Raw genomic sequence first — 461,373 nt, forward strand, 5'->3', positions numbered from 1 at the left:
CGCCATTGTGTCGGTTGTCGCGATCGCGGTGTCCGGCTACCTGAACTACATCACCCACTACATCGGATTCGACTTGCCCACTTGGGCGCTCGGCGCGCCGGGCACCGGTACCGGGCACAAGGTCGACCTCTTCGCGGTTCTGCTCTGCCTGCTGCTGGCTTACCTACTCTCCCGGGGCACCCGCGAATCCGCCCGGGTGCAAACGGGACTCGTCGTCTTGAAGATGGTCATCGTCGCCATCGTGGTCGTCGCGGGCGCATTCCATATCAAGGCGGGCAACTATCAGCCATTCTTTCCGTTCGGCGTCGGCGGTGCGGTATCCGGTGCGGCCCTTGCCTTCTTCGCGGTTTACGGCTACGACGCGATGAGCGCCGCGGCGGAAGAATCCACGGACGGCAAGAAGCTGATGCCGAAGGCGATCATGATCAGTCTCGGCATCGCGTCGGTGGTCTACCTGCTGGTCTGCCTGGTGATCGTCGGGATGGTCAACTACACCGATATCAATGTCGCGTCGCCGTTCTCCAGTGCGTTCGACACGGTGGGGATGGGCATCCTCGGCCTGGTCATCGCGGTCGGGGCCGTTGTCGGCGTCACCACATCGGCGTTCGCGAACATGCTCGCGGTAACCCGGGTCGGCTTCGCGATGAGCCGAGACGGCCTGCTGCCGTCGTACTTCGGCAAATCCAGCCCGGTCCGCAAGGTGCCGACCCGGGTGATCTGGCCGGTCGGCATCGTGTCCGCCCTGATCGCCGGGTTCCTGCCGATCCGGGAAGCCGCCGAGCTCACCAATGTCGGCATCCTGATGGCGTTCATCGTGGTGGCGCTGGGCGTGATGCGGCTGCGCCGGACACGCCCGGACGTCGAGCGGGCTTTCCGCACCCCCTGGGTGCCGGTGGTGCCGTTGATCGGGATCGTTTTCTCGGTGTGGCTGATCAGCCACCTCACCTGGGTCACCTGGTTGCGGTTCCTGGTCTGGCTGCTGCTCGGTCTGGCGGTGTACCTCGCCTTCAGCTACCGGCACTCGAAACTGAACAATGTTGAAAGCGAATTATTCTGATAGAGGTCGTGCTCGCACACAGGAGAAACCCGGAGCGCATTGATGATCGAACGGTTGGATATACCCAAGCGGTCCACGTTGCGCGAGCACGTGTCCGACGCGCTGCGTGCCGCGATCATCTCCGGCGAGCTCGAGCCCGGGGTGCTCTATTCGGCGCCGTGGCTGTCGGAGCGCTTCGGGGTCTCCCCCACCCCCGTCCGCGAGGCGATGCTGGACCTGGTCAAGCAGGGCCTGGTGATCTCGGTACCGAACAAGGGTTTCCGGGTCACCGAGATCTCCGACGCGGACCTCGATTCGATCGCCAAGATCCGGATGCTGCTGGAACCACCGAGTGTCCGCTCGATCGCAGGCACCATTCCGGAATCCGACATCCCAGGATTGCGGGATCAAGCCGACAAGATCGTCGAGGCGGCCAAGCGCGGCGACCTCGTCGAATACGTCGACGCCGACCGCCGATTCCACCTGATGCTGCTGGACTATTGCCACAACCCGCGACTGTCCCAGATCGTCGGTGACCTCCGCGCCCAAACCCGCCTGTTCGGCCTCGCCGCGCTCGTCGAGCGCGGGGAGCTGGACAAGTCCGCGCAGGAACACCACACCATCCTCGACCTGATCGAACAGCACCGAGACGAGGAGCTCGAGCGCTTCCTCCGCAAACACATCGGCCACGTCCGCGGCATCTGGGCCGCCGGTAACGCCCCCGACGAGGACGATCTGTAGGACGGTCCGGCGTGGGGCCGACCGGTTATGTCACAGCCGTTCGGCTAGTTCGGCCAGTCTGTCGATGGAGGCCTGGAGCTTGTCTGCCGTGGTGGCTCGGGCACGGATGAGGCGCTTCTGGTCGGTCAACTCGGACCAGTCGTAGGTGTGGGTGACGCGGGTGCGGGTCTCGTCCAAAGGCTCGAGTTCCCAGCGCCACAGGTGTCCCGGCGGCTGCTGGCCGGGTTCGGCGGGGAACCAGGCGATCCGGCGGGCCTCTTCGAACTCCACGATGTGGTTCTCCCGGACGGCACCGTTGGTGAGGGTCATGGTGAACATGTCACCGACCGCGCGCACCCGTTGTCCCGCCGCGGCGTTCGCCAGATTCTCGTTGCCGTCCCACAGCGGCTGCGGTACCGGGTCGGCGATCAACTCGAAGATCTGTTCCGGCTTCGCCGCGATTTCACGGCTGGCACTCACCACACGAGCAGGTTCGGTCTTGTCCGTCATGACTTGATCGAAGCATCCGGTAGCCGAGTTGCGCTAGCCGCCCCACGGCAATCCCACCGCCCGCTACCTCCTGTTTGCCGGAAAGAGGGTGATTCGTCCCATGTTCAGCGTGCGCAGTTCGTTCGGCCCCGTTAAACGTTGTCTTCTCATTCACCAGACGAGGGGAAAACGGTAAATGGACGACCGGAACGACCATCAGGTGATCTCCAGACGCACCCTGCTCATCGGTGCGGGCGTGCTGGCCGGGAGCCTGACGCTGCCCGGTATCGCCAACGCGGACAGCAAGTTTCCGATGCCCACCAGCACCGACATCAACGTGCTGATCACCGGCGACGCGGGCACCGGCGAGGCGGGACAGCGTGCGGTGGCCGCCGCGGCGAAGCGGATCTGCCAGGCCGAAGGGGTATCGCTGGCGGTCGGGCTCGGCGACAACATCTATGAGGACGGCGCGGAAAGCCCGGACGACGACGAGTTCTCGACCAAGTTCGAACAACCCAACGCGGGCATCGATGTGCCGTGGCTGATGGTCCTCGGCAATCACGACTGCAGCGGAATCTTCCCCGGCAGCGGCGGCGATCCGAGCAAGGGGGATCACGAGGTCGCCTACCATCAGCGCTCGCCCCGCTGGTACATGCCGTCGCGGTACTACCAGGTCGCCCTCCCGGCGACCGGCGATCCGCTGGTCGAGTTCTTCGCGCTGGACACCGTTCCCGTCTCCTCGACGGTGCTGCAGACCGACCCGCACTACCAGTGGAACGGCCCGTACATGCGACAGCAGCGCCAGTGGCTGGACGGCGCGCTGACCGCATCCCGCGCGACGTGGAAGATCGTGCTGACCCATCACCCCTACCGCAACAACGGCAAGCACGGCAACGCGGGCGCCTACGACGGCGTCACCACCGGTGACTACATGAGTGGCAAGCACCTGAAGGAGCTGTTCGAAGCGGTCGTCTGCGGCCGGGCCGACTACATTCTCTCCGGCCACGACCACACCATGCAGATCCTGGATACCGCGGGCGCGTCCCGGGGCACCCAGCAGATCGTCTGTGGCGCCTCCGCCAAGAAGGGCGACGGCAGTTCACTCGTCACCAACCCGTCGTTCTGGCAGGACTTTTCGAGCCTGGGCTTCATGATGGCCAAGATCCGCCGAAACACCCTCACCCTCGACGCCTACACCGTCGACCCCGCGAGTGGCACGGCACGCCGAGCCTACTCCCACGCCCGTCAGCGCTGAATCGCCTTACCGTCCAACGGATTCCCGGAGCCTTGTCGAAGGAGGCTCCGGGATCACCGCCGCACGCGCCCGCACATCGGCGTGAGAAGCAGGCCAGGTCAGGCGAATTCAGGCTGGCCGGACATCGATCCGACGTCGGCTGATCATGACGGCGTCATGAACGCGTCATTCGCGCTTGATCGGATCACGTCCGTTATATCCGGATCTACCAGACTCGAGGAAGTGCCTTGCCGCTAATCAAGCCCACCCGGCTCAGCATCATCGCAGCACTCGCCACCACCCTCATGGTGGGTGCTCCGCAGGCCTCCGCCGCACCCGCGTCCACCCCTGAGCTCAGGGTGCTGACGTACAACACGTTCCTGATGAGCAAGAATTTGTACCCCAACTGGGGCCAGGACCACCGGGCAGCCGAGATCCCGAAGGCCGACTTCTTCCACGGCAACGACGTCGTCGTGCTGCAGGAGATGTTCGACAACGAGGCCTCCGACGCGCTGAAGGCCAAGGCCGCCGCCGAGTACCCGCACCAGACACCGATCGTCGGCCGCTCGAAGGACGGCTGGGATGCCACCGGTGGCAAGTACACCGCGACCACACCCGAGGACGGCGGAGTCAGCATCCTCAGCAAGTGGCCGATCCTGCGCAAGGAGCAGTTCATCTTCGCCGATGCCTGCGGCGCCGACTGGTGGGCGAACAAGGGCATCGCCTACGTGGTGCTCGCGGTGAACGGCAGCAAGGTGCACGTGGTCGGCACGCACGCGCAGTCGACCGATCCCGGCTGCGGTGCCGGTGAGGCGGCGCGTGATCGCTCGCTGCAGTTCAAGGAGATCAACGCCTTTCTCGACGCGAAGCACATTCCGGCCGACGAGCAGGTGCTGCTGGCGGGCGACCTGAACGTCGACTCCCGCAGCACCGAGTACGACTCGATGCTGGCCGACGCTCGGCTCGAACCCGCCACGGCACGGACCGGACACCAGTTCTCCTTCGATACCAAGGAGAACTCGATCGCGTCCTACCGCTACCCGAGCGACCCGCGCGAAGATCTCGACTACGTGCTGCACCGCAAGGGGCATGCCAAGCCCGCGAGCTGGCAGAACCACGTCGTCAAGGAAACCGCCCCCGCCTGGACGGTGTCGAGCCAGGGCAAGGACTACACCTACACCAACCTGTCCGACCACTACCCGGTAACCGCGGGCGCTTGATCCGGAACGTCGCCCGTCCCGCGGCCGCGTGCGGGGCGGGCGCGCGTTTCCGCTGGCAGAGTGATCAAATCGACAACTTTCCGACTAGCCGGTCTGTTTAGTCGGCCTCATCCTGGACTGACCGTTGAAAGGGGTTAGTCGTGCGCATATCGCAGGTTGTCCGGGTGACCGTTGCCGTTGTGTGCGCCGGGTTCGCGCTGGCACCCGCGGTCGCGAGTGCACAACCACCTGCGCGACCGCACTATCCTGTCTCCTACGAATACCGCGATGCGGCCGTCGCCGAGGCCCGGAATCCGGAGGCCGCGCCGCTCGGTGCCAACGACTGGACATGCAAGCCCAGCACGCTGCACCCTGAGCCGGTAGTACTGGTGCACGGTGGCGGCAATACTCGGCTGCTGGACTGGTCGGCTCTCGCCCCCTTACTGGCCAACAACGGCTACTGCGTTTTCGCGCTGACCTACGGTCTGCTCCCGAACACCCCCGCACCACTCGGCTTGGTAGGCGGGATGACACCGATCGAGCACGGCGCGCAAGAACTAAGTGACTTCACCGACCGCGTGCTGGCCGCCACCGGCGCGGATCACGTCGACATCGTCGATCACTCGCAGGGCAGCCTGGTTTCGGACTACTACGCGAAATTCCTCGGCGGGGCAGACAAGATCGACCGTCTCATCTCGCTCGGCACCCTGTGGCACGGCACCAACACGCTCGAGTCCGCGGCCCAGCTCACTCAGCGTGCGGCCGAACAGGGACTACCCATTTCCGTGGATGCCCTCATGGGTTCGATCTGCCCGCCCTGCTTGCAGATTCAGCACGACTCCGCCTTCATCGCGAAACTCACCAGCGGCGGTGCGGCCGTTCCGGGGGTCACGTACACCGACATCATCACCAGCAACGACGAATTCGTGATTCCGTACACGAGCGGATACCTGCCCGCCCCGAATGCCACCGATCACGTCATCCAGGACTACTGCCCCGGCGACCGTACCGAGCACACCTTGCTCCCCTACGACACCGTGGCAGCCCAACTCGTTCTCAACGCCCTGGATCCGAGCCACGCCGAGCGCGCTACCTGCACGAGCAGTCCCCCGAACAGCTGATCGGCACTGCCTGAAAATTGTTGTCACGGAACCCTCATCACGATCCTTCGCGAGCCATATGATCGCCACACAGTAGGAGTGGAGATCACCGCATGACCGCAGTCGCCGACGCAGGCACCACCGGGTATTCCCGCGTCATCGCACCACCGGGCTGGAGCCGCTGGCTGGTGCCGCCCGCGGCGTTGTCCATTCATCTAGCCATCGGGCAGGCCTACGCCTGGAGCGTATTCAAGCCGCCCCTGGAAAAGTCGATGCACATCTCGGGGACCGGCAGCGCCCTCCCGTTCCAGATCGCCATCGTCATGCTCGGACTGTCGGCGGCCTTCGGCGGAACGCTGGTCGAGCGCCGTGGCCCACGCTGGGCGATGACCGTCTCGCTGGTGTGCTTCTCGTCCGGTCTGCTGATCTCGGCTTTGGGCGCGGCAACGAATGCCTACTGGCTCATCGTCTTCGGCTACGGGTTCGTCGGCGGGATCGGGCTCGGCATCGGCTACATCTCCCCGGTTTCCACGTTGATCCGCTGGTTCCCCGACCGGCCCGGCATGGCAACGGGTTTCGCGATCATGGGCTTCGGTGGCGGCGCGCTGATCGCCTCACCGTGGACCACCCAGTTGCTCTCGACCTTCGGCCGAGACAACGTCGGCATCGCCGAAACCTTCCTGGTCATGGGCCTGACCTACGCGGTGTTCATGTCGGTGGGCGTGCTGCTGGTCCGGGTGCCACCGCCGGGCTGGCGTCCGGAAGGCTGGGTGCCGCAAGCGAAAACGGCGAAACTGATCAGCGAGCACGACGTGGCCGCCAACGACGCGATCCGGACGCCGCAGTTCTGGCTGCTGTGGATCGTGCTGTGCTTCAACGTCACCGCGGGCATCGGCATCCTGGAGAAGGCGGCGCCGATGGTGATCGACTTCTTCAAGGAGACCTCGACGCCGGTGACGGCCGTCGCGGCGGCGGGCTTCGTCGCGGTGCTGTCCGCGGCCAATATGGCCGGGCGGATCGGCTGGTCGTCGCTGTCGGACGTGATCGGCCGCAAGAACGTCTACCGGATCTATCTGGGTGTCGGCGCGCTGGCCTACGCGTTGGTGTGGTCGGTCGGCCAGACCAACAAGCCGCTGTTCATCGTCGGCGCGATGGTGATCCTGTCGTTCTACGGCGGTGGCTTCGCGACGATTCCGGCGTATCTCAAGGACCTGTTCGGGACCTATCAGGTGGGCGCGATCCACGGTCGACTGCTCACCGCCTGGTCGGTGGCGGGCATCGCGGGGCCGTTCATCGTCAATGCCATCGCGGATACCGGTGCGCGGCAAGGGAAGACGGGTCCCGAACTGTACGGCGCTTCGTTCGCCATCATGATCACGCTGCTCTGCGTCGGCTTCGCCGCCAATGAACTGATTCGCCCCGTCGCGACGAAATACCATCGAAAAGTCCCGGCGCAGGCCGTCCACCCGGAGGGAAGCCCGGCATGACCGAACTCGACCGCCCGGAACAGCTCCGCCGCGGCGCATTCCGTTGCTGATCTTCGCGTGGCTGTGGGTCGCCGCGCCGTTCGCCTACGGTCTGGACCGTCTTATCGTGAACCTGCTCAAGCTGTTCCAGGGCTGAGGCGTTTACCGCGTCAGGTCACCGACGTAGGTGTGCCGGGGATGCAGTCCCCACGAGGCGGCGATGTCTGTCGCCAGGTCGGCCAATTCCGCGGCGGTGTTCGCCATTTCGGGTTTGAGACTTTCCAGGGCCCAGTGCATTTTCCCGTCGGATTCCGACAGCCACGTCGCCAGCGCAACCGGTTGTGCGGCGGCACGTGGCGCATCGATGCCCTGGACGACCGCCCTCTTCATGTGCAGCGACAGTGCGTGCGCACGGAGTTGCGGCGCGATGAAGGCATCCAGATTCCCCATGTTGGAACACATTCCGACGGTGACCGGCACCTTTTCGAGGAGCCGATGGACAACCCCCTCCGGCAGCACGTCGACCAGATCGGGCGGCAACTGGCGGGGCCGGGAGAGCACGCCGGAGCCGACCGTCGAGACGGCGGCGAACGCCGCCTTGCTGGCCGCGCGGAGCGATCTCAGATCGTGGCTGTCCAGCCACTCTCGCTGCACCACGATCGGCACCCGGGTGAAGGAATTCGCATCGTGTTGATCGTGCTCCCGGAGGATGCGCACGGCAGGCGTCAGCACGGGCGGAATGTGGTCGACCAGGGGGCAGCGGCGCAGCAGGTCGGCGGTCAATGCGAGATACAGCGTGTTGGCTGTGCCGCCATCGCGTTCCGCCGCCGATAGCCATTGCGCCGCATCGAAGGTGACGACGACCGACTGCTCGCGCCAACCGCGCGGGTCGGGTTCGGGCTCCGGCTCCCTGGAGAACAGTGCCGCGCGCACGGCCTCGCGATGCTTGGGGTCGCGCGCGGCTCGGCGCACCTCCGTCATCGCCTGCCGGGCAACGGTGAGGCCGCGACGAGCGCCGTCGGCGAGTTCGTCCCGCACGCCGATCTCGGCGGCCAGGCCGTGCTGGGTGGCGAGTGCGGGGTCGACCAGACCGGCCTCGGCCAGCAATCCCGCATGGCCATCGGCGACGGCGTGCGACTTGGTGAGGCAGACGACCATGCCACCGGAGCGCGTCGGTACCGCCGACAGTCGCCACCCGTATCCCGCATCGGGGTCGAGGCGACACTGTGCCTGCTCGTTCGCCCACGTCAACGCGTCGGCGTCGGCTATCGGGTCGGGTGCCAGGTACAGCGGCAGAGCGGTGTCGGCAGGCAGCCATCGCGCTCGCGCGAAGGGCACCAACGAGCGGTGCACCCGCCGGGTCAACGGTCCGGACTTCAGCAATGCGTGCATCGAGTTCAGCTGGTCCGCGGTCAGGCGACTGCCGAGGATCGTCAGCGTCTGCGTGACGACAGGCATGCCGTAGCCGTGATGCAGGCGCAGGAACGCCTTGTCGGTGAGATTGACATACACCGGGGCCGCCGGCGCGCCGTTGCGATCGGCGTTGGCTCGGTCGGCCCGAATGCCGCGGGTGATGGTTGCCATGAACGCTCCTGGGAGTCGGGCCGCGATCGATCGGGTCTTTCGCCCGAAACCCGACATTTACTGCGGTTTGCCCAATTTCGGGCGATACGCCCGAATAGCGAATTCCGTTTATACATTGAATGGTCGCGCATCCGACACAGGTTGTCGCCCCGCCGGATTGGAGAGCTCAGGCTCCCATTGAATACAAAGTATTCGTTCGCAGAATACACAGTAAACACCGTACGAGAACAAAGGCGATTACCGGCACATCAATAAGCTGTAAATAAATTTGTCGCCCGCACGGTCAACGGCGGGATTCGCCCGGCAACGGTTCGACACGGTCGGCGTAGCGGCGCGCCGCGCCGGGTGACGCTGCGACCGCTCGGTCAAGCGGGGGTCGCCCACGGCACGCCTGTTGTTTCGAGACACCGATGCCGGGTATCTGCCCGACGATCAGTTCGACTGGAAGAAGACACCGTGGCAAATATCAACCGTTCCAAGGTATCCGGCACCATGTCCGCCCGTGCGGGGCGGATGGCCCAGCACAGCGTCTTCGAGCGATTCGCTCGCGCGGGCTTCATCATGACGGGCATCGTCCACCTGATCATCGGCTACATCGCCATCCGAATCGCCATCGGCGGCGCCGGGGGCAACGCCGACCATTCCGGCGCCATGGCGGAATTGGCGGCCAAACCGGGCGGCACCTTCGCATTGTGGGTGGGCGCCATCGCGTTCCTGCTGATGGCACTGTGGCGGCTGGCCGAAACGGCGCTGGGCAGCGCGTCCAAACCCGACGCCGACAGCAAGAAATCCGAGGCGTTCCGACGCGGCAAAGCCTTCGCCCTCGCCGTGATCTATTTCGCGTTCGCCTTCTCCGCGTTCGGATTCGCCCGCGGCAGCGGTAAGTCCAGCGGTGCGGAGAGTGCCGGCTTCAGTGCCCGGTTGATGCAGAGCACGGCAGGCACGATCGCGCTCGTCGTGGGCGGGCTGATCATCATCGGGGTCGGCGGTTACCACATCTATAAGGGGGCCAGCCAAAAATTCCTCAAAGACCTCGAAGGCAACACCGGCGAGCCGGTGCGACGGTTGGGCATGTGCGGATATATCGCGAAGGGGTTGGCCGTTGCCGCGGTCGGCGTGCTGGTGATCCTCGCGGCGAGCCGCGCCGAGCCGGACAAGGCCGCCGGACTCGACGGCGTGTTGAAAACCCTTGGGGCACAGCCCTATGGCATGACGCTGCTCATCGTGGCCGGGCTGGGCATCATCACCTACGGCCTCTACAGCTTCGTCATGGCTCGGTACGCCAAGATGTAGTGCCCGGGGGTCGGGGCAGGATCGAGGGCAGGCGACGGCATGACCATTCACGCCCCGACCGGCGCGATGCTCTGGCAGTTCCGCGAGGTCGTCCTGCTCGGCCGAGACCACGCCGCCGCCCGGGTAGCGCACTTCACCCAACCCGACTGGACTCAGCACTAGATCGACCGCGCACGGCGGACAACCCTGCGCTGTACCCCAGTCTTGCTCCGTCGGCTCGGTTCGCCTACGCTCCGGCGATCGTGGGAGTAAGTGCGGTCATCGAATCGCGAAAAGATAGCCGGAAGTGGGGGGCGATCACCGCACTCGGGGCGATCGCCGGATACGTGGCTGTCCTGCTCGCGGACGCTCGGCACTATTACACCGACGACACCGAAGCCCAATACGCCCCGATGTGGGTCATGATCGGCACCCGGCTGCGGGAGGGGCGTTTCCCCGCGCTGGTGCCGTGGGAATGGATGGCAGGCAACTACAGCCTGGAAGAAGCGGGGCTGTACAACCCGCCGCAGTTGCTGGTCCATCTGCTCGCGCCGTCGATGGACAACCTGGCCGTGTACGCCACGGTGGTGAAGCTCGTCGTTTCGATCATCGCCGCGCTCGGGGTGTACCGGGTCTGCCTGGCTTACGGGGCGCGAGCACCGTGGGCGGCGGTCGCGGGCATCGCCTTCCCGTTGAGCGGTTGGTTCCTGTTCTTCGACGAGGCCAGCTGGTGGACCTCGCACACCGCAACGGCGTGGCTGGTGCATGCCTGGGCGTCGGCGGTGCGCTACAGCCGCGGGCGCAGCGGCCCGATTCCCGTCTTCGTCTTCCTCTATCTGACGCTCACCGTCCAATACGCCTTTCCCGCGGTCGAAGCCGCATTGATGATCGTCACGGTCGCCGTCGGTGAGGTCATCTATCAGCGGCGGTGGGGACCGTCGGCGCGGCTGCTAGCGGCGGCGAGTTGTGCCGCGCTCGCGGCGATGATCGCCAACCTACCCGGCATCCTGTCCTCGCAGGTGACCTGGCGGGGCAACGCGAAGATCCACAACGATCCGTTCCTTACGGTGCCCTGGTCGGAATCCCTCAACGCGAGCCTGCCGAGCACGACACCCGCGTTCACCGCCTGGTGGGGACATGTCCAGCCGTTGCCGATGGTCTACATCGCGTGGTTCCTGATTCCGGCGCTGGCGTTCATCGGCTGGCAGGCGGCGCGGGAATCGGTGCGCGAGTTCAGCGGGATCGCGCTGTTCGCGACGGCGGTGCTGATGTGGACCGCGGGGCCGGGCGCCATCGGCCCGCTGCGCTGGCCGGCCCGCGTGCTGCCGATCCTGGCCGTCGCACTGCTCGTCCTGGTGTGCGTATTGCTCAGCCGCTACGGCACTTTCACCTCGCTGCGCCGGCGCGCCATCGCCGCGGGCATCTTGATCGGCGTGCTGTTCATCCGGTCCTTCTCGGCGGCCCCGCAGATCGTGCTGCGCCATCTCGTCGCGGTGCTGGCGGTCGCCGCGATCGGTGCCGCGGTGGTATGGCTTGCCCGCACCCGGGGAACGGCGGCGGCGTGTGCGCTGATCATCGTCGCCATGTTCCCGATCGCCTACGCCCAGGTGCGGGCGGCGCCGCCGACGCCGATGTCCTACGACTTCCCGGAACGACGTTCGGCAATGACCGCGGCCTTCCCGGACTTCCCCGGCGTCACACTGCAACTCGCCGACCGCGCGGTGCTGCGACCGGAGGACAAAACCCTCGCGGGCGCCTACGGTTCACTCGCCATCGGCAACTACGCCAAGAACCTCGGGCTGCAGTACGTCAACGGCTACACCCCCATCGGCCACCACCCGTTCGCGGGCATGCTGTGCATGGCCTGGGACGGCAGCACCTGCACCGACGCGTTCCGTCGCGCCTTCACCCCCGAACCGTCCACGGGGCGAACGATTGTCGACCTGATGAAGGTCGACCGGGTCGTGCTGCACCGCGCGCAGTACCCCGATGCGGGCAACCATCCCGCGCCGACGGGTTGGAAGTGGGTCGACTATCCGGGCCACGAACGCTACATCTGGGTGCTGGAACGAGTAGACGGTCTCCTCTCCACGAAGAACGGCGTGATCGCCCACACCGCGGGAGTCACCGCCACCTCCTCATCGAGCGACAGCCTCACCGTCGACTCCCGCGTCAGCTCCCCCACCGGCGGCCGCGTCGTGTTCGCCCGCCTCGCTTGGCCTGGTCACCGAATCACCCTGAACGGCAACGATTTACCCGCCACCACCGTGGCGAACACCTTCCTCGCCGTCGACCTCCCCGCGGGCACCGACAACGCCGTCCTCACCCTCACCTGGCGCCCACCGGGCTGGCAGGTCGGCATCGGGACCGCCGTAATCGGTCTCGCCGGAATCGGCCTGCTGCAATGGGTCTATCTGCGGTCCCGCCGCGACCCGCAACTCCCCGACGACGACCATCCGGCACCGGAGCCGGAGCGGAATCTGGTCACCGCCGACGCGTAACAGTCCGTCGGCGCACCGGGATCAGTCGTCCAGAAAGGTTGCCGCGGTGCGGCGGTGGCGGTCCACGGTGACCGTGAAGACGTCGGGGCGGGCGTAGTGGCCGGTCGGGTCGAAGTTCTGGCGCTCGCGAGCTACCTCGGCGGGGTCGATGTCGGCGATGACGAGGCGCTCCTCGTGGGTCACCGGTTCGACCAGCCAGGTGCCGTCGGGGGCTGCGATCGCGGAGCCGCCGTCGTAGCCCGCGGGCTGGTCGAGGGCGAGGAGTTCGGCGCGGAGGGGGAAGTCGGACGGTACGTCGGCGTAGTCGAGGACGGCGCCGACGGCCAACGAGTACACCCGGCCTTCCATGGCGACGAATCGGGTGATGTCCCTGGTGTTGCGGACCGATCCCGGCCAGGTGGAGATGTGCAGGGTGGCGCCGTCGGCGTACAACGCGTGCCGGGCCAGTGGCATCCAGTTCTCCCAGCAGGACAGGCCGCCGACGCGGAACGCGCCGACATCGTGCGCGCGCAAGCCGTGCCCGTCGCCGAGGCCCCAAACCATCCGCTCCTCGTGCGTCGGCATCAGCTTGCGGTGCGCACCGACCAGCCCGCGGGCCGGATCGATGGCGACGAGCGTGCAGAACACCGTGCCGCGTAATCGCTCGGTGATGCCGAGGTAGCAGAACACGCCGAGGTCGGCGACCGCCGCACGGACGGTGGCCAGGTGTGGGCCGTTCAGGGTGATCGCAGCGTCCAAATAGTAAGCGTAGGCGGCTTTTTGGGTGGGGTGGTCGAACTGGGCGCCGCCGGTGGGTGCCAGCCAGATCGGATAGCCGGACAGGAAGGTCTCCGGAAACGCGACCAGCTCCACTCCCGCCGTGGCGGCCTGGGCCAGGTAGTCGACGACGATCTTCGTTCCGGCCGTGGGGTCGAGCCAGGCAGGCCGGGCCTGCGCCGCAGCAATCCGCATATATCGATGCTAGTTGGCGCGGCCGATCTCCTGGTTCAGCCAGTCCCCGAGCCACTGGATGGCATTGCGGCCCTTGTTGTCGACGACGAGGGATCCGTAGTTGATGTGCGCGCTGGAGGTGAAAAAGCTTGCGGCGCTGAGGCCGTCGCCGATGAGGGCGAACAGATTGATTCCCCGGGGCGGCTGGGCCGGTGCGGCGGCCAGGTCGCCGAGGTCGAGGGCCTGGATTTTGCTCGTCAGCGGACCGATCGCGACCGACGCCAGCTCTTGCCCCACCGGCAGCAGGCCGGACAACGCGGCCGCCGCGCCCGCGAGGTCGGGTTGCTGTCCCGGTGGCGGCACCAGCTTCTCGATTACCGACCAGGCGACTTCCTGGATCCGGCCGACGATATTCGCCAGCCGGAGGACATCGACACCGGACAGGATCGAGGTTGCCAGCGCGGCAAACTGAATGTAGCCCTGCGAGTTGGGGATTGCCGACAGCACCTGCGAGATCTGCTTCACGTCAGCGCCCGCGATCAGTTTGACCAACGGCTGGAACTGGTTGTTCAGCTCCCCGGCGACCTGGTGGGCGCCGTGGGCGTCCATCGCGGCCACCTTCTGGCCCAGCAGAGTCAGATTGCGCAGGATCGCCGGGAAGTCGAGCGCGGTGACGTTGGCGACGACATCGAGTGACTGATTAACCAGCGCACTGGGTTTGAGCAGGGACAGGATGTCCGAGGCCGATCCGAGCACGTCGACCTGAACAGAGACCAGCGGCGCGACCTGACCGTTGAGCGCCTCGGCGGCGGTGGTCAGCGCCGCCGCGTCCGGTGAGTTCTCCTGAAGCGTGCTGACTCCCCGGTCCAACAGCTGGGCGGCGGTGTCTTCGATCGTTTTCACCGCGGCCGTGGCGGCCGCGAGGTCGGATTCCCCGGCCTTCAGCAGGACCTCGCCCGCATTGTGCTCGGCCGTTCCGGCGGGGGCAGCGGCCAGTCGGGCCGCAGTGCGGTTGGCCGCGCCGGAGTCGATCAGATCGGCGAGTGGATCGATGGTGTTCGCCAGCTTGTCCGCTTTGGCGCGGACCTGTGCCAGATCGATGCCGCCGGGGGTGGTGAGTCCGGCGGCCAGCTCACCGACCGCATTACCGATGCCCGGCAAGTCGGCTTTGGAGAAATCCGAGGTCAGCGCGGTGGCCACCTTGGATTCGCTGGGGATCGTGCTCAGCAGCGAGCCCAGCTTCCCGAGCAACGGGTTGAGGTTCTTCTGGATCGAGCAGTACAGGTCGCCTGGATCGCAGATCGAGGTGACCCGCCCGGAGAGTTTGCCCATGCCCTGCGGCCGGGGATCGGCGATGCCCGTGCCCGCGGTCCGTGGACCCACGGCGATCTCACCCTTGGTGCCCGCTCCTGGGTCGGCGAGCAGCCCGACGGCGAGCACCCGGTCGGCGGGCACGGGGCCGCGGTCGTTGCCGATCTCGGAGGCCAGATCACCGGCGGCGTCGGCACCCTGGCTGTAGCCGGTCAGCGTGAATTTCGCTGCGGGACAGCGGGTGCCGTAGGCGCGCAGCGTGGTCCGTGCTTTGGTCAGCGCGGTGTTCTTGCTGTCGGCGTAGGTGTAGCCGTTGTCGAATGCGCGCGCCATGTAGGGCGTGAAGTAGATGTCGGAGTGCGGACCCTGCTTGCGCTGGATCGCCTCGGCGATCGGCTTGAGCATGCCGATGGGCTGCGCCGGGTCGGCGGCCTCATTGGTTTCCCAGGTGCCGGGGATGAACAGGTTGAACGTCGCCGCGCAATCGGCCGGTGCGGCGTGCACGATGGCCGGAGCGGCGACGGCAGCGGACCCGACGGCGACACCGACGGTCACGATTGCGGTTGCCACGTAGCGCATGGACGAATGCATCATTGACATCTGAACCTCACTACCGAGCTCGATCGGACGCTCATTGCCGAGCAGGGGCACCGCCACAGGCCGCGAAAGGCCTTGCCACCGAGGCGATCACCGCCGGACGGCGGTACGTCGACAGGATGCTCGCGAGATCAGCGCGACGACCGTTGCCGTCGCGCTGAATATCGCGAATTCCGGGTCAGGACAAGTGACCGAGAAGTTTGACAACCAATTTGAGCAGATCCAGTCCGGTGCCGAGGGAGCCGGTGGACGATCCGCCGCCGCTGAGCGATTCGATATCCTCACTGGAACCGGAGGCAGCGGCAATGAAATTAACGGTATCCATAACGCTGACGAGAGTCGACATGTCTCAAACCGCCTGTCTTGAATCAGTAATGCGTTGACGGCATCGCACCGAGGATGCCGAGATAGATTGGATGATGACCGCAATCAGATTCCCCGCTGACCACGTCCGCGTCCAGGCCGGTTCAACTGGGGAAGCTATGCGCGCCATGCATTTTCGCAGCGCGCAGCACCGCTGACCGGCGGCGTTGCGGATCTCCCCACTCGACAGTCGGGCCACTCGGCCGAATACGCAACAACAGGCGTCCGAGATTGCATGCTGCGCAATATCAATTGCGCCACTTGCGGTCGGGGATAACTTGGGACATTCTGGCCCGGACGCGGGACACGGCCGCGGGGCGGAAGGAGAAACCGGTGCGCGATAACGAATTCGGACGGCGGCGCTTGCTCGGCCTGCTGGGCGCGGCGGGTGTCGGGGTCGCGGTGACGACGGGAGTAACCCGGCCCGCGACAGCCGGAGCGGCAACCGGGGCGCGCGCGTTCCTCGGTTGCTATACCTCCAGTGGCGCAGGCGGTTCCGGCATCGGCGTCGCGGCGGTCGACCCCAGCACCGGTCGGCTGACCGTGGAAACGGTGGTGGACGTGGCGGATCCGTCTTTCCTGGCGATGTCTCCCGACCGGCGCTACCTGTACGCGGTCAACGAGGGCTCCGGCGCCGGGTCGGCTACGGCCATCGATGTGCGGTCTTCCCGGCCCACCGTATTGAATACCGTTGCCGTGCAAGGCGAGGGGCCGACCCACCTGTGCGTCACCCCCGACGGTCGCTACGTGCTGACCGCGAACTACACCTCGGGCAGCGTCAGTGTGCTCGCGGTGGCCGACGGCGGGCGGCTCGGCGCGGTGACCGATGTCGTCCAGCACACCGGCACCGGACCGGACCCCGATCGGCAGACCGCGCCGCACGCGCATCAGGTGTCGATCGACCCCTCCCGCCGCTGGGTGCTGGTGGTCGATCTCGGCGTCGACTCCATCTACGTCTACCGGCTGGCCGACGGCAAGCTCAACCGGCACGCACAGGTCGCGATGGCACCGGGCAGCGGACCGCGACACCTGACCTTCCACCCGAACGGCCGCACCGTCTTTGTGGCCAACGAGCTGAATTCCACGGTGACCGTCTGCGAGTGGCAGGCCGAGCGCGGCGCATTGCGCGCCGGGCTTTCGCTGCCCGCGGATCTGAACGGCGGTGGCGACCGGAACTACCCGTCCGCCCCCGTGGTCGCCGAGGACGGCCGATTCCTCTACCTCGCCAACCGTGGCCACGACAATGTCGCGACCTTCGCCGTGCTCGGCGGCGGGTTTCTCGCGCCGCTGGGCACCACCCCGTGCGGCGGAAAGTTCCCCCGCGATCTGACATTGAGCCCGGACGGGCGGCGACTGTACGCGGCCAACCAGAAGTCGAACTCGGTGACCTGCTTGAATCTCGACCCCTTCACCGGCCTGCCCGCCGCACCCTCGGCCTCGTTCGAGGTACCGGCCGCCACCTGTGTGCTGTTCGAGTAGCTAGGCGGCGGCCGCATCGGCCTCGGCGGCCAGCCCGTCCCCAGTTGCTCCTCAGTCGAGATGGCCGTCCGGGTGTGGTTCTACTTGGTCATGAATCCCACCCACCGACGTGCGGCACGCTATGTCGCCGCGCTGTTCGCGGTAGTGGCAACGGTTTTCGTCGCCTTGCCCAGTTCGCTGGCGCAGCCGCCGACCACCGCCGCACCCTCGCCGACCGCGTCAGCGCCGGCCGGGCCGGGATCGGACCGGGGCCCGGACAAGTTCCAGCCGGACGGGACCTCCGCCGTGGATTTCCAGGTTCCGGTCGACAACGAGATCGTCCGGCTGCGCACACATTTCACGGTGCCGCCGAAGCCGCCGCGGGTCGGCACGCTGTTCCTGTGGCCCGGCGTCGAGCCCCGCCCCGACGGCAGGAACTACGAGCCGATCGGTCTCGGTGTCCTGCAACCCGTGCTCACCTGGGGACCGAGCTGCGCGCCGACCCGGCAGCCGCCCGCCTACTCCACATGGTGGATTTCCGGACAGTACGTCAACGTCGGAAACGATCCCCGGTACGAGGGATGCCATTCGGGAAAGGCGATGTCGGTCGAGGTGGGTGAGGTCCTCGATATCGACATCGCGCTGGATCAGGCGAGCGGCGGGTGGCAGCAGACCATCACCGGGCAATCGGGTTCGGTGCGGTACTCGATCAATATGCGCGGGCAGGCCCAGAACCGGGCGCTCTTCGCCGTCGAGCCGTGGGACAACGCGCAGTACGGCGGCCCACTGCTGTTCTCCGACACCACGATCGACTTCCGCAATGCTGGAACGCGGAGTTGCCTCGATCCCCATGTCGTCTATATCGGCGCGGGCGGACGCATTTCTCAGCCGACAGCCCTCGACGAACGGCGATGCCATATCGACACGGTCAGCGTGAATAGTCGGCGCGCGGTGGAATAACAGCCGATATCCGCCCGGAATTCGGTCCCGGTGCACGTAGGTGCACCGGGGTTCCTTTGCGTCCCAATATGTTTCGATCCGATAGCCCGCGGTAGGTGAACGTTTCATGAATAACGTTGCTACCCAATCGATTTGGCAACTACTTCGACCCGACCGCGCTATACATATGACACATCCAATGCTCGTTCGCGCGTGAAAGGTTCCTGAAATGCGCAGAATCACGCATATCACCCTAGTTTTGCTGGTAGTCGCCAGCAGCCTGGTCAGCACACCAACGGCCGGCGCCGACCCGGAGGCAGGCAAGCTCGCCGATCTCAGTGGCGTCGTCGAGGACGGTGCGACAACCACATTGAAGTCCGGTCCGGCCGCGGTCCGGGTCAGCTTCCCCAAGCCCGGCGCGGTACGCGTGCAACTGGCTCCCGACGGTCAGTTCACCGACCCGGCCGGGAACAAGATCGTGCTGCCGACGAAGGACGCCCCGGTCGTCCCGGCCCGCACCGACAAGGGCGATTACTGGGCCTTGTCCACCGCCGATCTCACCTTGCGCGCGTACAAGTCTCCGTTGCGCTTCGCCCTGTACGACCGCGCCGATGCCAAAGAGATCTGGGCCGAGACTGCACCCCTGTCCTGGACCAAGGACACGACCACCCAGAGTCTCGGCCGGGGACCGAGCGAACAGTTCTTCGGCGGCGGCGAACAGAACGGGCGGTTCAGCCACCGCGACCAAACCATCAAGATCTTCGCCGACAACAACTGGAACGACGGCGGCGCACCGAACTCGCAGCCGTTCTATCTGTCCAGTAATGGCTACGGCGTGCTCCGCAACACCTTCGCACCCGGCAGTTACTCGTTCACCGATCCGGCGCGCACCACCCATCAGGAGCGCCGCTTCGACGCGATCTACGTCGTCGGCGACGGCCCGAAGGGGGTGATCTCCGCCTACACCGGGCTGGTCGGCAGGCCCTTCCTGCCGCCGATCTACGGGCTGGAGATGGGCGACTCCGATTGCTATCTGCACAACGCCAATCGCGGCGAACGGCACACCCTCGACGCTCTCGCCATTGCCGACGGGTACGTGCAGAACCAGATGCCCAACGGCTGGATGCTGGTCAACGACGGGTACGGCTGCGGTTACGAGAATCTGCGGCAGGTCGGCGAGGGTCTGCGCAAACGCGAGATGCAACTCGGGCTGTGGACCGAGGACGGGCTGCCGCATCAGGCGGAGGAGGTCAAGGCCGGGGTGCGGGTGCGCAAACTGGACGTGGCCTGGGTGGGTCCCGGCTACCAGTTCGCGCTGGACGGCTGCGACAGCGCGCACCGGGGCATCGAGGAGAACAGCGACGCACGGGGTTTCGTCTGGACGCCGGTGAGTTGGGCGGGCGCGCAACGATGTGCGGTGCTGTGGAGTGGGGACCAGTCCGGGACCTACGACTACATCCGCTGGCAGATTCCGACCTACGCGGGATCGACGATGTCGGGCATCGCATACAACACCGGTGACGTCGACGGCATCTTCGACGGCAGTCCGCAGACCTACACCCGGGATCTTCAGTGGAAGGCGTTCCTGCCCACCATCATGTCGATGGACGGATGGGCGCCCAAGGACAAGCAGCCGTGGCGGTACGGCGAGCCGTACACCTCGATCAATCGAAAGTACTTGCAGCTGAAGGAACGACTGCTGCCGTACACCTATTCCTACTCGGTGGAGGCGAATCGCACCGGCGTCGGCCAGGTTCGGCCGCTCGCGCTGGAGTACCCGAACGATCCCGCGACCTGGGGCGATCGGGCACGCTACGAATTCCTTTCCGGCAAGGACTTTCTCGTCGCGCCGGTGTACAACGATGCCGAAGTGCGAAACGGGATCTATCTACCGGAGGGCACCTGGATCGACTACTGGACCGGGCGCTCTTGGACGGGGCCGACCACCGTGGACGGCTATCGCGCTCCGCTGGACACCCTGCCGCTGTTCGTGCGGGCGGGCGCGGTGGTGCCGATGTGGCCGGAGGGCACCCAGTCGTGGCGGACCAGGGACAAGAGCGTGCTGGATCTCGACATCTACCCGAAGGGCGAGGGCAGCTTCACGCTGACCGAGGACGACGGCGTGACCCGGGGCTATCAACGGGGTGAGCAAGCCACGCAGAGCTTCACCGTGCGCGCGCCCGAGTCCGGTCCGGTCGAGGTGACCATCGGCGCCAGCTCGGGTTCATATCACGGCAAACCCGATGCCCGTCGCTACCAACTCTCGGTGCACAAGGGGTCGTCCCCGACCGCCGTCGATACGTCGAATGGTCCACTGCCCCAACGGACCAGCCGCGACGATCTCGATCGCGCAGCCAACGGCTGGTGGTTCGACCCGAACGATCGCGGTGGGGTCGTGCACGTCAAGACCGACCCGATCGCCGCGGCCGCCAGTCAGTCGGTGATCCTGCGGTAACACCGAGGACTCACAGTCGGCGCAGCGCCTGGTCCACGAGAGCAGGCGCTGCGCCGAGGTAGTTCTCCGGGCGCAGCAGTTCGATGATCTCGTCCCGGGTGACGTGGGCGCGGACCTCGACGTCCTCGGTGAGCACATCGGCGAGGGCGCGGCCGCTGGCGTGCGCCTCGAAGGCCGCGGCCTGCAATGTCTTCTTGGCCGCGGTCTTACCGAGCAACGGGGTCAACCGGATCGACAGCCGCTCCGACACCAGTTGTCCCTTGGTGATCGTCAGGTTCTCCCGCATCCGGTCGGCGTCGGCGGTCAGTCCGGCCGCCAGCTCCGCCGCGGTGTGTGCGGCGCCGCCGACCAAGAGCAAACAGTCACGCAGCGGCTGCCATTCGGCATGCCAGGCGCCTGCCGGTCGCTCGTCCTCCGCGAGCAGCGTGCCGAACAAGGTCGATGTCAGGCCGGGCACCTGCAATGCCGCGGCCCGGATCATGGTGCTGAGGGCGGGATTTCGCTTCTGCGGCATCGCGGAGGACTCGCCGCGGCCCGGCGCGGTCGGTTCGCACAGCTCGACGACTTCGGTGCGAGACTGCGAGATCACGTCGACGGCGAATTTGCCGAGCGCACCCGAAACGGTGGCCAGCGCGCCACCCAGATCGGCGATCGGGGTGCGGATGGTGTGCCAGGGCGTTGGTCCGGCCGTGAGCGACAGCTCGGCCGCGAACTCGGCGGTCAGCCGCTCGAAGATCTGCTCGGCCGGAGCCGCGGCCAGTTCCGAGCTCCCGGCCCGCGCGCATTCCACGTAGGACGCGAATGTCCCTGCCGCCCCGCCCAACTGGACCGGCAGTCCGGCGGCCAGCACCCGATTCACCCGATCGCGGGCGTGCGTCAGGCCCTGCATCCAGCCCGCCACCTTGGCGCCGAATGTCGTCGGTACGGCGTGCATGCCCAGCGTCCGCGCGGCGATCGGGGTGTCCCGGTGCCTGCGGGCGAGGCGGCCGAGGGAGTCCAGCGTATCGGCCAGGTCGCCCGTGATGGCGGTCAAAGCGCGGGCGGCGATCAGCATCGTCGCGGTGTCCAGGATGTCCTGGCTGGTCGAGCCGTAGTGGACGTAATCGGCACTGGCCGGGTCGATGTCGGCCACGGCGCGGTACAGCAGCTCGACCAGCGCCACCACCGGATTCGCGGCGCCGCGGGCGGCCTCCGCGATGGCCCTGGTGTCGAACCGATGCGTGCGTATCGCCGCCGCCACGCTGTCCGCGGCACTGTCGGGGATGATGCCGAGCCGGGCCTGGGCGCGGGACAGGCCGAGCTCGACGTCGAGCATGGCCTCGACCCAGGCGTCGTCGGTCACCAGGCTCTCCACTGGAACGCCGACCCGAACCGGTGCGAGCAGTCCCTTGTCTATCGTCATGGAATCGGTCCTTTCGAGAGAGTTGTCCACCCGCGTCTTCCGGTGTGCGGCAAGGATCGCCCTCGCGATCTGGTCGCCATCGGACAGGGTCACCGAGTTGACGCCGGGCCGTGGGCCCGCCGCGGTGACCCAGCGCACGGCTTCGGTGGGCACCCCGAATGCGTAGCGCCGCGGATGAATTCGGCCGACCCCGTCCAGCACGGCATGCGAATCCTGATCCACCGCCAGCCCGCCGGTCCGATACGTGCTGCCGTCCGGGTTACCCATCGTGTAACCGCGCACGTCATTGCGGCGTAACAGGTTGCGCAGCAGTGGATCCTCGGTGCCGTGCAGGTCCGGGTACGGCAGCCAGGCATCGATGAGGACCCGTGCGGTGGTGGCGGAGTGGTCCACCAGCGCGGCTTGCGCGACGAAGCAGCCGCGGTCCTCGTCGACCCGAACATGCATGCCGGGACCGAGGATTCGGACGGTGCCCGCTCTGATCAACGCCGCGAGTTCCGCTATCCGACGCGCGGGCGGGCCGATGGACAGGAACGCATTCATCGGCGTGTACCACCGGTCGAGGTCGTCGCGATAGGACCGGCCGGTGATACCGCCGTGGTCCACCACCTGCCTGACCTCGTTACGCAGATCTCGCAGCACGTCCAGGGCGGCCTTGACCGGGTCGCGCACATTGCCGAGCTCGGCATGGCGCAGGTCGGCGTCGAGATAGTCGAGCAACCAGTTCTGGAAGTCGGCGGGGTCGGCGAACCGGCGACCGGCGGTCGGATCGGTGACGGCGGTCCAATTCCATCTGTCCTGCTCGGCCACCAGGAAGTCGTCGAGTACTTCGTCCGCCTCGCGATCGGTGGCGGCGGCGAAGTACCGGTCCCGGAAGCAGCGCAGCTCGCGCGGGCTGATCCGATCGGCGATCAGCGCGGTGTAGTAGACCGACTCCACCTCGCGGGAAATCAGCGGCCAAACGTCCCGCCGGAAGTCGACGTCGCCGAATCGGTCCGCGCGCAGCCGCAATTGGGCGATCCGCTCGGCATCGAGCAGGACGGGGACATGCCGCCCGGCGATCCCCTTCTCGTTGGCGCCCCGGGCATGGTGCGGCACACCGCGGCGGCAACCGGCCACGATCAGCGGTTCCCGGCCGGAGGGGATGTATTCCAGCGCCCCTTTGGATTCCTTGAAGCAGCCGTCGCGGCCGACCGTCAGCAAGGCCATGTAGTCGAAGAAGGTGAGACCCAGTCCTCGGATGAGGACCGGCTCCCGTTCGAGAACGCTGTCCAGGTCGACATCGGCGGCATTGGCGGGTGCGATGTAGTTCAGTCCGAGACGTCGAGCCGTCACGGGCAGCGATCCGGCGTCGGTCGGTCGGGTGAGGGGCAGATGTCCCTGGGTCAGCACGACGGCATGCACGCCGCACAGCCGATCGCCGGTGTCCAACGCCAACTCTTGGAGTCCCGTCGAATCGTCCCGCAGGTCGGTGACGGTGGCGGTGAGTTCGTGTGCGCGTACCCACGGCGCATACCGGTCGCGGGTTCGTTCGTAGGCCCAGCGCAGGTAGTGGCCGTACAACGCCCGGGTGGGATAGGTGTTCGGCCCGATCCGGCGGACCTCCTCGTACATCGGCTCGGGCAGGCCCGCGAAGTTTCCGATCTTGACCAGGAAATCCGCCCACTCGAACAGGCTCGGCCCGAGCACCACCGGGCCCTCCATCTGCACGGTGTCGTCGGTGAAGATGGTGATCTGTGCCGCAACGGTATTCATCAGCAGCAGCGGGGACTGGTCGGTGCGCCAGACCGCGCCGGAGCCGACCCGGGTCGAATCGATGAGGAAGACCTCGAGGCCGGGGGCATTCCGGTCGTCGCGCACGTTGGCGCAGATCCGTTCGAAGACATTCAGGCCACGCGGCCCGACGCCGACTATCGCGATCCGCAGGGTCTCGCTGTTGTCCCCCTTCGACATTTCCCCTCCTTGGGTTCTCGCAGAAATGGCGATGGGTAGCCCGCGCGCGGCGGTGCCCGGCGCACGCGAAACGGGCGGCCCGCAGGTGCGGACCGCCCGTTGCGTGGTGCCGGATCAGCCGGCGGCGACAGGTTTCTTGTCGAGTGGTTCCTCGACCGAACGGTGCAGCGCCGCACCTTCGTAGATCCGCCGCAGCCACAAGGGCGCCCACCAGGTCGCCTTGCCGAACAGCCGCATGGTCGCGGGCAGCAGCGCGCCACGAATCAAGGTCGCGTCCATCAGCACGGCCAGCGGAAGTCCGATGCCGAACGCCTTCGACATCGAGATCCCGGAAATAATGAAGGCGAGGAACACCACGGCGATGGTCACGGCCGCGGCGGTCACGATCCGGCCGATGCGTTCCAGCCCGATCGCCACCGCGGCGGTGCCGTCACCGGTCTGGTCGTACTCCTCTCGGATGCGCGCCAGCAGGAACACCTGATAGTCCATGGCCAAGCCGAACGAGAGTCCGAACAGCAGCGTGGGGACCGTCGGGGACAACGTGCCGGTCGCGGTGAACCCGAGCAGGCCGGAGAGGTGACCGTCCTGGAAGATCCAGACGAGCGCACCGAACGTCGCGGTCAGGCTCAGCAGGCTGAGCAGCAGCGACAGGAACGGCACCAGGACACTGCCGGTCACCATGAACAGCAACACCACCATGACCACGGCGATCGAACCGAGGGCGTAGGGCAGCCGGTCGATGATGGTGTTTGTGCTGTCCTGATTGGTCGCCGCCACACCGGTGAGCATCGTCTCGAACGGTGCCTGCGTCTCCCGCACCTGCGTGACCAGCGCGTCGGACTCGTCCACGCCCGCCGGGGTCGGCAGCACGGTGAGATACACCGCGGAATCGGTGGCGAACCGCGCGTCCTGCGGACCCGCGGCGGCCTGCTGTGTGCCCGACCGATAGGAGCCGGTCACGGTCTGCACCTGAGCGACATTCGGCAAGGCGGACAGGGCGGCCGCGTAGTCGGCGACAGCCTGACGATCCGACGGCGCCTCCGGCAGCACGACAAGCAGCGCATTCTGACCGCTGGTGTCGAAATCGCTACGGATGACGTCGGCGACCTGCCGGGCGGACGAGCTCTCCGGCATGATCCGTTCATCGGGCATGCCCAGCTTCATCCCGAGCGCGGGCGCTCCGAGCAGCAACAGGAAGATGATCACCACTGTCGCGATGGGGACCGGACGACGCATGACCGTCGTCGCCAGCCGGTGCCAGAACCCGTCGGCCGTCTCCATGGACGGCGTCGCGGTGCGCCGACGTACCCGCCACTTGTCGACGCGTGGCCCCAAAACCGTGAGCAGCGCGGGCAATACCGTGACGGACGTGGCCCCGGCGATCAGTGCGGTCGCGATGCCCGCATATCCCATCGACCTGATCGCCTCCAGCGGAAACCAGATCAACCCGGCCAACGCGATGGCCACCGTGAACGCGGAGAAGATGACGGTACGCCCCGCGGATCCCATGGTGATCCGGATGGCATCGGGGATGTCGCGGCCCGCCGCCAGTTCCTCCCGATACCGGTTGACGAACAGCAGGCTGTAGTCGATCGCCAGACCCAAGCCGAGCAAGGTGACGATGCTGATCGCCAAGGACGACAACGACGAAACGCTCGCCAGCAGCCACATCACCCCGAAGCAGATCATCATCGCCACCAGCGCGACCGCCAGCGGAATCAATGCCGCGACAACGCTGCCGAAGAACAGGACGAGCAGCACGAGGGTGACCGGAAAGACCAGCGCCTCCCCCTTCGTGGCGTCCTCCTGCCCCTGCACCACCATCTCGTGTTGCAATACCGCGTTGCCACCGACCTGCACCCGCAGGCTGCCGAATTCGCCCTGATATTCGGGTTGCAGCGTTTTGATGCGCTTTTCGACGGTGGTGTCGTCGCCGGAGATGGCACCGAGGACCAGGGCCCGCTGGCCGTCCTCGCCGCGCAATTGCGGTGCCCGCCCGGCTGTCCAATACGAGCTGACGTCGGTGACGCCGGGTTCGGCGGCCAGCTTCTTGGCCAGCGCCTCGCCATCGGCGGCCGCGGCGGGCGAGTCCACCCCATCCGGCGCGGTGACCAGCAGGGTCAGGTTGGGGGCCTGCTGCTTGAATTCGGTCTGCAGAAGTTCGGCGGCTTGGGCGGATTCGGAGTCGGCGACGGTGAAGCCACCGGCCGACAGCTTCCCGAAGACCGCCGCGCTCGCCACGCCACCGAGGACAACGAGCAGGATGGCAAGAACAAGACACCGCCATGGGCGGCGTACGGTCAACGCCGCGAGCCGTTCCAACATTGTTTCCCTCTCTTCGTGGGTCCGGGACATCTGTAGGAGATTTGAGCGGCCGCGAGTGTGACATCATGGCGTTGTGGGGCCCGTCACAAGGAAGATCGCACCGTCCACCACGCCGATGGAAGCAGCGTCCGCGGAGTTCGACACGCATCGTGACTTGCTCTATGCCCTTGTCTACAACGTCCTGGGCTCCGTCGCCGACACCGAAGACGTGTTGCAGGAGACCTGGCTGGCGTGGGCGGCGGCGCCGGGGCGGGCCGAGGTCGCGAATCCGCGGGCCTACCTGGTCCGGATCGCGATCAACGACGCGCTGGCCCGGCTGGCCAGACTGCGCCGCGACCGGTCCATCTACCCCGGGCCATGGCTGCCCGATCCGATGCTCACCGAGGCCGACGCGTCGGAGCAGGCGTTGCGATCGGAGTCGGTGTCGCTGGCGATGATGGTTGTCCTGGAGACGTTGACGCCGCTGGAGCGCGCCGTTTTCGTGCTGAAGGACGCCTTCGGCTACAGCCATCCCGAAATCGCCGACCTCATCGGGCGCACCCCGGTCTCGGTCCGCCAGGTGGCGCACCGGGCCAGGCAGCACGTCCGGCAGCAGCGGGGCCGCTACCAGGTGGATCGGGAAACCTGGCGCGCGGTCACCGAACGATTTCTCACCGCGGCCATCGGCGGTGACCTCAATGCCCTCCTGGAAGTACTGGCCCCCGATGTGGCGATGTGGACCGATGGCGGCGGATTGCCCGGCACGGCCCGCCGGGTGATCACCGGCCGGGACAAGGTGATTCGGTTGCTCAACGCGGTCACCGGCCTGGCCGACGGACTCGACGCCGCCTTCGTCGAGGTCAACGGCGGGCCCGCCGCCGTGCTCTATCGGGGTGCCGCGCCCTATGCCGTGGTCGTGCTCGACATCCGGCCGGAAGACGGGTTCGTCCGGGCCATCTACAACATCGTCAGCCCGGACAAACTCCGCGGGGTGGCCGCTACCCGGCCGGGACGACCGCAGGCCGCACCGGTGTGCGTACCGGAGTATCCGGTACCGGCGGGCGATTGAACTGCCACGGATTCGCGCCCTCGCGCCGGATCTGCCGGTACAGCATGGTCATGTAGCAGAAGTCGAGAATCGACACCGTCGCGAAGAGGAAGAGCAGCAGTCGCCGTTCCGGGAAGACGATGATGGTGTTGAGCGCGCCGAGCGCGGTTCCCGCCCATTTGAACAGCGCGATGTACATCGACTGCCCGGCCGAGGAGCCGCGGCTGCGCAGCATGAGAATGAAGCTCGTGCTGAGCAAGATATTCAGTCCGGCACCGTCATACAGACCGATCGGGTCCTTGAACTCGTAGGTCATCAACAGGGTCAGCGCCGCCGCATAGGCAATGATGGCGGCGACCATGCCACGGAACGCCCGCCGAGACATCGACGGGAAGTCCCTGTTGCCCCATTTGAGCACCTGATACAGGATGAGGATATCGACCAGCGCCCAGGCCAAATAGAATGGTCGCAGTTCGGCATCCTGTTGGATGACCAGCGAATGCATGAATTCCCAGGCGATATTCGCGCAGACGAAGGCCGCCGGTATACCGACCCGCTTGTCCACGAAGCCGCGATGGATCGCCAGCCCGTAGGCGATGAGCCAGCACACCGCGAGTCCGGTGACGATGGAATAGAACCCGATGCTGTGGAAGTCCCGCGGTGGCAACACCACGGGAGCGACGGTCGGAAGATCGATGAGGTAGGGCGGAAACCACACGAGAGCCAGCCTTTCTGTGACAGATCCAGCGTTTATCAGATCCAGTTACCGCTGCCGATGCCCGCGGCGGTGCCGACGAGTCGCGCGCGCAGCTCGGCCCGCTGGACTTTCCAGGTGCCGGTGCGCGGGACCTGGTCCCATGGCACCACTCGCGGCTGTTGCATGGCGGGCAGCCCGTGCGTCGCCGCGGCCCATTCGGCGGGCTCGAGTCGGTCGTCACGCATGCAGACCACCGGCAGCGGCAGATTCCCGGGAATCGCCAGCACCACGATTTCCGTCGCATTCGCCAATCGATCCAGCAGCGTGCTTTCCAATTCGATACAGCTCATGCCGGGAATCATGTCGACTTCGCGGTCGACCATTCGATATCGTCCGAATCCGAGGGATACCGCCATGTCACCGCTGTTCCACCAGTTGCCGTCGACCTTCGATCGGTGCCGCTCGTCTTCCCCTAAATAGGTGAGGCACCGGCCCTTCGCGGAGATCATCAGCAAACCCGGCGTGCCGTGCGGCACCTTTTGTCCCGTCACCGGATCGACGACGCGGGCGCGGACCATCGGCGGGAATCCGACCGTGGTCAGATCCGAGCGTTCCCGTCGGCGGCCGTTGACCATCGGCCGGGTGACGATCCCGCCGACCATCGCGTGAATCTCCGACTGCGCCAGCGCCCAGGCCCATACCGGGAACCTGCGCTGCGACGCGTTGAGGAACTTGCGCACCGTTCGGGTGTGCACCGCGTCGAAAGTGCTGGTGAACAGCCGCGTTCGGGCGAAAAGCTCCGGCTGCCGGTCGGCCAGCTCCTCCCAGAGCTGAAAGACATTCGGCAACGTTTCCACGTGCGTGGGACGAAAAGCCGCCAATGCCTTCGCCACCTCGGTGGGTGCCGGATCCGAGAGCGCCACCATGGCGCGCGGGCCGACCGCGAGTTGCGAGGCGGTCCACAGGAACGCCCGGATGTGGAAGAAGGGAATGGCGGCGGCGACGATATCGTCGCGCCGAGATGTCATGAACGGCAACGGGAATCGTTCCAGCCGCGGCGGCAGCGAATGGATCGCGGTATCGGCGCTGTGCACGACGAATTTCGGCACGCCGGTGGTGCCGGAGGTGTGCGTCACGATCATCGGCTCGGCATTGGCGGTCGGCCGCGCGGACACCGCCGCCGCACCGCGGAATTCGTCGAGCGGCACCGCGTTGTCCGGCAGATCATCGCGGGGTTCGCCCACGGTGACGATCGGGGTCTCGGCAGGTGCGAGCTCGACCGAGGACGCAACCGCGGCGGCCAGCAGGGTCGTTCCGGCGATCACCAGCCGCGGCGCCGCCTTGGCGATCATCACCGGCAGCAGCGGCAGCGGCACGAACGGTGAGATCAGCACCGGCAGCGCACCGATCCGCGCCGCGCCCGCGGCAACCAGCACGCTGTCGAAATGGTTGTCCTTGACGATGACGACCTTGTCGCCGTGCCGCGCGCCCGCCGCGTACAACGCACTCGCAAGGTCACGCACGGTCGCCGCCAACGTATTCGCGTCGAACGCGGTGCCGAGATCCGGCGCGATATCGGCGGGCCGATCGACATGCACGATGGTTTGTCCGGCTCGGTCCGCATGCCAGTCGAACAGCAGACCGATATTGATGTGTGAGTATTTGAGCCTGGTCATACTCGTCCTCCTATGACGACCATTCGATGAGCGCCAATCCCACCGACATGCCACCGCCGAATCCGATGAGCAGGATCAGGTCGCCGGTGCGTAGCGCACCGCCGGCCGCGGCCCGATCGAGCGTGATGGGAATGGATGCGGCGCCGGTGTTGCCGTACTCGCCGACCGTGCGGTGCACGTGCGCGGTGTGCAGACCCAATTCGGGAATGGTGTCGTCCAGCATCACGCCGTTCGCCTGGTGCGGCACGACATGTCCGATCTCGTGCGGCGACACATTGCAGTCGTAGAGGAATTGCTTGACCAGCTCCGGCAGGGTCGTCTCCACGAATTCGCGGACACCGCGGCCGTCCATGGTGAAGTGCTGCAATCCGGCGGCGTGGGTGTGCGGCGAAGACGGCAGCCGAGATCCACCGGCAGGCACCGAAATCAGTTCCGACAGCTGCCCGAAGGTGTGCAGCCGGCACTCGCGGATGCCCCCGCCGGACACCGGACCGAGCACGACGGCACCGGCGCCGTCGCCGAACAGGACGACGGTCTTGCGATCGCGCGGATCGAGAATGCGCGAATACACGTCCGCCCCGATCACCAGTCCGTATCCGCCCGAGGCACGGACGAGCGGATGCGCGACCGCCGACGCGAAGACGAAGCCGCTGCACACGGCGTTGATATCGAAGGCCGCCGCGTTCGCGCCCAACAGGTGTTGCACGTAGGCCGCGGTCGGTGGCTGCGGACGATCGGGGGTCGAGGTCGCTACCACGATGGTGGACAGATCGGCCGCCGTGATCCCGGCGGCCGCGAGTGCCCTGCGCCCGGCCTCGGCGGCCAGATCGGAGGTCGCTTGCTCCGGGTCCGCCCAGCGGCGTTCCCGGATGGTCGTCTTGCGGCGGATCCAGGCATCGTCGACGCCCGCGGCGGCAGCCACCGTGGTATTCGTGACGATGCGGTCCGGGACGTAGGCCCCGGTCCCGAGCACCCCGATCCGCGGCATGGGTTCGACCGCCGTCATCTCCGCGGCATCCTCGGCTCATAGATCCGTTTGTGCCCGGATACCGCGGCGAGCCGGTACGGGCCGGAACCCTCCTCGGGGAGCTCGTAGTCACCGCCGTCGACCGGAATGGTCCGCTCGTGCAGGGCGCGGTAGTGCGCGTAGTCGATCGGCGTGCGACGCTCGATCGCCCTGCGGTGCGCGGCGGTCCGCAGATGCGCGCCGTAGCCGGGCACCACCGTCGCGCCGAAGAATTCGGCCACGCTGCCGGACCCGTAGCTGAACAGCGCGATGTGCTGGTCGGCCAGATCACGGCTGTGGTCGAGCAGCGACGCCAATCCGAGGTAGAGCGAGGCGGTGTAGCTGTTGCCGATCGACCGGTTGTAGATGGTGGTGTTGTGCACGGCCCCGAGAATTTCGTGGGCGGCGCCGTCCAGATTCGAGCATTCGGCCAGATGCCGATGCGCCTTCGACGCCATTTTCGTGAACGGCTGGTGATAGCAGAACGCGGCGAATTCGGCGGCCGGGCGGCCACCTTGCTCGACGTAGTCCTTCCAGGCACCTTCCACCGCTTGCAGATACGCGGTGATCGACGTTTTGCCGTCGACCAGCGCGGTGGACCGGTAGTTCGGCCGCCAGAAGTCCATGATGTCGGCGGCGAACAAACCCGATGGCGACTCGATCCGCAGGATCGCGGGATCGGCGGCGACCAGCATTGCCGCGGCGGCCGCCCCCTGGGTCGCCTCGCCGGGCGAACCGAGCTCGTATTTGGCGATATCGGTCGCGATCACCAGGACCCGCTGCGAGGGCTCCCGGTGCACCAGCGCCGCCGCGAATTGTAGCGCCGCGGTCGCGCCGTAGCAGGCCTGCTTCAACTCGACGACCCGGGCCGAAGACGGCAGGCCGAGCAGCGAATGCACGTAGACGCCAGCTGATTTGGCTTGGTCGACGCCCGTTTCGGTGGCGAGCAACACGGTGCGGATATCGGCCGCGCCGTGCCGGTCGACAATCGGTTTGGCCGCCTCCGCCGCCATGGTGACGATGTCCTCGTCGGCAGCGGTGACGCTCATCGAACTCTGCCCGATACCTATGCGGTATTTGTCGAGGTCTACACCGTATTTCCGGGCCAGCTCACTGTGATTCATCTGGTAATGCGATGTCGCGAAGGACAAGTCGTGGATACCGACCGCGCGAGTGTGATTCATCATTTGCTCCATCAGTGTCGAACTGCGGGCTCACGTTCGAACTGCACGTGCGCCCGCATGAGTTCACCGGGGTTCGTCTGCGCCGCCAGCAGCGACAGTTCGCCGCACAGCACGGTCGCGGCGGCGATCACCGCGAGCCGACGGGCGCCGGCGCCCGTTTCCGGTCCGGGCCGGCAACCCAGCCGCCCGAGGTTGTCGTCGACGAAGTCGAGTCCCTTTCCGTTGCCGATGCTGCCGACGATGAGATTGGGCAGGGTGCAGGAGAAATAGAGGTCGCCGTCGCGATCCTCGGCATAGGTGATCCCCTGCGACCCTTCGACGATGTTCGCCGCGTCCTGCCCGGTCGCCAGGTAGAACCCGAGCAGCATGTTCGCGTAATGCGCGTTCGCGGAACGGATCCCGCCCGCCAATATCGTGCCGACCATGTTCTTGCGGACATTGAGGTCGGCGATCTTCTTCGCGGTGGTGTGCAGCACGTCCGCGACGATGTGCCGCGGTATCAGCAGCTCGGTGACGACGTTCTTGCCGCGGCCGAGGATTCCGTTGACCGCGGTCGCCTTCTTGTCGGTGCAGTAGTTTCCGGAGATCGAACCGTAGGAAACACCGGGGACGGTTTGCAGAATGTGCGTCATCAGCCGATCGGCGGCCAGCGTCGCCATATTGTGGCCGGACGCGTCGCCGGTGGTGAACTCGAATCGGAGGAAGATCAGGTTCCCGACCTGCTCGTGCCGGACACCGACCAGGTCGGTGAACCGGCTGCCGTCCGCGACGACCCGACGTAGTTCTTCGAACATCGAATCGACTTGTCGCACAGCTGAATGCGCCACTTCGGCGTCGAGGGCTTCGATGAGTATCGAGCGGGTCATCCGCTCGTCGACCAGGACGGCGACGATCCCCGAATCGACCATCATGGAAACCTTCGCCCCGCGCTGTACGGACGGCCACAGTGGGGTCTCGAAGGTGGCGAGCGGAACACTGGTCTCGGTTCGGGCGATATTGCCCGAAATCCTGATCGGCCCAACCCATTTCATCGGAATTTCGGCAGAGGTCAGATATTCGGCCACGAAGTACCCACTTTCCAACTTCGACAATGATCAACATTCGCCCGGCGCGTGACCGAGCTACGACGCTGCCCGGGACACCGAAGCGCGGCGCGTTGCCAGACCGTGCAGGTCTATTTCTCTGGCTTCGCAGAACGAGCGGAGATTTCCGGTGACCAGGACATCGCAGTGCGCGCACTCCGCCGGGGTACGCGCCCCGAGGACGGTCATCACTGCGGCGAGTTGGTCGAGCCAGGTGTTGAGCCGGGCCACCAACGCGGCCGGTCCCTGCTCGACGAGCGTGCCGAGCAATCGCCCCGAGGCGCCGACGGCCGCGGCGCCCAGCGCGAGACTGCGCACGATATCGAGCGGGTGCCGAATTCCACCGGAGGCCAGCACCGGTATATCGGGGATGCGCCCGCAGTCCAGCAGGCACGCGGCCGTCGATTGGCCCCAGCCGTCGAGGAAGGAATAGTCCGCGGTATCGCGGCGGCCGTTCTCGATGATCGCGAAATTGGTGCCGCCGCGCCCGCCGACGTCGGCCGCCGCGACGCCCACCTGACGCAGCGACAGCACGGTCTCACGACTGAGGCCGAACCCGACCTCCTTGACGATCACCGGGATATCGACCGCCGCCGTGATCCGCTCGATCTGCCGGAACCAGGTGGAGAACGACCGATCGCCCTCCGGCATCACGGTTTCCTGGATCACGTTGAGGTGGATCTGCAACGCGTCCGCCCGCAACAGATCAATGGCGCGACGGGCATTGTCGACGGAGGTGGTGGCGTTGATGTTCGCCATGATGAATCCGTCCGGATTCTCCTCGCGCATGACCCGATAGGTATCGGCCACGGATTCGTCGGCCAGGTAGGCGCTCAACGATCCGGTGGCGACGGCGACCCCGGTCTCCCGTGCCGCGATCGCGAGGTCCCGATTGATGCGGCCGGTGCCCGCGCTGCCGCCGGTCATCGCGTTGATGTAAAGCGGTGCCCGCCAGTGGATTCCACCGAAGGTCGTATTCAGCGAGACGTCCGAGCGATCAATCCCGGCCAATGCGTGGTGCACGAACGTCACGTCGTCGAACTCGTTGCTCGCGTCCTTGCCGTGTAACTGCTCGACGGCAAGGCGCACGTGATCATCCTTGCGGTTGCCGATCATCATCGCGGACCTCCTTTTCCACAGCCGGGACACGGATCGAGAGCGGGCGGATGCCTGCCGCACGCCACCGCGCCCGCAGGGTTTCGAGCTGATGGTGTGCGGTGTGGTCGAGAAAGGCGATGCCGCAGTCCCCGCCACCGGCTCCCGACGGCTTGGCCGCCCCACCGACCTGCTCGACCGTGTCGCACAGGGTGGTCATCCGCGGGGTGAAGATGCCGATGCGGGTGATGCCGTCGGCGGTCTGCAGCAGGTCCCGGAATCGGCGAATCTGCCGGAGGAACTCCCGGTTTTCGCCGTCGCGTAGCGCCGCTATGCAGGTGCGCACGCATTCGTCGCTGCGCCACAAGAACGACCGGTAGAAGGAGGCATTGTTCCGGTTGCGCTCGGCCAACCCCGCCACCAATGTGTCGGTGGCGGCGGGTACACCGGTCCAGCCCACCTCGAAGGTGAGATCGGCAGGCGGCTGTAGTCGCTTGATCGAAAATCCAGGCCATTCCGCGTGTATGGTCCGGTCGATACCGAGCCGCTCGGCCATCCCGAGAATGTCGGTCCGATCGGGCGCGCTATAGGCGATCCAGCCGCCCCATACGCTGGCCGCGAGGTCTCCGCCCGACGCGCGCGCGCCGATCCGGGCAGTGGCCAGCATGGCGAGCCGGTAGCGCTGCTCTGGCGTCAGGTCCAGTCCGTAGCAGGCGCCGACGGCCGAAATGGTCGCCACGGTAACGGCGCCACTCGAACCGAGGCCGAATTTCGTGCCGTCCTCGTGGAGCTCACTGGTGATGTCCAGGGTCAACGGGCGAACCGGCAAACCGCGTTCCACGACGAGCCGCTCGACAGTCTCGATCGCGGACACCACATGGTTCAATCGCGGCGCAGGCCCCGAATCGTCCACGCACGGAACAAGTCGCGCATCCACTCGGACGAATTCGACTGTGCCCGAAAACAAATCGGACGTGACCGCGACCCGCCCGGCCAGCTCGCCCGGTGACACCGTGACCGACACCCGCCGGTCCACTGCGACCAGGATCGCCAAGCGTCCCGGCTCCACCACCGCGTACTCACCGACCACGAACAGCTTCCCCGGGGCGCTACAGGTGATCATCGCGCAGCTCCGTCGAGCAGCCGGGCGCCGGGACCGGGACGCGCGGTGACCACCGAGCGGGTGTCGCTGAGCGAACGCAATGCGTCGGCCACTCGATCGGCGTGCCCGCCTCCGCAGAGGACCTTCACATTCGGGCCCGCGTCCATCGTGGCGAAGGCGCCGATACCGGTCCGGCGTAATTGCCCGACGCAGTCGAGTACCCGTAGTGACGCCGGGGACAGATAGCGGACCGCGGGCCGTGCCGCCAGCATTGTCGCGTGCATGCCGAGGGCGTTGCGTTCGGCTATTTCACCGACCGCCTCTAGATCGCCGCGGGTGATCGCCGCGCGCATATCGGCCAGGTCCTGGTGACTGGACTCCGCCCATGGCGCGTAGAGCGGCGAAGTCTCGATGGTGCGGCGCATCGCCGCGCGACTCGATATCTCCTTCGGCGCGGCATCGACGACGGCGACCACCAGGGCGAGGTCGAGCGCACCGGCGTCGATCGGGTCGGCGTAGGAGCTCAGGTCACCCTCTTCGCCGATTCCGGTACCGGCGTGCCACAAAGCGAAGCCGCCGAAGATGGATCGGCAGGCCGAACCCGACCCACGCCGCGCCAGCCTGGACAGGCCGGTGGGGTTCAGGTCGAGCCCGTACGCGGCCGCGGCCGCCATGGCCAGCGCGGCGAATCCGCTCGCCGAGGACGCCAGTCCCGCTCCGGTCGGCACGGTATTCGTCGTATCGACACGCAGATACTCCGCCCGCCCCGACATCCGCCGCACCAGGTCGAGGAAGGTCCGGATCCTGGTCAGCATTTCGCCGGTCGCCGGTGCGCTGTTGACGGTCACCTGGTCGCGGTCGAGCGCGGTGTCCAAGCGGACCGTCGTTGTCGTCGGATAGATATCCAAGGTCACCGACAGGCTGTCGGTATGCGGCAGGATGTATTCCTCATCGCGTTTGCCCCAGTATTTGACCAACGCGATATTCGGGTGCGCGATCGCGGTCACCGCCGAATCGACGGTCATGTGTGCTCCTTCGTCCGTCGGACAGGTCAGTTCGCGAAACGTCCGGTAGGCACGGACCAGGACGCGGTGGCGCCGGCCGCGCGCAACGCCGCCGTCGCGCGTTCGGCGTGTTCCGGACTGCCCGCCAGCACGACAACGCAGCCGCCCAGTCCCCCACCGCTGAGCTTGCCGCCGAGGCATCCGGCGTCGAGTGCCGCGGCGACCAACCGGTCCAGATCGGCTGTGCTGAGCCCGAATTCGCCGAGCAACTCGTGATTCTCGGTCAGCCGACGACCGAGCTCGCCGGCCCGGCCGAGGGTGAGATCCTCCACGGCGCTGGCCGTGATCACCGACGAGCGCCGCAGAAATCGAGTACGGGACGCGGGGTCCGCCTCGAACCGAGCACGCAGCATGTCCACCGCTGCCTTGGTCTCGCCGGGCACGCCGCTGTCGGCGATGACGAAAACACCGTCCAGCCCGACGCTCAGTTCCTTGGTCACCCCGCTCTGGAACCAGATCGGGACCGGCGAGCCGGTGGCCACGGTGTCGACCCCGCTCGGCGAGCCGTGAGCCACCCGCTCCGCGGTCTGCACCAAGTCGAAGACGGTGTCCGCGTCGACATTTCGGTCGAACAGGGACGCGAGGGCGAGCACCACCGCGCGTCCACAGGCGGCGCTCGACCCCAGTCCACGGCCCGGCGGGATCGCGCAATCGACACTCAGGTCGATGCCGCATGCCGGGATTCCGCTGGTGCGGAAGAACGCGGCGACCAGATCGTGCAATCCGGAATCCGCTTCTCGCGAACGGTCCCACAGTCGAGCGGCCGCGGGCGTCTCGTCCACTCGCCTGCCCGCGGTATTCGACTGGCCCGGTGCGACATTCACCAGACTCACCTGACCGCCCGGCCCGCCGGACCGCCGTGCCCACACGGTCACCGGCACCTGACGCATCGGAATCGCCACTGCCGGAGCGCCGTAGACGACCGCATGCTCACCGCACAGAATCGATTTGGCGTGTGCGCGCCCCTCACCTACTACGGAAGCATTCACTTGACTTCTCCGGTTGCGGGTCAGAATTCACTGATCTGTTCGGCGACCTTGATTCCCACGTGCCTGCCCGGCTCCACGATGTGCCCGAGGAGTTTGGTGCCGGGCCGGACATCGGTCAGGTTGAGCGGCTTGCCTTCCGCGCTCATCACCCGCACGTGCCAATCGTCTTGCAGGAACACATTGACCTCGACGTCACCGTGCCGTGCCGCGATCAGCCGCAGCGGTCGCAGTTCGACCTTCACCCGGCCGACCGACACTTCGCGGAAACGACCGTTCGCCGACACCGCGTGCGAGCGCTCGCCCGCGGCGAGGTCGGTGATGTACGCGGTCCGCTCGGTGCCGAAGACGTAGGAGTGCACCGCACCGGCATTCACCCGGAACGGCCGCAGGTTCATGTAGGGCAGATAGTGCACCTCCGCGCACACCAGAATGCCGCCCGCCGAGGTCGAGCCGACGATCATGCCCTCGTCCTCACCGAAAAGGGTGGTGGTGTCGATACATCCGCGGTAGCCCATGCCGACCGGCTCGGCGCGGTACACCTCCAGCGGGACCAGTTCCTTGCGGTCCTCCCGGCCGGCTCGCAGCGCTTGCGCCACTCGGTCCAGATCGCTCAGATGATCGGCTCGCACCACGAGACCGGCCGGGCCGCTCTCCAGCACGCCTGCGACACTCACCGCTTCCGCGCTGGACAGCAACTCCTTGAACACCTTTGTCGTGGTGCCCTGCGCGCTCGCCAGCAATAGTTCGAGCGGAATGTTGGTCTCGTCGACGAAGGCCGCGATCACCACGTCCACCTTGCCGCTCATCTCGGCGGCGAGGTTCATGCCCGCGGCATCGGCGATCTCGCAGCGCACGCCGAGCGGACGGCCCAGTGCGGCGGCGCGGACGCCGTCGAGTTCGGCGGGCGACTCGGCGATCAGCACACCGACCCGCTGGTCATCGAGCAGCGCCAGCTCGGATGCGTTGCCGACCACAGCGATCCGGATTCGCTCCAGCGGCTCCCAGTCGGCCAACTGCGCCTGGCGCAGCACCAGCGTGGTGATCTCGGAATTTCGCGCGTGGGCCAGTGCGGCCGGGGTGTCGGCGGTGGAAAGGCCGCTGACGTCTGCCCAGAGTTCCGTCGTCATCTCGTTCATCACTTTCTTCCCATCGCCGCGTACTCCGGGAGGACGGTGGCGTCCGCTCCGTGCACGATTGATTTCAATTGCGCGGTAGCTCGTTCGGGATCCGCGCTGCCGAATACCTGCCTGCCGACACAGAATCCGGCCAGACCCGCACCCATCGCGTTCTTGGCCGAGCTCAGGAACTCGTCCCACGGCACGTCCAGCTGTCCGCCCGCGATCACGACCGGAACATCGACCTGGGACGCCAGCTCGGCGAGGTGCTCGTCGCCCGGATGTGCCGCCTTCACGATGTCGGCGCCCAGTTCCGCGGCGACGCGGGCGGCGTGGATGACCGAACGGCCGCGATCCCGATCGGCGGTAAGGACGTAGGTCATGGTCAGCAGCGGCAGCCCGAGCGCATCGCAAGACTTCGCGACGCGGGACAGGTCGGCGAGCGCGGCCCGGTCTTCTACCGAACCGGCGCCGAGGGTGATGTGTACCGACACCGCGTCGGCGCCGAGCGCCACCGCCGTCTCCGGATCGCACACTCTGGTCTTGAGCTCGGGGTGCGCACTGAGTGCGGTGCTGCCCGAAAGATGAACGATCAGCGCCGTTTCGCGCTGCACCGGCATCTCCCGGGTCGCCGAACCGCGGTGCGCGACGACGCCGTCGGCGCCGCCGCGCACGACGGCGCGCAGCACCGAGCCCATGTCGGACAACCCACCGGTGGTGCCCGTGGTGAGCGAGTGATCGACGGCGATCAAGAAGGTCTTACCGTCTGCCCCGAACAACCGCCGCATCCGGCGGTGCTTTCCATTGCTCACTTTTCCTCCCTAACTGGGTGAATTACGTCTACGCGCCGCGATCAGGCGGTGACGAACAGGTAGAACGTGGGAATACCGACGCCGAGAAAGCCCAGGTTGTAGGCGATCATGCCCAGCCGCCGGGCCTGCAACCATTGCCTGCGGAGCGGGCCCACATACAGCTGACTCACATGCAACGCGGTCGCGGGCAGCATCGTGAGCAAGGTCCACCACGGAAATCCGGTGCCTGCCACCAGCCAGACCGTCGCCGCCACGGATCCGATCACCAGCAAGACCATGGTGGTGGCGATCGTCGCGTCACTCGCCACGGTCGCCATGGTCTTCCGGCCGACGCGGCGGTCGCCGGTGATGTCGTTGACGTTGGAGTAGCTGCTCACCATGACCATCCACAGTCCGAGCAGCACGCCCTGCAGGACGGCAGCGCTGGTCCACTCCTGTGCCACGGCGAGGAAGGGTGCGTACAGACCGCACGCGGTCGCCGCGAAGAGCAGTAGTTCGCCACCGCCCTGGTAATAACTGACACGTAGCCCTGCCGAATATTGCAGGCTGAGTATCAGTCCAGCTGAATACAGGACATATGCTGCCAGCGGCGCATGCCAATCCAGCGCCCAGAATGCGGCTATCCCGGCTAGAACAGCAACCGCGATTGCTGCCACCACGAATACTATGGCCTGACTTTCGGAAATCACGCCACTCAGCAGCGGCTTCCGACGTATGTCTCTCTTGGTTTCGCCGTGCTGATAGTTTATCGCGTCGCTGCCGTTGCGGAATCCGACGATATCGTCGAGAGCGCACGTGGCCGCAACTATTCCGATCGAACCGATCAAAAACGCGATCATGGCCAGAGTTGCGCCAGGACGGTCGCGCGCGCTAGTGCTCGATAACAACCAGGCGAGGGCCCAGCCGAAATAATGCTGAAAGACCGCTACCTTGGACAGTCGTACGAATCCGAGAACTGTTTCACGGACGGAGTGTCCGCCACTCGCTGGACGTACGGCGGCGACCGATACATCCGACATGTCGATCACCCCGAATCATTTGTTGCGGTAGACAACCGCATGCGCCATATCGACCAGTTCGTCGGACCAGTTCGGCTCCAGTGGCAGGTCGGAAATCGCCGTACAGCCTTTGTCGACCAGTTGGGCGATATGCGTTTCCACCTCGTCCCGAATACCGGAGTCGAGCAGGAGCTCGCCCAATCGCGCCGAACTCGCGGACGGGCTCGTCACCAGCTCGCGCACCGCGGGATCACGCTGCATCGCCAGCGACACCAGCAAAGTCATCTTGTGCTGTTCGACATCGAGGCCCGCGGGCTTGCCGGTGGTCTCGGTGTCGCTGAAGATGTCGAGCAGGTCGTCGCGGAGCTGGAAGGCCTCGCCGATGGCGACGCCATAGGTACGGAAGGCGGCGGCCAACTCGGGCCGTCCCGCGATGATCGCGCCGATCACCAGCGGACGGTGAATGGTGTAGTGCCCCGACTTGACCACCGCGATCTGCCTGGACAGTTCCGGGTCGCAAGCGAACTCGGCCGCGGCAATGACATCGAGATGCTGACCGATGATCAGCTCGGCACGTAGTTCACCCCAGGCCCGGTTCACCGTCGGCGCCGCCGCGGCCATGAAATCGTCGGCATAGATGAGCGCGAGATCGCCGGCCAGGATCGCCACACTTTCCCCGTACCGGCGCGACTCCCCTTGCCAGTGGTTGTCACGATGCACAGCGGCATGTTCGGCGTGCACGGTCGGCGCACCGCGCCTGCGCACCGACGCGTCCATCACGTCATCATGAATCAGTGCGCAGGTATGCAACATCTCCAGCGCTATTGCCGCGGAAATGATCGCGGGGTCTTCGGGTTCACCACCCGCGGCCAGATAACCACTGACGCAGAATGCGGGCCTAATACGCTTACCGCCGGCCCGGATGAGGTCCGCTATTGCATCGACCGGTATCGCCGCGTTGGCGCCGAGCGCGGACCAGCGGTCGTGCTCATTGACCAGGAATTTATCAATTACTTGTTCCGCCTGCTCCAGTATCCGAGTTCGGGTCTGCCGCACCGAATCGCGCGAGCTTGTCATGTGAACGGTCACCATGTCACCCATATCCACTTAGACGGGATGGCCGCCTGATAATGAGATGCACTATTCCCCGGCTACATCATCCGCGCACGGCACGGAAGCCCCGGAAAACTGGGGCAGCCACTCTTGTAGCTCAGATGGGAAGAAGGATAGTGCGACCTGCACCAGGGCAGCACTGCTGCTCCTCAAGCATGACAGATGGCGGGATCAGAACCCAACACCTTCGGGATGTGACCCCCATCACATCGACATCCGAGCCGACATACTTGATATGGTTGTGATCGCGCAGGCTCGTCGGGGAGCGCGCAAATCATCTGCAAACGCTACGGGGGTGACTCGATGGCCGGGGTAGTATTTGATTGCAGTTCGCAACGACATGGCATTAGGAATGCCATGAGTTTGCCAGGATTGAAAATATGCCGGAAATGTTTTGAGACAGCGCGGCGGAATATAGCGTCCGCACCTTCGCTGTATGACGCTTGTCGGCATGCGTTACTGCCTGCGCCCCGGGCGGCATTGCCGGAGCGGATCCGGGGTGGTCGAGACAACGATCTCCCGCTACGGGAGTCCGCGCTGGAGGCGCGGCTGCAGCTTCAGAGTGTATTGGCATCGTGGGCCGACCTGGTAGTGGACGAGCGCTCACTGCTTGCCCGGCCGGAGCGAACCATCCAGAACCTCGCGCACTTCATCGGCAACCACCTGATCTGGCTCGCCGGGCACTTCGCGGGCGCCGATTTCGCCGATGAGCTGGACGAGGCCGTGCTGGCCGGGCAGCGGGCGGTCGACTTCGTGGCGGCCAACGTCAAGCGCAACACCCGGCAGTGCCCGGTCGCCGAGTGCACCGGCACGCTGAGCGTGCAACTCGACGGCAACGACAGTGCGGGTCGCCCGGAGATACTGTGCACAGCGGGCCACCGACTCAGCGTCGACGAATCGGTGGTGCTGGAGCAGCGCGGTCGAGCCGCGGATCGGCCGACCCGCCCGCCGCGCACCGTCACCACGCACGTTGCCGCGCTCACTGTCGGCGTCTCCGAAGACACCATCCGCCAATGGGTTCGGCGCGGCAAGATCACCCGCTACGGCACACCCCAACGCGCGGAGTTCGACGTCGCCGAACTGCTCCAGGTCGCTCAGGGACGGCGCAAGCGCGGGCAGAATCACGATCGAGAAACCGGTGCTGCTTGACGATTTCGGCAGCGGGTGCGGCGGGTTATCGATGCCGGGCGGGCGTCGAACCCGGTCGGACGGCTGCGGAAAATGGAGCTGCCGACCGCGCGGAGCGGATGCTAGTTGCACGCGGTCCAGCCCATCGATCAAAGGCAGTCATCATGGAACGAGCAAGCGCCGCAAGGGTTTCCCGCTAGCGAGTCCGAGGTCGAGCGCGGCACCCGCATCGTAGGCGCCGACACCGAGCTCACCGAAAAGCTCGGCGGCAAAGACCCCTGCCCCTGCGGCTCCGGCCGCCGGTTTCCGCCGCTGCCGCCATGCAACCGGCCGCTCCGACGACACCCTCGGCCACTACTACATCCGCGACTGACCACATACTGGTCCTGCGGACTCGCGGGACCAGTGGTGCGGCAGGCGAACGGGTTCGACCGGATCACGCCGCCGATTTCGCGGCGCTAGTCGCCGAGCGGGTTCAGCAGGTCGGCCTTGCCCTCGAAGGCGAACAGCATCAGATCGGTCATCCGGAAGGTGTTCGAGTCGGGCCCGAACATGGGCCGCCAAGCCGGTTCTCGGACGATCGAGGTGCGGCTGCCCTCGATGGCGCGGTGGAAGACCTCGGCGACGATCCGGCCGCCCACGGCACCGAGCCGTCCGTTGTTGAACTCGGCCTCGCGCAGGATGTAGAACCACAGCGGGGTGGCGGTGGCGACGGTGGCTCGCTGTTCCTCGGTGAGCGCATCGAGCCCGGCGCCGTAGTACCCCTGCAGGATCTGCTCGCTGGTCAATGGTTCCACCCCGAAGAACTCCGCCATCTGCTGACCGCTGGCCAGCCGCACCATGTGCGCCCTGGTGAGGTTGCGGTACGCGAGATTGCGCTGGATATCGGTGATCGTGGTGCCGCGCCCACTGAACGTGCCCGCGGGCAACTGGGTCAACGGATTGACCAGCAGGGTGTCGATTCGCTTCGTCACATTGCCGCCCCCGGACACGACCGGGGCTGTCAGGTCGGGGCGGTCGGCCTCGGTGAAGTCGTAGAGCCTGCGGAAGTCGGCGATCCAGTTGGTCGGCAAGGTGATTACGGTTCCGGAGTTCGGATTGTCCAGGTCGGGAATCTGGGAACCGCTCTGGAAATTACCGCTGACGCCACTGAAGGTGAACAACAGCAGCAGGCTGGCGTTCGGGCCGGGGCCGATGCTGTTGAACACCCGGTTCCACTCGTACCCGGCGCGAATCATGCTGTGTCCGACCCGATATGCCGCGACCGCGAACTCGATCGGCATGGTCGGCCGCAGGCCGTGCCCCGCGTACCCCTGGCCGGGCGCCTCGAAGTACCGGCGGCCGTGCTGGAACACGTCGGTGACGATCGCCGGGTCGACGATGCGGGGCAGGAAGTCGGTGACCAACATCCACTGGTAGTGCCGGACCACCAGATCCCGGGCGGTTCTGAACAGCCGTCGCGCGCCCTTCAAAGCGAGTTCGGCCACCACCCTGTTGTGAAATCGGATGAATGCCAGGTGGGTTTGTGCGACGGCGAGGTTCTCGTCGTTGCGGGTGTCCGGGATCAGCGGGCGCCGCCGGTCCGCGACCGTTCCGCCGGTGCCGCCCAGCCTCGGCAGGTCGAAACCCTCCATTTCGACGTTCACCCGCTCGTCGGGGAAATTCGTCGGGGAGGTGGTGCCCACCTTGAGCGTCACGCCGTCCTCGGCGTAGAAGACCCGGTCGTTCGGGTCCATCGGGCCCCTGCCGTACAGCGAGTCCAGATCGAGAGCGGGCGACCGGCCCTGCATCAGCTCGTCCAGGGTGACGTCTTCGCCGAGCTGCGCCTCGGTCCGGTCCATCGTCAGGTCGTGGTCGACGAACTGGCCGAGGTAGGTGAACCCCGCCGGGATGGTCGGCTGCGCCGAATCCTGTTGGGGCACTTCTGCGGTCATCGCGGCGGCGAGGGCCGCCCGGGTCGCCTCGTCGGTCGGTACGCCGACCGGACCGAGCCGGGAAAAGCGGAACCGGCGCAGTTCCTCGATGGTCAAGGGCTGCCGTGCCGTCGGACTACCGTCGCTATCGAACTCGAGCACTCCCTCGCCGACTACGAAGAAGCTGTCACTGCCGTGCCGTTTCATATGAACCTCCGGATGGTTCGAAAAGTGTCTCCGGACGAATGCCGGCATGGCAGTCGCCCCCCGTGTACAGAAATGTCCCCCACTGGAATGACGCGGTATCGAGAGTCCGCGACAATCGGCCGACCTGACAAGGTCAAGTAGGGCAACCGACAGCGGCTGATGAACCGCTGGTCAATGCCGCGACGAGCCCGGCAAGTAGTCCGGCTGCGCACTCCGCCGACCAGGTCGTACTATTGCCCCCGACCGGTACAACAGAAAGATCAACGTCGGCCGCGGCCGGGTTGGCGCCGGCGAACACCGACCCCGCGATGAACGCCCCGGCGATAATGGGATAAATCGTCTTGCGCACGAATTTTCACCTCCCCCGGCCACCTCGCTGGAACGCCGGCAGGCCTCTCTCGGCTGGCCTCAATGCTATCCGAGCGGCCTTGCCGACCTGAGCCGTCAATTGTCGGGGCAGGATCGGTATGGCCTGGTCTAGGCCACTTCTGACGTCGAGGCATGGCGCAGCGGGGCCCACCGCGGCGCAGGCCGCCGGGCCCGGCGGCCCCACTCGCGTCTCCTTCACTCGTTCTCGCCGCACGGCACCTTGTTTCGTGCTAATTTCTTAGCGTGTCTAATATCAGTCGCCGCAACCCGCTCATGTCGGTGGCCGCTTTGGGACTTATCGCGGCGCTCACCGCAACAGCCTGTAACTCCGATTCCTCGTCCAAGGACGATTCGAAATCCCCGTCCAGTTCCGTAAGCGTTTCGGCACAGGACAATACGAAACTCTTCCACGAAATATATAAAGAGTTGGTGGAAACGGATACCACGCACTCCACCGGCAGCACGACGGTGGCCGCGAATGCGGTCAAGAAACGCTTGCTCGATGCGGGCTTCGCCGATTCCGATATTCAAATCTTCGAGCCGGTCGAACGCAAGGGAAATCTGGTGCTCCGGTTCACCGGTTCGGGGCAGCGCAAACCCTTACTACTCTTGGGCCATCTCGATGTCGTCGAGGCCAAACGAGAGGACGGGTGGACCACCGACCCGAAGAAGCTCACCGAAGTGGACGGCTTCTACGCCGCCCGCGGTTCGATCGATGACAAAGCGATGGTGTCCGCCCTCGTCTCCGGACTGATCCAGCTGAAGCGCGAAGGCTTCAAGCCCAACCGCGACATCGTGCTCGCCCTGACCGCCGACGAAGAGGCCGGGAAGGACAACGGCGCGAAGTGGTTGATGGAGAACAAGCTCGACCTGATGAACGCCGAATACGGGCTCAATGAGGGCGGACGGGCAGTTCTGGTCGACGGAAAGCCCGCCCTGCAAGGTGTGCAGGTGGCCGAAAAGACCTACGCCATCTTTCAACTGGAGGCCAAGGCGCCCGGTGGGCACAGTTCGGTGCCGACGCCGGAGAACGCCATCTACACGCTCACGTCCGCGTTGAATCGCCTGGCCGCACATCGGTTCCCGGCGTCGCTGAGCGATCCCACCCGCGACAATTTCGGCGCGCTGGCCGCCTCGCGCAGCGGACAGGAAGCCGAAGACATGCGCGCGGTCGCCGCGGGCAATCCGAGTCCCGAAGCCTTGGATCGGCTTTCGGCAGTGCCCGAGTACAACGCCCAACTGCGGACCACCTGTGTGACCACCATGCTGAATGCGGGCGAAGCCGAAAACGCTTTGCCGCAGACGGCGAAGGCGACGGTCAACTGCCGAATTCTCCCCCAGGACAAACCGGAGGACATCGAAAAGCAGTTCCTGGCGGCGCTCGCCGCGGACGGCAAGCTGACCGTCACACCCAAAGTGGATCCGGCAGGCGGCATCTCGCCCGTCAACGGCGATGTCATGGCTGCCATCACCACGCTGACGAAGGAGATGTTCCCCACCGCCGCCGTGAGCTCGTTCATGTCCACCGGCGCGACAGACAGCAAATACGCTCGCAGCAAGGGGATTCCGATGTACGGGATCAGCGGCCTGTTCATGCAGTCCGCCGACGCCAATCGCATCCACGGCGTCAATGAACGAGCACCGATCGCCGGACTCGAAGCCAGCCGCGAGTTCCTCTACCGCCTCGTCAAACAACTCGCCCAGTAAGTTCCCCGCTCACCATCCGCCGGCTCATGCACCGAGCCGTCGGATGGTCGGCGACAGGGACACGCTTGTCGGCGCTACTTCGCTTCCTCCAGGAAAGTGGCGATGAGTTTTCGCGCTTTCGGCGATCGGACGATATCGAAATGGTCGGCCCCATCGATCAGTTCGACGGTCGACCCGCGCCAATGCGCATGCAGGTCCTCGGCGTTCGCCGGTGGCACGTAGTCGTCATTCGTCCCGTGGATGATCAGACCCGGCACCTCGATGGCCTTGACGACTTCCGACGGGGAGAACTCGGTCCATACGTTCGCACCGAGACGTCCTTCGATCTGGTCGGCCAGCTCTTGGAGCTGGTCGCTGTCGATCGGGAAGAAGTCGGCCATTTTGTCGACCAGGAATCGCATGGTCGCCGGTGCCGAGATCGAGACGAATGCCTTGGCGCGCAGGCCGTGATCCCATGCGGACAGCGACCACAGGCTGCCGAGGGAATGACCGACCACCGCGTGCAGCTCGGGGAACCGCTCGGCTATCGCGCGGATCACCGCGCGAACCTCGATCGGATCGGTGCTCTCGCCGAGCGCTTCACCGTGCGCGGGCGCGTCGAACAGCACCACCTGATAATTCTGTTCCAGCAGATCACCGGCGATGGCGGTCATACTTCCGAGATTGCTGCGGACGCCGTGCACGTGCAGAACGGTTGGGCCGCTGCCGCTTTGGTAGTACTTGTAGAACTTCCCGTCCACCTTGACGGTGTGCGATTGGCACCGATCGAGGAATTCCTTGGTGGCCGTGTCGTGCGGGAGCTTCGCGATCCGAAACCACTCCTTGACGAGGCGGCTCGTTTCGACGGTACGACTCATGCTGCGGGTCCTTCGCTGTAGAGCGCGTCGAGGTACTCCTTCGCACGGCTCGGCAGGACGTACTCGCCGTCCTTCTCGATCCGGTCGTACAGGCGCTCGACGCGCTCGTAGTGGTCATCGAGGTTCTGATCCAACAAGTGGTATTCGCTCTTGTTGTACACACCGAACTGAAGGTCTGTCATCAATCCGAACGGATTGATGTCATCGGTATGGTTCTTGCCGAACACCATCCGGAGGAACTCGTCGATGTTCTCGTAACCCAGCGTGGCGAGGAGGAATTCGAGCGAAGCCCGCTTGCGCCTGATCTGATAGGCCCGCTCTGCCGGGTCGACGATGAAGTCGAGACCGCTGGTCATCCCCGGCGGGTAGTGCACCCGGTTGAAGCAGCGGAAGTCGATGGTCAGCCGGTCCTTCGGCGAACTCGGCAGGGTTCCGTCGCCATGGGCGCGGTAGTTGTCGAACACCAGCGCGTCGCCGACTCTGGAGTCGCAGTAGTAACCGGGCGAGGGTGTGTCCGCGTACTTCTTCGCCCAGTACTTCGCCATCAGGAAGTCCCGCACGGTGGGCAGGTCGATTTCGGTGACCTTGCCTTCCAGGAAAAGGTAGAGCGCCTTGTCGACCGCGGCCTTCTCGTCCGCGGCCAAGCCGTACTCCAGCATCTTCCCGTAGACGAACTGCAGGTTCGGCGCCTCGACCTCGGCCTCTTCGAAAATCACGAAGGGCTGTCGGTCCAGCGGCGTCGGCGTCACCGCGGTGTGGAAGCTGCGGTACTCGGTGGGGAAACCGAGCTGCTTCTTCACCAGTGACGGAATCTGCAGTGCGATACCGCTGGCCGCGTGCGTGCCGTACGAGCGCTTGTTGGCGGTGACGACGAAGGCGTTGACCACCGCCGTCTCCACCTCGGGAAAGTGCTCGTAGACGATGTCCTGATTCAGGTCGTAGAAGCGCTTCGCCGAGGGGATGAACAGTACGCAGTTCTCGAACATCGTGGACAACGGGAAGTAGTTGCCGATCGACGCTTCCGCGTAGCTCTCCTGAATGATGGCCTGGCAGCGCAATTGCCGCGCCAGATTGTCGGCCAGATCGTCGTCCAGATTCATCTGGACGACCTGAGTCGGCTGTGTCTCGGGATAGAAGCAGCACGGGTTGAGTGCGCGGTTCGGTGGCAGCCGGGCCGCCACGTCCGCGGCGTCCACCGGGTATTTGTCCAGCACGGGCATCAGCTTCTCGGCGTGTGCGGCCGCCGAGGAGTGCAGGAAGGTACCGCTCTTCTGATAGGTGCCCGTCACGGCTGGTTCGGTGGCTGGGCCCTCCTCCAGCGTTTCGTTCATGTCGATCCACTCTCCTAGGAATCCATTGGGGGTCTATGCCGCATCGATGCGGTCCACGTATTTCCGGACGAACTGCTCGTCGACCGGTGGCGACGGATAGAGGTCGCCGCCGAAGACGTGCTCGCCCACGGGCAAGCCCTCGAGCATGGCGGCCGCGCTGGCCTCGGTGAGGCCGTCGAGTACGGCGGCGATGCGGGCCAGCGAACTCGTCGGATTCGCGGTGGCGTAGGCCAGGGCCCGCTGCTGCCATTCGGCGAACGGCACGACCTCGACCCCACCCACGGCGGCGCCGATCAGCTCGAAGAAGCTGTCGAAGCTCGGCGCCTGCGAGTTGATGAAGTCGTAGTCGTGGCCGGTGCGCGTCGGATCGTTCGTCACCACGTCTGCGATCGTTTCGCACAGATAGTCGACGGGCAGCACCGCTGAAAGGTCGGCGTCGAGCGACGGGAAACTGCCCATGGCGATACCACCGACGATCAGGTTGTGCAGGAAGTCGCCGCGGTCGAGGCGGAAGTGACCGGTGCCTGCCGAGGCGCCGACGAACGGCAGACGGTAGACGGAGGCCTTGGCGCCGCGCCACCGCGCCGCCGCCACCATCCGCTCCGCCATCCACTTGGAGGTGAGGTAGCCGTATTCCCGATCGTCCTCGGTGACCTCGTAACCCAGGTACTTGGGCAAAGTGGCGAAGGTGGAGATGAGATGCACCGCTTTGCCGCGACCGCGCGAGGCCAGGCGCAGAACCTCGTGCGCACCAACCACATTGGGGCCGATGTAGTCCTCCAGCGGTCGCATCCAGTCCACCAGCGCGCCGGAGTGACAGATGGCGTCGACCCGGTCCGCCAACTCGTCGAAGATCCGCTTGCCCAGCCCGAACAACGGTTGGGTCAGATCGCCGACCACCGGGTTGAGCAGTGGTGCGTAGTCCGGCTTCCAGAGCCCGTAGTTGTCGAGCGTGGTCACCAGCCGCCGCATCGCCTCGCCCGAGTCCGCGGCACGCACCAGGCAGTAGGCAACGATCTCCGACTCGAGCAGCTCGCGCAGGAGGAAGGCACCGACGAAGCCGGTGGCCCCGGTGACGAATACCGATTCCGGCCGCGCCGCCACCTCGGCCGCGTTGTCGAAGCGCAGTGCCGGGTCGAGGCAGCCCTTTCGGACCGTCGCCATATCCAATCCTGAAGTGGTCGCTGATATTTCGGCGGTATCGACGGCCGTGGCTTCCGATTCCGCGGACCCGCCCACCTCTGCTTCCGACAGCTTCGCCAGCAGGAACTGACCGAGCGCCTTCAGATTCGGATGATCGAACGCGATCTTGGCGGGCAGCGCGAGACCGGTGAGATCCGCCAATTGGTTGCGCATCAGCACCGCGGTCAGTGAGTCGATGCCGATGTCCTGCAAGGGCAGGTCGACATCCACATCGTCGGGTGTGGCGAATCCCAGTGTCTTCGCTATCTCCTCACGGACCACACCCAGTACGACGGCCGCGTGCTCCTCGGGCGCGGTTTCGCTCAACAGCTTTCGCAGATCCGCGCCACCGCCGCCCCTGGACCGGCCACTGCTGCCGGTCAACAGCGAGCGGAGCAGTGGCGGTATGCCGCCGCGCTCTTCGAAGTAGTGCTGGAGCCGGTTCAGATCGAACGCGGCGGACACGGTCAGCGCCCGGCCGCCGCGCACCGCCAGCTCCAACAGCTCCAGGCCTTCTTCCGGTGCGAGCCGGTCCAGGCCGAGTTGGGCGAAGCGGACCCGATCGGTTTCGCTGAGCCCGGCCGCCATGCCCGCGCCTTCCCATGGACCCCAGGCCACCGAGGTGGCGGGCAGGCCCTTGGCGCGGCGTAGCTGCGCCAGCGCATCGAGGAACGCGTTGGCGGCGGCGTAATTTCCCTGCCCTGGCGCGCCCATGACGCTGGCGATGGAGGAGAACATCAGGAACAGGTCGAGTTCCATGTCCTGGGTCAGCTGGTGCAGATGCCACGCGCCGTCCAGTTTGGGCAGGAAGACGGCGTCGAGCCGGTCCGGTGTCAAGGCCGACAGGGCACCGTCGTCCAGTACGCCCGCCGCGTGGACCACACCGCGTAGCGGACGATCCTCGTCGAACATGGCGATGACCGACTTGACGCTGTCCAAGTCCGCCGAATCACAGGCCACCGCAGTGGCTTTCGCGCCGAGTTCGGCGAGTTCGGCCACCAGTGCGTCCGCGCCGGGGGTGTCCGGGCCACGACGCGAGGTCAACACCAGGTCGCGGACGCCGTGCGTGCTCACCAGCCAGGTGGCCACGCGACGGCCGAGATCACCGAGACCGCCGGAGATCAGCACCGCGCCGTCCGGCCGGACGAACTGCCGCCGCTCGACCGGGGTCAGCACCACCTTGCCGACGTGTCGCGCCTGCGCCATGAAGCGCAAGGCGTCGGAGGTGTTGTTCATCGGGAAAGTGCGCAGCGGAAGGGGTTTCAGCTTGCCCGCTGTGAACAGGTCGGCAATGGAAACGAGCATCTCGTGGATGCGGTCGGGTCCGGCCTCCGGGAGGTTGTAGACCGTGTAGGTCACGCCGGGATGATTCGCATCGATCCAGGACTGTTCCCGGAGATCGATCTTGCCCATTTCCAGGAACCGGCCGCCGCTGCCCAGCATGCCGAGGCTGGCGTCGATGAACTCGGTGGCCAGCGAGTTCAACACGATGTCGAAATCGCGGCCACCCGTGCCGAATTTCTCGACGAAACCCAGGTCACGCGACGAGGCGAGGTGGTCGTCGGCCAGTCCGAATTCGCGCAGCGCGGGCCACTTCGGCTCGCTGGCGGTGCCGTAGACCTCGGCGCCGTGCAACTGCGCCAGTTGCACCGCCGCCATGCCGACGCCACCGGCCGCGGAGTGGATCAGCACCCGCTCGCCCGGCCGCATGTCGCCGAGCACGTGCAGGCCGTACCACGCCGTGAGGAAGGTCATCGGGATGGTGGCGGCCTCCTCGAAGGTGAGGTGCTCCGGCATGCGCACCACTTGGCGGGCGTCGCTGACCACCTCGGAGGCGAAGGAACCACGGGTCAGACCCAGGACCGGATCGCCGACCATCAGGTCCTGGACGCCCGCGCCGACCTCGGTCACCACCCCGGCGAACTCCAGGCCGAAAGCCGGGATCTCCACCATGCCAAGGGCATTGAGCACGTCGAGGAAGTTCACCCCGGCGGCCTTCACCTCGGCCCGGATCTCGCCGGCGGCCAGCGCCTTCTCCGGCCTGGGCCGAACGGCCAACGGCTCGTCCAAACGGCCCTTGGCGGCGATCTCCAACTGCCAGGCGCCCTCGGCCGGAATCGTCAGGTCACGGCCCGCGTCCACCCGCTGCAGCTGCGGCACGAGCACCTGCCCGTGGCGCAGCGCGCATTCCGGCTCGGCCGCCAGCATCATTGCCGGGGCGAGGTTCTTGCGGTCCGCCTCGTCCTCGCCCAGATCGATCAGCCGCAATGGCAGCTCCGGATGTTCGTTGCGGGCGGTGCGCATCAGGCCCCACAGCGGTCCGGCGCCCAGTCCGGAGACTCGGTCGTCGGCGCTGGTGCCCACCGCGTTGCGGGTGACCCAGACCAGCGGTGGCGCGAATCCGGACTCGGCCGCGGCCTGCAGCTGGGCCAGCGCCTTCGCGGCGAAGTCGTGCGCCTGGCTCAACACGTCCGCGCCGGAATCCCACAGGCAGAGCAGGCCATCCAGCTCGTCGGCGTCGTCGAGTTCGCGGACCTTGATCACCTGGATACCGGCCCGCGACAGCGTGGTCTTCACCTCCCGGGCCCACGCCACGTCACCGGCCGGGGACAGCAGACCCCAGGAGCCGCCGAGCTCGACATTGTCGGTATCGACGGGACGCCAGTCGACATCGAACTGGAAGCGGTCCACCCCGGCCTGCGCGAGGCGGCGCAGCACCGCCCGGTCGACCCGCCTGGCGTGCAGCCGATGCAGCCTGCCGATGTTGTCGCCGTTGGCGTTGTAGATATCGAGCGAGGCCCAGAATTCACCGTCGCCCAGCTCGAAATCGGCGACACGCACCCAGATTTCGGACAGACCCTGCTCCCGCAGCGACAGCCGCTCGGCCTCGAACGGCACGAACAGATCGTCGCCGGTCTTCTTCTTCAGCCGCTGGGTCAGCAGCAGCGAGTGCATGGCCGAATCCAGCAGGGCCGGGTGCAGGCCGTAGCTGCCCGCGGCCGGCTCGGCGCTGTCCGGCAAAGCCGCTCTGGCCCATACCTCCTCGCCGACGTGCCATGCCTCCTCGATGCACTGGAAGGTCGGGCCGTAACCGTAACCGAGCGCGGCCAGGTCGCTGTACACCGCGGACACGTCGATGCGCTCGGCGCCCCTGGGCGGCACGGCGACGATGGCACCGGCGTCGATCTGCGCGGGGACGAGATTGCCTTCCGCGTGCAACTGCCATGCCCCGTCCTCGCCCTCCGGCGAGCTGTACACCTGCACCTGACGCGCGCCACCGGCCGCCGGACCGACGGTGACCTGCAAGCGAATCGGCATGCCGGAGTTGAGCACCAGGGGCGCGAACACGACGACATCCGCCACGTCCCACTCCCCCGCCTCGGCGGCATCACCCGCGGCACGCATGGCTTCGAAGAACGCGGTGCCCGGCATGAGCACCGCGCCCATCACCTTGTGCTCCTGCACCCACACCGGCTCGTCCGCCGCGACCATGGTGGTGTAGACGAACATCTCGGTGCCCGCGATCCGGACGCCACCGCCGAGCAGCGGATGACCGGTGTCGTTCAGGCCGGCGCCGATTTCCCGGACGGGCGGCGGCTCGAACCAGAAGCGCTCTCGTTGGAAGGCGTAGGTGGGCAAGGCAACCCGTTCGCCGCCGAACGGCTCGAAGTAGCCGTGCCAGTCGATCGGCACGTCCAGCACATGCAACTCGGCGAGGCTGCGTTGCACGACCATTGCGCCGTCCTTGCCCGGCACGAGTGAGGGCACCCAGGCCAGCGACTTCTCGTCGGCCAGACACGCCGCGCCCATGCCGGACAGCACCGGTTGCGGACCAAGCTCCAGGAAGGTGTTCACGCCGTTCTTGTGCAGCGTGCGGATGCCGTCGGCGAAACGAACGGCCCGGCGCGCCTGGCGAATCCAGTAATCGGGTCGCTCCAGTTCGCCGGGTTCGGCCAGCTCGCCGGTCAAGCTGCTGACGATCGTCAGCTGCGGCGGGTTGAACCGCACGGTCTCGGCCACCGCCTGGAACGCCGCGAGCATGCCGTCCATGTGATGCGAGTGGAAGGCGTGGGACACCGTGAGTTCCTTGGCCTTTCGGCCCTGCGCGACGAAATGTGCGGTGGCGCGCTCGACTGCGTCGGCATCACCGGAGACGACGGTCTGCGTCGGCGCGTTGAGGCCCGCGATATCGAGCTTGCCCGCGAGCCCCAATTCCTCGATGGCCGTTGCCACTTCGGTGCCGTCGGCTTCCAGGGACGCCATGGCGCCACCGCTGGGCATGGCCTGCATCAACCGACCGCGCGCCGCCACCAGCCGACAAGCATCGGACAGGTCGAAGACACCGGCGACGTGGGCGGCCGCGAGCTCGCCGATGCTGTGACCGAGTACCAATTCCGGCCGCACGCCCCAGCTCTGCCACAACCGCCACAACGCCACTTCCACGGCGAACAAGGCAGGTTGGGTGAAGTCGGTGCGATGTAGCAATGCGGCGTCGTCACTGTCCGGATCGGCCCACATCACGTCGAGCAGCGGCCGTTCCAGCTCGGTGAACTGCTCCGCGATCTCCCGCAACGCCTCGCGGAAAACGGGATACACCTCGGCGACGTCCTGGCCCATGCCGGGCAGCTGACTGCCCTGGCCGGTGAAAAGCATGGCCACCCGGGGTTCCTCGGCGTGGTCGCCGGTGCGCACCGCGCCGACCGGCGACTCACCCGTCCGGGCGAAGGAGGCCAGCTTGTCCAGCAGTTCGGCCTTGTCCTTGGCCATCAGCACCAGCCGCCTGCGGAAATGGCTGCGGGTGGTCGCCAGCGACCGAGCCACGTCGCCGAGGCGGTCCTGGATGTTCATGCCCAGGTGCCGGTGCAGGTTCTCGGCCTGCGCGCGCAGCGCCGTTTCGGTGTAGCCGGACACCAGGAACGGCACCTGCGGCGGCAACGGCGCCGACGGCCGCTCTTCGACAACTCGTTTCGGCGGTTCCTCGACGATCACGTGCGCATTGGTGCCGCCGATGCCGAAGGAACTGACACCGGCCCGGCGCGGCCGGTCCTTCGGCAGCCAGGGCTGTTCCTGTTGTACCAAAGCCATTTGGGCGCTTTCCCAGTCCACCGCCGGGGTGGGCTCGGTGACGTGCAGGGTGCGCGGCAGCATGTCGTGCTGCATGGCCAGGACGGCCTTCATCACTCCGGCCAGTCCGGCGGCCGCCTGGGTATGACCGAGGTTGGACTTGGCCGAACCGACCCACAGCGGCTCCTCCGCCGAGTGGCTGCCGCCGAAGACCTCCGCCAGCGCGGTGCCTTCGATGGGGTCACCGAGCTTGGTGCCGGTGCCGTGGGCCTCCAAATAGTCGATATCGCTCGGCTGCAACCCCGATGCGGCCAGGGCCGCGCGAATGACCCGCTTCTGCGCGGGCCCGCTCGGGGTGGTCAGGCTGGCGCTGTGGCCGTCATGGTTGACGGCGGTGCCGCGCAGCACGGCCAGGATCGGGTCACCGTCGCGCTGGGCGTCCGACAACCGCTTGAGGACCACCCCCGCGGCGCCCTCGCTCCAGCCGGTGCCCTCGGTGTCGGCCGAGAAGGACCGGCAGCGGCCGTCCGGCGACATGCCGCGCAGCCGACTGAATTCCACGTGTAGCTCGGGCGAGAGCATCAGGCTCACCCCGATCGAGACCGCCAGGTCACATTCGCCCTGCCGCAACGCATTACACGCCAGGTGCGTGGTGACGAGCGACGAGGAGCAGGCCGTGTCCAGGGTCAGCGTCGGTCCCTCGAGGCCGAACACGTAGGACACCCGGCCGGACATGGTGCCGCCCGCCGAGCCGGGACCCACGTACCCGTCCAGATCGGCCAGGCCACCGGCGAGGGTCAGACCGTATTCGTGATAGGCCGAGCTCTTGCCGACACCGACGAACGCGCCGGTCTGGCTGCCGCGCAGTCGCTCCATGGTGTAGCCCGCGCGTTCGAACGCATCCCAGCAGGTTTCCAGCGCCATCCGCTGCATCGGATCGAGCGATCGGGCCTCGCGCGGCGAGATACCGAAGAACGGCGCGTCGAACAGGTCGATCGGCGTGACGAAACCGCCGCTGCGACAGTAAGACTTGCCGCGTGCCTCCGGGTCCGGATCGTATAGTGCGTCGGCGTCCCAGCGATCCTTCGGTACGTCGATGATGCCGTCACCACCGCGCTCGAGCAGCTCCCAATACTCTTCCGGGGTAGTCACCCCGCCGGGCAGCCTGCAGGCCATGGAGATGATGGCGATGTCGTCGTCGTAGGCGGCGCGCCGGCTCGCGGGGATGATTTCCGGACCGGTCTTCTTGGCACCGGCCAGGTCCGCGGCCAGCGACTTGACGGTGAAGTGCTCGAACAGTTTGGCCGAGGATACTGGCCGCCCGAGCAGCTTCTCCAGCTCCGTCTGCACGCGGACGGCACGCAACGAGTCGCCGCCGATCTCGAAGAAGTTTTCGTTGATGCCGATGCGGTCGTGGCCGAGCACCGCCGACCAGACGGCCAGGATGTCGCGCTCCAGCTCGGTGGCGGGCTTGGCGGTGACTTCGATTCCCGCCACCGGGTCCGGCAGCGCCGTGCGGTCGATCTTGCCGTTGGGTGTCAGCGGGAGCTCATTCAGTTCGACGAAGAACGCGGGCACCATGTAGGCCGGTAGGCGTTCCGCGAGCCATGGGCGCAGCACGCGGGCGAGGGCGGGCTTGGCGGGTTCGCCGACCACCGGCACGTTCGCGTACCCGGCCAGCGCGGTGCGGTCCATGGGCGCGGCGGCCCGGAGGCTGAGATCCGGGTTCGCACCGGGACGCCAGAACATCGCGTCCATGCGCCACTTGTCGCCGGAACGATTGGGCAGCAACGCCATTTCCAGGCCCGCGTCGGCGGCGAGACCCGCGAGATCCTGCGGATCGACCCAGGACGTCGGGGCCTCGGTTGCCGCACCGAGGGCCGCCGCCACCCGGCCGTGCACCTCGCGCAGCCTGCCGTTGGGCATATCGTTCAGGCGTAGCGCGGTGTCGTCGACGGCGTCCAGCTGCTCGCGCAACGTGGCTACCTCGAGCTTGTCTTCCAGCCAATTCCGCTCGGCCACCGGGGTTTCGGTGTTCGACCTGTCGCCGATGTGCAGGGTGACGTCGAAGCGGTAGCGGGTCATCTCATTGACGTACCGGCCGTCGCGCAACGTGACATCGACGCGCGTGATCCGCGGGAACAGGCTCGGCAGGTCGGCGAAGAATTCCGGCGAAATCACCAACTCGCGCTCCGACCGCATGGCATGCGCCGCGCGCTCGGCCAGTTCCGCGGGCGAGATCCGGCCGTCGGTGCGGAAATGGATCACGTCGGCGTGGAAGATCTCCAGCAGCGACAGATCACGCAGGTCCCCGAGGAATACCCGCCCCTTGTCCACGGCCTTCGTCGCCCATTCGAGCACCGAGGTCAGGTATTCGATGCTGGGGAAGTATTGGGCCACCGAGTTGACGATGACGGTGTCGAAGGCTCCCTCGACCACCTCGGGCAGTGCGTGCGCCGGGCGATGCTCGCAGGTGACATGCGGCAATGACGCGAGGTGCCCGCGGGTGATCTGCACGGCCCGCTTCGAAGCGTCCACCGCATGGTAGGCACTGCAGTGCGGCGCGATACCGAACAGCATCAGCCCACTGCCGGAACCGATTTCGAACACGCGCTCCGGCGAGTACGAGAGGATTCGCCGGACCGAACTCATCTGCCAGTCGCGCATCTCGCTATTGGCGAACGGCAGGCCGTCGTAGCTGTTGTGCCAGCCGGCCAGGTTGAAGGTGGCATCGTCGGCTTCGGTCTGGTACGCGCGATCCCACGCGCCTGCCCACTCGGCGAGGGCGGCGCTGTCGAGCTTGTCGGCCGGTTCGGCCGAGTCCCGCACACAGTAGGCGACCAGTTGCTCGTTACGGCCGACAACCACCGCACGGGAGACGTCCTGGTGGTCGGTGATGGCCGATTCGATATCGCCGAGCTCGATCCGGTAGCCCCGCAGTTTGACCTGGCCGTCCTCCCGCCCGAGCACGCTCAGTTGCCCCGGCGCGCGGAAGCGCGCCAGATCACCTGTGCGGTAAAGGGTTCCGGCATGGAAGGGGTTGTCGAGGAAACGAGACCGCGGGTGCTCGGGGTCCTTGTGGTAACCGCGCGCCACTCCGGCGCCACCGATGTACAGCTCGCCGGGGAAGCCGAGCGGCACCGGCGACAGATCCGTACCGAGTACGTAGAGCTGGGTGTTGGCGATGGGGTTGCCGATGACGACCTCGTCACCTTCGCGGACCCGCCAGACGCTCGACCACACGGTGGTCTCGGTGGGGCCGTACATGTTCCACACCGAGTCGCCGCAGGCGAGCAGGCGATCGGCCAGTCGACGCGGCAGCGCTTCGCCGCCGCACAGGATCTTGGCCAGTCGCGGTTCGCCGCCCCACCCGGAATCCAGCAGCAACTGCCAGGTGGCGGGCGTGCCCTGCATCATGGTGATCCGGTGGCCCTTCAGCAAGCCGAGCAGTGCGCCCGCGTCGACGGTTTCGTGGGCCTGCGCGATGACCGTCGTCGCGCCGCAGAGCAAGGGCAGGAACAGCTCCAGTACCGCGATGTCGAAGGAAACGGTGGTGACCGCGAGCAGCCGGTCCGTCTCGTCGCAACCCGGATGGTGCCGCATCGAGGACAGGAAATTGCCCAGTGCACCGTGGCTGATTTCGACGCCCTTGGGGCTGCCGGTCGAACCGGAGGTGTAGATGACGTACGCGAGATCGTCAGCGGCGACGTCGATGTCGAGATTGTCGGGGCTTGCGGTGGCGGCGTCGGCGCGTGCTTCGTCGACGCGCAGGCAACGGGATGCCCAGGCCGACAGGTTCTCCGGCATGGTGGCCGGGGTGATGATCAGCTTCGGATCGGCATCGGCGATCATCTGCCGGATCCGTCCCGCGGGGAAGTTCGGGTCTACCGGCACATAGGCGGCGCCCGTCTTCAGCACCGCCAACAGCACGACAACGAGGTCGATGGAGCGATCGAGGGCCACGCCGACCAGGTCGCCGCGGCCGACGCCGCGATCCACCAGGACGTGGGCGAGACGGTTCGCGTCCGCGTTCAGGTCTCGGTAGGTCAGTTCGGTGTCGGCGCAGATCAGCGCCACATTGCCGGGGTGCAGGTCGGTGGCGCGTTCGTAGAGCTGGTGCAGGCGATGGCCCAGCATGGCGTCGTCACCGGTGGCGTTGAATTCCTCGATCAGCGTGCGACGTTCGCGCGCCGAGATGACATCCACGGACCCCAACGGCTGACGTGCGATCGAAGGCAGCCGCTCGCACCAGTCGCTGAATTGTTCAGCCAGTCGCGCGACGTCCTGCCGAGAGACGCGCTTGGCGTCGTAGCGGAACTCGACCGTTTCGCCATCGTCTTGTACAGCCAGCTCCAAGGCCGGGCGGTGACCGTCGGCGGTGGCCACCACGTCGCCCCAGGAAATCGCCACGTCCGGCGCCAATTCGCCGCTGTGCCACAGCTTTCTGAGTACTTCATCGCGACCCGTCTCATCGCGGCGAAGCCATGCTCGTTCCTGGCCGATCGTGAACTCCCGGCCGATCGCCCGCAGATTTTCCGCAGTCGACCGCGCCGCGTCGATGTGCGCTCGTAGCGGAAGCCAAGCGGCGAACAAATCGCGATAGTCCGCCTCGATACTGTCGCGCGGCGCCGCCACCGCGATATGGATATCCGGCTCCCCCGTGGCCCGACCCAGGAATGTGCACAAGGCACCGGCGAGGTGGGCCGCCGCGGCCACCCCCTCTTCCATCCGGCAACGCACGGTGACCGGACCGGCATCCTGTTCGTCACCGGTTTCGGGCGCGGTGTAGGGAAGGCGGTACGGATGACCTCCCGTCAAACGCTCACGCCAGTAGGCAGCGGCCTTCGACGCGGCAGTGCCCGCCGCCGTGATCCGCTGCGCGACACCCTCGTCGGGAGTGGTCAGGATGGTGCCGGGGCGAACGCCGTAGTCTGTGGCGATGGCGCCGATGGTGAGCGCTTCGCCTGCCAAGGTGCTCACGCGGGTCAGCTGAACGGTGCCGGAGCCGGTGCCGACCCGCAAGCCCGACACGTCATCGCAGGCGACGACCTCGCCGGGCGCAGCGTCGGTCGGGGCACCGGCGCGCGCTTCGCGGACGGCGATGAAGTGACCGTCGACGGTTATCTTGGGCCATACCAAGGGACTACCGAACGGACCGTAATCCGCGGCGCGGACCATGGCGACGATATCGTCGCTGTCGCGCCGCCAGTCGATGAGACCTTCGGCGGGAAACTGGGTGTGTCGGGAGAAGTACCGGCGCGCCGAAAGGTCCTGCGGGGTGGCGGTTTCGCGGCCTTCCGCGAGCTCGTCGATCAGCTCGGCCAGGCTGGCGACGGCCGCTTCGTCGCATTTCAAGCCCAGCGACAGCGCCGTCTCATCGGACGCCATCGGCACCGGCACCCGCCGGAGCACGTCGCCGCCGTCGACCATACCGCCGATCCGGTGCCAGGTGATCGCGTAGTCGCGCACGCGGTGGGCGATGGCCCAGGACGGCGCGTACAGACCGGAGTACTCGGGCAGCGGGCCGTAATGGTAATTGATGCTCATGCGCTTCGCGCAGTTCAGTAATGCATCCGGAACAATCGCGTAGTTCCCGATGCTGAAGAGCAGGTCGCACTCCAATTGCCCGGCAATTTTCACCGCCTCGTCGAGTGGGTGACTCGGAATTCCCGCCTTGATGGCCCAGGCCCGCGCGGTAGCATCACCGGTTACTACCGCCCTTATTCGGTGTCCTTTCGCCAGGAGCACTTCGCCGCAACGAGCGAGCACATTACCGTCACCGATCAAAATAGAATCTGAAGCAGTCATCGGATTTCTTCCGCGAGATTTACCTTGAGTTGTGTATCGGCACGTTTACGCGCCGGTGCCGGCCTGCGGGCCGGCCCGCAGGCCGAATCGCTGTCCGAGCAATGCGCTCACCAGGAGCGCGCAGATGATATTGACCGCCATTGCGGCGACGAATACGTGATGGAAAGCGGAAAGGCTCCCCGGGTCCGCACTCGACACCATGATGGCGGCGAATCCGGCGACTCCGACGGCGCCGCCCACCTGACGAAACGCCACCGTCATACCGAGCCCACCCGCGAATTTCAGCGGCGGGATGGACCCGGCGGCCAGCGTCGACAGGCACGCGAAGCCGAGGCCGAGCCCCGCGCCGCCGAGCAGCGCGGCGGGCAGCCAACCACCCCAGAAATTCGAGCTGGAGCCGAACAGATCGGATGCCCAGATCGCATTGCTACCCGCGAAGAGCAGGCAGGCCAGTATCGCGACCTTCACCTGGGTGGCCGGGTTCGTCAGCCGTCCGGCGGACAGCGAGCCGACCACGGAGGCCACCGCCCCGATACCCAGCGCCCCAGCGGTTTCCAGGATGGTCCAGTGCCAGATGGTGGTGGCGAACAATGGCGCGGCCAGGTTCCACGCGAACATCATCGCGCTGAGCATGCCGAGCCCCAGCGTGGCAATCGTGTAGGTGGGGTTACGCCACACCGCCAGGTCGATGGCCGGAGCGGCGTGCGCGCGCGAGCGCAGGAGGGCCGCGCCGATCAGTAGGAGGCCGACGACGCCGAGTCCGATCGTCCGCGCATCCTGCCACCCCCACTTGTCACCCTCGGTGAGCGCACTGACGATGCCGGCGATACCCAGGCCCAGAGCGATGCTGCCGATGGCGTCCGGCAACCGGCTGCCTGCCCCTTTCACGTGTCCCGGCAGCACCGCCAGGCCGCCGGCCAGCAGGGCAGCGCCGATCGGCAGGTTGATGAAGAACACCCACCGCCAGTCGAGCACGCGTAGCAGGACACCGCCTACCGCGGGCCCGACGACTGCCGAGAAACCCGCGGCAGCGCCCCAGGTCGCGACCGCGCGCGGGATGCGTTCGCGGGGTGTCGTCGAGAGGATCAATCCCAGTGCGGCGGGGATCATTCCGCCGGCCGCGGCGCCTTGCAGGAACCGACCGGCGATGAGCCATCCGACGGACGGGGCCACGCCGCAGATGAGGGACGCGATCGTGAACACCGCGAGCGACCAGAGCAGCACGGCGCGCCGATCGATGCTGTCGGCGACCCGGCCCGCGGGCGCCAGCAGGGCGGCGAACATGACCGCGTAACCGCTCACGATCCAGGTCAGGGTGCTGAGCGAGGTGAGCTCGAAGTCCGCGAGAATATCCGGGAAAGCAATATTGACAACAGTGAAGTCGAGGAACGCCATGAAGGTGATGCCACTGCACATCGCCAAGACACGAGCCGGGTCGACACCGCCGGCTGTGCGCGTCTGCTCTAGGCCGGCATCTGCCATCTGATCTTCTCCGGCACTGTTCGCGGTGCGCCGGTCGACGGCGCGGTGGAACGGATGTTGAGGGCAACGTGCGGCTGTCTGGCAGCGTCGGATATTACTATTTCGGATCCGGCGTACTTTTCGGATCCAACATTCGGAACCATAGTGCCTCTTGCGCGGTTGGATAACGCCCGGTCCATTGTGCGGATAGGCGCTTCGTCACCATTGAGTTCGGGTGGTCTTGATCTTCCCCCAAGCCATCGTCAGCGTATGTGATCTGGCGCTGTTCCCGCAAGGGTCGGCTAAATCCTGCGCGACCACCCAAAATGGCCGACCGGTCGGTTTAAAATAGTACACGGTACAAATTAAGGAACTTTATGAAAGTAAATAACGGCCGGATTGTCGACGTGGTAAGCGATAGGTAATCTTTCGCACGAGTTCGGCGTGGAGTAGGAGTCATCAAATGAATGAGGCTGTCGTCGTCGGATACGCGCGGGTTCCGATCGGCAAGTTCGGCGGAGGACTGTCCGCCTTCGCCGGTACCGAGCTCGGGTCCAAGGCCATTGCCGGCGCGCTCGAGCGTTCGGGGGTACCGGGCGACCAGGTCGAGTACGTGGTCATGGGGCACACGCTCCAGGCCGGCGCGGGCCAGATCACTGCCCGCCAAGCCGCTTTCGGCGCGGGCATCCCGCTCAGCGTGCCCGCCGAAACCATGAACAAGGTGTGTCTCTCCGGCACGTCCGCCATCGCCCGCGCCGCGTCGTTGATCGCGCTCGCCGAGTTCGACATCGTGGTCGCGGGCGGCATGGAGTCGATGTCCAATGCCCCGTACGTGCTCGACAAGGCACGCTTCGGTTATCGCGCGGGCGACGGCGTTCTCCAGGACACCATGTTGTTCGACGGGTTGACCTGCCCGTTCGACCACAAGCTCATGGGCATGGCCACCGAGGACTACCAGGCGGAGTCCGGTTACAGCCGGGAACGCCAGGATGAGTGGTCGGCCCGGTCCCATGAGCGGGCCGCTGCCGCGTGGAAGAACGGCGCATTCGCGGACGAGGTCGTCCCGGTCGAGGTACCACAGCGCAAGGGCGACCCGCTCGTCTTCGACCAGGACGAGGGCATTCGCCCGGACACCACCGTCGAACGGCTCAGCGCCCTGCCGCCCGCCTTCACCGCGGGTGGCACCATCACCGCGGGCAACGCCTCGCAGACCTCCGACGGCGCCGCCGCACTCGTGCTGATGTCGCGCCACAAGGCAGCCGATCTCGGCCTGCCGGTACTGGCCACCATCAAGGCCTGGGGTGCCACCGCGGGCCCACTGTCGCTGCTGCCGCAACCGTCCAATGCCATCCGGAAAGCGGCCGCCAAGATCGACCTCGACCCGGCCCGCCTCGACCTGTACGAACTCAACGAGGCGTTCGCGTCGGTCGCCATCGCCGCGGTCGACGATCTCGGCATCGCCGAGGACATCGTCAATGTCAACGGCGGCGCCATTGCCATGGGTCATCCCTTGGGCTGCACCGGCGCCCGCATCACCGTCACCCTCATCAATGAATTGCGCCGCCGGGGCGGCGGAATCGGTGCGGCCGCCCTGTGCGGCGGTGGCGGTCAAGGTGATGCCTTGCTCGTCGAGGTGGCGTAACCGACTCCCTACTTGACGTCGGTGGGCACCGGGACCGCGGGGCGGATGATGCGGGCCCGGCTCCACTTGCGCATCACCGGTAGCTCGACGAAGCGGTACAGCAGCCAGGCGGTAGCGACGCTCAGGATCATGAACGGCACGACCATCAGCAGCGCGACATACAATGGCGCGTCCTCGGTTTGGCTGAACCGGAACAATTCCGCGCCCGCCATGATCACCAGGAGGTGCACCATGTACAGCGCGAACGAAACCTCGCCGAGCCACACCATCACTCGGCCGTTCAGGATGGTGCTCGTTTGCCGTAAATCGGCGACCGCACCCATGGGAATCACCAGCGCCAGCGGAATCACCATCGTCGCCGGAGCGGCGACATAAATACCGGGTGCGTACAGTGCACCGGCACCGAAGACCAGGAACACCACCAGGGTGGGCAGGAAGCCGATTTTGATCCACCGGCCGGAAATCACGATGCGCGCCACCATGATTCCGAGCACGAACTCCAGGCAGCGGGTCGGCGGGAAAGCGAAGGTGAACCAATACTGGATCGCCGAATAGCCCATGCCCGGCGCCGGAGGCGGCGTGTCCGACATCAGGAGATCGGCAATGACCGGAATCGACCAGATGGCGGCGGTCACCGCGATCGCCGACATCCACAGCCGCTCCACCCGAATGCGCGAGATCCAGAAGTACAACAGCGGGAAAGCCAGGTAGAACAACACCTCACACGCCAGCGACCAGCTCACCGCATTGACGCCGAAGGTGATGTGCAGGTCCGGGAACCACGATTGGATCAGCAACAGGTTCGGGATCAGCGTCCCGAGCTCCACCGCCTGTCCGCTGCCCAACATCAGCACGACCACCAGGAGCGCCGTCACCAGGTGGTTGGGATAAATTTTGCAGATTCGCTTGCGCCAGAACGCGGATCTGGCCAGGCCCGGCCGCACCGCCCAGGTCAGCACGAACCCGCTGAGAATGAAGAAGAACGAAACCCCCACATTCCCGGTCATCTGCCAGAACATCCCCAGCCCCTTGCCCTCCACATAGCGGTCCGGGGTCAATCGCAACATCACGTGCGTGAAGACGACCATCGAGGCCGCGATGAACCGCATTCCGGTCAGCGATGGCAGCGGCGGCCGCACCGTGGTGACGGCGGGATAGTACGGGGAGATCATGTCGGAATCCTTGGGAGTTCGAAGAGCAAGAGCAGTCCCGGCGATCAGATCGCCGGACGGCAACCGACGCACGGTATCGCCGGTGCGTAGCCGAAAACGATTATCGAAATTACTTGAAATCTCCGAATCGGTAACCGAAAATAGTTACGACCACGCGGCTCGAATCATCCCGTGCGACAGGCGAATTGCCCATTCAATCCCCTCCTCGAATCGAACGCTAACACGGCTTTACAACCTGAGCCAGGGCCGTGCCGAGCGAAGCGACCGGGCACATGGGCCGTGTAATGCATTCCAGCGCAAAAGTCCTGGACGCCTGCGGACCTCCGCACTTGACCGGACACACGAGCACCGTCCGCGTCGAGAGGCAAGCAAAAATACTTGTCGTTTTTGCCCACGACGAAAAGGGCGGTGTAGGTCGAGCCACGAGATATTTCCCGGCCTCGACCTACACCGCCACTGCTCCTAGGTTGTCCCGGCTGGGGTCACCGCACCGACCCCAGCGCCGGTCCCGCCGCGGAGAATCAGTTCCCTGCTTGTTCGGCCGCCAGGAACGGCGCGCGGTCGAACAGGAACCGGCTCTGGGTGATCTTGCCGTCGACGACGGTGACGCATTCGGCGCCGGGCGCGTTCGGCACCGGGATCGTCTCCGTGTCGTACATGACCAGGGCGGTGTCCGCGTCGCCGAAGGCCGCGGTCATGGTGGCACCGGTCAGGATCTGCACGAACGGTCCGAGGAACGCGCGGTACGCCGCCGCGCCCTCGATGCGTCCGGCCGGTGCGTGGCAGACGATGTCGTCGGCGATGTAGGTCATGGCCAGGTCGAGGTCCTTGCCGGTCCACGCCTGATGGTAGGCCAGCGCGATCCGCAGCGCCGGGCTGGTGTTGTCGGTCATCTCGTGCCTCTCGAGTTCGAATGATCACGTGCGAGGCCGCCCCATCGGTACGTCCTCGCTAAGTTCAGACAACGACGCGGCCCGAAACGGAACGGTGCGAGGAATGACCGACACGAATACGACGCTCGCCAGAGCGCGCGACGGCGACGCGGCGGCGTTCCGCGCGCTCACCGATCCGTACCGCCGCGAACTGCACGTGCACTGCTACCGGATGCTCGGCTCGGTCACCGACGCCGACGACATGCTGCAGGAGACATTGCTCGCCGCATGGCGTGGATTGCCGGGCTTCCAGGAGCGAGCCGCCTTGCGTACCTGGCTGTATCGCATCGCCACCAACCGCTGCCTCAACGCCCTCGAGGCCGCCCGGCGCATCCCAGCGGAACCGATCCCACCGTTCGTACCGCCGGAACCCACCCGGCGCGGCGCGGCAACCTGGCTCCAGCCTTACCCCGATGCCCTGCTGGACGAGCTGCCCGACCACCACCCTGGTCCGGAGGCCCGCTACCAGGCGCGGGAGGCGGTGGAGCTGGCGTTTGTCGCGGCGCTGCAACAACTTCCGCCGCGACAGGCAGCCGCTCTGCTCCTGCGCGATGTGCTCGGCTACGCCACAGCCGAGGCCGCGGAGCTGCTCGGCACCAGCGCGCTCGCCGTCAAAGGCGCGCTCCAGCGCGCTCGCGCCGCGCTCGGCGAAAATCGCGGGCGGGCAACCGCATTCGGACCGGGCTCGGCCGCCGAGCGGGAGCTGGCCCGGCGCTTCGCCGAAGCGTTCAGCGCCGACGACATCGACGGCGTACTCGCCCTGCTCACCGACGAAGCCTGGCTCCGAATGCCCCCGGCCCCACACGAATACCAGGGCGCCCCCGCCATCGGCACCTTCCTGCGAACCGTCGCCACTTGGCGAAACGGCCGTCGCTTCCAGCTACTACCCACCTGCGCGAACAACCGCCCCGCCTTCGGTTGCTACCTCGCCGATCCCGGTGCGCCGCTGGCCCATTCGGCCGGACTGATCGTGCTCGGCTTCGCCCACGACCGGATCGCCACCATCACCCATTTCCTGGGCACGGACCTGGCCCCTCGGTTCGGCCTGCCCGACACCATTCCGGCCGAACAGGACCTGCCCGGCCCCATCGCTGAACGCCCGCGATGACCTTCGCCATGCCGGTCAGATCGCTGGTCTAGCCCGCGGCCCGCGCGTTCCCGCGCGGAGCGAAGAATTTTCGGACTGCCACCGACCGGCCGGACGCATTCGGCGCAGCCCGTCTCCGTCGCACCGCACGAAGGCGGCAGAACCTTCGAACATCGGAAATTGCCTGGGCTGTCACCGCCGTCGTGGGTTCGGTCGCGCGCTCCGGCGCGATTGCCGATACCGGCGCGGGGGTTCGGGGCTTGGTCGGCCACGGCTGGCCGGGCACGCCCTTGACGTCGCGCTCGTACTTCGTGAACCAGGGTTCCGCCATCACTCCTCCTCAACTCGGGATCGCGACGAGATTCGGCCGCACTCGGCCATTCCTCACTGTGCTCCGACCGCCAGGTCCCCCGCACTCGACGACGAGTCTTTGCCCCCAGAGCGTGCAAACTGCTGGCGCGCGGGCAGCACACCCGGCGGCGCGAGTCGGTCGGCTGCTAATCCCAGGACTCGTCTATGTCGAGCGCCCTGGCGGGGCAAGCGTCCACGGCCTCCCGCGCTGCCGCTTGACCGCTGTGCGATTTCGGGGCGAGCAACCGCACCCTGCCGTCGTTCTCGTCTTGATCGAAGAAGTCCGGCGCGACCAGCGCGCACATGCCCGCGCCGATACAGCGCTCCCGATCCGCAGAGATTCGCATCCTCGTGTCTCCTTTCGGCACAGTCTTATCGGGCCGCTTCCGTCCAGCTGACCGGCAATTCGTGGACGCCGTAGATATTCATGTCGGTCTTGAGCTTCACCTCATCGGCGGGGATGGCGAGCTCGAGGGTCGGGAAGCGACGCAGCAGTCCCTCGAAACCGGCGCGCATTTCGATGCGGGCCAGTTGCTGGCCGAGACAGGTGTGGATGCCGTGGCCGAAGGACAGGTGACCGCGGGCCTTGCGGTGCAGGTCCAGGGTGTCGGGGTGATCGAAGCGCTTGGGGTCGTGGTTGGCGGCCAGCAGGGAGACGACGACGGTCGACCCCTTACCGATTGTTTCGCCGCCGAGTTCGATGTCCTCGGTGGCGTAGCGGTAGAAGATGTCGGCGATGGACAGGTAGCGCAGGAGTTCCTCGACGGCATCGGGCAGCAGATCCGGGTCGGCGCGCAGTTCGGCCAGCTGCTCGGGGTGTTCCAGCAGCGCGAAGGTGCCCAGGGCCAGCATGTTCGCGGTGGTCTCGTGGCCCGCGAGCAGCAGCAGGAAGGCGACGCCGGTCAGTTCCTCGATGCTGAGGTCATCGTCGCGGGCCAGGTCGGACAAGATGTCTTCGCCGGGGGCGGCGCGCTTGCTCATGACCAATTCGGCCAGGTACGTGGTCATCGCGCCGTATGCGGCCATCTTCTCGTCCAGGTCCGGGTTCTTGACCAGGAACTTGGCGGAGTTGTCCTGGAAGGTCGCCCGATCCGCGTAGGGGACGCCGAGCAGTTCGCAGATCACCAGCGACGGCACCGGCAGCGCGAACTCCTGGACCAGATCGACCGGTGGGGTCAGCCGCGCCATCTCGTCCAGTTGCCGCTCGACGATGTCGATGATGTGCTCTTCGAGCTGCCGCATGCGTCTGACGGTGAAGGCGCCGGTGAGCTTGCGCCGCAACCGGGTGTGGTCCGGTGGGTCCATGGCGATGAACAAGCCCGGAATCTGCGGGGACGGCTCGGTGGCGACGGGCATATCGGGAGTGTTGTCCAGCGCGTGAACGATGCCGATGTCCTGGCGGGAGCTGAACCGGGTGTCGGCCATGAGCTGGCGGACCGCGTCGTAGCCGGTGACCAGCCAGCCCTCGTGACCGTCGGGGAAGACCAGGGGGCTGACCGGGCGAGCCTCGCGGAGCCGGGTGATCTGCCGGGGCGGGTCGAAGGGACTCGCGTCGCGCTCGGTCGGCAGGCCGTGCGGGATGGGAACCGTTTGACTCATCGGATTTCCTTTCGTTGCGGTTGTTGCGGCAACAGTCGCCGACGGACCTGACACCGGACTGTCACGCCGCTGACATCGACCGCCGCCTGAACTGGCCAGGGGCGATGCACCGCATCGGCGGTCGCCGGGCCCGTCATCGCCCATGGCAAACTCGGCCAGGTGCAGATCGGGATTCTTGGACCATTCGAAATTCGCACCGACGACGGCGTTTTCGCCGACGTGCCGGGCGCGCGGCTGCGCGGGCTGTTGGTCGCCCTCGCACTCGAATCAGGTCACGCGGTCCCGAAGGCGACGCTCATCGACTGGATCTGGGGTGAGCAACCGCCCGCCGACGCGGCGAATGCCTTGCACCGCTTGGTTTCCCGGTTGCGCAAGGCGCTGCCGGACGGGTTGGTCGAGGGGCAGACCGACGGCTACCGGTTGACCGTGGACCCCGACGCGGTCGACGCTGTGCGGTTCGAACGCCTCGTCACCCAGGCCCGTAATGACGAGGGCCCACGGCGGGTCGGGCGGCTGCGCGAAGCTCTCGGATTGTGGCGCGGCGCGGCATTGCAGGATGTCGGCCTCCAGGACAGCGGGGCGTTCGACGCGGTGGTCACCCGGCTCGAGGGGCTGCGCCTGACCGCCATGGAGGATCGGTTCGACGCGGAGATCAGCCTCGGCCACGGGGCGGAGCTGGTCACCGAACTGACCGACTTGGTGGCCGCGCATCCGGTGCGCGAACGGCTGGTCGCCGCGTTGATGCGGGCCCTCGTCGCGACCGGACGCGACACCGACGCGCTGCGGGTGTACGAGCGCACGCGAGAAGCCCTGGCCGACGAGCTGGGCGTCGATCCCTCTTCGGAGCTGTCGGATTTGCACGTCGCGCTGCTGAGGGGCGAGTTGGGACGACGGGAGGAGAACCGGACAACCAACTTGCGGGCCGAGCTCACCAGCTTCGTCGGCAAGGGCGGCGATGTCGCCGCGGTCCGCGAACTCATCGCCGAACATCGGCTCACCACCCTGATCGGGCCGGGCGGTTCGGGAAAGACCAGGTTGGCCACGGAAACCGCGCGCACGCTGCTCGGCGACCTGCCGGAGGGGGCGTGGCTGGTCGAACTCGCGCCCCTCGGCGCCGACGGTGGCAAGGGCGGCGGGAACAACATCGCACAAGCGACGCTGGCCGCGCTCAGCCTGCGGGACGCGCTGCTCGGCGAGGCACCGGACGCGGAACCGACGGAGCGGGTCATTGCCGCGGTCCGCGATCGGGCGGTATTGCTGATTCTGGACAACTGCGAGCACGTGATCGAGTCCGCGGCGGCATTCGCGCATCGAGTGCTCGGCGAGTGCAGGCAGCTGCGGATCCTCGCGACGAGCCGGGAACCCCTCGGCATCACCGGTGAGGCACTGTGGCCGGTCGCGCCGCTGGCCTTGCCGAAGGAGGACGCCGAGCCCGACGAGATCGAAGCCGCTCCGGCCATCCAGCTGCTGCGGGATCGCGCGGGCGCGGTGCGCAAGGACCTCGCGACCGATGCCGACACCTTGGCGACGATGGTGCGCGTCTGCCGGGCGCTGGACGGCATGCCGCTGGCCATCGAACTCGCCGCGGCCAGGTTACGCACCATGTCCCTCGATCAACTCGCCCACCGGCTAGATGATCGGTTCCGCCTGCTGACCGGCGGTAGCCGTACCGCGCTGCCGCGGCACAAGACGCTGCGGGCGCTGATCGACTGGAGCTGGGAGCTGCTCACCGATGCCGAACGGGTTGTCCTGCGCAGGCTTTCGGTGTTCTCCGGGGGCGCGAGCCTGGAAGCGGCCGAACGGGTCTGCGCCAGCGATGCGGTCGAGGCGGGTCAGGTACTCGAGTTGCTGACCGCGCTGACCGAGAAGTCACTGGTGGTCACCACGGAGGACCGGGCGCCGCGCTACCGGATGCTCGGCACGATCAAGGAGTACGCCGAGCACCGTCTCGCGGAGGCGGGGGAAGCGGACCTGGCGCGTCGTGCGCATCTCGCGTATTTCACCGAACTCGCCGACACCGCGGAGCCGCATCTGCGACGCGCCGAGCAACTGGACTGGCTCGCCACGCTCGAGGCCGAGCACGACAACATCGCTGCCGCGATGCGCGGTGCGCTCGCGGCCGGTGAAGCGGACGGGGCGATGCGGCTCGCGGCGGCCGCGGGCTGGTACTGGTGGCTCGGCGGGCACAAGGCCGAGGGCAACGAGCTGGTCATGGCGGCCACTGCGCTGCCCGGCGAGGTGGCCGATGAGATCCGGGGTGTGGTGTACGCGTTCGTCGTACAGTTCCTGACCTCCGGGCAGCAGAACGACCAGTTTCAGGCGGCGGAGTGGATCCGCAAAGCTTACGAAATCAGCCTGCGTGTGCAGGACCGGCACCCGGCGCTGAAGGTCGCCGCCCCACTGGAACGCATGTTGCATGGGCCGGATGAGTTCCTGCCCGCGTGGGAAGCGCTGCTGGTCGACGAGGACCCCTGGGTACGTGCACTGGCCCGACTACATCTCGGCAAGACGCGGATTCAACTCGGCCAGGGCAGCCGGGATGCGGACACCTATCTCGAGCGGGCGCTCGCCGAGTTTCGCGCGCTCGGCGAACGGTGGGGGATTTCGTTCGCGCTGATCGAGCTGGCCAACCGAATCGCCATGCGCGGCGAATTCGCCGGTGCGTGTGCGCATTTCGAACAGGCGATCGCGGTCGTCACCGAGGTCGGTGCCATCGAGGATGTCGCGCCGATGCGGTCGCGGCAGGCCCAGTTGTACTGGCTACTGGGCGATGCGGAGTCGAGCGCGGCCGCGATGGCCGAGGCGCAGCGGGCCGCGGAACGCGTCGCCTGGCCGAATGCGCAGGCCGAGCTGGCGCTGTCGAAGGCGGAGCTGGCGCGCTGGAGCGGCGATCCAGAACAGGCACACCGGCAACTCGACGCCGCGACAGCGATGCTCGGCGACGACGCCGAGCGACCGAACGTCCGCGCGGTGATCGAAGACCTGCTCGGCTACCTGGCCGAGGATCGCGACGAGGCCAGGAAGCACCGCGTCGCGGCTTTCCAGGCGGCGTCGGAGGCCGGACATGCACCGCTGATCGCGCGGGTGCTCGTCGGGATCGCGGACCTGGCACTGCGTGACGAACAATACGAACAAGCCGTGCGGCTGGTCGCGGCGAGCTCCGGCGTACTCGGTCTGCCGGATCGTTCCCAGCCGGACGTGGCCCGGATCGAGCAGTCCGCGCAGAACCGCCTCGGCGAAACCGGGTTCGCCGAGGCGGTTCGAGAAGGGACGCAGGCCGATTGGAATCAGTTGGTCGCGGTCACGCTCGCTTCGTGAACGTGGAACGGGCCCACAGGTATCCGACGACAGCGATCCCGACGCACCAGGCGATGGCGGCGATCGCGTCGCCCGCGGCCGGTGCGCCGCTGAGCAACCCGCGCATGGTTTCGATGATCGGCGTGAAGGGCTGGTATTCCGCGAACTGCCGCAGGCCCGGACCCATCTTCTCCGCCGGTACGATCGCGCTGCTGAAGAACGGCAGCATGACCAGCGGCACGGAGGCCAGACCCGCCGTTTCCGGAGACTTCGCCGCCAAACCCAGGGCGACCGTGAGCCAACCGGCCGCGCAGCCGAGCAGCACGATGATGCCTGCCACGCCGAGCCAATCGAGGAAACCCGCCGCCGGGTCGAAACCCAGCAGGAAGGCCACTCCGATGAGGGCCGCGATGGCGACCAGGTTGGTCAGCACACTGGCGACGACGTGACCGGTCAACACCGCGCCACGGGACACGTCCATGACCTTGAACCGGTTGATGATGCCCTTCGTCATGTCCGAGTTCACCGACGTCGCCGTGGCTCCCAGCCCGTAACAGACGGCCAACAGCATCAGTCCCGGCGTCGCGTAGTCGATGTAGTCGACGCCGACGTCGAAAGCGTCGCCGAACATGTACACGAACATCAACATGATGATGATCGGCATCAGGACCGCGTTGAACACCGAAGTCGGGTTCCGGGCAATGTGTTTGAAGTTGCGGCGCAACATCACCGTCGAAGGGGACTTGCTCATTTCGCGACTACCTCCGTGGTGTGGCCCGTCAGGGCGAGGAAAACGTCATCGAGGTCAGGGGTGTGCACCGAGAACTCCTCGGCGGTGAGTGCGTACTCGTCGAGCCTGTCCAGCAGGGCCCGCAGCGATTTCGTGCCGCCATCGCTGGGCACCCGCAGGATCAGGGCCTCGTCGTCCCGCGTGGCGTCGGGGAACAGCGGCGCGGCCGCGTCGAGTTCGGCGACGTCGGCGAACCGGAGCCGGACATGCGTGCCCGGGATCTGGCGCTTGAGGTCGTCGGGAGTGCCCTGCGCGACCAGCCGACCCTGGTCGAGTACCGCGATGCGGTCGGCGAGCTGATCTGCTTCCTCGAGGTACTGGGTGGTGAGGAAGATGGTCACGCCGTCGGCCACCAGGTCGCGGACGATCGACCACATCGTGCGACGGCTGCGCGGGTCGAGTCCCGTCGTCGGCTCGTCCAGGAAGATGATCCGCGGGTTGCCGACGAGCGTCATCGCCAGGTCGAGCTTGCGGCGCATACCGCCGGAGTAGGTCGATGCGGGCTTGCGCGCCGCCGCCACCAGATCGAAGCGTTCCAGCAGCTCCGCGACAGTCCGCTTGCCGTCCTCGACCCCGGTGAGGTCCACCATCAGCTGCAGGTTCTCCTGCCCGGTCAGTAGCTCGTCCACCGCGGCGAATTGACCGGTCACCCCGATCGCCGCGCGCACCGCCTCGGCCTCGGTGGCCACGTCGTGGCCGGCGACATATACCGATCCGCCGTCGGCCTTCATCAACGTGCTCAGCACGTTCACCGTCGTCGTCTTACCCGCTCCATTCGGACCGAGCAGGGAAAAGACCGTACCCGCGGGAACATTCAGATCGATGCCGTCGAGCACGACCTTGTCCCCATACGTCTTCCTCAGCCCGGAAACCGTGATCGCTGAATTTCTCATGCGATGAGCATCGGCGTCCGGCCTGACACACCCCCGTCACGCTCCTGACACGGCTCCCGACACATCGTTCTAGCTCGTTGGACCAGGTCAGGGCGCTGCGCGGCCTACTGGCGACTGCGCGTCACCGCCATATCGACACCGACCGGCTCGGGCTCGAGCAGGCACAACCGCCGTTTCGGCGCGCGGCGACGGCACGCCGGAGGCCGCGTCAGCACGGTGACGGTCCGGTGTCAGGACAGCGGGCGATCGTAGTTTCCGTCGAACACCACACCAGAGACGAGGAACCATGAACAACCGATCCGCACAAGCGATCACGGCGACCACCGGGCCGGATCGCCCGGAGTTGCAGCAGGCCATCGAGGAGATCGTCGATTCCGGTTTCGTCGGGTTGACGCTGCGCGTGCACGATGAGCGGGGCGAGTGGGTCGGCAGCGCCGGGGTGAGCAAGCTGGGTGAGAGCGCCCCGCCGCCGATCGATGGACACGTCCGGATCGGCAGCAACACCAAGACCTTTACCGCGACGCTGGTCCTGCAACTGGTAGCCGAGGGCACGATCGGGCTGGACACGCCGGTGGCCGACTATCTGCCCGAATTCGAGCTGGACGAGCGGATCACGGTGCGGATGCTGCTGCGGCACACCAGCGGGATATTCAACTTCACCGGTGAGGTCTACGCCGACGGGACGGTCGTTCCGGGGATCCCCTGGTCCGGCCAGGAGTGGGTGGACAACCGGTTCAAGACTTATCAGCCCGAGGAACTCGTGCGGTTCGCGTTGGCCGAGCCGGTCCGGTTCGAGCCCGGCACGGGTTGGAGCTACTCCAACACCAATTACGTGTTGGCCCGGCTGTTGATCGAGAAGGTCACCGGCCGCTCGGCCGCCGAGGAGACGCAGCGGCTGATCCTGGGGCCGCTCGGAATGTCGGGCACCCTCGTGCCGGGCACCTCGACCGAGATCCCCGAGCCGCACGCGCACGCCTACTACCGGTACGTGGACGACGGACAGGAGAAGACAGTCGACGTCACCAGCCAGAACCCCTCCTGGATCTCCGCCGGCGGTGACATGATCTCGACCACCGCGGACCTGCACACCTTCATCTCCGCACTGGTGAGCGGCAAGCTTCTGCCTGCCCCGCTGCTGGCCGAGATGTGCACCCCGCACCCGACGGGCATCCCGAACATGGACTACGGGCTGGGAGTTTTCGTCGTGCAGACGGACGGCGGCACCGTCATCTCGCACAACGGCGGCCACGGTGGGCATGCGGCGCTGATGTACAGCACGCCCGACGGTAGTAAGACGCTGACCGCCTCGCTGAATTATGTGGACGATGCCGAACTGTCCGGGGCCGCGGCGTTCCAGCAGGCGACGCAGCGTCTGGTCGAAGAGGTGTTCTGTGGCGGGCAGGCCGCAGCTGAGCCGACCAGCTAGTTCATCGGCGGGGTCCGTTGAACCCGCCGCTCATGAAGGAGTACGGCCATGCCCACATTCGAGACCCCCGAACCGATCACTGTCACCGTCGACGTGCTCTCGGGCAATGTCCGGGTCATCGCGTCCGACCGCACCGACACCGTCGTCGAGGTCCGGCCGACCGACGCATCCAAGAAGGCCGACGTGCGCGCCGCTACCCAGACCCGGGTCGATTACGCCGTCGGCACCCTGACCGTGAAAGCACCGAGAGAATGGCGGACCTACACCCCCTTCGGCGGAAACCCGTCGATCGAAGTGACCATCGAGGTGCCTACCGACTCTCGCCTGAAAGCCACCGTCGGCGCGGGCCGATTGCAGGGCACCGGCGAACTCGGCGAGTGCGACCTGGAGATAGCGGCCGGCGACATCACCGTCGAACGCCCCCGCGGTTCGGTGACCGCGAAAGCCGCCAAAGGCGACATCCGCATCGGCGAAGCCGCCCGCGGCGTGCTCCGGCTGGAGACAGCCATGGGCGAGTTGGCGGTAGGTATCCGTCCGGGCAGCGCGGCGCGGCTGGAAACGAACACCTCCGTCGGCACCGTCCAGAACCTGATGGAACCGGTCGACCGGCCGCACGACACCGCCGAAACCGTCCACGTGTACGCCCGTAGCTCGTTCGGCAACATCATCATCGGGCACAGCACGGCCGCCTGACCCCCACCAACACCACGGCACCCGCCCCGGGCCTGCCCGCACCAGCGGCAGCATCCCGGGGCCTACCCGTCAGCAGTCGCGCCTGAGGCTTCGGCACCTCGACGCACCGTCCTCACGAATATGAACGGCCGACAACTCGACTCACGCTCAGTTCCGAACACCCTGCGAACGCGAACAGGCCGCTCCGCTATGCACCAATGCCACCGTCCCCCACCCGATGAACACCGAACCCCATGCCGTGACACGCACGGAATCCGCACCACCTCAGAAGCTTCCGACCGCACCTACGCACGAGCCACTCGCTCGTGCTGCCGCACACCCAAAGAGCGCAGGACCACGACACCCGCACAGGCAACAGCTGCTGCGCCAACGAGATACGGCAGCCGCAACGACACCGACAGCAACCCGGTCCCCAGCAATGGCCCGGCCACATATCCGAACGAAGCTGCCCCGAACGATAAACCAGCAACACTCCCCTGCTTATCTATTGTCACCGCATTGGACAGCGCCGCTTGGAGACCGGGAAAAAGCAAGGCGACCCCGCCACCCACCAAGATCTGTGAAATAGCGAGTCTGGTCAGCGTCACCGACCATGTCGCTATCAGCACGAAGCCCACTACTGCGAGAAAACTTCCGCAGGACACTGCCACAACGGGTCCTGGCTTGAAAAACTGGATGAGGCCGAGCTGCGTGACCATCATCGTCGCGGCAAGGACGGCCACCACAATGCCCGTCTGGTGAATCGCTTCGGTCGCCGTCAGCTCGAATTTGTCCTGCACAAAGAACGCTAAACTTTGTTGAAGAGACGAAAACGCGGCGTACACAAGAACCGTCCCGACCAGTGGCAGGAGCACACGTTGGTCGGTCATCCTGATCGATGACATCCGAGCATCCACTGCGCGGGCGGCCGGGACATCCTTCTTGATGCTCACCGCACCCAGCAACGTGGCGACCAGAGCCAGGGCGGAAGCGGCGAACAGTGGCACCAGTAGGCCGAAGGTCGCCAGGCCGGAGCCCAGCAACGGCCCGAGCGCCGAGCCAATGCCGTTGCACGCCGCCATCAACGCCATCCCCGACGCCCGCGACGCTTCCGGCGTGTTCTTTGCGATATACGCCATCGCCGCAGGATGAATGCCCGCAGTCATCAACGCATACAACGACCTCACCGACAGCAGAACGGTGAGAACCAAGAGCGGCGAGAGCGAGTACCAAAGGCCCGCACCAAGTGTTGCCGCGAACACCACTGAGCCGACCGTGTAGCTCACCATCCCCACCAAATACACCGTCCGACTGCCATAGCGATCAATGAGGCGACCCCACAATGGCGACGCGATTGTCAACACCAGCGCCGTCAACGAAACAATGGCACCCGTCTGCAACTCACTTATCCCTATTTGCCGCGCCGCAGGCCCGAGCACCGTATACAGCACAGTCTGCCCCAACCCGATCATAATCAACCCCATCGCCAACGCGATGGACGTCAATCGACCCGTACCAGCAGGCTCCAAAGAGTGGTCAGCGGACCCGCTGAGTTCGAACGCCTTCTGCATACCACTCCCTGCATGTGAATCTGACATGACGTTCTCGGGCCACGCACGAATCAGCAGCTCCCGCCGCCGGCCAACACGGACCCAAATCCTTTACATTTCAGCGGCACGCACGGACGAACAACGCTGCTAGCCCGGCGCACAGCAATCCTCAAATGGCAGCGTGAGCGCATCGTTGCGTGCTTGTCGTAGTCCAGCGGCTCGCCACGCAGAACCGAAGTTGTCTCGAGGTCGCCGAAATTCATCCTTCTTGGCCACGACTATCTCCCCAAATAGAAAGCCCGACCGACAATGAAGGGCGAGCAAGTGCTTTGTTGCTGGTGAGCCCATTCCGGGCCTAGTGGTGAAACTTCTCAGCGAGCAGCTACAAGATTGGAGCTGGACAAGACGCCGTCGACCCCCCCCCCCCCCCCACATCCAGTTCTACTGAAACACAACATTTTTCGAGGTGTAAGCAAGTTCGCTACCAAAGTGATCTAGGTCACTCTTCTGCTGTTTTTGGCATTTTGCCCCGACCCCGTGAGTCACAAACGGAGCGAAAGTCGTTGAGCCGCAATGGACAACGCTCGACTCGGCAAGAGCGATGCAGTGGCGGGTCTGGCGTTGCGGTCGCCACCACGCCCGCCATCACACTCACCCCGACGGTCCGACGGGCCCGGTCTGGTGCTAGCGGTAAACAGCGACGGGTAACCCCGAATACGCCACCCGCTATGGCCATCACCGCGTGCCATCAGCTCCAGAAAGCTCGTCCAATTGACCGATGACCGGTCAAACTCTCTTACCGAACGGGGGCGCCCCGAACCCCGATCCCCACAGTGCCTGTGTGGTGCGCTCTACCAATTGCGCCATGGCCGTGCGGGTGAGGCTGGTTGTCTCCCGACGTGGCAGCCCGCAAGTCCCTCCCCTCCCAGCCGACCTTGCCGCGAAGGGTCGAAATGCACTGTCAGCGACCGCAGGTGGACGAGGATGACGTGACAACAACCTTCACTGCGGCGCCCGGGGTGCGGATTTCGAGGACAACGACCCACGAAATAGCTACTGTCCGAGGGTATTACGAGGGCCAGGTTCGACTCGGCCACTCGAGGACGGAGAGCGTGTTGAGATCCACCAGATGGACAGCATTACTGGCGGCCGTGGTATTGGCGACCGGACTGGGCCTGACGGCCTGTACGTCCGACGGAGGTGATGCGGCGAAGGACGTGGTCACCGTCAATGGCGGTGAGCCGCAACATCCTCTCATTCCGACGAATACTAACGAGAACCAGGGCGGTCGCGTGGTCGACCGCTTGTTCGCCGGGCTGAAGTACTACGACCCCGACGGCAAAGCCCACAACGAGGTGGCGCAGTCGATCGAGTCGACCGATCGGCGGCACTATCGGATCACCCTCCAGCCGGACTGGAAGTTCACCGACGGCTCCCCGGTGACGGCGAAGTCGTTCGTCGACGCGTGGAATTACGGTGCGCTGAGCACCAATGCGCAACTGCAGAGCTGGATCTTCGCCTCGATCGTCGGCTACGACGAGGTATCGGTGGATCCGCCGAAGGCGCAGACGATGTCGGGGCTGAAGGTGATCGACGATCGCACGTTCACGGTCGATCTCACCCGCCCATCGATCGATTTCGAGCTCTCGCTGGGGTTCACGCCGTTCTTTCCGCTGCCCGAGGTGGCGTACCGGGACATGAAGGCGTTCGGCGAGAACCCGATCGGCAACGGCCCGTACAAGTTTGCCAGTCCGGACGCCTGGCAACACAACGTGCAGATCGATCTCGTGCCGAATCCTGATTACCGCGGCAAGCGTCCGGCGAAAAACAACGGGCTGCGGTTCGTGATGTACGCGACCTACGACACCGCCTACGCGGATCTGCTGGCCGGCAACCTCGACCTACTCGACACCATTCCCGACAACGCGCTGACCAGTTTCAAAAACGATCTCGGCGACCGCGCCATCCAGAAGAAGACCGCACGATACGAGCACATCGGATTCCAGCCCACCGTGCCGCATTTCGGCGGCGAGGAAGGCGTGCTGCGCCGCAAGGCGATCTCGCTGGCCATCAACCGGCCGCAGATCGCCGAAACCATCTGGCACGGCACCAAGGCCCCCGCGCGGGACTTCACCTCAGCCAGCCTGCCCGGTTTCCACGACAATCTCCCCGGAGTGGAACTGCTGACGTACAACCCGGACGAGGCCCGGAAGCTGTGGGACCAGGCCAACGCCATCGCCCCGTGGACGGGTCGCCTCGAGATCGCCTACAACTCCGACGGCGGCCACCAGGCCTGGATCGAGGCGGTCGCCAACAGCGTCAAGAACACCCTCGGCATCGAGGCGATCGGCGCACCGTATCCGACGTTCAAGCCGTTGCGCGACGCGATCACCAGCAAGTCCATCCGCACCGCGTTCCGTAACGCCTGGCAGGGTGACTACCCGACGATGCTGAACTTCCTTATGCCGCAGTATCTCTCCGATTCGGCAAGCAACGACATCGGCTACGTCAACCCCGAATTCGACAAGCTCATCGCCGCCGCGCTGGCCGCGCCCACACCGGAGGAGTCCTACGCACACATCGCAAAGGCGCAGGCCATCCTGTTCCAGGACATGCCCGACGTTCCGGTGTTCAACGACAACAACAACGCCGGGCATTCAGACAAGGTGCGACAGGCGAAGCTGACCTGGAACGGCCTTTTCGCCTACGAGGCTGTCGAAAAGTAGTCACCGGTTGAGATTCGGTGGGCCCGCTGGTTCAGACGGTCGAACTGCTCCCGCGGGCAGCTGGGCAGTTCGGCCTGGCGCACCGAGCGGGCGCGCTGTGCGATGGTGTGACCGCGATGGCGCCGCAGTCAGCACAGTCGAACATCTGGTTGGCGTGGGTGCGCCGGGGTGGGGCGATGCCGTAGAAGTTGACCGGTGTTTCGGTGCCGCCGGGATCGATCATTTGGCGCTGCCTCCGGCCCGAAAGCACCCGGGTAAGAGTTCACTTGGGGCGAACCGATGAATTCGCCTATTTCTCAGCGCTGTTTGTTCATGCTGGTGAAAGGTTCTCGGTTCGCCGCGCGGGCCGCGTCGAGTTCGTGGTCGAGTTCTTCGAGTCTGCCGGTGAGCTCGACAACTTTCTGTTCGAGCATGGTGATGCGGCACTGGAGTTGGTCGATGTCGATGCCACCTCGCCCATTCACGCGGTCCATCTCACGCCATTCCGGGCGCAGCCCGGCCAGGTTCGTGGTGAGGAAGTAGGTGATCCCGCCGGCGAGCAGCACCGGCACAAGTCCGACGTAAGCCACCGCCGCCCCAGCGATCAGTCCACCGAGAGGAATACCGGCCCAGGCCAGCGAGTCACCGAGCGCGCCGACCCGGCCCAGCATCCGGCGCGGCACCCGCTCGAAAAGGACCGCTCCCAGCACCGGGTTGAGGAAGCCCGCACCTAATCCACTGATGGCGAACACGGCCAATACCGCGCCCATCGGCGCATCGGTGGCGAGGATCAGAAATTTCGGGGCCCCGGCCAACAGAAATCCGGTGAAGAGCACCATTCGGCGCCGTAGCTTGTGCGCGGCCACCGCAGCAATCAGGCTCCCAGTAACCGCCGAAGCGCCCATGACGCTGACTAGGAGGCCGATTGCGGTCGGCCCGTTGCCGGACTCTTTGGCCCAGACAGGCATGAGCACCATGATGAATCCCGCATCCAACAGGTTGGTGATCCCGACCATGATGATGACCGTGAGCAGCAGCGGCTGGCCCCGCAGGAAACCGAATCCCTCCCCGAATTGTCGCCAGTAACCCGGTCCTGGTGCCTCGGCCTGCGAGGGGCCCAGTTCTGCTCCGTGCCCCATACCGCGAGGTAGCGCGAGTCCGACGATCACCGATCCGAGCGCAAAGCAGACCGCGTTGGCGACAAGTCCGGTCAGGGGGCCGAGCAGCGCCACAAGCGTGCCGCCGATGGCCGGGCCAATAGTGGAGGCGAGCCGCTCGGTCATGCCGGACAAACCCATGGCCCGCTCCAGCGGCACCCGGCCGCGCTCGGCCGCCTCCGGGACCATCACCTCCTTGGCCAGGTCGCCGGGACCGCGGGCCGCGCCGATCAGCGCGACCAGCACCAGCAGGAGCGGAAAGGAAAGCAAGCCCAAGGATTGGAACAGAGGTACTGCGGCGGCGGCTGCCGCGCTGGCAAGGTCGGTGATCCAGGAAACGATCCGCGGGCCGATCCGGTCTACCAATGGCCCGGTGAACGCCTTGACCACCACGTAGGGAGTCATCTCGCAGAAAACGACCAGCCCGGTCTGGGTGGCGCTGCCCGTCGTGACCAGCACGAACCAGGGCAAGGCGATGGCCGAGACCCGAGTGCCGGTAAGCGACACCGCGATGGCCGCCAATACCCCGACCAGCGGCCGCAAGGCCCGCCTGCCGGGTAGGCCATCGACCCCCGGAGCATCCTCCGTCACGGCGCCTCCGTTCCTGGCGCTTTCTCAGGACTGGAATGGATCTCGGACGTGGCGGGCGCATCCAGTTCAGGCAGCAGGTGCGTAATGATGCCGACTCGCTTGGCCCCGTCGGGCGCACTCGCCAATGCCTCCGGCGTATCTCTGCGATAGCGGGCAATGACTGTCTGTAATTCCAACCCCAGCGCAGCGGTCTCCTCCGGTGTGAGCCGCAGGGACCAGTCGCTCATATCGAAGGTGTCCCGCCACGCACGAGGCATCGTCTGAAGCTCGTTCAGCGTCCGCTGCGTGCGAAGAGTGTGGATGGCGGCGATGGACTGGAAGTAGGCAAAGGCGGCTTCGGGCTCCCGCTCGGCCAGCCCGGGGTCGTTGAACTCCGTCATCTGATGCACCGACCGCCACCAACGCTCTCGCGCATTGCCGCGCTCGGTGTCCTCCTCGACGAAACCTGCCGCGCCGAGCTGACGCAGGTGATAGCTGGCAGTGCCGGAATGCACACCCAACCGTTCGGCAAGGCGGGTAGCCGTCGACGGACCGTACTTCCGCAGGAGTCCGACCAACTGCAAACGCACCGGGTGCGCCAGGGCCCGCAGCCCCTTGGCATCCAGAACAACCACGCCTGCTTCGGATTTCGGGCCATCCAGCCTCTGGCTTGGGTCAGTCATATGACGCACTCTAAACCCCCAAGAGTTCTTCGCAAAGAGTTCTTCGCGAAGAACTCTTGGGGATCGGGGTCGTCGGCGGCCGTCATCTTTTCATCGGTCACAGGTCGAGGAGTTGGACGCCGGGGTTTTATGTCTGCGGTACGTTGGGGTCGATCTGGGCGTGGGCGGTCTGCTGCGCCGCACCCACTGTCACCAGACCCACTGCGCCGCTGAGGTTTTGGGCGACCGCCGAACAACCTCGTCCTTGTCATCGCACATCACATCCCCGTTCGTCGCGAGAATCCCCAATTGCGCTGACCTATTGAGGGCACCGACGAGCGGGGTGATGTAGTGCTCGATCACCACCCCGGGCATTGCTAACCGGGCATCGACGTCAGCATAAGGAGGACCCCGCCAACGGCGGGGCCCTCCTTTGCTCTGTCAGAAGCGGTTTCGGAGTCCGGCGCGGATAACGCTGTCGCGGGCCTTGGCCTTGGCCAGGTCATACCGATTTTTCATCGAACTGACGGTCACGCCGAGTTCGTCGGCTACTTCCTGGTTGCTGTATCCCGCCATCCTGCGGGAACCTGTTTCTCGGCGAACGACATCGTGCTGATCACCGTGGTCAGGTATTTGCTCGGAATCCGATGTTCATCGCTGACACAACGGTGGGAAGTCCGTCGGAAGCCGAGTTGCATTGTCGCAGCTAGCGGGAAAGGTGTTGCCTCCGAAATGCGGGATTCCCGTGTCCCCTTCAGATTGCTTCCTTCCAAGCGCGCACAGTACAGCCGGGTTCTGTGAAGATTCGTGTTGTCCTTGAAGTGGGTATTGGAGGCGTTGGCCGAGACAAGGACCGCGCCCGCAAGGTTGACGTTCACGAATACTGCATTGCTGATGTTGGCAGACAACAGCGACGACCCCGCGAGGTTTACTCCCTGCACCTCAGCGGCCGTCAGGTTGGCGCCCCCAGGTCGGTCGAGGGGAGTTCGCCTGTCGTCAACCGTAAGCCGATCAGGCATGTCTCACGCAGGTCGAGCACGAGTGGCGAGCTCGACCTGTCGCGCGGCATCCGAGCGAGAACCGTCACCGTAGTGGTCACATCGGGGCGTGGACCGAACCTCCCAACAGGCGGTACCACACAGTCGTCGGTGAGCGGTGCCCGGGCACGCACGAACGCGGCCAACATTTCGGTCACGGTCTGTCTGGCGTCGGGGCTTCATTCGCCAGCCGCTCCAGAATGTAGATCCCCGCCATCCGTACCTCAGGCAGCTCCGCTCCCAGTCGCTCGGCGGCTTTCGACAGGCTTTCGGTGATCGCAGCCGCCCTCGTGATCTCCAGTTGATCGTTGGTGGATTGCAGCGTCCGGGCTGTAAAGAACAACGCCGCGATGGCGGCGATGGTGGTGGCGACCGCGGTGATCTGCATCCATCCCGGCCACACCGTCACGCGATGAAATGCCGCCTTCACGCGTTGAAAGTGGGTTGGCGTGCCGTCGTGCTCGCGGTCCGGATCACCCGTCGGCGGAACCGATGGCGGCGCAGGTTCGGAATCCGGTGGCGGTGCCGTGAAGAACAACGCCGAGATAGCGGCGATGATGGCGACGACGATGGCGACGATGGCAGTGATCTGCATCCAGCTCAACCTCAGAGTCACCCGATGAAACACCGTCAATATCCGTTGAAAACGAGTCGGCGCGGCCTCGGATTCGCGGTCCGAATCGGGCGGCGGCGCAGGTCCGAATCCCGGTGCCGAGGGCCCGGGAGCAGGGTCCGGCAGACTGCCATAGGTCACGAGCGTTCCTCCTGGGCGATCTCATGAGAAGTGAAAGCTCGACCGCGTTGGCCAGAATGTTGGCGTATCCGGCCAGCGCCGAACGGGAACTGCCGGGTGAGCCCGCGGCCACAACTCCCGCCCGGATTCGCCAGACTCACATCGGATCTCGCGGCCGCACCCTCAGCAGCACCCGTCATAGCATTCAGGTTGGCACCAAACTGCTCGCATTGCCCGCGTGTCGTGAAGTCGTCATCAATAGAGCTGCCGCCTTTCCTGGTGACGGGCATCGGCCTGTGCGCACGCCCGTCGGGAACCCGATGTAGTCGGCGGATTCGCTGCATCACGGCGTTCGCCTTAACTGTGGTGTCTCATGAGGTTGGTTCCACGGGCACGAGATGAGGGAGAGAAGCGGCGCCTTCACCGATCGTCCCCAGAACTCCTCGACCTGACCGCAGTCGAATCCGGGCATGGGCCTGTCGCGGAATGCCGTCAGCCGTTTGACGGCGCGAAATCGGCTTCTACGACGAGTTGCCCACCGAGAAACTGGTGGTCGACACGGTCTCCATCTGGATGGAGCCCCGCCTAGGGCGCAACACAGATGGGACTGTGCGATCCCACCGGATCGAGGCGCGGCTGCGAACAGCTCAGCGGATATCAGCGGCGTGGCACACTACCCAGGCCAGCAGTCTCGATACCGAAACTGACCCGGGGCAATCCATGGATCCAGACGGACCTGCAGTCATCCCGACCGAGTACGTCACTCGCCAGTCGAGCCGAATAATCGCGAACGGACACAACGACTACCGAGCCGACAGCATCACAGCGTCTGACGACGCCTTCCCGTACCCGTTTCCGGATCGGGACAATCCGATGCTGGAGTACCTGGTCCGGAAAGCTCGCGAACTGGAACAGGAGGAGGGTCAGCCTCCATACCTCTGGTTGGCCATCCATACCTGGTACGAGGGCGCGCTCCACGCGCTGGCGTCTACGCCGAATCCACCTGCCGAATAGCGGTTTACCGCGTCTCGCCCGCCGACGCAGCACAATACCATCGGAAGCCGGGGCCACGCCTTCGCCGAAACTGGAAGCGAAACCGTGGGGTAAACGTGGGTTCGATCAAATAGAACAGGTCAGGCCCGGTGCAATACCGGGCCTGAGCTGGGATTCAAGTGGACCTAATGCGACGTTACTCGAACCAGGACAGCCTAATTTCTGCCCTAGACCGCATCCTCCGAGGAACCGCAGATCAAGGCACGCGAAGCCACTCCCCCACAGCCCAACTACACGCACTGCGGCACCGCCTCACAGACGACGACAAAACCACAATCCTCGCGGACTACGAAGCCGGCGCCTCGACCAAGCATCTCGCCGCCAAGTACAGCCTCGGCCAAGGCAGCATCCTCGATATCCTTCGTACCGGCGGCGCCACCATCCGTGAGCAACGCCGCCTCACCGACGACGAAATCGCCGACGCGATCATCCGCTACCAGCACGGCGAATCACTCGCCCGCATTGGCAACCACCTCGGCGTTGCCCACACCACCATCCGTACAGCACTCCAACGACACGGCATCACACGACGCGACACACACGGACGGCCACGCTGAACACTCGATGTGTCGGTTCGCGCCCCCCAGGGCGATTCGAACAGCATCCACACATCTGTACACGGGCCGTGAACTGCTAATTTCCGCTGACGTAGCGGTGGCCCGGCGGCCCAGGGGTTGCCCGCGTGCCGAAAAAGTTCGGCAATGACTCCGCTGTACGCCTCGCTTCGTAGCTATGGGTTTGTCGTCGCAGGTTCGCATTATCGGCAGGCACACAAAACATGGGCAACCGGGAAACGCCTGGTCATCGTGGTCTCCTACCAGCTAGCTGTGGTCGATGCGGCGCTCGTCGTGCAGGTGGCGGACGGCGTCGTCCACCGATTCGGGTGACGCAGCCGATCCGATCGCTCATACGTCGCGGAAGCAGGATCTGCACACGAGCAGTCGGGGCAGAATGTCGGGGTAACGAAGAACGCCGACTCCGCGCCCGAGCCGATTGTGCATCGAAGGCCGACCCTAGCGACGGTGCGGCAGTTGTACGGAACCGCGTTCCGGTGCGGCAAGCCAGACTGTGGACGTCCGCTTTTCAAGATCGATGATGAGACCGGGGACACGATCCTCAATAGCCACGTGTCGCATATCTGCGCGCGCAGCGAAGGTGGACCGCGGTGGGACCCCCAGATGAGCGAGGCCGACAATCGCGACGCGGCCAACCTCATCCCGATGTGCCTTGAGCACGCTTTCGAAATCGACCAGACACCAGCACGGTTTCCCGTGGAGTTGCTCCACGACTGGAAGGGCCGGCAGATCGCCGAGCACCAGCGGGTGCAGAAGGGCTGGCCGCCTACCGACGACGAGGCCCAACAGGTAATCGAGGAGTCGTTCAGCACTGCAGGCTACGGATTGGCGGTCGCGGCGGCGACGAACGTTGCCGCGGCGGCGCGTGCGGTCGGGCGCCTGACGCGCACCGCGCGGCAGCAACGGGGAGCAGACGGCGGCCTCGGCGGCGTCATGGCATGCGATGCGGACTCGGTTCCAGGCGAGCATGCCAGGCTCTTGGGATGGCGAGACGGGGGAACTGCTACCACCCCCCGAACCCTCCATAGCGCAGACCGAGCCGTACAGGGCCGCGCTGTTGGAGAGCCTCCAGAAGGCACACGAAGTCCTGCGCCCGTTGCTGGTCGACCTCGTTGCCGAGTTGCACGCAGTTGAGGCCATGTCTACCAAGGTGAAGCCGTGGTGTGAGTGGGTGGAACGAGCCGCAGACGACGTGGTCGCAGCATCGGCTCAGTGGCCAGGGCCTCCTCCGCTCGCAGATGACGAGAATTTGGAGAGTGCGCTGGTCGAACTATCTAGGGCTTCGGCGGCGCTGAATGCGGTGAGACCGAGCGTCAGCTTCGCGAACACCTGGAACTACTGAACAGCGCACGCCCATGGGCCAGAGTGAAGACGCGCCCCTACGATCCGCAGCTCTACACCGATCTGATTAAGGCCACAAAGTACGCGGTGACATTGCCCAAGACGATGACGACCCTGACCTACGGGCTTGATGTGACGGCCGGGTTGGCTGGTTCCGTCGCTCGCAATGCCGATGCTGCGACCCTTGCCGCGCTCATCACTGACGCCGCTGGGGCGCAGCCTCTCGCGACGGCGGTGCAGCTGTTGCGCGAGCTGATGTTCGTAGCTGAGGAGACCAGCCGCTCGGACCTAGCCAACACCGCACAGCAGCACGCGAGTCGTCTGCTGCTCGACACCGAGTGGGCAGTTTATGAAATGTGGGTCGACAATCGCCATCACATACGTTCGCTCTTGAATCTCACAGCGTCGCTCACCTCGGACACCGAAGTGCTGGACATGGTCGAAAAGACCCTCACAGCCGACCCTTCGTTGCTCGGACCGATCTTGAAGGGTGTCAGCGAATACCGCGAACAACGCCGACTCACTGACATGAGCCAACTGATCGGGACCAAACAGGACGCAGTCTGGCGACGCACCGAAGCAAGCAACGAGTTGCGATCGCTGCTGCGTGAGTACTACCCCGCCTTCCTGGACACTTTCGCCGCTAGAACCACCAAATCAGCACCAACCTCACCAAACCCGAAGCCCGCGCCGTCCTGGCCATCGCACCCACTCCTGCCCACGCCGCCAAACTCACCAAGACCCGCATCACCACAGCACTACGCCGAGCAGGCCGCCAACGCGGTATCGATCACCTGGCCACCGACATATTCCACCGCTTGCGCGCCCCGCAACTACGCCAACCATCACTGGTGTAAAACGCTCTGGGCTACCAGGCACTCGCCTTGCTGGCCACTCTCGACGCCGCCTGCCGCGGCGCCGACGACCTCGAGCACGCCACCGCAGAACAATTCCGCAAACATCCCGACCACGACATCATCACCAGCTTTCCCGGCCTGGCCGACCTCGCCGGCGCACGAGTACTCGCCGAAATCGGCGACGACCGAGACAGATTCACAGACCCCCGAGCGTTGATGGCCTACGCCGGATCCGCGCCAGTCACCCGAGCATCCGGCAAAACCATCGTGATCACACACCGCAAAGTCAAAAACAACCGACTCGCCGCCGTCGGCTGGGTCTAGGCGTTCTCCGCAGCCGCCAACAAAGGCCCCACCCGAGACCACTACCTCAACCGCCGCGCCAGAGGCGACCGCCACCCCGCGGCCCTACGCCACCTGTTCAACAAGCTCCTCGGCCAACTGCATCACTGCCTCGACACGCGCGAATCATTCAACCCAGCAAAGGCATTCGGCCCCTTGGCCAACACACCCCAACACGCCGCCACTGACACTTAGCGCCATCGGAGGTCTCCTTCAGCCATTCCCGGCACGGTGACCGGTAAGACGCAAGCCATTAGAGAGCCACACCAATGACGCAGGTGGGCAGCCGATTTGGGAGCTTCTCACCGGGCACCTGGACCCGATCCTGGCCGGGATCAAGTCCTAACACCAGTGTTAAGTAGCCGATTACCGCTCAATTTCCGACGCGGTGGGCCATCCCCTCTTGAGCCCCGGGGCGGTACTCAGCAGTTGCAGCGCACCCGGCTGGAAGCCCCTGATCGATTCTGTGTGGACGTCAACCTTCCGAGACGAGGACCAGGAACAGGAACAGGAAGGCCAGAAAGCGGGGGTCATCCTTATCTTCAAAGAACTCTGGGAACTGCTCCAGCGCAGCCGGGGCGGGGCCAGGTTCGTCGAGGTGAGTCACTCGAAATCCGGTGTCGAAGAAGGTCTTGAACATCGTCGACAGTGACCGGTCCCAAAACGTTAGGTCGGCGTCCTGTCCTGCCATGTCCGCCACATGACGAGGCCGCGTGGCGAAGTAGTTCGTCGTGTTGCCTCCTTGGAGGGCAGCGAACCACATGACAAGCGGATGCTCCACGGAGAGGATCAGGCGGCCTCCCGGCTTCAGAACTCGGCGGATCTCCGTCAGTGGGGAGTGCCAGTCCTCCAGGTAGTGAAGCGTCAGAGAGCAAACAACGTCGTCGAAGGTGGAGTCGTCGAATGGCAACGGGTCAGCTAGATCCGCGACGTACAGCTCTGGGCCGCTTCCGACACGGTCCCGGGCGATGTCGATCAATGCCTTGCTGCCGTCAACTCCGACAACAGTAGCTCCGCCCTCGAGCAAGTCGACAAGCGTTGGGCCGGAGCCACAACCTACGTCCAGCACGTGCTTACCAGACACGTCACCAAGCAGATTACGGATCGCAGGCCTGTTGTAGTACTCATTGAGGAGACTGGTCGCGTTCTCCTCAGCGTAAGCGTCCGCGATCGGGTCGTACGCCGCAGCACGGCCCGAGTCGTTCGAAGGTGAAGTGTCCATACTTCGAAGCTAACAGCGGCCCTGTGGCCCGGCGCGACGGTGACAAGAGGTTGACTAAGGAATCTCATGTCCCCTCATGCCGCGACGCGCGCGTTCAGCCGACCATGATCAGCAGTCGACCGAACCGCCCGGCGAATGTCCGGAATTGCCGATGTGCGCGCGTTCGACCGACCGTGATCAAACGATCGGCCGAACACTCGAGAACATCCGATCATGCCGGTGCTCTCAATAGGTCAGCGCAACACTTGATTCTCGCGATGAACGGGGATGTGGTGTGGGGTGACGAGAACGGCGTTGTCCGAGACGGAGATCGATGAGGTGTGGCGGCGATGGCGCTGCGGCCAGGCGGTGAAGGTGCTTGCCCGCGAGATGGGCAGGCATCCATCGACGGTGCGTGATCTGCTCAAACGCTGTGGCGGGGTGCGGGCAGCTGCCCGGCGACGCGGCGAGCTACGGCTGAGTTTGGCTGATCGGGAAGAGATCTCGCCTGGGCTGGCCGCGGGTGAGTCGCTGCGTGGGATCGCGGCCCGGTTGAGGCGGGGCGGCTATCGACAATCTCTCGGGAGGTCGCCGGCAACGGGGGCCGGTACCGGTATCGCGCCTTGCCCGCCGACCACGCGGCGTGGGCGCGGGCGGTGCGACCGAAACCGACGAAACTGTCCCGGGATCGGCGCCTGGGCGAGTTGGTCGCCCAGCTGTTGGCCCGACGCTGGTCACCGCAACAGATCGCGGGGGTGGCTGCGCCGTCAAAACCCGCGGAGCAGCATGGGTTATGTGTCGCATGAGAGCATCTACCGGTCGTTGTTCATCCAGGCCCGCGGCGACCTGCGCCACGAGCTGACTCGCTATCTGCGGACCCGGCGGGCGATGCGCCGACCGGCCGGGACCAGGCTGCCCGACGGGCGCGGGCGCCGGCCCGGTGTTCTCACCATCGCCCAGCGTCCGGCCGAAGCCGACGATCGGGCTGTTCCAGGCCATTGGGAAGGTGATCTGGTCTTCGGTCGAGGGATGTCCCCGATCGCGACGCTGGTCGAACGCTCCACTCGATTTCTCATCCTGGTCGCGCTACCGGACGGACATCGCGCCGACCTGGTCGCGGCCGCGCTGGCGGCACGGATCGTGACGCTGCCGGTCGCGTTGCGGCGCACCCTGACCTGGGACCAAGGCCACGAAATGGCCGCTCACGCCCAGTCCACCGTCGCCACCGAGGTCCCGGTCTATTTCTGCGATCCCAAGAGTCCGTGGCAGCGCGGCAGCAACGAAAACACCAACGGACTTGTCCGCCAATACCTTCCCCGCACCGTCGACATGCGCGACTACACCCAAACCGACCTCGATACCATCGCCGACGAACTCAACCAGCGCCCTCGACAAACCCTCGGCTTCAAGACACCATCAGAAGCACTCAACGAGGTGTTGCGATAACCGCCCGAACCCGCACCGATGTGCGTGCGTTCGACCGGCCGCGATCAAACGGTCGGCCGAACACTCGGCGAACATCCGAAGGTGCCGGTTACCGTGCATCTCATCAGCCCAGGGAAAGAGTGGTTAGCGGATCGACAACCTACCCACCGAGGTACTCCATTCGATAGAGGCTGCTACCACTTGAAGTTGCCCTCGTTGTCTTTGATCACGCCGCCCGAGCCATAGATCGTCGCCCGGACATCACCGGGACCTGGGTGAATAAAATCAGCGTTTCCCTGGTTGACACGAACCGTCACGCTCTGCGGTTTGCCGTTGCAGGTGATCTTCTCGGTCGAACCAGTCCCTCCAGCAGTATTCTCCCCCTTCTCATCATCGTCCGCTGGGGCAGGGTCAGTCTGGGTCACCTCCGTCGCCACACCCTCAGCCTCACCCTTGGCGCAGGTGTAGCCGATCTTCACATCAACGTTCAGCTCATCGACGTAGGTCACCTTCTCGACCTTCACTGTCGCGTCCGGCCTGGCATTCGCCGTTCCCGACACACCGACAACCGATGCACACGCCACGGCCACAAACACGCCAGAAGCCACCCTCAACAACGTCATAGACCTTCTCCGATCAGTCGGTTACTAGGTACTCGACATGTTCGAACCTGCCGCAACCTTGGATCCAAGGCGTACCGAAGTCCCATCTGTAGAGGTGAACCAGCCAGTCTGGTCCAACAGACTTCTATGTATTCGTACCTGCGAAGATTCCGGATGGGAGTGTCCCGCACCAGAACGGATCTCGAATAGTTCGGCGAACTCAACGTCCGCAAATCAGCGTAAGGCGTTTGTGTCAAGTGGTTCGGTCGGTGCCCCGTGGTCTGTCGTCGTCCCGGCATAGCGGTAATGGGGTTGTGACCCGGCAGCGTGTAATCGGGTTGTGTGACGACAGGGCGGGGCTGCCCATGATTTGCGACGAGATCACCGGTGGGTGTCTCGATGCCGCGTGGGGCTCGCCCCGACCGACCGCTCGACGATCCGCCTGCTCAGGCGGCGGTCGAGATCATGGTGGCCTCCGTTGTGGTGGTGCCGTGGGTAGCGATGTGCGGGTTCCAGGGTTGTCGGGTGGTGACCACGGCGTGGAGCTGGCGCAGGATCGCCGCGGCGATCACGGCCTGAGCCTGGGTAGGAGCAAGCGGGTTCGTCTCCCGGGTGGTCAGATGCCGGTAGCGGGCGGCATAGACGGGGTTGGCGCGTTGGGTGCCCCACACGCCTCTCCAGGCCGCCAACCGCAAGCCGGGACGCCCGGCTCCGGTGAGTCTGGCGCGGCCGGTGAAGGCACCGGATTTCTTCTCCCGGGGTGCAAGACCAGCGTGTTTGACTACTGCCCGGGCGGTGGGAAAGCGTGCGGGGTCGCCGGTTTCGGCCAGGATCGCCGCAGCCCCGACCGCGGAGAGTCCGGCGATCGAGGTGACCAGCCCGGTGAGCCGGAGCTCGTCGAGCACGCCAACCATGCGGGTTTCGGTGTCTGCCAGGCGCCGCTTGGCCTCGGCCCAGTCCTCGAGCAGCAGCTGCACCCGTTCCAGCGCACCGCGACGGTGAGCGAGCACTCCGGCCGGATCATCGAGTGCGGCAAAGAGTTTCCCGGTGATCCGAAAACACGGTCGCTTCGCACCTGCGCGGGTGACCTCGCCACGGACCAGTCGCTCGAGCCGGTCTCGGCCCAACCGGCGGGTGCGGGCGAAGTCGCCGCCGTCGCGGCCGCAGATCACTCGCAGTGCTGCCATCCAAGTCCGGGATTTGAACGGCTGCGCGGCGGCCTCGAGCGCGGCCGGCCACACGCATTCGAGCAGGGCACGGATCTGCTGGACTTGCGCGACCACCTCGACGAGCAGTCGTTCGCGGCGGGCGCCCAGATGCCGCAGCCGACCCCAGGTTTCATCGACCGGTTCGGGTGCATAGCAGCGCAATTGCGCGGTCAATCGCGCGATCAGCACCGCGTCTTTGTCGTCGGTTTTGTCGGTGGTGAGGTCCTCGGCACGGCGTGACCAGGAGGTCATCGCTGGCTGCACACACACGAACAGCATGTTCCGGTCGGCGGCCAGCTGTCGCAGCACTCGCCACCGATGCCCGGTCGGTTCACACGCCACCGTCACCCCGCTGAACCCCGCTGCCCCGGCACGTTCTGCGACCCAGTCCAAAGCAGCACCCATATCCCAGGCCCGGCACCGGAACGTCTTGCGGGCAAGCACCTTCGAGTCGTGGTCACAGATCACGACCATCTGTTTGCGGTCGGCCAGATCGATCCCGATGATCGCGTTTTCGGGCGGGACCAACGCCCGCAGCCTGCTCAGACGCATGTTGCGGTTGCGATCACCCCGGGACACACCGCTACCGTTACTCATGGAACGTCCTCCTGCTCTTTGCGATGGGACACCAAGCCCGACAAGCGCATCAGGAGGACGTTCCCCACGTCCAGGAAACCGACGCACCAAACGTGTTTCTATGCCGCGATCCGCGCGTTCGGGCAATCATGATCAGTACTCGGCCGGGCCGCCCGGCGAACATCCGCAAATGGCTCCCTGTGCGCGCGATTTGGATACGTTCGCCACCCCCGCCCTTCGGCTAGCGTGGAAGCTCGAGTGGCACCATGGACTCCGGACCATGTGTTGCGACGATCGCGAAGACTCGCTCGGGTGTTTGGCTACGAGCAGTCGTAACGGTAGGTGTACGGGTAGTAGGGGCATGTGCGGCAGTCGAAAATGTAGATACCGCCGCCGTCGCCGAGACCCAGGCCGTGGGGACTGATCTTGTCCGCGAAATCGGGGTTTCTGAAGTCCATCTCGGTATCGGTGGCGGGGCGGTCTTCCAGCGGTAGCCAGATACGCCATGCACTGCCGTTGAACTCCATGCTGTTGATGGTGAGCAGGTGGTCCATCGGTTCATCGCATCCGGGGCAGTTCGGCCAGTCTGGATCCTGGTTCCAGGTCGGGTAACCACCAACTTTCACGCCACTGGACTCGGCCAAATCCTGCTCGTAGCTCCAACCCGTCGTCTCCCAGAGCCGCTCGAAGCGATCTTCTAAGGATTGGAACAGTTCCCGAGGCATATCGTCCCTGGGATAGTCGACGACCCGCTCCGGATGCAAAACGCACGGGTTCGGCAGATATTCGGGGCGTGCATCGCGCGGGCGGGGCGGTTGCGGATGGTCATCGCCGCATCTAAAGCTGTTGCGCCAGTAAAGCTCCGGCCGTGGCGCATAGCTCCGTAGATGGACGTAGGGGCACCACAACACTTGCAGCAGATCCGCTTCGGTCGGAAACGGCAATTCCGGGATGTCGTCAGCGAACAACTGCAGGACCGGCACGAAGGGTGCCCCCTCCGGAGTGGCCTGCCCCCAGGGAAGACTCCCTCTGTCCAACCGGTCCTCGTGCATGTCGAAACAACGAGGCCACGGTTCCCACCGCGGCCACAACAGCGGCCCACCCAACGAACTGTCTCGCAGACCTGGTCGCCCCGGACGGGGATGCAACCGCACCGCCTCTCGCCGAAACGCAGCAAGTTCGGGAAACAGGGCCTCCAGATCAACCGGCCTTGGCGGAGTCGTACGCACCATCCACGAAGACTACGAACCCGCAACCGGCACCGTCCACCAAACCCACAGCGACCCAGCCATTACTCAGGCGCAAAACTTCGACATGGGCCGGCGGACAAACCCAACCGGCAACACGTGTGTCGGTTCATACCCCCAAGGCGACTCCATCCAGAAGCACATCGACCATAGCCCCACCGATCCGGGCATCACGGCGCGTTCAGCGCTGTCGCCCGCGAAGCCGCTCACCATAAAGGTACGAGCCCCGTCGTCAGCTTTGCGGCGGGCCAAGCCCCTCCCTCGCTGGTTCTGAGATCGCTGGGTTATGAGCCACTGTTCCCTGCAGTGCACCGGCAATGTCGATGGCAAAGGCCGCCACCTGTTGCTGCTGCCTGAGCCGTTGCAGCGGATCCAGTCCCGGGCCAGGGTCGAGCAGAAAACTCTTGCTTGGCAACAGGAATACGCAATGCGCGCCAGAGGCAAGGCGACGGTGTCGGAAACCGTCCACGCCCACGGCTACGTCGTTGCCGTTATCACGGCTTGGCCAAAACCCACGTCCAGCACGTCCTCGCCGCCGCCGGAACCGACCTCATCCGGCTCAGTCAACACCAGAAAAGCCCAAAACCGAAGCCCCCAGCCAATTCCCACCAACTATGCCAGTCTCTGCCGACCTCACATGCCGCCTGAAGATCACCAGCAGCATCCAAACCGTGCCAGATCCAGTATTCACGTGCTGTCGACAGTTCTTCCCTTCCGAGGAGCGTAAAGAGCCGTCGATACATCGTGAATGGCGTCACCCTCCACCCGAAGTGTGCTGGGCTTCATGAGCAATTGAGTGCGAACGCGTATGCGCTGGGCGAAGTTGGGATCTTCTGCCATAAGAAGCGCGTGTATCTTGGAGAGGGCATGATGGGGAATCCCCGGCCACATGTGATGAACTGTGTGATAACCGTCTGCATGTGGATGGAAGAGGAAGCGCTGGACCGTTCCGAGGTTACTGATGGTTGCATCGAAGACTGTCGCAGTCCCGCGGTAACTGTGCTCGTCCGCCTCGGCAATGAACCGGATTACCGGAAGCGTGAACAACATCGCGAAGAGCCAGCAGACTGCCGCAACCACGCCCGCAGCGGGGCCCAGCAAGCTAGCACATGGTATCCCTACGGCAACTACCGCCCACACTAGCGGGGTGAGCGATGTCTGGAGATCCGTGCCCAGTTCGCGCAACCAGCCGAGTTGATAGCGCACCAGGCGTACCGCCACGGCCTTGGCGAAAGCAACCATACACTCTCGGTCGATTTCCTCGATACCCAACTCGCGGTAACGCTGCATATCCGGATCCTCATCGGTGCCGAACTTTCCGTGGTGGCGCAAATGCGAGGCGCGGTAGGACGACAGCCGTTGTCCAGTCGGGAATGCGGCCAGTGCGTAGGCCAGTGCGTCATTCAATTTCCGGTGTCGACGACTCCAGTTGGAGTGAGAACCCTCATGTGCCAGGTTTTCTAGGCCGCGCAGTTGCCGTGCCACACCAACGAGGGCGGGCACGGCAGCGGCAAGGCCCGCCCCTGGGGAGACCTTCACCCAGGACCAGGCAACCATAAGTGTCAAGCCTCCGGCGACAGCGTGATCTGTCAATGCCACCGACACCGTACGCCAGAGCTTAGTCTGATGCGCTGCCGCGATATTGTCGCGCAATCGGTTTGGGGCTGAGTAGCCCTTTCTGTATTCACGCTCGGACTGCTGATAGGCGTCCCCATTGTGAGCAAAGCCCGCTTCCCCGAGCGAAGCTCTGTGCCCCTCGATCATCTCTTGGCTCCATGAAGCAGAGCCAGTAGTTCACTGCGTTCTGGGCCTTCCTGCGCGAACACACCCCGAAGCTCGGATGACGTCATGAGCGAGCTCGTTCGGATCCCGCGCATTGTCATGCACAGGTGTTCACCGTGACCAAGTACGGCGACGTCAGGTGAATCCGTAACCTTCTCGATCTCGTCGGCGATGTCTGCGATGAGGCGCTCCTGGAGCTGGAGCTTATGGGCGTGCTTGTGGGCGCTGCGTGCGAACTTGGAGAGACCGAGGATATTGTTGCGCGCGCGGTACGCCACCGTCACCGAGCAATTGAAAGGGAGCAAGTGGTGCTCGCACAGGCTCCAAACTTGCATATCCGAGACGATGACGGTCTGACTACCGGAAACGCTCTCGAAAACTGTCTCGATTGTGCCCGGATCATATTGGGTGAATTCTCGCCACCAGCGAGCGTAGCGGCGGGGGGTTTCCAGCAGCCCTTCACGGCCAGGATTTTCGCCGATCTGAAGGAGAAGCTGTCGCGCAATATTCTCCAGCGGATCAGCTGGAACCTCTTCCAGAGAGCCAGATTCGAATCCGGGTCTAGTTTCGATGGACATTATCAAACTCCTCGTTTATCTTCCCAAGCCAGCACGTGCAGTCGCGTGGACATATTCCAGCCGCGCAGAACAATCTCGTCGGCCAGGTCGACGAGATGCCGATTTATATCGAAGACGGTCTTACCTTCGGGCATGATCCATACGGAGCGCAGGCCGAACTCCTTTTCGAGCTGGGCGACTTCCGCCAGATCTTCCGCAGTGCGACAGACGAACTTGAAGGCAATACCGTCCGTATCATTCAGCCGGCGTAGGGACTCCGGGACAATGCGGCGGTTGCGTGGATCGCTCGTGTGGGCCAGCTTCGGCGACACATTGAATCGCGCGCCGGTAGCCACCAGTGCATCGTTCGGAGTAATTGTCCCGTTCGTTTCGATCTCGACCGAGATCCCGACAGCGTTCAACCCCTGCAGGACAGGAAGCAGCCTCGTCTGCTGGTTGAGGGGCTCTCCGCCGGAGATGACGATCAACCCGACACCCATCTCAATGAGTTGCGCGGTGACGTCCTCGGTTCTCATCGGTCTGAGCTCGGCCTTCGGGTCGAAGGCTTTCCCGGTGTCGCTCACACCCGTCCAGTCCCACGTGTAGGGCGTGTCACACCACCGACAGGAAAGGTTGCACCCCCCGAGTCGCAGGAAACCGCAGCGCCGCCCCGTCGACGGACCCTCGCCTTGAATGGTCGGACCGAACACCTCGTTAACGACCAGCTGTCCCATCAGGATCCCCGCCGTGCCGAACCGCGGTGTTCGCGCGGCCGGAACTCAGCCCAGGTCTTGGGGGTCTCGGAGACGCGCACGGCGGTCAATTCGGGGATTTTGCGAGACCACATCTCGAATATCCAAATTGCGATATTCTCAGCCGATGAGTTCACCTCGGTGAGCACGTCGTTTAGGTGACGGTGACCGAGGGTGCGGTCGATCCATTTCTTGAAGTCATCCAACTCGCCGTAGTCGCGAACAAAGCCGGCATCGGTCAGTTCCACAGGCTCTGCGTCGAGCTCAATTGCGAGGACATAATTGTGTCCGTGCAGCCGTGCGCATTGATGGTCGTTCGGCAGGTAAGCCAGCTGATGGCTTACCGAGAAGTGGAATTCCTTCGATATAGTCGGCATAATTCATCTCTCGTTTTGATAGACAGTCGGGTCCGTCACCTGCGCAACCGCGAAAGCGATGCGACGGTCCTGACAGGCAGCGCAGACTCCGCAATGGACTTCCTGACCTTTGAAGCAGCTCCAAGTCTCTGCAAAATTGACGCCCAGTTGCTGCCCACGCAGAATGACTTCGTTTTTGGTCATATTGATAAATGGAGCCACGACTTCCAGGTGCGGCGGTACGTATCCAGCCGTGGCGATTTTCTCCATAGCGTTGAATGCAGCAATGAACTCAGCCGAACTATCCGGCGCCGTCGCATCGTCGCCAGCGATCGCACCCACCGCGACCTGGTCGGCCTTGATAGCCGCAGCCCTGCCATATGCCACAGAGAACAAGATCACATTGCGATTGGGTACAACATTCACGCTGCCAGGTAACGTATAGTGCTGATCTGGCACGTCCACAGACGGATCGGTGAGGGAATAACCGGGCAGCGCAGTGGCTATGTCGGCAAGCTTCAGCACATCGTGCGCGGCACCCGTTTTCCGTGCAGCCAAGGCCGCGAAGTCATGTTCTTTGCGGTGACGCTGCCCGTAATCAATGGACAGCAAATAGAGGTCGTGTCCCTCGCAGTGGAGATGATAGGCCAAGACGATGGAGTCCAGGCCGCCTGATACGACAGCGATTATGCGAGCCATGGTGGCTTCTCTCTGTATGTATTCGTTTGAATTGGCTACTGGGTGGCCCAGAGGACCCGACTAGAGTGCGGAGCCCTGTCACGCCAACTGGTCGGCTAACGCAGCGGAGTGGAGTACGCCAGGCCGCGGATGTCCCCTCAGGAGCAAGGAAGCGGGTAGATACGAAGCCGAACTCAGACGGGGAACCTCGTGGTCGACCGGCTCAATCACTAGCTAAACGGGCTTCCGGATCTTGCCCAGGGCGCCCGCATAGCTAGGCCCCGCAAGCCATACACCGATCGAAACGTTCTACGTGCTCGACGTCTCACAGGAACCAATCGCCAGGCCGCCAGCGCCGGGCATGGCTGCGACCTCGTCGAGACCGCGCACATTGATGAGCTTCCCCGCCGGTCCGTCGTTCCGGATCGCGCTAGCACCGCAGAAGCCGTCAAAGGTCACCGACCTGTCAAGACAGGCCAGGGGCAGTCGCGCCCACCAAGACCACCCACCGATAAGCTGGACTGTGCGCCTGTCGAGCGCCAGTGCCGCTCACGCCTCCGCCCGGCTAGGGTCGCTAGCCTGCCCGAACGGCAAGTGCGATTGGATTTTCCGCACATCCTCACGCAGACCCGTACTCACAGGCTCGAAACCGGCGTCGTAGGGTTCGATGACTGCCGAGATTCCGTTCTTAACGGTCTGGAGTCGCTCAAGAACCTCGCGCGCGTTGGTACCGCAGACTGTCGTGACGGCTAGTGCGTCCGTAGAACGTTCGGGCTCTTTCACAATATCACCCGACTTGTATGGCGTGCGTAGCTCCACGAGCCACTCTGCGCTCGGTAACGGGCCGTACTGGATGAACCGACCCGGTGCTGGAGGGTAGACCATGGACCAACCGGTGGCTTGGCGTTCCTTTGGTTGGCATGCCTGGTAGCGAGGAACTGGCTGGCCGATCTGCGGCAGAATGCTGGCGAAGTGAAGCGATGCGCCATGGCTGTGCTGGAATGCGGCGCTGATCCCGGCGCCGCCGGGCCTTCCACCTATCTCACAGAGAACCGGTTCTCCGTCCGGATCCAGGAACAGCTCAAGGTGCGCGACCCCGCTGAACCAGTCAATGACCGAGAGCACCCTTCTGTTGAACTCAAGGAGAACCTCGCACTCGGGTCCCGCATCGACGGTGTGCGACCTCATCTGTCCGTTGAGCGGAAAGGCCAGGTGCGTGTCTACGTACTTCGACACTTTGGTGGTTACCGGACAGCCGTTGTGGACCACGCTGTCAATGTGAAATTGGCTTCCTACGATAAATTCTTCAGCCTCATAGAATTCTGGCCGCTTAAATCCTCGGCGCTGAATCACCTCCAATCCGGCGCGGTCCCTGACGATGTGCACATCGAAAGACTCCATTCCGTATACGGGTTTGATAATAATCGCTCCATGCTTCGCCAGGAAATAAGCCGCATCCATTGGTTCCCGAATCTCGATGAACTCCGGAGTCTTGATACCGCGCTCAGCGAAATGGCGCTTCATTTTCACCTTATCTCGCAACGTTAGCACCTGAGCTTCAGTGAAACCTGGAAGGCCAAGGGCGTCACGTATACGAGCAGCTGGCAGCATAAGCCACTCTGCGGTTGCCACTATCCAGTCGACTCTAGGCCCCCCTTTCAATGCATATAGTGCAGTCATCGACTTTTCTTCATTCCTGGCGTCGATTTCAATACTCCGCATCACCCGACCGGGGACGACGCGAGATAAGTGTTCAGGAGAGGCGATGAACGTGACATCAAATAATTCCGGATCAAAGAAGGGTTCACCGTCGGCATGACAGTATTTCTCATAGCCCATATGGGCGAGCAATGCGATATGACTACGGGACATGATCCAACTTTACTATTCTGCGTCGGTTGACGGAACATTGCTGGTCGTGTGATAGAAGGAAGGCGCCTGCTATCCAGCACTGTGACAAAATCATCTTTCATCATTCCTATCGCTACCGATTCAGCTTGTTCGACAACCGCGATAGCAAACGCACTGGGAATTAATAAGGCATTGCGAACCGGCACAATATTCGTGCTGCCAAAGCCGGTCCAGTTCCGTTCCGGTACTTCCACTGCCGTGTCGGTGAGTGAGGAACCGCGAAATAGTCGTCCAAAGCGCTGCCATGTCGGCTACCTGGCGCGGCGCACAGAGCCGTTCGACAGCGGCCGCCGCGTAGCACGCTCCGCGTGCGGGCATGATGCTACTTGCGGTGTCGCTGACCATAGTCGATTGAGAGAAGGTACAGGTCGTTACCCTGGCCGCACAGGTTGTGGGCCATGGTGACGGAGTCCATGAGACGACTGCGATGATTTTGACATACGCTTTCCTCACTAGTACCGGGGAGCGATTGCGCTTGTCCGCGGGGACTCGCCTCGCGACCCGCCAGTTCGCGAACGATGTCGAATGCCGACCGAGTGGAGCGACGACCATCCATCCTGGCCTCCCCACATTCGTCCGCAGCTGGCTAGTCCTTGACGGCATCTGCCTATCGCTCCCTTGGCCTGGTAGACCTCGAACTCCCGCCGGTGCCCAGCCGCGCGGCACAGTCGGACACTTCGGGGATAATCTCGACATTCGGCTAGTAAGCTCAGACTGTCTGGTGTGCCGCAGATTCCGCCGACTCATGCGAGAAGTAGCCCGTGCCAGCCTTCCCGCTCCGTCCCACATGGGAACCTTCTTGGATTTCATAGAGGGAATTGAACTCAGCCTCAGCAATCGGAAGACGCCACTCGCCCCGGTCACTACGTGCAGATTTCGCCGGCTTTCCACGCAGAAGCTTGGCGTTCGGCTCGTTGTGCGCGGAATGTGGACCGTAGTAGATGGGGAAGGAATCAGCAGCTCGGTAGGCCGGAATGAATGCACGCCTGTAGCGGTTCGAAAGGTTCTTCTCAGAAGCATGGACTAGAAGTGGGTGCACAAATATAACAGTACCCGCAGGCCCTTCGCAGTCCACAACGGTGTTTTCATCTATCCCCACACCTTGTAACGAAGCGATCTTCCCAGAGAAGAAGCCATTCTTCTCGTGATTGAGAAGTCCCCGCTGGTGGGATCCCGCTGCAACACGGAGGCTGGCATTCTCCCGCGTGGCATCATCAAGGTAGATGAGACAGGCGACCAGGTCGGTATTACTGTGAGGGTAATACGCGAAATCCTGATGCCATTCCACGGCGCTACCAACACGCGGCGGCTTCACGTTCAGTTTCGAATACTGATACACGATATCGTCACCAATCAACTGCGCCACAGAGTCGAGGAGCCGAGAGTTCTCCGCGATCTCCGAGAATACCTCGTCCCGCGCTGTGGGCGCCCAAATACGACGGACTAACGACAAGTCCTCGGGTTCAGGCTCAGCCAATTCAGCAAGATTCGGAACTCGGAGCAACTTATCCACGACGCTCCGGGCCCTTTCAATGAGGGCAGCTGATATTATATCTACTGTCACACAGAAACCGTTCCTGCGATAGAAATCAATCTGGGTCTTCGTAAGTCCCATTCTGTATTTCTCCTCCTTGGGAACAGCACACATTCAGCATGGACTTGAGTGCCGTCTCGGGAACAAGGCGCTTGCGAATGAAGCACAGGCCGATACTGTCATTTACCCGATCTGGCTGCAAGAGGCATTTAGTGAGCCATGAGGCACCTTGAGACCTGATAAGTTCACCTCTTCTGCCGCCGCTTTTGACGACTACCCGCGGGGGTTTCAACTACGCTTACCTCACGACATCCCGGTTCGGGACGCCGCCGCAGGGGCCGCTGCCCGACTTTCGCGGCCACATTATCGGTGCCGATCGCACCATCCCACAATGAGTTTGATTGCTGAGGTGTTCAATGACTGGCTTGGTAAGCGAGAGTGCCAGCGGGAATGCGAACCTGGATTCCGTCGAAATCCTCGACTGCACTCTTAGAGACGGCAGCTACGCTGTGGACTTCCAGTTCACCCGAGAAATGATCAGAGGCACCCTGACTGGTTTGGAACACGCGGGAATACAACTCATCGAGCTGGGCCATGGCCTCGGGCTCAATGCGGGAGAGGCTCTAGCGAAGGCATCACTCGTCCCCGATGAACATTGCTTTGAGATTGCCGAAGATTCGCTTGAGGCCGCGGAGTGGGGCATGTTCTGCATCCCCGGCATCGCCAAGCCCGCTCATCTGCGACAAGCAGCCGTAGCGGGCATGCGTTTTGTCCGCATAGGCGTGGACATCACAGAAGTAGCACCGGCCCAAGAGTTCATAGAGCTAGCCGGAGAGCTCGGCTTGAGGGCATTCACGAATCTCATGAAGACCAACGTACTGAGCGTCGACGGTGTCACGAATGCGGTCCAGCAATGCGAGAAGTTCGGCGCTGACGCGATCTATCTCGTCGATTCCGTCGGAGGCTTCCTCCCGCAGGAGGTCGGTATGCTTATCGAGCACATCTGCCAGGCGGTAGACGTGCCCATAGGCTTTCACGGACACGACAACCTGTGTTTGGCCAACGCCAACGCGCTGGCGGCTGCGAACGCCGGAGCCCGATACATCGACACCACACTGGACGGGATCGGCCGCTACGCCGGCAACGCGAACACCGAGGCGCTCAGCGCAGTCCTCTGGAACCACACCAACCATCCCAAATATGACTACCGGGCTCTGAGCAAACTGAGCGAAACGCTGATACGACCGCTGTCACGCCTCCACCACGACCGCACGTACCAACTCGTTGGAGGTCTGACCCAGACACACTCCAACTTCTTCCATCTAATCACCCAGTGCGCCAAAGAGGGAAACGTCGATGTCTTCGACCTGATGTCGGCGGTGGCCGCGATAGATCGTGTAAACCCGACGAAAGAACTGATCATGAACGCCGCCTCCGCCCTACCCCAGTCACCAACCACCCCCACATCCACATCCACATCAAAGCTGCAATCTGCTCAATCCGCTAAGTAGTACGCTAATAGGACGACCCCAGACACGGAGAGAATTGCGCCAGCCAGCAGCAGGACAGGACATGCCACAGTTGGCTTGCGGGCTTCGAGATCTGAACCGCCACGGGTAAGGGACCGGCTTCGGTTTTAGACCAACGCCGGTCGGCGTGGTGGTTGTTGAGCGTAGTGGGCGCTCTCGTATTCGACGGGGTGAGGTAGCCCAGCCGCGAGTGCAGGCGGGCGTTGTTGTACCAGTCGACCCATTCCATCAACGCGAACTCGGCAGCGGCGAGGGTCTTGAACGGGCCGTGTCGATTGACGACTTCGGTCTTGAACAATCCGATGATCGACTCGGCTAAGGCAATGTCGTAGGCATCGCCGATTGAGCCTATGGAAGCCGAGAGCCCCTGCAGTGCAAGTGATTCAGTGAACTTGATCGACGTGTACTGGCTCCCGGCATCGGAATGGTGAACCAGTCCGGGCTCGATCGGATGCCCGTAATGATCGCGCCGCCAAATCGCCATGTTGAGGGCCTTGGATACCAACGCGGTCGTCTTGGAGCTCGACGCGGTCCAGCCCACGATCGCACGGGAGTAAGCATCGAACAGGAACGCCACATACGCCCACCCGGTCCAGGTCGAGACGTAGGTGAAGTCGGCGACCCAGACCTGGTTCGGTGCCGCGGCGGTGAAGTCGCGGTTGAGTTTGCCGCTAGCGCGCACACCGTCCTTGGCTCGAATTGTGGTGCGCTGCTTACGTCCTCGCACGACCCCGCTCATGCCTATCTCGCGCATGATTCGATCGACGGTGCAAAACGCCACCCGATGGCCTTGCCGGCGCAGATAGCGGGTCATCTTGCGGCGCCCATACATGTGCTCGGGTTTGTCGGCCAGACCGCGCAGCGTGTTCTGCAGGTGGGCGTCGGCGATATCGCGGTCCGACGGCGGCCGGAACCGGGATTTGCGGTAGGTCCGTGGCGCGATCTGCACCCCGTGTGCTGCCAGCACACGGCAGATCGACTCGACGCCATAAACCTCGCGGTATTCGTCGATGAATCCGACGATCAACGGTGTCGCGGGTCGAGTTCCCGCGCGAAAAAAGCCGACGCCAACTTAAGAATCTCGTTGGCCTGCTTAATGTCTCGGTTCTCCTTGCGCAACCGCTCCAACTCGGTGCGCTCGGCCGCGGCTAGCTCCGACCCACCACCGGAGCTGCGTCGGGCAGGGTCGGCCTGAGCCTTCATAGTCCACACCCGCAACGTCTCCGGATGCACATCGACCATCGGCCCGATCGCTTGGGCCGCCGCATACGCGACGGGTACTCGTCGAGGTGATCCAGAGCCAGACGCAGGGCCTTCTCACGAACCTCGGGCGGGTAACGCTTCGGCATGATGACCATCTTCCTCAACAAGGAAGTCGGCCCAAACCCGTGGCGGTTCAATCTTCCACAACAGGTCAGGCATGCTTGACCGAGACCGTTGAATTCCGTGACCGGGAAATCCAGATCACGACCCTCCTGCTCGCAATACACGATACGGGTCTTCCCCGGACGCAGACTCTCTCACTGGCGCATTGGATTACGGCATCGTCGCGGTACCGCTCGAACTTGATCAAGGGGTGCTCTCGATCCAATCAGGCAACGAAAGCGTAGTGCATGAACAGATTTCGACAACAACGGCGAGATCGCGCACCATTATGAACAGCGCTGGGTTATGCGTGGTCCGATATGGCCTGACGACAGCGGATTTCGGGGTCGAACGCTGCGCATAACGCGGACCATCTGATCTGGAGGTCCCGGCACGGGGCCGGACCCGGGTGATGGAGGTCGACTGTCATGACGACTTTGTCTGTGCTGGTGTCGGGCCTGGAAGAGCTACGGTGCCTGGGCTACAAGGACTCGACTCTCGTGTGGTACCAGGGCTGTTGGCGGCGGATGCAGAAACATTTCGGCGCTCGTGGTGTCGAGGAGTTCTCCCTGGACGCGGTGATGGCGTGGGTCGACGACGCGTGCGGCTTCTTCGCCAAAGAACAGGCCTGGCACTCTGAAACAAACCGACGTCTACCTGTTCAGGGTCGCCGAGATGCTGCAGGACTACGCCGTACACGGCGCGGTGCTGCGCCGCTACAGTCGGTCGGTCGGCAAACTCAACGCCACCGGTACCGCGACGATCGCCGTGTTCCAGGCGCAACCTGCGCGCGACCGGTCGTTCGGTCTCGACGGTGCGGACATACGGAACGCTGGCCGGAGGAGTTCCTCGCGTTCACCAACACTCGCGCAGGGCTGGGCTGCTGTGACGCCGCCGTGATCGGCGGGTTCGTCACCACCCTGACCGGTTACCGGGTCAAGACCGTGGAGCAGAAATTGTGCGCGTTCCGGTCGTTCCTGCGGTTCGCCGCCGCGGCGGTGTCGCCTGGATTCTCGCCAAATATCAAGCCAATGCCGGAGATTCGGCGCTAGGAGGCCGCTGAATAACGGCCGTTTCAGGGTTGCTTTGTCGGCGGGCTGTTGCCCGTTGGCGGTGCGCGGTTTGTGTTGCGGGCTTGTTCGGAGGTGCGTCGGTGGGCTTGGAGGCCAGCTGATTTGACCTGGATGTGCTGGGATTCAATGGTTTTGGGTGTCGGCAGTTCATGCGGTGGTGAGGGTCCATGTTCCGGCGGCGAGGGACAGCCCGGCGGTGATCAGGTTGCGCAGGTTCAGTGCTGCGGTGCGGCGTTTGAGCCAGGCGTTGTTCTTGGTGGTGCCATGGTAGCGGAGTTTGACGCGGCGGCCACCGCGGGTCGCGATCTGGGAGATGACCCGTTCCACGTTGGGGCAGAACTCGCGGTAGTTCTCCCCGTAATTCGGGTTTTCCGGCCCAGTCGCGGCGCGCTCGCCGCAGCATGTCGTCACGTTCATCCAGGACGATCTGGCGGCCTCTGGTGGTGGAGGTGGTGCACCGATCACGCAGCGGACAGTCGCGGCACATTCTGCCGAAGGTCGCGGCCCGGGACTTCTTGCTGATCGGGTGGGTATTGCCGACCGGGCAGGTCACCGTCTGCGCGGCCTCGTCCACGATGAAGTCGTCGCAGCTGATTCCGCCTTCGACGGCCGGTTTCAGCGGGCCGAGCGGCACAGGCGATTTACGTGGTGCGATCGATGTTCAGCGTCTCGTCGGTGTCTCCGGCTCGGCGCACACGTGTGCCCGAACCCGTCGCGGGCAGTTGCTGGCCGACTTACGGGTGTGCCGGGCGTCGGGGTCCACGGTGGAGATCACCCCCTCCCGGCGCGATCCGGCGGGCGATGCGCCACCGCCCGTCGGTGCCGTCGCTGCCCTCGGCGGGCTCGACGTCTTGGCCAGCCAATCCATGGATAGCAGATCCGACGAGCAGTCCCCCGATGATCTCACCGATTACTTCGGGCTCACCGAGCCACCGAACCGGGGACAACGCGAAAACGCCTGCGCTCCCCGAGCTCGATCGGTGAAGCGAACCACGACCGGTCAAGTGCCCACACCTGCCACCGGCTGAGAAGATCACCAGACCACTGCCAAACGCCCGCAACATTGGCCTACGCCCCTTGTCCTCCGTCACAGCGTCGAGCCCTCCTTCTATGCGCCAGCAGCCTCTCATTTGCAACGGCACATACCCGATCCCTTGCTCGCCTGGCATCGCACGCAGCTCGGTGATCACGCACTTGCTTGGTTGGCCATTGTTCGCTACTTGGTCGAAGCCATTCGCGCCGGAACCGATGCCGTCGCTATCGAGGCGGCGGCGATCGCCAGCATCATGCCCGACCCGAACGTTTGGAAGACAAGACCGCTTATAGCGGCACCGGCGGCGCCACCCAGGGACATGAAGGAACTGATCCACGACTGTGTCTCTACCGCCATGTTCTGTGGAGAGAGGTCGCCAGCGATGGTGTAGAGCGAAACGAAGGACGGCCCCAGAGCAAGTCCCATTACGGCCGCCGCCACCACGAGCACACTCAAGTAGCTCGCGGTGGCGAATGCGGCCAGAATTGTTCCTAGGGACAACGCCATCAGCGTGACCGACAACTTCGCCCTTCCAGCCCATCGTGGCGGCAGCGCCCCCAGAACCAGGCCGCCGATGACACTTCCGATTGCCATGCTGCTCAGCAGAACTCCGCTCATCAACGACGAATCATGCTCCTGGGCCCACGCCGGCAAAGCTAATTCTATCGCCCGGACCGCGAAGAAGAACAGCACGGCCGCGACCATCGTGTGCCTCAGCGCCACGCTCCTCAAGGGGCCCATCCAGTCGCGTTCGACGGACCGTTGCGAATGTCGCTGGTGCGGCAGTCGACGGCAGAGCAGAAGTATCGTCGCGCCTGCACTCAACAGGGCAGCGGCCGCCAACCCCGCCCACGGAGCGACTAACTCGACCAGTATCACCGCGAGGGTTGGCCCGATGATGAAGCCGATATCGGCCAATACAGCGTCCAAGGACAATACCGTGGTCCGAAGATCATCTGTGGCTATCGAGCGCCACATCAGCCGAGTAACGATCTGTATTGGAGGAGCTGAAACCCCGGCGGCCAGTGCACAAATAACGGTCATGATCAATGAACCGTGGGCTCGTTCATTCAGCATTACACCGATGAGCGCGATGAGGTAGAGAACGAGTGCGGGCCACATGACTCGGGCGTAGCCGTATTGGTCCATCAGTCGCCCTCGCAACGGCACGGTAATTCCGGCCAGAGCGGACACGGAGACAACTGCGGCTGCCTGGCTTAAGGTGCGATAGTGCATTACGTCCAGGAACAGAGCCAGAGAGAAAATTCCTGGCTGGAGCTTTCCCGCGATAGCGGCGACGAGCGAGGATCCGAACCCAGGTAAGGATAACAGACGTCTATAGGACGAAAAGATGCACATACCGTACCCTGCAAATCCTTGTTGGAAAGCCGACGCGATGAGCGTACGTCCTATCGGCGCTCTGCGCAGTTGCGAAACTTTTCGGCGGCCTTTTGCGCGCAACTCATCGGAGGTCTCCGCGGAGGAGGAAGAGCAGCTCAGTGCGTTCCGGGCCCTCTTCCCCGAAGACACCGCGGAAGACGGCCGACGTCATCAAGGAGCTGGTGCGAATACCGCGCATGGTCATGCAGAGGTGCTCCCCCTTCCCGACAACCGCGATGTCAGGCGAGCCAGTGACCTTCTCGATCTCGTCGGCGATGTCGCTGGTCATCCTCTCCTGTAGCTGGAGCTTGTGGGCATGCTTATGTGCGATTCGGGCGAACTTTGACAAGCCGAGGAGATTTCCGTGGGCCCGGTAAGCGATTGTGACAGCACAGTTGAAGGGCAAAAGATGGTGTTCACACAGACTCCACACATTAATACCGGAAACCATAACCGTCTGATTACTTGAAATCGCCTCGAAAACAGTGTCGATAGTTCCAGGTTCATAATTGGTGAACTCTCGCCACCATCTTGCGTAACGACTCGGGGTGTCGGCAAGGCCTTCGCGATCAGGATCCTCACCAATTTCAGTAAGGAGCCTCCGGGCGATTAACTCAAGAGGATCCATTGCAGAGACGGCACTGGAGGCGGCATCCTTTACGATTACATTAGATTCAACAGACACTGTTCATACTCCTCGTTTATCGGTCCAAGCCAGAATATGCATGCGAGTGATATATTCCAGCCTCGTTTGATTACTTCGTCGGCTAGATCAGCGAGGCCGGGTTTATCTCCCCTGATCGCGGCCCCTCAGGCATGACCCATATAGGTCGCGGACCGTATGATGCTTCCAGCGTGGCAACTTCGCCCAGATCTTAAATTCCACGCCTTTGGATTCGTTCAATCCACGCAGAGCTTAGGGGCGAACCCGTCGGCTGTGCGAATCGGTTGAGTTAGAAAATTTAGCAGATACGTTGAACCGCATATCATGGAAGGAACTCCATCGCCCGGAACAATGGTTCCATTGGTTTCGATCTCAACCGATATATTCTCAGCCGCAAGTCTCTCAAGCACGGGCACGAGCCGCATCTGCCGACTCAACGGTTCCTACCCGTGACCACGACGAGATCCACTCCCATAGTCAGGATTTCGTCGACAACTTCACAAGAGTCCTTCAGCATCAGTTCTACGCGGGGATCTAAGGCATTGCCTGAATCACTGACACCTGTCCAGTCCCATGTATAGGGCGTATCGGACCATCGACACGACAGATTGCATCCGCCCAAGCGGTGGAAACCACATCGGCGTCCGCTTGATGGACCTTCGCCCTGGATCGTCGGGCCAAAGATTTCATTCACAACAAGTCTGGACATCTCCGAACCTCCTTGACGGCCTACTTGTGTACGGACGGCCGATACTCGGCCCATGTCTTCGGCGTCTCGGAGACACGCACTGCCGACAGCTCCGGAATCTGGCTGATCCAGCTGTCATAAACCCACCTAGCGATATTCTCCGCCGACGAGTTCATGCCAGGGAGGACATCGTTTAGATGGCGGTGGTCGAGGATGTCGTCTATCCACTTCTTGAACTCGCCAAGATCCCCGTAGTCCCGCACAAAGCCCGCCTCGGTCAACTCGTCAGCGCCGGTAGACAACTCGATTTCGATCATATAATTGTGACCATGCAGGCGAGAGCACTGGTGGCCGTCCGGCAGGTGAGCGAGTCTGTGGCTGGCTGAGAAGTGGAATTCCTTACAAATGGTCAGCATTTTCCTGTTCCCCTAAGGATGAAAGTCAGAGTCATCGTCATTCCGGCCCACTGCGGCCGATTGGACGCAGTCGCTGCTGGCATCGACGACCGGCTCGATTACCAGCTTCACGATGTTCCGCACCTGTGAGAACCGTGCAATAAGAGTCGGGTAGTCAGGAGCCGACACCCAGACTCCAACCGGTATGTTCTTGACGCTGTTCGTGATAGGAACAAGGTCACCCGCCTTGAAAAGCGATACCACCTTATCGACGCCAGGCATGCGGATGACGTCGTCCAGGCCTTGGATTTCAATCAGGACGCCAACTGGCCCGTCGTTCCTGATGGCGCTCGCTCCACAGAAACTGTCAAACCGGGGCGGCGCGTCCACGAAGGCCGGCCGATGCCCGAGACTGCAGTCCAACGTCTGTTTAAACGGGTCCAAGTCGCTGTGAGCTAGCCACTGATCGACCATCGGACCGCCAGGTAGGCGCGCACCGAGCTCTATGAGATATACCTCACCTTCAAAGATTTTTACCTCAGTATGACTGGGGCCCAAACTGACATCAAAGGCAACCAGCGTATCGTGCACGAACTCGACAGCGCGTAGCCAGTCAGGGTCATCTTTGGGAATCTGGGCGGACTCCCAGTAGGGGAATGAGTAATCTTCATCATTCGGTTGGCGGTATTCCCAGATGTCAACGACATGATGCTTCCTTCCGTAACTAAAGCAGTTGACAGCCAGTTCCCGACCACGCACGTACTGCTCAACCAACCATGACTCAACTGGCTGGCCAAAGTAATCGACCTCGTGCAGCGAGGAGAGGTTGCGAGCGTCCGCAGCGCGATTCAACAGTCGCGTGCCATGGGAGCCGGCACCGGTTGTCTGCTTTACAATTGCCGGAAAGCCCACAGTTTCCGCAGCCTTCGAGATCTCCTTAGCATCCTTGACCACGGCGAAGTTGGGGGTTCGCAGACCGGCTCGTCTCGCGGCTTCACGCATGGCGGCCTTATCGCGTCGGGCTAGGGCGAGTTCCGGGCCGTTGCCAGGTAGGGCTAGCCTGTCCGCCAACGCGTCAGCGATGTGAACGGCCACGTCGTAACCGGGTAGCACCGCGACGATCTCGGCCTGCAGCTTGCGGACCTCCATGAGAATCTCGTCGACATCAGACGCATAGATGCTGGCGGCATCGCCCTCCTGGTGGTCCGGCCACCGCGAGTCGACGAACTCTCGAGGCATCGTGTAGACGGAGATCACTGCAAATCCATGCTGTTCTATTTCCGGCTTGAAGTTGGCATCTGGTTTTACTGGATCGAGCACCAGGACTGCCCTAGCGCCACGCAGTGTACTGTTCATGAGGATTCCCCAATCGCGCTCGTAAGGCCATACGCTACTATCCCCTCACCATCGGGATATGTCGCAAGTTTCGATTGATCACCGCTCTTGCGTCAGCGCTTGCCTAACCAGGCGATTGTTCTTGTCGAACTCCACTAACCCGTTGCGGTGAAACCGGCCAGCAAGGCCCTCGACCGCTGACGGCGAGCGGGTTGCAGCAGAGAAGGAAGTAAGGCTTTCATCACAAACAGCAATATTCATCCTGGAGATTCCTTAGCTAGCGACAGCGGCGCCGAGTGTCGCATGTCGGGAAAGTCTGCCATATCTATTTCTTGACCCTCCTTCGTGGGAACAGAATGCTTTTTCATCCAGGCTTTAGAGCTGTCTCGGGAACAGCGACTGCGAATTAAGCACAGAGCGATACTGTCATCTGCCTCGTTGGGCGGCAAGAGGCATTTGGTGAGTCAGGAGGCATCTCGGGGTTGGATAAGTTCACCTCATCTGCCGCTTCCTTTGACGACCGGCGGGGAGCTTCAACTACCCTTATCTCATAATGAGAACCCAGTACTCCAGCCGTAGTTCGTGACCTGGGTGAGGGGCGCTGTGGGGCTGGTGGATGTGGGCGGCCACCGCGTGATCTTGTCGAGTTTGTGTGGGACACAACTGGATCGGCGGTGGCCGCGGGCAACAGCATAGACCCTGACCGGTGGGCGGAAGGGCTGGGAGGAGTTGATTGGGGTGATCGCACCGCGTTTCGGGCGTGCCGAGACACAGCAGACGGCACGAAAGATGGCGCGGGGCTTGATGTCGCAGCTCCCGGTCAAGAATTGCTGGACGCTGGCCGAGCAGGCAGGCGACGAAACATCGGATGCGATGCAACATCTGCTGGCGCGGGCGGTGTGGGACGAGGACGCGGTCCGCGATGACCTGCGCCGATACGTCGTCGACCATCTGGGTGCGGTCGGCGTGATCCTGGTTGTCGATGAAAGTGGCGATCTGAAAAGGGAACCAAATGCCGACATCGGCATTTGATGCCTTATGACGAGCACGAGGTAATGGCTCCCTACTTGTCTTGTTCGGTCTGTCTCGGTGACTCCTGTGGCTCCCCTCGGATCGCAGAGTCCTCACTAAAGGCGGCGGGCGCTGTGGACGGACGCGAGCCTGGCGGCCGGGTTCGGTTGGCGCGGTGTGCCTTCCGTGCCCGGCGGCCGTCCAGGGGGTGTGATTGCTCGTGGTTCGAGCCCGCCCGCACGACCCGCCGCCTTTGTTACTGGTGAGCCTTTCGAGCTCTGATGCAGACCGGCGCCGTGCGGGTGCGCTGGGATCGCGAACAGCTCATCGCAGGCCAGCCCATACAGGCTCGTAAGCAGGGTGCTGCGCGTTCTCGCCCGGGTGTCGAACAGCCCAGAACACCCGAGCTCTGAGGGAGAACCGATTGGACCGATACTGCGGCATTGATTGGGCCGAGGGCCATCATGACATCGCGATCGTCGATCAGGCCGGTGCGTTGATCGCCAGGAAGCGGATCGCTGAGAGCCCAACTGGTTTCGCCGAACTCACCGGCTTGCTCGCTGTCGCGGGTGACACTGTCGAGGACCCGATCCCGGTGGCGATCGAGACCCCGCGCGGGCTGCTGGTCGCCGCCCTGCGCGCGAGCGGGCGGCCGGTGTTCGCGATCAATCCGATGGCGGTGGCCCGCTATCGAGAACGCCACAGCCTTTCCCGCGCCAAGTCCGACCACGCCGACGCGAAGACTCTGGCCGATATCCTGCGCGTCGACGCGCACCTGCATCGGCCGCTGCCGGCCGACAGCGAACTCGCCCGAGCCATCGCGGTTCTGGCTCGCGCGCAGCAGGACGCGGACTGGCGGCGCACCAAGGCCGGCAACGAACTGCGTTCACTGTTGCGCGACTATTACCCAAGTTTCCTGGCGACCTTTGCCGCCAAATCCGCCACCAACCTCGCTAAAGCCGAAACCCGCGCCGTCCTCGCGCTGGCACCGACACCGGCCCACGCCGCCAAACTCACCCAGGCCAGGATCGCAGCAGCGTTGCGCCACTCGGGCCGCCGCCGCGGAATCGAAGACCTGGCCACGACCATCCTCGACCGACTCCGCCAACCCCAGCTGCGGCAACCGAAACACATCGAGCAGGCCATGGGCCGTCAGGCACTGGCGTTGCTGGCCATGCTCGACGCCGCCTGCGACGGTGCTGAAAAGCTGGAACAGGCTGCGGCCCAACAGTTCCGCACCCAACCCGACTACGCGATCATCACCAGCTTCCCCGGCCTGGCCGATCTGACCGGAGCCAGGATACTCGCCGAGATCGGCGACGACCGCCACCGCTTCACCACCGCTCGCGCGTTGAAGGCATTCGCCGGATCCGCACCGGTCACCCGGGCCTCCGGCAACGTCATCGCGATCACCCACCGCCGCATCAAAAACGATCCTCTGGCCGCCGTCGGCTGGATCTGGGCCACCACCATGGTGGTTCTGCCCGGACCCGCTCGCCAGCACTATCGAAGCCGCCGCAACCACGGCATCACCGGCTGCCCGGCGTCGGGGAAAGCGGTGGCGGTCGCGTTGATGTGTGCGAACTGCGCGTCACGGTCGGGATGACTGGTGCCTTCATTGGTCTTGGCGGTGCCTTGCAGACGGTATCCCAGTGCGTGCAGTAAGCGCCCGACGGTTGTGGTGCTGACCGGGTGGCCCTTGCCGGTCAATGTCGCAGCCAGGGTGCGCAACGACAGCGTGGTCCAGCGCAGCGGGGAGACCGGATCGCCGCGAATGTGTGGTTCGATCAGTGCCTCCAGCGCCGACTTCAGCCCGGTGTCGGTCACTGTCAGCGCCTTGCGACCGGCCGCCCGGAGCCCCTGGGTCGGTGCGGAATTGGCCATCAATTCGGAGATGCCGCGAGTGATAGTGGCGGTGCTGGCGCCGGAGGCAGCAGCAACTGCACCGATCCCACCCGTGGCCCAGCGCAGTGGCTTCGCTGGCCAGGTAGAGACGACGACGGCGTTCGTCCGGATGCGGCAGGAGCTGATCGAACTTGGCCTTCAACTCCGCAGCGGACAGACAATTTCGTGGAACGCACATACCCAAGCTTCCCACCGTCACCCGCCGAGCCGACTCAAAAATCAACTCCGACAGTAATTTACGGACGAGCCCCAGGCCGCATCGAAAATTGCCAGGTCGCGGTGTATCTGACCTACGCCACCACCGCCGGGCACGCGTTCATTGATCGGGCCCTGTATCTGCCGCGCTCGTGGAGCAGCGATCCGGTCCACCGCGCCCAGGCACGGGTGCCTGCCGACGCCGGGCTCGTCACCAAACCCGCATTAGCCAAACACATAATCACCGCTGCCCTCGATTCCGAAGTGCCAGCCAGATGGGTGACCGGCGTCGAAGCCTATGGCGGTGACCCCAAACTACGCGCAGAACTCGAAACCCGCAGCATCGGTTACGTATTCGCCATCGCCTGCGACCACCGCATCACCGCCGGGCGCCGGGCGGGCCCGCGCCGGTGTCCTGGCAAAGAGTCTGCCGCGGCGGGCGTGGCAACGGCTCTCGGCCGGTCACGGCGCGAAGGGCCCTCGCCTCTTCGACTGGGCCTGGATCGGCATCGATCCCGACACCAACAACGCACCGGCCGGGCAGCGCTCATTAAATGATCCGCCGCAACCAGCACATCAGGGAGCTGGCCTACTACCGCCGCTACTCATCCGGACCCGCCAACCTGGCCGGGCTTGGTGAAAGTCGCCAGCCGTCGGTGGTCGACCGAGAAGACTTCCAAACCGCCAAGGGACTGACCGGCCTCGATCAGCATCACGTCCCCTGCTGGCGTTCCTGGCACCGCTGGACCCTGCTGCCCATGCTCGCCCACGCCTTCCTCACCGTCCTGGCCATCGATCAACGCGCCACCGAAGCGACACCCGATGGCCTGATCGCCTCCACCCGCAACGAGATTCGGCATCTGTTCGCCGTCATCATCATCACACCGATCCGAACCATCACCTACCGGCTGCACTGGTCGAACTGGCGACGCCAACATCAGCACCGAGCCCGCACCAGCCCCTACCAGCAACGCCCCAGGCAGCTCACATAATCACCAAGTCCGGCTGGAGTATTGCCGGACGCGTGCTGAAACTGGACCCATGCACACCCAGATCAAGACTACGAATGCGACCCAGGGGGCTGGCAATTGTACGGCCGAAATTCAGCGACTACGTGGAGACGCACGCAAGCGGTTGCAGGTGACGAATTTACACCACAGGGGATAGTCCGCCATCGCAGCGCACCAGAGTGCCTGTTATGTACGAAGCAAGATCGCTACAAAGAAAGGCTGCGATCGCCGCGAGTTCGGCGGGCCGGCCGTATCGGTTCATAGGGATTCGGGCAACTGATTCAGCCTGCTCTGCACTAAGAGTCCTCCCCGACTGTGCCGCTCGCGCGGCGTCAATCTGCTGGACGCGCTCTGTCACGATACGGCCTGGCAGCAACATGTTTATTGTCACCCCGTCTGCAGCGACCTCGGTCGCGAGTGCTTTCAGATATGCGGCCAGAGCGGCACGGCCAATGCCCGACAAGGCCAGATCCGGTATCGGAGTAAGGACGGCGCTCGATCCGACAGCGAGCACGCGCCCCCAGCCCTGCTCCCTCATGTGTGGCAACGCAAGTGTGACGAGCCGGTGGTGAGCCGTGACCAGCGACCCCACGGCCTGATCGAGCTCCTGTTCCTGGATCTCAGTCACGCGCCCAGGTCCGGGGCCTGGGCCATTGAGCACGACAATGTCCGCCGGACCAAATGCTTTCTGTGCGGCCGCCAGCAACCTCTGGCCGCTCGCTGGCGCCAGCAGATCCACCCCGAAACCAACTGCCCGCGGCAAGCCTGACGCGATATTGTCTGCCACGGAACCACGCCGGCCGCAGACAACTACGTTTGCGCCCTCGTCCGACAGAGCCTCCGCAATCGCCCTGCCAAGCCCGGATGTTGACGCGCAAACTACCGCAGTCCGCCCATTGAGACCTAGCTCCACCACTCACCTACTCTCTTATAATTATTCGCAAAACTGTGCAATACCGACCGCACCCTGTCTGCCAACCCACCTAAACACCGCCAGCCATCGTCTTCTTAACAGGGTTGCGCAGAGTGCCGATTCCCTCGACCACCGCCTCGACAAGGTCACCCTCCCGGATCACTCCCGCGCCGGGTGTCCCGGTAGCAATAACCGATCCCGCCTCAAGCGTCATGCCACCCGAAAAGTAGCTGACCTGCCAGTATGGGTCGCACATCATCGCCGAAACGCAGTTGGCGGCAATCGTCCTCCCGTTCACTACGGTTGAAATACGAACAGCAGATAGATCCGGGATCTCGTCAGGGGTTACCACCCAAGGGCCGATACTACAGAATGTGTCAAATGCCTTCGACCACGGTATGTACCTCGGATTTGTACGGATCGCATCTTCAGCGGTCATATCGAGAATTGTCGTGAATCCAAAAACCACCGGGGCCGCATCCTCCCTCATTACATCCTTGCAAGTTCTCCCAATCACGACGCCTAGTTCAGCTTCAGCTGTCACCCGATCCGACTGAGCCGGCAGCAGAATGTCGTCGCCATATCCGATGATCGTGCTGCTGGCACGGAGATACGATCCCGGGGCCCCCTTCGGCTGTTCGACTTGCAGGTCATCGGCGTGCCGTCGATAGTTCAAACCCACACCCCACAGCTTGGGCGGATTACGGTATATCGGCTGAAAAACGATGGCGGACGCTGGGATCGATGTGTGGAGGATGGCAGGATCGCTCAATGCAGCCCGAATTGTATCGGCCTGTTCACAGGCGATGATTTCTAGTAACGTTGGCCCTAACTTTGTTCCCATAATCCTATTAATCTCGCCAAGAAGGACGATTCGGCTTCCAGTGGCAATTCCAACGTCCATGCCATGAGGCATTCTTACAGTGCAAATACGCATGTTACCTCGACTTCGTAGCAGCGAAATTATTCACAACTCAGCCGACCGGAAGGGCTAGCTGAGCTACTTTATTAGGACGGTTTTGGAGAAATTTACGAACCAGGTTGAGGACGTCAAACCATATGTGGTCGTCAGTCTTTTCAGAAAGCTCGACGATAAGCCCAGAATGGAGCAGATCCTGCACGCTACTAACGACCCGAATCCGGGAAAGACCCAAGCTGTTAGCCACTTGCCCCACTGTCCATCCATTCGCCCAGTTCGAAAGCTCGCAGAGCAATTCACGATGGGAAAGGGGCTGCGCCATAACGGCATCGTGTATCGCTGTCGCAGCATCAAAACGTCCCGATGGATCCGTTGCCAGCACGTGGATCTCATCACGTGCCATCGCTAAGACCTCATCTACCGATATAATCGTAGCCCAGGAAGCGGCTGACTCCAAGGCTCTCGGCAGACCATCTAGCCTGCGGCACACCTCGGCGAGCTTTGCCAACTCCTCGACGCTTGGCTGGTAATTGAACCGAAGGTCGGCGATAAGTTCTAACAAGAAGATCATGGCTGGCGCCGCGATAGTTGTTTCACGATCAGCGGAATCCGGAGGGGTCGGCAGGGGCGCCAAGAAGAGCCGGTAGCCTTCGTGATCTGCATGCGAGGAACGGGCGGTCTCCACAATTCGTAAATTCGGACACGCGCGGACCAGCGTCCACATCGTCTCGCACGTCACTTCTCCCCCATCATTTCCGTCGATAATCAGCAGTGCGCTTTGGCTGCCAATCTGCCGGACCATACGATTGACACCACCCGCCGAAGCCAGCAAACCACGGCCCGGCGACGTCTCCTCGTCAACGCCTGACCGTACCTGCACCCATAAGGTCATCATGGCGTTCGTCAACCTTAGTGATTTGGCTACCGCAACAGCCAGCTGTGTCTTTCCAACCCCCGCGAGCCCAGAGATACTGCTGATGCCTTGATGCTGGCTTAATATGCGGCGACGCAATATGTCGAGTTCCCTGTCACGTCCGTAAAGGCGTCGAGTAGCGCCATTAGCAGTCATAATGAGCGACTGAAATTCTGCTTCACCTGCGTCGTTTCCGGCGGCTTTCTCGAATACGACGCGCTCCTGAGCGGTAAGGTTCAACGCATTGGCCAGGAGCTGGACGGTCTCCCGCCTCGGTCTCGCGACCTGACCAAGCTCCAGATTACGAACTGCCCGTACGCTAATCGTAGATACGCTGGATAAAGCACGCTGACTAAGTTCAGCTCGCCGCCGATATCTCTGGAGTAAAGTTCCAAAGTATTCAATTTCAGACGAATCTTTCATTCCGACTCCGATTCACTTCTTAATAGCTTTTGACACGGGAATTCAGGCCACTTAAATATGCCGCAGACGAAACACTAGAGCTGATGTTCGGAGAAAGTCCGATTCGACAGCCGAAGATCGAGTTGGTTCAGTTCGCTAACCTCTCTACACGGCCCCGGTGACCGCCAATCTGTAGCTACGAGTGCCGACCCCAATGTTAACCTATCGATATAGTGATGTCCTGGAAAGATTCAGGTCTAGCTGTCCGGCGACCCGTACCGTTTCCGACCGCATACACAAACGCCGCGTGTGTGCCAACGTCGCATAGTGACCACCAGTCTCGTGGTCGAACGACACCACGGTCGATCGTCGTGATCCTTGGCAGCCGAAAGGATGGCTTTGCGCGAAAACCTGCGCGAAACTGAACGGCCACCGATAAGGGACTGGGCCCGAACGTATGGCGGTTCGGCTATCCCGTGAGGATTGCGCGTGTTTATCGAGCAGATGCACCAGCTGTTGCCAGTCCCGAGAGCGCCGTCGAGCAAGCTCAGCAATTCGCGGTACGCAATGGATCGGAATACTCCAGACGACAGCCCCCAATCGACGTGTCCATCCAGGGGAGACTCTAGCCACCGTAGAAGCTTCCGCCCGTTTTCGGTAAAACGCAGCGATGGGTCTTTGCGCAGTTGATGCAGTATTCCCGCAGCATCCGCCTGCTGCGCGGCAGGGACCGGAGCCATCTTAGAAATTACGAGCACGGCAAGGCTCCATTTGGAACCCGGAAAAAGCAACTCGCAGTTACCTAAACCGGCTCGTCGTATAAGGCCTTCATATGGGACGGGGAATACTAATAGGCAAGGCGTGGTGGCTGCCGGGCCCGGGGGCCGGCAGCCACCGTACGCACACTCGGGGCGACCATGGCTGCACTCATCTAGGCGCTGGTTCGCAAACGATCGTTGAGCTGGGCAACGAAGTGCTGCCAAGCGTTCGCGTTGGTACCTGCTAACACGGTGACGGTACCGAGCCAGTGCGCCGGGACGTGATCCGCGAGCTTCTTCAACTTTTCTGGCAAATCCGACTGCAGATCGAGCAGGCGAATGAGTAGGCGGCCCGTTTCGTTGAAGCGGAGCGAGGGATCGCGTCTCAATTTCTGGATCAGTGCATCGCGATCGGCAGGTGCGATCCTGGGCAGGGAAGCTGGCTCCGAGTCACCCGCGGAGCTCTTCGCTTTGTTGTCGGCCGTCCGGGGTGACCTGCATTTCGGTGGAACCGGATCCATTCCGAGCCGCATACGCTCTCGAACATCTTGCGCGGTGGACAGCGAGATTTGAGCACTGTTTGCGATCTCGCGCAGCGACGCGCTGGGTTCCCTGACAATATGCTCAGAAGCTCGGAGTCTACCGGCTACTGCATCCAGAGGGCGTTGTCGGCCGTCCAGGCTAAGTCGCACGTATGACTGCGGATTGTCATCAGACGAACTGCGCCGGTCAGAGGCCACGATTCTGGCTGAAATCCCAGTCGCCGAGGCAATTGCACGATCCGACCATGTCGGATGGGACTCATGAATTCGGCGCACAGCTACCGCCCGATCTGACCGCGTGAGCGGGCGACCATGTTCTGCGTTTCTTTTCACGGCAAGTACAAAGGCGGCCTCGTCGGTGCCGTCGGAGTACTCGACCATGATGGCTTCCTCGCCGCGGAGCGCCGCGGCGCGCAGTCGATGCATTCCGTCAAAAACGCGCATAGAAGCGTGATGCACAAGAATTGGAGGTACCGGAGAGTCTGATTCGGCCAATATTTTGATATGGTCGTTGTCTTCACCAGCCAATCTGGGAGAAAATCCAGGTTTCAGCAAGCGAATGGGAACTGATATTTGAGCTCTGAATACAATGGGCTCATTCTCGCTGCTTGATACCTGCATCGATTCGGAGCCTAGAGTACGTTTTTCAGCATCAGATGGTTTTGCAAGCTCGTATTCGAGTCCAGTCATCATCCCCCTAATAGCTAGCACCTCTAGGCGATCCTCGTGATCCAATGTAGGAATGATTACATCTGCTGTCAACCCAGGAAGTTGCAGGCACAGCGGCTGAAATTGCTCAAGCCAACTGAGGTAGTTGCCGCATAATAGCCGGAAATCATTGCGGCTGGATGCCAGATAACTTGGAGTCTTCGCCGAAGACGTTCCGTTTCTCCACATACCATGTTCCCGGCAGTGTTTTCCGAGCGGTGCGCCGAGCTCTCCCCTCCTCGATAACGCGGCGCACCGCTCGGGAACACTGCACATGCGAATCCCATGATCCGGCTTGCTGCTCGTAACCTGCAGTCGAGTGCGCACGTCCGGCAGTGCGATGCCGCAGGCGCGGTGCTGGGGCTCGGGCGCGGGTTCGGGTTCGGCCAGCTCACACTCAATCCAAGATTGCCCCGTGTTATACGACGCTTCGACCGGATAACAGTCGGTACAAAAGACGTGTCGTAGCCGGCGTCTTCCGACTTCGAACCGCCTTATTCAGCTGATTCAAATGCACTCCTCGGCGGAACCTGACCCCTGCCGTCGCTGTGTCGAAGGCGAAGCTCCTGAAAGGGTCACGTGTCGATACTCAGTCCACAGCAGGCGAAGCACGGGTGACCGACGCAAGTCTTTTCGTTCCTGCCGAAGGCATTTGGGCACACTGCCCTGAAGCAACCGCCAACCAATCGGTAGCCGACGACACAACCGCGGGTTTGAACGAAGTCGCCCGCCTCGACTGGACAGAAAGCAGACGATGATTTACGAGCGCTGGTCGAGTAGACACGCCAATCGCTGCCACTCAAGGGCACGTTGACGAGCAAGTTCGGCGAGGCTGTGGGTGCAGTGATTCGGGAGACTTCGGACGATAGTGTCCCAATCGGCGCCGTCCCCGAAGGGAGTCTCCAACCAGCGCAGCAGCGTCCGCCCGGTTTCGGTGAAACGTAGCGAGGGGTCTTTACGCAGCCGCTGTAGCATTTCGGCGGCGTCGATCCGCTGCGAAGCAGGCCGACGAACATTCGCGGCAGGCTCACGCACAGACCCAGGCGTGGAAGACGAGCCCGCGGCGGACCCGCGAGATGACATCGGCGGCTCGCCAGCCCGCAATCGCTTGCGTACGTCCTTGGCCGTGGTGACCGAGATACCAGCGGCAGAGGCCACTTTCCGTGCCGGTGCGTTCGGGTCGACACCGAACAATTCAGCCGCACGTTGGCGACCCTCCCGTCCGGCCGCCCGATGAAGCACACCATTGCGTGCAATCCGCCCGGTCGACTGGGAATTCTCCCCAGTCGACCGGCTACGGAGCGCCCCAACAGTCTTGTGTGAGATTCCTGCGGTGGCCGCGATAGCCCGGTCCGACCACTGCGGATACAACGACAGGATCCGGAGCGCGGCAGCCTTCCGTTCGGCAAGCGACAGCGGCAGCCCGTGTGCTGTGTTCAGTTTGACCGCCAGAACGAATGCCTCGGCGAGGCCACCGTCAAAAAGCACCGCCGCAATGGTCGTTTGACCGCGCAGCTGAGCTGCATGAAGCCGATGCCAGCCGTCGACGACCCGCATCGTTTCACGATGGATGACAATCGGGGGAAATTTGGTCTCTGATTCGGCAAGCATACGTATGTGACTCGCGTCCGCTCCTCCTGTACGCGGCGGAGAAGCCGCGGGCAGTATCTCGGCGATCGGAAGGTCGACGATATTCGAATATAACAGCGGTTCTTGGAGTGATCCCGCTACAGAAAGGGTTCTCTCTGCGGACGAATCGGCATTCATAGCATTGCTCATTTATCCCCCTGTCAGTCCTTAGGGCGAGGCAACTTAACCGGGCTGTGGTTTAAGATCAGCGCTAGCCTTCTGAGAAAGCGCCGCATTCTGACAGTCGGACATCAAGTTCGTTCAGCTCACGCTCCATTGCCCTCGCGGCATGACGACATCCGCTCAGATGAAGTGTGGCGATGCGTGCGACCACAGCGTCGACCCCAAAGGCCATGACTGTATCTAGCAGACTGATGCGACTGGAGGCGCTATTTTCGATAGCAGCCGAAACTTCACTGTCAGTCATAACCCTCCCATAGATGGAATTGCGGATGACAAAGAATGTTCATGCCGCTAGTGTTTCCGGGCGACATAGCTACGTTCCAATCGTGTCGCCATACCTGCTTTACATTGACTATAGTCAATCGACGCGTGTAACATATTGGTTGACAGTACGTCTGAGCCGTGCACCGATCTCTCCCCTCCATAGTTCAGATCGGGTGCACGGCTCAGACGTACTGCTCCGAAATAACACTGTCAAACGGCCCGGCCCAATACGTTACGCACACCACCGGGCGTTCCGTTCGACCCCAAAGTGTGCGAAAGCAGTCGTTCGCTCTTGAACAGCAACGCGCTCCCCAAGAGCGGGCGCCACGTGTCGACGCCGCGCTCGGGTGACAGGTCCGATCAAGTTGACGCCCAGAAAAATAACGGAGACTCTCCGGTGCCACGCTCACCCTCCCAAAGTCGACGGTCGACAGAAGATACAAACGCCAAGTTCACAGTGAGCATCGCCCGAGATTGGCAGCTCACGCCGAGCATTGCCAGGCCTCGTCGAATTACTCGACGCCACGGCCAGCAGCAATGAGTCGCGGCTCAACATGTAAGCCAATAATCCTGTGAGCGTGTATGTGGTATTTCCAGCGGTGGATAGCGACTTCCACCCCTGCGAAACATCTCAATTGGGAGCGGCGCGCAATCTTTTCCATATGTTCTCACTCTGGTCTGATGATGTTCAATCCGCAGGCATAGTTGAGCTGCGGACTCCGCTCCGCCGGTCCCGTACTTGAGCAACTTATCGGGTTCGAGGCGTCTCACAGCAGCCAACCATTGTTTGAGACGCATACAATCCACCGAACCACAATTGCACTGGATCGGCAGAATTCGTGCTTAATTCGCTAATAACATTTGTCATACGACCGGTCACGAGCGATGAGATTCGATCTGCAGGTCAGATTACAATGCTAGTCGATAATAAGCAGCGCCTGGCAAACCTGAAACGAAGACCGCTACCATTCGAGGCTAGCTACCTCTACATGATTCAATTCGTCGACACAGTAGTCGTAGTGTGATTACATCGCCGCCGGGGCTACATCTATCTACACGTACAGCAGGTCACTCGGCAGCATGTCGGCGAATACCGGTCCTTACCTCCACTTAGTTAGGGATCCGCGCACCTATCGGAAGGTCTATTCAGGGACAGACTGGTCTCGTAAGGCCGCGTGCCTGATGGATGGCTTCTACGGCGGTGGACAGTCGACTGCCCAGTTTGATCGGCCGCAGCGGCCCCTTGGACAGATAGTGACGTTGGTGATCGCGTCACGTCAGCCAGCCTCCTTGGATCTGTTTCGCTGGTGCGCCAGGTCGTGCGTACTCGACCACACGGAACCCGCTCTACCATCGACCTGCTCGGATCGGCCCGGCAAGTCGATGCCCTTGGAAGAGACTCTATTACTCAAATCTGAGTACCACAAGGCCTGATCCCCCCAGCTACTTGCACCCTGGACGAAAAAACTTCCGTGGGGCCGCCCCCGCTTGGGTAGGTCAGACTTCCACGGATACGCTGATCCGATGGCGACAGAAGGCCCGCTGAACGCCGCAGCGCGCGACGAGCTCAACGCCGCAGTGGCGCGAGCCATCCGGGATCGCCGCCACAAACGAAAGATGACGAGAGAGCAGGTCTACAGGAAAGCAGACCTGCCGCGTGCCACCTATGACAGGATCGAGAAGGGCGAGACTTGGCCAGACGTTGGCCGTCTCGAAGCAATCGCATACGCTCTTGACACGACGGCGGTCGGTATTATAAGCGAGGCGAAGCGCTCCCTCGACGAGACCGCAGCCATTGGCGGTCTGACCAGTGAACCCGGGATGCTCGACAGTCGGGAGGAGACATCCGCCCGAGCAGCAAGAATCTATGGCCGCATGATGGGTCTGGAGTGACGTCGTGCCACACATCACCCTTGCGGTCACCGCGGTCATCCTCGTAGCCGCCCCGCCGACTGTTGCGATGGCGACGAGTTAGAGCCAGTCGGTCAATGCGACGCAAAGGTCGACACACAACGGGACTGATGCTGATCGAATGATCGGGAACCTACTAGCCGACGTGGCACACGCCCGCACTGCGCCTCTACACAGAAGCGATGGCGGCCAACGCTTTCGGTGTGTCCTGGCCACCGCCGCCTCAGCCGCATCAGTTGACGCCCGCTACAAAACATCGGATGATAACGTGGATCGCCGACTACCTAGGGGGTCTCAGCCATGACTGCCAGCGATTCAGAACCCGGGAAACGTGCTACCTCAGAGGCGAAGTCCTCGCCCTATGTCGGACTCAGACTCGAAAACGCTCAGCACCTCACAGTTGCGATAGTCACAAAATATACAGCGCCGGCGCATGAGCAAATTGCGCCGTCCACGGTCCCCACAAATACGACCTGCGGTATGCCGTAGGGCATGACGGAGCACTTGGAGAACTGATATGGGGTGGTTGGGGAAGCTAGCGGAGGCGCTAGGTGTCAGACTCGACCTTAACGACGTTCCTGACGACCGGCTACCGGAGGTGGTTCAAGCGGCTGAACGTTTCGCGATAGAATTGGAGGAGCGCTGGGAGGCACTGCCGCTGGAATTTAAGAAGTGGGACGAGCAGATAGAAGGGAGAGTTCGGGGGCGTCGCTTTGATCCGTGATGCGCTTAGGATAGCCACGGCTGTCTAGACATGCGCGCGTAGCATCCTGAAATGACGAAAAGTAACCCGATATTCGAGGCGCGGATTTTTCATTTGCGGAGGCACAGGAGAAGTCTAAACTCGCGGTCTGCCATAGCCTCTGAAATGGATGGAGTATACAACAATCTGCGTTTGGAAATTCGCATAGATTCTTTGAATTGTTTATTCATAATGGTTTAGGCCCGGGTATCTGGAGGTGGGCTTGGATTCGCAACCACCACCGAGCCGCCGTCAGGAGTACAAGGAGGCGACCCCTTTACGTATGGCGGCATAAGTTGGACCCTCGCGACACTCGTCACGAGGATCGACGGAGAGTTAAAGGGCATACAGATCATTCTATTCCCGAGTCCTGGGCCGCCCGAACAGCCTTCGCATACTCATCACGCTTCCACCCGGGATGACTCCGCAGGACGAACTCCACATGCTCCCGGCTGCGTTGATCGCTGGAGCTTGCGGTAAACGGTTCGTCAGCGCGAAGCCATGCCCAGAACGCCCCCGCCCTCAGTCCGATGCCTTCGACGGTCTCGAGTGCGTCGGTCGCATCGGGCATCAACAGCGTTACAGGCGAAACGCCGAGGGCGTAGGCCAGTGGCAGGAGTTCGTCAGCGTAGATCCGTCTCTCGCCGTCTACTATCTGCTCGAACTCCCGCGGGGAGATGTTGCATCCGAGGGACTCGAGATGCCGCGACAGCTCGGCAATTGGGATCCCCTCCTGCGCACGTACTTGTTTCAGCCGCTTAGCAATAATCTCGGCACCGATCGCACCGAACTGTTCCGGTTCGTCCACGCGAGGAAGCATGCCACACACGGCGGCGGTGTTGAACCCAGTCGCACACCCCGCTTCGATCACAGCCCGGCGACCGCGAGAGCGGCGATCATCGGCAACCACCACATCTGCTCGATGACCTGGGTGCTTCCCGATGACAGGTCCAGCACGAACGCATTGAGCAGCAGCGTGACTGCCAGCCCCGCCAAGCAGACTGCTGACACGAACAAGGCCCGGATGGCGCGACGAAGCTTGGGGCGCAAGTCTTTTCGCTGAAGCACCCGCCATGTGGCAACCACGGTGGTCAGAGCTGTCACGATCCCAAGGCCCGCGTAGGTAATGGCGAAGATCTCTGCTGGCACATCCAGCGCAGCAAACGAATTCAGCGTCTTGGAGTGCCGTGCCTCACCGGCGATCCAGCATCCGACAAATATCGCCGACGCCGCCGCCCAGGCCGCGCCGACATAACGGCCAAGATATCGAGAGCCCGTGAGAATTTCGAGCGGGACAGCGGCAAAGGCGCAGAAGGCGATCGACCCCAACAGGACGGAGGCGAGCAGCGCAATCGCGCTTCCCGTGACGTCGATCGAGATCTGGTTGAGTCCTTCGGCAACCGGCTGTATGGCCAGGACATAGCCAGCACATAGCGCACCGAACGCCATTGTGAACAGGCGCGATTCAGGGAAGTCCTTCCACCAGCGCATCCGATACGCCATCACCGCCCCCGTCGCAGCGGCCGCCCACAGTGCGGGTTCGTATGTCATCTGTGTGATCCTACGGATAAAGACTAAACAAGAGGTCGTTGGAGTCCAGCATACGACCGTACATCCGCTCCACCTGCGCCGGACGGCTTCCCCGCGTATCCTCCACGGAGAGAGCGCGTTTGGCCTCGTCGATGGGTCCCGGCCGAGGCGTCCCCGGCAACAGTCGCAGTGGCCTGCAGAGTTGTCCGCGTGGGGCCGCAACGCGGCACACCGAGCACGTTCTCGCCGAGAACTCTCGTCTGCGAAGACCAGTGACGATCGCCAGTAGCCAGGGAGGCAATCGCGCATTGACCTCCTTGAACCGGTGTGAGCTGGCATCCTCGAATAGCGACTGCGAAGGGGGATCGACCGTGAGTACCGTGCCACCGAACTGGTATCCCGCCCCTCAGGCCGAGGGCTTTCTGCGGTACTGGAACGGCGCCTACTGGGCCGGTGACCGAGTACGCGCCTCTCCTGTGGACATCAGCCAGACGGGGCCGGGCCTCGGGCAGGCATCGAAGGTGCCGCTGTTCGGCGCCCGTGCACACCCCAAAGAAGAAGGCGCAGGAGCTGGCCCACGTCCTCGCCGAAAATCAACGGCTACGAGCACAATTGCGCCCAATGAGCGTCTCGATGACAAAAATCTGTTGTTCGAGAGTGCATACATGAAGAACCTGAAACTGCGCCAGGTGTGGTGGACGTCGTCTTCGGCATCCACGACGATAAGGCAGTCGAGCTTGGCCGTCGGATCAAGGAATTGGAAGAGCGACTTCGCTTAGCCCGTACCGACCATGCGACTACCCAAGCCTTCCTCGATGAGCAGGAACTCGGCACGCGTATAGAGGTGGAGCTGGCTCGCGATCACGCCGAGCGCACATCGGCCGAGGTGATCGCGCCCTTACCGGCCTGGACAGCCAAATTCATGCTGCGTCGTCCTTCGCTGACGAATTGCGTGCCAGGCACCGCAATGCCTCTCGTCGCGCCCAACAAGCGGCAGCGCTGCTTCGTGACCGCGAGACACAGTTGCGCAGGTTTATCCCATTGCGCGAACAGTACGCGGACGACATCACGGAACTCACCATGCTCGCCGAAGCCCGGACGTTGTTCGATCCAGGTGAAAGTCTGCCCAGCATGCCTTACCGACCTGGGGACAACGGCGCAGATAGTCGACGGACACTGCACTCTGTGTACTTCCGAGAGCCACGAACCTGCAGATCACCCTCAAGCCGACGACCACCGAAGCAGCATTACCCGGAGCACGATCACAGGTTCTGACAGCTCTTTAACAGCGGCAAAGTTCGACGTCTCCTCGGAGCTCAGGGCGACAAGAGCTCGCCTCGCCGAGATCACCCACTATGTCGAGGAGCTCGACACAGAGATCAAACACCAACGAGCCGAGTACTCAGAAGCGGAAACACGGGAAGCGGAACTCGCGCGCGAAGTCGACGCGGCTACCAATTTGGCCGTGAGCCCGTTCCTCAGCCAGCGCGACGACCTGATGCGCCGTCGTCAGAACTCCACTGCCAATCTGGAACGATACCCAAGCTCGACCAGTCGTTCGTCGACAGCAACCTTCACCCTGGATCACATCCTCCGAGAAACCGCTGATCAGGGCGCACGCAGCCAATCCCCCGCCGCCCGACCACGGGCGCTGCGCCACAGAATCACGACCGACGACAAAGCCACCATCCTCGCCGACTACGAAGCCGGTGCCTCGACCAAGCAACTCGCCGCCAAGTACCGGCTAGGCAAAGGCACCATTCTCGACATCCTCCACACCGGCGGGGCCACCATCCGCGAACAACGCCACCTCACCCAAACAGAAATCGACTACGCCATCACCCGCTACCAACAGGGCGAATCACTCGCCCGCATCGGCAACCACCTCGGCGTCGCCCACACCACCATCCGCACAGCGCTCCAACGCCGCGGAATCGCACGACGCGACACACACGGCCGACCACTCTTAGAACGCTCTGTTGGTCAATAGTTCGGGTCGCCAGGCAATCCCGAGGTCGGCCGAAGGATCATGAAACAGATCAGATCCGACAAGACGCGAGGTGGCTGGCGGCGCGCCGAAACTCGTTCGCTCACCGTCTGATTGATGAAGGTGGGCCTTGGGACGAAAACCCCAACAGTCACGGCTACGTCTTCGACAACGAAGTGGTCCAGAAGATATTCGAGCGTTGCGGAGCCATCGCAACGCTCATCGACTACCGCTACGACGAATTCGTGCGTCGCCGAGATGCGTAGCATGCAGGGCCAGTGTTCGAGATTGGCACCGTCCGAATGCGTCCGAGGACTCGACATACGCACCCGGCCCGCCGGAGTGCCGCACCTTCAGCGCAGCAATGGTAAGGATCTGAGAGTGAGGACTCTCAGCCCTCGGCAGGTACGAGATCGGCCACCCGTACGGTCCACGGATAACGACCGGGTACATCTTCGACCGACTCGACGACCGCTCGGTCGCCCTCGATCTCTACGACCGTGAACACCGAGACGCCGCTGGTTCCTATCCGGACGTGATCACCTACGTTCGCCACGCCCCGCAGACTATCCCGATCGCGCGACCAGTCCAGTCCATGCCATGCCATGCCATGTTCAAGATGGATGGTGCCGGGTTACTCCGTCGTGGGTGTCGGCCTGGCCGCCTTCTCTGCCGCGAGCTTCGCCGCCGCGACGGTGCTGCGCCGTCCCCATTTCAACGTCGTGGTGCCGCTGTCGACGACGAACTGGAACAGACTCCCGTCAGCCCATACGGTGAGCTGGCGCCGGTACATCTGCCGGGTGAGCGTGATGCCCTGACTCGGGTGCTCATGCAACGTCCACCCTCCGGTGGCGTCTGCCTCGGACAGCATCGACACCGCCCTTCGTCGCTGAAGAACAAATAGACCAACCAGTATGCGACGGATCTGCGACTCGCCGCCGACAACAGACACTGGCCGTGTCATGCTCGAACACGTGAGCGGGCAGCCTGAGTTCCGGCGCGGTGCTCGGGTGAGTTGGTGGGCCGACCGAGACGGCCGCGCCCTCGATCCGGACCACCCCGACGCTGTTCAGCACATCGGCACTGTCGACACCGTGTGCCGCCATCCGGCCGACGACAGCCAGGTCGTGGCCTACCTCGTCGCTTGCCGCGGCGGTGTCAGCGGAACGTACATCCTGACCGTCCGGCCAGACCTCGGCCATCAGCTCACCCCTCGTCGGAGAGGACGAGCACCAGCGCCACCTGTAAGGAGCAGGAGGACCGGTTCAAGGGGCCCGACGGTGCGGCTCGTTGATTGCTGTTCGATAACCAGATGACGCTGTCGTTGGTTGTGGCCGTTGTAGATCACCTACCGTCGAAGGGTCAGGTGTTATCCAGGTCAACAAGAGCTGAGGTAACTGAGATGGCTGCGAAGTTCGAGATGTACAAGGACAAGTCCGATAAGTACCGGTTTCGGCTCAAGGCCACCAACGGCGAGATCATTGCTGTCGGCGAAGCGTATGAGTCTGAGACTGCGTGCAAGAACGGCATCGAGTCGGTCAAGAAGAACGCTCCAGCCGCAGAGATCGTCAACCAGACAGGGGCACGGGCCTAGCGAGTTCGTTCCGCAAGCTCGGTCCGGCCACTTGTCGTCGGACCGAGCAAGCGCACCCAGCGGCACAGAACGTTGGGGACCATGCCGTGCGCTGAGATCGCGCGCCGTGCGGCATTTCCGGACGAGATTCACAGGGACGGGACAGCGCGGGCAGTAGCGGCGGCGGAGCGCGATACGACGTACGCTCTCGGGCCGTGAACAATCCGTGGCTGCAACACATTCTTCTGATCGGCGCCATCCACACGGTGTGGCTCGGGGTTGGGAAGGTCTGTGCCGCAACGGGGAAAAGCGGTCGGGTCCCGTACCTCGAGTCGGCGGGAACTTGGGGCGAGGCGTTCTCGTACCTGGTGAACGGCGCATTGATGGCGGCGGTCGCGTGGGCGTGGGTACGAGGGAACACGGATGTGGCGCGCGTGCCCTTCGACGATCTCGCTATTCCGTCGATCCTCGGGCCAGCGGTCGCCTTCCTCACCGGACTCATAACCGGTCCAGACAGTCCTGTCGGACGATGGCGGGAACGCTGAACTGCGCGGTTACAAGGCGCTGAAGGACAGTTGGTGGGTTGCGGTTTGCCGCCGGTCAGACCGATGATCCGGTGCGAGCGCGTCCTGGGCGCTGATGATCTCGCGTGCGGTGTCGATCAGGTGACCGCCGACGATGGTCGCGCCGGATCCGATGATGGCGACCTCCGCGCGGCGGGCTCTGACTCATGTGTAGCCGAGTTCAGCTCTGCGGTGCAGTTCGTTGGCGATGGTGTCTGCGGAGGCGGGGGTGACGGTGGTGTCGTTGGCGTTGACATCGATCAGATATCGCCCGGCGGCCGGATGTCCGTCGCGGATGTCGATCCAGCTCACGTAGACGGCCGGTTGGCGCCGTCGGTCGTGTAGGTCACGTTCGATCTTCAGATAGCCTTCGGCGGTCCGTGGCGCACGCAATAGGGTTCGGATGCGTTCTTCGACGGGCTGTTGACCATTGTCAGCGTGTCGGTATGAACTGGGTGGTTCTTGCCCACGTACTCGTCGCGTGTATCCGATCATCTGTCCTGCTTCGCCAGCGGGGGCTGTCGGCATGGTGCCGACGAGGTGTTTGCCGAGGTTACTTCGTTGAGTGACGACCAGCTTGAGGTTGCCGCCGAAATCGGCTGTCGCACCAGACTTCTGGAACAATACGACACCGAGATCAGCGACCGCGGCACCGACCGACCGAAGCCGTTTGTGCGAGGCGAGCGATCGGCCGGTGCACACGATCCGGAGGTCCGGATCGGCGAGCACCCGCAGTGGGCCGGTGAGATCGGCATCGGCGTGGTGTGGGTAGCGGGCGCTTATTTCGCCGACTAGCCGGGTGTAGTCGTCCTGGTTTATGGGCGATTCGATGATGCTGATCGGGTCCGGATACTCATCGCGTCCTGTTTCGGCCCACACCCAGGCGAACTCGTCGGGCGTGAAGTTCCAGACTGTCCTCGTGTTCACCTGTTGGTGCGATCGGCCGGTTCGTCGAGGTTGCTGTCCATGGGACCGACGCCGGTAAACGTGACCGGCGGTGCGGGTTCCGGATTCACTGCTGCGGCTGGAGCAGTGCTCACCGGATCCGCACCGGATCCCGCATCTGGGACCAAGTCGGCGCCGATGGCACCGCTCGGGCTTTCCAAGCCTTCGGTCCAGTCGGGCTGTACGCGCCGCAGATAGTCGGGGGCCGAGTGTTCGGCTTCGTCGTCCTGCCGGCGTGCTCCGGCTCCCGGAGCCATTGGCCCTCCCATCGGCCGGGCGGTCGTGTTGGCTCCTGACCGTGCACCGGCGGTCGGGGCCCCTGTACTGACCGGGCCCGCGCCTGGTGTTCCAGACCGAGAAGAACCGGGCCCGCCAGGCCCCGAACTCGGCGTGCCCAATCCACTAGGCCCCTGGCCGAGGGGAGTACCCGAACTCAAGTTGTAAGGCCCGGGTCCTGGACTTCCCGGGCTGATTCCTGGGCTTCCTGGACCAGTTGTCGCGTTGGGGCTCAGTCCCGCAGGTGTGGTGCTGGCCGGAGTGGTGGGTGTGTTGTTCGTGTCCGGAAGCAACTCTGTGGGGAGTCCGAGGCCTGCCGGGTTGGTTGTCGACGCGTCAGGTGCGGTCGAAGAGCCTGCTCCGGTGGCGTTTTGGGTCGGCGCCTGCAGGTTGTCACCCGGAGGGTTCCCGCCCACGCTGCTGGGTCCGTTGGCTCCGATGTCGGCGCTTAGGCCGAGGTGCGGGCCGTCGGTACCCGCGATCTGCGGCACGTTTATGTATGCGGGCACACCGGTCCCTGCGGGTGGGAAGCTCGGGGTGTAGGTGCTGTTGAGTGCGCGGATTGCCGCTTGGCGTGCTTGTTCGCGGGCGGTGCGGACTTGTTCGTCGAACTCGGGGTTGATCAGGCCGGGCAGGATCGACTCGACGGGGTTGTCGGGGTCGGGGGCTACGACGACCGATGCCGGTGGAGGTTGGACTGCTGTGCGCACGGCTTCGGCCGACCATGCCAGAGAGTCCAAGCGGTTGGCGACCGAATCGAAGACGCGGCCGATCTGGTTGGCTGCCTGGGAGAATCGCTGGGACGCGATCTGTGCCGCTTCGCCGCTGGTGCCCTGCCATCCCCCGTTGCCGAAGATCCGGTTCATGCCCATCAGGTTGAAGGTCGACAGGTTGGCCAGGTCGGAGTAGCTGTCGAACCAGGTTCGTTGCAGCGTTCGCAGCCCGGCCACGTCCATACCGCCAGGCCCGTGCACCGCTTGGTACATGGCCTCGTGGGTCATGCCTTCGAAATGTTCGATCGTGTTGACGAAATCGGGGTCCGTCCCGGCGCCGAGATCATTGAGTTCGGAATCGCCTCGGTTGCCTCGGCCTTGGGCTTGTCCGGCTTTCTGTTGCGCGTTCACGGTCTGCTGGACAGCCGCGGGATCCATCGCGCCGGGGATTGGCAGCGGACTAGTAACCACTATCCCCGGTAGTGGGTTCGGATTCGCTGCTAATTCGTCCTGCCCACCCATGTCGCGCCCCCTCGTATCGCAAACAGAGTTTCCTCGCACGGGGAGATTAGCACGTCATGGAATTCGATCGCCGAGCCTGCGACAACCCGAGTGTGCTTGGCCCCCAACGTAGATGGGTATCTCGGGATGCTGGATCAATGCTGTTCGACTGGTTTGTGCTCGGCACTCCAGCGCAACCGTGTGGGCGCGTCAACGTTGTCGTGAGTCAGGGCCTGGCTGCTGAAGGCTTGGTTCGACAAGGCGGGTTACGATCCTTGGCGCAGTGGAATCTTCAACTGAGAAGGGGGCGGACCATGCTGAAGGCCGATATCGACCAGCTGAACAAACTCGCGTCGGTACTCGACGGCGTCGGCAAGGATGTCGATGACATCGACGTGCGCACAGGGGCAGGGCAGCTCGCTGACGCCTTGCCAGGATGCGAGATTGCGCAGGCGTGCACGCAGGCGGGTGAGTTCGTGGAGGGTGCCTACCTTCGGGTTGCCGCTCGGATGCGCCAAGTTGCAGCGATCACCAAAGACTGCGCCCAGACCTTCGACACCACCGACGCCGAGTTCGCCCGTCGAATGAACGAGATCGACGTGACCCCGGTCGGGAGACGTTGATGCCTACCCGCTCGCAGGTCGAAAAATGGAACATCAGCGCGCTCGAGGCCTGGGCGACGACGGTCGCGGCCAAGAACAGTGATTGCCTGGCATACCTCGACAAGGCGAAGACTCACTTCTCAGACGTGCACGCAGACTGGTCGGGCGCGGCGTACAACGCCGCCTACGATCGGGTGCTTGAGGACCATGACCAGGGTCGCAAGCTGACCGTCGAGGTCGGTGATCTGGCCACAGTGTTGACCGGTGCCGTCTCAACGCTCACCTCGTACCGAAATGCGTTGCTCGCCAAGGTGACCGACGCTGAACAGGCAACGCTCACCGTGGCCGATGACTGGCGGGTTTCTGGTGAATCCGAGGAAACAGTCAACGCCCACCAGGGCCTGATCAACAGCGCTTACTTCGAACTCAACAACGCTGTCTCCGACGCCGCTCGCAAAATCAGCGCACAGGCCGACATCGTCCGCTCGGCAGGAGATCTCCTCGGCTCTGGCCTGGATGTGTCCGCCGCCGAGGACGAAACCGGCCGCCTCGGACAACAAGACGGCAAGGCACTGGCCGATTGGGCAGGCGCCCCCTCCGTCGACCGTGACCCCGCCGTTCTCGACCGGATCGCCAGCCAACTGCCAGGGCACCCGCTGACTGACGCCGAGCTCCAGATCCTCGCCAACGGCGGCGAGGTCGACACGCTGCCCGAATCCGTGCAGGAGTACTACCGCGACTTCTACAACTCCGCGGGCAAGGAAGGCGTCCTCGCACTGAGCGAACACCTCAAGACTCAGGAAGAAGCAGGCAACACCGTCGCCGCATCCCAGCGCGACTCACTGGCCAACGGGCTCGCACTCATCAGCAACGAAGACGTCGGCACCGGCCGCAACCCCGACGGCAAACTCACCGGAAACGGCAGCTACCAGAACGTGCCCACCGACATACGCGAACTCATCGAAGCCCGGCGCACCGATAACCCGATCAACGCCAACACCACACCCGGCGGGCCGACCGTCGCGCTGCAACAACAATGGAAAGACACCAACGCACTGGCCGACCTCATGGGCCAAACCAATCCGGGCTACGAGCCAGGAACCGACCTCGGCACCCAGCTGTACCTGAAATCCTCGGACATGGTCCAAGACCAGTTCAACCCGCCCGGCCGCGACGACGCCGCAGGCACCTTCGCCCAATTCGCCGGACGCAACGACGACTCCGCCCACCAAATCTGGTCTGGCCAAGGCATGCCAGAAGGCTACGACCCCAAAGAAACAGTCCGCTCACTCACCGGCCACGACTGGTCCGACTCCGACAACGGCCGCGGCGCAGCCACCCTAATCGACCGCATCACCGAAGAATCACAACTTCCGGCCGATGACCCTCGCGGCATGCGAGGACGCGAAGCACTGGCTGGGCTGGGCACGATGCTTGCTCCTGAGAATGACGACAAGGTGTGGGACCAGCAGAAGGAAAGTTTCGCGAACAATCCTGAACTCGCGACCTCGGTGAGCAAGGCGATGGCGGCGAACCTCGACTCGGTCAGCGCTCCGGGGCAGCAGACCGGGTTCCCCGAGAACAAGGTCTATCAGGACGGGCGAGTGGCCTTGAACGCGGAAGAGGCGAATCGACTGCTTCAGTTGGGCTCGTATTCCGAAGAAGGTCGGCTCAACCTCACGACCTCCGTCGAACAGCACCGCATCGCCGAACTCGCTAGGCTTATGCAGGAGGATCCTGGCAACTTGCCAGGCAAGCTTGCCCTCAGTGATGCAGGCACGCTGTCCGGGCGCGTCGACAACGCGATGTGGGATGCCTTGATCGATCACGATAAGAGGAAGGGCGAGGAAGCACTCAACCCCTCTGATGCCATGTATCAGGCGAAAATGATGGGCGCGTCGATCGCAGGTCAACTAGCGGACGACACGGTCGGTAAGCTGCCTCACGCCGATGTCGTGACCGGGCTTACCGGAATCGAGGTCGGCGACACCGTGGAAAGCAAGGTTCAAGAGTGGCTTGGCAAGCCCGAGTACGAGTTCATGGAACGCCCCAGCGAAGCAGTGTTGAAAGCTGAGGCCACGAACCACGCACATCAGTCGATCCTGAACGCCGCGTATGCGGCTGGCCAGCTTCCACCAGGGCTGCAGACAGCCGACGGCCCGGTAACCACTTCTGTTCTAGAGCAGAATTCCACCGCGCGGCAAGCGTTCAACAACTTCCTCGCGGAGCGAGGTCTCAGTCAGTACGTCGCCGATTACAACCAGTCGTACGCGATCAACCTCGGCCAGCAAGGAGGATCCTGATGCGCGTCCAGATCACAAGCCTCGCTGGCGCTTTCATAATCGCGATAACGCTCACAGCATGCAACGGCTCGAATAGTGAAGACCCGACCGCGCCACCCACCACTACCGTTTTGGCGTTCCCCTATCCGCCGAAGCAGTACTACACCGAGGTGGCCGTGCCGTTGGAGGAGCCGCTATTTTCGGCCGCCAATTTCGCACTCGAGATGTTGGTTGACGATGAGCGCGTATACGACCCGAGATACGCAGAAAGCATTCGACCCACGTTCCGTAGCAAGACAGACCCCAACGGTCACACCCGAGAAAATGCGAACCCGTATCAGCCACCTGGCTTCGTCGACGACACCGGCGGATTGACCCTGCGGGCCGTTGGCGCCAAAAAGTTGGCCGGTGACGTCGTCGAGGTTTCGATCTGCATCTATGACTCACCTGGCGTGTACACCCTGCAAAAGAGCGGTGAGATCCGTGGACCGGTATCAACCCAGCCACCCTATGGACTGCGCCGAACGCAAGTGGAGTGGACGAACCGGCCAGCTGCCGATGGGTCCGTCCCCTCAAGTCCTCGATGGTTGTGGGTGCACAGCGGATTCGACCTGCCCGTGAATGCACAGACCACGGCCTCGGTATGTGACCCATTCAAACCGGACCCATTCATCCAGAAGATGCCGGACCCGACAACACCGATACCCACTCCGACTCGCTGATCACGGCTCTAATAGAGCGTACTTGCTTTTCTAGCCAACCGAACTCAGCGGTCACCGAGGGCAGACTCGACGATTGCAGCCACCTCATTGATGCGATCGCAGGGGCGTTCCGCTGTGAACGCCGCGTTGGTGCTTGTTCGAACATTGACCACTCCGGATGACGAAGCCATCGCCACGTTGCACGAGCCTGCGCTGGAAGTGTCGTATTTTATCGCGTCACGCCCGCCCACTTTTGTCTCGGCAGCGTTCTTTCCCTCCCGGTTTCGAAATTCTGTAAGCGATACATTGGTAGCGGATACCGTCAGCGTGCGGACAGTCAACGTCTGTGCTCTGATCTGTTCCTTGTGGCCGAAGCTGCACCCGATAAACGAGTAGGTATCGAATATGAAGTCGCTGCGTTCACGGGTTTTGGGGTCAAATCCCGAGCGCTCGACCACATCGTCATCGATCTCGAGGCACGGGTCGAATGTGACCGCTTGACGGCCGTTGTTGTGTTGAGTTGGCGCTGGTGGTACTGAAACTGCCAGGCTGGGCTTGCTGGAAGTGGCGGGCATCGCCGTAGTGGTGGGCCCGGTTTCTGGCGTGGTGTTACCGCATCCGACCATTAGGAGCGCGGTCGAACTGATGAATACTGCCGTGCGGACTCGGATCATGCGCTCAAGTTCCCCGTTCCAGTATTCTCGGTAACGAAACGAATAGCGTCGGCGTTCTTCTGATCTGCTTCGGCAAACAGGTTTCCGGCGCGCAAATACGCCTCCTGAAGCTGCATGGCGCCCTCAATCAATTTATTGATGACTTCGATACCGGCGACTGCCTTGCTCGCGAACCCCGCCTGCAGTTCCTGGGCGGATTGGAACCCGCCGAAGCCGCGGGCGTCGGTTGCCTTGTCGAGGCGCTCTCGTATCTCATACAGACCGGCGATCATCCGGTCGTACAGCCCGACGGCTTCAGTGACAGCCGTTGGGTCGAGCTGGAGAGTCCCGGTCTGCGCAGCAGTTTTGAACGCCGCTATCTCAGCCTGGCCGTAGTCGACATCTACCATCGCTCAACCCCCAAGTCTGGTACTCGTCGTGCGAGAATATCAGCATCGCTTCATCCGAGGACGGACGCGCTAGCGTTCCCCGGACAGTCCAAGTCCTGCTCGGGTACAAGCTCAAACTGAAGTAACCGTCCCACCTACAACAAGCATTGCCCAGGCGTTCGGCAATTGCTGCCAGCGAGTCACGTCCTCAATGCGCTTCTCGCGCAAGGGTTCTGCCATCGCCCTCTGGTCCAAATTCGCTGTTGTCTACGGCAGGTTAGGACCCATAGCGCCGCCGCCCAGCGGCCCAAAGGACACCCCTCCTGGCGTTGACTCACAAGCACCTCGTACCCGTGGCTGCCCGACGGCCCGAGTCCGTGAACATGTTGCCTCCGGCTTCAACCAATCCCGCCGGGCCAGCAGTTCTGCCGAGTCACTTTCTTCCAGAGGAGAGCAAGAAGTCCGGTAGTCGTCGGATTCCAGACGAAACTTCGAAGGCGAGGTCTCCGTATGCGAGTGCAAGTTCGTTGAGGCAATGTCGGGCATGGTGAAACTGCAGTGTCGAGGTGTTCCGTTCGGTAGCAGCGTGGACATCGGCTGAAAGTTGGGCGAGGCGATCGATCACCATGCCGACGGTCTCGGTATGTAAATACGCAGCGTCGGAGGCCGGCGGCTGCTCGGCGTCCACCCACCCGTCGATCCGACAGATCAACCGAGCACGCTCACGGTCAACAGCACCGACGTCTGCAGCGGCATCCAACCGCGCCTCATGCAAGCTGGCCAGTTCGTAGGCGGCTTGCAGGACAGGATGCGGTATCGCCACAGTCCCTGCACACGCTTGCAAGACCATGTCCCTTGACGGAAGAAGTGCCCTCACCGCTACCTCCCTGTCTGCCCCATAGACATCGACGCTGTATGGGCACAGAACGGGTCGACGCTCACCTGTCGGAGCGCCAGCAGTCGCCAACCCATGTCAGCGAGAACGATGACGCCCATGGTCAAACCACTGCTCCCTTTGCCTGCGTGCCGTAAGCCCCTCCGCCGCCGGAGTCGGGTCCTCCCCGATGCCCACCGACCGGGCGTCTGACAGGAACCGCCTTTGCTGTGACAGCCATCACGCGACATGTAGTATCCTATACCAGCATCGACAACCGCGATTGAATACCAGAAGTATTTAGCGTAAGCGCTGACAGTTTGCGGGCGTCCGCACGCGCGAAGGAGGATCGACGTTGGTTCCGACCTCGCCGACGGTCGCGCGATGGGAGATAGCGATCCGCCTTCGTCAACGACTCGAACTGCTCGACATCAAGGTGCCGACGCTTTGCAAAGCCGTGGGATTTACGCCCGCGTACTGGTCACATGTCATGACGGGCCGGAGCGTCTTCACAGAGGAGAAGCTGAAACAGCTCCTCGATCATCTCGAATTTTCAACTGTGGACAGATCGGAACTGCTCGAACTTCGAGCTGCTGCGAAGGAGCCTGGGAAGTGGGCTCGCTATTCCGCGTTGTTCGGTGATGAGCTGCTACGGCTCTACGGTTTGGAGCATGGCGCGCGCAGCCTGCGGGTCCATGAAGCGGTCATAGTGCCAGCACTGCTTCAAGCACCTGACTACATGCGAGCACTGATGACATCCCCGTATGGAGTCCGCTCCGCGGTGGAGGCAAATCAGTACATCGAGGCGCGGCTGCTGCGCCAGGAGAGGCTGACCGGTCCCGAACCTCTGCACCTGACCGCGATGCTCACCGAGGCAGTGCTTCTCCAAAGCCCTTGGGGGCCAGCGGTGCAGCTCGCCCAGCTGCTCCATATCAAGTCGCTCATGGAGCATTCCGAGACGATCGATGTCAGGGTGATCCCACTCAGCACGCCGGAGTGCGTCGCGCTGAGCGGCAACGTCTACTTGATCGACTTCGAGAACTCTCGGCTACCGACGGTGGCGTGGTACGAGAACGCCCTCTTCGGCCAAGTGGTGGAGGACCCGGTCCAGGTCCGGAACCTGAGCTTCGTCTACAACAATGTCCTTGCGGCAGTGCCAGGTCGCGAGCAATCTCTCGCCTTCATCGAACGAACCGCACGAACGCTTGCGGTGAGATCATGAGCGCCACCGGCACCAGTTCGGTCAAGCTCCCCGAAGAAACCCCCGCAAACGCGTTGAGATTTTTTCGCTGGCGACAGCGTGCTCATACATAGCAGCCCGACCTCCGCGTACCCCCCGAGCCGTCCCGACGCCTCGCGCGTGATGCCCTGCGATTCAAGGCATTTGAAATGCCGATCCCTTTCACCGAGACGATCCGATCCAGTTCTCGGCTGAACCTCTATGCGTACCGCTAGTCACTCCAACGTTCACAGAGGTATACATCCACCAAGGCAGCCCGGCACAAGCCCTAGCGGGCCTACGGAGCCGTCGCAGCGACGTCGACCCGGGAGATTTGAAACCCCCACGTGCAGCACTGTTCTCGAATACAAGCTCCGAGTTGACTAGACGGATACCGATTGGCCAGCACCGGCTAGCTCCGCCGGGCGCGGGGGTGGTCCGCCCCGGGCCAGGCCGCGCGGCCGCCCCTAGGCAGCGAACTCCCCCACACGGGCACCTTCCCGGAAGGATTCCCACTCTCGGTGAGTGAAGCGAAGGCTCGCTTCGTCAGAACTGACAGTGACTCCAACAGCGTCAAGCTCGATCGCGGGGAGGTCAGGCGCCACCCCGCCCATCTCGAGCCCGTTCACCGCACTCAGAAATGACGCCCAGTCTGCAGCGTTGATGACGATGATGGGCTGGAAGTTCGGATCGTTGGAGGGCTCACGCAGATACTTGCTGTCTCGCATGAGCACGGTGTCACCAACGAATCGAATCTCAACGCAATTGGCGGCTTCCTTCGAGAAGCTCGACTTGAACCAGGTGCCGATGTTGCTCATGTCTTCGATGCTATCTCTCTGGCCGTTCGGTCGATGAAGGCGAGAGATTCCTCTCGACTCGGCACTGCTGCGAGGACGTTGTTGTAGACGAAGCTCAGGTTCCGGACCTGAACGGGATCCTCAACAACTTGACCGAAGAGAGCGTTCTCGTACCAGGCCACTGTCGGCAGTCGAGAGCTCTCGAAGTCGATCAAATAGACGTTTCCGCTCAGGGCAACGCATTCCGGGCTGCTCAGCGGAACCACGCGGACGTCGATTGTCGTGGAGAACTCCTCGATCAGCGTTTGGATGTGCCTGAGCTGAGCCAGTTGCACCTGCGGTCCCCAAGGGCTCTGAAGAAGAACAGGCTCAGTCAATACGGCAGTGAGATACAACGGTTCTGGACCGGTCAGCCGCTCCTGCCGCAGCAATCGCGCCTCGATGTACTGATCGGCTTCGACCGTAGAACGAACGCCATACGGTGACTCCATCAGTGCACGCATGTAGTCAGGGGCCTGCAACATAGCGGGCACCAGGACTGCTTCGTGGACTCGGAGGCTGTGCGCCCCATGCTCCAAGCCATAGAGCCGTAGCAGTTCGTCACCGAACAGAGCCGAGTACCGAGCCCACTTCCCGGGCTCCTTCGCGGCAGCACGAAGCTGCCGTAGCTCCGACCTCTCGCCGTCAGGAAATTCCAACTGGTCGAGGAGCTGCTCCAGCTTCTCTTCTGTAAATACGCTCCGACCGGTCATGACATGAGACCAGTACGCAGGCGTAAAGCCCACCGCTTTGCAAAGCACCGGAACTTTGATGCCCAACAAGTCAAGCCGTTGGCGAAGTCGGATCGCCATCTCCCATCGCGCAACCGTCGGCGAGTTAGGGATCAACGCGAGTCCTCCTTCACTCGGGTACGGGCGAGATTCAGATTATCAGCGCTACCACTCACTCAATCCAGTATTCAATGTTGGTTGTACAAACTGGTATACGATACTACTATCGATGTGTCAGCCATCACACAGATGGACACTTTCCAGCTGGTTCGTCCGGCGGGATCGAGGAAGCGATGTCGGTACATGTAGTGGACCGCGCGTTGATCGTCTGCAATCACACCCCCAGCCGGGCCGGACGTTCAGTACGGCGCAGGGGACGACAGCGATCCAGAGCCATTTTGGGTTGGCGGTGTGCGATGCGCACTGACGCCCTTTCCCTGCCACCAGCCAATGGGTTCGTCGTCGCGGTGTGGCCGGATGCGCCAACCCCGCGGTTGCTTGTTCCCCCAACTTCCGGGCCGTCGTGGGGGTGACTGGTGACGTTTGAAATGTATGGGTATATGCAGCTGCCGCTGGTCGGATCTCAGCGCGCGCAGGTTGAAGCCCAGATGGAAGCGCTGGCCGCTCATTACGGTGGCAGCGTCGAGGGCCGCGTGTTCTGCGAGGAAGGCTCTCCGACCGAAGCGTTGTGGTCGCTGTTTCTCGCGCTGGACGAGCGGTCGGGTGGGCGCCTGGTCGAGCAGTTGCGTGAGCTCGCGAGTCGCGCGGGTGTCGATCTGACACGGTTGCTCACTACCCCACCGCCGACGTCGGCGTTCTTGGCGTTGCTGAGTGCGTTGTCGCAGTGGCGTGGTGAGTGCGTGATCGCTCCGTCGCCGGATCATTTCGATGGTTTCGGTGTTCCGAGAAATGTTGTGCTGGAGCGCTTCTCACAGCTTAATCCAGAGGTGTCGGTGGAGTATGTGCATCCCGTCCCCACACCGCGTGTGATGGGTCTGGATCGTGGGGAAGACCGCCTCGCCGCGGGAGGCGAAAACTGGGATCAAGACCGGCCGGTGGAACTGGGCTGCGAGCAAGTAGATGCTTACGGGTTGGCGATGGAGATCGTCGCGTTGAGTAGTTACCGGCATCTGACCCGCGCCGGTCTTGGTGATCTGGTCGATCACGTGCAAGCTCTGCTGGCCGAAGTGGTCGGTCAGGCAATCCGTTTCACGGCGCGAGCGAATCTGGCAGCGGATGCGAACCAGTTGACCGTGCGCTGGCTGCGCTACCCCGATCGGCTGGTGGTGACGTTCGAGGAGATACGCGAACACTCCGGTGAGCCGATCAGCGTCGCCCTGCAATCGCTGTGCGATCTCCACAGTGGTGCCAGCGTGAGCCGTGACCGGCGCGAGGGTGGAGGCACCGTGACGTGGTTTGACCTCCCGTTACGGCTGTACCGTCCACCCGGCGACGAAATCACGACGCAGATTACGGACCAGGCCGCCGGGGATCTGTCGTGACCGGGCGCGCGTATGCGATTGTGCGCCTGGATCATTCGGGACCGGCGGCCGATGCCCACATCGCGGATCTCGAAGCACTCGCCTCCGATCACGGCGTCGAGCTCGTTAGTGGCGGAGTTCTTCTGACGCAGTCGGATTCGAGCTTCTGCCTACTTCTGGCCGGGCTTGATTTCGACACCGTTGATGTCGTACTGGTGCCCACGGTCGCGCAAATCAGTGGCTGGCTCGGCGTCTTGCGTCACCGAGCTGCTGTGTGGACAGCGCTGCCCGAACGCCTCGTATGGCCGAGCCAGTCCGCCGAATCCGTTCCCGGCCCGAGATAGCCGAGTGGGGGTGGTCGCGGTGTCGCAGTGTCATCTGACTGTCTGCTTCTACGACGGGCCGGTCCTGCATTTCTGCGGCGAGGAATGCGCCGCCACTGCGTTCGCTGCTGCGGCCTACATCCAGCATTTGGCCCTGGTCACGATCGACCACGACCTCGTCCCGGGGTTGAAACCCTTTCCCTGCCAACGATTGTGGATGCCCTAGGCCCACGACAGAAAGCGCGGTGCCCCATGACTTCTGCGGAGCTGACCGACCCGCCGTCTACGAATTGGGCGGCGGTGGCCACCACAGCGCAGCTGCCGATGCGCGATGACCCGGTCTTCCACGCGGTCGAGGCAGCCTCCTGGTTCTGCAAGCACTGGAACGTCCTCCAGGACGCGCCATTGGTCGAGAACACCATGCGGTTGATCGTCGCTGAGGTCGTACACCGTTGCTGGTTCGAAAACCAGCCGTGGTTGCGCGCACGAGCGATCGGTGTCCGGATTCGTTGGACCGACATCAACACGCTGGTCCTCGAGGCATGGGACGTACCCGCCGTCGAGCCCGGCCACAGCGCTGCGTGCCTGCGGTATCGGCTGTTCCAGGCGACACGACTACGGGTCGGCCATGGCTAGCCCGGCTGCTCACGCCATCCCCGATTGGAAGGAAATCGCCATGTCAGACGCAGCTTCTCCCCTCCATCAACTCGACGCCTGGGAAAGGAAGCCCTGATCATGCTCGAACACACACAGCACTCCAGTCAGCAGCCAGCCACAGCACTGCGCACGCCACCAGCTGAATGTCCCGGCAAGAGTCTGGTGATCCTGGACACCGATATCGGTTACAACCCTGCTGGTTTCGTCGCATTGGCGATCGCGGCGCACACGGTGCCCGACCTCGCTGTCATTACCGCTGATGAGACGCGTGGTCGCCGTGCGCGGTTGGCTCGCCGCGCACTCGATTCCTTGGGTCGCCACGAGGTCCCCGTCATCACTGGGATCGACCTGGGCGGGGAACACCGATTCGTGATGGACGACGACCTCGGCCAGCCACCAGCCGGACGCGACGACATGGTCGACGCCATCGAAAGCCTCATCGACGCGGTCGCCCGAGTGTGCGCGACCACGAGCGGGCCGATCTTCTGGGTAGGGATGGGACCGATGACCAATCTCTTTACCATCCTGACCAACTTCCCCGATCTCGCTGACCGTCTCGTCGTGACACAGACCGGCGGCTGGCTCGATCACTACCGCGACAAAACCCGCGCCTCACACAATCTGCACACCGACCCTCCTGCGGCGGGACTGGTACTACGTGCAGTCCAGAACCCGCGACTGGTGCTGTCGGACTTCACCAACTCCCCTCACATCGACATCACCGCGGACTCGGCGTTGCTGCGCCACTTACGATCTGCGACCGCGACCGAGTGGCAGCGGCTGCTGGCGGCGAATTTCCAAACATGGTTCGCGCACCGCAGCAGTAGCTGGATGCACGACCCACTGACCCTGAGCGCCGCACTCGATCTGGCGTTCGTCACCTTCTGCCCCGAATGGATACGGATCGAGCGCGACGCCCGCCTTTACCGAGACCCCCACGGCCGCTCGATCGATGTCGCGTGCGCAGTCGACTACGAAGGGTTTTTGGAATGGATGCACAAATCCCTCCTCCGATGAACCGGCACCACTGTTATGGTCCAGACCCGTTGCCTGGCAGGGATCTTCTGCTGGCGGCGTGTCGCGGGATGCCGATGCTTGATCCCACCCACCCGATGCTCGATGCCGCCGCCGAACTGGCGAAGGTGCACGAGACCCGGGAGATCACCGCAGCCTGCGACGGCCAGAAGTTGGCGTGGCGGCGCATCGAGTTGATCCGAGCAATCGACGAATGGATCGCCGAGGCGGCACCGCCACCGTTCCCCGCCGCCACCCTGCACACCGAAACCGTCGGCCAAGTCGTCGATCGACTTGCCCAGCTGACCAACCAGACCTTCATCGCCCTCGCCCACGCCTCCGACGACCTCTTCCAGGACTCCTGGGTACGGCTGTGGGATCTCGCCTGCGCCTACCAAGACCTGATCGACGAACTAAACAAAGGCACCCGCCGCCTACCTAGCACCTTCCTCCACCTCTGGTAATCCCACCCTCGAAACCGTTGCGCGGCTGTCGAATTGACAATCAGTAGGGAGTAGTTATGCCGACATTAATGCTCGATCACCCCGCCTGGTTCCACACTGTCGACGGGCGCGCTCATCGCCTAATCTCCGACAACGATCAGGCGATAGCGTTCGTGACCACCGAATGCCTGCCCCAAACCTTGTTCCTTCACTGTGATCCCGTCGGCCCGTGCCCGGTGCCGATCAATGTCGGCTACTTCGACCCCGACGCCCTCACCGGCCCTATCACCCTTACCGCGCCGCTGCACGCGCTCGGAGCGGTCTCGCGACTGGCCAACCCCTACCTGTGGGACGCTCTGGGCACCGCCATCCTCGGTCAATTCGTCACGCCCACCCACCTAGGGCGGCTGTATGACCGACTCTGCCGCGCCTACGGCCGCCGGGTCCACGCTCCACACGGGGACGACCGATGGCTGTTCCCCCGCCCCGACGTGATCATCAGCCTGGGGCGCGATGACATCACCGATGTGCTGACGCGGGTGAAATTACCGGCCCTGCAACACGCAGCCAGCGCCTACCTCGGCCACGGCAAGCAGTGGACCCGGTCACTGACCGAGGGCACACCGGCCGCCGAACTGGTCGAGGTGATAGCGACGGCACTGCCCCAACTCGACCACGCGACGATCAGCCGCGCGGTCGCCGACCACACCAACGACTTCACCGTCTACCCGATCGACACGACCTTGCGTTCGAGCGTGTGCCGGTTGTCCACGCGCCACAGCTGGCCCGTCGGGGACGACGACTTCCACACCGAATGGCAGGCCATGACCGGCGAACAGCAATCGACATGGACCGTGCTGACCCTGGCTGTAGGCACCGGCCGTTGTATGACGGCTCCACGCCTGCTCGAAGCCAACGACGAAGATAGCGAGGACTGACTGTGACATCTCCCGACGCGCGGTTCGGTGACTGTCTCGACGACCCGGGCCCGCTTGGCAGCGATGCAGCGGTCCTGGCCATCAGCATCCACTACGGCTGTCCGGATGGTTGCCTGCCGAAGCGGCGAGCCGACGCTGCTCTCGACGCTGAGTGCGTCGCACAAGCCTTTCCACTGGCCCACAGCTCGAATGACACGCCCCCACATGGGGGCCGCGAGTCTCGCCGCGAACCGTGACGGCAACGTCGTAACAAAGAACCGTGCCCGCTTCCATACGGAGCGGCGAGTTCATAAAAAGGACAGAGCCGGGTCCCCGCGCGTGCGATCACTACGGTGTCGCCACCAGCGATTGGCTGTCACCTCACGGGCAGTTGTTCCCCGTGTCGTCGCGTTCACTGTCGTCCGTACCGTCCGGATGGGTCGGTAGTCGTGTGGGGTCTGTCGCGGTTGCTGGCTGCCGCGACGATGCGGGCGACAGTTGAGTGATGCAGGCCGAATGCTTCCCCGACTTCACGGGTCGAGTTGATCTGGTCATACATGGCGCGGATCCGTGCGTCTCGGTCTATGTCGTTTGGGCTGTCGGCCGTTGTTGCAGGGCTGTCGGTCCGCGTGGTTACGCTGTCGCGGCCCTGCGTCGCGGTCGCGGTGGTTGTCGTGGTCGTGGCGTGTGATTCCGACAGCAGCGCGAAACCGGAGATGACCATAAGTCCGTCCAGTACGACGGGCCCGACGGCCGCGCCGAGTTGCCCGTAGTTCCAGGCGGTCAGTACGTCGTAGACGTGGCGGTAGGAGATGATCGCCGAGCCGATCGCGACGCTGCCCGCGCCGAGGTATCGGCCCAGGATCCAGGCCATCCCGCGCCGCCATCGGGTGCGGGACAAGACCTCGACGCTGAGCAGCAGCCCGATCGGCCAGACCGCCGATGCTATTTGTGGTGCGACACCGGGGTGCCATCCGTCGGGCATTGTCGCGGCCGGTAACCAGGTGTGAAGCCAGTTCGCAGCCACCGACAGCACAGCACCGAACGCGAATCCGGCCCACGCGACACCACGCCCGCCACCGGCCCGGCGCGAACGGTTATGTACAGCAACGCAATCACAACGCACGCGACTCTGGCGCGACGCACGCTCAGGAGCGGCCGGGGAGCGACGCCAACGCCGACACGGTCGGCTCGATGCCGGTGCGGTCATGCGGCAGAACGCAGTGGCGGGGGTGGCGCGCTGCTGGTTTCGGCGATTCGTCGGCGAAAGACCAGTACATCTTCGTGTGCGATGAGGTGGGCCGGTAGGCCGGTGCGGCGTTGTTTCACGACGAAGTCGCGTTGGAAGAAGCTGCTGCGGGCGATGAATTCTCCGTCGGCCAGGCGCCCTAGCAGGGCGACGCAGCGTTCGGTCGGTTCGAGTCCGGCCGCGGTGCCGCAGGCGATGATGTAGGAGGGCAGGTCGACCAGCTCGGCGTGCTCTCGCCACGGGCGGGCGGTGATCACGACGCGTCCGCCGGGTCGCACGAAGGCGGCGCTGGCGGACAGGATTCGCGTGAATCCGGACAGCAGCCTGTTGAGGCCGACGTTGGCGAGTTGCCCGCGGTCCAGGGTGGACCCGTATCGGTGGTTGGCCTTCTGCACGCCCTGGCCCGGTTTGGTTTTGACGTGGCCGTGGGTGGAGTCGCCGTACGGGGGTGAGGTGATCAGCAGATCGACGGTGCTTCGGCAGTGGTCGGGGAGGATGTGGTCGAGTCGTCGGGCGTCGCCGGTGTATACCGCTGCGTCGCAGGTGATCCCGGTGGCGCGGGCTTGGTCGAGGTTGGTGCGGGCGATAGCCGCCCAGCGGGTTTCGTATTCGATGCCGAGTGCGCGGCGGCCGAGGTGGACGGCTTCGACGAGGGTGGTGCCGGTCCCGCACATCGGGTCCAGTACGAGGTCGCCGGGGCGGGTGTAGTGGGTTATGGCGTGGGCGGCGACGGCGGGCAGCATTTTCGCGGGGTGGGCGGTGCCGTCAGGGTGGTAGCGGCCCCGTCGTTGGGTGGCAGGGGCGTGTTGTGCGGTCGCCCATACCGACACCGGTAGCGCGGGGTTCGGGCCGGACGCGGGGGCGGGGAGTTCGTTCATGGCAGACCTTCCGGGATGAAAAGGCGGCGGCGGGGTGGCCTGATTCAGGCGGCGTGGCCGACGGCGGCGGCCAGGTTCTGGTCATCGGGGCGTATGAAGACCGTGAGGTCGATGTGGGCGACGTGGTGGCGGTGGTTCTCGGGGCTGCCGCGATGTTCGGGGGCGGGGATGGTGTCGTCGCGGATGGGGGTGGCGACGATGTGGGACATATAGAGCAGGTCGGCTGTTTGCGCGGCGGCCACGACGGGGCCGGTGGCGTCATCGAGAACGTTGGTGGGAGTGAGTCCGGTGCGGGTCAGTACCGCCAGGACCGCGCCGCCGCGTAGCTGGTCAGCGGCGGTGAGGGCGAGGCGGGTGTAGGTGTCGGCGCTGTGGGGGTGCGTCAGATCGGGCAGCAGGCTGGCGATGATGAGGTCGGCCTCGCCGCGGGCGGCCGGCGAGTCGCTGAGAGTGCCGGTGCTGATCTCGCGGCCGGTGTCGGCAAGTTGTGTGTGGGCGCGGCGGGCGGCGAGCTGGTGGGCCTTGGTGGCGGCCAGCAGCCGCACCCGGGCGGCGGGACGGCTGAACTCGGTGATGGCCCGGCGCAACACCAGCTCGGGCCAGAAGTCATTCGGGTCCAGCGCGTCCGCTCCGCAGGCCCAGATCGTGGACGGGACGGCGGCAGCCGGGGTGGCGGGGTGTGGTTCGGTCACGGTGACAGCCCTTCGTGATAACGGAAGTCGCGTACACCCGGAACTGCACCCACCTTCAGCGAAAATCGCCGATCAATTCCCTCGGCAAGCAGCCCTTTCCCAGCCTTCCCCCGAAACCGTTGACAATCCCGATCCGGGAAACGTCTGCGATTCTCCCGAGAGTTTTTCGACACTTTTCGTTCCGCGAATTCACGGCCGATACACCCGTGATCGGTGGTGCCACAAGAACGCCACGAGACGTACACAACGCCAGGTAGAGGCGACTTCCGCGCGGGCGTCCGCTCCGATGTCCGGTGCGAGCAAATTTGGTCCCGTTTGTGCGTTGGTGGACTTTTGGTGGACTTCTGGAAGTCGGCTCGTGGATTTCTTGTGGACTTTTGGTGGCGTCGTCTTGCTGTCCTTGCTTGGTCGGATTCCCCCGATGTCGATCCAGGCGAGGAGTTGATTCTCATGAATTCACACGACCGCGATTACCCGAGAAGAGATCCGCGGTTGCCGCTGACGGCGGTGATCTCGCACTTCGAGCGCATCGCCGACGAGCCGGTGCCGTTGAATGCGGCGTGCGCAGCGGCGTTGCCGGAGTCGCCGGTGACGTGGCGTCGGCTGGGTGAGCTGCTGGCCGATACCTCGGTGCCGTTCGAGGTGATGGATGTCGATCTGGTGTGGCGGTGGCTGCTCGAGCGCGCCCGGCGCGACGGCGAGGACGCGGTGCTGTTGTGTGTGGGGCTGGCAGTGCCGATGCTCGCCGCGACGGCCGCGCGGCTGGCACGCCGGGTCGGCGGTGACCGCGCCGATGCCGAGGCAGCGGTGCTGGCCGCCTTCGTGCACGCGGTCGGGCACCTCAATCTGCGGAGAACCCGGCTGTGGTGCGCGCTGCGATGGGCCGCGTTCCGGGGTGGGCGCAGGTGGGAGAAGCAGGAAGCGCTCAGCGGCACTCCGGTCCCTCCGGAGGACCTGGGGCTGCGCGTGCAGCTTCCGGGCGGGCAGGTGGAGGCACTGCTGGCGCTGGCCGTGGCCGAGGGCGTGATCGATGCCGAGGGTGCCGAGCTGATCGCCGATACCCGGTTGACCCGCCGCACACTGATTGCGCTGGCTGCCGAGCGCAATGAGTCCTACAAGCGGCTGCACAAGCGCCGCAAACTCGCCGAAGTCCGGCTGCAGCGCTGGCTGCGCTCCCGGATCGCGGACACCGATCCCAACCGCACCAGCATCGTCGAAGCCGCCGCGCTCGACACCGTCACCTGCACCCAGCCCGGTCGATGGCCGATTTCACCGATGGCGGCGATTTCGGGGCCTTCCCGCGCCAGTACAGGGTGCGCGGAACCGTCTCCGGTCTCCGCGCGTCCGACTCCCGCGGAGGTGAAGCGATGCGCATAATTCATTCCCCCACCACCCCACCCGCGCGGCCACACCCTGAGCAGCGCGGCCGTGGTCGGCGCATCGTTGCCCGCAGCACCTTCGCGCTCGTCGTGAGCACCGGGGTACTCGCCGCGGCCGGTGCAGCGGGCGCCGAGCCCGCCTCGGTGCTCGCGGTGGCCGAGACCTTCGACCAGGTACTGAACAACCTGCGCAACTGGCTGGTCGGGATCCTCGCGCTCATCGCCACCGTGTGCCTGACCGTCGGGGGCACCCGTTACCTAATCTGCTCCGGCGACCCCGGCGAAGTCGAACGCGCCAAAATCGCACTCAAAGCCGCATGCATCGGGTACGCGCTGGCGATGTTGGCCCCGGTCGTAGTCGCGGTGCTCAAGTCGATCGTGGGCGGCTGATGATGACCGCGCCCCGCCGCAGCGCGCCACCACCGCTGTTTCGCCGAGGGCTACTCCTGCTCGCCGCGGTGGCCGCGATCCTCCTCGTCAGCGGCGGCTACGGCGCGGCCGACCCTCCGGTCACACCGTCACCACCCCCGCCTGTGCCCACGGTCCCGGACACGACCGCCCCACCCACCGGCCCGACCCCACCCACCGCGCCCGCGCCCGCGCCGAACGGCACTACGGCCCCGGCTACCCCGGCAGTCCCCCGTGCCCCGGTGCCACCCCGTACGCCCGACCCCCAGCCCGGAGACTCCGGCGAGTCGACCGGCACGACCACCGACTGCGGGGTGACCCGTATCTCTGATTGCGTGGCCGAGGCAATCGACGGATTCTTCCGCCGCCTGGTCGATTCGGCGCTGAACCCGCTGATGAACATGCTGTCGAAAAACCTGCTGACCACCCCGGACCCGAGCACATGGCCGCAGATCGGCCAGCTGTGGTCCTCGTCATGGCAGCTGATGCTGGCCATGTACGGGCTCGTGGTCATCGCCGTCGGCGTCTTGCTCATGTTCCAGGAGACTTTGCAGACCCAGTGGGGTTGGCGCGAGCTGCTGCCCCGGCTGGTGGTCGGGTTCCTCGCGGGCGCGCTGAGCATGGTGATCGCCACCGAGGCGATCCGCTTCGCCAACGCCCTCGCCCAAGCGCTGGCCGGAGAGGGCGTGTCCACCGACTCGGCGGTATCCGCGTTCAAGTCGATGATGCACGTCGGCGGTGGCACCGCGACCAACCTGTTCGTCACCCTCATGCTCAACGCGCTGGTTGTGGTGCTGGCGACCCTGTCGATCACTTACGTCATCCGCGTCGTCGTCACCGTCGTGCTCATCGTCTCCGCGCCGCTGGTCATGATGTGTTACGCCCTCCCCGCCACCGACGGCATCGCCCGCTGGTGGTGGCGCGCCTTCTCCGCGTGTCTGGCCATCCAGGTCGTGCAATCGCTGGTGCTGATCACCGGACTGAAAGTCTTTCTCTCGCCGGGCGGTTGGTCGTTCTTCGGCCCCGACAGGACCGGCATGGTGAATGTGATCGTCGCCCTCGCCATGGGCTTGATCTTGATAAAGATCCCGTTCTGGCTGCTGTCGGCGCTGAAGATCAGCCCCGGACGCGGCATGGTGTCCTCGCTGGTACGGGGAGTGATCGCGTACAAGACCTTCGGCCTGCTCGCCCGTCACGGCAAAACCGCGGCCTCCGGCAAGAAGCCCGCGCCACGCGGCGGTGGGGACGCCGCCGATCTGTACGCGAAGGTCCGCGCGACCCGCGACGGGCAGCTGATGCTGCCGCTGACCGGTGGGCGGCGCGGGCCCCGCCCACCCGCACCCACTGCGCGCATCCCGCACGCGGCGACGGTTCCAGCCGCCGCACCGCAGAACGAGCAGTTGATGCTGCCGCTGCCGCAATTCCACGGCGGTATCGACCTCGGCCCGAAACCCAAGCTCGGACGCGACGGCCAATACCAGCTGCCGATCACCGTCCAGCGCACCCCCAAACCCGCACCGCCACCGGCCGCGCCGAGCCCGAAACCGGTTGCTGGAGCCCGGGGTTCACGGCCCAAGCAGCTGACGTTCGACTTCACCGAACCCGATCCCTACGCCAGCATCCGGCCACTGCGCAACGGCCAATACCCGCTGCCGATCGAAGCCCGCCGCACCCCGCCGCCACGCACCACCAACGCGGCCCCGCCGCCAACTGCCCCCGCACCGGCACGACGCGCCACACCGCCGACTCCGCCACCACCGGCCGCACCTGCGCTGTCGCGCTCGGCGGGGCGGCAGCTGCATCTGCCGCTTCCTGCTCTGCCCGTCCGTCGCCGTACCCGCCGCACCCCTGGAAAGGGATCGACATGACCGTCACCGCACGCATTCCCGCCGACGTCGACCGCCGCGACCGGTTGGTCGGCCCGTTCACCGCCCGCCAGCTCGCCATCCTCGCCGCCACCGCCCTGACCCTGTACCTGGCGTGGCTGTGCACCCGCACCGTCGCCTCGCCGCCGGTATTCGTTGTCTGCGCGGTCCCGGTCGGCGCTCTGGTTACGGGTCTGGTCCTCACCACCCGCGACGGCCTGTCCGGTGACCAGCTGCTCGCCGCTGCGATCCGGCACCGCTTCCGCCCCCATCGACTCGTCGCCGCGCCGCAGGGCGTCCCGGCGGCCCCGCGCTGGCTCACCACCTACGCCACCCGGGATGCGAAATCAGCGGCGCAGCAGCCGATCACGGCCACCACTGCGCATCTGCCGCAGCGGGTGAGCGCGAACGGTCAGGTCGGCATCGTCGACCTCGGTGCGGACGGCCTGGCCGCAGTCGCGCTCGCGGGTACCGTCAACCTGGCCCTGCGCACTCCCAGCGAGCAGGCCGCGTTGGTCACGCAGCTCGGCGGCTGGCTGCACACCCTGCGCCAACCGGTGCAGATCCTCATCCGCTCCACCCGCCTGGACCTGACCGGCCGCATCACCGCACTGCGCGACGCCGCCGGGCAGATGTCACCCGAGCTAGCCGAGGCCGCCCGCGACCACGGGGCGTTCCTGACCGGGCTCGCGGTCACCGAGGACCTGCTGCACCGGCAGGTACTGCTGGTTTGGCGTGAACCCTTGCACGGCGCGAGCGCCGCCGCCCCGGGATTGACCGGGCCGTCCGCGCGCACGCTCGCCGGTGCGCTGCTGCCCAGCCGCCGCCGCACGGACCGCGAGGTGTCGGCCACCGCGCGCCGCGCGGCCGAGACCCGGCTGCTACGCCGCCTCGGCGAAGCCACCGACATGCTGGCCCCGCTCGGAGTGACTGTCACCGCCCTCGACGACGCTCAGGCCACCGCGATCCTCGCCTCGGCCACCAACCCCGGCAGCCTCGTCCCGCATTCGGCCGACATCGCCGCCCCCGACGCCGTCATCACCACCAGCGCCAGCGCACACACTATCGACATCGACACCAGCGGGGCCGGTGAAGCGGCCAGCAAGCCGCCCGCACCGCAGGGCTTTGGCTATCGGAATCTATTGCGGCGCATCCGTTTCGGTACCCCCTCACAGTTTGCGCCGCAGTCGATGACCGTCGGTGCCCGCCATGTCGAGGTCGGCTCGGACTGGGTATCAACCCTGGCAGTCACCGGCTATCCGCGCGAGGTCGCAGGCGGTTGGCTCGCACCGTTGCTCGCCCATCCGGGGCGCGTGGATCTCGCTGTGCACATCGAGCCGATCGACCCGGTGACCGCCGCGCACCGGTTGCGCCGCCAGCAAGCTCGGCTGGAGTCCTCGCGCCGCCACAACGCCGCCTACGGGCTGCTCGCCGACGATGTGCTCGATGTCGCCGCCGAAGATGCTGCCGACCTCTCGGCGCGAGTGGCCCGCGGCGAGGGCCGCCTGTTCCGGACCAGCCTGTATCTGAGCGTGCACGCGAGCTCGGAAACCGAACTGGCCGAAGAGGTCGCGGCGGTGCGGGCACTGGCGGCAAGTCTGCTCATCGACACCAGCCACCTCACCTACCGCGCCGTGGCGGCCTGGACCGCAACGCTGCCGTTGGGGCTGGACCCGGTGAAGGTGGGCCGCACCTTCGACACCGACGCGTTGAGCGCGGCTTTCCCGTTCACCTCGCCACAGTTGCCGGTTGTCGACCCGGTGTCGGCGCACCGGCCCGACGGGGTGCTCTACGGTCGTGACGCCGCTTCGGGGTTGGTGTTCTGGGATCGCTTTGCAGAGAACGTCCACAACCACAACATGGTGGTGCTCGGGCGCTCCGGCGCAGGCAAGAGCTATCTGGTCAAGTCCGAACTGCTGCGCTCGCTCTTGCGCGGCATCGAGGCCATCGTCATCGACCCCGAGGATGAGTACCGGCGCCTGGCCGAAGCGGTCTGCGGTAGCGTTCTGCAGCTCGGTGCGCCGGGCGTGCGGCTCAACCCGTTCGATCTGGAGGTGCACACCCGTCCCGACGGCCGCCGCAGCGCCCCCTCCGACGCTCTGACGCGGCGGAAGCTATTCCTGCACACCGTGATCCGTGTGCTGCTGGGTGAGCAGACACCTGCGCAGCGGGCCGTGCTCGATACCGCGCTGATCGCGACCTACGCCGCCTCAGGGATCACCGAGGACCCCTCGACGTGGACGCGTCCAGCTCCGGCGTTGAGTGTGCTGGCCGAGCAGCTGCGTGTGTGCGGCAGCAGCGTCGGTGTCGAGCTGGCCGAGGCGCTGTCGCCGTTCGTGGCCGGAGGCGCGTTCGCCGGGCTGATCGACGGTGCGACCACCACCGCACCCGAGGGCGGGTTCGTAGTGTTCTCCCTGCGGGAGTTGCCGGATGAGTTGAAAACCCTCGGCACACTGCTGGCTTTGGACGTGACCTGGCGACGGGTGTCGAACCCGAGCACCCGACGTCCCCGGATCGTGGTCGTGGACGAGGCGTGGTGGATGCTGCGCCAGGAAGCGGGCGGCGAGTTCCTGTTCCGGGCCGCGAAGTCCTTCCGCAAGTACTGGGCGGGCCTCACCGTGGCCACCCAGGACTGCGCGGACGTACTGGGCACCGAGCTCGGCAAGGCGATCGTCGCCAACGCCGCCACCCAGATCCTGCTGCGCCAGGCCCCGCAAGCCATCGACGAGGTCGCGACCGCATTCGCCCTCTCCGACGGTGAGCGGCAGTTCCTGCTCGCCGCCGATCGCGGTCAAGGACTGCTCGCTGTCGGCTCCGACCGAACCGTATTCGCCTCGCTGGCATCGGATTTCGAGGACGCGTTGATCACGACCTCACCGCAGTTCGCCACCGCCAGCGAGGGCAACGACACCGCAGACATCGACCTGACCGCCGAGCAGACCGACACCGCCGCCGACCCCAATCTCGTTCCGGACGAGCACAACACCGCCGAGGACGACGACGAGGACGGCGTGTTCCTCGACATCCCCGAGGCGGCGTGATGACAGCCCCACACAACGCCCACCGCCGCTGGCAGGTCTCGCCGGGCTATCTGGGGACCTGCCCGGCGTGCGGCAAAGCGGCGTTCCTCAGCCGCAAGACCGCCAAACAGTATGCGCGCCGCCGCTATCCCGGCGCGGGCCTGCGCGCCTACGAATGCCCACGCCGGGCCGGGGCCTGGCACGTCGGTCACCCCGCCCCCGAAGTTGTCGCCGGGGCCGTGTCCAAGGACCTGTTCTACGGCCCCGGCGGGATCGGCGCACACCGGCACCGCTGCGGCACCCGCCGCGTCCCGAAAGGCAGGCAGTGATGCCCGAACCCACCACTCCGACACCGCCGCCACCCGGCTGGTTCGAGCAGATACTGCTCACCCCGCACCACACTCTCGACCGGCTCACCGCCCACATCTCCACGATGAGCAGCACCGCCGTCGCTGTACTGGCCGTCGTGGTGGCCACCGGTGTGCTCGCCGCGGTGATCGTGCTGTCGGTGCGCCGCGTGCGTCTGGGCCGTGAGGCGCGGCAGGTCACCATCCTGTGTCCGCCGACATTGGAAGCGCATGCGGCGCAAGCGCTCTGGTCGCATCTGGTCGGGTTGCTACGTCCGGCGTGGAAGCGGCTCGTGTGTGGGCAGCCGCACCTGAGCTTCGAATACCGGATCACCGGCGACGCGGGTGTCACCCTCGCGGTGTGGGTACCGGCCAGCGTCCCGCCCGGATTGGTCGAGCGCGCTATCGCCTCGGCGTGGCCGGGAGCCCGCACCCGCACCGTTGACCGCGCCGAACCACCGCTGCCCGCAGCGACTGGTGGGTATCGGCGAGTACTGGTCGCGGGCCGGTTACGGCTGGGCCGATCCGAGGCTTTACCGATCCGCACCGATTACGACAGTGCCGACATCGCCCGCGATATCCTCACCGCCGCAGCCGATCTCGCGATCGATGAGAGCGTGTGCGTACAGATCCTGGCCCGCCCGGTCACCGGCCACCGGGTCCACCGCGTTCTGACCAGGCGGCGCGGCGGATACACCGCCGCGCTCACCCGAGGCATCTCAGGGGTGGCGGCCGAATTGCTCGACCTGATCACCCCGGGCTGTTCAGCGCGCTCGACGCAGTCGCGGTCGCTGCCGGTGGATCGGTTCGCGCGCATGGAGGACACCACTCAGACACGAGCGGCGCTCACCAAAGCCCGTGGCGGGCACTGGGAAACGCTCATCCGCTACGCCGCCGCCGTCGATCTGCCCGCCGACACTGACCACCAGGGTCTGCGGAAAGCCCGCGCGGTCGCGCGCGGACGCGCGCACGCGGCAGCGGCGGTGTTCGCCTCCTGCACCGACCTCAACTTCTACCGCCGCCGTCGTCAATGGCGGCAGGCGTGGTCGTTGCAGCGGCGCTGGTTCGGGCGCGGGGATCTGTTGTCGGTGCCGGAACTGGCCGGGATCGCGCACCTGCCCGGCGATACGGCAGTTGTGCCGGGGTTGGCCCGTGCGGGCGCGCGGGCGCTGCCTCCCACCACAGCCGTTCCGGTCGGGGGCCCATACGCCAAACCTCTCGGCCTCGCCGATTGCGGTAGCGGGCGGCCAGTGGCGCTGGCGGTGGCAGATGCCCGCCACCACACCCACGTCCTCGGCGCGACCGGTGTCGGTAAGTCCACCCTGCTCGGTCACTGGATCCTCGCCGACGCCGACGCCAGACGCGGTCAAGTTGTCATCGACCCCAAAGGTGACCTGGTCACCGACGTCCTCGCGCGGCTGCCCCGCCGCCTGGCCGACAAGGTCGTGCTGTTCGACGCCGACTCCACCGCCCGGCCGCCGTGCGTGAACCCCCTCGACACCACCCCGGAGGGGTTGGATCTGGCGGTGGAGAACCTAGCCACCATCTTCTCCCGCATCTACGCCCGCTGGTGGGGGCCACGCACCGACGACCTGCTGCGCGCCGGACTGCGCACCCTGTGCGCACGGCCCGGCACCGTCACCCTGGTCGATTTGGCGCGGCTGCTGACCGGTGAAGCCAACCTCGACCGCATCACCCGCGACGTCGACGACCCGGTCCTGCGCGGATTCTGGACCGGCTACGCCGAGCTGTCCGATGCCGCCCGCGCCCAGGTCGTGGGCCCCCTGCTCAACAAATTGCGGACCTTCCTGCTGCGACCGTTCGTGCGAGCCGCGATCGCGGCCGGCGAGTCCACCGTCGACCTCGCCGCGGTCCTCAACGAAGGCGGCATCTGCCTGGCACGGCTACCGAAAGGCTGCCTCGGTGAGGACACCACCCGCCTGATGGGCTCGCTGCTGGTCGCCCGCACCTGGCAGGCAGTCACCGCCCGCACCGCCACCCCGATCGGTGAGCGGGCCGACGCGTCCTTGGTGCTCGACGAAGCCCAGAACTTCCTCAATCTGTCCACACCTGTGGAGGACATGCTCGCCGAGGCCCGCGGCCTGCGCCTGTCGCTGGTGTTGGCGCACCAGAACCTCGGGCAGCTGTCGCGGGAGTTGCGTGAGGGCATCTCGGCCAACGCGAGAAACAAGATCGTGTTCTCCGCCTCGCCCGAAGACGGCCGCGACCTCGCGCGGCACACCAGCCCGTGGCTGTCCGAGCACGACCTGACCCACCTCGACGTCCACCATGCCGCCGCGCGCGTGCTCGTCGCCGGTCAGCAGGCACCACCGTTCACCTTCACAACCCGGCCCCTGCCCGACCCGACCCCGGGACGCGCCGCCGAGATCCGTGCAGCCGCCCGCACCCGAACCCGCCTGCCCACCGCCTCGACCGTCGACGCACCCGACAGCGATCCACGCCTGCCATGAGCTGGCGGCCACCGGACCGACTGTGCCGCAAACGCATTGACTCGGGGAAGGAGTCTGTGATGATTTCTCATCCAGCCCGCCAGCATCGGCTGCGCGGCCCGGCTCTCATCTCACCGGCACTAGCACGCCAGCATGCGCGACTGGCGGGCTGTCTGACCGAGCGCGATCGCTGGATCCTGCGGATGTGTCACGAGCATCGCGTGCTGACCACCGGCCAGCTCACCGCGCTCGGTTTCGGCACCGGATCGGCCGCGCGGCGACGGTTGGGGCGGCTGCGCGGCCAGGGTGTGCTCTCCTCGTTCCGGCCCTTGCGCGCGACCGGCTCCGCACCGGCGCACTGGGTCCTGGCACCCGCCGGAGCCGCAGTGCTCGCGGCTGAGGCTGGTCTCGAGGTGCGCGAGCTGGGTTACCGGCCCGACCGTGCGCTCGCCATCGCCCACAGCTTGCACCTGGCCCACGCCCTGGGCGTCAACGACTGGTTCACCGCCCTGGCCACCAGCTCCGAAGCTGGCAGGTTATTGGCGTGGTGGTCGCAGTACCGTTGCCACGCCCTCTGGGGTGATCTCGCCCGCCCCGACAGTTACGGCCGGTTCGCGTCTGGGGCAACGACTCTGGACTTCTTCCTTGAATTCGATCTGGGCACCATGACCTTGTCCACGGTCGCGGCCAAACTCACCGGCTACGCCGAACTGGCCCGCACCAGCGCTGTCATCACCCCGATCCTGCTGTGGACTCCCACCCTCGCCCGCGAAGCCGCCGCCCGAAAAGCATTGCGCCAGACCTGGAGCGAGCTCACCGACTCCGACACGGTCCCGGTCGCAACCGCTGCCGCCGAACTGGTCCCCGACCGCGCCGGGGCGAGCCCGGCGCAGCGAGTGTGGCTGGCACTGGAAGACACCGGCGGCGAGCGGGTCACCCTCGCTCAGTTGCCTTCTCGATGGCCGCGCGTGACACCGGTCCCCGCAACAGTGCCGATTTCGCCAACGAGCCGCCATGCTGTCCTCGCCCCGCCTCCGCCGCGACCACCTGCCACCGGGAGGCGGTGATGTTCGCGCGTGTGCTCGCCGCGGGCTGCGCTGCCGTGGTGTTCGTCTCGGTCGTCATCGCCTCCGTGGTCACCACCGTCGCGGTGTTCGACCAACCACGCCCGATCGCCTCCGCGCCCAGAGCCGGTTCGGGACCGAGCCCGGACGCGGTCTCCGACATCCCGGCACCGCTGCTCGTGCTCTACCAGCAGGGCGCCGGAGTCTGCCCCGGCCTGGATTGGTCGGTGCTCGCCGGTATCGGCAAGGTCGAGACCGACCACGGCCGCTCCACCCTGCCCGGCGTCAGCGCTGGGGAGAACGCATCGGGCGCAGCAGGTCCGATGCAATTTCTGGCACCCACCTTCGACAGCGTCACCGCCCGTCACCTGCTCCCGGCGGGCGGTGCCACACCGCCCTCGCGCTACAACCCCTCCGACGCGGTCTTCGCCGCCGCCTGGTATCTGTGCGACTCCGGCGCACCTCACAATCTGCGGGGCGCGATTTTCGCCTACAACCACGCCGACTGGTATGTCGACCAGGTCCTCGACTGGGCCGAGCGCTACCGACTCGCGATCCCGCCCGGCAGCGGTGACTGCGGCGATATCCGCGCCGCGAGCCCGTCCGCGGTGACCGCGATCTCCTTCGCCTGTGCGCAATTGGGGCAACCGTACGTGTGGGGCGGCAACGGCCCCGACATCAACGGTGGCTGGGACTGTTCGGGCCTGGTGCAGGCCGCCTACCGCCGCAGCGGAATCCCCCTGCCCCGCACCACCAACGAGCAGTACGCAAGCGGACACCGAATTCCGGTCAACGAACTTGCCCCTGGAGATCTCGTCTTCTACGGCACCGACGCCGATATCCACCATGTCGGACTCTATCTGGGAGCCGGGAAAATGGTGCACGCTCCGACCTTCGGAAAGCCGGTTCAGATAAGCAATTACCGTTATGACGGCGATGACTTCTACGGAGCCACCCGCCCCTGGACTTCGAGCTCGGTAGGTTCTCATGACTGATTGCGCATTCTCACTGATTTTGCGGTGGCCTTGCGTTTACGCAAGCTCGGTGAGATTCCTGCGGCGGGTCTACGCCCCGTACCGGTCTCGGGACCGGATGGTCTGCGCCACGAGTGAAACCCTGTACACACAAACAGCTTTGGCTGGTGCAGCATCCGAACCGACCATGTGTGCGGCATCGACACGACGGCGGCGTTGTCGTGGACCCGGCCTTGCAGTGGTCGCCGATCGAGAGGTGCTAACTGGTCTTGGCTGTGAATTCGCCCGTGACGGTCAGCTCGACAGAAAGCTAGGGACTTCGCGCAGGTACAGCGAGGAGCAGGTGGGGCAGGACGGCTCCCCGGCCGTACCCAAGGCGTCGGCAGGCTGCGTTGCCGACTCGGGGTCGAGCATGCGCCCACACATCGCGCCCAGGTCGTGCAAGGGCACCACGTGCCACATCTTGACCTGCGCGTTCGGATCTTGCGGAGAGCTACCGTCAACATATTCCGCGCGCATCTGATGCTCCATGTGCCGACACCACCTTCACTAGTGATCCGCCGCCAGGTTCGCGGACGCCGCATGTATAGGGCGTTGCTAATGAATCTACCCGTGATCGGCGACGAAATTGGCCCGTTTGTTTCTAAGTCGTTGTCGGAACGGCGATTCGGTTCAACGTCCGGCTCGCCGCTGTGTCATCGAAGACGTCGAATGGCGCGCCTGGCCGCCCCACCGGGCTGCGGACCTGGTCGACGCCGCGCCTACTACCAACTCGACCCGAGGGCCTTCGCGGGCCGCCATCCGCGAACGCGGCCCTGGGCCAGAGGAAGCGCAAAACCCCTGGGAATCCAACGACGCAAAACCGATGGGAAACACCACGGTCCACGCAGTTCACCAGACGCTAGTCCGCAAACAAGAACGGGAACCGACAAGCTCCGAGGCGAGTTCTCGAGTTCCTTAACGCTTTTCATTTACATACAGGAATCCCCTTGTTCGTGGCGCGCCACGAGCCCGGCTCATGAAGAACATTGATACGTGACTCCTCCACACGAAAGGGCGGGCCGATGCCCGAAAAGAACCCTAAAACAGTCAGCGCGCTCGCGGACTGCAGCTACCTGCCATTGGGAGCCAAGACTCCCGAACCTTGTATCGACGAAGTCGAAATCCCCCTCGTCACTAACGGTCGCTGCACGCACGAGGACACACTGTGTCCCGATTGCGCCTGGCAATGGCAGTTCGACCACCTGTTCTGCGAGCGCCTGCCCTGGGATGAAACCCACTGAAACCCATCTCGGCATCGCCTGGAGCAAAACAGGTGTGAGGTGTTGTCTACGACAACATTCCCCACGCGCGCGAATACGGTAGGCGGCAGTTTTCGTACACGAAATCCCGGTAATTCAACAAGACACCCATCTTGTTTTCCGATACCCCTTGACATCGATACGGGTACGGAGCGTCGATGTAAATGGGACCCCGTGCACCCGGTAGCGCGCAACCGGCGGGCGACCGTCCCGGCCGGGACATGACCCACATTCCATTTCATCGAAAAATCCAATCCCGAAAGGGGACCGTCATGTCCACCACCAGCACAACCACCACCGACACCCGTACCGCCCACGAAAACGCCTTATGGCTGGCGCTGACCGACCACCCCGGCATCACCACCACCGAACTCGCCAAAATCGCGTCCGTACCGAAAACCACCGCCCGCAAGATCGTCGCCACCTGGGCCGGTGAGGGACTCGTCACGCGCGCCAACGACGGCGACGATCGCTCGGGCTTCCGCTGGCGCATCGTCGCCGACGAAATGCCCGAAACCGGCTCTGCGGCAACAGGGCCCGCACCGCAGCCCGCGCCTGGCGAACCCGCACCGGCTCTACAGGACGTTCCCGCTGCCGAACCGGCAACGACGGCCGAACCCGAGCCGACCCCCGACACCGACACCGACACGCAACCGGTGGACGAGCACCTGCCCGAGGACTCCGGTACCGGGACGGACACCACACCCGATACCGCCGAGCCGATCTCGCCGACATCCGTTACGAACACCCCCGGCACCGACGTGGCCACGGACACGGCCACGGATGACGCTGCGGGCGAGGGGGATTCGGTACAGCCCGCCGCTGCTGACTCGGCGGTGAAGGGTGTGTGCCCGACCTGCGGGCAGCGGCTCAAGCAGTCCCGGGGTCCGCAGCCCGGCGCGTTGCGGGCGCTGGTCGAGGACTTCCTGCGCGATCATCCCGGCGAGGAGTTCACCCCCGGCCAGATCGCAAAAGAGTTGGGCGGCAAGTCTTCCGGCGCGGTCTACAACGCATGTTTCGTACTGGTCGGTAAGTTCGTCGCCGAACACACCTGCGAACGCCCGAACCGGTTCAAGCTCCACCCCACCCAGGAACAGCAGCAGGCTCAGGAGCAACAACAGCAGTAAGTCGACCTCGCCCTGCGGCCGGTGCGCTATGCGCGTACCGGCCGCAGCGCGGTTCCTGTCCTGCCAGGCAGAACGCAGGGGCTCAAGGGGCCACAAACTTTTTCGCGGTCCCGGTGGGAAAGAACGGCCTTGAGACTGCCAGTCCACGGATGCACGCAGAAACACCCATGTGCGCACACTCATCCGCATCCGGAGGACGCTTCATGGCCAACCCCGCCCCCTTCCGCTTCCCGCGCCCCGCCACGACCGGTTCACCCGGCCGCCTACCCGCCCGCGTCACCGCCGCCGCTACGGCCGCCGTCATCGCTGCCGCCGCCACGGCCGTCACCATCGTGGGCGCGACTACTGCCACCGCCGACCCCGGGTGCGCGCCGCTCACCGCGATCCTGGTGCCCGGCACCACCGAAACCAACCCCGCCGCGAACCCAGCCCAACCGGCCGGGCTCCTGACGACGATCGGCAACGGCCTGTCCGCCCGCTACGGCGGCGACATCGACGTCCGCTACCTGCCCTACACCGCCGCACCCGCCCCCTACCGGGCCTCGGCAAACAATGGCGTCACCGCACTATCGAGCATGCTCAGCGGATTGTGCGCGTCCACGCGGGTGGTGCTCGCCGGGTACTCCCAAGGCGCCGATGTCGTCGGTGATGCCACCGCCGCGATCGGGCAGGGGCAAGGCCCCCTCGACCCTGCCCGCGTGCTCGGCGTCGGGCTGATCTCCGACCCGCGCCGCGACCCCGCCACCCCGCAACTGGGCGCACCGGCCACCGGCCAGGGCATCGCCGGACCCCGCGCCGATTTCGGTGCACTCGCAGCCCGCGTCCGGACCGTGTGCGCCACCGGCGACCTGTACTGCTCGACCAATCCGCAGGCTGCGCCCGCCCTGTCCGCGATCGGGCGAGCGTTCACCGGCAGCAACGCCCTGCCCGACTCAGCAGGAGACTCCTCGGCCCCCACGCCGTCAGCGGGAACCGACCTGGATCCGTCGTCGGTGACTCGGCAGGTCGTCATCGTGCTCGGTGGCTTGGCCGAGGTCGCAGCCAACCTCCCCACCATCGTCGACGACCTCGGCCAACTCCCGGCCCGACTCGCCGCGGGCGACCTCCCCGGCCTGCACCAACTCACCGGTGACCTCAACACCCAGTTCCAGCCGCTGGTGGAGATGGCATCGAAAGTCGACCTGCGTCTGGTCGCGCGCGCGTTGACCCTCGCGGCTCCGCTGGACCAGAGCGGCACGGTCGGGGCCGCTGCCCAGATCGTGAACGTTCTCGCGGGCATCGACGTAGCCCGCGCCGCCCGCGACATCGGCACTGCCCAGGAGATCGCCTGGCGTGCGCTCGACAAACTGACCGGCGGTGACCCGCTCGGCTGTGGTCTGGAGCTGACCGGCCTAGTGTCGATCGGAGCCGACCTCGCCGGCCTCGCCGCGGCAGCCCTCACCGGCGACGGCGGAGCGCACCTGTCGGGCCTCGCGTCGAGTTTCACAACGATGACCAGCCCGGACACCAGCCGAGCATTCGCCGATCTGGCTCGCGAAGGTGGCGACGCCGCGCAGTTCTATCTTGGCGGCGTGCATCAGACCGGGTACGACGCGGCCGTTCGTCAGGTCCTGGAGTTCTTGACCAGTCAGATCGACGCCGCCCGATAACCATGCGCATCCCGCACACCGACACGGGCGGGGCGGGCAGCGCCACGACAACTGCGACCGGCCACCGGATCTCGATCCCGGTAGCCGGTCGCTCCCGAACACACGCTGCGGTGGGCCATAGACCCCCCTTTCCAGTCGTTGGCCCACTGGCGTAAGGCGCAACGCTCGCGCACGCCGCTACTCGGCCCAACCTTCCTCGTTGGGCGATGGTTCGGCGCAGTCGTCACAAATCCCGGTCATCCGGTTCAGCAGAGGAGGTTCTGCGTCGAGACACTCATGCGTTTGCACTGTCGGCAACGTTCGCAATATCCGATAACCCGCATGTCTGCGTTCCTTCCTCGGTCTGGGTGAACTACCTGTTCGTTCCGGGCTATCCGGTGCCAGTAAGTCCGGCCCCCGCTGTGGTTATTCGGGCTGCGCGCATTCGGCAGTTGAGTTCCGGACGAGGGCGCGTTACTCGGCGGGCGGGGTGTTGTGGTCGGGGGTCTCGGCGAGCAGCCCGACGGCGCTGATCAGGTTGTGGAATTCACTGAGGTCGGCCAGTGCGTGCTCGAGGCAGTTGGCCAGCGAGTCGTCGGGCACGACAGAAGGTGGTCTCCCGCCCTCGAGGTCATCGATCACCGTCGCGACTTGTCCGGCGAGCTCGCGAGCGTGCGACAGCGCCTCCTGCTCCTTACGGTCGAGTACACATGCGGCGGTGGCCTTCTGGGCGGCGACCAAGTGCGCCATCTGTTCGGCGAAGGCGAGCTCGTCACAACCGACCCGCCGCAGAAACCACGGCGGGACGGCCACAGCATGCGGATTGCCCGGCTCCTCGACCAGGCACATGGCGACACCATCTTCGGAGTACAGGAACACCACGCGCCCACCGACGGACTCGTCCTGGAAGTGAGTGACCTCGTCGCCGACCGCGATCGGGCACGGGGCACCGAACCGCTCCGGTGGATGAGTGTGATCGGTCATTTCGATTGTCTCCCATCTATTCCGGGGGAAGCAGTACCGCTGGATCGAGGCCGAATTGAAGGAGGCCAAGTCGGGTGCTGAGAACGATGTCGATATCCTCGACAAGACCGTCGCCTTCGTAGGCGTGGGCATGGACGAGCGCCCAGTCCGCGAGCAGACTCTCCTGTTCGGCGCGGGGGATTTGTTCGACCTCGCTGGCCTCGAGTTGTCCAGCTGCTATCGCCGAGTCGATCGCGCGTGAGTAGAGGCTCAATACCCCGGTGGCGTAGGCGGCAATCCGCATCGCTTCTGGAGCCTGCCGGACGAACCGGTCCCTGGCGCGTTTGTCGGGGAGCTTGTCCGCGTGACGGGCACGGTAGGCGATGTGGTCGAGCGCTGTTTGCAATGGTTCGTCGGCGTTGCCGCACTGGATCGTGTCATCGGTGCTCATTCCATTGTCTCCTAACTGTTTTCGGTTCCCTGTTGCCCGGCGGTGGTAGGTGTCTGGCCTGTTCGCCCACCCATGGAAGGGTGGGGGGATGGCTGGTTATGCGGTGCGCACAGCGCTGACGGTGGCGCGCGCGATGGCGGCGGCGGTGGCGGCGGGGTTGGTGAGTTCGTGCACGGTCGCGCCGGTCAGCGGCTCGTCCCACGAGACGTCGGGGGAAAGCCACAGCACCGCGCAACCGCTGGCACGCAACCGGTCCAGCCGCTTCTGGGCGGCGGCGCGGGGCGCGGGACGGAAACAGCCATCGGAGATGATGACCAGCAGGCGCGTGTTGTCCGGCTTCGACAGTCCGAGCGCGCCATCGAGGGCATCAATGGCGACCTCGACTGCCTCCCACATAGCTGTCGCCTCGAATTCGGTCAGCAGCGCCGGAGCGGTGCCGGGGTAGGTGACCGGGAACACCGTGCGGCCGAAGGCCACTGTGGCGGTGTCGGCGGGCATCGTCGCGAGCTTGGCGGCGGTGGCGAGAATCCAGGCTGCCGAAGCGACATCGGCGGTGTAGTCGCCCATCGACCCGGACACATCACAGGCGATACCGAGCCGTAGCGGCGGCACCGGAACCGTTTTGCGGACGGTACGGGTGAACGGTTCGGCGGTGGGGGCCGCACCGGTGGCGCGCTGGGCTTCGCGCGCCAGCACCCCACGCATCCGCAACCGGCCCGGCGGCAGCGCCGAGCTGGTCTTGACCACGGCGCGCTCACGTTGACTAGCGCTGTTCAACGCACGGGCCAGTACCCGCGCGGCGGCGCGTTCGCTGTCGCGCGGGGCGCGTACGCGGCGATCGGTCCCCCGCCCGGCGCGCGGCCGGAACACCGAGGCGGCTGTTGTCGCGGCCCGGTCGGTGTGGGTGGCTTCCTCGTCGGCGGCTCGATCGGCGAGATCGGCGGGGTCGGGCGGGATCGGTTCGGCGGCAACACTGGCCGCGATATCGCCGAGGGTGCCGGTGATGGCCGCGCCCAGCACCGATCCCGGACGCGGCGCGGTGTGCGGTTCCGGGCCGATCAGTGCGTGCCAGCGCGCCGCGAGGGTGAGCATGCCCGTGGTGTTGGTGTCGGACAACTGGTGCGCGACGCGCCACAGAAACCGCAACTGCCGCAACACATCACGGCCGAGGACGTCCTCGATCGCGGCGGCGGCGGGCGCGCATTCGGCAGCGTTGAGCACACCCGCATCGATGCGGGCTAGCATCAACGCGGCAGCGTGCGCAGCGGCGTAGCGAGTGGGCGCGAGTTCAGCGATCGCGGATTCTCCACCGGTGTCGGCGAGGACCAGCTCGCGGGTGCACGCACGCAACCAACGCCGGTCCCGGGGGCGGCGGCGCAGATGGGCGGCCTCGACGCGGGACTCCTCCAACAACAGCGCGGCCTCGATGATGTCCGGGGCCACGGCCGGGGATCGGTTCCAGCGGGTGTGCGCGGCGTGCGCGCATTCGTGGGTCAGCGCGCCCCACGTCGGGGCGTAGCGGTGCCGGTCGGCGTAGCGCCACAGGCGGGCGGTCGCCGGATCGATACCCAGGTTGTTGCCCTCGATGGCGATCGCGGCCACGCTCGGCACGAACATCGCCAGCTGGCCACCCGCCGCACCGGGCGCGATGACCACGGTCAGATCGTTACGGTCGGCAATCGCCGGGGTTTCGGCGGTCATCGCATCGGACAGGGTTTCCCAGCCTGTTCGGGCGGGTGGCGCGACGGCCGAGCCGGTGGGGGCGGTGGCGATGTGCGTGGCGGTCATGGCGGGAATCCCCTTCGTGCGGTGGTGGTTTGGGGTGTGCCGGTGTTGCGGGCGGGGCGCGCTGGCGATGGTCAGCGCGTGATGCGCGCACCCAGCGCGAGCGATTTGTAGGCGGTACCGAATTCGGTTTTCACGACCTCGGCCACGATGGGCTGGTCTTCCTCGGGGGCGGTGCCGAGCAGGTTCGCGGCGGCGGTCGCGATGTCGGTAGCGGCGGCGATCTTGTCGAACGCCAGCAGTTCGCGCAGTTGCGGAGCCCACCCGATCTCCCCCCGCGCCACCCGGCCCGCCAGCGTCCGTGCCACGCTTACCGCGCGCGGGTCCACCCCGAGCCCGGCAGCGAGTTCGTAGTCCGACGACACTTCAACCTGGAACGCGAACCGCGAAGCGAGCGCGTCGGTCAAGATCGCGCCGTGTACGCCGGGGTTGTGCCCAGCGACCACGAAGAACCCCGGCTCGGCGGTGACGCTTTCCCCGTTGTGGGCTTTGATGATGATCTCGCGGCGGCCATCCATCGCCGGGTACACAACAGCCAACACCGACGGCGGAATCAGCGTCGCATCGTCGATGAACAACACCGACCCGTCGCGCATCGCCCGCACCAGCGGCCCGACCACGAACTCGAAACGCCCGTCCGGGGTTTGGGTGTACTCACCTACGAAATCCGCGACGGTGGTATCCGAATCGCCTTGCACGATCACCAGATCCGGGTAGGCGGCCTCGATCAACGAGGTTTTGCCGGTGCCAGGCGGGCCACAGCAGCACCGGCACCCCGTTCGCGCGCATGCGGGCCAGCACGTCTACATCGGCCAGCCCTGCCAGCGTGCGCGGGTGGTAGACCTGCCCGTTCGGCCGGACCACCGATTCCACGGCCGCCGGGGCGGGTGTCGGCGCTGGCGCGGTAGCGGAGGGCGTGGGCGTGGTGGGCCGTGGTGGGGCCGTAGTGGTCGCGGCCGGGGGTGGTGGTGGGTTGGCGGTTGTCGGGGCGGCAGCGGCGGCGCTGGCGGTGTGAGCGTTGGCGCGGTAGCGGCGGGGTGCGTCCTGGGTGCGGTCGGCGTGCCCGTCACGGACCAGGACCTCGAGGGCGTTGCCGATCGCGCCCGACGATCGGCCGGTCATTTTGGCAATGTTGCGGGGGCTGTGTTCGGTGCCGGAATTTTCGGCCAGTTTTTGCGCCACCATGCGGCGCAATTCGCCATTGCGCAACCGCGTGCCCGGCGCGGCGGCGGGGGCCGTGGTGGGTGCCGGGGATGTCATTGCGAACTCCTTCACGGGTGAATCAATCGGGCGGCGTGGCGGGGGCCTAACAGCCCCCGGCGCGGAGCGGTTCAGATGTGGCAGTCGGTGAAGTCGAACGGGCCGTCGTTCTGCCATACGACCGAATCGGTCGCGGTGTCCCATGTGGCGCGGGCGATCATGTCATCGACCACGCCCCACGTGTCGGCGTCGAATTCCGCGCGGCCCACCCACGCCACGTCGGCACGGAAGTCCCACGCCGCCCCGTGCTCTGCGACGTCGGCCCGCAATTGTTCTTCCACCCATTCCCGTGCGCTGTCCAGCGTCTCGAACGACTCGAAATCGCCCGCATCTCGCACGCTGGCGGGCGGAACGAAACTCATCATCGCAATAATCAGTCGGTCATCGCTTGAGCGGGTTTCGGTGCTCATCTGACTCGCCTCCATTTAGAATGGTTTCCGATTTTTCGATGTCAGTTACAGGGCGCGGCAACAGCGAAATATTCACACAGGAATAGCGTGGCCGCAAACCTGGCATCCCGGGGATTTCCCGAATTTCTCTTATATATCGAGACTAGCTCGACTCGACACGGCACACAACCCATTTCACGCTATTTTTCAAACGAATTTCCGCAGGTCAGGGCGGTATTTGCCCATTCTTTTGCGCAATTCCACACTGATTTAAACGGTCCGAGCAGACGCATTGCCGAGTCGTATACACGAAATACACAGAGAGGTCAGAAGACGGCATGACCAGCCACTCGATACACGCCATAGGGACGCCGCCACCACGGACACCCAGACACCACCCGGCCCCATGTTGATATTGCCCTGCCGGGGTAGGACCCTGGGCGATCGGGCGCGGCGAATAGCGGTCGTGACCTGGCGACCACCGCGAGTCGAGTGTTGCGACTCAACTGCAACAGGGACCGACACACCGAATGCAACACAGATTGATACACGGAATGTTCACCTCAACTCGAATTCTGCATGGGCCCGCAAATCTGAAGCACGCGGAAGGACGATCGACGTGGCTCGCTGCCATCCCCGGTCTCCATGTTCTCGTATCCCGAGGCTCCGCGAATTATTTACTGGCGTGAGCTCGGCGTTGCGAGCGGATTGATTCAGCCGCAGTATTCGGGATCCAGAAATCCGTCCGCTGCTACGGCCAGTATATATCGATCTACTGCACGTCCTGCCGTGAATTATTCGTAAATCCGATGTTCATCTCATGATGTTTTTCGGTGGAGGTGGCGGACTAGTGCGAGTGTTTCCCGGCTCGGCTTCTCGCCGATTTCGGCGAGGCGGCGGACGAGCAATTCGGCGGTGTGGTCGATGGCCTGGTATTCACCGAGCCGCGCGTGCAGGCGCATCACATCGCAGTACAGGCGCTCGTTGGCCGGATCGACGTCCAGGGCTGTTTCGAGCAGGTGCAGTGTGGCACGGGGATCGTCGGCGACCAGGGACTGCGCGAGTGCGCCGAGCGCGGTGGCGGCGTCGCGGCGCACGGCTTGGCGGATCGGGTCGATCCATTCGGCATCGAGGTCGGCGGCGAAGGCTCCGGCCGTAGTGAGCTCGACGATGCGCCTGCACGCGTCGCGGCGTTCGGTGTCGGTTCCAGCGTGCCGACGCTGAGCGAGGGCCGCCACGAACTCGGCGTAGTCGGTACTGACCGATGGGTCCAGGCAGTAGCGCACCGAGTCACGCGCCAGTACGTGGTCCACGGTGCCGCCGGTGGCCTCGGCGATCGCGGCGCGCAGGCGAGCGAGGGTGGTGTGCAGGGCGTTGGCCGGGCGGTGCGGCGCTCGTCGGCCCCACAGGGCCTCGATCAGCTGAGCTCGGGTCAGCCCCTGCGGATAGACCGCCAGCAATGCCAGCACCTCCCGACTGCGGCGCTGCAAACCTGCGGTGATCTCCACCAGGGACTCCTCGGGATCACCCGATCCGGGCCGCCACAGCACCCGCAGCGGCCCGAACACCCGCACCGCGAGCACCGGTGGAGGATCGCCGGGCTCACCCGTCGGCCCGGCCCGCGGAGAGACGAGTGGCGAAGCGGGCTCGGCCGCGGTGGTCGGCACCACGGTGCGGGGCGTGAGCGGTTCGCCCTCGGTGATCGTGGCCGCATCCGCCGCCAGCTGCTGCGCGCGGGGCTGCTGCTGGACGGAGGGGCGGTCGATGGTGGTGCCGAGGCGGCGGTGCCCGATCCGGTAGACCCGGGGAACCGGGCGGTGCGACCGACCTTGGCTGCGACGCCACGGGATACGCAGGCGGGCATGGCCCGGCACCGTCACGGCACCGGCACCCACGCCTTCACGGACCGTCACGGCGAGGGTCCGCGCCGCAACACCGAGATCACTGTGGTGCGCGCGAACCTGTCCCCGGAACAAGGCGGTCGCCATCGTTTCCCTGTGCGGGAGCCATCCCAGAACCGGCACACCGAGGCCACTGGCAACCCCGCGCAGACCAGGGTCGCCGACGACGACCACCTGCAGCTGAGGGCACCAGGTCGCAAGCTCGCGCAGCTTCGCGGCGTCGGCAGGCCGCCCCCGGACCACAACGAGTAGCAGATCGGCACCGCGCAGCAGCGGCGCTGCGGCCGAATCCGGCGCGGCGAGCCCGCAGTCGGCGACCACCACCAGCTCCTCCCACCCCTCGAAGCCGGGTTCGGGGCCCAGCGGGATCGGGTGGGCCAGCGCGGACCTGGTGTCGGCAGGACGCGGGGGCGCGGCCAGGTAGGCGACGCCGACGGGATGCCATTGCAGGTGCTTGCTCAGCTCGGCCAGCCCTAGCACAGCACCGTCACCGGCTACCGCGGTGAGGCTGGTCAGTCCCCGGCGCGGGTCGCCGCCGCACGCGTCGGCGAGGGTGCCGCCGTGTGGATCGGCCTCCACGACGATCACCGGTTCGGGACCGGGCCAGGTAGCGGCCAGCGCCAGCGCTGATGTACTCACTCCTGCTCCTGGTTGCACCCCTGCTACTGCGATCAGCATCGCCACCACCTCATTTCCAGAAATTCCGTTGTCACTCAAACTGTTCCGGTCCCGACCGCATCACAGTCCCGTGATGGACGTAACCACCGTGCGCCCGTCGCTGTCGCTGGTCGACATCTGTTGCCGCCACACGTTTTCCGGCTCACCGGGGCGAAACTCGTGCACCTCGACCCCGTACAGGCCACCGGCGAGCCTGCTGATATGCGCGCAATAGGTCGTTCCCGCAGGGATCGAGTCGATACCAGCCTGTATCTGCGCCGCGTCCGGGATCGCCGCCGACGCCGCGACGGCCTCCCGAGCCCGCACGCCACTGCGGAACAGGTAGTAGGCCGCCTCGAACCGAGCGATCGCCCGCGCCCCCGGCTCGGTCACCGCCGCAGTGAGCCCGCCCTCGGTCGGGTGCGCACAACCAGCGGAGTTGCCACTCATCACAGGCGAGGAGCTCGCCGGCCTCGAGTCGACCGAGGGGGCGGTGTCGACCCGGCCACTTCGCGCCTCACCGCCGTCCCTCCATGGTGTCGAGGTCAGGACGGCGACGGCACACACGAGCACTCCGGTCCCAGCCAGCACGCCGCGCGACCGCCGCCGTCCGCGCCCGCGCGCACGAGGGCACGGCTCGTCGTTGTCGGTGGTTGTGGCTCGGGTGGCGAACCAGTGCGCCAGTCCCACGGTTGCCGGTCCAACCGTCTCGGTCGGCGGATCCTCGCCAACGATCCGCTCGGGCTCGGGATCGAGGTTCACGTAGTCCATCGCCCTCACCGCCCGTCGCCCGGCAATTGCGTCAGAATCGTCTCGATCACCCCACCCGTCTGGGGGTCCAGGGCCGCGACGGGCTCGGCCGCCTCAGCAACCAGCAACGCCAGCTCTTGCGGCTCAGTGGCCCAGACCAGCTCCTGCGGCGCTTGCACCGGCTGGCCTCCGACGGTGCCGAACACGGCCTCGGCGCCGCTGGGGTCGGCGAGCCCAGCCTGCTCCACGGCGGTGGCGGCCTGCCCCGCCAGGTAGCTGTTCCATGCCCGCTCGCGGGCGGCGATCGGTGAGGACAGCCAGTCCGGTCGCGGCAGCGCCGCCGCGCCGATCCGTACCGAGTCGTCCACTTCGACCGTTGCGTTCCCGGCAGGTGGCGCGGGCATAGGCACTGGCTGTGCTGATCCGGCCATCGGCCCCGCCGGTGTCACGGTGCTCGGTTGGGAGACCACGCGCCCGCTCGGGTCGGGGCGCTCGCTGCTCGGGGCCGGGTCAGCCGAACGTGGGGTCACCCCGGCCTGTCCGGGGGAACGCGGTTCGGTGCCAACCCCGGGCTGTCCCGGCGGGGGCGCACTCACCGCGGAGGGAGCCGCGAACACCAGCGCGGCCGTCACGGCGTAGGCCACCAGCAGTCTCCGACTGGCTCCCGCTGCCCGTATACGCGGCCATTGCGGGCGGTGCGGTGTTCGCACCGACGGGCGCGGCGCGGGCACGACTCCGGCCGATATCGGCCCATTTAGCCCGGTCCACACCGAACCTTCCCGCAACGAACGTGCATGCACCGCATACACCCGAAATCCCCTGGCCGCCAAATACTCACAGATCACCGTGACCCGCCCGGCGACCGGATGCGCAACCGGTGTCGGCGCGACCGCGATCACCACCACCGCGTCGGCGTCGGCCCGAACGCCAGCTGGCACCTCGATATCCAGACGCGAGGCATATTCACACCCCACCACACGCCCGGACCGCGTCCACACCACCCAAATCCTTACCACCGCAACCGAACCCTTGCTACGGCGAGCAGCCGCCGCCACCGCTGCCGCGACCACTGAAGACGAATGCTTACCCATCGACCAGCTCATCACAGACCTCCCACCGTCGCGTGCTGGCCACCGACCGCACCAGCGACCATGACCGGCGCCGACTCCACCAACTCCACCGAGCACTTTGTTTCTGACACGGACATCGTTGTCCTCCTTGAGCTTTGAGCGTTTCAGTACGCCCTGCCACCGACTGTGCTCCGGCGGGCGCGATAGACAGATCGCCGCAACAGCGAAGCGGATCAGCCCCGACCGCGAAGGGCGGACAGGCAAGCGATCCCGCGTGCCGCTGCTCAGTAAAATCGTGTCAAGAGTCGCCGTGCGCTCAACACCGTCTTTCGTCGGATAGATTGAGCGAATCCGGGAATGTGCCGTTATGCCGGTCGACTCTTAACGCATCCATCTGAAGCAGTGCGTACTTGGGCTCTGCTTCCGAACGCGGGAGTTGCTCTCACCGGTCGGCGCAGTCGCAGCATAGCAATCAATCGTTGTGACTGCAATCACACACTGATCACTCATTTCACCTGGGCAAACCTGCGGCCCAGTAGCGAGTCGAACTTCTACTCATGGCAAATAGCTCTTACTGGAATGGGTAAGCTCGTATCTATGCAGCTGCCGAGATGCTGGATCGGCATCGATGTAGTCGGGACGCATCTCCAAGGGGAGATCGTCGTCCACTCGGTGGCCGGAAGGCGCGCCGCCCGGCCGCTGCGTCGAATCGCGTACGAGATCGGCTTGAAAAGCCGCGGCGCCGAGCAGTTGTTCAAAGGGGTAGTCACAGACCTGCTCGGCAGGCCCGCAACCGATCACACCGCGACAGAGGCCGGTCTCGAATGCCGCAGCCATTGGATCAAGGCCCCCGACGGCACACCGCTGGGGCTCATCGTCTGGCTTGCCGAGCCACCGCCGCTACCCCCGCCGGTCTACAACGCCTGGATACTGGACCTGGACAGAGTTACCACACGAAGTAGTGGCGACGACTTGAGTCTCATCGGCGACGGTCGAAAAGCGGGCGAAGAACGCCCGATTCGCGACCTGCTCTGCCGCGTCAACCCCGACGATGCACCCGCGTTCCTGTCCCTGTACTACGACGCACTGACCGGCGAGAAGGGTCTACTCGCCGAGGCCATGTGGTCTGTGCGCGCACCGACCGAAGACCAGTGGATCCATTTCTGGTCGGCCGCGCACGTCGGCGGGATCGGCACCCCGGACGACTCCGGACGATCTCTGTACGGACTCACCATGCGGCTGGACAGCCGAGAACTCGATACACGTCTCGGCACTGTCGTTGCCTTCACCAACTCAACCCTGCTGATGGTGGATGCTGACCATCGCGTCCCCCTGGCAACCACTGGCGAACTCGCCCCGATGGATGCGGTCCTCATCGGTCAAGTGCTCGATCAGATCGACCTGGACCAGGTGATCGCCTCCCGAGACAATGCGATAGAACGAGACATTTGGTTGACCGGCCGACCATATCGGGCCAAAGCTTTTCGCCTGCCGACCGCCCAGAAGCGGCCCGTCCACCCGGTCGCCATTGTCTTGAGGGCCCACGATACCCCGCCTCGGCTCCCCGCCCAGGATGCTGATAGCCCTGCCCTAGACGCACCCGGCTTCGCTGGTAAGGGAACGTCGCGGACCTCGCGCAGTCCACACAGCCACCGAGCCGATCACAGTCAGGTCGATGTCAGCAAACGTGGCGTCTAGCGCGTCGCCGAGCCCCTGGAGATCGTCACCGGTGTTGTGGAAGGCGTGGTGACGATTGAAGAACCGCCCGGTGGCGCGGCTGAGCCATGTGTGCGGCACGCCGACATTGAGCACGGTGGCACCGAAAAACACACCGCAATCGGTTGTCACATCCGCGATATGCCGAAAGGCGACACCCTTGGTGTCCCATCCTTCGGGCACACAGTGCATAACCAGGCTTGCTGCTACGGATGTGTACCGGCGATGGACCGGCAACGGATGAAGCACCGACCCCACGTGGACCGAGGCGTCGATACCACGCTGCCGTAAACGCCGACGCGACATCGACAGGGCATGCTCATTCAGGTCTACCAACGCCACGTCTGGGCACTGATGCAGAGGAAATTTGGCGTGCCGCAAAAACCAACCGGTCCCGGGGCCGATATCGAGATGTGCATCAGAGACGTTCCGATTGTAAAGATCGAGCAGTTTCCGTGTCGGACAACGCCATACAACCGAATTATTGAGCCCTAAAACCCAAAGATCGTACGCACGCAATAACGCGGGAGAATACGTATGGGCTCCGTCGAGTTCATCCTTGCTGATCATTTCCATGCCGGGCTGACTCCGTCCAACCGAGGGCATCACGCCTCAACCTCAGGAAGTCTGCTCGAACGCGGGAATCACTCACCGAGCCCGTGCGTTCCGAATCCTACCAATGATTACCTGAGCGCCGACGCAAAGTACAAAGCTAGCCCAGCAATGACGAACACCTATGTGACCAGCGAAGGGCTACCTACAGGTGCGCCACAGTAGACACTCGGGCACGGTGAACGTCCCGCACAGACGACCGCCAAGGACGTCGGCGATAAGCAGCGCCGTCGCTTGGTCCATCCGTCCGGCTGCGACCACGGCGACCACCTCAAGCTGCCACATCCCAGTCTCAGCGGCCGGGCCCAGGTTCACAGCAAATGTCGGCGCAGCACCGGCGTCTCGGATCATCGCCCACGCGGTGCGAAGATCACCGATGGACGGTCTCGTGTTCGCGAGTTGCACGTGCGGCAACGTCGCCAGCACGTCGTGCCATTTGATTGGTGCGTTGACCTCGCAGATCCACGGGCCCGTCGAGCGATCCATCGGCTCGGCCACGCCATAAGTCTGGGCGTCCCACGCGCGCGGCAGCAGCGTGTACGGCTCGATCACAGCCCACAAATCGGTCGGCATTACTGACCGGAGACGGTCCAAGAACACCTGCAAATCGTCCTGCCGCAAATCCGGGCGAAACTTCAAGACGTCTATCTTTGGACCCATGGCCTCCATCCGTCCCCCGACAAAAGAGCTACCGCGACCAACGAACCATCTGTAGCACAAGCACCAATCCCGCCCGCCATTCCCGAACCAGCTCAAGATCCCGGGCCGAAACGAGACAACAAGCCGAGCGGGGTGCGCTCATCGTCAACGTAACGGTTGCACCTCACATTCGCAATAGATCTCGGCTTGAAACGAATACTAAAATGCAGTCACGTCTGACTTGTGACCGTTTGCCTTATGAAGCGGAACACTGACCAGCCGGAGCCCGGGGCGGCCATTCACGTGCCTTGGCAGAACGAATGGGTCTCCGCCCCGCTCCTGAGCAGCCACTCAGCGATCAACGGGCGGCGGTCGAGCCGACCGGGCCCAGAACCAACGCCGAGTTGTTGCCGCCCATGCCGAGCGCGATCTTCACCGTGACGCCGCCGTTGTGGTTGACTACGCCATCGATCAATCGAGGATGCGCCGCAGCCACGATCGGCGCCGACACCACCAGACCGTGCTCGTACCCGAGGGCGGTGGCCACAATCTCGACTCCTGCCGAAGCCGCTTGGCAGTGTCCGGTCAGAGGCTTGGTCGCCACCGTCTGCGGACGGTTGTCGAAAATCTCGGCCAGGACTGCGGTTTCGGCATTGTCGCACTGCGAGGTACCGGATCCATGTGAGTTGAGATAGGCCACATCCGCCGGACTAACCTGCGCGTTATCGAGAGCATCACGTACACAGGCAAAGATCTGCTCGTGCGATGGTTCCACCGATATCACGTGGTAGCCATCGTTTGACATGGCACCACCCAGCACCTCCATGTAGGGCCGCTCGGCCTCCCGCGTCACCACGAACGCCGTCGACGCCTCGCCAAAGCCGAAGCCGCGGCTGCCCTCCTGGAAGGGACGACACGCATCGAGCGGCTCGGCGTCGGTCACCGCCGCGCCCAATGTCACGAACGGAATTACGATGTCCGGCGTCGCGGAAAGGTCGCTCGCCACGACGACCACGTCATCGACGAAACCCTGGGCCAGGAACATTTGGGCTGTCAGGATCGCAGCAGTCCCCGACGAGCAAGCTGCCATCACGCTCATCGCAGGACCATGAAATCCGTGCTCTTGCATGATGAGTGAGTTCGGTGTGGAGGGAATCATTCGCAAGAAATCGCGAGAGCGACGTTTACCGTGGTCGTTGACGTAGAAGTCGGCCCACTCGTACACATCGCCGAGCACGATCGCGTGCAACAATCCCACGGTTCTTCCCGGCCTCCAGCCCCGCGCACGCGCGTCCGCGACCGCCTCTCGCACCGACTCGTGCACAGCCCGCCCGTACAACGCCGGACCCAACTCCGGATCACCACCGTCCGGCACCCGGGCAACCCACCCATCACTATCCCGATCCTGACCGAAACCCGGTACCGGCAAAGCGGCATGCTTACCGCTCAGCAAACCCTCCCACAAGGCGGTCCGACCCCAGCCGTACCCGGTGACAGCGCCAATCCCCGCGATGATCACACGCCCTCGCCGCTGCTTCGCCGCGGTGTCCAAATAAGGGTTCTTACCTGGCATCTCTCTGTTCCTTCTCAAGCCGGTATCCGTAGCGACACAGCCATGACGGGTGGAGACACAAACCGTTCAATACGACAGAGCAAGATGGGTTGGCTAGCGATCATATCCGTCTTGCCCGGCGATCCCGCTCATCCCAGCGAAGGTGCGGCGTTCGGCCCGAATTCGGGCGTCTACTTCGCGCCGAGTTGCGCTGCGCGGAGCCTGGCAGCGTCAACCTTCATCTTTGGGAGATTGTAGATGTCGGTGCGGATCGGCGGCGCTCACCCCCGGAGCCATCGATGACAGCAGCTCAGTACGGCCGGTGGATGTCCAGGCGATCGGCCGTATCTACTTCCGGGTCCACTACTGAGCACCGGGTTCTCCACGAGATCGCGCCGCCGGCGCGAGTGTGGGCAGTGCCGCCAGTCAGGGTGTGGATCGCGTTGCCTCGGTAGCGATATCAGGTGACCGAGACTGCGGCGAGGTTGAATAGCTCGACTCCGCCGAAAGCGGCCGACTGCAAGCGTGATGCGACGCAGTAATGCTGCGTATTTTTTACCGAACATGGCCGGTGCCGCTGCGGTCTGGGCGAGATCCCGGACAACGCGGTGGAGTAGGTGGCGCTCAGGTCGGCGTCGCACCGACCGAGATCGCAAACATCGCCCACGGCGCTTCACCTGGGCACCCGCTCGACCCGCGCTCCCCGGCCACGACCTCGCCGCGCTGGCCGATTTCCTCCGCGAGCACACCGCCGCCGAGGCACTCCTTCGTCGCCTGCATCCCGGCGCAGGCACAACGCCCCGGACTGGCAGTGAACTGAAAACGTGTGCCCAGGGTCTGGCGAAGACAGATTCCGCGATATCAGTGATGACGCGTAACCACTGGCACTTGATCCGCATTGCCGCAGCTCGGACCAAGGATCCCACAGTCACAACCGACCCGCCAACACTGACATTCCACGACGAGACTTACTGACACAAGTGACGAACCCGCACGTCATCTACTGACATCCCGATGACGAGTCTCACCTCACCCGTGCCCGGCAGGCCTAGTAACTGCACTTGAGGATCAGACGAGGCTGTCTCTGTGTGCCCTTGTGCCGTAATTGATTTCCCAGACACCGTCCCCGAGGTGCACGGAGTCTCGCCTGATCTCTTCGATCCAGTGCTCGGGCCACTGCGTGGTCGCGTCCGACCAGCGCACCCCTCCTAGGTCGATCCCTGCCAAGTCGACCTTGCGCAAGTCGACCCCGCGGAAGTCGTTCAGCATCTGCTCGAGGTAACTCAGATGACTCGCGACCATGTTGAGTGTTTCGGTTACATACTCCGCCTTGTCGGTGCCCTGCTTGGTCGGCTCCTCGATGTGCCGAACTGCGCACTTGAGTACCTCGACCAGATATCCCTCACAGGCACCGATCCAACCGGTCCCGGCCAAACCCTGGCTACGGTCCGGTTCACGGTTTGCCCTCCCCAGCATGTTGATCAACTCCGAGACCTGGCTCGCCGAGTCATACGAAGACTTCACGTGAATCATCCCCGTCCCGTTCTGCAACACGATATCGAACCCCTCACCGGAAGGGTCCAGCCGTTGTTCGTCCCGGTTCGCCGCATGGTCGGGCCACGGGGGAAGCTCTAGCCCTTGAACGGAGATCCGCCACCGGTCACTTGGCGACGCCGTGCTGTCTCCCGCCGCCGCCACGAACACATCTGCAATGTCGAGCAGAACGTCCATGAGGCGGTGCTTAGGGTCGTCCTGCATACCCATGCATTCGAGTGTCCTGCGGGCTGCAGCAGCCAGCCGATCAGCCAGACGTTCTCGTAGAATGAGCCGCCCCGGTAGTGGCATGACCGCCAGCGCACTTGATGCCCACTCCAGCGATCCTTCGTCCTCGGTTTCCTCGTCGGCGCCTACGACGGCGGTCAGATCCGGGGGAACGATCGCGGCGAGGCCCGCCTCGATGTCGAGGGTGTCTCGTAGCTTGTCCGCCAGAGCAGTGTGCTGTTCGGCCAGCAGCGCTTCGTGCAGTCCGGCCTCGAGGTCGAGCCGTTGGCGCAACCCGGCCAGGAAGTCGTGCCGCTGCGCAGTCAGCCAGGACCCGACTGTGGTGGTGTCGTGTAGGGATTCGGTCATTGCGGCGCGCTCCTGTTCAAGTGAGTCACGATGGCGCGGCGTGCGGTGCGTAGGTTCGAGCGGACTGTCGCCGGGTCTAGCTGGAGTCGCTCGGCGATCTCGGCGGGCTTGTAGCCCTCCATCGTCCAGATCATGACTTGGCGTTGCCGCGGAGGAAGAGCTGACAGGGCCCGGTGGTAGTGGTGCTGCTCGACCCATTCATCGAGGTCGGAGTTCGTAGGCAGTAACGCCGAGTGCTCGGATTCAGCGATCTGGTCTTTCTGAATCCGCGCGATCCGGCGCACTAGCTCCCGGCTGGCCACCAGCCGCGTCCAAGCCTTGGGGGTTTGGATCGCCGACCAGTTCTGCCAGGCCTTGGTCATGGTGTCCTGGGCGATATCGGTGGCATCGACCGGGCGAGCACCGTGGTGTATCAGAAACGCCACCAGATTGGGTAGGAACTCCCGATAGAAGGCGCTGAACTGTTCTCGATACAGCGAATCCTGTGCCGCCTTCGTGAACAGATGCACCGGTGGCACGCGCACATCGGCGGTGCTGATCTGATCAGACTCGTCTGTCATCGCGATGCTCCGTCCCTGCACCGATGGTCAATTTGGTGCGCAATCCATTGGCAGAGTGGTGAGCGTCCACACAGCTGCATGGCGGGAGCACTTGCGCGAGCTCGACCGTGTGCCGGTGGTGTCCTTGCTGCTGGATGGATTTCCAACGCAGCCGCAACCATAGACCCAGCACGGCTACCACATTCGCGGCCAGCCCCGCGATCAGCCCAGCTACTACAACGCTCATTCGGTCGTGTCCTCCTCCACTCGGGGATGTTGAAGACATAGAGGCACCACACCGCCAAAACGTGCAATCCCAGTAGGAAAACGGTCCGTGCGGTACCGAACGGCGGAGGAGTGGGACGTTGCCCCTCCATCACAAGGGGCCGTGCGCGGGCACGGACGTTATCGGATGGCTGGCTGTTGCAGGTGAAGATGTTACAGGTGCTGTTGGGAAAGGGTCTGCCATTAGGACCGATGGGTCAGCGAAGTTGAGTGGGTCGAAGCTGAGATTCATCGGTGGGTGTTGATAGGGGCCGGGGTAGGGGATGTGTGTGTCGGTGACTTCGCGCATGAGGATGCGGAAGAAGTTGTAGTAGAGGTCGGAGGTGCCGGGGTTGGCGCTGAGCAGGGTGCCGATGTCGGGGGCGATGACGCCGAGGGCGGCCGACCCAGGTGACGGTCATGTGCAGGCTGGGGATGATGAAGTTGTTCTGGTGCAGGAAACCCACCCTGGCGAATAGGTCGGCGGGCGCTCTCGGGATCATTCTGTGCTCCACCGACATTGCGGAGGGAAGGCGGCGCTGGTGCACCATTGGCCGCGGTTGGTCCAGAACGGGTAGCCGTCGCAACCGTTGGCGAGGGTAGGTTCGGCTGCCTGGCGCAGATATTGCTCGGACAGCACCCGGTGTCCGTTCCAGACACCGCCGTTCTGGACCACGTAATGAGTGCACAGGATGCGACTCGCGTCTGACTTCAACTCCGAACGCAGCCAGGCTCTAGGAACCGCCCTCCACTCCACCTCGCCCGGCCGCCAGGCAACGAGTGAGCGGAGTCAACTTCGGCGTGCCGGGGCCAGCACTGTCCTGTGATCGACCGGAAGTCCGCAGTACCCGGTGCGCTCAATCTGCGGCGAAGAACAATTGCGCCCGTCATGCGACTAGTCGACTGGAGCTCGGTTCACTGAAATCCCAGATCGACGGTTGCTTTGCGGAGCTCATTGGGAATATTCATTCGGCCAGTTCAGGGTGTAATCCCAACGTTTACGGAACGGTTATCCCGAGTAACACTGGGCGGAGCGTGCCCACGACAGGGACCGCCCCGGAGACCCGCGTCGAAACTGTAGAAGGCGACGACACAGGTTCTTATCCGGGTCAGCCCGGCTAACCGGAAAGGCCCTCCACCCTGATGTCGGACACCACCCCGCCGCCGTCGATCGACCTCACGCCATCGAATCCGAGCTCTTATCCAAACAACGCAACGCGTCAAGTCTGTCCAAATGACGGCCCTGCCCGCTCCACACAGCAGCACGCCTATGGAACCGCAGCTTCCGCCTTGGTCGATTTGCTGGCGTTCCTTTCGGTGGTCACGGCGGTGATCGTGCTAGTGGTAGTCGGCCGAGCGGACGCGGCACTGTTGGCCGGTGCTGGCGGGTTCATCGTCGCCGCCTTCCGGGTGTTCCGCTCCCGCCGATAACCCGGCAGCTACGAGAAGTAGCTCCGACGGCCCTGCATCCCTGCTCGGCCTAGATGATCGCTTGCCGAGTTCGCACATCACCATCCTGCAAGCGAGACACCATCCTGCAAGCGAGACGCAGTACGGGTCCTCGTCTTGGCCATGGCGGATCCAGGGGTGCTACGCAGCCCCGGATCCGCCCCTGCCCTCCGGTGAGAACTTTTCCCACAACTGCGAACCTGTAACAGTCGTTACTGACGCCACGGCTTGCGCCGATGCGCTGGCCGTGAGTCCGCCAATAATTGTCGTGAGCCGGTCAGTCGCAGTCACCGACAGCACTACCAGGACCCGACCTACAAAGGTGGGGCACCGCGCAGCTAGATCCGTCGCGACGAAGATGGCATCGTCTTCACTGGAATACGTCAAAGCTGCGGCGACAGGCGTCACCAACTCGGCTGCCGCCGTTTCTAAGCGCTCGACTATTGTGCCGAGATCCGTACTCACCTGGGCACACTCGATCTCGGTACTGCCCGGGTCAGAAAGCATGCGCACCAGCACCGAGCCAGCAGTCTGGTTTCGCAACAACATCAACTCCCCCAACACTTCACCCACGAGCACGAACTCCAGGGACCATGCCTGACGCAGGCCCGAGCTCAAGCTTTCGCGGACTCCCGCCAAGCTCAGGCCACGTTTGCCCTCCGGGTCGACCCACCACACTCGGTCGATGATTTGAACAAGTCGGCTCCGCTCGATACGGGCGGCTACCAAAAGAATTTGAGCTGCACCGTTAGTTCCTGTCGTGCGCGCCTCGAAACACGCCCGGTCATGCTCTCGGAGCAACTGGATGAAGTACATCGTGCGAAGATCGCGATACATAGCCGCGCCATGAGCTGGCCTAGGCGGGACTAACCGTCCCAGCACTTGCCCAATTTGAACGGGTCGGGCAGCCGACAGCACGCGTAGCATCCTTAAGCCCCCAGGATCGAGTCCTCTGAACCCTTCTTTGCAGAGCGTATCGACAAGGAGGTGGAGACACCGGACATCGAGATTCCCAATGAACTCACGGTCGTCCTCGTGGGGCCACGGTTCTTCAAAGTATCGTTCCAAAGTTGGCCGGCGAATCAGGCGCCCGTCTTGCGTCAACTTGCTCACGACGATCCCCGCCTCGCGCGGCCCCTCACGAACGAGCCAGCCCAACAGCCCTTCGCTGCCGTAGTCGAACCGAGCGGGCAACTTCGCCACCACACCATCACCAAGCTCGTCGAACCGAGCGGGGTACTTCGCCATCATCACAGCATCACCAAGCTCGACGGCAGCCTGTTTGGTGTCACCGCGGCGCACCAACGCCACAAGTCGTGCCGCGACAATCTGGTTCGCCGGTCGTCGCTGTTCCCAGCGAGAGCGTGAATAGAATGGATCCCTGCGAGCTGGAAGGGTCTGTAATGCTTTGACGACTGTGTCATCGAGCTCCGCGAGCATGGCGGTCAGCATTTGAGCACGCTCTTCCCCGTGGACATCGCCAACAGCGGCGAGGAATGCGACAACTGCTCCGGGGTCGAAGCGCCCGATCCTGACCAGCTGGGTGGCCAGTGCCACTTCGTCATCAGCGAACGATGTCCGTAGCATCGCCAGCGCATGATACTCACGCCCGGAAGCAATCAGTTCAAGAAGCTCGACGCCGTGCGCATCTACCCAATCGGGCTCTCTGCGACGCAACATCGCTTGGCATCCGTCGCGCAGCACCGGGTACCGGGCCAACACCTCTTCAACTCCGCCTTGTCCCCGCGCAGCGACGGCCTCCACCACCGCGTGGATGAGCACGGCATCCGGCTGGCCCTGACCTTCACCGCGCAGATGCCGCGAAAAGGTCGACCGCGGGCGCGGAGGGGTGAGCGTATCGGCGATCTCGTTGTTCGTCAGACCCGACTCGTTGAGCAATTCTCGCAATGCCTCAACGACCGCGCGCCGCCCCTCGGGCACCTTCGCGCTCAGATTTCCCCGTGGTTTGCCCACCTAGCCCCCAACTGCTCGCTCCACACGAGATCGTCCCGGCCGCGCCGGTCAATCACGCTGCCCTACATGGTATTGCGGCCTCGCCGAATATTCCCACGAACGCACGGTCTAGTGCTTCGGGTGGGAAAAGTCCACCGATGAACACAAGGCCCCGAGGCGACCCGCTAATCGCTCGTCACCTGAGATGTGTGCCCGCTGACAGATGTCAGGAGCGCCAAACACTTGCCAGCGCGAAATCGGCTTCGACAACAGCTGCTCGCGCGGAGAAACTGCTGTTCGGTGTGGTCTACACATGGCTGGATCCGGCCGATGTCGCTTCCACACGCCAGGAGCACGTTCTCCGGCCAAATACGAGCGAATTGGCACCCATTCACCTGGCGCTACAACGCAAGATCCGCTTCCACGATTAGTTGCCCGCCAAAAAACAGCAGGTCAGTGCCGTCCCCATCCTTATCGTGCCCCGCCGATGTGCCAGACCTGCGACCAAGTTCAACCAGTGTGGAGTCCGGTTTAATACTGACCTGGTGGTTCCGAGCGAACCTTGACCCACCCCGTGACGAATCATGAGGTGATCAACGTGGAGGACTGGGCGGAAATCCGCAGGTTGGATCGGGCCGAAGGTATGCCGATCCGGGCGATAGCCCGGCATCGGCAGATCTCGAAGAACACCGTGAAAGAAGGCTTTGGCGGCGCATGAACCTCCGAAGTATCAGCGCGCGCCGCGGGGTTCGTCGGTAGATGCGTTCGAGCCGGGCCCTGGACACAACTATCGAGCACCGGGACCTGTCCGCCTATGACCAAGTGTTCGACCTCGACGACGAAGGGATCGCGTGATGGCCACCAACACCTCGACCAACGGCTCACGCAACGTCGGACCCGAAATCGCCTATCTGGCAAGGGCGCTCGAGGCTCCGACTCTCGCCGATGCCGTAGACCGGCTGGCTGACCGCGCCCGCAGCGAGAACTGGACTCACGAGGAGTTTCTGGCCGCCTGCCTGCAACGGGAAGTCGCCACCCGCGAAGCCCACGGCGGCGAGGGCCGCATCCGCGCGGCCCGGTTCCCGTCCCGGGAGTCGTTAGAGGAGTTCGATTTCGACCACCAGCGCTCGCTCAAACGCGACACCATCACCCACTTGGGCACTTTGGATTTCATCACCGAACGCGAGAACGTCGTGTTCCTCGGCCCGCCCGGAACCGGGAAGACACATCTGTCGATCGGGTTGTCCATCCGGGCGTGCCAGACGGGGCATCGGGTCGCGTTCGCGACCGCCGCGGAATGGGTCGCCCGGCTGGCCGAGGCTCATTCCGCCGGAAAACTGCAGTCAGAGCTGATAAAGCTCGGCCGGATTCCGCTTCTGGTGGTTGATGAGGTCGGCTATATCCCCTTCGAGTCCGAGGCGGCGAACCTGTTCTTCCAGTTGGTCTCGTCTCGATATGAACGCGCGAGTTTGATCGTGCGTTAGCGGAGCGCGTGGTCTGACCAGGTACGACCAGCACCCCCACGCGGTCGGTATGGGGTGACGTTCGCGGGGAGCAACTGTCTTCCACGCCTCGGTGGGTGCTTGTCGTGCACGCTCGGCTCGACGCCCAAGGGGATGCACGTGGTCGTAGTGACCCTCCTGCCGGTCCGCTCTGCGGCTGCCAACTAGTCACCCCTCCGCCCGGCGGAGTTCACCAGCTCCATGAGGGACTGCCGCGCGGAACTCGGCATTATGTTGCGGCCACTGGACCCACCAGCGGGTCACGTTTGGGTCGGACCAGATGGGTCACGGATCGGTCGGACTTGACAACCAGCAGACCGGCCACACCCTTCGACAGCCCGGAGGCTCATGAAGGTTCGCCATTTCGACGACGGCGGCGACATCGAATCATCTCGATATCGGCCGAAATCTGCAGTTCACGACGGGTAGGCGTTTGTGCGGATGCTGTTCGAACCGCCCCGAGGATTCGAACCTGCGGCACCCGCTTAGAACAGCTCGCTCGCCCCGGCGGCCGGGGCGGTCGCCACGGAACACCTCGACCACGGCGGAATCGGCGCGCCGAACGCCGGGTATCCACAGCTGTGGCGATCTCCTCGGGCAGCCCGAAGCGCGGTCGCGTGCGACTCGGCCAGACGAACGCACGGCAAGTAGCCGAATACCGTGTGTCGCGCATCTGCCGCTGTGCGCGCTGAGCGAAGAGGCCACACCGCGTTGCCCGGCATACGGCAGCCACTCCGGCGTCTGGCCATAGCTCTGTTGAAAATCGCGAACACATAAAAGGCCGCGTCAATGCCGGTGTCGAGATTCACGACCAAAGTGATGGCGAAATCTGCGGCCATAACCATCCAGGGACGCTAGGCGATTTTCGGCAAGCATCATGCCAGTGCATTGGTGCCAACACCACATGTCGATCGAAAGGGCGCTCTCCCATGTGGATGATCTACCGCGAGCTCTTGCAGGCCGCGCTCTGCCCGGCACCGAGCGCTCAAGCACTCGATTTCCGACAGAAGCACTTTATCCCGTCCCCGACGAGTCGCTGGCGCACGAGCGGCTTGACTGCACGCGGCGCGTCGAGCGTGGATGGACGTGTACAGGGCCGACCTGATCGCAATTCAGAAGGCGCAGAAGCTGGTTGGTTCTCAAGACTAGATGCAAACTCGACGGGAGGTTCGGTCATGTCGAAGCCAAAGAAAGTTCAGCGTCGCAGTGGTGCAGGGACTGATTCCGCGACTACGCGCCGAATTCGCGTAGATGGCATTCTACGTGCCACTCCGGACCTTCGCGCCCTCGGTCGAGCTGTGATCACCCAAGCCATGCAGTCAAACCCGGGTACCAAGAACCGTCCGAAGCTGCCGTCCGCAGGCTCCGACCGACATGGCTGCGAAACTGGCACATCCCGATACGAAGACGCGGCGTGACGGAGGGACAAGCAGATGGAGAACCCCTGCAGGCCGGACCCTAGCTTGGCGATACGTGACGCCGCGGTGCTGTACTTACGGGTATCGAGTAAGCGACAAATGAATACAGCTATCGACCTCGACCCGGATGGTCTGTCGATCTCCACCCAGCGGGATCGGGGACATACGAAAGCAGACTTGCTCAACGCCCAGGTGGTCGAGGAGTTCATCGAGCCTGGCAAGTCCGCCAAGAACGTAATTGACCGCGACGCATTCCAACGCATGATCGCGTACCTACATGCCCACCCTGAGGTCAGGTATGTGATCGTCTACATGCGCTCACGGGCCTTCCGGAACCAGTTCGATGCCGCCATCGTTCAAGTGCAGCTTCAAAAGATGGGCGTCAGGCTGGTCTCGGTCAAGGAGGACTTCGGCGAAGGTCCGTATGCCACCGCCATGGAGGGCATGCTCGACATCATGAACGGCCTGCAGAACACGTTGCAGGGTCTCGACATTCAAGACAAGATGCTGCAGAAGGCTGTGAACGGCGGGACAAACGGCTTCGCCAAGCTTGGCTACCGCAACGTGCAGGCTGAGTTCGAAGGCAAACGGTTCAACACGATCGAGGTCGATCTCGAGCGAGCTTCGTTGATCAAGACGGCCTGGAAACTGTATGCCACAGGCGATTACACGATAGAGCGTCTCGAAGCGACGATGGCCGATATGGGCCTCACCAGCCGCGCCCGAGGCAAACTGCCTGAACGCCCGGTCGATGCGAAACAGTTCCACCGCATGTTCAGCGATGTCTACTACCTCGGCTACATCATCTACAAGGGGCAGGTCTATCCAGGCCGACACGAACCGTTGGTCGATCAGGAGCTGTTCGACCGAGTCCAAGACGTTCGCAACATGCGCAGTCGCCCCGGGCAGCGTGACCGAGTACTGCAGCACTATCTCAAAGGCGCCTTGTTCTGCCGCAGCTGTCGCGGCCAGGAGCGCACCTCCCGGCTCATCTACACCGAAGCCAAAAGCCATACCGGTCGCTGGTACGGCTACTTCCTCTGCCGTAGCCGCCAAGACGGGGTGTGCGACCTGCCGCATCTGCCTGCCGCGCTCGTCGAGCAGGCGATCGTTGACCACTACGCCACACTTCGACTCTCCGCCGACTTCATTTCCGAAGTCAACGCGCTACTCGACGCTGTCCTCGCTGACGAGCAGAGCACCGTCCGAACCATGCACAACAGCCTGAAGCAGCGACTCGATGAGCTCGATGGTCAAGAGGAACGGCTGCTCGATCTGGCCGGCGACGGCTCGATCCCCCAGGAGAAGATCAAGACACGTCTGCGGCGGATCCAGGTCGAGCGCGATCGCGCGAATGAAGGGCTCCTCGGCACCCACGCCGAACTGGGAGTCGGTGCCACTGCGTTGCGGACTGCTATCAGCTTCATGTCCGACCCACATGCGATGTACAGCAACGCGTCCGACGACACCCGCCGACTCATGAATCAGACGTTCTACCAACGGTTCTATGTGGACGAGGAGATTTCGATCGGAGGCACGCTCAGCAGCCCATTCGACGACTTCCACCAAGCAGCGAAAAAGCGCACACGAGACAAAACCAGTCGCTGTGCGCCTTCACCGATGCCAGCGAAACGTACATCAGCCATCGACAAGAGCCTCAAAAACCAAACAAGCCCGTTACCCGAACCCGGCATTTTTTCGGTGCCGGGTTCGAGTAACGGACATTTGGTGGAGCTAAGGGGACTCGAACCCCTGACCCCCACACTGCCAGTGTGGTGCGCTACCAGCTGCGCCATAGCCCCGAGTGGGTTGCCTTCAGGTTTCCCTGACTGCCTGAACGAAGTTACACCACGGGTGTGGTGGCAGCCAAATCGCGTTGAATCGGGGGTGGCGGTGGGGGGTCGACGGTCGTAGACTCGAACGCATGTTCGAAGGAAGCGATCTCTCGGTGATGGACTTTCAAGCCATGAGCGACGAGGGGCTGATCGACGCCCTTCGGACGGCGCATGGGGCTTCGGCGGCGGCGCAGGCGGCGGAGGTGTTCGCGGTGCGCGAGCTGTACCGGCGACATCGGGCGGCGAGTGCGGAGCCGGGGCCGGGTGGGGTGCGGGCGGGTGAGTTCGCGGCAACGGAGGCGGCGGTGGCGGTGCAGGTCGATGAGGGGTCGATTGCCGCGATGATCGATGTCGGTCTGGCGCTGGAGGACTGGCTGCCGCGTACGCGGGCGGAGTTCGCGGCGGGGCGGATCGACTTGGCGAAAGTGCGGGTGATCATCGACAACACGCGCGCGGTGGCCAGGGACGTGCTCGGCGAGTTGGAGCCGAGGTTGCTGGAGACCGCGGGGCGGACCACGCCGGTGCGGCTACGACAGGCGGCGCGGCGATGGGTGGCACGGCTGGATCCCATTGGGGCGCAACGTCGTCGGGAGCGGCGACAGGATGACCGCGATGTCCGGATTCGGGCGATGCAGGACAGCATGGCCGTGTTCGAGGGGTCACTGCCTGCGCCCGGTGCGCAGACAGTGGCAATGCGGCTGCGTGAAATGAGCTTGCAGGTATGTGCGTCGGATCCGCGGACGATGCCACAGCGGCGGGCCGATGCGCTGGTGGCGTTGGCCGATGGGTCGGGGCGATTGCGCTGCGGGTGTGGGCGCGGCGAGCGATGTCCGAAAAAGGATGTGGCGGCCGAGTCGCCGCGTCGGCCGCTGATCCAGATCGGGATTCCGGCGGACACATTGCTCGGGATCAGGGACGCGCCCGCGTTTCTCGCGGGATACGGCCCGATCGATGCCGGGCTGGCCCGGTTACTCGCGGAACATGCTCGGTTCCAAGTGATTCCGGAACAATCGGCGGCCGACGATCCGGACGCGGGTGAACAAGTGGCGCAGTCGCCGCGATTGGACCGGGAAGTGCGGGCGCTGGACGGAATGTGCCGGTTCCCGGGATGCACGATGCCCGCAGCCGAATCCGAACTGGCACACCACCGGCAGCCGATCTCACGCGCCGACACAACGACACTGTGCTCGCGCCATCACCGTTTGAAAACGCTGGCGGACAAGAAGAAAGTGCCGTGGGAAACCTGGCTGGCCGACCCGGACCGGTTGCAGTGGATCGCGCCGACCGGCACGGTGCTCACCACGGTCCGCGAGGGAGCGCGATACCTGTTCCCTCACAAAGACGTCGACGCACCGACCAGCCTCATCGAAGGCCCGCCTCGGACCCAACCGGCGAACGGCTTTCCTGACGATGTCGCCTACCCACTTCGCGGCCACGTCCTCGTCCACCACCAGCTGTGCCGCATCACTCCGGAAGACGAAATCCCCGATGACGCAGCAACTCCCGCGATCAACACCGCGTATTGACCCACCTCGATATGCGCCGGTCCGACAGACAAGGGGCAGCAAGCGCCAGGCCATCGACAGCCGGAGGCGGCCCGACAGACCAACTGAAGACTCGACGCGCAGCGGTCCCGGCCAACTGGGGAAGCTGGACCGCGCCGTCGAGCGGGCCGAGCCGTCGACAGGTGGAGTCGACGGCTCGGCCCACAAACCAACGAACTCGATGCGCCGCGGTTCCGGGGGATGTTCGACCGCGCCGTCGAGCGGGCCGGGCCGTCGGGTGGTGGATGCGGCGGCCCGGCCCTCCGACCAACCGAATGCTCGGCGGGTAGCGGTCTGGCTGACTGGGGTAGCCGGATCGCCGCCGAGTGGGCCGGGTCTTCGACGTGCTCGATGGCTCGGCCCCCGAACCAACCGAATGCTCGGCGCCCGCTGTCCCAGGAAACCCCTGGAGTCGAATGGCCCGCGTCGAGCGGGCCGGGCCGCGGCAAGGTGGTGTGCCGGGCCCGGCCCCACCCACGTTCAGGGCTTGACGGCTATCCCGCCGACGATGATTTCTTCGACGAGAGTGAGCTTGTCGCGCACGATGCCGTCCGGTCGCCACCGCGACAGCGGCACCAAGCCGGGCTCGACCAGCTCACAGCCACGGAACAGGCGCATGATCTCCTCACGGGTCCGGAATCGTCCGGTGCCGAGGAAGTTCAGGAACGATTTCTCCAACGCGCGCGATTCCTCGCCCGTGTCGAGGAAATGCGTGATGAAAAGGTGACTGCCCGCGGGCACGGCATCCAGGTACCCGTCGACCACGCCCTCGGGATTCTCGTTGTCGTGCAGGTGATGCAGCATGCCGACGAGCATGACCGCGACCGGTTCGGAAAAGTCGATCATCCGCTGAACGTCGGGGTGTGCCAGCACGGCAGCGGGGTCGCGCAAATCGGCGGTGATGACGCTGGTCTGCCCGCTTCCCCCGAGCAGCGCACGCCCATGCGCCAACACGATCGGATCGTTGTCGACGTAGACGACCCGGGCGTCCGGTTGCAGCGCTTGCGCGACCTGATGGGTGTTCTCCATCGTCGGTAGCCCGGCGCCCAGGTCGAGGTACTGCTTCAGTCCCGCTCGGCCCGCCAGGTAGCGGACCCCGCGGCCGAGGACCGCGCGATTCAGCTTGGCCAGTTCGTCGACCTCGGGCATGGTCGCACGCAGATGCTCGAGGACGTGCTCGTCGGACGGGTAATAGTCCTTACCGCCGAGCAGTGCGTCGTAGACCCGCGAGATACTCGGCTTGGATACGTCGAATGGTGCCGACTCGGGATCCGTCATCATTCATCCTTTGCGCGCGCTACTCGGACAACTGACCATCTTCGAAAAGCCTAGTCACGCAAGCGGATATCGCGTGGGCCATTGGCCTATCCGAGGCCCATTCGACATCACCGGGTGAGGGCGTCCACCCAGTCCTCGTTGTTCAGGTCGATCTTGGTCTTGCCGTCGAATACGGTCGGCGTGCCCGCGGAGCCGCCGAGTGCCGCGCCGAGTGCGTCGGTCGTCGCCGTTGCGCTGGTGCGAGCCGCGTCGACCTTGGCGCCGGTGGAGATGCACTGCAGCACCGATTCCGGCGCGCCCGCGACCCGGGCGATCGCGGCGAGTTCGTCGTTGCTCAGATCTGCGCCCCCCTCGCTGGGGCGCTTGGTGGTGAACAACTCCATGTGGAACTTCGAGTACACCGCGCCCGAACCGCCCTCGGCGACACATTGATTGGCGGCGACCGCGCGCGTCGAGTAATCCTTGCTCCGCGAGCGGTTGTCCAGGAAGTTCACCAGCCGGTAGCGCACCGCCAGCTTGCCCTCATCGATCTTCTGGGCGATCTCCTGCCCGTAGATGCGCTCCATGTTCCCGCAGGCGGGACAGATCGGGTCCTCGAAGATGTCGATCGTCTTCGGCGCGCCGGACTTACCGAGCAGAATCGAACCATCCGGTTCCAGCAGCACGCGCACACCGGGGTCGTGCACCGCCCCATACCCCTCGTTGCGCACGCTCGCCTCGTCATGCCCCCAGCGGACCGCCGCGAAAACGATCACCGCGATCAACGCGAGAGCCACCGCCCCCAACGCATAGGTGGTCTTACTGGACATCGGCCTAGGTGTGTAGTTCGAACGCGCTTCGCTCACCCCACCACTCTGCCGCAACCAACCCACACCCCCACCGCCAACCCCCACCCGCCGCGGCAGTCGCACACCTGCGCTCCGCCCCGCGCACCAATCGGCGACCCGCGCACAATTCAGCAAGCAAATCCGGGCGCGCCGATACGCTCTGCCCCGCGCACGAATTGCCGACCCTCGCACGATTCAGCTAGCGAATCCGTGCTCGGCGGAAGTTGGTGCGCGGCAGGCCGGGCGCAGAGTCCGGCTGACGCCGCGTCGGAGGCCGGGTGCGCTGGTTAGCGTGCTATCGGATCGCGGGCAGTGGGCTCGGTGTCCGCGTCGTCGTGCCGCTCGGCGGGATCGGCGTCGGCAACGACCGGTGCCACCGGGCTGTCCGCCACCGGCGCCCCTGCCACGTCGCTCACCGCGTGGTCGATCTCGGCATCATGGGACACCAACTGGTGGTCGGCGCCGTCCGCACCGCAGATGTGGTCACATTCGACGTGCGCGTCCTCGTCCGGTACTCGCTTGCGCATCGGCTCCGGCACCACTGCCCAGCCGACCGCCGCTACCGCGAGCAGCGCGCCGGTGACCGCTAGGGCGAGTCCGTAGGACGCCTGCTGGGCCAGCGCACCAACGGCCACCGGGCCGAGGACGGTGCCGAGGTCGGCGGCCATTTGGAACCCGGCGAGCACCGGTCCACCGCGGGCATTCGGGCCGATGATGTCGGCGACGGCGGCCTGCTGGGTGGGGGTGAACATGCCGGAGCCGAGGCCGGCCACGAATGAGGTGGCGAGTAACCACGGCACGGTGTCGGCGATACCGAGTCCGGCGGTGCCGAGCGCGCACACCAGCGATCCGACGATCAGGAACGGCTTGCGCCCCCACCGGTCGGATAGTCGGCCCGAATAGAACAGCACCGCGACATTGCCCGCCGCGAACACGGTCAACGCCACCCCGGCCATGCCCGGCGACTGATGCAGCACCTCGACAACGAGCAACGGCACCAACGCCATTCGCACCCCGAACACCGCGGCCCCGTTGGCGAAGTTGGACCACAGCACTGCCCGGTACTCCGGCCGCGCCCACCCTTCGGCGAACGACATCATCCGGATACCGCCAACGGGTTCGGGCGCGGCGAGCTCCGAATTCCGCAGGCTCAGATACACGACCACGCTCACCACCAGCAACGCCACCGCGTAGATCACGAACGGTACCCGCAGCCCGAGCCCGGACAGCGCCCCACCGACCAGCGGCCCGCTCACCGAGCCGATCAGGAAGCTGGTCGACCACAGCCCGGACACCCGTCCCCGCTCGGCGGGTGGCGACATCCGGATCACCAGCGCCAGCGACGATACGGTGAACATGGTCGACCCGATCCCGCCGAGCGACCGCAAAACCATCAGCTGCCAATAACTTTGCGCCAGCGCACTGGCACCGGTCGACACCGCGACGATCAACAGCCCGCCGAGATAAACGGACCGCTCCCCCATCCGCTGCACCAGCCAGCCGCTCGTCGGCGCGAACAGCAGCCGCATCAACGCGAACGCGCTCACAATCGCCGACGCGGCCGCCACTCCGACACCGAAGCTGCGGGCGAACTGCGGCAGTACCGGAGCGACCAGGCCGAAGCCGATGGCGATGACGAACGCGCCCCCGACCAACACCCAGATCTCGTTGGGCAGGGACTTCGTGGCCGATCTACTACTCACCGGCTAGCGCCTGTCCCACCACTTCCTCCGCGGCCGCCTGTACCTGAGCCAGGTGTTCGGGACCGTGGAACGACTCCGCGTAGATCTTGTATTTGTCCTCGGTGCCGGAGGGGCGGGCGGCGAACCACGCGTTCTCCGTGGTCACTTTGAGCCCGCCGAGCGGCGCGCCATTGCCCTTCGCCCTGGTGAGCACGGACGTGATGGGCTCACCGGCGATCTCCTTGGTGGTGATCATGTCCGGAGTCAACTTCGCCAGCAGTGCTTTCTGTTCCGTCGTCGCGGCCGCGTCGATCCGCGCGTAGGCGGGACTGCCGTAACGGCGTTCCAGTTCGATATAGCGCGCGGACGGGCTCTGCCCGGTGACCGCGGCGATCTCGGCGGCGAGCAGCGCGAGCAGGATGCCGTCCTTGTCCGTGGTCCACACGGTGCCGTCCATCCGCAGGAACGAAGCGCCCGCGCTCTCCTCACCGCCGAAAGCGAGGCTGCCACTGAACAATCCGGGCACGAAGAATTTGAAGCCGACGGGCACCTCGTGCACATCGCGGCCGAGCACGCTGACCACCCGATCGATCATCGACGAGGTGACCACCGTCTTGCCGATCTTGGTGAGCGCGTCCCAGCCCATCCGGTTCGCGACCAGGTATTCGATGGCCACCGCGAGGAAGTGGTTCGGGTTCATCAGCCCGCCGTCGGGGGTGACGATGCCGTGCCGGTCCGCGTCGGCGTCGTTGCCGGTGGATAGGTCGTAGTCGTCCTTGATGGCGATCAGCGAGGCCATCGCGTAGCGCGAGGACGGGTCCATCCGGATCTTGCCGTCGCTGTCCAGCGTCATGAACCGCCAGGTCGGGTCGACGAACGGATTGACCACCTCGAGCTCGAGGTCGTAGCGCTGGCCGATCTCTTCCCAGTAGTCGACGCTCGCCCCGCCCATCGGGTCGGCGCCGAGCCGGATGCCCGCGCCGCGAATAGCGTCCAGGTTCAACACATTCGGCAGATCGGCGATGTAGTGGTCGAGGTAGTCGTAGCGCTGGACGTTCGTCTCCAGCGCGTGCTGCAACGTGGTGCGCTTGATGCCGGCGAGGCCGGTGCGCAGCAGTTCGTTGGCCCGGGCGGCGATGGCGTCGGTGGCGGTGTTGTCGGCCGGACCGCCGTGCGGCGGGTTGTATTTGAAGCCGCCGTCGCGCGGCGGATTGTGCGACGGGGTGATCACGATGCCGTCGGCCTGATTCTTGGTGCCGCCCCGATTGTGGCGCAGCACAGCATGACTCAGCGCGGGCGTCGGGGTGTACCGGTCGCGGGCGTCGATCATCGCGGTCACGTCGTTGGCGGCGAGCACCTCCAGCGCGGTGACCATCGCCGGTTCGGACAGCGCGTGGGTGTCCCTGGCGAGATACACCGGACCGGTAATCCCGCGCGTCGCACGGTATTCCACGATCGATTGAGTGATCGCGAGGATGTGCGCCTCGTTGAACGCGGTGTCCAGGCTCGAGCCGCGATGTCCCGACGTACCGAAAACCACCTGCTGTGCCGGATCCGTCGGATCCGGGATACGGCTGTAATAGGCCGTAACCAGATGTGCGATGTCTTCCAGGTCGGTGGGACGCGCGACACGCCCGGCTCGATCATGGGCCATGCTCGGGTCTCCCTTCCGTATCGGCTGCGCCCTGCTCGTCATCAGGATCATGTCCACAACCACTGCGTCGTCGACGCGGCGGCGAAAACCGCGGTCAGGCCGGCCGCGACACTGATCACGATGTTGCCGACGGCGTAGGCGTAAGCGCCGTCCGTCACCAGCCGGATCGTTTCGTAACCGAACGTGCTGAAGGTGGTCAGCGCGCCGCAAAAACCCGTACCGGCAGCGGCCAGCAGCCAGTTGCCCGCACCCGCGCCGATCAATCCACCGAGCAGCGCCGAACCGACAATGTTAACGGTCAGCGTGCCCAGCGGCAGCAGAGAATCGAAACGCGCTGCTACGGCACGGTCTACGAGATAACGTGCGGGCGCGCCGAGCATCCCGCCGAGCACCACGAGCAGCACTGTCATCGGGCGGCTCCCTGCCACAGCTCGAGCGGTGAGAGGGCGACATTGATGCTGGTGAACAGCTCGGCGTTCTGCTCGACGAACGCGCGCAGCCGGTCGGCCTCGTCGACCAGCATCAGCACCAGCGGCAGGTGATCGGCCAGGTCCAGGATGCGAGTGGTGTGGATGCGGGAGGACGCGCCGTAGCCTTCGATGCCGCGCCACACGCTCGCCCCGGCCAAGCCGGTGTCGCGGGCGCGCCGGACGATTTCGTGATACAGCGGCGTGTGCCGCCATTTGTCGTCCTCGTCGAGCAGCACCGTCAGCCGCGCCGCCGGTTGCCACTGTCCCGCTCCACTTCGCTCGATCACTGCCTGGCCCCCTTCCGTCGTGCCGTTGCCGTTGCCCGCCGAGCCATTCCAGTTGTCCACCGTGTCATGCCCATGGCGAGCACGACGGCTCCCAGCGACGCCACCACCGTTCCCCCGAGATAGCCGAGCGCCTGAACCGTGGCACCCGATTCGAGCAGTCTACGAACCTCGAGACCGTAGGTGGAAAAAGTGGTGAACCCGCCGAGCACTCCGATACCGAGAAAGGGACGCAGCAGTCTGTGGGCTACCCATACCTCGGTGATCAGAACCATCAGCATCCCGATGGCAAAGCATCCCATGACATTTACCGCGAGCGTCGACCAGGGGACCTGGTCCGGCCCGGCGGGCCACCACACGCCGAAGGCGTAGCGGGCCAGCGCGCCGAGGCCGCCGCCGAGCGAGATCACCACGAGCACCGACGGTTCGACGTACGGGGTACGCCCCGCTTGCTGACCTCTCGAGCCGAACGCCACCTGCGCAATGCTATCGGTTGGACCGGACGGTCGAGTCAGCCGCACCCGGCGCGCCGGGACACTACGAACAGCGATGTTCATTGACATCCGGCGGAGTTCCGCGTACGAATGGGCTGAAGGTTTGACCGAAGTTGTGTCCCCCACCTCACTTACTCAGGTCGGAGCAACGATGGCGGCACAACGGGCACAACCGAATGCGCACCCGGACACGGCGGAACCGCGCCGACCGGAGCATCAGCAAATCTCCGGCAGACGGCAGTTGACCGTCAGCCGGGCGATCCGTCGACTCTCGATCGTGGCGCTCGCGGCGGCCACGGCCGGGCTCGGCCACCTGGCTCCAGCGACGGCCGATCCCATCTATCCGGTCCCCGACGGCGACGGGTTCTACGCCGCGCCACCGGATGTCGCGAACTTCCAGCCGGGCGACGTGATGCGCAGCAGGACGGTGCCTGCCGCGGGCTTCCCCGGCGCGACCGCATGGCAATTGCTGTACCGGTCGACCAATTCGGCCGATGAACCGATCGGGGCGATGACCACGCTGCTGCTTCCGCCGGGCGGCGGCATGAACCGTCCGCTCGTGTCGTATCAGCCGTTCGTCAATTCGCTCGGCCTGCAGTGCGCACCGTCGCACAGCATCTTCAACGGCACCATGCAGGAGGCGCCCGCGCTGAATCTGCTGCTGGCCAGGGGCTGGGCGGTGGCGGTGCCCGACCACCTCGGACCGACCAGCGCCTACGGTGCCGCGCGCCTCGGCGGCAGGCTGACCCTCGACGGCATTCGCGCCGTAAAGCGGTTCGGCCCAGCCGATCTCGCGGGCAGCCCGGTCGGCATGGCGGGTTACTCGGGTGGCGGCATGGCGACCGGATTCGCCGCGGCGCTCGCACCGGAGTACGCGCCGGAGTTGCCGATCGTCGGGGCGGCGCAAGGCGGTGTCCCGATGAACATCGGCAAGCTGGCCCAGGATGTCGGGTTGCAACGGACCCCGCTGTTCGGCCTCGGCTTCGCGGCCGCCGTCGGACTGGAGCGGGAGTACCCGTCCGAACTGCAGATGGACCGGATCCTGAACCCGGCCGGGTTCGCCCTGCGCGACCAGGTCGCCAACGCGTGCACCAACGAGATCATCAACGCGGGTGCTAACAAGAGCTTCAGCGATGTCTTCTACGGCGACATGGATGCCGATCCCACCGTGGTCCGCGTCCTGCACGAGAACAGCATCGAGATCTACCCCGGCGTCCCCCGTGCCCCGATCTACGAATGGCACGGCACCGCCGACCAGGTCTCGCCGCAGCTGGTGCGCGATGTCGCGGGCCGGTACTGCGCCGAGGGTGTCCGGGTGCAGTTGGACATGATCCCTGGCGCCGACCACGGCACCGCGATCGCACCCGGCTCGGTCAACGCGTTCAACTATCTGGGCGACCGCTTCGCGGGCATCCCGGCACCGAACAACTGCTGACTGCACGCAACACCGAGCTATACCAACCACCACGCGCGAGTTTTGCGAGCGCCGTTCGCGGCCCGTCCCGCGTCCGAGTGGACGAAGCGCATGCGCCGAAGGCGCAAGTCTCGTCCGCTCGGACGCGGGACTCCGGGGGCCGCGAACACGCCGCGCCCGCGCGGCCGATAACTCAGTGCGCGAGCACTGGCTCGCCCTCAGACGGCTCCGGAACCGTGTTCGGCATGAGCACCGCGGTGATGACCGCACCGGCCACGAAGATCGCGGTCGCCCACCAGAAGCTGGTGGTGTAGCTCTCGACCGCGGATTGCGCCACGGTCAACGGGTCCGGCGTGCGGGTCGACAGGTAGTCGGTCGCGGCCGAGGCGGCGATGGTGCTGAGCAGCGCGGTACCGATCGAGCCACCGACCTGCTGGCTGGTGTTGATCATCGCCGACGCCACACCGGCGTCCTCGTGATGCACGCCGGAGGTCGCGCCCTGGAACGCCGTCGACATCGCACCACCGAGGCCGAGACCGAGCAGGATCAGCGCGGGCAGGATATGCGAGGAGTAACCGGTGTCGAGACCGATCTGGGTCAGCCACGCCATGCCGCCCGCGGCGATCAGGAACCCGCCGGCCATCACGATCTTCGGGCCGACCTTGGGCAGCACCAGCGAGGGAACCATGGTGGACGAGACGACCATGGCCGCCACCATCGGCAGGAACGCCAAGCCGGTCTTGATCGGCGAGTAGCCCATGCTCAGCTGCATGTAGTAGGTGAGGAACAGGAAGATCGCGAACATCCCGATGCCCATGATGAAGACGGTCAGGAACGATCCACCACGGGTACGGTCCAGCACGATCCGCAACGGCAGCAAGGGATTGGCGACCTTGGTCTCCAGCCACACGAACACCGCGAGCAGCACCGCGCCGCCGATGAGGAAGGCCAGCGTGACCGGGTTGGTCCAACTGGTCGACTCGGCATGCGAGAAGCCGTACACGATGCCGAACAGCGCCGCGGTCACCACCACGGTGCCGGGGATATCGAGCTTGGGTCGCTCGGCTACCACATGCTTGGCCAGCAGCAGCACCGCGCCGACCAGCGCGACGGCGGCGAAGGCCAGGTTGACGAACATCACCCAGCGCCAGTTCGCCCATTCGGTGAGCATGCCGCCGAGCAACAGGCCGATCGCACCGCCCGCACCCGCGACCGCACCGAAGATGCCGAAGGCCTTGGCCCGCTCCCCTGGTTCGGTGAAGGTGACGGTGAGCAGCGACAAGGCGGCCGGAGCCAGCAGCGCGCCGAAGATGCCCTGGCCGACGCGCGCCGCGACCAGCATCTCGAAGCTGGTTGCCGCGCCGCCGACCGCGGAGGCACCGGCGAAACCGATCAGGCCGATGATGAAGGTATTGCGACGGCCGAAGAGGTCACTGAGCCGACCGCCGAGCAGCAGGAGGCTGCCGAACGCGAGCGCGTAACCGGTCACTACCCACTGGCGATCGCCGTCACTGAACCCCAGATCCCGCTGAGCAGCCGGAAGGGCGATATTCACGACGGTCGCATCCAGCACGACCATGAGCTGTGCCACGCCGAGAATGGCCAGCACCCACCAACGCAGGGCGTGCGAGCCGCGACGGCCCTGATCCGTTTTATCGGGGGCGGGTGCCCCACGGTCGAACGTGGTAGTCATGTGTCCCCTTTGTCTCGAGTTTTGATGCGGAGTTACAACCTCCGGTTACCGAAGTAAGCTATCACGATAACGGAGAGAACGCCTCCGCTTAATCCCGATACTTGATAGGATGTGGGTGTGAATCACGCCACGGCACTTTCTCCACCCCGGCGCCTGCGTGCCGATGCCGCGCGGAACCAGCAGCGGATCATCGCCGCGGCGCGCGAGCTCTTCGCCGACCACGGACTCGAGATCACCCTCGATGACGTCGCCGAACGCGCCGGTGTCGGCGTCGGCACCGTCTACCGCCGATTCGCGAACAAGAAGGAACTGATCACCGAGGTCTTCGAACAGAATCTCGGGGACTTCGCCGAGGCGGCCGACGCCGCCTACCGGCATGCCGATCCGTGGTTCGGACTCGTCGAATTCTTCGAGTACGCGTGCAGGCACATGGCCGTGAACCGCGGTTTCAGCGAGGTGATGCTGGAACTCGAGGACGATATCGACCGGTTCGTGGTCGTCCGTGACCGGATCAAGCCCACCGTCATCGCGATCGTGGATCGCGCGCGGAACGCGGGCGCCCTCGCCCCCGGCGTCGAGCCCTCCGACTTCTTCGCGCTGATCCACATGGTCGACGGCATGGCGGAATTCGCCCGACCGGTCAATCCCGATGTCTGGCAGCGCTACATGGCAATCGTCCTCAACGGCGTCCGCGCCGACGGCATCCCGCGTCAGCACCTGCCGGTGCCGCCGCTGACCGATGACGAGGTAGAACAGGCCAAGGGCGCGTGCTCGGGACGCCGAAGGTAACAACTGCGTTATAGGTAGCCCACATCACACTGTGATCCCCTACAGTTGGTCACATGACCAACTCGTGGGTGAACTGGGCTGGCGATCAACACTGCGCGCCGGCGAGCATCGCCACGCCGCGCACCGTTGACGAGGTCGCCGAGGTTCTCGGCCGGGCCGGCGATGCCGGACAGATCGTGCGCGTCGCGGGCGCGGGACACTCGTTCACCGACGCCGTCCTGACCGACGGCGTGCTGCTCGACCTGGCCAACCTCAATCGCATCCTCGACGTCGACACCGACACCGGCCGGGTCCGAGTCGAGGCGGGCATCACCCTCAACGCCGCGAGCAACGCACTGCACGAGCACGGCCTCGCCTTCCCCAACCTCGGCGATATCGACGTACAGACCGTCGCGGGCGCCACCGCCACCGCCACCCACGGCACCGGAGCCGCCCTGCAAAACCTTTCCGCCGCCCTGCATTCCATCGAACTGATGCTCGCCGACGGCAGTCGGCTCGAGCTGAATGCGGAGACCGACCCCGAGGGCTGGCGCGCGGCCAGGGTCAGTGTCGGCGCACTGGGCGTGATCACCGCCGCGACGCTGCAGTTGGTGCCGTCGTTCGTGCTCGAAGGCATCGAGCGGCCGGTCCCCGTGGACGACATACTCGCCGACCTGGACTCCTACATCGACAGCAACCAGCACTTCGAGTTCTACATGTTCGCGCACAGCCCGCTCGCGATGACCAAGCGCAACAACCCCGTTCAGCTCCTGGAGCAGCCGCGCGGCAAGGCCGTCGACTGGTTCGCCGACATCCTGATGTCCAACTACACCTTCGACGTGCTGTGCAAACTCGGCCGCTGGCAGCCGCGGCTGGTGCCCTGGATCCACCGCGGCGCCGCCTACGCGGGCAGCTACCGCCGTCAGGTCGACCGTTCCTACCGGGTCTTCGCCTCCCCGCGCCTGCTCCGCTTCACCGAGATGGAGTACGCCATCCCGCGCGAGCACTCCGCCGCCGCGATCCGCGAGATCAAGGATCTGTCCACCAGATTCGATACGCCGATGCCGATCGAGGTCCGCTGGGTCGCCCCCGACGACGCCTTCCTATCCCCGGCCACCGGCCGCGACACCTGCTACATCGCCGTGCACCAGTACCGGGGTATGACTTACGAGCCGTACTTCCGCGCCTGCGAGGCGGTGTTCGACAAGTACGACGGCCGCCCGCACTGGGGCAAGCGGCACTTCCAGACCGCGGACACGCTGCGCAAGCGCTACCCCGACTGGGACCGCTTCGCCGAAGTCCGCCGCCGCTTCGACCCCAAGGGCCGTTTCAGCAATGCTTACCTGAATCGGGTGCTCGGGCCGGTCGACTGACGCGTCGCCCACGCCCCGCTGTCGAGCGACCACTACGCCCCGGCCTCGAGGATCTCGGCGACCAAGCGCGGCACGGCGGTGCCGATAGGCTCGCGGATGATCTCGGTGGCCATCGAGTCGTACGGCGTGGGTTCGGCATTGACGATGACCAGGTCCGCGCCGCTCTGTACAGCGATGGCGCACATCGAGGCCGCGGGTTCGACCTGCAGCGAACTGCCGATCGCCAGGAAGATATCGCTGGTTTCCGCGGTGAGCGCGGCCTTCATCATGGTGCGACGGTCCATCTGCTGGCCGAACATGATGGTGGCCGATTTCAGCACGCCGCCGCAGTCCGGGCACGGTGGATCCGCCTCGCCCGCCGCGACGCGGTCCAGTGTCGCGGCCATCGTCGTCCGGTAGTCGCATTCGACGCAGACCACCTCGAACATGTTGCCGTGGATCTCGATCACCCGGTCCGCCGCGAAACCGGCGCGCTGGTGCAGCCGGTCGATGTTCTGGGTGATGATCGTGACCGCACGCCCGGCGCGGGCCAGCTCGGCCAGCGCGGTATGGGCGGCGTTCGGTCGCGCCTGCCAGGCCGGGTTGTCGCGCCGGGCCAGCCACGCTCGTTGCCGCAGTTCCGGATCGGCCAGGTAGTTGTCGTAGGTCGAGAGCAGTTCGGCGATCGGGTCTTTCGTCCATACCCCACGCGGCCCACGGAAGTCCGGAATGCCGGAGTCGGTGGAAATGCCCGCCCCGGTGAGCACTCCGATGCGGCCGTCCCGCCGGCGCCACTCGCTCGTCATAGCACCGAAGCCTAGGACGCGCCGAACACCGCGTCATCCGTGCGCATATTCGACCAGCACAAGACGATGAGAGAATGTTACACTAATCATCTCATCGCTTTAGAGGTGTTGATCAAAGGAGATCACGATGACCGCATCGGCCGCACTCGAATCCACCAGCGCGCGAACACTTCCGCCGCGCCGGCCGTTCGAGCCGGGCACGCGTCTGTGGGACGAGACCGGCTTGATCACCTTCTCGCTGACCGCCGGTTCGGCCTTCCTGCTGCAGACGATGGAGCCGAGCATCTCCGCGGTGGTCGACGAGCACTCCACCTTCCGCACCGATCCGATGGGCCGTGCCCTGCGCAGCATCGCCTCGGTGATGATGTGGATCTACGGCGGCGAGGAGGCACTGGCCGAGGCCGACCGGCTACGCACCATGCACGCCTCGCTCAACACCACCGACGCGCACGGCGTCCGGCACAAGGCGCTGGCCGCCGGGCCCTGGGCCTGGGTGCTGCACACCGGAACGTTCGCCTTCGCCGAGAACGCGAAGTACTTCGCCCGCAATCCGCTCTCCCCGGCCGAGAAGGAGGCGGTCTACCAGGAGATGGTGCAGTTGATGCGCAACTTCTCGGTGGCGCCCAAGCAGATTCCGGCCGACTACGCCGAGTTCGAGGCGTTCTTCGACGACATGGTGGCCAACCATTTGCAGGCCACCGACACCGCTCGTGACTATCTGCGGGTGATCCGGTCCGTCGCGCCGCCGAAGCAGTTGCCGCGCGCGCTCGGTCCGCTCTGGCGGCGCGCGATCGCCCCGGTCGGGCGGTTGCAGTACTTCGTGACCGTCGGCACGACCCCCGAGGTGGCCCGGGCGAAGCTGGGCCTGACCTGGACCGAGTCCGACGAGCGCAAGCTGCGGGCGCTCGGTTGGGTGATCGCGCGCGCGGTTCCGCTGCTTCCGGAGCGCGTGCGGTACTTCCCCATCGCTTATGAAGCCCGTCGCCTGGAACGCGATCGGCAGCGCCTCCGCAAGATGATCGACTTCCGCCCGATCTGACACCTGCCCTCGACGGCGCTGCGGCCATTACCGGCCGCGGCGCCGTATTTGTTGGGTGGCAACATTTTTCAACCTGAAGTTCCGCCCGCGCATCCGAGAGAGACCGACCAGTCCGGATACCGGACCGCGTCAACCGTTGTGCGCCAACAACTCTCATCTGACCCTTCTCCGCTCCGGCTCGAGACATGCCTGGCGCGCCGTGAGAAAACCGTCCAGTCCGAAATGCGTGTTACACCGGCTTCCCGCAACCGCTCGACACGGACAACCGCCCTGACTCGGCAACCACTGTGCGCCAACAACTTCGAGCCCACCGACCGGCGAATCACGCGCCCCACGACGGACGACCGCGCGGACGATGACCTGTCCGCGGTAACGATCTTCGCCGCGCTGGTATACGTATCCCGTACGCTTCGACAGCGTTTCGGCCCCAACACGCCGGATGAAACCATCCGGCACCACAGCACACCCTTGCTCAGCTCACCGAAAGGCGCTTCTATGCCGCACAAGCCCAGCGTGCTGTTCATCTGCGTGCACAACGCGGGTAGATCGCAGATGGCCGCCGGGTTTCTCAGCGCGCTCGCCGGCGACCGCATCGAGGTCCGGACGGCAGGCAGTGCGCCCACTGCCGCGCTCAACCCGATCGCCGTGGCCGCCATGGCGGAGGTCGGCATCGACATCTCCGGCCACACGCCGAAGCCGCTGACCATCGACGCGGTCGGCATCTCCGACGTGGTGGTGACCATGGGTTGCGGCGACGCCTGTCCGTTCTTCCCGGGCATCAGCTACCGCGACTGGGTACTGCCCGATCCGTCCGAGCAGACCATCGACATGGTCCGGCCGACCCGGGACCGCATCCAGATCCTGGTCGAGAACCTCATCGCCGAACTGGTCCCCGCCCTCGCCCGCTGACCTGGTCGGTCCGATTTGTTCAAGACCGGGTGGGGCGTGGGTGATTACCGTGCGGGTATGACTCCACAACTCGACGTCATCGGAATCGTTGTCACCGATATGAGCGCCTCGGTCGCCTTCTACCGCCGCCTCGGCCTCGACTTCCCCGAGGGCTCGGAGCAACAGCCGCACGCCGAAGCGGCCCTGCCCAACGGCCTACGGGTAGCGCTCGACACCGAGGCCACCATCAAGTCCTTCCACACCGAATGGGAACCGCCGACCAGCGCAGGACGCGTCGGACTCGCGTTCCGCTGCGCCGACCCCGCCGAGGTCGACTCGGTCTACACCAGCCTCGTCGAGGCCGGATACGTCGGTGAGATGAAACCGTGGGACGCCTTCTGGGGCCAGCGCTACGCCGTCATCCTGGACCCGGACGGCAACGGCATCGACCTCTACGCTCCCCTGCCGACCGCCGACTGAACTGCCGTCTCGTCAACCCGCCTCCGCCACCGGGCGGAGGCTTCCCGGCACGGCCCCGCTCGACCGAGTCAGCACCTCGCCCAATGGCATTCCGGTGAGGTCACGCACTTCCCGCGCCAGATGGGCTTGATCCGCGAACCCGGTCGAGGCGGCGGTGTCGGCGAACGGCATCCCGCGGCGCGCCTGGCCCAGTGCGCGTTGCAGCCGAAGCACTCGGGCCAGCGTCTTGGGCCCGTAGCCGAACGCCGCCAACGAACGCCGGTGCAGCAGCCGGGCATTCAGGCCGGTCGCTTCCGCTGTCGCGCGCACCGACCAGCCCGCGTCCAGTGCCGCCACTATCCGCGGCAACACCGGGTCCGGCGGTGTCACCTCCGCTGCCCGGCGCACCGCGATCTCCTCCAGCGCTGCCACCGGATCGTCGGCGTTCCCTAGCTGCTCGCTCAACCGCCGCACCCGCGCCGATGGCCACACATCGGCGAGTTCGATCCGCTGATCCCGCAATTCATCCGCGGGCACGCCGAGCAGAGCAGGCGCCGTCCCCGGAAAGAACCGGATCCCCGCATACCGCGTTCCCATCTCGACCACCGGACGGTAAGCCCGAGTGTCCGGACCCGCGACAACCAGCCGTCCACCGACCCACAGCAGATCGATGCACCCGTCCGGCAGCACCGGCATCCCGGCGTCGTGCGCCGTCACCGTTCGCGTCCACACCACGGCCCGCCCAAACCTCGACGGCCGCTCCCGATACCTCTGTTCGTCCCAGGCATCGTCCACACTTCGACGCTACCTCCGCCCCCTGACACGTTCGCCCGTCGGCAGGCTCAGCGCTGCGCCGGAATCGGGAACACCCCGCGCGGCACGACGCGGACGAACGCATCGGGGTGCGCGGCGGCGATTTTCGATTCCGGGTCATTGCAGCCGACCGTGACATCACCGATCGGCGCGGCGGAAAACGTCCACACCGTCATCCAGTCCTTGCCATTCACCGATTCGGTCTTTTTCACATCGGAGGACCGCAGATCTTCGTTCCGGCCGGAACTGTCGACCGCGGTGCAGCGCAGCGCATTAGCGGCCTGGCCCCACTCGGCGGGCACCCGGATATCCATCACGGCATCGGCGGGAACCGGGACTTTTTTGGTCTCGCCCAGCGCGATCCGTACGCCATCGGTTTCGTCGTCGTCACCCGGATAGGGGGTGGCCGCAGCCGAACTCGAAGTCGCCGCATTACTCGACGACGTCGGTTCGCTGCTCGCCGATTTGTCGTCGGAGCACCCCGTCACAGCGACGGCGACCAGCGCCGGAACCACCAGCCAGCTCAGTTTCACAGGTCAAACCCTCTCGTCGCGCCCACTCACCAGGCGATTGGTACGGATCAGCGATCGAACACGGCGGCGTAAGCACTGGGCCGGAGCAGAGCTGGACCACGGGGAACCGCGCACGCCGCCGATAGACAGAGCATGACAACTTCGGCGTCGAATGGAGACTACACGCGCCCGAAATCGCCGATTAATTCAGTAATTTGCCGGAGTAATGTTGCGTCGGTCGTTGTCACCATTCGTCAGGGAGACCCTTCCGATGACTTCACCTGTCGCGTTCGACGCGGTCGATATTCCACTACTCGACGGCACCGCCGACGCCTACTTCGCCCATCCGGCCGACGGCGCCGAACATCCGGGCCTGCTGTTCTATCCGGACGCGTTCGGGCTGCGACCGTGGTTGCGCGAGATGGTGGAGACCGTCGCCGCACACGGATTCGCTGTGCTGGCGCCCAACATCTTCTACCGTTCCGGCCACGCCCCGGTGCTACCCATGCCGGACTTCAGCGAGCCGGACGCGCAGGCTGAGTTCTTCGCCGACCTGGGCCCGGTGCGGGACGCGCTGACGCCGGACAAGGCGATGCAGGACGCGCAGGGCTACCTCGACTGGCTTTCCGCCAACGAGTTGGTGACCCCGGGCCCGTTGGCGACAACGGGATACTGCATGGGCGGCAGGTTGTCGCTGCGCACCGCCGCGGCGTTCGGCGACCGGATCGCCGCCGCGGCCAGTTTCCACGGCGGCTTTCTGGCCGCCGATGACCGGCCGGACAGTCCGCACCATTCGGCGGCCGACATCACCGCGGAATTGTTCATCGCGCACGCCGACCACGACTCGTCGATGCCGCCCGAGCAGATCACCCGTCTCGAACAGGCCCTCGACGAGGCGGGCGTGCGGTACACGTCGGTCGTCTATCCGGACGCGCCGCACGGTTTCACCATGCGGGACACGCCTTCCTACCGACCGGATGCGGGGCAGCGCCACCTGCACGATCTCCTGGCGCTGCTGCATCGCGCCTTCGACGCGGAATAAACGGCCTATCATCCGATGTTTCGGCTGGAGTCGGTACCGACTCCAGCCGTACGGCGGACCTGTGCCGTCGTGCGACCAACCGGCCGGTTTCCGGGGGCAGTACCCCGTGGAACCGCCGGTTCCGCATAGTGTTGTCGGTAAGCGATCATCGGGAGGACCACATGGCGGAGCTGGTGTGGATGGAGGAACGCGATACCGGGGCGGAGCACCGGCGTGGGTGACGAACGGGGAGCGGCCGCGACGACGCAGCACACTTCGGCACTCACCGGGTATCGCCAGGCCTCGCTCACGGCAACCCCCACTACCCGCCCGGTCTTCATCGGCGTTGCGCTGATCGTCAGCGTGTTCCTGGTGTACGCGGCTCACCCCGCCGCACGGGAAGGGGCGGAGCACGTCTGGTTCGTCGGCGTCGCGGTCGCGGGTGTGTTCGTCGCGCGTGGGCTGCACCTGCGGCGGCCGATCACCCTGCCGCATTTCGCGGTGGCGCTACTCGTGCTGGCCATCGCCCACCTCGCCTATCGCGTCGAACATCCCGGTTACGGCTTCGCGCTGCTCGCTTCCAGCGGTTTCATCCTGGTGCTGCCGCAGTCGAGCAGACCGCAACCCGAGCAGTTGTATCGCGTCGCCGAACTGGTCGGCCGGACCGAGCGGGACCCGCTGGCCCCGTTCGCGCTGCACTCCTCGAAAACCTATTACTTCAACGCGGATTCGACCGCTGCGATCGGCTACCGCACCCGCTTCGGCATCGCCGTGGTGGCCGGCGATCCGATCGGCGACCGCGTCGCGTTCCCCGAATTGCTCACCGAGTTCTCCGAATTCGCGGTCAATCAGGGCTGGCGCATCGCGGTGCTCGGCGCGAGCCCGGCACTGGCCGAGATGTGGCGTCGCCGCGCGCTGGAACACCGTGGGCTGCACGCCGTTCCGATCGGCCGCGACGTGGTGATCGAGGTGGACGACTTCGCGATGGTCGGCAGGCACTACCGCAACCTGCGCCAAGCCGTCAGCCGCACCCGCAATTTCGGCGTCACCACCGAGATCGCCGACGAGTCCGCTCTGACCGATCAGCAACGCGAGGGCCTGCTCGCCATCGTCGACGAGTGGGGCCGGGGTCGGCAGACCCGCGGCTTCTCGATGATTCTCGACCATCTGCTGGACGGACGAAACCCGAACATGCTGGTGGTCATGGCCAAGGACGAGGACGGAACCCTGGCGGGCTTCCAGCGTTACGGCATCTCCGGCCGCGGTCGCGAGCTCAGTCTCGACGTGCCGTGGCGGCGCAAGGACGCCCCCAACGGCCTGGACGAGCGGATGATCATCGACCTGGTCGACTACGCCCGCGAGCACGACATCCACCGGATCTCGTTGGCGTTCGCGCCCTTTCCCGAACTCTTCGCCGACAAGCAGAAGTCGCGGATGGCGAAGCTGATCTATCTGCTTGTGCACCTTGGTGATCCGCTGATCCGGCTGGAATCGCTGTATCGGTTCCTGCGCAAGTTCCATGCGCTGTCCGACCAGCGGTATGTGCTGATCCGCTGGCGCGAGGTCGTCATCGCCGCCGCCGCCCTGCTTACCCTGGAGTTCGCACCGCACCGCAGGGAACACTGAGGGACACCATGGATTTGACGCACAGCGATATCAAGGCCGCCGTCGAGCGGGTGGCAGGCCAGGTACGGCCGATCGCCCTCGCCCCGGGCGACGACGGGGCGGGCCAGCCGTGGTTGGCGTTGGAATTCATGCAGCACACCGGCAGCTTCAAGGCGCGCGGTGCGCTGAATTTCCTGCTCGCACACCGGGAGAACGGCACGCTGCCGGACGCGGGCGTGACGATCGCCTCCGGTGGTAATGCCGGGCTGGCGTGTGCCTGGGCGGCCCGCAGACAGGACGTCCGCGCCACGGTCTTCTTGCCGACCACCGCGCCGAAGGTGAAGGTGGACCGGCTCAACTCCTACGGCGCCGAGGTCAGGCTGATCGGCACACAGTACGCCGACGCACTCGCGGCCAGCCGCGAATTCGCGGCCACGACAGGCGCTTTGCTATCCCACGCCTATGACAACCCGCTGATCGCCGCGGGCGCGGGCACGCTGATGGAAGAAATCCACCAGCGGCTGCCCGACCTCGACACCATCGTGGTCGCCGTCGGTGGCGGCGGACTGTTCGCCGGAATCGCCACCGCCGCAGACCATTACGGTGTCCGGACCGTTGTGGTGGAACCTGCCCGCTGCCGCGCCCTCAACGCGTCGATCGAGGCCGGGCAGCTGGTCGACGTGGACATCGATTCGATCGCCGCGGACTCCCTCGGTGCCCGGCGGGCCACCGAATTGGCGCTGTACGCCGCGCAGCACTACGACGTCGTCTCGCTGCTCGTCGCTGACGAGGACATCGTCGCCGCCCGCCGCGCCATCTGGGAAGACCGCCGTCTTGCCGTCGAATACGGCGCCGCTACCGCGCTTGCCGCACTGCGCGCAGGCACGGCTTACCAGCCCGAGCCCGACGAGAAGGTGTGCGTCGTGGTGTGCGGCGCGAATACCGACCCGTCTGATCTGACCAGCTGAACGGGCATTGCCAGCCGTCTTTTCCACCATCGATTTCCGGCGAGCACCGCCGAGCGGAGTTAGGCTCGTACCGTCTTCGATCCCGACGGAAGCACTTCCACCATGGCGCTGTCCTCCCTCATGGTTCCCCTCGGCACGCCGGCGCCGGACTTCGCGCTGCCCGACCTGGATCAGCGGATCTATTCGCGCGCGGACTTCGAAGGCGGCCCCGGTCTGCTGGTCGTCTTCTCCGCCAACCATTGCCCTTATGTGAAACACCTCGAATCGGCACTCGGTGAGCTGGTCGACGCCCTCCCCATACCGACCGTGGCGATCTGCACCAACGATGCGACCGCTTATCCCGACGACGCTCCGATCCGCCTGCGCGACCAGGCCATTCGCGCGGGCTGGACGTTTCCCTACCTCATCGACGAGTCACAGGAGGTAGGCCGCGCCTTCCGGGCCGCATGCACGCCGGACTTCTTCCTCTACGACGCGGCGCTCACCCTCGCCTATCGCGGCGCGTTCGACGAATCCACGCCCGGCAACGGAAAGCCGCCGACCGGCAACGAATTACGCGCCGCTGTCGAAGCGGTACTGGACGGCAAGCCGGTGCCGGAACCACATCGCCCGAGTATGGGCTGCTCCATCAAGTGGCGCGCGGACTGAATCCGCGCGCGACAATACAACGTCACCGGACAGGAAAGGGGTGGGGACGTTGGCAACGATCGTCCTTGTACACGGGATCGCGCAGGAGCAAGCTGCCGCCGACACGCTGGAAGCGCAATGGCTGCCCGGGTTGGCGGGCGGGGTGCGTAACCACGGCGACCACGAACTCGCCGACCGCCTGTGGCGCAATGGTGTACCCGGTGAGATCTCGACCAGGATGGCGTTCTACGGCAATCAATTCCTGGCGAAGGGCGCCCAGGGCAGTGCGGTGGGCGACCTCGACGAGGAACAGCTCGAGCTGATGGAACAGCTCGCCGAGCTGTGGCTGGAGAACGCCGCCGAGCACGCGAGCGACCAACGCGACCGGGTGACCGCACAGCGACTGACCGCGGTGCCGCCGCCGGACGCTCGCGCCCAAGGCGCCAAAGCCGCACTGCGCCCGGCCCTCAACGCACTGGTCCGGCTGCGCTGGTTCGCGCCGTTCGGGGTGGGGCTCGCCGAGAAGTTCGTGGTACGCGCGCTATCCCAAGTCACCCGCTACTTCACCGACGACGCCGTGCGGGAGTACGCGCAACAGCAGGTGCTCACCCATGTGGGGCCGGACACAAAACTCGTCATCGGCCACTCCCTCGGTTCGGTGGTGGCCTATGAGGCGCTGCATCACGTCGACCAGGAGGTGACCCTGCTGACCATGGGTTCGCCGCTCGGCCTGCGCACCGTCATCTACGACCGGCTGCGGCCGCAGCCGTGCACCGTCCCCAAAGCCGTTGCCGGGTGGTACAACCTGGTCGACCGGGACGACCTGGTCGCCGCCCACCTCGACCTGGCCCCGTACTTCCCGCCCTTCCCCGGCGCGGGCGTCACCCCGATCACCGAGGAACCGCTGGACAACGGGGCCAGCCCCCACGACTCGACGCACTACCTGACCAAGGCGGTCACCGGCGGCATCGTCGCCAAAGCGCTTGCGTCCTAACGGGGCAGATTGGCTTTCGCCTCCTCGTAGCCGCCGGTGGGCGCGGCCTCGTCCTTGGTGTAGACGAGGTTCAGCACGCCGGTGCTGAAGGTCTGCGAGGAGAGCAGCCGCAACGGCAGCGGCGAGTCGCTGTCCCCGAAGAGCCGCATGCCCTTGCCGACCGCGATCGGATGCACCAGCAGATGCAGCTCGTCCAGCACCCCGGCCCGCAACAATTGGCGGACGACCGAGACCGAGCCGCTCATGCCGATGTCCCCGCCGGGCTCGTTCTTCAGTGCGGTCACCGCCTCGATCAGCTCGCCCGTCAGCACCTCGGAATTGCGCCAGGTGAGGGCGAGCTGATCCTGGCGGGTGACCACGATCTTGCGGGCGTCGCCGAGCGTCTTGGCCATGCCCGCGTCCTCGCCACCCGCGGTTTCCCGCTCCGGCCAGGCCTCCGCGAAGCCCTCATAGGTGACGCGGCCGAGCAGCAGCGTGTCGGCGTTGCCGAGCTGCGCGGTGACCGCCGCGCCCATTTCCTCGTTGAAGTACGGGAAGTGCCAGTCCTGTGGGTCTTCGACCACGCCATCGAGCGCGACGAATAAGCCTGCGGTGATTTTCCTCATCGTCCAACTCCTGGATCAGTAGTGCCAATATTGCCTGATCCGACGGCGCGGCGATGGGAAAATCATCGGTCGCTGTGCCGAGTCAGAGCCGTTCGGCCGCCAGCACCCAGATCGGCAGCAGCATCCCGCCCTCGTCGTCGAACTCGGGCTGCACCTCCGTGGTGCCGAACGCTTCCCAGAACGCCGGCGGCGGTTTGATCGCGGTCAACTTGTCGCGGCGCAGTTCGGTCAGCTTCCAGTCCGGCGCGCGGAAGGTGCCGCGCAGTTCTTCCTCGGCGAGCGTGTACGGGGCATACACCTCGCTGTTCTCCGTTGGGGCGAAACAGAATTGGATCAGCCGGGCGCCGGGCCGCATCACTCGCAGCAGCGCCGCCACATGTGCCTTGCGCTGTTCCGGGTCCAGGCAGTGCACGAGCGCGCTGCTCACGACGGTGTCGAATCGTCCGTCATATCCGGCGAGCACGGTCGCGTCCGCCACCGCGAACGACACCGCGACGCCACGCTCGGCCGCCCTGGCCCGCGCCTTCTCGATCGCCGTCGGCGCGACATCCAAGCCCGTCACCCGGTAGCCGAGGCCGGCCAGATAGATCGCGGTATCGCCTGGGCCGCAACCGACATCGAGCACGTCACCGGTGATCCGGCCCGCGCGCTCGAACTCGACGAGTAACGGTTGCGGCCTGCCGATTTCCCACGGCAGCCGGTCCATGACCAGGCCTTCGGCGAGGGTTCCGGTGCGGTATGCCTCTTCGAAATCCACGGTGGTCGGGTCTACGGGGGGTGTTGCGTTGCTCTCGGTCATAGCGGCCCTATCCCTCGCCTCGATGGTGGAGCAGGAATTCAACGGATGAATTCTATCGAGAAACGGAGCAATAAGCTCCGGTTTGACGTGACATGAATCCGCCAGGATCAGCCACCGGCACCGTGGAAGGCCGCACGGTAGCTGTGTGGACTGGTTCCGACGATCCGTTTGAAGCGATCCCGGAAGGCAGTGGGAGAACCGAAACCGACCTGCCCCGCGATCCGGTCCACCGGGTGGCCGGTGGATTCCAGGAGGTATTGCGCCTGGCGAATCCGGGCCCGCAGCAGCCATTGCAGCGGCGTGGTGCCGGTCTGCTCGCGGAAGCGGCGGTTGAGCGTGCGGGTGCTCATTCCGGCGTGCGCGGCGATGTCGTCGAGTGTGAGGTCTTTCGCGGAATTGTCTTGGAGCCAACGCATTACGGGCTCCAGCGCCGATCCGCGCGGGGTCGGCGGCTGGTCGTGCACGATGAATTGCGCTTGTCCGCCTTCGCGTTCCAGCGGGACAACGGACAGGCGGGCCGCGTCGGCGGCGACCGCGGAACCGTGGTCACGGCGAATCATGTGCAGGCACAGGTCGATTCCCGCGGCGGCACCCGCCGAGGTGAGCAGCTGGCCGTTGTCCACGTAGAGCACGGATGGGTCCACGTCGAGGGCGGGATAGCGGGCGGCGAACTCGGCGGCGGCGGCCCAGTGCGTAGTCACCCGATGACCGTCGAGCAGACCGGTGGCGGCGAGAACGAAGGCGCCGACACAGATCGACGCGATGCGCGTGCCCGCGGCGGCCGCCTGCCGCAGCGCGTCGAGGACCTCGTCCGGGACCGCCGCCGTCGGGTCGGCGAGCCCGGGCACGATGATCGTGTCGGCATCGGCCAGCGCCATCAGGTCCCACGGCGGTCGGAGAGTGAACGCCCCGGCATCCACTGTCGGCCCGAGGCCACAGACCAGCACGCGGTAGGCGGCCCGCCCGTCCGGCAGCCGCGCACAACCGAACACATCGATGGGCGTGGTGAGGTCGGAGGGGATGACCCCGTCCAGTGCGAGAACAGCCACGGCGTGCATGACACCAGAGTAGGTGGCTACCCGATTCCCGCCAATACCGATGAACTGCGCCTGAGCGATGAAACGCGACGTCAAAGCGGTTGGCCAGAATCGACCGATCTATGGCAGTTTCGCCTATTCCTCGTCGGCTGATTCCCCGTTAACCTCGCCGCTGTGACGAAGTTTCTGCTGTCGGTCCACGTGCTGGCCGTGATCCTCGCCGTCGGACCGGTGACGGTCGCGGCGAGCATGTTCCCGCCGACCACCCGACGGGCCCTCGCCGGAACCGAGCGCGATTCCACCGTGCTCGGCACCCTGCATCGCATCTGCCGTGTCTATGCCTATCTCGGGATCCTCGTCCCCATCTTCGGCGCGCTCACCGCGCTCAGTCTCGGCGTGCTGACCGATACCTGGCTGATCACCTCGATCGGCTTGACCGCGGCCGCCGCCGGCGTGCTCGCCATGTTGATCCTGCCCGGCCAGCACAAGATTCTCGCCGACCTGCCGGGCACCACCCCGACGTTGATCCGCCGGCTTGCCATGGACACCGGCATATTCAACGTGCTGTGGGTGGTCGTCACCGTGCTGATGATCGTCCGCCCCGGCTCGACGACCGGGGCCTGACCCTCACTCCGGGGCGGCCATGTGCCTGATCGTCTCGCCGCCCTTGGCGTGATGCAGCCGACCGAATTTGCTGTCGAGCAGGTGCGCCATACTTTCCGCGGCACCCCGGTACGACTCCTCGACCGTTGCCGCGCGATGGGTGACCGCCACCGGATGCTGGCCGGTCGGCCGCGCCTCCAGCACGCACTGCTTGTCGTCCGGGCCGCCCTTCTCCCCGTTCAGGTCGCTCAGGTGCGCTTCGATGCGCGTCAGCTGACTGCTGAAACGATCGAGCACCGAAGCGATCTCGGCTTCCGCCCGCTCGTTCAGGCCTTCGCCGCCGTGGATGCCGCTTCCGGTATTGATCTGGATCTGCACAGCTTTCTCCATTCCGTTGGGCGTATCTACGCGCTCGCTCCGGCCGTGCGCAGCCTGCGGATGGACTCCGTCCGGCTGCGCACGTCAGTAGCAAACTCCACGAAGCCGACACTACCTGCGCGGTCCGGTGGGCGAGGTCACGCGACGGCTGCGCTTGCTCACCGCGACGGAGACCGCCGTCAGCGGGACGATCGTGCCGATCATCAGCACGGGCGAGAGCCAAGCCATGGTGGGGATCGGCAGTTGGTAGGCCAGAACGATGCGCAGCACGGCCTCTGCCATCAGCCCGAAGCCCCACATCGCGGCCAGTGCGCGGAATGCCGTGCGCTTCGCGGCATCGGTCCGATAGACCTCCTCGAACGCGGCCACCTTCGCCGGGCCACCCGCGGACACCGTCTTGCGCGCGGCCAGGTAGGTCAAGGGTTTACCGACCACAGTGCTGATCAAGAAGGCAAGACCGACCAGCACTGTGCCCACCGAATCCTTGACGATCATCAACCGGGGATCACCGCTGATCAATGAGCCCGCGAGGCCGAAGATGAAGACCCCCAACATGATTGCCGGAAACACCTCCAGCCGTCGCAGGCGGATCGTCTCGAGCAGCAGCACGGCGCCCGACAGCACCGTTCCGGCGAGCAGCCCGGCGAAATCGCTGTAGCCGAGGGCGTGCAAGGCGAAGTAGGCGCCTACCGGGATGGCGATGTCCCGGCCGATCGACGCCAGCAGACGGAGCCCGCTGAACGGCGACGCGGTGGGCTGCTCGGCCTGGTCCGGGTCGGCTGCGGTGATGGTCATCGGGATGCTCCTCGTCAACGTATTCGGCGGTGCGCTACGAGAATTGACGCTACGGACGCCGACGAGCGAGCAGATCTGTCAACTATCACGACTGTGGCATGACAGATGTCATGCCGGGTTACCTGGCCAGGAGCCCTAGGGTCTTCAATCCCACAGCGCCGCAACGACAGTTTGATAGTCGCCGGGCTGGAGCGTCGGCCGACCGGTCGCCAGCAACCACCGCTCGACCGCACGGTCGGCGTCGGTGCGATAGGTGCGCTGGTCACCGCGCGCGATTTCGATAATTCCGCGCTGCACGCGCAAGGTCTCCTCGTCCGACAGCTGCGCGACGAAACCCCGATATTCCCCGTTGTTTTCGACATCGCCCGCGGCGGCACGCGGCGCGGCGGCAATCAACCCGTGCAGTTGCGCCTCGTCCCCCGGCGTCAATCGCCACCGTGGATTCGGCTGATCGGAATGGATGTCGAGCTCGACTCGGATCACGGCCACACCCCCGACGGCAGCGTCCCGCGGTCGGGATCGGCGACCGCCGTCCCGAGCGGAATTTCCGACATCACTGCTCTCCTCACCGGCGTCCGACAGGGGAGATCGTAGCCCCGCTTCGCCGTGCCCACCACCCGGCGAAAAAGTTGACGAAACAAATTCTGACCTGCTGCTTCCCGCACTGCTCCGCGCACTTACGATGGGGCGTGCACAACGACGGCGAGGCGGCGCGATTCATCCGCGAGATGGGGCTCGCGGCGAATGCCGTTGGCAGGGATGAATATCCGTTTTGTCTTCCTGCGGTGACGTATCTCGCCGAGACTGGTGGCCTCCCGCTTGCCCCCGGCGTGACCTTCCTGATCGGCGAAAACGGTAGCGGGAAGTCGACACTGCTGGAGGCGCTGGCCGTCGCGGTCGGCATGAATCCGGAAGGCGGCAGCCAGAACTACCGCTTCACCACCCGCTCGACCGAGTCGGTACTCGGCGAGCACCTGGTGGTGAAGTGGGGCATCCGCAAACCCAGCAGTCGATTCTTTCTGCGCGCCGAGTCGTATTACAACGTCGCCACCGAAACCGAAAGACTCGGGCCGGATCAGTTGGCCGTTTTCGGCGGGGTATCGCCGCACGCCCGCTCGCATGGTGAGTCGTTCGTCGACCTGATGCGGCGTCGGTTCTATCCGAACGGGCTGTACCTGTTGGACGAGCCGGAAGCGGCGTTGTCGCCCCGTGGGTGCCTGGCCGTGCTGGCGCTGCTGTCGGAGCTGGCCGCGCAACGCTGCCAGTTCGTGGTGGCGACCCATTCGCCGATTCTGCTCGCCCTACCCGGCGCGACGATCTACGAGATCGCCGAGCACGGTGAGATCGCCGAGGTCACCTACGACGAGGCGCTGCCGGTCCGGATGACCAGGGACTTTCTTGCTGAACCCGATCGCTACCTGCGTCACCTGCTCGATCGGGAATGACTTCGCACCTGACGTGCGGCACCAGCGCTGGGTAGCTCAGCCGCCGCTGACGATGCAGCTATATCCCAGGTGCATACCCGTCCCGACCCGCAGGTCCAAGCTCGCGACGAGGGTGTCGTCGGGCGCCTGCACGGCGCTGATCGTGTGCGGGCCCGGCGTGGTGGGCACCCAGGTGACCAACGCGACGCCGCCGGACGGCCTGGCCACCGCGAACGCGACACCGTTGTCGTAGAAGACAACCGGCTCGATCACATCGGTCACCGTCGCCCGCGCTTGATAGGTACAGCCCGTCCCGTAGTTCGTCGCCGACCCGACACTGATCCCCGGCGACATTCCCACCTGCGTCACCGTGGCCCCCGCACCCGGCGCGGCACATATCGTCGCCACCGCGGCGACTCCGAATACTCCCGCAACAGCACCGACCCGCATTCCGCTGTTCCTATCGCTCATGAATCCGGTCCTATGTCCTGGGCGTCGGAACACCACGCACCGACGAACTCCCTAGATCCTCACTCCCCGCACCCCGCGGTGTGGCGGAAACCGCCGAATGTTTCAGGTCAGCTGCCGGATATCCGCGGCGATGCCGGGCAATGGCGAGGTCTCGCCGATGGAGGCGAACCAATCCCACAGCTCAACGGCGTGGTAGAGCCGGTACAGCGCTGATCTCTCGGGCCAATCCGCGGGGAGCGGGCCGTACCCGGCCAGGAGTGCGGTGCGTTTCACGGGGTTGCGCTGGACGGAGTAATAGTCGGTCTTGGCGAGGTCGATCAAGGGGTCGGCGGCAATCGCGTTTTCCACATCGATGAATCCGGTGACCGTCCAACCGTCCGCGGCGCGGTCGACGAGAATGTTTCCTTCGTGGAAGTCGTTGTGGCACAACACCGGGGCCGCACAATTGCGGAGCAAACCGGTTCGGCTCGCGACGTATGTCCGGACAGCGGCCTGCAATTCCGGGTCACCGCCGAGCTGGTCGAACTCGGCGAGTTTCTTGGCGAATTGACGCTTCATATAAGTGGTATTGTCCGGTTCCGGATCCAGGATTCGGGTTGTCAGATAACCGTAGGAGGCTTGCCCGATGCGGTGGATCGCTGAGAGGGTCGCGCCGAGCTGACGGTAGACGTGGGCGACCTGCGCGGCGTCGAGATCGGCACTCAGGTGCGACAGTGGTCGGCCGGGAAGCCTCGTCATCACTGTGTAGGCGCAACCGAGCAAGCCGGTGTCCTGCTCGACGCGCAGGATCGTCGGCACCGGCCCCACCCCGTGATCGCTCAACAACCGGTACACGAAGACTTCCTTGGCCTGCTTCCAGCGCCATTGATCGTCGTAGACCTTCACGATCACCGATTCCGCGGGCACTGCGCACCGTATTTCGTAGACGGAACTCAACTGACCGCCTACTCGTGCTCGTACGTCGCTCACGACCACATCCGGCCACATCGGCCGAAGGATCTCGGTTGCGCGATCGGTCCCCAGCGAGCAATCGGACACGCGTCTGACAGTAGGTAGGGCACCGGATCAGGTCGACCGAATTTCCCGCCGACGCGAGTCGCGCACCCGTTGAGCGGGACCGCAGCAACGGACATTCGAGGAACGAGGTCAGCGAGCAACGATCGCCCGACCGAATTTCCCGCCGACGCGAGTCGCGCACCCGTTGAGCGGGACCGCAGCAACGGACATTCGAGGAACGAGGTCAGCGAGCAACGATCGCCCGACCGGACATAACGCCCGGCGCACCGTGCGGCAGGCTATAGCGCGTGCGTGTGTTGCTTTTGGGGTCGTTCGAGGTGCGGGGAGCGGAGGACCTGGCGGTCGAGATCCCGGGGATTCGGGTCCGGGCATTGCTGGCCCGGCTCGCCATGGAAGCGGGGCGGGTCGTTTCGGCGGACACGCTGATCGAGGCGATCTGGGAAGAGCAGCCGCCGGCGAAGGGCGCCAACGCGCTGCAAGCGTTGGTGTCGCGGGCGCGGCGGGCGATCGGGGCGGACCGGGTGGAGGGTCGGGCGCCCGGGTATCGGCTGGTTGTCGATCCGGTCGACGTGGATCTGATCCGGTTCGAACGGCTGGCGGCCGCGGGACGGGAGTCCGGCAACCTGGCGACGCTGCGGGAGGCCGAGTCGTTGTGGCGTGGTCCGGCGCTGAGCGATTTGCGGGAGTTGCGGTTCGCGGCCGACGCGGCGGTGCGGTTGGACGAAGTCCGCCTGGCGGCGACCGAGCAGCGCCTCGGCCTCGAAGTCGCCGCGGGGCAGGACGTACTGGACGAGGTGCGGGCGCTGGCCGAGGCGCATCCGCTGGCGGAACCGGTGCAGGGCTTGCTGATTCGGGCGCTCTACGCCGCCGGACGGCAGGTCGATGCCCTCGACGCCTACGAGCGGGTCAAGGAACGGCTCGCCGACGAGCTCGGTGTCGACCCGTCGCCGGAACTGGCCGAACTGCGACTGGCGATCCTGCGCCAGGAACCGCAGCGACCGAAGCGCCGGACGAACCTGCGTGCGCAGGTCACGAGCTTCGTCGGGCGCGCAGACGACGTGGCCGAGCTGGTCGCCCGGGTGGAGACCGCGCGGCTGATCACCATCGTCGGCCCCGGCGGCGCGGGTAAAACGCGGCTCGCCGTCGAGGTGGCCGAGCGGGCGTCAGGGGCGGTCTGGTTTGTCGAGCTGGCCGCCGTCACCGATCCCGCGCAGGTCGGATCCGCGGTGCTCACCACGATCGGGGTGCGCGAGGTCGGCCTGCTGGAACAGCCGAGCGGCGACCCGGTGGACCGGTTGGCGGAGTACTTCGCGCGGCAGCGCGCCGTGCTGGTCCTGGACAACTGTGAGCATCTGGTCGAAGCGGTCGCGCAACTGGCGGACCGCCTGCTCGGTGACTGCCCCGAGTTGCACATCCTCGCCACCAGCCGCGAGTCGCTGATGGTCGGTGGCGAGCACCTGCACCAGATCGGCCCACTCCCCTGGCCGGACCTCACCTCGCAGGAACCCGAAACGTTCCCTGCCATAAGGCTTTTCGTCGAACGAGCGAAAGCGGTGCGTCCCGACTTCGCCCTCCGCGCGGACAACACCGCCGACGTTGTCGAAATCTGCCGCAGACTCGACGGCCTGCCGCTGGCGATCGAGTTGGCGGCGGCCCGATTGCGCACGTTCTCGGTCGGCCAGATTGCCGCCAAGCTCGACGACCGGTTCGCCCTGCTCGGGCGGGGCAGCCGGACCGCCGACGCCCGGCACCGCACCTTGCGCGCGGTCATCGAATGGAGTTGGGCGCCACTATCGGAATCCGAACGCGCACTGGCGATGTGGCTCGCAGTCTTTTCCGGCGGTGCGACGCTCGACGCCATGGACGCCCCGGACACCCTCGCCGATCTCGTGGACAAATCGCTGGTCGAACGCAACGGTGAGCGGTACCGGATGCTGGAGACGATCCGGTCGTATGCGCTGGAACGTTTGGCCGAGTCCGATAGCGAGCAGATCGTCCGCGCCGAGCACGCGCGCTACTTCCTGCGCCTTGCCGAAACCTCCGAAGCAGAGCTACGCACCGCGAATCAGTTGACCGCGCTCGCCCGGCTCGACGCCGAACGCGACAACCTCTCGGCCGCATTGCGATTCGCCGTCGATACGGCCGATCCCGACCTCGGTCTCCGGCTGGTCGCCGCGTTGTTCTGGTACTGGACACTGCGTGGCATCCATACCGAGCGGTTGCGCTGGACGCGAGCGGTGCTGGAGATCTCCGGCGAAGCGGCCGAAAGCCTGCGCCCGGTGCGGACTGTGCTCGCTGGTCTGTTGAGCTACGAAACCGGGGCGATCGAAGATGGTCAACTAGCGGTCGCGGCAGGCATTCAACTGGGCACCGCCGACTCGCCTGGCCGGACCGTATTGCTTGTGGCACCGGCCTTTCTGGAGGATCGCAGTATCGCGCAGCGGCCTGGGCATTCCGCACTATCGGGCTGGGAACGTGGCATGACGCTGCTGCTGTCCGCCAGGAACATCGATCAATTGGCTGAAGCGAGAATCGAATTCGAAGAGGCGGGCGACCAATTCCTGCTCTCGACGACACTGCGGCTGATCGCCGAACACCAACTGCATCACGGTGAGCTCCAGGCCGCCGTGGCAGCACTCACCCGTGCCACCGAGGCAATCGAGCAGTTCGGTAGCGCGGGCGATGCCGCGGCGGCGGGTGCGGAGCTGGCCACTGCGCTCGGTCGTCTCGATGAACTCGGACGCGCGCACAGCACGTTGGCTCGCGCCCAACAGCACGCCGACGACGCCGGGGAACCGAACACCGTCGCGTATGTAGGGCTCGCGTGCGCCGAACTCCGGATGCGTCAGGGCGATCGCCGGGCGGCGCTGCTCGAACTGGACCGCATCGACAAGGGCCTCGCCGACACGCCGTTCGGTGCACGAACCCGCCTGTGGTGCACAGTATTCCGAGGGCTGATCGCGGTGCTGGACGACGATGTACGCGCGGTCCGCCACCTGCTCGGCTCCGCCGACATCGACGGGGCCCGCCCCGATGACCTCGCCGGGCTTGCTCAGCTGTCCGCCGCGCTCGCCGTGCACACCGGTGCGCCGACCATGGCGGCCCAGTTGGTCGGCGTCGCGGCCGTCCTGCTCGGTACCGAGGATCGCCGCGGCTACGACAACCTGCTCGCACCCGCCGATCGCGCCAGGGAGTTGCTCGGCGCGGATGCCTTCGCCGCGGCATTCGGCAGCACCGCCGCCCTGACACCGACTGCGGCAACACAATTCCTGCGCTCGCATGCGCTGCAGGAGTATTCGCGGAAGTAGGGCGGGGGCCGACCCGGTCGTGAGCAGCACCGCAAGCATCGAAGCCCGGGTATACGCTCAAACGCATACCCACGGGGCGCTATACCCCGCGACCGACGAGCGCATCAGGGACTCATGATGACCGATTCCGGCCCGTCCGATACCACCGCGCCGATCACCATCTACTGGCGTCGGTGGTGCCCGTATTGCCAGCGCCTCGGCGTCCGGCTTCGCTTGGCGGGCATCCCTTTCCGCAAGGTCGACATCACCCGCGACCCGGCGGCCGCCGCCGAAGTGCGCGCGATCACCGGTGGGGACGAGATCACCCCGACCGTGCTTGCGAACGGGCATCAACTGGTGAATCCGAGCGTCGACGAGATCCGCTCCGCCCTTGCCGGACCTCCCCGCACCACATAGCCGCACCAGGCGTTCCACAGCCGTCGCCATTGCCCTAGGGCGTGTGCCACCGACCGTGCTATCTCCGGCTGGCAGTCGTTTTCCCTTGTCGCAGCCGCACAGCCAGTACCCGGGGTGCACGGCCACCACAACGGGCGCACGGCAGGCCCGTACCGCGCCAACGCGGACGGAACCGGCTGGGGCGAAAGCCGCCAGCCGTCAACCTTCCCAGCTGTGCACGTAGCGGCGGCGGCGGCAACCGCCATCCAGATGCCCTCGGAGGCTGACGGAATGCGCCTGCCGTCTGTCTTTTTCAGTCGGGGTAGCGCGTGCGGCAGCGGTTATCTCGCAGGCGACGCCCAGTGGAGCGCCGAAAAGTGCCTGGCATCAACCTTTCTCAGCGGTGCGAGTGGCGCCTGCGGAGGCGGCTACGACGCAGATGACACCTGCCCACTGGGGGATGTTCATGAATTGGCCGAGGACAAGGAGGCCGGCGAGGGCTGCGACGGCGGGTTCGAGGCTCATCAGGACGCCGAATACGCGCGGTGGGATTCGGCGCAGGGCTTCCAGTTCGACCGAGTACGGGAGTACCGAGGACAGCATCGCTACGCCGAATCCCACTGCGAGGACGGCGGGGTCGAGGAGGGAAACGCCTGCGTCGATGATGCCGACCGGGGCCATCAGCACGCCACCGAATGCCATGGCGAGGGCGAGTCCACCGCCGCCGGCGGTCTGTTCGCCGAGCGCCGCGCTCAACAGGATGTACGCCGCCCACAGTGCTCCCGCCGCCAGCGCGAGCAACACGCCCACCCATTCCACGTTGCCGTCGGCCTGGGTCAGCAGCACCACGCCGCCGCCCGCCAGCACCGCCCACACCGGATCGATCCAGCGCCGCGACCCGGCCAACGCCACCGCGAGCGGACCGAGGAATTCGATGGTCACCGCCATCCCGAGCGGAATCCGGTCGATCGCCTCATAGAACGACAGATTCATCAGGGCGAGCACCGTGCCGTACGCCAGCACCACGGGCACCGCGCGTCGCCCGATCCGCAACGCGGACCGCCAGAACACCAGCAGCACAACCCCCGCGAACACCAACCGCAAGCTGACCGCCCCCGCCGCCCCGGTCGCGGAAAACAATTGCTTCGCCAGCGCCGCCCCCACCTGCACGCTGACAATCCCCGCCAGCACCAACGCCGTTGGCGGCACCCCGCCCAGCCCGCGCTCGGCAACGGCCCGCCAAACCACCCGCGCCCCGCCCGCACGCACCGACCGGTCGACATCGATCGCTACCACCGCTGAACCCTCCATCCCGCTCGAATCCGCCCCAGACAATCACGCCCCCACGACAAGAACCGAACCCACCCGATCCCCGAGCCGGAATTCCCCACGACCGGAACCGCCCCGTCCAGTCGCCGCGCACGCATCTCACCCACGACAAGAACCGACCTCGGCTAGTCGCACGCACGAATCCCCCACGGCAGGAACAGCTCCCGCCCAGTCGTCACGGACGAGATTCCCCAGGACAGGAACCACCCCCATCCGGATTCCGCGCACGAACTAGCTCAACGCACGGTCCTATTCAGCAATTCCGCGCGCGGCAAGGCAAAACCTGCGCGGCAGTCGGCGCGCCCCTTCCCAGGAGCCCGTCAGCGAAGTTGCTGCACTGCGCGACCTCTTGTACGCCATGAGGAACGGCTTGCTGCACACAGCAATGACGAGCTCGGCGGACGTCTCCGTGGAAACGTTCGCCGAGCTCGCTGGTTCCTGCGTTGTGGTGGGCCCATCTCTGGTCGAGCTAGCACCCAACCTGGACAAGGCCAATTCCCGCGGTACCTACGGCACCGTGGAGATGAATCTGAACGCACTCGACCACATCACCCGCTAAGCGTGGAGCGAATATCCACGCCGACCTATTGCGGCTGATGCACTATCGGGCCTTACTTGCCCAGCGCCTTCTCGAGTTGGCTCTTGTTCATCTTCGAGCGCCCCTTGATACCGCGCTGACGAGCCTCGTTATAGAGCTGGTCGCGGGTAGGCCCCTTCGGTCCCTTACGGCCCGAGCGCTGCCCGCCCCTGCTCTGCGGAGACTTGTCGCGGACCGAGGACCGGCTCGCGGTTTTGGACTCGCCGGATTGGGCGCGGTTCTTGTTCACGGTGCGAGCGGCGATCTCTTTCGCCCGCTTCGTACTCGCGCCCCGGTCCTGTGCCGAGTCCTTGATGTGCTCGTACTGCCGTTCTCGTTTGTCGCTCCACTCTTTCGGCATGTCACACCTCCTGCGCACCGAGTACCCAGGCATCGGTCGGCAAACCAAGCTCCGATTTTCAGCTCAACGACGGCGCAGGCGGGCCCGGCGGACCTGGCCATCGGCCGGTGCGGGGCCCTGGCGTTCGCTGGCGAGGGCGAGCATGGCCAGGCCGGTGTCGCGGATCAGCATGTCGAGGTCGTCGACCAGGCGCGTGATGGTGTCCCGGACCAAGGGCTCGGTGATCGGGTCGAGGGCGTCGAGTACGTGGTGGAGCTGGAGGCCGACGTCGAAAAGGTGTCGGACCAGGCGATCGCTGGCCTCGGCGAACTGCGTGCTGCTGCCCGGCGACTCGATGAATGGGTCGGCGGTGCGGTGCGGGAGGCGCACGCGTGTCGGGCTACCGGTGTAGCCGAGCCGCGCGGAGTCTGCCATGTCCTCCTCCTAGTCGTTGGTGGGATTCGACATCGCATCCGAGCCACACTTCCGGACTCGAAGGAGAGCTTTTATTTTACGGACTCGCACCCAATTTTTGCCATCGGCGTCCATGCCCCGAAACGATCCGCAACAGGTGGAATGATGGAGGCATGCCCGCCCACCGCGCAGGCGAGACGCGTGAGCTGTCGGTAGAGGACTCCTTGGACTTGCTCCGCAGCGTTCGATTCGGCCGCATCGCGTTCTCCCGGCATGCTTTACCCACAATTCGACCTGTCCGCCACACGATCGTCGACGGCTGCGTCGTGATCGCGGCAGACCCTGCCATGATCCGCACCCTGCACAGACAGGTCGTCGCCTACGAGGTCGACACCATTGATCTACAAACCCATCTCGGCCGCTGCGTGATCATCACCGGCGTCGCCGACACCGTCACCGACCCGCAGGAACTCGCCCACTATCAGCGCGGAATACAACCCGACGTCATTCTGGACAATCAGCTGATCGTGATCAATCCGGACATCATCACCGGCATCGAATACATCGACAGCGACAGTGCCTGACTTCGGCCCCGAAAGCACCACTATGCCTGATGCTTCGGTGCCAGTGGTGTAGTTGTCTGCCCTGGGTGAACATCGTCCGGATCGGATCCGCGAGGTGTAAGACTCGTCCGTATGGCAGCAGAAGAGGATGGCGTTGTAGTCGATCTCGATGCGCGCCGCCGTAGCGAACCCCCGCGGGATCGGGTCGATGTGGCTTCGCCGCTGCTGCGCGCCGTCTATGGCGAAGTGCTGCGCGACGAGCGACAGGATCAGGACCGCACACTGGCCGATGTCGCGGACGAGGTCGGCATGTCCAAACAGTATTTGTCCGAGATCGAGCGGGGACGCAAGGAAGCGTCCTCGGAGATGCTGCATTCGATCTGTGGTGCGCTGGGATTGCCGATCGAGTCGCTGCTTTTTCGGGGCGCTCGGAGACTGGGCGCTTTGCGGCAGCTGAGCCGCCGCCCGGTCTCCGAGGCGCGCGTCGAACTGCTGGCCGCCTAACGGTCCCGGGTGAAGATCAGTTCGTCGGCCAGGCCGTACGCCACCGCCTCCCGCGCGGTGAACACCCGGTCGCGGCTGGTGTCCTTGCGCAGCTGGGCCGCATCCTGACCGGTGTGCTTGCTGAGGATCTCCTCGGTCTCCGCGCGCACCCGCATCACCTCCGCCGCTTGCAGCGCCAGGTCCGAAATGGTGCCCTGACCTTGCGCCGACGGCTGATGCAGCAGCACCCGCGAATGGGAGAGGACGTATCGCCGCCCCGGCGTGCCCGCCGCCAACAACACGGCCGCGCCCGAGACCGCCTGGCCCATGCAGTAGGTCTCGACCGGTGTGCGCAGGAATTGCATGGTGTCGTAGATCGCGAGCATCGCGGTGTTCGAACCACCCGGTGAATTGATGTATAGGCCGATCTCGCGATCCGGCGACTCCGACTCCAGGTGCAGCATCTGCGCCATCACCACGTTGGCGACGCCGTCATCGATCTCGGTGCCGAGGAAAATGATCCGATCGTTGAGCAACCGGCTGAACACATCGAAGGAGCGCTCACCGTTCGGGGTGCGTTCGATGACATGGGGAATGGTGTACTGGGACATGGTCACAACCCCGCTCGGTGTGCGTTGGTGAAGGGCGCGATCTGGGCGAAATTGTCGGCGATCCGGTCCACGATCCCGTAGTCACGCGCCTGCTCCGGGGTGAACCAGCGGTCGCGATCACTGTCGATGGAGATCTCCTCGAGCGTGTGGCCCGTCTCCGCCGCGAGAATCTGCTCCGACTGCAGCTTCATGTACTCCAGGTTCTCCGCCTGGATCGCGATGTCCATCGCCGTGCCACCGATGCCCGCGGACGGCTGGTGCATCATGATCCTGCTGTGCGCCAAGCTGATTCGCTTGCCCTTCGTGCCCGAGGCGAGCAGCACCTGTCCCATGCTCGCGGCGAATCCGACGGCGACGGTCACCACATCATTGGGTATCAGCTTCATCGTGTCGTAGATGGCGAGCCCGGCCAGCACCGATCCACCCGGCGAGTTGATGTAGAGGACGATGTCGCGCTTGTCGTCCTCGGTGGCCAGCAGCACCAGTTCGGTGCAGGCCCGTTCGGCCATCGCGTCATCGACCTCACCGGTCAATTGGATCGTCCGATGGCGGAACAATCGATCGGCTAGTTGGCTTCGATAGTCCAAGTGCGGTGTTTGGATCATGCCTCTGGTCTACCGCCGAAAACCCGCCCGATGACCCCGTGTCTGCCGACAGCAGACCCGCCGACCTGCCCACCGCTACGTCAGGCCGGTCACTGCCGCCGTGCGCGACTAGCGCACACCGAGCACGAGCGGGAATTCCGGCTTCCCGCCGAGCAAGAACGCTCCGGCCGACTGGAGCATCTGATCATGCGCCATGAGATGGGTTGCCATGGTGCTCAGGTCGCGCAGCCAGACGTCGAGCGGGCTCGGTTTGTAGACCGAATCGGTGCCGACCAGCTCGCAGAGGCGCGAGATGATGCGGCGGCAGGCCCGGTACGAATGCGTGCGGGTCAGCAGTCGCCGCCACCACCTTGCCCTGCGCGAATTCACGGACATAGTCCAGTGCGGCCCGCGTGGCGCCGAGCGGTATGCCGGGCATCACCCGGGCCAGCGTCTCGGGTTCGGCGAGTTTGCCTGTGCCGCTTTTGGGTTCGTAGAAGTCGAACGAGTGATGCTCCGGAACGAAGAGTGCGTCGGTCGCGTAATCGTTGCTGCCGCTGCCGCGCAGGCCGGTGCTGTCCCAGGTGTCGAAGACCATCACCTGATCGCGCCGCATGCAGAACATTCGGGCGACCGGTGCGCCGTTTGCGGTGGTGGCCAGTTCGCCACCGTCGAACACCATCGCCCCGGCGACGACGAGGTCGGCGTGGGTGATGGCGCTGCCCAGCTTCCATCGTCCGGTCAGCCGATAACCGCCGGGCACCCGCTCCGCACGACCCGCGGGCGAGATCAAGCCCGCGGTGATCAGGTCGCGCGAGGGCATCAGCTCGGCGACGGCCCGCTTGTCGAGGAACCCCGCGTAGATGCCCGTGGCCGCGCCGATCATCGCGCACCAGCCGGTGGCGGTGTCACCGTAGGCGAGTGCTTCGAACACCTCCATCTGTTGCAGCGAGGTCAGCCCCGGCCCACCGAGCTCGGCGCTGAATCCCATCGCGTAGATGCCCATCGAACGCAGCCGTTCGACAATGTCGGCGGGCAATTGTCGCGCCGCGTCGATCTCCTGCCGTCGTTTCGCCAGCTCCGGCGCGAAGGCGCGCGCCGCTGCCAGCAACGCGGCCGCCGACGTTGCTTCTGCGTTCACCGTCATGGGCCCGATCGTCCACGGCCACCGCCCTTTCGGCCAGCGACCGGTTCGCCGACCGGACCGCGTCCAAGCGGATGAACGTCGCCGGAATGGTCGTCGTCCGAGTATCCACGGGCAGCAGAAGGCCCGCCGACGCATTCCGCGTCAGCGGGCCTCGTGTGCTCGAGCGGTCAGTGCGCTACTTCTCGATACCCTCGAAATCGAACAAGCCGCTCCACGTGAGTTCGGCCTTCTTGACCCGGTCCGACCGGCCCGCCGCGGCGACGTAGTCGAACATGGGGATGTCGGCCATGTCCTTGAACAGCAGGATCTGCGCCTCTGCCACGAACTTGTAGGACTCCTCCAAGCTCGGCGCGGCCAGCGCGGCATTCAGCAGGCCGTCGAACTCTTTGCTGTCGTAGGTGACACTGTTGGTTCCGGAGAAGCTGTAATACTGCGAGGTCAGGAACTGCAGCATCGTCGGGTAGTCGCCCTGCCAGCCGTGCCGGAACGCCTTGCCGATCGTCTTGCTGGTGATCGCGTCCCTGATGGTCTTGAACGTCGGAACCGGTGCGCCGACGGCGTCGATGCCCAGCGTGTTCTTGATGCTGTTCGCCGTGGCCTCGACCCAGCCCTGATGGCCGCCGTCGGAGTTGTAGGCGATCTCGTAGCGACCCGACCACGGCGAGATGGCGTCGGCCTGGGCCCACAGCTTCTTGGCTTCCTCCGGGTTGTACTTCAGCAGCTCGTTGCCGGGCAGGTCATCCCGATACCCGGGCAGCGTACGCGCGGTGAAGTCGAGCGACGGAATCCTAGTGCCGTGGAAGATGTTCTGGCAGATCTGCTCTCGGTTGATCGCCATCGAGATCGCCTTGCGCCGCAGCACACCCTCTTCGCCACTGAAGTGCGGAACGTTGGTCTGGATGCCGAGGGCCTGCTTGTACGCGATCGGCTTCTTGATCGCACGATCACCGAGATCCTGCTCGAAGGACGACATCGCGCTTTCGGGAACGACGTCGAGGGCGTCCAGGTTGCCCGCCTGCAGATCCGCGTAGGCCGTGTCGAAGGACTGGTACATCACGAACCGCAGGCCCTTGTTCTTGGCCGGACGGCCACCCTTGTACTCCGGGTTGGGCACCAGGTCGATCTTGACGTTGTGCTCCCACGCGCCGTCGCGGGCGAACTTGTAGGGGCCGTTGCCGATCGGGTTCTCACCGAAGGCCTTCATATCCTTGAACGCCGCCTCCGGCAGCGGGTAGAACGGCGCGAACCCGAGGCCGACCTCGAAGTCGATCGACGGCTGCTTCAACGCCACGGTGAAGGTGCGGTCATCGACCACCTTCAAACCTGACATCGTCTGCACCGCAGGCTCTTTCGCCTGCACCTCGTCGAAGCCGACGATCGCCGCGAACACATAGTTCTGCAACTGCGCGTTGGTGGCGAGCGCACCGTAGTTCCACGCGTCGACGAACGACTTCGCCTTCACCGGTGTGCCGTCGGAGAACTTCCAGTCCGGCTTGATGGTGATCTTGTAGTTCTTCCGGTCGGCGGTCTCGATCGACTCGGCCAGCTCGTTGTGCGCGACGCCGTTCGCGTCGTAGTACTTCAGGCCCGCGAACAACCGGTCGACAACCCGGCCGCCCATGTTCTCGTTGGTGTTGGTGGGCACCAACGGGTTCTGCGGCTCACCACCATTGACCGTGACGATGTCGGCGTCGGCACCGTCGTCCGACGAACATGCGGCCAGCCCGAGGCTTGTGGCCATCAGCACCGCCGCGACCAGCGCACCAGCTCTTGTGAATCTCACGCGTTCTCCCGATTTCGAACCGGCCACCGGGACCCACCGGAACACGAACGACCTCCCCGTGCCCCAAACCCGATCACCTTGGAATGTCCTCGGACACTAACCATTCCGGCGACCGTTGTCATGGGATCCACGGATCATCCGACCCGCGGCCGTCCACCGCGGGCGACGATCGGCTATGCCCGACTCTCCAGCGTCTCCTTCACCTTGGCGATCGCGAAGCCCCACGCCTGGTCGAAGGTGGGTTTCGGCGGTACCGAGATCTCATCGGGGTTGGTGACGACATCGAGCAGCACCGGTCGCCGTTGCGCGAAGGCGTCCGCGATCGCCTCATCGAGATCGTCCGGATCGGTCACCCGCCGCGACTCCAAGCCCATCGCGCGTGCGACGGCGGCCAGATCCGGGTTGTCGAGGACGGTGCCGAATTCGGGCAAGCCGCCCTCTTCCTGCTCGAGTTTGACCATGCCGAGCCGCCCGTTGTTGAACACCACCAGCGTGACCGGCAGGTCGTAGGTGACCGCCGTGCGCAGATCGCCGAGCAGCATCATCAGCCCGCCGTCCCCGCAGAACGCGACCACCTGGCGGTCGCGGTCGAGAATTTGGGCGCCGAGGGCCTGCGGCATGGCGTTGGCCATGGACCCGAAGTTGTACGAGCCGAGCAACCGGCGGGAGCCGCGCAGGCTGAGAAAACGGGACAGCCACACGGTGGACATACCGGTGTCCGAGGTGAAGATCGCGTCGTCGGCGGCGTGCGTGTTCACCGCGGCGGCAACCGCTTCCGGGCGGATCAGCTGGTCCGGGTTGTCCAGGTGGCGGCGGATTCGACCGAGGAACTTGCGATCGTGCTTGGGCTCGGCCAGCCGCTGCTGGTTCTCGGTCCAGCGCTGGTACTCCGATTGCGCCTTCTTCAGATGCTTGTCGGACTTCTTGGCGTCCAGCTTCGAGAGGAGTTCGCGAAGCGAGGGGCCCGCATGTCCGACGAGCGCGACGTCGACCGGTGTGCGGCGACCGATGTGGTCCAGGCGCGCGTCGAGTTGGATGACGGTCTTGCCGGTGGGATACCAGTCGCGGTAGGGGAAATCGGTGCCGACCATGAACAGCACATCACAGTCCTCGAGCGCCGAGTTGGCGGCCGGGTTCCCGATCAATCCGGTCTGCCCGACCGCATACGGATTGTCGTCCTCGAGTCCTTCCTTCGCCTTGATGGTGAGCACCATCGGCGCCGAAAGCTGCTCGGCGAGCCGCAGTACCTCCTCCCGCGCTTCCCTGGCCCCGATGCCGACGAGCAGCGAGACCTTCTCCGCCTTGTTGAGCGTCGCCGCGGCCTGCGCGATCTCGGTCGAGCCGGGAACGATCGTGCGGTCCCGCGCGACGAACCGGGGCCGCGTCTCGTTGTCGAGTTTCCGACCGCCGATGTCACCCGGAATGGTCAGCACCGAGACACCCTGCCGGGACATCGCCGCGTTCACGGCCTGTTCGAGCAGGCGGGGCATCTGTTCGGGCGTGGTCACCGTCGCGGTGAACTCCGCGACGTCCCGGAAGACCGCGTCGTTGTCCACCTCCTGGAAGTACTCGCTGCCCATTTCCGAGGTCGGCACCTGACCGCAGATCGCGAGCACCGGCGCATGCGATTTCTTCGCGTCGTAGAGGCCGCCGAGCAGATGGATCGAGCCGGGGCCCACGGTGCCCATGCAGACCCCGATAGTGCCGGTGAGCTGGGCCTGAGCGCCCGCGGCGTAGGCGGCGACTTCCTCGTGACGGACGCCGATCCACTCGATGCGGTCCTCGCGGCGGATCGCATCGGTGATCGGGTTCAGTGCGTCGCCGACGACACCCCAGACATGGGTGACGCCCTCGTCCGCGAGCGCGGTGACGATCATTTCCGCAACAGTGGTCATTCTCGGCTCCTCCGCGTCATAGTCGGTCCCCGGGTGTCATGGTCGGCCCAGCTCCGGCCTGGTCACCGGGAAACTCGCCGACCGGTGACCAGGCCGACCAGGAACAACAGGACCACCGCACCACCGAGGCAGGTGAAGAAGCTGAACCACAGGCCGCCGCCCTCGACGTCGACATCGAACAGGCGCAGCAGGAAACCACCGAGCAGACCGCCGACGATGCCCACCACGATATTCAGCACGATGCCCTGCTGAGCGTCCGTCTTCATGATCTTGCTGGCAATCCAGCCCGCAAGACCGCCGATGATGATCCAGCCGATGATCCCGAGACCCAGCATGATGTCCTCCTGACGTTGGTCGATGGCACGCCGGAAAGCGCGTGCTTCGGCGGTCATACCCGCCTCCGAGCAGCCCAAGCAGCGCCGCGAGGTTAACCACATCGCAACCCGCCGTCCGTTTGTTCGATCCGTCGCCGGGTAGCCGGTCGAGATGAGCTATCTCCGCCAGGGTCATGCGGAGCGGGATCTGGCCGATCTTGGGCCATGACTACGCGGAAAAGGAGTTCTCATGGTTGCCGAACCGCTGACCGATCTCGTCGCCCGGGGAACTCCCGAGCGCGTCTGGACCCGGTGGCGTCACCGTCGCCCGGAACTCTCCCTCACCGGCTGGCGACATCTGATCGTCGTCGCGCCACACCCCGACGATGAGGCGCTCGGTGTCGGCGGCTTGATCGCGCTGGCCCGCTCGCGGGACCTGCCGGTTACCGTCGTCACGGTGACCGACGGTGAAGCGTCTCATCCGGGCTCGCCGACCTGTTCGCCGCGCCAACTCGCCGATGTGCGGGTGGCGGAATCACGCCGGGCCGCCGAGGAATTGGGTGTCGAGGCACCGATTCGGCTCGGCTTCCGAGACGGCCGAGTGGCCACCGACGAGGCGGCCGTGACCGCCGCACTGTGCGACATCCTCACCGAGTGCGGCCACACCGGGGCCTGGTGCGCGACGACTTGGCGGCGCGACGGTCACCCCGACCACGAAGCCGTCGGCCGGGCCGCCGCCGCGGCTTGTGCGGGCACCGCGACCCGGCTGCTCGAATTCCCGGTGTGGATGTGGCACTGGGCAACTCCCGAACATCCCGTCGTCCCGGCCAGCCGCGCCCGGACATTGACGTTGCCCGGCGCGGCGGTCGACGCCAAGTTGCGCGCCATCGCGCAATTCCGTAGCCAGATCCTGCCGATGTCGGCGGATCCCGCCGACCAGCCGATCCTGCCGCCGGCGGCGTTGGACCGGTTCACCGGAACCACGGAAACGTTCTTCGTATGAACGAGACCGGGTTGACAGCAGGCTATTTCAAAGATCTGTACGCCCGTGACACGGATCCGTGGGGTTTCACCACCCGCTGGTACGAGCAGCGCAAGCGAGCCCTCACCATGGCGGCCCTACCGCAGGCCCGCTACCACAGCGCATTCGAGCCCGGCTGTTCGACCGGTGCCCTCGCCGCGGAACTCACGGCCCGCTGCGATCGCCTGGTGTGCACCGATACCGCCGCCCAAGCCCTGCACGCGGCGAGCCAGCGGATCGAACGACTGCCCGAATCCGCGCGCGGCGCAGTGGAATTCCACCGCTGGGGACTCGGCGAGGAATGGGCCGACGAGCATTTCGACCTGATCGTCTTCAGCGAGGTCTGCTACTACCTCGCATCAGCAAGCCTGCGTACGGCTTTCGAGCACGCCGTCGACCATATCGAGCCCGGCGGCACCCTGCTCTGCGTGCACTGGCGGCGAAAGGTCCGCGAGTACCCCTTATCTGGCGATCACGTCCACGCGATCGCCCGCACCACCCCTGGCCTGTCGACACTGTCGGGTTACCACGACGAGGACATGCTGCTCGATGTCTTCACAGCGGGCGAGCGCGACCCGCTCTCCGATACCGAACACCTCGAGCGATCTCGGCACTTCGACTGAGTTGGCACTCCCACCGCGCAGCGCCGGTTGCCCGATCCTCACATGAGTCTGCGCATGAAGTAAGTGTATTCGAGGGCGCTGGTACGGGCCTTTTCGTCGATATTGGTACCCGATCCGTGGCCGCCTTGGTCGGCCTCGTAGAAGAGATACGGGGTGCCGAGCTCGGCTAGACGAGCCGCGAACTTGCGGGCGTGCTGCGGACCGACGCGGTCGTCCTTGGTGGTAGTCCAGATGAACGGTTCCGGGTACGGCACTCCCGACCGCAATTGCCGGTAGGGCGAAATGGATTCGAGGAAGGCGCGCTGTGCGGGGTCCGCGACGGTGCCGTACTCCCCGACCCAGGACGCACCCGCGGCGATCTGCTCGTAGCGCATCATGTCGAGCAACGGCACCCGGATACCGACCGCGTTCCACAACTCGGGGTGTTGGGTGAGTTCGACGCCCATCAGCAGGCCGCCGTTCGAGCCGCCGATGATGCCGAGACGCTGCGGCGTGGTGATGTTGCGAGCGATCAGATCCTGACCGACAGCCGCGAAATCGTCGAAGGCGCGTTGCCGGTTGGTAGTGAGCGCGGCCTCGTGCCAGGCCGGGCCGAATTCGCCGCCTCCGCGAATATTCGCCACGACGAAAGCGCCGCCGCGCTCCAGCCAGCGCCTCCCGAGCAGGCCGTCGTAGCTGGGCGTTTGGGACAGGCCGAAGCCGCCGTAGGCATGCAGGATGGTCGGGGTGGTGCCGTCGAGTTTCATGTCCGCGGCGTGCACGATGAAGTACGGCACCCGGGTGCCGTCGGGTGATGCCGCCTTGTATTGCTCGACCACGTACCGGGACGAATCGAACCGTGGCGGTGTGGTTTTCACCGGTTGCACCCGGCCGGTGCCGGTGTCCAGGCTCCAGAGGGTGGTCGGCTCCAGAAACGAAGTGACCGACAGGTAGGCGACGCTACCCTGCGGATCGGCGTCCACGGTGTCGATAGTGGCGTTGTCCGGCAACGGCACCGGCGCGCCCGACCAGGAACCGTCCGGCCGCGGGGTGTAGACGGTGGCGCGTCCACGGACGTCATTCAGGGAGGTGACGACGATCCGGTCGCGGGTCGTCAACACCCCCTCCAGGGTCTCCGTGGGGCCGGGCAAATAGATCGGGGTGGCGCGCAGCCGTTGCGGATTCTTGATCACCTCGTCGGCGTTCAGCGAAACCAGTGATCCGGCAGGGAATGTCGCGCCCTCGGTGGTCCAGTCCTGCCGCAGCGATACCAAGAGGTGATTGCCGACGAGACCCGCCAGATCCGACTTCGGCGGCAACTCCAGCCGAGCCGTGCCGGACCCGGTGAGCAGGCTGAATTGACGTTCGAAGAAGGAGGGGCCGCGCTGGACGACGTTCAGCCTGAGCGCGTTCCCGTCGTCCAGCAGCAGCGGTTGCGTGCCGAGGCCGTCCGCCTTGTCACCACGAGCGATTTCCACTGCGTCCGTGAGGGGTTGGCCGCGCCGCAGCTGCTTGACGATGAACGGGTAACCCGAGGTCGTCATCTCCCCCGACTGCCACTCCCGCGAGACCAGCAACGTGTTGTCGTCCACCCAGGCGACGCTCTGCTTACTGCGCGGAAGCACGAACCCGTCGGTCACGAATTCCTTGGTGGCCATGTCGAATTCGCGCAGCGTCAGGGCGTCCTCGCCGCCTTCCGACAGGGAGACCAGGCACCGCTTCCGAGTGACCGGATCGCAGTCGACGCCCTTCCAGACCCAGTTCTTCTGCTCCGCTTCCGCCAGCGCGTCCAGGTCCAGCAGGGTGGACCAATTCGGTTGTGGCGACTCGTAATCGGCGACGGAGGTGGTACGCCAGATGCCGCGCGGGTGGTCGGGACCCTGCCAGAAGTTCTCGATCGCGCCGTGCAAGAACCTCGGCATGGGGATGCGATCGGGCGCGTTGCCGAGTTCCTTGGCCGCGGCCAGATTCTCGGCGTACCGAGGATCCTGCTCCAGCACGCGGAGCGTCTTGTCGTTCTCCGCGGCGACCCACGCTTTGGCTCGTGGACTGTCGAGTTCCTCCAGCCACTGGAACGGATCGTCCGGTGCCGCCTCGTGCCCGCATGCCGCGATCATCACCGCGGCGAGCGCCACCGCCCCTGCTCGCCACCAGCCACGCACGCCCACACCGCTCATGTATCCCCCTCGGAACAACACGTCGTCGCATCGATCGAGCCGTCACCGGAAGCCTACCGAAACGTCCTGGGTGGCCGCCCGATCCACCGCGCGGCCCTCAGGTCAGATGAACGGCGTAGCCGCTGGTTCAGCGGCTACGCCAGCTGCCCTACGACTACGCGACGGCGAAGCGGAGCAGTGCCTGCTTGTCGCCCTGCTTGATCTTGCCCTTGCGGTTCAGGACTTCCAGCTGCCAGGCGGAGCCGGAGCGGAAGGCGCGGGCCACGGCGTTGGCGTTGTCCGCGCCGAGCAGCGACGGCCAGATGTCGGCGACCTGCTGGCTGGTGCCGCCGCTCGCGTCGTAGACCTTGAAACTGATGTTGTTCGCTTTTTCGAAGGACGAGCCCTTCTTGAAGGCGGCGGCGACGAACACGATCGCGTCGATGCCGCCGGGCACATCGGCGAAGGTGACGTGGACGGTCTCGTCGTCGCCGGTGGCAGCGCCGGTCTGCTCGTCACCGCTGTGCAGGACGGAGCCGTTACCCAGCGGGTCCAGCGAGTCGAGCCCGGCGAAGCGGACCGGCTCGGCGCCCTGCATCAGGATGGCGATCAGGTCCAGGTCGACGCCGCGCTTGCGGCGGGCCCAGCCCAGTGCGCCGCCGCTCGCCCCCGCCGAAGGATCCCAGCTCACCCCGACACTCAGTTTGGTGACGCCTGCGAGATCCGCGGCGCCGTCTTCTTTCTTGAGCGTGATCATGGGTTCAGGTTAGCGGTGGTTTCTTAATTCCAAGCGCCAGAGACATTCTCGTCGAGCTCGGGCACGGGGGTGGCGAAATGCATTGATAGCTAATGCCTCTCAGTGCCGGTCAGGCGTTGGAGGTGGCTTTGGACAGGAGGCGATGCAGCTGGCGTTGTTCCCTGGTGGAGAGTCGGCTCAGCGGCAGGTGCCGGGTCATGGCGTCGACCAGCTTTTCGCGTTGCGCTATGCCCACCGCGGTGAGCGCGACCACTTTCACGCGTGTGTCGTCCGGTCCGGGTAGCCACTCGACGGTGCCGCGTTTCTCCAGCTTGTCGATAATGAAGGTGACCGTCGACGGATCGCTGCAGGTTCGGCGGGCAAGTTCGGACATCGATGGCGGCGGGGCCGCTGGAGTGAGGTGCCAGAGCATGTTCGGAGCCACCGCGGCATCGGCCTGATCGAAGCCTGCTAGGCGCGATTCCTGAGCTCCTCGCCAATCATGTTGGTCGACTGGCTATTTACAAAGGCGGCCAGCGCGGGGTTCGGTGTGAAGCATGGCCGATCCGCTCAAAGAACAAGAAGTCGCGGCGCACGCGTTGGCACTGGTGCAGCAGGCGGCGGGGCCGTATCTGGACAGTTTGCCGGAGCGGCTGGTGCACGACGCCACCTACGATCCACTCATCGACGACCTCGCCGGTCCGCTGCCCGAGCAGGGCGGCGGCACGCTGGCTGCGGTCGAGGAATTGCTCGCGGTCGGGACGCAGGCCGCGGTGCACACGTCCGGGCCCCGGTTCTTCCATCTCGTGGTGGGTGGGGCGACACCGGCGGCGATGGCCGGGGACTGGATTACCACACTGCTGGACCAGAACTCGGGGCTGTGGGTCACCTCCCCGCTGGCGTCGCGCGTCGAGACCGTCGTGCTCGGGTGGCTCAAGGATCTCTTCGGTCTGCCGCCGGAGTTCGGCGGGGTACTCACGCCCAGTGCCACTTTCGCGAATCTGACCGGGCTGGCGGCGGCCCGTTACTGGTGGGCCGACCGGCACGGGGTGGACGTGGTCTCCGACGGTTTGGCGGGATTGCCGCAGATGCCGGTGCTGACCAGTGGACTGGTGCACGCCAGCACCCGCAAGGCATTGCAGATACTCGGCTGCGGCCGAGACACGGTGCGCACCTTCGTCCGCGACGACGCCGGGCAGATCGACCTTGCCGCATTGGAGCAGGCGCTGGTCGCACTCGATGGTGCGCCCGCGGTGCTCGTCGGCAACCTCGGCGAGGTGAATACCGGCAACTCCGACCCCCTCAGCGACCTGGCCGACCTGGCCGCGGAATACCGCGCATGGCTGCACGTCGACGGAGCGTTCGGACTTTTCGCGGCACTGTCGCCGCGCACGGCGCACCTCGCCCGCGGCGTCGAGCGGGCGGACTCGATCACCGCCGACGGGCACAAATGGCTGAATGTGCCGCAGGAGAGCGGGTTCTCGTTCGTCAAGGACAACGCGTTGCTGGGCAAGGCATTCGGCGGCTGGGGTGCCGCCTACCTACCGACGCTCGATGACGAGCAGATCAGCTACAACATGCACGGGCCCGAATCCTCGCGCCGCGCACGGGCATTCCCCATCTGGGCGACGTTGCGTGCCTACGGCCGGGCGGGCTATCGGGAGATGGTCGAACGTCACCTCGACGTGGCCGCCCACCTCGGTCGCGTCGTCGACGAAGCAGCCGACTTCGAGCTGCTGGCACCGGTGCAGTTGTGCGTCACCTGCTTCCGTTACCGCCCGCCGGGCGTTCCGGAAGCAGCGTTGAACGCCCTCAATGCCCGGCTCGGGGAAGCGATCCTTACCGACGGACGGGTCTACGTCGGCACCACCACGTACCGAGGCATGACCGCCCTGCGCCCGACCTTCGTGAATTGGCGCATCACCGAGCCCGAGGCCGATCTGCTTGTCCAAGTCATTCGAGAGATCGGCCCCGGGTTGTGTGATCACCTAGGTCAGGAACCGCAGTGACGAGGGTTCGCCGGCGCGCAGGGCCGCGGCGTGGGCGTCGACGTTGAGTCCGTCGCTCAATGTCGCGCCCTCGTCCAGCCGCGCGATGACTTCGGCTTCGGCTTCCTTGATGCTCGCGGCGGCATCGAGCAGCGCCTCGATCCGATCCGGATCGACGACGATGATGCCTTCCTCGTCGGCCAGGATCAGGTCACCGGGAACCACCTCGACGCCACCGCAGGTTACCGGAATCTGAAGTTCACCGAGCTGGGATGTGGTGCCCGCCATCGGCGTAACGAATCGACTGTAGATCGGCAGCTCGCAGCTCCGGACGAACCCGATGTCGCGATACCCACCATCGACAATGATGCCGCCCAACTGCCGGACCAGTGCGCCACGAGCGAACAGCTCACCAGCGAAAGCGATTTCCCTCCCACCACCGTCTACGACGATCACATCGCCGGGCGCAGCACTCTCGATGGCGCGCAGTACCGCGAAGAAGTCGTCGCGACACCGAACAGTAAACGCGGGCCCCACAATCCTGCCCGCCGCCGACCGCAACCGAATCCCGTTGTCCAGCACCCGCATCGCCTTGTCGGCGTCACAAAGCGCCGTCGTATCGACGTTGCCGAACTCAGCGACAAGTTGATCGGCCAGCATCCGCGCCGCCCCTCCAAGGTCCGAAGTCAGTCGCCTCGACTGTACTTTCTAGACCGATGCCGGTCCGCACTCGGCGCTCGCGCATCCGTCCACCATGTTGCCGCTGCGGGAGACTCGGCCGTAGCAAGGCCCGAGGCCACCGCCCGTCAGTTCGGAGCCGCGTGCACTCTGTGCCACGAAAAATCGGCTGTCCGCCGACATGGGTTCTCCGTGCTGTGCTGAACAGGCCGAGGCAGACGCGACCGAGGAGATGGGGAGCGCCGTTGCAGCCGACGGGTTCTCCGGCGAAGCCGTCGGATACCGAGTGCGAACCGGCATTCAGCGGGTGGTCGGGTCGTCGCCGGTCTTGGCAGCCGAGCCGAGGGCGTAGACCTGGCGCCAGTGCTCGACGGAGCGGACCAAGTCCTCGCTGACGCGGAGGAGGAACTGGGCCATATTCGCCAGCCGGGCCCCGGCGGGCGTGGTGGCGCCGAGACGCTGTGCACCTTCCATACAGGCGGCGGCGATCCGAATATCCACGCGCGAGCTGGCAATGATGGTCTGGTACCACAGGTCATTATCGATGACGTAGCGGTCCGCGCGGCCTCGTGGGTCACGTTCGCGCCGCAGGAGCACCTGCCCCTCCAGGTACCCCACCGCCTTGGAGATCGAGGCCGGGCTGACGTGCAGGCGGCGCACGAGTTCGGCCGAGGTGAGGCTGCCGCTGTCCGTGGTGAAGAGCGCGGCCAGCACCCGGGCCGTCATGCGCGGCAGCCCTGCTTCGATGAGCAGGTCCGTGCTCTGCGCGGCGACCTGCTCCACGACCCGTGGGTCGCGACCGCCAACCTCGACGCTCCCGGTCTCCGGCGTCGGTGCAGCGTCGCGGCGCTTACGCCGGTATCGGGTGCTTGCCCGGTGGGCCTGCTCGGCGCGATAGCGGTTCGGGCCGCCGTTGCGCATCACCTCGCGGGTGACGGTCGAGGTCGGTCGCCCGAGCCTGCGGCCAATCGCGGCGTAGGTCAATCCGGCGCGCAGGCCGATGGCGATCTGTCGCCGATCCTGTTCGGTCAATCTTGCACCGGGCATAGGTTTCCTCAGCTGTCGGACTCGGCAACAGCCTAATGCAACGGGAGCGTTGCATTAGGCGACATCCATCGCGCAACGAAATATACTGTCTCAGCAGCGAATACGTGTGCGTTTGCGGAAACGTTTGATTGAAAGATCTCTGAACGCAACGTTACTTTTGTCATGTCAGAAAGATTTTCCCAGAGCAAGGACGAATCGACATGACCCACAACGATATTCAGCAGGTACTGGACGGCGCGGTGGCCAAATACCACGTGCCCGGCATCGTCGCCGAGGTCGCGCACGGTGAACAGACCTGGTTCGGCTCCGCGGGCGTGGCCGACCGCACGACCGGCGCCCCGCGTAAGCCGGGGGAGCACGTGCACACCGGCAGCGCCGGTAAGGCATTCACAGCCGCCACGCTGCTGGCCCTCGAAGCCCAGGGCGTCCTGAGCATCGACGACACCGTCGAGAAGTGGCTCCCCGGCGTACTGAATGTCAACGGCTACGACGGCAACACGATCACCATCAGGCACCTGCTCAGCAACACCAGCGGTCTTTTCGTCACCGGGCTCGCACCGGAATTGAGCCACCGCTACGCGACGCGGTCGTCCTTCGACGAGCACCGCCTCGACGAGTTCACCACCGAAGAGCTACTGCGGCTCGCGGTTTCGCAGCCGCCGATCGGTGCGCCGGGCGAGCGCTTCGCGTACTCCAACGGCGGCTTCTTCATCGCCGGGGCGATCATCGAGAAAGTCACCGGCAACAGCTACGCCGCGGAGGTCGACCGCCGAGTCGTCCAGCCGCTCGGCCTGACCCGCACCTACGTGCGCCCCACGGAACACACCGGATACCCCGAACCGCACCCGAGGGCGTACTCGACCCTGTTTTTCAAGGAAGGCGCGGACCCGTCCGCGATGACCCCGGAGAACTGGGAGTCGATGATGGAAGATCCCGGCCTCGAGCCGCTCGACGTCACCGAGTTCAAGACCTCAGGCGGGTTTTCGGCAGGCAACGTCATTTCGACCACCGGCGAGATGGTCCGGTTCATCGACGCGCTGGCCACCGGCAGCCTGCTGCCGCCGGACCAGCATCGTCAGATGTGGACCACGGTCTCCACCGAGGGTGGTCACTGGATGCCGCATGCCCGTTACGGTCTCGGCCTGTTCGAGTTCGATAAAGCGGCCACCGACGGCCGGACGTTGCGCGGCGTCGGCGGCAGCTTCTGGGGCTCCTGGTTCTTCGCGGTGACCGACCCCGGTGACCGGCACACACTCGCCGTGCACACGAATACGGAATGGAAGTCCTGGAACCTCATGTTCGAACTCATCGAGGTGGAGTTCGGCGTCGCCATCGGCTCGTAAAGGATCTCCGAGGCGGGCGAGAACCCAGCTGTGCGTTGGGTTCTCGCGGGAGAAACTGTGTGATGGCAGCGTCGGCAGCCGTTCGGCAGGCCTTACGTCTCCGACAGGATGTGTGCCAACCGCTTGGCCTCGGTGGCCAGGCCGGGCGGGTTGGTGGCGATGAACATGGAATCGGCGGCCAGATTGCCCAACACATGCCACGTCGGGTCCGAGCGACCGCGCACCAGTGGGGCTCGGGTGTCGCGGTCGACAGCCAGGCCACCCCTCGAATGGAGTTCGGCGGCACCGGCTGCCAGCAGCGCGCTCACCAGCGGTCCGGCGTCGGTTGGCGTCGTGTACGCGGGCGGGTTGACGGCATTGACGACCACATCGGCAGCCCAGTCGGTCTCGCCGACAATCGTGAAGCCGCCACTCGGTCGCGCCTCGATCTTCGTCACCCCGGGCCGCAGCCGTAGTTGTCCCGAATCCAGCAGGCGCATTAGGATCTTCGCGTTGTGCGGCACCATCGGCGAGCTGAGGCTGTTGATGGTGCGAAAGTGCCGCTCCCGCAATCGGATTCGATCGGATTCGGACAGCAGCGGCCAGGCCAGCGGTCCGACCACGCGAATGGCCATGGCGAGTAGTCGCGATCCATGATGCGGGGAATCGACCTCCGCCAGTTGCCGTCGCAGCCGGTTGACGGGTGGTTCGGATTCGGTGGCCAGGATTTCAGCGGCGAAGGTGTCGAAGTCTTGACCCAGGTCGGTGAGTTCGGCGCGCATCAGGGCGACGAGATGGTCGAAGGTGAGACCCCCGTCAGTCGCCGCGGCGAGGATCGCATCGGGTGTGAGATGTCGCAGCTCCAGTCGGACCGGGCGCTTTTGCACGAATGGCAATATCCCACTGCGGGATACGAAACTGATCGGGCCGGTGTGCCCGTTTGCCGCCAATGCGGCAGCGATATCGACCGCGGTCAACCCACTACCGATCAACCCCACATGCGCCCCCGGCGCGATGTCGGCGAGTGTGTGCGCCAGGGGGTAGGGCTCGTTGACATAGCCGGGTGCGCCGGTCAGACCATAATGGTCGCGGGGGCGGCCGTTCCCGACCGCCAGTACCGCGCGATCCACCGGCACGCGGCCTCCGTCCTCGGTGTGCAGCACCGCGCCGTCGACCGAGTGCGCGCCGTCATACTCCGCGTATCCGCCCCGCGTGAACCCGGTGACGCGGGCGTTGACGATACTCACCCGCCAGCCGGCCCTACGTAATTCACCGATGGCGGCTCGCGCCGTGTCCTCGAGATATTCGCCGTAGCGCGCACGCGGCACCAGTATCTGCCCCAGCGCTTCGTCGCGATACCCCGCTACGTCTGTACGTGACGCCAACCACCGCTGGTAGTGCGTCGGGTCCCCGGCGCGAATCGACATGATCATCGGCGGCGCATTCACCCGCACCGCCTCGATATCCGGCTGATACGGCCGACCTCGCCACACAGCGGGCGAGCCATCGAAAACAGTAATGGTTCCCGGCTTTCCGCCCGTCGCCGCGAGTGCGTCGAGCAGTCCGACTCCGGCCGCTCCGGCCCCGACGATTCCGATACGCATGGCACTACTCCTTTCGAGCACCGTCTGGTGCGTTGACCAGCGTCATCGGCTTCGGCTCCCCGTCCTATCCCCCGAATGAGGGGAATTTCTGCGCGGGCGCCCGGTTCCCCTTCATATGAGGGATGGCGGATGCCCGGTGAACCCAGCAGGATCGCCATCATGACCACTCCGACCCGCAATGCGGTCGAGGCACTGCTGAAAGACATCGCGGACGCACCGGACCCGCACACCCTGTTCGCGGACGCCTCCACTCGCCTGCGCCGCATCGCGCCGTTCGACGCCGCGGTGTGGGTGGCCACCGATCCGAGCAATGGATTGACTACCGCCCCGGTGCGAGTGGAGAACCTGCACGAGGGTGGCTGCGGAACCTATTGGGAATCCGAAATGCTCGCTGAACACGTCAATCTCTTCAGCGACCTGGCGCGCGCTCGAGTGCCGGTCGCGGGCCTGCGCGCGGTGACCGAGGGCCGCCCGGCCCGCAGCCCGCTCTACCGGAATTTCATGCGCCCCCGAGGTTTCGAGGACGAACTACGCGCCGTCTTCCGCGTCGACGGTCAACCCTGGGGTCAGCTCAGTCTCTTCCGTGAGCGCGGGCGCTCCGAATTCGACGCAACTGATATCGCTCTCGTCACAGCACTGTCCGCACCCCTCGCCCAGCGGCTGCGGTCCTTCGTCCAGCCCTCGACCACGCCGACTCCGGAGGACACTGCCCGGGCACCCGGCATGTTGCTGTTCGACGCGGACGGAAACCTGGTGTCGCTCAATGACGAAGCCCGGCACCTGCTCGACCAGATGCCGCCCGGCCCATCCACCAGCACACCGCTCGGCATCGAACTGCCGCTGCCGGTATGGATTCTCAGCACGGCCGGCCGCGCCCGACTCACCGGCGGCAGCACCCGCATCCGCATCCGCGCCACCACCGGGCACTGGCTGGTCTGCCACGCGTCGTGCCTGCGCGCCGCCGACGGCCGCGGCAGTTCGATCGCGCTGGTCATCGAACCCGCCAAACCCTCCGAGGTCGCCGCCCTCGTGATCGCCGCCTACGAATTGACCCGCCGCGAGCTCGACGTCATCGAACTCATCGCACGTGGCTTGCCAACCGCGGATATCGCCGCACAGCTCCACCTGTCCCCCCACACCGTGCGCGACCACGTGAAGGCGATCTTCGACAAGGTCGGCGTCACCAGCCGAGGCGAACTGGTGGCGAAACTGTTCACCGAATTCCAGCAACCCATCACCGCCCGCGCCACCGTCCGCGTCGAGCGGGACTAGGGGTCCGGGGGCTGCGGCTTCTAAATCGGCCGACCGGCGAGGGGATCCGGGGGCGCGGCATCGGGACTGGCGAACCGGCGGGGGGTCGGGGCGCGGCTTCCGGGTAGTCGAACCCGCGGAGGGGGTCCGGGGGCGGCGCATCCGGACTGGCGAACCGGCGAGGAGTCCGGGGGCACAGCATCCGGACTGGCGAACCCGCGGAGGGGGTCCGGGGGCGAAGCCCGCCGGGCGGGGCGTGGGGGCTGCGCCCCCATAAGACACGACGAAACGAGCAAGGCCCATGCTCCCCATGAGCATGGGCCTTGCACGAGTGAAGTGGAGCTGCCGGGAATCGAACCCGGGTCCTCCGCCGCGTCTCCAGGGCTTCTCCGTGTGCAGTTCGCTGTGCCTCTACTCGGATCTCTGAGTCTCGCGAACTAGCTCAGATGACGATCCCAGTCGCTGTTTGATGTTCCGCCCTAGTCCGCGACCGGCTCGGACGGTAAGTCCCTCTAGCTGATGCCAGTACCCGGGTCGAGGGACGAACCCGGACTGACAGAGACGACCTGCTACTTAGGCAGCGAGGGCGTACTCGCGCTGATTGGAATCGGCGCTTAATTGGTTGCAATGACGCTTACGGTGGTCTCTTGCCTGCACCGACACGCTTCCCCTGAATCTACGTACGCAGTCGAAACCGTTCAGCCCCGTACGTCCCGACACCTTGCCGGGCTGTTCATATTAACACCGGCCAGCGCCCGGTTCTTCCCATTATTCGGTGGGTGTCGGCGGGTGTGATCGCCCGCACTCAGGCTGCGGCGATCAAACCGACGGAGACCAGCGCGAGCACCATGCCGACTTGCTGCTGGCGGCCGACCCGCTCACCGAGCAGCACCATCGCCAGTAGCACGGTGGCGGCGGGGTACAGCGAGCCGATCACGCTGACCAGCGAGAGCATGGATCCGTGGAACGCGTACAACAGGCTCGCGTTGCCGATCACATCGAGCACGCTGATGTAGAACGCCAGCCGCAGCGGTTCGCCGCGCAACCGCTGGAACTGTCCGGCCGAGAGTGCGATCACCCAGACCACCCCGGTGGCGGCGGCGCGCTGCGCGAGCAAGGGCCACAGTCCGGCGGAAGCGGCGGTTTCGTGCAGGAAGACGAACATGAAGCCGAATGCCACGCCGGATCCGACGGTCAGCAGGGCGACCTTCTTGGTGAAGCGCAGCTCGCGCCCACCGGTGATCTCCTCGGTGACCTCGTCCGGCGATTCCCGGCTGACCAGCAGCACGGCGACCAATGCGAACGCGATACCGGTGAAGGCGAGCGGCCCGGGCCGCTCCCCGATCACCAAACCCATCAGCACCGGAATGCCCGCCACCAGCACCGCGGTCAGCGGTGACACCACCGCCATCGGACCGCTGGCGAGCGCGGCATAGAACCACCAGACGGCGACACCGCTGGCAACGCCCGCCGCCAAGCCCCAGCCCATCGATGCGGCGTCGGGCGTCCCGTCGACGAACGGCAGGAGCAGCAGCACCAGTGCGACCGAGAACGGATAGGAGTAGATGACGACCCGCAGCGCGGTCACCTTTCGGGCCGCGACACCGCCGAAGAAGTCGCTGACGCCGTAGCCGAGGGCGGCTACCAGCGCGAGGACGACTGCCGTCAACGCATGCCTTTGATGCGCCGCCCTAGCTCACGGGTGACCTCGCGCTCAGCGGTGCGCTTCGCCAGATCCTGACGCTTGTCGTAGTCCTGCTTGCCCTTGGCGAGGGCCAGTTCGACCTTCACCTTGCCGTCCAGGAAGTACATGGACAGCGGCACCAACGTCTGGTTGCCCTCGCGGGACTTGCCGACAAGTCGGTCGATCTCGCGCTTGTGCAGCAACAACTTCCGCACCCGGCGCGGCGAATGGTTGGTCCAGGTGCCGTGGCTGAATTCCGGGATGTGCAGCCCGCGCAGCCACACCTCACCGTTGTCGACCGTCGCGAAGGCGTCCACCAGCGAGGCCTTGCCTTCGCGCAGGCTCTTGACCTCGGTGCCGACCAGCGCGATCCCGGCCTCGTAGGTGTCCAGGATCGTGTAGTTGTGCCGCGCCCGGCGGTTGGTCGCGATGACCTTGCGCCCCTGTTCCTTCATAACGATCAACCTTAAGTGACGCGGCAACCGGATTATTCCCAGGTCGTGGCGCGGCACCCGCGGGACTAGCCGCCAGGGCGCAGGACGACCCAGAGTATGAGCAGCGCAATGAAGGTGACGGTGAGCAACACGGTGGACAACCGGGGCAGGCCGCGGTGTGGCGGCGGGCGATGCCGCAGCCAGACACTTTCCACGGACGGATCGGTCCCTCTGGTGACGTTCGGCGGCGCGTCCGGAGCCTCGGAGCCTTGGGAACCGCCGGACACCTCGTCCGGATCATCACCGGTAGCCATAGCCAGCACGGTAGCCCGCACGGCGGCGACACGTCGCAATTCCCACGCGCCGCAATGCAGTTGGTATTCAGGCGAGACGTCGGGTGAACGCCTCGGTGGCGGCGCCGGTCGGTACATCGACGGTGCACACGCGCAGGTCCACGGTGGTGGCGGTGAGGTCCATCACCATGAAGCCCAGCTGGTGGTAGCTCTCGAACAGCGCCTTGTGTCCGGCTCGGGGCGCGATCTCGGGTTCGGCGCCGACGGTCTTGGCGGCCGCGCCGGACACGATCTGCCTGGTGCCCTTGGATTCGATGGTCGGCTCCAACACCTGGAGGGAATGGTCGTGCCCGGACAGGATGAACTGGCACTTGCCGATCACGTGGTCTTCGAAGAACCGCTTCACGTGGATGCCGTTGATGGGTTCGATGGGCAGGCCCTCGTAGCGTCCGGCGTCACCGTGCGGACCGTTGTTGAGGTACGGGTGGTGGGTGCAGACGATCTTCCAGGTGGCTGTCGACTCGGCGATGGCGCGATCCAGCCAGGCGCGCTGCTCGTTCATGAACTGCCCGTCGACCGCCCAGTACGGCGAAAAGACCGGCGGAATATAGGCGGCGAGCGGGTTGAGGTCCAGGACGAAGAACTCGACCACGGGGTTCTGCGCGGGAAGAGGCACCGAGTAGTACCGGCTCGGCATCCACCAGCGTGGCGAGTTGGCGTGGTATTCGACCTCGTGGTTGCCACGTAACAGCCAGCCGCCGTCACCGGGGAGAACGGAGCTGGTGTCATGGTTGCCGAGCACCATCAACCAGGGAAAATCCAGTCCGGCGTTGGGGTTTTCGAATTTCGTGGCGAACTGGGCGTCGGTGCCGCTGTTCGGGCCGCTCTCATAGATGTTGTCGCCGAGCCCGAGCGCCAGCGACACCGGTTCGTGGCGATGGAATTCACGCATGGCGTCGGCGACCGCCCACTGGGTTCGCGTTCCGGTGCCCGCGTCGCCGGTCACCAGTACCCGCAGGCGGCGCCCGGTGGGGAAGTCGAACTTGGTCACACCGTCGGCGACCGGCACTGCCTGGGCGGGCGACAGCCCGACGAGCGAGGCACCGGCCGCGACGCCGGCCGCTCCGGCCAGAAATCCCCGGCGGCCAAAGCTGTTGTCACGCATGTGATGTCCTCCGCAGTCCGGTATCCCCGCCCGGCAACCATCTTCGCCCATCGGGTGCGAGATGGCGACGCCGGGCGGGGCCTTGCCAGCTAGGAACTACTTCGCTGCGGCGACCGGCTTCTTGTTCCGGTCCAGACCGAGTGCGTCGGACATGGTGAAGAAGAGGTCCGTCTGATCGGTGAGGCCGACGACGTTCGCGGCGCGCGGGCCGTACGCGGCGACGCGCAGCTGGGTGCCGGTGTGCTCCTGCGAGCCGCCCACTTCGGCATTGCCGTAAGAGACACCCATCTCGGCACCGTCCTTGGTGACGACCTTGCTGGTCAGCGACGCGGACTTGGTATCGAGCGGGACGATCTGGCTGCTGTGTGCGTGGTCGGCGGTGACGATCACGAGGGTGTTGCCGTCGCTCTTGGCGAATTCGAGCGCGGCCTGGACCGCCTCGTCGAGATCCACGGTCTCACCGACCTGACCGCACGGGTTGGCGCTGTGGTCCTGCTTGTCGATCGAGGCGCCCTCGACCTGCAAGAAGAAACCGTCCTTGCGCGGCTTCAGCAGGTCGATCGCCTTACGGGTCATGCTCGCCAGGTCGGGCTGAGTGGCGGCCCGCTCGGGGTTGGGGCGACAGGTCTGCGCGGGCAGGTTCAGGCCGTGCGGCACGGCGAGGTCACCGGTCCAGCGGACCGGCATGTTGCCGGGCGAGAACAGGCCGAGCACCGGCGCATCCTGGTCTGCCTTGGTGACGCCGTCGAGGCCCGCCTTGTCGGCGACAACGGTGTAGCCACGCGCCTTGGCCTGGTCGCGCAGGGTCTGGCCCTGCCACTGACCGGCGGTCGCCTTCTGGTCGAAGCTCTTCGCGCCGCCGCCGAGGGTGACATCGGCGCGGGTGCCGAGCAGCTGCTCGCTGATCGAGCCGAGTCCGCCCTTCTCCAGCGCGTTGGTCGGGCACTTCAGTGCCGTCTCCTCCGGGCCGTAACACTTGCGGTCGGTGACATGCGCGCCGAGCACCGCCGGGGTGGCGTCCTGGATTTCGGCGGTGGTGACGTTGCCGGTGGCCTTGCCGTTCGCCTTCGCGATTTCCACAAGGTTGGTTTGCGGTGCGCCGGCCAGGTTCACCCCGATCGCGCCGTTGTAGGTCTTGGTTCCGGTCGCCCAGGCGCTGCCGCTGGCCGCGGAATCGGTGACGTAGTCCGGCTTTCCGGTCGCCTTGTCCAGCGAGTAGTGGGTGTAGGAGCCGGTGAGCGGCAGTGCGTCGATGCCCTTGAAGTAGCCGCCCGCGCCCTCGGCGACGTTGCGCGCCACCGTGATTTCGGAGTCGCCCATGCCGTCGCCGATCAGCAGGATGACGTTCTTGGCCTGGTTGCCGTTGAGCGAGGCGCGCAGGGCGTCGGTCCGGTCGCCGGTGGTCCGCCGAGCACCACCGTTCTCGCTGACCGTGCCTTTGGCGTTGGGGGTGAGGAAATCACCGTTGCCCTGCTTCGTGGAGTCGGCGGATCCGCAGGCGGCCAGTGCCCCGACGAGAACGGCGGCGCCCAGGACGGCGCCCGCACGGAACCGGCGGGGCATGGAACGCGACGAGACAGGGGGCATGGGCGAAAACTCCGTTGTTCGTAGATACATGGGATGTTCGGAGCTTTACGAGGTCATCTGAACAAAAAGGGCACAGTGGGCAACCGCCTGGTTACCGCGCGATTTCCCATTAGCATGTTCGCATAGGTCAGCTCGGCGCAGTGCAAGCGAAAGCTGCTGCCGCACAGTAACTTTCATGCAGCACGACGAATGAGTCCAGCAGTCCGACCGATCGGCCGGAGCGTGCAGAATGTCACTCTCCGGCCAGGACCTCCAGCACCTGTTCGCCGTACTTGGCCAGCTTGTTCTCGCCGACGCCGTTGACCGTGCCGAGATCGGCCAGGCTGGTCGGCTTGCGGGCCACGATCTCGCGCAGGGTGGCGTCGTGGAAGACGACATACGCGGGAACGCCCTGCTCCTTCGAGGTCGCCGCCCGCCATTCCCGCAGCTTCTCGAACACGGGAACGTCCGCGGGCGCCAAATCGGCCGCTGGGGACTTGCTCGCCTTGGCGGTTCGCGCCGGTTTGGGCGCACGCTCGATCTCACGGCGCAGCAGCACCTGGCGCCCTTCGAACAGCACCTCGTTGCTCGCGTCGGTGAGGGTCAGCACCCCGTAGTCGCCGTGCACCGCGAGTAGCCCGCCGGCCAGCAATTGCCGGACCACGCCGCGCCATTCGATATCACGCAGATCGGTGCCGATCCCGAACACCTTCAGCTCGTGGTGATCGTGTTGCAGCACCTTGGGGTTCTTCTTGCCGAGCAGGATGTCGACGATGTGACCCGCGCCGAAGCTCTGGCCGCGTTCGCGTTTCAGCCGCAGCACCGTGGACAGCAGTTTCTGTGCCGGGACGGTGCCGTCCCAGGATTCCGGCGGGGTGAGGCAGGTATCGCAGTTGCCGCACGGCTGCCCGGGCTGATCGAAGTAGTTGAGCAACTGCACCCGACGACAGGTCACCGTCTCGCACAGCGCCAGCATGGCGTCCAGGTGCAGCTGCAACTGGCGACGATGCGCGGCGTCGCCGTCCGAGGCGTCGATCATCTTGCGTTGCTGCACAACGTCGTTGAGGCCGTAAACCATCCACGCCGTCGAGGGTTGCCCGTCGCGGCCCGCCCGGCCGGTCTCCTGGTAGTAGCCCTCCACGGATTTCGGCAGATCGAGGTGGGCGACGAAACGCACGTCCGGCTTGTCGATACCCATGCCGAAGGCAATCGTCGCGACCACGACCAGGCCGTCCTCGCGGAGAAACCGGGTCTGGTTCTCGGCACGGGTGCGGTTGTCCAGGCCCGCGTGGTACGGCACGGCGCTGACACCGTTCTCGGTGAGGAACGCGGCGGTCTTCTCCACCGAATTGCGGGACAGGCAATAGACGATGCCCGCGTCGCCGGCGTGCTCGGTCCGGATGAACTCCAGCAGCTGGCGATCCGGCTTGTTCTTCGGCTCGATGCGGTACTGGATATTGGGTCGATCGAAACTCGCCACGAACCGGCGGGCCGACCCGAGGTCGAGGCGCTGGACGATCTCGTCGCTGGTCTTCGCGGTCGCGGTCGCGGTCAGCGCGATGCGCGGCACGTCGGGCCAGCGCTCGTGCAGCATGGACAGCGCCAGATAGTCGGGCCGGAAATCGTGGCCCCACTGCGAAACACAGTGCGCCTCATCGATCGCGAACAGGCCGACCTTGCCGCGATCGAACAGCTGCGCCGTCGATTCCAACCGCAGTCGCTCCGGCGCCAGGTACAGCAGGTCCAACTCCCCCGCCACGAACTGCGCCTCCACGGCGCGACGCTCGTCCGGGAACTGGGTCGAATTCAAAAATCCGGCACGTACCCCGAGCGCGCTGAGCGCGTCCACCTGGTTCTGCATCAGCGCGATCAGTGGCGAGATCACCACCCCGACGCCGGGCCGCACCAGCGCGGGCACCTGGTAGCACAGTGACTTGCCGCCGCCGGTCGGCATGAGCACCAAGGCGTCGCCACCGGCGACCACGTGCTCCACGATTTCCCGCTGGTCACCGCGGAAGCTGTCGTAGCCGAATACCCGGCGTAGAACCTCTTGCGCCGCAACGGATCCGGCGTCCGCACCAGGATCGGTGTCGGTCGCCACGGCCGCGAATGCATCGGGGAGAGTCACCCGGCCCATCCTACGAGTGCGCGCCCGCGGCGCTACCGGTACGTCGGCAGAATTCCCCGCTCGACTCTCGAGTACTCCACATGTGGATAAACCGAACCCGGTTTCCCGAGGTCGAAGCCTTGACCTGCGGCTATCGCGCACCGTGGCGAAATCATCGAGCGGCCTGGCCGATGAGGCCCTGTTAGGTTGGCGCACATGGCAATAGGGACGGGGAGTGATCGAATTCGGGCGGTGCTGCTCACCGTGGCGATTGCGGCGGGCATTGCCGCTGCCGCACCGATGGCGAGTGCGGGGACTCTTCCGTCGATGTGCGCCGAGGGCTGGGCAGCGACCACGCTGGTCGAGGGGGTCGGCAATCTGGAGAACCTCGACTCCGACGGCCACGGCGGGTTCTATGTCACCGGCATCATCGACGGGTTCCTTGCCCATGTCGACAGCGCAGGTCGATTCGAGAAGCTGGTGACCGGCCTGGATCATCCGGCGGGTGTGCGGGTCGCCGGTCCATACGTCTACTTCCTCACCGGGGACGGGTTGCTGGAAGCGCCCGGCACGCTGCGGCGGTACGAGATCGCAACCGGCGCGGTGACGGTCCTGCTCACCGGATTGAACGGCCCGAACGGCCTGCTCTTGCTGCCCGACGGCGATCTGCTGTTCACCACCATCGGCACCAACGGACCGCCCACCGGGATCGCCCGCTACCGGCCGTCCACCGGCGAGTACACCCGGACCTGGTCGAATCTCCCGCTGTCCAACGGCATCGCGCTGGCGCCCGGCGGACAGTCCATCTACGCCGACAACATGACCCTGCGAATCTTCCGCATCCCACTGGACGCCCCCGAGAACCCGGTCGTCGTCTCCGAAATCCCGAACCTGATCTCGCTGCCCGACGATATGGAGGCCACCCGCGCGGACACCCTGTACGTCGCCGACCACGCATTCGGCTCCATCAACCAGGTGAACACCGCGACCGGCGCCACCTGCGCCATCATCAGCGGCCTGATCAAACCCGGTCCGATGCGCAATCCACCGGACGGGACCACCTCGGTCCGCATCGCGCGCGACGGTGACGGCTGGGCGTTGTACGTCACGGGCATGGACGGAACACTGCGCCGACTACGCCCACCGGCGGGCATCGACCTCACCCCCGCCACCCCCAACCGGTAGAACAAAGGGATGCCGTACGCCGCAGCGCTCGGCGTGACCCAGCGGACCTGCGCGAAAGGAATCAGCATGCCGGAATCGGCCCCCATGATCGTTGCCACTCCAGACGACGCCGAAGACATCGCCCACCTGCGTAATCGGCTGGCCCAATGGATGGTCGACAACGGCATCGGGCAGTGGGTGCCCGGCGAGTACCCTGCCGCGACCGTCGCCGAGGAAGCGGCGCGCGGCGAATGGTTCGTGTGGCGCGAAGCCGGAGCGCTGATCGCCGCGGTTCGCGTCGTCTGGCGGGACCCGGAATTCTGGGGCGCGGACGACGACACCGACGCCGGCTACATCCACGGACTCATGGTCGCACCGGAATATCGGGGCCGCGATCTCGGCGGGCGGATCATCCAGTTCTGCGCCGACTACACCCTCGCCAACGGCATTACCCGGCAACGGCTGGACACCGCCGCCGACAACCAGGTGCTCCGGAAGTACTACGCCGCACACGGTTTCACCGAGCTGCGGGAGGCACCACTGCCGCCCCAGTTCCACGGCACGACCCACGTCGTTCTGATGGAGAAGATGCTGGCCTGATGTCCGGAACGGCCACCCGCTACCTCTATCTCGCCCGGCACGGCGAGGCAACCCAGGACGAGAGCGCGCTGAGCGACCGGGGTCGCAGCCAGGCCTGGCTGCTCGGTGAGCGGCTGCGGGCCAGCCCGCTCGCGGTCATCCATCACGGACCGCTGCCCAGGGTGGCGCAGACGGCGCGGCTGATCGGCGAGCGCTTGGACGGTGTGTCCCTGCACGAAGCGGAGACCGCCGGTGACTACCTCCCCTACCTGCCACGGCGGGATGAACTGCCCGCGGAATCGGCGGACGACATCCTCGGCTTCCTCACCCAGTTCCCCACCGAGGGCCGCACGCGTGGTCCGGAGCTCGCGCGAGCCGCCATCGAACAGTTCACCGGCCCGGTCGCGGGCGACACTCCCCGGCACGAGCTGGTCGTCACGCACGCCTTCCTCATCGGCTGGCTGGTGCGGGCCGCGCTGGACGCACCGAAGTGGCGCTGGCTCGGCATCAACCACGCCAACGCCGCACTCACCGTGATCCGCTACGCACCCGGCAGACCCGATTCCGTGCTGTTCTTCAACGACACCGGCCACCTACCGCCGGACCTGCGGTGGACCGGATTCCCGCCGGAACTCCACGTCTGAGAAGGCCGCGGCAGCTCAGTTCCGTAACCGGGCCAATGTCTCGTCGTGCAGCAGACCGTTCGTCGCCACCGCGTCACCGCCGTGCGGGCCCGGCTGTCCATCCAGGGAGGTGAAGCGACCGCCCGCCTCGCGGACGAGGACGTCGAGAGCGGCCAGATCCCACAGGGAGACTTCGGGTTCGGTCGCGATATCGATCGCGCCCTCCGCAAGCAGGCAATAGGTGAAGAAGTCGCCATAACCGCGCACCCGCCACACGTCGTCGGTGAGGGCGAGGAAGTTCTCGCGCAGACCGCGTTCCCGCCAACCGGACAGACTGGAGAAGGCCAGACTGGCCGAGCTGAGCTCGCCGACGGCGGACACCGAAATCGGTTTCGGCGCTTCGGCATCGAAGCTTGCCCACGCTCCCGATCCGGCCGCCGCCCACCAGCGCCGGGACAGCGCGGGCGCGCTCACCACGCCGACCACCGGCACGCCGTCTTCGAGCAACGCGATCAGCGTGGCCCAGATCGGCACCCCGCGCACGAAGTTCTTCGTGCCATCGATCGGATCGACAACCCATTGCCGCCCGGTGAACTCGGCGTCACCGCCGAACTCCTCCCCGAGCACCGAATCATCCGGCCGCTGCTCGGAAAGCACCTGCCGGATCGCCTTCTCCACCGCCAGGTCGGCATCCGACACCGGCGTCAGGTCCGGTTTCGCGTCGACCTTCAAATCGAGCGCCCCGAACCGGGCTCGAGTAATTTCGTCGGCCGCATCGGCCAACCGCAGCGCAAGTTCGAGATCCGAGGAGTCCACAGCCACGCCCCGCACCCTATCCGGTCACCAACCCACTATCCGCGCGGCACAAGCGTTGGCACTCACCGACTGTCCGTACAGTCCACAGCCCTTATGGCCGCTGTGAACCGTGGGGCAGGTCTGTGATCGGGAGCGTCAGGCCGGTGTGGGGAGGGCGCGGGCGGCGACGAGAGCGGCGGTCCACCAGTGCAACTGGTCGAGCAGGGCGCGGGCGGCTTCGGCGGGCTCGTCGGGGTCGCGCAGTTGACCGTCGGCGTCGAAGAGCAGGTAGTAGCGCGGGAAGGTGACGTAGTTGCGGATGGTGTGGGCGTTGAGTTCGTTGAAGATCTGCCGCAGGTGTTCGATGGCGAGCAATCCACCGCTCGCGCCGCTGTAGCCGACGAAACCGATGGCCTTGGCGTCCCACTGGGTGAAATGCCAGTCGATGGCGGCCTTCAGCGCGGCCGGGACGCTGCGGTTGTAGTCGGGTGTGACGATCACGAACGCGTCGGCGGCGGCGAGCCGCTCGGAGAGGTCGGTCATGCCCGCCGGACGCTCGGGATGCGGGTCGAGCGCGGGCGGGACGGCGGGCAACTCCAGCGGCAGCTGCGCGTCCGCCAGGTCGATGACGTCCACCTCGAATGCACCGTGCCGCCTGGCCTGTTCGGTGAACCAGCTGGCCACCACCGGGCCGAAGCGCCCGTCCCGCACGCTGCCGATGATCACCGCGAGCTTCAATGCCGACATCGTTTTCCTCCTCCGGATCCAGCGACCGGCTCGGTCGCCTGTCCCAATCTGCTGGCCGCCGCGCCGACCAGGAAGGCCGCCGTAAGAGTGGTAGCGGCAGGGCCACCCTCCGGCGGCCGCGGCTTGTTACGTTCGAAGGGTGAGCGACAACGAGTTGGGCCTGTTCCTCCGCACCCGGCGCGAGGCGGTCGCGCCGGCCCAGGTCGGCCTGCCCGCCGGGTCGCGTCGCCGCACTCCCGGTTTGCGCCGTGCCGAACTGGCCACGCTCGCCGGGGTAAGCGTCGAATACATCACCCGGCTGGAACAGGGTCGCGATCGCCGCCCGTCACCGCAGGTGCTTTCCGCGCTCGCCGATGCCCTCCGGCTGGCCCCCAGCGAGCGAATTCACTTGCACCGCCTCACCAAATCCGCCGACAGCGGCTTCACCTGCATGGGCGGCGCCCAACCGCCGCGCGAGGTCCGCCCCGCGGTCCGCGCCATCCTGGACCGTCTCGAACCCGCGCCCGCGATTGTCCTGAACCGGCTCACCGAGGTGCTCGCGTACACCGACGGCTACCGGCGTCTGATGGCACCGCTCGGTCTGCTCGACACCGCGCCCGCGAACCTGGCCCGCTACGTCTTCACCGACCCCCGCGCCCGCACCGCCTACCCGGACTGGAGCCACCTGGCCGACCACACGGTCGCCACCCTCAAGCACGGCCCGTTCCGCAACGATCCGCACATCGCGGCGCTCGCCGACGAACTCACCGTCACCACGGGCGCCGAGTTCACCGACCGCGTCGACACCGTCCCCAGCCTCCCCGCAGCCACCGGCATCACCCGCCTCACCCACCCCGAGGCAGGCCAACTCCGCCTCGCCTACGAAGTTCTCGACCTCTCCGCCGACGACGACCAGCAGCTGATCGTCCATCTCCCGGCCGACGACGCCACGGCAACAGCATTGGACAAGCTCGCGGGTCTGCGTCCCGGCGCCCTCCGCGCGGTCTAGCGCTGTACCCGCTGGTCAACTGGCTTCAGCGGCACGTAGATAACTCGTCTGGCACGCCCAGCACATTCGCAACACCCGTCGCGAGAACCCGAACACGCCTACCCCGGCACCTGACTCGTCCGGCCTGTATACCCGGAGAGGCGGACTAGCTGGTTTCACGGCGCCGCCATACCAGTAGGCTTGACCATCGTGCATCCTGACGTTTCCGCTGATCTCGCCGAACTCGACGCCACCCTCAAGACGGTCGAATCGGTCCTCGACATCGAGGCGCTGCGCCGACGTATCGACGAGCTCGAGCATCAAGCCGCAGATCCCGATTTGTGGAACGACCAGGATCATGCTCAGCAGGTGACCAGTGAGCTCTCGCACGCGCAGGGCGAACTGCGCCGCGTCGAGGAACTGCGGCAGCGGCTCGACGACCTGCCGGTGCTCTACGAGCTGGCCGAAGGCGAAGAGGGCGAGTCCAGGGCGACCGCGCTCGCCGATGCCGACGCCGAACGCGCCGCACTGCACGGCGACGTGGAGGCGCTGGAGGTTCGCACTCTGCTGTCCGGCGAATACGACAAGCGCGACGCGCTGGTCAACATCCGGTCCGGCGCCGGTGGCGTGGACGCCGCCGACTGGGCCGAGATGCTGATGCGCATGTACATCCGCTGGGCCGACCGGCACAAGTACTCCGTGGAGGTCTACGACACCTCCTACGCCGAAGAGGCGGGCATCAAGAGCGCCACCTTCGCGGTGAAGGCGCCCTACGCCTACGGCACCCTTTCGGTCGAGATGGGCACGCACCGGCTGGTGCGGATCAGCCCGTTCGACAACCAGGGCCGCCGCCAGACCTCCTTCGCCGAGGTCGAGGTGCTGCCGGTGGTCGAGACCACCGACCACATCGAGATCCCCGAGGGCGAGATCCGGGTCGACGTGTACCGGTCCTCGGGCCCCGGCGGCCAGAGCGTCAACACCACCGACTCGGCGGTCCGCCTGACGCACATCCCCACCGGCATCGTCGTCACCTGCCAGAACGAGAAATCCCAACTGCAGAACAAGATTTCGGCCATGCGCGTGCTGCAGGCCAAGCTGCTGGAACGCAAGCGGCAGGAGGAGCGCGCCGAAATGGACGCGCTCAAGACCAACGAGGGCGCGTCCTGGGGCAACCAGATGCGCTCCTACGTGCTGCACCCGTACCAGATGGTGAAGGACCTGCGGACGAACTTCGAGGTCAACAACCCGTCGGCGGTGCTCGACGGGGATATCGACGGCTTCATCGAGTCCGGTATCCGCTGGCGCATGCGGGAGCAGGCGGGTCAGTAATCGTTGCGGGTAACGCAATCGCCGCTGGACGCGGCGGCTTGCGCGGAATGGTAGGACGTACGGCGGTACCCTGTCTGGCGTGCGTCCAGTTGGGAGTTCAGTCGAGGTGTTGACCATGTCACTCGCGACGACTTCGGAGACCACGAACTGGCTACGTTCCAACGGCCTCGAGATCGTGCTGTTGATTCTCGGCGCGATGCTGTTCAGCCGGTTTGCCACGTTCACCAGGGATCGCATCACCCGCAAGATCGATGAGGGCTTCCGCGGCGGCGACGCGCTGGTGCGTTCCGAGGCCGCCAAGCATCGGCACGCGCTGGCGCAGGTGGTCACCTGGGTGGTGCTGACCATCGCCTACGTGCTGGTCGGCATGGAGGTGCTGCGGCGGCTCGGCTTCGCGCTCGGCGGCCTGGTCGCCCCCGCCGCGGTGCTCGGCGCCGCGCTCGGTTTCGGCGCGCAGCGCATCGTGCAGGACATTCTGGCCGGGTTCTTCCTGATCACCGAACGGCAATACGGTTTTGGTGACGTAGTTCGCATCGCTGTAACTGGAGCCGCGGAGATGGCCGAGGGTACGGTCGAAGATGTCACGTTGCGGATCACCACACTGCGCAACTCGGATGGTGAAGTGATCTCCGTCCCCAACGGGCAGATCGTGAAAGTGACAAATCTGTCCAAGGACTGGGCCCGCGCCGCGATCGATGTGCCGGTGGCCGCGACCGCTGACATCACCAGGGTCAACGAAATATTGCACGAGGTCGGTACGAAGGCGTACGAAGACAGTCGGCTCAAGCCGCTGCTCCTCGATGAGCCCACCGTGATGGGCGTCGAAGACTTGACCGTTGACCAAATGAACATCCGAATGGTTGCCCGCACCTTGCCAGGCAAACAATTCGAAGTCGGCCGCGAACTGCGGGTGCGGGTAGCCGCAGCGTTGCGCCGGGAGGGAATCAGTGAGTCCACGTAAATCCATCACGCTCCTGAAGGAAGCCGTGCGACCGTCCACGCTTCTGCAGGGACCGGTGAAGCCGCGGCGATCCACCGCGATCCTGATCGCAACCTGGGTCGCCACGTTCGTGCTGTACCTGTTCGTCAAGCCGGATCACCCATACGTGTCCGGATCGGACCCGTCGTTGAACACCGTTCCCGCAGCGGTACATCCGGCCGTAGCGCCACGCTGAGCTCGGCGGCCGCGCCGGGCGTCGGCGATTGGCAACGCGGTGGACACGGGGTTGCTGGTTACACTGGCTCCCCGTGATCACCATGCGGAACGTCACCAAGTCGTACAAGACCTCGACGCGACCCGCGCTGGACAACATCACCGTCGATGTGGGCAAGGGCGAGTTCGTCTTCATCATCGGACCGTCCGGCTCGGGCAAGTCCACCTTCATGCGACTGCTGCTGAAAGAAGAGAGCCCCACCTCCGGCCAGATCCAGGTCGCCGACTTCCGGGTCGACCGGCTGCCCGGCCGCAAGGTGCCGAAGCTGCGCCAGCGGATGGGGTGTGTCTTCCAGGACTTCCGGTTGCTGCAGCAGAAGTCGGTGCACGACAACGTGGCGTTCGCGCTGGAGGTGATCGGCAAGCGGCGCCAATTCATCGACCGCACCGTGCCCGAGGTGCTCGACATGGTCGGTCTCGGCGGCAAAGCCGACCGACTACCCACCGAGCTGTCCGGTGGCGAACAGCAGCGCGTGGCGATTGCCCGCGCCTTCGTGAACCGGCCGCTGGTGCTACTGGCCGATGAGCCGACCGGCAACCTCGATCCCGACACCAGCGGCGACATCATGATGTTGCTGGAGCGGATCAACCGGATCGGCACCACCGTGCTGATGGCCACCCATGACAATCACATCGTCGACGCGATGCGCAGGCGAGTGATCGAACTCGACCGGGGCCGCCTGGTGCGCGACGAAGCGACCGGCGTCTACGGGGTGGATCGCTGATGCGCGCTAGCTTCCTGTTCAGCGAGGTCTTCGCCGGCCTGCGCCGCAATGTCACGATGACCATCGCGATGATCCTGACCGTCGCGGTCTCGCTCACCATGCTGGGCGGCGGCCTGCTCGCGGTGCGGATCGCCGACAAGACCGAGCAGTACTTCCTGGATCGGCTAGAGGTGCGGCTGTATCTCACCGAAGACGTCTCCGCCAACGACCCGGACTGCTCCCGCGATCCGTGTAAGACGCTGATGGCGGACCTGAAATCGACCACAGACGTCGAATCCGTCCAGTACCTCAGCCGCGACGACGCCGTCCGCGAGGCCAAGGAGAAGACGTTCAAGGACCAGCCCGAGCTGGCCAAGTACGTCAGCGAGACCCCGCTGCCCGCGTCGCTGCGGGTGAAGATGAAGAACGCGGAGCTGTATCCGCAGATCTACGAGAAGTTCTATGAGCGGCCCGGTGTCGGCATGGTGCGCAACGACAAGGACATCGTGGACCGGCTGGTCAGCCTGTTCGACGGACTACGCAACGCCGCCTTCGGACTTGCCGTACTGCAAGCGCTCGCCGCGCTGCTGCTGATCGCGAACATGGTGCAGATCGCCGCGTTCACCCGCCGCACCGAGGTCGGCATCATGCGGTTGGTCGGTGCGACCCGCTGGTACACCCAGCTACCGTTTTTGCTGGAAGCAGTCGTCGCCGCACTGGCCGGTTCGCTGGTCGCGGTGGTCGGACTGCTCATCGCACGGCCACTGGTGATCGATCGAGCGCTCGGGGATCTGTTCTCCAGCAAGGTCTTCCCACGCATCACCGGCGACGACATCGCAATGGTCGCATTGGTGATCGCACCCGTCGGCATCGTCTTCGCCGCACTGACCGCCTACGGAACACTGCGGTACTACGTGCGCGAATAACGCCGAGACTGTTCAGCGCGAGCCAGTCCGGAGTCCCGGGCTGGCTCGTACTGACTCTGGAAGTCCCGCACCCCCGGTCAGTGGGCGGCCTGCTCTTCGGGCGACCTCTCCCGGATGCTGGCGCGCTTCAGCGTGAGCAGTTCACGCTGCCGCTCGAGTTCGGCGATCTTGTTGTCCAAATCGCTGCACCGGCTTTCGACAATGTCCACGACCTTGTCGCAGGACTCAATCCAACTGCCGTGTTCCCGCGCGCAGGGCAGTAGGCCACGAATGTCCTCAGTGGACAGACCGGCGGCCAACATGTCCCGGATGTAGCCGACGCGTTCCGCTGCGTCGTCGGCGTAGGACCGATAACCGAGGGCGTCGCGCCGCGGTTGCAGCAGACCCTGCTCCTCGTAGTACCTGAGCAGGCGAGTGCTCACGCCGCTGCGGCGCGCCAATTCTCCGATCAACATATGACGCCGCTCACCCTCGCCTTGCGTTCACACTCATGTGAATTCCTAACTTGGCCGACATGACAACAATTCCCCTACGGACCACTGTCACCGGCGCCGGACCCGGCCTCGTGCTCGCACACGGGGCGGGCGGCACCATCGAGACCAACTTCGGCAACCTGATCCCCGACCTCGCCGCCACCCACACTGTGGTCGCCCCCGACTATCCGGACAGTAATATCCAACTCACGCTCGACGGTCTCGCCGACGCTCTCGTTGCGGCAGCGGTCGACGCCGGCGTCGAGACGTTCACCATCCTCGGCTACTCCCTCGGCACAACAGTGGCCGTGCGCGCTGCCGTGCGACATCCGGACCGCGTCCGCGGCCTGCTGCTCGCTGCCGGATTCGCGAAGGTCGACAACCGGGCCCGCCTCACGGTGCAGATCTGGCAGGACCTGCTCGACCGCGGCGACACGGCCAGCTTCGCCCGGCTGGCCCTCTCGGCGTCCTTCAGTCCCGCCTATCTGAACGCCCTGCCTGCCGAGGTTGTCGACGAACTCGTCCGAGTCGGCACGACCACCATCCCCGGCGGCACTCTGCAACAGGCCGGCCTGGCCGAAATCGTCGACACCACCGCCGATTTGGCCCATATCACCGTGCCCACCCTGATCGTCAACGCCACCGAAGACCTCTTGATCCACCCCGCAAACTCCCGCTATCTAGCCGCCTCCATCCCCCACGCCCAATACACCGAAATCCCCGCAGGCCACGTCCTCATGGCCGAACACCCCACCCAGTGGCGAAAAGCCGTCGAAACCTTCCTCACCCAACACAACCTCTAGCCGCGCGCGAGTGGCACCGGGCCGCGGCGAAACGCGAGCAGCCTCTCGCTGCTGTGCCACTCGCGGATCAACCCAGGTGTTTGAGCTGGGGCCAGGGGGCGCGGGTGCGGCAGTGGAAGAGGGGTTCGCCTTGTTCGTCGTTGTCGATGCCCAGGGTGTTGTCGATGTGGCCCGCGGGGTGGATGTCGGTGCAGAAGCGGGTGAGGTGGTCGGGGTCGATGCCGATGGTGAGTACGTCGGTGGCGGTGTCGCTCGGTGGGCCCCACCACCAGTAGGAGTTGTGGCCGGAGTGGGGTTCGGGTAGGCCATAGGGGGCGCCGAAACGTTCGATGGCGGCGGCCTCGCCGTAGTTGGCGGTGAGGATGGTGACGTCGCGGCCGAGGCGGGTGCGCGCCTCGGCGACTCGGCGGGTGAATTCCGGCCAGCCGATGGTTTCGCCCGCGTCGTAGTTGACGGCGAGGACCGGCGCGTCTTTCAGCATCGATACGGGGAGCACCGGCAGGAACAGCACCGCCGAGATCGCGGCGTTCACGGCGACAACGCAACTCACTGCCGTCCAGCGGGTCCGGGCTCGACCCAGCCACGCCGCCACCGGCACCGCGCCGGCCGCGAGCAGGATCGGATACATGCCGCCGAGGTAGTACGCCTTCCCGCCGGTCGCCAGGAACAGCACGAAGAGCAGACCATAGGTCGCCGCGAAGGCTCGATATCGAGTGTCCCTGGCCAACCGCCACAGTCCGAAGGCCCACAGCGGCACCAGCAACGGTCCCATCAGCCCGAACTGCAAGAGCACGAACATGATCGGCGAATCCGACGTTCCGGACGATCCGCCCGCGATCGCCCGGCCCATCTCCCACTGCGGCCACCCGTTGCGCGCCTGCCACACCAGATACGGCAGCCAGATCAGTACCGCGATCCCGATGGCCATCGGAAAGAACTTGGTGGCGAACAGTTTTCGCGGACCGAGCAGCAGCAGGGACACCAGCAGCGCGAGCACCGGGAAGATCAGCAGCAGCTTGTTCTGCAGCCCGATGCCGACCAGCACCCCGATCACCAGCCACCAGCGTGGGTCACCACCGCCGTCCAGCCCACGCAGCAGCACCAGCACGAGCAACGCCACCACCGACCACACCGCGAGATCGATCACCGCGGTGCTCAACATATGGCCGACCCCCATGACCAACGCCGCGCTCGCCACCGCGGCCGCGGCGAGCGCCTGCGCCCCGCGACCGCCGCCGAACTCGCGCGCCATCAGCCCGGCGCAGACCACCACGAGGGTGGCCGCGAGGACCGCGGGTAGCCGCAATTCGAATAACGAATCGGGATCGATCGCCGCCATCACCTTGGCCAGCAACGGCGTCAGTGGCGGCTGATCCGGGTAACCCCAGGACAGGTGTCGCCCGGCCGCCAGGAAGTACAACTCGTCGCGGTGATACCCATAGCGCGGGGCACACGCGGTAAGGACTACGGCAAACAGCGCCGCGACTACGGGCACTGGCCAAGCCTGGCACAGAACGGCGGCGTATGCTGCACCTCGACGCTGTTCTTACTCTGGAGTAAGATAGACTTACTCAGGAGTAAGATAGCTGGGAGCAAGACCTCACCCCACCCACCCGAGAAAACAGGTGATGATGAGCACTCGAGACAGCGCAACGAAGCGACGTCCAGACACGTCCGCAGTCGGCCTCAACCACCCCAAGCGGGACTGGATGGGCGCGGCCATGCGGGTGATGACGACCATTACCGGGTCGGAGCTCGCCGAGAAGTACAACCTGCGCAAGCCGATCGAGCGAGTCACCTACGAGGGCACCAAGACCGGCTTCCGCACACTCGGCGCCGCCACCCGTGCCTTCGCCAAGGTCACCGGCGGCGGTCAGCCGAAACGGCTGGCGCCGAACGAGTCGAAGAACAAGGACTTCTTCGACCTCACCCCCACCGACGAGCAGCAGATGATCGTCGAGACGGTGAAGGAATTCGCCGCCGAGATTCTGCGCCCGGCCGCCTACGACGCCGACGCCGCCGCGAAGGCCCCGCGTGATCTGCTGGAGCGCGCCGCCGAGCTCGGCATCACCCTGATCAATGTGCCCGAAGAGCTGGAGGGCGCGGCGTCGGAGCGTGGCGCGGTCACCAATTCCCTTGTGGCCGAGGCGCTCGCGCACGGCGACATGGGTCTTGCGCTGCCGATTCTCGCGCCGAGCGGCGTCGCGGTCGCCCTCTCCCAGTGGGGTACCGACGCTCAGCAGCAAACCTACCTGCCCGCCTTCACCGGCGAGAATGTGCCGCAGGCCTCCGTGGTGATCAGTGAGCCGCGCGCACTGTTCGACCCGTTCGCGTTGCAGACCAAGGCCGTTCGCTCGCCGAGCGGCTACCGGATCTCCGGCGTGAAGAGCCTGGTGCCCGCCGCGGCGGATGCCGAACTGTTCCTGATCGCCGCCGAACTCGACGGTCGCCCAGCGCTTTTCATCGTTCCGTCGGACGCACCCGGCCTGGTGGTCGAGGCCGACCCGAGCATGGGTCTGCGCGCGGCGGGTCTCGGTCGCCTGCTGCTCGACAATGTCGCGGTCGGCACCGACGCCATCCTCGGCGACGGTGACGCCAAGCAGCGTGCCGAGGACTACGCCGATGCGGTTCGGCTTGCTCGCCTGGGCTGGGCTTCGCTCGCGGTCGGCACCGGACAGGCCGTGCTGGACTACGTGATTCCGTACGTGAACGAGCGGGTCGCGTTCGGCGAGCCGATCTCGCACCGCCAGGCGGTCGCCTTCATGGTCGCCAACATCGCGATCGAACTGGACGGCCTTCGGCTGGTGACCCTGCGGGGCGCGTCGCGCGCCGAGCAGGGCCTGTCCTTCGCCCGCGAGGCGTCGCTGGCCCGGAAGTTGGCCACGGACAAGGGAATGCAGATCGGCCTGGACGGCGTGCAGTTGCTCGGTGGCCACGGCTTCACCAAGGAACACCCGGTCGAGCGCTGGTACCGCGACCTGCGGGGCATCGGCGTCGCCGAAGGTGTCGTGCTCATCTAACCGGTCCGTTCCTTACTTTCCGCGGTGCGAGCGTCAGGCCCGGAGGAGGCCGCGCAGCATAACCACGTAGGGCTAGCGAGCACCGCCAATTCCACACAGGAGACCCTCCCATGATCAACCTCGAACTCCCGAAGAAGCTGCGGGCCAGCGCGAACCAGGCCCATCAGGTCGCGACCGAGATCTTCCGGCCGATCTCGCGCAAGTACGACCTCGCCGAGCACGAGTATCCGGTCGAGCTGGACACCATGGCCGCCATGGTCGAAGGCCTCGCCGACTCCGGCACCCAGAAGATCGGCGGCGCCGCCGGTGGCCGGGAGGACGACAGCGAGTCGGACGTGCACGCCACCGAGCTGCTCGGCAACACCAACGGCGGCAACATGTCCGCGCTGTTGAATGCCCTGGAGACCTCCTGGGGCGACGTCGGCCTGATGCTCTCGATCCCCTACCAGGGTCTCGGCAACGCGGCCATCGCGGCCGTCGCCACCGACGAGCAGCTGAAGCGTTTCGGCAAGGTATGGGCCTCGATGGCAATCACCGAGCCGTCGTTCGGTTCCGACTCGGCCGCCGTATCCACCACCGCCGTGCTCGACGGCGACGAGTGGGTGCTCAACGGCGAGAAGATCTTTGTGACCGCGGGCCAGCGGTCCACCCACATCGTGGTGTGGGCGACGGTCGACAAGAGCCTCGGCCGCGCGGCGATCAAGTCGTTTGTCGTGCCGCGCGACGCTCCCGGTCTTTCGGTGGCTCGGCTCGAGCACAAGCTCGGCATCAAGGCCTCCGACACCGCCGTGCTGCTGTTGCAGGACTGCCGGATTCCGAAGGACAACATCCTCGGCAGCCCGGAAGTCAACGTGGAGAAGGGCTTTGCCGGGGTCATGCAGACCTTCGACAACACCCGTCCGCTGGTTGCCGCGATGGCGGTCGGCGTGGCCCGCGCCGCCCTCGAGGAGCTGCGTGCCATCCTGACCGACGCCGGTGTCGAGATCTCCTACGACACCCCGCCGAACAACCAGCACGCCGCGGCCGCCGAATTCCTGCGCATGGAAGCCGATTACGAGTCCGCCTACCTGCTGTCGCTGCGCGCCGCGTGGATGGCCGACAACAAGAAGCCGAACTCGCTAGAGGCCTCCATGTCCAAGGCCAAGGCGGGCCGCACCGGCACCGACGTCTCCCTGAAGGCCGTCGAACTCGCCGGCGCCATCGGCTACTCCCAGCGCACCCTGCTGGAGAAGTGGGGCCGCGATTCGAAGATCCTCGACATCTTCGAAGGCACCCAGCAGATCCAGCAGCTCATCGTCGCCCGCCGCATCCTCGGCAAGACGAGTGCCGAGCTGAAGTAGTACGGCCTACGGAAGACCGGTGTGAGTGTCCTCCGTGACCCGCACCGGTTCTTTGCGGGCGGGGTAGTTGCGAGCCGGATGCCAGCAAACGACGCCTCGAACTGCCTGTTTGCTGGCGTGCGAGGGCGCTGAGTTGATAACATGGCATCGTCACGAGAGTGATGCCGAGCGGTGGGACCGCCGCCCTTTACGACGGCCCCACCTGGTGGTTTACCTAGACCGCCAGACTCGGCGGACCAAGATGAGCGCCCCGGCGATTACGGCAGCACCTGTCAAGACGATGCCGTAGTCGACCGGGGCCTTGCTCTTTCTCCGGCGATGTTTCGCCATACCCACCACCTCCTTCCTGGGCGCGATGTGTGGACCATGTCCATCGCCCCTCGGAAGGAAGTGAGCTCACAATACCCGGGCCTACCAACGACTTTCGGGCGCGCTCGCAAACTCGTGCGAATGCGCCCGTTTCACATTTTCCGCCGTTTCGCGCCCGCGTTATGTCCCGATTGTCGGTTCCATCTGGAGACACACCTTCGCCCAGATGCGTGTAGCGGGAAAGGGACACGTCAGTGCCGGATAGTGGACCGGGCACATAATCGCTGGCAACGTAACGGCCTGCGTTTCTTGATCGACAAATTCAGCGGACGAATTTCTCTCGAGCTGTACCAGAGACCTCAAGGAGCAACTGGATATGGAACGACTGAGCGTGACGCGTCGCCTCGCTACCGTGTTTGCCGCCACCGCGGTGGTAGCGAGTGTTTTTGCCGGTAATGCCACTGCCGAACCGGCGACGGTGGATTGGGCCGGTGCCGCCCAGCAGCTGCGGGCGGCGGCCGCGGGTAACCCCGAGGCCGAGCAGGCGGTGGATCGACTGGTGGCCTCCGGGCAGGTGAACAAGGCCGGGCAGGTGGCGCTGCCTGCGCAGCCGTTCCAGATTCCGGCCCAGTCGGATATCGGGCGCGGCGACGGGCCGGGCGTGTACGGGTCCGGCATCGCACTCGGCCTCGACGGCTTCCGGTTCGGGTTCTTCGGCGGACCGGGCACGATCGCGCCTAATCAGGCGGGCGCCAAGCTGGAAGTGCTGTGGATCAACCTGTCCAATGGTCGCAGCGGAACCGAGGTGCTCTACGAGCACAACGACGTTCCGGTGGACACCACGATTCGCTCCCGCCCGCTCGACACCGGCAGCGGCCTGATCGTGGCCGCGGTGTACGGCACCCTGTGGCACCGCTGGTCGGTGCCGGTGAGCGACGCGAATCCGGACGGGTTCCAGTATCAGCGCGGCACCATCTCGGTCCCCTCGTTCGGGGCCGTCTACAACTGATCGACCGCTGCGACGGCCCGCACGGTCCGGACCGTGCGGGCCGTCGCGTCCGCGGACCCGGTTGACCTCTTGTCCGGAATTACGTAGTTCCGTAGCTTTTGTGGCGTGAGTCTGGAAGAGCGGGTTGCGGAACTCGAACGGCGGCTCGACGACATGGCCGGCCTGTACTGGAATGGTCAGGAAGCGGCGACCGACCAGTGGGCGGTAACCCGCCTGCACGACGAGTTCGTCGCCGCGGATGAGCCCAACGGCGGCGTCCTGTTCGCCGGTTCGGTGCGGCTGCCCACCGACGAGCACTACGGCTGGCAGGCCACGTTCACCACCGGGGACCTCATCGAGGACGACTGGGCCGAAACGGCGGAATGCCTTGCCGCGCTAGGGAATCCGGTGCGACTACGGCTATTGCGGGAGATCATGGGTGGCCGCAGGACGGCCGCCGAACTCGTCGGCCTCGAGGGCGTCGGCACGTCCGGGCAGGTCTACCACCATCTACGACAGCTCGCCGCCGTCGGCTGGTTACACACCGCGGGCCGCGGCCGTTTCGAAGTTCCCGCGGCGCGGGTGGTGCCGTTGCTGATCGCGCTGGCAAGCGCGCGGCGCTGACGCGATCGATTACCGACCGAGATTCAGCCGCACTGTTGGGCAACCGCTCGGCCGCTCGAAAACCCGCCCGCCGAGGGCGAAAAGTGAGAATCGTTTCCCAGTCTGTGACCTGTCACACTTTGGACTGCTACGGTGGGCCACGCAATGCCGTTCGAGTTCGCTAGGTCGAGTGCCGACGCGAGATTCTGGTGGAGGTTTTCGACATGAAGGTGGCGCACGCTTTAGAGGCCGTAAAGGCGCTCGGAGTGCTCCGGTCCCGGGGTGTAAGCGATCCGCGCAAGCCGCTGGAAACGCTGCGCACGATCAAGGAATCGCAGATATTCGGCCCCCAGGCCACATTGATCCGGCATTCCGCGCGCATTGCGCCGGACTCTCCCGGTCTGGCCGATGAGCGCGGCGAACTGACCTACGGGCAACTCGACGAGCAGTCGACCGCGATCGCGCGAGGGTTGCAGGCGGCGGGGATCACCGAGGGCACGGTCATCGGCGTGCTGGCCCGCGATCATCGCGGCCTGATCCTGTCGATGGTCGCCGCGAGCAAGCTCGGCGTTCGGGTGGCGCTGATGAACACCGGCTTCGCCAAGCCGCAATTCGCCGAGGTCTGCCGGCGCGAAAAGGTCAAGGCGATGCTGCACGACAGCGAGTTCCTCGGCCTGCTCGACGCGCTGCCCGCCGACCTGCCGCGCTTCCTCACCTGGGTCGACGAAGGCACCGAATTGCCCAAGGGCGCACAGACTCTCGACGATCTGGCGGCGGCCAACTCCACCGAGGAGCTGCCGAAGCCGAGCAAGCCGGGCGGCTTCATCATCCTCACCAGCGGCACCACCGGCCTGCCCAAGGGTGCCACCCGCGTCAAGGTCTCCCCGCTGGCCACCGCGCAGTTCCTCGACCGAATCCCGTTCCCCAGCAAGGGCGCCCAGGTAATCGTGTCGCCGATCTTCCACAGCACCGGGTTCGGCACCTGGCTGGTCGGTATGGCCATGGGCAACAAAGTGGTGGTGCGCAGGCGATTCGACGCCGAGGCAACGCTGAAGCTGATCACCGATCACCGGGCGGAGATGCTGGTAGCGGTGCCGACCATGCTGCACCGGATGACCGAATTGGATCCCGCGATCCGCGCCAAGTACGACACCTCCTCGCTGAAGTGCATCCTGCTCGCGGGCTCGGCGCTGTCCCCGGAGCTCACCGTCAAGGCGACCCAGGTGTTCGGACCCGTCCTGCACAACCTGTACGGCTCGACCGAATGTTCCGTCGCCACGGTGGCCAAGCCGGAAGATCTGGCCGTGGCGCCCGGCACCGTCGGTCGCGCGCCGATCACCTGCGAGGTGCGGCTCTACGACGACAACGACAAGCAGGTCACCGCGATCAACACGACCGCGCGCATCTTCATCCGCAGCGGCACGCCGTTCGAGGGCTACACCGACGGTCGCAACAAGCAGATCATCGACGGCTTCATGTCCAGCGGCGATGTCGGCCACTTCACCGAGCACGGCCTGTTGATGGTGGACGGCCGCGACGACGACATGATCGTCTCCGGCGGCGAGAACGTCTTCCCGCAGGAGGTGGAGAACCTGCTGCTGGAGCGCCAGGACATCTTCGACGCGGCGGTCGTCGGGGTGGACGACGCCGAGTTCGGTAAGCGGTTGCGGGCGTTCGTCGTTCCCGAGCCGGGCCACAGCCCCGACGGTGAGGAGATCAAGGCCTACGTCAAGAACAACCTGGCGCGCTACAAGGTGCCGCGCGAGGTGATCTTCCTCGACGACCTGCCCCGCAACCCGACCGGCAAGCTGCTGCGGCGGGTGCTGGTGGAGTACGAAGTTCCGGCCTGAGTGCGGACGGGCAACCCCTACTGGTTACCCACCGGTAGGGGTTGTTGAGATACGTGACACACCGAGTTACAGATGCTTGCTATTGTTAGCGACAGCACTGGATCCCGTAGCTGCGGTCCGCACCACCCACCGGCTCTCCCCAGGGTGGGACCGCCGGAAGGTTGTTGTCGAATGGTTGTCTCCTTCCCCGCGTTGAGTGGCACTGCCCGCAAGGCCGGCGTTCTCGCCCTCGGCGTCAATGTCATGGTCAAACGGCGGCTGTTCAATCCGCTCCGCCCCGACCACGCCGCACGGTCGGCGTTCAACGTGCTCAAGTTCGGCCCGTTCGCCGGTGTCGTCATGCACGCCGCACAGACCAGACCCGGGGCAGGCGCCATCGTCGACGAGGGCGGTGAACTGACCTTCGGCCAGCTGAACGAGCAGTCGAACGCCCTGGCCCGTGGCCTCGCGGCACAGGGCTTGCAGCCCGGCGACGTGGTCGCGGTGCTCGCCCGCGACCACCGCGGCATGGTGTTGAGCCTGCTCGCCGCGGGCAAACTCGGGGTCCGCACGGTGCTGATGAACACCGGGTTCGCGAAGCCGCAGTTCGCCGACGTGGCCGCGCGCGAAAAGGTGAAGGCGGTGCTGCACGACAGCGAGTTCCTCGACCTGATGAGCGCCATCCCCGCCGCTATCCCGCGGGTGCTCACCTGGGTGGACGCGAAGGACAATGCCGATCCGTCGATCCCGACGATCGCGTCGGTGAGCGCGGGCCACGCCACCGACCCGCTGCCCGCTCCCGCGAAGCCGGGCGGCATGGTCATCCTGACCAGCGGCACCACCGGAACGCCCAAGGGGGCGCCGCGCGACCGGGTGAGCCCGTTCGCCTCGGCCCAGTTCGTCGACCGGGTCCCGCTGCCGCACAACGGCACCATGATCATGGCGGCGCCGATTTTCCACGGCACCGGGCTTTCCCAGTTCACCATCGGCCTCGCCCTCGGCAACCGGGTGATCTTCCAGCAGCGCCGTTTCGATCCCGAGCAGACGCTGGCGAATATCGTGAAGTACCGGGCCGATTCGCTGGTCGTCGTGCCGACCATGCTGCAGCGCATCCTCGACCTCGGCGACGAGGTGCTGGCCAAGTACGACCCACGCACCATCAAGGTGATCTTCGCGGCTGGCTCGGCGATCGCGCCGGACGTCGTCACCCGCACCCTCGATTACTTCGGCGACACCCTCTACAACCTGTACGGCTCCACCGAATGCGCCGTCATGACGGTCGCCACCCCCGAGGACCTGCGCAAGGCGCCGACCACCGCGGGCAAGGCGCCGGTCGGCATCCGGATCGTGCTGCTCGATGAGAACCGCAAGCCGATCACCGAGCCCAACGTCACCGGCACCATCTTCGTCGACAACGGTTTCGCGTTCACCGGATACACCGACGGCCGGACCAAGGAGGTCGTCGACGGCATGATGTCCAGCGGCGACGTCGGGCATTTCGATGCCGACGGCCTGCTGTACATCGACGGCCGCGACGACGACATGATCGTCTCCGGTGGCGAGAACGTCTTCCCGCTGGAAGTGGAGAATCTGATCGCCGGGCGCGAGGACATTTTCGAGGCCGCGGTGGTCGGCGTCGACGATCGCGAATTCGGCAAGCGGCTGCGGGCGTTCGTCGTCCCCGGCCCCGACTCCAAGCGGGATCCGCAGGAGATCAAGGACTTCGTCAAGGCGAACCTGGCCCGCTACAAGGTGCCCCGCGAGGTCATCTTCCTCGACGAGCTCCCCCGCAATGCCACCGGCAAGCTGCTGCGCAAGCCATTGATCGAGATGGAAATCGACGCGAGCTGACCGCCCGAACACCCGATTTCCCGCACCCGAGAGCGCAGGCGATTCGGCGGGCGGGAGATCGGGTGGGAGCGCCTGTGATGCGCACGTGATCGGCGCGGGCGAAAATCGGAATTGGTTTCCGGCAGTATTTCGGGCGTTTGTCTGGGGAGCGGCTGGGCGCAATTCGTCGGCTACTATCAGCGCGTGAGTATCGAGTTCGGCCGGGCCGCTGCGGGGCAACGCGGCGCCGTCGCGCGTGTGCGCGGCGGTTCGGCGGGCGCGATCTCGGGGACCATTTCCGTTGCGGCACACGGCTGGGCGTCCGCGGGCAGCTGGCCGGACACCACCACCCTGGCCCTGCTGGCGGCCGCCTCCGCCGTGATCGGCGCGCTGGTGGCCGGCCTCGCGCCGCTGCGTGACACCTCCGCCGGACTGATCATCGCACTCGTCGCCGGGCAGTTGCTCGGGCACGTGACCATGGGCTTCGGCTCGGGTCACCTCCATCACGGCGAGGCCCAGCTGACTCCGGCGATGCTCACCGCCCACCTGCTCGCGGCCATTGCCGCCGCCGCGGTGATCCATGGCGCGGAAGCCGCCTACCGGTCCGGTACCGCGGTGCTCTTCCGCGTCCTGCGCCCGCGTCACCCCGCACCCGTCGCCGATCCGGCGGCGCTGCGCATCACCCATCGTGACCGCGTCATCCTGCGCATCTTCGCCACCGAATCGCTTCGCCCACGAGGTCCCCCGGTCGCCGTCGCGAGCTGACTCAACCAATACACCCGGTATCGAACGTGGGTTCGCGGTGAGCACGGCTCGCGCCAGCGAACATTCAGCGCCTCATCGCGGACGTCATCCATCGGCCTTCGAAGATAGCTCGGCACACACCTCGCGGTGACTCACGAAGGCAACTTTGCCGACCCTCGAGCTTTCTCGTATGCCGCCTCGGACAGCCGCGTAATCGACGAATGCTGTCACCGAAGGCGTGCCGTCGCACGCGTATCGCGTGCCGTCGCTCTCCGAGGACAACTCCCCACCCCACCGGGTTCCCGACCTGCAGAAACGAATGACCGTGAGTACAACAGAAACGATCGATCCGGACGCCGAATTACCGGCCCCACCCACAGCACCCGGCGCGCAGCCCAAACGCAGACCAACCGCTCGACATGGGCTGTACCCGTTGGCCATGCGGCTGCACTTCTACGCCGGGATATTCGTCGCCCCGTTCATTCTCATCGCCGCCGTCACCGGCGCGCTCTACGCCATTTCGCCGACGCTCGAATCGATCGTGTCGCGCGACCTGTTGACGGTCGAGGCGAGCGGAGCGCCGAAGCCGCTGTCCGAGCAGATCAGCGCCGCCGTCGCGACCCAGCCGCACCTGGCGTTGGCCGCGGTCGCCCCGGCCCCGGGCGCGGAGGACACCACCCGGGTGCTTTTCACCGACCCGTCGCTGGGCGAATCCGAACGTCGCGCGGTGTTCGTCAACCCGTACACGGCACAGCCGGTGGGCGATTCCGTCGTCTACGGCAGCTCGGGTGCGCTGCCGATGCGCACCTGGATCGACCGGTTGCACCGAGATCTGCACCTCGGGGAGCCCGGCCGCCTCTACAGCGAGCTGGCCGCGTCCTGGTTGTGGATCATCGGGCTCGCCGGGTTGGTCGTGTGGGTGCGCCGGGTGCGCACCCGGCGCACCCGGAATTCGGCGGGCTGGTTGTTCGCGCCGGACCGCTCGCAGAACGCCCGCGGCCGGACGGTGAACTGGCACGGCTCCGTCGGCATGTGGGTGCTGCCGATCATTCTGCTGTTGTCGGCGACCGGCATGAGCTGGTCGACCTATGCGGGCGCGAACATCACCGAACTCCGTCAGCAGCTGAGTTGGACCACCCCCGCGGTCACCACAACTCTTCCGGGATCTGCTGCGCCCGTGCATGATTCGGGCGGCGAGCACCACGGTGGCCACCAGACCGCACCCGCTCCGGCCGACCCCACCGAGCGGATCGCCCAGGTCGACCGGGTCTACCGGACCGCGCGCGCCAACGGCCTGACCCAGGCCGTCGAGATCGGCATCCCGGCCGAGCCGGGCCGGGCGTTCGCGGTGAAGGAACGGCGGATGCCGGGCACCTACACGGTCGACGCGGTCGCCGTCGACGGCGCCACCGGATCGGTCACCGATCGGCTCGACTATGCCGACTGGCCGCTGATGGCCAAGCTCACCAACTGGGGCATCCAGTTCCACATGGGCCTGATGTTCGGATTGCTCAACCAGCTACTGCTGCTGGCGGTCATGGTCGGGGTGATCACCGTGCTGCTGCGCGGTTACCTCATGTGGTGGCGCAGGCGGCCGACCCGCAGCAGCTCCGGACGGCTGGCGATGGGCCGGGCGCCGCGGCGGGGCGCGCTGCGCAGAAGCTCGCCGTGGCTTGCCGTGCCGGTGGTGGCCGCGGCCGTGCTGATCGGCTGGTTCGCCCCGCTGGTCGGGATCAGCCTGCTGGCCTTCCTCGCCGTCGACGTCCTGCGGGGTCTCAGGGTACGGATGCGCGCCGCGTAGCGGCTGACGATTCCGGGAGTTCCTCTCCGGATGAGACGGTCTGGCCAGTGCTGTGCTGTGCGGCGGCCAGGCCGTCTCGACCGGAGAGGAACCGGTGCACCCCGAGTGTGCTTGCGATGTCGCGGAACTCGGGGTGCGGGTTCGGCGAGCCGAGTGCCAAGTGTCGGCGCATGGCATCTACCTCCATTTCTACTGGTGTGTGCTGGTTCAGCTAGGGACTCCGCCGGGCCTATGCGTAAAGCCTGGCGATGAACGCCTGCATATTGGCGAGCATGCGCTCGACCTTCTGCTCGGGGTTCAGGTTTTCCCGGTACCGGTTGCCGAGCGCGGGGGTCTTCTTGCCGCGCGCGTACAGCGGGCAGGCGAGATCGGTGCACATGTAGGTGCCGATCGTGTTGCCCTTGCGACCGGACGGACCCGCCTTGGCCGCGGTCAGCAGGGAAACACCGCTGCCGGTGTGCGTGGTCAGGCAGATCGAGCACATCTGGGCTCGACCGGATCCGCCGGTTTCGTACCGCAGCGCGATGCCGATCAACTCGCCGTCGTCGTTGGGGACGACCAGATAGCACCGGCCGGGTAGCGACGGGTCGCTCCAGCCGAGGAAGTCGAGATCGTCCCACGGGCGCTCGTCGAGCTCACGTGGCATCGGTAGGCGTTTGGCTTCGGTTTTGGAACAGTTGATGAACGACGACCTGATGTCGCGTTCAGTCACTGGTTTCATGGGGGTTTTCGCTCCGTTCTGATCTGGTAGGTGGACAAACCGGAGTGACGTTACGGTGCCGGACACGCATCCAACAACCGCATTTCCGCCCGTCATACCTGCTGGTCAGTTCGCTGTGAAGAGAATCACCGGACCAGTCGGTCGCCTTAGAACACCGTCGGTCGCGTGGGCCTCCCGCTGTTTGTCCGCGACCTGGCCGGGTATGTCGCGGATGTCCTGAGTCGCCACGACGGAGCGACCGAGTTAGTGCCCGCCCCGGCGAGGCTGCGGGGTCGGGCGACGAAAGGGGTACATGTGAGTACGTTGGCCGCCACCGTAGACGTCGAGGTACCAGTCCGCACCGCTTACAACCAGTGGACGCAATTCGAAACATTCCCCCTGTTCATGGAGGGCGTGGAAGAAGTGCGCCAACTAGATGACAAGCACACGCATTGGCGGATTCACGTCGGTCCGTCGACGCGCGAGTTCGACGCCACCATTACCGAACAACACCCGGACGAGCGGGTCGCCTGGAAATCCGACAGCGGCCCGGAGCACGCGGGTGTGATCACCTTCCACCGGCTGAACGACACCACCACCCGGATCACCGCCCAGATGGAGGTCGATCCGGAGGGGTTCGTGGAAAACGCCGCCGACAAGCTCGGCGTGCTGAAGCACCGCGTCAATGGGGATATGCAGCGCTTCAAGGAGTTCATCGAAAACCAAGGTCACGAAACCGGCGCCTGGCGCGGGGACATCCCACGTCCGGACGCCTGAGGCGAAAGGCAGCCAGTCATGGCAACATTCCAGCCGAACGCGACAACCACCGAGTGGTCCCCGACCCGGATCGCGGCGCTCGCCGTAGGCGCCGTATTCCTGCTGGTCGGTGTCCTCGGCTTCATCCCCGGCGTCACCACCGACTACGACACGATGAGCTTCGCCGGACACCACTCCGACGCCAAGCTGCTCGGCGTGTTCCAAGTCTCGGTGCTGCACAACATCGTGCACCTGCTGTTCGGTGTCGCCGGCCTGGTCGCCGCGCGCACCGCCGCGGCCGCCCGCTGGTTCCTGCTCGTCGGCGGCGCGATCTACCTCGTCCTGTGGCTGTACGGCCTGGTCATCGACCGTGGCAGCGACGCGAACTTCGTTCCCGTCAATGAAGCCGACAATTGGCTGCACTTCGGCCTCGGCCTCGGCATGATCGCCTTGGGTGCAGTGCTGCCTCGGCTGGCCGCGCCGGGTCACGGCACCCCGGCTGTCCGCTAGTTACCGCGACACAACCGATACACATCAGGAAGCCCCGCCCGGTCAGTCCGGGCGGGGTTCCCGCGCGCTAGGGCGTTTCGGACGGTTCCGCCGGAAGTTCCGCGGCAGGCGCCTTCTCCGGCACGGCGATCGGGCGCAGGACGACCCAGGTGATGAAGAGCAGGGACACGACGCCCATGCCTATCCCGGCCCACAGGTTGACGTTGATGCCGCCGGTCTTGGCTTCGTCGGCAGCGGTATGGCTGACCAGACCGGTGATGATCAGGATGACCGCGTAGCTGCCGAGTAGGGCGCCGACGATGGTGCGGATGTCGAAAAGCATTGCGGCTCCTTATCCGACGATGACGTTGAGGGCGATGACCAGGGCGAGGGCGATGCCCGCCAGCAGCACCGGACGCTGATACCAGGGCAGCGAGTCCTGATCCGGGTCGGTGCGCACTTCCTTCGGTGTTTCCGAGTAGACCAGACCGACGAGCTCGGCGACGGGCTTCGGCTGGGTCACCTGGGTGACCAGCACACTCACCACGATGTCCACCACGAACGCCACACCGGCGGCCACGAAACTCGAGCCCTGGCCGGACAAGTGGAACACCTCGGTCTGATGCATGATGAAAACCACGATGGCGGAACCGGTTCCGCAGACCAAGCCCATCCAGCCCGCGGTCGGTGTCATCCGTTTCCAGAACATACCGAGGATGAAGGTCGCGAACAGCGGTGCGTTGAAGAAGCTGAACAGGGTCTGCAGGTAGTCCATCATGTTGCTGAAGCTCGACGCGATGAACGCGGTGAAGATCGCCGTCACCGTCGCGCCGATGGTGGCCAACCGCCCGACGGTCAGGTAGTACCCGTCCCGGCGATCCTTGCGCACGTACTGCTGCCACAGGTCATAGCTGAACACCGTGTTGAACGCGGAAATATTGGCCGCCATGCCCGCCATGAACGCCGCGAGCAGACCGGCGATGCCGACGCCGAGCAAGCCGTTCGGCAGCACGTCCTTCATCAGATACAGCAACGCCTGGTTATAGGTGGTGTCACTGGTGAAGTCCGGATCGGCCGTCTTCGCCGCCTTGTACTCGCTCATCTGCGGCACCAGCACCGCGCTGATCATGCCGGGAATCACGACGATCAACGGGATGAACATTTTCGGGTAGGCACCGATGATCGGGGTGCGTCGCGCCGCGGAGATGGAGTGCGTCGCCAACGCGCGCTGCACCTCGACGAAGTTGGTGGTCCAGTAGCCGAACGAGAGCACGAACCCGAGACCGAACACGATGCCGATCACCGAGAGGATGTTGTCGCTGAATCCGCTGAGCTCATTTCCCGGCCACGAGTCCAGTTGCGCCCCGCCACCCGGCGACGCGGTCACCTTCTCCTGCAAACCATCCCAGCCGCCGACCTTGTGCAGGCCGACGAGCGTGAGCGGCAGCAGTGCGGCGACGATGACGAAGAATTGCAGCACCTCGTTGTAGATCGCCGCCGACAGCCCGCCGAGGGTGATGTAGGAGAGCACGATCGCCGCCGCGACGATCACCGACACCCACAGCGGCCAGCCCAGCAGCACGTTCAGGATGGTGCCGAGCAGATACAGGTTGACGCCCGCGATCAGTACCTGGGCGATCGCGAAGCTGAGCGCGTTCACCAGGTGCGCGCCGGTGCCGAAGCGCCTGCGCATGAACTCGGGCACGCTGCGCACCTTGGAGCCGTAGTAGAACGGCATCATCACCACGCCGAGGAACAGCATCGCGGGTATCGCGCCGATCCAGAAGTAGTGGAAGGTGGGGAAGCCGAACTGGGCGCCGTTGGCCGACATGCCCATGATCTCGACCGCGCCGAGGTTCGCCGAGATGAACGCGAGGCCGGTCACCCAGGCGGGCAGCGAGCGCCCGGACAGGAAGAAGTCGATGCTGGACGAGACGCGCTGCCTGGCCAGCAGGCCGATGCCGAGGACGAACACGAAATATAAGGCGACGATGAAGAAGTCGACCGGCGTCGCGTCCAGCCGGAGTGTCGACGACGCGTCTAAATAGGTCGACGCCGTCGACCGCGGTTCGGCGGCGAGCAGCGCGGACGTCAGAACAGGTGAATCGGCAAGCGGCACAGCGTCCCTCCTGGCGGTCAAACCGGGCGTCGAGCGAGATCCTTCGTGGTGCGAGATCGTGCGTCTACGGGTACAGCGTGGCGCGCGCGACTCCCTCGTCGCCGGCCGAATGGTGTCGGCTGACACCTACTCTGCGTGATTCTGCCTCACTCGTGGGCCACAATCGTGCACAAAAACGCCCAGGGGTCGGCAGGAGGCGGAGCCGACGGGGTGGGTAAGCAGGCGCGGTCGTTCAGTCGGTGCGGTGCGCGCCTGCGGCCGGACCGACAACAAAGGTGCGCGGTTCGGCAAAGCCCGAGCGAGCGAACCGAATCCGTACGGCATCCACCACCGCGTCGGTGCGGTCGCGATCGACGAGGGCGAGGACACTGCCGCCGAATCCACCGCCGACCATCCGCGCGCCGTGCGCCCCCGCGTCGAGCGCCGCGGCGACGGCGGCATCCAGCGCGGGCGTCGACACCTCGAAATCAGCCCGCAGCGAGGCGTGGCCCGCGGTCAGGATCGGCCCGATGGACCGCGGGTCCTGACCACTTCGCAATTTTTCCGCAACTGTCAACACGCGCGCGTTCTCGGTGACCACGTGCCGAGCCCGGCGACGCAACACCGCGTCGGATATTCGGTCCACCGCTGCCACGGAATCGACGTCGCGCAGCGCGGGCACGCCGAGTTCCGCGGCGGCAGCCTCACATTGGGCGCGGCGCTCGCCGTAGCCGCCGTCCACCAGCTCGTGCGGCTGGCCTGTATCGATCACCAACAGCGCCAACCCGAATCGTTCGATGTCGAACGGAATCTGTTCGTGGCCAGTCGAATTCGTATCAGATCCCGCTCCGCCCGCGGTGAACTGCCGGATGTCGAGGAACAGCGCGTGACCTGCGGTGCAGAGGATCGAGGCGGATTGATCCAGCAAACCGGTCGGCGCGCCGACGTAGCCGTTCTCCGCGGCGCGGGCGAGGTCGATCAACTCGCGATCGGTGACGCTGGGCGCGAACAGATCCCGCAGCGCGATCGCCACCGCGCAGGACAGCGCCGCCGAAGACGACAACCCCGCGCCGATCGGCACCGCACCGTCCAGCGTCAGGTCGATTCCGGTGATCCGATGGCCACGCCGGACGAATTCGGCAACCACACCGAGCGGGTACCGCGACCAGCCCGGCACCCGATCCCGCTGCGCCGCAAGGTCGGCCACCGCGACGAGCACCGTCTCGTCCGGCCGCTGCCGGGAGACCACCCGCAGCTGCCCGTCCGCGCGCACCGCCGCCGCGCACTCGACCACCAACGGCAGCGCAATGGGCAGCACGAAGCCGTCGTTGTAATCGGTGTGCTCACCGATGATGTTGACCCGCCCCGGCGCTACCCACGTCCGCACTGTTTCCTCGCTGTCTGTCGTGTCCGCTGATCCCGTCGTCCCGGCGGGGGCCGGAATCGACTCGGTCTGCCACACGTTACGAGACACGCCGCAGGAGCATTGCTTTCACGCTCCGGAGGTGCGCGATTCGTTTTCGTGCCGCACAGTCGATTTTGACGTAATACCGGCCTGCAAATTGGGCCGGGCTTTCTGGGAGGGCATTATGATTCACACCACCCCGCACAGCGGGCTAGTGGGGCCGCGCGGCCGCTTACTCGGGCTGCCGTGGATAGATCGACTACGCCCGCCCGCGGGCCGGGCGATCTCCGGGTCGCCGCTGACGATCGAGATAGGCGCCGCGACGGGGGCCGGACCGACAGCGATGTCGGCCTTCGATGCGGCACTGCGTGAGCTGGGAGTAGGTGATGCCAACTTGATTCGACTGTCGTCGGTCATCCCGCCGCGCGCCACTCTGGAACGCACCGGGCGGGTGCGCAAACCGATCCCGTGGGGCGACCGCCTCTACTGTGTCTACGCGGCACAGCACGCCGACGAAGCGGGCCGGACAGCCGCCGCCGGAATCGGCTGGGTACTGCGCGACGACGGTTCCGGCGCAGGGCTTTTCGTCGAGCACGAGGGCGAGACCACCGACGAGGTGGCGGCACTGATCCGATCCAGCCTGAACGACATGACCCGCAACCGGCCCGAAAGCTTCGGCCCGGTCCGGCTGTGCACGACCGAGGCCCGCTCCGACGGCAGCCCGGTATGTGCGCTGGTACTGGCCGCCTACCACACCACGCCGTGGGGCTGGCGCCGATGAACCCTTTTCACGTCACCATCGAAGGCAAGATTCCGGACGACCGGATAGACGTATTCCAACGCCTCTACGAGGAGGCATTCGGACCGCTGCGCACCAAAGCGATCGCCAGACAGGTGTTGCATCCCGACGAATTCCGCGCGGAGATGATCGATCCCCGCGTGGACAAGCATGTGGCGCGGCTGAAATCCGGCGAGCCGGTCGGGGTGACCACCCTGACCAAGCATCTCGACACCGTCCCGTGGATCAGCCCGCATTACTTCAGCGCCCGATATCCGGAACACGCCGCGCGCGACGCGATTTATTACGTCGGTTTCACCCTTGTTACGCCAAGTGCGCGACAAGGCCTCGCATTTCATGCCATGATCAAATCAGTTGTCCAGGTTCTGGTTGCCGAGCGCGCTGCGGTCGGTTGGGACATTTGCTCGTACAACAACACTCGGTTCTCGTTCGCCGACAGCATTCGTGCGGTGCTCGACAAACAGGCGAACGTCGAGGTCGTGGTGGAGGATACGCAAATCTACTACGCGGCTCGGTTCACAGGGGATGGAGCGACCAAGGGGGGCTGATGACAGTCAGCGAAGAGCAGCCGACAAACCAGCGGTACCGTTTCCGAACACGGTGGTACGCACTGCTTCTCGGGGGAAGCGCGGCCGCGATCGCCGTCCATGTGACGGTCGATTCGCGGCTGCTGTCGTTTGTGACGATGGCGGCCATTCTCGCGGGCACACTCGCCATGATCGGCTTCGGCCTGTGGGCGCACCGTCCGACACATCCGCTGCCCTGGTATCTGCTGTCGGCTTCGGCGGTCCTGTCGGCAGCGGGCGCCGCGCTGCGCGACGGGTCCGACCATACGTTGCATCCGATCGATGACCTGTTCACCCTGCTCGGCTATCTGGGTGTCGGCCTCGCGGCGCTGATCTGGTTGCGCCCGCGCCGGGTTCGCAGCAACAACGACCTGCTGCTCGACTCCGGATTGATCGGCCTCGGCGCGCTGCTCGCATCCTGGACGTTCCTCATCTCGCCGATCCTGCAGGCGCACGACACCATGCTGAACACCTGGGTGGCGGCGACCTATCCGGTGTTGGACGCGTTGCTGCTGACGCTGGTGGCGCATTCGGTAGCCACCTCGACCCGCTCGGAGACCTCGCTGCGGCTGTTGCACGTCGGGCTGATCCTCGCGTTGCTCGGCGATCTCGGCTACAGCCTGGACACGACGGGCTCGGTGACCATCGGCCGCGAGATGCTGATGGCGCCCTTGCTCGCGGCGTACGCGACCGTCGGTGTCGCGGCACTGCATCCGACCATGGCAAGTCTCGGCACACCGCGGCAGATCCACCCCCACCATTCCCGTCAACGCGCCAGCTTCATCGCGGTGGCGTTGATCGTGGCCTCGCTGGTGCCGGTGGTCGGCTCCTCGCTCGGCACGCTGGACCGGGTGGTGGTGTCGTCACTGTTCGCGCTGTTGCTCATCGGCGTGCTGGTGCGCAGCGAGCGCGCCATCGTGCGCAGCTCCCGCAGTGAGCGGCGCGCGCAGTATCAAGCCGATCACGACACCCTCACCGGGCTGCTGAACCGATCGGCCCTGTTGCGCGCGCTGAATCGCAATAGCGAGCGCTGGGCAGAGCAGCCGCTGTGCCTGCTGTTCATCGACCTGGACGGCTTCAAGATGGTCAACGACAGCTACGGCCACGCGGTCGGCGACGAGCTGATCGCGAACGCCGCCTCGCGCATTCGGCGGGTGGTGCTCCGCGATGATGTGGTCGCGCGGTACGGCGGCGACGAATTCGTCGTGCTGTCCCCGCTTGCCCGGCCGGAGGCGGCGATGCTCGCCGAGCGGCTGCTCGGGGCGTTCGTCCGGCCGTTCGAGCTGACTGCGGGCGAGATACCGATCACCGCGAGCATCGGGATCGCGTGCGGCTGTCCGCGCAGCACCGACTCCACCGTCTACGACCTGATCAGGGACGCGGATTCGGCCATGTACCACGCCAAGGAATACGCGCTCGGCTACGCGTTCCACGACGACGCGCGGCACGCGCCCGACTCCGTTCGGCACGCGTCGAACGACGCGGTGCGGCACCCGTCCAACGACGCGGGCCGGCGGATCTGGCGCACGAGCCCCAGATCCACCAGCACCGCGGTGTGATCGAAGCGCACAGCATCGAAGCGCGCAGCCGCGGCGGGACGCCTAGTCGACCAACTCGTCGAGCAGCCGCCTGGCCGCCTCCAGCTCGGCCTGCAACTGCTTGACCTTGGCCTCCTGCGCTTCCCGTGCCGCGTCGAGGATGCCGGCCACCACGTCGGCCACCTCGGGGTGCAGGATCTTGGCGGCCTGCGCCACGGCGGAGCTCGGCACCGCGAGACCGCGCACCGCGCGCTTCTTGCCGCTGATCACGTCGACGGACCATTCGCCGTCGGCGGTGCCGGTCAAGGTCACGGTGACCTCGGCCGCCTTCGCCTTCGGTCGAGCGGGCGCCTTGGTGGCCTTGGCGGCGGTACCCGCCGGGGCCGGTTTGGTCGCGGGCGCCTTGTTCGCGCCGCCGTCCTGTTCGTCCGATTCCGGGGTGCTCACAACGGGTTTCGGGACTACCGGTGGCGGGGTGACAGAACTAGGGGTGGTCGGTGGCGCAGTGCTCGTCAAGGTCGACGGCTGGGTCACGGGTGATTCCTTCCTGGTTGTCGACTTCGGCTGGGCAGTGGAAACGGTCGCCGCCCCTCGCGGCGGCTTGGTCAACGTCACTTCTGTCGGAGAAAAGGACAGTACATCCTTGGAACCGGTGGGCCGGACCTGCAGGAAGTCTCCGTCGGCCGGGTCGCCGAGGGAGATCACCTTTCCCGACCGTCCTTCCGGCACGCCCACCGCGGCAGCGGTGAACCACACCATGGGCGGGCGGCCCCCGGCGATATCCGAGGCGATCCGCTGAATCTCGCTGTCCGACAATGGCTTGGGCTTGGTTTTAGGCGACGGCATGGTGACTCCGAGCAATATTCGTGGATGGCTGCGTGCACAGATGATGCCGCACCGCACCGACAGATTCGCAGGCCGCTACGAAATCGAGTCCCAGAACACGATTTCCGCGCGGCCAGCGAATCCGGAGCTACATCCGGTGGGACGCCCGAATCGCCGCGTCGGTCAGGCGTCCGTGCCGGGAGCTTGCAGGGCGGGGAACCAAATATCGGTGAGCACCTCGGCGGCGTGTTGGGCGGAGACGTTGATGGTGCCCTGGACGGCCCAGCGGGTGAAGAAGCGCTCGAGTTGGGCGACAAGAAGTTCCACCCGCAGCCGCGCCTCGTCCGCGCGGTCGGCGGGCCAGCGCGCGAGATAGGAGGTCATCGCGTTGGGCAGGGCCAGTATTCCGTTGCGGGCGATCTCGCGGAATTCCGGTTCCAGCGCCGTCGCCTCGTCCCAGGCGGGCAGCAGGTCCTTGTATTCGTGGAACCAGTCGATGGCGCGGGTCACCCAGGCGACGAACTCGGCGCGGGAGCCGGTGTCCAGTACGCGATCCAGGTCCTCGTAGAAGTGCAGCGCGCTCGGCGCGGTGCTCTGCTCGGCGATCGCCCGCAGTACCTCGAGCTTGCCGGGGAAATGCAGGTAGAAGGTGGCGCGGCTGCACCCGACGGCGGCGGCGATGTCGTCGACCCGCACCGCGGCGTAGCCACGGGTGCTGAACAGCTCCTTGGCGCCGGCCATCAGCCGGGCCCTGGTCTGCTGTTTCTGCTCGTCCCGCAGGCTGCTGCCCGCCGGATTCGGGTTCGTGCGCAACGGCTACCTCTTGTCGGTCGAAAGTTGTGCTGACGTGCGACTTTCGGTGAGCAAGTCTACTGATGCCCGCAACCTGCCCGGTCTTCGCTAGACAATACGTCATTCACTAGACACCATGTCTAGCCAGTGTTACCTTGTTGCCTACGTCACTCCGGAAGCCCTCGCTCCGGACGGTTCCGGTGCCACCGCGCACCACCGCAGGCAGGTGACGGCCCGCTCAGCACGAGGACTGTGAATTGACTCAACGCAATCTGCCCCGGGTATGCGTCATCGGCGCGGGCCCCTCCGGGATCACCGCCGCAAAACGCTTGCAGGACTTCGACATTCCGTTCGACGTGTTCGAGGCCTCGGACGAGGTCGGCGGCAACTGGTATTTCAATAACCCCAATGGCATGTCGGCCTGCTACCAGTCGCTGCACATCGATACGAGCAAGTTCCGGCTGGCGTTCGAGGACTACCCCGCACCGGCCGACTGGCCGGACTTCCCGCACCACTCGCAGCTGTTCCAGTACTTCAAGGACTACGTCGACCATTTCGGCTTCCGGCACAAGATCCTGTTCAACACCAAGGTCACCGCGGCCGAACGGCAGGAGGACGGCCGCTGGCTGGTCACGGCGAGCGACGGGCGCACCCGGGACTACGACGTGCTGATCGTCTGCAACGGCCACCACTGGGATCCGCGCACCCCCGACTACCCCGGCGAATTCGACGGCGTGCTGATGCACAGCCACGCCTACAACGATCCGTTCGATCCGGTCGATATGCGCGGCAAGAGGATCGTGGTGGTCGGCATGGGCAACTCCGGACTCGATATCGCCTCGGAACTGTCCCAGCGGTTCATCGCGGCGAAGCTCACCGTCTCGGCTCGGCGCGGCGTCTGGGTGCTGCCGAAGTACGTGCACGGCAAGGTCGGTGACAAGCAGAGCGTGCCCGCCTGGATTCCGCGCAAGGTCAGCTTGAAACTCAAGCAACGCTTCGTCCGCAAGTTCCGCGGCGACATGGAGTTCTACGGCTTGCCCAAACCCGATCATCGGCCGTTCGAGGCACATCCGTCCGCCAGTGAGGAATTCCTGCACCGCGCGGGCTGCGGTGATATCGCGTTCAAGCCCGCCATCACGGCGCTGGAAGGCCCGCGCGTGCGCTTTGCCGACGACAGCACCGAGGAGGTGGACGTGATCGTTTGCGCCACTGGTTATCACATCAGCTTCCCGTTCTTCTCGGATCCGGAGCTGGTGCCGGACAAGCACAATCGCATGCCCCTGTTCAAGCAGATGATGAAGCCCGGTGTGGACAACCTGTTCTACCTCGGTTTGGCGCAACCGCTGCCGACGCTGGTGAATTTCGCCGAGCAGCAGAGCAAATTGGTCGCCGCCTATCTGACCGGCAAGTACCTGCCGCCCTCCGCGGCGGAGATGAACGAGGAGATCCGCGCGGCCGAGCAGCGCAGGACCGGCCGCTACTACGACTCGCCCCGGCACACCATCCAGATCGAGTTCGAGCCGTACGTACGCGATATGCACAAGGAAATGGCCAGGGGTGCGAAGCGCGCCGCCGCGAACGGCTATGCCCTGCCGGTGCCCGCCCGGGCGCTCGAGAACGTGTGAGGGGTAGACCATGACGATCTCGGGATTCTGTGCCGACCAATTCGCGGGTGTACGGGAAGAATTGGCGAACCAGCTGGCCACGGGCGAGGAACTCGGCGCGGCGATCTGCGTGACGGTCGACGGCGAACCGGTCGTCGACATCTGGGGCGGGCACCGCGATATCGAACGCACCGCGCCGTGGACCGAGGACACCTTGGTCAATGTCTTCTCGATCAGCAAGACGATGACCGCGCTGTCCGCGCTGCTTCTGGTCGACCGCGGCGAGTTGGACGTGCGGCAGAAGGTCGCGCACTACTGGCCGGAGTTCGCCGCGAACGGCAAGGGCGACATCGAGATTCGGCAGGTGCTCGGGCACACGTCCGGCGTGTCCGGCTGGGAGCGGCCGATCGAGCTGGCCGACATCTACGACACCGAAGCGGCCAGCGCCCGGCTCGCGGCCCAGCCGCCGTGGTGGGAGCCGGGCACCGCATCGGGCTATCACGCCCTCAACTACGGACACCTGGTCGGCGAGGTGATCCGCCGGATCACCGGCCGCACCCTCGGGCGATTCTTCGCCGAGGAACTCGCCGGTCCGCTGGGCGCGGATTTCCACATCGGCACCGCGCCCGAACAGCACCACCGGATCGCGCCGCTGGTCCCGCCGCCGATGCTGGAGTTCGATATGGCTTTGCTCGACCAGGAGTCCATCCTGGTCAAGACCCTCACCAGTCCCCTGCTCGACATCAACGAGGCCAACAGCACCGAGTGGCGGCAGGCCGAGATCGGCGCGGTGAACGGCCACGGCAATGCCCGTTCGGTGGCGCAGGTCCAGTCGTTGGTCGCGTGTGGCGGTGCGCTCGGTAGCCGAAGGTTGTTGTCGGAGCGGACGATCGACCTGATCTTCGAGGAGCAGTCGAACGGTGCCGATCTGGCGCTGTTGTTGCCGCTGCGCTTCGGCATCGGATATGGGCTGCCGCAGCGACAGACCGCGCCGCAGGTGCCCGACGGCCGGGTCTGCTGGTGGGCCGGACTCGGCGGCGCCATCGTCGTCAACGACCTGGATCACCGAGTCACCTTCGCCTACACCATGAACAAGATGGCGCCGGGCCTGATCGGCTCCGCCCGCGCCGACGCCTATTTGCAGGCCGTGTTCAGCGTGGTGCGAGCCAAGGCAAGGGTCCACAGCTGATGCGGGCGGTGCAACACACCGGTCTCGGTTCGGTAGACGAGGAAGTGCGGTAGATGACAAAGCCTTTCGACGCGCAGGCGTTCGCCGCCGCGGCGGCGGCCCGGCTGACCGGTCCCGGCGGGCGGTTCGAGATGGTGGTCGAGGATGTGCTCGGCGCACCGTTGCCGGTACTTCGGGATCGCGAAAAGTCGCTCGGCGCGGTCTTGGCCGCATCGACCGCCTGGGGTGCTCGCGACTACCTCGTGACCGAAGATCGCCGGATGTCGTTCACCGAACACGCGGCAGCGGTCGGTGCGCTGGCCAGGGCGCTGCGCGACCGGTACGGCATCGAAAAGGGCGACCGGATCGGCATTCTGGCCGCGAACACCCCCGAATGGGTCATGACGTTCTGGGCGGCACAGTGCCTCGGTGCGATCGCCGTGGGGTACAACGCATGGTGGACGCCCCGCGAAATCGCTTACGGTGTCGCGCACACCCGGCCCGCCGTGCTCATCGTCGACGCGAAACGCGCGGCGCTGCTGGCGGAACTCGATATTCGCGTGCCGGTATTGACGATGGCGGACGAACTGTCCGCGCTGATCACCGAATTCGGTGCCGGCGCACTGCCGCGCGCGGAGGTGGATGAGGACGATCCCGCCGTCATCCTCTACACCAGCGGGACCAGTGGGCGGCCGAAAGGCGCGGTGCACTCACATCGAAACCTGGTGGCGGTCATCGGCTATCACCTGTTCAACGACGCACTCGCCGCCGAGTTCACCGGCGCGACCGCGTTGCCGAGCGGACGCCGGTTCCTGCTCACCTCCCCGCTGTTCCACATCGCCAGCCTGCACAATCTGGTGGTGCCCCGGCTGGTGACGGGCGATGCCGCGGTGCTCTATCAGGGCTCGTTCGACGCCGACCGGGTGTTACGGCTCATCGAACGCGAACGCATCACCAACTGGGGAGCCATGCCGACCATGGCCAACCGTCTGCTCGAGCAGGACCTGTCCCGGTACGACCTGTCCTCGCTGAACTCGTTCTCGCTGAACTCGGCGCCGTCCTCGGCCGCGCTGCAAAACCAACTGCGCGAACAACTTCCGGTGGCCCGGACCGCACTTGTCACCAGCTACGGGCTCACCGAGTGCAGCACGGCCGCCACCCTCGCGAGCCCCGCCGAGCTCGCGGCGTTCCCCGATACGGTGGGACGCCCCGTCATCGGAGTCACCCTCGAGGTCCGCGACAGCGCGGGCAACCCCGTCCCGGACGGCACGGAAGGCGAGATCTGTGTCCGCAGCCCGTACGTGATGCTCGGCTACTGGGACGACGAGGCGGCGACCGCGGTGGCCATCACCCGGGACCGGTGGCTGCGCACCGGCGATATCGGCGTGCTGACCGACGGCAGGCTGCGATTGTCCGGGCGGCGTTCGGATCTCATCCTGCGGGGCGGTGAGAACGTCTATCCCACCGAGATCGAACAGTGCCTGGAGGAACACCCGGCGGTGCGCGAGTGCGCGGTCGTCGGTGTGCCGGACGCCGATCTCGGCCAACAGGTCGCCGCCTTGGTCGTTGTCGAAAACCTCTCGGCGACAACCGAAGACGAGCTGCGCGCCTTCACGGCGGAACGGATCGCCTACTACAAGGTGCCCGCTCGCTGGCGGCTCACCACCACGGCGCTCCCGCGCAACGCGACCGGCAAGGTGGTGCGCGCGGGCCTCGAGGTGTGAACCGCGTCCACGCGTCCGGGTAGCACTGAACGCCCAGCTCACCGTTGACTCGACCGGTAAAATCGCGAGTGGATCGGCGCGACATGCTCGCCCGGCCGCTCGCAAGGAGTCAATGTGGACGTATTCGAGCACCAGGGCAGGGCTGTGGCCTTCGACCGCGCCGGTAGCGGCGCGCCGGTGGTATTCCTGCACAATGCGGGCACCCAGCGCCATATCTGGGACGACCAGGTGTCGGCGTTGCAGCGCGATCACGAGGTGTTTGCCCTCGACCTCCCCGGTTACGGACAATCCGAGCAGCCCGCCGACGGTTATCGCCTCGCCGACTATGTGCGCATGCTCGGCGCCTTCCTCGATGCCCACCGTCTCGCCGACGTGGTCCTGGTCGGCAACTGCCTCGGCAGCGCCACCTCCCTGGGCTACGCGATGAAACATCCGGACCGGGTCCGTGCTCTCGTCCTCATCAACCCGCTGACCTGGGACACCGTCAGCTCCGGGCAGTCGGCTGGGCTGGCCTGGGCCGACGCCAGACTCCCGCTGGCGCCGCTGGCCCGCAGGCTCGCGCTGCCCGGCCCGGCCGTCTCGCTGATCGTCGGGAACCAGCTAGGTTCCCGCGGCCGCCGTCAGGAACTGCAGCACTCCCCTCGGCTGCGCGCCCACTGGTCCGACCGCGGCCGCCTACAGGCGCTGCACGGCCTGGTCCAGGACTTCCCCGCCTATGCCGCCTTCGACAGGTTCACTCCGCCGCCCGGCTTCCCGCCGATCTGCACGCTCTGGGGGCAGCAGAACCGCATCCTCTCGGCGCGCGCCGGTGCCCGCCTCGCCCGCAGGCTGCACGCGCACCCGGCCGTTGAGCTGCCCGACTGCGGCCACCTGCCGATGGTCGAGGACCCGGACACGGTCACCGCCGTCATCACCGATTTCTTGGCGACGACCGGCCACGCGCACGTCCCGAAGGCCGTCGGCGGGTCCTGAGCGCTCGGCTCACAGCGGCGCGGCCGTCGGGTACAGCGCCGGGAAGCTGGCCGAACGCACACCGCAACCGGCGCATTCGAATTCGACGCCGAGGGTGAGCAGCCAGTGGATGCGGGTGTGACACGTGTCGCACATGAAGTCGGCCCCCTCGGCATGGCAGCAGGGGCGTTTGCGGACCGACCATTCCGCCCGATGTCGGCACGGCACGGTATCGAAGCGGAAGGTACACGCGGGCGCGGCCGGGAGCCGGGCGACGATCGCCTCGAAAGTCATTGGGGCCGTGGCAGAGTTCATCGGCGGTACCTTCCGGCGGGACAGCGCTGACAACCGCGGGATCCGCTCGGATCCCACACTCTGCTGATCGTTAGCTAAATAATTGCCGTTACGCGGTGTAGATTCGACGTCCGATACGTCCGCTACTGCCCGTCAGCCGGGTTTGATGAGACACCTTCCGGGAACCCGGTCGAATAGAGCCGTCGAGGAAAGGGATCCGTCATGTTGTTACGCCGACTTGCCCGCCCGCTATTGGCCACTGTCTTTGTCGTGGAGGGTGTCGATACGTTGCGGCGCCCGGAATCACGAGTCAAGGCGGCGACCGAGCTGGTGCAGCGAGGCCAGCGTCAGCTGCCCGAGCAATACGCCGCGAAGCTGCCGAGCGATCCGGGAACCGTCGTACGGATCAATGCGGGCGCTCAGGTAGCGGGCGGTGTGCTGCTCGCCCTGGGCAAGGCGCCACGCCTGGCCGCGCTGGTCTTGGCCGCGACCGTCGTTCCGGCCACCGTGACCGAGCAGGATTTCTGGAACGAACCGGACCCGGCGCAGAAGGCGACCAAGCGCAAGGCGTTCCTCAAGGACCTGGGGCTGCTCGGTGGGCTGATGATCGCCGCCGCCGATACCGAGGGCAAGCCGTCGCTGAGCTGGCGCGGCAAGCGGGCCGCCCGTGACGCTGCCGCGACCGTCACCGCGGCGCTCCCGTTCGCCGGATCGTCGGACGGCGCCACCGCGGAGGCACTGAAGCGACGGGCGCACGAAGTCGCCTCAGCGGCAGGCAGTCTCGGCAGCGCCGCGGCTGCCAAGGGCTCCGAGCTGGCCGGGACCGTGCAGCAGCACGGACCCGAATGGGCCGCTGCCGCAAAGGAACACGCGGCCCCGCTGGCGGAAACGGCCAAGGAACGCGGCGCGGAACTGGCCGACGTCGCCAAGCACCGCGGCGCGGAACTGGCCGACGTCGCCAAGCACCGCGGCGCGGAACTGGCCGAGCTGGCGAAGGAGCGCGGACCCAAATGGGCCGAGTTCGCCAAGGAACGGGGCGCCGAGTTGGCCGAGCTCGCCCGGGAACGTGGCGCGGAACTGGCCGACGTGGCCAAGCACCGCAGTGCCGAATGGGCCGAACTCGCCAGGGAGCGCGGTGCGGAGTTCGCCGAGGTCGCGCGGGAACGCAGTGCGGAGTTGGCGGATACCGCCCAGAAACGTGCGCCCGAACTCGCCGATACCGCGCGCAAACGCGGTAGCCGGTTCGCGGACACTACCCGGCACCGGGTCGAGAAAAGGCTCAACTGAGCAGACTTCCACCGAAATCTAGGCCGTCTCTTCATATCCCGGCGCACTGTCGGCCAGCACGGCGTCCAGCGACCGCACCCGATGGAAGCTGGGCGCCAAGCCGGTGACCTCCAAGGCGCGGTCGACGCACCGCGCCTTGGTGATCAACACCATTCGGCGACGGGTCTTTTCGGCCTGCGTCTGCGCGTCGACCAGGACCCGCAATCCGGCCGCGGCAAGGAAAGTAACCGGCGAAAGGTCGAGCACGACCATTGCGGATCGGGCACCGAACACCCGGGAAAGTTGGTCCCGGAAGCTCGGCGCGGTGCGCAGATCGATCTCGCCGTCCACCAGGATCATGGCGATATCGCGGCGCGGACGGCATACCGAAAAGCGAAGCACATCAGTGACTTCCAGCACGGACCGGTCCAGCGGCGCGGCGGTGCGCCGCTCTTCGTCGTTGATGGACATATGCCGACTCCTCGGTCCGCCACCGCACGGGACAGACCTGTCTACCTAGTGAAGCATGGCAGGTCAGCTCTGTACAGCGTTAGAGTTAGAGCGTGATGGCAAGCGACGACGCGGTTGTCGGGGCACGCGAACGGATACTGGCCACCGCGTACAACCTGTTCACCCGGCGTGGCATCCGAGACGTCGGCGTCGATGAAGTGATCGCCACGGCGGGTATCGCGAAAGCGACGCTGTACCGGCACTTTCGCACCAAGGACGAACTGATCCTCGCGGTACTGGCTCGCCGCGAACTGGTGTGGACCTTCGGCATGGTCGAGGAACGGTCCCGTCAGCTCGGCAATACGGCGGAGGAGCGATTGCTGGCGATCTTCGATGTCTTCGACGACTGGTTCGGCACTGACGGATTCGAGGCGTGCACGTTCATCAATGTGCTGCTGGAGATGGGTCCGCAGCATCCGGCCGGCCGCGCGAGCATCGACCACCTCGACACCATTCGGGGCGTGGTCCGTGGGCGCGCCGAAGAGGCGGGCCTGCGCGACCCGGACGACTTCGCCAGGTCTTGGCACATTCTGATGAAGGGCTCGATCGTGTCCGCCACCGAAGGTGACCGGCACGCCGCGCGGCGGGCCCAGGCGATGGCACGGGCGTTGATCGACAGCCATCGGGTCGAACCCGCGGCCTGAGCGCCTAGCTCGCGGCTTGTCTGCCCAGCGCGTCCGCGAACAGCAGTCCGCCGATGACCGCGGCGGGGACGCCGAGCGCGATGGTGCCGATGATCGCGCCGATCGGTGCGGCGGCGGCACCGGTCACCAGGCAACCGCCGAGGAAGCCGGGGACGGCGAGGACACCGACGGTCGGAACGGCCGCTGCCGCGCCGACCACAGCGCCGCCCGCCAGACAGCCGATGCCCGCGCCGATGGTCGTGCCGATCAGCGTGCCGAGGGCAACGCCGAGGCCGGAGATGGTGGCGAAGTTCATCACGGCGGTGTTGAAATCGGTGGATTGCGGGTCGATGGCGATATCGCGCAACCCGGCCGGTGCCGGGTGGGCGGCAGCGGGGTCGGTGCTCGGGGTCAGGGTGGCGGTATTGCCGACGATCGTCGCTGTGATGGGCCACACTTTGTTGTCGCGTTGATAGCTGAGCGGCATCGAGACGAGCGCGCGCCCCGCGCGGTCGTTGACGAGGAACTGCCCGTCGCCCGCGGTCAGCGTGCCCGCGTCGGTGGTGAGCACCACTGACTTGTCGACCACGCCTGCGGTGTAGTGGATTTCGGGCGCAGGGACGTCGGCATGCGACGTGCCGGCCGAACCGACGAGGGCGGCAACAGTGCATGCCGCCAGCGTCACGAATGCTGTTCTGCTCATGGGGATTCCCTCATCTGCTCGCCTCGACACAGCCGGGCGCGCGGTCGCCGGTGCGCGCACAGCCCACCGTTGAGTACGAAAGTTCTTGCGGAGAAGCACTATTGGCGAGACAGCCGAGACTGATCGGGTCGCCGTGCGGAGCGGTACTCGGTACCGCGGAAGGACGCTAGCCGCACCGGGGCCGGCCGTGCAACCACTCCCCGCCGAGTGTCGGCCAGCTCACAGCGACCACCGAGACGCGCGCAAATCAGTCGAAATTCCCGGGAACTACCGGGCGTAGTTGACCGACTAAGTGGTCATGCAGCGAACAGCCATGCGGATCAGCCCGCAGGGAGATTTCGGTGTGGTGGTCGAGGACTTCGATCCCGCATCGCGCGACGACATCCGTGCGATCAAGCGCGCCGTGTACCGGGAGCGGATCGCGGTGATCAAGGGCATCGACCTCGACCCGCACCAATTTGTCGCGCTGGCACGTGGTTTCGGCGAGCCGGTGCGGTATTACGAGCCGATTTATCACCACCCGGAGGTGCCCGAAGTCTTCGTGTCGTCCAATGTCGACACCGGCGAGCAGCGGGTCGGCGTGCCCAAGACCGGGAAGTTCTGGCATTCGGACTACCAGTTCATGCCGCGCCCGTTCGACCTGACCTTCACCCACACCCAGGTGGTCCCGAGCCACAGCCGAGGCACCTACTTCATCGATCTCGCCGCCGCCTACCACCGGCTCAGCCCTGAGCTGCGGCAATCGGTCGCGGACACGGTCGCGACGCATAGCGTCCGCCGTTATTTCAAGATCCGGCCGAGCGATGTCTACCGGCCCGTCTCGGAGCTGCTGGCCGAGATCGACCGCAAGACGCCGCCGGTGACCATGCCGACCGTCCACCCGCACCCGCACACCGGCGAACCCGTCGTCTACGTCAGCGAGGGCCTCACCACCTCCATCACCACGGCCGACGGCACCGATCGACCCGACCTGCTGCACGAATTACTCACCGCCACCGGGCAACTCGACGACACCTTCGAGCATCCGGCGATCCGTCTGCAGACCTTCGAACGCGGCGATCTGCTCATCTGGGACAACCGCAGCCTGGTGCACCGGGCGCTGCACAACTCGACCTGCGAACCCGCGGTCTCGCATCGGGTCACCGTGTATGACGACGAAGGTGTCCCGGCGTGAACGACGCTGTCTTTCCGAACGATCCGGAGCTGCTGTCGGAGGTGCTGCGCTGCTACCAACCGCACTGCCGCTACCTGCGCGAGCTCGCGGTCGATGCGCGCGGCGAGCAAGTCACTGCCGCCGGAACATTCGAGATTCCGGAGTCCTGCTATATCGACGCGACGGGTCATCTCAATTCGGTCGAGGTGAATATCTGCTACAACCAGATGCTGTACCAGACCATCGCGGTGCTGGTGCGCCATCGCGTCGGTCCGCTGTTCGGCGACTGGACCATGGCCGACTACTGGCGGCGCCAGCTGCCCGACATCCTGATCACCCGGCTGGACAGCGAATTCCGACGGCCGATCGATCCGCGACGGTTCTTCGGCGAGTTCAGGCTCGACGGTAGCCAGGAACGCACGAGCAAGCTCGACGGTGCGCCGTTCACCTCGTTGGACACCTCGTTCCGGTGTTGGGACGACGCAGGCGGGCTGTGCGCGGGCACCGTCCGTTTGGCGATCGTGAACGCGGCGAAACCGCTGGGGGCGGTGCGATGACAGCGCGCACCGTGACCTCAGTCCTGGCGCGGCACGCGCGGAATCGGCCGGGCACCCTCGCAATCGCCTGTGCCGGAGTAGGACTCGACTACGCGCGGTTGCGCGCCGACAGCATCCGGCTCGCCCGCGCCCTGCGTGCCGCCGGTATCACCGAGGGCAGCCGGGTGGCGTACCTGGGCAAGGAATCCGTCCACTACTACAGTCTGTTCTTCGCGTGCGCGCGGATCGGCGCGGTGCTGGTGCCCATCAACTTCCGGCTCACCGCGCCGGAAGTCGAACACATCATCCGTGATTCGGGCAGCGCACTGGTACTCGTCGAGGCCGACACCGCCGACATCGCGCACTCGGCCGCGCCGGAGGTGCGCGCGGTCCGGCTGGACGGCGACGAATTCGCCGGTTGGCTGGCCGATGTCGCCGAGCCGGAACCCGGCGAACGACCGGCGCGGCCCGACCACGCGGTGATCCAGCTGTACACCAGCGGCACCACCGGACTACCCAAAGGTGTTGTGCTGGCCCAACGCAGCTTCTTCGCCATCGCGGACGCGCTCGACGAGGCCGGGCTCGACTGGCTCGCCTTCCGCGACGGTGACCGCAATCTCGTCGGCATCCCGGGCTTTCATGTCGGCGGAATTTGGTGGGCCATGCAGGGTTTCATGGCAGGCGTCACCAATGTGGCGATGCCCCGGTTCGACAGCAGTACCGCGGTGGCGCTCATCGAGGAAGCCCGGATCACCACCATGTGTGTCGTCCCGTCGATGCTGCGGCTGATCCTCGGCGAACCGCGCGTCACGCCCGAGGCGGTCCGCTCGGTACGCAAGGTCGTCTATGGCGGGTCACCCATCTCCGAGACGCTGCTGCGGGAAGCGCTGGAGCTCTTCGGCGCCGAGTTCGCGCAGATCTACGGACTGACCGAAACCGGCAACACCGCGATCTGCCTCCCTCCCGCGGAGCACGTGGCAGGGAATCCGCGGCTGGCGGCGGCGGGCCGTCCGTATCCCGGTGTGTCCGTGCGGATCATCGATGCGTCCGGCGCGCCGCGCGCGCCCGGCGAGGTGGGTGAGATCTGCCTGCGCTCACCGGCCGCCATGCTCGGCTACTGGAATCTGCCGGAGGCCACGGCCGAAACACTCGTCGATGGGTGGGTGCACACCGGGGACGCCGGATATGTCGATGCCGATGGCTACCTGTACATCCGGGACCGACTGAAGGACATGATCATCGTGGGCGGTGAGAACATCTATCCCGCCGAGATCGAGAACACTCTCGCCCGACACCCTGCCGTGGCGGATTCGGCGGTGATCGGGGTCCCCGACGATGTGCTCGGCGAGTCGGTGCACGCGTTCGTCGCGTGCCGACCGGGTGAGCGCGTCCGGGTGCGTGAGCTGATGACGTTCTGCCGGGAGCATTTGGCGTGGTTCAAGATTCCGGTGCGATTCGAGTTCGTCGACCGCATTCCGCGCAATCCGAGCGGCAAGATCCTGCGCTGGCAGCTGCGGGACCGGTTCTGGGCCGAACGGGAAAGACAGGTCAACTGAATGGAACCACTCAGCTACGACAGCGTGCGCGCCGATATCGCCGACGCGCTCTACCTGGAACCCGACGAACTGAGCGACACCGACGACCTGTTCGCCGCCGGACTGGATTCGGTGCGATTGATCGGCCTGATCGAGCGGTGGAAGTCGCGCGGTGCCGCCCCGGCTTTCGCGGATCTGGCCGAGCACCCCACCCTGACCGCGTGGTGGTCGCTGCTCGCGCCGCGGTCCACGCCGTGAGTTCGGGAGTCGCGCGGCCGTTGACGGCCGCGCAGCTGGGTGTCTGGCTCGGTCAGCAGCTCGATCCCGCTGCCTCGGTCTTCAATATTGCCGAGTACGTCGATATTTCGGGTCCCGTGGTGCTGGATCTGCTGGTGGACGCGATCCGGACGGCGATCGATGAGGCTGCGGCGCTGCATGTTCGGTTCATCGAGGACGGCCCGTGCCAGGTCGCGCAGTCGCCGGATTGGGCGGTTCAAGTGGTCGATGTCTCGGCCGAACCCGATCCGCTGCGCGCCGCACTGGAGCTGATGGAGCGGGACGTCGCGCAGCCGGTCGAGCTGACCGGTGACGTCCTGTTCGCGCACATCGTTTTCCGGCTCGGTACGCATCGAACGCTCTGGTATCACCGGGTGCACCACATCCTGCTCGACGGCTACGGCATGGCGCTGATCGCGCGCCGCGTCGCCGAGCTGTACACCGCGCGTGCGGCCGGAACAGCGCCGCCGCCTTGCGCTTTCGGATCCTGGGACGCCGTGGTGGCGGCCGATGTCGCGTACGCCGATTCCGCCGACCTCGACCACGACCGCGCGTTCTGGCTCGACTATCTCCGCGACCGCCCTGCTCCGGTGACTTTGTCCGGTGCGGGGCCGCGCGCGACAGCGGTTGCGGGCCGGGCGCTTCGGGAGTTCACCACGCTCGATACCGAGACCGTCGCGCTGTTGCGCGGCGTCGCGGCGACCGCGCGCGCGAATTGGACCGATGTGCTCACCGCCGCGGTCGCCGCCTACGTGCACCGGATGACCGGTGCCACCGAGGTGTGTCTCGCGCTGCCGGTCATGCTGCGCACCGGCACGCCCGCACTGCGCGTGCCGTGCATGACGCTCAACGGTATCGCGCTCTGGACCGAATTCGCGGACGCTCCGACACTGGCCGACCTCACCGGCCGGGTCGCGCGCCAGCTGGTGCGCAGCCGCCGCCATCAGCGCTACCGCAGCGAGCAGGTGCGGCGCGACCTCGGCTTGGTCGGCAGCGACCGCAGCATGTACGGCCCATCCGTCAACATCATGCTGTTCGATTACGACCTGCGCTTCGGTGATTGCGCCAGCACGGTTCGCAATGTCACCGCGGGCGTGATCGATGACCTGGTCTTCAATCTTTACGACCGGATGGACGGCGTTGCCCCCACGTTGTATCTCGACGGGCACCCGAGCGCCTATACGGCGGACGAGCTGGCCGCCCACCTCCGGCGTTTCACGACGTTCCTCCGTCGCGTTCTGGACGAACCGGGTCGGTCGCTCGAGGCGATCGACCTGTGCCTACCTGGTGAACGAGAGTGGTTACGCGCCAACAGCCGTGGCAACGACCGCCACTGGCCGGACGGCACGGTGCACGACTTGCTCGCCGCCCGGATTGCCCGCACGCCAACAGCCACCGCACTCGTCGCCGCCGACCTGGATGATGCGCGATACGCCCTCACCTACACCGAACTTGCCGCACGAACAAGGATATTCAGTTCGGAATTGAAAACCACCGGTACGCATAGCGGTGACGCAGTTGCGGTGCTACTCCCCCGAACCAGCGACGCGATCGCCGCGCTGTTTGCCGTACTTGCCTGCGGCGCCACCTATATCCCGCTCGATCCCGGGCAGCCTGCCGCACGGTTGGCGCTGCTATTGGCGGGTGTCGCGGGGCACGCCGAGGCGCGGCCACTCAGCGCCATCATCACCACGACCGAGCTGGCTCCACTGATCCCCACTCCGCTGCGCGATCGTGCCCTCGTGATTGATCAACTCCCCGCTACCGCAACAGAATCCGCCCAGGATGATAATTTGCCGACCGTCCGGCTGCACCCCGAGCATCCGGCCTGGGTGATCCACACCTCGGGCACCACCGGAACACCCAAGGCCGTGGCGATTTCGCATCGTTCGGTGCTGAACCTGTACCACCACCATCGTGAGCACCTGATCGAGCCCGCGGTGGCGGCGCGGGGAGGCGGCCGGATGCGGGCGGCACTGACTGCCTCGATGACGTTCGATACGGCATGGGAGGGGTTGCTCTGGTTGCTGGCCGGACATGAGCTGCATTTCATCGATGACGAGCTGCGCCGTGACCCCGAGCGGTTGGTGCGGTACATCAAGGAACAACGCATCGACTTTCTCGATGTCACACCGACTTTCGCACGTGAGCTGCTGACCGCCGGGTTGCTTTCCGGGGCACATCGACCGGCGGTGATCGCACTCGGCGGCGAAGCGGTCGATCCGGCGCTCTGGACAACCCTGCGTGCTGAGCCGGGTGTCACGGTCTACAACCTTTACGGCCCAACGGAATGCACCGTCGACGCCACCTGGACCGTCCTCGCCACGCAGTCCGCGCCATCCATCGGGGTCCCTCTCACCAATGGTCGCTGCCACGTGCTGGATCGAGCCCTCCAGCCGGTACCGCCGGGGGTGGTCGGCGAGCTGTACATCGGCGGAATGCCCGTCGGGCAGGGGTATCTGGGCGAGTCGGCGGCCACCGCGGCGCGGTTCGTGGCCGACCCGTTCGAGACAAACGGCGGCCGCCTCTATCGCACCGGCGATCTGGCGCGGTGGCATCGGGATGGTCACCTCGAGTACCTGGGCCGCGGGGACAGTCAGATGTCGTTGCGCGGCTATCGGATCGAGGTCGGCGAGGTGGAATCCGCACTCGCCGCACATCCGCGGGTAGACGCGGCCGCGGTGCGCATCCATGCGGAGGTCCTTGTCGCCTACGTGGTGCCCACCCCCGGTGCGGCTGAGCCCGCGGCCGGAGCGCTGCGCAGGCATATGGCCGGTCGGCTGCCCGACTACATGGTGCCGTCGGTGTACGTGTCCTTGGATCGTCTGCCGCACACCATGAACGGAAAATTGGACCGGGCCGCGCTGCCCGCGCCGCCGGACGCGAAATTCACCGCTCGACCCGCTCGTACTCCGGCCGAACACACGCTCGTCCGATTGTTCGCGGCGGCACTCGACGTCGAGTCGGTCGGTATCGATGACGACTTCTTCGCGCTCGGTGGGCATTCGCTGCGCGCGGCGCGGGTGCTGAACGGGGTCCGGGCGGCCTTCGGTGTGCGCTGGGATCTGCGGGCCATGTTCGACACACCGACCGTTGCCGGGCTCGCCGAACGTCTTGCCTCTGGCCGTGCGAGCGACGAATTGCCCTGGACGGCAGCAGATCTCAAGTCAGATGCGCAGCTCGATGCCACCATCCGCGCGATCGGCGACCCACCGGCTGAGCCGCGAACAGTGTTGCTCACCGGCGCCACCGGATTCCTCGGTGCGTTCCTGCTTGCCGCACTATTCGAACGCACCGACCTGCACGTCTACTGCCTGATCCGGGCGGACAACGACGTCGCGGCACACCAGCGTCTGCACTCCGCCTTCACCCGTTACCGGCTCGACAGAACCACTACCGGTAACCGCATCCCGCCCGCCGAAGCGCTCGAGTTCCGGGCTACCGCTATCGCGGGGGACCTCGCCCTCCCCCGGCTCGGCCTGCCACCGCAGCGCTACCAAGAGCTGGCCGACACCGTCGACGCCATCGTGCACAACGGCGCCCGCGTTCACCACTTCGAGCCGTACTCACGACTGCGTCCGGCGAATGTCGAAGGCACCGAACGCATTCTGCGGCTCGCTACCACCGGCAGGCAAAAGCCGGTGCACTTCGTGTCCTCCGTCGACACCGCCTTAGCCGTCGACGGCAATCCGCCGATCCTCGGCGAAGACCGGCGGGTGGCCGCGACGTCGTTGCCGCGCAACGGTTACGTCGCGAGCAAGTGGGTGGCGGAGGGCCTGGTCTATGCCGCCGGTGACCGCGGCGTACCGGTCACGGTGTACCGCCCCGGCCGGATCGGCGGGCACTCGTCGACCGGAGCCTCCGGCCCCGATGACGCGTTCTGGAGCCTGGTTCGCGCAATGGTCCTCCTGGCAGCCGTTCCCGACGAGATCTACGACGCGGGCACCATCGACATGGTCCCGGTGGATTGGGTTGCCGCCGCTATCACGCATCTTGTCGTCCACCGGCCCACGGCTCGAACCTTCCACCTGACCAGCGCACGCCCGCTGGCGTTCGCCACGATCGTCGACGAACTGCGAGGGCGGGGCTACTCCATCGCGGCCATCCCTTCCGCGATCTGGCAGGCCCGATTGGCGGCCATGGCGGACCAGGCTTCGGCACATGGCGACCACTCATTGGCCATCGCCCGCGCACATACCGCCCACCTGACACCTGGGCCCACCGTCACTCACGGACGGGACAACACCCGCGCCGCACTCCTCGATTCGGCTGTCCCACAGCCGGATTCCGCCACCGCACGGATAGCCGGGATCGACTACCTGATCGAGACCCGGTTCCTTCCGCCGCCCCCGGCCGTCCCGGTCGGCGCGGCACACCCATCGAAGAGGCACCCATGCTGACGAAACGCGCGATGCTGCTGGCACTCGCGGCAGCCACCCTTGCCGTCACCGGCTGCACCACCTCGGTACCCGAACCGACGGACACCAGGCCCGCCGCAGCGACCGACGGGGTCACCGAATATCCGGTGACCCTGGAGAATTGCGGCAAGACCTACACCTTCACCGAAGCGCCGAAGCGAGTCGTCGTGATGAACGGTGGCTCCGTCGGCGAGATTTCCGCACTCGTCGCACTCGGTGTCGCCGACCGCGTAGTGGCCAACGCGCAGTCCTATGGCGCCTCCGACGTGCCAGGACGCGCCGCCGCGATCGATGCGCTCCCGACCGGCGGGTTCACGCCGAACAGCCTGCAGGACATCCCGCGCGAAGCGATGCTGAACCAGCGACCCGACTTCGTGATCTCCACCCATGGCGGTGGCTTCGCCGCCGACCAGGGCTTCGCCACCCGCGACGAGCTGACCGCCGCGGGCGCCAATACCTATGCGCCCCGGTTCAACTGCGGTATGACCGGTGCCGTCACCGGCACCCCGACGATCGAGGACAGCTACACACTGCTGCGCGATCTCGGCACCATCTTCGACGTCCGAGGCCGAGCGGACCGCCTCATCGCCGAGTCACAACGCGCCATCGCCGAGACGGCGGCGCGGGTGGCCGGGCAACCGAAGAAGAACGTGCTGCTGGTCTTCCCCGGCATGGGGATGGGCGACTCGTCGGACTTCTCCGCGATCGCGGCGGGCGGCATCTGGAACGACGTCATCGACAAGGCGGGCGGGGTGAACCCGTTCAACCGGGACGACGGCACCACCTTCGTGACGATCAGCAAGGAACAGCTCGCGGTGACGCCGGTCGACGGGCTCGTGGTGGTCAACTACCGAAGTCCCGACATCGACGCGGTGGCCGAGCGGATCCTCGCGCAGTTCCCGCAGTGGAACGCCACGAAGACCGACAACTATGCGGTGCTGTCGGATTCGATCTATCTCGGCCCGAGTAACGACGTCGCGGTGGCGCGCCTCGCGAAACTGGTGCACCCAGAGCAGTTCCGGTGACCCGCACCAGCACCCGGCCACCGCTGGCGACGACGCCGCTGCCGATCGCGCTCGCTGTGTCGGCGGCGGTGCTGCTCGCCGTGATGCTGCTGTCCATCGCCGCCGGTTCGGTCACCGTGTCGGTCACCGACACCGGCCGGGTGATCCTGGCCCATCTGTCCGGCAAGACACCGGATGTCGGGTTCACGGTCGACCAGATCGTCTGGAACTATCGGCTGCCCAGAGTGATCCTGGCCGCGCTGTGCGGCTGCGGTCTCGCCGTGGCAGGCGTGATTCTGCAAGCGCTGGTGAACAATCCGCTGGCCGACCCGTATGTGCTCGGACTGTCGTCCGGTGCGTCGCTCGGCGCGGTGACCGTGATCGTCACCGCCGGTGGCGTACTCGGCGGCGTCGGGGTGTCCACCGCCGCCTTCTGCGGCGCGATCGCGACGACCGCGGTGGTGTTCCTGCTCGGGCAGCAACGCGGCACCCTGGTGCCGACCCGGTTGGTCCTCGCCGGTGTCGCGGTGGGCTATCTGCTGCTGGCTGCCACGAACTACCTTCAGCTGCGCGCCACCCCGAATGAGCTACGGGCGGTGCTGTTCTGGACGATGGGCAGTGTCGCCGGGGCCAGTTGGGACCGGCTCGGTCCGGTCACCGTGGTGGTGCTGCTGACCGTCGCGGTGGTGCTCGCCTTCGGCAGACGGCTCAATGTGCTCGGTACCGGTGACGAACAGGCCGCCGCCCTGGGTGTCGATGTGCGCGCACTCCGGATCATCCTGCTGATCTCGGCCTCGCTGCTCACCGGCGTGCTGATCGCCGCCGCCGGTGGCATCGGGTTCGTCGGCTTGATGATCCCGCATCTGGTCCGGCTCGCCTTCGGCCTGGATCATCGGCGGGTGCTGCCGCTGTCCGCCGTGCTCGGCGCTGCCTATCTCGTTGCGGTAGACCTGCTTTCGCGCACCGTCGACGCACCCAACGAGTTGCCGCTCGGCATCTTCACCGCCGCGTTCGGTGCGCCGTTCTTCCTCTGGCTGCTGCGTCGCAACGGTGGGCTGACATGAGTGTGTCCTCGGCCGAATTGTCGGTTACCGGAGTGTGTGTCACGTTCGGTGACGCTTCGGTGCTGCACCAGGTGAGCCTCGATGCACCGCCCGGCACCGTCGTCGGCATCGTCGGCCCCAACGGCAGCGGCAAGACCACCCTGCTGCGCACGATCTACCGGTCACTACCACCGGACAGCGGCGTCATCGCGGTCGACGGTGCCGACATCACCGGGCTGTCGATCCGGGCCGCGGCCCGCACGACCGCGGCTGTGCTCCAGAACGGTTCCGGCTCACCAGAACTCACGGTCGCCGAAGTGGTCGGCCTGGGCCGGAACCCGCACCACGCGCTGTTCAGCCGGGACACCGCGGCCGACCGTGCCGCCGTCGCCGACGCCATGGCACGGACCGGCAGCACCGCCTACGCCGAGCGCTCCATCGGCTCGCTGTCCGGTGGCGAGCGCCAACGCGTGTTGCTCGCCCGGGCCCTCGCGCAGCAGCCGCGCCTGCTCGTGCTCGACGAACTGACCAATCATCTCGACGTCCGAGCCCGCTTCGAACTGCTCGACCTGATCCGCTCGACCGGCGTCACCACCCTCGCGGTACTGCACGAACTCGACCTCGCCGTGCGCTGCTGCGACCGGCTGGTCGTCCTCGACCACGGCAGTGTCGTCGCGGCGGGCGGCGTGCTCGACGTGATGACACCGGAACTGCTGCGCACGGTGTTCGGCGTGCAGGCCACCGCGACGAAGCACGACGACGGCATCATCCGATTGCATTACGCCGCGAACCCTTTGGCGGAACTGTGAGAGCGCCGCGGTCACCCGTGGGCGGTGCGCCGACCGCCGAACCGGGTGGCGGCGACGAGATCCTCGCGGGCCCGCGCCACCCGCGAGCGCACCGTGCCGACCGGGCAGCCGCACACCGCCGCCGCTTCGGCATAGGACAGGCCGAGCACCTGGGTGAGCACCAGCGCCTCCCGGCGCTCCGGCGCGAGGTCGTCCAGCAGCAGGTTGAGCTCGACGATCTCGGTCAGCCCGTTCCGCCGTGGCACCTGCCGATCGGCCGCCGCGGCCCAGTCGACGCCGTAGGCGATCTTCGGCCGGGCCACCGCCATCCGCACCTGATCGACCACGACGCGACGCGCGATGGACAGCAGCCAGGTGCGCGCGCTGGCGCGGCCCTCGAAGCGCTTGATACTGCCGAGCGCGCGCAGGTAGGTCTCCTGGGTCAGGTCGTCGGCCCGGCCGACCTCGGTCAGATGGGCGAGCAGCCGCCACACATCCTTCTGGGTGGCCCGGATGAAACCTTCCAGTGCCCGCCGGTCGCCACGCGCCGCGGCCAGTGCCAGGCGGGTCGTCTCGTCATCCTCGGCGGGCGTCGGCATGGTGTCGACAATAACCGCCGCCCGGGCCACGCCCGGACCGGCCTGGCGGAGGTAATCCGCGTCACCACGGCGGGTCCGGTGAACGTTGCCACCAAAGCCGACCCCTGGGAACTTCGGGGTCCGGATGGACGACAATCTGGACGTGGAGTGCAAAGTGTGCCGGACGGCGCTGTCGGCCCGGATCGACGGCGAGCGCGAAACCGTTCCCGCGGCGCGGGTGGACGAGCACCTGGAGCAGTGCGCCGAATGCTGCTCCTGGTACGTCGCCGCCGTGGAGACCTCGAAGCGGTTGCGCGGCGCTTCGTCGTACGCACCGGACCTGACCGATGCCATCTTCGCCGCCGCCGACCTGGAGCGGCCGCAGCCGTCGCGGCGGGCCCGGTTGCGCACCACGCTGCCCAGCTCCCGCACCGCCTGGACCCGCATCGCGCTGGGTGTGCTCGGCGTGCTGCAGTGCGCACTGGCCCTGGCCCAGCTGGCCGGGCTCGACTTCGGCATGAGTCATCACCACGCCGCCGAGATGACCCGCCACCTGCTCAACGAGAGCACCGCGTGGAGTCTGGCCATCGGCGTCGGGTTCATCTATTGCGCGCTGCGGCCGTATGCCGCCGCGGGTGTGCTGCCGGTGCTCGGGGTACTGGTCGCCGCGTTGACCGCGTTCGTGGTGTCCGATCTGTACTCCGGTGTGGTGCCGATGTCGCGGGTGCTGTCGCACAGCGTGCTGGTCGTCGCCCTGGTGCTGGTCGTGGTCGTGCACCGGACCCGCCGCCCGGAGACCTCGCCGCCGACCAGCGACCGTGTCCCCACCGATCTGGTGCTGCCGCCGGGTGCTCAGCTCGGCAGGCGCACCGGTCACCTTCGCTCGACCCAAGATCCCGCCGCGTGATGAACGGAATTTCATGACCATCGAGCTCGACCCGATCACTCGAACCGATCCGAGCACCGAGCCAACCCGTATTTCCCTGGCTGTCACCGGGATGAGTTGCGCGGCCTGCTCGACCCGGGTGGAACGCAAGCTCAACAAGGTCGAGGGCGTCACCGCCTCGGTCAACTACGCCACCGGCATCGCCACCATCGACGCGGTCGGCGACATCACCGCCGAGCAGCTGTGCGCCGAGGTCGACGCCACCGGCTTCGGTGCCTCGCCGATCACCGACCGCACCGAGACGATCGGCTCGGCGCCCGAGGATGCCGAGGTCAGAGATCTGCTGCGCAGGCTGGTCGTCGCGTTGATGGCGTTCTTCCCGCTGGCCGACCTGTCGGTGATGTTCGCCACCATCCCCGCCACCCGGATCACCGGCTGGCAGCTGATCCTCACCGTGCTGGCGCTACCCGTCGTGCTCTGGTCGGCGGCGCCGTTCCACCGCAAGGCCTTCGCCAATGCGCGGGCCGGCGCGGCGAGCATGGACACCCTGGTCTCGGTCGGCGTGCTCACCGCGACGCTGTGGTCGCTGGACACGATGTTCTTGCACCCCAACCGATCCGGGCCCGCGCCGGACGGCGTCTGGGCGGCGATCTGGGCCAGCGACGCGATCTACCTCGAGGTGGCCGCTGGCGTCACCGCATTCGTGTTGGCCGGACGGTATTTCGAGGCGAAGGCCAAGCGTTCGGCGGGCAGTGCGTTGCGCGCGCTGGCCGCGCTCGGCGCCCGCGAGGTCACCGTGCTGACCCGCGACGATCGCGAAATGCGGGTCCCCGTCGGCGAACTCGTCGAGGGGCAGCGCTTCGTGGTGCGGCCGGGCGAGACCATCGCCACCGACGGCCTCGTGGTAGCAGGCGAATCCAGTGTCGACGCCAGCGCGATGACCGGTGAATCTCTCCCGGTCGACGTGACGATCGGCATGGCGGTGATCGGCGGCACCACGGCGCTCACCGGGCGGCTGATCGTGGAAGCCGCTGCGGTGGGGGCGGATACGAAGCTGTCCGGGATGATCCGGCTGGTCGAGCAGGCGCAGACCGGCAAGGCGCGCGTGCAGCGGATCGCCGACCGAGTGTCGTCGGTGTTCGTGCCGTTCGTGTTCCTGATCACCGCCGTGACGTTCGTGACCTGGCTGCTCACCGGCGCGGGCGCCGACCGGGCGGCGGCGGCCGCGCTGGCGGTGCTGGTCGTGGCCTGCCCGTGCGCGCTGGGCCTGGCCATTCCCACCGCGCTGATGGTCGCGTCGGGACGTGGTGCGCAGCTGGGCATTTTCATCAAGGGCCACCAGGCGCTGGAAGCCACCCGGGACGTGGACACCGTGGTGCTGGACAAGACCGGGACCGTCACCAATGGCGCGATGAGTGTGGTCGCGGTGATCGAGCACGAGCCGTTCAGCGTGGCGGCGGTGCTGCGGCTGGCCGGTGCGGTGGAGGCGGCGTCCGAACACGCGGTCGCCGTGGCGATCACCCGGCACGCCCGCGAAACGGTCGGCGAACTGCCGGAAGCCGATTCCTTCGAAGCACTACCGGGATTGGGCGCTCGGGGCATGGTGGACGGTCAGCGTGTGCTGGTGGGGCGTGCCCGGCTGTTCGACGATCAGGGCGTCGTCATCCCGCAGGAAATGAATCGCGCTGTGCGGCAGCAGGAACGAGCCGGCCGCACCGTCGTGCTCGTCGCCGTGGACGGTGCGGTCGTCGCGGTCGTCGCGGTGGCCGACACCGTGAAGGAGACCGCCGCCGCCGCGATCACCCGGCTGCACCGGCTCGGACTGCGGGTCATGATGTTCACCGGGGACAACCCCTACGCCGCGCAGTCGGTGGCCGACGAGATCGGCATCGATGAGGTTGTCGCCGAACTGCTTCCGGAGGGCAAGGTCGAGCTGATCGCGCGCATGCAGGAGCAGGGCCGCCGCGTGGTGATGGTCGGCGACGGCATCAACGACGGCGCGGCGCTGGCCACCGCCGATCTCGGCATGGCGATCGGCGCGGGCACCGACGTCGCGATCGCCGCCGCCGACGTCATCCTGGTGCGCGAGGATCTGGGCGCGGTCGCCGACGCCATCGAGCTGGCACACGCCACGCTGCGCACCATCAAGGGCAACCTGGTGTGGGCGTTCGGCTACAACGTGATCGCCATTCCCGTTGCCGCCCTCGGCTTCCTGAACCCGCTGATCGCCGGGGCCGCCATGGCCTTCTCGTCCTTCTTCGTGGTCTCCAACAGCCTGCGCCTGCGCCGGGTCCGCTTCAACCGCTGACCCACCCGAAGGTGGCCTCAGCGCCGCGACTGGGCCAGTTGCTCCAGCATGGCGTTGTAGGCGGCCAGGTCGGAGTCGGTGTACTCGTCGTCCTTGCGGTCGGTGCGGACGGCGGTGCGCCGGTCCTGCGCTACCCACTGGGTCAGTAGCGCACCGACCACCAGCAGGATCGGGATTTCGCCGGAGACCCAAGCGATTCCGCCGCCGACCCGTTGATCGGCAAGGAGGTCGATGTTCCACGGCAGCTGCAGGTTGGTGTAGAAGCGTGACCCGATGACGGTGTTCATCGACATCACCGCGACGCCGAAGAAGGCGTGAAAAGGCATGACCGCGAACAACATACCGAGCCTGCCCAGATGCGGCAGCCGGCGCGGGCCGGGGTCGATGCCGATGATGCCCCAGTAGTACAGGTAGCCGACGATCAGGAAGTGCACGTTCATCAGCACGTGCCCCCAGTGGTATCGGATCAGGCTCTCGAACAACGGCGTGAAATACAGCCCGTAGAGCGAGATCACGAACAACGACAGCGCGGTCGCGGGATGCGCGATCACCGCGGTCGGGCGGGAATGCAGGATCGCGAGGACCCATTCGCGCACCCCGGGCACCTGGCCGCGCTTGGCCGCCGGAACGGCGCGCAACAGCAGGGTCACCGGTGCGCCGAGCACCAGCAGCACCGGCACGAACATGTTCAGGGCCATGTGCGTGATCATGTGCATGCTGAACATGGCGAATCCGTAGGTGCCGATGCCCGAGGAGGTCGCGATCAGCAGCGCCACGCAGCCGCCGACCCACGAGGTGGTGCGCCACCGCGACCAGTCGTCCCCGCGCCGCCACAACCGCAGCACGCCGAGCGCGTACAGCACGATCCCGGCCAGCGCGGCGGTACCGAGCACGATGTCGAAGCGCCACAACGTCATCAGCCGCAGTACGTTCGGCCGATCGAACAGATCGAACCCGAGGAACACCTCCTGCGCGGTGAACGATCGATCGGCGAAGGCCGGGGCCGGTTGCACCGCCATGGCCACCGTCGCGCCGAGTGCCACCGCGGAAAGCGCTCCGCTACCGGCGATCAGGAAGGCCGTCCGAGTGCTGGGGGCGCGGTGGGCAAGTACGGCGCGCATGGTGAGCCCGAGGTCGGCGCCGACAGCGACGACCACCAGCGCCAACCGCCCGTAGCCGGTGGTCAGCACGTCCGACCAGGGCAGCAGAATCACCCAGAGCACCAGCCCGCTCAGGCTGGCCGCGGCCAGGCACAGCAGCGCGATCGTCGCGCCGCGACGGACCGCGGTGCGCGGGTGTGATCCGTTGCGGCGCAGGTGCTCCGCGACGCACCACAGCACACCGGGCAGCACCGACACCGCCAGCTGGAAGATGATCATCGCGCCGGTGCCGTAATCGTGATCGGGCCCCTCGCCCGCATTGCCGACCAGCGCGGGCGGCAGCACGGCGATCGCGGCCACCAGCATCAGCACCATCGCGCCGTTCCAGGACAACAGTATTCGGGCGCCGAGGGTCACCACCGCGGCCAGTACGGCGACCACGATCCACGCCTTCGGTTTCTCGCTGGCGTCGATCAGCGGTCCGAGCGCACCGAGCCGGAAGAGCCCGGAGACCGTCAGCCCACCCACGTTCGCGGCGGTCACCACGATGAGCGCCAGCGCCGACAGCACCCACACCACACCGGCCCGCTCGGCGAGCCGCAGCCCGGCGTACCCGTCGACGTCGAGGCGGCCGTGGCCGGTGACCGCGGTACAGCACACCGCGTAGACCAGGGCGCCGAGCGCAGTCGCGCCTGCCAAGGCGGCAACAACACGCAGCAGTACGTACCCGAGTACATCGGCCAACCCGGGATACGCGGTTCCGGCGGCCCGATAGGGCGCATCGCCCGCCTCGACCACGGAGCCGACGACGAGCGCGAGCAGAACCGCCGCCGCGACAAGCCAGACGAGATGGACTGTCGAGCGTTTCACCGGCACGTTGACGTCCACCATCCTCGAGAACGAAAGTCCTTGCACCTGAAACAGGTCTCGCTGACCGGTCGGCTCCGGCGTCCGGAAAGTTCCGACGCCAGCGCGACTGGGATGCAGGTCACATTTCGTCCGCCGATGGCGGGCGTTCAGATGGTATTGCCGCTGATCCCGCCGGAAATCGGCAATGCCTCACCGTTGAAGTGCCGCCCCTGCTCGGACACCAGCAGCAACACCAGGTCGGCGACCTCGGCGGGCGCGATCAGGTCGGAATTCGGCGGGCCGGACGCGAACATCTCCATCACGTCCTCGCGGGTGGGATTCTCCTTGTCCGGCAGCATCATCCGATACATCGCCGGGTTCTGGATCATGTCGGTGTCCACGCCGCCGGGCAGCACGGCGTTGACGGTGATGCCGTAGTCGACCACTTCCAGCGACAGCGACTTGACGAGTCCGATCACACCCCACTTCGCGGCCGCGTAGTGCCCGGCATTGCGCACGCCCATCCGGGCCACGATCGAGGAGGTGGCGACGATGCGACCCCAGCGGCGTTCGATCATGTGTGGCACCACCGCACGGAAGCTGTGGAAGACGCCGCTGAGGTTTATGTCGATCATGGTCTGCCACAGCTCGTCGCCCATCTCGGCGATCGGCGAGTTCGAGGCGATGCCCGCATTGGCGATCAGGATGTCGATGTGACCGAAGTCATCGATCGCCCGCTGGGCGACCGCGTTCATCTCCATTTGACTTCGTACATCGGCCTTGAGCGGGACGCAGCGGCGGCCGGTCTCCTCGACCAGTTTGGCGGTTTCGGCCAGGTCGGACTCCGAACTCAGCGGATATGGCACGCCTGCGATGGGCTCCGCGATATCGCACACCACGATGTCCGCGCCCGCCGTCGCCAACGCCAGCGCGTGTGCGCGCCCCTGGCCGCGGGCGCCGCCGGTGATCACCGCTACCTTGTCATCGAGTTTCCCCATGTCGGGCACCTCACAGATCGGTATTCTTTCGGCCGAACCCATCGTTCCACGCCGTCATGGCGGATGGGTACGAAACGTTCCGGGTCGGCACAGCGACGAAGTGGTTGCGGTGTGCGTCGCAGCAGCAGGTAGTAGTCGACCTCGCCACCTCCACATCGCTGAGGCGCGCGGCCCAGCGCGCCCACAAGGGTCCCAGGGGGCCAGATGACCGATTGTGAGTACTTCGCCGTGGATCTCGACCAGCTCGTCCGACCTTTCGACACCGCACCGACCGACTACGACGCGACCGTGGCCCGCGCGATCGCCAGCCCGCTGCTGCGCAGGCTGCTGCACACCGCCGTCGGCCTCTCGCACGATTCCATCGACCTGCTGTCCACCATGAGCGATCGGCTACGCGCCGTCGAGGGCATCGTCATCCGCGACCCGCTGGACAGCTGAGGACGAGTCCGGCGGTCCGGCTCGCCGCGGGCAGCCGGAGAGCGGCGATATCTGTTGACAGCCGCGCAGATCGACGAGCCCGCGGCGCACCGGGGTGCCGGTGAGCCGCGGGGTCGATTGCCGCGCGACGAGAATTGGGGATTCGCAGCGCGCCGGTTCAGGCTGCCAGATGTCCCTCATACCTATGGTCTATCAATCCGGCACATCTGAGATCGACTTGTTTACCAGCAGAAGGCCAGCGAGAGAAGCCAATTCACGGCCTGAAGCAAATCTTCGGCAAAGTCGATCAATGAGTGGCGTGAGACAGCGGTCACATGGTTTGGTTGATGCAGGCCGGTCGCGCCGGCCGTAGGTGAACCTCGGTTCGGGAGGTGGCAGCGGCAGTGAGTGTGACGCAGACCGGAGAACTGCAGGCGGTTCGCCCGTATCCAAGGCGGATGGGGCCGAAGGGTTCCTACATCTGGAAGATGCTCACGACCACCGATCCGAAGGTGCTCGGGGTCATGTATCTGGTCACGGCGATGTCGTTCTTCTTCATCGGCGGCCTGATGGCGCTGCTGATGCGCGGCGAGCTGGCGCGGCCGGGCATGCAGTTCCTCTCACCGGAACAGTTCAACCAGCTGTTCACCATGCACGGCACGATCATGCTGCTGTTCTACGCCACTCCGATCGTGTTCGGCTTCGCAAACGCGGTGCTGCCCTTGCAGATCGGGGCGCCGGACGTCGCGTTTCCACGGCTCAACGCGTTCAGCTACTGGCTGTTCCTGTTCGGCGCCACCATCGCGACCTCGGGCTTTCTCACCCCCGGCGGCCCCGCCGATTTCGGCTGGACCGGTTACACGCCGCTGAGCAACTTCCAGCACGCGCCGGGGGTCGGCGGGGATCTGTGGATCATGGGGCTGATCCTGTCCGGCCTCGGCACCATTCTCGGCGGCGTCAACATGATCACCACGATCATCTGCCTGCGCGCGCCCGGCATGATCATGTTCCGGATGCCGATCTTCACCTGGAACATCCTGATCACCAGCATCCTTGTGCTGCTTGCCTTCCCGATCCTCACCGCGGCGTTGTTCGCGCTGGCGATCGACCGGCATCTCGGCGGGCACATCTACGACCCGGCGAACGGCGGCGTGCTGCTGTGGCAGCACCTGTTCTGGTTCTTCGGACACCCCGAGGTGTACATCGTGGCGCTGCCGTTCTTCGGCATCGTCACCGAGATATTCCCGGTGTTCAGCCGCAAGCCGCTGTTCGGGTACACGGCGCTGGTGTACGCGACGATCGCGATCGGCGCACTGTCGGTGGCCGTCTGGGCGCATCACATGTATGCGACGGGAGCCGTTCTGCTGCCGTTCTTTTCGCTGATGACCTTCCTGATCGCCGTGCCGACCGGGGTGAAGTTCTTCAATTGGATCTTCACCATGTGGCGCGGACAGTTGACGTTCGAATCGCCGATGCTGTTCTCGCTCGGCTTCCTGACCACCTTCTTGTTCGGTGGGCTCTCGGGTGTCATCCTGGCCAGCCCGCCGCTGGACTTCCACGTCACCGACTCGTACTTCGTTGTCGCGCACTTCCACTACGTGCTGTTCGGGACCATCGTGTTCGCCACCTTCGCGGGCATCTACTTCTGGTTCCCCAAGATGACCGGTCGGATGATGGACGAACGCCTGGCGAAGTGGCATTTCTGGACCACGTTCGTGGGGTTCCACATCACGTTCCTTGTCCAGCACTGGGTGGGTGCCGAGGGCATGCCGCGGCGCTACGCCGACTACCTGCCGATGGACGGGTTCACCGTGCTGAACACCATCTCGACCATCGGCGCGTTCATCCTCGGCGCCTCGATGCTGCCGTTCATCTGGAACGTCTTCAAAAGCTATCGCTACGGTGAAGTGGTCACGGTGGACGATCCGTGGGGCTACGGCAACTCCCTGGAATGGGCGACGACCTGCCCGCCGCCGCGGCACAACTTCTACGAACTGCCGCGCATCCGGTCCGAGCGTCCGGCGTTCGAGCTGCACTACCCGCACATGGTCGAGCGGATGCGCACCGAGGCGAACGTCGGCTGGGGCTCCGGTCACCGCACCGCCATGCTCGTCGAGGATCGCGCCGTCAAACGCGAGAGCGGTCCTTCACTGGAGAAGGGCTCCGGTCCCGAGACCTCGGAATAGTTGTTGCCGAACTGGCAAAGAAGTTTGCCGTTTACGACCTCCCGAGTGGATCGTGGTGTGCATGACCGAGACACACAGCCACGACGGCGGAAATACGGTGGAGTACTGGGAGGCCTTCTACCAGGAGCGCGAACGCGTCTGGTCCGGCTCCCCCAATGTTTTCCTGGTGCGCGAAATCGAGTCGGTCCCCCCGGGCTCCGCGCTCGACCTCGGCTGCGCGGAAGGCGCCGACGCGGTCTGGCTGGCCGAGCGTGGCTGGCGGGTCACCGCGGTCGACGTCTCGGCGACCGCGCTGGACCGCGCCCGAGCCCACGCCGCGGACCGGAACGTCAGCGGAATCGACTGGCAGCAACACGATCTCGCGAACTCCTTCCCCGACGGACAGTACGAGCTCGTCAGCGCCCAGTACCTGCACTCCCCCGTCGCCCACACCGACGAACGCGAAAAGATCCTCCGCCGAGCAGCCGACGCGGTAGCCCCCGGCGGCCTACTCCTCATCGTCGGCCACGCCGGCTGGCCCACCTGGGCCGAAAACCCACCCGACGTGCACCTCCCCACCACCGCCGAAGTACGCACCGGCCTGAACCTCGACCCCGCCGAATGGACCGTCGAGGTAGACGAGGTCGTCGAGCGCGAACGCACAAGCCCGGAGGGAAAGCCCGGCACCCACAAGGACAACATCCTCCGCATCCGCCGCCACGCCTAACCACCGTGATCAACGGGACATGGCGGTGGCGCTTCTCGCGAAATGCCGCAGCCATGTCCCGTTGATCACGAAGCCGAGTCCAGTTCGTCGGGGATCTTTTCGAGACCAATACGGCCGCCAACGGCGCAGGCCTGGCCGCGAATCAAGTAGGCGACGGCAGGGCGGTCTTCGTCTACGACCTCGTGGATGCCTCGGTCCGCCATCGCGGCTATGTCGTCAACCCGGTCCTGGAGACCTCCGGCATTCCGGACACCATGCCCGACCCGGAGGACGACCTGGAGGGCGGCCTTTCGGTGCCGGGAGAGTGGTATCCCACCGGGCGCGCGCAGTGGTCGAGGGTCACCGGAGTGGACGTGGCCGGGCAGCCGGTCACGGTCGAAGCCACCGGATACCTGGCACGCTGCCTCCAGCACGAGACCGACCATCTCGCGGGACGTCTCTATCTCGAGCGCCTGATCGGACGGAATCAACGGGCGGCACGCCGAATGATCAAGGATCGCCAATGGACTCGACCCGGACGGTCGTGGTTGCCGGGATAGCCGAGCTCGCCGAGCTCTCCGAGGCGGGTCGAAAATTCGTGGGGTGATCCGGCCAGCGAATGGGTACTAGGTCTTTACGCCGAATCGACGCGGATCGGCGGCTGAACCAACTGGCCCGGGTGTCCGCATCGCAACGGCGCGGCGCGGACGCCCCCGGTCTACTCAGCCCCGGAGACGCGCGGGCTGGAAGATGTCATCGAGTGGCCGGTCCGGCGGCGCGGCGCCCTCCTCGACGAACCATTCCCAGTGCATGACCCGGCCGAGCACCGGTGTCGGCAGCCTGAGCAGAACCTTGGCGATCGCCGCGTAACTGCCCGATCCCTCGATGATCGAACGGTGCGCCGCGACAGCCGCTTTGCGCTGGGCCGCGAACCTGCTCACGTCGATCCGGTGGGTGATCTCGGAGCGTGCGCTGTAGGCGGATTCCAAGTCGAACACGCCGATCCGGACTCGGAAGAGACCGAGCAAACGCCCGAGGCGGGCAGCGCTGTCGCGCGGCATCGTGGCATCGAGCACGCGCGCGACACCGGCCAACTCGGCGGCTCGGGTGCCGACCTCGTGGACGCGCACATGATCGCGATGCCCATAGCCGCCGTTGCGGTCGTAGCTCAGCAGAATCTCCGCGTTCTCTTCCCGCAGGATCGCCGCGAGCCGTTCGGCGGCCTCGTCCAGCTCGGCCCGCAGGAAGCGCATACGGTCCGGCGGGTCGGCGAACAGCACGGCGCCATGGCCGCTGTCGGCATAGCCGAGGTGCGCCACCCGGGCCACGCCCAGCGCGGCCGCACTCGCCGCCAATTCGTTCAGCCGCACGGCTTTTCGCCCGTCGAGCGCGGCCATGTGGCCATCGGTGGCCACTACGATCACGGTTCGGTGCCCCGCCGCGGCCGCCGCGGCGAGTGTTCCTCCGGTCAGCAGAGTTTCATCGTCCGGGCGCGCGTGAAAAGCCACGACGGTTGCCATCGCAACAGTCTGGCACCCGGGTCGTGGCGGCGTCAGCCGCCGAGGACCAGCAGGGTGAGCGCCTTCTGCACGGTGTCCCACACTCTGCCGAGGGTGATCACGAAATCGACGGTACCCAACATCACCGGCTCCTTTCCGCGAGCAAAGGCAAAGCCCCGATGTATCGATTCAAGACCCGGCACCGTGGATTGGGAAGGGCACGCCGCCATTCGCGGCGAAAACGGTGCGCTACATCCCGACGCATTCGATGATCGGCGCGGGATACTCGGCGGGATCGATGTTCGCGCGCCACGGCATGTGCACGGCGGCGCCGGAAAGGTGCGCCAGTTCGGGAACCCAGCGGCGCACGTATTCGCCGTCCGGGTCGTACCGCTTGGCCTGGCGCAGCGGGTTGAGCACCCGATTCGGCCTGGTATCGGTGCCGGTGCCGGCCGCCCACTGCCAGTTGAGTTGATTGTTCGCCAGGTCCGCGTCGACCAGCCAGCGCAGGAAGTGGGCCGCGCCGACGCGCCAGTCCACCCGCAGCGATTTGGCCAGGAAGCTGGCGGTGATCAGCCGGGCCCGCCCCGGCATCCAGCCCTCGGCCAGCAATTGCCGCATAGCCGCGTCGATCACCGGATATCCGGTGCGACCGTCCCGCCAGGCCGCGACGGCCTGCGGATCGTCGCGCCAGCCGATCGACCGGGGCCGGTAGTCCGACCACGCGGCGTCCGGCCGGGCGGCGAGCAACTGATGGTGGAAGTCGCGCCACGCCAGCTGTCTGGCGAAGGCGTGGCCGCCCGGGGTCGACATGTCGACTCGATGCACCAGCTCCGCTGGGGACACACAACCGAAGTGCAGATACGGCGACAGCCGGGAGGTGGCGTCGGCGGCGAGGTAGTCGTTACGGTCTTCATAAGCCTCGATCGGCCCGGAAAGCCAGTCCCGCAGTATCTTTCGCCCTGTCGTCTCGCCACCCACGGCAAGTTGCGGCGAGGTCGGACCCGCGCGGAGTTGATCGGCTTCCGGCAGCGGATCGCTCGCCACCGACGGCACGGTGAGCCCGCGGGGCTTCGCCAACGGCTTGCGCTGAGGCGCCTCCGCCCACCGCCGGAAATACGGGGTGAAGATGGCGAAATGGTCCCGGCCGGTGGACGGGACGAGCACCTCCGGATCAGCGGCGGTGATCGACGCGGCATGGGTGTGCAGCACACAATCACGCTGCGCGAGCCGCTCTCGCAGCGCCTGTTCGCGTCTGCGGCTGTATCCGCTCACGTCGGCGGCGATGTGCACGCTCTCGGCCTGCACCTGCGCCGCAATCCGGTCCACTTCCGTGCCGACATCGCCACGCCGCACCACCAGCCGACCCCCGATTGCCCGCAATTCGGCATCGAGCTCCGCCAGTGCGGCGGCGAGGAAGCGCGCCCGATTCGGCGACGCGAAACGACCGGTCACGATGGCGTCATCGATGACGAAAAGCGGCACCACCGCGGCACCTTCACGATGCGCCGCGGTCAGTACGGGATTGTCGCGCACCCGCAGATCACGGGTGAACAGGGCGATGGTGACGGTCATCTACTCCTCCTCGGAAATCGACGACTTCACCCATTCTAGCCAATAACGATGCACAATTGATTCAAGCGTACAGATTCTCAGGAGGACCCGGTGAACTTTCCCTGGCTACCCCGGCTCGCGGGTGCACTGACGGCCGGCTATGGCGCGGCGGTCGCGGTGCGACCGGCCGTCATGCTCGGGCCTTGCGGCTGGTCCGACGACGACCCGGCTCTGCGCGCCGTTGCCAGGATGACCGCCCTGCGCGACGTCGCGTCCGGGCTGGCCATGCTGGTGGCGCCGACGCCGAAGGCCCTGCGGCTGGCGATCGCCGCCCGGGTGCTCGCCGACGCGTCCGACGCCACGGTCCTCGGGATCGCATTGCGCGACCGGCCCCAGCGCGGCAAGGCGATCGCGGTCGCGGCGGGCTGGGGCCTGGTGTGCGCCGCGACCGCGGCCACCACCGTGCGGAGCTGATCACCATGGCCCGGGCACCGGACACCCCGCGCGACGGCCGACCGCCCGGGCACCCTGAATCGGGCGAACCGGAACAGGCAGAATAGGGCGATGCCCGCCGGTTCCGCTCCCGCTCCCGACGCGGCCGGATACACGGTGCGCGCGGTGGCCGAGCGCCTCGGTATCCCGACGGCGACGTTGCGGAGCTGGAACCGGCGCTACAACATCGGCCCGCCACAGCATCGACCCGGCAAGCACCGCCTCTACACCGAGACCGATATCGCCCTGCTCGGGCGCATGCTGACCCTCATCAAGGAGGGCGCGAGCCCGGCGGGCGCGGCCGCCGCGGTGCGCGGACCGGTTCCGGTGCTCGGCGACCGGTTCCCGTTGCTCGCCGCGGCTTTCGCGCTGGAAACGCGCGCGGTGACCAACTATCTGGAGGCGCATTTCCGCGCCTACGGCGTGGTGCAAACCTGGGATCGATTGTGTCGCCCCGCATTCGCCGACATCGTGGCGCGCCAGGGCGCGGGCGAGCGCTGCATCGATGTGGAGCACTTGCTGTCGTGGTGCATCACTTCGGTGCTGCATCGCACCAATCCGCCGCCCGACGCGCCCGTGGCCACGCCGGTGGTGCTGGCCTGCACCAGCGGCGAGACACACGCGCTGCCGCTGGAAGTACTCCGCGCGGCGCTGGCCGAATGCGACGTCGATGCGCACATGCTCGGTGCGGACGTTCCGACCAGCGCGTTGACCGACAGCCTGGCCCGGCACGACCGCCCGGCCTCGGTAGTGCTGTGGTCACAGCAGGAATCCACCGCATTGACCTCGGCGGTGCGCGCCTGCCTCGATGCGGGATCGCGGGTCTTCGTCGGCGGCCCCGGCTGGGATTCGGTGATCCTGCCCGACGCGGCCGAACGTGTGGCAAGTCTCCTCGACGCCGTCGATCACCTGAGCTGACGCCCGCTCGAGCGGGCGTTCCGATGGTCGCCTGCGGATCGCTGAGGCCCGCCGCTGACCAGGCAGGCCAGCCGATGGTCGCCTGCGGAGCACAGCAGATATTGCCGGATCGAAGAAACGATGCATAATCGAGGCACTAGTCGTCGGCGCGATTTTCCCGGGGACAGCTGTGCCGACCCCGCTCCCCGAGCGCGGTGGCAACCCCGGTCGGCCGCTGTCGGCCGCGGCCGCGACGGGCAACGAGGAGGCACACATGAACCAGCACACCGGGCCGAGCGTGGACGGCGTCCGACAGATCGCTGTGATCGGCAGTGGCGTTGCCGGATTGACCGCGGCCTGGGTGCTGTCGAAGTCCGCCGAGGTAACCCTCTACGAAGCCGATCACCGGCTCGGTGGCCACGCCGACACCCATCGGGTCGCCGCGCGAAATGGTGCGACCGTAGGCGTCGATACCGGATTCATCGTGCACAATGATCGGACTTATCCGACACTGCTGCGGCTGTTCGGCGAACTGGGTATCCAGACCCAGGAATCGGACATGAGCATGTCGGTGCGCTGCGACGGCTGCGGCCTCGAATACGCGGGCGCCCGCGGCCCCGGCGGCTTGTTCGCCACGCCACGCTCACTGACCCGAGGACGCTATCTGCGCCTGCTCGCCGAGGTGCCGCGATTCCATCGCATGGCTCGCGCCGAACTGTTCGATACGGCCGAAGCCGGCCGCACGCTAGCGGAATTCGCCCTCGACAACGGCTTCTCCGACTACTTCGTCACGCACTTCCTCACCCCGCTCGTCGCGGCGGTGTGGTCGTGCGACCCGGCCACCGCGTTGCAGTACCCGGCCCGGTATCTGTTCACCTTCCTCGACCATCACGGCATGTTGACGGTGTTCGACTCGCCCACCTGGCGCACCGTCACAGGCGGTTCGGCCACTTATGTCCGCGCTGTCGCCGACCGACTGAACACCGTGCTCGTCGGCACTCCGGTGCGGGCCGTGCATCGCCTCGCCGACGGCATCGCGGTGCGCGACGACGCGGACGAGGTCAGGATGTTCGACGCGGCGGTGATCGCCACGCATCCGGATCAGGCGCTGGGCATGCTCGCCGAACCGACCCATGCGGAGGTCGAAATCCTTTCCGCCATACCATATTCGGTGAATCATACGGTGTTGCACACCGATCCGTCGGTGCTGCCGAGGGCGCGGCGGGCGCGGGCGTCCTGGAACTACCGGCTGCCATCGTGCACGGCGAAGCTGGATCGTGTGCTGGTCAGCTACGACCTGACCCGGTTGCAGCGGCTCGCGGGCGACCGGCGGTTCCTGGTCACGCTCGGTGACGGGGATCGGGTCGATCCGGACCTGATCATCGATCGGATGGTCTACCAGCATCCGCGCTACACCCCGAGTTCGGTGGCCGCGCAGCGCAGGCTCGGTGAAATCGGTTGTGCGCGACTGGCCTTCGCGGGCGCCTATCACGGCTGGGGTTTTCACGAGGACGGCGCACTGTCCGGGCTGCGGGCAGCGCAGCGCCTCGGCGCCGACTGGCACAGCACCACGCTCACGGCAGTGCGTACCTCGTGAACCGGCCGAGCACCACCACGACCGCGCAGATCGTCCGTACCCGGATCCGGCATGTGCGCCTCGCCCCGCTGCGCCACGAGTTCGGCTATCGCAGCTATAGCTGGCTGGTCGACCTCGACGACATGCCGCGGCTGCCGCGCTGGCTGCGCCCGCTCGCCGGGTTCCGCGCCGCCGACCATCTCGGCGATCCGGACCGGACCCTGCGCGAGAACGTCGACGGCTATCTCGCCGAGCACGGCATCGACCTGCACGGAGGTCGCGTATTGATGCTCGCCAACGCGCGGGTGCTCGGTTATGTGTTCAATCCGCTCACCCTGTTCTGGTGCCGCGACCGCGCGGGCACGCTGGTCTGCGTCATCGCGGAGGTGCACAACACCTATGGTCAACGGCACTGCTACCTGGTTCGTCCCGATGAGCACGGGGTGGCGACCGCCGCGAAGCGCTTCTACGTCTCCCCGTTCAACGAGGTGCGCGGTGAATACCGGATGCGGCTGCCCGAGCCGACCGACCGGCTGCGGGTATCCATCACCCTCACCGACGACCAGCCGATTTTCGCCGCCTCGATGACCGGGCGTTGCCAATCGGCCACCGTCCGTACCATCCTGCGCGCGACAGTGGCGGTACCCCTTGCCCCACTTGTGGTCTCGGCGCTCATTCGCAGGCACGGCGTGCATCTCTGGGCGCGTGGCCTACCACTCGTCCCCCGACCGGCCCAACACTTCGAGGAGTCTTCGCGGTGAGCATCCAATCGCACGTCACGGCACGACCCTCGACCTACTGGCCCGATGTCGAACAGGTGCCCACCGGGACCCGCGCCGCGATCGCCGCGGCGGTGGCGGACCGGCTGTTCCGGCACGCCGTGCGCACGCTCCCGATCCGGGTCGAGTACCCGGACGGGACGATCCTCGGTCGAGGCGCGCTGGACGCGCCGCGACTGATTCTGCACCGCCCCGGCGATTTCACCGCACGGCTCGGCGTCGGCGGACTGATCGGCTTCGGCGAGTCCTATATGGCGGGCGATTGGTCGGCTCCGGATCCCGCCGCGACGCTCGCCGTGTTCGCCGAGCACATCGACACCGTCGTCCCGGCTCCGCTACGCGCGCTGCGCCGACTGTATGTCGCGAAACACCCCGCCGCCGAACGCAACAGCGAATCGAACAGCCGAGGCAATGTCGCCAGGCATTACGACCTGTCGAACAATCTCTTCGAATTGTTCCTGGACGAGACGCTGACCTATTCCAGCGCGTTGTTCCCGGCCACCGCGCCACCACCGCGGTGGGCCGACCTCGCCGCCGCCCAGCGCGCGAAGATCGATCGGATACTCGACCGCGCGGGCGTCGGGCCGGGCACGCGGCTGCTCGAAATCGGCACCGGCTGGGGTGAATTGGCGCTGCGCGCGGCCGCCCGGGGGGCGTCCGTGCGCTCGGTGACGCTGTCCACCGAGCAGCGCGCGCTGGCCCTGGACCGGATCGCCGCGGCGGGCTTGTCCGACCGCGTCACCATCGATCTGCTCGATTATCGCCGGGTGACCGGCGAATTCGACGCGGTGGTCTCGGTGGAGATGATCGAGGCCGTCGGCTACGAATACCTGGACACCTTCTTCGAAACCATCGACCGGGTGCTGGCACCGGGCGGCCGCGCGGTGATCCAGGCGATCACCATGCCGCACCACCGCATGCTGGCCACCCGCGACACCTACACCTGGGTGCAGAAGTACATCTTCCCCGGCGGGTTCCTGCCCTCCACTCGGCTGCTCGCCGACGTGGCGGCGCGCTGCACCGAACTCGTTGTCCGCGAACAGCTGTCGATGGGCGAGCACTACGCGCACACGCTGCGCCTGTGGCAGCAACGCTTCAACGCCCGTGCCGACCGCGTCGCGGAATTGGGCTTCGACCCGATCTTCCGGCGGATGTGGCGGTTGTATCTGGCGCACGCCGAGGCCGGGTTCCGTTGCGGCTACCTCGACGTGCACCAGATCCTGCTCACCCGCGACGCACCCGCCTGACCGGGCGATTCAGTGTCGGGCGCGGCCGAGCAGATGTCGTAGCGCCGTCGCGAGATCCGGTGTGCGGAACCGATGCCCGGCCTTGTCGAGGACGGCGGGCACGACCCGCTGGCTCGCGGCGGCTAGTTCGCGGGCGCCTTGCTCGCCGAGCAGCAACGCCGGACCGAACTCCGGCACCGGTAGCAATGCGGGCCTGCGCAGCACGCCGGCCAGGATGTTGGTGTATTCGCTGTTGCGAACAGGTTGTGGGGCAACGGCATTCACCGGGCCGGACAGCGTGCTGTCCCACAGCGCGCGATAATAGATGTCCACCAGATCGTCGATCCCGATCCAGGACAACCACTGCTCGCCGTCACCGATCCGGCCACCGAGACCGGTCGCGAACAACGGCCGCAGCAGTCGCAGGGTGCCACCGCGCGGCGACTGCACGATCCCGGTCCGCATCGTGACGACACGTACTCCGCCGTCGGCGGCGGCGCCGGTGGCCGCCTCCCATGCCTCGACCACGTCGGCCAGGAAACCGTCGCCACGCGAGGCCTCTTCGGACAACCGCTCGTCGCCACGGTCGTAGCCGTAGTAGCCGATGGCAGACGCGCTGACGAAGGTCGGCACGCCTGCGCGGGCGGCCAGTGCGGCGAGCCGCTCGGTCGGTCCGATGCGGCTGTCGACGACGGCCTGCTTGTGTTCGTCGGTGAACCGGCCCGCGATGGAAGCACCCGCGAGGTGGACCACCGCGTCGACGCCGTCGAGCAGGTCGGGTGCGGGATCGTCCGGGTTCCATTGCCTTTCGCCCGGCTGCGGTGCGTGTCGGACCAGTCGGAGCACGGTGTGGCCGCCGGTCGTCAGGAACGCCGACAACGCCGAGCCGACCAATCCCGATGCGCCGGTCACCGCGATCGTCTCGGCCGCGAAGCCCGCCCGGGTCGCGTCGGCGTGGGCGGCCAGGTCGTCGGCCAACTGCCGATATCGGTAGTCGAACATCGGACGAAGGGCGAAGGCGGGCACCGGTGACTCCACGCGGTCCACCACCCTGGTGTGCGTGTCGTCGACGACCTCGAAATCGTGCGTGTGCCGCCAGCGCAGCAGCAGGCCCGCGGGCAGCGAGCCGACACCGTCGACGGCGATCCGGTCGACGAACCGCCGCGGCGGGTCGTAGCCATCGGGATCGTGTCTGGCCACCCAGCGCAACCCGCCCGGCAGCCCGAGCACGGCCTGCCCATCGGCCAGCGAAGCGGCCTCGGCGAGCACCGACACCGGCTGCCACGGCGGCGCGAGCCGCGCGAACGCGCCGGGTCGGGCATGCCACTCGAAGACCTCGGACCGGGGTGCCGCGACGACGCTCGAACACTCGATGGCCATGCTTCGACTCTAGCGAGGCGCCGGAACAATGCAACGTTCATGCATCGTTATTGCCAGATCCGCCGGTCGCGGACGAGAATTGCGCCATGACCGATGCGTCCGGTGCCCCCGCTTTCCTCGATACCCTGCTCGACCGGACGATCGCTCCCGGTTACAGCCGCCTCGGCTTCCGGTTACGCAGGCGCGGCTGGCCCGCGGCCGACCCACACCCCGCCGCCATGCGCGGCCGCACCGCGCTGGTGACCGGATCGAATTCCGGGATCGGCAAGGCCATCGCGGCGGAACTGGCCGGACTCGGCGGCTCGGTGGTGCTCGCGGTCCGCGACCGCGGCCGTGGCGAGCAGGCAGCCGCTGAGATCGTGGCCGCCGACCCGACGGCCGATGTCTCGGTGACCGTGTGCGACGTGTCCGATCCGCACTCCGTGGCCGACTGCGCGAACGAGCTCACCGACCGGCTGCCGCGACTGGACGTGCTGATCCACAACGCGGGCGTGTTGCCGCCCCGGCGCACCGAGACCGCCGAGGGACACGAGACCACGCTGGCCACCCACGTGCTCGGCCCGCTGTTGCTCACCGATCGACTCGTGCCGTTGCTCGACGCGGCCGACGGGTCCCGGGTGATCCTGATGTCCTCGGGTGGGATGTACACCCAGCGCCTCGCCGTCGACGACCCCGAATACCGACTCGGTCGATACTCCGGGACCACCGCGTACGCCCGCACCAAGCGCATGCAGGTGGCATTGACGCCCCTGCTGGCCGAACACTATGCACCCCAGCGCATTTCGGTGCACTGCATGCATCCGGGCTGGGCCGACACCCCCGGTGTCAGCGCGTCACTGCCCGCCTTCCATCGACTCACCGGTCCGCTGCTGCGCAGTCCCGCGGAGGGCGCGGACACGGCGGTCTGGCTCGCCGCGACCTCGGCCACGCTGCCGTCCGGCCGGTTCTGGCACGACCGGCGGGTGCGGCCGGAGCACTATCTACGGCGGACGCGCTACACCGCCGACGAGGCCTGGCGGCTCTGGCTGTTCTGCCGAGAAGCCGCTGGTATCGGCGTCGGATAGCGGTCCGCATCAGGGCCGCGGCCATGCGGCCCGAGACCGGCCGCGCCCAGTAGGACTGCGCCGGAACGCAATACCTCAATTGCAACTTGTTCTACCATGGGACGAGTCATCGTCGACATCGGAGGAACTTGTCATGCCGCTGGAACCCTCGGCCGCGGAGCTCTTGACGGCCGTCCAGGCGTCGCCGCGCGCGGTCGACGCGCATGACAAGTCCGCATGGGTCGACCTCTTCGCGGCCGACGCGGAGGTCAACGACCCGGTCGGGTCCCGCCCACACGTCGGCCGTGCCGCCATCGAGCGGTTCTACGACACCTTCATCGCCCCGAATGCCATCGCGTTCCGGGTCGATCGGGATATCGTGCACCCGCCGACGGTGGTGCGCGATCTGACCATCGAGACCACGATGTCCACCGGCGCCAGGGTCTCGGTACCGATGCACCTGCGTTATCAACTCGCCGACGAAGACGGCGACTGGAAGATCACCCATCTGGCCGCGCACTGGGAACTGGGCCCGATGATCGTGCAGCTGTTGCGTACCGGACCCAGCGGACTCGGTGCCGCGCTGCGACTCGGACCGCAACTGGTCACCCATCAGGGTGTCGACGGCGCGCTCGGCATGATGCGGGCGCTCGGCGGCGTCGGACGGGTGGGCAAGCGGATAACCACACGGTTGTTCGCCGCGGCGGGCAGCACGGACATCGTTCGCGTCCGCGGCTTGCTCGGTCACTATGCCGTTGTCGAACTACCCGCGGGCACACCGGTTTCGGTGGAAGAGTTCACCAACCGAGCACGAAATATGCGGTGGAGCAAGCTGATCGCCGCCGGTCGCACGGTGACCGCGACGGTCCGGCTCGGTGACACGCGTGGCGTGGCGTTCGTCGAGTTCGCCGCGGGCTCCCCGCAGATCGCCGCCATTCGTTTCTTTCTGGACCGCGTGTGAGATCGGTTGCCGGACAGGCGAATCGACTCAGGTGAGTTGGACCGACTTCGCGGGCTGCGGCGCAGCCTGCGCCTGCTCGGTCCAGCCGGGCGGGCCGAAGACGTAGCCCAGGCGACCGCGCCAGGTGGTGGCGCCCCGGACATCGCGGATCAGTCCGGCCAACTCGTGATAGTTGAGCTTCAAGGGATTGTCGGTGCCGATGTTCTTGGTGAGCCCGTAGCGGATGGGTTCGGATTCGGCGGCGAAGCTGCCGAACAAGCGATCCCAGATGATGAAGATGCCACCGTAGTTCCGGTCGAGGTACGGCTGATTCGAGCCGTGGTGGACGCGGTGGTGCGCCGGGGTGTTGAACAGGAACTCGATCGGCCGCGGCAGCGTGCCGACGCGCTGGGTGTGGATCGGGAATTGATAGAGCAGGCCGATGCTCTGCAGCAGGAAGATCATCCATACCGGGAAGCCGAGCAAAGCCGCTGGCACCCAGGCCATTCCACGCAGGATATTGGCCACCGGATGTACCCACGGCAAGCGGATCGCGGTGGACAGGTTGAAGTACTCGCTCGAGTGGTGCACGCTGTGCGCGGTCCACAGCAGCCGAACCCGATGGTCCGCGCGATGCGCCCAGTAGTAGCAGAAATCGGTGACCACCAGGCCGAGCACCCACACCCACCATGACTTCGCGGACAGGTGCAACGGGGTGACCGAGGCGGCCACCACCACCGCCGAGAACGGGATCAGATACTGCGTCAGCGGTTTGGTGAGCCGGCCGAGGGTGAACGTCGCCACGTTGGCCGCGGTGTCGCGCCCCGAGCCGACGTTGGCCGGGCGATCGGGATCGCGGCGGTACGCGATCCACTCCACGAGCATGAACAACGCGAATGCGGGGACGGCATAGCTCAACAACTCGACTCTGCCCACGGGATCTCCTTGCTTGTCCGTCGTCGATGCTCGACGCTACGGGCGATGGCCTGCGCGAACATCGCGCCGCCGAGGGATTCGGCGTCCCCCGCGCGGGGGACGCGGCGGCGCGGCGCGGCGGGCACAGTGGTCGGGCAGCATCCACGGGCCGGGGTGCGGGCGAGCTGGCTAGGATCGAGGCTCCGACGACACGAAGGCGGTGGCGAACTGTTGGATGTGAGCAGGTCGCTGGCCCGCCAGTCGCTGATGGTCGCGGTGGTGGCCGCGCTGATCGACGCCGTGGTGCTCGGCCTGTGCGGCGTGTTCGCCGTCGCGCCGTGGCAGACCGTCGCGGCGGTGGCCGCCATCGTCGCCGGTGATCTGGCGCTGGCCGCGCCGCCCCGCACGGCCGGTGTGGTCGCGGTGGCTCAGGTGCTGGTCCGGCTGCTGGCCGCCTGGCTGCTGCATCAGTACGGGTTCGGCACCCGATTCGCCGATGTCGGTTTCCTGGTGGCCGGGTACCGGGCCGGTGCCTGGTTGGCGGGACCGAAATCGGTGCTGACCATGCTCGTCATGTGCGGCGGTGTCGCGGCGGCCCATCTGCTCATCGGCAGCAAGAACGACCACGACTGGCGGCTGCTGGTCGCCACGACGGCGGCCGCGGGCTGTGTGCCGTGGCTGGTCGGCCGGTACACCGCGGCGCGCGGCGCGTACATCGCCGATCTGGAGCAGCGGGAGCGGCTGCGGCGCCAGGAACATCAGGTCGCGCTGGAGCGAGCGGTGACCGAGGAGCGGGCCGCCATCGCGCGGGATCTGCACGATGTGATCTCTCATCACGTCAGCGCCATCGGTATCCACGCGGGCGCGGCCCGAATGGCCATGGCGGGCACGGCGAACGGTACGGCGACCCGGTCGCTCGCGGCGGTGGAGTCGAGCAGCCGGGCCGCCATGGTGGACCTGCGCCGTCAACTCGATCTGCTGCACGGCCGCGACGACGCGGGACAGCGGCAGCCGGGACTGGCCGATATCGATGGGCTGGTCGACCACGTGCGTGCCGCCGGAATGAATGTCGAAGTGGCCGTGCGTGGTTCGGTGGTCGAGCTGCCCGAATCGTTGGATGTCACGGTGTATCGGATCGTGCAGGAGATGCTGACCAACGCATTGCGCCACGGCGACGGCGAGCATGCGTGGTTGGAGGTGGAGTACCGGCCCGAGCGCGTGCTGATCCGGGCGATCAATCCGATGCCGGCGGCACCGGCGGCCGAAGACACCGCGGTGCCGCGCGGGCTGGGCGGGATTCGCCGCCGCACCGAACTTTTCGACGGCGAACTCGACTACGGCCTCGACGCGTCCGGAACCTCCTGGCACACTGCGGTTTCCGTCCCGATCGGCGGCTCGTGAAGATGTCGATCCGGGTCTTGATCGCCGACGACCACAGCATGTTCCGCTCCGGACTGCGCGCGGTCGTGGACAGCCAAGCTGACCTCGACTGCGTCGCCGAGGTCAGCGACGGCCGCGCCGCCATCGCCGAAACCGCAAGGCTGCGACCAGATGTCGCGATTCTCGACGTACGCATGCCCAAGCTGGATGGGCTCGCCGCCACCGAGGCGATCGTCGCGGCGGGCGGCACCCGGGTACTGGTCCTCACCACCTACGACAGCGACGCCAACCTCTACCGTGCGCTCCGCGCGGGCGCGAGCGGGTTCCTGCTGAAGAGCCTGCCGCCGGAAGAACTCGTCGCCGCCATCCGGATCGCCGCTCGCGGTGACGCGCTGATCGATCCCTCGATGACCCGCCGCCTGGCCACCCGGTTCGCCACCACCCTCGCCCCGCCGCACACCCCGGCGGAGGTCGGCCAGCTCACCGCCCGCGAATTGGAGGTGCTACTCCTGCTCGCGGACGCGCGCAGCAATGCCGAAATCGCGGCTCTGCTCGGCGTCGGCGAGGAAACGGTGAAGACCCACGTCTCCCGTGTTCTGGCCAAACTCGGTGTGCGCGACCGCATTCACGCGGTGGTCTACGCCCACCAGCACGGCTTGGTCTCGCACACCCCACCCGGTCCTCGCTGATCATCGCGGCAATGCGCATGATGGATGTGATGTCGAAAGAAAGGACGAACCTTTGACAGCCAACGGCCTGGCGGAAGAACTTGCCGAAGTGGTCCAGCGCGGTGATCTGACGGTGGCGGTCGCGGAGTCGCTGACCGCCGGGCAGATCGCGGCCGCGCTAGGCGCCGCGCCCGAGTCGGCCGAGTGGTTCCGCGGCGGTGTCGTGGCCTACTCGGCGGAGGTCAAGCGCAGCGTGCTCGGCGTGCCCGAGGTGCCGGTGGTGTCGGAGACGGCGGCCAAGGCGATGGCCGAGGGCGTCACCTCGCTGATGGGGTCGACGCTGGCGGTGGCCGTCACCGGGGTCGGCGGGCCGGGTCCGCAGGACGGGGAGCCCGCGGGCTCGGTGTGGTTTTCGGTTGCGGGTAAGGACGTGACGGCCTCGCATCGCCAGTTCGACGGCAGTCCGGAGGAAGTGCTCGAGCAGACCGTCGACCATGCGCTCGAACTGCTGCTCGAGGCCGCACGCGGGCATTGAGCACCGGGCGGACCGGCGCGCCCGTCCGAATTGTCCCCAAGCCGGAGCAGGTCGAAGTACCGTTGACGAGACTGGCTGGTCTTCTTCGATGGATGGAGCACTATGCGTAGTGATCACACCCGCCTCGTAGTCACGGTCGTCGCGTGTTCCGGCCTGGTCCTGTCCGGAGTCGGTATCGCGTCCGCGCAAGTCGCCACCGGCTCGGTGCCGGATGGCCATCCGGTAGCAGTCCACACACCCACCCAGCAGGCGCTGATCGAGCGGGCCCGGCAGCGCTCGGCGAGCGCGCGCGACCGTGCCGAATCGGTGCAACCCCGCGAATCGGTGCAACCCGGCGCGTCGGTGCAACCCGGCGATTCGATGCAACCCGGCGATTCGATGCAACCCGGCGATTCGATGCAACCCCGCGAATCGATGCAACCCGGCGATTCGATGCAACCCGGCGATAACGCGTGCCCGGCCGCGCCGGAAAAGGCGAAGCAGAGTCCCGCCCAGCGCGACACCATTCGCACCGGCCTCGACAGCGCGGCAAAGGCCGCCGAAGCCGCGTCGAATACCGCGGCCGCCGCCCGTGCCGCGGCCGACGCCGCACGCGCCGCGCTGGCGGCGGTCCTCGCCACCGAAGAGGCCGCTGACGGCTTCCTCAGCATTCTCGAAGCCGAGATGGCCGCCCGTGCGGCCGAGGATGCTGCCGCCGCCCCCGACGATGTCGAGCTCGCCAATGCCGCCGCCGCGGCGGAGAACAGGGCCGCCAAGGCGACCGCCCGGACGACCAAGGTGCCGTTCCACCCGATCCACCCGATCCGCAAGCCATGAACCGGCGCGGGCCTGCGCCGAAACGCAGGCCCTTTGTCCATACCTAACGGCGTAACCTACGCACCTGTCGGCGGTTCACCCACCGTCGTGTTGACGTCGATGACGCCGAACGCCTCGCCTTGCGGCCCTTGCAGGACTCCCATCCGACCGAACGCGCTGTCGTGCGGATCCATCAGGACGGTGGCGCCAAGCTGCGCGGCCCGGGCGACGGCCGCGTCGGTGTCGTCGACCTGGAACCAGATCTGCCAGAAGGGCGGGGTATCGCCCGGTTCGGTCGAGGTATCGAAGACACCGCCCACCTCCTCGCCCGTCGGGGAGAGGCTGAAGGTCGAGTAGGTGAAGTTCTCGCCGTCGCCGATTTCGTGGTAGTGCCAACCGAATACCGCCGCGTAGAACTCCTGCGCCTGCTTGTACCGATCGGTGTTCAGCTCGTTCCAACAGTAGGTGCCATGCTCGTTGTAGATTCCGGCGCCGGTGTGCGCCTTGGCCTCCCACACCCCGAAGACCGCACCGGTCGGGTCGGCGGCGACGAACATCCGGCCGACGTCGAGCACATCGAACGGCTGCATAATCACCGAACCACCTGCCGCCGTGACCTTTTCGGCAATCGCGTCGGCACTGTACGCGGCGAAGTAGGTGGTCCACGCCGAGGGCATCGGCACACCGGCGGGCTTGGGCCCGATCCCCGCGGCGGGTCTGCCGTTGCGTAGCGCCATCAGATAGCCACCCGCGTCCGGCGGACTATCCAGAATTTCCCAGCCGAACAGTTCGCCGTAGAACTCGCGGGCGCGCGTGGTGTCGTCGACCTGACTGTCGACCCAGCACGGTGTCCCCTGCGGCCAGCTTCCGTCGTGTGTGGGCATCTCCGTGGCCTCCTGACCTCGGTTAGCTGAAGTGCGGCCGGACGCGGCCTGCACCCACCAAGTCAAGCATCGAGTCGGCCAGGGCAGCACCGGAATCGCGGTTCCGGCGGGGTTCTGTGCACGCCGCGGACCAGCAACTTCGCGAACCGGACCGAACACGATCAATTGTTGCCGAAAGGGGGCTTGATCAGGAGTATGGCGGGATGACCACAGCCTCCGAGGTCGGCCGCGAGCGTCTCCGGCTGGATGAACTTCCGGTTCGTCCCATTCATCGCAAATTGGTCGTTCTCGTCGGTGCGGGACTGTTCTTCGACCTGTACGAGTTGTTCCTCGCCGGGACCATTACCGGGGTGCTGAAGCAAGAGATGCACCTGTCCACCTTTCAGCTCAGCGGCATCGTCGGGTCGGCGTTCGCGGGCCAGTTCCTGGGGGCGCTGGTGATCGGCCGGTTGTCGGATGTGTTCGGGCGGCGCCGCATGTTCATGGTCAATATCGCGCTGTATTCCGGGTTCACCCTGCTCGGTGCGTTCAGCCCGAACATCACCTTTCTGATGGCGACGCGATTCCTGGCGGGACTGGGAATCGGCGCCGAGATGACCGTGTCCGACACCTATCTCTCGGAAGTGGTTCCGCCACAGGTGCGTGGCCGCTTGATCGCCACCGCGTACACGATCGGTTTCTGCGCGGTGCCGATCGTCGGGTTCCTCGCCCAATGGCTGGTTCCGTTGCGGCCCTTCGGTATCGAGGGCTGGCGCTGGCTGTTCGTGATCGGCGGGCTGGGCGCCGCCGTGGTGGTCGTGGCGCGGCGGAACATGCCCGAGTCACCACATTGGATCGCCCGGCAGCAGCAGAAGACCCCCGTCACGCCCTTCAGTGCGATAGTCCGGCCGCCGTACCGCGCCAGGACAACTCTGTTCGCCGCGGTGATGATTCTGCAGGTCTTCGGCTACTACGGTTTCGGCACCTTGGCGGTGCTGGTGTTGGACCGCAAGGGTTTCGAGGTGGTGACCTCGCTGAGCTACCTGGCCATCACCTATCTCGGCTACCCGCTCGGCTCGCTGCTGGCGATCCCGTTGATGGAGCGGATCGAACGCAAGCATCTGGTCATGGGGACCGCCACCATGATGGCGGTATTCGGCCTGACCTTCGGCTTCGCCACCAGCGTGCCGCTCATCCTGCTGTCGGGCGGACTGTTCACCGTGGCCAGCAACGTGTTCTCCGACGCGCTGCACGCCTACCTACCGGAGTCCTTCGCGACCGCGGTGCGCGGCACCGCGTCCGGTGCGACCTATTCGCTGTCGAAGATCAGCACCGCACTCCTGCCATTCCTATTACTCCCCCTGCTCGATCGTCCCAACGGACCCGGGCTGGTCTTCTCGGTCATCACCCTCGCACTGATCACCATGGTCGTCCTGGTCGGCGTATGGGGCCCACTAACCGGCCGACGCGCACTGGACGCGGAGTGAACCGCTGACCACCGCCACGGAACGCGATGCCCGACCGGGCAGGGGCACTCAGCTCAGCGCCCGACGTACCAGTAACCTGCTCCGTCGCGCTGTGCATCCATGAGCTCGCGCCATTCGGTGACCGAATGTGGGGCGCTGGCGATGGTGATGTGTAGTCGGAAATCCTTCTACGACAACGTGTTCGAGCGTATGCCAGGACTCTTGGAGCCCGCACCGGCCGCAGATGTTCGGATTGAATCCATGCCCGCGCTCGAGGGGACGCTGCCCGAGCAGGTCGGCGGCGTCGGGATGCTCTCCCGCCGTCAAGACATCGCGGGCGATGCTCACCGGGAGCTCTTTCGCCCGGCGGATTCGGATTGCGCTGTGACCGATGCTCGCACGGCACGCGCCGGGTCGTGCTGAATATCAGCACGACCCGGCGCGAACGCAGACCCACAGGCGCAGCGCTCGCCGCAGGGCCGGAAATTGCCTAGATCAGGGTGTCACTTTCTATCTATCTTCCCCGGGACCGCGCCTTTCGTAGCGGGGAGGGCTCGGTTTGAGAGTCCACTCCTTGGGGTCGGTACTGCTCAGGACGACACAACCATGACTACCCGCCCCTCCGTCGTAGCCAGGCTCAGGCTGTGCCGGACCGGTTTCCAACACTCCGACTCCGCCTCCGCGTCCGCCCCTTCCGCTGGAATCGGGACGCTTACAGCCGAAGAACAATTCGATCTGCGATGCTGACTTTTGATTCAGGCCAGGTCCACCACCGCTGTTCCCGCTGCCGTTGCCACCTGAGCCGCCGCCGGGGCCACTGGTGAGGCCGAATTTCTCGTTGCCGTGGCAGTCCGATTCGGTCGCGTTGGCGCCCGCGCCACCTGCCCCACCTTCGTTGCTGGGGTTGTTCTTACCGCCCTTACCGCCCTCGCCACCGGCGGCAGTGATGAGTTCTGAAGAGCCCTTGGTGATGGAGGAGGCAGTGCCCGCCTCGCCATCGGAGCCAGCGCCCTCAGGCTTGTCGACCGGGGCACCGCCCTTTCCTCCCGCACCTCCGGCGCCGACTTTGATCGTCAAAGTGTCTCCCGCACTGACATTCAGGACGCAACCCACTGCGGCACCGCCGCCACCCGCGCCGCCACCGCCACCGGAGAGGGCCCCGTAGCCGGCGCCGCCGCCCCCGCCCCCGGTGCCCCCGAGCGCCGCCGCCCAGATCTTCGTCATTCCGGCAGGGACGGTGCAGGTGGTCTCACCTGGTGTGAAGAAGGTGCCTGGGTCCACGTGGTCGCCGATGGTGCAGTCGGCGGCATAAGCGGGACCGGCCAGGGTGACCGGGAACAAGGTGGCCCCGGCGAGCGTCAGCGCCAGGCCGGCCCCTCGTATCGCCGGTCTGCTACACCGGCAGCGGGTAGACAAGGACTGGAACAACGATGATGCCATCTCACTTGCCTTTCTTGTGATGTCGTCTTGATATGCCGCGGTGTGTACGCGGCCGTAGCGGCGAAATCGGGGGTATCAACACAGGGAGCCTGTAGGACGGCAGATCACACCGGAACACACAGGACCGGCTCGAACCCTATTCGGCACGCCACCCTCCACGGATGGGGCTCGCCACCCCCCTTATCAAGGTCGTTCAACATGAACGGCAGACCAGCGCCACGGACGCGATGCCCGACCGGGCAGGGGCACTCAGCTCAGCGCCCGACGTACCAGTAGCCTGCTCCGTCGCGCTGTGCATCCATGAGCTCGCCCCACATTCGGTGACCGAATGTGGGGCGCTGGCGATGGTGGAGTTGGGCCGGGCCCGGGACCCAGACGATCAACCGGATACATCGACTGCTGCTAGACCTGGTGCCCGTGGACGCGAAGAAGTACCTGTCGGCGCGCCAGGCCCGCGAGCTGGTCACGACGGTCACCGTCCGGGACGCCGCGAACCCTGCGACGGCACCGCAACCATGACACTAAGTTTGGCTAATGATGCCGAACTAATGCGAAAACGGCCCGGAACCTATAGTTCCGGGCCGTTTTCGCTAGTAGCGGGGACAGGATTTGAACCTGCGACCTCTGGGTTATGAGCCCAGCGAGCTACCGAGCTGCTCCACCCCGCGTCGGTAAACACAACATTACACACGGGTACACGGGGACAGCAAATCGTCTGGTCAGGGGGGTATTTGCCGGGCACCAAGGCAAGGGCGGAGGCATCCGCCGAGAGGCGACGAGGCAGACCGGAGAGTCGGGGATCACACACCCTACGGCTCCGCCGGGTGGACTCGCGGCACCCCGGCGAACAATGCGGATGGGGCTATCACCGGCGGCGGCAACTCGTTAAACGTGATCTGAATCACTATATCGTGGTGATCTCGATCACATAACGGTGCTATAACAGACCGTCCAGAATGCGTGTTGATGTTATTTCCCACCTGCACAAAGGACGATATTCGGGTTATTCGCTTCATGCAATTCGACTGTTATCAAGACGTGATCTGCCGAGATTTCTTCGTTACCGTGCGTTCACGGCCCGGATCATCCGTGATGGGCTCGAACTCGAACCGACGAATACCGGCGACCCTGCCCCGCGGTTCGAGGATCCCCGACGACCTGGGGGCAGGGACACGGCAGCTCGATCGTCGTGTCGGTAGGCGCAGGGAGGGAAAAACACACATGACTGAGAACCGGAAGTTCAACGCCCGCGCCCTCGGCTTTGCCGCTGTCACCGGCGCCCTTGTTGCCGTCCCGTTCGCACTCTCCACCGCGACCGCGTCCGCCGCGCCTGCCCACAACTGGGACGGCGTCGCGCAGTGCGAGAGCGGTGGCAACTGGGGGATCGCCACCGGCAACGGCTACTACGGCGGCCTGCAGTTCTCGCCGAGCACCTGGGCGGCCAACGGTGGCCAGGGCTCCGCGCACACCGCAAGCAAGGAAGAGCAGATCCGCGTCGCGGAGAACGTGCTCGCCACCCAGGGCGTCGGCGCCTGGCCGCATTGCGGCCAGTACCTGCGCCCCGGCACCTCCGAGCCGGAGCCGGAGGCCGTCGTGGAGCCGGAGCCCGCCCCGGAGGCCGCCGCGCCCGCGCTCCCGCTGCCCGGCAGCCAGCAGGCCCTCGTCGACCAGGCCGTGGCCGTGGGCAGCGACCTGGCCAAGCAGCACGGCCTGGAGGCCCAGTACCAGCAGATCCTGGCGCAGAACGGCTCGCTGATCCAGGCGATCGCCGGCAACTGAGCACCGGTACCGCATAACGAAGCGGCGCTGCCGTCCCCGGGGACGGCAGCGCCGCTTTCGCGTTCGGTCCTACCTCAGCGACCGGCGTCCTGATACGCCTTCACCGCGGCGTCCAGCTCGTCCAGCGCCTTACCGAAGTCCTGGAAGTTCCCGGTGCGCATGGCATTGCGCACGGCGTCGATCTTCCTGTTCAACTCGGCGGCGGCGGCGTCCTTCGCGGGCGACGAGCCGGGTGGCGGGGTGACCCCGCCCGGCGGCGGTGCCGGAGTGCCGCCGGCGTTGGGCGGCGGCGTGGTAGTGCCCTCCGCCGGTGGCGGCGGCGTGCCGGGTTTCGGCCTGGTCGCCGGGTCGCCACCGAACGGTGTCGCCAGCGAACCCGCACCGGGCAGCACCTGGTTCAGCGCCTCCGCCAAGGTGGACGCATAGCCGACCTTCACGCTGCCCGCCTCATCGCGATAACTCACGAGGACGCGCAGCAACTGCGGGAAGGTCGAGGTGTTCGGCCCGGTATTGCGTTCGTTGTAGAAGGGCTCCACATACAAGATGCCGCCGTCGGCGATCGGCAGCGTCAGCAGATTGCCGTATTTGATCTTGTTCGAGTTGGACAGCAAGGTCCGCTCACGCGAGACCTCGGGTGCGGTCGTCATCGTGTTCTGCGTCTGCTGCGGACCCTGTGTCTGGGTATCGGTCGGCAATCGTCGAATCGTGAACTTGCCGTAGCCGTCCGGATCCGAGCGCACCGAGATATAGGCCGACAGGAACTGCCGGTTGTAGCCGACCATGGCGCTGGTCAGGTTGAACACCGGCTTGTTCGTCTGCGGATCACCGAGCAGCACGTAGTACGGCGGCTGGTTCAGCGTGCCGCCCTCGATCGTCGGATCGCTCGGCACCGACCAGAACGCGTTGTTGGTGAAGAACTCTCGCGGATCGTCCACGTGATACTTGGTCAGCATCTCGCGCTGCACCTTGAAGAAGTCCTCCGGATAACGGAAGTGCGCCCGCAACTCCGGCGAGATCTCGCTCTCCGGCTTCACCGCGCCGGGGAACACCCCGCGCCACGCCTTGAGCACCGGATCCGTCGAGTCCGTCTCGTACAGGGTCACCGTGCCGTCGTAGGCGTCGACGGTGGCCTTCACCGAGTTGCGGATGTAGCTGACCTCCTTGCGCGGAATCAGCCTGCCGGTCTTCTTGTCGATGCTGTCCTCGAGCGCACCGTCCAGCGAGGTGGTCTGCGCGTAGGGGTAGTTGTCGAGGGTGGTGTATGCGTCGACAATCCACTGGATCCGGCCGCCGACGACCGCCGGGTAGGCGTTGCCGTCGGTGGTCAGCCACGGCGCCACCTTCTGCACCCGCTCGCGCGGCGCGCGGTTGAAGATGATCTTGGAGTCGTCGCCGATGGCCGAGGAGAAGAGAATATTGCGCTCGGCGTACTTGGCGGCGAAGGCGAGCCGGTTGAACCAGTTGCCGATCGGCACCCCGCCCTTGCCGTCATAGGTGAATTGCGCGGTGTCGGAATCGTATTCGCGGGCGCGCTGGCCGTCGGTCCCGCCGACGATCGCGTAGTCCGGGCTCGCCTGCGAAATCACCTCGCCGTAGTAGATGCGCGGCTGGTCGACCTTGATCCGCTGCTTGTCCGTCGGCGTGAACAGGTCGCTGACCATGAATATCGGGTAGCCGCTGTCGCTGCTGCCACCGGTCGCGTTCGGGTCCTCGGACTGGGGCTTGTTCACCCGGTTCGCCGGCGCGGCGACGAAGCCGTTGCCATGGGTGTAGACGGTGTGCTGGTTGATCCAGTCCTTCTGGTTGCCGCTCAACGCCGCCGGGGACAGCTCGCGCGCGGCGACGATGTAGTCCTGCACATCGCCGTCGAGGTTGTAGCGGTCGATATCCAGCGACTCCGGGAAACCGTAGAAGTTCTTCAGCTGCCGCAGCTGGGTGAAGGTGGGCGACAAGATGTTCGGATCGAGCAGCCGGGCATTACCGATCGTCGCGGCATCGACCGGCACCTCCCCGGGCGTTTTCTTGCTCTCGCCCTTGTAGTCGATGTAATCGATCTTGTCGTCGGTAATACCGAACGCCTGCCTGGTCGCGGCGATATTGCGTTGAATGTATTCGCTTTCCTTGTCCGCGGCGTTCGGGCGCACCGAGAACTGCTCGACCACCAGCGGCCATACCGCACCGACCAGGATCGAGGACAGCACCAGCAGCGCGGCCGCCATAGCGGGCAGCCGCAGATCGCGCAGCACGATACCGGCGAAGAAGGCGAGCGCGCAGATCACCGCGATGGACAACAGGATCAGCTTGGCGGGCAGCACCGCGTTGATATCGGTGAAAGAACCCCCGGTGAAGGTGGGCTCCTTACGACTGCTCATCAGCAACTCGTAGCGATCGAACCAGTACGCGATCGCCTTGAGCAGCACGAAAAGTCCCGCGATCACGGCCAACTGGATGCGCGCGGCCCGGGTCAGCGTGCCCTCGCGACCACTCAGCCGCAGGCCACCGAAGACGTAATGCGTCACCAGGCTGGCGAAGAACGCGATGACCACGGCGACGAACAACCAGTTCAGCACCATCCGATACAGCGGCAGCTCGAAGGCGTAGAAGCTGACGTCGAGATGGAACTGCGGGTCCGTCTGGTTGAACGTGCTGCTGTTCAGGAACAGCTGCACAGTGACCCAATTCGATTGCGCCACCAGACCGGACAGCAGCCCGAGCAACACCGGGATGCCGACGCCGAACAGCCGCAACCGGCTCATCACGGTGGTGCGGTAGCGCGCGATCGGATCGTTCGGCCCGGCCACCGGCACGAACACCGGCCGGGATCGATACGCCAGCAGCAATGCCAGCCAGACGATCAAGCCGACGAACAGCGCGACGCCGACGAACAACAGGATCCGAGTCCACAGCACGGTGAGATACACACTGCGGAAACCGACCTCGCCGAACCACAACCAATTGGTATAGGTGTCCGTCAGTCGTGGACCTAGCAACAGCAACGCCGCAAGGGCGATGGCCGCCAGCAGCAGCGCGCGGCTGCGTCGGGAAAGCGAAGGTAAGCCGGTGGGGGGCCGCATGCCCACGATGCCACTCTCCAAGGTCCGGCGGCGCTCGCGCCGATACAGCAGGCCGAAACGCCGCAGTCCGATGTTGCGGGGTGGTCCTCTCGGACCGTTCTCGGCCTACTCTACGGAATCGGACACAGATCACATGCTCTGGATCTGTTGCGGCGCTCGCAAAATTCGCGCGTGACGGTCGATCGGGCGCGAAGCTGCGGGTTTGTGGTTGGGCCGGAGAGTCGGTTTGGTTGGATGTTCCCGTGACTCCCGCAGATCTGCACGCCGAACTGCTCCTCGCCCGCTCTGTCCGGGAGGTGGCCGAATTCGTCGACGCCGAAGGCTGGGGCAGACCGCCGCAGATGTTCGCGCTGGTGCCTACCGCTGACCTGGTCGCGGCGCAGCCGGAGCTGCTCGACGAGGTCGATGAGGCGGCCGAGCTCACTCCCGTTGCCCAGGAATCGTTTCCGGACGACGTGACGGGCGGCTCGATGGCGTTGGACGAGTTCCTGGCGACCACCAGTTGGCCGCCCGCGGTGCAGGGCTGCGTGCTGGTTCAGGAAATCGTGGTGCTGCCGCCGGACGCCGAATCGACGCTGGACGAGGCGCTGGTGCCGCTACTCGCCGACCATGAGGCGGCCGACGCAGCGGCGCGCGCCGCGGCCGAAGCGCATCCGGACCGCCGGGAGGCCCGGCTGTTCGCCGCGGTGCTGCGCGAGGGTGCGTCGCTGTGCCTGCTGCAGGTGCGCCCGGAGGACGACGCCGACGAATTCGCCGACATGGACCTGCGCACCTACCCGAACCTCGCGCCCAACCTCATCGACGCGCTGCACGCCACAATGGAGAACGAGCCGTTCGACTGACCGCTCAGCTACAGCCGACGGTGGGCTTGCCCGCGTTCAGGTCGTTGAGGGATTGCACTGCGCCGGTCAGGGTTTCGACCTTGACCAGGCGCAGGCCGTCGGGGGTTCGCTGTTTGGCCTCGTTGCAGTTCGCGGCGGGGACCAGGAAGGTCTCGGCACCCGCGTCGCGGGCGGCCATCATCTTGTACGGGATGCCACCGATCGGCCCGACCTTGCCGTCCTCATCGATAGTGCCGGTGCCCGCGACGAACTTGCCGCCGTCCAGCTCGCCGGGGGTGAGCTTGTCGATCAGCGCGAGACTGAACATCAGTCCGGCCGACGGGCCACCGATATCGGCGAGGTTGAAGTCCACCTGCACCGGCGGGCGGGCACCCTCCCCCGGTGTCACGCCGAGATAGCCCTTGTCCTTGTCGTCCGGGCGGGCGCCGAGGGTCACCTGGACGGTCTGCTCGGCGTTCTCGCGGCGCAGCCGCACGGTCAGTTGGGCGCCCGGCGGCTGCGAGGACACCGCGTCCACCACGTCCTTCGGCTCTTTCATCGGCGCGTCGTTGATGCTGACGATCTCGTCGCCCGCGCGCAGCACGTCCTTGGCCGGGCCGTCCTCGGCCACCTTGCGCAGCAGCACCACCGTCGGCAGGTTCAAAAAGTGCAGGGCCGCCACCTCGGCATTGCCCTCGGAATCCTTGAAGTCCTGCTGGTTGGACTTGTCGATCTCGTCGCGCGACACCCCGGGCGGGTAGACCTCCGCGCGCGGCACCAGCCCGTGCTTGCCGCTCGCCCAGAAGCCGAACGCCTCGAAGATGCTCAATCCGTCGCGCACCGACACGGTGGTCATGTTGAGGTGCCCGGTGGTCGGGTCCACCTCGGTGCCGCGGACGTCGACCACCTCTTTGCCGTCCACCTTGCCGAGCGTGTTGAAGGTGGGGCCGGGGCCGAGTGCGACGAACGGCACAGTGAGCACAGTGCCGAGCGCACCGAGCACGAGCACCGGGATCAGAGCGGCCACCAGGGTGAGGATCCGACGATTCACCTGGACCACAGTAGTGATCGCCGCCGTCGAAGGACGGTAGAGGCGGACATTCGGCGTTGCCGCGCGTCCCCGGTTTCGCGCCGCGCGAACGTCAACTGCCTGCACTACACGCGTAACGTTAGGCATATGAGTGACGTCCCCTTCGGATTTTCGAACCGCGACGACGACGACCGCAACCGCGGTGACGAACCGGGCGGTCCCGAGTCGAACAACCCGTTCGGAGTGGGTGGACCCGGTGGCGGTTTCGATCCGTCGCAGCTCGGCCAGATGCTGACCTCGCTCGGCCAGATGCTCAGCGGCATGGGTCAGCCCGGCTCGGCGCAGTCCGGCCCGGTGAATTACGACGTCGCCAAGCGACTGGCCCGCCAGCAGCTCGGCTCGAACGTGACCCCGGTATCGGCGAGCACCGCGAACGCCATCGCCGACGCCGCGCACCTGGCCGAACTGTGGCTCGACGGCGCGACCACGCTGCCCGCCGGCGCGAGCAGGACCGTCGCCTGGACCGCCAACGACTGGATCGAGGAGACGCTGTCCACCTGGCAGCGGCTGTGCGACCCGGTGGCCCAGCAGATTTCCGGCATGTGGACCGCCTCGCTGCCGGAAGAGGCCAAGGAATTCGCGGCGCCGATGGTCGGCATGCTCGGTCAGATGGGTGGCCTCGCCTTCGGCTCGCAGCTCGGCCAAGCCCTCGGCCAGCTCGCCAAGGAGGTGCTCACCTCGACCGACATCGGTCTGCCGCTCGGCCCGACCGGTACCGCCGCCCTGCTGCCCTCGGCCATCGCGGACTTCAGCGCGGGCCTGGAGCAGCCGGAGAGCGAGATCATGGTGTTCCTCGCCGCGCGCGAAGCGGCGCATCAGCGGCTGTTCGGCCATGTGCCGTGGCTGCGGCAGCAGGTGCTCGCCGCCGTCGAGGACTACGCGCGTGGCATCCGGATGGACTTCTCCGCATTGGAGGAGGCCGCCCAGGGCATCGATCCGATGGCGTTGACCGATCCCGCCAAGCTCGAGGAAATCCTGTCGCAGGGCGCCTTCGAACCGCAGACGACACCGGAGCAGAAGCAGGCGCTGGAGCGGCTGGAGACCTTGCTCGCCTTGATAGAGGGCTGGGTGGAGGTCGTGGTCACCGATGCCGTCGGCGATCGGCTGCCCGGCGCGGGCGCGCTGGCCGAGACCTTGCGCAGGCGGCGGGCCACCGGTGGTCCGGCCGAGCAGACGTTCGCGACGCTGGTCGGGCTGGAACTGCGGCCACGCAAGCTGCGCGAGGCCGCGGCCCTGTGGCGCAGGCTGACCAGCGACGCGGGAATGGAGAAGCGGGACGGCGTGTGGGCGCACCCCGACCTGCTGCCCGACTCCAACGATCTGGACTCCCCCGCCGGATTCATCGATTCGGTGATCGGCGGCGGCACCACCGCCTTCGACGATCCGCTTGCCCAGTTGGCGGAGACCGAAGCCAAGGAAAAAGCCGAACGGCAGAAGTCCGACGAGGACGACGCCGAACGGCGAGCGGACGGCGGCGAGTCCGGTCCTGACCTCGGTAAGGACAGCGGCCCGTCCGCTTGAGTGCCCTGTTGGTAGCCACGAATCCCTGTGGATAACTTCGGGATTCGGGGCCGGTCGGGTCTGCCGGGATCCGCATACTGCTCGGCATGACATCACTGTGTCGTGGTCCGCTGCTGCCCCCGCAGATCGCCGTATTGGTGCGCCCGTCCGGCGTCGTGCAACTCGGCTGGCATCCGGAGACCGCGCTGGTACTGGATGCCGCCGGACTCGACGCCGACACGGTGCTGGCCTTTCTACGCTTGCTGGACGGGCTGCAGACGCGGCCGCAGATCGTCTGGCGCGCCGGTGAATGCGGCATCGAGCCCGACCACGCGGTGGCCCTGCTCGACGTGCTGGACGAGGCCGGGCTGCTCGAGCATCCCGAAGACCGCGGTGGCCGGATCAGCGCGGTGCGCGTGCACGGGCTGGGGCCGGTGGCGGACGCGGTCGCCACCGGCCTGCGCAAACTCGGTGTGCGGCCGAGCCGTTCGCGCGACTACCGGCCACACACGGCCCCGGCCTCCACCTGGCGGGCCGACCTGGTGGTGTTGACCGACACCCTGGTCACCGACCCGCGTCTCGTCGACGATCTGGTGCGGCACCGGATCGCCCACCTGCCGGTGCGGCTCCGCGACGGCCGCGGGGTGATCGGCCCGCTCGTGCTGCCCGGTGCGACCAGTTGCCTGCGTTGCGCCGACCTCCTGCGCGCCGACAACGACGCGGACTGGCCGCATCTTGCCGCGCAGTTGCTGGGCCGGGTCGGGCACGCGTCCCCGGCCCGGATCGCGGCCACCGCGGCCCTCGCGGTCAGCGAGGTCGAGGCCGTGCTGGCCATGACGACCAGACGCGCACCGGCCACCCTGGATGCCACACTCGAACTGGATCTGGACTCCCACCTGCTCGACCGACGGCGCTGGCCGCGCCATGCCGACTGCTCGTGTCGCCGAATTCCCGCTGGCCTCAGCGGGTGTCGAGAACGCGCGGTGCGACCGGGCGACGCGGAGCCGGAGTGATCGGGGTCACTGCCGTCGACGGTATCGAATCAAGATTGCCATGGCTAAGTAGCGGGTCCTTCCGCCATGATGGGTACGTGTCTGAGATCGTGCGCCGTCGCTCGTCCCGCAACGCCAAGTTGGCCAAGATTCCGCTCGGCATCGCCGGGCGGGCCGCCGTGGGGTTCGGGAAGAAGCTGGCCGGGGGCGACAAGTCCGAGATCAACGCGAACCTGAACCAGAAGGCCGCCGAGCAGCTGTTCACCGTGCTCGGTGAGCTCAAGGGCGGTGCGATGAAGTTCGGGCAGGCCCTCAGTGTGATGGAAGCCGCGGTCCCCGAGGAGTTCGGCGAGCACTATCGCGAGGCGCTGACCAAGCTGCAGGCCGCCGCGCCGCCGATGCCGGCGGAGACCGTGCACCGGGTGCTGGACCAACAGCTCGGCACCCAGTGGCGGCAGCGGTTCCAGGAGTTCGACGACGTCCCCGCCGCCTCGGCCAGCATCGGTCAGGTGCACAAGGCGATCTGGTCGGACGGGCGCGTCGTCGCGGTGAAGGTGCAGTATCCCGGGGCCGACGAGGCGCTGCGCGCGGACCTCAAGACGCTCAACCGGATGACCGGGCTGCTCGCGTCGGTCATCCCCGGTGCCGACGTGAAGCCGATCCTCGCCGAGATCACCGAACGCACCGAGGAAGAGCTCGACTACCGCAACGAGGCGACGAACCAGCGCGCCTTCGCCAAGGGTTTCGACGGGCACCCGGAGATCGTGGTGCCCAAGGTGGTGGCCAGCTCGCCGAAGGTGATCGTCACCGAATGGCTGGACGGCACCGCGGTCTCCTCGATCATCCAGGCGGGCGCCGCCGACCCCGAGGGCACCCGGGCCCTGCGCAACCGCGTCGCGGGCCTGATGGGCCGCTTCCACTTCGCCTCCCCGGAAACCGTCGGCCTGCTGCACGCCGACCCGCATCCGGGCAATTTCATGATGCTCGCCGACGGCAAGCTCGCGGTCATCGACTTCGGCGCCTGCGCGCCGATGCCGAACGGCTTTCCCCCGGTGCTCGGCCGCATGCTCGCGCTCGCGGTGGAGGAGCGCTTCGAGGAACTCACCGAGCTCATGTACGACAACGGCTGGGTCATCCCCGGCCGGACCGTCACCCACAAAGAGATCGCCGACTACCTTCGCCCGTTCACCGACCCGATCCGGTCCGACTCGTTCCACTTCACCCGCAAGTGGATGCAGCGGGTCGCGGGCAAGGCCTCCGACATCACCAGTCAGGAGATGAAAACCGCACGCGCCCTGCAACTTCCGGCCGAATACGTGATGATCTTCCGCGTGCTCGGCGGCTCGGTGGGCATCCTCGCCCAACTCGACGCCGAACTCCCCTTCATGGAATTGGTCCGCACCTGGATGCCCGGGTTCCGCGAGGAGCGCACCGCCAGCTGACGCGCCGGTCACTCGCGCCGCGCGGTGCTCCTCGGCAGGAAGGGTTCCGATCACCGTGATTTAAATACGGGGATTTCACACCATTCGGCTGAGAGTGTGCGGAGCAGAGGAGAAAGGCCGAGTGAGTGCGGAACGACAGCGACGACCGGGCGCGCTGGCCCGGGCTCGGCGCCGTCGTGCACGATCGCCGACGCGCGGCGCGGCTGACGCTGGCCACGCTGGCCGCGAAAACCGAACTGTCGCAATCATTTCTGAGCCAATTGGAGAACGGGCGAACCAATACGAGTCTGCGTTCGCTGCAACGCATCGCCGACGCGCTCGACACCACGGCGACCGAACTACTCGCGGCGGCCGACAGCACGCCCGGTGCGGTGGTCGTCCGAGCGGACGAGGGCCGTCTCGATCAAGCAGACCCGAACACCGACGGCTCGGTGCGCTCGCTGGTCCACGGCAGCCGGGACCTGCGCGCCCTCGAGTTCACCGGCGGAACCGAGCGCGGCGAGCGCGAATTCACCCACCCCAATGACGAATTGATCTACGTGGTCACCGGGACGATCACGGTCGTCGCCAACGGCGAGGAGGTGACCTTGTCCACCGGAGACTCCTACTACTGCCCGTCGGGCGTGCGCCACCGCTGGTGGGCGCACGCCGAGGACACCACAACACTCGTGCTCGCCGTCGCCGACGGGCTGACCGTCCGCCGGGCACCCCACCGGCCACGGCGCACCTGATACAACGCAAACGAGCCGCCCACCGGGCAACGGTGAGCGGTTCGTCTGCTTTCTCGTTCGTTGGCTCGGCCCGTGTCAGGACCAACCGAATCGAGCACATCGACCGGAGGGAGGGAAGTCACTCCCGGATTCATGCCGGGACCGCGACCTTGCGCGGGCGACCGCGCGGGCGCTTGCGAGCGATGACGACCCCCTGTTCGAAGATCTCACCACCCCAGACACCCCACGGCTCACGCCGATCCATGGCCGCGCTCAAGCAGCCCTTACGGATGGGGCAGCTGGCGCACAGCGCCTTGGCCTGCTCCAACTGGTTGGGGCTCTCGGCGAACCAGAGATCAGGGTCTCCGGCACGGCAAGGCAGAACCTTGTTGACCTCCCTGGGCCGGGTAGTCGGCGCCACGGTTCGGCATGTCACGTCAGTAGTGGCCGTCGGCCATTCCTGGGCGGTGAACACGTCGTTCTCCTTCAGCTCGTTGCAGCGGTTCGTTACGTTTTCCGCGAAACCGGTGCCGGCTGGCTGAAGGGCCGAAAAAGATTGGCCACGGTTTCGCTTCGTGCGATCCGTGGCCAGGAGGTCTGGGAGGGAGATTCCCTACCTAGGTATTCGACATCTCTGTCGAGTCCTGATCACGATCGCTTGGTTTGCGGGGCGGAGGCGTGCTGCCTGCAGATCCGCCGGCTCATAACCGGCTTCTGCTGCGATGACGACAACGTCGTCTGCCGTCTCGACGACGACAGACGGGTGCCAGCTACCCGCGTTGGGCTTGTCCTGAATGACGGCGCACTGGGCATGCATGGGCGCGAGTTGCGCTTGTGTGCCGAACGCACCGATTCCGGACAGACCGATCCCCTGCAAGGCGAGGATCCCCCGGGAGGCCGACATGGGTGAGTTCACCGCAACGTCGATGGCGTTGAAGTACGTGGTGTTCATCGGTCTGCCTCCCTCCTTACTCGTTATCTGTCTGACGACTGTGCGCGCCGGGATGACCTCCCGGTGCGTGAATCCAACCATAGGCAAGTTCGCCGAACGGTACAACCTATTTTCTACCTGCGGTTTTGGGGTCTTGCGCGCAATCGCGAAGCGATGATCGCGAGCACCTCGGCGCCGTACTGGTCGAGCTTTTTCGCGCCGATCCCCGCGATCGCGGCCAGCGCGGCGTCGTCACCTGGGAGTTGTTCGGCGATGGCGGTGAGCGTGGTGTCGGTGAACACCACGAACTCGCGCACCTGTAGTGCCTGTGCCTTCTCCGCGCGCCACTCCTGCAAAGCCACCAGCAGTTCGGCGTCGAGCTCCGCGGGGCAGCGACGACAGCGGCCTAGCATAGTCGCATAGGTGCCGATCAGTGGCTTGGCACACACTCGGCAGGTGGGACGGACACCCTTGGCCTCGGTGACCGGTGCCGCGATCCGGGAGGCGGGCGAGTCGTCCGGTACCAGGCCGTTGAGGAACCGGGAGCGTCGTCGCGTGCGCCGCTTGCCCTCGCCGCGCGCCAGCGCCCAGGACAGCTGCAGATGTACGCGCGCCCTGGTCACGCCGACGTAGAGCAGCCGACGCTCCTCCTCCAGCTTCGCCTCGTCGCCGACCGAGCCGTCGTCGGCGAGCACGTGCGCGATCGGCAGCGTGCCGTCGGTCAGGCCGACCAGGAAGACCGCGTCCCACTCCAAACCCTTGGCGGCGTGCAGCGAGGCAAGCGTGACGCCCTGCACGGTCGGTGGGTGCCGTGCCTCGGTGCGCGCGGCCAGTTCGCGCAGCAGACCGGGCAGGTCGAGCTCCTCGTCGTGCGCGACCAATTCCTCGGTGAGGTTGACCAGCGCGACCAGCGAGGCCCATTTCTCCCGTGCCTGGGCGCCGACGGGTTCGGCCGTGGTCAGGCCGACCGGCGCCAGCACCGCCCGGACCAGCGTGACCAGCGCGGCGCCACTGCGCGCCGCGCCCGGCAGATCCTCGCGCGAGGCGGCCTGACGCAACGCCGACACGGCCTGGTGGACCTCGGGGCGCGAGAAGAACCCCTCGCCACCACGCACCTGATAGGCGATGCCGCGCTCGGTCAGCGCCTGCTCGTAGCTCTCGGACTGCGCGTTGATCCGGTAGAGCACGGCGATCTCGGCGGCGGGCGTGCCCGCGTCGATCAGCCGCTTGATCGATGTGGCGACCGCGGCGGCCTCGGCCGGACCGTCGTCGTATTCGGCGAAGGTCGGCTCCGGGCCGTCCGGCCGCTGGCCGATGAGCTGCAGCCGGGTGCCGGCGATGCGGCCGCGCGCGACGCCGATCACCCGGTTGGCCAGCGAGACGACCTGCGGGGTCGAGCGATAGTCGCGTTCCAGCCGGACCACCGTGGCGTCGGGGAAGCGGCGGGAGAAATCGAGCAGGTAGCCGGGGGTCGCCCCGGTGAACGAGTAGATCGTCTGGTTGGCGTCGCCGACCACGGTCAAGTCGTCGCGATCGCCGAGCCAGGCGTCGAGCACCCGCTGCTGCAACGGGGTGACGTCCTGGTACTCGTCGACCACGAAGCTGCGATAGCGACCGCGGAATTCGTCGGCCACTGCCGGATAGTCCTCCAGTGCCGCGGCGGTGTGCAGCAACAGGTCGTCGAAGTCCAGCAGCAGGCCGTCCGGGGTGGCCTTGAGTTTCTCGTAGCCCGCGTAGACCTCGGCCACCCGCAGCGCGTCGTACGGCGTCTCGCGGCGCTGCTTGGCCACCGCCGCCGGATAGTCCTCCGGCGCGATGAGCGACGCCTTCGCCCATTCGATCTCGCTCAGCAGGTCGCGGACGCTGTCGGTGGCCGAGGAGAGCCCGGCCCGGTTCGCCGCCTGCGCGACGATCGGGAACTTGCCGTCGATCAGCCGCCACGGCACGTCGCCGACGATCTGCGGCCAGAAGTATTTGAGCTGCCGCAGCGCGGCCGCGTGGAAGGTGCGCGCCTGCACCTGGTTCGCGTCGCCGCCGAGGCCGAGCGCGCGCAATCGGTTGCGCAGTTCCCCCGCCGCCCGCGCGGTGAAGGTCACCGCGAGCACCTGGTCGGCCTTCACGTGGCCCGCGGATACCAGATGCGCGATGCGATGGGTGATGGTCCTTGTCTTGCCGGTGCCCGCCCCCGCGAGTACACACACCGGACCCCGTGGCGCGCGCACCGCGGCGGCCTGTTCGGGGTCGAGCGCATCCAGCTCGAGGCCGGCCGGTTGGTGTGTACTGGTTGACGACACGGCACCCATCATGACAGTGACCGCCGACAACTCACGCCGCCCGCGCAATACTGTCGCCTCGTGGCCTCCGACACGCCGTCAGCTGACGCCCGCCCGACCGACCGGCACGCAACGTGGATGGAGTTGTTCTTCGACCTCGTCGCGGTCGCCGGCATCGGCCAGCTCACCCATCTGCTGCACCGTGGCCCCTCACTCGCCGATTTCGGCCTGTATCTGCTGCTCTACCTGGCCTTCTGGACGGCATGGGCGTGCATGATGCTGTACGGGAACATCGCCCGCGACCAGACTCGGATCCCGCTGATGCTCGCGACGATGCTCGGCCTCGGACTGATGGCGGGTGCGGTCGCGGGCATCCCGGACCGGCACGCGACCACGTTCGCCGCGGTCTATGTGCTGGTGCGCGCCGTCGCCGCGCAGGTCTGGGGCCGCGGCACGTTGGTGGTCGACTGGCCGATCGCGCAACTGTCCATCGGGGTGCTGCCATGGATCGTCTCGCTGTGGGTGCCCGAACCGTGGAAGTACTGGTTGTGGGCGCTCGGCCTGGCATTGGATCTGTGGCTGATGTTCGGAATGACCGGCGAACGGATGATGGCGGGCGCCCAGGACGCGATCGATCGTCGGTTCCGCGCCTCACGCCGCTTCAAGGACATCGAGCCGCCGAAAATCCGTGCGGTGCACGCCGATTCGCCGCACCTCGGCGAACGTCTCGGCCTGTACGTGATCATCGTGCTCGGCGAGGGCGTCATCGCGGTGATCGGCGCGGTCGGTGGCGTGCCGTGGAACGCGCGGGTGCTCGCCTTGGGTTTCGGCGCCTTCGTCGTCCTCGCGGCCCTGTGGGCACTGACCCTGATGTACGGCTTCATACCGCGCCTGATGGCGGGCGAGGATCCGGAAGGTTCGATACCGAGGCAATATGTGATGGCGATGCACTGCTGGATCACCGGCGCGATCGCCACCATCGCGGCCGGTCTCGGGCTGGCCGTCGAACACGCGAAGGGGCATGTGTCCACCGGCATCGGCTGGTCGCTGTGCGGCGGTGCGGCGGCATATTTCGTGATCACCGGGCTCGGCGGGATGCGCAGTGGTGCGGGGTGGCGCTGGATCCTGACCTGGCCGCTGCCCTGTGCGGTGCTCGCGGTGCTGCTCGGCGCGTTCGGTCCGCACATCGGTGCGCTCGGGTTGGTGTATGGAGTCGTGGCCATTTTCCTCGTTGCGCTGCTGTTCCAGACCTACGCCTCGGGCAAGTGGCGCACCGGATCGGGCCCCGATCGCCCGCGCCGGAAGCCGTGGCGGCGGCCGGACCATGGCCTTGGCATCGATGAGGTCTTATAGGCGGTCGCGCAAGCTGCGCAGTTCGCCCGCGAACTGCCTGGTCCGGCCATCGAGCGGGCCGAAGAACTCGCGGTCGCAGGCTTCCACCGCGACCACCGCCCGATTCGCCAGTGCCGCACCGGCTTCCGTCGCCACCAGCGACTTCGCTCGCCGATCGCTCGGATGGTCGCGGCGCTCGATCAGCCCCTTCTGTTCGAGCGCGCGCAGCACCTGGGAGGTCATCATCGGGTCGGTGGCGGCGTGTGCGGCGAGGTCGCGCTGCCGGACCGGGTCGTCGGTGACCGCCAGGTAGGTGAGCGAGGCCAGCAGCACGAACTGCACGTGGGTCAGGTCGAACGGTGCGAGTGCCGCCCGCTGCGCCGCCTGCCATCGGTTGGTCACCTGCCAGAGCAGCAAGCCGGGACTCTCGTCGGCGTGCTCGAACTCGTTGCGTAGCCCGTCATGCTCGATCATCGGACTCCTTCACTCACCCGCCATGGCCTTCGCGATCACGCGTGGTCGTGTGTGGTGAGTTCTATCAGGCCGCGCCGCAACATGATTCCCCAGTTCGGCACGCTGGTGAGATCAGTTCGCCGCGCAGCTGGTCGATCGCCCACCTCCTTCTCCCCGGTCCGGTATCGCAGTGAACGCGCGGACCGGAGCGCCGCCTGTGCGGCTGGGTGGAACAGGGACGGCCCGAGCGGCGTTGAACCGTCCGTGACTGATGCGACTCCCGACCTGACGATGTACTCGACCACCTGGTGCGGCTACTGCCGCAGGCTGAAGAAGCAGCTGGAAGAGGCCGGTATCAGCTATGTCGAGGTCGACATCGAGCAAGATCCGGCGTCGGCCGAGTTCGTCGGCAGCGTCAACGGCGGCAACCATGTGGTGCCGACGGTGAAGTTCGCGGACGGCTCGACCGCGACCAATCCCTCGCTGGCCGCCGTCAAGCAGGCCCTCGCCACCCTGTCCTGAGCACCGCAGCCGCGGTCTCGAGCACCGCATCCGCGCGGGCCGCACCGGCCCGACGCGGATTTTCCGCGTCAGTCGAGCGCGGCCCAGGATTCCATGATGGTGCGGGCGATGGAGATCGACCCCGGCAGCAACAACCGCGCCCCCGTGCCCTGCGCCGACCAGTCGCCGACGGCCAAGGCCTCGCGCACCTCGGCGCGGGTGAACCAGTGTGCCTCGGCGATCTCGCCGTCGGAGAAGACCAGCGGCTGCTCGGGGTCACCGACCGCGGCGAATCCGAGCATCAACGACCGAGGGAACGGCCACGGCTGGCTGCCCAGGTAGTGGATATCGCGGACATCGACGCCGACCTCCTCCTTCACCTCCCGCTCGACGCACCGTTCCAGCGATTCGCCCGCCTCGACGAACCCGGCGAGCAGCGAGAACAGCGACTGCGGCCAGCTGTGCTGGCGCGCGAGCAGCACCCGGTCGGCACCGTCGTGGATCAGGCAGATGACCGCGGGGTCGATCCGCGGGAACTCCTCGTAACCGCTCTCGGTGATCCGGGACCAGCCGCCCTTGCTCGACGTGGTCACCGTGCCGTCGGCACTGTTGAATCCGGCCTTGTCGTGCCAGTTCAGCAGGGCCACCGCGGTGGAGAGCACCCCGGCGGTGAGATCGTCGACGGTGTTGGACATACCGCGTAGGTCGGTCAGCGACCCCTGCAGGCTCGGATCACGCACGGCCCACAAATGGGTGCCGCCATCGATACCGAGGAACACCGCCGCGGGACTCGGCTCGGCCGACAGCTCGATCGCCTTGTCCAGCACGAGCGCGCCGTTCTCGAACCGGACCTGGCCGCGGGCGTTCACCCGCAGCAGCTTGGCGTCGCGCCACCCCTCCTTCAATGCCTGCTCGTCGGCGCGCGTCTCCTCGGCGCGATCGAGCACGGAACGGGAGAGCAGCGGAACACCATTGAGCTGAAAGACCGGCACGCATCGAGACTATCGCGCCGAAGGCCCGCCGCCCCTGGCGCGGCCTTACTTGGCCGTGCGGCGGATGTAGAGCAGCTTGTCGCCCATCTCCAGCGAGTCCACTTCCGGCTCACCCACCCGGGAAAGGACGCCCGCGCGCACCACCCCGAGCACGATGTCGCTCAGATGCCGTGGCGATCCGCCGATCTCCGACGGCTCCACCTCGCGCTCGGCGATCGCGAAACCTTCCTCGGGGGTGAGCAGGTCTTCCATCATCTCGACCACCGACGGCGTGGTCGTCGCGACGCCGAGCAACCGGCCCGCGGTCTCCGAGGACACCACCACCGAGTCGGCGCCGGACTGCCGGACCAGGTGGGTGTTCTCCGCCTCGCGGATCGCGACCACGATCTTGGCGCTCTTGGTGAGCTCCCGGGCGGTCAGCGTGACCAGCACCGCGGTGTCGTCCCGATTGGTCGCGACGATCACCGAGGACGCGTTCTGCACGCCGGCCAGTCGCTGCACATCGGACTGGGTCGCCGAGCCGTGCACCGTCACCAGGCCCGCGTTCGCGGCTGCCTCCAGTGCGATGACGTCGGTGTCCACCACCACGATGTCGGCGGGCTGGATGCCGTCGCCGAGCATGGCATCGATCGCGGTGCGTCCCTTCGTGCCGTAACCGACGACCACGGTGTGATTGCGCACGCTGTGCCTCCATCGCTGAATCTTGAAAGCCTGCCGGGACCGTTCCGTCAGCACGCCTAGGGTGGTTCCGACGAGGACGATGAGGAAGAGGACGCGCAGCGGCGTGATGATGATGATGTTGGCCAGCCGCGCCTGGGGGGTGATCGGGGCGATATCGCCGTAGCCGGTGGTCGACAGGGACACGGTGGCGTAATAGAAGGCGTCGAGGAACGACAGCGCGTCGCCCGAATTGTCGCGGTAGCCGTCCCGGCCGATGAATACCACCAGGGCCGCGGTGAACAGCAGCCCGATCGCGAACAGCACCCTGCGGGTCAGTGAAATCCACGGACTCGTCTGGACTTCCGGGATACGCAGCACGCCGACCAGGGCGAAATGCGGGCGATTCGACAGCCCGAGCGTGCGCGCTCGATCACCGAACACCGGACTCACCCGCCCTGGTAATCATCGCGTCGGATGTCTCCGGCATTGCTTGTCCCTCCGGCACAGCACGGGAGCCTACCCGTTGTCCGTGATACCACCCCGTCTCGACGCGAACACCTGATGAATGTAAAGCTGCCTCATGGCAGATAACGCTCTCGCGCCCGTCCGCAATGCCGGGCGACGGCCCGCCCTGGCCCTCGCCGCCCTGCTGTTCCCCATGGGGGTGCTGCACTTCGTGATGCCGAAGCCCTTCGATGCGATCGTGCCCAAGGCATTGCCGGGCGAGGCGCGCAATTACACCTACGCCTCGGGAGTCGCCGAGCTCGGCGTCGCCACCGCGCTGGCCATCCCCCGGACCCGCAGCCTCGGCGGGCGGCTGGCCGCGCTGCTGTTCATCGCGGTTTTCCCGGCCAACGTGCAGATGGCCGTCGATATGCTCGGCAACAAGAAGGCCTCACAACTGGTCAAGGTCGGAACGGTGCTGCGCCTGCCGCTACAGGTCCCGCTGATCATGCAGGCGCTGAAGGTGAGCCGGTCGGCGCGGAATTCCTGATCAGCTCGGCCAGTTCATCGGGACCGGCCAGCGTCGCGGGCGCGATGGTTCGCCCGGTGCGCACGTAATGGAAAGCGGCGCTGATCCGTTCGAGCATCTCCTGCTCGGGCCTGCCTTCCCGGGACGCCATCAGCCTGGCCCAGGCCAGCCGATAGACGGCCAGCTGCATGGCAACCGCGGGTTCCTCGGCGGGGGTCGGCTCGGCGCCGGTCTTCCAGTCGACCACGATCCAGCCGCCGCCCGGCTCGGCGAACACCGCGTCCATCCGGCCGCGAATCACGGTGCCCGCGATGGAGGTTTCGAACGGGACCTCCACATCGATCGGGCTGCGGTTGGCCCACGAGGAATTCAGGAACGCGTCCTGCATCGCGGTCAGCTCGTCGTCGACGGCCGCGTCGGCGGCCGCACTGTCGGCGGCACCGGGCAGTTCGTCGAGACCGAGCAGGCGGGTCGAGCCGAACCAGCGCTGCACCCAGGCGTGGAACGCGGTACCGCGGCGAGCCAACGGGTTCGGCGGGAACGGCAGCGGGCGGCGCAGGCGCGCAGCGAGTTTCGCGGGGTCGGCCCGCATTTCCACCAGCGCGGTCGCGGCGATCTGACCGGGGAGTTCGACCTCCTCGGCGGCGGCCTGCTCGGACTCGAATTCGGCGAGTAGCGCGTCGACGTCGGCGGCCCAGCCGTCGGGGTCGTCCGGGTCGGGCAGCGGGCCGACCGGGCCCGTCGGGTCGAATGGGTATTCCTGATCGAATTCCGCTGCGGCGAAGGCGATATCGTCGGCGGAGATGAGCTCGCCCATGGGATCGGGCGGAATTTCGTCCGCACGCGATCCGGCTGCGGCGTCGGCGGATCCGGCTGCGGCGTCCGCGGGGTCGAGGTGTGATGCGGGGTCGTACAAGGGGTCTAGCGGCAGCAGGTAGATATCGTCGGGTGCCTCGACAGGGTATGGCTCATCGAACTCGAAAAGGGTGTCTGTCTCCGGCGCCGCGGGCGGGGTCGCGTCCGGGTCGCGCACGTTCGCCGTCTCGCGCGGCGCGGCGGGTTGGGCGCGGAGTTCGTCCAGCGCCGCGCGGACCAGCGCGGCACCCTGTTCGATCGGATCGCGGCGGTGACCGAGGGGATCGCGGGGCCATTCGGCGGTGGCCGGGTTGTCGGTGAACGGGTTCACCGCGTCGTGCGCGGGCGGGTCGTCCCAGCGGGCGATGTCGACGACGCCGTTGGCGGGGCTGTCGGGGGATTCGCTGGCGTGCTTCAGTTCGAGCAGGAAATCGGACGGGCCTTTGGGCGAGCTGCCGGTCTCGGCCCAGTGGTGCGACGAAACAAGCAGGACGCGTTCGGTTCTGGTGAGAGCGACATAGAAGAGGCGGCGCTCCTCGTCGATCCGGCGGCGCTCCAGCGCCTCCTTGTGTGACTTGATGGCGCGTTCCAGGTCGGCGCGGTCGTACAGCTCGGCCAGGTCGAGGACGGGGACGCCTTCGGCCGCGTCCTCTTGCCGGCGGTCACCACGCAGCTTTGTCGGGAGTTCGGCGAGGGCGCCGAGCCAGGTGCCCGACGCGGTCCCCGACGGGAACACGCCGCGCACCACATGCGGCACGGCGACGATCTCCCACTCCAGGCCCTTCGCCGCGTGCACGGTCAATACCTGAACGCGGTCCTTGGCGACCTCGACTTCGCCTGGCTCCAAACCGTTTTCGACCGACTCGGCGGCGGCGAGGAAAGACAGCAAGCCGCCGAGCGACGCACCGGAGTCGGCGGCGTACCCGGCGACCACCTCGGCGAAGGCGTCCAGGTGCTCCCGTCCCGCGCCCGCACCCGACATGGCCCGGCGCGCCTGCGTCTCCACGCCGACGCCGATAGTGCGCTCCACGTCGGCAACCAGCTCGGTCAGCAACTGCCCGCTGCGTTCGCGCAGTGCGGCGAGCTCGCGGCTCAGTGCCTCGATACGGGCGAAGCCCGCCTCCGAATACTGTTCGCGCGGACCAGGATCGGCGATGGCATCGGCCAGCCCCGCCTGCTCGGCCGGTTCCGGTGCCACGTCACGCAATGCGGCGGCCAGCGTGCTCCCGTCGGTGATCTCCGGCGCGTCACCACTGTGGAAACGGCTGATCGACAGGGTGCGCGCGCGGCGGGCCAGCGCGGCGATGTCGGCGACCCCGATGCGCCAGCGCGCGCCGGTGAGCACGCGCATCGCGGCGCTGCCCGAACCGGGTTCGGCGATCAGCCGCAGGGTGGCGACGATATCGGCGACCTCGGGCGTCGCGAGCAGGCCGCCGAGTCCGACGATCTCGACCGGCAAGCCTTGCGCGCGAAGGGCTTCTGCGAGCGGCGAGGCATCGGCGTTGCGGCGCACCAGCACCGCGGAGGTGGGCGGCGGCTCCCCCGCGGCACGGCGGGCCGCCCATTCCTCGGCGATCCGGGTGGCCAGCCAGTCGCGTTCCTCGGCGACGGTCTCGGTCAACGCGAGCGCCACCACGCCCGGTCCCGCGTCGGGCTTCGCGCGCAGGGCGTCGACCGTCACGCCGCCGCCCTCGACGGCCTTGCGGCGCAGTGGTTCCGCGACCAGATTCGCCAGCGCCAACGCTTCCGGCGGATTGCGCCAGCTGGTCAGCAGCGGCAAGGTCGGTGCGGGAACGCCGGGCGCGCTGGGGAAGTCGGTGGCGAAGCGGGGCAGGTTCGCGGCGGAGGCACCGCGCCACCCATAGATGGACTGCATCGGGTCACCGACGGCGGTCACCGCCAACCGTTGTCCGACACCACGTGACTCGCCCTGCTCCCCGGAGTCCGAGCGCTGTCCGGAACCCTGCTGCCTATTTGGTTGCCGCTGCTCGGGTTCCGTCGACCGCGCAGTAGGGGTCGATGCGGCGGGTGGAACACCGCCGAATAGTGCGGCGAGCAGGACGCGTTGGGCGTGGCCGGTGTCCTGGTACTCGTCGAGCAGGACCAGGCGGAAACGGGTGCGTTCGGCGGCGGCGACCTCCGGGTGTTCGGCGGCAAGTCGGGCGGCCAGCGACATCTGGGCACCGAAATCCAGTGCGCCACGACGGCGTAACGCGTCGGCCAGCTGCTGCACGAGGGGCAGCAGGGCAACGCGTTCGCGCTGGACCTGGAGGATGCTCAGCAGCGTCTGGCTGGGTCCGCCGCGCTGACGCGGGCCCGGCGGCAGGGTGTGCACCAGCTTTTCCAGCTCGGTGTGCGCCTCGGCCAGCTGTTCCGGCTCGACCAGATGCTCGGCGAGCTGGCCGGACAGCGCCAGGATCGCCTCGGTCACCGAGACCGGCGTGCGATCGGTGTCCAGGTCGCCGTCCCAGGTGCGCACCACCTGGTGCGCGAGCTGCCAGAGCTGGGTCTGGGTGAGCAGCGTCGCCGAGGGCTCGACGGGCAGCAACAGCCCGTGTTCGGTGAGCAGCCGGCCCGCGTACGAGTGGTAGGTGCTGATCTCCGGCTCGGCCCCGGACAGCTGCGCACGCAACTGCCCGGACGGATCCAGCTCCCGCAGCAGCGGCGCACCGGCCAACCGCGCCAGCCGGGTCCGGATGCGAGCGGTCAACTGCTGCGCGGCTTTTCGGGTGAAGGTCAGGCCGAGCACCTCGTCGGGCAGCACGAGCCGATTGGCCACCATCCACACCACGCGCGCGGCCATCGTCTCGGTCTTCCCCGCCCCGGCACCGGCCACGACCAGCGTCGGCCCCGGCGGTGCGGCGATCACCGCCGCCTGTTCATCGGTAGGCGGCGGCAGGCCCAGCGCGTCGGCCAACTGATGCGGCGTTACCCGTCCGCCGGTCACGGCTGGACCTCGTCGGTGTCACACGCCGGGGGCACGGGTCCCACGTTTCGCGCACGGCGGCCACCGGTGGCTACGCCGCGGCGACGCCCGCCGCTGGCGCCGGATAGCGACCCGACATGGGCCGTTCGGTGCTGACACACCGGGGTGACTGTGCAGCAAGGACATTCGACACCACAGATCGGCAGCGGTGCCCGGATGCGCTTTTCGCTCACTCGTCGGTCACCTGCCTGCCGGTGTCCTGGACGGGGCAGCTGCCCGCGACGGGGCAGTGGCGACAGCCGTCATTACGCACGGCTAGGTAGCTCGGTCCCTGGGTGGCGGCCGCGGCATCGTGAATGGTGTTGCGCCACTTGTCGAGTGCCTCGGGGTCCAGCGGCGGTTGCATGCGCTGGGTGGCGCCCTCCTTGCTGCTCGGCTTGGCGACGTACACCAGCCGCGCGCCACCCGGTTCGCCCATCGCACCGGGAGCTTCTTCGGAGTCATCGGAGGTGGCTTCGGCAGTAGGTGATTCGCCTGCCTCGGCGCGTGCTTCCTCGGCGGCCGCGTCGAGCGCACCCATCGCCGCCGCCACCTGGTACGTCGCCAGCTGCGCGTGATCGACCGCCGCTTGCTTGGTGACCGGCGACTTTCCGGTCTTCACGTCCACGATCACGAAGCGGCCCTGCGCGTCCCGCTCCAGCCGGTCCACCCGGCCGCGGATCCGCACCGGCCGTTCGTCTTCGGTCCGCGGCGGCAGCACACAGTCGACCGGCACCTCGACGCCGGCCTGGGTGAGTTCGCCGCGAGTGTTGCGCACCCACGCCATGAAGGTTTCCAGCATGGCCTCGGTGCGGCGCAGTTCCTGCCGGGAATGCCAGCCGGAGCCGGGATCGACCGACTGCCAAGCCTTGTCGAGGGCGGCCCGCACCTGCGCCTCGGGCACCTTGCCCGCCAGCGCCTGCACCAGCGTGTGCACCAGATTGCCCTTGACGGCGTGCGGATTGTCACCATCGGTGCCGCCGTGGCGTTCCAGGGCCCAGCGCAGCGGGCAGGTGCGCAACAGCTCGACGGTGGACGGTGAGAGGCCGATCTCGCTCTCGTCCTCGTCCCACAGCGAGCGTTGTGAGCTCAATTCCGCTGTGCCGTACCAGTCGTCGGGATGGGTGCCCGGCACGCCCGCGCGAGCCAGCCGGGCCAGCTGGTGCGCCGCCCGTTTCCTGCGGTCCGGGTCGGACTCGGGATCGCAGGCCACGCCACGCAATTCGGCCACCAGCGAGTGCATGACCAGGGCCCGGCCCGGGTCGGCGATCGGCAGCGCGCCGGGTTCGCCGTCTTCGTCGTGCCCGAGCAGCTCGGCCAGGAATCGCGACGGAACCAGATCCCGTTCCCCCGACACCGATTCCACCGCGGTGACCAGCAGCGAACGCCGCGCCCTGCTGCACGCGACCAGCAACAGCCTGCGCTCCTCGGCGAGAATCGGCGCCGCTCGGCTCACCTGCTCGCCGCCATCGATGACACCCGCGGTCAAGTCCACCAGGTCCTCGGTGTTCAGCAGGGTGCCCCGCGGGCGCGGATTGGGCCAAATCCCCTCCTGCACAGCGGCGACCGCGACGACATCCCACTCCCGCCCGGCGGCGGCGTGCGCGCTGAGCAGCGCGACGGCCTCCTTGGGTGCGGTGCGCGGGCCCGAGCCGTTCGGAATCTCCTGTTGCAGCAGGTATTCCACGAAGCTTTCGATGCTCGCGCGGGGCAGCCGGTCCACATAGCCCGCGGCCGCGTCGAACAACCCGACGGCGGCGTCGAGGTCGCGATCGGCCTGCATGCCGACCGCGCCGCCGCGTTCGGACTGCGCGACCCAGCGTCGCTCCAGTCGCGAGCCGGTCCACAGCGCCCACAGCACGTCCTCCAGGCCCGCCCCGCGACGGCGCGCCTTGCGGGCCCGCTCCAGCGCGTCGAGTACCCGCCGCAGCGGTGCTGCCTCGACGTCGGTCAGCCGGTCCAGGAGCCGGAGGTCGCCGACACCGATCAGCAGATCGCGCAGTACCTCCGCAGACGACTGATCGATGCCATGCCGCAGGATCTCGCCACTCTCCGCGGGGCTCTCCGAAGATTCCCCGGAATGGTTCGCACCCCGTTCGGAGGACTCCCCGGACTGGCTCGCGACACCCCGTTCGGAGCTGTCGAGTCCCGACTCGGTCGGCTCCGCAACGGTCTGCTCGACGCTCTCCTCGGGCTGTTCAGCCTCGCTACCACGCCATTCGGAATCTTCTGGATTCCATTCAGGCTCTACGCCGTACCAATCGGCGTCGTCGGCAGCCCGCTCGAGGTTTACCGGAGTGGGTTCCGGAAGCCCTGAGTTCCGTTCCGAGCTCTCTATCGTCCGATCAGGATCTCCGCTGCTTCCCTCGGAGTACTCCGCTGCCGAATCCGCGGCCTCCTCCGCCGTGCCCCGGGGTAACCGGGCGCGATGGCGTTCGGACTCCAGCACGCTGCGCCGCACACCACGGCGTAACCGCCGCAGCGTGATCTGATCGGCGCCGCCGAGCGGACCCGCGAGCAAGTCCAGCGCGTCCTCCGGCGTGAAGGCCGACTCCTTGTCCTTCTTCTCGCCCGCGAGCAACGCCCGCAACGACAGCAGCATCCAGGCCGCGCCCCGCCGCCGAGCCAGCGGCGTATCGAGCGCGGGCTGCTGCACCGGCACGCCCGCCGCCAACAGCGCGCGGCGCAGCGGTGGCAGCGACAGCGGCACCGATCGGACGATCACCGCCATCCGCGACCACGGCACTGCGCCGGTCAAGTGCGCGCGCCGCAGGTGATCGGCGATGAGCGCGGCTTCCTTCGCCGGGGTGGCGAGTACCCGCACCCGCACCTCGGTGCCGTCGTCGGCCGGTTGATCGGCCCGCTTCGGCAGCGAAAAGCGTTGCGGCGCACTGCCCGGCAACTTGGCCGCGACCCTGGCGACGGCCAGCTGCACCGGTCCGCCGGAACGATGATTGTCGCGCAAGACGATTCGCTGTCCGTCCGGCGCGGCCAGATCGGCGACGAACCGCGCGTCCGCGCCACGGAAGGCGAAGATCGCCTGATCCGGATCGCCAGCGATGACCGTGGTGTGCGCGCTGTGCCCGATCGCCTTGACCAGGATCGCGGCTTGCGGATCGAGCTGCTGGGCGTCGTCGACCAGCAGGTATCGAATACGCGCCCGTTCGGCGGCAAGCAGATTCGCGTCGCCGGCCAGCGCGTCCAGCGCGGCGCCGATCAGTTCGGCGGCGTCCAGCGCGGGCGCCGTTGCCTCCGGCGCCTCCACGCCCACCGACCAGCGCAACAGCATCGTCTGCTCATAGCGCACCGCGAATTTGCCCGCCGCCACCCACTCCGGTTTACCGTGCTCGCGGCCGAGGCGCACCAGATCCTCCGGCCCGAGACCGCGCTCGGTGGCACGCAACATCAGATCGCGCAACTGTTCGGCGAACCCGCCGAGCGCGAGCGCGGGTTGCAGACGTTCCGGCCACAGCCCGTCCGCGCCCTCGGCGATGTCGGTCAGGTCACCGCGCAGCATCTCGCGCAGCACCGCATCCTGCTCGGCACCGGTCAGCAAACGCGGCGGCGGGTTGCCGTGCGCGGCGGCGTGTCTACGCAGCACCGAGAAGGCGTAGGAGTGCAACGTACGGGCCAGCGGCTCCCTGGTGGCGCCGGGCACCCCACCCTCGGCGTCGGGGCCAGCCAGGCGTGCGGTGATGGCGTCGCGTACCGCGCTCGCCGCCTGCTTCGAATGGGCAAGGACCAGCACGGATTCCGGATCGGCCCCGGCCGCGATGCGCTCGGCGGCAAGATCGACGAGCAGGGCCGTCTTGCCCGTGCCGGGGCCGCCGAGCACCTGCCAGGGTCGCCACCCCGGGCGTGTCGGCCCGGCCGCTTGCGGGCCGGGCTCATCAGACACAGGCCCCCCGGGCTGCGAGCGCAGCGAGCTAAGCCCGGCCGCGGCCGCGGCATCCAACAGCGCGCGAACGTCGGCACCCCAGGCCCGCGGCCGGGGCGCCGCCACGTTCCGGCGAACAAGTCGCACCGCGCTATCCGATCGCACCACGCGGGCTATTGCAACAGACACGACCGACACGCCGACGCGCCCCTCACGCGACTCGCCCAGCGGCCGTCGATGGTACAAGTCAAAATGGACCGGTGTCTGCTCTCCATGTCTACCGATTCGGCCCTGCTACCGGACCGACCGTGCTCGCCCTGCACGGCGTGACCGGCCACGGCAAACGCTGGGAACACCTGGCGACCAACCATCTCCCCGATGTCCGAGTCATCGCACCTGACCTGCGCGGACACGGGCGGTCGAGCTCGTTGCCGCCGTGGACCTTCGAGTCGGTCGTCGAGGATCTGGTCGAACTGCTCGCCGCGGAGTCCGCGGCACCGGTCACGGTGGTCGGGCACTCGTTCGGCGGCGCGTGTGCGCTTCATCTCGCCAACCGCCACCCGGACCTGGTGCGCAGGCTGGTGCTGATCGATCCGGCCATCGCGGTGGACCCGGAGCGGATCGGCGCCATCGCCGAATCGCTGCTGGCCTCCCCCGACTACGAATCCGTTGCCAGGGCCCGCGAAGACAAACTGGCCTCCGCATGGGGCGACGTGGCGTCGGAGCTGATCGAGGCCGAGCTCACCGAGCACCTGGTGCCCACCGAGCACGGCCGCGTCGGCTGGCGGATGAGCCTGCCCGCCATCACCTCATACTGGGGCCAGCTGGCGCGGCCTTTCGTGCTGCCGCCCGCGAACCTGCCGACAGTGCTGGTGCAGGCGATGAAGGTGCAGCCGCCGTTCGTCACGCCCGCGTTCCGTGCGGCGCTGACGGAACATCTCGGCGACCGGCTCACCGTGCACGACTGGGAATGCGATCACATGGTCCCGCAGGCGCTTCCGGCCGAGACGGCCGCGCTCATCCGATCGGTGCTCTGAGCCCGATGGTTACCTCGGACGCTCAGGTCGAGCGGGTGCGCGCGCTGGTGGCGTCGATCCCGCCCGGCCGGGTGGCGACCTACGGTGACATCGCCGCGGCCGCCGGCCTCTCCACGCCGCGCACGGTCGGCTGGATCATGCGCACCGACGCCGCCGACCTGCCCTGGCATCGGGTGATCGGTGCGGGCGGCAAGCCCGCCGCGCATCTGGCCGACCGGCAGCTGCGCCTGCTCGCCGCCGAGGGGGTGCCGATCCGCGAGGGTCGAGTACACCTGCGGGCGGCGCGTTTTCCGTTTCCTTGACCCGTCGCATCGATAAAGGCAGTCCCGAATCGGTAAACGCGCCCGGAGCGAGCTGTTCGACGGCTACCGTTGAAACATGTCCACCCGCCTGGCGTGTGTCGTGTTCGATGCAGACCGGCCGCGGTTCATCGCGGACTTCTGGGCCGAGCTGCTCGGCTGGGGGGTGACCATCGACCGTCCCGACGAAGTCGATGTGGCCGCGCCCGACCCCGACGGCGTCGATCTCGCCCTCACCTTCCTGCCCGCGGCGCGAGCGAAGAACGGCAAGAACCGCATTCACCTCGACCTGGCCAGCCGCTCGATCGACCATCAACGCGTGCAGGTCGATCGCGCGCTGTCGCTCGGGGCCCGCCGCGTCGACATCGGGCAGGGTGCGGTGCCGTGGGTGGTGCTCGCCGATCCCGAGGGCAACGAATTCTGTGTGCTGGAGCCGCGGGAAGAGTACGTGGACACCGGCGCCGTCGCGGCCATTGTGGTGGACACGCGAGATCCGGTGCGGCTGGCCGAATTCTGGTCGACCGCCTCCGGCTGGCCGGTCGCGCACGGCGGCGAGCAGATCGCCGGGCTGCGGTCGGCGACCGGACTCGGCTCGTGGCTGGAGTTCGTGCGCACGCCCGACGAGAAGTCGGGTCGCAACCTCCTGCATCTGAATGTGGCCTCGTTCGACGACCAGGCGGCCGAGGTGGCCCGGCTGCGCGCCGCCGGTGCCACCCCGATCGATCAGGCCGACGTGAATCCGGGAAAGGCGCTCGGCCTCACCCTGGCCGATCCCGAAACCAATGAGTTCTGCCTGCTCCGACCCGCGCGCGACTGTTCGACGGTGTAATCGTCGGCGCTCGCCTCCCGGCTTCGCGGCGGCGACGAATTAGCATGTCCGCCATGTTGTACCTCGTTCAAGGTTGTGCTGATTGACCGCCGCGGACGCGATCGTGCTCGCGGGCGGGCGAGCCAGCCGCATGGGCGGTGTCGACAAACCCGCGATCGTCATCGGTGGCCGCTCCATGCTCGACGCGGCCTTGGCCGCCGTCGCCTCCTGTGCGCACACGGTCGTGGTCGGACCCCATCGGCCCGAGCTGGCGCCGGAGATAAAGCAAGTACGTGAGGTGCCGCCGGGGTCAGGGCCGGTGGCGGCGATCGGCGCCGGGCTGGGCGCACTCGGCTCGGCCGCGCCGCTCGTCGTGGTGCTCGCGGCCGACCTGCCGTTCCTGTCCGCCTGGTCGGTCACCGAATTGATCAGGCATATCGGTGAATCCGGTGCCGACGCGGTCTTCGCGGCGGACGAGTCGGGACGCCCGCAGTACCTGATCGGGGTGTGGCGGCGCACCGCCTTGGCCGCGGCGCTCGACAATCTGGACTCACTGATCAATCAGCCGATGAAGGCGCTGATCCCCGCCGATTCCGCGATCATCGCGCTGCCCGGTGTCGCCGACTGCGATACCGAGGAGGAGGTGCGCAAGGCGCGCGAGTCGGTCGCCGCCGACCCGGCGCCCGCGCTCGCCCTCGATGAGGCACGGAAGATGCTGCGCGACAACCTCTCCCGGCTCACGTCCTACGACGCTGACCTGCAGTCGGTGCGGGGCGCTGCGCTCGCTGCGCCGTTGACGGCCGTCGGGCCGTTGCCGCGCTTCGATGTCTCCGCGATGGACGGCTACGCGGTAGCGGGCGACGGGCCGTGGCGGTTGCGCCGCGATATCGGATTCGCGGGCGGCCAGCGCCCGGTCGGGCTGTTGCCCGGCGAGGCGGTGCGCATCGCCACCGGCGCGCACGTGCCGGACGGCACCACCAGCGTGGTCCGCGACGAATTCGTCCGGGTGGCGCCGGACGACATCCTGCACCGGCTGCCGGACACTCCCGTCCGGGATGACGTCCGCCGCCGCGGCGAGGACCGCAATCCCGGCGATCTCATTGCGCCGCAGGGCACTCCGGTCACCGCCGCGTTGATTTCCGCGGCGGCGAGCGTGGAGGTGACCGCGGGCTCGGTGCGCGGACCGGTGCGGGCCCGCATCGTCATGACCGGCGACGAGATCCGCAGCGAGGGGCCGCTGCACGCGGGCCAGACCCGCGACTCGATCGGGCCGATCCTGCCGGACCTGCTGTCCTGGTATGGGATTCGCACCACCGACCGGGTGCATCTACGGGACACCCCGAACGGCTTCGATGAAGTACTCACCGCGGCGACCGAGTGCGATCTGCTGGTGATCGTCGGCGCGACCGGCGGCGGCGCGGCCGACCAGTTACGCGCCGCGGTGGCCCGCACCTCCGCACGAATCCTGGTGCGGAGGCTACGGCTACGGCCCGGCGGCTCCACGATTGTCGCCGAACTGGCTACGGGCACTACCGTTCTCGGACTACCCGGTAATCCGTTCGCCGCCGTCGCCACCCTCATGGCGCTGGCACCCGCCGTGGTCGAAGGTCGCACCGGCAGCTCTATTCGCCGCACGCGGCTCGGCCCACTGCACAACGCCGCCGAGATTTCGGGTCCGGTCCCCCGCATCGTCCCCGCGCGCTTCGCCCCGCAGGGCGGCTGGCTCGGCGACCCGCACATCCGCACCGCCCACCTCGGCGGACTGGTCGATCGGGACGGTCTGGTCATCGTCCCCGCGAAGGCCACCGACGGCGCGACGGTCGAGTTCCTGCCGCTGCTGGGCTAGGCAGGAAAATTGGTTGCCCGTCAGGCAACCGCTCGGCAACAATCGCGGCATGGGACGCGGCTTCGAGGATCTGGTGGCGGAGGCCGACGCGGTGTCGGTGGCCGGTTGGGATTTCGGCTGGCTCGACGGGCGGGCCAGCGAGCAGCGGCCGTCCTGGGGATATCAGCGGCTGCTCGGTGAGCGGCTCGGAAAAGTGGCCGCGGCACTGGATATCCAGACCGGTGGCGGCGAGGTGCTGGCCGGTGCGGGGAACTTCCCGCCGCTGATGGTGGCGACCGAGTCGTGGCCGCCGAACATCGCCGAGGCGACGCGATTGCTGCATCCGCTCGGGGTGGTGCTGGTCGCGGATCCGGATGAACCGCCACTACCGTTCGGGGACAATGCCTTCGATTTGGTGGTCAGCAGGCATCCGGTGACCGTCTGGTGGGCGGAGATCGCCAGGGTGCTGCGCCCGTCCGGCACTTATCTGGCTCAACATGTCGGCGATGCAAGCGTTTTCGAACTCGTCGAGTATTTCCTCGGCGCGCAGCCCGAGGAAATACGTAAGCGCCGCAATCCGAATGACGATCGGGCCGCGGCGGAAGCCGCCGGACTCGAAGTCGTCGATCTGCGATACGAACGGTTGCGCGTCGAGTTCGGGGATATCGGCGCGGTCGTGTACTTCCTGCGAAAGGTGCCGTGGATGGTTCCGGACTTCACGGTGGATCGGTACCGCGACCGACTCTCGGCGCTGCACGAGGAGATCGAAGCAAATGGTCCGTTCGTCGCCCACTCGACCCGATTTCTAATCGAAGCGCGCAAGCCTTAACCCGCCACCAACGCTCCTACCAGGGGTTATGTCTCGGATCGCCGGTATGACCCGCATTTTTCACTTTCCCTTCCGGAATTGCTGCGAGCTCGCTATCGTGAGTGATGTTAGGCGAATAACAATCCCCGGAAAGGACCGAGTGGAGATGGCTGAAAAGTCGAAGAAAACGCCTAAGAAAATGCCGAGGCAGATGGATCGGCAGCAACAGCAACAGCGCCAGGATCAGAGCCAGCAAGGCATGAACCGCGGCGGCGGAAATTCAGAAGGCCAGCGCATGCCGAACCAGCGCCAGTCGGATATGAACGACCGGCGCGATGACGAGCAGCGCAGGATGGGCCACAACTAACTGATCTGCACCGCGTGCCGCCGGTTCAGTGCCGAACCGGCGGCACGCGGTTGCGCGCGAGCACGGTCGACTTTCTTCAGGCAGCTCCCGTCCGATACCGTTGACCAGGCACAACATGGTTGCCGCGATGAAGGATGCGCCTGATGGACGACAGCTCGCTGAGCTGGGACGACGGTGCGCTGGTCACCATCGACCAGCGTGGACTGCCGCACGAAGTCCGCGAACTGCGGCTCCGCACGGTCGACGAAGTCATCGACGCCATCCGGACGCTCGCCATTCGTGGCGCGCCGGCCATCGGCATCGCGGGGGCGTTCGGCGTGGTCATCGCGACCGCCGCGCACACCGTCGGCGGCGTGGTCGACGAGGCTCGGGTGCAGGACGAGGCGGATCGCATCGCGGCCGCCCGGCCGACCGCGGTCAACCTGGCGTGGGCGGTGCAGCGGGTGCGTGCCAAGATCCCGCAGGGTGCCGACGCCGTGCTCGCCGAGACCCTCGACATGCTCGCCGAGGACGGCCGGGTCAATCGGGCCGCCGCGACGCACGCCGCCGACCTGGTCCGAGAACTCTGTCCGGACCGGCCGCTGCGCGTGCTCACCCACTGCAACACCGGGCGGCTCGCGACGAGCGCGTTCGGCACCGCGATCGGCGCGCTGCGGGTGCTGGCCGAGCGCGGCGCGATCGAGAACGTCCTGGTCGACGAGACCCGCCCGCTGTTGCAGGGTGCGCGACTCACCACCTGGGAGCTGGCCGAGGCGGGTATCCCGCATCGGCTCACCGTCGATGCCGCGGCGGCCTGGGCCATGGCGACCGGACAGGTCGACTGCGTGCTGGTCGGGGCCGACCGGGTCACCGTGAACGGCGACGTCGCCAACAAGATCGGCACGTATGCGCTCGCCCTGGCGGCCCGGCAGCACGGCATCCCGTTCATCGTGGTCGCGCCGGAATCCACCCGAGACCCGCGGATGGCGACCGGGCGCGACATCGTGGTGGAGGAGCGCGCCGCCGCCGAGGTGACCGGATTCGGCGGCGTCGCAACAGCTCCCGACGGGACCGAGGTGTTCAACCCGGCGTTCGATGTGACGCCCGGTGAGCTGGTGACGGCGGTGGTCACCGAGTTCGGTGTGGTGCATCGCGCGGACCAGAGCACGGGAAACCCGATGGCAACTCGATTCGGCGGTGGTGCGGTCACGCCGCAGGTAGCGGTCAGCGGTGTCGAGGGCGCTGCGAACCCACTGCCCGGCAAGGCAATTGCCGGTATCGCGCGCGAGCTGTATCAGCGCGGCTGGATGCCGGGGACGGCGGGCAATATTTCGGTGCGGACCGGCGACACCGCCGTTATCACCGGAAGCGGTTTGTCCAAAGGTGAACTCACCGAACACGACATGGTGACGGTCCGGGTGACGGATTCGGCGCCGGTCGCGGGCAACGGCCGGAAACCCTCGGCGGAGACCACCATTCACACCGCAGCCTATCGAGCGACCGCGGCACAGGCCGTCGTACACGTCCACCCGCCCTACGCCACCGCGCTGGCGACGCGCTCCGGTATACCGGGCGAGCTGACCACGCTGCGGCTCACCGACTACGAGCTCATCAAGGGCCTCGGCGGCGCCGACCCCACCGCCATCGACATTCCGGTGTTCCCCAACTGGCCCGACGTGCCGCGCATCGGCGCCGACATCGAGCGCTACCTCGCCGAACACCCGGCCGCGCCCCCGGTCCTGTGCATCGCGGGCCACGGGATCACCGCATGGGGGGACAATCTTTCCCAGGCGCGCGATCGCGCCGAATGCCTGGAGGCGCTGTGCGAGCTGGTGGCCCGCACCGGCCGCCGCCAGGCCTTCGGGTCGCGCGAGGAGACTCTCGAGATTGGACTGACATGACCCTGCTCCAGGTGATGGCCGCCGACAACGCGGCCGACGTGCGGGTGCGGACCACCGACGACGAGGTGATCGGCACCGAATTGGCCAAGCACGGCATCACTTTCGGCCGCTGGCCGGTGGTGGACAACGCCGCGGCGATCGGCTCGGATGAGCTGCTCGCGCACTACACCGACAACGTCGCCGAGCTGAACGAGTCCGGGCGCTACAAGCACATCGACGTCGCCCGCATCCACCCGGACGACACCAACCCGGAGTGGCCGAAGATCGCCAAGGGGGCGCGGGAGAAGTTCCTCGCCGAACATCGGCACGCCGAGGACGAGGTCCGCTACTTCGCTGCCGGGCGCGGCTGCTTCTACCTGCACCTGGGGCACGAAGTGCTGGCCGTGGTGTGCGAAGGCGGCGACCTGCTCTCGGTGCCCGCGGGCACCCTGCACTGGTTCGACATGGGCAGCAGGCCCGACTTCATCGCCATCCGCTTCTTCGAGGAAGAAGACGGCTGGGTCGGCGATTTCACCGGCGACCGGATCAGCGAAGGGTTCCCGACCCTGGACGAACTGCTCGCCACCTCATGATCACGGCAGTAGTCGTCGATATCGAGGGCACCACCAGCCCAACCAGTTCGGTGCGCGAAGATCTCTACGGCTATACACGCGAACGTCTTCCGGCGTGGTTGGCCGAAAACCGCACGGACGCCGCCGTTCCCGTCATCGCCGCCACCCGGGAGCAGGCCGACCGGCCCGACGCGGACACCGACGAGATCGCGGCCATCCTGCGGGGCTGGCTCGACTCCGACGTCAAGGCGGAACCGCTCAAAGCGGTCCAGGGGCTGATCTGCGCGGAGGGCTTTCGCAACGGCGCGCTGCACGGCGAGTTCTTCGCCGATGTCCCACCGGCACTGCGTGCTTGGCACGCGGACGGTCTCGCGCTGTACGTGTACTCGTCGGGATCTGTTCGCAATCAACAGGATTGGTTCGCGTTCGCACGTGGTGGCGAATTGGCTTCGCTGATCAGCGGGTACTTCGACTTGTCCACGGCAGGCGGCAAACGCGAACCCGGGTCGTACGAGAAGATCGCGGGCGCGATCGGCGTCCCTGCCGACGGGATCCTGTTCCTGTCCGACCATCCGGACGAGCTCGACGCGGCCGTGGCGGCGGGCTGGCACGCCATCGGGCTCGCCAGGCCCGGTGAGCCCAATCCGCCACGCCCACCGCACCGTTGGGTCGATACGTTCGCCGACATTCACCCCGGGGCCGAGTAAGCAGGCTCAGCGCAACGACTCGACAACCTTCGCTATCCGCCGAGCACGAGTATCCGGACGTTTGGCCCCGGTGACGGCGGTAACGTGTTCGCGCCGCCGGGAGAAGGACAGCGCGTCGAACGTGGCGCGGAGGTCGGCGTTTCGCAGTGCGGCGGCCAAGTCGTCCGGGACCTCGACAGTTCGCTCGGCGTCGTCGCGGGCCACCGTGACCGAGACCTGGTCGCCGGGCCCCTTGCTCAGCTCGGTGCGGATCGACTTCAAGACGCCGAGACATGGCCCGGAACCCATGTCGACGATGGAACCGCGGTACTCGATACCATCGAAACGGGCCTCGACCGGGATGCGGCCACCGCCGCCCAGTGCCGCCACCACCTCGGCGGGCACCGCGACATACGCGCCGCCACCGGCACCGGACTCGATCTTCGCTTCGAATCGCCGCATGGTCCGACCTTAGCCCCACCCTGAACCGCCTGAGCTGCGCCTACCTCGAGTTTCAGGGTGTTCCCCGATACCCGGGCCGTCCGGGTTCGGCCTACGGTGAGCACCGGTCGGTCAACGGTGGAGGAAATGTGCGGCGTCAGCTTTCGGATCGGTCCGCGGCGATAGTTTTCATCGTGCTGGTACTGGCGATCGCGGTGACGACGGCCGGTGTCGCGGGCGGGCTGGTTCTCGCGGTGTCGCCGATGCTGGTCACGGTGCTGCTGCTGGTGCTGACCGGGGAAGGTCGCGCGGGATTGGCTCGAGTCGGACTGTCCCGCAGCGGGATTCGGCAGTGGCCGGTCGCTGTCGGCGGGAGTGTCGCGGTGTCGGCGGTGGCCACGGCGCTCGTGGTGATCCTCGGCTATGCCGCGTTCACCCGGCCGGGCAGCGACTTCTGGATGAATGCGCTGGTGCTCGCGATCAGCGGGCCCATCCTCGCGTTCGCCGAGGAAATCGGTTGGCGCGGTTACCTTCTCCCGCGTCTGAGCTGGCTCGGTGAGCGGCGGGCGATGCTGGTCGTCGGCGTGGTATGGGCGGCTTGGCATCTGCCGTACATCCTGCTCACGCCCTACTATCACGGCGAAGGCAACCGCTGGCTGACGCTGCCGCTGTTCACCGGCAGTGTGCTCGCGTTCTCCTTCTTCCTCGGATATCTGCGGCTCGCGTCGGACAGCGTATGGCCCGCGGTGCTGGCACATTTCGCGCACAACTGGGCCTTCGCGGTGGTGGCCGGGATCGTGACGACCACGCATCCGGTGGTGTTCGGCGAGTACCTGGCGGGTGATACCGGGCTGTTCGTGCTGTTCGGAACGGCGCTACTTGCCTGCCTGCTCGCACGAGTCCATCGCCGTCGCACCCGGGTGGTTGGCCGCATGATCCCGGCTGTCGCCAGCGGATCCTGACGACCAAGACACCCGCCTCGCGGCGGAGGCGGATGTCGGTCTCGGTGTTCAGGCGTTGTCGTATGCGTCCTGGAGGGATTTGATGTCGATCTTGGACATGCTGCGCAGGGCGGTGCCGACGGCGATGGTCTTGGCGGGATTGCCGCCGTCCATCAGCCGCAGCAGCGCGGCGGGCACGACCTGCCAGGACAGGCCGTAGCGGTCGGTCAGCCAGCCGCACGGGCCCGGTTCGCCGCCGTCGGTGAGAGCGTCCCACAGCTGGTCCACCTCGTCCTGGGTGTCGACGACCACCTGCAGCGAGGCCGCGTCGGTGAGCGGGTGGCCGGGACCGCCGTTCATCAGAGTGACCGCTTGGCCGTCGAGATCGATCGAGACGATGAACGCCGCTCCGTCGGAGTTGCGGGCGACGTCGACGATCCGCGAGTTCGGTATCACCGAGGTGTAGAAGGTGGCGGCCTCCTCGGCCTTGTTGTCGAACCAGAAGAAGGTGTTGACGGACATGATGTGCTCCTTGCCGATGGTGTGTGACTTGCTGTCACCCTCTGGTCGGAGCCGCCGTCACCGCTTCGACCTATCTCCCAGAATTTCTCGAAGAATTTTTTGGAACCGGCCTGACCTGGGATTTCAGCGAAGAGGCAGCTGGTCGAGGTACGGGCGAATCGCCTTCTCGGCGTCCTCCGGGTAGTCGAGACCACAGGCCGCGGCGACCTCTCTGGCCAGTTCCCCGAACAGATCGGCCGTCGCCTGCGCCTGCCGCAACGGGTCGCCGATCGCGAAGATCCGCTCGACGCGCTCCCACACCCCCGGCGCCGCCCACTCCCGCATTTTGGTGCCGCCATGCCACACGTCATGACCGGAGCCGTGCCGCGCGAGCGCGTGCCATTCGATCATCGTCAGTAGTAGTTCCTTGGTCTCCCAGTCCCGAGACTTCACCACCCACAGCTCGCCGCGCGCCGAATACCTTGGCAGGTGCGCGATTTCGAACCAGAACTCCGCGCAATGCGCCCGGAACTCCTCTTGATCGGGCAGTTCGGCGACGGGCGCGGACCCGCCCGCAACAGGCAGCCGCGCCGCCATCCCCTCGCGGTCGAACAGCACCTGATACCCACGCTCATGCAACTCGTCCAGACCGTCCTCGACCATCTCCGCCAACCGATCCACCGAAACAACCTGGAAGTCGACCTTCACCCCACCTTCGAAGAACACCAGATGCGCCGGATTGTCATAAGGCCCTTCCAACTCCACATTCACCCACACCGCCCCGAGCTCGTGCACCCACTCGTCGTCCCCCGCATACTTATCCAGCTCCGTGGTGTACAGCTCGATGTCATGGTCCGACAACGCATCCACCGCCCCATCCCCCCGAGCCCGCGACCCCGTCAGCAACACCACCCGAATATCCGCCCGCCCCCGAGCCCACTCCACCACCCGCCCCACCATCGGCTCGTCCCCAGCAATCTCGCTCAGCGATTGATCCATGCCCATGATCGTGCCCGACCGATTCCGAAAAGAACCATGAAGTCCCCGTCAGAGCCTTCTGGGCTGAGCACAAACGGCCCTTGGCGAGGATGGGGCGGTGGGTGGTTTGCCGGGGTTGACCGGATCGATGGGGCTTGTATGGAGAGTGTTCATTCAGTGTTCGTGTTCGGCTTGCGGGGTTGAGGGGGTGGGGGTGCTCGGGGGGTACAGCATCGGTTGGTATGTCGTCTAATCCGCTGAATCCCGCTGGCGATGTTCCGGATACCGGGATTCCGGGGGGTCTTTCCGCCGAGATGACCATGGCTGAGCAGCATGAATGGCATCGCGAGTATGTGCGGCGGCATGCGGTGTCGCGGCGCAATATTTTGCGTGGAGCGGCGGCTGCGGCGGCCGTGGCGGCGGTGGGTACCTCGCCGTTCGGTCGGCGCGCGTATGCCCAGGACGCGCAGCTGGCGGTCGGCGGGCGGCATGTGGGGTTCGGTCCCGATTCGACCAGTCAGCTCCGGTTCGCGGCGCAGTTGTCCAGGCGGCCCGCGGGCACCAAGGTGTTTCTCGATCATGGTCCGACCCCGGCGCTCGGCGCGACGGTGGAGGGCGAGGTGCGCAATCTGCTGACCCAGGTGCCGAGCAGCGATGGCGGCGTGCTCTCGGCCGAACAGTTCTATGTGCACGCCCCGGTGGACGGGCTGCCGGGCCGGGTGCCGCATTTCTATCGCTGGCGTACTGGCGACGGCTTCGTGGGCGACATCCGCGCCGCCGCCCCCGCGATGCCGGCCACCCGGGCGGCGCTCGTGCCGTTCCGCTTCACCATGATGGGCGACCAGGGCACCGACGAAACACCGGCGCTGCCCGCGGGTGTCGCGCCCGGCGACTACGACGACAAGTACTACGCGGCCGACAATGATCCAACCACTCCGCACGCCAGCAACGTGCTGCGCCAAATCGCCGCGGCCCAACCGGATTTCCACATCTTGGCCGGTGATATCGCCTACGCGGATCCGTCCGGCATGGGCAGGCCGAACCAATTCGTCGCGCACGGCGCGAAACTCGCGCACGGCTTCGACAAGTTCAATCCGTACGTGTGGGACGTCTACTTCGGCGCCATCGAGGCGAGCGCCGCCCAGACGCCGTGGATGTTCGCGACCGGCAATCACGACATGGAAGCGACCTACGGAACCCACGGCTACGGCGGGCATCTGGCGCGACTCGACTTTCCCGGCAACGGGCCCGCGGGCTGTCCGTCGGCGTATTCGTTCACCTACGGCAATGTCGCGGTGCTCTCACTGGACGCCAACGACGTCTCCTATGAGATTCGCGCCAACACCGGGTATTCCGGTGGCGCGCAGACGAGTTGGGTGCAACGCACGCTCGCCGACTACCGGGCGAACCCCGATATCGACTTCATCGTCTGCTTTTTCCACCACTGCGCCTATTCGACCACCGAGTCACACGCCAGCGATGGCGGGGTGCGTGACGCGTGGGTCGCGCTGTTCGACCGCTACCAGGTGGATCTGGTGTTGCAGGGGCACAATCACGTCTTCGAACGCACCGACCCGATCCGTGGCAATGCCGCGACGAAGGTCGCGGGCGACAATTCCGTGGTCTACCCGGAAACCGATGGCACCGTGTACTACACGGTCGGCGGCGGCGGTCGGCCCCGCTACGATTTCCAGCCGGGATCGCAGGAGTCCTTCCGCGGCAACGAGTTACCGGACACCTCGGTACCCAACAGCTACGTGTGGGCCGCTGGCGGCAGCAAGCGGGGCGAGGCGGCCCCGTGGTCGCGGGTGCGCTTCCGCAACTATTCATTTCTGCGCGTCGACGTTCGTCCCGGCGTCCTGGCCAGCGAAATGGACGTGACCGCGGTCGACGAGTACGGCCGGGAGTTCGACCGGGTGACCTACCGCAGGCAGGTCCGCGGCTGACTCCGCCGGTTACTTCTTCTTTTTAGGCGGCAGTGACCGCGCGTAGCTGACCCCGCGCTCGACCCACTCCCGCAGCACCGTGTCGTCGTCGGCCGCATCGGCGGTGACGTGCACCCAGCCGACCATGTCCCGGCCGCCCATGACCATGGGCTCCACGAACTCGAATTCGAGCAGCTTGTCGTTCTCCGCCGGGTCGATCCGAACCAGCAGTCCGCCCTGCGCGCTGGCGGCGACCGCCATATTCCCGCCGATCAGAAACGCCAGACCGCCGAACATCTTCCGCTCCGACAATTCCGGGCCCGGCGGGATCAGTATCCGGATGCGGTCGGCCAGTTCCTCGTTATATGCCATAGCGGCATTGTCGACCTCGGCACCGACAATTTCGCTGACAAGAAGCAGCTACGCGTGACCCGGTCACGCGCCGATCGCGTCGGCGAACAGTGGCCAGGACAGGTGCACGTCGTCCTGCCAGTAGGTCCAGGCGTGGGTGCCCGCCGGGCGCAGGTTCGCGGTGACCGGGATGCCCAGTTCGTGCAGGCGATCGACGAACGGCCGGGTGCAACCGCCGATGACCGTCTCCATCACGCCGCCGACCAGCATGCGGTCGAGCAGGCGAGCCGGGTTGCCGTCGATGCCGCGGTCGGCGAGGGTTTCGTGCTCGCCCGGCGAACCGGTGCCCGATGACACGTACAGCGCGATGCCGCGCAGCCGGTGCGCCTGCAGCATGGGGTCGTGCTCGGCCCAGGTCGGGTTCTCCGGCCCGCCCCACATGTTCGCGGAATTCGCGCCGAACACCGCGAGCTGCGACGAGACGTACGCCTGGGCCACCGAATCACTGGTCCGCGGGCACCCACTGTAGGCACCGACGGCCTGATAGAGGCCGGGCGCGCCGATCGCCAAATTCAATGCCGAGGTTGCCGACATGGACAGTCCCGCAATGGCATTGCGCCCGGTCATGCCGAACCGCTCTGCCAGCAGCGGCGGCAGCTCCTTGGTCAGGAAGGTCGTCCACTGATTGCGGCCGAGCGCGGGGTCGTCGCGCAGCCAGTCGGTGTAGTAGCTGGCCCGCCCGCCCATCGGCACGATCACATTGACGTTCTTGTCCGCGAAGAACTCCGCCACATCGGTGCGGCGCGTCCACGGTCCGCCGTCCTCGCCGCCGTCGACCGCGTTGAGCAGGTACAGCGCGGGCGCACCGGCACCGGGATGCGACAGCCAGAGCGTGATCGGCTTGTTCATCGCCGCCGAGTGCACGACGACCTCCAGTTGCCGCCCGTGGAGGGGCCGCACGTCCAGGATGCGGGAATCGGGATCGGCGGCGGCCGGACCGGCCGGGACGATCGCGGCGACCACCGCGAGAACGGGAACCAGGCATCGCATCAGCCGGCGCATGATGTCGAGTATCTATCAGGCTTGCCGAGACCTCCGGCATTCACCGGGCGTGTTCGCCTGCCGAGTGAACGCGCAGGTCGGTAATGGCGTCGTCGGCGACATCGGTCATCTTCAGGTGTTCGGCAATCGACCAGCGAAGGCGCCGGGGCAGGTCGGGCGCCACCTGCGTGAGATACGAGTACAACCATTCCGTGCGCTCGACCAGGAACGGGAAGTCGGTGTTCATCATCTTCCGGATCACCAGCATCGGCAGCGGGGCATCGAGGGGATGGAAGTCCTTGTTCCACAGGCCGGATACGCCGCAACCGGGGTAGAACTGGCCGAGCATCAGCCCCTGCCGCACCACGGCGGTCTTGCGCGCCAGGTGCACGGTATCGATCGTCGCGTAGCGGGTGAGGCCGGGAAAGCTGGTGACACAGGTCAACATTCGGGCGTCCTGCCCCGCCTCGGCCCGCAGTGCGCGGTAGACCTCGAAGGCATCGTCCACCGCCGCGGTCATGGCTTCGACGGTCACCTCGTCGCCACCCGGCACGACGGCCGCCCACAGACTGTGCCGCGCCATCGTATGGCGGACAAAGGGACACACCGGCCCGTCTCGACCCAACTCCGGATGCGGCTGGACCAGATGGTCGCCGAGGTAGCGAATCAGGACGGCGGCATCGGGGTTCCGCCGCGCCCACTCCCCTGGATCGTCATAGACATTGCGCCACGCCAATCCGGTGCGCGCACCGATCTGCGTGCGCGCGTCCGAGCCGGTCACGGCGCGCTCCGCGCCGCGACGGGTACGGCGACGCGCTCGAGATGACGGGCCAGGATCGGGCCGATCACCTCGACCACGGCCGCGTTGGTGAGCTGGGCGTGGGTCGCCTCGACCGGGTGCTCGATGAGGTCGCCGGTGACGAACGGGCGCCAGATGTCGGCGCCGAACAGTTCGGTCGGACCACGGGTGGCCGAAAAGTAGAGCAGGTCACCGTCGAAGACGCCGGGGCGGTAGCCGTGCGAGAGGGCGACACCGTCCACGTAGCCACGGTGCAGTCGCTCGAGCTGCGTCTCGGACAGGCCGGTGCCGAATGACGCACCGGCGCGGGCCAATTCGGCCGCGGCCTCGGCGGCGGTCAGCTCGGGCGCGGCGTCGGCATCCTCCGGTTCGTCACCGAGCAAGTGCGTCAACAGGTCTCGCATCCTCGGCACCGGCGGCGGGTCCGCGCCGTCGGGAAAGACGACGCTGTCCAGCATGGCCAGCGCGGCGACCGAGGCGCCGCGGGCGCGCAGCCGCACGGCGATGGCATGCGCGATCTGGCCGCCCAGCGACCAGCCGAGCAGGTGATACGGGCCCTCCGGCTGAACGTGGAGCATCGCATCGACGTAGCTGTCGGCGAGCTCATCGATGGTGCTGATGGCGCGGACGGGACCGGTCAGCGTGGGTGCTTGGAGCCCGTACACCGGGCGGTCGGTGACGTAGCGGGCCAGCCCGGCGTAGCACCAGGCGAGCGGGACGGCGGAGTGCACGCAGAACAGGGGCGGCCGAGTTCCCTTGCCGCGCAAAGTGAGTAGCACACCGAGGGCGTCGTCACTCGCGGCATCGACACCGTCGTAGCCGGTGATGCGATCGGCGAGTGCCTCGACCGTCGGCGTGGTGTAGAGCCAGCGCACCGTCACCGGGACCTCGGTCGCGGCCGCCAGCTCGGCCGAAACCGTTACGCCCAGCAGGGAATTCCCGCCGATCTCGAAGAAGTCGTCGTCCAGGCCGACCCGGGGCTGCCCGGTCGCCCGGCCCATGTGCTCGGCGACCAGCCGCTGTGTCGTTGTCTCCGGAGCGCGGTAGGGGCGCGGCGCCGCCACCGGTGTCGGCAAGGCGGCGCGGTCGACTTTGCCGTTGCCCGACACCGGCAGTCGGTCGAGTTCGATCAGCGCCGACGGGACCAGCGCCGCGGGCAGCGTGTCGCGCAGTCTGCGCACTGTCGCGGCGGAGTCGAACGGAACCCCCTCGGCCGCAACCACATAGCCGACCAGTCGCGCTTCCGGCCGCCCGGCATCGGCGACGGTCACCACCGCGTGCGCGATCTCCGGTCCCGCGAGCAGCGCCGCCTCGATCTCGGCCGGTTCGATCCGCCGCCCGCGCACCTCGACCTGGCCGTCCACCCGGCCGAGGAACTCGAACGCGCCATCGGGGCCCGCGCTGACCAGATCGCCGGTGCGATAGAGCCGTTGCCCGATGCCGAACGGGTCGGCGACGAACCGTACCGCGGTGCCTGCCGGGTTGCGCAGATACCCGTCGGCGACACCGATGCCACCCAGGTACAGCTCGCCCCTGGCACCCGGCGGCACCCGCGTGAGCCGCGAATCGAACACCACCGCGAGCACTCCCGGCAGCGCCGCGCCGATGGTCACCGGTTCGCCGGGCGTCATGGGCCCGGTTTGCGTTGCCATGACGGTGGTTTCGGTCGGCCCGTATCCGTTGAACAGCCGGACGTGTGGCGCCCACTCGCGGACCAGTTCCGCCGGACACGCCTCGCCGCCGACCACGACGGCTCGCAGTCCGGGCAGGTTGGTCGGCGACAACGTGGCGAGAACCGCTGGCGTCGTGAGGAAGTGAGTGCCGCCGCTGTCCGCGATCAGCCGCGCCAGCGCCCCGCCCGCGATCACCGACGGCGGTTCCACGGCCAGTCGGGCACCGGCCGCGAAGCAGGCGAGGAGTTCGAGCAAGTGCGCGTCGAACGAGGGCGCGTGCGCGTGCAGGACGACCGAATCCCGGCCGACACCATAGTGTTCGGTGATGTAGTCGGTCAGCGACCCGAGTCCGCGATGGGTGACCAGCACGCCTTTCGGCGTCCCGGTGGTGCCCGAGGTGTAGATGAGGTACGCCGGGTGGTCCGGCCGCAGTGACCGCGGCCGTTCGGCATCGGCGATCGGCGTGCCCGCCAGGCGCTCGGTCTCCGCTATCGCCCGCGGATCGTCGAGTACCAGCCAGTGCGTGCCACATCCACCCACGCTCTCGTCGGGGTCGCCGTCCTGCCGTGCCGCGTACCCGGTGTCACACGGCAGGCCGTCCCGCACAGCGGTCACGGTAATCCCCTGGCGCGCTCCGGAATCCGCGATGACGGTGGCGATCCGGTCGGCGGGGTCGGCGGGGTCGACCGGCACGAAACAGGCGCCGGACTTCGCTACCGCCCATAGCGCGAGCACCGACTCCAGCGATCGCGGGATGGCGACCGCGACGAATTCGCCGGGCCTGGCACCGCCCGCCATGAGTTGGCGGGCCCATTTGGACGATGTGTCGTCCAGCTCGCGGTAGGTCATCGTGCGGGCACCGTCCTGTACCGCGACGGCGTCCGGCACGAGGCCGGCGCGCAGCAGGTCGGGCAATACCCGGACCGGACCTGCCGGATCCGCTGCCACCGGGGCGGGCGGTGCGATATCCAAAGCCGGTATCGGGCAATCGGATTCGGCGGCAAGGAAGTGGGCGAAGTAGTCGAGGAACACGCGATGCTGCCAGGCGACCAGGTCGTAGCGGTAGCGGGCCGGATTGGCGTGGAAGTCGATGCTGATCGAGCGCTCGTCCGGACCGGCCTGATAGCCGTTGACCAGCAGGTCCTCGACCGGGCCCAGAGAGAGCAGGCGCACCTGTCCGGTCAGCGACCCGAGTCCGAACGGCTCGGTGAACCCGAGCACGTTGACCACGGGTCCGAACCCGCCGCGCACCACGTGGTGCTGCCCGCGATCGCGCTGCATGTCCTCGTACCGGTAGCGCTGATGGCGCAGCGCGCCGATCACCGTCGACCGCACCTGGGCGATCACCCCGCCGACCGTGCCGGTATCGAGACCGGTCAGCCGCAGCGGCACCACATTCGACATGGAGCCCGCCGAGCGGCGCAGCGCCGCGGTGGGACGTGCGGTCACCGGCATGGTGAGCGTGACCTCGGCGCTACCCGTCATCCGAGCCAGGTAGCAGGCGAAGGCGGTGATGGCCAGTTCCGGGAAGGTGGCGCCGTGCCGGGCGCGCGCGGCGGCGAGCAGTTCCGCCGTCGCGGCGTCCATCGTCGCGGTCACCCGGTGTGGGCGCGGCTCCGGTGCGGCGGGCCGCCCGGCCAGGCCTATCGGTTCGCCGAGCGTGGCGAGTTGGTCGCGCCAATAGTCCCGGTCGGCCGAGGCGCGGGCCGAATCCTGGTATTTGCGTTCCTCTTCCAGCAGCTCCGGCACCGTCAGCGGGCGAACCTCCTTCGGCGGCGCGGCATTCACCACGGGCACCGAATCAGGCCTTGCCACCGTGTCGTGCGCACCGACCTCGGTCATGATGCGGGTCGAACCCGCTGTCGCACCGCATGTTTCGCTATCGCCGAGCTGGCTTGCCGAGCGCCACAACACCCGCGTGGTCGCCCGCCGATGACCGCTGCCCGATTCGGGAACAACTCGCTCGGCTGTACCGCCACCGGCCGAGGGCCCCGATCCGTTCCCGCCGGAGGGAGGACTGTCGGTAGCACTCAACCCGCGCCCCGCAAGGACTTCCGAGCGGTAGAGTTCGCCCGTGCGCCGCAGCACCGCCGCCGCGCCCACTCCGTCGAGGACGATGTGGTGGCTGCGCAGGTACAGCAGGTGATGATTAGGCGCCACCTGGAACACCGTCGCGACCGTGAGGTCGTCGGTGAGCGGGTCCAGCGGCGAACTGTAGTCCCGCTCCATCTGCTGCTGCGCCGCGGCGATCGGGTCAGCATGGGCGGTCAGATCCGCGAGCCGGATCGGCAGCTCCGACTCGGTGTCGACGTACTGGCGCGGGTAGCCGTCGACGACGCGGAAGCGCAGGTGTGGCGATTGGAGTTCGCGGGCCGCGCGGCGGGCGCACCGCAACATCAAGCCGACATCGAGGGGGCCGGACAGATCCAGATACATCGCCACCGTGATCGGCACCGCCGGCTGCAATTGCTGCGCCACCCACCAGCGCAGCTGCGCCGTGGATAGTGGGTACATCGACTGTGCCGTGGCGTCCGTGCGTTCGAGGGACGTGGCCTCGCGTGGCACGGCGTCGTCGGCTCCGGTCAACACGCCTCCCTCGGATTCGGCAAGCCACCGCTGAATCTTTTCTCGGGCAAACTTACGGCATCCATGCCCGAACGCGGCGTTATTCCAGCGCAATCGGCGCGTGCGAGGGCACTGTCAGCGCAGATAACCGGGATCAACCCTGTCGGACACGCCTCGCTCCGACGCAGAATCCGCACCGGGCATACCCCGCGCTACGCCGGTCGAAGCGCCTCGGCCCCGACCTCAGGACGCGGTCCGCACCCAGTCCCGCGCGGCGGCCCGATAGCGGTCGGCGATGAGCCGGACCACGGCGGGATGGACGCCGATGGGTTCGGCGACACCGTCGGCTCCGGCTTCGTGCAGCCGCTGCTGGAACAGGCCGTACGCCAGCAGGTAGGACGCGATGAATACCCGCTCGGAGCCAGAGTCACGGAGTGCGGCAACGACTTCCGGTACGCGTGGCGCGCCGGTGGCGATGTGACCGAGGCGAACCGGGGTGTCGAGGCGTTCGGCGAGCATGGCGGCGGCACGGCGGACGTCTTGGCGGGCACGGGAATCGGAGGACCCGGCCGCGGCGAAGACGACCGCGTCACCGGGACGCCAGCCCGCGGCGCGCAGGCGCATGGTCATGATCCTGGCCAGTGCCGGGTCCGGACCCATCGCCGGAGTGACCGCCACCGCGGGATGGCCGCTCTCGGCCACTTCGCGGGGGACGTCCTGGTACACGTGGTAGCCGGAGGCGAGGAAGGCCGGAACGACCACGGCGGGAACGGATTCCCCCGCCGCATCGCGCAGATCGCGCAGCACCTCGGCGGGCGATGGACCGAGCACGTCGACGAACGCGGTCCGAACGGCAGGCATAGGCGGTATGAGGGGAGACTCGGCGTCGCGCCCCGAAACCGCGACGCCGAGCTCCCTGGACACCGCCTCGGCCAGCGCGGCGATCATCTGGACGCCCCGGGTGCTTCTGGTGCCATGCGCCACCAGCACCAGAGCAGGGGCGCTCATCGGGTCCCCATGGTCTGCACGTATCGCGTCGGAGCGCCGACGCCGGGCGCCTGCGGCCCGGACAACTCTGGCCGCGGGTTGTTGTCGATGCACTCGGACGCGTCGAGCGCCAGCCGGTAGCCGCGCTTGACCACCGTCTGGATCGCCTTCGGTGCGCCCAGCCCGGCGCGCAGCCGGGCTATCGCGGTCTCCACGGCATGGGTGTCGTCACCGCCGCCGGGCAGGGCGGCGAGCAGGTTCTCCCGGGACACGACCCGTCCGGGCTGCCGGGCCAGCGACCGCATCAACGCCATCGGCGCGGGTGCCAGCTGGCGCACCTCACCGTCGACCACCACGCAGCCACCGCGCACGCTGAGTGTGTGCCCGGCGGCGTAGATCCGATTGGCCCGCCGCGGCAATTCCTCGGCCACGTGCCTGGCCAGTGCGCCGAGCCTGGCACGTCCCGGCATGGAGGTCGCCACGCCGAGCTCTTCCAGCGGCGCGGCGGTGATCGGGCCGACACAGGCGGCGAGCACTCGGCCGCGCAGCGCGTGCAGCACGCCTTCGAGCAGCCCGGTTTCCTTGGCGCGCATCAACATCGACGCCACCGCGGGTGCGCTGGTGAACGTCACGCAATCCAGGTTGGCGGTGACGATGGCCTCGATCAGCTGGTCCATCGGACCCTGATCCTCCGGCGGCATCCACCGGTACACCGGCACCGGCACCACATCCGCACCGGCGCAACGCAATACCTCACAGAAGTCGGGTACCGGCTCCCACTCGGTGGTCGCGCCGTGCAGCTGCACCGCGATCCGGACCCCTTCGACGCCCTCGGCGAGCAGGTGGTCGAGTACCTCGGCCGACGATTCCGAGGCGGGCGACCATTCCTCCCGCAATTCGGCGGCACGGATGGCGCCCTTGGCTTTCGGGCCGCGGGCCAGCATCCGGGTGGCAGCGAGCGTCGCGCGCAGTTCCTCGGCGATCCCCCAGCCCTCGGCCGCCTCCATCCAGCCGCGGAAACCGATGCCGGTGGTGGCCACCGTGAGTTGCGGCGGTTCGACGATGAGCTGACGGGTCACCCGTTCCAGTTCGGTGTCGTCGGCCAGCGGAATGATGCGGATGGCGGGCGCGGACACGATATCGGCACCGCGCCGGACGAGCAGGGTGGCGAACTCGTCGGCTCGTCTGGCCGCCGTGATGCCGATGGTGAAACCGGCAAGACAGCCGCCAGTGTCGATGGTGGTCATGCGTTCATCCGTCCGAGGAGGCGAGCCCGCCGGGTACCGGCTCGTTGGAGATCGAAACGATGCCGTCGGCTACGCGGACCGCGTACACCGGCAACAGCGCCGATTCGTCGTCCAGGCAGCGCCCGTCGATCAGGGAGAACGCCTGCTTCAGCAGCGGAGACGCGACGACGGGGACGCCGCCGCGGTCGCCGACGATGCCACGCGACATCACCGCCGCACGGCCGATCGGGTCTATATTGCCGACGGCGTAGAGCGTGCCGTCGCTCAGCAGGAACAAGGCGGCCTGGCGGCCACCTTTCAGCAACACCGCAACGCCGCGGCCGGGGATCAGGTAGTCGAGCCGGCACGCCTGTGTCCAGCCGGTAGCGGTAGCTGCGGCAATACCGGGGGTATCGATCACGGTCATCGGTGTCATCCTCCAAACGCCTTACCCATTGGTACAGGCGTCCTGTTTCTATGCGGTTAAGCCGTCATTTCCCGTGCGTGGCGACCGGGATATCCGGCATACCCAGCAACACCGGCACCTTGCGTTCCCCGGTTTCGTCGAACGAAATGGTCGGATCGGCCTCTTCGGGGGCATTCACGAAGGAAACGAAGCGCGACAGCTTCTCCTCGTCTTCCAGCACCGCGGCCCACTCGTCGCGGTAACCGGCGACATGCTGGGCCATCGTCGCCTCCAGCTCGTCGGCGATGCCGAGGCTGTCCTCGCAGATGACCTGCTTGAGGTAGTCGATCCCGCCTTCGAGTGATTCCTGCCACGGCGCGGTGCGCTGCAACCGGTCGGCGGTGCGGATGTAGAACATCAGGTACCGGTCGATGTACTTGATCAGCGTCTCGTCGTCGAGGTCGCCGGCGAGCAGCACCGCGTGCTTCGGGGTGAGGCCGCCGTTGCCGCCGACGTACAGGTTCCAGCCGTGCTCGGTGGCGATCACGCCGACGTCCTTGCCGCGTGCCTCGGCGCATTCCCGGGCGCAGCCGGACACGGCCAGCTTCAGCTTGTGCGGGGAACGCAGTCCGCGGTAACGCTTTTCCAGCAGCACCGCCATGCCGACCGAGTCCTGCTGGCCGTAGCGGCACCAGGTGGAGCCGACGCAGCTCTTCACCGTGCGCAGCGACTTGCCGTACGCGTGCCCGGATTCCATGCCGACGTCGACCAGCCGCTGCCAGATCTGCGGCAGCTGTTCGACGCGGGCGCCGAACAGGTCGATCCGCTGACCGCCGGTGACCTTCACGTACAGGCCGAAGTCCTTCGCGATCTGACCGATGGTGATCAGCTGATCGGCGGTGACCTCACCGCCCGGCATCCGCGGCACCACCGAGTAGGTGCCGTTCTTCTGCAGGTTGGCCAGGAAGTGGTCGTTGGTGTCCTGCAGCGCGGCCTGTTCGCCGTCGAGGATGTGCTCGCTGGAGGTGGAGGCCAGGATGGAGGCGACCGTCGGCTTGCAGATATCGCAGCCGGTGCCCTTGCCGTGCTTGGCGATCAGGCCGGAGAAGGTGCGGATACCGGTGACCTGGACGATCTGGAACAGCTCGGCGCGCGACTGGCTGAAGTGCTCGCACAGTGCCTTGGACATCTCCACGCCGGACTGCTCGAGCAGCTTCTTGAGCATGGGAACGCAACCGCCGCAGGAGGTTCCGGCGGTGGTGCAGCTCTTGATGCCCGCGATATCGCACGCGCCGTCGGCGATGGCGCCGCAGATCGCGCCCTTGGACACGTTGTTGCAGGAGCAGATCTGCGCGTCGTCGGGTAGTGCGTCGGCACCCAATTCCGCACCGGCGGGCGAGATCAGCGCGGCGGGCTCGGCGGGCAGCGGACGCCCGACCAGCGGGCGCAGCGCGGCGTAGGCGGTCGCGTCGCCGACCAGGATGCCGCCGAGCAGGATTTTCGCGTCATCGGAGACAACGAGTTTCGCGTAGGTGCCCTTGGCGGCGTCGTGCAGCACCACCGACAGCGCGCCCTCGGTAGTGCCGTGCGCGTCGCCGAAGCTGGCCACATCGACACCGAGCAGCTTGAGTTTGGTCGACATGTCCGCGCCGGGGAATTCACCCGCGCCGCCGAGCAGCCGGTCCGCCACGATCTCGGCGGTGGTGTAGCCGGGCGCGACGAGGCCGTAGCAAGTGCCCTCGACCGCGGCGCATTCGCCGATGGCCCAGATGTTCGGATCGGAGGTCTGCAGCCCCAGATCGGTGATGATGCCGCCGCGCGGGCCGACCTCCAGGCCGCTGTCCCGGGCAATCTGGTCGCGCGGGCGGACACCCGCCGAGAACACGACCAGCGACGCTTCGATCACCGAGTCGTCGGACAGCTTGACCCGCACCCCACTGTCGGCTTCCTCGATCGAGGCGGTGCCGACGCCGGTGTGCACGAACAGGCCGAGGTCGGTGACCAGTCGCTCCAGGATCGCACCGCCGCCCTCGTCCACCTGGGCGGGCATCAACCGCTGGTTGTACTCGACCACATGCGGCGTGAGACCGAGCTGCCGGAGCGCGTTCGCGGCCTCCAGGCCGAGCAGGCCGCCGCCGACCACGACGCCGACGGCACCCGGCCCAGCGGCCTCGGCGGCAGCCCTGATGCCGTCCAGATCGTCGATGGTGCGGTAGACGAAGCACTCCGGTCGGTCGTGGCCGGGTACCGGGGGAACGAACGGATAGGAGCCGGTGGCCAGCACCAGTGCGTCGTAGGCGATGGTGTCGCCCGCCGACGTGGTGACCTTGCGGGCGTCCCGGTCGATCGTCTCGGCGCGTTGCCCGAGCCGCAGTTCGACCAGCGCGTCACCGGCGTACTCGTTGCCGGGCAGCGCCAACGCGGCAGCGTCCCAGGTCCCCACATAGGACGACAGGCCGACGCGGTCGTAGGCGGGCAGCCGTTCCTCGCTGAGCACGACCACCTGCCACTGGCCTGCCTCGTCCCGCGAGCGCAGCGCTTCCACGAACCGATGCCCGACCATGCCGTGGCCGACGACGACCGCGGTCTTGCGCAGGGCTGGTTCGACTGAACGATTCGTCGACGTGCTCAAGAGGGGCCTCCAAAGATCCGGTTGGCCCCACGGTAGGTAACGGGTATTGCCGCAATGCTGCGCGAAATGACCGGCGTATCAACGGTTGCTCACGGGTGCCCAGGCAACCAGGTGAGCTCCGAGGTTCTCGCGACAACGAGTCGGCCTCGATACGCGCCAGAGGCGGGCGAGCGCGGTCAGCTCCAGGTGTCTTCCAGCATGCGCGGTTTGCACGCCTGCCAGGCGCCGGTGAGCAGCACCAGCACCGCGACGCCGAGCAGCACGAACGGCGCGAGCCAGCCGTCGGTCACCGAGTGCAGCACGCCGAACAGCAGCGGCCCGACACAGGCCACCGCGTAACCGACGCCCTGGGTGAAGCCGGACAGGGCGGCCGAGCCACCCGGCGTGCTGGTGCGCAGGTTGATCAGGGTCAGCGCCATCGGGAAGGTGCTCGGCCCGAGACCGAGCAGCACCACCCAGAGGATGGGCACGCTCATCGGTGCGACCAGCAGCCCGACGAAGGCGGCGACGAAGAAGAACGCGCAGCCGACCACCACGGGGAACGGATTACGGAATCGCGTGACCACCGTCGGCGCGCTGAGCGCCGCGAACAGGCCGACGACCGCGAACAGACCCAGCATCGAACCGCCGAACGCGGCGCTTGCTCCGGCGTCGCTGAGGATCTTGGGCAGCCAGGTGAACATCGCGTAGGTGATCAACGACGTCATGCCGAACATGCCCGCCATGCCCCAGGCGACCGGCGAACGCCAGACGCGTCCGGTGCGCGGTGCGTCGGTGGGCAGCGCCGTGGTGTCGTCGCGATCGCGGCCGCGCCGGTCGCGCAGCACGCCGATCCACGGCACCGCGGCCGCGAAGCCGAGGACCGCCCACAGCCCGAGCGAGATCCGCCAGCCGTGCGCGTCGGCGACCGGGACCGCGATGAAGGCGGGCACCACGGTGCCGAGCTGGACCATCATGATGTACAGCGAGCTGACCACCGCCAGTCGATCCGCGAAATATCGCTTCACCAGCGGCGGGATGACAACGTTGCCGATGCCCATACCGGCCAGCGCGAGTGCGGAGAAGACAAGGAGTTCGGCGGTGCCGGACAGCAGCACCCGGACCAGTTGGCCGACGCCCGCCATCAGCATGGCGATCAGGGCGGTGCGTTCCAGCCCGAAGCGGCGCACGAGCAGTGGGGTGAGCAGACCGGACAAGGCGAACATCGCGGTCGGGATCATGCCGAAGACGCCGACAACGGCGGTTCCGTAGCCCACGTCGGCACCGATGCGTTCGGCGAGCGGACTGAACGCGGTGACCGCGACGCGTAGCGTCAGCGCCGACATCACGATGGCCGCCAGGACGAGCAGACGACCCTCCGTCAGCGCACGTCGGCGCTGCTCGACCAGTGTTGATTCCTGTCCGGTCTGAGTTTTCTGGAGGGTTGCAGTCACTGCGGAATCATAGGATGACCGGATGATAGGAGGCAACGATTTGTGATGAGCGGTACTCTAGGTCGGTGCAACCAGTCCGGCGCACCAGCCTCATCGCCCAGGTCACCGAGCAGCTGCGTGCCGAAATTCGTTCCAGCCGTTGGCCCATCGGGTCCCGCATCCCTACCGAACCGGAGCTGACCGAGCTCACCGGGACGGGTCGAAACACCGTGCGCGAGGCCGTCCAGGCCCTCGTGCACGCGGGGATGCTGGAGCGACGCCAAGGCTCGGGAACCTACGTGATCGCCTCCTCCGACCTCGGCGGCACCCTCGGCAAATACTTTGCCGATGCCGAAGAGCGTGACGTCCTGGAACTGCGCTTGGCGCTGGATACCACGGCCGCCGCGCTGGCCGCGCGCCGCCGCGACGACGCCGACATCGCGAATCTGCTGCAGCTGCTCGCCGAGCGGGACAAGGCGTGGAACGACGACAGTCCGGCCGCGATCGAGTCCGACGTCGAGCTGCACCGCGCGATCGTGGTCGCCAGCCACAACGCGGTCTATCTCGAGTTCTACGATTCGCTGCTGCCGATCATCGAACAGGTGATCCGGGCGCGGACGCTGAAGTCCGACGACTCCTATCCCGAGGAACACGCCGAATTGGTGCACGCCGTGATCGACGGCGACCCCGAGCGGGCCGCCTCGGCGGCGAGCTGCTTCCTCAACTCGCTCATCGCCGAATACCCCGACGTGCGATAACAGCGTTATTCCGGTCGAAACGGCGCCAGGTAACCCATTTTTCACTGGCCGCCCGTTCCGCATGTGAGTCGGAATTGCCTGGAACGTCACGCGTAGCCACGGTGCCGCAACAACCGGCCCCTACGTTGTGAAACGACCGTAGCTAGGCAACTCGACTCCGCCGGCGGCCTCGTGCCGCGATGAGGGCCGGTCGAGTGCGAACGAGAGGAAGCCGATGACTGCCATCGCAGCCGCCACCGGCACCGGGCCCGACACCGAAACTCCTTCGAGCACACAGACCTTCCAGCATCAGACGCGGGGGCGCTGGCTGGACCACTGGGAGCCGGACAACCAGAAATTCTGGGAGTCGGGTGGCGCGAAGACCGCGCGCAAAAACCTGATCTTCTCGGTATTCGCCGAGAACCTCGGCTTCAGCATCTGGGTCATCTGGGGCAGCGTGGTCACCAGCATGGGCGCCGCGGGCTTCCCCTTCCTGGAAGGGCTCGGCAAGGGTAATCCCACCGCGGTGAGCAACGCGCTGCTGCTGTCGTCGACCCCGACGCTGGTCGGCGCCGCGCTGCGCATCCCGTACACCTTCGCCATCCCGAAATTCGGCGGCCGGGCATTCACCGCGTTCAGCGCGGCGATGCTGCTGATCCCCACCCTCGGCCTGGTGTACTTCGTCAACCAGCCGGGCACGCCGATGTGGGTCTTCATGATCCTGGCCGCACTCGCCGGTGTCGGCGGCGGCAACTTCTCCTCGTCGATGGCCAACATCAACTTCTTCTTCCCTGAAGGCAAGAAGGGCGCGGCGCTCGGCATCAACGCGGCGGGCGGCAATCTCGGTGTCGCGCAGACCCAGCTGGTGCTGCCGCTGCTGATCACCCTCGGCACGCACCTCACCGCCAAGGACGCGGCGGGCTACCGCTTCGGCATCACCCTGTCCGTCCTGGTCTGGATTCCGTTCATCCTCGTCGCGGCCTTCGGCGCCCTGCGCTACATGGACAGCGTTTCGAGCGCGAAGTCCGACGGCAAGTCCTACCGGATGGCATTGACCAACAAGCACACCTGGGTGATGGCGGTGCTCTACATCGGCACCTTCGGCTCGTTCATCGGGTTCTCCTTCGCCTTCCCGACACTGATCAAGGCCAACTTCCCGGAGCTCACGAAGATCGGCTGGATCAGCACCATCGGCAACCTCGCCTTCCTCGGCGCGTTCGTCGGCTCGTTCAGCCGTCCGTTCGGCGGCTGGGTCTCCGACAAGGTCGGCGGCGCGAAGATCACCGTCTACGTGTTCGGCGGCATGGCGGTCTCGGTGGGCCTGATCATGGCCGCGTTGGAGCTGAAGAGTTTTCCGCTGTACCTGATTTCGTTCCTGCTGCTGTTCGTGATGACCGGCATCGGCAACGGCTCGACCTACCGGATGATCCCGACCATCTTCAGCGCGATCTCGAAGAAATACGCCGCCGAGCACGGCCTCGACCTCACCGAGGCGACCGCGTCGGCCAGGCGTCAGGCCGGTGCCGCGATCGGCGTGATCGGCGCGGTCGGCGCTTCGGGCGGTTGGCTGCTGCAGCAGGCACTGCGGCTGTCCAACATCCACTACCACACGATGGCGCCCGCGTTTTGGGCCTATGCCGGTGCGTTCCTGCTGATGGGCGCGGTCACCTGGTGGTTCTACTTGCGGTCCTCGTTCGCGGTCGGCCGGTCGCCTTCGCTGGCCTACGCCAAGGTATAACCGGCGCAACACGTATCGAACCTCGGCCGTCGAAAGTCATTGAGCCGTAAGGCTCCGGCTTTCGGCGGCCGACTTTTCTACAGCATCAGGCGAACCATGTCCGCCGTGCGCGCCAGACCGGGGAATGCCTCCGGTGTCGACCGCGGGTGCAGCGCGTGCACGGCGAGCCGGAACATGACCGCGCGCAACAACATCTGCGGCCACTCCGGCAGATCCCGCCAGCGTTCCAGCAATCCGTCGTCGGCACCGCCCCAGGCCAGCGCGTCCACCACGATCACCCCGGCCGCCCACGGCGCGGGCCGCCAGTAGGGCGTGATGTCGGTGAGGCCGGGCGTGAAGGTTCCGGCGAACAGCACCGTCCCGAACAGGTCGCCGTGCACCAATTGGGCGGGTGTCTGCACCGGCTTGCGCAGGGTGGCCAGCTGGCCGATGAGTTCCATGCTGCGCTGGCCGTCCGGCGACTCGGCCGAGGGCAGCGGGCCACCCGCGCGCAGGCTGCGCAGCGGCACCGCCTCCCAGGCGGCCCGGTCGGCGGCGACGAACACGTCCACGTCCACCCAGGGCGCCACCGGCGGCTGGACCAGGAACCGGGGTCGCTCGAGGTGCGCTGTCGCCTGATGCAGCCGCAGGGACACCGAAACCACCTCGTCGTACCGGGGTTCCGGGATGCCTTCCAAGTAGGTGTCGGCGCGCCAGCCGGAAACGACGTAGCGGCCGTCGGTCGCGCGCACCGGGCGGGCCAGGCGCAACCCGTCCACCTTGAGTGTTTCGCGGACCTTCGCCGACCACGCCGCCCGCGCGTGATCGGCGACCGGGCTGAGCACCACGTCCCCGAAGCGCCAGCCACCCTCCCAGTCGCCCAAGGTAACCGGGGTCACTTCGCGCAGACCGAACGTGGCACGCACGTGCTCGGGAGGTTCCACAGAAGTCACGGCCGTACCGTACCGCCGGTGTGGACGCTGTACAGCACGCCGCGCCGATGCGCAACCCCGGCCGCTCGGACCGGGGTCGCACCCGCCATCAGTCGATCAGTAGACCGGCAGCGACGGGTCGATCTGGCGGGCCCAGGCGATGACTCCACCCTGCAGATGGGTGGCGTCGGCGAAGCCCGCCTGTTTGAGGGCGGCCAGGGCTTCGGCGGACCGGACACCGGTCTTGCAGTGCAGCACGATCGGACGGTTCTGCGGCAGCTCGGACAGCGCCTCGCCGGACAGGATGCGGTCCTTCGGAATGAGCTTGGCGCCCTCGATGTGCACGATGTCCCACTCGACCGGCTCGCGCACGTCGATGAGCTCGATCTCCTTGCCCGCGTCGAGCAGGTCCTTCAGCTCGCGCGCGGTGACCGTCGAACCGGCCGCGGCGGCCTGGCCCTCCTCGGACACCACCCCGCAGAACGCCTCGTAGTCGATCAGCTCGGTGATCGGCTGACGTTCCGGGTCGCGACGCAGCTTGATGGTCCGGTAGTTCATGTCCAGTGCGTCGTAGACCATCAGTCGGCCGAGCAACGGCTCGCCGATGCCGGTGATGAGCTTGATCGCCTCGGTCACCATCACCGAGCCGATGGACGCGCACAGCACGCCGAGCACGCCGCCCTCGGCGCAGGACGGCACCATCCCCGGCGGCGGCGCCTCCGGGTAGAGGTCGCGGTAGTTGATGCCGCGGCCGTCCGGCGCGTCCTCCCAGAAGACCGAGACCTGGCCCTCGAAGCGGTAGATGGAGCCCCACACGTAGGGCTTGCCAGCCAGCACCGCCGCGTCGTTGACGAGGTAGCGGGTGGCGAAGTTGTCGGTGCCGTCGACGATCAGGTCGTAGTCGGCGAACAGCTCGACGGCGTTCTCCGGTTCCAGCCGGATCTTGTGCAGTCGCGCGTCGATGCCGGAGTTGATCTCGAGGATCGAGTCGCGCGCGCTGTCGGCCTTCGGGCGCCCGATGTCGGACTCGCCGTGGATGATCTGGCGCTGCAGGTTCGAGGCGTCCACCTCGTCGAACTCGACGATGCCGAGGGTGCCGACGCCCGCGGCGGCCAGGTACAGCAGCGCCGGGGAGCCGAGCCCGCCCGCGCCGATCACCAGCACCTTGGCGTTCTTCAAGCGTTTCTGCCCGTCCACACCCAGATCGGGGATGATCAGGTGACGGCTGTAGCGGGCTACCTCGTCCCTGGTCAGCTCCGCGGCCGGCTCGACCAGTGGCGGCAGGGACTTTGGTGATGACACGTCCAGGACTCCTCGAATCGAATGGGTCGATCTCGTTGTGCAACACCCGCGACCGGACCGTTCTTCCCGTCCTATCGTCGCGCACCCGGTCCGGGGTCGACTGCGGGGGTCGACCGCGGGTCAGCCGCGGGGGTAGGGCCAGGGGTTGAAGCGACAGCGTTTGCCGTCCATCGGGACGACTCCGTCCGGCTCCAGGGTGGCGATGTCGTTGTTCTCGGTGCCGAAGGTCTGCTGCATCATCACCGGGGCCAGGCCGCCGTCGGTCTCGCACGCCTGATGCTGGTGGTAGCCGATGGCGTGCCCGACCTCGTGGTTGATCTGGTACTGCCGGTAGGAGCCGATATCGCCCTCGAACGCGACCGCGCCGCGCACCCAGCGGACCTCGGAGAGCACCACCCGGCCGAGGTCGGAGTTGTAGCAGGACGAGTCGATCGGAATCTCGAAACCGCAGGCCTTGCGGGTGGACTCGCGGGAGGTGAGCGAGATGCGGAAGTCGGCGTCACCCTGGTCGACCCGACGGAAGGCGAACTTTTGGTCGTGCGTCCAGCTCTTCGGGTTGGCGAGCGTGGATTCGATCAGCTTCGCCACCGACTCGTCACCGCCGAAGCCCGAGGTGTCGATGCCGTCCTCGATCTCCACCGTGTAGCGGAAGACGGTGTCGGTGCCGGTGCCGACCTGACCGGTCGAACCGGGCACCACATGCCAAGTGCCCGTGCCGGTTTCGGCGAAGCTGCCGCCCTCGGGCAGTGCGCCGGTGGGCAGGTCGGTGGGAAAGTGGCCGTCGCCGGGTGGGGCGCCGATGATGCCCGCGTTCGCGCCGCGTGGACTCAACTGCCCCAGGCCGGGCGCACCGCCGACCACGACCACCGGATCGCTGCCGCGCACCGCGTCGACGACGACCAATACCGTGACGGCGAACAGCACCGGCAACGCGTAGGCCCGCCAACCGTAGGTGGAGACGAATCTGCCCAGGGCGCTTTGCTTTTTGACGCTGCGTTCGGGGCGGTCCCGGGTTCTGCCCTCGGTCGGGGCGGTGGGGTCCCAGCTGGCGCGCAGCGGCTGGTGGGAGCGGTCCGGCTGACCGTAGAGGCCGAGCGGATCGTAGATCTCGACGCCGTCGCGATCGCGGCGTGGGCCGTTCGAAACGGCCTGCCCGGCAGGGTGATCCGCGGATCGTCCGGAGCCGTTGGGGCGGGTGGCGGCAGCGGGGCGGCGACGGCCCGATCGGTCCTCGGCATCGAGCGGTGGCGCAGCGCCGGTGCGGGCGGCTGCGCCCGGTCGAGCTTCGGGGCCAGGCCTTGCCACGGGTTCCGACACTACGGAACCGGGCGCGCCGGGGCCAGCGCGGCGGCGCAGATCGCGCCCACCGCCGGACGGCCGTTCCGGTCGCTCGCTCACGATCACCAGGTTCTCACAAGTGGCAAGTGCCACCGTCGGGCACACCACTACCGCCGGTGGATGCGACATTTCTCACCGCATCGAACCAGTTATCCGGGCCCGGTCTGCGGGCAGGCAACAACCGAGTATCGTTCTTGGGATACCCGGTGCACACCCCTTGCCGGGGAACCAACTGGGAGAGCCGAAATGACTGACCTCGTGGACCGGATGGCGTCCCGTAGATCGTCGTCCGAGCCCGCCAAACGCGGCACCCGGCTTCCGCGTGACGAGCGACGTCTACAGCTACTCGCGGCGGCCAGCGAAGTCTTCGTGCAGCGCGGCTACCACGCCGCGGGCATGGACGAGATCTCGCAATGCGCGGGCGTGAGCAAGCCGGTGCTCTATCAACACTTCACCAGCAAGCTGGAGCTCTATCTGGCGGTGCTGCAGAACTATGTGGACATGCTGGTCTCCAGCGTCCGGCAGGCGCTACGGTCGACCACCGACAACCGGCAGCGCGTCCGCGCCGCGGTGCAGGCCTACTTCGACTTCGTCGACAACGAGATGCAGGGCTTCCGGCTGGTCTTCGAATCCGACCTGACCAGCGAGCCGCAGGTGCAGCGCCGGGTCGAGCAGGCCACCGAGGCCTGCGTGGACGCCGTGTTCGACCTGGTGGCGCACGACTCGGGCCTCGACCCGTACCGCGCGCGGATCCTCGCGGTCGGTCTGGTCGGCGCGAGCCAGTTCACCGCGCGCTACTGGCTCGAGGCCGACCGGCCCATCCCGAAGGAGGAGGCCGTCGACACGACCGTCTCGCTTGCCTGGGGCGGTCTGTCGCACGTCCCCCTGCACCCGATCGACTGAGTTCTCGAACAAAGCGAGCCCCTGCATCCGAAGGTTGCAGGGGCTCGTTGCTGTCGGCCTCGGCCGCAGAAATCACACGGTCGCGAAGCCGACCCGGCCGCTGGTGACGGTGCCGATCTCGACGTAGGCGACCTTCGAGGCCTGGATCAGGAACTTGCGACCCTTGTCGTCGGTCAGGGACACGAGACCGCTCGTGCCGGTCAGTGCACCGGACACCAGCTCCTCGACCTCATCCGGGGTCTGCGAGCTGTTGATCAAGAGCTCGCGCGGGCTATCCGAAATACCGATCTTGACCTCCACGGCCAACCTCCGAACGTAAGAGTCCTGTGCTGTCCATCCAAGGCTAGTGCAGGGCAAGGCCGTGCTGGCAGACGGCTGCCTGCGCCGTCAGCGAACATCGGCGGCGAACGCAGGAAAGGCCCGCACCCCGTTGTGCAGGCCCTCCGCGCGACCGGTGGCTACTTCGGCTCGATGAGCTGGATCTCCAGTTCGATGTTGACCTTGTCGCTCAGCATGCCGGGCAGCGGGCCGCCGACGCCGAAGTCGGTGCGCTTGATGGTGCCGGTGGCGGAGAACCCGGCGTGCCGATCGCCGGTCGCGCCGAATTCCTGCACGCCGCCCCATTCGACATCCAGGGTGACCGGCTTGGTGATGTCGCCCAGCGTGGCCACACCCTCGACCTCGAAGCTCTCCGCGATCCGAACCGGTTGCGTGGCACGGAAAGTCAGCGTCGGGCGGTTGGCGACATCGAGGAAGTCGGCGGTGCGGATGTGCGCGTCGCGGTCGGCGTTGCCGGTGTCGAACGAGTCGAGGTAGATGGTCGCGCCCAGGGTGGCGGCGCCGGACTCGTCGACCACGAATTCGGTCTCGAACCGGGTGAATCCGCCGCGCACCTTGGAGATGCCGAGGTGCCGAATGGTGAAGGCCACCGACGAGTGCGCGGTGTCCAGGGTCCAGGAGCCGGGCTTCAGCGACTGGGCGGTGGTGGTGGATTCGGGAGAAGTTGTCATGCCGTCGACCTTTGCCGGACCACGGTCCGTTAACAAGACCGTAGTTATCCTGGACCTGGCAGGGCGAGGCTGAGCCGCCTAGGACACGGCACGATGGAACTCATGGCTCGCAACGGATTCGCGGAATTCCTCATCGCACGACGCGCGGAGCTACGGCCCGCCGACGTCGGGCTGCCTCCCGGCAAACGCCGCCGCACACCCGGGCTGCGCCGCGAAGAGGTCGCCGTCCGGGCGGGGGTGAGCGCGGATTATCTGGCCCGGCTCGAACAGGGCCGCGATACCAATCCCTCGGTGGCGGTGATCGACGCACTCGCCGACGCGCTGCTGCTGCGCGGCAACGAGCGTCATCACTTCAGCCTGCTCGCCCTCGCCTCGGGTAACGAATCCCACTGCCCCGGAAGCGAATCCGCCGAGGAGAAGGTCGCCGATACGATCCAGTCGATCCTGCGCGCGTTGCAGCCGACGCCCGCCTTCGTGATCGGCCGACGACTGAATGTGCTCGGCTGGAACTCGGCGTGGGCGGACTTCGCTTCGCCGCTCGGACTGCTCGACGAGGGACAGCCGAACCTGGCCTGGTACACGTTCCGGCACCCGACCGCGCGGCAGGTGTTGCGCAATTGGTCCGAGGCGGCCGACATCTTCGCCGCCGCGCTCTCCCGCGCCAAATTGCGCTGGCCCGGCGACGATTCGCTGCTGGAAACGATCGACGCGCTGCGCCAGCACCCGGATTTCGCGGCGCGGTGGAAACCGCACCACGTCGGAGCACACATCTCCGGCACGCTGCACATCGACCATCCGGTGCACGGCCTGGTCGACGTGCCGTTCGAAACCCTCGACGCCGACCGCGATCAGAGCATCATCGTCTGGCTCACCGGTCAGGCGCGCGCCCAGTCTCCGGCGCTGCGCCTGGTTCGCTAGATACCCAGCTTCGCCATGCGCTCGGCATGGCTGGATTGCATCCGCTCGAACAGCGAGGCAATCCCATTGAGATCACCGGTCGCCGAGAGCACCAGTTCCGTCAACTCGTCGCGCTGCGCCATGACGTACTGCGCCTGGGTGATCGCCTCGCCCAGCAGTCGCCGACCCCACAGGGTGAGCCGATCACGTTCGGACCGACTGCTCTCGACCGCGCGACGCACCTCCTCGACGACGAACTCGGAGTGACTGGTCTCGGCGAGCACGTCGCGGACCACGGCGGCGACCTCGGGGGTCAGCGCGCCGGCGATCTCGGTGTAGAAGTCCGCGGCGATGCCGTCGCCGACATAGAACTTCACCATCGACTCGAGCCAGGTCGAGGGGTCGGTGGAGGCGTGGTAGGCGTCCAGCGCCCGCACGAACGGCGCCATCGCGTCGAAGATATCGACACCGCGCTCGGCCAGTGCCGACTCCAGTGCCTTGAAGTGGTCCATCTCGGCGGACGCCATCTTCGCCACGGCGACTTTGCCGCGCAGCGTCGGCGACAACTTGGCTTCCTCGGCCAGCCGGTAGAACGCGGAGATCTCACCGTAGGCGAGCACCGCGAACAGATCGATCACCCCGGGATGATCGGCGGGGACGGCGTCGGCGGACGAAACACCCAGCGCGGCAGGTGACTGTGCTCCCATGGCCCCAGCCTAGTACGACCCACCCGGCGGCGAGCACGCCTCTGCACTGGCACTCAGGACAGTCGTGGCCATGGCTGGGGCAGCATTCGGGCACCTGGTCCGGTTCGGCTCACGCCTCCGACAGAAACTTGTCCAGATACGCCCAGGTCGTATCGCGAGCATCGGGCCCGGTGAGGATGCCGAGGTGGCTGCCGGGCGCGGTTTCGTAGCGGACGGCGGCGCCGGTGAGGGTCCGGGTACCCGCCTCGACAGCCGCGGCCGATGTCGTTGTTCAGGATCAATCGACCCCACAGCTGGCCGTAGAAGCGGCCGGGATAGCCGGGCATCGCGGCCATGAAGCGGTCGATGGTCTCCATCCGGGCCAGCGTTTCGGTGCGCGCGATATTGCTGGCGACGAACCACGGGCGGGTGAGCTCGCGGTCCCAGGCGGTGATCTTGTAGCCGATCCGGGTCAAGGACGCGGGCACGCCGCCCGCGGCGCGGACGAGGGTCGAGGTCCCTATCCCGCCGGTGAATTTGGCGACGGCACGCAGCTGCGGAATGCCGGTCAGCTTGTCGTAGTCCAGTGGCGCGCCGACCGCCGTGATGGACCGGATCGGCAGCTCGGCGTTGGCGGCGGCGGTGAGCAGTGCCAGCGTGCCGCCGAGCGACCAGCCGACCAGGTCGACCGGCGCGCCGCCGCGGTCGGCGGACGTGCGCAGCACGGCCTCGGGCAGGATCTCGTCGATCCAGTCCTCGAAGCCCATCCGCCGGTCGGCGAAGCTGATGTCGCCGTAGTCGATGACGTATGGTGCGCGGCCGGTCGCCAGCAGGAAACCGGCCAGGCTCTGGTCCGGGCGCAGGTCGAAGCAGCTGGCGGGGGCGGCCAGCGGCGGCACCAGCAGGACGGTCGAATCCGTTGCGGCCGTGGCGGTTCCGGCGTCGCCCGGCCGATGCTCGAAGCGGCGCAGCTGCCGATGCGGCTCGTCCCACAGCACCGTCGACGGCGTGGGATCGGGGGCCTCGACGCCCGGACCGAAGGTCAGCGCCCAAGCGTTGCGGGCGGCGGTCGTGACGGTGTCCGCGATATTCACCCCGAGAATGTCTCACATCTCGGTACCGCCGGTAACAGGCAAGTCCGGTTTGCCGCTATTGCCGCACCATGCCGGTGGGGTTCAGTGGCGGCACGACCGTGTCCAGCAGCCGCTTGACCAACGGCGCGAGCGAGGTCGTCAGCTCGGTGACGGCGTCGGCGGACAGCACCGCCAGCGCGCCGTTCCAGGCCGACTCGTCGGTGCTCGCCTCGACGCGCTCGAGCAGCGCGGCGCCGCTGCCGGTCAGCGCGGGGTTCGCCGGTTCACCCTCGACCGCTCCCCTGGCCCGCAATTCGTCGAACGCGTCCGACCACTCGCGTTCGGACAACCCGCGCGCTTGCCGCATCACCGATTCCGCCGCCTTTCCCGCGGCCACCTGCATGATCAACGCCTGGCGACCGGTCAGGCCGTGCGTCACCAGCGCGGCCACGTGCCCGTCACCGCGATGCTCCCGCAAGGTGGAGCTCAGCTGCCATAACGCACCCACCGGGTCCGCGGGCAACGGCAGCGCCGCGTTCGCCGCCGCAAGCGGGCGACCGGTCAGGTCGGCGGCGGCTTGCACCGGTGCGAGCAGCTCGACCGCGCGAGCGCATTCCGCGTCACCCGCGCCGTTGTCCCGGAGCAGGGCGGTGGACAGGTCGAGGCGGACCTGCAGGCACTGCTCCGGGGTGGCCCGTGACCAGGCCTCGGGCAGCGCTTTGCGCACCATTTCCGGGTGGAAACCGGCGAAGGTCGCCAAGACTGTGGCGGGGGTCACCGCACCGAGCGGCGCGGCCCGAAATGCGAAGTATGTTTGCCAGTAACCACGCAGTCCGATCGCGACACCCGCCTCCTTGACACCGGTGCCGAAATAGACCACGTCATGTAGTGGTTCGAGGGTGGTCCAGATTTGCCGCGCGGGATGAATTGCCATGTCGCGCAGCGTACGTCGAGGAACCGCGCGAGGAAACCGGACTTCGGTTTTCGAATAATCGGCGGCGGCAATTCGAGCCGCGCACAATATCACGCTACAATCGCACCGGACAACGAAAAGTTTCCCTCGACCGAGTTGCCAGATCTGTGCGTTCACCGCCCCGCGGTACCCGCCGATCGGCATAACGAGCAGAGGTTTCGTCGTTCAGGAAAATGTGCGCGCACCAGCTCCGCATCACCAGTGCGCCGCGCCGATATCTCCCGAGGTAGCCGCCCTGGCCGTGGCAACCGGAAGACGTCGCGAGCGTGGCCGGGTGAGTATCACAGGCGGAGACGTGGTCGTCGCGGGCCGACCGGTCCGCCCCACCTCGTGCGCGCGGGACGCGATTACGAGGAAGGCACGAACCTGAGCAAGATCACTGTCGAACAGGAACCCGGGGTGGCGGAGACGCTGTTGACCGCCGAACTGGACGCAACGCATACCGCACCTACATTTGCCGAATTGGGCGTTCGCGACGAAATCGTGCGCGCGCTCAACGAGATCGGCATCGAACGTACTTTCGCCATTCAGGAACTCACCCTGCCGCTGGCGCTCGCCGGTGAGGATCTCATCGGCCAGGCCCGGACCGGCATGGGTAAGACCTTCGGCTTCGGCGTGCCGCTGCTGCACCGCATCGCCACCGCCGATACCGGCACCACACCGCTGGACGGCACCCCGCGGGCGCTGATCATCGTGCCGACGCGCGAGCTGTGCATCCAGGTCACCTCCGACCTGGAGAACGCGGGCAAATACCTGAAGAACCACCAGGGCGCGCTGAAGGTGGCCTCCATCTACGGCGGCCGTCCCTACGAGTCGCAGATCGCGGCGCTGCGCAACGGCGTGGACGTCGTCGTCGGCACCCCCGGCCGCCTGCTGGACCTGGCCAACCAGAACCACCTGATCCTCGGCAAGATCGGCGTGCTGGTCCTGGACGAGGCCGACGAGATGCTCGACCTCGGCTTCCTGCCGGACATCGAGCGCATCCTGACCATGGTCCCGGACAAGCGCCAGACCATGCTGTTCTCGGCGACCATGCCCGGCCCGATCATCACCCTGGCCCGCACGTTCCTGAGCCGCCCGACGCACATCCGGGCCGAGGAGCCGCACGATTCGGCCATTCACGACCGCACCGCGCAGTTCGTCTACCGCGCGCACGCGCTGGACAAGAGCGAGCTGGTCGCCAAGATCCTGCAGGCCGAGGGCCGCGGCGCGACCATGATCTTCACCAGGACCAAGCGCACCGCGCAGAAGGTCGCCGACGATCTCGCCGAGCGCGGTTTCTCGGTCGGCGCCGTGCACGGCGACCTGGGGCAGATTGCCCGGGAAAAGGCGCTCACCAAGTTCCGCAAGGGTGGCATCGACGTGCTCGTCGCGACCGACGTCGCGGCCCGTGGCATCGACATCGACGACATCACCCACGTCATCAACTACCAGTGCCCCGAGGACGAGAAGACCTACGTGCACCGGATCGGTCGGACCGGCCGCGCCGGGCGCACCGGTATCGCGGTGACGCTGATCGACTGGGACGAGCTGAACCGCTGGGCGGGCATCGACAAGGCGCTCGGCCTCGGCATCGCCGAACCCGTCGAGACGTACTCGAGCTCACCGCACCTGTTCGCCGAACTCGGCATCCCCGCGGGCGTGACCGGTACGGTCCGCAAGTCCAAGCCGGAGCGGGACGAGGACGCGGTCGTGGTGGAACGCCCGGCGCGGGCCCCGCGCAAGCGCAACCGCAAGCGCACGGTGCGTGGTCAGCCGATCGACGAGACACCGACGAACGGCAACGAATCGGCGGGCACCGCGTCCAACGGCACCGCGTCCAACGGCACCGCGTCCAACGGCACCGCGTCCAACGGCACCGAGGACACCGCGCCCCGCCATGGCGCGCACCCGTCCGATGACGCGTCCGCCGACGCCGACGAGAACGGCGACAAGCCGGCTCGCCGTCGTGCTCTCGTCGGCGCAAGCCAGCAGGTGAGTCCGACACGGGCAGCGACAACGGCGGCGAGGACAGCGCTCGCGACTCGAACGAGGACAGCGCACGGGCCGCCAACGAGCACAGCGCCCGCGCCACCAACGAGCGCAGCGCCCGCGCCACCAACGAGCGCAGCGCCCGCGCCGCTAACGAGCACAGCACCCGCGCCTCGAACGAGCACAGCACCGACGACGCGGAGTCGGGCGATCAGCCCGCGCGGCGCAGGCGCCGTCGCCGTAAGCCCGCTGGTGACGGCACCGCCGAAGGCGCGGGCAGCACAGTGGAGCCCGCCACGGCTTCGGTCTGACCGACCGGATCCGTTACTCTCGCAATCGTGCTCGCACCCGAGCGGCGAACGCGCGCCGACGTCATCTCCGCTGTCGCGATCGCCGTACTCGTGGTGATCGCGGCGGTGGTGGTCTGGGCACGCGGCGATGCGCGCGGCACCGAATCGGTGACCGCGACCTCGCCCGTGCCGACACCGGTTGCCGCGGACCAATTACCGACGGCGCTGCGCGAACTGTGGCACGCACCGAATGCCGCGTCCGCCAGGGCGTTGACCTCCGGCGGCGTCGCGGTCACCGGTGACGACGGCACGGTCACCGGCCACGACCCGCGCACCGGCGAGGACCTGTGGCATTACCGGCGCGATATGCCGCTCTGCGGGATCGAAGGCCAGTTCGGCACCGTGGTCGCGGTGTACCGGGATCAGCGTGGTTGCAGCCAGGCCACCCTGCTCGCGGGCGAGAACGGGGCCAGGCGCACCGCGCGCAGCAGCTACATGGATCCGTCCGTCCGGCTCTCGGTCGACGGCACCTATGTGCTGGCGCAGGGGCCGAAGCGGCTCGAGATGTGGCGCTCGGATCTGGTGCGCACCATCGAGTACGGCTTCGTCGACGCACCGGTGAACGTGAAAACCCAACCGCGCAAGGGGTGCTCGCTGCTGTCGTCGGGCTCGAGCCCATCCCGGCTCGCCGTGCTGGAACGCTGCCCCGACGATCCGGCCAACCGGTTGACCGTGTTGAATCCCGCTCCGAAGGACAACACCGTCCCCGAGGAGCACGGCTCGCACACGCTGATCGGTCCTGGAGCGGATTCCCCCGGGGCCCGAGTAATCGCCGTGTCGGACAGCAGGATCGTGCTCTATCTGCCGGGGTCGACCGGTGCGGAACCGGCGCCGCCGCGCCTCGCTGTCTATGACGCGACCGGTAATCCGATTGTGGTGCACCAGCTTTCGGCACCGCTGAGCGACAAGACGACGACCACCCGAATCGGTTCGGCCTATTTAGTTTTCACCGGCAACAGCGTAATCGCGTTGAACGGCAGCACCTTCGACCCGGTCTGGACCGCGGCCGGCGCCCTCGGCTCCCCCGCCCTGATGGCGGGCAGGCTGCTGATGCCAAGCGCCGGGGCGCTGGTCGCGCTCGATCCCGCGTCCGGCACCGAGGTCGGCCGCATTCCGGTGGAACGTCCCGGTTACACCGGCGCGCCCATCTCCCTCGCGGTGCTCGGCACCACCATCCTCGAACAGCGCGGCACCGAGTTGCACGCGCTCGGCTGACTCCGCCACGAAAAGCAGGGGATTGATTTGTCGGTGGGTTGCGGCAGACTGCCGGAATGACCGAATCCCAGCCCGCGGCAGCCGAACCGAATCGCGACATCACGTCCTTCGATGACCCCACCGCACCCTGGAACCAGGAATACTCCGAAGAGGAGATGGCCAATTGGAATGACGGTGTGGTGGCCGAATTCCGCGCGAACGACGGGAAGGTCGGCGGTGCCTACGCCGGCGCCGAACTGCTGCTGCTGACCACAACGGGGGCCAAGAGCGGCAAGAAGCACACCATTCCGCTGGGCGTGCTGCGCCGCGGCGAAACCATGTACCTGAGTTCGTTCATCGAGAGCAAGTACCCGGCCTGGTATCACAATGTCAAGGCCGACCCGCGCGTCACCGTGGAATTCGGCGGCAAGACCTACCAGGGCACCGCCAAAGCCCTCGACGGCGCCGAGTACGACGAGTTCGCCGGTTGGGTGCGCGAGCACAATCCGCTGCTCGCGGACTATCAGGCCAAGGTCGACCGCCCACTCCCGCTGGTCGTGCTGACCCTGGACCAGCCCGAATAGCCGCCGGTACCGATAGCCGGGAGACACGGCCCGGCCCGGGTGAACCATGATGGGTCCATGTCCGTACTCGACAACGCCCGACTAGTGCTGCTTCGACACGGCGAGACCTCCTGGTCCACCCAGCACCGCCACACCGGCCGCACCGACCTGCCGCTCACCGAGCACGGCGAGGAGCAGGCCAGGGCGGCGGGCCCGCTGCTGACCGCGCTGAAGCTGCGGGACCCCCTCGTGCTTACCAGCCCACGCCAGCGCGCGGTGCGCACCGCGGCGCTCGCGGGCCTCACCGACACCACGGTCGACGACGACCTGGCCGAGTGGGACTACGGCGACTACGAGGGACTGACCACCCCCGAGATCCGCGAGAGCGCGCCGGGCTGGACCATCTGGACCGGCGCCGTACCGGGCGGCGAGTCCGCGGACGCGGTGCTGGCTCGGGCGGATCGGGTGCTCGCCTCAGTGGAAACACAACTGCCCGAACGGGATATCGTGCTCGTCGGGCACGGACACCTCTCCCGGGCGCTGATCACCCGCTGGGCCGAATTCGACATCAGGGAGGGCCGCCGGTTCGCCATGTCGACCGGCGCGGTGACCGTGCTCGGCTATGAACACGATGTGCGAACGATCCTGGCGCACAACCTGACTCCCACCGCCAACGGAGCAACACTGTGACTGTAGAACTGCGCCGCGCCGTCCCCGCCGACGTGCCCGGCCTGGTAGGTCTCGTCCACGACCTGGCCGAGTACGAGAAGGCGAGCGACGAGTGCACGGTCACCGCGGCACAACTGGACACCGCCTTGTTCGGCCAGGCACCGAAGGTCTTCGCCCACGTGGTGACCGAAGACGGTGAGCTGGTCGGCTGCGCGATCTGGTTCCTCAACTTTTCCACCTGGAACGGCGTGCACGGTATCTACCTGGAAGACCTCTACGTCACGCCGGAAACGCGTGGGAAGGGCTACGGCAAGGCCTTGCTCGCCACGCTCGCGAAGGAAGCCGTCGACAACGGCTACGGCAGGCTCGACTGGGCCGTGCTGACGTGGAACAAACCGTCGATCGATTTCTACGAATCCCTCGGTGCCGCACCGCAGGACGAGTGGGTCGGCTACCGCCTCACCGGCGACGCACTCGGCAAGCTGGCCAAGGAAGCGCAGTAGTTCACCGACGATGACATGGCTCACGCACATCGATGAGGACACCTGGCCGACCACCCCGGACCAGGCCATCGCGATCCAGGACGAACTTCGACCGAAGGTCGAAACCACCAGGCAGACAAGGGAATTCGGCACCATCGCCGGACTCGACTGCGCCTATGCCGACAGCGGCGCGGTCGCCGCGGCCGTCGTCGTGCTGGACGCGACCACCCTGCAGACCGTCGATTCGGCTGTCGCGCACGGCACTTCGGCATTTCCCTACTATCCGGGGCTGCTCGCGTTCCGTGAGCTACCCACCACCATGCGGGCACTCGAACGGCTCGGCGCCGCACCCGATCTCCTGGTCTGTGACGCACAGGGTCTGGCCCATCCACGGCGCCTCGGCTTGGCCTGCCACATCGGGCTGCTGACCGGCGTACCGACGATCGGCGTCGCCAAATCCGTCTGGGGCGACTATCTCGAACCGGGGCCCGAGCGTGGCGCCCGCACCGACGTCACCATCGATGGTGAGGTCGTCGGCAGTGCGATGCGCACCAGGGCGGGCGTGAAACCGGTCTTCGTCTCGGTCGGCCACCGCATCGACCTCGACACCGCCTGCGCCCAGGTCCTCGCCCTCACCCCCCGCTACCGCCTCCCCGAAACCACCAGGCGCGCCGACTCCCTCTGCCGCGCCGCCCTACGCACCGCCGCCATCGCCGACTAGCGCGCGCACCATGATCGACGGGACATGGCCGCGGGCGCACTCGAACAATGCCGCGGTCATGTCCCGTTGATCACGAATTACTCGGGTCGGCTCCGTAGTCGGCGGCCATCCAGCGGGTGGACGGCGGCGCGAAGAGCAGGATCAGGGCGGTGACGACCACGACGCCGAGCAGGGCGCCGAAGACCGGCTGGTGGGAGTCGGTGAGCAAGGACCAGGTGACGGGCAGTAGCAGCAACTGGGCGATGACGGCGATCGCCCGGCCCCAACGCTTTCCGAGCAGCAGGCCGATGCCCGCCGCGAGCACGCCGCCGCCGAGGATGCCGAACCAAGCCGCCGTGCCGTACCCGCTGGCCGCCGACTGGTCGTGGCCGAGCAGTCCGCGCACGATCAGCACCAGCGCGACGATCACGGCGACCGCCCCCTCCAGCGTCACCAGCCCACCCGCGCCACGCACCGTCGTCGGCACGCCACCGGAAACGTCATCCTTACCGTCAGCCACGGGGCAACTCTACGACCCGCCGTAGTGGACTGCCCGCTGACCGCCCCGGTTCAGCGCCTTTCAAACCCGAGCCGCGCGGCAATTAAGCTGCGGGGCGTGCGGACGCTGCTGATCGTGAATCCGAATGCCACCTCGACCACTCCGGCGACTCGGGATCTGCTGGCGCACGCGCTGGAGAGCCGCACGCAGCTGACCGTCGCGCACACCCAGCATCGCGGCCACGCGGCCGAATTGGCGCAGTGGGCAGCGACCAACGAGATGGACCTGATCGTCGTGCACGGTGGCGACGGGACGGTCAACGAGACCATCAACGGATTCCTGCCGCTGCCCGAACTGAACGACGGGCAGGCCTGGCTGCCTCGGCTCGGCGTTATCCCCGGCGGCTCGGCGAATGTGTTCGCCCGCGCACTCGGCATCTCACCGGACCCGGTGACCGCCACCAATCAGCTCATCGACCTGCTCACGCTGGACCGGGACCGCCGGATCGGACTCGGCCTCGCCGACGACCGATGGTTCACCTTCAGCGCGGGCGTCGGCTTGGACGCCGACGTCTGCGAGGCCATCGACGCCAGCCGCGCCAACGGCAAGACCGCCACCCCGGCGCGCTACCTTCGAACAACCGTGCGGCAGTTTTTCCGGGCCAAGCGCCGGGAGCCCAGCGTCCGAATCGAGGTCCCCGGCCACGAACCGGTCACCGATGTGCATTACGCCTTCGTAACGAACACCACTCCGTGGACCTACCTCGACAAGACCCCGGTGCACACCAACCCCGGCACAAGGTTCGAAGCGGGTCTCGGCGTGTTTGCCGTGCGTTCGATGTCTGTACTGCCTACACTGCTGCTTGCCAGACAGCTCTTGGCAGTCGACGGAAACCCCAAGTCTCGCAATTTATTTCGCGAAGACAACGTTCCGTCCGTGCGCATCGAGACGAAGGAACCCATCGGTCTGCAAATCGACGGCGACTTTATCGGGAAGCGCAACGTGGTGGATTTCACGGCCGTGCCCGCCGTCTTGGATGTCGTGGCGCCGCGACCAGAGTGATGCAGGAAACGCACCAAAAACATCGTGGTAGTGCTGCGAAAACTGGGTAGAGCGAGTACAAAGGACCGGGCAGGTTCCCCTTGTGGGGGCCGTTAGAGCGTGAGCTTCCCCACGGTGCACCAGATACCTATTGACATCTACGGTGTTCGTGAAAGCATTCACAAGCAACCGTGCGGAAACATTCGAGTCGCACAAGTGAACGATCCACAAACCGTCGGCGCCAATTTGCGGCGCCCAGCAAAGGAGCAGAGGAATGGACTGGCGCCACAAGGCCATCTGTCGCGACGAGGACCCCGAACTGTTTTTCCCGGTGGGTAACAGTGGTCCTGCGCTCGCGCAGATTGCCGATGCCAAGCTGGTCTGCGCTCGCTGCCCCGTTACCGCTGACTGCCTGTCCTGGGCCCTGAAGTCCGGACAGGATGCCGGCGTGTGGGGCGGTATGAGTGAAGACGAGCGCCGGGCGCTCAAGCGTCGCAACGCGCGCACGCGCACCCGCACCGTCGTCTGAGCAGACGATCGGATTTACCGGACCATTCAGCCCGGTCCGGTAATCGCATTTAAGCCCGGCACCTTCGAGGTGCCGGGCTCTCTTGTGTGACTATGTTCAATTTGCGGCGCCTGCGGCGCATTATTTCAGCGCGTACCGCACGGACCGGTCAACGACCGGAACGACGGCCCAACGGAACCCGCAGCACCGCGTCGGTACCGATGTCGGCACCCGGATGCAGACCGATGGAACCGCCCAGTTCGGCGGTCACCAGGGTGCGCACGATTTGCAGCCCGAGCCGGTCGGAGGATTCCAGGCTGAAACCCGAGGGCAGACCGCGGCCGTCGTCACTGATGATCACGTCGAGCCAGCGCGCCGAGCGCTCGGAACGGATTGTCACCGTGCCGTTCTCGCCGGAATCGAAGGCGTGCTCGATGGCGTTCTGCACCAGTTCGGTCAGCACCATCACCAGCGGAGTCGCGCGTTCGGCGGAGAAGACGCCGAGCGAGCCCGCCCGGCGCACCTTGATCCGGGCGGTGTGCACGGTGGCGACATCGGCCATGATCGGCAGCAGTCGGTCGACGACCTCGTCCAGATCGACCTCTTCGTCCACCGACATCGACAGCATCTCGTGCACCGAGGCGATGGAGGTGACCCGGCGCACCGACTCGGTGAGCGCGACCTGCGCCTCCTCGTTCTCGGTGCGGCGCGCCTGTAGCCGCAGCAGCGCGGCGACGGTCTGCAGGTTGTTCTTCACCCGGTGGTGGATCTCCCGGATGGTGGCGTCCTTGCTGAGCAGCGCCCGGTCCCGGCGTTTGACCTCGGTGACATCGCGCACCAGCACCGCCGCACCAGCCAATTCGCCGTGCGGGCGCAGCACCAGGGTGCGCAGCAGCACGGTCGCACCGCGCGCCTCCACCTCCATCCGGCGGCCGGTGCGCCCGGCCAGCGCCGCCTGGATATCGCCGACCACCTCCTGGGCGTCGAACGGGTCGGTGATCAGCGAGCGGGTGAGGACCGCGAGATCCTGACCGGCCAGGTCGGCCTGCAAGCCCATCCGGTGATAGGCGGACAGGGCATTCGGGCTGGCGTAGACGACGATGCCCTCGGTGTCGAGCCGGATGAAGCCGTCACCGGCGCGCGGGCTGGAATGGGTGGCCGCGCGGTCCTCCGTGGTCGGGAAGGTGCCGTCGGCAATCATCTGGCACAGGTCGTCGGCGCAGGCGACATAGGCGATTTCGAGAGTGCTGCGGACCCGGGAACGCTGCACATCGGTGTCCCGGCTCAGAACCGCGATGACATCGTCACCGCAGCGCACCGGGATGGCCTCGCGGACCGCGTGCACCGGGGTCGGGTGATACACGCCGGAAGTTTCCACATCGCGATCGGCGCGGACGATCTTGCCGGACATCAGCGCGTCGAACACCTGCGGATGATCGGCCTGCAAAGCCAGGGTGCCGACCAGATCCTCCTGATGCACCGTCGGCGCCGTGGTGGGGCGGCATTGCGCGACACACACGATGTCGGCGCCCGCCGAGATGGGTCCGGCCCCGACCCAGAGCAGCAGATCGGCGAAGGACAGATCGGCAAGCAACTGCCAATCCCCCACCACCCGCTGCAGATGATCCACAGCGACGCCGGGTAGGTCGGTGTGTTCGGCCAGTAGCTCGCTCAGTGTCGCCATGTAGATCTACCGCAGCAATCGATCAGGAGATCACGGCGATGAGATGACCGGCCTTGATGGCGTCGCCCTCTTTGACGCCGATCGAGGTCACCGTGCCGCCGACCTCGGCGAGCACCGGAATCTCCATCTTCATCGACTCGAGGATCACCAGGGTGTCGCCTTCTTTGACCTCGTCACCTTCGGCGACCACGACCTGGTACACGACCGACACCAGTTCGGCGAGCACTTCCTCAGCCATGACACCCCATTCACTCGGTTGGTTCGGGCGGCTCGCTCGGTGGGTTCGAGCAGCCCAGCCGCGCGGCCCGCATCCGCTGCAGGTACAGCCAACCACACATGAAACAATGGCCTTCAATCAGAAGGGAGACTACTCATGGGTAAGCGCGGACGTAAGAAGCGTAGTCGCAAGGGCAACGCGGCCAACCACGGCAAGCGGCCCAACGCCTGAGCTACGGCTCGGCCGAAAAACGCAGAGCGGCACGCACTTCCACAGAGAAGGCGTGCCGCTCAGTTGTTTATCGGACGAGGCTAGGAGTCGGCGGTGTCAACCTTGCTGGACTCCACCTGGGTCATCGTGACGGTCCGGCGGATCTCGAAGGTCAGCCGCTCGCGCAGGGCATCCGGCGCGCGGTCGCCGCCGCATTTGCGGCTCAGCAGGCCCTTGATCTTCTCTTCGATGCCGTAGGCCTCGATGCAGGGCGAGCAGTGGTCCATGTGGTGCTGCAGCCGCGCTCGGGTCTCGTCATTGCACTCACCGTCGAGCATCAGCCAGATGTCGGTGAGTACGGCCGTGCAGTCGAGGTCCATATCGGGGTCCCGCTCGGTCACGACCGCACCTCGCTGACGCTCGGTTCGGTCGCGCCCGATGGCGCTGCGCTTATGATTCGGTCGCTGCGCTCCCTCATGACTGCTTGACCTCCTGGCGTTCCCCCGAACGGTTGAATCCACGCTCGCGCGCCACGTCGGCGAGCAAACCCTTGAGCTGCTTGCGGCCGCGGTGCAGCCGGGACATCACGGTACCGATGGGGGTGCCCATGATGTCGGCGATTTCCTTATACGGGAAGCCTTCGACGTCGGCGTAGTACACGGCCATCCGGAATTCCTCCGGCAGCTCCTGCAGCGCGGCCTTGATGTCGTCGTCGGGCAGCGCGTCCAACGCCTCGACCTCGGCCGAACGCAGGCCCTGCGAGGTGTGCTCGGCGGTCGCGGCGAGCTGCCAGTCGGTGATCTCGTCGGTCGGATACTGGGCGGGCTGGCGCTGCTTCTTGCGGTAGGAGTTGATGTAGGTATTGGTCAGGATCCGGTACAGCCAGGCACGGAGGTTGGTGCCTTCCTTGAAGGACTTGAACCCCTGGAACGCCTTGACGTAGGTCTCCTGCACCAGGTCTTCGGCGTCGGCCGGGTTCCTGGTCATCCGCAGCGCGGCACCGTAGAGCTGGTCGAGCAGCGGGAGCGCGTCACGCTCGAACCGCTGGGCCAGCTCCGTATCGTCGACCGCGGCACCGACACCGTCGGTCACCACGTCAGTGTCTGATTCGCGGCCCTCACGGTTCCCTCCGTGGTTACGCTCCGCTGCCGCCTCCGGGCCCGTCGCTCGCGCCGCATGGTCGCTCGTCACACCTGTCCCTTCGATTGCCGTACCTGCCAAATCTACCGGCAGTGGCAATGCGAACGGGAATCCGGCTTCCGTCGGAGACGCCTTCGTCCCCGTCGGACGTTCGTCGAGCAGCACGGGCACCGACATCTCCTTCACGTCATTCATGGGGCTGATCACCGGCGTCGGCGGGATGTCCGGCCCGGCCGAGCGCTGTGTACTCGCTTCCAACATGCGAGACACGTCCTGTGTTCCCGCAGCAAAATCCCGGCATGACAAAAACGGTTGCGGTCCCGGCGGGTCGCGTCGCTAGGGTGTCCGCCATGGCAGGAGCCTCGACCCCGGCGATCCGCGCGCTGACCCAGGCCAAGGTGGCCCACCGGGTGCACGCCTACAAACACGATCCGCGCAGCGATTCCTACGGCACCGAGGCGGTGGACGCGCTCGCCGGGGAACTGGGGGTGACGGCGGCGCAGGTCTTCAAGACGCTGGTGCTCGAGTTGTCGAGCGGTTCGCTTGCCGTCGCGGTACTTCCGGTGCCGAATACGTTGTCGCTCAAGGCCGCCGCGGCCTCGCTCGGGGTGCCGAAGGCGAGCATGGCGGACAAGGCGAAGGCCGAACGGACGACCGGGTACGTGCTCGGCGGCATCTCCCCGCTGGGCCAGCGCAAACTGTTGCCGACCGTGGTCGACGACTCGGCCCTGTCCTGGGACCGCATCCTCTGTAGCGCCGGACGACGCGGGCTGGAGATCGAGGTCGCACCGGCCGATCTGATCCGGCTGACCTCGGCGGTGACCGCCACAGTGAGAACCGGGTAATTCACTCGATTCGACACAATCTGTGCGTCAATGGACGGGCCAGATTCGTCCGACTCGAGGATGTGATGCGAAATGTCCGCGCAACAGCGTGTCCGGATCATGATCGTCGCCCTGCTCGGAACGCTCGCCTTGGCCCTCGGCGCGATGGCGCTGCCGGCGCCGACGGCCACCGCGGCGCCGCCGACCGCGGCCGAAATCGACTTCCCCTTCGACGGCCTCGGCAAGGATGACGCCCCGAGCACGCCGAACGCGCCGAAATCGAACGACCCGTCGGGCAAGGCCGAGAAGCTCGGTGGCACCGTCACCACCCGGGTCATCGACCTGGTCACCGGCATCGTCAAATGCGGGCTCAATATCGCGACGCCGAGCGTGAAATGCTCGATCTGACGGACTGAAACCCCCGAATCGGAAGCCGGGCGATCAGAGCAAACTGGTCTGCTCGGCTTCTTCCTGTTCCGACACTCGCGCGAGCAGCTCCGGCCCATTGTTCTTCACGCTGTTGACCAGCGTCGGCACCGGTCGCGCCACGATCCCCGCGATCGTCTCCTCGCTCGGTGTCGCCAGCAGGCTCGCCGGTGCGGGATGGTCCGGGTCGAGCCAGGCGTCCCAGTGCTGCTTCGGCATCGGCAGCGGCATGCGGTCGTGGATGCGGGTCAGGTCGCCGACCGCGTCGGTGGTCAGGATCGTGCAGGACAGCAGCGGCTCACTGTCCGGTAGCGACCGGTCGCGCCACACCGACCACAGCCCGGCCATGTACAGCCGCGAACCGTCGGCCTGCGACATGAAGAAGGGCTTCTTGGCCACCTTCCCCTTCGCGCCCGAATCCGGCTCGACGACCCACTCGTACCAGCCGTCCATCGGGACCAGACAGCGGCGGTACTTCACCGCGTCCCGGAACGAGGGTGTCGTCGCCGCCTTGTCGGCACGCGCGTTGAACAGCGGTTTGCCCTTCACCGGCACGCCGGGTTCGGCTGGCTTGGTCCATACCGGGATCAGGCCCCAGCGCATGCGCCGGATCCGCAGCTTGGGCTCGTCGTCCTGGTGGCCGTGCTCGTGCCGCTCTACGACGGTGAGCACCTGGCTCGTCGGCGCGACGTTGTAATTGGTGAAATTGCCCGAGCCCCCCGTGCTTTCGGTTTCATCGATCGCATCCAGCTCGACCGCGAGCCGGCCGGGGTCTGTCGTGGTCGCATATCGTCCGCACATATCTCGATACTCCCACTCGGCACCGACAGTCTCATGGACAATTGATCCATAGCTGGTGACCAGTTGAGAGTTTTGACCTAACATTCTCTCAGAGGATGGGTGGTCCGTGCCCGTCCGTTGACGCATGCGCACCGACCGGTCGCCACCAGGAGCAATCGGGCCCACGTCGTCCCGAGCACCCCACCCGCAAGAGGAGAGACCCACCGTGACATCCACCGACACCAAACCTGCCGACCACGACACGGCGCTCACGTCGGTCAATCCCGCCACGGGCGAGGTCATCGGCACCCACCCGATCGCGGACGAGGACGCGGTGCGCGCGGCCGTCGCGAAGGCCCGCGCGGCCGCCGCCACCTGGGGGGCGCTGAGCTACGACGAGCGCAAGACACATCTGCTGCGGTGGTCCAGCCAGCTGGTCGCCGACTCCGACGAGTTCTGCCAGCTGATCCACGCCGAGAACGGCAAGCCGCTCGACGACGCCTTCCTGGAGCTCATGCTCGCGCTCGAGCACATTGCCTGGGCGGCCAAGAACGCGAAAAAGGTGCTCGCACCCAAGAAGGTCTCGCCCGGCGCGTTCATGTCGAACTTCGCCGCCCGGGTCGAGCAGCGACCGCTCGGCGTCGTCGGCGTGATCGGCCCGTGGAACTACCCGGTCTACACGCCCAACGGCTCCATCGGCTACGCCCTCGCCGCGGGCAACACCGTGGTGTTCAAGCCGAGCGAATACTCGACCAGCATCGGCAACTTCCTGGCCGCCGCGTTCGCCAAGGCCAACCCCGACCTGCCCGAGGGCGTGTTCAGCACGATCAACGGTTATGGCGCCACCGGCGCGGCACTGGTCAAGTCGGGCGTCGACAAGCTCGCGTTCACCGGCTCGACCGCGACCGGCAAGCGGATCATGGCCGCGGCCGCCGAGAACCTCACCCCGGTGCTGCTCGAATGCGGCGGCAAGGACGCGGTGATCGTGGCCGGTGACGCGGATGTGAAGGCCGCCGCCGACGCGGTCGCCTGGGGCGCCACCGCCAACAGCGGCCAGACCTGCGCGGGCGTGGAGCGGGTGTACGTCGACCGTTCGGTGCGCGACGAGTTCGTCGCCGAGGTGAAGAAGATCTTGGAGAAGGTCGGCCCCGGTTCGGGCGCCGAGGCTTCCTACGGCCCGATGACCATGCCGAGCCAGGTCGATATCGTCCGCCGCCACATCGAGTCCGCGCTGAAGAACGGCGGCACCGCCGTGCTGGGCGGCCCGGAATCGGTGAAGGCGCCGTTCATCGAGCCGGTGGTGCTGGTCGACGTGGACGAGAAGTCCGAGGCGGTGCAGGAGGAAACCTTCGGCCCGACGGTCACCATTCGCACCGTCGACGGCGTGGACGAGGCGGTCGAGCTGGCCAACAGCTCCAAGTACGGGCTGTCCTCCGCGGTGTACTCGAAGAAGAACGGGCTGGAGATCGCGCGCAGGCTGCACGTCGGCGCCACCTCGGTGAACTCGGTGCTCGCCTTCGCCGCCATCCCCGGCCTGCCGTTCGGCGGCGTCGGCGATTCGGGCATCGGCCGCATCCACGGCGAGCCCGGCCTGCGCGAATTCGCCCGCCCGCACTCGATCGCCGTGCAGCGCTTCGCGATTCCCGGCATGGCGTTGCTCAGCTACTCGCGCACCCAGTCCACCATGAAACTGCTGCGCAAGCTGGTTCCGTTCATCCACGGCCGCCACAAGTAGGTGAATTACGTTGCGTGGCAAAGAATTATGCGTCGAGTCCTGGACGTAGCCGACCTGGGGCCCGACTGGTCGCCCGCTGGGCGACCACATCGCGCGAGTTCTGCGAGCGCCGTTCGCGGCCCGTCTCGCGGCCGAGTGGCCGAAGCGCATGCGACGAAGTCGCGAGTCTCGGCCGCTCGGCCGCGAGACTTCCAGGGGCCGCGAACACGCCGCGGCCACGCGGCCACAAACCTAGGCGCGAACACGCGCTGCAAATTGAACACCGCCCGTGTGTTCGGTGGGGTGATGGGTGAAGATGGAACACGTGAGTTTCTGGCCAGCGCCCTATGTCGATGTTCCTGTGCACGCGACCGTGACCTTGCCCGGATCGAAGTCGATCACGAACCGGGCATTGATCTTGGCCGCCCTGGCCGACGGCCCGTCGACGCTGACCGGTGCGCTGCGCAGTCGGGACACCAACCTGATGATCGCGGCATTGTGCGCGCTGGGCACGAGCATCGAGGGCGACGGTGAGACGCTGACGGTGACCCCGGCCCCGCTGCGCGGCGGCACGGTCGACTGCGGCCTCGCGGGTACGGTGATGCGTTTCCTGCCGCCGGTGGCCGCGCTCGCCGCGGGCGATGTGGCGTTCGACGGTGACGCGCAGGCCAGGCTTCGCCCGCTCAGCACCATCCTGGACGCGCTGCGCGGCCTCGGCGCGGATATCGACGGCAGCACGCTGCCGTTCACGGTGCGCGGCAAGGGTGCGCTGCGCGGCGGCGCGGTGACCATCGATGCTTCCGGTTCCTCGCAGTTCGTTTCCGGCTTGCTGCTGTCGGCGGCCCGGTTCGACGACGGCCTGATCGTGCATCACGACGGCAAGGCTCTGCCGTCGATGCCGCACATCGAGATGACCGTCGAGATGCTGCGCCGGGCGGACGTGCAGGTGCAGGGGCCCGAGCACAGCCGTAAGGCGCAGACCTGGCAGGTGGCACCCGGAACCATCCGCGCGGTGGACTGGGACGTCGAGCCGGATCTGTCCAATGCGACGCCGTTCCTCGCGGCCGCCGCCGTCACCGGCGGCGAGGTCAAGATCCCGCACTGGCCGCGGCTCACCACCCAGCCGGGTGATGTGATCCGCGAGATCTTGGTGCGGATGGGCGCCGAGGCGCGCATCTTCGACGGCGTGCTGACCGTGCAGGGCCCGGATCGCCTGGCCGGTATTGATATCGACCTGCACGACGTCGGCGAGCTGACCCCCACGGTCGCGGCATTGGCCGCGCTCGCCGATTCGCCGTCCTTGCTGCGCGGCATCGCGCACCTGCGCGGGCACGAGACCGACCGGCTCGCCGCGCTGTCCACCGAGATCAACCGGCTCGGCGGCAAGGTCACCGAGACCCAGGACGGGCTCGAGATCGTGCCCGCCGAATTGCACGGTGGCCGTTGGCATTCCTACGCCGATCACCGAATGGCCACGGCCGGAGCGATTCTCGGCCTGCGGGTGCCCGGCATCGAGATCGAGGACATCGGCACCACCGCCAAGACGCTGCCGAATTTCGTTGCGCTGTGGGAGCGGATGCTCGATCCCACGCTCTCCGATCAAGGGGCGGCGCACTGAGAAAGCGCGAGTACGACGAATCCGACGTCCGGGTACGCCCGGGCAAGAGTTCGCGTCCCCGCACGAAAACCCGTCCGCAGCACAATGACGCGGAATCGGCCATGGTGGTGGCGGTGGATCGCGGCCGATGGGGTTGCGTGCTCGGCGGCGATCCGACTCGGCAGATCGTCGCCATGCGCGCCAGGGAGCTGGGCCGCACGCCGATCGTGGTCGGTGATCAGGTGGACGTGGTAGGCGACCTGTCCGGCCGACCCGACTCGCTGGCCCGCATCGTCCGGGTCACCGAACGCCGAACGGTGTTGCGGCGCACCGCCGATGACACCGATCCGTTCGAGCGGATCGTGGTCGGCAATGCCGAGCAGCTGTTCATGGTGGTCGCGCTCGCCGACCCGCCGCCGCGCACCGGTTTCGTCGAACGCTGCATGGTCGCCGCGTATGCCGGTGGGCTGCGCCCGGTGCTGTGCCTGACCAAACACGATCTGGCCGCCGAGTCCGAATTCGCTTCCGCCTTCGAGGATCTCGACCTCACCATCGTCTACGGTGGCGTCGACGATCCGCTCGAACCGGTGCTCGAATTGCTCACCGGACGACTCACCGCCTTCATCGGCCACTCCGGGGTCGGCAAGTCGACGCTGGTGAATCGCCTTGTGCCGGACGCGTATCGGGCCGTCGGCGAGGTATCCGGGGTCGGCAAGGGCAAACACACCTCCACCCAGTCGGTCGCGCTGCCCCTCCCCGGCGGCGGCTGGGTGATCGACACCCCCGGCATCCGCTCCTTCGGGCTGGCCCACATCACCCCCGACGACGTGGTCGCCGCCTTCAGCGACCTCGCCGCCGCCATCGAGGACTGCCCGCGCGGCTGCACCCATCTCGGTCCACCCGCCGACCCCGAATGCGCGCTGGACAAACTCCCCGGCAAGGAGCGCCGGGTGGCCGCCATCCGTCTCTTGCTCACCGCACTGAACTCCAACGACCACTGGCGCACCAACAGCGGCCCGAGCACCATCGACTGACGCTGGTCGGGCGACCCAGTTGGGGACATTCCCCACTGGTGGGCGCGGACAGGCCCGGCTCAGTCCGGTAGCGCCTCGCTGGACCCGTCCTGACCATCGGGCTGGCCGGGGGCGAAGGGCCATTCCTCGAACCAGGTGCAGCGGCCGTCCTGGTCGAAGCGCAGGATCCACAGATCGCGCCAGCGGGCGGGTTGGTCGGGGTATTCGACCTCGGCCCGGACTACCGCGGTGAGTCCGTCCACCGCCACGACCTCGCGTTCGATCGTGAACGACTCGTCGGGCCCGTCCCGGCCGGACTCCCAGAACTCGGCGAGCGCGGGTAGCCCCGTGAGCGGTTCCGCCCAGGGAGAAACCAGGTATCCGATATCGGAGGCGAAGAGGTCGCCGAGCTTCTCGGTTCCCGGCGTCCGCCAGGCCCGTTCGTATTCGCCGACCCATGCCTCAACCGTGCTCCGGTCCACGGCTAACCCGCCTCTCCGCGTATTCAGGCCAGACCTAGGTGCCACCGGCAGTGACATTGGCGGCTGGCTGTTTGGTCGGCAACGGAGTTAGCCCGTACCCGACGAGTTACCCATGTCCTCACGATATCAGTTGGTGCTATCAGCAAAACGCAGAAGCGCCCAAGGACCGGAGTCCTTGGGCGCCTTCTACATTCAGCTGCGCAGCGTCAGTGGCGGCGGCGGGGCTTCGGTGCGCGCTTGGGCTTCGCCTGGGCGCGGGCGGCCTCGCGGCGCTCCCGACGGGTGGTGCCGGAGTCACCGTCACCACCGTATTCCTCGGCGTCGCTGTGCACCGCCTGGTGTCCGCCCTCGTCCGGACCGGAGTAGCTGAAGCCACGCCGGGCGGACTCGTCGATTCCCTTGGCGCGCAAGGCCGCGGGAGCGGCACTGCCGTTGGGTACCGGCTGGTCGGTGGGCAGTGGCCGCGGCGGCGCGGCCATCGCACCGACCGGCGAGCGCAGACCCGTGTCGACCGAAACGCCTTCCGGCTGCGGCTGCTGCACCTCGACCTGCAGGTTGAACAGGAAGCCGACCGACTCCTCCTTCAGGCCCTCGAGCATTGCCGTGAACATGTCGAAGCCCTCGCGCTGGTACTCGACCAGCGGGTCGCGCTGCGCCATGGCGCGCAGGCCGATGCCCTCCTTGAGATAGTCCATCTCGTAGAGGTGCTCACGCCACTTCCGGTCCAATACCGAAAGCAGCACCTGCCGTTCGAGGTTGCGCATGCTCCCCGCGCCGGCCAGCCCGTCGATCTCGGCCTCGCGCCGTTCGTAGGCATTGTGCGCGTCGTCGAGCAACGCTTCGAGCAGTTCCTCACGGGTCAGGTCGCCCGCTTCGCCGATCGCGGTCTCACCGGTCAGATCCTTGTAGTCGATGCTCACCGGGTACAGCGTCTTGAGCGCGGTCCACAGCTTGTCCAGATCCCAGTCCTCGACGTAGCCCTCGGCGGTGGCGCCGTTGACGTAGGCGGTGATCACGTCGGTGATCATGCCCTGGACCTGGCCCTCCATGTCCTCGCCGCGCAGGATCCGGTTGCGCTCGCCGTAGATGATGGTGCGCTGCTGGTTCATCACCTCGTCGTACTTGAGCACGTTCTTGCGGATCTCGAAGTTCTGCTGCTCGACCTGCGTCTGCGCGCTCTTGATCGCCTTGGAGACCATCTTGGCCTCGATCGGCACGTCGTCGGGCAGGTTGAGCCTGGTCATGATCGCCTCGAGCGCCGCGCCGTTGAATCGGCGCATCAGCTCGTCACCCAGCGACAGGTAGAACCGGGACTCGCCCGGGTCGCCCTGGCGGCCGGAACGACCGCGCAGCTGGTTGTCGATGCGGCGGGATTCGTGCCGCTCGGTGCCGAGCACGTACAGGCCGCCCGCGTTGCGCACCACTTCGGCGTCCTCGGCGGTTTGCGCCTTGACCCGCTCCAGCGTGGGCAGCCACGCCTGCTGGTAGGCCTCCGGCGTCTCCACCGGATCCAGGCCCTCCCGGCGCAGGATGATGTCGGCGATGATGTCCGGGTTGCCGCCGAGCACGACGTCGGTACCACGACCGGCCATGTTCGTCGCGACGGTCACCGCGCCCGGCCGACCGGCCTCGGCGATGATCTCGGCTTCCTTCTCGTGGAACTTCGCGTTGAGCACGGTATGCGCGATGCCGCGCTTGGTGAACTGCTTGGACAGGTACTCCGAGCGCTCGACGCTGGTGGTACCGATCAGCACCGGCTGGTCCCGCTCGTGCCGCTCGGTGACATCGTCGACCACGGCCGCGAACTTGGCCTCTTCGGTCTTGTAGATCAGGTCCGACTGGTCCGCGCGGATCATCGGCCGGTTGGTCGGGATCGGGACGACGCCGAGGTTGTAGATCTGGTGCAGCTCGGCGGCCTCGGTCTCGGCGGTACCGGTCATGCCGGACAGCTTGTCGTAGAGGCGGAAGTAGTTCTGCAGGGTGATGGTGGCCAGCGTCTGGTTCTCCGGCTGGATCTCCACCCCCTCCTTCGCCTCGATCGCCTGGTGCATGCCCTCGTTGTAGCGGCGGCCGACCAGGATGCGGCCGGTGAACTCGTCGACGATGATCACTTCGCCGTCGCGGACGATGTAGTCCTTGTCGCGGGCGTAGAGCTCCTTGGCCTTGATCGCGTTGTTCAGGTAGCTGACCAGCGGCGAGTTGGCGGCCTCGTACAGGTTGTCGATGCCGAGCTGGTCCTCGACGAACTCGACGCCCGCCTCGTGCACGCCGATGGTGCGCTTCTTGATGTCGACCTCGTAGTGCAGGTCCTTCTTCAGCAGCGGCGCGATCCGTGCGAACTCGGCGTACCACTTGCTGGAGGCGTCGGCGGGGCCGGAGATGATCAGCGGGGTGCGCGCCTCGTCGATCAGGATGGAGTCGACCTCGTCGACCACGGCGTAGTTGTGCCCGCGCTGCACCAGATCGTCCAGCGAGTGCGTCATGTTGTCGCGCAGGTAGTCGAAGCCGAACTCGTTGTTGGTGCCGTAGGTGATGTCGGCGTTGTAGGACACCCGCCGCTGGGCCGGGGTCATGCCGGACAGGATCACGCCGACCTCGAGACCGAGGAAGCGGTGCACCCGGCCCATCCACTCGGAGTCGCGCTTGGCCAGATAGTCGTTGGTGGTGACGATGTGCACGCCGTCGCCGCTGATCGCGTTGAGGTAGGCGGGCAGCACCGAGGTGAGCGTCTTGCCCTCACCGGTCTTCATCTCGGCGATGTTGCCGGTGTGCAGCGCGGCGCCACCCATGATCTGCACCTTGTAGTGCTTCTGGTTCAGCACCCGCCAGGAGGCCTCCCTGGCCACCGCGAACGCCTCGGCCATCAAGGCGCCGAGCGGATCGGCGGCGCCCTCTTCGACCATGTCGGAGTAGCGCTCCCGGAACTCGTCCGTCTTGCCGCGCAGCTCGGCGTCGGTCAGTTGCTCGTACTCCGACTCGAGTTCGAGAACCTGATCGGCGAAATTGGCGAGCCGCTTGACCATGCGACCCTCACCAATCCGTAGCAACCTCGTCAGTGTCAGCGCAGGCACGGGTCTCGTCAGTCCTCTGGTCGGTGTGTCATTCGTGTCGTCGGCGCCGGGCCGAGGGGTGGACTCACGGCCGGCGTGCGGGCTCGCGCGCGAACGCGGAATCCGCTGCACGCTTCATGGTAATGCGGTGCCGATCGTAGGTGCCGACGAGCAGCGACGTTCGGCCGCACAGCCCGTGGCCGGGTCGTCCGCCCTGGTACTCACAGTACGCGGAACGCGGTCAGCTGCCAGCCCGCCCGGTGCAGAACGACACACCCGGCCACCGCGAAGGCCCGCTCGCCGCGCTGGTACCTGCCGTATACCTCGGCGGTGTTCGGCCCGGTCAGCTCGACGCCGAGCTTGGTCAGCCGGGCCGGACCGAGCGCGCGGCCCGGTTGCGGGGAACGCGCCAACGTTTCGATCGCGGCCAGCACCGAGGGCGCCGCGAGCCTGCGCAGCTGGGCCGCGGGACGCCGACCGTCCAGCACCTCGAGCACCAGTCGCAGCGAACTTTCCGCGAATCGACTTGCGGCCGAACCTGTTTCACCGTCGGTGCCGTACGATGAAAGACGACCGTCGTACCGGGCGCGTCGATCCGCGGCCCGGGTAGCCGACCCGCTATGCGTCGGCATGCGGCGGCGACAGGGCAGCGCGGCTCGTGGCGACAACGCATCCGAGCGCGGGTGGCCGGGCCGATCTCCGTCCAGCGGTGGCTCGATATGCGGAGCGGGCGAAAGCGATGGTCGTCGACTGTGCATCCGGTGTCCCCCTGTGATCGAATCGAGTTCCCCGAGCTCGAGTCAGACAGCCTGCCACGGAAGCCGGGACCGGTAAAGGGGGAACGCCGATTTCACCGGATACGCCACAGCGGACGAGCTGAAACCTTGTGGCGCCAGCACAATGGGCGTGAGGCGGCATCGAAAAAGGAGCACCGGGCAGCGTGATCACGAGACTGACGCCGCAGGACGCGTCGTTCTATCGGCTCGAGTCGAGCAGCAATCCGATCCACATCGGCTCCCTCGCGATCGTCCGAAATACCGAGCAGGGTGGCAATGGCGAGCCGGTGCTCGACTATGACCGGCTGGTCGATCTGGTCGAGGCCAGGCTCTCGCTGGTCCCCCGGTATCGCCGCAAGGTGCGGGAGATCCCGTTCGCCCTCGGGCGTCCGGTCTGGGTGGAAGACAGCCAGTTCGACATCACCTATCACATTCGCCGCTCGGCCCTGCCGAAGCCGGGCACCGACGCGCAACTGCACGACCTGGTCGCCCGGCTGGCCTCCCGGCCGCTGGACCAGACCAGACCGCTCTGGGAGATGCATCTGATCGAGGGCCTGTCCGACGGCCGCTGCGCGATCTTCACCAAGTCGCATTCCGCGCTGGTCGACGGGGATACCGCGCTGGAGATCGGCCACGTGATCCTGGATACCGGGCCGTCGCCGCGGGAGCTGGCCGACGACGCCTGGCACGCGCCGCGCGAACCGAACGACGTGGAACTGCTCGTCGGCGCCCTGACCCATCTGGCCGCGCAACCCCGCGAAGCGCTGGAGGTGGCCCGGCATGCCAGCGGGCACGCCTTCGCGGTGATCGGCGCCGCGGGGCGCGCGATGGACTCGGTGATCTCGGCGGTGCGCGCCGCGACAACCGGCGCACCGGACAGCCCCCTGAACGCGCGCACCTCACGCAACCGCCGACTGGACGTGGTGCGCACCGACCTCGAGGACTACCGCAAGATCCGCAAGCGCTTCGACTGCTCGATCAACGACGTCATCCTCGCGGTGGTCACCGGCGCGCTGCGCAACTGGCTGCTCTCGCGCGGCGAGGCGCTCACCGAATCGACCACGCTGCGCGCCGTGGTGCCGATGTCGGTGTATGTCGAAGGAGCGGGCGGCGATCAGCTGAAACCGGCCAGCGAGGTCTCCTCGTTCCTGATCGATCTGCCGGTCGGCGAACCCAATCCGGTGATGCGGCTTTCGCACATCGCGCACGCCACCGAGGCCAATGGCAAACAGCACCGCGGCGTGCGCGCGCGCACGCTGGTGCATCTGGCCGGGTTCGCTCCGGCGAGCCTGCATGCGATGAGCGTGCGCGCGGCGAGTACCTTCGCAGAGCACACGTTCAATCTGGTGATCACCAACGCACCGGGTCCGCAGACGCCGATGTTCATCGGCGGCGCGCGGATGCTGGAGATGTATCCGGTGTCGCCGCTGCTGCGTAATCAGGCCTCGAGCATCGGGATCACGTCCTATGACGGACGCGTTTTCTACGGACTCAACGCCGACCGCGACGCGATGGCCGACATCGGCGTGCTGGCCGCGTCGGTGCGCGATTCCATGGAGGAGATGCTCGGTGCCTGCGTCTGATCAGGAGAAAATGCGGGTCTACATTCCCGCGACGGTGCCGATGCTGCGCGAGCTCGTCGCGAACCGGGAGCTGCGCCCGGTCGGCGGCACCGCGTTCGCGGTGACCCCGGCGCTGCGCGAGGCCTACGCCTCCGGCGACGAAGAGGAACTGGCCGAGGTGGCGATGGGCGAGGCCGCCCGCGCCTCGCTGCGCCTGCTCGCCGCCGAACGCGACGAAAGCGACGAGTCGGCCGAGCCCGCCGACGACACGGACCCGGTGGCCACCGGCCGGCCGGTGTACCGGCGCGCGGTGATCGCCGCCGACGTGACCGGTGCGAAGCTGCGCCCCGACCTCGACGACGCCGTCGTGCGCCTGGCCGGGCCGGTGACCTACAACCAGATCGGGTGCGTGCACGTCGATCTGGCCGAGGCCGAACCCGCGGTGGCCAAGGCGGTCGACGTGGTCGACGCCGCCGATCTCGGCGATACCGACGCCGAATTCGTGTTGGGCGACGCCGAGGACCATCAGCTCGCCTGGTACGCCGCGCAGGAGCTGCCGTTCCTGCTCGAACTGCTCTGACCTGCAGTGCCCGGCCACGATCGGCCAGCTAACCTACGATGCCGTAACCTTGCTACGGCGTAGCAGCGCATCCGACGACAGGAAGACGAACGGCAGCGATGAGCTCGAAAAGAGGGGGATTTTCCGTGCGGGGCGTCCGGGAGTGGCTGGAGGCGCCGGCCGCCAGTGTCGCCGAGCGCGGCGGCAAGCTGAACGTACTGCGCGGGGCCGTGGCACGTGTCACCACCCCGTTGCTGCCGGATGACTATCTGCATCTGGCCAATCCGCTGTGGTCGGCCCGCGAACTGCGCGGGCGCATCGTCGACGTCCGCAAGGAAACCGCCGACTCGGCCACCCTGGTGATCAAGCCGGGCTGGGGCTTCGACTTCAAATATCAGCCCGGTCAGTACATCGGCATCGGCGTGCTGATCGATGGGCGCTGGCACTGGCGGTCCTACTCGCTGACCTGCCCGCCGAACTGGTCGGATCCGGAGGCGGGCGGCAAACGCGTCATCTCGATCGCCGTGAAGGCGATGCCCGAGGGCTTCCTGTCCAGCCATTTGGTGAGCGGCGTCCCGGTCGGCACCGTGGTCCGGCTGGCCGCGCCCCAGGGTGGCTTCGTGCTGCCCTACCCGCCGCCGGAGAAGGTGCTGTTCCTGACCGCGGGCAGCGGGATCACGCCGGTGCTGGCGATGCTGCGGGCAATGGACCGCCGGGAGATGGTCACCGACGTGCAGCACTTGCACTCGGCACGCACCGCCGAGGACGTCATGTTCGGCGCCGAACTGCGCGACCTGCACGATCGGCATCCGAGTTTCACCTCGCACCTGCACCTGACCGGCGAGCACGGCAAGTTCGCGCTGAGCGATCTGGACGAGAAGTTCCCCGACTGGCGCGAACGGCACACCTGGGCGTGCGGTCCCGCCGCGATGCTCGACGAGATCGAACACCACTGGCGCGACGCGGGTATCGCGGACCGGTTGCACGTGGAGCGGTTCGAGATCGCGCGCTCCGCGGTCGGCGAGGGCGGCACCGTCACCTTCGGCAAGTCCGGCCGCACCGCCGAGGCGGACGGCGCGACCAGCCTGCTGGAGGCGGGCGAGTCGGCGGGCGTGCAGATGCCGTTCGGCTGCCGCATGGGCATCTGCCAAACCTGTGTCGTCACACTCAGTTCCGGGTATGTGCGCGATCTGCGCAACGGCGACGAGCACCGCGAGGGCGACAAGGTGCAGACCTGCATCTCCGCCGCCGCGGGCGATTGCACACTGGACGTCTGAGTCCGCGCGGCAGTTGCCGCAGCGTCATGGCCCCCGTGCGTCAGCACGGTGTAGTCGCGGCTCTTTGGGTACCCTCAGCATAAATCGAGCAGCGAAAGGACTCCCGGTGGCAATCACCGATATTCAGGCGTTCTCCCACCTGACGGCGGCCGACATCGAAACACTGGGGCAGGAGCTCGATTCGATCCGGCGCTCGGTGGAGCAATCCCGTGGCGAGCGAGACGCGAAGTACATCCGGCGCACCATCGCCGCTCAGCGCGGCCTCGAGGTGGCCGGGCGCGCGGTGCTGTTCGGCAGCCGCAATCGCTGGGCCTGGCTGACCGGTACCGCGCTCCTGTCCGTCGCCAAGATCATCGAGAACATGGAGCTCGGGCACAATGTCGGCCACGGGCAGTGGGACTGGATGAACGACCCGGAGATCCACTCCAGTTCGTGGGAGTGGGACATGACGGGTCCCTCGTCGCAGTGGCGGCGGGCGCACAATTACTCGCACCACACCTACACCAACGTGCTCGGCAAGGACGAGGACCTCGGCTTCGGCATCCTGCGGATGACCCGCGACGAGCCGTGGCGGCCGGTCCATCTGGTGCAGCCGCTGGCGAACGTGGTGCTCGCGGCGACCTTCGAGTGGGGCATCGCACTGCACGACTGGAGCATCGAGAAGGAACTGCTCGGCACCCCGCCGGGGCTGATGTCGGAGCCGAACCGAGAGTTCGGCCGCAAGATCGCCCGCCAGGTGGCCAAGGATTTCCTGTTCTATCCGGCACTCACCGGTCCGGCGTTCAAACAGACGCTGAAGGCGAATCTGACCGCCAACTTCGTGCGCAACCTGTGGGCCTACGCGGTGATCTTCTGCGGCCACTTCCCCGACGGCGCCGAGAAATTCACCGTCGAGCAGCTGGAAGGCGAAACCAGCGGCGAGTGGTACCTGCGGCAGATGCTCGGCAGCGCCAACTTCAAGGCCGGGCCCGCGATGGCGTTCATGAGCGGCAACCTCTGCTACCAGATCGAGCACCACCTGTTCCCGGACCTGCCGAGCAACCGGTACTCCGAGATCGCGGTGCGGGTGCGCGAGCTGTGCGACAAATACGACCTGCCCTACACCACCGGCTCACTCGGCAAGCAGTACCTGCTCGCCTTCCGGACCATCCACAAGCTCGCGCTGCCGGACCGGCTCTTGAAGGCCACCGCCGACAATGCCCCCGAGACCTCCTCGGAACGCAAGTTCGCCGGCATCACCCTGCCGTCGCTGCCCAGTTCGGACACCGTGCACTGGCTCGGCATCGACCCGGAGACCGGTCAGCGGCGCGGGCTGCGCTCGGCCATGCGCGAGGCCAAGGTGGTGCTCAAGGAGAAGGCGCGGCAGGAGAAGGAAATGCTGCGCGAGGCCAAGCGCGCGCTGCGGGAGAAGGCCGAGCACGAAAAGGATGTGCTGCGCGAGGCCACCCACGCATTGCAGGATCGGGCCCGCCACGAGCAGGCTTCGCTGCGCCGGAAGGCGGCGCGGCGGCAGGCTTTGTGGCGCAGTCGTCAGCATCGCTCGAACTAGGATCGCCGTTCGGGGCCGGTACCCGCACATTGCTTGATACCGGCCCGAATTCGGCGTCAGTTACCAGCGCACCTTCAGGTCGCTGACGACAGCGGCGTGATCGGAGTAGAAGACGCCGGGGCCGTGCTTGCGCATGCGCGTGTCGACCACGTGTGCCCCGCGCACCTCGATCGCGCCCTTGGCGAAGGTGAAATCGATGCGCTGCTGGGTGAGTAGCTGTTCGGTGGGCAGCGGGCTCCACGTGCGGCCCGGCGCGGCGCAGACATCCGGGTTGGCTGCCCGGAACGTGTCGACGAAACCCGCGTCGGTGACGGTCTTGGTGGCGGTCAGCGGATAGCTCAGCCCGAAGTGGTTCGGACAGTCCGCCTGGTCCGGTGTCCAGTCCGCGCCGGGCAGTGTGTTGAAGTCGCCGCCGAGCAGCACCGGTGCGGTGTTGCCGCCGAGCATCCTCGGTATCTGGTTGTGCACGATGTCGGTGATGTATTGCGTCTGCGCCCGCTCGGCCTGCACGACAGCCTCGACGGAGTGCCGCGGTTCACGGCCGTCGCGGCGGTCGATCGCGTTCTCGTCGATCAAGTAGCCGTCCCACGGGTCGGTGTAGGTCAGCCAGGTGGCGAACAGGTTCAGTTCACCGTCGTGTGGCACGCGCACCCGCACCCCGCCGAGATTGAAGTCGCTGACCGGGCCGCCCTGCGGCTTCGGGTACGCGGCGACCACCTCGTACTTGGTGAAGATCCACAGGTTGTCCTGCCCGGCCGGGCGGTCGGTGATCCGCACGCCGGTGTAGCGGCCGTTGTGCGCGCGGCGGGTGAGCGCGTCGGCGATGGTGTCGCCGGAGCCGTAGGTCTCCACGGCGAAGAACACGTCCGGCTTGATGTCGATCACCTGATCGATCAGGTCGTTCAGATTGTCCGGCGTGGGCTCCCGTCCGCCGTGCAGGATGTTCCCGGTCAGCACGCGCACCCGCTCGTGATCCGCGGCGTGCGCCGACGGTGCGACCCCCACCATGGCGGTGCTCGCCAGCAGGACCGCCGTGAGCAACGCCTTGCATAATCGCATGATCGAACTCCATTCGTCAGGGACGCTGGAAGTTAGGCGAATACTCGGAACGGCGCGTGAAGTGCTGGCAAAAATTCGGCAAAGAGGCTGGCTAGCCGCATATCCCCAGTACCAGTGGGGTCTTGGCGCGAGACCGGCGCTCGGTGTGCGAGAACACGCTGGACGGGGTTGCGCGAGACGACCCGGCAGTGCAGTATCGAGCCCGACACACGGGGGCTTCGTTGCACCGGAAGATCCTGCGGGAGAAGGCTTTACGCCGTATCGTCGACGCGGTTGATCTAGCACCTTCTGATCATTTTCGCAATGGGAGATTTGCCATAGCCGCGTTCAGATCCTCGTAACCTACGGTCTCGTAACTTACGGTACTGTAACCGCCATGGCGATCTCGGATGTCAAGGAATACGCACATCTCACCGAGGCCGACGTGGAAGCACTCGGCGCGGAATTCGACGCGATCCGGCGGGAAGTCGAGGCCTCCCGCGGTGAGCGCGACGCCAAGTACATTCGCAACGTCATCCGGTTACAGCGCGCGCTCGAGATCAGCGGCCGCGGCGTACTGTTCGCCAGCTTCTTGCCACCGGCCTGGCTGGCCGGCGTCGCCCTGCTCAGCACCGCCAAGATCATCGAGAACATGGAGATCGGGCACAACGCCATGCACGGGCAGTGGGACTGGATGAACGATCCGGAGATCCACTCCAGCTCGTGGGAATGGGACAACGCGGGCGCGGCCAAGCACTGGAAGCACACGCACAACTACCTGCACCACAAGTACACCAATGTGCTCGGCATGGACGACGACATCGGCTACGGCTTGCTGCGGGTGACCCGCGACCAGCGGTGGAAGCCGTTCAACCTGGGCAACCCGATCTACAACCTGGTGCTGCAGCTGTTCTTCGAATACGGCGTCGCCATCCAGCATCTGGAGCTCGGCAAGCTGGCCGCGGGCCGGTACCAGCCGGGGACGCCGGAGCGGGCCGAGTTCGAGCGCAAGCGCAGCGAGGCGCTGGCCAAGATGGGCAAGCAGGTCCTCAAGGACTACGTGATCTTCCCCGCGCTCACCGGACCCGCCTTCTTCTCCACGCTCACCGCCAACCTCGCCGCGAACATGGTCCGCAATGTGTGGTCCAACGCGGTGATCTTCTGCGGCCACTTCCCCGACGGCGCGGAGAAGTTCACCAAGGCCGACATCGACGGCGAAACCAAGGGCCAGTGGTACCTGCGCCAGATGCTCGGCAGCGCCAACATCTCCGGCGGGCCGCTCACCCACTTCATGACCGGCAACCTCAGCCACCAGATCGAACATCACCTGTTCCCCGACCTACCGAGCAACCGGTACGCCGAGATCGCGGTGAAGGTCAGGGAACTCGCCGAGAAGTACGACCTCCCCTACACCACCGGCTCGCTGCCGGTGCAGTACTTCAAGGCCTGGCGGACCATCCTCAAGCTGTCGCTGCCGAACAAGTACCTGCGCGACACCGCCGATGACGCCCCCGAAACCGCCTCGGAACGCAAGTTCGCCGGCAGCCCCGGCCCCGTCATCGACCCGGTAACCGGCAAGCGCCGCGGCCTACGCACCGCCCTCGCCTCGGGCCGCCGCCGCCTCACCCGCCGCACCCAACGCACACCCGCCTTCGCCAGCTGACGCGTTCACAGAGCTTCCGCACGCCTTACAGAGGGTGTAAGCCCTGTGAACCGTGCGGAAGGTCTGTGGACTGCGGGCACGGCGGGCGTAGGTAGGCCGCGCCCCGTTGAGCTGTCGGCGGGGCGAAGTTCGATGCACGTTGAAGCACCGGCACACGGCTGAACCTCCGGTCCACGTCTAAATCTGCTGTGCACAGAGGGTTCATACGGCTCACAGGGGATCTGAGCGCTGTGGGGCGTACGGAAGGTCTGTGATCCGGGGGTTGGGTGGGGCTGGTTGACTGGGCTCGTGGGCGCTGAGGGTTTGAGTGTGTACGACGCGATTCGGTTGCGGCGGGATGTGCGCGCGGAGTTCACGGGGGATGTGGTGGACGAGGCGACGTTGTGGCGACTGTTGGAGGCGGGGCATCGGGCGCCGAGTGTCGGGAACTCGCAGCCGTGGGACTTCGTGGTGGTGCGCGAGCCGAGCACGCTACGGAAGTTCGCCGGGCATGTGGCGGACAAGCGTGTCGAGTTTCGGGATGCGCTGCCGCCGGAGCGCGCGGCGACCTTCGAGCCGATCAAGATCGAGGGCATCACCGAGAGCGGCACCGGCATCGTGGTCACCTATGACCACGGCCGCGGCGGCCCGCAGGTGCTCGGCCGCGCCACCGTCCCCGAAACCGGCGTCTACTCCGCGGTTCTCGCGATTCAGAACCTCTGGCTGGCCGCCACCGCCGAGGGCATCGGCGTCGGCTGGGTGTCCTTCTACGATCCCGAATTCCTCATTGAGCTCGTCGGGCTACCCGAAGGCATCCACCCGGTGGCCTGGCTGTGCGTCGGCCCGGTCCACGAGTTCCAGCAGATCCCTGACCTGGAGCGTTTCGGCTGGCGCACCGGCCGCCCGCTGACCGACGCGGTGCACCGGGAGACCTACGGCGGCTGATCACGACCGAATCGTTATCGTCGCTGGCAAATTTCGGCGCCGCCCGGACGTATAGTGATCGCCTCGACGGTAAAACCGGTCTCCCGGGGACACTTTCGCGCTGATCACCACGGTCGCACCGAGTTCAACGGACACACGTCCGCCCGGACCGGCCGTCAACGCGAGGATTCACCGTCGGACCGATTGGGTACGTCAAAGACGAATCCATCTCGGACGCAATGTTCTTCAGCTCAGGAGGTTTGCCATGGCCAACGTCGACGCCATTCGGCTGTCGAACGAGCTGGGCATCGACCTCGCTCATGCGATGCTGCGCCTCCGCCGAGAAGGGCGCCCCGGTGAGACCCCGCACGACACCTGCCTGCGGATCATCGCCGACGAAGTCCGCAAACCGCAGACCCCGCAACGCGAGATGATCCAGCACCGCATCAGGCCCGCCGCCGACGGCACGATGCCGGTCCTACCCCCACACCGAACCAGACACGGCCGGTAAACCCGCCCCGCCCGACCGGCACCCGCACCAACCGAGACCCGGCACCAGCCCCTCCGTTCGGTGCGCCCGAGACCGGGCACCCGCCCGGTTTCCAGCTCGGCACCGGCCCGCCCGACACCGCACCAACCCGCCCGGCTTCGACTGCGGCACTTAGTTAGTTTGGCTTCGGCGACAACTAGACGGGCCGGGCACCAGCGTGAACTGCCCGGCCCGAGCTCAGACTCGTTCCAGTACTGCCGAGGCGCCGATACCGCCCGCGGCGCAGATGCCGAGCAGTGCGGCGTTCTTGCCGGTGCGGGCGAGTTCGTTCGCCATGGTGGTGACCATCCGGGCGCCGGTGGCGCCGAAGGGGTGGCCGAGGGAGACCGAGCCGCCGTGCACGTTGAGGGTGTCGATGTCGATCTCACCGACCGCGGTGTCGCGGTCCAGGCGGGTCTTGGCCCATTCGTCGCTGGCGAGGGCGGCGAGCACGGACAGTGTCTGCGCGGCGAAGGCCTCGTGGATGTCGACGAAGTCGATGTCGGCCAGCGACATTCCGGCCTTGTCCAGCGCGCGCGGCATGGAGATGGCCGGGCCGATGAGCACCTGGTCGGTGGGGTCGACGCTGACATAACTCCAGGAGCGGAACGCGGCCAGCGGCCGGTAGCCGAGGGCAAGCGCCTTCTCCTCGCTCATCAGCAGCACCGCGGACGCGCCGTCGGTGAGCGGGCTGGCATTGCCCGCCGTGACGGTGCCGTTTTCGGCGAACACCGGCTGGAGTTTCGATAGTTTTTCGATGCTGGTGTTGCCGCGGACCAGTCCGTCGCGCTCGATATCAACGCCTTCCGGGGTTCGCACCCGCAGCACTTCGTCGTCGAACCGGCCGGACTCGATGGCGGCGGCGGCGCGATGGTGCGAGCGCGCGGCGAACTCGTCCTGAGCGGCGCGGCTCACGCCGTGGATGCGGGCCATCTTCTCGGCCGACTCCCCCATCACCTCACCGGTGGTGCGCTCGGCGATCTTCGGCCTGCGCGGCAGGATGTCGGTGAACGGCGCGAGCTGGGCGACCGCGGACAGATAGTCCTTCGGCTTCGGCTTGCCGAGCGCGAGCGGCGCCGCGGCGTGCACCACCTTCTGCGGCAGCTTGACCTCGGCGTTGGAGGTGGAATCGCTGCCGCCAGCGATCATGATGTCGTATTCGCCGCGCTCGATAGCGGCCGCGGCGGAGGTCACCGCCTGCAGGCCGGAGGCACAGGCCCTGGTCACCGTGTAGCCCTCACAGCCGGGGTCGAGCCGCAGGTCGAGCGCGATCTCCCGGGCGATGTTCGGCGCCGCGCTCGGCAGGATGACCCCACCCCACACGATCGCTTGCACCTGCGCACCGGGCAGCCCGGTCCGCTCCAACAACCCACGGACCGCGGCATCGGCGAGCGCGATGGAGTCCATCCGTGTGTATCCGGTGAACGCACGCACGAATGGCGTGCGCGCACCGGACACGATCACGGCACGGCGAGCAGCCTTGGTGGCCATGCGATTTCCTTTCGAGAGATCTATGACCACCAAACTTACTCCATAGTAAGTTCACCGTCGACCCCCTTCGCCGACGGTGATGCCGTGCGCAGCGGCGATCCCCTCCACCGCCGCTGAATCCGGCCTGCCGCGCGCCGTTGCGCAACAGACCGGAGGCGCCCGTCCCGACGAACGCCCCTGCTCGTCTCGGAACGTTCCGCAAGGCCGATGTCGTCCGACTCGGCGCCCCAGAACAGTAGCAATATTTCCACTCATTTTTCAAACTTTTTCTATCGATTTGCCTTTCGTCCTGCTCGCGCCTACCCTGAGGTCCACTATGCATAGCCCTTCGGAGCTGTCGCGGCGCCAGAAGAGATTCGGGCGAATCATCAAGGAACGCCGGGACGAGCTCGGACTCACGCAGTTACAGATCGGCGAGCTCGGGGGACCATCGGCACCGACGATTCGCAAGATCGAGGACGGCGACGCGGCGATCAGCACGCACACGCTGAACAAACTCGACGCGCCGTTGCGCTGGCTGCCGGGCAGTGCCGCGCGAACCTACGCGGGCGGCACCCCGGCCGCCGACGAGCCCGCGCAGGTCACCCGCCACCCCGGCGAGTCCGTGGTGGCCGGACCCGACTCGATCCGGTTCGAAATCGCCGATCTCACCGGCCTGCTCGCGGTCACCGGCCGGTTCAACGACGCGGTCGAGCAGGGCCGGGCAAACGATCCCCAACTGGTCGCCGCGATCGACGAACTCAACCGCGTGGTCGCCAAACTGTCGGCCCGCTACGCCACCACGATGCTGGAACGCAACGGCGGACCCGGTCGGTCACTACACCCACTCGTCGAAATGGCGTTCGCGCACCTGCTCGAGGTGCCCGCCGAAGCCAGCGACGCGGACGAACTGCAGGAACGGCGATACCGGCGCTGGTTGGCCGGACGATCGGAGGACGTGGATGCTGCGACAGAAGCCCAATTCCGGGCACGGTGGCTGGCTGCCAACATGGCCACGACCGCGAGCCGAAACGGCGGGCATTGAGGTGACCGAGATGACAAACGACGCGCCGACCGGCGCGACGCTCACGTTGAGTCACAAGATCAATCGACTGTTCGCGGTCGTGCATCCCCGCTCCGCCCCCGAACGCAGCAATGCGACGGTGGCCGAGCAGGCCGGGGATTTCCTGCGCCGGACCATCCCGGTGAGCTACCTCGAGCGACTACGCCGCGGCGAGTTCGACAGCGGAACCGCCTCCAGCACAGTCGAAGTGGATGTCCTTGCGGCGATCGCCCAGAGCTTCGGCGTCGCCGCGGACTACCTCACCACGACCGGTCCGGCGGCCGAAGCGATCGATCGGGAGCTCGAGCTGCTCGCGACCATGCGGGACGCCAACGTCTCCAGCATCGCGCTGCGCGGTTCCAATGTCGATCAGTCGATTCTCGCCCGAATCATCGAGAGCACGGATCGACCCGCACCGCCGAGTCGGTAACATCTCCGCCTACATGGGGGCACTGAGCTTGCTGTAGGAGATCGATCGAATGGCCATGCAGGCGCGCTTCCGGCACCTGACACGGGACGTACCGATACCGCACCCGTGGGATCTGTCGAGCTACCTCGACGACGTCGCGGCGTATCGAGGCCGCAGCATCAGCCTGTTGCCGATCGACACCGCGCTGCTCGCCGGGACCGGCTGCGGCACGGGCAGCGGTTTGTGGATCGCCAAGCAGGACAGCGATGTCATTGTCTACGGCGCGGACACCACGGAGTGGCATGCCGAGCACATCATCGTGCACGAGCTCGGCCACATGCTGCTCGGTCACGGTCCGGAGCAGCCGACCGACGACCAGTCCACGCCCACCGTGGCGGCGGTCGCCGAGCTGCTGCCGTCGATCTCGCCGGAATCCATCGCTCATGTCCTCGGCCGCACCGACTACGGCACCACCCGCGAACGCGACGCCGAGACCTTCGCCGACATGGTCATGCTGCACGCCATGCGCCCGCCCCGCCGAGACTCGCTATTGCACCGGACGTTCTTCCGCGACCGTCGGCGGTGACGTCACCGATCGCGATCCCGGTGATCGCGTTCATCGTGCTGGTCACGCCGGTGCGCCGGATAGCGCTGCACCACAACACCACCGATCGCCTGCTCAACCGCGGCGATGGCCGCACGGAACGGATTGTCCGACGATTGATTCCGCCTGATTTCCGCCGCAGACCAGCCTCCGGGCATTCAACCGGTGCGCTGAACACCCGGAGCGGCGGGCGAACGGCAGCTGCTATGCGAGCCGGATGAGGCCGTAGTCGAAGGCGTGCCGACGATAGACGACCGACGGTCGGTCGGTCTCCCGGTCTTGGAAGAGGAAGAAGTCGTGGCCGACGAGTTCCATCTGATAGAGGGCGTCGTCGACGGACATCGGGGTAGCGGTGTGCACCTTGGTGCGGACGATATGACCGGGTCCCGCGTATTCCGCGTCCTCCGTCATCTCGTCGGGGCGACGGCGACTGTCACCGTCGGGGTGGTCGTGCGCGGAGCCGGATCCGTTCGGCTGCGCGAACAGCGAGTCGTCCACCAGGTCGGCGGTCGCCTGGGCGACGGACAGCGGGGTCTTGTCCCCGTAGTGCACCTTGCGGCGGTCCTTGGTCCGGCGCAGGCGGCTTTCCAGCTTCGCCGTCACCGACTCGAACGCGGCGTAGAAACTGTCGGCGCAGGCCTCGGCCCGGACGATCGGGCCCTTGCCGCGCGCGGTGATCTCGACGCGCTGACAGCTCTTGCGCTGCCGACGATTCCGCTCGTGGAACAACTCGACATCGAAGATGAAGATCGACGGGTCGAAGCGTTCGAGCCGGGAGAGTTTCTCCGCGACATAAATCCGAAAGTGATCCGGAACTTCGACATTGCGACCTTTCACCACGACGTCCGCACGGGGCGTCCTGGTTCGGTCCGCAGTGGATTGTTCGGTCACGTCCATGGTGCGGTTATCCAGCACCGAAGGATCAGCGTCTTGCACTGAAGGTCGTGAAGAAGTCGTCACGCGTACCTCCCGAATATGGCCGCACAGACGATGTGCGTGCGGCGGGATTGAGCCGTGCCGATCGACGATCTCTCGGCACATGATGTCCGAGGCGCCACCTCCAAACTCCCGGTTCGGGTGTGTGATCGCGACGGTAGTACGACATCAGGGAGTACGCCAGTGTTCACGCAAATTTCCCGGAGTCAAGCAGCACAGGTAACCAATACGGCGCGTGTCCGTAGTCCGATCCGCGCCAGCGCGCGCACCGACTCGCGGGCCGTCGCACCGGTCGTCAGCACGTCGTCGACCAGCACTACCTCGGCGTTTTCCGGGATCTCCCGCAACGCCGACGAACCGGGTATCGTCGTGATCCGCCCACCCAAATTGTCCGCCCGCTCCCGGGGTGTCAAGCCCACCGAATCACGCACACCCCACCACACCCGCAGCATGGATATCATTTGGCTATCGGGCAGCCAACTCGCGGCTACCCGCGCCGCGCGCAGCACCGGATCACCGCCGCGTCGCCGGGCCGCCACCGTCCGGCTCGGCGCGGGCACGAGCACCAGCGGCCGGTCCCCCGCCCGCAGTCGCGCGAGTCCGCCCGCCAACGCCATCCCGAGCGGCTCCGCCACATCCCGGCGCCCAGTCTCCTTGGCCGCCAACACCGCCCGCCGTCCCGGCCCCGCGTACGGGCCGAGCGCCCAGCACGGCACCCCGGGATCCGTCCGCGGCCACACCCGCACCGGCGGACCCGCGAGGGCGGCCGCACAGCCGGCGCACCAACCGACACCCGGCGCCCGGCAGCCCGCACACGAGGCGGGCAGGATCAGATCCAGCAAGGTCCGCATCGCCCGAGTGTGCGCCGCCCCACCGACAGGAGCGGACCGGCCGTCGAACGCCACCGTACCCCCGGCTCCCGTCCCGGAGCGACCGACTCTTATTGCGAGAGAATCATTTACGCCACCGCGGCACGGCGGTACGCTGCCGATGGCTCCGGCGCGAACCGAGCCGGGGGGAATTTGATAAATGGGGAGGGACCCACATGTTTCGAACACTGCTGTTGATCGCCGCGTCCATCGCGACCACCGGAATCGCCGCCACGGGAGTTGTCGGCACGCCGACCGCGAACGCCCAGATCGTCACGTACCTGACCGAGTACGCCTGCGAGAATTCGATGGCCCACGAGGGCTACCAGGTGGAATGCGAGTACATCAAGAACCTCGAACACCTGCCGTGGTACGGCGGCTGGGTGCGCAAGTAGTAGAGCGGGGCCTAGCCCGGTAGCACCGGTACGGCGTTCGCGCCCAGCCCCGGGACCTCACGCCAGTACGGTTCGCCGCCGTCCGGATTGCTGGTCAACTCCAGCACCGCACGGGAATCGGCGGCGTACTGGTGTTCCGGGGAAGCGCTGACCTGCCGCACCGGTGCTGTCAGGTTCCGGCTGGTCTGCGGGATGCCGCCGGAACCGTCCAACGACACGGTGCTCACCGGGTCGACATTGCCTTCGCGGGCGATGAGCAGCATGTCGCTGCCGAACCAGGACACCGAAACGGCGGCCGTACTCGAGTCGACCCCGACCGGCAGCGGCGAGGTCAGCGCGTACCCGCCGCCCGGCTTCGAAATGACTACCGCGACATAGACTTTGCCGTCGGCGATCAGTGCGGCGCGCACGCCGGTGCGGGAGATCCGCAGTTCGGTGATCGGCGGCCGGAACGCCGAACCGGAGGCGGGGCTGGTGAGCGCCGACGTATCGACGTCCTGCACCGACACTGTGCCGGTGGTCCGGTCGTTGACGGCCCGGATCACCCGCTCGCCATCGATGACCGCCCAGGCCGCGGTGCCGTCGACGTTCCAGGACGGCCGGGTGATGGTGCCGCCCTCGGCGACCGGAATGGCGTTGCCGCCGTAGGTGCCGACCATCAGGGTGCGCGGCTGTTCGGGCGCGGGCCGCCCCGCGTCCGCCACCGCGGCGACGAACTGACCGTCCGGCGACATGGCGGCCGACAGCAGATTGTTCACGGCACCGAAGTAGCCGGGTGTCGGCGTGATGACACCGTTGTTCTCCACCACCTGCACCAGCGCGCCACCGCGCAACGCGTGCAGGCCGACCTGGTTGCGCCCGATCGTCGCCGGATTGAACTGCTGCACGTCGGCGACGGACCAGCCGCTGCTGGCGAATCGCTCGTCGAGCGGCTTGCCGTCGGCGAGCAGCATGTACGGGCCGAGGATGTCGGCACCCGCGAGGGTGAGCACGACCTGGGCGGCGAGTAGCTCGCGGTCGTGCGGACTCAACGTCGACGCACCGGCGAAATCGATCTTCACGCCGCCGAGCCCGACCCCGACTTCGTCCGGGTCGCCGTTGGCCTTGGTGATCGGGCCGCGCAACGCGACCGGTGCCTGCAGCTGATTGCGCAGCACCGGGGCCAGCGCGGGCTGCGTGCCCTCGCCGAGCATGGCGAGTAACCGCTGGGTCAGCTGCACTTTGGGCACGGAGATCCAGCGCAGGTCCGGCACGACGGAGCCGCCGGTCGGATCGACGAAGTAGAGCACATAGCGGCGATACATCTTGCCGAAGGCGATGGAGTCCATCACCACGCCGTCGGGCAGCTCATCGATGCGCCACTCGCCGTTGACCTTGGTCATCTCGATCTTGTTCTCGAGCGGGTCGGCGGTGGCGCGGTAGGCGCCGTCGGCCGACAATTCGCCGACCTTGCGCGCCCGGACCCGGTAGGTCGCCTTGTCGCCGGATCGCGACTCGCGCAACGTGTCCGGCTTCTCCACGATCGTGATGCCCGCGGCGTCGTTCCAGTGCGCCGCGGCCGACGGGGTCATGTACTGGCGCGCCGCCAGGTGCCGGTTGGTCGGGTCGGCGGTGGCCAGCATGAAGTCGCGCAGCAGCAGGTCGGGGTCGCGTCCCGCGATCGGCGGCGGCGGACCCTCGGAGGTCGGCTCGCGGTTGATGGTGCCGAGCGCCTGTGGCGCCGAGGATTCCGGCAGGCTCGCACAGCCGGAGAGCACGACGAGCACCGCAACGGCCGCCGCGCCGAACGCGAACAGCCGCCGCATCTTCGCAGAACCGGTATGCATTGCCATGACTCCACCTCGCCCGGAAGCCGGCGCCGCCGTCGTCGGTGACGCGCTACGGATGGCTCGAGCCGGGCGCGCACCGGGCGGACAATTCCCCGTCATGAGGGTACGTCCCCGGGTTCGTTCGACGCGTCCGCGCCGGCCTTGCTCGAGTCGGACTTCTTCGAGTCGGTCGGGCTCGCGTCGGCCTTGCCGGAGTCGGTGCCTGCTTGCCTCGGCTCCGCGACCACCGGCGTCGACTCCGCCGCCGTCGAGCCATTGCCGGTGGCAGTGGCCACACCGTCGCCGGACCCGGAATCCGCTTCCGGCTCAGTCATTTTCGGCACGACCTCGAGCTCGACCTGCCGCACCGCGGCTTGCCTGCGCACCGGTTCCAGCGGTAGCGGACTCGCGCCGAGCTTCTTGCCGCGCACCAGCGGCAGCGTCAAACGGAAGCTCGCGCCGACACCGACCTCACCCCACGCCTCCAGCCTGCCTTAGTGCAGATTCGCATCCTCCACGCTGATCGACAGACCGAGACCGGTACCGCCCGAGCGGCGCATCCGGGACGGGTCCGACCGCCAGAACCGGTTGAAGACCAGCTTCTCCTCGCCGGGCCGCAGGCCGACACCCTGGTCGCGCACGACCACCGAGACCGCGTTCGCGTCGACATCGCCGCGCATCCTGATCAGCACCGGCTTGCCCTCGCTGTGATCAATGGCGTTGGCGAGCAGATTGCGCAGCACTCGCTCCACCCGGCGCGGGTCGACTTCCGCGACCAACGGCTCCTCGGGCAGGTCGATGACGACCTCGACACCGGCGTCCTTGGCCAGGTGCCGCACCGTGGAGATCGCCGCCCGCGCGCACATCCGCACGTCCAGCGATTCGACCTGCAACTCGGCCACACCCGCGTCGTGGCGGCTGATCTCGAGTAGGTCGTTGAGCAGGCCTTCGAAGCGGTCCAGTTCGTTGACCAACAGCTCCGCGCTGCGGGCCAGCGCCGGATCGAGATCGTCGCTGCTGCCGTGGATCAGGTCCGCCGCCATCCGCACGGTGGTCAGCGGGGTACGCAACTCGTGACTGACGTCGGAGGTGAATCGGCGCTGCAGGTTTCCGAATTCCTCCAGCTGGGTGATCTGGTTGGACAGGCTCTCGGCCATCTCGTTGAACGCCTGCGCCAGCCGCGCCATGTCGTCCTCGCCGCGCACCAGCATGCGTTCCTTGAGCCTGCCGTCGGCGAAGCGACCGGCGATCCGCGCGGCCGACCGGATCGGCAACACCACCTGCCTGGTCACCAACGCGGTGATCGCGGCGAGCAGGACCAGCAGCACGATGCCACCGATCAGCATGGTGCCGCGCATCAGGTCCAGGCTGCGCTGCTCGCTGGCCAGCGGGAAGATGAGATAGGTCTCCAGCGTGGGTATTTCGATGCTCGGGCTGCCGATCACCAGCGCCGGGCCGTGATATCCGCTCGAGTCCGAGACCGTGGTGAACTGGCGGCTGACCTGTCCGCGCCGCACGAAGTTGCGCAACTCGGCGGGCACGTCCTGAATCGGTCCGGCGGCGACCTCTTGCTGGCCACTGTCCACCATCACCAGCGCCACGTCGTAACTGCCCGCGACACCGGTCTGCGGGCTGCCGTCACTGGACAGCGCGTTGCGCGCCTCGACCAAGCGGTTCAGCTGGGTGCCGGTGTCATGGGTGCCGACCAACTGGCTGTGCACCGCGTTGCGGGCGCGGGCCATCTCCTCGACGGCCGCGTTGATCTTGGTGTCCAGCATCCGGTTGGTGATCTGATCGGTCAGCACCAGACCGAGAATCGTGATCACGATCAGCGAGAGGGTGATCGTCGAGACGGCGACCCGCAGTTGCAACGATCGCTGCCAGAGATGGCCCAGCACTACACCGAGTTCGGTGAACCGTGCCCCCACCGCCGCCAGCCGCCGCTCCAGGTGGCTTCTGGAGCCATCGGTCACGACTGCGCCCCGCAGGCGCTCGATGCCCCCGTTCGCCCGCAGGCGGTAGCTGTGCCCCGCTGGATCACGGTGGGCCGGCCTTGTAGCCGACACCGCGGACGGTCAATACGATCTCCGGATTTTCCGGATCCTTCTCGACTTTCGCGCGCAGCCGCTGCACGTGCACGTTCACCAGCCGGGTATCGGCGGCATGCCGGTAGCCCCAGACCTGCTCGAGCAGGACCTCGCGGGTGAACACCTGGCGCGGCTTGCGGGCCAGTGCGACAAGCAGATCGAATTCGAGCGGCGTCAGCGAGATCTGCGTGCCGCCACGCGTCACCTTGTGCGCGGGCACGTCGATCACGATGTCGGCAATGGACAACAGCTCGGCGGGCTCGTCCTCGGTGCGGCGCAGGCGGGCCCGCACTCTGGCCACGAGTTCCTTCGGCTTGAACGGCTTGACGATGTAATCGTCGGCACCGGACTCCAGACCGAGCACGACGTCGACCGTGTCGGTCTTCGCCGTGAGCATCACGATCGGTACTCCGGAATCGGCCCGCAACACACGGCATACATCGATGCCGTTCATGCCGGGCAGCATCAGGTCCAACAACACCAGATCGGGGCGGATCTCCCGAACCGCCGCCAGGGCCTGTGTGCCGTCGCCGACCACATGCGGGTCGAACCCTTCCCCGCGCAAGACGATCGTGAGCATCTCAGCGAGCGCCATATCGTCGTCGACGACCAGAATCTTCGGCTTCATAACTACTATGTTGTCATCTCCCAAGCCAGGATCGGGCCGCCACGCCAACACTGGTGCGAACCTGCGGCACATCCAACCCTATCGAGTAATAAATTCAGCGAATCGCGCGGTCACCGTAGCTGGATCGTCACCGGATCGGTATCTCCACCAGGGTCCGTACCAGTCGCGTTCGGCCAGCTCACGGTACACCGCGCCGGTGCGGTGCTGTAGCCCGCCGTCGCGTTCGTAGGCGTCGAGCGCGCGGCGGTCGTCGAGTTCGCCACGCTTGCGCGCCCGCTCGGCCGCGACCTCGGTCGGCACGTCCAGCAACATCTGCAGCGCGGGCACCGGCAATTCGAACCGCCCGAACTCCAGATCTCCCACCCAGCGCACGATTTCGCCGTCGGCCGACTGTTCCAGGCGCGCCGCCGAATACGCGGCGTTGGACGCCACATACCGATCGAGCACCACGATGTCGTTGTCCGCCAACAGCTTCGACAGCTCGTCGCGGGCACCGGCCCGATCCAGGGCGAACATCAGCGCCATCCCGTTGACCGACGCCGCGAGATCGCCGTGCGCACCGCGCAGCGCCTCGGCCGCCAGATCCGCGTGCACCGAGCGGTCGTAGCGCGGAAAGGCCAGCGTCGTCAGTCGAATCCCGCGCCCCCGCAGTTCCGCGGCGACGCCATCGATCAACGTGCGCTTCCCCGCGCCGTCGAGCCCCTCCACCGCAATCAACACGCCCATGCCGAGCAGGCTACCTGCGGCGGAAATGATCGACCGAAGGCGGCCTTCACCCCTTGTCGCAGGAAGAAGACCGCCCTCGGTCAGTAGCGGTCAGTAGCGGTAGTGCTCCGGCTTGAACGGGCCGTCGACATCCACGCCGATGTACTCGGCCTGGTCCTTGGTGAGCTTGGTCAGCGTGCCGCCGAGCGCTTCGACGTGGATCTTGGCGACCTTCTCGTCGAGGTGCTTGGGCAGCCGGTAGACCTCGTTGTCGTATTCGTCCGGCTTGGTCCACAGTTCGATCTGCGCGATCACCTGGTTGGAGAAGCTGTTGGACATGACGAACGAGGGGTGGCCGGTGGCGTTGCCCAGGTTCAGCAGGCGGCCCTCGGACAGCACGATGATCGACTTGCCGGACTCCTTGAAGGTCCACTCGTCGACCTGCGGCTTGATGTTGATCCGGGTCGCGCCGGACCGCTCCAGCGCCGCCATGTCGATCTCGTTGTCGAAATGACCGATATTGCCGAGGATCGAGTGATCCTTCATCGCCTTCATGTGGTCGAGGGTGATGATGTCCTTGTTGCCGGTCGAGGTGATCACGATGTCGGCGTCGCCGATCGCCTGCTCGACGGTGACCACGTCGTAGCCGTCCATCAGCGCCTGCAGGGCGTTGATGGGGTCGATCTCGGTGACCTGCACCCGCGCGCCCTGGCCGGCAAGCGATTCCGCACAGCCCTTGCCGACATCGCCGTAGCCGCAGATCAATACCTTCTTGCCGCCGATGAGCACATCGGTGCCGCGATTGATGCCGTCGATCAGCGAGTGGCGGGTGCCGTACTTGTTGTCGAACTTGGACTTGGTGACCGAGTCGTTGACGTTGATCGCCGGGAACACCAGCTCACCCGCCGCCGCGAACTGGTACAGCCGCAGCACGCCGGTGGTGGTCTCCTCGGTGACGCCCTGCACCGACTCGGCGATGGCGCTCCACTTGCCCTTGTCGGTCTCGAAGCGCTCGCGCAGCAGGTTCAGGAACACCTTGTACTCGGCCGAGTGGTTCTCGTCCTCCGGCGGAACGACGCCCGCCTTCTCGAACTGCGCGCCGCGCAGCACCAGCATGGTGGCGTCGCCGCCGTCGTCCAGGATCATGTTGGCGGGCTCGTTCGGCCAGGTGAGCATCTGCTCGGCGGCCCACCAGTACTCCTCCAGGGTCTCGCCCTTCCAGGCGAAGACCGGGATGCCCTTCGGCTCGTCGACGGTGCCGTGCGGCCCGACGACGATGGCGGCCGCCGCGTGGTCCTGGGTGGAGAAGATGTTGCACGAGGCCCAGCGCACCTGCGCGCCCAGCGCCACCAAGGTCTCGATCAGCACGGCGGTCTGCACCGTCATGTGCAGCGAGCCGGAAATGCGCGCACCCTCGAGCGGCAGCACGTCGGCGTACTCGCGGCGCAGCGCCATCAGGCCGGGCATCTCGTGCTCGGCCAGCCGGATCTCCTTGCGGCCGAATTCGGCCAGCGCCAGATCTGCCACCTTGAAGTCGATGCCATTGCGGACATCGGCCGTCAGTGTGGTTCGCGCGGGAAGTTCTGAGGTCGTCATAGCCTCTATCTGCCTCTCCTGGAAGTCGGTACCAACACGCAAGGTTAGTCGCTGGCGCGGCGGGTGGGTACACCGTACTCACCCTTGCTAGCTTGGCGCGATGCCGAACCTCCGCCCACTCGTCAGCACCACCGTCGCCGGTCTGCTCGTCCTCGGCCTGAGCACCGCGTGCGACAGCAGATCGGATTCCTCACCGGCGGGCCCGTCCCGCACGGTGGACCTGCAAGCGCACCGCGGCGGACGCGGTCTCACCGTCGAGGAATCGCTACCCGGTTTCGCCAAGGCGATCGAACTCGGCGTCAGCACGCTGGAGCTCGATATCGTGCTCACCAAAGACAAGATGCCGATGATCTGGCACGACCCGACCATCCTCGCGACCAAGTGTGTGGACACCGCACCCGCGACACCGGACGATCCGCAATTCCCCTATGTGGGCAAGCTGATCCACGACCTGACCTACGTACAGACCCAGACGCTGGACTGCGGACGGACCCTGGCCGACTACCCCGGCCAGCAGGCGGTGCCCGGCAACCGGATCGCCACGCTGCCCGCGCTGTTCGACCTGGTCAAGTCCTACCGGGGCGCCAACCTTCGCTACAACATCGAGACCAAGGTGGAAGCGGAGCACCCCGAGCAGTCCGCGACACCACAGGAATTCGTCGACGTCATCCTCAGCACGGTCGCCGCGGCGGGCGAGACCGGCAATGTCGACATCCAAAGCTTCGACTGGCGTTCACTTCCGCTGGTGCGCAAGGCCAATCCGACGATTCCCTTGGTGGCGCTGTACGACGACACCACCTTCGTCGCGGGATCGAAATGGCTCGGGCCGATCCGCTACGAGGACTTCGCGGGCGATCCGCTCGGGGCGGCGAAGGCGCTCGGCGCCAACGCCGTCTCACCGGGCTACTCGGTCCCCTACGGCCGGAAGGCGGGCGAACCCGGTTTCGGCGTGGTGGCGGACAAGACTTATGTGGAGCGCGCCCATCAGCTCGATCTGCGGGTGATTCCGTGGACGGTGAACGACAAGGCCACGATTGCCGCGCAACTCGACACGGGGGTGGACGGCGTGATCACCGACTACCCCGACCGCATGCGAGAGGTGTTGCAGGAGAAGGGATTACCCCTTCCTCCTGCATACCACCGCTGAGCCGGGGCGGGCCGGTGACTACGCCGCGCCCGACTCCCGCACGTCGGACTCCATCGAATGCGACTCCGCGAGATTCGACGGGGCCGAACTCGGCTGGCCTGCACTCGACTGTGCCGAATAATTCGACTGGGCCGACTTGGACTGGGCGCCGCCCAGTGTGGCGACGGTGCCGTACATCTCCAACAGGCGGCGCCGCTTGCGCGGATGAATATTCGCGCGGGTGACGTCCCCGTCGTAATGCTCGAGCACCCGATGATCCATGATCGCCCGCCACAGCGGCGGAACGGCGGCGAACAGAATCATCGTCGCGTACCCGGCAGGCAATTGCGGCGCCTGCATCGAGCTGCGCAGAGTCTGGTACCGGCGTCCCGGATTGGCGTGATGGTCGCTGTGCCGCTGCAAATGGAACAGGAAGATGTTGGTGACCAGCCGGTCACTATTCCAGCTGTCCCGCGGCGAGCAGCGCGCGTACTTCCCATTCGGGCGGCGAGCCCGCAGCAACCCGTAGTGCTCGATGTAATTCACCGTCTCCAGCAGCGAGGCGCCGATCACCGCTTGCAAGATCAGCCACGGCAGCACCGTCCAGCCGAATATCGCGATCATCGCGCCGAACAGCACCACGCTCATCGACCAGGCCTGCAGGATGTGGTTCTGCACGCTCCACCAGCGCCGACCCTTCCGCTCCAGGCGCTCCCGCTCCAGCGCGATCGCCGACCGGAAGCTGCCGAACACACTGCGCGGCAAGAACTCCCACAGCGTCTCGCCGAGCCGGCCGCTGGCCGGATCCTCCGGAGTCGCCACTCGCACGTGGTGGCCTCGATTGTGCTCGACGAAGAAGTGACCGTAGAACGACTGCGCCAGTGCGACTTTGGCCAGCCAGCGCTCCGCGTGCTCGACCCGGTGCCCGAGCTCGTGCGCGGCGTTGATGCCGATGCCGCTGACGAAGCCGAGAGTCGCGGCGAGCCCGAGTTTGTCGAGGGTGCTCAGCTCGTGCCCGGCCCACATGTAGCAGGCGATGAGCAGGCCGATCAGTTGAACTGGAAGGAACAGATAGGTGCACCACCGGTAATACCGGTCGTTGGATAGCAACTCATAATCCTCATCGCGCGGGTTGGTGCCGTCCTCGCCGACAACCCAGTCCAGCACTGGGATGACGATCAGCACGATGATTGGACCGATCCACCAGAACACCCTTGCACCCGTCTGCAACACGAGTTGCGAGGGCAGGAGTGCGCTCAGTGGAGCGATCAGGCCGAAAACCCATAAGTGTCGTTTGGGATCAGAAGATACCGCCGGTTTGCCAACCGTTTGCACGTTTGCCCCGCTAAATAGAAACCCTAACTCCGATGTACGAGAATAATTCCAGACTGTACGACTGTTTCGCAGACCTTGGCGGTTGAAACGTGATGAGCGTTACATCTAAGCCCCTACTTTTTTAAGTGGGCTCACATGTGTCTGAAGGTGCGGCTTACTTTGCGCAAACGGACCGAGGTTCTTCGGAGTCCGATCAGTGCTCGATTCGGGCCGCCAGGATCGCCTCGACATACGGGCTCAGCAACTGGCTCAACTCGCCCGGCGCATCCCGTCCGGGACCGGGCGGCGTGGGAATGTAGCTCAGCGCGATGCGCACCAGCGCGTGCGCGATGACATCGGATTCGGCCGCCGTGGCCGCCACCCAGCTGTGCTGGAAAGCCAGCGAGAGCCGCCCGGTGGCGTGGTCGAGCAACGGCCCCGCATCAAGGGTGATGAGCCGCAACAGGTCCAACTTCACCTCGCCGGCGAGCAGTGACTGCACCAGCGGGTCGGCGGCGGCGTCGACAAAGAAGTTCGTCATTCCCTCACGGAACGCCGCGCGGACATCACCGACATTGCCGGTGATGGCCGCGTCGACGTGATCGACCAGATCGTCGGCCAGGCGCAGTGCGTACGCCTGCGCCAGACCGCTGCGGGAACCGAACTCGTTATAGAGGGTCTGCCTGCTGACGCCCGCCTTGGCCGCCACGTCGCCGAGGGTGATCTTGGACCAATCCCGCTCGGTGAGTAGTTCGCGCATGGCATCGAGAACGGACGTACGCAGGAGTTCCCGCGCCGCTTCCTGATAGGGGAGCTTGTGTTTGATGTGCGGCACTCGCGGGTCCCTTCGTGGTGACGCTCCGCTCCCGCCTCCGGGCCCGGCGCTCGCGCCGCGGGTTCCGATGCGCGGCATACCCGCGACACTGTCACGGGCGGTTCCCGCAGTCAAAGTGTCATGACCGTTCGATTTCGACCATGTAGAAGTCCGCCTTCGCCGCGCCGCAGTCCGGACAGGTCCAGTCGTCGGGGATATCGTCCCAGCGGGTGCCCGGGGCGATCCCGTCATCCGGCCAGCCCTCGGCTTCGTCGTATTCGAAACCGCATTGAATGCATTGGAACAGCTTGTATTCCTTCATTTGACGGCTCCCATCGGTTCGAAGTCGATCTTTTCCCGGACCCCGCAGTCCGGACAGCACCAGTCGTCGGGAACTATTTCCCAGCGAGTTCCCGGCGGGAAGCCCTCGTGTGGCGCGCCTTTCGCCTCGTCGTAAACGTATTCGCAGACGGGGCAGCGAAATGAGTTCATGCCCGCACCTCGCCGGTCTGCTCACCGCCGCGGTAGCGGGCGATCACGGCGTCCCGTTTACCGGGCTGAATGTTCGCGCGGGTGATGTCGCCGCCGTAGTGGGCGAGCACCCGCTTGTCCATCACCCGACGCCACAGCGGCGGGAAGTAGGCGAGCAGGATCATGCTGGCGTAGCCGCTCGGCAGGTTCGGCGCACCATCCCAGCTGCGCAACGTCTGATAGCGCCGGGTCGGATAGGCGTGGTGGTCGCTGTGCCGCTGCAGGTGGTACAGGAAGATATTGGTCACGATGTGGTCACTGTTCCAGCTGTGCACCGGCGCGGGCCGCTCGTAGCGGCCGGACGAAGTGCGTTGCCGGACAAGGCCGTAGTGCTCCAGGTAGTTGACCGCCTCCAGCAGGCTGAAGCCGACCACCGCCTGCAGCACGAGATACGGCAGCAGACCGATACCGAACACCGCGAGCAGCACGCCGTACAGCGCCGCCGACATCAGCCAGGCGCTGAGCACCTCGTTCTTCAGGCTCCACGGCTTCTTGCCGAGACGCGCCAGCCGCTCCTTCTCCAACCGCAACGACGAGGTCAGGCTGCCCCACACGGTGCGCGGCCAAAATGCCCAGAAGGACTCGCCGACACGGGAACTCGCCGGATCCTCCGGCGTCGCGACCCGCACGTGATGACCGCGGTTGTGCTCGATGTAGAAGTGGCCGTAGAACGACTGGGCCAGCGCGATCCGCGACAGCCAGCGCTCCAGGTGCACCTTCTTGTGTCCTAGTTCGTGGGCGGTATTGATGCCGATGCCGCCGATCATGCCGACCGTGATGGCCAGGCCGATCTTGTCCACCAGCTGCAGGCCGCCGTCGAAGCCGAGCCAGCTCGCCTGGTCCGCGGTGATCAAGTAGCAGGCCATGATCAGCGTCGCGTACTGGAATGGCAGATACAAATAGGTGAGGTAGCGGTAGTACTTGTCGTGTTCCAGGTATTCCATCGCCTCGTCCGGCGGATTGTCGCCGTCGGGCCCGAAGAAGATGTCCGCCAACGGGATCAGCACGTACACCAGGATCGGGCCGAGCCAGAACGGCACCTGCGCCAGTCGATGCCAGCCGAGCTCGTTGAGTGCCCAGATCACCGGGATTCCGATGGTGAAGAGGCCGGTGGGGGCGAACAGACCCCACAGCCACAGATAGCGCTTGCGATCGCGCCAGGCCGGGGTCGTCACCGGCTGCGTAGACGTGTCGGCTGTCGTCGACATCGTTGTCTCCAATCCAAAAGCGGCACGTCAGGTGTGACGTGCATTACCCCTGAAATGGACGATAGAGATCAATTTGTCGTTTGTCTAGACAAATCAGCCGATTTGTAAAGCTGCACGACGCCGTGCAACGCAAACACCCCGGTCGCGGCGATAGCCGGCCGGGGTGTTGGTCGTCGAGGGGCGCTACCGCAGCAGCACGTCCACGTTGGCGGGCAACGCGTCGACCGGCCACCAGCGCAGGTCGGTGGACTCGGCGCTGCGCACCGGGACGGCACCCGCCGGTGCGGTGATCCGGAACAGCAGATCGAGGTGCCTGGTCGGCACGCCGAGCGAACAGGTGATCGGATGCGCTTGGGCGCCATACAGTTCCGGCTCGAGCCGCAGCCCGGGGATGCCCGACTCCTCGGTGGCCTCGCGCAGCGCGGCGCCCGCCACCGTGTCATCACCCTCCTCGCAGTGGCCGCCGAGCTGAATCCAGCTGCCGACCCGCGGATGCAGGGTCAGCAGGACCTCGCGTTCGTCGTGCGAGAAGACCACCGCCGACGCGGTGATATGACCGGGCACGTGCTCGCGCAGACAACCACGCGGGGCCGAGCCGAGGAACGCGAGCATCGCCTGCCGCAGCGATTGATCCGAACCCGCTGTCGGCGACCATTTTTCGAGCAGTTCGGTGGCCGACGCATGCAAAGAATCCGCGCTCACAGTTCGACCAACCCCAGGCCGGGGCCGGGCACCGAGCGCGGCGTGAGTTCCTCCTGCGGATGGCCGATGGCGATGGCGCCCAAGGGATTCCAGTCATCCTCCAGCCCCAGGACGTCGCGGGTGATCTCCGGCGCGAAGATGGTGGAGCCGATCCAGCAGCTGCCGAGGCCCTCGGTGGCCAGCGCGACGAGCAGACCCTGGACCGCCGCGCCGACCGCGACGGTGAACATGGTGCGCTCGTGGCTGCGCCTGCGCTCGTCCGGATAGTCGTGCGCGCCGTCCGGTACGCAGAACGGGATGATCACCTCGGGTGCGTCGAAAAGGATTCGGCCACGGGCGATTCGGCGCTCCACCCGGTCCGGTGGCAACCCGTCCGCGGTGAGATCGGCACGCCACTTATCGGCCATCGCGGCCAGCAGCCGAGCCCGCAGACCCGGCTCGCGCAGCCACACGAATCGAACTGGACGGGTGTGGTGCGGCGCGGGCGCGGTCAGTGCCACGGCGACCGCGGCGCGGACCCGTTCGGGATCGACCGGCGCGTCGGCGAACTGCCGGATCGACCGGCGCAGCAGTACCGCCTCGCGACGCCCCCGATCGATCGCCTCGGCGGTGCCGAGCCAGAACAGGTCGTCGGTGCCGCCGCGCAGCAGGTCCGCCGCGGCGGACCCGTCGTCGACGATCGGCAGCCCGCGCACCACCGCGACCGGCACGCCACCGAGCTTGCCCTTCACCAGATCCGCGGCGGCGGCCAGTTCGTCCGCGATCGCGACCTGGGTGACATGCAGTTCGTTGCCCTGCCCGTCGACGGCGCCCGCGTAGTCGTGCAGCACCCGCAGGCCCGCGGCGCCGATCGCGGCGTCGGTCTGGCCGTTGCGCCAGGCGCGGCCCATGGTGTCGGTGATGACCACGGCGACCCGCACGCCGAGCCGTTCGGCGAGCGCCGTACGCAATGCCTTCGCGCTGGCGTCGGGATCGGCTGGCAGCAACACCAATTCGCCCTGTTCGACATTGGAGCCGTCGATCCCGGAGGCCGCCTGGACGATGCCGAGCTTGTTCTCGGTGATCAGGGTGCGGCCCTTCCGCGCGAGCACCCGCACCGCCTCCCGCTCGACCAGGGCGCGGCGCACGGCATCACGTTGCACCGGGTCCAGCGGCGCGTCGACGATGCGCCCTTCGACCTTGGCGACGATCTTGCTGGTCACCACGAGCACGTCGCCGTCGGCCAACCAGGGCGCGCCCGCGGCGATGTGTTCGGCGAGGTCGTCACCGGGGCGGAACTCGGGCAGCCCGGTGATCGGCAGGATGCGCAGCTCACCGGCCGCGTGGTCCATCCCGGCCGCGTCCGCTGCTTGCTCGGTTGGCTGGTTCACGGCTTCACTCCCGCAAGGTCGAGCGCCTCCCGCACCATCTCGGCGGTGGTCGGCGGATCGGTCATCAGCAGCGGAACGCTGCGTACTTCGACACCGGGTACGTCGGCGGTGTCGGTGGTGTGGATCAGCCAGCCGTCCAGGATGCCGGTGGCCGAGCGGGCGCCGTAGTGCCGGCCGATCGCCTCGGCGGTGGTCTCGACCCCGATCACCGACAGGCATTCGTCGGCCATGCCGCGCAGTGGTCGTCCGTCGATCACGCCCGACACGCCGATCACTTTGGCCTCGGTGGTGCGCAGCGCGCCGCGGATGCCGGGCACCGCCAGGATGGCGCCGATGCTCACCACGGGGTTCGACGGAGCGAGCAAGACCACATCAGCCGACTCTATGATCTCGATCACATTTGGGGCCGGTTTGGCGTCCTCAGCCCCAATTGTGGCGAATCCATGGGTCTCGATGTTCGCGCGATAGCGAACCCACCACTCCTGGAAATGGATCGCGCGACGTTCGCCAGGGTTGTCGGGGTCGGTCACAACCACATGCGTTTCACACCGATCGTCGGTTGCCGGGAGCAGTTTCACGCCCGGCTGCCACCTGTTGCAGAGCGCCTCGGTGACCGCGGAGAGCGGATACCCGGCGCGCAACATCTCGCTGCGAACCAGATGTGTGGCGATATCGCGGTCGCCGAGACCGAACCAGTCCGGCTGCGCGTGATATTTCGCCAGCTCCTCCTTGGCGTGCCAGGTTTCGCCGACCCGGCCCCAACCTCGGTCGGTATCGATGCCGTCACCGAGGGTATACATGCAGGTATCGAGGTCGGGACAGATCCGAAGGCCGTGCATCCAGACGTCGTCACCGACGTTAACGATCGCGGTTACGTCGGCTTCGGGCAGCAGTTCCCGGACACCTTGGAGGAAACGCGCGCCGCCGACACCCCCGACCAGGACGGCAATCCGTGGCCCGTTGCCCGCTTCGGTATCCGCTTGAAGAGGAGTCACATCCGCACAGCCTATGCGCTGCCGGACCGGCGGATGTTCGGCGCATATTTGCTGGTCATTTGCCCTACAGTTGGACAAGATCATCTTGGAAGACGTTCGCGGATAGTAACGGAATAGCGACGGCGGCTTGACCATCGACACGTCCGGCGTGTCTAATCACAGTCATGTCATTTCGGGTTCGCGCGAGAGTGCAAGGCGCGAACAGCTTTTCGAACAGATGTTCGCATCGAGATGATGAGCTCGGGGACGTCCGCGGGACAACGTCGCGGGGTATGGCCGTCGGTAGGCGTGTTGGTCCGACGGAACGAATCATTCTGCGCTAACACACAGTGAGGAGGCGGAGCGATGGCCAACGAGATGGTCTCGCCGACCGATTCCACAGCAGGCGCAGCACGTGGCGTCTGCGCAGACAATGGCTGGAAGGATCGCGAGGGGGGTGGTGACGAAGTCTCGACGCCCCGGCTCAGCCTGGTCGTCACGGGCTTCGACGAGATGTTCGAATCCATCGAAGAGCAATGGCAGGAGCGTGCCCTGTGCGCGCAGACCGATCCGGAGGCGTTCTTCCCAGAGAAGGGCGGCTCGACTCGCGAAGCGAAACGGATCTGCATGGGCTGCGAAGTACGCGACGAGTGCCTGGAATACGCACTCGCCCACGATGAGCGTTTCGGCATCTGGGGTGGCCTCTCCGAGCGGGAGCGCCGCCGCCTGAAGCGCGGCATAGGTTAACCGCAGACTTGGGTTGGCCCCCGAGCTATTCGCAAGCGCGAGAAGTCGCCACGGCGACAACAGATCTCGCGAATCAGCGAGTAACTCCGGGGGTACGCCCGAGCCCCCATCAGTAGACCGAAGGCCGCCGGCCGACCGGCGGGACACCACTGGGTGCGCGTGCCCGCGACGGGCTGACTAGGTTTTACCTCATGGCACGTTCCCGGAATCGTCGTCCACCGACCGCACGGTCGGTGATCCGCCGTGGTCGCGGGGTACGTGGGCCGATGTTGCCGCCCACCGTGCCCGCTTGGCGCACCCGGGGGCAGAAGTTCGACCGGCTGGTGCTGGAGGCGTTCGCACCGCTGGACACCCGCTGGCACGACCGGCTCACCAAACTCGACATCGCGGTCGACGATGTGCCGAAAATCCGTCCGCTGCACCCTGATTCGGTCACTTGGCCGGACGAGGTCGTCGCCGACGGACCGGTGCCGCTGTCCCGGCTCATCCCGGCGGGCGTCGACCGGCACGGCGCGGCCACCCGCGCCCGGGTGGTGCTGTTCCGCAAACCCCTGGAACTGCGCGCCAGCGATCCCGACGACCTGGTCGATCTGCTGCGCGAGGTGCTGGTCCAGCAGATCGCCACCTACCTCGGCGTCGACCCGGACATCATCGACCCGGAACCGGAGTAAAGACGCACCAAGCCGAGCCCGCACCGGTAACGAATGTTGTTGCGAGCGGCGATAACTGATCAGCAGCGCCGGGCAACGCGCCCCGGCGGCTCGCACCCGTACGCGGCACCCGCCCCGGTGACGCGAGTATTTGCCCGATTCATGAGCGTGTCTATCCACATCGGGACGCCAGGGGGGTTACTCTCATCGGCGTGATCCCCATGCGTCGTTGCTGCCGTCCAGGTTGCAAGAATCCGGCCGTCGCGACGCTCACCTATGTGTACTCGGATTCGACCGCCGTCGTCGGGCCGCTCGCGACCGTCGCCGAACCGCACTCCTGGGATCTCTGTGAAACGCACGGTTCCCGGATCACCGCCCCGAAAGGCTGGGAGATGGTTCGCCACGAAGGCGGCTTCTCGTCCAGCACACCGGATGACGACGATCTGACCGCGCTCGCCGAAGCGGTCCGCGAGGCCGGCCTACGCCGCCGCCCGCCCGAACCCGACCAGCGCGGCTACCGCGACTATGCGCCGCCGCCCCAGCGCACCACCCGCACCGGCCGCCGTGGCCATCTCCGGGTCCTCCCCGATCCCCCGTCCTGAACAAACCCAGCGCAGACTGCGAGCGGACTGCGTCCGACAGCACCCGTTAAGGTATTGGGCATGACAGTCGCCCGCTCTGCCGAATTCGTAAACGCGGTGATCAAGGCTTACGACGTTCGCGGTGTGGTCGGTGAACAACTCGACGCCGAATTCATCAGGGACATCGGTGCTTCGTTCGCCCGGCTGATGCGCGCCGAAGGCGCCGAGCGGACCGTCATCGGACACGACATGCGGGAATCGTCCCCCGGGCTCTCCGAGGCCTTCGCCGACGGCGTGCTCGCCCAGGGCCTCGACGTGGTGCACATCGGGCTCGCCTCGACCGACCAGCTGTACTTCGCCTCCGGCAGCTTGAACTGCCCAGGCGCCATGTTCACCGCGAGCCACAACCCGGCCCGCTACAACGGCATCAAGATGTGTCGCGCCAAAGCCATTCCGGTGGGCCAGGACACGGGTCTGGCCACCATCAAGAGCGAAGTCGCCGAAGGGGTCCCCGGCTACGACGGGCCGCGCGGCACCGAGACCAGGATCGATCTGCTCGCCGACTACGCGGCGTTCCTGCGCGACCTGGTCGATCTCGGCGAGGTCCGCCCGCTCACCATCGCGGTGGACGCGGGCAACGGCATGGGCGGGCACACCGTGCCCGCGGTCTTCGACGCGCTGCCGCGGGTGACCATCGTCCCGCTGTACTTCGAACTGGACGGCTCCTTCCCGAACCACGAGGCCAACCCGCTCGATCCGAAGAACCTGGTGGATCTGCAAGACCTGGTGGTCAAATCGGGCGCCGACATCGGCCTCGCCTTCGACGGCGACGCCGACCGTTGCTTCGTGGTGGACGAGAAGGGCGACCCGGTATCGCCGTCCGCCATCACGGCGCTGGTCGCCGAGCGCGAGCTGGCCAAGGAGCCGGGCGGGGTCATCATCCACAACCTGATCACCTCGAAGGCGGTGCCCGAGTTGGTCACCGCGTTGGGCGGCACCCCGGTGCGCACCCGGGTCGGCCACTCGTTCATCAAGCAGCAGATGGCCTCGACCGGCGCGGTGTTCGGCGGCGAACACTCCGCGCACTACTACTTCCGCGACTTCTGGGGCGCCGACTCCGGCATGCTCGCGGCGCTGCACGTGCTCGCCGCACTCGGCGAGAAGGACCGGCCGGTGTCGGAGCTGATGGCGGCCTACGAAACGTACGCGGCCTCCGGTGAGATCAACTCCACAGTGGCGGACGCGCAGGAGCGGACGATGGCTGTGCTGGAGGCATTCGGGGACCGGACGATCTCGGTGGATAGGCTCGACGGTGTGACCGTGCAGCTCGCCGACGATGCCTGGTTCAATCTGCGCGCGTCGAATACCGAACCGTTGCTCAGGCTCAACGTCGAGGCCAGATCGCCGGAGGAAGTAGACGCACTCGTAACTCAGATTCTGAGCATCGTCCGCTCCTGACTGGAATAGTGGAATCACAGGCCTTGGATTCGCCCGACTCGGGCCCGGCGTGGCAGTTGACCCGGGCGGGAACAAGGGCGGAAACGACTCAGCGCGATGAGGGGAGGTGGGACGCCCGATGATCGCTGGAACACCGGTGCTCGACCTCGACGATGCCGCTTCGCTGGAGGCGGCCGATACCGGCGGTGCCCTGCGCTCGGCCGCGTCCGGCGGCGCTCAGGTCCGGGCCACCGCGGCAGCTATCGGTGAGGACGCGCTCGCGCGGCTGGCCGGGTTGCGACCGCGCAGTGTGGTCCTCGTCTCCGGTTCGGGCCGGGCGGCGCGGGCCGCGAGCCTGCTGGTCGCCGCGCTCGGCGACCGCGCGGGTCTGCCCGTCGTGTCCGTCGCCGCGCTGCCGCCCTGGGTCGGTCCGCTCGATGTCGTCCTCGTCGCCGGTGACGATGCCGGTGACCCCCGTCTGACCGACGCCGTCGACCGGGCGCTGCGCCGCGGTGCCGAAGTCGTCGTCGCCGCACCCATCGAGGGACCCATGCGTGCCGTCGTGGCCGGGCGCGCGGCCGTGCTCGCGCCACGGGTGCAGGTGCTCGATCACAATCGGCTGCTGCGCTTCCTGGCCGCCGGAATCGCCGTCCTGCGCGCGGTGGACCCGGCTCGCAGCGGCACGTTCGTACCCGATCTCACCGAGCTGGCCGATGTGCTCGATGCCGAGGCATTGCGCGCCGGGCCGAGCAACGAGGTCTTCCGCAACCCGGCCAAGACCCTGGCCTCGCGCATGCACCAGCGCGCCATCGTGCTGGCCGGCGACTCCCCCGCCGCGGCCGAGCTGGCCGAGCACGGCGCCGAGGTGCTGCTGCAGTCGGCGGGCCGGGTGGCCACCGCGGTGGACCTGGCCGAGGCGGTCGCCGCCAAGGCTCGAATGGTCGAGGCCGCAGGCGAATCCGCGCCCGGCTTCGATCCGCTGTTCCACGACGAAGAACTCGACGGTCCGGTCCAGGTGGAACGCATCCGCGTCTTCGTGCTCAGCGCCGACCCCGACCAGTCCGTCGCGCGGCGCCGGATCGCCGTGTTCGGCGGCACCGGCTCCAGCCTCGTCGACGCCGATCTGGTGAACGCCGAACTCGATCTGTTGCACACCGGCCTCACCGACCCGTCCGTCCCTGCCCCGCCGCGTCCCGAGGGCGAATCCGAACCGGCGCCCGGCGGCGAACTCGAACAGCTCGCCGTGCTGGCGTTACGGCTGGAAATGGCCGCCGCCTACCTACGGCTGATCGGCACCCGCGGTACCGCGACCGAAAGCCAAGGGCAGTTCGGGGGAAGCTACTAGTGCACGAACTCGTTGGTGCGCTGCGTTCGTATGCCTGGGGCTCGCGCACCGCGCTCGCTCAGCTGTGCGGTCGGCCGGTACCGTCGGCTCATCCCGAGGCCGAACTGTGGTTCGGCGCGCACCCCGCCGATCCCGCGCACATCCGGATCGACAACCACACCAGGTCGCTGCTCGATGTCGTCGCTGAGGATCCGGAACGCGAATTAGGCCCAGCCGCTCCGGAATTCGGCGGCAAGCTGCCGTTCCTGTTGAAGATCCTGGCCGCCGAGGAACCGCTCTCGCTGCAGGCCCACCCCAGTACGGCGCAGGCGCGCGCGGGTTTCGAACGGGAGAACCGCACCCGGGTGCCGCTGGACTCACCGATGCGCAACTACCGCGACGACAACCACAAGCCGGAACTGGTGGTGGCGCTTGGCCGGTTCGAGGCGCTGGCCGGTTTCCGCGACCCGCATCGCACCGTCGAATTGCTCAGGGCGCTGGACGTCGACGGGTTCGAGCCCTACACGAACCTGCTTGCCGCGCAACCGGACTCGGACGGTCTGCGGACCCTGTTCACCACCTGGATCACCTTGCCGCAGCAGGTGCTCGCCACCCTGCTGCCCGCGATGCTGGACGGCTGCGTGCGGTACCTGTCCGGCAAAGGCAAGCGCGAGTTCACCCCCGAGGCGCGCACCGCGCTCGAACTCGCCGAGGCGTACCCCGGTGACGCGGGCGTGCTCGCGGCGCTGCTGCTCAACCGGCTGACGCTGGAACCGGGACAGGGCCTGTTCCTCGCCGCCGGTAACCTGCACGCCTACCTGCGCGGGCTCGGCGTGGAGATCATGGCCAACTCCGACAATGTGCTGCGCGGCGGCCTCACGCCCAAGCACGTCGACGTGCCGGAGTTGTTGCGCGTGCTCGACTTCGAGCCGATCAATCTGCCGGTCGTGCTGCCCGAACCGGCGGGCGACGGTTCGGTCCGCTACCGCACCCCCGCCCCCGAATTCGAGCTACGCCGCTTCGACCTCACCGCGGGCTCGGCCCAGGTCCCGCTCACCGCCGCGGGCCCCGGCATCGTGCTGTGCACGGCGGGTTCGGTGCGACTGCTCGACGGCGCGACCGAACTGACCATCGAGCGCGGCGCGGCCGCCTGGATCTCCGCCGCCGACACCGACATTCGCGCCCGCGCGCTGGACGGCAACGCCCAGCTCTTCTGCGCCTGCGTCGGCAAGGTGTGATACTGCCCGCCGGAGCGTGCAGCATCGATCGGTCAGGCATCCGGTATCCGGACGCCGGGACACGCTAAGTTAGCCAGGATCGGGCAATTCGGAGAGAGGACGTCCAGGGCATGTCGGCTGGTGGTGGCAAGAAGGCGATTCTCGCCGCGTTGACGGCGAACGCGGGGATCGCCGTGGCCAAGTTCGTCGGTGCTGCGATCACCGGTTCGGCGTCGATGCTCGCCGAGGCGGTGCACTCGGTGGCCGACACCTCCAATCAGGGTCTGTTGCTGCTGGGTCAGCGGCGTGCCGAGAAGGAGGCCGACGAGCTGCACCCGTTCGGGTACGGGCGCAATCGCTACTTCTACTCGTTCATCGTGGCGCTGGTGCTGTTCACCATCGGCTCGATCTACGCGATCTACGAGGGCATCCACAAGATCCAGCACCCCGAGGACCTCACCTCGCCGATCGTCGCGATCGTCATCCTGCTGATCGCCATCGGGCTGGAGACCTACAGCTTCATGACCGCGATCCGGGAATCCCGGCCGCTCAAGGGAAATGCCAGCTGGTGGCGGTTCATCCGCACCTCACGCAGCCCAGAGCTGCCGGTGGTGCTGCTGGAGGACACCGGCGCGCTGGTCGGTCTGATCCTCGCGTTCGCGGGTGTCAGCCTGACGATGATCACCGGCGAAGCGATCTGGGACGGCATCGGCACCCTGTCCATCGGCCTGCTGCTCGGCGTCATCGCCGTCATCCTGATCATCGAGATGCAGAGCCTGCTCATCGGTGAGGGCGCCACTCCGGGCGAAGACCGCGACATCCGCGCCAATCTGGTCGACGGCACCGGCATCGATCGGGTGATCCACCTCAAGACGCAGTACCTCGGCCCGGAGGAAATGCTGGTCGCCGCGAAGGTGTCGGTCGCCGCCGGGCTCGATATCGCCGAGATCGCGGCCGCGATCAACGACGCGGAAGCCAAAGTGCGCGCGGCGGTTCCCGCCGCGCGGGTGATCTACCTGGAGCCGGACCTCTACCGCACCGAGCCCGTCTGACCCAGCGTCGACCCGGTTCAGGCGGCCCCGGAGCCAGCGGCACGGACGATTTCCAGCGGGTCGGTGCTGATGCCGAAGCGCTGGCGCAGGACGTGGCGGGCGGCGTGCACGCCGGACATGCCGTGGACGCCGGGGCCGGGCGGGGTCGACGACGAGCACAGGTAGACGCCGGGAACGGGTGTGGCGTAAGGATTCCAGCGCGCGGCGGGGCGAAAGACGAACTGGCGCAAGTTCATGACACCCGCGGAGATGTCGCCACCGACGTAATTGGCGTTGTGCGCGGGCATTTCGGCCGCGGTGCAGACGTGCTTGGCCAGGATCAGGTCGCGGAAGCCGGGCGCGAACCGCTCGACCTGCGCGATCACGTGCTCGCTGACGTCGAGCGTCGAGCCGTTCGGTACGTGGGCGTAGGTGTAGAAGGTGTGGCCGCCAGCCGGCGCACGGCTGTCGTCGACGACACCGGGCTGAATGGACAGCACGTACGGCCGCTCGGCGTGTTGCCCTGTGGCGACGGCACGTTCGGCCGTCATCGCCTCGGCGCGGGTGCCGATCACATGCACGGTTCCCGCGCGATCGAGCCCTTCGGCCTGCCACGGCACCGGTCCGGACAGCGCGAAGTCGACCTTGCAGGCGCCGCCGCGGTAGCGGAACCGCCTCAGCTGCTTGGCGTATCGGTTCGGCAGCCGGTCGCCCGCGATGCGCAGTAGGCCGGACGGCGCGAGGTCGAGTACGACCGCGTGCGCGTCGGCGAACTCGTCCAACGAATCGACGCGGTGGCCGGTGTGCACACGGCCGCCGAGGCGTTCCAGTTCGGCGATGAGCGCGTCGGGTATCGCCTGACTGCCGCCCCTCGGCAGCACCCAGCCACCGGCGTGCGCCAACGTGCCGAGCATCATCGCCGCGCCCGCGGCGGGTATGGCACGCGGCGGGGTGATCGCGTGCGCGGCGATACCGGTCAGCAGTGCGGGTGCGATGTCACCGTGAAACCTGGTGTTCCACAACGGCGAACCCTGCTCGAGGGTGCGCAGTCCGAACCGCACGAAGGTCAGCAGGTCGTCGGGCGGCTTACGCAGGTCCGACATCGCCGCCGCGACCACCGCGGGCCAACGCCGCACCAACGGGCCGAACAGCGAGCGCCACGCGGCGCCGTCGCGTCCGAGGCCCTCGACGGTGCGCTCCAGATCGCGCCAGGCCACCCCGGCGACTCCGCCGTCGAGCGGGTGACCGTAGGACGCCTCCGGGACGAGTAGTTCCACGCCGTGCGCCGCCAGGCCGAACGCTTCGAAGAACGGGGACGCCAACGCCATCGGATGCGCACCGGCGCACACGTCGTGCCGATATCCGGGCAAGGTCAGCTCGGCCGTCCTCGACCCGCCACCCGCGGTGTCCTCGGCCTCGTACACCTCTACCGAGAGTCCGGCCTTCGCCAGAATTACCGCGGCGGCCAGACCATTCGGTCCGGAGCCGACGACCACAACATCAGGCATACCTCCACGCTACCGGCCCGCGACGGGCAGTCCTCGGCTCAGGAACGCACGCGGTAACGGGTTCAACGCGCGCCGACGGCGGCCAACCATTCGTCGATCAGGATGGCGAGCCGCTGCTCGCGCAACTCCGGCCGCAGGCGTCCGCCCCGGTCGAGGGTGGCGAGGCCGTGGATCGCGGCCCAGGCGACTTCCGTGCGGGCGCCGAGGTCGGCCTCGTCGACGAACGGGCGGAACATCGCCTCCAGTTCGGCAAAGGCGTCGCGCAACGGCTGTGGCGCCGCCAGACCGAAGACGAGGTCGATGTTCATCATGAACATGGCGTCGTAGCGGGCCGGGTTGGCCGCCGCGAAGTCCAGGTACGCGTGCGTGACGCGGGCCAAT

The 461,373-nt window shown here is 66.3% G+C and carries 405 protein-coding genes, 2 tRNA genes, 1 other RNA gene, 11 pseudogenes and 1 other annotated feature (2 of these 420 only partly in view); of the genes and pseudogenes, 201 read left to right on the forward strand and 218 right to left on the reverse strand.

Annotated elements, in window-relative coordinates:
• On the forward strand, window positions 1–1,057 hold the 3' portion of the coding sequence (locus ACFK0J_RS30640; RefSeq protein ID WP_378733199.1) for an amino acid permease. Its footprint begins 377 nt before the window's first position; only the last 1,057 of its 1,434 coding nucleotides appear in the window; its start codon lies off the left edge, out of view; it ends in the stop codon at window positions 1,055–1,057.
• 42 nt (window positions 1,058–1,099) lie between these two features.
• Complete coding sequence (locus tag ACFK0J_RS30645; protein WP_378733200.1) at window positions 1,100–1,777, forward strand: GntR family transcriptional regulator; 678 nt, start codon at window positions 1,100–1,102, stop codon at window positions 1,775–1,777.
• A gap of 30 nt (window positions 1,778–1,807) precedes the next feature.
• Here the strand turns inward: ACFK0J_RS30645 and ACFK0J_RS30650 are convergent, their stop codons facing one another.
• Entirely contained in the window at window positions 1,808–2,266 is a 459-nt protein-coding gene (locus ACFK0J_RS30650; RefSeq protein WP_378733201.1) for an SRPBCC family protein, read from the reverse strand.
• A 175-nt stretch (window positions 2,267–2,441) separates the two neighbouring features.
• On the opposite strand from ACFK0J_RS30650, the gene ACFK0J_RS30655 reads away from it, so the two are divergent.
• The 4 genes from ACFK0J_RS30655 (at window position 2,442) to ACFK0J_RS30670 (ending at window position 7,265) form a co-directional block, all read left to right on the forward strand.
• Entirely contained in the window at window positions 2,442–3,500 is a 1,059-nt protein-coding gene (locus ACFK0J_RS30655; RefSeq protein WP_378733202.1) for a metallophosphoesterase, read from the forward strand.
• A gap of 227 nt (window positions 3,501–3,727) precedes the next feature.
• Window positions 3,728–4,699, forward strand: a complete 972-nt coding sequence (sph, locus tag ACFK0J_RS30660) for a sphingomyelin phosphodiesterase (RefSeq protein WP_378733203.1) — start codon at window positions 3,728–3,730, stop codon at window positions 4,697–4,699.
• A 140-nt stretch (window positions 4,700–4,839) separates the two neighbouring features.
• Window positions 4,840–5,799, forward strand: a complete 960-nt coding sequence (locus ACFK0J_RS30665) for an esterase/lipase family protein (protein WP_378733204.1) — start codon at window positions 4,840–4,842, stop codon at window positions 5,797–5,799.
• Window positions 5,800–5,891: 92 nt separating this feature from the next.
• Window positions 5,892–7,265 carry an OFA family MFS transporter gene (locus ACFK0J_RS30670; protein WP_378733205.1) on the forward strand — a complete coding sequence of 458 codons (1,374 nt, stop codon included), beginning with the start codon at window positions 5,892–5,894 and terminating at the stop codon, window positions 7,263–7,265.
• 141 nt (window positions 7,266–7,406) lie between these two features.
• Here the strand turns inward: ACFK0J_RS30670 and ACFK0J_RS30675 are convergent, their stop codons facing one another.
• Complete coding sequence (locus tag ACFK0J_RS30675) at window positions 7,407–8,828, reverse strand: hypothetical protein (protein WP_378733206.1); 1,422 nt, start codon at window positions 8,826–8,828, stop codon at window positions 7,407–7,409.
• A gap of 492 nt (window positions 8,829–9,320) precedes the next feature.
• Between ACFK0J_RS30675 and ACFK0J_RS30680 the strand changes: the two genes are divergently transcribed.
• The 3 genes from ACFK0J_RS30680 to ACFK0J_RS30690 all read left to right on the forward strand — a co-directional run bounded on the left by ACFK0J_RS30680 (window position 9,321) and on the right by ACFK0J_RS30690 (window position 12,601).
• Window positions 9,321–10,121: a DUF1206 domain-containing protein gene (locus ACFK0J_RS30680; RefSeq protein ID WP_378743154.1), complete on the forward strand. Its 801-nt coding sequence runs from the start codon at window positions 9,321–9,323 to the stop codon at window positions 10,119–10,121.
• A 39-nt stretch (window positions 10,122–10,160) separates the two neighbouring features.
• Window positions 10,161–10,283: a hypothetical protein gene (locus ACFK0J_RS30685; RefSeq protein ID WP_378733207.1), complete on the forward strand. Its 123-nt coding sequence runs from the start codon at window positions 10,161–10,163 to the stop codon at window positions 10,281–10,283.
• 80 nt (window positions 10,284–10,363) lie between these two features.
• Complete coding sequence (locus ACFK0J_RS30690) at window positions 10,364–12,601, forward strand: hypothetical protein (protein WP_378733208.1); 2,238 nt, start codon at window positions 10,364–10,366, stop codon at window positions 12,599–12,601.
• Between the two features lie 21 nt (window positions 12,602–12,622).
• On the opposite strand, the gene ACFK0J_RS30695 is transcribed toward ACFK0J_RS30690, so the two are convergent.
• From ACFK0J_RS30695 to ACFK0J_RS30705, 3 genes are all read right to left on the reverse strand, one after another.
• Window positions 12,623–13,552, reverse strand: coding sequence for a carbon-nitrogen hydrolase family protein (locus ACFK0J_RS30695; RefSeq protein WP_378733209.1), 930 nt, complete (start codon window positions 13,550–13,552; stop codon window positions 12,623–12,625).
• A 9-nt stretch (window positions 13,553–13,561) separates the two neighbouring features.
• Entirely contained in the window at window positions 13,562–15,421 is a 1,860-nt protein-coding gene (locus ACFK0J_RS30700) for a cutinase family protein (RefSeq protein WP_378743156.1), read from the reverse strand.
• 196 nt (window positions 15,422–15,617) lie between these two features.
• Entirely contained in the window at window positions 15,618–15,764 is a 147-nt protein-coding gene (locus ACFK0J_RS30705) for a hypothetical protein (protein WP_378733210.1), read from the reverse strand.
• Between the two features lie 371 nt (window positions 15,765–16,135).
• Between ACFK0J_RS30705 and ACFK0J_RS30710 the strand changes: the two genes are divergently transcribed.
• The 3 genes from ACFK0J_RS30710 to ACFK0J_RS30720 all read left to right on the forward strand — a co-directional run bounded on the left by ACFK0J_RS30710 (window position 16,136) and on the right by ACFK0J_RS30720 (window position 20,654).
• Window positions 16,136–17,281: a lactonase family protein gene (locus ACFK0J_RS30710; RefSeq protein ID WP_378733211.1), complete on the forward strand. Its 1,146-nt coding sequence runs from the start codon at window positions 16,136–16,138 to the stop codon at window positions 17,279–17,281.
• 90 nt (window positions 17,282–17,371) lie between these two features.
• Window positions 17,372–18,220, forward strand: a complete 849-nt coding sequence (locus tag ACFK0J_RS30715; protein WP_378733212.1) for a hypothetical protein — start codon at window positions 17,372–17,374, stop codon at window positions 18,218–18,220.
• 208 nt (window positions 18,221–18,428) lie between these two features.
• The gene (locus ACFK0J_RS30720; protein WP_378733213.1) at window positions 18,429–20,654 is read left to right on the forward strand and encodes a TIM-barrel domain-containing protein; all 2,226 of its coding nucleotides are present in this window, start codon (window positions 18,429–18,431) and stop codon (window positions 20,652–20,654) included.
• 10 nt (window positions 20,655–20,664) lie between these two features.
• On the opposite strand, the gene ACFK0J_RS30725 is transcribed toward ACFK0J_RS30720, so the two are convergent.
• Both ACFK0J_RS30725 and ACFK0J_RS30730 read right to left on the reverse strand, forming a co-directional pair.
• Window positions 20,665–24,009 carry an FAD/NAD(P)-binding protein gene (locus ACFK0J_RS30725; RefSeq protein WP_378733214.1) on the reverse strand — a complete coding sequence of 1,115 codons (3,345 nt, stop codon included), beginning with the start codon at window positions 24,007–24,009 and terminating at the stop codon, window positions 20,665–20,667.
• 114 nt (window positions 24,010–24,123) lie between these two features.
• Entirely contained in the window at window positions 24,124–26,334 is a 2,211-nt protein-coding gene (locus ACFK0J_RS30730) for an MMPL family transporter (protein ID WP_378733215.1), read from the reverse strand.
• Window positions 26,335–26,407: 73 nt separating this feature from the next.
• Between ACFK0J_RS30730 and ACFK0J_RS30735 the strand changes: the two genes are divergently transcribed.
• Entirely contained in the window at window positions 26,408–27,382 is a 975-nt protein-coding gene (locus ACFK0J_RS30735) for a sigma-70 family RNA polymerase sigma factor (RefSeq protein ID WP_378733216.1), read from the forward strand.
• On the opposite strand, the gene ACFK0J_RS30740 is transcribed toward ACFK0J_RS30735, so the two are convergent.
• The 13 genes from ACFK0J_RS30740 to ACFK0J_RS30800 are packed head-to-tail and all read right to left on the reverse strand — an operon-like array spanning window position 27,312 to window position 41,258.
• A complete protein-coding gene (locus tag ACFK0J_RS30740; RefSeq protein ID WP_378733217.1) occupies window positions 27,312–28,079 on the reverse strand; it encodes a hypothetical protein in 768 nt (255 codons plus the stop codon). The genes ACFK0J_RS30735 and ACFK0J_RS30740 overlap by 71 nt on opposite strands.
• A gap of 35 nt (window positions 28,080–28,114) precedes the next feature.
• Window positions 28,115–29,734: a class I adenylate-forming enzyme family protein gene (locus ACFK0J_RS30745; protein WP_378733218.1), complete on the reverse strand. Its 1,620-nt coding sequence runs from the start codon at window positions 29,732–29,734 to the stop codon at window positions 28,115–28,117.
• A gap of 10 nt (window positions 29,735–29,744) precedes the next feature.
• Window positions 29,745–30,740, reverse strand: coding sequence for a 3-oxoacyl-ACP synthase III family protein (locus ACFK0J_RS30750; protein WP_378733219.1), 996 nt, complete (start codon window positions 30,738–30,740; stop codon window positions 29,745–29,747).
• Window positions 30,737–31,924 carry a hydroxymethylglutaryl-CoA synthase gene (locus ACFK0J_RS30755; RefSeq protein WP_378743158.1) on the reverse strand — a complete coding sequence of 396 codons (1,188 nt, stop codon included), beginning with the start codon at window positions 31,922–31,924 and terminating at the stop codon, window positions 30,737–30,739. Before ACFK0J_RS30755 ends, ACFK0J_RS30750 begins: the two co-directional genes overlap by 4 nt.
• An 11-nt stretch (window positions 31,925–31,935) precedes the next feature.
• A complete protein-coding gene (locus ACFK0J_RS30760; RefSeq protein ID WP_378733220.1) occupies window positions 31,936–33,015 on the reverse strand; it encodes a hydroxymethylglutaryl-CoA reductase in 1,080 nt (359 codons plus the stop codon).
• A 30-nt stretch (window positions 33,016–33,045) separates the two neighbouring features.
• Complete coding sequence (gene fni, locus ACFK0J_RS30765) at window positions 33,046–34,125, reverse strand: type 2 isopentenyl-diphosphate Delta-isomerase (RefSeq protein ID WP_378733222.1); 1,080 nt, start codon at window positions 34,123–34,125, stop codon at window positions 33,046–33,048.
• A complete protein-coding gene (locus ACFK0J_RS30770; protein ID WP_378733223.1) occupies window positions 34,100–35,224 on the reverse strand; it encodes a phosphomevalonate kinase in 1,125 nt (374 codons plus the stop codon). The genes fni and ACFK0J_RS30770 overlap by 26 nt, the downstream gene beginning before the upstream one ends.
• Window positions 35,221–36,228 carry a diphosphomevalonate decarboxylase gene (gene mvaD, locus ACFK0J_RS30775; RefSeq protein WP_378733224.1) on the reverse strand — a complete coding sequence of 336 codons (1,008 nt, stop codon included), beginning with the start codon at window positions 36,226–36,228 and terminating at the stop codon, window positions 35,221–35,223. Before mvaD ends, ACFK0J_RS30770 begins: the two co-directional genes overlap by 4 nt.
• A gap of 26 nt (window positions 36,229–36,254) precedes the next feature.
• Window positions 36,255–37,256, reverse strand: coding sequence for a mevalonate kinase (mvk, locus tag ACFK0J_RS30780; protein ID WP_378733225.1), 1,002 nt, complete (start codon window positions 37,254–37,256; stop codon window positions 36,255–36,257).
• A gap of 20 nt (window positions 37,257–37,276) precedes the next feature.
• Window positions 37,277–38,392 (reverse strand): 3-dehydroquinate synthase II, encoded by a 1,116-nt coding sequence (locus ACFK0J_RS30785; RefSeq protein ID WP_378733226.1) that lies wholly within the window; start codon window positions 38,390–38,392, stop codon window positions 37,277–37,279.
• Entirely contained in the window at window positions 38,392–39,183 is a 792-nt protein-coding gene (locus ACFK0J_RS30790; RefSeq protein WP_378733227.1) for a hypothetical protein, read from the reverse strand. The genes ACFK0J_RS30785 and ACFK0J_RS30790 overlap by 1 nt, the downstream gene beginning before the upstream one ends.
• 41 nt (window positions 39,184–39,224) lie before the next feature.
• Window positions 39,225–40,202: a prenyltransferase gene (locus tag ACFK0J_RS30795; protein ID WP_378743160.1), complete on the reverse strand. Its 978-nt coding sequence runs from the start codon at window positions 40,200–40,202 to the stop codon at window positions 39,225–39,227.
• 15 nt (window positions 40,203–40,217) lie between these two features.
• Window positions 40,218–41,258 (reverse strand): polyprenyl synthetase family protein, encoded by a 1,041-nt coding sequence (locus ACFK0J_RS30800; RefSeq protein ID WP_378733228.1) that lies wholly within the window; start codon window positions 41,256–41,258, stop codon window positions 40,218–40,220.
• Between the two features lie 603 nt (window positions 41,259–41,861).
• Here ACFK0J_RS30800 and ACFK0J_RS30805 point away from each other — a divergent pair.
• Window positions 41,862–42,443: a hypothetical protein gene (locus ACFK0J_RS30805; RefSeq protein WP_378733230.1), complete on the forward strand. Its 582-nt coding sequence runs from the start codon at window positions 41,862–41,864 to the stop codon at window positions 42,441–42,443.
• Window positions 42,444–42,880: 437 nt separating this feature from the next.
• Here ACFK0J_RS30805 and ACFK0J_RS30810 read toward each other — a convergent pair whose 3' ends face one another.
• Both ACFK0J_RS30810 and ACFK0J_RS30815 read right to left on the reverse strand, forming a co-directional pair.
• A complete protein-coding gene (locus tag ACFK0J_RS30810) occupies window positions 42,881–44,542 on the reverse strand; it encodes a heme peroxidase family protein (RefSeq protein ID WP_378733231.1) in 1,662 nt (553 codons plus the stop codon).
• A 133-nt stretch (window positions 44,543–44,675) separates the two neighbouring features.
• The gene (locus ACFK0J_RS30815) at window positions 44,676–44,891 is read right to left on the reverse strand and encodes a hypothetical protein (RefSeq protein WP_378733232.1); all 216 of its coding nucleotides are present in this window, start codon (window positions 44,889–44,891) and stop codon (window positions 44,676–44,678) included.
• A gap of 263 nt (window positions 44,892–45,154) precedes the next feature.
• Here ACFK0J_RS30815 and ACFK0J_RS30820 point away from each other — a divergent pair, with 263 nt between their 5' ends.
• Window positions 45,155–46,618 (forward strand): M20/M25/M40 family metallo-hydrolase, encoded by a 1,464-nt coding sequence (locus ACFK0J_RS30820; protein WP_378733233.1) that lies wholly within the window; start codon window positions 45,155–45,157, stop codon window positions 46,616–46,618.
• A gap of 74 nt (window positions 46,619–46,692) precedes the next feature.
• Here the strand turns inward: ACFK0J_RS30820 and ACFK0J_RS30825 are convergent, their stop codons facing one another.
• The 4 genes from ACFK0J_RS30825 to ACFK0J_RS30840 all read right to left on the reverse strand — a co-directional run bounded on the left by ACFK0J_RS30825 (window position 46,693) and on the right by ACFK0J_RS30840 (window position 62,342).
• Window positions 46,693–47,475, reverse strand: coding sequence for an alpha/beta fold hydrolase (locus ACFK0J_RS30825; RefSeq protein ID WP_378733234.1), 783 nt, complete (start codon window positions 47,473–47,475; stop codon window positions 46,693–46,695).
• Window positions 47,472–48,806, reverse strand: coding sequence for a hypothetical protein (locus ACFK0J_RS30830; protein WP_378733235.1), 1,335 nt, complete (start codon window positions 48,804–48,806; stop codon window positions 47,472–47,474). The genes ACFK0J_RS30825 and ACFK0J_RS30830 overlap by 4 nt, the downstream gene beginning before the upstream one ends.
• A gap of 33 nt (window positions 48,807–48,839) precedes the next feature.
• On the reverse strand, window positions 48,840–60,599 hold the full coding sequence (locus tag ACFK0J_RS30835; protein WP_378733236.1) for an amino acid adenylation domain-containing protein: 11,760 nt from the start codon (window positions 60,597–60,599) through the stop codon (window positions 48,840–48,842).
• Between the two features lie 306 nt (window positions 60,600–60,905).
• Window positions 60,906–62,342 (reverse strand): MFS transporter, encoded by a 1,437-nt coding sequence (locus ACFK0J_RS30840; RefSeq protein ID WP_378733237.1) that lies wholly within the window; start codon window positions 62,340–62,342, stop codon window positions 60,906–60,908.
• A 442-nt stretch (window positions 62,343–62,784) separates the two neighbouring features.
• On the opposite strand from ACFK0J_RS30840, the gene ACFK0J_RS30845 reads away from it, so the two are divergent.
• Entirely contained in the window at window positions 62,785–63,963 is a 1,179-nt protein-coding gene (locus ACFK0J_RS30845) for an acetyl-CoA C-acyltransferase (protein ID WP_378733238.1), read from the forward strand.
• An 8-nt stretch (window positions 63,964–63,971) separates the two neighbouring features.
• Here ACFK0J_RS30845 and ACFK0J_RS30850 read toward each other — a convergent pair whose 3' ends face one another.
• Window positions 63,972–65,135 carry an acyltransferase family protein gene (locus tag ACFK0J_RS30850; RefSeq protein ID WP_378733239.1) on the reverse strand — a complete coding sequence of 388 codons (1,164 nt, stop codon included), beginning with the start codon at window positions 65,133–65,135 and terminating at the stop codon, window positions 63,972–63,974.
• Window positions 65,136–65,656: 521 nt separating this feature from the next.
• Window positions 65,657–66,028, reverse strand: a complete 372-nt coding sequence (locus tag ACFK0J_RS30855; protein WP_378733240.1) for a nuclear transport factor 2 family protein — start codon at window positions 66,026–66,028, stop codon at window positions 65,657–65,659.
• Window positions 66,029–66,131: 103 nt separating this feature from the next.
• Here ACFK0J_RS30855 and ACFK0J_RS30860 point away from each other — a divergent pair, with 103 nt between their 5' ends.
• A complete protein-coding gene (locus ACFK0J_RS30860; RefSeq protein ID WP_378733241.1) occupies window positions 66,132–67,175 on the forward strand; it encodes an RNA polymerase subunit sigma-70 in 1,044 nt (347 codons plus the stop codon).
• Between the two features lie 476 nt (window positions 67,176–67,651).
• On the opposite strand, the gene ACFK0J_RS30865 is transcribed toward ACFK0J_RS30860, so the two are convergent.
• Together ACFK0J_RS30865 and ACFK0J_RS30870 are read right to left on the reverse strand one after the other, a co-directional pair.
• On the reverse strand, window positions 67,652–67,852 hold the full coding sequence (locus ACFK0J_RS30865) for a ferredoxin (protein WP_378733242.1): 201 nt from the start codon (window positions 67,850–67,852) through the stop codon (window positions 67,652–67,654).
• Between the two features lie 25 nt (window positions 67,853–67,877).
• On the reverse strand, window positions 67,878–69,104 hold the full coding sequence (locus ACFK0J_RS30870; RefSeq protein ID WP_378733243.1) for a cytochrome P450: 1,227 nt from the start codon (window positions 69,102–69,104) through the stop codon (window positions 67,878–67,880).
• Window positions 69,105–69,263: 159 nt separating this feature from the next.
• Between ACFK0J_RS30870 and ACFK0J_RS30875 the strand changes: the two genes are divergently transcribed.
• The gene (locus tag ACFK0J_RS30875) at window positions 69,264–72,422 is read left to right on the forward strand and encodes a BTAD domain-containing putative transcriptional regulator (protein WP_378733244.1); all 3,159 of its coding nucleotides are present in this window, start codon (window positions 69,264–69,266) and stop codon (window positions 72,420–72,422) included.
• On the opposite strand, the gene ACFK0J_RS30880 is transcribed toward ACFK0J_RS30875, so the two are convergent.
• Both ACFK0J_RS30880 and ACFK0J_RS30885 read right to left on the reverse strand, forming a co-directional pair.
• Entirely contained in the window at window positions 72,406–73,152 is a 747-nt protein-coding gene (locus ACFK0J_RS30880) for an ABC transporter permease (protein WP_378733245.1), read from the reverse strand. The genes ACFK0J_RS30875 and ACFK0J_RS30880 overlap by 17 nt on opposite strands.
• Window positions 73,149–74,084: an ATP-binding cassette domain-containing protein gene (locus ACFK0J_RS30885; protein WP_378733246.1), complete on the reverse strand. Its 936-nt coding sequence runs from the start codon at window positions 74,082–74,084 to the stop codon at window positions 73,149–73,151. The genes ACFK0J_RS30880 and ACFK0J_RS30885 overlap by 4 nt, the downstream gene beginning before the upstream one ends.
• Before the next feature lie 286 nt (window positions 74,085–74,370).
• Here ACFK0J_RS30885 and ACFK0J_RS30890 point away from each other — a divergent pair, with 286 nt between their 5' ends.
• Window positions 74,371–75,510 carry a serine hydrolase domain-containing protein gene (locus tag ACFK0J_RS30890; RefSeq protein WP_378733247.1) on the forward strand — a complete coding sequence of 380 codons (1,140 nt, stop codon included), beginning with the start codon at window positions 74,371–74,373 and terminating at the stop codon, window positions 75,508–75,510.
• A gap of 48 nt (window positions 75,511–75,558) precedes the next feature.
• On the forward strand, window positions 75,559–76,203 hold the full coding sequence (locus ACFK0J_RS30895) for a hypothetical protein (protein WP_378733248.1): 645 nt from the start codon (window positions 75,559–75,561) through the stop codon (window positions 76,201–76,203).
• 284 nt (window positions 76,204–76,487) lie between these two features.
• Here ACFK0J_RS30895 and ACFK0J_RS30900 read toward each other — a convergent pair whose 3' ends face one another.
• On the reverse strand, window positions 76,488–77,753 hold the full coding sequence (locus tag ACFK0J_RS30900) for an MFS transporter (RefSeq protein WP_378733249.1): 1,266 nt from the start codon (window positions 77,751–77,753) through the stop codon (window positions 76,488–76,490).
• A 1,094-nt stretch (window positions 77,754–78,847) separates the two neighbouring features.
• Between ACFK0J_RS30900 and ACFK0J_RS30905 the strand changes: the two genes are divergently transcribed.
• Window positions 78,848–80,458, forward strand: coding sequence for an ABC transporter substrate-binding protein (locus ACFK0J_RS30905; RefSeq protein WP_378733250.1), 1,611 nt, complete (start codon window positions 78,848–78,850; stop codon window positions 80,456–80,458).
• 296 nt (window positions 80,459–80,754) lie between these two features.
• On the opposite strand, the gene ACFK0J_RS30910 is transcribed toward ACFK0J_RS30905, so the two are convergent.
• The 5 genes from ACFK0J_RS30910 to ACFK0J_RS30930 all read right to left on the reverse strand — a co-directional run bounded on the left by ACFK0J_RS30910 (window position 80,755) and on the right by ACFK0J_RS30930 (window position 84,458).
• On the reverse strand, window positions 80,755–82,185 hold the full coding sequence (locus ACFK0J_RS30910) for an MFS transporter (protein WP_378733251.1): 1,431 nt from the start codon (window positions 82,183–82,185) through the stop codon (window positions 80,755–80,757).
• Window positions 82,182–82,847 (reverse strand): ArsR/SmtB family transcription factor, encoded by a 666-nt coding sequence (locus tag ACFK0J_RS30915; RefSeq protein WP_378733252.1) that lies wholly within the window; start codon window positions 82,845–82,847, stop codon window positions 82,182–82,184. The genes ACFK0J_RS30910 and ACFK0J_RS30915 overlap by 4 nt, the downstream gene beginning before the upstream one ends.
• A gap of 420 nt (window positions 82,848–83,267) precedes the next feature.
• Window positions 83,268–83,459, reverse strand: a complete 192-nt coding sequence (locus ACFK0J_RS30920; RefSeq protein WP_378743162.1) for an ECF-type sigma factor — start codon at window positions 83,457–83,459, stop codon at window positions 83,268–83,270.
• Window positions 83,375–83,845 (reverse strand): pentapeptide repeat-containing protein, encoded by a 471-nt coding sequence (locus ACFK0J_RS30925; protein WP_378733253.1) that lies wholly within the window; start codon window positions 83,843–83,845, stop codon window positions 83,375–83,377. Before ACFK0J_RS30925 ends, ACFK0J_RS30920 begins: the two co-directional genes overlap by 85 nt.
• 172 nt (window positions 83,846–84,017) lie before the next feature.
• A complete protein-coding gene (locus tag ACFK0J_RS30930) occupies window positions 84,018–84,458 on the reverse strand; it encodes a hypothetical protein (RefSeq protein ID WP_378733254.1) in 441 nt (146 codons plus the stop codon).
• 858 nt (window positions 84,459–85,316) lie between these two features.
• On the opposite strand from ACFK0J_RS30930, the gene ACFK0J_RS30935 reads away from it, so the two are divergent.
• The 3 genes from ACFK0J_RS30935 to ACFK0J_RS30945 all read left to right on the forward strand — a co-directional run bounded on the left by ACFK0J_RS30935 (window position 85,317) and on the right by ACFK0J_RS30945 (window position 86,536).
• A complete protein-coding gene (locus ACFK0J_RS30935) occupies window positions 85,317–85,610 on the forward strand; it encodes a hypothetical protein (RefSeq protein WP_378733255.1) in 294 nt (97 codons plus the stop codon).
• Window positions 85,611–85,777: 167 nt separating this feature from the next.
• Window positions 85,778–86,206: a helix-turn-helix domain-containing protein gene (locus tag ACFK0J_RS30940; protein WP_378733256.1), complete on the forward strand. Its 429-nt coding sequence runs from the start codon at window positions 85,778–85,780 to the stop codon at window positions 86,204–86,206.
• A 144-nt stretch (window positions 86,207–86,350) separates the two neighbouring features.
• On the forward strand, window positions 86,351–86,536 hold the full coding sequence (locus ACFK0J_RS30945) for a hypothetical protein (protein WP_378733257.1): 186 nt from the start codon (window positions 86,351–86,353) through the stop codon (window positions 86,534–86,536).
• Window positions 86,537–86,662: 126 nt separating this feature from the next.
• Here the strand turns inward: ACFK0J_RS30945 and ACFK0J_RS30950 are convergent, their stop codons facing one another.
• Window positions 86,663–87,193: a hypothetical protein gene (locus tag ACFK0J_RS30950; protein WP_378733258.1), complete on the reverse strand. Its 531-nt coding sequence runs from the start codon at window positions 87,191–87,193 to the stop codon at window positions 86,663–86,665.
• A gap of 396 nt (window positions 87,194–87,589) precedes the next feature.
• Between ACFK0J_RS30950 and ACFK0J_RS30955 the strand changes: the two genes are divergently transcribed.
• Entirely contained in the window at window positions 87,590–88,639 is a 1,050-nt protein-coding gene (locus ACFK0J_RS30955; RefSeq protein WP_378743406.1) for a hypothetical protein, read from the forward strand.
• Window positions 88,597–88,746 carry a transposase gene (locus tag ACFK0J_RS30960; RefSeq protein ID WP_378743164.1) on the forward strand — a complete coding sequence of 50 codons (150 nt, stop codon included), beginning with the start codon at window positions 88,597–88,599 and terminating at the stop codon, window positions 88,744–88,746. The genes ACFK0J_RS30955 and ACFK0J_RS30960 overlap by 43 nt, the downstream gene beginning before the upstream one ends.
• A gap of 493 nt (window positions 88,747–89,239) precedes the next feature.
• On the opposite strand, the gene ACFK0J_RS30965 is transcribed toward ACFK0J_RS30960, so the two are convergent.
• The gene (locus ACFK0J_RS30965) at window positions 89,240–89,986 is read right to left on the reverse strand and encodes a class I SAM-dependent methyltransferase (protein WP_378733259.1); all 747 of its coding nucleotides are present in this window, start codon (window positions 89,984–89,986) and stop codon (window positions 89,240–89,242) included.
• Window positions 89,987–90,355: 369 nt separating this feature from the next.
• On the opposite strand from ACFK0J_RS30965, the gene ACFK0J_RS30970 reads away from it, so the two are divergent.
• Entirely contained in the window at window positions 90,356–91,411 is a 1,056-nt protein-coding gene (locus tag ACFK0J_RS30970) for an IS30 family transposase (protein WP_378743166.1), read from the forward strand.
• 173 nt (window positions 91,412–91,584) lie between these two features.
• Here ACFK0J_RS30970 and ACFK0J_RS30975 read toward each other — a convergent pair whose 3' ends face one another.
• The 11 genes and pseudogenes from ACFK0J_RS30975 to ACFK0J_RS31025 form a co-directional block, all read right to left on the reverse strand.
• Complete coding sequence (locus tag ACFK0J_RS30975) at window positions 91,585–92,013, reverse strand: hypothetical protein (RefSeq protein WP_378733260.1); 429 nt, start codon at window positions 92,011–92,013, stop codon at window positions 91,585–91,587.
• A 425-nt stretch (window positions 92,014–92,438) separates the two neighbouring features.
• A complete protein-coding gene (locus ACFK0J_RS30980; RefSeq protein ID WP_378733261.1) occupies window positions 92,439–93,797 on the reverse strand; it encodes an IS110 family transposase in 1,359 nt (452 codons plus the stop codon).
• 299 nt (window positions 93,798–94,096) lie between these two features.
• The gene (locus ACFK0J_RS30985) at window positions 94,097–94,759 is read right to left on the reverse strand and encodes a hypothetical protein (protein ID WP_378733262.1); all 663 of its coding nucleotides are present in this window, start codon (window positions 94,757–94,759) and stop codon (window positions 94,097–94,099) included.
• A gap of 951 nt (window positions 94,760–95,710) precedes the next feature.
• Window positions 95,711–96,787, reverse strand: a complete 1,077-nt coding sequence (locus tag ACFK0J_RS30990; RefSeq protein WP_378733263.1) for a fatty acid desaturase family protein — start codon at window positions 96,785–96,787, stop codon at window positions 95,711–95,713.
• Window positions 96,784–97,383, reverse strand: a complete 600-nt coding sequence (gene folE / locus ACFK0J_RS30995) for a GTP cyclohydrolase I (protein WP_378733264.1) — start codon at window positions 97,381–97,383, stop codon at window positions 96,784–96,786. The genes ACFK0J_RS30990 and folE (ACFK0J_RS30995) overlap by 4 nt, the downstream gene beginning before the upstream one ends.
• Before the next feature lie 2 nt (window positions 97,384–97,385).
• On the reverse strand, window positions 97,386–98,096 hold the full coding sequence (locus tag ACFK0J_RS31000) for a 7-carboxy-7-deazaguanine synthase QueE (protein ID WP_378733265.1): 711 nt from the start codon (window positions 98,094–98,096) through the stop codon (window positions 97,386–97,388).
• Window positions 98,096–98,491: a 6-pyruvoyl tetrahydropterin synthase family protein gene (locus ACFK0J_RS31005; protein WP_378733266.1), complete on the reverse strand. Its 396-nt coding sequence runs from the start codon at window positions 98,489–98,491 to the stop codon at window positions 98,096–98,098. The genes ACFK0J_RS31000 and ACFK0J_RS31005 overlap by 1 nt, the downstream gene beginning before the upstream one ends.
• Window positions 98,492–98,494: 3 nt before the next feature.
• Window positions 98,495–99,169, reverse strand: a complete 675-nt coding sequence (locus ACFK0J_RS31010; RefSeq protein ID WP_378733267.1) for a 7-cyano-7-deazaguanine synthase — start codon at window positions 99,167–99,169, stop codon at window positions 98,495–98,497.
• A 528-nt stretch (window positions 99,170–99,697) separates the two neighbouring features.
• Window positions 99,698–101,020, reverse strand: a complete 1,323-nt coding sequence (locus tag ACFK0J_RS31015) for an acetyl-CoA carboxylase biotin carboxylase subunit family protein (RefSeq protein ID WP_378733268.1) — start codon at window positions 101,018–101,020, stop codon at window positions 99,698–99,700.
• 77 nt (window positions 101,021–101,097) lie between these two features.
• A pseudogene (locus ACFK0J_RS31020) lies at window positions 101,098–101,274 on the reverse strand (7-cyano-7-deazaguanine synthase); the annotation flags it as partial.
• A gap of 494 nt (window positions 101,275–101,768) precedes the next feature.
• Entirely contained in the window at window positions 101,769–102,707 is a 939-nt protein-coding gene (locus ACFK0J_RS31025) for a phytanoyl-CoA dioxygenase family protein (protein ID WP_378733269.1), read from the reverse strand.
• A 302-nt stretch (window positions 102,708–103,009) separates the two neighbouring features.
• Here ACFK0J_RS31025 and ACFK0J_RS31030 point away from each other — a divergent pair, with 302 nt between their 5' ends.
• A complete protein-coding gene (locus ACFK0J_RS31030) occupies window positions 103,010–104,104 on the forward strand; it encodes a hypothetical protein (RefSeq protein ID WP_378733270.1) in 1,095 nt (364 codons plus the stop codon).
• A gap of 125 nt (window positions 104,105–104,229) precedes the next feature.
• Here ACFK0J_RS31030 and ACFK0J_RS31035 read toward each other — a convergent pair.
• Window positions 104,230–105,471 (reverse strand): annotated as a pseudogene (locus ACFK0J_RS31035) (IS3 family transposase).
• Window positions 105,057–105,185: a sequence feature (AL1L pseudoknot), on the reverse strand. It overlaps the preceding pseudogene by 129 nt.
• A gap of 444 nt (window positions 105,472–105,915) precedes the next feature.
• Between ACFK0J_RS31035 and ACFK0J_RS31040 the strand changes: the two are divergent.
• Complete coding sequence (locus ACFK0J_RS31040; protein WP_378733271.1) at window positions 105,916–106,539, forward strand: hypothetical protein; 624 nt, start codon at window positions 105,916–105,918, stop codon at window positions 106,537–106,539.
• Window positions 106,540–106,707: 168 nt separating this feature from the next.
• Here the strand turns inward: ACFK0J_RS31040 and ACFK0J_RS31045 are convergent, their stop codons facing one another.
• Entirely contained in the window at window positions 106,708–106,977 is a 270-nt protein-coding gene (locus tag ACFK0J_RS31045) for a hypothetical protein (protein ID WP_378733272.1), read from the reverse strand.
• A gap of 35 nt (window positions 106,978–107,012) precedes the next feature.
• On the opposite strand from ACFK0J_RS31045, the gene ACFK0J_RS31050 reads away from it, so the two are divergent.
• Window positions 107,013–107,588 (forward strand): hypothetical protein, encoded by a 576-nt coding sequence (locus ACFK0J_RS31050; RefSeq protein WP_378733273.1) that lies wholly within the window; start codon window positions 107,013–107,015, stop codon window positions 107,586–107,588.
• A 188-nt stretch (window positions 107,589–107,776) separates the two neighbouring features.
• Here the strand turns inward: ACFK0J_RS31050 and ACFK0J_RS31055 are convergent, their stop codons facing one another.
• The 5 genes from ACFK0J_RS31055 to ACFK0J_RS31075 form a co-directional block, all read right to left on the reverse strand.
• Window positions 107,777–108,952, reverse strand: coding sequence for an MFS transporter (locus ACFK0J_RS31055; RefSeq protein WP_378733274.1), 1,176 nt, complete (start codon window positions 108,950–108,952; stop codon window positions 107,777–107,779).
• A gap of 103 nt (window positions 108,953–109,055) precedes the next feature.
• Window positions 109,056–109,658: a GTP cyclohydrolase I gene (gene folE / locus ACFK0J_RS31060; protein WP_378733275.1), complete on the reverse strand. Its 603-nt coding sequence runs from the start codon at window positions 109,656–109,658 to the stop codon at window positions 109,056–109,058.
• A 708-nt stretch (window positions 109,659–110,366) separates the two neighbouring features.
• The gene (locus tag ACFK0J_RS31065) at window positions 110,367–110,741 is read right to left on the reverse strand and encodes a 6-pyruvoyl tetrahydropterin synthase family protein (protein WP_378733276.1); all 375 of its coding nucleotides are present in this window, start codon (window positions 110,739–110,741) and stop codon (window positions 110,367–110,369) included.
• Between the two features lie 12 nt (window positions 110,742–110,753).
• Window positions 110,754–112,076, reverse strand: coding sequence for an ATP-grasp domain-containing protein (locus tag ACFK0J_RS31070; protein WP_378733277.1), 1,323 nt, complete (start codon window positions 112,074–112,076; stop codon window positions 110,754–110,756).
• A gap of 78 nt (window positions 112,077–112,154) precedes the next feature.
• Window positions 112,155–112,316, reverse strand: a complete 162-nt coding sequence (locus ACFK0J_RS31075; RefSeq protein WP_378733278.1) for a hypothetical protein — start codon at window positions 112,314–112,316, stop codon at window positions 112,155–112,157.
• A gap of 477 nt (window positions 112,317–112,793) precedes the next feature.
• Between ACFK0J_RS31075 and ACFK0J_RS31080 the strand changes: the two genes are divergently transcribed.
• Both ACFK0J_RS31080 and ACFK0J_RS31085 read left to right on the forward strand, forming a co-directional pair.
• Window positions 112,794–113,087 carry a transposase gene (locus ACFK0J_RS31080; RefSeq protein WP_378733279.1) on the forward strand — a complete coding sequence of 98 codons (294 nt, stop codon included), beginning with the start codon at window positions 112,794–112,796 and terminating at the stop codon, window positions 113,085–113,087.
• A gap of 403 nt (window positions 113,088–113,490) precedes the next feature.
• Window positions 113,491–114,672 (forward strand): IS110 family transposase, encoded by a 1,182-nt coding sequence (locus tag ACFK0J_RS31085; RefSeq protein WP_378733280.1) that lies wholly within the window; start codon window positions 113,491–113,493, stop codon window positions 114,670–114,672.
• Here the strand turns inward: ACFK0J_RS31085 and ACFK0J_RS31090 are convergent.
• A pseudogene (locus ACFK0J_RS31090) lies at window positions 114,594–115,149 on the reverse strand (ISAzo13 family transposase); the annotation flags it as partial. The gene ACFK0J_RS31085 and the pseudogene ACFK0J_RS31090 sit on opposite strands and share 79 nt — an antisense overlap.
• Between ACFK0J_RS31090 and ACFK0J_RS31095 the strand changes: the two are divergent.
• Window positions 115,137–115,724: a transposase gene (locus ACFK0J_RS31095; RefSeq protein ID WP_378733281.1), complete on the forward strand. Its 588-nt coding sequence runs from the start codon at window positions 115,137–115,139 to the stop codon at window positions 115,722–115,724. The pseudogene ACFK0J_RS31090 and the gene ACFK0J_RS31095 overlap by 13 nt on opposite strands.
• Window positions 115,721–116,158 carry a hypothetical protein gene (locus ACFK0J_RS31100; RefSeq protein ID WP_378733282.1) on the forward strand — a complete coding sequence of 146 codons (438 nt, stop codon included), beginning with the start codon at window positions 115,721–115,723 and terminating at the stop codon, window positions 116,156–116,158. Before ACFK0J_RS31095 ends, ACFK0J_RS31100 begins: the two co-directional genes overlap by 4 nt.
• Window positions 116,159–116,315: 157 nt before the next feature.
• Here ACFK0J_RS31100 and ACFK0J_RS31105 read toward each other — a convergent pair whose 3' ends face one another.
• The 5 genes from ACFK0J_RS31105 to ACFK0J_RS31125 form a co-directional block, all read right to left on the reverse strand.
• Entirely contained in the window at window positions 116,316–117,092 is a 777-nt protein-coding gene (locus ACFK0J_RS31105; RefSeq protein ID WP_378733283.1) for an SDR family oxidoreductase, read from the reverse strand.
• A gap of 67 nt (window positions 117,093–117,159) precedes the next feature.
• A complete protein-coding gene (locus tag ACFK0J_RS31110) occupies window positions 117,160–117,993 on the reverse strand; it encodes a fumarylacetoacetate hydrolase family protein (protein ID WP_378733284.1) in 834 nt (277 codons plus the stop codon).
• 70 nt (window positions 117,994–118,063) lie between these two features.
• Window positions 118,064–119,344, reverse strand: coding sequence for a helix-turn-helix domain-containing protein (locus ACFK0J_RS31115; RefSeq protein ID WP_378733285.1), 1,281 nt, complete (start codon window positions 119,342–119,344; stop codon window positions 118,064–118,066).
• Window positions 119,345–120,254: 910 nt separating this feature from the next.
• Window positions 120,255–121,520, reverse strand: coding sequence for a ParB/RepB/Spo0J family partition protein (locus tag ACFK0J_RS31120; protein ID WP_378733286.1), 1,266 nt, complete (start codon window positions 121,518–121,520; stop codon window positions 120,255–120,257).
• Window positions 121,521–122,090: 570 nt separating this feature from the next.
• Window positions 122,091–123,110 carry a ParB/RepB/Spo0J family partition protein gene (locus ACFK0J_RS31125; RefSeq protein WP_378733287.1) on the reverse strand — a complete coding sequence of 340 codons (1,020 nt, stop codon included), beginning with the start codon at window positions 123,108–123,110 and terminating at the stop codon, window positions 122,091–122,093.
• 1,821 nt (window positions 123,111–124,931) lie between these two features.
• On the opposite strand from ACFK0J_RS31125, the gene ACFK0J_RS31130 reads away from it, so the two are divergent.
• Window positions 124,932–125,300: a helix-turn-helix domain-containing protein gene (locus ACFK0J_RS31130; RefSeq protein WP_378733288.1), complete on the forward strand. Its 369-nt coding sequence runs from the start codon at window positions 124,932–124,934 to the stop codon at window positions 125,298–125,300.
• 1,112 nt (window positions 125,301–126,412) lie between these two features.
• Here ACFK0J_RS31130 and ACFK0J_RS31135 read toward each other — a convergent pair.
• Window positions 126,413–126,868, reverse strand: coding sequence for a hypothetical protein (locus ACFK0J_RS31135; RefSeq protein WP_378733289.1), 456 nt, complete (start codon window positions 126,866–126,868; stop codon window positions 126,413–126,415).
• A gap of 59 nt (window positions 126,869–126,927) precedes the next feature.
• Window positions 126,928–127,611, reverse strand: a complete 684-nt coding sequence (locus tag ACFK0J_RS31140; RefSeq protein WP_378733290.1) for a hypothetical protein — start codon at window positions 127,609–127,611, stop codon at window positions 126,928–126,930.
• 673 nt (window positions 127,612–128,284) lie between these two features.
• Here ACFK0J_RS31140 and ACFK0J_RS31145 point away from each other — a divergent pair.
• Window positions 128,285–129,580 carry a helix-turn-helix domain-containing protein gene (locus ACFK0J_RS31145; RefSeq protein ID WP_378733291.1) on the forward strand — a complete coding sequence of 432 codons (1,296 nt, stop codon included), beginning with the start codon at window positions 128,285–128,287 and terminating at the stop codon, window positions 129,578–129,580.
• A 388-nt stretch (window positions 129,581–129,968) separates the two neighbouring features.
• Here the strand turns inward: ACFK0J_RS31145 and ACFK0J_RS31150 are convergent, their stop codons facing one another.
• Both ACFK0J_RS31150 and ACFK0J_RS31155 read right to left on the reverse strand, forming a co-directional pair.
• The gene (locus tag ACFK0J_RS31150; protein ID WP_378733292.1) at window positions 129,969–130,133 is read right to left on the reverse strand and encodes a hypothetical protein; all 165 of its coding nucleotides are present in this window, start codon (window positions 130,131–130,133) and stop codon (window positions 129,969–129,971) included.
• Between the two features lie 78 nt (window positions 130,134–130,211).
• A complete protein-coding gene (locus ACFK0J_RS31155) occupies window positions 130,212–130,448 on the reverse strand; it encodes a hypothetical protein (protein WP_378733293.1) in 237 nt (78 codons plus the stop codon).
• Window positions 130,449–130,979: 531 nt separating this feature from the next.
• Here ACFK0J_RS31155 and ACFK0J_RS31160 point away from each other — a divergent pair.
• Both ACFK0J_RS31160 and ACFK0J_RS31165 read left to right on the forward strand, forming a co-directional pair.
• Complete coding sequence (locus ACFK0J_RS31160) at window positions 130,980–131,171, forward strand: YegP family protein (protein WP_378733294.1); 192 nt, start codon at window positions 130,980–130,982, stop codon at window positions 131,169–131,171.
• Between the two features lie 194 nt (window positions 131,172–131,365).
• Window positions 131,366–131,695, forward strand: coding sequence for a hypothetical protein (locus ACFK0J_RS31165; RefSeq protein ID WP_378733295.1), 330 nt, complete (start codon window positions 131,366–131,368; stop codon window positions 131,693–131,695).
• A gap of 183 nt (window positions 131,696–131,878) precedes the next feature.
• Here ACFK0J_RS31165 and ACFK0J_RS31170 read toward each other — a convergent pair whose 3' ends face one another.
• On the reverse strand, window positions 131,879–132,640 hold the full coding sequence (locus ACFK0J_RS31170) for an ESX secretion-associated protein EspG (protein WP_378733296.1): 762 nt from the start codon (window positions 132,638–132,640) through the stop codon (window positions 131,879–131,881).
• A complete protein-coding gene (locus ACFK0J_RS31175) occupies window positions 132,637–134,169 on the reverse strand; it encodes a hypothetical protein (RefSeq protein ID WP_378733297.1) in 1,533 nt (510 codons plus the stop codon). Before ACFK0J_RS31175 ends, ACFK0J_RS31170 begins: the two co-directional genes overlap by 4 nt.
• 137 nt (window positions 134,170–134,306) lie before the next feature.
• Between ACFK0J_RS31175 and ACFK0J_RS31180 the strand changes: the two genes are divergently transcribed.
• From ACFK0J_RS31180 to ACFK0J_RS31190, 3 genes are read left to right on the forward strand one after another with little or no spacing between them, the layout of a single operon-like run.
• A complete protein-coding gene (locus ACFK0J_RS31180; protein ID WP_378733298.1) occupies window positions 134,307–134,771 on the forward strand; it encodes a hypothetical protein in 465 nt (154 codons plus the stop codon).
• On the forward strand, window positions 134,771–137,053 hold the full coding sequence (locus ACFK0J_RS31185) for a hypothetical protein (RefSeq protein WP_378733299.1): 2,283 nt from the start codon (window positions 134,771–134,773) through the stop codon (window positions 137,051–137,053). Before ACFK0J_RS31180 ends, ACFK0J_RS31185 begins: the two co-directional genes overlap by 1 nt.
• Window positions 137,053–137,754 carry a hypothetical protein gene (locus ACFK0J_RS31190; protein ID WP_378733300.1) on the forward strand — a complete coding sequence of 234 codons (702 nt, stop codon included), beginning with the start codon at window positions 137,053–137,055 and terminating at the stop codon, window positions 137,752–137,754. The genes ACFK0J_RS31185 and ACFK0J_RS31190 overlap by 1 nt, the downstream gene beginning before the upstream one ends.
• A gap of 44 nt (window positions 137,755–137,798) precedes the next feature.
• On the opposite strand, the gene ACFK0J_RS31195 is transcribed toward ACFK0J_RS31190, so the two are convergent.
• From ACFK0J_RS31195 to ACFK0J_RS31205, 3 genes are all read right to left on the reverse strand, one after another.
• Complete coding sequence (locus ACFK0J_RS31195; RefSeq protein WP_378733301.1) at window positions 137,799–138,407, reverse strand: DUF3558 domain-containing protein; 609 nt, start codon at window positions 138,405–138,407, stop codon at window positions 137,799–137,801.
• Window positions 138,404–138,796 (reverse strand): hypothetical protein, encoded by a 393-nt coding sequence (locus tag ACFK0J_RS31200; protein WP_378733302.1) that lies wholly within the window; start codon window positions 138,794–138,796, stop codon window positions 138,404–138,406. Before ACFK0J_RS31200 ends, ACFK0J_RS31195 begins: the two co-directional genes overlap by 4 nt.
• A gap of 412 nt (window positions 138,797–139,208) precedes the next feature.
• Entirely contained in the window at window positions 139,209–139,598 is a 390-nt protein-coding gene (locus tag ACFK0J_RS31205; protein WP_378733303.1) for a DUF4254 domain-containing protein, read from the reverse strand.
• A gap of 406 nt (window positions 139,599–140,004) precedes the next feature.
• Between ACFK0J_RS31205 and ACFK0J_RS31210 the strand changes: the two genes are divergently transcribed.
• A complete protein-coding gene (locus ACFK0J_RS31210; protein ID WP_378733304.1) occupies window positions 140,005–140,871 on the forward strand; it encodes a helix-turn-helix domain-containing protein in 867 nt (288 codons plus the stop codon).
• 464 nt (window positions 140,872–141,335) lie between these two features.
• On the opposite strand, the gene ACFK0J_RS31215 is transcribed toward ACFK0J_RS31210, so the two are convergent.
• Both ACFK0J_RS31215 and ACFK0J_RS31220 read right to left on the reverse strand, forming a co-directional pair.
• Window positions 141,336–141,686, reverse strand: a complete 351-nt coding sequence (locus ACFK0J_RS31215) for a DUF397 domain-containing protein (RefSeq protein WP_378733305.1) — start codon at window positions 141,684–141,686, stop codon at window positions 141,336–141,338.
• Entirely contained in the window at window positions 141,683–142,552 is an 870-nt protein-coding gene (locus ACFK0J_RS31220) for a helix-turn-helix domain-containing protein (protein ID WP_378733306.1), read from the reverse strand. Before ACFK0J_RS31220 ends, ACFK0J_RS31215 begins: the two co-directional genes overlap by 4 nt.
• Before the next feature lie 419 nt (window positions 142,553–142,971).
• Here ACFK0J_RS31220 and ACFK0J_RS31225 point away from each other — a divergent pair, with 419 nt between their 5' ends.
• From ACFK0J_RS31225 to ACFK0J_RS31250, 6 genes are all read left to right on the forward strand, one after another.
• Window positions 142,972–143,937 carry an ATP-binding protein gene (locus ACFK0J_RS31225; RefSeq protein WP_378733307.1) on the forward strand — a complete coding sequence of 322 codons (966 nt, stop codon included), beginning with the start codon at window positions 142,972–142,974 and terminating at the stop codon, window positions 143,935–143,937.
• On the forward strand, window positions 143,934–144,260 hold the full coding sequence (locus tag ACFK0J_RS31230) for a hypothetical protein (protein ID WP_378733308.1): 327 nt from the start codon (window positions 143,934–143,936) through the stop codon (window positions 144,258–144,260). Before ACFK0J_RS31225 ends, ACFK0J_RS31230 begins: the two co-directional genes overlap by 4 nt.
• A gap of 231 nt (window positions 144,261–144,491) precedes the next feature.
• Complete coding sequence (locus tag ACFK0J_RS31235; RefSeq protein ID WP_378733309.1) at window positions 144,492–144,875, forward strand: hypothetical protein; 384 nt, start codon at window positions 144,492–144,494, stop codon at window positions 144,873–144,875.
• Window positions 144,876–145,058: 183 nt separating this feature from the next.
• Window positions 145,059–145,913 carry a nucleoside hydrolase gene (locus ACFK0J_RS31240; RefSeq protein ID WP_378733310.1) on the forward strand — a complete coding sequence of 285 codons (855 nt, stop codon included), beginning with the start codon at window positions 145,059–145,061 and terminating at the stop codon, window positions 145,911–145,913.
• A gap of 74 nt (window positions 145,914–145,987) precedes the next feature.
• Window positions 145,988–146,374: a DUF4254 domain-containing protein gene (locus tag ACFK0J_RS31245; RefSeq protein ID WP_378733311.1), complete on the forward strand. Its 387-nt coding sequence runs from the start codon at window positions 145,988–145,990 to the stop codon at window positions 146,372–146,374.
• Between the two features lie 56 nt (window positions 146,375–146,430).
• Complete coding sequence (locus ACFK0J_RS31250) at window positions 146,431–147,291, forward strand: hypothetical protein (protein ID WP_378733312.1); 861 nt, start codon at window positions 146,431–146,433, stop codon at window positions 147,289–147,291.
• 391 nt (window positions 147,292–147,682) lie between these two features.
• Here the strand turns inward: ACFK0J_RS31250 and ACFK0J_RS31255 are convergent, their stop codons facing one another.
• The 3 genes from ACFK0J_RS31255 to ACFK0J_RS31265 form a co-directional block, all read right to left on the reverse strand.
• Complete coding sequence (locus tag ACFK0J_RS31255) at window positions 147,683–148,255, reverse strand: hypothetical protein (RefSeq protein ID WP_378733313.1); 573 nt, start codon at window positions 148,253–148,255, stop codon at window positions 147,683–147,685.
• Window positions 148,256–148,476: 221 nt separating this feature from the next.
• Entirely contained in the window at window positions 148,477–149,397 is a 921-nt protein-coding gene (locus ACFK0J_RS31260) for a TRM11 family SAM-dependent methyltransferase (RefSeq protein ID WP_378733314.1), read from the reverse strand.
• Between the two features lie 44 nt (window positions 149,398–149,441).
• Window positions 149,442–150,089 (reverse strand): hypothetical protein, encoded by a 648-nt coding sequence (locus tag ACFK0J_RS31265; protein WP_378733316.1) that lies wholly within the window; start codon window positions 150,087–150,089, stop codon window positions 149,442–149,444.
• Between the two features lie 450 nt (window positions 150,090–150,539).
• Between ACFK0J_RS31265 and ACFK0J_RS31270 the strand changes: the two genes are divergently transcribed.
• From ACFK0J_RS31270 to ACFK0J_RS31305, 8 genes are read left to right on the forward strand one after another with little or no spacing between them, the layout of a single operon-like run.
• Window positions 150,540–151,466 carry a hypothetical protein gene (locus ACFK0J_RS31270; protein ID WP_378733317.1) on the forward strand — a complete coding sequence of 309 codons (927 nt, stop codon included), beginning with the start codon at window positions 150,540–150,542 and terminating at the stop codon, window positions 151,464–151,466.
• Window positions 151,457–151,858, forward strand: coding sequence for a pilin (locus tag ACFK0J_RS31275; protein WP_378733318.1), 402 nt, complete (start codon window positions 151,457–151,459; stop codon window positions 151,856–151,858). The genes ACFK0J_RS31270 and ACFK0J_RS31275 overlap by 10 nt, the downstream gene beginning before the upstream one ends.
• Window positions 151,858–153,744 (forward strand): hypothetical protein, encoded by a 1,887-nt coding sequence (locus ACFK0J_RS31280; RefSeq protein WP_378733319.1) that lies wholly within the window; start codon window positions 151,858–151,860, stop codon window positions 153,742–153,744. The genes ACFK0J_RS31275 and ACFK0J_RS31280 overlap by 1 nt, the downstream gene beginning before the upstream one ends.
• On the forward strand, window positions 153,741–156,782 hold the full coding sequence (locus tag ACFK0J_RS31285) for a PrgI family mobile element protein (protein WP_378733320.1): 3,042 nt from the start codon (window positions 153,741–153,743) through the stop codon (window positions 156,780–156,782). Before ACFK0J_RS31280 ends, ACFK0J_RS31285 begins: the two co-directional genes overlap by 4 nt.
• A complete protein-coding gene (locus tag ACFK0J_RS31290) occupies window positions 156,782–157,090 on the forward strand; it encodes a hypothetical protein (protein ID WP_378733321.1) in 309 nt (102 codons plus the stop codon). Before ACFK0J_RS31285 ends, ACFK0J_RS31290 begins: the two co-directional genes overlap by 1 nt.
• Window positions 157,090–159,579, forward strand: a complete 2,490-nt coding sequence (locus tag ACFK0J_RS31295; protein ID WP_378733322.1) for a TraM recognition domain-containing protein — start codon at window positions 157,090–157,092, stop codon at window positions 159,577–159,579. Before ACFK0J_RS31290 ends, ACFK0J_RS31295 begins: the two co-directional genes overlap by 1 nt.
• A 59-nt stretch (window positions 159,580–159,638) precedes the next feature.
• A complete protein-coding gene (locus ACFK0J_RS31300) occupies window positions 159,639–160,625 on the forward strand; it encodes a replication-relaxation family protein (RefSeq protein WP_378733323.1) in 987 nt (328 codons plus the stop codon).
• Window positions 160,625–161,617: an NlpC/P60 family protein gene (locus tag ACFK0J_RS31305; protein WP_378733324.1), complete on the forward strand. Its 993-nt coding sequence runs from the start codon at window positions 160,625–160,627 to the stop codon at window positions 161,615–161,617. The genes ACFK0J_RS31300 and ACFK0J_RS31305 overlap by 1 nt, the downstream gene beginning before the upstream one ends.
• Window positions 161,618–161,890: 273 nt before the next feature.
• Here ACFK0J_RS31305 and ACFK0J_RS31310 read toward each other — a convergent pair whose 3' ends face one another.
• The gene (locus ACFK0J_RS31310) at window positions 161,891–162,115 is read right to left on the reverse strand and encodes a hypothetical protein (protein WP_378733325.1); all 225 of its coding nucleotides are present in this window, start codon (window positions 162,113–162,115) and stop codon (window positions 161,891–161,893) included.
• A 545-nt stretch (window positions 162,116–162,660) separates the two neighbouring features.
• On the opposite strand from ACFK0J_RS31310, the gene ACFK0J_RS31315 reads away from it, so the two are divergent.
• The 3 genes from ACFK0J_RS31315 to ACFK0J_RS31325 all read left to right on the forward strand — a co-directional run bounded on the left by ACFK0J_RS31315 (window position 162,661) and on the right by ACFK0J_RS31325 (window position 165,673).
• Window positions 162,661–162,879 (forward strand): hypothetical protein, encoded by a 219-nt coding sequence (locus tag ACFK0J_RS31315; protein WP_378733326.1) that lies wholly within the window; start codon window positions 162,661–162,663, stop codon window positions 162,877–162,879.
• Between the two features lie 290 nt (window positions 162,880–163,169).
• Window positions 163,170–164,024 (forward strand): hypothetical protein, encoded by an 855-nt coding sequence (locus ACFK0J_RS31320; protein WP_378733327.1) that lies wholly within the window; start codon window positions 163,170–163,172, stop codon window positions 164,022–164,024.
• A 203-nt stretch (window positions 164,025–164,227) separates the two neighbouring features.
• Window positions 164,228–165,673: a cutinase family protein gene (locus ACFK0J_RS31325; RefSeq protein WP_378733328.1), complete on the forward strand. Its 1,446-nt coding sequence runs from the start codon at window positions 164,228–164,230 to the stop codon at window positions 165,671–165,673.
• A 453-nt stretch (window positions 165,674–166,126) separates the two neighbouring features.
• On the opposite strand, the gene ACFK0J_RS31330 is transcribed toward ACFK0J_RS31325, so the two are convergent.
• The 9 genes from ACFK0J_RS31330 to ACFK0J_RS31370 form a co-directional block, all read right to left on the reverse strand.
• Window positions 166,127–166,636 carry a hypothetical protein gene (locus tag ACFK0J_RS31330; protein WP_378733329.1) on the reverse strand — a complete coding sequence of 170 codons (510 nt, stop codon included), beginning with the start codon at window positions 166,634–166,636 and terminating at the stop codon, window positions 166,127–166,129.
• A 16-nt stretch (window positions 166,637–166,652) separates the two neighbouring features.
• Window positions 166,653–167,066: a hypothetical protein gene (locus ACFK0J_RS31335; RefSeq protein WP_378733330.1), complete on the reverse strand. Its 414-nt coding sequence runs from the start codon at window positions 167,064–167,066 to the stop codon at window positions 166,653–166,655.
• Window positions 167,067–167,162: 96 nt separating this feature from the next.
• The gene (locus tag ACFK0J_RS31340; RefSeq protein WP_378733331.1) at window positions 167,163–168,854 is read right to left on the reverse strand and encodes a vWA domain-containing protein; all 1,692 of its coding nucleotides are present in this window, start codon (window positions 168,852–168,854) and stop codon (window positions 167,163–167,165) included.
• A gap of 71 nt (window positions 168,855–168,925) precedes the next feature.
• Window positions 168,926–169,555, reverse strand: coding sequence for an AAA family ATPase (locus ACFK0J_RS31345; RefSeq protein ID WP_378733332.1), 630 nt, complete (start codon window positions 169,553–169,555; stop codon window positions 168,926–168,928).
• Complete coding sequence (locus ACFK0J_RS31350; protein ID WP_378733333.1) at window positions 169,506–170,111, reverse strand: hypothetical protein; 606 nt, start codon at window positions 170,109–170,111, stop codon at window positions 169,506–169,508. The genes ACFK0J_RS31345 and ACFK0J_RS31350 overlap by 50 nt, the downstream gene beginning before the upstream one ends.
• A 71-nt stretch (window positions 170,112–170,182) precedes the next feature.
• Window positions 170,183–170,473: a hypothetical protein gene (locus ACFK0J_RS31355; RefSeq protein ID WP_378733334.1), complete on the reverse strand. Its 291-nt coding sequence runs from the start codon at window positions 170,471–170,473 to the stop codon at window positions 170,183–170,185.
• Between the two features lie 845 nt (window positions 170,474–171,318).
• Window positions 171,319–173,040 carry a hypothetical protein gene (locus ACFK0J_RS31360; protein ID WP_378733335.1) on the reverse strand — a complete coding sequence of 574 codons (1,722 nt, stop codon included), beginning with the start codon at window positions 173,038–173,040 and terminating at the stop codon, window positions 171,319–171,321.
• A 99-nt stretch (window positions 173,041–173,139) separates the two neighbouring features.
• Window positions 173,140–173,508 (reverse strand): hypothetical protein, encoded by a 369-nt coding sequence (locus ACFK0J_RS31365; RefSeq protein WP_378733336.1) that lies wholly within the window; start codon window positions 173,506–173,508, stop codon window positions 173,140–173,142.
• Window positions 173,509–173,834: 326 nt separating this feature from the next.
• Window positions 173,835–174,746: a hypothetical protein gene (locus tag ACFK0J_RS31370; protein ID WP_378733337.1), complete on the reverse strand. Its 912-nt coding sequence runs from the start codon at window positions 174,744–174,746 to the stop codon at window positions 173,835–173,837.
• A gap of 729 nt (window positions 174,747–175,475) precedes the next feature.
• On the opposite strand from ACFK0J_RS31370, the gene ACFK0J_RS31375 reads away from it, so the two are divergent.
• Window positions 175,476–176,576 carry a hypothetical protein gene (locus ACFK0J_RS31375; RefSeq protein ID WP_378733338.1) on the forward strand — a complete coding sequence of 367 codons (1,101 nt, stop codon included), beginning with the start codon at window positions 175,476–175,478 and terminating at the stop codon, window positions 176,574–176,576.
• Here ACFK0J_RS31375 and ACFK0J_RS31380 read toward each other — a convergent pair.
• The 5 genes from ACFK0J_RS31380 to ACFK0J_RS31400 all read right to left on the reverse strand — a co-directional run bounded on the left by ACFK0J_RS31380 (window position 176,469) and on the right by ACFK0J_RS31400 (window position 182,087).
• A complete protein-coding gene (locus ACFK0J_RS31380) occupies window positions 176,469–177,170 on the reverse strand; it encodes a class I SAM-dependent methyltransferase (protein ID WP_378733339.1) in 702 nt (233 codons plus the stop codon). The two genes, ACFK0J_RS31375 and ACFK0J_RS31380, sit on opposite strands and share 108 nt — an antisense overlap.
• A gap of 177 nt (window positions 177,171–177,347) precedes the next feature.
• Window positions 177,348–177,845, reverse strand: coding sequence for a hypothetical protein (locus ACFK0J_RS31385; RefSeq protein ID WP_378733340.1), 498 nt, complete (start codon window positions 177,843–177,845; stop codon window positions 177,348–177,350).
• Window positions 177,846–178,203: 358 nt separating this feature from the next.
• Entirely contained in the window at window positions 178,204–179,418 is a 1,215-nt protein-coding gene (locus ACFK0J_RS31390) for a beta-ketoacyl synthase N-terminal-like domain-containing protein (RefSeq protein ID WP_378733341.1), read from the reverse strand.
• 1,047 nt (window positions 179,419–180,465) lie between these two features.
• Entirely contained in the window at window positions 180,466–181,452 is a 987-nt protein-coding gene (locus ACFK0J_RS31395; protein ID WP_378733342.1) for a hypothetical protein, read from the reverse strand.
• A gap of 71 nt (window positions 181,453–181,523) precedes the next feature.
• Window positions 181,524–182,087 (reverse strand): RNA polymerase sigma factor, encoded by a 564-nt coding sequence (locus ACFK0J_RS31400; RefSeq protein WP_378733343.1) that lies wholly within the window; start codon window positions 182,085–182,087, stop codon window positions 181,524–181,526.
• Between the two features lie 1,533 nt (window positions 182,088–183,620).
• Here ACFK0J_RS31400 and ACFK0J_RS31405 point away from each other — a divergent pair.
• Window positions 183,621–183,761, forward strand: coding sequence for a hypothetical protein (locus ACFK0J_RS31405; RefSeq protein ID WP_378733344.1), 141 nt, complete (start codon window positions 183,621–183,623; stop codon window positions 183,759–183,761).
• A gap of 159 nt (window positions 183,762–183,920) precedes the next feature.
• On the opposite strand, the gene ACFK0J_RS31410 is transcribed toward ACFK0J_RS31405, so the two are convergent.
• Window positions 183,921–185,753, reverse strand: coding sequence for a hypothetical protein (locus tag ACFK0J_RS31410; RefSeq protein ID WP_378733345.1), 1,833 nt, complete (start codon window positions 185,751–185,753; stop codon window positions 183,921–183,923).
• 568 nt (window positions 185,754–186,321) lie between these two features.
• Between ACFK0J_RS31410 and ACFK0J_RS31415 the strand changes: the two are divergent.
• From ACFK0J_RS31415 to ACFK0J_RS31425, 3 pseudogenes are all read left to right on the forward strand, one after another.
• Window positions 186,322–186,505 (forward strand): annotated as a pseudogene (locus ACFK0J_RS31415) (helix-turn-helix domain-containing protein); the annotation flags it as partial.
• Window positions 186,506–186,586: 81 nt separating this feature from the next.
• Window positions 186,587–187,210 (forward strand): annotated as a pseudogene (gene istB / locus ACFK0J_RS31420) (IS21-like element helper ATPase IstB); the annotation flags it as partial.
• A 1,541-nt stretch (window positions 187,211–188,751) separates the two neighbouring features.
• Window positions 188,752–189,477 (forward strand): annotated as a pseudogene (locus tag ACFK0J_RS31425) (recombinase family protein); the annotation flags it as partial.
• 342 nt (window positions 189,478–189,819) lie between these two features.
• Here the strand turns inward: ACFK0J_RS31425 and ACFK0J_RS31430 are convergent.
• Both ACFK0J_RS31430 and ACFK0J_RS31435 read right to left on the reverse strand, forming a co-directional pair.
• Window positions 189,820–190,218: a hypothetical protein gene (locus tag ACFK0J_RS31430; protein ID WP_378733346.1), complete on the reverse strand. Its 399-nt coding sequence runs from the start codon at window positions 190,216–190,218 to the stop codon at window positions 189,820–189,822.
• 160 nt (window positions 190,219–190,378) lie between these two features.
• Window positions 190,379–190,454: transfer RNA gene (locus ACFK0J_RS31435), tRNA-Ala, on the reverse strand.
• A 122-nt stretch (window positions 190,455–190,576) separates the two neighbouring features.
• On the opposite strand from ACFK0J_RS31435, the gene ACFK0J_RS31440 reads away from it, so the two are divergent.
• On the forward strand, window positions 190,577–192,013 hold the full coding sequence (locus ACFK0J_RS31440; RefSeq protein ID WP_378733347.1) for a DUF222 domain-containing protein: 1,437 nt from the start codon (window positions 190,577–190,579) through the stop codon (window positions 192,011–192,013).
• 498 nt (window positions 192,014–192,511) lie between these two features.
• Here ACFK0J_RS31440 and ACFK0J_RS31445 read toward each other — a convergent pair whose 3' ends face one another.
• The 7 genes from ACFK0J_RS31445 to crcB form a co-directional block, all read right to left on the reverse strand.
• Window positions 192,512–193,309 (reverse strand): SAM-dependent methyltransferase, encoded by a 798-nt coding sequence (locus ACFK0J_RS31445; RefSeq protein ID WP_378733348.1) that lies wholly within the window; start codon window positions 193,307–193,309, stop codon window positions 192,512–192,514.
• A 107-nt stretch (window positions 193,310–193,416) separates the two neighbouring features.
• The gene (locus ACFK0J_RS31450; protein WP_378733349.1) at window positions 193,417–194,118 is read right to left on the reverse strand and encodes a DsbA family protein; all 702 of its coding nucleotides are present in this window, start codon (window positions 194,116–194,118) and stop codon (window positions 193,417–193,419) included.
• A 305-nt stretch (window positions 194,119–194,423) separates the two neighbouring features.
• A complete protein-coding gene (locus tag ACFK0J_RS31455) occupies window positions 194,424–195,839 on the reverse strand; it encodes an MFS transporter (RefSeq protein WP_378733350.1) in 1,416 nt (471 codons plus the stop codon).
• Entirely contained in the window at window positions 195,832–197,472 is a 1,641-nt protein-coding gene (gene pgm, locus ACFK0J_RS31460) for a phosphoglucomutase (alpha-D-glucose-1,6-bisphosphate-dependent) (protein ID WP_378733351.1), read from the reverse strand. Before pgm ends, ACFK0J_RS31455 begins: the two co-directional genes overlap by 8 nt.
• Before the next feature lie 47 nt (window positions 197,473–197,519).
• Window positions 197,520–197,882 (reverse strand): CrcB family protein, encoded by a 363-nt coding sequence (locus ACFK0J_RS31465; protein WP_218470991.1) that lies wholly within the window; start codon window positions 197,880–197,882, stop codon window positions 197,520–197,522.
• The gene (locus ACFK0J_RS31470) at window positions 197,879–198,229 is read right to left on the reverse strand and encodes a DUF190 domain-containing protein (protein WP_378733352.1); all 351 of its coding nucleotides are present in this window, start codon (window positions 198,227–198,229) and stop codon (window positions 197,879–197,881) included. Before ACFK0J_RS31470 ends, ACFK0J_RS31465 begins: the two co-directional genes overlap by 4 nt.
• Complete coding sequence (gene crcB, locus ACFK0J_RS31475; RefSeq protein ID WP_378733353.1) at window positions 198,226–198,702, reverse strand: fluoride efflux transporter CrcB; 477 nt, start codon at window positions 198,700–198,702, stop codon at window positions 198,226–198,228. Before crcB ends, ACFK0J_RS31470 begins: the two co-directional genes overlap by 4 nt.
• Window positions 198,703–198,979: 277 nt before the next feature.
• Between crcB and ACFK0J_RS31480 the strand changes: the two genes are divergently transcribed.
• Window positions 198,980–200,155: a lipase family protein gene (locus ACFK0J_RS31480; RefSeq protein WP_378743168.1), complete on the forward strand. Its 1,176-nt coding sequence runs from the start codon at window positions 198,980–198,982 to the stop codon at window positions 200,153–200,155.
• A gap of 172 nt (window positions 200,156–200,327) precedes the next feature.
• Here ACFK0J_RS31480 and ACFK0J_RS31485 read toward each other — a convergent pair whose 3' ends face one another.
• Window positions 200,328–201,827, reverse strand: coding sequence for an MFS transporter (locus ACFK0J_RS31485; RefSeq protein WP_218470994.1), 1,500 nt, complete (start codon window positions 201,825–201,827; stop codon window positions 200,328–200,330).
• 117 nt (window positions 201,828–201,944) lie between these two features.
• On the opposite strand from ACFK0J_RS31485, the gene ACFK0J_RS31490 reads away from it, so the two are divergent.
• Together ACFK0J_RS31490 and ACFK0J_RS31495 are read left to right on the forward strand one after the other, a co-directional pair.
• Complete coding sequence (locus ACFK0J_RS31490) at window positions 201,945–202,616, forward strand: TetR/AcrR family transcriptional regulator (RefSeq protein WP_378733354.1); 672 nt, start codon at window positions 201,945–201,947, stop codon at window positions 202,614–202,616.
• A 53-nt stretch (window positions 202,617–202,669) separates the two neighbouring features.
• Window positions 202,670–203,968: a D-arabinono-1,4-lactone oxidase gene (locus ACFK0J_RS31495; protein ID WP_378733355.1), complete on the forward strand. Its 1,299-nt coding sequence runs from the start codon at window positions 202,670–202,672 to the stop codon at window positions 203,966–203,968.
• A gap of 32 nt (window positions 203,969–204,000) precedes the next feature.
• On the opposite strand, the gene ACFK0J_RS31500 is transcribed toward ACFK0J_RS31495, so the two are convergent.
• Window positions 204,001–204,753 carry an NAD-dependent deacetylase gene (locus ACFK0J_RS31500; protein ID WP_378733356.1) on the reverse strand — a complete coding sequence of 251 codons (753 nt, stop codon included), beginning with the start codon at window positions 204,751–204,753 and terminating at the stop codon, window positions 204,001–204,003.
• A 127-nt stretch (window positions 204,754–204,880) separates the two neighbouring features.
• Between ACFK0J_RS31500 and ACFK0J_RS31505 the strand changes: the two genes are divergently transcribed.
• The 3 genes from ACFK0J_RS31505 (at window position 204,881) to ACFK0J_RS31515 (ending at window position 207,160) form a co-directional block, all read left to right on the forward strand.
• Window positions 204,881–205,792: an oxygenase MpaB family protein gene (locus ACFK0J_RS31505; RefSeq protein ID WP_378733357.1), complete on the forward strand. Its 912-nt coding sequence runs from the start codon at window positions 204,881–204,883 to the stop codon at window positions 205,790–205,792.
• A gap of 495 nt (window positions 205,793–206,287) precedes the next feature.
• On the forward strand, window positions 206,288–206,701 hold the full coding sequence (locus tag ACFK0J_RS31510) for an arsenate reductase ArsC (protein WP_378733358.1): 414 nt from the start codon (window positions 206,288–206,290) through the stop codon (window positions 206,699–206,701).
• Between the two features lie 57 nt (window positions 206,702–206,758).
• Window positions 206,759–207,160, forward strand: coding sequence for a VOC family protein (locus ACFK0J_RS31515; RefSeq protein WP_378733359.1), 402 nt, complete (start codon window positions 206,759–206,761; stop codon window positions 207,158–207,160).
• A gap of 12 nt (window positions 207,161–207,172) precedes the next feature.
• On the opposite strand, the gene ACFK0J_RS31520 is transcribed toward ACFK0J_RS31515, so the two are convergent.
• The gene (locus ACFK0J_RS31520) at window positions 207,173–207,874 is read right to left on the reverse strand and encodes a helix-turn-helix domain-containing protein (protein ID WP_378733360.1); all 702 of its coding nucleotides are present in this window, start codon (window positions 207,872–207,874) and stop codon (window positions 207,173–207,175) included.
• 107 nt (window positions 207,875–207,981) lie between these two features.
• A complete protein-coding gene (locus ACFK0J_RS31525) occupies window positions 207,982–208,485 on the reverse strand; it encodes a hypothetical protein (RefSeq protein WP_378733361.1) in 504 nt (167 codons plus the stop codon).
• Between the two features lie 250 nt (window positions 208,486–208,735).
• On the opposite strand from ACFK0J_RS31525, the gene ACFK0J_RS31530 reads away from it, so the two are divergent.
• The 5 genes from ACFK0J_RS31530 (at window position 208,736) to ACFK0J_RS31550 (ending at window position 213,679) form a co-directional block, all read left to right on the forward strand.
• Window positions 208,736–209,506: a dienelactone hydrolase family protein gene (locus tag ACFK0J_RS31530; protein WP_378733362.1), complete on the forward strand. Its 771-nt coding sequence runs from the start codon at window positions 208,736–208,738 to the stop codon at window positions 209,504–209,506.
• Between the two features lie 213 nt (window positions 209,507–209,719).
• Window positions 209,720–211,111 carry a bifunctional lysylphosphatidylglycerol flippase/synthetase MprF gene (locus ACFK0J_RS31535; RefSeq protein ID WP_378733363.1) on the forward strand — a complete coding sequence of 464 codons (1,392 nt, stop codon included), beginning with the start codon at window positions 209,720–209,722 and terminating at the stop codon, window positions 211,109–211,111.
• 8 nt (window positions 211,112–211,119) lie between these two features.
• Window positions 211,120–212,058 (forward strand): threonine/serine dehydratase, encoded by a 939-nt coding sequence (locus tag ACFK0J_RS31540; protein ID WP_378733364.1) that lies wholly within the window; start codon window positions 211,120–211,122, stop codon window positions 212,056–212,058.
• Between the two features lie 102 nt (window positions 212,059–212,160).
• Entirely contained in the window at window positions 212,161–212,706 is a 546-nt protein-coding gene (locus ACFK0J_RS31545) for a thioredoxin family protein (protein ID WP_378733365.1), read from the forward strand.
• 40 nt (window positions 212,707–212,746) lie between these two features.
• Complete coding sequence (locus tag ACFK0J_RS31550; protein ID WP_378733366.1) at window positions 212,747–213,679, forward strand: hypothetical protein; 933 nt, start codon at window positions 212,747–212,749, stop codon at window positions 213,677–213,679.
• Here the strand turns inward: ACFK0J_RS31550 and ACFK0J_RS31555 are convergent.
• The 3 genes from ACFK0J_RS31555 to ACFK0J_RS31565 all read right to left on the reverse strand — a co-directional run bounded on the left by ACFK0J_RS31555 (window position 213,676) and on the right by ACFK0J_RS31565 (window position 216,141).
• Complete coding sequence (locus ACFK0J_RS31555; protein ID WP_378733367.1) at window positions 213,676–214,284, reverse strand: dihydrofolate reductase family protein; 609 nt, start codon at window positions 214,282–214,284, stop codon at window positions 213,676–213,678. The genes ACFK0J_RS31550 and ACFK0J_RS31555 overlap by 4 nt on opposite strands.
• 82 nt (window positions 214,285–214,366) lie before the next feature.
• Window positions 214,367–215,083 carry a class I SAM-dependent methyltransferase gene (locus ACFK0J_RS31560; RefSeq protein ID WP_378733368.1) on the reverse strand — a complete coding sequence of 239 codons (717 nt, stop codon included), beginning with the start codon at window positions 215,081–215,083 and terminating at the stop codon, window positions 214,367–214,369.
• 107 nt (window positions 215,084–215,190) lie between these two features.
• Window positions 215,191–216,141 (reverse strand): GlxA family transcriptional regulator, encoded by a 951-nt coding sequence (locus ACFK0J_RS31565; RefSeq protein WP_378733369.1) that lies wholly within the window; start codon window positions 216,139–216,141, stop codon window positions 215,191–215,193.
• 153 nt (window positions 216,142–216,294) lie between these two features.
• On the opposite strand from ACFK0J_RS31565, the gene ACFK0J_RS31570 reads away from it, so the two are divergent.
• Window positions 216,295–216,744 (forward strand): hypothetical protein, encoded by a 450-nt coding sequence (locus tag ACFK0J_RS31570; RefSeq protein WP_378733370.1) that lies wholly within the window; start codon window positions 216,295–216,297, stop codon window positions 216,742–216,744.
• Window positions 216,745–216,747: 3 nt separating this feature from the next.
• On the opposite strand, the gene ACFK0J_RS31575 is transcribed toward ACFK0J_RS31570, so the two are convergent.
• From ACFK0J_RS31575 to ACFK0J_RS31585, 3 genes are all read right to left on the reverse strand, one after another.
• The gene (locus ACFK0J_RS31575) at window positions 216,748–217,113 is read right to left on the reverse strand and encodes a ribosomal subunit interface protein (protein WP_378733371.1); all 366 of its coding nucleotides are present in this window, start codon (window positions 217,111–217,113) and stop codon (window positions 216,748–216,750) included.
• A gap of 99 nt (window positions 217,114–217,212) precedes the next feature.
• Window positions 217,213–217,896: a VC0807 family protein gene (locus ACFK0J_RS31580; RefSeq protein WP_378733372.1), complete on the reverse strand. Its 684-nt coding sequence runs from the start codon at window positions 217,894–217,896 to the stop codon at window positions 217,213–217,215.
• Window positions 217,897–218,040: 144 nt separating this feature from the next.
• Window positions 218,041–218,379 carry a hypothetical protein gene (locus ACFK0J_RS31585; protein WP_378733373.1) on the reverse strand — a complete coding sequence of 113 codons (339 nt, stop codon included), beginning with the start codon at window positions 218,377–218,379 and terminating at the stop codon, window positions 218,041–218,043.
• Between the two features lie 302 nt (window positions 218,380–218,681).
• Between ACFK0J_RS31585 and ACFK0J_RS31590 the strand changes: the two genes are divergently transcribed.
• Window positions 218,682–219,341, forward strand: a complete 660-nt coding sequence (locus ACFK0J_RS31590; protein ID WP_378733374.1) for an AAA family ATPase — start codon at window positions 218,682–218,684, stop codon at window positions 219,339–219,341.
• Window positions 219,342–219,377: 36 nt separating this feature from the next.
• On the opposite strand, the gene ACFK0J_RS31595 is transcribed toward ACFK0J_RS31590, so the two are convergent.
• Window positions 219,378–219,791, reverse strand: coding sequence for a hypothetical protein (locus tag ACFK0J_RS31595; protein ID WP_378733375.1), 414 nt, complete (start codon window positions 219,789–219,791; stop codon window positions 219,378–219,380).
• 102 nt (window positions 219,792–219,893) lie between these two features.
• Window positions 219,894–220,760: a phosphotransferase family protein gene (locus ACFK0J_RS31600; protein ID WP_378733376.1), complete on the reverse strand. Its 867-nt coding sequence runs from the start codon at window positions 220,758–220,760 to the stop codon at window positions 219,894–219,896.
• Window positions 220,761–221,095: 335 nt separating this feature from the next.
• Here ACFK0J_RS31600 and ACFK0J_RS31605 point away from each other — a divergent pair, with 335 nt between their 5' ends.
• Both ACFK0J_RS31605 and ACFK0J_RS31610 read left to right on the forward strand, forming a co-directional pair.
• A complete protein-coding gene (locus ACFK0J_RS31605; RefSeq protein ID WP_378733377.1) occupies window positions 221,096–224,116 on the forward strand; it encodes a BTAD domain-containing putative transcriptional regulator in 3,021 nt (1,006 codons plus the stop codon).
• Window positions 224,117–224,230: 114 nt separating this feature from the next.
• On the forward strand, window positions 224,231–224,512 hold the full coding sequence (locus tag ACFK0J_RS31610; RefSeq protein WP_378733378.1) for a glutaredoxin family protein: 282 nt from the start codon (window positions 224,231–224,233) through the stop codon (window positions 224,510–224,512).
• 366 nt (window positions 224,513–224,878) lie between these two features.
• On the opposite strand, the gene ACFK0J_RS31615 is transcribed toward ACFK0J_RS31610, so the two are convergent.
• Window positions 224,879–225,787: a DMT family transporter gene (locus ACFK0J_RS31615; RefSeq protein WP_378733379.1), complete on the reverse strand. Its 909-nt coding sequence runs from the start codon at window positions 225,785–225,787 to the stop codon at window positions 224,879–224,881.
• A gap of 370 nt (window positions 225,788–226,157) precedes the next feature.
• Here ACFK0J_RS31615 and ACFK0J_RS31620 point away from each other — a divergent pair, with 370 nt between their 5' ends.
• Window positions 226,158–226,379: a hypothetical protein gene (locus ACFK0J_RS31620; RefSeq protein WP_378743170.1), complete on the forward strand. Its 222-nt coding sequence runs from the start codon at window positions 226,158–226,160 to the stop codon at window positions 226,377–226,379.
• A gap of 52 nt (window positions 226,380–226,431) precedes the next feature.
• On the opposite strand, the gene ACFK0J_RS31625 is transcribed toward ACFK0J_RS31620, so the two are convergent.
• The gene (locus ACFK0J_RS31625) at window positions 226,432–226,758 is read right to left on the reverse strand and encodes a plasmid stabilization protein (protein ID WP_378733380.1); all 327 of its coding nucleotides are present in this window, start codon (window positions 226,756–226,758) and stop codon (window positions 226,432–226,434) included.
• Window positions 226,759–226,821: 63 nt separating this feature from the next.
• The gene (locus ACFK0J_RS31630; protein ID WP_378733381.1) at window positions 226,822–227,172 is read right to left on the reverse strand and encodes a hypothetical protein; all 351 of its coding nucleotides are present in this window, start codon (window positions 227,170–227,172) and stop codon (window positions 226,822–226,824) included.
• 152 nt (window positions 227,173–227,324) lie between these two features.
• Between ACFK0J_RS31630 and ACFK0J_RS31635 the strand changes: the two genes are divergently transcribed.
• Both ACFK0J_RS31635 and ACFK0J_RS31640 read left to right on the forward strand, forming a co-directional pair.
• Window positions 227,325–227,735 (forward strand): pyridoxamine 5'-phosphate oxidase family protein, encoded by a 411-nt coding sequence (locus tag ACFK0J_RS31635; RefSeq protein ID WP_378733382.1) that lies wholly within the window; start codon window positions 227,325–227,327, stop codon window positions 227,733–227,735.
• A gap of 111 nt (window positions 227,736–227,846) precedes the next feature.
• Entirely contained in the window at window positions 227,847–228,218 is a 372-nt protein-coding gene (locus tag ACFK0J_RS31640; protein WP_378733383.1) for a helix-turn-helix domain-containing protein, read from the forward strand.
• On the opposite strand, the gene ACFK0J_RS31645 is transcribed toward ACFK0J_RS31640, so the two are convergent.
• The 7 genes and pseudogenes from ACFK0J_RS31645 to ACFK0J_RS31675 form a co-directional block, all read right to left on the reverse strand.
• Window positions 228,215–228,808: a ClpP family protease gene (locus tag ACFK0J_RS31645; RefSeq protein WP_218471024.1), complete on the reverse strand. Its 594-nt coding sequence runs from the start codon at window positions 228,806–228,808 to the stop codon at window positions 228,215–228,217. The genes ACFK0J_RS31640 and ACFK0J_RS31645 overlap by 4 nt on opposite strands.
• Before the next feature lie 2 nt (window positions 228,809–228,810).
• Window positions 228,811–229,413 carry a ClpP family protease gene (locus ACFK0J_RS31650; RefSeq protein ID WP_218471025.1) on the reverse strand — a complete coding sequence of 201 codons (603 nt, stop codon included), beginning with the start codon at window positions 229,411–229,413 and terminating at the stop codon, window positions 228,811–228,813.
• A 108-nt stretch (window positions 229,414–229,521) separates the two neighbouring features.
• Window positions 229,522–229,788 (reverse strand): hypothetical protein, encoded by a 267-nt coding sequence (locus ACFK0J_RS31655; protein WP_378733385.1) that lies wholly within the window; start codon window positions 229,786–229,788, stop codon window positions 229,522–229,524.
• A gap of 472 nt (window positions 229,789–230,260) precedes the next feature.
• Window positions 230,261–230,674, reverse strand: a pseudogene (locus ACFK0J_RS31660) (acyl-CoA dehydrogenase family protein); the annotation flags it as partial.
• A gap of 40 nt (window positions 230,675–230,714) precedes the next feature.
• Window positions 230,715–232,280, reverse strand: a complete 1,566-nt coding sequence (locus ACFK0J_RS31665; protein WP_378743172.1) for an ABC transporter substrate-binding protein — start codon at window positions 232,278–232,280, stop codon at window positions 230,715–230,717.
• A 215-nt stretch (window positions 232,281–232,495) separates the two neighbouring features.
• Window positions 232,496–234,217, reverse strand: a complete 1,722-nt coding sequence (locus ACFK0J_RS31670) for a thiamine pyrophosphate-dependent enzyme (RefSeq protein ID WP_378733386.1) — start codon at window positions 234,215–234,217, stop codon at window positions 232,496–232,498.
• Window positions 234,218–234,279: 62 nt separating this feature from the next.
• Complete coding sequence (locus ACFK0J_RS31675) at window positions 234,280–234,552, reverse strand: GlsB/YeaQ/YmgE family stress response membrane protein (RefSeq protein ID WP_378743174.1); 273 nt, start codon at window positions 234,550–234,552, stop codon at window positions 234,280–234,282.
• A 229-nt stretch (window positions 234,553–234,781) separates the two neighbouring features.
• Between ACFK0J_RS31675 and ACFK0J_RS31680 the strand changes: the two genes are divergently transcribed.
• Together ACFK0J_RS31680 and ACFK0J_RS31685 are read left to right on the forward strand one after the other, a co-directional pair.
• Complete coding sequence (locus ACFK0J_RS31680; RefSeq protein WP_378733387.1) at window positions 234,782–235,534, forward strand: PIG-L deacetylase family protein; 753 nt, start codon at window positions 234,782–234,784, stop codon at window positions 235,532–235,534.
• Window positions 235,531–236,175: an SAM-dependent methyltransferase gene (locus ACFK0J_RS31685; RefSeq protein ID WP_378733388.1), complete on the forward strand. Its 645-nt coding sequence runs from the start codon at window positions 235,531–235,533 to the stop codon at window positions 236,173–236,175. The genes ACFK0J_RS31680 and ACFK0J_RS31685 overlap by 4 nt, the downstream gene beginning before the upstream one ends.
• Before the next feature lie 38 nt (window positions 236,176–236,213).
• Here ACFK0J_RS31685 and ACFK0J_RS31690 read toward each other — a convergent pair whose 3' ends face one another.
• The 3 genes from ACFK0J_RS31690 to ACFK0J_RS31700 form a co-directional block, all read right to left on the reverse strand.
• Entirely contained in the window at window positions 236,214–238,331 is a 2,118-nt protein-coding gene (locus tag ACFK0J_RS31690; protein WP_378733389.1) for a prolyl oligopeptidase family protein, read from the reverse strand.
• 154 nt (window positions 238,332–238,485) lie between these two features.
• Window positions 238,486–239,067, reverse strand: coding sequence for a TerD family protein (locus tag ACFK0J_RS31695; protein ID WP_218471030.1), 582 nt, complete (start codon window positions 239,065–239,067; stop codon window positions 238,486–238,488).
• A gap of 109 nt (window positions 239,068–239,176) precedes the next feature.
• Entirely contained in the window at window positions 239,177–239,440 is a 264-nt protein-coding gene (locus tag ACFK0J_RS31700; RefSeq protein ID WP_378733390.1) for a MarR family winged helix-turn-helix transcriptional regulator, read from the reverse strand.
• 163 nt (window positions 239,441–239,603) lie between these two features.
• Between ACFK0J_RS31700 and ACFK0J_RS31705 the strand changes: the two genes are divergently transcribed.
• The gene (locus tag ACFK0J_RS31705; protein WP_378733391.1) at window positions 239,604–241,055 is read left to right on the forward strand and encodes a pyridoxal phosphate-dependent decarboxylase family protein; all 1,452 of its coding nucleotides are present in this window, start codon (window positions 239,604–239,606) and stop codon (window positions 241,053–241,055) included.
• Here ACFK0J_RS31705 and ACFK0J_RS31710 read toward each other — a convergent pair.
• Window positions 241,035–241,694, reverse strand: a complete 660-nt coding sequence (locus ACFK0J_RS31710; RefSeq protein WP_378733392.1) for an RraA family protein — start codon at window positions 241,692–241,694, stop codon at window positions 241,035–241,037. The two genes, ACFK0J_RS31705 and ACFK0J_RS31710, sit on opposite strands and share 21 nt — an antisense overlap.
• Window positions 241,695–242,012: 318 nt before the next feature.
• Entirely contained in the window at window positions 242,013–242,759 is a 747-nt protein-coding gene (locus ACFK0J_RS31715; RefSeq protein ID WP_378733393.1) for a helix-turn-helix domain-containing protein, read from the reverse strand.
• 200 nt (window positions 242,760–242,959) lie between these two features.
• Between ACFK0J_RS31715 and ACFK0J_RS31720 the strand changes: the two genes are divergently transcribed.
• Window positions 242,960–244,102 carry a serine hydrolase domain-containing protein gene (locus ACFK0J_RS31720; RefSeq protein ID WP_378733394.1) on the forward strand — a complete coding sequence of 381 codons (1,143 nt, stop codon included), beginning with the start codon at window positions 242,960–242,962 and terminating at the stop codon, window positions 244,100–244,102.
• Between the two features lie 92 nt (window positions 244,103–244,194).
• On the opposite strand, the gene ACFK0J_RS31725 is transcribed toward ACFK0J_RS31720, so the two are convergent.
• Window positions 244,195–245,685: an FAD/NAD(P)-binding protein gene (locus ACFK0J_RS31725; RefSeq protein WP_378733395.1), complete on the reverse strand. Its 1,491-nt coding sequence runs from the start codon at window positions 245,683–245,685 to the stop codon at window positions 244,195–244,197.
• A 159-nt stretch (window positions 245,686–245,844) separates the two neighbouring features.
• Between ACFK0J_RS31725 and ACFK0J_RS31730 the strand changes: the two genes are divergently transcribed.
• Complete coding sequence (locus tag ACFK0J_RS31730) at window positions 245,845–246,957, forward strand: response regulator transcription factor (protein ID WP_378733396.1); 1,113 nt, start codon at window positions 245,845–245,847, stop codon at window positions 246,955–246,957.
• 313 nt (window positions 246,958–247,270) lie between these two features.
• Here the strand turns inward: ACFK0J_RS31730 and ssrA are convergent.
• The 7 genes from ssrA to recQ all read right to left on the reverse strand — a co-directional run bounded on the left by ssrA (window position 247,271) and on the right by recQ (window position 254,206).
• Window positions 247,271–247,642, reverse strand: a transfer-messenger RNA (tmRNA) gene (ssrA, locus tag ACFK0J_RS31735).
• Window positions 247,643–247,741: 99 nt separating this feature from the next.
• Window positions 247,742–248,605, reverse strand: a complete 864-nt coding sequence (locus ACFK0J_RS31740; protein ID WP_378733397.1) for an EamA family transporter — start codon at window positions 248,603–248,605, stop codon at window positions 247,742–247,744.
• Window positions 248,602–249,075 (reverse strand): SsrA-binding protein SmpB, encoded by a 474-nt coding sequence (smpB, locus tag ACFK0J_RS31745; protein ID WP_218471040.1) that lies wholly within the window; start codon window positions 249,073–249,075, stop codon window positions 248,602–248,604. Before smpB ends, ACFK0J_RS31740 begins: the two co-directional genes overlap by 4 nt.
• A 65-nt stretch (window positions 249,076–249,140) precedes the next feature.
• The gene (locus ACFK0J_RS31750) at window positions 249,141–249,368 is read right to left on the reverse strand and encodes a hypothetical protein (protein ID WP_378733399.1); all 228 of its coding nucleotides are present in this window, start codon (window positions 249,366–249,368) and stop codon (window positions 249,141–249,143) included.
• A 67-nt stretch (window positions 249,369–249,435) separates the two neighbouring features.
• Entirely contained in the window at window positions 249,436–250,512 is a 1,077-nt protein-coding gene (locus tag ACFK0J_RS31755; protein WP_378733400.1) for a metallophosphoesterase, read from the reverse strand.
• Between the two features lie 96 nt (window positions 250,513–250,608).
• Window positions 250,609–252,099, reverse strand: coding sequence for an alkaline phosphatase (gene phoA / locus ACFK0J_RS31760; RefSeq protein WP_378733401.1), 1,491 nt, complete (start codon window positions 252,097–252,099; stop codon window positions 250,609–250,611).
• A gap of 232 nt (window positions 252,100–252,331) precedes the next feature.
• Window positions 252,332–254,206 carry a DNA helicase RecQ gene (gene recQ / locus ACFK0J_RS31765; RefSeq protein WP_378733402.1) on the reverse strand — a complete coding sequence of 625 codons (1,875 nt, stop codon included), beginning with the start codon at window positions 254,204–254,206 and terminating at the stop codon, window positions 252,332–252,334.
• 195 nt (window positions 254,207–254,401) lie between these two features.
• Here recQ and ACFK0J_RS31770 point away from each other — a divergent pair, with 195 nt between their 5' ends.
• From ACFK0J_RS31770 to ACFK0J_RS31780, 3 genes are read left to right on the forward strand one after another with little or no spacing between them, the layout of a single operon-like run.
• Window positions 254,402–255,370, forward strand: a complete 969-nt coding sequence (locus tag ACFK0J_RS31770) for an SMP-30/gluconolactonase/LRE family protein (RefSeq protein WP_378733404.1) — start codon at window positions 254,402–254,404, stop codon at window positions 255,368–255,370.
• Window positions 255,371–255,379: 9 nt separating this feature from the next.
• On the forward strand, window positions 255,380–255,949 hold the full coding sequence (locus tag ACFK0J_RS31775) for a GNAT family N-acetyltransferase (RefSeq protein WP_378733406.1): 570 nt from the start codon (window positions 255,380–255,382) through the stop codon (window positions 255,947–255,949).
• Complete coding sequence (locus tag ACFK0J_RS31780) at window positions 255,949–256,572, forward strand: histidine phosphatase family protein (RefSeq protein ID WP_378733407.1); 624 nt, start codon at window positions 255,949–255,951, stop codon at window positions 256,570–256,572. Before ACFK0J_RS31775 ends, ACFK0J_RS31780 begins: the two co-directional genes overlap by 1 nt.
• A 15-nt stretch (window positions 256,573–256,587) precedes the next feature.
• Here the strand turns inward: ACFK0J_RS31780 and hisN are convergent, their stop codons facing one another.
• Window positions 256,588–257,373, reverse strand: coding sequence for a histidinol-phosphatase (hisN, locus tag ACFK0J_RS31785; protein ID WP_378733408.1), 786 nt, complete (start codon window positions 257,371–257,373; stop codon window positions 256,588–256,590).
• Between the two features lie 129 nt (window positions 257,374–257,502).
• Window positions 257,503–258,093 carry an NADPH-dependent FMN reductase gene (locus tag ACFK0J_RS31790; RefSeq protein ID WP_378733409.1) on the reverse strand — a complete coding sequence of 197 codons (591 nt, stop codon included), beginning with the start codon at window positions 258,091–258,093 and terminating at the stop codon, window positions 257,503–257,505.
• 139 nt (window positions 258,094–258,232) lie between these two features.
• Here ACFK0J_RS31790 and ACFK0J_RS31795 point away from each other — a divergent pair, with 139 nt between their 5' ends.
• From ACFK0J_RS31795 to ftsX, 6 genes are all read left to right on the forward strand, one after another.
• A complete protein-coding gene (locus ACFK0J_RS31795; protein ID WP_378733410.1) occupies window positions 258,233–259,081 on the forward strand; it encodes a helix-turn-helix transcriptional regulator in 849 nt (282 codons plus the stop codon).
• A 189-nt stretch (window positions 259,082–259,270) separates the two neighbouring features.
• On the forward strand, window positions 259,271–260,389 hold the full coding sequence (gene prfB, locus ACFK0J_RS31800; RefSeq protein ID WP_378733411.1) for a peptide chain release factor 2: 1,119 nt from the start codon (window positions 259,271–259,273) through the stop codon (window positions 260,387–260,389).
• Between the two features lie 115 nt (window positions 260,390–260,504).
• Window positions 260,505–261,350, forward strand: a complete 846-nt coding sequence (locus tag ACFK0J_RS31805; protein WP_378733412.1) for a mechanosensitive ion channel family protein — start codon at window positions 260,505–260,507, stop codon at window positions 261,348–261,350.
• Complete coding sequence (locus ACFK0J_RS31810; RefSeq protein WP_378733413.1) at window positions 261,337–261,564, forward strand: hypothetical protein; 228 nt, start codon at window positions 261,337–261,339, stop codon at window positions 261,562–261,564. Before ACFK0J_RS31805 ends, ACFK0J_RS31810 begins: the two co-directional genes overlap by 14 nt.
• Before the next feature lie 73 nt (window positions 261,565–261,637).
• Window positions 261,638–262,327, forward strand: a complete 690-nt coding sequence (ftsE, locus tag ACFK0J_RS31815; RefSeq protein ID WP_218471053.1) for a cell division ATP-binding protein FtsE — start codon at window positions 261,638–261,640, stop codon at window positions 262,325–262,327.
• Window positions 262,327–263,232 (forward strand): permease-like cell division protein FtsX, encoded by a 906-nt coding sequence (gene ftsX / locus ACFK0J_RS31820; RefSeq protein WP_378733414.1) that lies wholly within the window; start codon window positions 262,327–262,329, stop codon window positions 263,230–263,232. The genes ftsE and ftsX overlap by 1 nt, the downstream gene beginning before the upstream one ends.
• A 77-nt stretch (window positions 263,233–263,309) precedes the next feature.
• Here the strand turns inward: ftsX and ACFK0J_RS31825 are convergent, their stop codons facing one another.
• Window positions 263,310–263,687: a MerR family transcriptional regulator gene (locus ACFK0J_RS31825; protein WP_378733415.1), complete on the reverse strand. Its 378-nt coding sequence runs from the start codon at window positions 263,685–263,687 to the stop codon at window positions 263,310–263,312.
• A 59-nt stretch (window positions 263,688–263,746) separates the two neighbouring features.
• Between ACFK0J_RS31825 and ACFK0J_RS31830 the strand changes: the two genes are divergently transcribed.
• Window positions 263,747–264,508 (forward strand): alpha/beta fold hydrolase, encoded by a 762-nt coding sequence (locus tag ACFK0J_RS31830; protein WP_378733416.1) that lies wholly within the window; start codon window positions 263,747–263,749, stop codon window positions 264,506–264,508.
• Between the two features lie 67 nt (window positions 264,509–264,575).
• Here ACFK0J_RS31830 and ACFK0J_RS31835 read toward each other — a convergent pair whose 3' ends face one another.
• Entirely contained in the window at window positions 264,576–266,003 is a 1,428-nt protein-coding gene (locus ACFK0J_RS31835; RefSeq protein WP_378733417.1) for a glycosyltransferase family 39 protein, read from the reverse strand.
• A 130-nt stretch (window positions 266,004–266,133) separates the two neighbouring features.
• Here ACFK0J_RS31835 and ACFK0J_RS31840 point away from each other — a divergent pair, with 130 nt between their 5' ends.
• From ACFK0J_RS31840 to ACFK0J_RS31875, 8 genes are all read left to right on the forward strand, one after another.
• Window positions 266,134–267,528, forward strand: a complete 1,395-nt coding sequence (locus ACFK0J_RS31840) for an acyl-CoA dehydrogenase family protein (RefSeq protein WP_378733418.1) — start codon at window positions 266,134–266,136, stop codon at window positions 267,526–267,528.
• Between the two features lie 110 nt (window positions 267,529–267,638).
• Entirely contained in the window at window positions 267,639–268,868 is a 1,230-nt protein-coding gene (locus tag ACFK0J_RS31845; RefSeq protein ID WP_218471059.1) for an acyl-CoA dehydrogenase family protein, read from the forward strand.
• A 685-nt stretch (window positions 268,869–269,553) separates the two neighbouring features.
• A complete protein-coding gene (locus ACFK0J_RS31850; RefSeq protein WP_378733419.1) occupies window positions 269,554–270,186 on the forward strand; it encodes a hypothetical protein in 633 nt (210 codons plus the stop codon).
• A gap of 105 nt (window positions 270,187–270,291) precedes the next feature.
• Window positions 270,292–270,789, forward strand: coding sequence for an ArsR/SmtB family transcription factor (locus ACFK0J_RS31855; RefSeq protein WP_378733420.1), 498 nt, complete (start codon window positions 270,292–270,294; stop codon window positions 270,787–270,789).
• Between the two features lie 203 nt (window positions 270,790–270,992).
• Window positions 270,993–272,618, forward strand: coding sequence for an acyl-CoA synthetase (locus tag ACFK0J_RS31860; protein WP_378733421.1), 1,626 nt, complete (start codon window positions 270,993–270,995; stop codon window positions 272,616–272,618).
• A 171-nt stretch (window positions 272,619–272,789) separates the two neighbouring features.
• Window positions 272,790–274,448 (forward strand): acyl-CoA synthetase, encoded by a 1,659-nt coding sequence (locus ACFK0J_RS31865; RefSeq protein ID WP_378733422.1) that lies wholly within the window; start codon window positions 272,790–272,792, stop codon window positions 274,446–274,448.
• A 183-nt stretch (window positions 274,449–274,631) separates the two neighbouring features.
• The gene (locus tag ACFK0J_RS31870; RefSeq protein ID WP_378733423.1) at window positions 274,632–275,192 is read left to right on the forward strand and encodes a hypothetical protein; all 561 of its coding nucleotides are present in this window, start codon (window positions 274,632–274,634) and stop codon (window positions 275,190–275,192) included.
• A 298-nt stretch (window positions 275,193–275,490) separates the two neighbouring features.
• On the forward strand, window positions 275,491–276,972 hold the full coding sequence (locus ACFK0J_RS31875) for a PepSY-associated TM helix domain-containing protein (protein ID WP_378733424.1): 1,482 nt from the start codon (window positions 275,491–275,493) through the stop codon (window positions 276,970–276,972).
• 229 nt (window positions 276,973–277,201) lie between these two features.
• On the opposite strand, the gene ACFK0J_RS31880 is transcribed toward ACFK0J_RS31875, so the two are convergent.
• A complete protein-coding gene (locus ACFK0J_RS31880; protein ID WP_218471066.1) occupies window positions 277,202–277,693 on the reverse strand; it encodes an FBP domain-containing protein in 492 nt (163 codons plus the stop codon).
• A gap of 294 nt (window positions 277,694–277,987) precedes the next feature.
• Between ACFK0J_RS31880 and ACFK0J_RS31885 the strand changes: the two genes are divergently transcribed.
• On the forward strand, window positions 277,988–278,449 hold the full coding sequence (locus tag ACFK0J_RS31885; RefSeq protein WP_218471067.1) for an SRPBCC family protein: 462 nt from the start codon (window positions 277,988–277,990) through the stop codon (window positions 278,447–278,449).
• Window positions 278,450–278,467: 18 nt separating this feature from the next.
• Complete coding sequence (locus ACFK0J_RS31890; RefSeq protein WP_378733425.1) at window positions 278,468–278,938, forward strand: DUF4383 domain-containing protein; 471 nt, start codon at window positions 278,468–278,470, stop codon at window positions 278,936–278,938.
• A 67-nt stretch (window positions 278,939–279,005) separates the two neighbouring features.
• On the opposite strand, the gene ACFK0J_RS31895 is transcribed toward ACFK0J_RS31890, so the two are convergent.
• From ACFK0J_RS31895 to galK, 3 genes are all read right to left on the reverse strand, one after another.
• A complete protein-coding gene (locus tag ACFK0J_RS31895) occupies window positions 279,006–279,260 on the reverse strand; it encodes a hypothetical protein (RefSeq protein WP_378733426.1) in 255 nt (84 codons plus the stop codon).
• Between the two features lie 9 nt (window positions 279,261–279,269).
• Window positions 279,270–281,000, reverse strand: a complete 1,731-nt coding sequence (locus tag ACFK0J_RS31900; protein WP_378743176.1) for a sodium:solute symporter family protein — start codon at window positions 280,998–281,000, stop codon at window positions 279,270–279,272.
• 268 nt (window positions 281,001–281,268) lie between these two features.
• Window positions 281,269–282,402, reverse strand: a complete 1,134-nt coding sequence (gene galK, locus ACFK0J_RS31905) for a galactokinase (protein ID WP_378743178.1) — start codon at window positions 282,400–282,402, stop codon at window positions 281,269–281,271.
• A gap of 202 nt (window positions 282,403–282,604) precedes the next feature.
• Between galK and ACFK0J_RS31910 the strand changes: the two genes are divergently transcribed.
• The 3 genes from ACFK0J_RS31910 to ACFK0J_RS31920 are packed head-to-tail and all read left to right on the forward strand — an operon-like array spanning window position 282,605 to window position 285,344.
• Window positions 282,605–283,201, forward strand: coding sequence for a pyruvoyl-dependent arginine decarboxylase (locus ACFK0J_RS31910; RefSeq protein ID WP_378733427.1), 597 nt, complete (start codon window positions 282,605–282,607; stop codon window positions 283,199–283,201).
• A complete protein-coding gene (locus tag ACFK0J_RS31915) occupies window positions 283,183–283,767 on the forward strand; it encodes a hypothetical protein (RefSeq protein WP_378733428.1) in 585 nt (194 codons plus the stop codon). Before ACFK0J_RS31910 ends, ACFK0J_RS31915 begins: the two co-directional genes overlap by 19 nt.
• A complete protein-coding gene (locus ACFK0J_RS31920; RefSeq protein WP_378733430.1) occupies window positions 283,767–285,344 on the forward strand; it encodes a diguanylate cyclase domain-containing protein in 1,578 nt (525 codons plus the stop codon). Before ACFK0J_RS31915 ends, ACFK0J_RS31920 begins: the two co-directional genes overlap by 1 nt.
• A 42-nt stretch (window positions 285,345–285,386) precedes the next feature.
• Here the strand turns inward: ACFK0J_RS31920 and ACFK0J_RS31925 are convergent, their stop codons facing one another.
• Window positions 285,387–286,169: a DUF6319 family protein gene (locus ACFK0J_RS31925; protein ID WP_378733431.1), complete on the reverse strand. Its 783-nt coding sequence runs from the start codon at window positions 286,167–286,169 to the stop codon at window positions 285,387–285,389.
• A gap of 162 nt (window positions 286,170–286,331) precedes the next feature.
• Window positions 286,332–286,961 carry a TetR/AcrR family transcriptional regulator gene (locus ACFK0J_RS31930; protein WP_378733432.1) on the reverse strand — a complete coding sequence of 210 codons (630 nt, stop codon included), beginning with the start codon at window positions 286,959–286,961 and terminating at the stop codon, window positions 286,332–286,334.
• A gap of 236 nt (window positions 286,962–287,197) precedes the next feature.
• Between ACFK0J_RS31930 and ACFK0J_RS31935 the strand changes: the two genes are divergently transcribed.
• The 4 genes from ACFK0J_RS31935 (at window position 287,198) to ACFK0J_RS31950 (ending at window position 292,408) form a co-directional block, all read left to right on the forward strand.
• On the forward strand, window positions 287,198–288,565 hold the full coding sequence (locus tag ACFK0J_RS31935; protein ID WP_378733433.1) for a flavin-containing monooxygenase: 1,368 nt from the start codon (window positions 287,198–287,200) through the stop codon (window positions 288,563–288,565).
• Window positions 288,566–288,575: 10 nt separating this feature from the next.
• Entirely contained in the window at window positions 288,576–289,733 is a 1,158-nt protein-coding gene (locus ACFK0J_RS31940) for a serine hydrolase domain-containing protein (protein WP_378733434.1), read from the forward strand.
• Window positions 289,734–289,786: 53 nt separating this feature from the next.
• The gene (locus ACFK0J_RS31945) at window positions 289,787–291,436 is read left to right on the forward strand and encodes a class I adenylate-forming enzyme family protein (RefSeq protein ID WP_378733435.1); all 1,650 of its coding nucleotides are present in this window, start codon (window positions 289,787–289,789) and stop codon (window positions 291,434–291,436) included.
• A gap of 114 nt (window positions 291,437–291,550) precedes the next feature.
• Window positions 291,551–292,408 (forward strand): alpha/beta fold hydrolase, encoded by an 858-nt coding sequence (locus ACFK0J_RS31950; protein ID WP_378733437.1) that lies wholly within the window; start codon window positions 291,551–291,553, stop codon window positions 292,406–292,408.
• Between the two features lie 9 nt (window positions 292,409–292,417).
• On the opposite strand, the gene ACFK0J_RS31955 is transcribed toward ACFK0J_RS31950, so the two are convergent.
• Complete coding sequence (locus ACFK0J_RS31955) at window positions 292,418–292,702, reverse strand: hypothetical protein (RefSeq protein WP_378733438.1); 285 nt, start codon at window positions 292,700–292,702, stop codon at window positions 292,418–292,420.
• Window positions 292,703–292,903: 201 nt separating this feature from the next.
• On the opposite strand from ACFK0J_RS31955, the gene ACFK0J_RS31960 reads away from it, so the two are divergent.
• The gene (locus ACFK0J_RS31960; protein WP_378733439.1) at window positions 292,904–293,968 is read left to right on the forward strand and encodes a DoxX family membrane protein; all 1,065 of its coding nucleotides are present in this window, start codon (window positions 292,904–292,906) and stop codon (window positions 293,966–293,968) included.
• Between the two features lie 18 nt (window positions 293,969–293,986).
• Here ACFK0J_RS31960 and ACFK0J_RS31965 read toward each other — a convergent pair whose 3' ends face one another.
• Window positions 293,987–294,418, reverse strand: coding sequence for an STAS domain-containing protein (locus ACFK0J_RS31965; protein ID WP_378733440.1), 432 nt, complete (start codon window positions 294,416–294,418; stop codon window positions 293,987–293,989).
• 95 nt (window positions 294,419–294,513) lie between these two features.
• Between ACFK0J_RS31965 and ACFK0J_RS31970 the strand changes: the two genes are divergently transcribed.
• On the forward strand, window positions 294,514–295,101 hold the full coding sequence (locus tag ACFK0J_RS31970) for a TetR/AcrR family transcriptional regulator (protein WP_378743180.1): 588 nt from the start codon (window positions 294,514–294,516) through the stop codon (window positions 295,099–295,101).
• Between the two features lie 4 nt (window positions 295,102–295,105).
• Here ACFK0J_RS31970 and ACFK0J_RS31975 read toward each other — a convergent pair whose 3' ends face one another.
• Window positions 295,106–295,783, reverse strand: a complete 678-nt coding sequence (locus tag ACFK0J_RS31975) for a hypothetical protein (RefSeq protein ID WP_378733441.1) — start codon at window positions 295,781–295,783, stop codon at window positions 295,106–295,108.
• 298 nt (window positions 295,784–296,081) lie between these two features.
• Between ACFK0J_RS31975 and ACFK0J_RS31980 the strand changes: the two genes are divergently transcribed.
• The 8 genes from ACFK0J_RS31980 to ACFK0J_RS32015 are packed head-to-tail and all read left to right on the forward strand — an operon-like array spanning window position 296,082 to window position 306,557.
• The gene (locus ACFK0J_RS31980; protein WP_378733442.1) at window positions 296,082–296,957 is read left to right on the forward strand and encodes a TauD/TfdA dioxygenase family protein; all 876 of its coding nucleotides are present in this window, start codon (window positions 296,082–296,084) and stop codon (window positions 296,955–296,957) included.
• Window positions 296,954–297,493 (forward strand): FcoT family thioesterase, encoded by a 540-nt coding sequence (locus ACFK0J_RS31985; RefSeq protein ID WP_378733443.1) that lies wholly within the window; start codon window positions 296,954–296,956, stop codon window positions 297,491–297,493. The genes ACFK0J_RS31980 and ACFK0J_RS31985 overlap by 4 nt, the downstream gene beginning before the upstream one ends.
• Window positions 297,490–299,028, forward strand: a complete 1,539-nt coding sequence (locus tag ACFK0J_RS31990) for a long-chain-fatty-acid--CoA ligase (protein WP_378733444.1) — start codon at window positions 297,490–297,492, stop codon at window positions 299,026–299,028. Before ACFK0J_RS31985 ends, ACFK0J_RS31990 begins: the two co-directional genes overlap by 4 nt.
• A complete protein-coding gene (locus ACFK0J_RS31995; protein WP_378733445.1) occupies window positions 299,029–299,265 on the forward strand; it encodes a phosphopantetheine-binding protein in 237 nt (78 codons plus the stop codon). It abuts the gene before it with no gap.
• Window positions 299,262–303,683 carry an amino acid adenylation domain-containing protein gene (locus tag ACFK0J_RS32000; protein ID WP_378733446.1) on the forward strand — a complete coding sequence of 1,474 codons (4,422 nt, stop codon included), beginning with the start codon at window positions 299,262–299,264 and terminating at the stop codon, window positions 303,681–303,683. The genes ACFK0J_RS31995 and ACFK0J_RS32000 overlap by 4 nt, the downstream gene beginning before the upstream one ends.
• The gene (locus ACFK0J_RS32005) at window positions 303,677–304,726 is read left to right on the forward strand and encodes an ABC transporter substrate-binding protein (RefSeq protein ID WP_378733447.1); all 1,050 of its coding nucleotides are present in this window, start codon (window positions 303,677–303,679) and stop codon (window positions 304,724–304,726) included. The genes ACFK0J_RS32000 and ACFK0J_RS32005 overlap by 7 nt, the downstream gene beginning before the upstream one ends.
• On the forward strand, window positions 304,723–305,769 hold the full coding sequence (locus ACFK0J_RS32010; protein ID WP_378733448.1) for a FecCD family ABC transporter permease: 1,047 nt from the start codon (window positions 304,723–304,725) through the stop codon (window positions 305,767–305,769). The genes ACFK0J_RS32005 and ACFK0J_RS32010 overlap by 4 nt, the downstream gene beginning before the upstream one ends.
• Window positions 305,766–306,557 (forward strand): ABC transporter ATP-binding protein, encoded by a 792-nt coding sequence (locus ACFK0J_RS32015; RefSeq protein ID WP_378733449.1) that lies wholly within the window; start codon window positions 305,766–305,768, stop codon window positions 306,555–306,557. The genes ACFK0J_RS32010 and ACFK0J_RS32015 overlap by 4 nt, the downstream gene beginning before the upstream one ends.
• An 11-nt stretch (window positions 306,558–306,568) precedes the next feature.
• On the opposite strand, the gene sigC is transcribed toward ACFK0J_RS32015, so the two are convergent.
• Window positions 306,569–307,135: an RNA polymerase sigma factor SigC gene (gene sigC / locus ACFK0J_RS32020; RefSeq protein ID WP_378733450.1), complete on the reverse strand. Its 567-nt coding sequence runs from the start codon at window positions 307,133–307,135 to the stop codon at window positions 306,569–306,571.
• Between the two features lie 124 nt (window positions 307,136–307,259).
• On the opposite strand from sigC, the gene ACFK0J_RS32025 reads away from it, so the two are divergent.
• A complete protein-coding gene (locus ACFK0J_RS32025) occupies window positions 307,260–308,021 on the forward strand; it encodes a zf-HC2 domain-containing protein (protein ID WP_378733451.1) in 762 nt (253 codons plus the stop codon).
• A 13-nt stretch (window positions 308,022–308,034) separates the two neighbouring features.
• A complete protein-coding gene (locus ACFK0J_RS32030; protein ID WP_378733452.1) occupies window positions 308,035–310,308 on the forward strand; it encodes a heavy metal translocating P-type ATPase in 2,274 nt (757 codons plus the stop codon).
• 17 nt (window positions 310,309–310,325) lie between these two features.
• Here ACFK0J_RS32030 and ACFK0J_RS32035 read toward each other — a convergent pair whose 3' ends face one another.
• Entirely contained in the window at window positions 310,326–312,299 is a 1,974-nt protein-coding gene (locus ACFK0J_RS32035) for a cytochrome c oxidase assembly protein (RefSeq protein WP_378733453.1), read from the reverse strand.
• A 125-nt stretch (window positions 312,300–312,424) separates the two neighbouring features.
• A complete protein-coding gene (locus ACFK0J_RS32040; RefSeq protein WP_218471092.1) occupies window positions 312,425–313,255 on the reverse strand; it encodes a mycofactocin-coupled SDR family oxidoreductase in 831 nt (276 codons plus the stop codon).
• 204 nt (window positions 313,256–313,459) lie between these two features.
• On the opposite strand from ACFK0J_RS32040, the gene ACFK0J_RS32045 reads away from it, so the two are divergent.
• From ACFK0J_RS32045 to ACFK0J_RS32060, 4 genes and pseudogenes are all read left to right on the forward strand, one after another.
• Window positions 313,460–313,693, forward strand: coding sequence for a hypothetical protein (locus tag ACFK0J_RS32045; RefSeq protein ID WP_378733454.1), 234 nt, complete (start codon window positions 313,460–313,462; stop codon window positions 313,691–313,693).
• Window positions 313,694–314,130: 437 nt separating this feature from the next.
• Window positions 314,131–315,858, forward strand: coding sequence for a cytochrome c oxidase subunit I (ctaD, locus tag ACFK0J_RS32050; RefSeq protein ID WP_378743182.1), 1,728 nt, complete (start codon window positions 314,131–314,133; stop codon window positions 315,856–315,858).
• A 61-nt stretch (window positions 315,859–315,919) separates the two neighbouring features.
• A complete protein-coding gene (locus ACFK0J_RS32055) occupies window positions 315,920–316,564 on the forward strand; it encodes a class I SAM-dependent methyltransferase (RefSeq protein WP_378733455.1) in 645 nt (214 codons plus the stop codon).
• A gap of 86 nt (window positions 316,565–316,650) precedes the next feature.
• Window positions 316,651–317,103 (forward strand): annotated as a pseudogene (locus ACFK0J_RS32060) (peptide deformylase); the annotation flags it as partial.
• 162 nt (window positions 317,104–317,265) lie between these two features.
• On the opposite strand, the gene ACFK0J_RS32065 reads toward ACFK0J_RS32060, so the two are convergent.
• A complete protein-coding gene (locus ACFK0J_RS32065) occupies window positions 317,266–318,063 on the reverse strand; it encodes a PIG-L deacetylase family protein (RefSeq protein ID WP_378733456.1) in 798 nt (265 codons plus the stop codon).
• 228 nt (window positions 318,064–318,291) lie between these two features.
• Window positions 318,292–319,617 carry a cryptochrome/photolyase family protein gene (locus ACFK0J_RS32070; RefSeq protein WP_378733457.1) on the reverse strand — a complete coding sequence of 442 codons (1,326 nt, stop codon included), beginning with the start codon at window positions 319,615–319,617 and terminating at the stop codon, window positions 318,292–318,294.
• Between the two features lie 90 nt (window positions 319,618–319,707).
• Between ACFK0J_RS32070 and ACFK0J_RS32075 the strand changes: the two genes are divergently transcribed.
• The 5 genes from ACFK0J_RS32075 to ACFK0J_RS32095 all read left to right on the forward strand — a co-directional run bounded on the left by ACFK0J_RS32075 (window position 319,708) and on the right by ACFK0J_RS32095 (window position 324,587).
• Window positions 319,708–320,070: a hypothetical protein gene (locus ACFK0J_RS32075; protein ID WP_378733458.1), complete on the forward strand. Its 363-nt coding sequence runs from the start codon at window positions 319,708–319,710 to the stop codon at window positions 320,068–320,070.
• A gap of 90 nt (window positions 320,071–320,160) precedes the next feature.
• Window positions 320,161–321,006, forward strand: a complete 846-nt coding sequence (locus ACFK0J_RS32080) for a MerR family transcriptional regulator (RefSeq protein ID WP_378733459.1) — start codon at window positions 320,161–320,163, stop codon at window positions 321,004–321,006.
• A gap of 253 nt (window positions 321,007–321,259) precedes the next feature.
• Window positions 321,260–322,582, forward strand: coding sequence for an NAD(P)/FAD-dependent oxidoreductase (locus tag ACFK0J_RS32085; RefSeq protein WP_378733460.1), 1,323 nt, complete (start codon window positions 321,260–321,262; stop codon window positions 322,580–322,582).
• Entirely contained in the window at window positions 322,579–323,322 is a 744-nt protein-coding gene (locus tag ACFK0J_RS32090) for a DUF1365 domain-containing protein (RefSeq protein WP_378733461.1), read from the forward strand. The genes ACFK0J_RS32085 and ACFK0J_RS32090 overlap by 4 nt, the downstream gene beginning before the upstream one ends.
• Entirely contained in the window at window positions 323,319–324,587 is a 1,269-nt protein-coding gene (locus ACFK0J_RS32095; protein WP_378733462.1) for a class I SAM-dependent methyltransferase, read from the forward strand. The genes ACFK0J_RS32090 and ACFK0J_RS32095 overlap by 4 nt, the downstream gene beginning before the upstream one ends.
• 9 nt (window positions 324,588–324,596) lie before the next feature.
• Here ACFK0J_RS32095 and ACFK0J_RS32100 read toward each other — a convergent pair whose 3' ends face one another.
• On the reverse strand, window positions 324,597–325,946 hold the full coding sequence (locus ACFK0J_RS32100; protein ID WP_378733463.1) for a TIGR01777 family oxidoreductase: 1,350 nt from the start codon (window positions 325,944–325,946) through the stop codon (window positions 324,597–324,599).
• A gap of 86 nt (window positions 325,947–326,032) precedes the next feature.
• Between ACFK0J_RS32100 and ACFK0J_RS32105 the strand changes: the two genes are divergently transcribed.
• Window positions 326,033–327,010, forward strand: a complete 978-nt coding sequence (locus ACFK0J_RS32105) for an SDR family NAD(P)-dependent oxidoreductase (RefSeq protein ID WP_378733464.1) — start codon at window positions 326,033–326,035, stop codon at window positions 327,008–327,010.
• Window positions 327,011–327,143: 133 nt separating this feature from the next.
• Entirely contained in the window at window positions 327,144–327,950 is an 807-nt protein-coding gene (locus ACFK0J_RS32110; protein ID WP_378733465.1) for a nuclear transport factor 2 family protein, read from the forward strand.
• Window positions 327,951–327,977: 27 nt separating this feature from the next.
• Here the strand turns inward: ACFK0J_RS32110 and ACFK0J_RS32115 are convergent, their stop codons facing one another.
• Entirely contained in the window at window positions 327,978–328,814 is an 837-nt protein-coding gene (locus ACFK0J_RS32115; RefSeq protein ID WP_378743184.1) for a sterol desaturase family protein, read from the reverse strand.
• Window positions 328,815–329,081: 267 nt separating this feature from the next.
• On the opposite strand from ACFK0J_RS32115, the gene ACFK0J_RS32120 reads away from it, so the two are divergent.
• The 4 genes from ACFK0J_RS32120 to ACFK0J_RS32135 all read left to right on the forward strand — a co-directional run bounded on the left by ACFK0J_RS32120 (window position 329,082) and on the right by ACFK0J_RS32135 (window position 332,243).
• The gene (locus ACFK0J_RS32120) at window positions 329,082–330,245 is read left to right on the forward strand and encodes a sensor histidine kinase (RefSeq protein WP_378733466.1); all 1,164 of its coding nucleotides are present in this window, start codon (window positions 329,082–329,084) and stop codon (window positions 330,243–330,245) included.
• Between the two features lie 2 nt (window positions 330,246–330,247).
• Complete coding sequence (locus ACFK0J_RS32125) at window positions 330,248–330,913, forward strand: response regulator (RefSeq protein WP_378733467.1); 666 nt, start codon at window positions 330,248–330,250, stop codon at window positions 330,911–330,913.
• 52 nt (window positions 330,914–330,965) lie between these two features.
• Window positions 330,966–331,427 carry a CinA family protein gene (locus ACFK0J_RS32130; RefSeq protein WP_378733468.1) on the forward strand — a complete coding sequence of 154 codons (462 nt, stop codon included), beginning with the start codon at window positions 330,966–330,968 and terminating at the stop codon, window positions 331,425–331,427.
• Between the two features lie 102 nt (window positions 331,428–331,529).
• Window positions 331,530–332,243, forward strand: a complete 714-nt coding sequence (locus ACFK0J_RS32135) for a hypothetical protein (protein ID WP_378733469.1) — start codon at window positions 331,530–331,532, stop codon at window positions 332,241–332,243.
• Between the two features lie 56 nt (window positions 332,244–332,299).
• Here the strand turns inward: ACFK0J_RS32135 and ACFK0J_RS32140 are convergent, their stop codons facing one another.
• On the reverse strand, window positions 332,300–333,106 hold the full coding sequence (locus ACFK0J_RS32140; RefSeq protein ID WP_378733470.1) for a VOC family protein: 807 nt from the start codon (window positions 333,104–333,106) through the stop codon (window positions 332,300–332,302).
• A 203-nt stretch (window positions 333,107–333,309) separates the two neighbouring features.
• Between ACFK0J_RS32140 and ACFK0J_RS32145 the strand changes: the two genes are divergently transcribed.
• Both ACFK0J_RS32145 and ACFK0J_RS32150 read left to right on the forward strand, forming a co-directional pair.
• A complete protein-coding gene (locus ACFK0J_RS32145; RefSeq protein ID WP_378733471.1) occupies window positions 333,310–334,572 on the forward strand; it encodes an MFS transporter in 1,263 nt (420 codons plus the stop codon).
• A 1,749-nt stretch (window positions 334,573–336,321) separates the two neighbouring features.
• Entirely contained in the window at window positions 336,322–336,510 is a 189-nt protein-coding gene (locus ACFK0J_RS32150) for a hypothetical protein (protein ID WP_378733472.1), read from the forward strand.
• Window positions 336,511–336,585: 75 nt separating this feature from the next.
• Here the strand turns inward: ACFK0J_RS32150 and ACFK0J_RS32155 are convergent.
• A tRNA-Met gene (locus tag ACFK0J_RS32155) sits at window positions 336,586–336,659 on the reverse strand.
• A gap of 553 nt (window positions 336,660–337,212) precedes the next feature.
• Between ACFK0J_RS32155 and ACFK0J_RS32160 the strand changes: the two genes are divergently transcribed.
• The gene (locus ACFK0J_RS32160; protein WP_378733473.1) at window positions 337,213–337,770 is read left to right on the forward strand and encodes a transglycosylase family protein; all 558 of its coding nucleotides are present in this window, start codon (window positions 337,213–337,215) and stop codon (window positions 337,768–337,770) included.
• A gap of 74 nt (window positions 337,771–337,844) precedes the next feature.
• Here ACFK0J_RS32160 and ACFK0J_RS32165 read toward each other — a convergent pair whose 3' ends face one another.
• Window positions 337,845–340,850 (reverse strand): UPF0182 family protein, encoded by a 3,006-nt coding sequence (locus tag ACFK0J_RS32165; protein ID WP_378733474.1) that lies wholly within the window; start codon window positions 340,848–340,850, stop codon window positions 337,845–337,847.
• A 236-nt stretch (window positions 340,851–341,086) separates the two neighbouring features.
• Between ACFK0J_RS32165 and ACFK0J_RS32170 the strand changes: the two genes are divergently transcribed.
• Window positions 341,087–341,686: a PPA1309 family protein gene (locus tag ACFK0J_RS32170; RefSeq protein ID WP_378733475.1), complete on the forward strand. Its 600-nt coding sequence runs from the start codon at window positions 341,087–341,089 to the stop codon at window positions 341,684–341,686.
• 4 nt (window positions 341,687–341,690) lie between these two features.
• Here ACFK0J_RS32170 and ACFK0J_RS32175 read toward each other — a convergent pair whose 3' ends face one another.
• Window positions 341,691–342,716, reverse strand: a complete 1,026-nt coding sequence (locus ACFK0J_RS32175; RefSeq protein WP_378733477.1) for a PDZ domain-containing protein — start codon at window positions 342,714–342,716, stop codon at window positions 341,691–341,693.
• Between the two features lie 126 nt (window positions 342,717–342,842).
• On the opposite strand from ACFK0J_RS32175, the gene ACFK0J_RS32180 reads away from it, so the two are divergent.
• From ACFK0J_RS32180 to ACFK0J_RS32195, 4 genes are all read left to right on the forward strand, one after another.
• A complete protein-coding gene (locus ACFK0J_RS32180) occupies window positions 342,843–344,276 on the forward strand; it encodes a zinc-dependent metalloprotease (protein ID WP_378733478.1) in 1,434 nt (477 codons plus the stop codon).
• Between the two features lie 86 nt (window positions 344,277–344,362).
• Window positions 344,363–345,268 (forward strand): hypothetical protein, encoded by a 906-nt coding sequence (locus ACFK0J_RS32185; protein WP_378733479.1) that lies wholly within the window; start codon window positions 344,363–344,365, stop codon window positions 345,266–345,268.
• Window positions 345,269–345,345: 77 nt separating this feature from the next.
• Window positions 345,346–346,689 carry an ABC1 kinase family protein gene (locus tag ACFK0J_RS32190; protein WP_378733480.1) on the forward strand — a complete coding sequence of 448 codons (1,344 nt, stop codon included), beginning with the start codon at window positions 345,346–345,348 and terminating at the stop codon, window positions 346,687–346,689.
• Between the two features lie 125 nt (window positions 346,690–346,814).
• Window positions 346,815–347,420, forward strand: coding sequence for a helix-turn-helix domain-containing protein (locus ACFK0J_RS32195; RefSeq protein ID WP_378733481.1), 606 nt, complete (start codon window positions 346,815–346,817; stop codon window positions 347,418–347,420).
• A gap of 130 nt (window positions 347,421–347,550) precedes the next feature.
• On the opposite strand, the gene ACFK0J_RS32200 is transcribed toward ACFK0J_RS32195, so the two are convergent.
• From ACFK0J_RS32200 to ACFK0J_RS32210, 3 genes are all read right to left on the reverse strand, one after another.
• Window positions 347,551–347,874, reverse strand: a complete 324-nt coding sequence (locus ACFK0J_RS32200) for a WhiB family transcriptional regulator (protein WP_378733482.1) — start codon at window positions 347,872–347,874, stop codon at window positions 347,551–347,553.
• A gap of 138 nt (window positions 347,875–348,012) precedes the next feature.
• Window positions 348,013–348,351: a hypothetical protein gene (locus tag ACFK0J_RS32205; RefSeq protein ID WP_378733483.1), complete on the reverse strand. Its 339-nt coding sequence runs from the start codon at window positions 348,349–348,351 to the stop codon at window positions 348,013–348,015.
• A gap of 113 nt (window positions 348,352–348,464) precedes the next feature.
• Entirely contained in the window at window positions 348,465–350,636 is a 2,172-nt protein-coding gene (locus ACFK0J_RS32210; RefSeq protein ID WP_378733484.1) for an ATP-dependent DNA helicase UvrD2, read from the reverse strand.
• A gap of 48 nt (window positions 350,637–350,684) precedes the next feature.
• On the opposite strand from ACFK0J_RS32210, the gene ACFK0J_RS32215 reads away from it, so the two are divergent.
• Entirely contained in the window at window positions 350,685–351,956 is a 1,272-nt protein-coding gene (locus tag ACFK0J_RS32215) for a low temperature requirement protein A (protein ID WP_378733486.1), read from the forward strand.
• Here ACFK0J_RS32215 and ACFK0J_RS32220 read toward each other — a convergent pair.
• The gene (locus ACFK0J_RS32220) at window positions 351,951–352,409 is read right to left on the reverse strand and encodes a MarR family winged helix-turn-helix transcriptional regulator (protein WP_218471201.1); all 459 of its coding nucleotides are present in this window, start codon (window positions 352,407–352,409) and stop codon (window positions 351,951–351,953) included. The two genes, ACFK0J_RS32215 and ACFK0J_RS32220, sit on opposite strands and share 6 nt — an antisense overlap.
• Before the next feature lie 270 nt (window positions 352,410–352,679).
• On the opposite strand from ACFK0J_RS32220, the gene ACFK0J_RS32225 reads away from it, so the two are divergent.
• Complete coding sequence (locus ACFK0J_RS32225; RefSeq protein ID WP_378743186.1) at window positions 352,680–352,910, forward strand: mycoredoxin; 231 nt, start codon at window positions 352,680–352,682, stop codon at window positions 352,908–352,910.
• 68 nt (window positions 352,911–352,978) lie between these two features.
• Here ACFK0J_RS32225 and nudC read toward each other — a convergent pair whose 3' ends face one another.
• Window positions 352,979–353,881 (reverse strand): NAD(+) diphosphatase, encoded by a 903-nt coding sequence (gene nudC / locus ACFK0J_RS32230; protein WP_378733487.1) that lies wholly within the window; start codon window positions 353,879–353,881, stop codon window positions 352,979–352,981.
• A gap of 45 nt (window positions 353,882–353,926) precedes the next feature.
• The gene (locus tag ACFK0J_RS32235; protein ID WP_218471203.1) at window positions 353,927–354,982 is read right to left on the reverse strand and encodes a TrkA family potassium uptake protein; all 1,056 of its coding nucleotides are present in this window, start codon (window positions 354,980–354,982) and stop codon (window positions 353,927–353,929) included.
• Between the two features lie 139 nt (window positions 354,983–355,121).
• Between ACFK0J_RS32235 and ACFK0J_RS32240 the strand changes: the two genes are divergently transcribed.
• On the forward strand, window positions 355,122–355,535 hold the full coding sequence (locus ACFK0J_RS32240) for a hypothetical protein (protein WP_378733488.1): 414 nt from the start codon (window positions 355,122–355,124) through the stop codon (window positions 355,533–355,535).
• Here the strand turns inward: ACFK0J_RS32240 and ACFK0J_RS32245 are convergent.
• Together ACFK0J_RS32245 and ACFK0J_RS32250 are read right to left on the reverse strand one after the other, a co-directional pair.
• On the reverse strand, window positions 355,492–359,316 hold the full coding sequence (locus ACFK0J_RS32245) for a UvrD-helicase domain-containing protein (RefSeq protein WP_378733489.1): 3,825 nt from the start codon (window positions 359,314–359,316) through the stop codon (window positions 355,492–355,494). The two genes, ACFK0J_RS32240 and ACFK0J_RS32245, sit on opposite strands and share 44 nt — an antisense overlap.
• A gap of 208 nt (window positions 359,317–359,524) precedes the next feature.
• The gene (locus tag ACFK0J_RS32250) at window positions 359,525–363,376 is read right to left on the reverse strand and encodes an ATP-dependent helicase (RefSeq protein ID WP_378743188.1); all 3,852 of its coding nucleotides are present in this window, start codon (window positions 363,374–363,376) and stop codon (window positions 359,525–359,527) included.
• 95 nt (window positions 363,377–363,471) lie between these two features.
• Here ACFK0J_RS32250 and ACFK0J_RS32255 point away from each other — a divergent pair, with 95 nt between their 5' ends.
• The 9 genes from ACFK0J_RS32255 to mtnC all read left to right on the forward strand — a co-directional run bounded on the left by ACFK0J_RS32255 (window position 363,472) and on the right by mtnC (window position 371,493).
• On the forward strand, window positions 363,472–364,248 hold the full coding sequence (locus ACFK0J_RS32255; protein ID WP_378733490.1) for an alpha/beta fold hydrolase: 777 nt from the start codon (window positions 363,472–363,474) through the stop codon (window positions 364,246–364,248).
• Between the two features lie 5 nt (window positions 364,249–364,253).
• Window positions 364,254–364,550, forward strand: a complete 297-nt coding sequence (locus ACFK0J_RS32260; RefSeq protein WP_378733491.1) for an MGMT family protein — start codon at window positions 364,254–364,256, stop codon at window positions 364,548–364,550.
• 76 nt (window positions 364,551–364,626) lie between these two features.
• A complete protein-coding gene (locus tag ACFK0J_RS32265; protein ID WP_378733492.1) occupies window positions 364,627–365,376 on the forward strand; it encodes a VOC family protein in 750 nt (249 codons plus the stop codon).
• Window positions 365,377–365,458: 82 nt separating this feature from the next.
• Window positions 365,459–367,201 (forward strand): NTP transferase domain-containing protein, encoded by a 1,743-nt coding sequence (locus ACFK0J_RS32270; protein WP_378733493.1) that lies wholly within the window; start codon window positions 365,459–365,461, stop codon window positions 367,199–367,201.
• Window positions 367,202–367,250: 49 nt separating this feature from the next.
• Window positions 367,251–368,009 (forward strand): class I SAM-dependent methyltransferase, encoded by a 759-nt coding sequence (locus tag ACFK0J_RS32275; protein WP_378743190.1) that lies wholly within the window; start codon window positions 367,251–367,253, stop codon window positions 368,007–368,009.
• Between the two features lie 145 nt (window positions 368,010–368,154).
• Window positions 368,155–368,355 (forward strand): hypothetical protein, encoded by a 201-nt coding sequence (locus ACFK0J_RS32280; RefSeq protein ID WP_378733494.1) that lies wholly within the window; start codon window positions 368,155–368,157, stop codon window positions 368,353–368,355.
• A gap of 143 nt (window positions 368,356–368,498) precedes the next feature.
• Window positions 368,499–370,235, forward strand: a complete 1,737-nt coding sequence (gene mtnA, locus ACFK0J_RS32285; RefSeq protein WP_378733495.1) for an S-methyl-5-thioribose-1-phosphate isomerase — start codon at window positions 368,499–368,501, stop codon at window positions 370,233–370,235.
• The gene (locus ACFK0J_RS32290) at window positions 370,232–370,807 is read left to right on the forward strand and encodes an acireductone dioxygenase (RefSeq protein WP_378733496.1); all 576 of its coding nucleotides are present in this window, start codon (window positions 370,232–370,234) and stop codon (window positions 370,805–370,807) included. Before mtnA ends, ACFK0J_RS32290 begins: the two co-directional genes overlap by 4 nt.
• Window positions 370,804–371,493, forward strand: coding sequence for an acireductone synthase (gene mtnC / locus ACFK0J_RS32295; protein ID WP_378733497.1), 690 nt, complete (start codon window positions 370,804–370,806; stop codon window positions 371,491–371,493). Before ACFK0J_RS32290 ends, mtnC begins: the two co-directional genes overlap by 4 nt.
• A 6-nt stretch (window positions 371,494–371,499) precedes the next feature.
• Here the strand turns inward: mtnC and ACFK0J_RS32300 are convergent, their stop codons facing one another.
• The gene (locus tag ACFK0J_RS32300) at window positions 371,500–371,934 is read right to left on the reverse strand and encodes a YdeI/OmpD-associated family protein (protein ID WP_378733498.1); all 435 of its coding nucleotides are present in this window, start codon (window positions 371,932–371,934) and stop codon (window positions 371,500–371,502) included.
• 128 nt (window positions 371,935–372,062) lie between these two features.
• On the opposite strand from ACFK0J_RS32300, the gene ACFK0J_RS32305 reads away from it, so the two are divergent.
• Entirely contained in the window at window positions 372,063–372,875 is an 813-nt protein-coding gene (locus ACFK0J_RS32305) for a type II CAAX prenyl endopeptidase Rce1 family protein (RefSeq protein ID WP_378733499.1), read from the forward strand.
• A 48-nt stretch (window positions 372,876–372,923) separates the two neighbouring features.
• Here the strand turns inward: ACFK0J_RS32305 and ACFK0J_RS32310 are convergent, their stop codons facing one another.
• Window positions 372,924–373,376, reverse strand: coding sequence for a VOC family protein (locus tag ACFK0J_RS32310; RefSeq protein ID WP_378733500.1), 453 nt, complete (start codon window positions 373,374–373,376; stop codon window positions 372,924–372,926).
• Between the two features lie 123 nt (window positions 373,377–373,499).
• Window positions 373,500–374,354 (reverse strand): aminoglycoside 6-adenylyltransferase, encoded by an 855-nt coding sequence (locus ACFK0J_RS32315; protein ID WP_378733501.1) that lies wholly within the window; start codon window positions 374,352–374,354, stop codon window positions 373,500–373,502.
• Between the two features lie 221 nt (window positions 374,355–374,575).
• Between ACFK0J_RS32315 and ACFK0J_RS32320 the strand changes: the two genes are divergently transcribed.
• On the forward strand, window positions 374,576–376,279 hold the full coding sequence (locus tag ACFK0J_RS32320) for a metallophosphoesterase (RefSeq protein WP_378733503.1): 1,704 nt from the start codon (window positions 374,576–374,578) through the stop codon (window positions 376,277–376,279).
• A gap of 9 nt (window positions 376,280–376,288) precedes the next feature.
• Here the strand turns inward: ACFK0J_RS32320 and ACFK0J_RS32325 are convergent, their stop codons facing one another.
• From ACFK0J_RS32325 to ACFK0J_RS32365, 9 genes are all read right to left on the reverse strand, one after another.
• Entirely contained in the window at window positions 376,289–376,630 is a 342-nt protein-coding gene (locus ACFK0J_RS32325) for a TfoX/Sxy family protein (protein WP_378733504.1), read from the reverse strand.
• A gap of 63 nt (window positions 376,631–376,693) precedes the next feature.
• On the reverse strand, window positions 376,694–377,671 hold the full coding sequence (locus ACFK0J_RS32330) for an alpha/beta hydrolase (RefSeq protein WP_378733505.1): 978 nt from the start codon (window positions 377,669–377,671) through the stop codon (window positions 376,694–376,696).
• Window positions 377,672–377,711: 40 nt separating this feature from the next.
• Window positions 377,712–378,431 (reverse strand): DUF6875 domain-containing protein, encoded by a 720-nt coding sequence (locus ACFK0J_RS32335; protein ID WP_378733506.1) that lies wholly within the window; start codon window positions 378,429–378,431, stop codon window positions 377,712–377,714.
• Window positions 378,428–382,711 (reverse strand): amino acid adenylation domain-containing protein, encoded by a 4,284-nt coding sequence (locus ACFK0J_RS32340; protein ID WP_378733507.1) that lies wholly within the window; start codon window positions 382,709–382,711, stop codon window positions 378,428–378,430. The genes ACFK0J_RS32335 and ACFK0J_RS32340 overlap by 4 nt, the downstream gene beginning before the upstream one ends.
• A 219-nt stretch (window positions 382,712–382,930) precedes the next feature.
• Window positions 382,931–383,695 carry a sirohydrochlorin chelatase gene (locus ACFK0J_RS32345; protein ID WP_378733508.1) on the reverse strand — a complete coding sequence of 255 codons (765 nt, stop codon included), beginning with the start codon at window positions 383,693–383,695 and terminating at the stop codon, window positions 382,931–382,933.
• A complete protein-coding gene (locus ACFK0J_RS32350; protein WP_378733509.1) occupies window positions 383,692–384,921 on the reverse strand; it encodes a uroporphyrinogen-III synthase in 1,230 nt (409 codons plus the stop codon). Before ACFK0J_RS32350 ends, ACFK0J_RS32345 begins: the two co-directional genes overlap by 4 nt.
• Before the next feature lie 4 nt (window positions 384,922–384,925).
• Entirely contained in the window at window positions 384,926–385,327 is a 402-nt protein-coding gene (gene nirD, locus ACFK0J_RS32355) for a nitrite reductase small subunit NirD (protein WP_378733510.1), read from the reverse strand.
• Between the two features lie 64 nt (window positions 385,328–385,391).
• Window positions 385,392–387,902 carry a nitrite reductase large subunit NirB gene (gene nirB / locus ACFK0J_RS32360; protein WP_378743192.1) on the reverse strand — a complete coding sequence of 837 codons (2,511 nt, stop codon included), beginning with the start codon at window positions 387,900–387,902 and terminating at the stop codon, window positions 385,392–385,394.
• Between the two features lie 212 nt (window positions 387,903–388,114).
• Window positions 388,115–389,371 (reverse strand): MFS transporter, encoded by a 1,257-nt coding sequence (locus ACFK0J_RS32365; RefSeq protein WP_378733512.1) that lies wholly within the window; start codon window positions 389,369–389,371, stop codon window positions 388,115–388,117.
• Between the two features lie 65 nt (window positions 389,372–389,436).
• Here ACFK0J_RS32365 and ACFK0J_RS32370 point away from each other — a divergent pair, with 65 nt between their 5' ends.
• Both ACFK0J_RS32370 and ACFK0J_RS32375 read left to right on the forward strand, forming a co-directional pair.
• Entirely contained in the window at window positions 389,437–390,108 is a 672-nt protein-coding gene (locus tag ACFK0J_RS32370) for a FadR/GntR family transcriptional regulator (protein WP_218471225.1), read from the forward strand.
• Window positions 390,109–390,322: 214 nt separating this feature from the next.
• Window positions 390,323–391,825 carry an MFS transporter gene (locus ACFK0J_RS32375; RefSeq protein WP_378733513.1) on the forward strand — a complete coding sequence of 501 codons (1,503 nt, stop codon included), beginning with the start codon at window positions 390,323–390,325 and terminating at the stop codon, window positions 391,823–391,825.
• A 77-nt stretch (window positions 391,826–391,902) separates the two neighbouring features.
• On the opposite strand, the gene ACFK0J_RS32380 is transcribed toward ACFK0J_RS32375, so the two are convergent.
• From ACFK0J_RS32380 to ACFK0J_RS32390, 3 genes are all read right to left on the reverse strand, one after another.
• Complete coding sequence (locus ACFK0J_RS32380) at window positions 391,903–392,757, reverse strand: TIGR02569 family protein (RefSeq protein WP_378733514.1); 855 nt, start codon at window positions 392,755–392,757, stop codon at window positions 391,903–391,905.
• Between the two features lie 96 nt (window positions 392,758–392,853).
• Entirely contained in the window at window positions 392,854–394,038 is a 1,185-nt protein-coding gene (gene moeZ, locus ACFK0J_RS32385) for an adenylyltransferase/sulfurtransferase MoeZ (protein WP_378733515.1), read from the reverse strand.
• Between the two features lie 120 nt (window positions 394,039–394,158).
• Window positions 394,159–395,145, reverse strand: coding sequence for a DUF3152 domain-containing protein (locus ACFK0J_RS32390; protein ID WP_378743194.1), 987 nt, complete (start codon window positions 395,143–395,145; stop codon window positions 394,159–394,161).
• A gap of 477 nt (window positions 395,146–395,622) precedes the next feature.
• Between ACFK0J_RS32390 and ACFK0J_RS32395 the strand changes: the two genes are divergently transcribed.
• Entirely contained in the window at window positions 395,623–396,279 is a 657-nt protein-coding gene (locus ACFK0J_RS32395) for a TetR/AcrR family transcriptional regulator (protein ID WP_218471229.1), read from the forward strand.
• A 72-nt stretch (window positions 396,280–396,351) separates the two neighbouring features.
• Here the strand turns inward: ACFK0J_RS32395 and ACFK0J_RS32400 are convergent, their stop codons facing one another.
• Window positions 396,352–396,579, reverse strand: coding sequence for a DUF3107 domain-containing protein (locus tag ACFK0J_RS32400; RefSeq protein ID WP_218471230.1), 228 nt, complete (start codon window positions 396,577–396,579; stop codon window positions 396,352–396,354).
• A gap of 158 nt (window positions 396,580–396,737) precedes the next feature.
• Entirely contained in the window at window positions 396,738–397,289 is a 552-nt protein-coding gene (locus ACFK0J_RS32405) for a YceI family protein (RefSeq protein ID WP_378733516.1), read from the reverse strand.
• A 102-nt stretch (window positions 397,290–397,391) separates the two neighbouring features.
• On the opposite strand from ACFK0J_RS32405, the gene ACFK0J_RS32410 reads away from it, so the two are divergent.
• Window positions 397,392–398,207: a helix-turn-helix transcriptional regulator gene (locus ACFK0J_RS32410; protein WP_378733517.1), complete on the forward strand. Its 816-nt coding sequence runs from the start codon at window positions 397,392–397,394 to the stop codon at window positions 398,205–398,207.
• On the opposite strand, the gene ACFK0J_RS32415 is transcribed toward ACFK0J_RS32410, so the two are convergent.
• From ACFK0J_RS32415 to ACFK0J_RS32425, 3 genes and pseudogenes are all read right to left on the reverse strand, one after another.
• Window positions 398,204–398,893, reverse strand: a complete 690-nt coding sequence (locus tag ACFK0J_RS32415) for a ferritin-like fold-containing protein (RefSeq protein ID WP_218471233.1) — start codon at window positions 398,891–398,893, stop codon at window positions 398,204–398,206. The genes ACFK0J_RS32410 and ACFK0J_RS32415 overlap by 4 nt on opposite strands.
• A gap of 109 nt (window positions 398,894–399,002) precedes the next feature.
• Window positions 399,003–399,966, reverse strand: a pseudogene (locus tag ACFK0J_RS32420) (alpha/beta fold hydrolase).
• Between the two features lie 55 nt (window positions 399,967–400,021).
• Window positions 400,022–400,879, reverse strand: a complete 858-nt coding sequence (locus tag ACFK0J_RS32425) for a hypothetical protein (protein ID WP_378733518.1) — start codon at window positions 400,877–400,879, stop codon at window positions 400,022–400,024.
• A 385-nt stretch (window positions 400,880–401,264) separates the two neighbouring features.
• Here ACFK0J_RS32425 and ACFK0J_RS32430 point away from each other — a divergent pair.
• The 6 genes and pseudogenes from ACFK0J_RS32430 to ACFK0J_RS32455 form a co-directional block, all read left to right on the forward strand.
• Window positions 401,265–402,671, forward strand: a pseudogene (locus ACFK0J_RS32430) (DEAD/DEAH box helicase); the annotation flags it as partial.
• Window positions 402,672–403,227: 556 nt separating this feature from the next.
• Window positions 403,228–404,454 (forward strand): PQQ-binding-like beta-propeller repeat protein, encoded by a 1,227-nt coding sequence (locus tag ACFK0J_RS32435; protein ID WP_378733519.1) that lies wholly within the window; start codon window positions 403,228–403,230, stop codon window positions 404,452–404,454.
• Window positions 404,455–404,510: 56 nt separating this feature from the next.
• Window positions 404,511–405,017, forward strand: coding sequence for a nitroreductase family deazaflavin-dependent oxidoreductase (locus tag ACFK0J_RS32440; protein ID WP_378733520.1), 507 nt, complete (start codon window positions 404,511–404,513; stop codon window positions 405,015–405,017).
• A gap of 57 nt (window positions 405,018–405,074) precedes the next feature.
• Window positions 405,075–405,686, forward strand: a complete 612-nt coding sequence (locus tag ACFK0J_RS32445; RefSeq protein ID WP_378733521.1) for an acid phosphatase — start codon at window positions 405,075–405,077, stop codon at window positions 405,684–405,686.
• Window positions 405,683–406,168, forward strand: a complete 486-nt coding sequence (locus ACFK0J_RS32450; protein WP_378733522.1) for a GNAT family N-acetyltransferase — start codon at window positions 405,683–405,685, stop codon at window positions 406,166–406,168. The genes ACFK0J_RS32445 and ACFK0J_RS32450 overlap by 4 nt, the downstream gene beginning before the upstream one ends.
• Before the next feature lie 10 nt (window positions 406,169–406,178).
• Complete coding sequence (locus ACFK0J_RS32455; RefSeq protein WP_378733523.1) at window positions 406,179–406,868, forward strand: endonuclease V; 690 nt, start codon at window positions 406,179–406,181, stop codon at window positions 406,866–406,868.
• 70 nt (window positions 406,869–406,938) lie between these two features.
• Here ACFK0J_RS32455 and ACFK0J_RS32460 read toward each other — a convergent pair whose 3' ends face one another.
• Window positions 406,939–407,367 carry a hypothetical protein gene (locus ACFK0J_RS32460; RefSeq protein ID WP_378733524.1) on the reverse strand — a complete coding sequence of 143 codons (429 nt, stop codon included), beginning with the start codon at window positions 407,365–407,367 and terminating at the stop codon, window positions 406,939–406,941.
• Window positions 407,368–407,463: 96 nt separating this feature from the next.
• On the opposite strand from ACFK0J_RS32460, the gene ACFK0J_RS32465 reads away from it, so the two are divergent.
• Together ACFK0J_RS32465 and ACFK0J_RS32470 are read left to right on the forward strand one after the other, a co-directional pair.
• Window positions 407,464–408,408, forward strand: a complete 945-nt coding sequence (locus ACFK0J_RS32465; RefSeq protein ID WP_218471242.1) for a diacylglycerol kinase family protein — start codon at window positions 407,464–407,466, stop codon at window positions 408,406–408,408.
• Between the two features lie 253 nt (window positions 408,409–408,661).
• Entirely contained in the window at window positions 408,662–408,916 is a 255-nt protein-coding gene (locus ACFK0J_RS32470; protein WP_011211115.1) for a WhiB family transcriptional regulator, read from the forward strand.
• 148 nt (window positions 408,917–409,064) lie between these two features.
• Here ACFK0J_RS32470 and ACFK0J_RS32475 read toward each other — a convergent pair whose 3' ends face one another.
• Both ACFK0J_RS32475 and ACFK0J_RS32480 read right to left on the reverse strand, forming a co-directional pair.
• Window positions 409,065–410,579, reverse strand: coding sequence for a sensor histidine kinase (locus ACFK0J_RS32475; RefSeq protein WP_378733525.1), 1,515 nt, complete (start codon window positions 410,577–410,579; stop codon window positions 409,065–409,067).
• 22 nt (window positions 410,580–410,601) lie between these two features.
• On the reverse strand, window positions 410,602–410,817 hold the full coding sequence (locus ACFK0J_RS32480; protein ID WP_218471244.1) for a biotin/lipoyl-binding carrier protein: 216 nt from the start codon (window positions 410,815–410,817) through the stop codon (window positions 410,602–410,604).
• A 135-nt stretch (window positions 410,818–410,952) separates the two neighbouring features.
• Here ACFK0J_RS32480 and ACFK0J_RS32485 point away from each other — a divergent pair, with 135 nt between their 5' ends.
• Window positions 410,953–411,027 carry a 50S ribosomal protein bL37 gene (locus ACFK0J_RS32485; protein ID WP_022597109.1) on the forward strand — a complete coding sequence of 25 codons (75 nt, stop codon included), beginning with the start codon at window positions 410,953–410,955 and terminating at the stop codon, window positions 411,025–411,027.
• A gap of 80 nt (window positions 411,028–411,107) precedes the next feature.
• Here the strand turns inward: ACFK0J_RS32485 and rsrA are convergent, their stop codons facing one another.
• Both rsrA and ACFK0J_RS32495 read right to left on the reverse strand, forming a co-directional pair.
• Window positions 411,108–411,407, reverse strand: a complete 300-nt coding sequence (gene rsrA / locus ACFK0J_RS32490) for a mycothiol system anti-sigma-R factor (RefSeq protein ID WP_378733526.1) — start codon at window positions 411,405–411,407, stop codon at window positions 411,108–411,110.
• Between the two features lie 73 nt (window positions 411,408–411,480).
• Window positions 411,481–412,323, reverse strand: coding sequence for a sigma-70 family RNA polymerase sigma factor (locus ACFK0J_RS32495; protein ID WP_378743196.1), 843 nt, complete (start codon window positions 412,321–412,323; stop codon window positions 411,481–411,483).
• Between the two features lie 173 nt (window positions 412,324–412,496).
• Between ACFK0J_RS32495 and ybaK the strand changes: the two genes are divergently transcribed.
• Together ybaK and ACFK0J_RS32505 are read left to right on the forward strand one after the other, a co-directional pair.
• Window positions 412,497–412,991, forward strand: a complete 495-nt coding sequence (gene ybaK / locus ACFK0J_RS32500) for a Cys-tRNA(Pro) deacylase (protein ID WP_378733528.1) — start codon at window positions 412,497–412,499, stop codon at window positions 412,989–412,991.
• A 72-nt stretch (window positions 412,992–413,063) separates the two neighbouring features.
• On the forward strand, window positions 413,064–413,378 hold the full coding sequence (locus tag ACFK0J_RS32505; protein ID WP_378733529.1) for a hypothetical protein: 315 nt from the start codon (window positions 413,064–413,066) through the stop codon (window positions 413,376–413,378).
• 33 nt (window positions 413,379–413,411) lie between these two features.
• Here the strand turns inward: ACFK0J_RS32505 and ACFK0J_RS32510 are convergent, their stop codons facing one another.
• Complete coding sequence (locus tag ACFK0J_RS32510; protein ID WP_378733530.1) at window positions 413,412–414,197, reverse strand: SOS response-associated peptidase; 786 nt, start codon at window positions 414,195–414,197, stop codon at window positions 413,412–413,414.
• 205 nt (window positions 414,198–414,402) lie between these two features.
• Here ACFK0J_RS32510 and ACFK0J_RS32515 point away from each other — a divergent pair, with 205 nt between their 5' ends.
• The 3 genes from ACFK0J_RS32515 (at window position 414,403) to rsgA (ending at window position 418,521) form a co-directional block, all read left to right on the forward strand.
• The gene (locus tag ACFK0J_RS32515) at window positions 414,403–415,911 is read left to right on the forward strand and encodes an aldehyde dehydrogenase family protein (RefSeq protein WP_378733531.1); all 1,509 of its coding nucleotides are present in this window, start codon (window positions 414,403–414,405) and stop codon (window positions 415,909–415,911) included.
• 295 nt (window positions 415,912–416,206) lie between these two features.
• On the forward strand, window positions 416,207–417,508 hold the full coding sequence (gene aroA, locus ACFK0J_RS32520) for a 3-phosphoshikimate 1-carboxyvinyltransferase (protein ID WP_378733532.1): 1,302 nt from the start codon (window positions 416,207–416,209) through the stop codon (window positions 417,506–417,508).
• On the forward strand, window positions 417,505–418,521 hold the full coding sequence (gene rsgA, locus ACFK0J_RS32525; protein ID WP_378743198.1) for a ribosome small subunit-dependent GTPase A: 1,017 nt from the start codon (window positions 417,505–417,507) through the stop codon (window positions 418,519–418,521). The genes aroA and rsgA overlap by 4 nt, the downstream gene beginning before the upstream one ends.
• A gap of 59 nt (window positions 418,522–418,580) precedes the next feature.
• Here rsgA and ACFK0J_RS32530 read toward each other — a convergent pair whose 3' ends face one another.
• From ACFK0J_RS32530 to ACFK0J_RS32540, 3 genes are all read right to left on the reverse strand, one after another.
• Complete coding sequence (locus tag ACFK0J_RS32530; protein ID WP_378733533.1) at window positions 418,581–418,982, reverse strand: nuclear transport factor 2 family protein; 402 nt, start codon at window positions 418,980–418,982, stop codon at window positions 418,581–418,583.
• 206 nt (window positions 418,983–419,188) lie between these two features.
• On the reverse strand, window positions 419,189–422,053 hold the full coding sequence (gene secA, locus ACFK0J_RS32535) for a preprotein translocase subunit SecA (RefSeq protein WP_378733534.1): 2,865 nt from the start codon (window positions 422,051–422,053) through the stop codon (window positions 419,189–419,191).
• Window positions 422,054–422,253: 200 nt separating this feature from the next.
• Window positions 422,254–422,790: an Rv3235 family protein gene (locus ACFK0J_RS32540; RefSeq protein ID WP_378733535.1), complete on the reverse strand. Its 537-nt coding sequence runs from the start codon at window positions 422,788–422,790 to the stop codon at window positions 422,254–422,256.
• A 182-nt stretch (window positions 422,791–422,972) separates the two neighbouring features.
• On the opposite strand from ACFK0J_RS32540, the gene ACFK0J_RS32545 reads away from it, so the two are divergent.
• From ACFK0J_RS32545 to ACFK0J_RS32560, 4 genes are all read left to right on the forward strand, one after another.
• Window positions 422,973–424,391, forward strand: coding sequence for a wax ester/triacylglycerol synthase family O-acyltransferase (locus tag ACFK0J_RS32545; protein ID WP_378733536.1), 1,419 nt, complete (start codon window positions 422,973–422,975; stop codon window positions 424,389–424,391).
• 10 nt (window positions 424,392–424,401) lie between these two features.
• On the forward strand, window positions 424,402–424,950 hold the full coding sequence (locus tag ACFK0J_RS32550; RefSeq protein ID WP_378743200.1) for a DUF6912 family protein: 549 nt from the start codon (window positions 424,402–424,404) through the stop codon (window positions 424,948–424,950).
• Window positions 424,951–425,048: 98 nt separating this feature from the next.
• Window positions 425,049–426,206: a ferredoxin reductase gene (locus tag ACFK0J_RS32555; protein ID WP_378733537.1), complete on the forward strand. Its 1,158-nt coding sequence runs from the start codon at window positions 425,049–425,051 to the stop codon at window positions 426,204–426,206.
• 106 nt (window positions 426,207–426,312) lie between these two features.
• Window positions 426,313–427,755 (forward strand): fatty acid desaturase family protein, encoded by a 1,443-nt coding sequence (locus ACFK0J_RS32560; protein ID WP_378733538.1) that lies wholly within the window; start codon window positions 426,313–426,315, stop codon window positions 427,753–427,755.
• Window positions 427,756–427,815: 60 nt separating this feature from the next.
• Here the strand turns inward: ACFK0J_RS32560 and ACFK0J_RS32565 are convergent, their stop codons facing one another.
• A complete protein-coding gene (locus ACFK0J_RS32565; RefSeq protein WP_378733539.1) occupies window positions 427,816–428,814 on the reverse strand; it encodes an endonuclease/exonuclease/phosphatase family protein in 999 nt (332 codons plus the stop codon).
• Between the two features lie 376 nt (window positions 428,815–429,190).
• On the opposite strand from ACFK0J_RS32565, the gene ACFK0J_RS32570 reads away from it, so the two are divergent.
• The 3 genes from ACFK0J_RS32570 to ACFK0J_RS32580 all read left to right on the forward strand — a co-directional run bounded on the left by ACFK0J_RS32570 (window position 429,191) and on the right by ACFK0J_RS32580 (window position 431,870).
• Window positions 429,191–430,456: a fatty acid desaturase family protein gene (locus ACFK0J_RS32570; protein WP_378733540.1), complete on the forward strand. Its 1,266-nt coding sequence runs from the start codon at window positions 429,191–429,193 to the stop codon at window positions 430,454–430,456.
• A 303-nt stretch (window positions 430,457–430,759) separates the two neighbouring features.
• Window positions 430,760–431,380 carry a 5,6-dimethylbenzimidazole synthase gene (gene bluB / locus ACFK0J_RS32575; protein ID WP_378743202.1) on the forward strand — a complete coding sequence of 207 codons (621 nt, stop codon included), beginning with the start codon at window positions 430,760–430,762 and terminating at the stop codon, window positions 431,378–431,380.
• A gap of 244 nt (window positions 431,381–431,624) precedes the next feature.
• Window positions 431,625–431,870 carry a hypothetical protein gene (locus tag ACFK0J_RS32580; RefSeq protein ID WP_378733542.1) on the forward strand — a complete coding sequence of 82 codons (246 nt, stop codon included), beginning with the start codon at window positions 431,625–431,627 and terminating at the stop codon, window positions 431,868–431,870.
• Between the two features lie 216 nt (window positions 431,871–432,086).
• Here ACFK0J_RS32580 and ACFK0J_RS32585 read toward each other — a convergent pair whose 3' ends face one another.
• On the reverse strand, window positions 432,087–433,379 hold the full coding sequence (locus ACFK0J_RS32585) for an acetyl-CoA C-acyltransferase (protein ID WP_378733543.1): 1,293 nt from the start codon (window positions 433,377–433,379) through the stop codon (window positions 432,087–432,089).
• 316 nt (window positions 433,380–433,695) lie between these two features.
• Between ACFK0J_RS32585 and ACFK0J_RS32590 the strand changes: the two genes are divergently transcribed.
• Genes ACFK0J_RS32590 through ACFK0J_RS32600 form a run of 3 tightly spaced genes read left to right on the forward strand, consistent with a single transcriptional unit; the run spans window position 433,696 to window position 435,416 of the window.
• On the forward strand, window positions 433,696–434,403 hold the full coding sequence (locus ACFK0J_RS32590) for a helix-turn-helix domain-containing protein (protein ID WP_378733544.1): 708 nt from the start codon (window positions 433,696–433,698) through the stop codon (window positions 434,401–434,403).
• A gap of 10 nt (window positions 434,404–434,413) precedes the next feature.
• Window positions 434,414–434,851, forward strand: coding sequence for a hypothetical protein (locus ACFK0J_RS32595; RefSeq protein ID WP_378733546.1), 438 nt, complete (start codon window positions 434,414–434,416; stop codon window positions 434,849–434,851).
• A 49-nt stretch (window positions 434,852–434,900) separates the two neighbouring features.
• The gene (locus tag ACFK0J_RS32600) at window positions 434,901–435,416 is read left to right on the forward strand and encodes a hypothetical protein (RefSeq protein ID WP_378733547.1); all 516 of its coding nucleotides are present in this window, start codon (window positions 434,901–434,903) and stop codon (window positions 435,414–435,416) included.
• 222 nt (window positions 435,417–435,638) lie between these two features.
• Here the strand turns inward: ACFK0J_RS32600 and hpf are convergent, their stop codons facing one another.
• Entirely contained in the window at window positions 435,639–436,394 is a 756-nt protein-coding gene (gene hpf / locus ACFK0J_RS32605) for a ribosome hibernation-promoting factor, HPF/YfiA family (protein ID WP_378733548.1), read from the reverse strand.
• 182 nt (window positions 436,395–436,576) lie between these two features.
• A complete protein-coding gene (locus ACFK0J_RS32610; protein ID WP_378733549.1) occupies window positions 436,577–437,221 on the reverse strand; it encodes a ComF family protein in 645 nt (214 codons plus the stop codon).
• A gap of 194 nt (window positions 437,222–437,415) precedes the next feature.
• Between ACFK0J_RS32610 and ACFK0J_RS32615 the strand changes: the two genes are divergently transcribed.
• The gene (locus tag ACFK0J_RS32615) at window positions 437,416–437,634 is read left to right on the forward strand and encodes a hypothetical protein (protein ID WP_378733551.1); all 219 of its coding nucleotides are present in this window, start codon (window positions 437,416–437,418) and stop codon (window positions 437,632–437,634) included.
• Window positions 437,635–437,645: 11 nt separating this feature from the next.
• Here ACFK0J_RS32615 and lpqB read toward each other — a convergent pair whose 3' ends face one another.
• The 5 genes and pseudogenes from lpqB to ahcY all read right to left on the reverse strand — a co-directional run bounded on the left by lpqB (window position 437,646) and on the right by ahcY (window position 444,458).
• Window positions 437,646–439,466 (reverse strand): MtrAB system accessory lipoprotein LpqB, encoded by a 1,821-nt coding sequence (gene lpqB, locus ACFK0J_RS32620; RefSeq protein WP_378733552.1) that lies wholly within the window; start codon window positions 439,464–439,466, stop codon window positions 437,646–437,648.
• Between the two features lie 92 nt (window positions 439,467–439,558).
• Window positions 439,559–441,391, reverse strand: a pseudogene (gene mtrB, locus ACFK0J_RS32625) (MtrAB system histidine kinase MtrB).
• A gap of 88 nt (window positions 441,392–441,479) precedes the next feature.
• Window positions 441,480–442,157, reverse strand: a complete 678-nt coding sequence (gene mtrA / locus ACFK0J_RS32630) for an MtrAB system response regulator MtrA (RefSeq protein WP_378733553.1) — start codon at window positions 442,155–442,157, stop codon at window positions 441,480–441,482.
• Window positions 442,158–442,235: 78 nt separating this feature from the next.
• Window positions 442,236–442,883 carry a dTMP kinase gene (locus ACFK0J_RS32635; RefSeq protein WP_378733554.1) on the reverse strand — a complete coding sequence of 216 codons (648 nt, stop codon included), beginning with the start codon at window positions 442,881–442,883 and terminating at the stop codon, window positions 442,236–442,238.
• 90 nt (window positions 442,884–442,973) lie between these two features.
• The gene (ahcY, locus tag ACFK0J_RS32640) at window positions 442,974–444,458 is read right to left on the reverse strand and encodes an adenosylhomocysteinase (RefSeq protein WP_378733555.1); all 1,485 of its coding nucleotides are present in this window, start codon (window positions 444,456–444,458) and stop codon (window positions 442,974–442,976) included.
• A gap of 100 nt (window positions 444,459–444,558) precedes the next feature.
• Between ahcY and ACFK0J_RS32645 the strand changes: the two genes are divergently transcribed.
• Window positions 444,559–445,605 carry a glycerophosphodiester phosphodiesterase gene (locus ACFK0J_RS32645; protein WP_378733556.1) on the forward strand — a complete coding sequence of 349 codons (1,047 nt, stop codon included), beginning with the start codon at window positions 444,559–444,561 and terminating at the stop codon, window positions 445,603–445,605.
• An 18-nt stretch (window positions 445,606–445,623) separates the two neighbouring features.
• Here ACFK0J_RS32645 and ACFK0J_RS32650 read toward each other — a convergent pair whose 3' ends face one another.
• From ACFK0J_RS32650 to cofD, 8 genes are all read right to left on the reverse strand, one after another.
• Entirely contained in the window at window positions 445,624–446,817 is a 1,194-nt protein-coding gene (locus ACFK0J_RS32650) for an alkane 1-monooxygenase (protein ID WP_378733557.1), read from the reverse strand.
• A gap of 295 nt (window positions 446,818–447,112) precedes the next feature.
• Complete coding sequence (locus tag ACFK0J_RS32655; protein ID WP_378733558.1) at window positions 447,113–447,811, reverse strand: TetR/AcrR family transcriptional regulator; 699 nt, start codon at window positions 447,809–447,811, stop codon at window positions 447,113–447,115.
• 40 nt (window positions 447,812–447,851) lie between these two features.
• Window positions 447,852–448,034 carry a rubredoxin gene (locus ACFK0J_RS32660; protein WP_378733559.1) on the reverse strand — a complete coding sequence of 61 codons (183 nt, stop codon included), beginning with the start codon at window positions 448,032–448,034 and terminating at the stop codon, window positions 447,852–447,854.
• Window positions 448,031–448,204 carry a rubredoxin gene (locus tag ACFK0J_RS32665; protein WP_218471274.1) on the reverse strand — a complete coding sequence of 58 codons (174 nt, stop codon included), beginning with the start codon at window positions 448,202–448,204 and terminating at the stop codon, window positions 448,031–448,033. Before ACFK0J_RS32665 ends, ACFK0J_RS32660 begins: the two co-directional genes overlap by 4 nt.
• Window positions 448,201–449,451 carry an alkane 1-monooxygenase gene (locus ACFK0J_RS32670; RefSeq protein ID WP_378733560.1) on the reverse strand — a complete coding sequence of 417 codons (1,251 nt, stop codon included), beginning with the start codon at window positions 449,449–449,451 and terminating at the stop codon, window positions 448,201–448,203. Before ACFK0J_RS32670 ends, ACFK0J_RS32665 begins: the two co-directional genes overlap by 4 nt.
• A gap of 183 nt (window positions 449,452–449,634) precedes the next feature.
• Window positions 449,635–450,153: an NUDIX hydrolase gene (locus ACFK0J_RS32675; protein WP_378733561.1), complete on the reverse strand. Its 519-nt coding sequence runs from the start codon at window positions 450,151–450,153 to the stop codon at window positions 449,635–449,637.
• Window positions 450,150–451,484: a coenzyme F420-0:L-glutamate ligase gene (locus tag ACFK0J_RS32680; protein WP_378743204.1), complete on the reverse strand. Its 1,335-nt coding sequence runs from the start codon at window positions 451,482–451,484 to the stop codon at window positions 450,150–450,152. Before ACFK0J_RS32680 ends, ACFK0J_RS32675 begins: the two co-directional genes overlap by 4 nt.
• Before the next feature lie 35 nt (window positions 451,485–451,519).
• On the reverse strand, window positions 451,520–452,518 hold the full coding sequence (gene cofD / locus ACFK0J_RS32685; RefSeq protein ID WP_378733562.1) for a 2-phospho-L-lactate transferase: 999 nt from the start codon (window positions 452,516–452,518) through the stop codon (window positions 451,520–451,522).
• 492 nt (window positions 452,519–453,010) lie between these two features.
• Between cofD and ACFK0J_RS32690 the strand changes: the two genes are divergently transcribed.
• The 7 genes from ACFK0J_RS32690 (at window position 453,011) to ACFK0J_RS32720 (ending at window position 459,505) form a co-directional block, all read left to right on the forward strand.
• Window positions 453,011–453,244 (forward strand): WhiB family transcriptional regulator, encoded by a 234-nt coding sequence (locus ACFK0J_RS32690; protein ID WP_029901515.1) that lies wholly within the window; start codon window positions 453,011–453,013, stop codon window positions 453,242–453,244.
• 191 nt (window positions 453,245–453,435) lie between these two features.
• Entirely contained in the window at window positions 453,436–453,915 is a 480-nt protein-coding gene (locus tag ACFK0J_RS32695; protein WP_218471279.1) for a metallopeptidase family protein, read from the forward strand.
• 200 nt (window positions 453,916–454,115) lie between these two features.
• The gene (locus ACFK0J_RS32700; protein ID WP_041563073.1) at window positions 454,116–454,496 is read left to right on the forward strand and encodes a DUF3499 domain-containing protein; all 381 of its coding nucleotides are present in this window, start codon (window positions 454,116–454,118) and stop codon (window positions 454,494–454,496) included.
• A gap of 60 nt (window positions 454,497–454,556) precedes the next feature.
• Window positions 454,557–455,933 carry a phosphomannomutase/phosphoglucomutase gene (locus ACFK0J_RS32705; protein ID WP_378733563.1) on the forward strand — a complete coding sequence of 459 codons (1,377 nt, stop codon included), beginning with the start codon at window positions 454,557–454,559 and terminating at the stop codon, window positions 455,931–455,933.
• 118 nt (window positions 455,934–456,051) lie between these two features.
• Window positions 456,052–457,257, forward strand: coding sequence for a tobH protein (locus ACFK0J_RS32710; protein ID WP_378733564.1), 1,206 nt, complete (start codon window positions 456,052–456,054; stop codon window positions 457,255–457,257).
• Window positions 457,257–458,474 (forward strand): mannose-6-phosphate isomerase, class I, encoded by a 1,218-nt coding sequence (gene manA, locus ACFK0J_RS32715; RefSeq protein WP_378733565.1) that lies wholly within the window; start codon window positions 457,257–457,259, stop codon window positions 458,472–458,474. The genes ACFK0J_RS32710 and manA overlap by 1 nt, the downstream gene beginning before the upstream one ends.
• A 110-nt stretch (window positions 458,475–458,584) precedes the next feature.
• Window positions 458,585–459,505 carry a cation diffusion facilitator family transporter gene (locus ACFK0J_RS32720; RefSeq protein WP_218471284.1) on the forward strand — a complete coding sequence of 307 codons (921 nt, stop codon included), beginning with the start codon at window positions 458,585–458,587 and terminating at the stop codon, window positions 459,503–459,505.
• A gap of 17 nt (window positions 459,506–459,522) precedes the next feature.
• On the opposite strand, the gene ACFK0J_RS32725 is transcribed toward ACFK0J_RS32720, so the two are convergent.
• Complete coding sequence (locus tag ACFK0J_RS32725; protein WP_378733566.1) at window positions 459,523–460,992, reverse strand: phytoene desaturase family protein; 1,470 nt, start codon at window positions 460,990–460,992, stop codon at window positions 459,523–459,525.
• A 62-nt stretch (window positions 460,993–461,054) separates the two neighbouring features.
• On the reverse strand, window positions 461,055–461,373 hold the 3' portion of the coding sequence (locus ACFK0J_RS32730) for a TetR/AcrR family transcriptional regulator (RefSeq protein WP_378733567.1). The gene runs 266 nt beyond the window's last position; only the last 319 of its 585 coding nucleotides appear in the window; its start codon lies beyond the right edge, outside the window — the gene reads right to left on this strand; it ends in the stop codon at window positions 461,055–461,057.

It is taken from the genome of Nocardia brasiliensis (assembly GCF_042691675.1).
GTDB classification, from domain to species: Bacteria; Actinomycetota; Actinomycetes; order Mycobacteriales; family Mycobacteriaceae; genus Nocardia; species Nocardia brasiliensis_D.

What these genes read in the sequence shown, in the direction of transcription:
- ACFK0J_RS31580 (WP_378733372.1), bottom strand. Translation starts at nt 217,896, where the DNA reads ATGACCATCACCGCAGCCGACCCGGACCAGGCCGAGCAGCCCACCGCG.
- ACFK0J_RS31120 (WP_378733286.1), bottom strand. Translation starts at nt 121,520, where the DNA reads ATGTGGAGAAACGGAACGTCTTCGGCGAAGACTCCAAGTTATCTGGCA.
- ACFK0J_RS31720 (WP_378733394.1), top strand. Translation starts at nt 242,960, where the DNA reads ATGACCCACAACGATATTCAGCAGGTACTGGACGGCGCGGTGGCCAAA.
- ACFK0J_RS31565 (WP_378733369.1), bottom strand. Translation starts at nt 216,141, where the DNA reads ATGCACGCCGTGGCTGTTCTCGCACTGGACGGGGTCATCCCCTCCGAC.
- ACFK0J_RS32705 (WP_378733563.1), top strand. Translation starts at nt 454,557, where the DNA reads ATGACAGTCGCCCGCTCTGCCGAATTCGTAAACGCGGTGATCAAGGCT.
- ACFK0J_RS31515 (WP_378733359.1), top strand. Translation starts at nt 206,759, where the DNA reads ATGACTCCACAACTCGACGTCATCGGAATCGTTGTCACCGATATGAGC.
- ACFK0J_RS31185 (WP_378733299.1), top strand. Translation starts at nt 134,771, where the DNA reads ATGCCTACCCGCTCGCAGGTCGAAAAATGGAACATCAGCGCGCTCGAG.
- sigC (WP_378733450.1), bottom strand. Translation starts at nt 307,135, where the DNA reads ATGCCGACGCCCGCCGAGGATGACGAGACGACCCGCCTGGCACTGGCC.
- ACFK0J_RS30840 (WP_378733237.1), bottom strand. Translation starts at nt 62,342, where the DNA reads ATGGCAGATGCCGGCCTAGAGCAGACGCGCACAGCCGGCGGTGTCGAC.
- ACFK0J_RS30830 (WP_378733235.1), bottom strand. Translation starts at nt 48,806, where the DNA reads ATGAACGAAACGCTGGAGGAGGGCCCAGCCACCGAACCAGCCGTGACG.
- ACFK0J_RS31375 (WP_378733338.1), top strand. Translation starts at nt 175,476, where the DNA reads ATGCAGCTGCCGAGATGCTGGATCGGCATCGATGTAGTCGGGACGCAT.
- ACFK0J_RS32690 (WP_029901515.1), top strand. Translation starts at nt 453,011, where the DNA reads ATGTTCGAATCCATCGAAGAGCAATGGCAGGAGCGTGCCCTGTGCGCG.
- ACFK0J_RS31495 (WP_378733355.1), top strand. Translation starts at nt 202,670, where the DNA reads ATGACCAACTCGTGGGTGAACTGGGCTGGCGATCAACACTGCGCGCCG.
- ACFK0J_RS31805 (WP_378733412.1), top strand. Translation starts at nt 260,505, where the DNA reads ATGTCACTCGCGACGACTTCGGAGACCACGAACTGGCTACGTTCCAAC.
- ACFK0J_RS32655 (WP_378733558.1), bottom strand. Translation starts at nt 447,811, where the DNA reads ATGCCGCGCATCGGAACCCGCGGCGCGAGCGCCGGGCCCGGAGGCGGG.
- ACFK0J_RS31775 (WP_378733406.1), top strand. Translation starts at nt 255,380, where the DNA reads ATGCCGTACGCCGCAGCGCTCGGCGTGACCCAGCGGACCTGCGCGAAA.
- ACFK0J_RS32590 (WP_378733544.1), top strand. Translation starts at nt 433,696, where the DNA reads ATGCATAGCCCTTCGGAGCTGTCGCGGCGCCAGAAGAGATTCGGGCGA.
- ACFK0J_RS31450 (WP_378733349.1), bottom strand. Translation starts at nt 194,118, where the DNA reads ATGTCCAGTAAGACCACCTATGCGTTGGGGGCGGTGGCTCTCGCGTTG.
- ACFK0J_RS31030 (WP_378733270.1), top strand. Translation starts at nt 103,010, where the DNA reads ATGACTGGCTTGGTAAGCGAGAGTGCCAGCGGGAATGCGAACCTGGAT.
- ACFK0J_RS31485 (WP_218470994.1), bottom strand. Translation starts at nt 201,827, where the DNA reads ATGACTACCACGTTCGACCGTGGGGCACCCGCCCCCGATAAAACGGAT.
- ACFK0J_RS31215 (WP_378733305.1), bottom strand. Translation starts at nt 141,686, where the DNA reads ATGAGCAACATCGGCACCTGGTTCAAGTCGAGCTTCTCGAAGGAAGCC.
- ACFK0J_RS32315 (WP_378733501.1), bottom strand. Translation starts at nt 374,354, where the DNA reads ATGGATCAATCGCTGAGCGAGATTGCTGGGGACGAGCCGATGGTGGGG.
- ACFK0J_RS31295 (WP_378733322.1), top strand. Translation starts at nt 157,090, where the DNA reads ATGCCCGAACCCACCACTCCGACACCGCCGCCACCCGGCTGGTTCGAG.
- ACFK0J_RS31330 (WP_378733329.1), bottom strand. Translation starts at nt 166,636, where the DNA reads ATGACCGATCACACTCATCCACCGGAGCGGTTCGGTGCCCCGTGCCCG.
- ACFK0J_RS32040 (WP_218471092.1), bottom strand. Translation starts at nt 313,255, where the DNA reads ATGGGGAAACTCGATGACAAGGTAGCGGTGATCACCGGCGGCGCCCGC.
- ACFK0J_RS30880 (WP_378733245.1), bottom strand. Translation starts at nt 73,152, where the DNA reads ATGAGCAAGTCCCCTTCGACGGTGATGTTGCGCCGCAACTTCAAACAC.
- ACFK0J_RS30795 (WP_378743160.1), bottom strand. Translation starts at nt 40,202, where the DNA reads ATGTCGGATGTATCGGTCGCCGCCGTACGTCCAGCGAGTGGCGGACAC.
- ACFK0J_RS32375 (WP_378733513.1), top strand. Translation starts at nt 390,323, where the DNA reads ATGACTGCCATCGCAGCCGCCACCGGCACCGGGCCCGACACCGAAACT.
- ACFK0J_RS31865 (WP_378733422.1), top strand. Translation starts at nt 272,790, where the DNA reads ATGGTTGTCTCCTTCCCCGCGTTGAGTGGCACTGCCCGCAAGGCCGGC.
- ACFK0J_RS30750 (WP_378733219.1), bottom strand. Translation starts at nt 30,740, where the DNA reads ATGACGGCGGTCGAACCCATGCCGCGGATCGGGGTGCTCGGGACCGGG.
- ACFK0J_RS31755 (WP_378733400.1), bottom strand. Translation starts at nt 250,512, where the DNA reads ATGCGTGACAACAGCTTTGGCCGCCGGGGATTTCTGGCCGGAGCGGCC.
- ACFK0J_RS31780 (WP_378733407.1), top strand. Translation starts at nt 255,949, where the DNA reads ATGTCCGGAACGGCCACCCGCTACCTCTATCTCGCCCGGCACGGCGAG.
- ACFK0J_RS32680 (WP_378743204.1), bottom strand. Translation starts at nt 451,484, where the DNA reads ATGGACCACGCGGCCGGTGAGCTGCGCATCCTGCCGATCACCGGGCTG.
- ACFK0J_RS31340 (WP_378733331.1), bottom strand. Translation starts at nt 168,854, where the DNA reads ATGACCGCCACGCACATCGCCACCGCCCCCACCGGCTCGGCCGTCGCG.
- ACFK0J_RS30870 (WP_378733243.1), bottom strand. Translation starts at nt 69,104, where the DNA reads ATGAGTCAAACGGTTCCCATCCCGCACGGCCTGCCGACCGAGCGCGAC.
- ACFK0J_RS31200 (WP_378733302.1), bottom strand. Translation starts at nt 138,796, where the DNA reads ATGGTAGATGTCGACTACGGCCAGGCTGAGATAGCGGCGTTCAAAACT.
- ACFK0J_RS31730 (WP_378733396.1), top strand. Translation starts at nt 245,845, where the DNA reads ATGACCACTCCGACCCGCAATGCGGTCGAGGCACTGCTGAAAGACATC.
- ACFK0J_RS30715 (WP_378733212.1), top strand. Translation starts at nt 17,372, where the DNA reads ATGAATCCCACCCACCGACGTGCGGCACGCTATGTCGCCGCGCTGTTC.
- ACFK0J_RS31110 (WP_378733284.1), bottom strand. Translation starts at nt 117,993, where the DNA reads ATGGACGTTGGAATTGCCACTGGAAGCCGAATCGTCCTTCTTGGCGAG.
- ACFK0J_RS31945 (WP_378733435.1), top strand. Translation starts at nt 289,787, where the DNA reads ATGACAAAGCCTTTCGACGCGCAGGCGTTCGCCGCCGCGGCGGCGGCC.
- ACFK0J_RS31180 (WP_378733298.1), top strand. Translation starts at nt 134,307, where the DNA reads ATGCTGTTCGACTGGTTTGTGCTCGGCACTCCAGCGCAACCGTGTGGG.
- ACFK0J_RS32415 (WP_218471233.1), bottom strand. Translation starts at nt 398,893, where the DNA reads ATGGGAGCACAGTCACCTGCCGCGCTGGGTGTTTCGTCCGCCGACGCC.
- ACFK0J_RS31640 (WP_378733383.1), top strand. Translation starts at nt 227,847, where the DNA reads ATGGCAGCAGAAGAGGATGGCGTTGTAGTCGATCTCGATGCGCGCCGC.
- ACFK0J_RS32505 (WP_378733529.1), top strand. Translation starts at nt 413,064, where the DNA reads ATGTCCGCGCAACAGCGTGTCCGGATCATGATCGTCGCCCTGCTCGGA.
- lpqB (WP_378733552.1), bottom strand. Translation starts at nt 439,466, where the DNA reads ATGGCAATGCATACCGGTTCTGCGAAGATGCGGCGGCTGTTCGCGTTC.
- ACFK0J_RS32005 (WP_378733447.1), top strand. Translation starts at nt 303,677, where the DNA reads ATGCTGACGAAACGCGCGATGCTGCTGGCACTCGCGGCAGCCACCCTT.
- ACFK0J_RS32665 (WP_218471274.1), bottom strand. Translation starts at nt 448,204, where the DNA reads ATGAACTCATTTCGCTGCCCCGTCTGCGAATACGTTTACGACGAGGCG.
- ACFK0J_RS31045 (WP_378733272.1), bottom strand. Translation starts at nt 106,977, where the DNA reads ATGAACGTGACGACATGCTGCGGCGAGCGCGCCGCGACTGGGCCGGAA.
- ACFK0J_RS31940 (WP_378733434.1), top strand. Translation starts at nt 288,576, where the DNA reads ATGACGATCTCGGGATTCTGTGCCGACCAATTCGCGGGTGTACGGGAA.
- ACFK0J_RS30770 (WP_378733223.1), bottom strand. Translation starts at nt 35,224, where the DNA reads ATGATCACCTGTAGCGCCCCGGGGAAGCTGTTCGTGGTCGGTGAGTAC.
- ACFK0J_RS31310 (WP_378733325.1), bottom strand. Translation starts at nt 162,115, where the DNA reads ATGCGCGCGGAATATGTTGACGGTAGCTCTCCGCAAGATCCGAACGCG.
- ACFK0J_RS32065 (WP_378733456.1), bottom strand. Translation starts at nt 318,063, where the DNA reads ATGGCAACCGTCGTGGCTTTTCACGCGCGCCCGGACGATGAAACTCTG.
- ACFK0J_RS31670 (WP_378733386.1), bottom strand. Translation starts at nt 234,217, where the DNA reads ATGACCACTGTTGCGGAAATGATCGTCACCGCGCTCGCGGACGAGGGC.
- ACFK0J_RS32550 (WP_378743200.1), top strand. Translation starts at nt 424,402, where the DNA reads ATGCGGGTCTACATTCCCGCGACGGTGCCGATGCTGCGCGAGCTCGTC.
- ACFK0J_RS32045 (WP_378733454.1), top strand. Translation starts at nt 313,460, where the DNA reads ATGACCGATTGTGAGTACTTCGCCGTGGATCTCGACCAGCTCGTCCGA.
- aroA (WP_378733532.1), top strand. Translation starts at nt 416,207, where the DNA reads ATGGAACACGTGAGTTTCTGGCCAGCGCCCTATGTCGATGTTCCTGTG.
- ACFK0J_RS31700 (WP_378733390.1), bottom strand. Translation starts at nt 239,440, where the DNA reads ATGTCCGAACTTGCCCGCCGAACCTGCAGCGATCCGTCGACGGTCACC.
- ACFK0J_RS31315 (WP_378733326.1), top strand. Translation starts at nt 162,661, where the DNA reads ATGCCCGAAAAGAACCCTAAAACAGTCAGCGCGCTCGCGGACTGCAGC.
- ACFK0J_RS31300 (WP_378733323.1), top strand. Translation starts at nt 159,639, where the DNA reads ATGATTTCTCATCCAGCCCGCCAGCATCGGCTGCGCGGCCCGGCTCTC.
- ACFK0J_RS31725 (WP_378733395.1), bottom strand. Translation starts at nt 245,685, where the DNA reads ATGCGTATCGGAATCGTCGGGGCCGGAGCGGCCGGAGTCGGACTGCTC.
- ACFK0J_RS31770 (WP_378733404.1), top strand. Translation starts at nt 254,402, where the DNA reads ATGGCAATAGGGACGGGGAGTGATCGAATTCGGGCGGTGCTGCTCACC.
- ACFK0J_RS32555 (WP_378733537.1), top strand. Translation starts at nt 425,049, where the DNA reads ATGAGCTCGAAAAGAGGGGGATTTTCCGTGCGGGGCGTCCGGGAGTGG.
- ybaK (WP_378733528.1), top strand. Translation starts at nt 412,497, where the DNA reads ATGGCAGGAGCCTCGACCCCGGCGATCCGCGCGCTGACCCAGGCCAAG.
- ACFK0J_RS30650 (WP_378733201.1), bottom strand. Translation starts at nt 2,266, where the DNA reads ATGACGGACAAGACCGAACCTGCTCGTGTGGTGAGTGCCAGCCGTGAA.
- ACFK0J_RS30810 (WP_378733231.1), bottom strand. Translation starts at nt 44,542, where the DNA reads ATGAAACGGCACGGCAGTGACAGCTTCTTCGTAGTCGGCGAGGGAGTG.
- ACFK0J_RS32600 (WP_378733547.1), top strand. Translation starts at nt 434,901, where the DNA reads ATGGCCATGCAGGCGCGCTTCCGGCACCTGACACGGGACGTACCGATA.
- ACFK0J_RS31070 (WP_378733277.1), bottom strand. Translation starts at nt 112,076, where the DNA reads ATGAACAGTACACTGCGTGGCGCTAGGGCAGTCCTGGTGCTCGATCCA.
- ACFK0J_RS31955 (WP_378733438.1), bottom strand. Translation starts at nt 292,702, where the DNA reads ATGAACTCTGCCACGGCCCCAATGACTTTCGAGGCGATCGTCGCCCGG.
- ACFK0J_RS30730 (WP_378733215.1), bottom strand. Translation starts at nt 26,334, where the DNA reads ATGTTGGAACGGCTCGCGGCGTTGACCGTACGCCGCCCATGGCGGTGT.
- ACFK0J_RS30975 (WP_378733260.1), bottom strand. Translation starts at nt 92,013, where the DNA reads ATGACGTTGTTGAGGGTGGCTTCTGGCGTGTTTGTGGCCGTGGCGTGT.
- mtnA (WP_378733495.1), top strand. Translation starts at nt 368,499, where the DNA reads ATGGACGACAGCTCGCTGAGCTGGGACGACGGTGCGCTGGTCACCATC.
- ACFK0J_RS32135 (WP_378733469.1), top strand. Translation starts at nt 331,530, where the DNA reads ATGCGTAGTGATCACACCCGCCTCGTAGTCACGGTCGTCGCGTGTTCC.
- ACFK0J_RS31635 (WP_378733382.1), top strand. Translation starts at nt 227,325, where the DNA reads ATGCCCGCCCACCGCGCAGGCGAGACGCGTGAGCTGTCGGTAGAGGAC.
- folE (WP_378733264.1), bottom strand. Translation starts at nt 97,383, where the DNA reads ATGTCCATCGAAACTAGACCCGGATTCGAATCTGGCTCTCTGGAAGAG.
- ACFK0J_RS30950 (WP_378733258.1), bottom strand. Translation starts at nt 87,193, where the DNA reads ATGCTCGCCTGGAACCGAGTCCGCATCGCATGCCATGACGCCGCCGAG.
- ACFK0J_RS31255 (WP_378733313.1), bottom strand. Translation starts at nt 148,255, where the DNA reads ATGCCCGACGGATGGCACCCCGGTGTCGCACCACAAATAGCATCGGCG.
- ACFK0J_RS30965 (WP_378733259.1), bottom strand. Translation starts at nt 89,986, where the DNA reads ATGGACACTTCACCTTCGAACGACTCGGGCCGTGCTGCGGCGTACGAC.
- ACFK0J_RS30645 (WP_378733200.1), top strand. Translation starts at nt 1,100, where the DNA reads ATGATCGAACGGTTGGATATACCCAAGCGGTCCACGTTGCGCGAGCAC.
- ACFK0J_RS31065 (WP_378733276.1), bottom strand. Translation starts at nt 110,741, where the DNA reads ATGCTGACCATTTGTAAGGAATTCCACTTCTCAGCCAGCCACAGACTC.
- ACFK0J_RS31285 (WP_378733320.1), top strand. Translation starts at nt 153,741, where the DNA reads ATGACCGTCACCGCACGCATTCCCGCCGACGTCGACCGCCGCGACCGG.
- ACFK0J_RS30725 (WP_378733214.1), bottom strand. Translation starts at nt 24,009, where the DNA reads ATGTCGAAGGGGGACAACAGCGAGACCCTGCGGATCGCGATAGTCGGC.
- ACFK0J_RS31235 (WP_378733309.1), top strand. Translation starts at nt 144,492, where the DNA reads ATGACTTCTGCGGAGCTGACCGACCCGCCGTCTACGAATTGGGCGGCG.
- phoA (WP_378733401.1), bottom strand. Translation starts at nt 252,099, where the DNA reads ATGCCCCCTGTCTCGTCGCGTTCCATGCCCCGCCGGTTCCGTGCGGGC.
- ACFK0J_RS31245 (WP_378733311.1), top strand. Translation starts at nt 145,988, where the DNA reads ATGCTTGATCCCACCCACCCGATGCTCGATGCCGCCGCCGAACTGGCG.
- ACFK0J_RS31365 (WP_378733336.1), bottom strand. Translation starts at nt 173,508, where the DNA reads ATGAGTGGCAACTCCGCTGGTTGTGCGCACCCGACCGAGGGCGGGCTC.
- ACFK0J_RS30945 (WP_378733257.1), top strand. Translation starts at nt 86,351, where the DNA reads ATGACTCCGCTGTACGCCTCGCTTCGTAGCTATGGGTTTGTCGTCGCA.
- ACFK0J_RS31325 (WP_378733328.1), top strand. Translation starts at nt 164,228, where the DNA reads ATGGCCAACCCCGCCCCCTTCCGCTTCCCGCGCCCCGCCACGACCGGT.
- ACFK0J_RS30845 (WP_378733238.1), top strand. Translation starts at nt 62,785, where the DNA reads ATGAATGAGGCTGTCGTCGTCGGATACGCGCGGGTTCCGATCGGCAAG.
- ACFK0J_RS31025 (WP_378733269.1), bottom strand. Translation starts at nt 102,707, where the DNA reads ATGTGTGCTGTTCCCAAGGAGGAGAAATACAGAATGGGACTTACGAAG.
- ACFK0J_RS32300 (WP_378733498.1), bottom strand. Translation starts at nt 371,934, where the DNA reads ATGCGGCGATTCGAAGCGAAGATCGAGTCCGGTGCCGGTGGCGGCGCG.
- ACFK0J_RS32140 (WP_378733470.1), bottom strand. Translation starts at nt 333,106, where the DNA reads ATGCCCACACACGACGGAAGCTGGCCGCAGGGGACACCGTGCTGGGTC.
- ACFK0J_RS31320 (WP_378733327.1), top strand. Translation starts at nt 163,170, where the DNA reads ATGTCCACCACCAGCACAACCACCACCGACACCCGTACCGCCCACGAA.
- ACFK0J_RS31000 (WP_378733265.1), bottom strand. Translation starts at nt 98,096, where the DNA reads ATGGGACAGCTGGTCGTTAACGAGGTGTTCGGTCCGACCATTCAAGGC.
- ACFK0J_RS32030 (WP_378733452.1), top strand. Translation starts at nt 308,035, where the DNA reads ATGACCATCGAGCTCGACCCGATCACTCGAACCGATCCGAGCACCGAG.
- ACFK0J_RS30680 (WP_378743154.1), top strand. Translation starts at nt 9,321, where the DNA reads ATGTCCGCCCGTGCGGGGCGGATGGCCCAGCACAGCGTCTTCGAGCGA.
- ACFK0J_RS32645 (WP_378733556.1), top strand. Translation starts at nt 444,559, where the DNA reads ATGCCGAACCTCCGCCCACTCGTCAGCACCACCGTCGCCGGTCTGCTC.
- ACFK0J_RS32280 (WP_378733494.1), top strand. Translation starts at nt 368,155, where the DNA reads ATGGCTGAAAAGTCGAAGAAAACGCCTAAGAAAATGCCGAGGCAGATG.
- ACFK0J_RS32205 (WP_378733483.1), bottom strand. Translation starts at nt 348,351, where the DNA reads ATGAACACCACGTACTTCAACGCCATCGACGTTGCGGTGAACTCACCC.
- ACFK0J_RS32035 (WP_378733453.1), bottom strand. Translation starts at nt 312,299, where the DNA reads ATGGTGGACGTCAACGTGCCGGTGAAACGCTCGACAGTCCATCTCGTC.
- ACFK0J_RS32455 (WP_378733523.1), top strand. Translation starts at nt 406,179, where the DNA reads ATGACATGGCTCACGCACATCGATGAGGACACCTGGCCGACCACCCCG.
- ACFK0J_RS32085 (WP_378733460.1), top strand. Translation starts at nt 321,260, where the DNA reads ATGAACCAGCACACCGGGCCGAGCGTGGACGGCGTCCGACAGATCGCT.
- ACFK0J_RS31645 (WP_218471024.1), bottom strand. Translation starts at nt 228,808, where the DNA reads ATGTCCCAGTACACCATTCCCCATGTCATCGAACGCACCCCGAACGGT.
- ACFK0J_RS31155 (WP_378733293.1), bottom strand. Translation starts at nt 130,448, where the DNA reads ATGCTGTCCGAGGCAGACGCCACCGGAGGGTGGACGTTGCATGAGCAC.
- ACFK0J_RS30835 (WP_378733236.1), bottom strand. Translation starts at nt 60,599, where the DNA reads ATGAGCATCAATTACCATTACGGCCCGCTGCCCGAGTACTCCGGTCTG.
- ACFK0J_RS32405 (WP_378733516.1), bottom strand. Translation starts at nt 397,289, where the DNA reads ATGACAACTTCTCCCGAATCCACCACCACCGCCCAGTCGCTGAAGCCC.
- ACFK0J_RS31750 (WP_378733399.1), bottom strand. Translation starts at nt 249,368, where the DNA reads ATGGCTACCGGTGATGATCCGGACGAGGTGTCCGGCGGTTCCCAAGGC.
- ACFK0J_RS31560 (WP_378733368.1), bottom strand. Translation starts at nt 215,083, where the DNA reads ATGACCGAGAGCAACGCAACACCCCCCGTAGACCCGACCACCGTGGAT.
- ACFK0J_RS31970 (WP_378743180.1), top strand. Translation starts at nt 294,514, where the DNA reads ATGGCAAGCGACGACGCGGTTGTCGGGGCACGCGAACGGATACTGGCC.
- ACFK0J_RS31880 (WP_218471066.1), bottom strand. Translation starts at nt 277,693, where the DNA reads ATGAAACCAGTGACTGAACGCGACATCAGGTCGTCGTTCATCAACTGT.
- ACFK0J_RS32290 (WP_378733496.1), top strand. Translation starts at nt 370,232, where the DNA reads ATGACCCTGCTCCAGGTGATGGCCGCCGACAACGCGGCCGACGTGCGG.
- ACFK0J_RS31275 (WP_378733318.1), top strand. Translation starts at nt 151,457, where the DNA reads ATGCGCATAATTCATTCCCCCACCACCCCACCCGCGCGGCCACACCCT.
- ACFK0J_RS31655 (WP_378733385.1), bottom strand. Translation starts at nt 229,788, where the DNA reads ATGTCCGTGAATTCGCGCAGGGCAAGGTGGTGGCGGCGACTGCTGACC.
- ACFK0J_RS31625 (WP_378733380.1), bottom strand. Translation starts at nt 226,758, where the DNA reads ATGCCGAAAGAGTGGAGCGACAAACGAGAACGGCAGTACGAGCACATC.
- ACFK0J_RS31675 (WP_378743174.1), bottom strand. Translation starts at nt 234,552, where the DNA reads ATGCTGGGTCTCGGGATCATCGGCTGGATCATCATCGGCGGTCTTGCG.
- ACFK0J_RS31555 (WP_378733367.1), bottom strand. Translation starts at nt 214,284, where the DNA reads ATGAGGAAAATCACCGCAGGCTTATTCGTCGCGCTCGATGGCGTGGTC.
- ACFK0J_RS31695 (WP_218471030.1), bottom strand. Translation starts at nt 239,067, where the DNA reads ATGATCACGCTCAAGAAAGAAGACGGCGCCGCGGATCTCGCAGGCGTC.
- ACFK0J_RS30825 (WP_378733234.1), bottom strand. Translation starts at nt 47,475, where the DNA reads ATGAGTCGTACCGTCGAAACGAGCCGCCTCGTCAAGGAGTGGTTTCGG.
- ACFK0J_RS30895 (WP_378733248.1), top strand. Translation starts at nt 75,559, where the DNA reads ATGCCCACATTCGAGACCCCCGAACCGATCACTGTCACCGTCGACGTG.
- ACFK0J_RS32265 (WP_378733492.1), top strand. Translation starts at nt 364,627, where the DNA reads ATGTCCACCCGCCTGGCGTGTGTCGTGTTCGATGCAGACCGGCCGCGG.
- ACFK0J_RS32125 (WP_378733467.1), top strand. Translation starts at nt 330,248, where the DNA reads ATGTCGATCCGGGTCTTGATCGCCGACGACCACAGCATGTTCCGCTCC.
- ACFK0J_RS32695 (WP_218471279.1), top strand. Translation starts at nt 453,436, where the DNA reads ATGGCACGTTCCCGGAATCGTCGTCCACCGACCGCACGGTCGGTGATC.
- ACFK0J_RS31710 (WP_378733392.1), bottom strand. Translation starts at nt 241,694, where the DNA reads ATGCTGGCCGATCAACTTGTCGCTGAGTTCGGCAACGTCGATACGACG.
- ACFK0J_RS32015 (WP_378733449.1), top strand. Translation starts at nt 305,766, where the DNA reads ATGAGTGTGTCCTCGGCCGAATTGTCGGTTACCGGAGTGTGTGTCACG.
- ACFK0J_RS30970 (WP_378743166.1), top strand. Translation starts at nt 90,356, where the DNA reads ATGGGCAGGCATCCATCGACGGTGCGTGATCTGCTCAAACGCTGTGGC.
- ACFK0J_RS32565 (WP_378733539.1), bottom strand. Translation starts at nt 428,814, where the DNA reads ATGCGATTATGCAAGGCGTTGCTCACGGCGGTCCTGCTGGCGAGCACC.
- ACFK0J_RS31355 (WP_378733334.1), bottom strand. Translation starts at nt 170,473, where the DNA reads ATGAGTTTCGTTCCGCCCGCCAGCGTGCGAGATGCGGGCGATTTCGAG.
- ACFK0J_RS31910 (WP_378733427.1), top strand. Translation starts at nt 282,605, where the DNA reads ATGATTCACACCACCCCGCACAGCGGGCTAGTGGGGCCGCGCGGCCGC.
- ACFK0J_RS31850 (WP_378733419.1), top strand. Translation starts at nt 269,554, where the DNA reads ATGGAACGACTGAGCGTGACGCGTCGCCTCGCTACCGTGTTTGCCGCC.
- ACFK0J_RS32055 (WP_378733455.1), top strand. Translation starts at nt 315,920, where the DNA reads ATGACCGAGACACACAGCCACGACGGCGGAAATACGGTGGAGTACTGG.
- ACFK0J_RS31925 (WP_378733431.1), bottom strand. Translation starts at nt 286,169, where the DNA reads ATGCCGTCGCCTAAAACCAAGCCCAAGCCATTGTCGGACAGCGAGATT.
- ACFK0J_RS31705 (WP_378733391.1), top strand. Translation starts at nt 239,604, where the DNA reads ATGGCCGATCCGCTCAAAGAACAAGAAGTCGCGGCGCACGCGTTGGCA.
- ACFK0J_RS32210 (WP_378733484.1), bottom strand. Translation starts at nt 350,636, where the DNA reads ATGATGGGTGCCGTGTCGTCAACCAGTACACACCAACCGGCCGGCCTC.
- ACFK0J_RS31510 (WP_378733358.1), top strand. Translation starts at nt 206,288, where the DNA reads ATGCCGCACAAGCCCAGCGTGCTGTTCATCTGCGTGCACAACGCGGGT.
- mtrA (WP_378733553.1), bottom strand. Translation starts at nt 442,157, where the DNA reads ATGAAGCCGAAGATTCTGGTCGTCGACGACGATATGGCGCTCGCTGAG.
- ACFK0J_RS31895 (WP_378733426.1), bottom strand. Translation starts at nt 279,260, where the DNA reads ATGCTTTTCGACATCCGCACCATCGTCGGCGCCCTACTCGGCAGCTAC.
- ACFK0J_RS31465 (WP_218470991.1), bottom strand. Translation starts at nt 197,882, where the DNA reads ATGACAGTGCTGCTCGTGGTGCTCGGCGGGATGCTCGGCGCGCCCGCA.
- ACFK0J_RS32220 (WP_218471201.1), bottom strand. Translation starts at nt 352,409, where the DNA reads ATGATCGAGCATGACGGGCTACGCAACGAGTTCGAGCACGCCGACGAG.
- ACFK0J_RS30655 (WP_378733202.1), top strand. Translation starts at nt 2,442, where the DNA reads ATGGACGACCGGAACGACCATCAGGTGATCTCCAGACGCACCCTGCTC.
- ACFK0J_RS32660 (WP_378733559.1), bottom strand. Translation starts at nt 448,034, where the DNA reads ATGAAGGAATACAAGCTGTTCCAATGCATTCAATGCGGTTTCGAATAC.
- ACFK0J_RS32350 (WP_378733509.1), bottom strand. Translation starts at nt 384,921, where the DNA reads ATGACCACCATCGACACTGGCGGCTGTCTTGCCGGTTTCACCATCGGC.
- ACFK0J_RS30745 (WP_378733218.1), bottom strand. Translation starts at nt 29,734, where the DNA reads ATGACCAGGCTCAAATACTCACACATCAATATCGGTCTGCTGTTCGAC.
- ACFK0J_RS30860 (WP_378733241.1), top strand. Translation starts at nt 66,132, where the DNA reads ATGACCGACACGAATACGACGCTCGCCAGAGCGCGCGACGGCGACGCG.
- ACFK0J_RS31175 (WP_378733297.1), bottom strand. Translation starts at nt 134,169, where the DNA reads ATGGGTGGGCAGGACGAATTAGCAGCGAATCCGAACCCACTACCGGGG.
- mtnC (WP_378733497.1), top strand. Translation starts at nt 370,804, where the DNA reads ATGATCACGGCAGTAGTCGTCGATATCGAGGGCACCACCAGCCCAACC.
- ACFK0J_RS32185 (WP_378733479.1), top strand. Translation starts at nt 344,363, where the DNA reads ATGACATCACTGTGTCGTGGTCCGCTGCTGCCCCCGCAGATCGCCGTA.
- ACFK0J_RS31440 (WP_378733347.1), top strand. Translation starts at nt 190,577, where the DNA reads ATGTTCGAAGGAAGCGATCTCTCGGTGATGGACTTTCAAGCCATGAGC.
- ACFK0J_RS32440 (WP_378733520.1), top strand. Translation starts at nt 404,511, where the DNA reads ATGACCGAATCCCAGCCCGCGGCAGCCGAACCGAATCGCGACATCACG.
- ACFK0J_RS31975 (WP_378733441.1), bottom strand. Translation starts at nt 295,783, where the DNA reads ATGAGCAGAACAGCATTCGTGACGCTGGCGGCATGCACTGTTGCCGCC.
- ACFK0J_RS32410 (WP_378733517.1), top strand. Translation starts at nt 397,392, where the DNA reads ATGGCTCGCAACGGATTCGCGGAATTCCTCATCGCACGACGCGCGGAG.
- fni (WP_378733222.1), bottom strand. Translation starts at nt 34,125, where the DNA reads ATGATGATCGGCAACCGCAAGGATGATCACGTGCGCCTTGCCGTCGAG.
- ACFK0J_RS31990 (WP_378733444.1), top strand. Translation starts at nt 297,490, where the DNA reads ATGACAGCGCGCACCGTGACCTCAGTCCTGGCGCGGCACGCGCGGAAT.
- ACFK0J_RS31160 (WP_378733294.1), top strand. Translation starts at nt 130,980, where the DNA reads ATGGCTGCGAAGTTCGAGATGTACAAGGACAAGTCCGATAAGTACCGG.
- ACFK0J_RS32025 (WP_378733451.1), top strand. Translation starts at nt 307,260, where the DNA reads ATGGACGACAATCTGGACGTGGAGTGCAAAGTGTGCCGGACGGCGCTG.
- ACFK0J_RS31630 (WP_378733381.1), bottom strand. Translation starts at nt 227,172, where the DNA reads ATGGCAGACTCCGCGCGGCTCGGCTACACCGGTAGCCCGACACGCGTG.
- ACFK0J_RS32275 (WP_378743190.1), top strand. Translation starts at nt 367,251, where the DNA reads ATGGGACGCGGCTTCGAGGATCTGGTGGCGGAGGCCGACGCGGTGTCG.
- ACFK0J_RS32180 (WP_378733478.1), top strand. Translation starts at nt 342,843, where the DNA reads ATGAGTGACGTCCCCTTCGGATTTTCGAACCGCGACGACGACGACCGC.
- ACFK0J_RS32080 (WP_378733459.1), top strand. Translation starts at nt 320,161, where the DNA reads ATGCCCGCCGGTTCCGCTCCCGCTCCCGACGCGGCCGGATACACGGTG.
- ACFK0J_RS30990 (WP_378733263.1), bottom strand. Translation starts at nt 96,787, where the DNA reads ATGATCGAGGGGCACAGAGCTTCGCTCGGGGAAGCGGGCTTTGCTCAC.
- ACFK0J_RS32225 (WP_378743186.1), top strand. Translation starts at nt 352,680, where the DNA reads ATGTACTCGACCACCTGGTGCGGCTACTGCCGCAGGCTGAAGAAGCAG.
- ACFK0J_RS31270 (WP_378733317.1), top strand. Translation starts at nt 150,540, where the DNA reads ATGAATTCACACGACCGCGATTACCCGAGAAGAGATCCGCGGTTGCCG.
- ACFK0J_RS30670 (WP_378733205.1), top strand. Translation starts at nt 5,892, where the DNA reads ATGACCGCAGTCGCCGACGCAGGCACCACCGGGTATTCCCGCGTCATC.
- ACFK0J_RS32540 (WP_378733535.1), bottom strand. Translation starts at nt 422,790, where the DNA reads ATGCACAGTCGACGACCATCGCTTTCGCCCGCTCCGCATATCGAGCCA.
- ACFK0J_RS31140 (WP_378733290.1), bottom strand. Translation starts at nt 127,611, where the DNA reads ATGACATACGAACCCGCACTGTGGGCGGCCGCTGCGACGGGGGCGGTG.
- ACFK0J_RS32345 (WP_378733508.1), bottom strand. Translation starts at nt 383,695, where the DNA reads ATGAGCGCCCCTGCTCTGGTGCTGGTGGCGCATGGCACCAGAAGCACC.
- ACFK0J_RS31500 (WP_378733356.1), bottom strand. Translation starts at nt 204,753, where the DNA reads ATGACGAGCGAGTGGCGCCGGCGGGACGGCCGCATCGGAGTGCTCACC.
- ACFK0J_RS31335 (WP_378733330.1), bottom strand. Translation starts at nt 167,066, where the DNA reads ATGAGCACCGATGACACGATCCAGTGCGGCAACGCCGACGAACCATTG.
- ACFK0J_RS31115 (WP_378733285.1), bottom strand. Translation starts at nt 119,344, where the DNA reads ATGAAAGATTCGTCTGAAATTGAATACTTTGGAACTTTACTCCAGAGA.
- ACFK0J_RS30915 (WP_378733252.1), bottom strand. Translation starts at nt 82,847, where the DNA reads ATGACTGACCCAAGCCAGAGGCTGGATGGCCCGAAATCCGAAGCAGGC.
- ACFK0J_RS31445 (WP_378733348.1), bottom strand. Translation starts at nt 193,309, where the DNA reads ATGACGGATCCCGAGTCGGCACCATTCGACGTATCCAAGCCGAGTATC.
- ACFK0J_RS31965 (WP_378733440.1), bottom strand. Translation starts at nt 294,418, where the DNA reads ATGTCCATCAACGACGAAGAGCGGCGCACCGCCGCGCCGCTGGACCGG.
- ACFK0J_RS32260 (WP_378733491.1), top strand. Translation starts at nt 364,254, where the DNA reads ATGGTTACCTCGGACGCTCAGGTCGAGCGGGTGCGCGCGCTGGTGGCG.
- ACFK0J_RS30930 (WP_378733254.1), bottom strand. Translation starts at nt 84,458, where the DNA reads ATGCAGATCACTGCCATCGTCGCCATCGTCGTCGCCATCATCGCCGCT.
- ACFK0J_RS30695 (WP_378733209.1), bottom strand. Translation starts at nt 13,552, where the DNA reads ATGCGGATTGCTGCGGCGCAGGCCCGGCCTGCCTGGCTCGACCCCACG.
- ACFK0J_RS32670 (WP_378733560.1), bottom strand. Translation starts at nt 449,451, where the DNA reads ATGTCGACGACAGCCGACACGTCTACGCAGCCGGTGACGACCCCGGCC.
- ACFK0J_RS32240 (WP_378733488.1), top strand. Translation starts at nt 355,122, where the DNA reads ATGGCAGATAACGCTCTCGCGCCCGTCCGCAATGCCGGGCGACGGCCC.
- mvaD (WP_378733224.1), bottom strand. Translation starts at nt 36,228, where the DNA reads ATGACCGTCGATTCGGCGGTGACCGCGATCGCGCACCCGAATATCGCG.
- ACFK0J_RS30925 (WP_378733253.1), bottom strand. Translation starts at nt 83,845, where the DNA reads ATGCCTGATCGGCTTACGGTTGACGACAGGCGAACTCCCCTCGACCGA.
- ACFK0J_RS31920 (WP_378733430.1), top strand. Translation starts at nt 283,767, where the DNA reads ATGACAGTCAGCGAAGAGCAGCCGACAAACCAGCGGTACCGTTTCCGA.
- ACFK0J_RS30685 (WP_378733207.1), top strand. Translation starts at nt 10,161, where the DNA reads ATGACCATTCACGCCCCGACCGGCGCGATGCTCTGGCAGTTCCGCGAG.
- ACFK0J_RS32070 (WP_378733457.1), bottom strand. Translation starts at nt 319,617, where the DNA reads ATGACCGTCACCATCGCCCTGTTCACCCGTGATCTGCGGGTGCGCGAC.
- ahcY (WP_378733555.1), bottom strand. Translation starts at nt 444,458, where the DNA reads ATGACGACCTCAGAACTTCCCGCGCGAACCACACTGACGGCCGATGTC.
- ACFK0J_RS31290 (WP_378733321.1), top strand. Translation starts at nt 156,782, where the DNA reads ATGACAGCCCCACACAACGCCCACCGCCGCTGGCAGGTCTCGCCGGGC.
- ACFK0J_RS30850 (WP_378733239.1), bottom strand. Translation starts at nt 65,135, where the DNA reads ATGATCTCCCCGTACTATCCCGCCGTCACCACGGTGCGGCCGCCGCTG.
- ACFK0J_RS32615 (WP_378733551.1), top strand. Translation starts at nt 437,416, where the DNA reads ATGTTTCGAACACTGCTGTTGATCGCCGCGTCCATCGCGACCACCGGA.
- ACFK0J_RS32105 (WP_378733464.1), top strand. Translation starts at nt 326,033, where the DNA reads ATGACCGATGCGTCCGGTGCCCCCGCTTTCCTCGATACCCTGCTCGAC.
- ACFK0J_RS32310 (WP_378733500.1), bottom strand. Translation starts at nt 373,376, where the DNA reads ATGTCCGTCAACACCTTCTTCTGGTTCGACAACAAGGCCGAGGAGGCC.
- ACFK0J_RS30785 (WP_378733226.1), bottom strand. Translation starts at nt 38,392, where the DNA reads ATGAACGAGATGACGACGGAACTCTGGGCAGACGTCAGCGGCCTTTCC.
- ACFK0J_RS31650 (WP_218471025.1), bottom strand. Translation starts at nt 229,413, where the DNA reads ATGATCCAAACACCGCACTTGGACTATCGAAGCCAACTAGCCGATCGA.
- ACFK0J_RS32395 (WP_218471229.1), top strand. Translation starts at nt 395,623, where the DNA reads ATGACTGACCTCGTGGACCGGATGGCGTCCCGTAGATCGTCGTCCGAG.
- ACFK0J_RS32495 (WP_378743196.1), bottom strand. Translation starts at nt 412,323, where the DNA reads ATGTCGGTGCCCGTGCTGCTCGACGAACGTCCGACGGGGACGAAGGCG.
- ACFK0J_RS30935 (WP_378733255.1), top strand. Translation starts at nt 85,317, where the DNA reads ATGGATCCAGACGGACCTGCAGTCATCCCGACCGAGTACGTCACTCGC.
- ACFK0J_RS31130 (WP_378733288.1), top strand. Translation starts at nt 124,932, where the DNA reads ATGGCGACAGAAGGCCCGCTGAACGCCGCAGCGCGCGACGAGCTCAAC.
- ACFK0J_RS32570 (WP_378733540.1), top strand. Translation starts at nt 429,191, where the DNA reads ATGGCGATCTCGGATGTCAAGGAATACGCACATCTCACCGAGGCCGAC.
- ACFK0J_RS31825 (WP_378733415.1), bottom strand. Translation starts at nt 263,687, where the DNA reads ATGTTGATCGGAGAATTGGCGCGCCGCAGCGGCGTGAGCACTCGCCTG.
- ACFK0J_RS31040 (WP_378733271.1), top strand. Translation starts at nt 105,916, where the DNA reads ATGACGACTTTGTCTGTGCTGGTGTCGGGCCTGGAAGAGCTACGGTGC.
- ACFK0J_RS31100 (WP_378733282.1), top strand. Translation starts at nt 115,721, where the DNA reads ATGATCCGCCGCAACCAGCACATCAGGGAGCTGGCCTACTACCGCCGC.
- ACFK0J_RS31595 (WP_378733375.1), bottom strand. Translation starts at nt 219,791, where the DNA reads ATGAGCGATAGGAACAGCGGAATGCGGGTCGGTGCTGTTGCGGGAGTA.
- nirD (WP_378733510.1), bottom strand. Translation starts at nt 385,327, where the DNA reads ATGACCGTGATCGATACCCCCGGTATTGCCGCAGCTACCGCTACCGGC.
- ACFK0J_RS32320 (WP_378733503.1), top strand. Translation starts at nt 374,576, where the DNA reads ATGTCGTCTAATCCGCTGAATCCCGCTGGCGATGTTCCGGATACCGGG.
- ftsX (WP_378733414.1), top strand. Translation starts at nt 262,327, where the DNA reads ATGCGCGCTAGCTTCCTGTTCAGCGAGGTCTTCGCCGGCCTGCGCCGC.
- ACFK0J_RS30755 (WP_378743158.1), bottom strand. Translation starts at nt 31,924, where the DNA reads ATGAATCACACTCGCGCGGTCGGTATCCACGACTTGTCCTTCGCGACA.
- ACFK0J_RS31830 (WP_378733416.1), top strand. Translation starts at nt 263,747, where the DNA reads ATGACAACAATTCCCCTACGGACCACTGTCACCGGCGCCGGACCCGGC.
- ACFK0J_RS30800 (WP_378733228.1), bottom strand. Translation starts at nt 41,258, where the DNA reads ATGACAAGCTCGCGCGATTCGGTGCGGCAGACCCGAACTCGGATACTG.
- ACFK0J_RS31575 (WP_378733371.1), bottom strand. Translation starts at nt 217,113, where the DNA reads ATGGAGAAAGCTGTGCAGATCCAGATCAATACCGGAAGCGGCATCCAC.
- ACFK0J_RS30980 (WP_378733261.1), bottom strand. Translation starts at nt 93,797, where the DNA reads ATGAGTAACGGTAGCGGTGTGTCCCGGGGTGATCGCAACCGCAACATG.
- ACFK0J_RS32595 (WP_378733546.1), top strand. Translation starts at nt 434,414, where the DNA reads ATGACAAACGACGCGCCGACCGGCGCGACGCTCACGTTGAGTCACAAG.
- ACFK0J_RS31715 (WP_378733393.1), bottom strand. Translation starts at nt 242,759, where the DNA reads ATGCCCGGTGCAAGATTGACCGAACAGGATCGGCGACAGATCGCCATC.
- ACFK0J_RS32510 (WP_378733530.1), bottom strand. Translation starts at nt 414,197, where the DNA reads ATGTGCGGACGATATGCGACCACGACAGACCCCGGCCGGCTCGCGGTC.
- ACFK0J_RS31610 (WP_378733378.1), top strand. Translation starts at nt 224,231, where the DNA reads ATGATGACCGATTCCGGCCCGTCCGATACCACCGCGCCGATCACCATC.
- ACFK0J_RS30675 (WP_378733206.1), bottom strand. Translation starts at nt 8,828, where the DNA reads ATGGCAACCATCACCCGCGGCATTCGGGCCGACCGAGCCAACGCCGAT.
- ACFK0J_RS32635 (WP_378733554.1), bottom strand. Translation starts at nt 442,883, where the DNA reads ATGGGCGTGTTGATTGCGGTGGAGGGGCTCGACGGCGCGGGGAAGCGC.
- ACFK0J_RS31260 (WP_378733314.1), bottom strand. Translation starts at nt 149,397, where the DNA reads ATGAACGAACTCCCCGCCCCCGCGTCCGGCCCGAACCCCGCGCTACCG.
- ACFK0J_RS30705 (WP_378733210.1), bottom strand. Translation starts at nt 15,764, where the DNA reads ATGGATACCGTTAATTTCATTGCCGCTGCCTCCGGTTCCAGTGAGGAT.
- ACFK0J_RS32610 (WP_378733549.1), bottom strand. Translation starts at nt 437,221, where the DNA reads ATGCGGACCTTGCTGGATCTGATCCTGCCCGCCTCGTGTGCGGGCTGC.
- ACFK0J_RS32115 (WP_378743184.1), bottom strand. Translation starts at nt 328,814, where the DNA reads ATGCTCGTGGAGTGGATCGCGTACCGCCGCGATCCCGATCGCCCGGCC.
- ACFK0J_RS30720 (WP_378733213.1), top strand. Translation starts at nt 18,429, where the DNA reads ATGCGCAGAATCACGCATATCACCCTAGTTTTGCTGGTAGTCGCCAGC.
- ACFK0J_RS31875 (WP_378733424.1), top strand. Translation starts at nt 275,491, where the DNA reads ATGACCGTGAGTACAACAGAAACGATCGATCCGGACGCCGAATTACCG.
- ACFK0J_RS30900 (WP_378733249.1), bottom strand. Translation starts at nt 77,753, where the DNA reads ATGCAGAAGGCGTTCGAACTCAGCGGGTCCGCTGACCACTCTTTGGAG.
- ACFK0J_RS32470 (WP_011211115.1), top strand. Translation starts at nt 408,662, where the DNA reads ATGGACTGGCGCCACAAGGCCATCTGTCGCGACGAGGACCCCGAACTG.
- ACFK0J_RS32160 (WP_378733473.1), top strand. Translation starts at nt 337,213, where the DNA reads ATGACTGAGAACCGGAAGTTCAACGCCCGCGCCCTCGGCTTTGCCGCT.
- ACFK0J_RS31545 (WP_378733365.1), top strand. Translation starts at nt 212,161, where the DNA reads ATGGCGCTGTCCTCCCTCATGGTTCCCCTCGGCACGCCGGCGCCGGAC.
- ACFK0J_RS31790 (WP_378733409.1), bottom strand. Translation starts at nt 258,093, where the DNA reads ATGTCGGCATTGAAGCTCGCGGTGATCATCGGCAGCGTGCGGGACGGG.
- ACFK0J_RS31195 (WP_378733301.1), bottom strand. Translation starts at nt 138,407, where the DNA reads ATGATCCGAGTCCGCACGGCAGTATTCATCAGTTCGACCGCGCTCCTA.
- ACFK0J_RS32145 (WP_378733471.1), top strand. Translation starts at nt 333,310, where the DNA reads ATGACCACAGCCTCCGAGGTCGGCCGCGAGCGTCTCCGGCTGGATGAA.
- ACFK0J_RS32585 (WP_378733543.1), bottom strand. Translation starts at nt 433,379, where the DNA reads ATGGCCACCAAGGCTGCTCGCCGTGCCGTGATCGTGTCCGGTGCGCGC.
- ACFK0J_RS32700 (WP_041563073.1), top strand. Translation starts at nt 454,116, where the DNA reads ATGCGTCGTTGCTGCCGTCCAGGTTGCAAGAATCCGGCCGTCGCGACG.
- ACFK0J_RS32580 (WP_378733542.1), top strand. Translation starts at nt 431,625, where the DNA reads ATGGCCAACGTCGACGCCATTCGGCTGTCGAACGAGCTGGGCATCGAC.
- ACFK0J_RS31505 (WP_378733357.1), top strand. Translation starts at nt 204,881, where the DNA reads ATGACCGCATCGGCCGCACTCGAATCCACCAGCGCGCGAACACTTCCG.
- ACFK0J_RS32110 (WP_378733465.1), top strand. Translation starts at nt 327,144, where the DNA reads ATGCCGCTGGAACCCTCGGCCGCGGAGCTCTTGACGGCCGTCCAGGCG.
- ACFK0J_RS32720 (WP_218471284.1), top strand. Translation starts at nt 458,585, where the DNA reads ATGTCGGCTGGTGGTGGCAAGAAGGCGATTCTCGCCGCGTTGACGGCG.
- ACFK0J_RS31380 (WP_378733339.1), bottom strand. Translation starts at nt 177,170, where the DNA reads ATGGAAATGATCAGCAAGGATGAACTCGACGGAGCCCATACGTATTCT.
- ACFK0J_RS31075 (WP_378733278.1), bottom strand. Translation starts at nt 112,316, where the DNA reads ATGAATATTGCTGTTTGTGATGAAAGCCTTACTTCCTTCTCTGCTGCA.
- ACFK0J_RS31980 (WP_378733442.1), top strand. Translation starts at nt 296,082, where the DNA reads ATGCAGCGAACAGCCATGCGGATCAGCCCGCAGGGAGATTTCGGTGTG.
- ACFK0J_RS31530 (WP_378733362.1), top strand. Translation starts at nt 208,736, where the DNA reads ATGACTTCACCTGTCGCGTTCGACGCGGTCGATATTCCACTACTCGAC.
- ACFK0J_RS31690 (WP_378733389.1), bottom strand. Translation starts at nt 238,331, where the DNA reads ATGAGCGGTGTGGGCGTGCGTGGCTGGTGGCGAGCAGGGGCGGTGGCG.
- ACFK0J_RS31540 (WP_378733364.1), top strand. Translation starts at nt 211,120, where the DNA reads ATGGATTTGACGCACAGCGATATCAAGGCCGCCGTCGAGCGGGTGGCA.
- ACFK0J_RS32475 (WP_378733525.1), bottom strand. Translation starts at nt 410,579, where the DNA reads ATGGCGACACTGAGCGAGCTACTGGCCGAACACACCGACCTACCCGGC.
- ACFK0J_RS30940 (WP_378733256.1), top strand. Translation starts at nt 85,778, where the DNA reads ATGCGACGTTACTCGAACCAGGACAGCCTAATTTCTGCCCTAGACCGC.
- ACFK0J_RS31010 (WP_378733267.1), bottom strand. Translation starts at nt 99,169, where the DNA reads ATGGCTCGCATAATCGCTGTCGTATCAGGCGGCCTGGACTCCATCGTC.
- ACFK0J_RS31280 (WP_378733319.1), top strand. Translation starts at nt 151,858, where the DNA reads ATGATGACCGCGCCCCGCCGCAGCGCGCCACCACCGCTGTTTCGCCGA.
- ACFK0J_RS32710 (WP_378733564.1), top strand. Translation starts at nt 456,052, where the DNA reads ATGATCGCTGGAACACCGGTGCTCGACCTCGACGATGCCGCTTCGCTG.
- ACFK0J_RS31665 (WP_378743172.1), bottom strand. Translation starts at nt 232,280, where the DNA reads ATGGCCACAAGCCTCGGGCTGGCCGCATGTTCGTCGGACGACGGTGCC.
- ACFK0J_RS31400 (WP_378733343.1), bottom strand. Translation starts at nt 182,087, where the DNA reads ATGACAGACGAGTCTGATCAGATCAGCACCGCCGATGTGCGCGTGCCA.
- ACFK0J_RS32330 (WP_378733505.1), bottom strand. Translation starts at nt 377,671, where the DNA reads ATGCGCCGGCTGATGCGATGCCTGGTTCCCGTTCTCGCGGTGGTCGCC.
- ACFK0J_RS31350 (WP_378733333.1), bottom strand. Translation starts at nt 170,111, where the DNA reads ATGACATCCCCGGCACCCACCACGGCCCCCGCCGCCGCGCCGGGCACG.
- ACFK0J_RS31685 (WP_378733388.1), top strand. Translation starts at nt 235,531, where the DNA reads ATGAACGAGACCGGGTTGACAGCAGGCTATTTCAAAGATCTGTACGCC.
- ACFK0J_RS30890 (WP_378733247.1), top strand. Translation starts at nt 74,371, where the DNA reads ATGAACAACCGATCCGCACAAGCGATCACGGCGACCACCGGGCCGGAT.
- ACFK0J_RS32100 (WP_378733463.1), bottom strand. Translation starts at nt 325,946, where the DNA reads ATGGCCATCGAGTGTTCGAGCGTCGTCGCGGCACCCCGGTCCGAGGTC.
- pgm (WP_378733351.1), bottom strand. Translation starts at nt 197,472, where the DNA reads ATGGCCCATGATCGAGCCGGGCGTGTCGCGCGTCCCACCGACCTGGAA.
- ACFK0J_RS31845 (WP_218471059.1), top strand. Translation starts at nt 267,639, where the DNA reads ATGATCAACCTCGAACTCCCGAAGAAGCTGCGGGCCAGCGCGAACCAG.
- ACFK0J_RS32480 (WP_218471244.1), bottom strand. Translation starts at nt 410,817, where the DNA reads ATGGCTGAGGAAGTGCTCGCCGAACTGGTGTCGGTCGTGTACCAGGTC.
- ACFK0J_RS32325 (WP_378733504.1), bottom strand. Translation starts at nt 376,630, where the DNA reads ATGGCATATAACGAGGAACTGGCCGACCGCATCCGGATACTGATCCCG.
- ACFK0J_RS31305 (WP_378733324.1), top strand. Translation starts at nt 160,625, where the DNA reads ATGTTCGCGCGTGTGCTCGCCGCGGGCTGCGCTGCCGTGGTGTTCGTC.
- ACFK0J_RS32425 (WP_378733518.1), bottom strand. Translation starts at nt 400,879, where the DNA reads ATGGCAATTCATCCCGCGCGGCAAATCTGGACCACCCTCGAACCACTA.
- ACFK0J_RS31190 (WP_378733300.1), top strand. Translation starts at nt 137,053, where the DNA reads ATGCGCGTCCAGATCACAAGCCTCGCTGGCGCTTTCATAATCGCGATA.
- ACFK0J_RS31890 (WP_378733425.1), top strand. Translation starts at nt 278,468, where the DNA reads ATGGCAACATTCCAGCCGAACGCGACAACCACCGAGTGGTCCCCGACC.
- ACFK0J_RS30855 (WP_378733240.1), bottom strand. Translation starts at nt 66,028, where the DNA reads ATGACCGACAACACCAGCCCGGCGCTGCGGATCGCGCTGGCCTACCAT.
- ACFK0J_RS31680 (WP_378733387.1), top strand. Translation starts at nt 234,782, where the DNA reads ATGGTTGCCGAACCGCTGACCGATCTCGTCGCCCGGGGAACTCCCGAG.
- ACFK0J_RS31125 (WP_378733287.1), bottom strand. Translation starts at nt 123,110, where the DNA reads ATGAGCAATGCTATGAATGCCGATTCGTCCGCAGAGAGAACCCTTTCT.
- ACFK0J_RS31250 (WP_378733312.1), top strand. Translation starts at nt 146,431, where the DNA reads ATGCCGACATTAATGCTCGATCACCCCGCCTGGTTCCACACTGTCGAC.
- ACFK0J_RS31015 (WP_378733268.1), bottom strand. Translation starts at nt 101,020, where the DNA reads ATGTCCCGTAGTCATATCGCATTGCTCGCCCATATGGGCTATGAGAAA.
- ACFK0J_RS30885 (WP_378733246.1), bottom strand. Translation starts at nt 74,084, where the DNA reads ATGAGAAATTCAGCGATCACGGTTTCCGGGCTGAGGAAGACGTATGGG.
- ACFK0J_RS31055 (WP_378733274.1), bottom strand. Translation starts at nt 108,952, where the DNA reads ATGTGCATCTTTTCGTCCTATAGACGTCTGTTATCCTTACCTGGGTTC.
- ctaD (WP_378743182.1), top strand. Translation starts at nt 314,131, where the DNA reads ATGGGGCCGAAGGGTTCCTACATCTGGAAGATGCTCACGACCACCGAT.
- ACFK0J_RS31860 (WP_378733421.1), top strand. Translation starts at nt 270,993, where the DNA reads ATGAAGGTGGCGCACGCTTTAGAGGCCGTAAAGGCGCTCGGAGTGCTC.
- ACFK0J_RS31995 (WP_378733445.1), top strand. Translation starts at nt 299,029, where the DNA reads ATGGAACCACTCAGCTACGACAGCGTGCGCGCCGATATCGCCGACGCG.
- ACFK0J_RS32445 (WP_378733521.1), top strand. Translation starts at nt 405,075, where the DNA reads ATGTCCGTACTCGACAACGCCCGACTAGTGCTGCTTCGACACGGCGAG.
- ACFK0J_RS31390 (WP_378733341.1), bottom strand. Translation starts at nt 179,418, where the DNA reads ATGCCAGGTAAGAACCCTTATTTGGACACCGCGGCGAAGCAGCGGCGA.
- ACFK0J_RS31960 (WP_378733439.1), top strand. Translation starts at nt 292,904, where the DNA reads ATGTTGTTACGCCGACTTGCCCGCCCGCTATTGGCCACTGTCTTTGTC.
- ACFK0J_RS31005 (WP_378733266.1), bottom strand. Translation starts at nt 98,491, where the DNA reads ATGCCGACTATATCGAAGGAATTCCACTTCTCGGTAAGCCATCAGCTG.
- ACFK0J_RS30865 (WP_378733242.1), bottom strand. Translation starts at nt 67,852, where the DNA reads ATGCGAATCTCTGCGGATCGGGAGCGCTGTATCGGCGCGGGCATGTGC.
- smpB (WP_218471040.1), bottom strand. Translation starts at nt 249,075, where the DNA reads ATGAAGGAACAGGGGCGCAAGGTCATCGCGACCAACCGCCGGGCGCGG.
- ACFK0J_RS30700 (WP_378743156.1), bottom strand. Translation starts at nt 15,421, where the DNA reads ATGCGCTACGTGGCAACCGCAATCGTGACCGTCGGTGTCGCCGTCGGG.
- ACFK0J_RS32725 (WP_378733566.1), bottom strand. Translation starts at nt 460,992, where the DNA reads ATGCCTGATGTTGTGGTCGTCGGCTCCGGACCGAATGGTCTGGCCGCC.